At 60.6% G+C, this 456,218-nt stretch carries 446 protein-coding genes, 3 tRNA genes, 1 pseudogene and 1 riboswitch (2 of these 451 cut by a window edge); of the genes and pseudogenes, 259 read left to right on the forward strand and 191 right to left on the reverse strand.

All coding sequences use genetic code 11. The features are described 5' to 3' along the window. From FY152_01395 to FY152_01405, 3 genes are all read left to right on the forward strand, one after another. On the forward strand, positions 1–389 hold the 3' portion of the coding sequence (locus FY152_01395; protein ID UXS33176.1) for a hypothetical protein. It extends 13 nt beyond the left edge of the window; only the last 389 of its 402 coding nucleotides appear in the window; its start codon lies off the left edge, out of view; the stop codon is at positions 387–389. 148 nt (positions 390–537) lie between these two features. After that, positions 538–1,566 carry an alcohol dehydrogenase AdhP gene (gene adhP, locus FY152_01400; protein ID UXS30807.1) on the forward strand — a complete coding sequence of 343 codons (1,029 nt, stop codon included), beginning with the start codon at positions 538–540 and terminating at the stop codon, positions 1,564–1,566. Between the two features lie 118 nt (positions 1,567–1,684). After that, positions 1,685–2,560 carry a dienelactone hydrolase family protein gene (locus FY152_01405; protein UXS30808.1) on the forward strand — a complete coding sequence of 292 codons (876 nt, stop codon included), beginning with the start codon at positions 1,685–1,687 and terminating at the stop codon, positions 2,558–2,560. 143 nt (positions 2,561–2,703) lie between these two features. Here the strand turns inward: FY152_01405 and moaB are convergent, their stop codons facing one another. The 4 genes from moaB to FY152_01425 form a co-directional block, all read right to left on the reverse strand. After that, a complete protein-coding gene (gene moaB / locus FY152_01410; protein ID UXS30809.1) occupies positions 2,704–3,249 on the reverse strand; it encodes a molybdenum cofactor biosynthesis protein B in 546 nt (181 codons plus the stop codon). Positions 3,250–3,294: 45 nt separating this feature from the next. Further along, complete coding sequence (locus tag FY152_01415) at positions 3,295–4,179, reverse strand: 4-(cytidine 5'-diphospho)-2-C-methyl-D-erythritol kinase (protein ID UXS30810.1); 885 nt, start codon at positions 4,177–4,179, stop codon at positions 3,295–3,297. Between the two features lie 6 nt (positions 4,180–4,185). Beyond that, positions 4,186–6,081, reverse strand: coding sequence for a tetratricopeptide repeat protein (locus FY152_01420; GenBank protein ID UXS30811.1), 1,896 nt, complete (start codon positions 6,079–6,081; stop codon positions 4,186–4,188). Positions 6,082–6,226: 145 nt separating this feature from the next. Next, a complete protein-coding gene (locus FY152_01425) occupies positions 6,227–7,243 on the reverse strand; it encodes a polyprenyl synthetase family protein (GenBank protein UXS30812.1) in 1,017 nt (338 codons plus the stop codon). 111 nt (positions 7,244–7,354) lie between these two features. Here FY152_01425 and FY152_01430 point away from each other — a divergent pair, with 111 nt between their 5' ends. From FY152_01430 to FY152_01490, 13 genes are all read left to right on the forward strand, one after another. Then, a complete protein-coding gene (locus tag FY152_01430; protein ID UXS30813.1) occupies positions 7,355–7,585 on the forward strand; it encodes a DUF2007 domain-containing protein in 231 nt (76 codons plus the stop codon). Positions 7,586–7,591: 6 nt separating this feature from the next. Next, a complete protein-coding gene (locus tag FY152_01435; protein ID UXS30814.1) occupies positions 7,592–8,392 on the forward strand; it encodes a tRNA1(Val) (adenine(37)-N6)-methyltransferase in 801 nt (266 codons plus the stop codon). A gap of 90 nt (positions 8,393–8,482) precedes the next feature. Continuing rightward, the gene (locus tag FY152_01440; protein ID UXS30815.1) at positions 8,483–9,349 is read left to right on the forward strand and encodes a S49 family peptidase; all 867 of its coding nucleotides are present in this window, start codon (positions 8,483–8,485) and stop codon (positions 9,347–9,349) included. A gap of 20 nt (positions 9,350–9,369) precedes the next feature. Next, the gene (locus FY152_01445) at positions 9,370–9,564 is read left to right on the forward strand and encodes a hypothetical protein (protein ID UXS30816.1); all 195 of its coding nucleotides are present in this window, start codon (positions 9,370–9,372) and stop codon (positions 9,562–9,564) included. Between the two features lie 52 nt (positions 9,565–9,616). Further along, the gene (locus tag FY152_01450) at positions 9,617–9,847 is read left to right on the forward strand and encodes an AbrB/MazE/SpoVT family DNA-binding domain-containing protein (protein ID UXS30817.1); all 231 of its coding nucleotides are present in this window, start codon (positions 9,617–9,619) and stop codon (positions 9,845–9,847) included. Then, complete coding sequence (locus FY152_01455; GenBank protein UXS30818.1) at positions 9,844–10,260, forward strand: PIN domain-containing protein; 417 nt, start codon at positions 9,844–9,846, stop codon at positions 10,258–10,260. Before FY152_01450 ends, FY152_01455 begins: the two co-directional genes overlap by 4 nt. An 80-nt stretch (positions 10,261–10,340) precedes the next feature. Next, positions 10,341–11,303 (forward strand): glycine--tRNA ligase subunit alpha, encoded by a 963-nt coding sequence (locus FY152_01460; protein UXS30819.1) that lies wholly within the window; start codon positions 10,341–10,343, stop codon positions 11,301–11,303. Positions 11,304–11,355: 52 nt separating this feature from the next. Further along, positions 11,356–11,796, forward strand: a complete 441-nt coding sequence (locus tag FY152_01465) for a hypothetical protein (protein UXS30820.1) — start codon at positions 11,356–11,358, stop codon at positions 11,794–11,796. Between the two features lie 120 nt (positions 11,797–11,916). Further along, on the forward strand, positions 11,917–12,468 hold the full coding sequence (locus FY152_01470) for a LemA family protein (GenBank protein ID UXS30821.1): 552 nt from the start codon (positions 11,917–11,919) through the stop codon (positions 12,466–12,468). Between the two features lie 87 nt (positions 12,469–12,555). Next, positions 12,556–13,833: a 3-phosphoshikimate 1-carboxyvinyltransferase gene (locus FY152_01475; protein UXS30822.1), complete on the forward strand. Its 1,278-nt coding sequence runs from the start codon at positions 12,556–12,558 to the stop codon at positions 13,831–13,833. 216 nt (positions 13,834–14,049) lie between these two features. Next, positions 14,050–15,987 carry a DUF2207 domain-containing protein gene (locus FY152_01480; protein ID UXS30823.1) on the forward strand — a complete coding sequence of 646 codons (1,938 nt, stop codon included), beginning with the start codon at positions 14,050–14,052 and terminating at the stop codon, positions 15,985–15,987. Positions 15,988–16,085: 98 nt separating this feature from the next. Continuing rightward, on the forward strand, positions 16,086–18,239 hold the full coding sequence (locus FY152_01485) for a glycine--tRNA ligase subunit beta (GenBank protein ID UXS30824.1): 2,154 nt from the start codon (positions 16,086–16,088) through the stop codon (positions 18,237–18,239). A 232-nt stretch (positions 18,240–18,471) separates the two neighbouring features. Further along, a complete protein-coding gene (locus FY152_01490) occupies positions 18,472–18,966 on the forward strand; it encodes a DUF523 domain-containing protein (protein ID UXS30825.1) in 495 nt (164 codons plus the stop codon). A 223-nt stretch (positions 18,967–19,189) separates the two neighbouring features. Here the strand turns inward: FY152_01490 and FY152_01495 are convergent, their stop codons facing one another. The 3 genes from FY152_01495 to purD all read right to left on the reverse strand — a co-directional run bounded on the left by FY152_01495 (position 19,190) and on the right by purD (position 23,275). Continuing rightward, a complete protein-coding gene (locus tag FY152_01495; protein UXS30826.1) occupies positions 19,190–21,013 on the reverse strand; it encodes a HAMP domain-containing protein in 1,824 nt (607 codons plus the stop codon). Positions 21,014–21,342: 329 nt separating this feature from the next. Further along, complete coding sequence (locus FY152_01500) at positions 21,343–21,846, reverse strand: hypothetical protein (GenBank protein ID UXS30827.1); 504 nt, start codon at positions 21,844–21,846, stop codon at positions 21,343–21,345. A 157-nt stretch (positions 21,847–22,003) separates the two neighbouring features. Further along, complete coding sequence (purD, locus tag FY152_01505; GenBank protein UXS30828.1) at positions 22,004–23,275, reverse strand: phosphoribosylamine--glycine ligase; 1,272 nt, start codon at positions 23,273–23,275, stop codon at positions 22,004–22,006. Between the two features lie 213 nt (positions 23,276–23,488). Here purD and FY152_01510 point away from each other — a divergent pair, with 213 nt between their 5' ends. The 4 genes from FY152_01510 (at position 23,489) to FY152_01525 (ending at position 29,541) form a co-directional block, all read left to right on the forward strand. After that, complete coding sequence (locus tag FY152_01510) at positions 23,489–25,813, forward strand: RNA-binding transcriptional accessory protein (protein ID UXS30829.1); 2,325 nt, start codon at positions 23,489–23,491, stop codon at positions 25,811–25,813. Positions 25,814–25,981: 168 nt separating this feature from the next. Next, on the forward strand, positions 25,982–27,238 hold the full coding sequence (locus FY152_01515; protein ID UXS30830.1) for a class I SAM-dependent methyltransferase: 1,257 nt from the start codon (positions 25,982–25,984) through the stop codon (positions 27,236–27,238). A gap of 283 nt (positions 27,239–27,521) precedes the next feature. After that, complete coding sequence (locus FY152_01520; protein ID UXS30831.1) at positions 27,522–28,322, forward strand: MipA/OmpV family protein; 801 nt, start codon at positions 27,522–27,524, stop codon at positions 28,320–28,322. Between the two features lie 265 nt (positions 28,323–28,587). Continuing rightward, positions 28,588–29,541, forward strand: a complete 954-nt coding sequence (locus FY152_01525) for a 4-hydroxybenzoate octaprenyltransferase (protein UXS30832.1) — start codon at positions 28,588–28,590, stop codon at positions 29,539–29,541. Between the two features lie 78 nt (positions 29,542–29,619). Here FY152_01525 and FY152_01530 read toward each other — a convergent pair whose 3' ends face one another. Then, positions 29,620–30,186: a hypothetical protein gene (locus FY152_01530; GenBank protein ID UXS30833.1), complete on the reverse strand. Its 567-nt coding sequence runs from the start codon at positions 30,184–30,186 to the stop codon at positions 29,620–29,622. Positions 30,187–30,552: 366 nt separating this feature from the next. Between FY152_01530 and FY152_01535 the strand changes: the two genes are divergently transcribed. Then, the gene (locus FY152_01535; GenBank protein UXS30834.1) at positions 30,553–32,991 is read left to right on the forward strand and encodes a DUF1217 domain-containing protein; all 2,439 of its coding nucleotides are present in this window, start codon (positions 30,553–30,555) and stop codon (positions 32,989–32,991) included. A gap of 226 nt (positions 32,992–33,217) precedes the next feature. Here FY152_01535 and FY152_01540 read toward each other — a convergent pair whose 3' ends face one another. Next, the gene (locus tag FY152_01540; protein ID UXS30835.1) at positions 33,218–34,168 is read right to left on the reverse strand and encodes a LysR family transcriptional regulator; all 951 of its coding nucleotides are present in this window, start codon (positions 34,166–34,168) and stop codon (positions 33,218–33,220) included. A gap of 205 nt (positions 34,169–34,373) precedes the next feature. Between FY152_01540 and FY152_01545 the strand changes: the two genes are divergently transcribed. Further along, positions 34,374–34,667, forward strand: coding sequence for a DUF1127 domain-containing protein (locus FY152_01545; protein UXS30836.1), 294 nt, complete (start codon positions 34,374–34,376; stop codon positions 34,665–34,667). Positions 34,668–34,927: 260 nt separating this feature from the next. On the opposite strand, the gene FY152_01550 is transcribed toward FY152_01545, so the two are convergent. Beyond that, positions 34,928–35,581 carry a transglutaminase-like cysteine peptidase gene (locus tag FY152_01550; GenBank protein UXS33177.1) on the reverse strand — a complete coding sequence of 218 codons (654 nt, stop codon included), beginning with the start codon at positions 35,579–35,581 and terminating at the stop codon, positions 34,928–34,930. 679 nt (positions 35,582–36,260) lie between these two features. Here FY152_01550 and FY152_01555 point away from each other — a divergent pair. Beyond that, positions 36,261–36,794, forward strand: a complete 534-nt coding sequence (locus FY152_01555; protein ID UXS30837.1) for a hypothetical protein — start codon at positions 36,261–36,263, stop codon at positions 36,792–36,794. 301 nt (positions 36,795–37,095) lie between these two features. Here the strand turns inward: FY152_01555 and FY152_01560 are convergent, their stop codons facing one another. The 7 genes from FY152_01560 to FY152_01590 all read right to left on the reverse strand — a co-directional run bounded on the left by FY152_01560 (position 37,096) and on the right by FY152_01590 (position 44,764). Further along, on the reverse strand, positions 37,096–38,469 hold the full coding sequence (locus tag FY152_01560; GenBank protein UXS30838.1) for a glutamate--cysteine ligase: 1,374 nt from the start codon (positions 38,467–38,469) through the stop codon (positions 37,096–37,098). A 173-nt stretch (positions 38,470–38,642) separates the two neighbouring features. After that, a complete protein-coding gene (locus FY152_01565) occupies positions 38,643–39,380 on the reverse strand; it encodes a 16S rRNA (uracil(1498)-N(3))-methyltransferase (GenBank protein UXS30839.1) in 738 nt (245 codons plus the stop codon). A 20-nt stretch (positions 39,381–39,400) separates the two neighbouring features. After that, a complete protein-coding gene (locus FY152_01570; GenBank protein UXS30840.1) occupies positions 39,401–40,909 on the reverse strand; it encodes an inorganic phosphate transporter in 1,509 nt (502 codons plus the stop codon). A gap of 161 nt (positions 40,910–41,070) precedes the next feature. Further along, on the reverse strand, positions 41,071–41,511 hold the full coding sequence (locus FY152_01575) for an NUDIX hydrolase (GenBank protein UXS30841.1): 441 nt from the start codon (positions 41,509–41,511) through the stop codon (positions 41,071–41,073). A 262-nt stretch (positions 41,512–41,773) separates the two neighbouring features. Beyond that, the gene (locus FY152_01580) at positions 41,774–42,544 is read right to left on the reverse strand and encodes an HAD-IIB family hydrolase (GenBank protein UXS30842.1); all 771 of its coding nucleotides are present in this window, start codon (positions 42,542–42,544) and stop codon (positions 41,774–41,776) included. Beyond that, positions 42,541–43,887 carry a glycosyltransferase family 1 protein gene (locus FY152_01585; protein ID UXS30843.1) on the reverse strand — a complete coding sequence of 449 codons (1,347 nt, stop codon included), beginning with the start codon at positions 43,885–43,887 and terminating at the stop codon, positions 42,541–42,543. Before FY152_01585 ends, FY152_01580 begins: the two co-directional genes overlap by 4 nt. A gap of 103 nt (positions 43,888–43,990) precedes the next feature. Continuing rightward, complete coding sequence (locus FY152_01590; GenBank protein ID UXS30844.1) at positions 43,991–44,764, reverse strand: FadR family transcriptional regulator; 774 nt, start codon at positions 44,762–44,764, stop codon at positions 43,991–43,993. A gap of 310 nt (positions 44,765–45,074) precedes the next feature. On the opposite strand from FY152_01590, the gene FY152_01595 reads away from it, so the two are divergent. Then, the gene (locus tag FY152_01595; GenBank protein ID UXS30845.1) at positions 45,075–46,349 is read left to right on the forward strand and encodes a DUF3422 family protein; all 1,275 of its coding nucleotides are present in this window, start codon (positions 45,075–45,077) and stop codon (positions 46,347–46,349) included. A 60-nt stretch (positions 46,350–46,409) separates the two neighbouring features. Here FY152_01595 and FY152_01600 read toward each other — a convergent pair whose 3' ends face one another. Next, on the reverse strand, positions 46,410–47,309 hold the full coding sequence (locus FY152_01600) for a LysR family transcriptional regulator (GenBank protein ID UXS30846.1): 900 nt from the start codon (positions 47,307–47,309) through the stop codon (positions 46,410–46,412). A gap of 112 nt (positions 47,310–47,421) precedes the next feature. On the opposite strand from FY152_01600, the gene FY152_01605 reads away from it, so the two are divergent. The 3 genes from FY152_01605 (at position 47,422) to glcF (ending at position 51,583) form a co-directional block, all read left to right on the forward strand. Beyond that, positions 47,422–48,855: an FAD-binding protein gene (locus tag FY152_01605; GenBank protein UXS30847.1), complete on the forward strand. Its 1,434-nt coding sequence runs from the start codon at positions 47,422–47,424 to the stop codon at positions 48,853–48,855. 220 nt (positions 48,856–49,075) lie between these two features. Continuing rightward, entirely contained in the window at positions 49,076–50,278 is a 1,203-nt protein-coding gene (locus tag FY152_01610) for an FAD-binding protein (GenBank protein ID UXS30848.1), read from the forward strand. A gap of 3 nt (positions 50,279–50,281) precedes the next feature. After that, on the forward strand, positions 50,282–51,583 hold the full coding sequence (gene glcF / locus FY152_01615; protein ID UXS30849.1) for a glycolate oxidase subunit GlcF: 1,302 nt from the start codon (positions 50,282–50,284) through the stop codon (positions 51,581–51,583). Positions 51,584–51,826: 243 nt separating this feature from the next. Here glcF and FY152_01620 read toward each other — a convergent pair whose 3' ends face one another. Then, the gene (locus tag FY152_01620; protein UXS30850.1) at positions 51,827–52,486 is read right to left on the reverse strand and encodes a porin family protein; all 660 of its coding nucleotides are present in this window, start codon (positions 52,484–52,486) and stop codon (positions 51,827–51,829) included. Between the two features lie 263 nt (positions 52,487–52,749). Then, positions 52,750–53,523 (reverse strand): L,D-transpeptidase, encoded by a 774-nt coding sequence (locus tag FY152_01625; protein UXS30851.1) that lies wholly within the window; start codon positions 53,521–53,523, stop codon positions 52,750–52,752. 238 nt (positions 53,524–53,761) lie between these two features. Here FY152_01625 and FY152_01630 point away from each other — a divergent pair, with 238 nt between their 5' ends. Together FY152_01630 and FY152_01635 are read left to right on the forward strand one after the other, a co-directional pair. Then, positions 53,762–54,391, forward strand: coding sequence for a DNA-3-methyladenine glycosylase I (locus tag FY152_01630; GenBank protein UXS30852.1), 630 nt, complete (start codon positions 53,762–53,764; stop codon positions 54,389–54,391). Further along, positions 54,388–54,831, forward strand: coding sequence for a hypothetical protein (locus FY152_01635; GenBank protein ID UXS30853.1), 444 nt, complete (start codon positions 54,388–54,390; stop codon positions 54,829–54,831). The genes FY152_01630 and FY152_01635 overlap by 4 nt, the downstream gene beginning before the upstream one ends. Before the next feature lie 12 nt (positions 54,832–54,843). On the opposite strand, the gene FY152_01640 is transcribed toward FY152_01635, so the two are convergent. Continuing rightward, positions 54,844–55,887 carry a YeiH family putative sulfate export transporter gene (locus FY152_01640; protein UXS30854.1) on the reverse strand — a complete coding sequence of 348 codons (1,044 nt, stop codon included), beginning with the start codon at positions 55,885–55,887 and terminating at the stop codon, positions 54,844–54,846. 81 nt (positions 55,888–55,968) lie between these two features. On the opposite strand from FY152_01640, the gene FY152_01645 reads away from it, so the two are divergent. After that, a complete protein-coding gene (locus FY152_01645; protein UXS30855.1) occupies positions 55,969–56,886 on the forward strand; it encodes a LysR family transcriptional regulator in 918 nt (305 codons plus the stop codon). A gap of 211 nt (positions 56,887–57,097) precedes the next feature. On the opposite strand, the gene FY152_01650 is transcribed toward FY152_01645, so the two are convergent. The 5 genes from FY152_01650 to FY152_01670 all read right to left on the reverse strand — a co-directional run bounded on the left by FY152_01650 (position 57,098) and on the right by FY152_01670 (position 59,216). Then, positions 57,098–57,472 carry a DUF305 domain-containing protein gene (locus FY152_01650; GenBank protein ID UXS30856.1) on the reverse strand — a complete coding sequence of 125 codons (375 nt, stop codon included), beginning with the start codon at positions 57,470–57,472 and terminating at the stop codon, positions 57,098–57,100. A 58-nt stretch (positions 57,473–57,530) separates the two neighbouring features. Then, positions 57,531–57,899, reverse strand: coding sequence for a hypothetical protein (locus FY152_01655; GenBank protein UXS33178.1), 369 nt, complete (start codon positions 57,897–57,899; stop codon positions 57,531–57,533). 65 nt (positions 57,900–57,964) lie between these two features. Continuing rightward, on the reverse strand, positions 57,965–58,729 hold the full coding sequence (locus tag FY152_01660; GenBank protein UXS30857.1) for a hypothetical protein: 765 nt from the start codon (positions 58,727–58,729) through the stop codon (positions 57,965–57,967). Between the two features lie 6 nt (positions 58,730–58,735). Beyond that, positions 58,736–58,963: a type II toxin-antitoxin system RelE/ParE family toxin gene (locus FY152_01665; protein ID UXS30858.1), complete on the reverse strand. Its 228-nt coding sequence runs from the start codon at positions 58,961–58,963 to the stop codon at positions 58,736–58,738. Between the two features lie 25 nt (positions 58,964–58,988). Next, entirely contained in the window at positions 58,989–59,216 is a 228-nt protein-coding gene (locus FY152_01670) for a ribbon-helix-helix protein, CopG family (protein ID UXS30859.1), read from the reverse strand. 157 nt (positions 59,217–59,373) lie between these two features. Here FY152_01670 and FY152_01675 point away from each other — a divergent pair, with 157 nt between their 5' ends. The 4 genes from FY152_01675 to FY152_01690 are packed head-to-tail and all read left to right on the forward strand — an operon-like array spanning position 59,374 to position 63,103. Beyond that, entirely contained in the window at positions 59,374–60,897 is a 1,524-nt protein-coding gene (locus tag FY152_01675) for a histidine--tRNA ligase (protein UXS30860.1), read from the forward strand. 4 nt (positions 60,898–60,901) lie between these two features. Continuing rightward, on the forward strand, positions 60,902–61,270 hold the full coding sequence (locus FY152_01680) for a glyoxalase (protein UXS30861.1): 369 nt from the start codon (positions 60,902–60,904) through the stop codon (positions 61,268–61,270). 16 nt (positions 61,271–61,286) lie between these two features. Then, a complete protein-coding gene (locus tag FY152_01685) occupies positions 61,287–62,414 on the forward strand; it encodes an ATP phosphoribosyltransferase regulatory subunit (protein UXS30862.1) in 1,128 nt (375 codons plus the stop codon). Further along, complete coding sequence (locus FY152_01690) at positions 62,411–63,103, forward strand: ATP phosphoribosyltransferase catalytic subunit HisG (protein UXS30863.1); 693 nt, start codon at positions 62,411–62,413, stop codon at positions 63,101–63,103. Before FY152_01685 ends, FY152_01690 begins: the two co-directional genes overlap by 4 nt. A gap of 63 nt (positions 63,104–63,166) precedes the next feature. On the opposite strand, the gene FY152_01695 is transcribed toward FY152_01690, so the two are convergent. From FY152_01695 to FY152_01710, 4 genes are all read right to left on the reverse strand, one after another. Further along, complete coding sequence (locus FY152_01695) at positions 63,167–63,613, reverse strand: DoxX family protein (protein UXS30864.1); 447 nt, start codon at positions 63,611–63,613, stop codon at positions 63,167–63,169. 154 nt (positions 63,614–63,767) lie between these two features. Further along, positions 63,768–64,202 carry a hypothetical protein gene (locus FY152_01700; protein UXS30865.1) on the reverse strand — a complete coding sequence of 145 codons (435 nt, stop codon included), beginning with the start codon at positions 64,200–64,202 and terminating at the stop codon, positions 63,768–63,770. 698 nt (positions 64,203–64,900) lie between these two features. After that, entirely contained in the window at positions 64,901–66,535 is a 1,635-nt protein-coding gene (groL, locus tag FY152_01705) for a chaperonin GroEL (protein ID UXS30866.1), read from the reverse strand. A 73-nt stretch (positions 66,536–66,608) separates the two neighbouring features. Beyond that, a complete protein-coding gene (locus FY152_01710; GenBank protein UXS30867.1) occupies positions 66,609–66,905 on the reverse strand; it encodes a co-chaperone GroES in 297 nt (98 codons plus the stop codon). A gap of 370 nt (positions 66,906–67,275) precedes the next feature. Here FY152_01710 and FY152_01715 point away from each other — a divergent pair, with 370 nt between their 5' ends. From FY152_01715 to FY152_01730, 4 genes are all read left to right on the forward strand, one after another. Next, a complete protein-coding gene (locus tag FY152_01715) occupies positions 67,276–68,124 on the forward strand; it encodes a TIGR01459 family HAD-type hydrolase (protein ID UXS30868.1) in 849 nt (282 codons plus the stop codon). Between the two features lie 42 nt (positions 68,125–68,166). Next, on the forward strand, positions 68,167–69,147 hold the full coding sequence (locus FY152_01720; GenBank protein UXS30869.1) for a bifunctional riboflavin kinase/FAD synthetase: 981 nt from the start codon (positions 68,167–68,169) through the stop codon (positions 69,145–69,147). A gap of 280 nt (positions 69,148–69,427) precedes the next feature. After that, entirely contained in the window at positions 69,428–72,331 is a 2,904-nt protein-coding gene (locus FY152_01725; GenBank protein UXS30870.1) for an isoleucine--tRNA ligase, read from the forward strand. A 142-nt stretch (positions 72,332–72,473) separates the two neighbouring features. Continuing rightward, complete coding sequence (locus FY152_01730) at positions 72,474–73,112, forward strand: hypothetical protein (GenBank protein ID UXS30871.1); 639 nt, start codon at positions 72,474–72,476, stop codon at positions 73,110–73,112. A 52-nt stretch (positions 73,113–73,164) separates the two neighbouring features. Here FY152_01730 and FY152_01735 read toward each other — a convergent pair whose 3' ends face one another. Next, positions 73,165–73,623 carry a nucleoside deaminase gene (locus FY152_01735; GenBank protein ID UXS30872.1) on the reverse strand — a complete coding sequence of 153 codons (459 nt, stop codon included), beginning with the start codon at positions 73,621–73,623 and terminating at the stop codon, positions 73,165–73,167. A gap of 71 nt (positions 73,624–73,694) precedes the next feature. Between FY152_01735 and FY152_01740 the strand changes: the two genes are divergently transcribed. The 3 genes from FY152_01740 to FY152_01750 all read left to right on the forward strand — a co-directional run bounded on the left by FY152_01740 (position 73,695) and on the right by FY152_01750 (position 77,293). Continuing rightward, positions 73,695–75,680: a pseudouridine synthase gene (locus tag FY152_01740; protein ID UXS30873.1), complete on the forward strand. Its 1,986-nt coding sequence runs from the start codon at positions 73,695–73,697 to the stop codon at positions 75,678–75,680. Then, positions 75,661–76,218, forward strand: coding sequence for a 16S rRNA (guanine(966)-N(2))-methyltransferase RsmD (gene rsmD / locus FY152_01745; protein UXS30874.1), 558 nt, complete (start codon positions 75,661–75,663; stop codon positions 76,216–76,218). Before FY152_01740 ends, rsmD begins: the two co-directional genes overlap by 20 nt. 148 nt (positions 76,219–76,366) lie before the next feature. Beyond that, the gene (locus tag FY152_01750; protein ID UXS33179.1) at positions 76,367–77,293 is read left to right on the forward strand and encodes a patatin-like phospholipase family protein; all 927 of its coding nucleotides are present in this window, start codon (positions 76,367–76,369) and stop codon (positions 77,291–77,293) included. A gap of 209 nt (positions 77,294–77,502) precedes the next feature. On the opposite strand, the gene FY152_01755 is transcribed toward FY152_01750, so the two are convergent. Continuing rightward, positions 77,503–79,326: a potassium transporter TrkA gene (locus FY152_01755; protein UXS30875.1), complete on the reverse strand. Its 1,824-nt coding sequence runs from the start codon at positions 79,324–79,326 to the stop codon at positions 77,503–77,505. A 116-nt stretch (positions 79,327–79,442) separates the two neighbouring features. On the opposite strand from FY152_01755, the gene FY152_01760 reads away from it, so the two are divergent. The 6 genes from FY152_01760 to FY152_01785 all read left to right on the forward strand — a co-directional run bounded on the left by FY152_01760 (position 79,443) and on the right by FY152_01785 (position 85,414). Continuing rightward, a complete protein-coding gene (locus FY152_01760; GenBank protein UXS30876.1) occupies positions 79,443–80,789 on the forward strand; it encodes a TldD/PmbA family protein in 1,347 nt (448 codons plus the stop codon). A gap of 93 nt (positions 80,790–80,882) precedes the next feature. Continuing rightward, positions 80,883–81,689: a 3'(2'),5'-bisphosphate nucleotidase CysQ gene (locus FY152_01765; protein ID UXS30877.1), complete on the forward strand. Its 807-nt coding sequence runs from the start codon at positions 80,883–80,885 to the stop codon at positions 81,687–81,689. 61 nt (positions 81,690–81,750) lie between these two features. Continuing rightward, positions 81,751–81,990: a DUF4170 domain-containing protein gene (locus FY152_01770; GenBank protein ID UXS30878.1), complete on the forward strand. Its 240-nt coding sequence runs from the start codon at positions 81,751–81,753 to the stop codon at positions 81,988–81,990. A 215-nt stretch (positions 81,991–82,205) separates the two neighbouring features. After that, positions 82,206–83,528 (forward strand): 3-deoxy-D-manno-octulosonic acid transferase, encoded by a 1,323-nt coding sequence (locus FY152_01775; protein UXS30879.1) that lies wholly within the window; start codon positions 82,206–82,208, stop codon positions 83,526–83,528. Continuing rightward, positions 83,522–84,259 carry an HAD family hydrolase gene (locus tag FY152_01780; GenBank protein UXS30880.1) on the forward strand — a complete coding sequence of 246 codons (738 nt, stop codon included), beginning with the start codon at positions 83,522–83,524 and terminating at the stop codon, positions 84,257–84,259. The genes FY152_01775 and FY152_01780 overlap by 7 nt, the downstream gene beginning before the upstream one ends. 108 nt (positions 84,260–84,367) lie before the next feature. Next, complete coding sequence (locus FY152_01785; protein UXS30881.1) at positions 84,368–85,414, forward strand: tetraacyldisaccharide 4'-kinase; 1,047 nt, start codon at positions 84,368–84,370, stop codon at positions 85,412–85,414. A 193-nt stretch (positions 85,415–85,607) separates the two neighbouring features. On the opposite strand, the gene FY152_01790 is transcribed toward FY152_01785, so the two are convergent. Together FY152_01790 and mutL are read right to left on the reverse strand one after the other, a co-directional pair. Then, the gene (locus FY152_01790) at positions 85,608–85,829 is read right to left on the reverse strand and encodes a DUF2093 domain-containing protein (GenBank protein UXS30882.1); all 222 of its coding nucleotides are present in this window, start codon (positions 85,827–85,829) and stop codon (positions 85,608–85,610) included. A 151-nt stretch (positions 85,830–85,980) separates the two neighbouring features. After that, positions 85,981–87,801, reverse strand: coding sequence for a DNA mismatch repair endonuclease MutL (gene mutL, locus FY152_01795; protein ID UXS33180.1), 1,821 nt, complete (start codon positions 87,799–87,801; stop codon positions 85,981–85,983). Positions 87,802–88,209: 408 nt separating this feature from the next. Between mutL and FY152_01800 the strand changes: the two genes are divergently transcribed. Both FY152_01800 and FY152_01805 read left to right on the forward strand, forming a co-directional pair. Beyond that, positions 88,210–89,829: a response regulator gene (locus tag FY152_01800; GenBank protein ID UXS33181.1), complete on the forward strand. Its 1,620-nt coding sequence runs from the start codon at positions 88,210–88,212 to the stop codon at positions 89,827–89,829. Positions 89,830–90,005: 176 nt separating this feature from the next. Continuing rightward, positions 90,006–91,358, forward strand: coding sequence for an EAL domain-containing protein (locus FY152_01805; protein ID UXS30883.1), 1,353 nt, complete (start codon positions 90,006–90,008; stop codon positions 91,356–91,358). Between the two features lie 185 nt (positions 91,359–91,543). Here the strand turns inward: FY152_01805 and FY152_01810 are convergent, their stop codons facing one another. The 4 genes from FY152_01810 to FY152_01825 form a co-directional block, all read right to left on the reverse strand. Then, complete coding sequence (locus FY152_01810; protein ID UXS30884.1) at positions 91,544–92,431, reverse strand: SMP-30/gluconolactonase/LRE family protein; 888 nt, start codon at positions 92,429–92,431, stop codon at positions 91,544–91,546. A gap of 4 nt (positions 92,432–92,435) precedes the next feature. Further along, positions 92,436–93,065, reverse strand: coding sequence for a 2-dehydro-3-deoxy-6-phosphogalactonate aldolase (locus tag FY152_01815; protein UXS30885.1), 630 nt, complete (start codon positions 93,063–93,065; stop codon positions 92,436–92,438). A gap of 78 nt (positions 93,066–93,143) precedes the next feature. Beyond that, a complete protein-coding gene (locus tag FY152_01820; protein UXS30886.1) occupies positions 93,144–94,058 on the reverse strand; it encodes a 2-dehydro-3-deoxygalactonokinase in 915 nt (304 codons plus the stop codon). Then, a complete protein-coding gene (locus FY152_01825) occupies positions 94,058–94,840 on the reverse strand; it encodes an SDR family oxidoreductase (protein ID UXS30887.1) in 783 nt (260 codons plus the stop codon). Before FY152_01825 ends, FY152_01820 begins: the two co-directional genes overlap by 1 nt. A gap of 71 nt (positions 94,841–94,911) precedes the next feature. Here FY152_01825 and FY152_01830 point away from each other — a divergent pair, with 71 nt between their 5' ends. The 13 genes from FY152_01830 to FY152_01890 all read left to right on the forward strand — a co-directional run bounded on the left by FY152_01830 (position 94,912) and on the right by FY152_01890 (position 108,316). Then, on the forward strand, positions 94,912–95,796 hold the full coding sequence (locus FY152_01830) for an IclR family transcriptional regulator (protein ID UXS30888.1): 885 nt from the start codon (positions 94,912–94,914) through the stop codon (positions 95,794–95,796). 184 nt (positions 95,797–95,980) lie between these two features. Beyond that, positions 95,981–96,721 carry a LuxR family transcriptional regulator gene (locus FY152_01835; GenBank protein UXS30889.1) on the forward strand — a complete coding sequence of 247 codons (741 nt, stop codon included), beginning with the start codon at positions 95,981–95,983 and terminating at the stop codon, positions 96,719–96,721. A gap of 78 nt (positions 96,722–96,799) precedes the next feature. Next, a complete protein-coding gene (locus FY152_01840; protein ID UXS30890.1) occupies positions 96,800–98,023 on the forward strand; it encodes an ABC transporter substrate-binding protein in 1,224 nt (407 codons plus the stop codon). A gap of 128 nt (positions 98,024–98,151) precedes the next feature. Then, on the forward strand, positions 98,152–99,276 hold the full coding sequence (locus tag FY152_01845; protein ID UXS30891.1) for an Mrp/NBP35 family ATP-binding protein: 1,125 nt from the start codon (positions 98,152–98,154) through the stop codon (positions 99,274–99,276). A gap of 327 nt (positions 99,277–99,603) precedes the next feature. Then, complete coding sequence (locus FY152_01850; protein UXS30892.1) at positions 99,604–100,581, forward strand: magnesium transporter CorA family protein; 978 nt, start codon at positions 99,604–99,606, stop codon at positions 100,579–100,581. Positions 100,582–100,596: 15 nt separating this feature from the next. Next, positions 100,597–102,516: a potassium transporter Kup gene (locus tag FY152_01855; GenBank protein UXS30893.1), complete on the forward strand. Its 1,920-nt coding sequence runs from the start codon at positions 100,597–100,599 to the stop codon at positions 102,514–102,516. Positions 102,517–102,878: 362 nt separating this feature from the next. Then, positions 102,879–104,042, forward strand: a complete 1,164-nt coding sequence (locus FY152_01860) for a cell wall hydrolase (protein ID UXS30894.1) — start codon at positions 102,879–102,881, stop codon at positions 104,040–104,042. Between the two features lie 270 nt (positions 104,043–104,312). After that, a complete protein-coding gene (locus FY152_01865; GenBank protein UXS30895.1) occupies positions 104,313–104,678 on the forward strand; it encodes a F0F1 ATP synthase assembly protein in 366 nt (121 codons plus the stop codon). 61 nt (positions 104,679–104,739) lie between these two features. Further along, the gene (locus FY152_01870; protein ID UXS30896.1) at positions 104,740–105,489 is read left to right on the forward strand and encodes a F0F1 ATP synthase subunit A; all 750 of its coding nucleotides are present in this window, start codon (positions 104,740–104,742) and stop codon (positions 105,487–105,489) included. Between the two features lie 72 nt (positions 105,490–105,561). Next, positions 105,562–105,789: a F0F1 ATP synthase subunit C gene (locus FY152_01875; protein UXS30897.1), complete on the forward strand. Its 228-nt coding sequence runs from the start codon at positions 105,562–105,564 to the stop codon at positions 105,787–105,789. Positions 105,790–105,868: 79 nt separating this feature from the next. After that, entirely contained in the window at positions 105,869–106,510 is a 642-nt protein-coding gene (locus tag FY152_01880) for a F0F1 ATP synthase subunit B (GenBank protein ID UXS30898.1), read from the forward strand. Between the two features lies 1 nt (position 106,511). Next, the gene (locus tag FY152_01885; GenBank protein UXS30899.1) at positions 106,512–106,997 is read left to right on the forward strand and encodes a F0F1 ATP synthase subunit B; all 486 of its coding nucleotides are present in this window, start codon (positions 106,512–106,514) and stop codon (positions 106,995–106,997) included. Positions 106,998–107,332: 335 nt separating this feature from the next. Further along, a complete protein-coding gene (locus FY152_01890) occupies positions 107,333–108,316 on the forward strand; it encodes a phosphotransferase (GenBank protein UXS30900.1) in 984 nt (327 codons plus the stop codon). A 162-nt stretch (positions 108,317–108,478) separates the two neighbouring features. Here FY152_01890 and FY152_01895 read toward each other — a convergent pair whose 3' ends face one another. Then, the gene (locus FY152_01895) at positions 108,479–109,132 is read right to left on the reverse strand and encodes a ribonuclease HII (protein UXS33182.1); all 654 of its coding nucleotides are present in this window, start codon (positions 109,130–109,132) and stop codon (positions 108,479–108,481) included. Between the two features lie 334 nt (positions 109,133–109,466). Further along, positions 109,467–110,624, reverse strand: a complete 1,158-nt coding sequence (locus FY152_01900; protein UXS30901.1) for a PA0069 family radical SAM protein — start codon at positions 110,622–110,624, stop codon at positions 109,467–109,469. Positions 110,625–110,867: 243 nt separating this feature from the next. On the opposite strand from FY152_01900, the gene FY152_01905 reads away from it, so the two are divergent. Together FY152_01905 and FY152_01910 are read left to right on the forward strand one after the other, a co-directional pair. Beyond that, positions 110,868–111,386 (forward strand): glycosyl transferase, encoded by a 519-nt coding sequence (locus FY152_01905; protein ID UXS30902.1) that lies wholly within the window; start codon positions 110,868–110,870, stop codon positions 111,384–111,386. 145 nt (positions 111,387–111,531) lie between these two features. Continuing rightward, positions 111,532–112,392, forward strand: coding sequence for a hypothetical protein (locus tag FY152_01910; GenBank protein UXS30903.1), 861 nt, complete (start codon positions 111,532–111,534; stop codon positions 112,390–112,392). A gap of 62 nt (positions 112,393–112,454) precedes the next feature. Here FY152_01910 and FY152_01915 read toward each other — a convergent pair whose 3' ends face one another. From FY152_01915 to FY152_01925, 3 genes are all read right to left on the reverse strand, one after another. Further along, a complete protein-coding gene (locus tag FY152_01915; protein ID UXS30904.1) occupies positions 112,455–113,900 on the reverse strand; it encodes an FAD-binding oxidoreductase in 1,446 nt (481 codons plus the stop codon). Between the two features lie 50 nt (positions 113,901–113,950). Beyond that, positions 113,951–114,928, reverse strand: a complete 978-nt coding sequence (locus FY152_01920) for a threonylcarbamoyl-AMP synthase (GenBank protein UXS33183.1) — start codon at positions 114,926–114,928, stop codon at positions 113,951–113,953. Between the two features lie 65 nt (positions 114,929–114,993). After that, positions 114,994–115,602, reverse strand: coding sequence for a hypothetical protein (locus FY152_01925; GenBank protein UXS30905.1), 609 nt, complete (start codon positions 115,600–115,602; stop codon positions 114,994–114,996). A gap of 332 nt (positions 115,603–115,934) precedes the next feature. Here FY152_01925 and FY152_01930 point away from each other — a divergent pair, with 332 nt between their 5' ends. The 4 genes from FY152_01930 to FY152_01945 all read left to right on the forward strand — a co-directional run bounded on the left by FY152_01930 (position 115,935) and on the right by FY152_01945 (position 119,657). Continuing rightward, complete coding sequence (locus FY152_01930) at positions 115,935–117,179, forward strand: aromatic ring-hydroxylating dioxygenase subunit alpha (GenBank protein UXS33184.1); 1,245 nt, start codon at positions 115,935–115,937, stop codon at positions 117,177–117,179. Positions 117,180–117,186: 7 nt separating this feature from the next. Then, entirely contained in the window at positions 117,187–118,269 is a 1,083-nt protein-coding gene (locus FY152_01935) for a hybrid-cluster NAD(P)-dependent oxidoreductase (GenBank protein UXS30906.1), read from the forward strand. Between the two features lie 177 nt (positions 118,270–118,446). Then, positions 118,447–118,914: a BA14K family protein gene (locus tag FY152_01940; protein UXS30907.1), complete on the forward strand. Its 468-nt coding sequence runs from the start codon at positions 118,447–118,449 to the stop codon at positions 118,912–118,914. A gap of 224 nt (positions 118,915–119,138) precedes the next feature. Further along, entirely contained in the window at positions 119,139–119,657 is a 519-nt protein-coding gene (locus tag FY152_01945) for a BA14K family protein (GenBank protein UXS30908.1), read from the forward strand. 218 nt (positions 119,658–119,875) lie between these two features. Here FY152_01945 and FY152_01950 read toward each other — a convergent pair whose 3' ends face one another. After that, positions 119,876–120,871, reverse strand: coding sequence for a transporter (locus FY152_01950; protein UXS30909.1), 996 nt, complete (start codon positions 120,869–120,871; stop codon positions 119,876–119,878). A gap of 220 nt (positions 120,872–121,091) precedes the next feature. Here FY152_01950 and FY152_01955 point away from each other — a divergent pair, with 220 nt between their 5' ends. The 3 genes from FY152_01955 (at position 121,092) to FY152_01965 (ending at position 124,050) form a co-directional block, all read left to right on the forward strand. After that, positions 121,092–122,876 carry an acyl-CoA dehydrogenase gene (locus FY152_01955; protein ID UXS30910.1) on the forward strand — a complete coding sequence of 595 codons (1,785 nt, stop codon included), beginning with the start codon at positions 121,092–121,094 and terminating at the stop codon, positions 122,874–122,876. Between the two features lie 10 nt (positions 122,877–122,886). Continuing rightward, entirely contained in the window at positions 122,887–123,645 is a 759-nt protein-coding gene (locus tag FY152_01960; protein UXS30911.1) for a crotonase/enoyl-CoA hydratase family protein, read from the forward strand. Positions 123,646–123,735: 90 nt separating this feature from the next. After that, a complete protein-coding gene (locus FY152_01965; protein UXS30912.1) occupies positions 123,736–124,050 on the forward strand; it encodes a hypothetical protein in 315 nt (104 codons plus the stop codon). Here FY152_01965 and FY152_01970 read toward each other — a convergent pair whose 3' ends face one another. Together FY152_01970 and FY152_01975 are read right to left on the reverse strand one after the other, a co-directional pair. Continuing rightward, complete coding sequence (locus FY152_01970) at positions 124,051–125,301, reverse strand: class I SAM-dependent RNA methyltransferase (protein UXS30913.1); 1,251 nt, start codon at positions 125,299–125,301, stop codon at positions 124,051–124,053. It lies immediately after the preceding gene. Next, entirely contained in the window at positions 125,298–126,050 is a 753-nt protein-coding gene (locus FY152_01975) for a TlyA family RNA methyltransferase (GenBank protein UXS30914.1), read from the reverse strand. Before FY152_01975 ends, FY152_01970 begins: the two co-directional genes overlap by 4 nt. A 267-nt stretch (positions 126,051–126,317) precedes the next feature. Here FY152_01975 and FY152_01980 point away from each other — a divergent pair, with 267 nt between their 5' ends. The 3 genes and pseudogenes from FY152_01980 to FY152_01990 all read left to right on the forward strand — a co-directional run bounded on the left by FY152_01980 (position 126,318) and on the right by FY152_01990 (position 129,286). Continuing rightward, positions 126,318–128,336 carry a HAMP domain-containing protein gene (locus FY152_01980; GenBank protein UXS30915.1) on the forward strand — a complete coding sequence of 673 codons (2,019 nt, stop codon included), beginning with the start codon at positions 126,318–126,320 and terminating at the stop codon, positions 128,334–128,336. A 154-nt stretch (positions 128,337–128,490) separates the two neighbouring features. After that, positions 128,491–128,886 (forward strand): ACT domain-containing protein, encoded by a 396-nt coding sequence (locus FY152_01985; protein UXS30916.1) that lies wholly within the window; start codon positions 128,491–128,493, stop codon positions 128,884–128,886. Positions 128,887–128,915: 29 nt separating this feature from the next. After that, positions 128,916–129,286, forward strand: a pseudogene (locus FY152_01990) (steroid delta-isomerase). A gap of 44 nt (positions 129,287–129,330) precedes the next feature. Here FY152_01990 and FY152_01995 read toward each other — a convergent pair. Further along, positions 129,331–129,639, reverse strand: a complete 309-nt coding sequence (locus FY152_01995) for an antibiotic biosynthesis monooxygenase (protein UXS30917.1) — start codon at positions 129,637–129,639, stop codon at positions 129,331–129,333. A 5-nt stretch (positions 129,640–129,644) separates the two neighbouring features. Then, complete coding sequence (locus tag FY152_02000; GenBank protein UXS30918.1) at positions 129,645–130,439, reverse strand: helix-turn-helix transcriptional regulator; 795 nt, start codon at positions 130,437–130,439, stop codon at positions 129,645–129,647. 107 nt (positions 130,440–130,546) lie between these two features. Between FY152_02000 and FY152_02005 the strand changes: the two genes are divergently transcribed. Beyond that, on the forward strand, positions 130,547–130,909 hold the full coding sequence (locus FY152_02005) for a nuclear transport factor 2 family protein (GenBank protein ID UXS30919.1): 363 nt from the start codon (positions 130,547–130,549) through the stop codon (positions 130,907–130,909). A gap of 42 nt (positions 130,910–130,951) precedes the next feature. On the opposite strand, the gene dxs is transcribed toward FY152_02005, so the two are convergent. The 7 genes from dxs to FY152_02040 all read right to left on the reverse strand — a co-directional run bounded on the left by dxs (position 130,952) and on the right by FY152_02040 (position 137,254). Next, complete coding sequence (gene dxs / locus FY152_02010; GenBank protein UXS30920.1) at positions 130,952–132,871, reverse strand: 1-deoxy-D-xylulose-5-phosphate synthase; 1,920 nt, start codon at positions 132,869–132,871, stop codon at positions 130,952–130,954. Positions 132,872–132,970: 99 nt separating this feature from the next. Beyond that, positions 132,971–133,894 (reverse strand): pirin family protein, encoded by a 924-nt coding sequence (locus tag FY152_02015; GenBank protein ID UXS30921.1) that lies wholly within the window; start codon positions 133,892–133,894, stop codon positions 132,971–132,973. A gap of 264 nt (positions 133,895–134,158) precedes the next feature. Then, a complete protein-coding gene (locus FY152_02020) occupies positions 134,159–134,413 on the reverse strand; it encodes an exodeoxyribonuclease VII small subunit (protein ID UXS30922.1) in 255 nt (84 codons plus the stop codon). Between the two features lie 2 nt (positions 134,414–134,415). After that, on the reverse strand, positions 134,416–135,351 hold the full coding sequence (locus FY152_02025) for a histone deacetylase family protein (GenBank protein UXS30923.1): 936 nt from the start codon (positions 135,349–135,351) through the stop codon (positions 134,416–134,418). A gap of 25 nt (positions 135,352–135,376) precedes the next feature. After that, entirely contained in the window at positions 135,377–135,940 is a 564-nt protein-coding gene (locus FY152_02030; GenBank protein ID UXS30924.1) for a biotin transporter BioY, read from the reverse strand. A 31-nt stretch (positions 135,941–135,971) separates the two neighbouring features. Further along, on the reverse strand, positions 135,972–136,577 hold the full coding sequence (locus tag FY152_02035) for an energy-coupling factor transporter transmembrane protein EcfT (GenBank protein ID UXS30925.1): 606 nt from the start codon (positions 136,575–136,577) through the stop codon (positions 135,972–135,974). Next, positions 136,574–137,254 carry an ABC transporter ATP-binding protein gene (locus tag FY152_02040; protein ID UXS30926.1) on the reverse strand — a complete coding sequence of 227 codons (681 nt, stop codon included), beginning with the start codon at positions 137,252–137,254 and terminating at the stop codon, positions 136,574–136,576. The genes FY152_02035 and FY152_02040 overlap by 4 nt, the downstream gene beginning before the upstream one ends. 113 nt (positions 137,255–137,367) lie before the next feature. Here FY152_02040 and FY152_02045 point away from each other — a divergent pair, with 113 nt between their 5' ends. Beyond that, positions 137,368–138,564, forward strand: coding sequence for a winged helix-turn-helix domain-containing protein (locus FY152_02045; GenBank protein ID UXS30927.1), 1,197 nt, complete (start codon positions 137,368–137,370; stop codon positions 138,562–138,564). Positions 138,565–138,835: 271 nt separating this feature from the next. On the opposite strand, the gene ribB is transcribed toward FY152_02045, so the two are convergent. Together ribB and aroC are read right to left on the reverse strand one after the other, a co-directional pair. Next, the gene (ribB, locus tag FY152_02050; protein ID UXS30928.1) at positions 138,836–139,936 is read right to left on the reverse strand and encodes a 3,4-dihydroxy-2-butanone-4-phosphate synthase; all 1,101 of its coding nucleotides are present in this window, start codon (positions 139,934–139,936) and stop codon (positions 138,836–138,838) included. Between the two features lie 12 nt (positions 139,937–139,948). After that, complete coding sequence (gene aroC, locus FY152_02055) at positions 139,949–141,046, reverse strand: chorismate synthase (protein UXS30929.1); 1,098 nt, start codon at positions 141,044–141,046, stop codon at positions 139,949–139,951. A gap of 453 nt (positions 141,047–141,499) precedes the next feature. On the opposite strand from aroC, the gene FY152_02060 reads away from it, so the two are divergent. Continuing rightward, a complete protein-coding gene (locus FY152_02060; protein ID UXS30930.1) occupies positions 141,500–141,760 on the forward strand; it encodes a DUF1344 domain-containing protein in 261 nt (86 codons plus the stop codon). 285 nt (positions 141,761–142,045) lie between these two features. Here FY152_02060 and FY152_02065 read toward each other — a convergent pair whose 3' ends face one another. The 4 genes from FY152_02065 to FY152_02080 all read right to left on the reverse strand — a co-directional run bounded on the left by FY152_02065 (position 142,046) and on the right by FY152_02080 (position 145,316). Then, on the reverse strand, positions 142,046–142,639 hold the full coding sequence (locus tag FY152_02065) for a histidine phosphatase family protein (protein ID UXS30931.1): 594 nt from the start codon (positions 142,637–142,639) through the stop codon (positions 142,046–142,048). A 30-nt stretch (positions 142,640–142,669) separates the two neighbouring features. After that, positions 142,670–143,488, reverse strand: a complete 819-nt coding sequence (fabI, locus tag FY152_02070; protein UXS30932.1) for an enoyl-ACP reductase FabI — start codon at positions 143,486–143,488, stop codon at positions 142,670–142,672. A gap of 131 nt (positions 143,489–143,619) precedes the next feature. Next, positions 143,620–144,735, reverse strand: a complete 1,116-nt coding sequence (locus tag FY152_02075; GenBank protein UXS30933.1) for a DnaJ domain-containing protein — start codon at positions 144,733–144,735, stop codon at positions 143,620–143,622. A 212-nt stretch (positions 144,736–144,947) separates the two neighbouring features. Next, the gene (locus tag FY152_02080; GenBank protein UXS33185.1) at positions 144,948–145,316 is read right to left on the reverse strand and encodes a hypothetical protein; all 369 of its coding nucleotides are present in this window, start codon (positions 145,314–145,316) and stop codon (positions 144,948–144,950) included. A 137-nt stretch (positions 145,317–145,453) separates the two neighbouring features. On the opposite strand from FY152_02080, the gene pdxH reads away from it, so the two are divergent. After that, positions 145,454–146,074: a pyridoxamine 5'-phosphate oxidase gene (gene pdxH, locus FY152_02085; protein UXS30934.1), complete on the forward strand. Its 621-nt coding sequence runs from the start codon at positions 145,454–145,456 to the stop codon at positions 146,072–146,074. A 22-nt stretch (positions 146,075–146,096) separates the two neighbouring features. On the opposite strand, the gene FY152_02090 is transcribed toward pdxH, so the two are convergent. Beyond that, the gene (locus tag FY152_02090; protein UXS30935.1) at positions 146,097–146,876 is read right to left on the reverse strand and encodes a sulfite exporter TauE/SafE family protein; all 780 of its coding nucleotides are present in this window, start codon (positions 146,874–146,876) and stop codon (positions 146,097–146,099) included. A gap of 154 nt (positions 146,877–147,030) precedes the next feature. Here FY152_02090 and FY152_02095 point away from each other — a divergent pair, with 154 nt between their 5' ends. Continuing rightward, positions 147,031–147,336 carry a pyrophosphatase gene (locus FY152_02095; protein ID UXS30936.1) on the forward strand — a complete coding sequence of 102 codons (306 nt, stop codon included), beginning with the start codon at positions 147,031–147,033 and terminating at the stop codon, positions 147,334–147,336. A 56-nt stretch (positions 147,337–147,392) separates the two neighbouring features. Here the strand turns inward: FY152_02095 and FY152_02100 are convergent, their stop codons facing one another. The 5 genes from FY152_02100 to FY152_02120 all read right to left on the reverse strand — a co-directional run bounded on the left by FY152_02100 (position 147,393) and on the right by FY152_02120 (position 151,290). Then, complete coding sequence (locus FY152_02100) at positions 147,393–147,770, reverse strand: hypothetical protein (GenBank protein ID UXS30937.1); 378 nt, start codon at positions 147,768–147,770, stop codon at positions 147,393–147,395. Between the two features lie 108 nt (positions 147,771–147,878). Continuing rightward, entirely contained in the window at positions 147,879–148,553 is a 675-nt protein-coding gene (locus FY152_02105; GenBank protein UXS30938.1) for an HAD family phosphatase, read from the reverse strand. Positions 148,554–148,559: 6 nt separating this feature from the next. Further along, positions 148,560–148,997, reverse strand: a complete 438-nt coding sequence (locus tag FY152_02110) for a VOC family protein (protein ID UXS30939.1) — start codon at positions 148,995–148,997, stop codon at positions 148,560–148,562. A gap of 269 nt (positions 148,998–149,266) precedes the next feature. Next, on the reverse strand, positions 149,267–150,682 hold the full coding sequence (tldD, locus tag FY152_02115) for a metalloprotease TldD (protein UXS30940.1): 1,416 nt from the start codon (positions 150,680–150,682) through the stop codon (positions 149,267–149,269). Positions 150,683–150,765: 83 nt separating this feature from the next. Further along, positions 150,766–151,290: an invasion associated locus B family protein gene (locus tag FY152_02120; protein UXS30941.1), complete on the reverse strand. Its 525-nt coding sequence runs from the start codon at positions 151,288–151,290 to the stop codon at positions 150,766–150,768. Positions 151,291–151,700: 410 nt separating this feature from the next. Here FY152_02120 and coxB point away from each other — a divergent pair, with 410 nt between their 5' ends. From coxB to FY152_02175, 11 genes are all read left to right on the forward strand, one after another. Next, on the forward strand, positions 151,701–152,597 hold the full coding sequence (gene coxB, locus FY152_02125) for a cytochrome c oxidase subunit II (GenBank protein UXS30942.1): 897 nt from the start codon (positions 151,701–151,703) through the stop codon (positions 152,595–152,597). An 18-nt stretch (positions 152,598–152,615) separates the two neighbouring features. After that, a complete protein-coding gene (gene ctaD, locus FY152_02130; protein UXS30943.1) occupies positions 152,616–154,331 on the forward strand; it encodes a cytochrome c oxidase subunit I in 1,716 nt (571 codons plus the stop codon). Positions 154,332–154,717: 386 nt separating this feature from the next. Then, positions 154,718–155,671 carry a protoheme IX farnesyltransferase gene (locus FY152_02135; GenBank protein UXS30944.1) on the forward strand — a complete coding sequence of 318 codons (954 nt, stop codon included), beginning with the start codon at positions 154,718–154,720 and terminating at the stop codon, positions 155,669–155,671. Between the two features lie 173 nt (positions 155,672–155,844). Continuing rightward, positions 155,845–156,474: a cytochrome c oxidase assembly protein gene (locus FY152_02140; GenBank protein ID UXS30945.1), complete on the forward strand. Its 630-nt coding sequence runs from the start codon at positions 155,845–155,847 to the stop codon at positions 156,472–156,474. A gap of 61 nt (positions 156,475–156,535) precedes the next feature. Beyond that, positions 156,536–157,411, forward strand: coding sequence for a cytochrome c oxidase subunit 3 (locus tag FY152_02145; GenBank protein UXS30946.1), 876 nt, complete (start codon positions 156,536–156,538; stop codon positions 157,409–157,411). A gap of 360 nt (positions 157,412–157,771) precedes the next feature. Continuing rightward, positions 157,772–158,158: a DUF983 domain-containing protein gene (locus FY152_02150; GenBank protein ID UXS30947.1), complete on the forward strand. Its 387-nt coding sequence runs from the start codon at positions 157,772–157,774 to the stop codon at positions 158,156–158,158. A 10-nt stretch (positions 158,159–158,168) separates the two neighbouring features. Further along, entirely contained in the window at positions 158,169–158,903 is a 735-nt protein-coding gene (locus FY152_02155; GenBank protein ID UXS33186.1) for an SURF1 family protein, read from the forward strand. 52 nt (positions 158,904–158,955) lie between these two features. Next, positions 158,956–160,002 (forward strand): 4-hydroxy-3-methylbut-2-enyl diphosphate reductase, encoded by a 1,047-nt coding sequence (gene ispH / locus FY152_02160; GenBank protein UXS30948.1) that lies wholly within the window; start codon positions 158,956–158,958, stop codon positions 160,000–160,002. A gap of 92 nt (positions 160,003–160,094) precedes the next feature. After that, entirely contained in the window at positions 160,095–161,063 is a 969-nt protein-coding gene (locus tag FY152_02165; GenBank protein ID UXS30949.1) for a homoserine kinase, read from the forward strand. After that, positions 161,060–161,500, forward strand: a complete 441-nt coding sequence (gene rnhA / locus FY152_02170; GenBank protein UXS30950.1) for a ribonuclease HI — start codon at positions 161,060–161,062, stop codon at positions 161,498–161,500. Before FY152_02165 ends, rnhA begins: the two co-directional genes overlap by 4 nt. Before the next feature lie 123 nt (positions 161,501–161,623). Further along, the gene (locus FY152_02175; GenBank protein UXS30951.1) at positions 161,624–161,932 is read left to right on the forward strand and encodes a Dabb family protein; all 309 of its coding nucleotides are present in this window, start codon (positions 161,624–161,626) and stop codon (positions 161,930–161,932) included. Positions 161,933–162,149: 217 nt separating this feature from the next. On the opposite strand, the gene FY152_02180 is transcribed toward FY152_02175, so the two are convergent. After that, positions 162,150–162,635 (reverse strand): peroxiredoxin, encoded by a 486-nt coding sequence (locus tag FY152_02180; GenBank protein ID UXS30952.1) that lies wholly within the window; start codon positions 162,633–162,635, stop codon positions 162,150–162,152. A gap of 122 nt (positions 162,636–162,757) precedes the next feature. Next, the gene (locus FY152_02185; protein UXS30953.1) at positions 162,758–163,606 is read right to left on the reverse strand and encodes a cytochrome C biogenesis protein; all 849 of its coding nucleotides are present in this window, start codon (positions 163,604–163,606) and stop codon (positions 162,758–162,760) included. A gap of 160 nt (positions 163,607–163,766) precedes the next feature. On the opposite strand from FY152_02185, the gene FY152_02190 reads away from it, so the two are divergent. The 3 genes from FY152_02190 to FY152_02200 all read left to right on the forward strand — a co-directional run bounded on the left by FY152_02190 (position 163,767) and on the right by FY152_02200 (position 165,937). Continuing rightward, positions 163,767–164,372: a YqgE/AlgH family protein gene (locus tag FY152_02190; GenBank protein ID UXS30954.1), complete on the forward strand. Its 606-nt coding sequence runs from the start codon at positions 163,767–163,769 to the stop codon at positions 164,370–164,372. A gap of 109 nt (positions 164,373–164,481) precedes the next feature. Beyond that, a complete protein-coding gene (locus FY152_02195) occupies positions 164,482–164,673 on the forward strand; it encodes a CsbD family protein (protein ID UXS30955.1) in 192 nt (63 codons plus the stop codon). A gap of 169 nt (positions 164,674–164,842) precedes the next feature. Further along, positions 164,843–165,937, forward strand: coding sequence for a hypothetical protein (locus FY152_02200; GenBank protein UXS30956.1), 1,095 nt, complete (start codon positions 164,843–164,845; stop codon positions 165,935–165,937). Positions 165,938–166,080: 143 nt separating this feature from the next. Here FY152_02200 and FY152_02205 read toward each other — a convergent pair whose 3' ends face one another. Genes FY152_02205 through FY152_02220 form a run of 4 tightly spaced genes read right to left on the reverse strand, consistent with a single transcriptional unit; the run spans position 166,081 to position 172,340 of the window. After that, positions 166,081–168,996 carry a sensor domain-containing phosphodiesterase gene (locus FY152_02205; GenBank protein ID UXS30957.1) on the reverse strand — a complete coding sequence of 972 codons (2,916 nt, stop codon included), beginning with the start codon at positions 168,994–168,996 and terminating at the stop codon, positions 166,081–166,083. Further along, positions 168,993–169,592 carry a GNAT family N-acetyltransferase gene (locus FY152_02210; GenBank protein ID UXS30958.1) on the reverse strand — a complete coding sequence of 200 codons (600 nt, stop codon included), beginning with the start codon at positions 169,590–169,592 and terminating at the stop codon, positions 168,993–168,995. The genes FY152_02205 and FY152_02210 overlap by 4 nt, the downstream gene beginning before the upstream one ends. Positions 169,593–169,624: 32 nt before the next feature. Then, entirely contained in the window at positions 169,625–170,923 is a 1,299-nt protein-coding gene (locus tag FY152_02215) for an insulinase family protein (protein UXS30959.1), read from the reverse strand. Positions 170,924–170,942: 19 nt separating this feature from the next. Continuing rightward, positions 170,943–172,340: a threonine synthase gene (locus tag FY152_02220; GenBank protein ID UXS30960.1), complete on the reverse strand. Its 1,398-nt coding sequence runs from the start codon at positions 172,338–172,340 to the stop codon at positions 170,943–170,945. Between the two features lie 265 nt (positions 172,341–172,605). On the opposite strand from FY152_02220, the gene FY152_02225 reads away from it, so the two are divergent. Next, positions 172,606–173,145, forward strand: coding sequence for a PilZ domain-containing protein (locus FY152_02225; GenBank protein ID UXS33187.1), 540 nt, complete (start codon positions 172,606–172,608; stop codon positions 173,143–173,145). 142 nt (positions 173,146–173,287) lie between these two features. On the opposite strand, the gene FY152_02230 is transcribed toward FY152_02225, so the two are convergent. After that, positions 173,288–173,977 carry an HAD family hydrolase gene (locus FY152_02230; protein ID UXS30961.1) on the reverse strand — a complete coding sequence of 230 codons (690 nt, stop codon included), beginning with the start codon at positions 173,975–173,977 and terminating at the stop codon, positions 173,288–173,290. A 221-nt stretch (positions 173,978–174,198) separates the two neighbouring features. Between FY152_02230 and FY152_02235 the strand changes: the two genes are divergently transcribed. Both FY152_02235 and FY152_02240 read left to right on the forward strand, forming a co-directional pair. Then, positions 174,199–174,879, forward strand: a complete 681-nt coding sequence (locus tag FY152_02235; protein ID UXS30962.1) for a GntR family transcriptional regulator — start codon at positions 174,199–174,201, stop codon at positions 174,877–174,879. A 45-nt stretch (positions 174,880–174,924) separates the two neighbouring features. After that, complete coding sequence (locus FY152_02240; GenBank protein UXS33188.1) at positions 174,925–175,386, forward strand: DUF1284 domain-containing protein; 462 nt, start codon at positions 174,925–174,927, stop codon at positions 175,384–175,386. On the opposite strand, the gene FY152_02245 is transcribed toward FY152_02240, so the two are convergent. After that, the gene (locus FY152_02245; GenBank protein ID UXS30963.1) at positions 175,346–176,446 is read right to left on the reverse strand and encodes a hypothetical protein; all 1,101 of its coding nucleotides are present in this window, start codon (positions 176,444–176,446) and stop codon (positions 175,346–175,348) included. The two genes, FY152_02240 and FY152_02245, sit on opposite strands and share 41 nt — an antisense overlap. 234 nt (positions 176,447–176,680) lie before the next feature. Here FY152_02245 and FY152_02250 point away from each other — a divergent pair, with 234 nt between their 5' ends. The 3 genes from FY152_02250 to FY152_02260 all read left to right on the forward strand — a co-directional run bounded on the left by FY152_02250 (position 176,681) and on the right by FY152_02260 (position 180,601). Continuing rightward, positions 176,681–177,826, forward strand: a complete 1,146-nt coding sequence (locus FY152_02250; GenBank protein UXS30964.1) for a site-specific DNA-methyltransferase — start codon at positions 176,681–176,683, stop codon at positions 177,824–177,826. A gap of 547 nt (positions 177,827–178,373) precedes the next feature. Beyond that, positions 178,374–178,850, forward strand: a complete 477-nt coding sequence (locus tag FY152_02255) for a hypothetical protein (GenBank protein UXS30965.1) — start codon at positions 178,374–178,376, stop codon at positions 178,848–178,850. A gap of 236 nt (positions 178,851–179,086) precedes the next feature. After that, the gene (locus FY152_02260) at positions 179,087–180,601 is read left to right on the forward strand and encodes a DegQ family serine endoprotease (protein ID UXS30966.1); all 1,515 of its coding nucleotides are present in this window, start codon (positions 179,087–179,089) and stop codon (positions 180,599–180,601) included. A gap of 66 nt (positions 180,602–180,667) precedes the next feature. On the opposite strand, the gene FY152_02265 is transcribed toward FY152_02260, so the two are convergent. After that, positions 180,668–181,279, reverse strand: a complete 612-nt coding sequence (locus tag FY152_02265) for an HAD family phosphatase (protein UXS30967.1) — start codon at positions 181,277–181,279, stop codon at positions 180,668–180,670. After that, a complete protein-coding gene (mutY, locus tag FY152_02270) occupies positions 181,276–182,388 on the reverse strand; it encodes an A/G-specific adenine glycosylase (GenBank protein ID UXS33189.1) in 1,113 nt (370 codons plus the stop codon). The genes FY152_02265 and mutY overlap by 4 nt, the downstream gene beginning before the upstream one ends. A gap of 128 nt (positions 182,389–182,516) precedes the next feature. Here mutY and FY152_02275 point away from each other — a divergent pair, with 128 nt between their 5' ends. The 4 genes from FY152_02275 (at position 182,517) to FY152_02290 (ending at position 187,892) form a co-directional block, all read left to right on the forward strand. Further along, entirely contained in the window at positions 182,517–182,981 is a 465-nt protein-coding gene (locus tag FY152_02275; protein ID UXS30968.1) for a hypothetical protein, read from the forward strand. A 27-nt stretch (positions 182,982–183,008) separates the two neighbouring features. Next, positions 183,009–183,530 (forward strand): DUF721 domain-containing protein, encoded by a 522-nt coding sequence (locus FY152_02280; GenBank protein UXS30969.1) that lies wholly within the window; start codon positions 183,009–183,011, stop codon positions 183,528–183,530. Between the two features lie 129 nt (positions 183,531–183,659). Then, positions 183,660–184,340: a DsbA family protein gene (locus tag FY152_02285; protein ID UXS30970.1), complete on the forward strand. Its 681-nt coding sequence runs from the start codon at positions 183,660–183,662 to the stop codon at positions 184,338–184,340. 84 nt (positions 184,341–184,424) lie between these two features. Then, positions 184,425–187,892, forward strand: coding sequence for a chromosome segregation protein SMC (locus FY152_02290; GenBank protein ID UXS30971.1), 3,468 nt, complete (start codon positions 184,425–184,427; stop codon positions 187,890–187,892). Positions 187,893–188,356: 464 nt separating this feature from the next. On the opposite strand, the gene FY152_02295 is transcribed toward FY152_02290, so the two are convergent. Continuing rightward, complete coding sequence (locus FY152_02295) at positions 188,357–189,337, reverse strand: VOC family protein (GenBank protein ID UXS30972.1); 981 nt, start codon at positions 189,335–189,337, stop codon at positions 188,357–188,359. Positions 189,338–189,565: 228 nt separating this feature from the next. Between FY152_02295 and FY152_02300 the strand changes: the two genes are divergently transcribed. Next, the gene (locus tag FY152_02300; protein UXS30973.1) at positions 189,566–192,292 is read left to right on the forward strand and encodes a pyruvate, phosphate dikinase; all 2,727 of its coding nucleotides are present in this window, start codon (positions 189,566–189,568) and stop codon (positions 192,290–192,292) included. Here the strand turns inward: FY152_02300 and FY152_02305 are convergent. Both FY152_02305 and FY152_02310 read right to left on the reverse strand, forming a co-directional pair. Then, the gene (locus FY152_02305) at positions 192,270–192,542 is read right to left on the reverse strand and encodes a hypothetical protein (protein UXS30974.1); all 273 of its coding nucleotides are present in this window, start codon (positions 192,540–192,542) and stop codon (positions 192,270–192,272) included. The two genes, FY152_02300 and FY152_02305, sit on opposite strands and share 23 nt — an antisense overlap. 153 nt (positions 192,543–192,695) lie before the next feature. Next, entirely contained in the window at positions 192,696–194,060 is a 1,365-nt protein-coding gene (locus FY152_02310) for a dicarboxylate/amino acid:cation symporter (GenBank protein UXS30975.1), read from the reverse strand. A gap of 522 nt (positions 194,061–194,582) precedes the next feature. Between FY152_02310 and FY152_02315 the strand changes: the two genes are divergently transcribed. Next, positions 194,583–195,503 (forward strand): DUF1499 domain-containing protein, encoded by a 921-nt coding sequence (locus FY152_02315; GenBank protein ID UXS30976.1) that lies wholly within the window; start codon positions 194,583–194,585, stop codon positions 195,501–195,503. A 257-nt stretch (positions 195,504–195,760) separates the two neighbouring features. Here FY152_02315 and FY152_02320 read toward each other — a convergent pair whose 3' ends face one another. Next, positions 195,761–196,669 (reverse strand): MBL fold metallo-hydrolase, encoded by a 909-nt coding sequence (locus FY152_02320; protein UXS30977.1) that lies wholly within the window; start codon positions 196,667–196,669, stop codon positions 195,761–195,763. A 202-nt stretch (positions 196,670–196,871) separates the two neighbouring features. Here FY152_02320 and FY152_02325 point away from each other — a divergent pair. Continuing rightward, positions 196,872–196,946: transfer RNA gene (locus FY152_02325), tRNA-Gln, on the forward strand. 12 nt (positions 196,947–196,958) lie between these two features. Here FY152_02325 and FY152_02330 read toward each other — a convergent pair. From FY152_02330 to FY152_02345, 4 genes are all read right to left on the reverse strand, one after another. Then, positions 196,959–197,270: a type II toxin-antitoxin system RelE/ParE family toxin gene (locus tag FY152_02330; GenBank protein ID UXS30978.1), complete on the reverse strand. Its 312-nt coding sequence runs from the start codon at positions 197,268–197,270 to the stop codon at positions 196,959–196,961. Continuing rightward, positions 197,260–197,541: a type II toxin-antitoxin system ParD family antitoxin gene (locus FY152_02335; GenBank protein ID UXS30979.1), complete on the reverse strand. Its 282-nt coding sequence runs from the start codon at positions 197,539–197,541 to the stop codon at positions 197,260–197,262. Before FY152_02335 ends, FY152_02330 begins: the two co-directional genes overlap by 11 nt. 184 nt (positions 197,542–197,725) lie before the next feature. After that, complete coding sequence (mqo, locus tag FY152_02340) at positions 197,726–199,459, reverse strand: malate dehydrogenase (quinone) (protein ID UXS30980.1); 1,734 nt, start codon at positions 199,457–199,459, stop codon at positions 197,726–197,728. A gap of 387 nt (positions 199,460–199,846) precedes the next feature. Continuing rightward, positions 199,847–200,269, reverse strand: a complete 423-nt coding sequence (locus tag FY152_02345) for a hypothetical protein (protein ID UXS30981.1) — start codon at positions 200,267–200,269, stop codon at positions 199,847–199,849. 264 nt (positions 200,270–200,533) lie between these two features. On the opposite strand from FY152_02345, the gene FY152_02350 reads away from it, so the two are divergent. From FY152_02350 to FY152_02360, 3 genes are all read left to right on the forward strand, one after another. Next, positions 200,534–200,610, forward strand: a tRNA-Pro gene (locus FY152_02350). 364 nt (positions 200,611–200,974) lie between these two features. After that, positions 200,975–202,153: a hypothetical protein gene (locus FY152_02355; GenBank protein UXS30982.1), complete on the forward strand. Its 1,179-nt coding sequence runs from the start codon at positions 200,975–200,977 to the stop codon at positions 202,151–202,153. Then, positions 202,154–202,828, forward strand: a complete 675-nt coding sequence (locus FY152_02360) for a hypothetical protein (protein UXS30983.1) — start codon at positions 202,154–202,156, stop codon at positions 202,826–202,828. 343 nt (positions 202,829–203,171) lie between these two features. Here FY152_02360 and cysN read toward each other — a convergent pair whose 3' ends face one another. From cysN to FY152_02375, 3 genes are read right to left on the reverse strand one after another with little or no spacing between them, the layout of a single operon-like run. Continuing rightward, positions 203,172–204,656, reverse strand: coding sequence for a sulfate adenylyltransferase subunit CysN (gene cysN / locus FY152_02365; protein ID UXS30984.1), 1,485 nt, complete (start codon positions 204,654–204,656; stop codon positions 203,172–203,174). Beyond that, positions 204,656–205,609 carry a sulfate adenylyltransferase subunit CysD gene (gene cysD / locus FY152_02370; protein ID UXS30985.1) on the reverse strand — a complete coding sequence of 318 codons (954 nt, stop codon included), beginning with the start codon at positions 205,607–205,609 and terminating at the stop codon, positions 204,656–204,658. The genes cysN and cysD overlap by 1 nt, the downstream gene beginning before the upstream one ends. Positions 205,610–205,637: 28 nt before the next feature. Continuing rightward, the gene (locus tag FY152_02375) at positions 205,638–206,420 is read right to left on the reverse strand and encodes a phosphoadenylyl-sulfate reductase (protein ID UXS30986.1); all 783 of its coding nucleotides are present in this window, start codon (positions 206,418–206,420) and stop codon (positions 205,638–205,640) included. A 204-nt stretch (positions 206,421–206,624) separates the two neighbouring features. On the opposite strand from FY152_02375, the gene FY152_02380 reads away from it, so the two are divergent. The 5 genes from FY152_02380 (at position 206,625) to FY152_02400 (ending at position 211,517) form a co-directional block, all read left to right on the forward strand. Then, positions 206,625–207,065, forward strand: coding sequence for an Rrf2 family transcriptional regulator (locus tag FY152_02380; protein ID UXS30987.1), 441 nt, complete (start codon positions 206,625–206,627; stop codon positions 207,063–207,065). A gap of 460 nt (positions 207,066–207,525) precedes the next feature. Beyond that, positions 207,526–208,551 (forward strand): sulfate ABC transporter substrate-binding protein, encoded by a 1,026-nt coding sequence (locus FY152_02385; protein UXS30988.1) that lies wholly within the window; start codon positions 207,526–207,528, stop codon positions 208,549–208,551. A 191-nt stretch (positions 208,552–208,742) separates the two neighbouring features. After that, complete coding sequence (cysT, locus tag FY152_02390; protein UXS30989.1) at positions 208,743–209,600, forward strand: sulfate ABC transporter permease subunit CysT; 858 nt, start codon at positions 208,743–208,745, stop codon at positions 209,598–209,600. Beyond that, positions 209,593–210,465: a sulfate ABC transporter permease subunit CysW gene (gene cysW / locus FY152_02395; GenBank protein ID UXS30990.1), complete on the forward strand. Its 873-nt coding sequence runs from the start codon at positions 209,593–209,595 to the stop codon at positions 210,463–210,465. Before cysT ends, cysW begins: the two co-directional genes overlap by 8 nt. A gap of 11 nt (positions 210,466–210,476) precedes the next feature. Continuing rightward, positions 210,477–211,517 (forward strand): sulfate/molybdate ABC transporter ATP-binding protein, encoded by a 1,041-nt coding sequence (locus FY152_02400; protein UXS30991.1) that lies wholly within the window; start codon positions 210,477–210,479, stop codon positions 211,515–211,517. Positions 211,518–212,330: 813 nt separating this feature from the next. Here the strand turns inward: FY152_02400 and FY152_02405 are convergent. From FY152_02405 to FY152_02420, 4 genes are all read right to left on the reverse strand, one after another. Next, positions 212,331–213,344 carry a zinc-binding dehydrogenase gene (locus tag FY152_02405; GenBank protein ID UXS30992.1) on the reverse strand — a complete coding sequence of 338 codons (1,014 nt, stop codon included), beginning with the start codon at positions 213,342–213,344 and terminating at the stop codon, positions 212,331–212,333. Positions 213,345–213,432: 88 nt separating this feature from the next. After that, the gene (locus FY152_02410; protein ID UXS30993.1) at positions 213,433–215,235 is read right to left on the reverse strand and encodes an EAL domain-containing protein; all 1,803 of its coding nucleotides are present in this window, start codon (positions 215,233–215,235) and stop codon (positions 213,433–213,435) included. A gap of 178 nt (positions 215,236–215,413) precedes the next feature. Beyond that, positions 215,414–215,650: a type II toxin-antitoxin system ParD family antitoxin gene (locus tag FY152_02415; GenBank protein UXS30994.1), complete on the reverse strand. Its 237-nt coding sequence runs from the start codon at positions 215,648–215,650 to the stop codon at positions 215,414–215,416. Between the two features lie 253 nt (positions 215,651–215,903). Next, the gene (locus tag FY152_02420; GenBank protein ID UXS30995.1) at positions 215,904–216,452 is read right to left on the reverse strand and encodes an HdeD family acid-resistance protein; all 549 of its coding nucleotides are present in this window, start codon (positions 216,450–216,452) and stop codon (positions 215,904–215,906) included. Positions 216,453–216,673: 221 nt separating this feature from the next. On the opposite strand from FY152_02420, the gene betI reads away from it, so the two are divergent. The 3 genes from betI to betA all read left to right on the forward strand — a co-directional run bounded on the left by betI (position 216,674) and on the right by betA (position 220,654). Then, positions 216,674–217,294: a transcriptional regulator BetI gene (betI, locus tag FY152_02425; protein ID UXS30996.1), complete on the forward strand. Its 621-nt coding sequence runs from the start codon at positions 216,674–216,676 to the stop codon at positions 217,292–217,294. A 30-nt stretch (positions 217,295–217,324) separates the two neighbouring features. Further along, positions 217,325–218,788 (forward strand): betaine-aldehyde dehydrogenase, encoded by a 1,464-nt coding sequence (betB, locus tag FY152_02430; protein UXS33190.1) that lies wholly within the window; start codon positions 217,325–217,327, stop codon positions 218,786–218,788. 216 nt (positions 218,789–219,004) lie between these two features. Then, positions 219,005–220,654, forward strand: a complete 1,650-nt coding sequence (gene betA, locus FY152_02435) for a choline dehydrogenase (GenBank protein ID UXS30997.1) — start codon at positions 219,005–219,007, stop codon at positions 220,652–220,654. Between the two features lie 3 nt (positions 220,655–220,657). Here the strand turns inward: betA and FY152_02440 are convergent, their stop codons facing one another. Beyond that, positions 220,658–220,957: a type II toxin-antitoxin system RelE/ParE family toxin gene (locus tag FY152_02440; protein UXS30998.1), complete on the reverse strand. Its 300-nt coding sequence runs from the start codon at positions 220,955–220,957 to the stop codon at positions 220,658–220,660. After that, positions 220,954–221,226 (reverse strand): prevent-host-death protein, encoded by a 273-nt coding sequence (locus tag FY152_02445; GenBank protein UXS30999.1) that lies wholly within the window; start codon positions 221,224–221,226, stop codon positions 220,954–220,956. Before FY152_02445 ends, FY152_02440 begins: the two co-directional genes overlap by 4 nt. Positions 221,227–221,376: 150 nt before the next feature. Between FY152_02445 and FY152_02450 the strand changes: the two genes are divergently transcribed. After that, a complete protein-coding gene (locus FY152_02450; GenBank protein UXS31000.1) occupies positions 221,377–222,720 on the forward strand; it encodes a chloride channel protein in 1,344 nt (447 codons plus the stop codon). Positions 222,721–222,724: 4 nt separating this feature from the next. Here the strand turns inward: FY152_02450 and FY152_02455 are convergent, their stop codons facing one another. Continuing rightward, on the reverse strand, positions 222,725–223,477 hold the full coding sequence (locus FY152_02455) for a DUF3750 domain-containing protein (protein ID UXS31001.1): 753 nt from the start codon (positions 223,475–223,477) through the stop codon (positions 222,725–222,727). A gap of 73 nt (positions 223,478–223,550) precedes the next feature. Between FY152_02455 and FY152_02460 the strand changes: the two genes are divergently transcribed. Both FY152_02460 and FY152_02465 read left to right on the forward strand, forming a co-directional pair. Continuing rightward, entirely contained in the window at positions 223,551–224,549 is a 999-nt protein-coding gene (locus FY152_02460) for an asparaginase (GenBank protein ID UXS31002.1), read from the forward strand. Between the two features lie 162 nt (positions 224,550–224,711). Further along, positions 224,712–225,332: a glutathione S-transferase family protein gene (locus tag FY152_02465; protein UXS31003.1), complete on the forward strand. Its 621-nt coding sequence runs from the start codon at positions 224,712–224,714 to the stop codon at positions 225,330–225,332. Between the two features lie 151 nt (positions 225,333–225,483). On the opposite strand, the gene FY152_02470 is transcribed toward FY152_02465, so the two are convergent. Then, the gene (locus tag FY152_02470; protein UXS31004.1) at positions 225,484–226,143 is read right to left on the reverse strand and encodes a glutathione S-transferase family protein; all 660 of its coding nucleotides are present in this window, start codon (positions 226,141–226,143) and stop codon (positions 225,484–225,486) included. Between the two features lie 183 nt (positions 226,144–226,326). After that, positions 226,327–226,842 carry a MarR family transcriptional regulator gene (locus FY152_02475; GenBank protein UXS31005.1) on the reverse strand — a complete coding sequence of 172 codons (516 nt, stop codon included), beginning with the start codon at positions 226,840–226,842 and terminating at the stop codon, positions 226,327–226,329. A 141-nt stretch (positions 226,843–226,983) separates the two neighbouring features. Between FY152_02475 and FY152_02480 the strand changes: the two genes are divergently transcribed. The 4 genes from FY152_02480 (at position 226,984) to FY152_02495 (ending at position 232,514) form a co-directional block, all read left to right on the forward strand. Further along, positions 226,984–228,513 carry an MFS transporter gene (locus FY152_02480; GenBank protein UXS31006.1) on the forward strand — a complete coding sequence of 510 codons (1,530 nt, stop codon included), beginning with the start codon at positions 226,984–226,986 and terminating at the stop codon, positions 228,511–228,513. Between the two features lie 265 nt (positions 228,514–228,778). Further along, a complete protein-coding gene (locus FY152_02485) occupies positions 228,779–229,789 on the forward strand; it encodes a ligase-associated DNA damage response exonuclease (protein ID UXS33191.1) in 1,011 nt (336 codons plus the stop codon). Position 229,790: 1 nt separating this feature from the next. After that, on the forward strand, positions 229,791–231,416 hold the full coding sequence (locus tag FY152_02490) for a cisplatin damage response ATP-dependent DNA ligase (GenBank protein UXS31007.1): 1,626 nt from the start codon (positions 229,791–229,793) through the stop codon (positions 231,414–231,416). A gap of 129 nt (positions 231,417–231,545) precedes the next feature. Then, positions 231,546–232,514, forward strand: a complete 969-nt coding sequence (locus FY152_02495; protein ID UXS31008.1) for a S9 family peptidase — start codon at positions 231,546–231,548, stop codon at positions 232,512–232,514. Positions 232,515–232,556: 42 nt separating this feature from the next. Here the strand turns inward: FY152_02495 and cadA are convergent, their stop codons facing one another. Continuing rightward, the gene (gene cadA, locus FY152_02500) at positions 232,557–235,259 is read right to left on the reverse strand and encodes a cadmium-translocating P-type ATPase (GenBank protein UXS31009.1); all 2,703 of its coding nucleotides are present in this window, start codon (positions 235,257–235,259) and stop codon (positions 232,557–232,559) included. Positions 235,260–235,425: 166 nt separating this feature from the next. Here cadA and FY152_02505 point away from each other — a divergent pair, with 166 nt between their 5' ends. Together FY152_02505 and FY152_02510 are read left to right on the forward strand one after the other, a co-directional pair. After that, the gene (locus tag FY152_02505; GenBank protein UXS31010.1) at positions 235,426–236,358 is read left to right on the forward strand and encodes a L,D-transpeptidase; all 933 of its coding nucleotides are present in this window, start codon (positions 235,426–235,428) and stop codon (positions 236,356–236,358) included. Positions 236,359–236,516: 158 nt separating this feature from the next. After that, positions 236,517–237,242, forward strand: a complete 726-nt coding sequence (locus FY152_02510) for a L,D-transpeptidase (GenBank protein ID UXS31011.1) — start codon at positions 236,517–236,519, stop codon at positions 237,240–237,242. A gap of 55 nt (positions 237,243–237,297) precedes the next feature. Here the strand turns inward: FY152_02510 and FY152_02515 are convergent, their stop codons facing one another. Further along, on the reverse strand, positions 237,298–237,756 hold the full coding sequence (locus FY152_02515) for a MarR family transcriptional regulator (GenBank protein ID UXS31012.1): 459 nt from the start codon (positions 237,754–237,756) through the stop codon (positions 237,298–237,300). Positions 237,757–237,949: 193 nt separating this feature from the next. Between FY152_02515 and FY152_02520 the strand changes: the two genes are divergently transcribed. The 3 genes from FY152_02520 (at position 237,950) to FY152_02530 (ending at position 239,572) form a co-directional block, all read left to right on the forward strand. After that, complete coding sequence (locus FY152_02520; GenBank protein ID UXS31013.1) at positions 237,950–238,372, forward strand: organic hydroperoxide resistance protein; 423 nt, start codon at positions 237,950–237,952, stop codon at positions 238,370–238,372. Between the two features lie 95 nt (positions 238,373–238,467). Next, positions 238,468–238,851 carry a DUF2384 domain-containing protein gene (locus tag FY152_02525; GenBank protein ID UXS31014.1) on the forward strand — a complete coding sequence of 128 codons (384 nt, stop codon included), beginning with the start codon at positions 238,468–238,470 and terminating at the stop codon, positions 238,849–238,851. Beyond that, positions 238,811–239,572: an RES family NAD+ phosphorylase gene (locus FY152_02530; protein ID UXS31015.1), complete on the forward strand. Its 762-nt coding sequence runs from the start codon at positions 238,811–238,813 to the stop codon at positions 239,570–239,572. The genes FY152_02525 and FY152_02530 overlap by 41 nt, the downstream gene beginning before the upstream one ends. A gap of 208 nt (positions 239,573–239,780) precedes the next feature. Here the strand turns inward: FY152_02530 and FY152_02535 are convergent, their stop codons facing one another. Together FY152_02535 and FY152_02540 are read right to left on the reverse strand one after the other, a co-directional pair. Next, positions 239,781–240,203 carry a YciI family protein gene (locus FY152_02535; protein UXS31016.1) on the reverse strand — a complete coding sequence of 141 codons (423 nt, stop codon included), beginning with the start codon at positions 240,201–240,203 and terminating at the stop codon, positions 239,781–239,783. 101 nt (positions 240,204–240,304) lie between these two features. Then, positions 240,305–240,751 carry a MarR family transcriptional regulator gene (locus FY152_02540; GenBank protein UXS31017.1) on the reverse strand — a complete coding sequence of 149 codons (447 nt, stop codon included), beginning with the start codon at positions 240,749–240,751 and terminating at the stop codon, positions 240,305–240,307. Between FY152_02540 and FY152_02545 the strand changes: the two genes are divergently transcribed. From FY152_02545 to FY152_02560, 4 genes are all read left to right on the forward strand, one after another. Next, positions 240,718–240,876 (forward strand): hypothetical protein, encoded by a 159-nt coding sequence (locus FY152_02545; GenBank protein UXS30542.1) that lies wholly within the window; start codon positions 240,718–240,720, stop codon positions 240,874–240,876. The two genes, FY152_02540 and FY152_02545, sit on opposite strands and share 34 nt — an antisense overlap. Before the next feature lie 25 nt (positions 240,877–240,901). Continuing rightward, positions 240,902–241,630 (forward strand): DUF899 domain-containing protein, encoded by a 729-nt coding sequence (locus FY152_02550; protein ID UXS31018.1) that lies wholly within the window; start codon positions 240,902–240,904, stop codon positions 241,628–241,630. A 27-nt stretch (positions 241,631–241,657) separates the two neighbouring features. Further along, a complete protein-coding gene (locus tag FY152_02555) occupies positions 241,658–242,146 on the forward strand; it encodes a DUF1579 domain-containing protein (protein ID UXS31019.1) in 489 nt (162 codons plus the stop codon). Between the two features lie 94 nt (positions 242,147–242,240). Continuing rightward, positions 242,241–243,020: a VOC family protein gene (locus FY152_02560; GenBank protein ID UXS31020.1), complete on the forward strand. Its 780-nt coding sequence runs from the start codon at positions 242,241–242,243 to the stop codon at positions 243,018–243,020. A gap of 56 nt (positions 243,021–243,076) precedes the next feature. On the opposite strand, the gene FY152_02565 is transcribed toward FY152_02560, so the two are convergent. The 3 genes from FY152_02565 to FY152_02575 form a co-directional block, all read right to left on the reverse strand. Further along, the gene (locus FY152_02565; protein UXS31021.1) at positions 243,077–244,591 is read right to left on the reverse strand and encodes an ABC-F family ATP-binding cassette domain-containing protein; all 1,515 of its coding nucleotides are present in this window, start codon (positions 244,589–244,591) and stop codon (positions 243,077–243,079) included. Between the two features lie 78 nt (positions 244,592–244,669). Further along, entirely contained in the window at positions 244,670–244,975 is a 306-nt protein-coding gene (locus FY152_02570; protein UXS31022.1) for a hypothetical protein, read from the reverse strand. Between the two features lie 191 nt (positions 244,976–245,166). Continuing rightward, entirely contained in the window at positions 245,167–246,744 is a 1,578-nt protein-coding gene (locus tag FY152_02575; GenBank protein ID UXS31023.1) for a DUF853 domain-containing protein, read from the reverse strand. Between the two features lie 272 nt (positions 246,745–247,016). On the opposite strand from FY152_02575, the gene FY152_02580 reads away from it, so the two are divergent. Continuing rightward, a complete protein-coding gene (locus FY152_02580) occupies positions 247,017–247,412 on the forward strand; it encodes a hypothetical protein (GenBank protein UXS31024.1) in 396 nt (131 codons plus the stop codon). A gap of 7 nt (positions 247,413–247,419) precedes the next feature. Here the strand turns inward: FY152_02580 and FY152_02585 are convergent, their stop codons facing one another. Then, positions 247,420–247,851: a helix-turn-helix transcriptional regulator gene (locus FY152_02585; protein ID UXS31025.1), complete on the reverse strand. Its 432-nt coding sequence runs from the start codon at positions 247,849–247,851 to the stop codon at positions 247,420–247,422. A gap of 115 nt (positions 247,852–247,966) precedes the next feature. Here FY152_02585 and FY152_02590 point away from each other — a divergent pair, with 115 nt between their 5' ends. From FY152_02590 to FY152_02600, 3 genes are all read left to right on the forward strand, one after another. Then, positions 247,967–248,725 carry an SDR family NAD(P)-dependent oxidoreductase gene (locus tag FY152_02590; protein UXS31026.1) on the forward strand — a complete coding sequence of 253 codons (759 nt, stop codon included), beginning with the start codon at positions 247,967–247,969 and terminating at the stop codon, positions 248,723–248,725. An 80-nt stretch (positions 248,726–248,805) separates the two neighbouring features. Further along, complete coding sequence (locus tag FY152_02595; GenBank protein ID UXS31027.1) at positions 248,806–249,615, forward strand: AraC family transcriptional regulator; 810 nt, start codon at positions 248,806–248,808, stop codon at positions 249,613–249,615. A 245-nt stretch (positions 249,616–249,860) separates the two neighbouring features. Beyond that, positions 249,861–250,472 carry a LysE family translocator gene (locus FY152_02600; protein UXS31028.1) on the forward strand — a complete coding sequence of 204 codons (612 nt, stop codon included), beginning with the start codon at positions 249,861–249,863 and terminating at the stop codon, positions 250,470–250,472. Positions 250,473–250,502: 30 nt separating this feature from the next. Here the strand turns inward: FY152_02600 and FY152_02605 are convergent, their stop codons facing one another. After that, complete coding sequence (locus tag FY152_02605) at positions 250,503–251,330, reverse strand: aldo/keto reductase (protein UXS31029.1); 828 nt, start codon at positions 251,328–251,330, stop codon at positions 250,503–250,505. A 111-nt stretch (positions 251,331–251,441) separates the two neighbouring features. Next, positions 251,442–252,368, reverse strand: a complete 927-nt coding sequence (locus FY152_02610; protein UXS31030.1) for a bestrophin — start codon at positions 252,366–252,368, stop codon at positions 251,442–251,444. A gap of 198 nt (positions 252,369–252,566) precedes the next feature. On the opposite strand from FY152_02610, the gene FY152_02615 reads away from it, so the two are divergent. Next, positions 252,567–253,277, forward strand: coding sequence for a YafY family transcriptional regulator (locus FY152_02615; protein ID UXS31031.1), 711 nt, complete (start codon positions 252,567–252,569; stop codon positions 253,275–253,277). Positions 253,278–253,325: 48 nt separating this feature from the next. Then, complete coding sequence (locus FY152_02620) at positions 253,326–253,697, forward strand: drug:proton antiporter (GenBank protein UXS31032.1); 372 nt, start codon at positions 253,326–253,328, stop codon at positions 253,695–253,697. A gap of 149 nt (positions 253,698–253,846) precedes the next feature. Here the strand turns inward: FY152_02620 and tam are convergent, their stop codons facing one another. Continuing rightward, complete coding sequence (gene tam / locus FY152_02625) at positions 253,847–254,617, reverse strand: trans-aconitate 2-methyltransferase (GenBank protein ID UXS31033.1); 771 nt, start codon at positions 254,615–254,617, stop codon at positions 253,847–253,849. A gap of 392 nt (positions 254,618–255,009) precedes the next feature. Between tam and FY152_02630 the strand changes: the two genes are divergently transcribed. Then, positions 255,010–255,891, forward strand: a complete 882-nt coding sequence (locus FY152_02630) for a branched-chain amino acid aminotransferase (protein UXS31034.1) — start codon at positions 255,010–255,012, stop codon at positions 255,889–255,891. Between the two features lie 166 nt (positions 255,892–256,057). Then, on the forward strand, positions 256,058–258,406 hold the full coding sequence (locus tag FY152_02635) for a HAMP domain-containing protein (protein UXS31035.1): 2,349 nt from the start codon (positions 256,058–256,060) through the stop codon (positions 258,404–258,406). 213 nt (positions 258,407–258,619) lie between these two features. On the opposite strand, the gene FY152_02640 is transcribed toward FY152_02635, so the two are convergent. Beyond that, the gene (locus FY152_02640) at positions 258,620–259,507 is read right to left on the reverse strand and encodes a LysR family transcriptional regulator (GenBank protein ID UXS31036.1); all 888 of its coding nucleotides are present in this window, start codon (positions 259,505–259,507) and stop codon (positions 258,620–258,622) included. 18 nt (positions 259,508–259,525) lie between these two features. Between FY152_02640 and FY152_02645 the strand changes: the two genes are divergently transcribed. Then, positions 259,526–260,146 (forward strand): N-acetyltransferase, encoded by a 621-nt coding sequence (locus FY152_02645; GenBank protein ID UXS31037.1) that lies wholly within the window; start codon positions 259,526–259,528, stop codon positions 260,144–260,146. A 4-nt stretch (positions 260,147–260,150) separates the two neighbouring features. On the opposite strand, the gene FY152_02650 is transcribed toward FY152_02645, so the two are convergent. Then, the gene (locus FY152_02650; protein UXS31038.1) at positions 260,151–260,525 is read right to left on the reverse strand and encodes a hypothetical protein; all 375 of its coding nucleotides are present in this window, start codon (positions 260,523–260,525) and stop codon (positions 260,151–260,153) included. A 220-nt stretch (positions 260,526–260,745) separates the two neighbouring features. Between FY152_02650 and FY152_02655 the strand changes: the two genes are divergently transcribed. Then, on the forward strand, positions 260,746–261,348 hold the full coding sequence (locus FY152_02655) for a superoxide dismutase (protein UXS31039.1): 603 nt from the start codon (positions 260,746–260,748) through the stop codon (positions 261,346–261,348). A 145-nt stretch (positions 261,349–261,493) separates the two neighbouring features. Continuing rightward, positions 261,494–262,363 carry a phosphatase gene (locus FY152_02660; GenBank protein UXS31040.1) on the forward strand — a complete coding sequence of 290 codons (870 nt, stop codon included), beginning with the start codon at positions 261,494–261,496 and terminating at the stop codon, positions 262,361–262,363. A 111-nt stretch (positions 262,364–262,474) separates the two neighbouring features. Here the strand turns inward: FY152_02660 and FY152_02665 are convergent, their stop codons facing one another. Continuing rightward, positions 262,475–263,206: a YafY family transcriptional regulator gene (locus tag FY152_02665; GenBank protein ID UXS31041.1), complete on the reverse strand. Its 732-nt coding sequence runs from the start codon at positions 263,204–263,206 to the stop codon at positions 262,475–262,477. Positions 263,207–263,338: 132 nt separating this feature from the next. Here FY152_02665 and FY152_02670 point away from each other — a divergent pair, with 132 nt between their 5' ends. From FY152_02670 to FY152_02695, 6 genes are all read left to right on the forward strand, one after another. Next, a complete protein-coding gene (locus FY152_02670) occupies positions 263,339–263,968 on the forward strand; it encodes a LysE family translocator (protein ID UXS31042.1) in 630 nt (209 codons plus the stop codon). A gap of 119 nt (positions 263,969–264,087) precedes the next feature. Next, positions 264,088–264,522 carry a cytochrome c gene (locus tag FY152_02675; GenBank protein UXS31043.1) on the forward strand — a complete coding sequence of 145 codons (435 nt, stop codon included), beginning with the start codon at positions 264,088–264,090 and terminating at the stop codon, positions 264,520–264,522. Between the two features lie 84 nt (positions 264,523–264,606). Continuing rightward, complete coding sequence (locus tag FY152_02680) at positions 264,607–265,527, forward strand: c-type cytochrome (GenBank protein ID UXS31044.1); 921 nt, start codon at positions 264,607–264,609, stop codon at positions 265,525–265,527. A 93-nt stretch (positions 265,528–265,620) separates the two neighbouring features. Further along, positions 265,621–265,857, forward strand: a riboswitch (cobalamin riboswitch). Positions 265,858–266,019: 162 nt separating this feature from the next. Next, entirely contained in the window at positions 266,020–266,202 is a 183-nt protein-coding gene (locus FY152_02685) for a CbtB-domain containing protein (GenBank protein ID UXS31045.1), read from the forward strand. Between the two features lie 11 nt (positions 266,203–266,213). Further along, the gene (locus FY152_02690; protein UXS31046.1) at positions 266,214–266,924 is read left to right on the forward strand and encodes a CbtA family protein; all 711 of its coding nucleotides are present in this window, start codon (positions 266,214–266,216) and stop codon (positions 266,922–266,924) included. Positions 266,925–266,928: 4 nt separating this feature from the next. Further along, complete coding sequence (locus FY152_02695; protein ID UXS31047.1) at positions 266,929–267,243, forward strand: hypothetical protein; 315 nt, start codon at positions 266,929–266,931, stop codon at positions 267,241–267,243. Positions 267,244–267,298: 55 nt separating this feature from the next. On the opposite strand, the gene FY152_02700 is transcribed toward FY152_02695, so the two are convergent. The 5 genes from FY152_02700 to FY152_02720 all read right to left on the reverse strand — a co-directional run bounded on the left by FY152_02700 (position 267,299) and on the right by FY152_02720 (position 270,481). Continuing rightward, positions 267,299–267,865 carry a glutamine amidotransferase gene (locus FY152_02700; protein ID UXS31048.1) on the reverse strand — a complete coding sequence of 189 codons (567 nt, stop codon included), beginning with the start codon at positions 267,863–267,865 and terminating at the stop codon, positions 267,299–267,301. A gap of 21 nt (positions 267,866–267,886) precedes the next feature. Then, entirely contained in the window at positions 267,887–268,375 is a 489-nt protein-coding gene (locus FY152_02705) for a GNAT family N-acetyltransferase (protein UXS31049.1), read from the reverse strand. A gap of 186 nt (positions 268,376–268,561) precedes the next feature. Beyond that, on the reverse strand, positions 268,562–269,518 hold the full coding sequence (gene pip, locus FY152_02710) for a prolyl aminopeptidase (GenBank protein ID UXS31050.1): 957 nt from the start codon (positions 269,516–269,518) through the stop codon (positions 268,562–268,564). A gap of 83 nt (positions 269,519–269,601) precedes the next feature. Then, complete coding sequence (locus FY152_02715; protein ID UXS31051.1) at positions 269,602–270,015, reverse strand: helix-turn-helix domain-containing protein; 414 nt, start codon at positions 270,013–270,015, stop codon at positions 269,602–269,604. Between the two features lie 112 nt (positions 270,016–270,127). Further along, positions 270,128–270,481 carry a hypothetical protein gene (locus tag FY152_02720; protein UXS31052.1) on the reverse strand — a complete coding sequence of 118 codons (354 nt, stop codon included), beginning with the start codon at positions 270,479–270,481 and terminating at the stop codon, positions 270,128–270,130. Positions 270,482–270,608: 127 nt separating this feature from the next. Between FY152_02720 and dmeR the strand changes: the two genes are divergently transcribed. Together dmeR and dmeF are read left to right on the forward strand one after the other, a co-directional pair. Beyond that, entirely contained in the window at positions 270,609–270,881 is a 273-nt protein-coding gene (dmeR, locus tag FY152_02725) for a Ni(II)/Co(II)-sensing transcriptional repressor DmeR (GenBank protein ID UXS31053.1), read from the forward strand. Positions 270,882–270,944: 63 nt separating this feature from the next. Further along, positions 270,945–271,937 carry a CDF family Co(II)/Ni(II) efflux transporter DmeF gene (gene dmeF / locus FY152_02730; protein ID UXS31054.1) on the forward strand — a complete coding sequence of 331 codons (993 nt, stop codon included), beginning with the start codon at positions 270,945–270,947 and terminating at the stop codon, positions 271,935–271,937. A 111-nt stretch (positions 271,938–272,048) separates the two neighbouring features. Here the strand turns inward: dmeF and FY152_02735 are convergent, their stop codons facing one another. The 4 genes from FY152_02735 to FY152_02750 all read right to left on the reverse strand — a co-directional run bounded on the left by FY152_02735 (position 272,049) and on the right by FY152_02750 (position 275,951). Next, complete coding sequence (locus FY152_02735; GenBank protein ID UXS31055.1) at positions 272,049–272,321, reverse strand: hypothetical protein; 273 nt, start codon at positions 272,319–272,321, stop codon at positions 272,049–272,051. Positions 272,322–272,681: 360 nt separating this feature from the next. Continuing rightward, positions 272,682–273,794, reverse strand: coding sequence for a glycine betaine/L-proline ABC transporter ATP-binding protein (locus FY152_02740; GenBank protein ID UXS31056.1), 1,113 nt, complete (start codon positions 273,792–273,794; stop codon positions 272,682–272,684). Beyond that, a complete protein-coding gene (locus tag FY152_02745) occupies positions 273,787–274,695 on the reverse strand; it encodes a proline/glycine betaine ABC transporter permease (protein ID UXS31057.1) in 909 nt (302 codons plus the stop codon). The genes FY152_02740 and FY152_02745 overlap by 8 nt, the downstream gene beginning before the upstream one ends. 245 nt (positions 274,696–274,940) lie before the next feature. Further along, complete coding sequence (locus FY152_02750) at positions 274,941–275,951, reverse strand: ABC transporter substrate-binding protein (GenBank protein ID UXS31058.1); 1,011 nt, start codon at positions 275,949–275,951, stop codon at positions 274,941–274,943. A 35-nt stretch (positions 275,952–275,986) separates the two neighbouring features. Between FY152_02750 and FY152_02755 the strand changes: the two genes are divergently transcribed. Continuing rightward, positions 275,987–276,265 (forward strand): hypothetical protein, encoded by a 279-nt coding sequence (locus FY152_02755; protein ID UXS31059.1) that lies wholly within the window; start codon positions 275,987–275,989, stop codon positions 276,263–276,265. Positions 276,266–276,447: 182 nt separating this feature from the next. Here FY152_02755 and FY152_02760 read toward each other — a convergent pair whose 3' ends face one another. Continuing rightward, entirely contained in the window at positions 276,448–278,547 is a 2,100-nt protein-coding gene (locus FY152_02760; protein UXS31060.1) for a S9 family peptidase, read from the reverse strand. A 224-nt stretch (positions 278,548–278,771) separates the two neighbouring features. On the opposite strand from FY152_02760, the gene FY152_02765 reads away from it, so the two are divergent. From FY152_02765 to FY152_02780, 4 genes are all read left to right on the forward strand, one after another. Further along, positions 278,772–279,173: a DUF930 domain-containing protein gene (locus FY152_02765; GenBank protein UXS31061.1), complete on the forward strand. Its 402-nt coding sequence runs from the start codon at positions 278,772–278,774 to the stop codon at positions 279,171–279,173. Positions 279,174–279,278: 105 nt separating this feature from the next. Further along, entirely contained in the window at positions 279,279–280,187 is a 909-nt protein-coding gene (locus tag FY152_02770; protein UXS31062.1) for a dihydrodipicolinate synthase family protein, read from the forward strand. Between the two features lie 61 nt (positions 280,188–280,248). After that, the gene (locus FY152_02775) at positions 280,249–280,974 is read left to right on the forward strand and encodes a polysaccharide deacetylase family protein (GenBank protein ID UXS31063.1); all 726 of its coding nucleotides are present in this window, start codon (positions 280,249–280,251) and stop codon (positions 280,972–280,974) included. Between the two features lie 256 nt (positions 280,975–281,230). Further along, complete coding sequence (locus tag FY152_02780; GenBank protein ID UXS31064.1) at positions 281,231–282,322, forward strand: bifunctional transcriptional activator/DNA repair protein Ada; 1,092 nt, start codon at positions 281,231–281,233, stop codon at positions 282,320–282,322. Between the two features lie 256 nt (positions 282,323–282,578). Here the strand turns inward: FY152_02780 and FY152_02785 are convergent, their stop codons facing one another. Both FY152_02785 and FY152_02790 read right to left on the reverse strand, forming a co-directional pair. Beyond that, positions 282,579–283,775, reverse strand: a complete 1,197-nt coding sequence (locus FY152_02785) for an AI-2E family transporter (GenBank protein UXS31065.1) — start codon at positions 283,773–283,775, stop codon at positions 282,579–282,581. Between the two features lie 84 nt (positions 283,776–283,859). After that, positions 283,860–284,720: a VOC family protein gene (locus tag FY152_02790; GenBank protein ID UXS31066.1), complete on the reverse strand. Its 861-nt coding sequence runs from the start codon at positions 284,718–284,720 to the stop codon at positions 283,860–283,862. A gap of 274 nt (positions 284,721–284,994) precedes the next feature. Between FY152_02790 and FY152_02795 the strand changes: the two genes are divergently transcribed. The 4 genes from FY152_02795 to FY152_02810 all read left to right on the forward strand — a co-directional run bounded on the left by FY152_02795 (position 284,995) and on the right by FY152_02810 (position 287,296). After that, entirely contained in the window at positions 284,995–285,405 is a 411-nt protein-coding gene (locus tag FY152_02795; protein UXS31067.1) for a universal stress protein, read from the forward strand. 61 nt (positions 285,406–285,466) lie between these two features. Further along, complete coding sequence (locus FY152_02800) at positions 285,467–285,787, forward strand: TraR/DksA family transcriptional regulator (GenBank protein UXS31068.1); 321 nt, start codon at positions 285,467–285,469, stop codon at positions 285,785–285,787. Between the two features lie 216 nt (positions 285,788–286,003). Further along, positions 286,004–286,672 (forward strand): hemolysin III family protein, encoded by a 669-nt coding sequence (locus tag FY152_02805; protein UXS31069.1) that lies wholly within the window; start codon positions 286,004–286,006, stop codon positions 286,670–286,672. 126 nt (positions 286,673–286,798) lie between these two features. Then, positions 286,799–287,296 carry an N-acetyltransferase gene (locus tag FY152_02810; GenBank protein ID UXS31070.1) on the forward strand — a complete coding sequence of 166 codons (498 nt, stop codon included), beginning with the start codon at positions 286,799–286,801 and terminating at the stop codon, positions 287,294–287,296. A gap of 20 nt (positions 287,297–287,316) precedes the next feature. Here FY152_02810 and FY152_02815 read toward each other — a convergent pair whose 3' ends face one another. Together FY152_02815 and msrB are read right to left on the reverse strand one after the other, a co-directional pair. Then, a complete protein-coding gene (locus FY152_02815; GenBank protein UXS31071.1) occupies positions 287,317–287,943 on the reverse strand; it encodes a LysE family translocator in 627 nt (208 codons plus the stop codon). 116 nt (positions 287,944–288,059) lie between these two features. Next, positions 288,060–288,467 (reverse strand): peptide-methionine (R)-S-oxide reductase MsrB, encoded by a 408-nt coding sequence (gene msrB / locus FY152_02820; protein ID UXS31072.1) that lies wholly within the window; start codon positions 288,465–288,467, stop codon positions 288,060–288,062. Between the two features lie 207 nt (positions 288,468–288,674). Here msrB and FY152_02825 point away from each other — a divergent pair, with 207 nt between their 5' ends. The 10 genes from FY152_02825 (at position 288,675) to FY152_02870 (ending at position 297,186) form a co-directional block, all read left to right on the forward strand. Continuing rightward, positions 288,675–291,044 (forward strand): putative monovalent cation/H+ antiporter subunit A, encoded by a 2,370-nt coding sequence (locus FY152_02825; GenBank protein ID UXS31073.1) that lies wholly within the window; start codon positions 288,675–288,677, stop codon positions 291,042–291,044. Continuing rightward, positions 291,041–291,460 (forward strand): Na+/H+ antiporter subunit B, encoded by a 420-nt coding sequence (locus FY152_02830; protein UXS31074.1) that lies wholly within the window; start codon positions 291,041–291,043, stop codon positions 291,458–291,460. Before FY152_02825 ends, FY152_02830 begins: the two co-directional genes overlap by 4 nt. Further along, on the forward strand, positions 291,460–291,837 hold the full coding sequence (locus FY152_02835; protein UXS31075.1) for a Na+/H+ antiporter subunit C: 378 nt from the start codon (positions 291,460–291,462) through the stop codon (positions 291,835–291,837). The genes FY152_02830 and FY152_02835 overlap by 1 nt, the downstream gene beginning before the upstream one ends. 22 nt (positions 291,838–291,859) lie before the next feature. Next, on the forward strand, positions 291,860–293,437 hold the full coding sequence (locus tag FY152_02840) for a Na+/H+ antiporter subunit D (GenBank protein UXS31076.1): 1,578 nt from the start codon (positions 291,860–291,862) through the stop codon (positions 293,435–293,437). Beyond that, positions 293,434–293,913 carry a Na+/H+ antiporter subunit E gene (locus tag FY152_02845; GenBank protein UXS31077.1) on the forward strand — a complete coding sequence of 160 codons (480 nt, stop codon included), beginning with the start codon at positions 293,434–293,436 and terminating at the stop codon, positions 293,911–293,913. The genes FY152_02840 and FY152_02845 overlap by 4 nt, the downstream gene beginning before the upstream one ends. After that, positions 293,910–294,296, forward strand: a complete 387-nt coding sequence (locus FY152_02850; GenBank protein ID UXS31078.1) for a cation:proton antiporter — start codon at positions 293,910–293,912, stop codon at positions 294,294–294,296. The genes FY152_02845 and FY152_02850 overlap by 4 nt, the downstream gene beginning before the upstream one ends. Next, a complete protein-coding gene (locus FY152_02855; GenBank protein ID UXS31079.1) occupies positions 294,293–294,625 on the forward strand; it encodes a Na+/H+ antiporter subunit G in 333 nt (110 codons plus the stop codon). Before FY152_02850 ends, FY152_02855 begins: the two co-directional genes overlap by 4 nt. Before the next feature lie 433 nt (positions 294,626–295,058). Continuing rightward, a complete protein-coding gene (locus tag FY152_02860; protein UXS31080.1) occupies positions 295,059–295,487 on the forward strand; it encodes a MucR family transcriptional regulator in 429 nt (142 codons plus the stop codon). Positions 295,488–295,925: 438 nt separating this feature from the next. Further along, entirely contained in the window at positions 295,926–296,348 is a 423-nt protein-coding gene (locus FY152_02865) for a DNA replication protein (protein UXS31081.1), read from the forward strand. Then, positions 296,341–297,186 carry a hypothetical protein gene (locus FY152_02870; protein UXS31082.1) on the forward strand — a complete coding sequence of 282 codons (846 nt, stop codon included), beginning with the start codon at positions 296,341–296,343 and terminating at the stop codon, positions 297,184–297,186. Before FY152_02865 ends, FY152_02870 begins: the two co-directional genes overlap by 8 nt. A gap of 4 nt (positions 297,187–297,190) precedes the next feature. Here the strand turns inward: FY152_02870 and FY152_02875 are convergent, their stop codons facing one another. Further along, positions 297,191–297,607 (reverse strand): SufE family protein, encoded by a 417-nt coding sequence (locus FY152_02875; GenBank protein ID UXS31083.1) that lies wholly within the window; start codon positions 297,605–297,607, stop codon positions 297,191–297,193. Between the two features lie 194 nt (positions 297,608–297,801). Further along, positions 297,802–298,227, reverse strand: coding sequence for a DUF5330 domain-containing protein (locus FY152_02880; protein UXS31084.1), 426 nt, complete (start codon positions 298,225–298,227; stop codon positions 297,802–297,804). Positions 298,228–298,711: 484 nt separating this feature from the next. Here FY152_02880 and FY152_02885 point away from each other — a divergent pair, with 484 nt between their 5' ends. The 3 genes from FY152_02885 (at position 298,712) to FY152_02895 (ending at position 301,705) form a co-directional block, all read left to right on the forward strand. Beyond that, positions 298,712–300,241, forward strand: coding sequence for a HAMP domain-containing histidine kinase (locus tag FY152_02885; protein UXS31085.1), 1,530 nt, complete (start codon positions 298,712–298,714; stop codon positions 300,239–300,241). Beyond that, a complete protein-coding gene (locus FY152_02890; protein ID UXS31086.1) occupies positions 300,213–301,127 on the forward strand; it encodes a peptidoglycan-binding protein in 915 nt (304 codons plus the stop codon). Before FY152_02885 ends, FY152_02890 begins: the two co-directional genes overlap by 29 nt. Before the next feature lie 230 nt (positions 301,128–301,357). After that, on the forward strand, positions 301,358–301,705 hold the full coding sequence (locus FY152_02895) for a DUF1491 family protein (GenBank protein UXS31087.1): 348 nt from the start codon (positions 301,358–301,360) through the stop codon (positions 301,703–301,705). A 6-nt stretch (positions 301,706–301,711) separates the two neighbouring features. Here the strand turns inward: FY152_02895 and FY152_02900 are convergent, their stop codons facing one another. Next, positions 301,712–302,656 carry a DUF2336 domain-containing protein gene (locus FY152_02900; GenBank protein ID UXS33192.1) on the reverse strand — a complete coding sequence of 315 codons (945 nt, stop codon included), beginning with the start codon at positions 302,654–302,656 and terminating at the stop codon, positions 301,712–301,714. A gap of 545 nt (positions 302,657–303,201) precedes the next feature. Here FY152_02900 and FY152_02905 point away from each other — a divergent pair. Further along, positions 303,202–303,390, forward strand: a complete 189-nt coding sequence (locus tag FY152_02905; protein UXS31088.1) for a hypothetical protein — start codon at positions 303,202–303,204, stop codon at positions 303,388–303,390. A 20-nt stretch (positions 303,391–303,410) separates the two neighbouring features. Here the strand turns inward: FY152_02905 and FY152_02910 are convergent, their stop codons facing one another. Both FY152_02910 and FY152_02915 read right to left on the reverse strand, forming a co-directional pair. Then, entirely contained in the window at positions 303,411–303,959 is a 549-nt protein-coding gene (locus FY152_02910; protein UXS31089.1) for a DUF1254 domain-containing protein, read from the reverse strand. Beyond that, positions 303,952–304,539, reverse strand: coding sequence for a DUF1214 domain-containing protein (locus FY152_02915; GenBank protein UXS31090.1), 588 nt, complete (start codon positions 304,537–304,539; stop codon positions 303,952–303,954). Before FY152_02915 ends, FY152_02910 begins: the two co-directional genes overlap by 8 nt. Before the next feature lie 109 nt (positions 304,540–304,648). Here FY152_02915 and FY152_02920 point away from each other — a divergent pair, with 109 nt between their 5' ends. Beyond that, complete coding sequence (locus tag FY152_02920) at positions 304,649–306,037, forward strand: M20 family metallopeptidase (protein ID UXS31091.1); 1,389 nt, start codon at positions 304,649–304,651, stop codon at positions 306,035–306,037. Here FY152_02920 and FY152_02925 read toward each other — a convergent pair. Beyond that, complete coding sequence (locus FY152_02925; protein ID UXS31092.1) at positions 306,034–306,642, reverse strand: amino acid transporter; 609 nt, start codon at positions 306,640–306,642, stop codon at positions 306,034–306,036. The two genes, FY152_02920 and FY152_02925, sit on opposite strands and share 4 nt — an antisense overlap. A 375-nt stretch (positions 306,643–307,017) precedes the next feature. Between FY152_02925 and FY152_02930 the strand changes: the two genes are divergently transcribed. Then, a complete protein-coding gene (locus FY152_02930) occupies positions 307,018–307,917 on the forward strand; it encodes a LysR family transcriptional regulator ArgP (protein UXS31093.1) in 900 nt (299 codons plus the stop codon). Between the two features lie 6 nt (positions 307,918–307,923). Here the strand turns inward: FY152_02930 and FY152_02935 are convergent, their stop codons facing one another. Together FY152_02935 and FY152_02940 are read right to left on the reverse strand one after the other, a co-directional pair. Then, positions 307,924–308,382 carry a VOC family protein gene (locus FY152_02935; protein ID UXS31094.1) on the reverse strand — a complete coding sequence of 153 codons (459 nt, stop codon included), beginning with the start codon at positions 308,380–308,382 and terminating at the stop codon, positions 307,924–307,926. 180 nt (positions 308,383–308,562) lie between these two features. Further along, positions 308,563–310,755, reverse strand: coding sequence for a penicillin-binding protein (locus FY152_02940; GenBank protein ID UXS31095.1), 2,193 nt, complete (start codon positions 310,753–310,755; stop codon positions 308,563–308,565). Positions 310,756–311,021: 266 nt separating this feature from the next. Here FY152_02940 and FY152_02945 point away from each other — a divergent pair, with 266 nt between their 5' ends. The 9 genes from FY152_02945 (at position 311,022) to FY152_02985 (ending at position 317,534) form a co-directional block, all read left to right on the forward strand. After that, positions 311,022–311,501: a YcgN family cysteine cluster protein gene (locus FY152_02945; protein ID UXS31096.1), complete on the forward strand. Its 480-nt coding sequence runs from the start codon at positions 311,022–311,024 to the stop codon at positions 311,499–311,501. Positions 311,502–311,613: 112 nt separating this feature from the next. After that, positions 311,614–312,438: a class D beta-lactamase gene (gene blaOXA / locus FY152_02950; protein ID UXS31097.1), complete on the forward strand. Its 825-nt coding sequence runs from the start codon at positions 311,614–311,616 to the stop codon at positions 312,436–312,438. Positions 312,439–312,478: 40 nt separating this feature from the next. Continuing rightward, entirely contained in the window at positions 312,479–313,087 is a 609-nt protein-coding gene (locus tag FY152_02955; GenBank protein UXS31098.1) for a class I SAM-dependent methyltransferase, read from the forward strand. Positions 313,088–313,156: 69 nt separating this feature from the next. Continuing rightward, a complete protein-coding gene (locus tag FY152_02960; protein ID UXS31099.1) occupies positions 313,157–313,537 on the forward strand; it encodes a DUF1232 domain-containing protein in 381 nt (126 codons plus the stop codon). A 49-nt stretch (positions 313,538–313,586) separates the two neighbouring features. Further along, entirely contained in the window at positions 313,587–316,160 is a 2,574-nt protein-coding gene (locus FY152_02965) for a copper-translocating P-type ATPase (protein ID UXS31100.1), read from the forward strand. Continuing rightward, a complete protein-coding gene (cueR, locus tag FY152_02970) occupies positions 316,157–316,579 on the forward strand; it encodes a Cu(I)-responsive transcriptional regulator (GenBank protein ID UXS31101.1) in 423 nt (140 codons plus the stop codon). Before FY152_02965 ends, cueR begins: the two co-directional genes overlap by 4 nt. Positions 316,580–316,632: 53 nt before the next feature. Beyond that, positions 316,633–316,833 carry a heavy-metal-associated domain-containing protein gene (locus FY152_02975; protein UXS31102.1) on the forward strand — a complete coding sequence of 67 codons (201 nt, stop codon included), beginning with the start codon at positions 316,633–316,635 and terminating at the stop codon, positions 316,831–316,833. Positions 316,834–316,909: 76 nt separating this feature from the next. Further along, positions 316,910–317,179, forward strand: coding sequence for a type II toxin-antitoxin system ParD family antitoxin (locus FY152_02980; GenBank protein ID UXS31103.1), 270 nt, complete (start codon positions 316,910–316,912; stop codon positions 317,177–317,179). Further along, positions 317,169–317,534, forward strand: coding sequence for a type II toxin-antitoxin system RelE/ParE family toxin (locus FY152_02985; GenBank protein ID UXS31104.1), 366 nt, complete (start codon positions 317,169–317,171; stop codon positions 317,532–317,534). Before FY152_02980 ends, FY152_02985 begins: the two co-directional genes overlap by 11 nt. Here FY152_02985 and FY152_02990 read toward each other — a convergent pair. Continuing rightward, entirely contained in the window at positions 317,531–317,779 is a 249-nt protein-coding gene (locus FY152_02990) for a hypothetical protein (GenBank protein UXS31105.1), read from the reverse strand. The genes FY152_02985 and FY152_02990 overlap by 4 nt on opposite strands. 183 nt (positions 317,780–317,962) lie before the next feature. Between FY152_02990 and FY152_02995 the strand changes: the two genes are divergently transcribed. Then, positions 317,963–319,345: an MFS transporter gene (locus FY152_02995; GenBank protein ID UXS31106.1), complete on the forward strand. Its 1,383-nt coding sequence runs from the start codon at positions 317,963–317,965 to the stop codon at positions 319,343–319,345. A 267-nt stretch (positions 319,346–319,612) separates the two neighbouring features. Here FY152_02995 and FY152_03000 read toward each other — a convergent pair whose 3' ends face one another. Then, positions 319,613–321,328, reverse strand: a complete 1,716-nt coding sequence (locus FY152_03000; GenBank protein UXS31107.1) for a glycoside hydrolase family 32 protein — start codon at positions 321,326–321,328, stop codon at positions 319,613–319,615. A gap of 168 nt (positions 321,329–321,496) precedes the next feature. Here FY152_03000 and FY152_03005 point away from each other — a divergent pair, with 168 nt between their 5' ends. Continuing rightward, entirely contained in the window at positions 321,497–322,957 is a 1,461-nt protein-coding gene (locus FY152_03005) for a YdiU family protein (GenBank protein UXS33193.1), read from the forward strand. 193 nt (positions 322,958–323,150) lie between these two features. On the opposite strand, the gene FY152_03010 is transcribed toward FY152_03005, so the two are convergent. Continuing rightward, positions 323,151–324,251: a saccharopine dehydrogenase family protein gene (locus tag FY152_03010; GenBank protein UXS31108.1), complete on the reverse strand. Its 1,101-nt coding sequence runs from the start codon at positions 324,249–324,251 to the stop codon at positions 323,151–323,153. Between the two features lie 144 nt (positions 324,252–324,395). Between FY152_03010 and FY152_03015 the strand changes: the two genes are divergently transcribed. Continuing rightward, positions 324,396–324,827 (forward strand): Lrp/AsnC family transcriptional regulator, encoded by a 432-nt coding sequence (locus FY152_03015; GenBank protein ID UXS31109.1) that lies wholly within the window; start codon positions 324,396–324,398, stop codon positions 324,825–324,827. 232 nt (positions 324,828–325,059) lie between these two features. Here FY152_03015 and FY152_03020 read toward each other — a convergent pair whose 3' ends face one another. Beyond that, positions 325,060–325,428, reverse strand: coding sequence for a helix-turn-helix transcriptional regulator (locus FY152_03020; protein UXS31110.1), 369 nt, complete (start codon positions 325,426–325,428; stop codon positions 325,060–325,062). Between the two features lie 143 nt (positions 325,429–325,571). On the opposite strand from FY152_03020, the gene FY152_03025 reads away from it, so the two are divergent. After that, a complete protein-coding gene (locus tag FY152_03025) occupies positions 325,572–326,411 on the forward strand; it encodes an SDR family oxidoreductase (GenBank protein ID UXS31111.1) in 840 nt (279 codons plus the stop codon). A 23-nt stretch (positions 326,412–326,434) separates the two neighbouring features. Here FY152_03025 and FY152_03030 read toward each other — a convergent pair whose 3' ends face one another. Continuing rightward, on the reverse strand, positions 326,435–328,075 hold the full coding sequence (locus FY152_03030) for a hypothetical protein (protein UXS33194.1): 1,641 nt from the start codon (positions 328,073–328,075) through the stop codon (positions 326,435–326,437). Between the two features lie 419 nt (positions 328,076–328,494). Here FY152_03030 and FY152_03035 point away from each other — a divergent pair, with 419 nt between their 5' ends. The 10 genes from FY152_03035 (at position 328,495) to FY152_03080 (ending at position 336,610) form a co-directional block, all read left to right on the forward strand. Continuing rightward, a complete protein-coding gene (locus tag FY152_03035; protein UXS31112.1) occupies positions 328,495–329,022 on the forward strand; it encodes a hypothetical protein in 528 nt (175 codons plus the stop codon). Further along, a complete protein-coding gene (locus FY152_03040) occupies positions 329,019–330,278 on the forward strand; it encodes a DNA-packaging protein (GenBank protein UXS31113.1) in 1,260 nt (419 codons plus the stop codon). Before FY152_03035 ends, FY152_03040 begins: the two co-directional genes overlap by 4 nt. A gap of 672 nt (positions 330,279–330,950) precedes the next feature. Beyond that, entirely contained in the window at positions 330,951–331,274 is a 324-nt protein-coding gene (locus tag FY152_03045) for a Dabb family protein (GenBank protein UXS31114.1), read from the forward strand. Between the two features lie 227 nt (positions 331,275–331,501). Continuing rightward, positions 331,502–332,668 carry a phage portal protein gene (locus FY152_03050; protein ID UXS31115.1) on the forward strand — a complete coding sequence of 389 codons (1,167 nt, stop codon included), beginning with the start codon at positions 331,502–331,504 and terminating at the stop codon, positions 332,666–332,668. Positions 332,669–332,862: 194 nt separating this feature from the next. After that, entirely contained in the window at positions 332,863–333,183 is a 321-nt protein-coding gene (locus FY152_03055; GenBank protein ID UXS31116.1) for a hypothetical protein, read from the forward strand. Positions 333,184–333,224: 41 nt separating this feature from the next. Further along, the gene (locus FY152_03060) at positions 333,225–333,815 is read left to right on the forward strand and encodes an HK97 family phage prohead protease (protein ID UXS31117.1); all 591 of its coding nucleotides are present in this window, start codon (positions 333,225–333,227) and stop codon (positions 333,813–333,815) included. Positions 333,816–333,851: 36 nt separating this feature from the next. After that, positions 333,852–335,120: a phage major capsid protein gene (locus FY152_03065; GenBank protein UXS31118.1), complete on the forward strand. Its 1,269-nt coding sequence runs from the start codon at positions 333,852–333,854 to the stop codon at positions 335,118–335,120. A 190-nt stretch (positions 335,121–335,310) separates the two neighbouring features. Further along, positions 335,311–335,886 carry a hypothetical protein gene (locus FY152_03070; protein UXS31119.1) on the forward strand — a complete coding sequence of 192 codons (576 nt, stop codon included), beginning with the start codon at positions 335,311–335,313 and terminating at the stop codon, positions 335,884–335,886. Beyond that, positions 335,883–336,218: a phage head closure protein gene (locus tag FY152_03075; GenBank protein ID UXS31120.1), complete on the forward strand. Its 336-nt coding sequence runs from the start codon at positions 335,883–335,885 to the stop codon at positions 336,216–336,218. Before FY152_03070 ends, FY152_03075 begins: the two co-directional genes overlap by 4 nt. After that, on the forward strand, positions 336,215–336,610 hold the full coding sequence (locus FY152_03080; GenBank protein ID UXS31121.1) for a DUF3168 domain-containing protein: 396 nt from the start codon (positions 336,215–336,217) through the stop codon (positions 336,608–336,610). Before FY152_03075 ends, FY152_03080 begins: the two co-directional genes overlap by 4 nt. 7 nt (positions 336,611–336,617) lie before the next feature. On the opposite strand, the gene FY152_03085 is transcribed toward FY152_03080, so the two are convergent. Next, a complete protein-coding gene (locus FY152_03085) occupies positions 336,618–337,817 on the reverse strand; it encodes an MFS transporter (GenBank protein ID UXS31122.1) in 1,200 nt (399 codons plus the stop codon). A gap of 122 nt (positions 337,818–337,939) precedes the next feature. On the opposite strand from FY152_03085, the gene FY152_03090 reads away from it, so the two are divergent. The 21 genes from FY152_03090 to FY152_03190 all read left to right on the forward strand — a co-directional run bounded on the left by FY152_03090 (position 337,940) and on the right by FY152_03190 (position 357,710). After that, entirely contained in the window at positions 337,940–338,347 is a 408-nt protein-coding gene (locus FY152_03090; protein UXS31123.1) for a phage major tail protein, TP901-1 family, read from the forward strand. After that, positions 338,347–338,706 (forward strand): gene transfer agent family protein, encoded by a 360-nt coding sequence (locus FY152_03095; protein ID UXS31124.1) that lies wholly within the window; start codon positions 338,347–338,349, stop codon positions 338,704–338,706. Before FY152_03090 ends, FY152_03095 begins: the two co-directional genes overlap by 1 nt. Further along, positions 338,703–338,924, forward strand: coding sequence for a phage tail assembly chaperone (locus FY152_03100; GenBank protein ID UXS31125.1), 222 nt, complete (start codon positions 338,703–338,705; stop codon positions 338,922–338,924). Before FY152_03095 ends, FY152_03100 begins: the two co-directional genes overlap by 4 nt. Positions 338,925–339,001: 77 nt before the next feature. Further along, positions 339,002–339,583 carry a phage tail tape measure protein gene (locus tag FY152_03105; protein UXS31126.1) on the forward strand — a complete coding sequence of 194 codons (582 nt, stop codon included), beginning with the start codon at positions 339,002–339,004 and terminating at the stop codon, positions 339,581–339,583. A 73-nt stretch (positions 339,584–339,656) separates the two neighbouring features. Next, positions 339,657–340,295 carry a TIGR02217 family protein gene (locus tag FY152_03110; GenBank protein UXS31127.1) on the forward strand — a complete coding sequence of 213 codons (639 nt, stop codon included), beginning with the start codon at positions 339,657–339,659 and terminating at the stop codon, positions 340,293–340,295. Further along, on the forward strand, positions 340,292–341,176 hold the full coding sequence (locus FY152_03115; GenBank protein ID UXS31128.1) for a DUF2163 domain-containing protein: 885 nt from the start codon (positions 340,292–340,294) through the stop codon (positions 341,174–341,176). The genes FY152_03110 and FY152_03115 overlap by 4 nt, the downstream gene beginning before the upstream one ends. Then, positions 341,173–341,607 (forward strand): peptidase P60, encoded by a 435-nt coding sequence (locus tag FY152_03120; GenBank protein UXS31129.1) that lies wholly within the window; start codon positions 341,173–341,175, stop codon positions 341,605–341,607. Before FY152_03115 ends, FY152_03120 begins: the two co-directional genes overlap by 4 nt. A 17-nt stretch (positions 341,608–341,624) precedes the next feature. Then, positions 341,625–345,425 (forward strand): hypothetical protein, encoded by a 3,801-nt coding sequence (locus FY152_03125; GenBank protein ID UXS31130.1) that lies wholly within the window; start codon positions 341,625–341,627, stop codon positions 345,423–345,425. A 34-nt stretch (positions 345,426–345,459) separates the two neighbouring features. Next, entirely contained in the window at positions 345,460–345,666 is a 207-nt protein-coding gene (locus FY152_03130) for a hypothetical protein (GenBank protein UXS31131.1), read from the forward strand. A gap of 139 nt (positions 345,667–345,805) precedes the next feature. Then, a complete protein-coding gene (locus FY152_03135) occupies positions 345,806–346,060 on the forward strand; it encodes a hypothetical protein (protein ID UXS31132.1) in 255 nt (84 codons plus the stop codon). A 96-nt stretch (positions 346,061–346,156) separates the two neighbouring features. Next, complete coding sequence (locus tag FY152_03140; GenBank protein UXS31133.1) at positions 346,157–346,828, forward strand: response regulator transcription factor; 672 nt, start codon at positions 346,157–346,159, stop codon at positions 346,826–346,828. Further along, entirely contained in the window at positions 346,818–348,218 is a 1,401-nt protein-coding gene (locus tag FY152_03145; GenBank protein UXS31134.1) for a HAMP domain-containing histidine kinase, read from the forward strand. The genes FY152_03140 and FY152_03145 overlap by 11 nt, the downstream gene beginning before the upstream one ends. A 104-nt stretch (positions 348,219–348,322) precedes the next feature. Then, complete coding sequence (locus FY152_03150; GenBank protein ID UXS33195.1) at positions 348,323–348,751, forward strand: hypothetical protein; 429 nt, start codon at positions 348,323–348,325, stop codon at positions 348,749–348,751. Between the two features lie 160 nt (positions 348,752–348,911). Beyond that, positions 348,912–350,075: a c-type cytochrome biogenesis protein CcmI gene (ccmI, locus tag FY152_03155; protein UXS31135.1), complete on the forward strand. Its 1,164-nt coding sequence runs from the start codon at positions 348,912–348,914 to the stop codon at positions 350,073–350,075. Continuing rightward, on the forward strand, positions 350,072–350,578 hold the full coding sequence (ccmE, locus tag FY152_03160; protein UXS31136.1) for a cytochrome c maturation protein CcmE: 507 nt from the start codon (positions 350,072–350,074) through the stop codon (positions 350,576–350,578). Before ccmI ends, ccmE begins: the two co-directional genes overlap by 4 nt. Continuing rightward, complete coding sequence (locus tag FY152_03165) at positions 350,575–352,566, forward strand: heme lyase CcmF/NrfE family subunit (protein UXS31137.1); 1,992 nt, start codon at positions 350,575–350,577, stop codon at positions 352,564–352,566. Before ccmE ends, FY152_03165 begins: the two co-directional genes overlap by 4 nt. Beyond that, entirely contained in the window at positions 352,563–353,030 is a 468-nt protein-coding gene (locus FY152_03170; protein ID UXS31138.1) for a cytochrome c-type biogenesis protein CcmH, read from the forward strand. The genes FY152_03165 and FY152_03170 overlap by 4 nt, the downstream gene beginning before the upstream one ends. Before the next feature lie 154 nt (positions 353,031–353,184). Further along, complete coding sequence (locus tag FY152_03175; protein ID UXS31139.1) at positions 353,185–354,738, forward strand: Do family serine endopeptidase; 1,554 nt, start codon at positions 353,185–353,187, stop codon at positions 354,736–354,738. A gap of 301 nt (positions 354,739–355,039) precedes the next feature. Further along, positions 355,040–355,798 carry a response regulator transcription factor gene (locus FY152_03180; protein UXS31140.1) on the forward strand — a complete coding sequence of 253 codons (759 nt, stop codon included), beginning with the start codon at positions 355,040–355,042 and terminating at the stop codon, positions 355,796–355,798. A 9-nt stretch (positions 355,799–355,807) separates the two neighbouring features. Beyond that, the gene (locus FY152_03185; GenBank protein UXS33196.1) at positions 355,808–357,217 is read left to right on the forward strand and encodes a HAMP domain-containing histidine kinase; all 1,410 of its coding nucleotides are present in this window, start codon (positions 355,808–355,810) and stop codon (positions 357,215–357,217) included. Positions 357,218–357,284: 67 nt separating this feature from the next. After that, complete coding sequence (locus tag FY152_03190) at positions 357,285–357,710, forward strand: DUF393 domain-containing protein (GenBank protein ID UXS31141.1); 426 nt, start codon at positions 357,285–357,287, stop codon at positions 357,708–357,710. A gap of 103 nt (positions 357,711–357,813) precedes the next feature. Here FY152_03190 and FY152_03195 read toward each other — a convergent pair whose 3' ends face one another. After that, positions 357,814–358,677 carry a MipA/OmpV family protein gene (locus tag FY152_03195; protein ID UXS31142.1) on the reverse strand — a complete coding sequence of 288 codons (864 nt, stop codon included), beginning with the start codon at positions 358,675–358,677 and terminating at the stop codon, positions 357,814–357,816. Between the two features lie 316 nt (positions 358,678–358,993). On the opposite strand from FY152_03195, the gene FY152_03200 reads away from it, so the two are divergent. Further along, entirely contained in the window at positions 358,994–361,963 is a 2,970-nt protein-coding gene (locus FY152_03200) for a bifunctional [glutamine synthetase] adenylyltransferase/[glutamine synthetase]-adenylyl-L-tyrosine phosphorylase (protein UXS31143.1), read from the forward strand. A 216-nt stretch (positions 361,964–362,179) separates the two neighbouring features. Here the strand turns inward: FY152_03200 and FY152_03205 are convergent, their stop codons facing one another. The 3 genes from FY152_03205 to pepN all read right to left on the reverse strand — a co-directional run bounded on the left by FY152_03205 (position 362,180) and on the right by pepN (position 367,853). Beyond that, positions 362,180–364,516, reverse strand: coding sequence for a PAS domain-containing protein (locus FY152_03205; protein ID UXS31144.1), 2,337 nt, complete (start codon positions 364,514–364,516; stop codon positions 362,180–362,182). Between the two features lie 237 nt (positions 364,517–364,753). After that, complete coding sequence (locus tag FY152_03210) at positions 364,754–365,074, reverse strand: carboxymuconolactone decarboxylase family protein (protein UXS31145.1); 321 nt, start codon at positions 365,072–365,074, stop codon at positions 364,754–364,756. A 130-nt stretch (positions 365,075–365,204) separates the two neighbouring features. Beyond that, complete coding sequence (gene pepN / locus FY152_03215) at positions 365,205–367,853, reverse strand: aminopeptidase N (protein UXS31146.1); 2,649 nt, start codon at positions 367,851–367,853, stop codon at positions 365,205–365,207. Positions 367,854–368,283: 430 nt separating this feature from the next. Here pepN and FY152_03220 point away from each other — a divergent pair, with 430 nt between their 5' ends. Continuing rightward, on the forward strand, positions 368,284–369,222 hold the full coding sequence (locus FY152_03220; protein UXS31147.1) for a DMT family transporter: 939 nt from the start codon (positions 368,284–368,286) through the stop codon (positions 369,220–369,222). Positions 369,223–369,648: 426 nt separating this feature from the next. Here FY152_03220 and FY152_03225 read toward each other — a convergent pair whose 3' ends face one another. The 3 genes from FY152_03225 to FY152_03235 all read right to left on the reverse strand — a co-directional run bounded on the left by FY152_03225 (position 369,649) and on the right by FY152_03235 (position 372,246). After that, complete coding sequence (locus tag FY152_03225) at positions 369,649–369,840, reverse strand: hypothetical protein (protein UXS31148.1); 192 nt, start codon at positions 369,838–369,840, stop codon at positions 369,649–369,651. Positions 369,841–369,992: 152 nt separating this feature from the next. Continuing rightward, a complete protein-coding gene (locus tag FY152_03230) occupies positions 369,993–370,904 on the reverse strand; it encodes a uracil-DNA glycosylase (protein ID UXS31149.1) in 912 nt (303 codons plus the stop codon). Positions 370,905–370,947: 43 nt separating this feature from the next. Then, the gene (locus tag FY152_03235) at positions 370,948–372,246 is read right to left on the reverse strand and encodes an Hsp70 family protein (GenBank protein ID UXS31150.1); all 1,299 of its coding nucleotides are present in this window, start codon (positions 372,244–372,246) and stop codon (positions 370,948–370,950) included. Positions 372,247–372,548: 302 nt separating this feature from the next. Between FY152_03235 and FY152_03240 the strand changes: the two genes are divergently transcribed. Next, positions 372,549–373,526 (forward strand): diguanylate cyclase, encoded by a 978-nt coding sequence (locus FY152_03240; GenBank protein UXS31151.1) that lies wholly within the window; start codon positions 372,549–372,551, stop codon positions 373,524–373,526. Positions 373,527–373,547: 21 nt separating this feature from the next. On the opposite strand, the gene FY152_03245 is transcribed toward FY152_03240, so the two are convergent. Then, positions 373,548–374,336 (reverse strand): SDR family oxidoreductase, encoded by a 789-nt coding sequence (locus tag FY152_03245; GenBank protein ID UXS31152.1) that lies wholly within the window; start codon positions 374,334–374,336, stop codon positions 373,548–373,550. A 142-nt stretch (positions 374,337–374,478) separates the two neighbouring features. On the opposite strand from FY152_03245, the gene FY152_03250 reads away from it, so the two are divergent. Continuing rightward, positions 374,479–375,399 (forward strand): cation diffusion facilitator family transporter, encoded by a 921-nt coding sequence (locus FY152_03250; protein ID UXS31153.1) that lies wholly within the window; start codon positions 374,479–374,481, stop codon positions 375,397–375,399. Between the two features lie 61 nt (positions 375,400–375,460). Here FY152_03250 and FY152_03255 read toward each other — a convergent pair whose 3' ends face one another. Next, a complete protein-coding gene (locus FY152_03255; GenBank protein UXS31154.1) occupies positions 375,461–376,540 on the reverse strand; it encodes a PAS domain-containing protein in 1,080 nt (359 codons plus the stop codon). Positions 376,541–376,970: 430 nt separating this feature from the next. Here FY152_03255 and FY152_03260 point away from each other — a divergent pair, with 430 nt between their 5' ends. Further along, a complete protein-coding gene (locus FY152_03260) occupies positions 376,971–378,635 on the forward strand; it encodes an electron transfer flavoprotein-ubiquinone oxidoreductase (protein UXS31155.1) in 1,665 nt (554 codons plus the stop codon). 432 nt (positions 378,636–379,067) lie between these two features. Continuing rightward, entirely contained in the window at positions 379,068–379,808 is a 741-nt protein-coding gene (locus FY152_03265) for a pentapeptide repeat-containing protein (GenBank protein ID UXS31156.1), read from the forward strand. A 178-nt stretch (positions 379,809–379,986) separates the two neighbouring features. Here FY152_03265 and FY152_03270 read toward each other — a convergent pair whose 3' ends face one another. After that, positions 379,987–381,003, reverse strand: coding sequence for a zinc-binding alcohol dehydrogenase family protein (locus FY152_03270; GenBank protein UXS31157.1), 1,017 nt, complete (start codon positions 381,001–381,003; stop codon positions 379,987–379,989). A 103-nt stretch (positions 381,004–381,106) separates the two neighbouring features. On the opposite strand from FY152_03270, the gene FY152_03275 reads away from it, so the two are divergent. Then, positions 381,107–381,496: a helix-turn-helix transcriptional regulator gene (locus FY152_03275; protein UXS31158.1), complete on the forward strand. Its 390-nt coding sequence runs from the start codon at positions 381,107–381,109 to the stop codon at positions 381,494–381,496. 120 nt (positions 381,497–381,616) lie between these two features. Then, entirely contained in the window at positions 381,617–382,453 is an 837-nt protein-coding gene (locus FY152_03280; GenBank protein ID UXS31159.1) for an undecaprenyl-diphosphate phosphatase, read from the forward strand. 228 nt (positions 382,454–382,681) lie between these two features. Here FY152_03280 and mgtE read toward each other — a convergent pair whose 3' ends face one another. Both mgtE and FY152_03290 read right to left on the reverse strand, forming a co-directional pair. After that, positions 382,682–384,058 (reverse strand): magnesium transporter, encoded by a 1,377-nt coding sequence (mgtE, locus tag FY152_03285; GenBank protein UXS31160.1) that lies wholly within the window; start codon positions 384,056–384,058, stop codon positions 382,682–382,684. 282 nt (positions 384,059–384,340) lie between these two features. Next, positions 384,341–385,585, reverse strand: coding sequence for an MFS transporter (locus FY152_03290; GenBank protein UXS31161.1), 1,245 nt, complete (start codon positions 385,583–385,585; stop codon positions 384,341–384,343). A 233-nt stretch (positions 385,586–385,818) separates the two neighbouring features. On the opposite strand from FY152_03290, the gene FY152_03295 reads away from it, so the two are divergent. The 3 genes from FY152_03295 (at position 385,819) to FY152_03305 (ending at position 388,919) form a co-directional block, all read left to right on the forward strand. Next, positions 385,819–386,727 (forward strand): diacylglycerol kinase family lipid kinase, encoded by a 909-nt coding sequence (locus FY152_03295; GenBank protein UXS31162.1) that lies wholly within the window; start codon positions 385,819–385,821, stop codon positions 386,725–386,727. A gap of 289 nt (positions 386,728–387,016) precedes the next feature. Further along, entirely contained in the window at positions 387,017–388,393 is a 1,377-nt protein-coding gene (locus FY152_03300) for an aspartate aminotransferase family protein (GenBank protein UXS31163.1), read from the forward strand. 55 nt (positions 388,394–388,448) lie between these two features. After that, positions 388,449–388,919 (forward strand): OsmC family protein, encoded by a 471-nt coding sequence (locus tag FY152_03305; GenBank protein UXS31164.1) that lies wholly within the window; start codon positions 388,449–388,451, stop codon positions 388,917–388,919. A gap of 3 nt (positions 388,920–388,922) precedes the next feature. Here FY152_03305 and FY152_03310 read toward each other — a convergent pair whose 3' ends face one another. The 6 genes from FY152_03310 to FY152_03335 all read right to left on the reverse strand — a co-directional run bounded on the left by FY152_03310 (position 388,923) and on the right by FY152_03335 (position 392,795). Beyond that, entirely contained in the window at positions 388,923–389,312 is a 390-nt protein-coding gene (locus FY152_03310) for a PIN domain nuclease (protein ID UXS31165.1), read from the reverse strand. Next, on the reverse strand, positions 389,309–389,539 hold the full coding sequence (locus tag FY152_03315) for a type II toxin-antitoxin system VapB family antitoxin (protein UXS31166.1): 231 nt from the start codon (positions 389,537–389,539) through the stop codon (positions 389,309–389,311). The genes FY152_03310 and FY152_03315 overlap by 4 nt, the downstream gene beginning before the upstream one ends. A 66-nt stretch (positions 389,540–389,605) precedes the next feature. Continuing rightward, on the reverse strand, positions 389,606–391,111 hold the full coding sequence (gene amn / locus FY152_03320; GenBank protein ID UXS31167.1) for an AMP nucleosidase: 1,506 nt from the start codon (positions 391,109–391,111) through the stop codon (positions 389,606–389,608). A gap of 287 nt (positions 391,112–391,398) precedes the next feature. After that, positions 391,399–391,581 carry a hypothetical protein gene (locus FY152_03325; GenBank protein ID UXS31168.1) on the reverse strand — a complete coding sequence of 61 codons (183 nt, stop codon included), beginning with the start codon at positions 391,579–391,581 and terminating at the stop codon, positions 391,399–391,401. 157 nt (positions 391,582–391,738) lie between these two features. Next, complete coding sequence (locus tag FY152_03330; protein ID UXS31169.1) at positions 391,739–392,335, reverse strand: hypothetical protein; 597 nt, start codon at positions 392,333–392,335, stop codon at positions 391,739–391,741. Between the two features lie 121 nt (positions 392,336–392,456). Next, positions 392,457–392,795 carry a DUF2147 domain-containing protein gene (locus FY152_03335; protein UXS31170.1) on the reverse strand — a complete coding sequence of 113 codons (339 nt, stop codon included), beginning with the start codon at positions 392,793–392,795 and terminating at the stop codon, positions 392,457–392,459. Between the two features lie 597 nt (positions 392,796–393,392). Between FY152_03335 and FY152_03340 the strand changes: the two genes are divergently transcribed. Beyond that, positions 393,393–393,659: a sel1 repeat family protein gene (locus tag FY152_03340; GenBank protein ID UXS31171.1), complete on the forward strand. Its 267-nt coding sequence runs from the start codon at positions 393,393–393,395 to the stop codon at positions 393,657–393,659. Positions 393,660–394,105: 446 nt separating this feature from the next. Here the strand turns inward: FY152_03340 and FY152_03345 are convergent, their stop codons facing one another. Continuing rightward, entirely contained in the window at positions 394,106–395,218 is a 1,113-nt protein-coding gene (locus FY152_03345; GenBank protein UXS31172.1) for a pyridoxal phosphate-dependent aminotransferase, read from the reverse strand. A gap of 168 nt (positions 395,219–395,386) precedes the next feature. Next, on the reverse strand, positions 395,387–395,734 hold the full coding sequence (locus FY152_03350; GenBank protein ID UXS31173.1) for a hypothetical protein: 348 nt from the start codon (positions 395,732–395,734) through the stop codon (positions 395,387–395,389). Between the two features lie 331 nt (positions 395,735–396,065). On the opposite strand from FY152_03350, the gene FY152_03355 reads away from it, so the two are divergent. Continuing rightward, entirely contained in the window at positions 396,066–397,283 is a 1,218-nt protein-coding gene (locus FY152_03355; GenBank protein UXS31174.1) for an FAD-dependent oxidoreductase, read from the forward strand. A 7-nt stretch (positions 397,284–397,290) separates the two neighbouring features. Next, complete coding sequence (locus FY152_03360; protein UXS31175.1) at positions 397,291–398,088, forward strand: HpcH/HpaI aldolase/citrate lyase family protein; 798 nt, start codon at positions 397,291–397,293, stop codon at positions 398,086–398,088. A 274-nt stretch (positions 398,089–398,362) separates the two neighbouring features. Here the strand turns inward: FY152_03360 and FY152_03365 are convergent, their stop codons facing one another. Further along, positions 398,363–398,704, reverse strand: coding sequence for a hypothetical protein (locus tag FY152_03365; protein ID UXS31176.1), 342 nt, complete (start codon positions 398,702–398,704; stop codon positions 398,363–398,365). A 163-nt stretch (positions 398,705–398,867) separates the two neighbouring features. On the opposite strand from FY152_03365, the gene FY152_03370 reads away from it, so the two are divergent. The 3 genes from FY152_03370 to FY152_03380 all read left to right on the forward strand — a co-directional run bounded on the left by FY152_03370 (position 398,868) and on the right by FY152_03380 (position 402,202). Next, positions 398,868–398,958, forward strand: a tRNA-Ser gene (locus FY152_03370). Between the two features lie 594 nt (positions 398,959–399,552). Next, positions 399,553–400,569, forward strand: coding sequence for a porin (locus FY152_03375; protein UXS31177.1), 1,017 nt, complete (start codon positions 399,553–399,555; stop codon positions 400,567–400,569). Between the two features lie 610 nt (positions 400,570–401,179). Beyond that, entirely contained in the window at positions 401,180–402,202 is a 1,023-nt protein-coding gene (locus tag FY152_03380) for a porin (GenBank protein UXS31178.1), read from the forward strand. Positions 402,203–402,368: 166 nt separating this feature from the next. Here the strand turns inward: FY152_03380 and FY152_03385 are convergent, their stop codons facing one another. Further along, the gene (locus tag FY152_03385) at positions 402,369–404,441 is read right to left on the reverse strand and encodes a lytic transglycosylase domain-containing protein (protein UXS31179.1); all 2,073 of its coding nucleotides are present in this window, start codon (positions 404,439–404,441) and stop codon (positions 402,369–402,371) included. A gap of 375 nt (positions 404,442–404,816) precedes the next feature. Here FY152_03385 and FY152_03390 point away from each other — a divergent pair, with 375 nt between their 5' ends. Beyond that, positions 404,817–405,701 (forward strand): 4-hydroxy-tetrahydrodipicolinate synthase, encoded by an 885-nt coding sequence (locus FY152_03390; protein UXS31180.1) that lies wholly within the window; start codon positions 404,817–404,819, stop codon positions 405,699–405,701. Positions 405,702–405,917: 216 nt separating this feature from the next. Continuing rightward, positions 405,918–406,400: an SsrA-binding protein SmpB gene (gene smpB / locus FY152_03395; GenBank protein ID UXS31181.1), complete on the forward strand. Its 483-nt coding sequence runs from the start codon at positions 405,918–405,920 to the stop codon at positions 406,398–406,400. A gap of 193 nt (positions 406,401–406,593) precedes the next feature. On the opposite strand, the gene FY152_03400 is transcribed toward smpB, so the two are convergent. Together FY152_03400 and FY152_03405 are read right to left on the reverse strand one after the other, a co-directional pair. Next, positions 406,594–408,093 carry a globin-coupled sensor protein gene (locus tag FY152_03400; protein UXS31182.1) on the reverse strand — a complete coding sequence of 500 codons (1,500 nt, stop codon included), beginning with the start codon at positions 408,091–408,093 and terminating at the stop codon, positions 406,594–406,596. A 216-nt stretch (positions 408,094–408,309) separates the two neighbouring features. Then, positions 408,310–408,879: an NYN domain-containing protein gene (locus FY152_03405; protein UXS31183.1), complete on the reverse strand. Its 570-nt coding sequence runs from the start codon at positions 408,877–408,879 to the stop codon at positions 408,310–408,312. A 392-nt stretch (positions 408,880–409,271) separates the two neighbouring features. On the opposite strand from FY152_03405, the gene FY152_03410 reads away from it, so the two are divergent. The 11 genes from FY152_03410 (at position 409,272) to recO (ending at position 418,923) form a co-directional block, all read left to right on the forward strand. Next, positions 409,272–409,664 carry a DNA-directed RNA polymerase subunit omega gene (locus FY152_03410; protein UXS31184.1) on the forward strand — a complete coding sequence of 131 codons (393 nt, stop codon included), beginning with the start codon at positions 409,272–409,274 and terminating at the stop codon, positions 409,662–409,664. Positions 409,665–409,796: 132 nt separating this feature from the next. Continuing rightward, on the forward strand, positions 409,797–412,031 hold the full coding sequence (locus FY152_03415; GenBank protein UXS31185.1) for a bifunctional (p)ppGpp synthetase/guanosine-3',5'-bis(diphosphate) 3'-pyrophosphohydrolase: 2,235 nt from the start codon (positions 409,797–409,799) through the stop codon (positions 412,029–412,031). A gap of 197 nt (positions 412,032–412,228) precedes the next feature. Continuing rightward, positions 412,229–412,375: a DUF3563 domain-containing protein gene (locus tag FY152_03420; protein UXS31186.1), complete on the forward strand. Its 147-nt coding sequence runs from the start codon at positions 412,229–412,231 to the stop codon at positions 412,373–412,375. A 439-nt stretch (positions 412,376–412,814) separates the two neighbouring features. Beyond that, positions 412,815–413,393 (forward strand): DUF2062 domain-containing protein, encoded by a 579-nt coding sequence (locus FY152_03425; protein UXS31187.1) that lies wholly within the window; start codon positions 412,815–412,817, stop codon positions 413,391–413,393. Next, a complete protein-coding gene (locus FY152_03430) occupies positions 413,390–413,794 on the forward strand; it encodes a holo-ACP synthase (GenBank protein ID UXS31188.1) in 405 nt (134 codons plus the stop codon). Before FY152_03425 ends, FY152_03430 begins: the two co-directional genes overlap by 4 nt. A 209-nt stretch (positions 413,795–414,003) precedes the next feature. Next, on the forward strand, positions 414,004–414,750 hold the full coding sequence (gene lepB / locus FY152_03435) for a signal peptidase I (GenBank protein ID UXS31189.1): 747 nt from the start codon (positions 414,004–414,006) through the stop codon (positions 414,748–414,750). Further along, entirely contained in the window at positions 414,747–415,466 is a 720-nt protein-coding gene (locus tag FY152_03440; GenBank protein ID UXS31190.1) for a ribonuclease III, read from the forward strand. Before lepB ends, FY152_03440 begins: the two co-directional genes overlap by 4 nt. 75 nt (positions 415,467–415,541) lie before the next feature. Next, on the forward strand, positions 415,542–416,492 hold the full coding sequence (locus FY152_03445) for a GTPase Era (protein ID UXS31191.1): 951 nt from the start codon (positions 415,542–415,544) through the stop codon (positions 416,490–416,492). A gap of 342 nt (positions 416,493–416,834) precedes the next feature. Continuing rightward, positions 416,835–417,587 carry a Crp/Fnr family transcriptional regulator gene (locus tag FY152_03450; GenBank protein UXS31192.1) on the forward strand — a complete coding sequence of 251 codons (753 nt, stop codon included), beginning with the start codon at positions 416,835–416,837 and terminating at the stop codon, positions 417,585–417,587. 137 nt (positions 417,588–417,724) lie between these two features. Then, positions 417,725–418,102, forward strand: a complete 378-nt coding sequence (locus tag FY152_03455; protein UXS31193.1) for a response regulator — start codon at positions 417,725–417,727, stop codon at positions 418,100–418,102. Positions 418,103–418,158: 56 nt separating this feature from the next. After that, complete coding sequence (recO, locus tag FY152_03460) at positions 418,159–418,923, forward strand: DNA repair protein RecO (protein UXS31194.1); 765 nt, start codon at positions 418,159–418,161, stop codon at positions 418,921–418,923. Positions 418,924–418,925: 2 nt separating this feature from the next. On the opposite strand, the gene FY152_03465 is transcribed toward recO, so the two are convergent. Then, entirely contained in the window at positions 418,926–420,140 is a 1,215-nt protein-coding gene (locus tag FY152_03465; GenBank protein ID UXS31195.1) for an MFS transporter, read from the reverse strand. A 180-nt stretch (positions 420,141–420,320) separates the two neighbouring features. Here FY152_03465 and FY152_03470 point away from each other — a divergent pair, with 180 nt between their 5' ends. Continuing rightward, positions 420,321–421,055, forward strand: a complete 735-nt coding sequence (locus tag FY152_03470) for a class I SAM-dependent methyltransferase (protein UXS31196.1) — start codon at positions 420,321–420,323, stop codon at positions 421,053–421,055. A gap of 247 nt (positions 421,056–421,302) precedes the next feature. On the opposite strand, the gene FY152_03475 is transcribed toward FY152_03470, so the two are convergent. From FY152_03475 to FY152_03490, 4 genes are all read right to left on the reverse strand, one after another. Beyond that, positions 421,303–422,145 carry an MOSC domain-containing protein gene (locus FY152_03475; GenBank protein ID UXS31197.1) on the reverse strand — a complete coding sequence of 281 codons (843 nt, stop codon included), beginning with the start codon at positions 422,143–422,145 and terminating at the stop codon, positions 421,303–421,305. An 11-nt stretch (positions 422,146–422,156) separates the two neighbouring features. Then, positions 422,157–422,801 (reverse strand): HD domain-containing protein, encoded by a 645-nt coding sequence (locus tag FY152_03480; GenBank protein ID UXS31198.1) that lies wholly within the window; start codon positions 422,799–422,801, stop codon positions 422,157–422,159. Continuing rightward, on the reverse strand, positions 422,798–425,572 hold the full coding sequence (locus FY152_03485; protein UXS31199.1) for a DUF2339 domain-containing protein: 2,775 nt from the start codon (positions 425,570–425,572) through the stop codon (positions 422,798–422,800). The genes FY152_03480 and FY152_03485 overlap by 4 nt, the downstream gene beginning before the upstream one ends. A 249-nt stretch (positions 425,573–425,821) precedes the next feature. After that, positions 425,822–427,381 carry a ring-cleaving dioxygenase gene (locus tag FY152_03490; protein UXS31200.1) on the reverse strand — a complete coding sequence of 520 codons (1,560 nt, stop codon included), beginning with the start codon at positions 427,379–427,381 and terminating at the stop codon, positions 425,822–425,824. A 290-nt stretch (positions 427,382–427,671) separates the two neighbouring features. Between FY152_03490 and FY152_03495 the strand changes: the two genes are divergently transcribed. From FY152_03495 to FY152_03505, 3 genes are all read left to right on the forward strand, one after another. After that, complete coding sequence (locus FY152_03495) at positions 427,672–428,715, forward strand: ABC transporter substrate-binding protein (GenBank protein UXS31201.1); 1,044 nt, start codon at positions 427,672–427,674, stop codon at positions 428,713–428,715. 260 nt (positions 428,716–428,975) lie between these two features. Beyond that, positions 428,976–429,764 (forward strand): ABC transporter ATP-binding protein, encoded by a 789-nt coding sequence (locus FY152_03500; GenBank protein UXS31202.1) that lies wholly within the window; start codon positions 428,976–428,978, stop codon positions 429,762–429,764. Further along, on the forward strand, positions 429,761–430,579 hold the full coding sequence (locus FY152_03505) for an ABC transporter permease (GenBank protein UXS31203.1): 819 nt from the start codon (positions 429,761–429,763) through the stop codon (positions 430,577–430,579). The genes FY152_03500 and FY152_03505 overlap by 4 nt, the downstream gene beginning before the upstream one ends. A 187-nt stretch (positions 430,580–430,766) precedes the next feature. Here the strand turns inward: FY152_03505 and FY152_03510 are convergent, their stop codons facing one another. The 9 genes from FY152_03510 to FY152_03550 all read right to left on the reverse strand — a co-directional run bounded on the left by FY152_03510 (position 430,767) and on the right by FY152_03550 (position 436,819). Next, on the reverse strand, positions 430,767–431,444 hold the full coding sequence (locus FY152_03510; GenBank protein ID UXS31204.1) for a metal-binding protein ZinT: 678 nt from the start codon (positions 431,442–431,444) through the stop codon (positions 430,767–430,769). Between the two features lie 195 nt (positions 431,445–431,639). Continuing rightward, on the reverse strand, positions 431,640–432,461 hold the full coding sequence (locus tag FY152_03515) for a mechanosensitive ion channel family protein (protein ID UXS31205.1): 822 nt from the start codon (positions 432,459–432,461) through the stop codon (positions 431,640–431,642). Positions 432,462–432,540: 79 nt separating this feature from the next. Then, positions 432,541–433,059: a protein tyrosine phosphatase gene (locus tag FY152_03520; GenBank protein UXS31206.1), complete on the reverse strand. Its 519-nt coding sequence runs from the start codon at positions 433,057–433,059 to the stop codon at positions 432,541–432,543. Then, entirely contained in the window at positions 433,056–433,679 is a 624-nt protein-coding gene (locus FY152_03525; protein ID UXS31207.1) for an HD family hydrolase, read from the reverse strand. Before FY152_03525 ends, FY152_03520 begins: the two co-directional genes overlap by 4 nt. Positions 433,680–433,681: 2 nt before the next feature. Then, complete coding sequence (locus FY152_03530) at positions 433,682–434,530, reverse strand: folate-binding protein YgfZ (protein UXS31208.1); 849 nt, start codon at positions 434,528–434,530, stop codon at positions 433,682–433,684. Between the two features lie 188 nt (positions 434,531–434,718). After that, a complete protein-coding gene (locus FY152_03535) occupies positions 434,719–435,486 on the reverse strand; it encodes a hypothetical protein (protein UXS31209.1) in 768 nt (255 codons plus the stop codon). A 14-nt stretch (positions 435,487–435,500) separates the two neighbouring features. Further along, complete coding sequence (locus FY152_03540; GenBank protein UXS31210.1) at positions 435,501–435,758, reverse strand: hypothetical protein; 258 nt, start codon at positions 435,756–435,758, stop codon at positions 435,501–435,503. 105 nt (positions 435,759–435,863) lie between these two features. Continuing rightward, positions 435,864–436,304, reverse strand: a complete 441-nt coding sequence (locus FY152_03545) for a TIGR02301 family protein (GenBank protein UXS31211.1) — start codon at positions 436,302–436,304, stop codon at positions 435,864–435,866. 98 nt (positions 436,305–436,402) lie between these two features. After that, the gene (locus FY152_03550; GenBank protein UXS31212.1) at positions 436,403–436,819 is read right to left on the reverse strand and encodes an NUDIX hydrolase; all 417 of its coding nucleotides are present in this window, start codon (positions 436,817–436,819) and stop codon (positions 436,403–436,405) included. Between the two features lie 152 nt (positions 436,820–436,971). Between FY152_03550 and FY152_03555 the strand changes: the two genes are divergently transcribed. Further along, a complete protein-coding gene (locus FY152_03555) occupies positions 436,972–437,295 on the forward strand; it encodes a YnfA family protein (protein UXS31213.1) in 324 nt (107 codons plus the stop codon). Between the two features lie 10 nt (positions 437,296–437,305). Continuing rightward, positions 437,306–438,067, forward strand: a complete 762-nt coding sequence (locus FY152_03560; protein ID UXS31214.1) for an SOS response-associated peptidase — start codon at positions 437,306–437,308, stop codon at positions 438,065–438,067. A 226-nt stretch (positions 438,068–438,293) separates the two neighbouring features. On the opposite strand, the gene FY152_03565 is transcribed toward FY152_03560, so the two are convergent. The 5 genes from FY152_03565 to FY152_03585 form a co-directional block, all read right to left on the reverse strand. Next, positions 438,294–439,586 carry a PleD family two-component system response regulator gene (locus FY152_03565; GenBank protein ID UXS31215.1) on the reverse strand — a complete coding sequence of 431 codons (1,293 nt, stop codon included), beginning with the start codon at positions 439,584–439,586 and terminating at the stop codon, positions 438,294–438,296. Between the two features lie 707 nt (positions 439,587–440,293). Then, the gene (gene pssA / locus FY152_03570; GenBank protein ID UXS31216.1) at positions 440,294–441,163 is read right to left on the reverse strand and encodes a CDP-diacylglycerol--serine O-phosphatidyltransferase; all 870 of its coding nucleotides are present in this window, start codon (positions 441,161–441,163) and stop codon (positions 440,294–440,296) included. A gap of 29 nt (positions 441,164–441,192) precedes the next feature. After that, a complete protein-coding gene (locus FY152_03575) occupies positions 441,193–441,891 on the reverse strand; it encodes a phosphatidylserine decarboxylase (GenBank protein UXS31217.1) in 699 nt (232 codons plus the stop codon). Positions 441,892–442,056: 165 nt separating this feature from the next. After that, a complete protein-coding gene (locus FY152_03580; GenBank protein ID UXS31218.1) occupies positions 442,057–443,943 on the reverse strand; it encodes an ABC transporter ATP-binding protein/permease in 1,887 nt (628 codons plus the stop codon). A gap of 110 nt (positions 443,944–444,053) precedes the next feature. After that, positions 444,054–446,057, reverse strand: a complete 2,004-nt coding sequence (locus FY152_03585) for a LysM peptidoglycan-binding domain-containing protein (GenBank protein ID UXS31219.1) — start codon at positions 446,055–446,057, stop codon at positions 444,054–444,056. Positions 446,058–446,213: 156 nt separating this feature from the next. On the opposite strand from FY152_03585, the gene FY152_03590 reads away from it, so the two are divergent. Then, on the forward strand, positions 446,214–446,834 hold the full coding sequence (locus FY152_03590) for a TIGR00730 family Rossman fold protein (protein UXS31220.1): 621 nt from the start codon (positions 446,214–446,216) through the stop codon (positions 446,832–446,834). Between the two features lie 241 nt (positions 446,835–447,075). Further along, entirely contained in the window at positions 447,076–448,836 is a 1,761-nt protein-coding gene (locus FY152_03595) for a penicillin-binding protein 2 (protein UXS31221.1), read from the forward strand. 184 nt (positions 448,837–449,020) lie between these two features. Here the strand turns inward: FY152_03595 and rarD are convergent, their stop codons facing one another. The 9 genes from rarD to FY152_03640 all read right to left on the reverse strand — a co-directional run. Continuing rightward, positions 449,021–449,929, reverse strand: a complete 909-nt coding sequence (gene rarD, locus FY152_03600; protein UXS31222.1) for an EamA family transporter RarD — start codon at positions 449,927–449,929, stop codon at positions 449,021–449,023. Positions 449,930–450,146: 217 nt separating this feature from the next. Then, a complete protein-coding gene (gene pip / locus FY152_03605; GenBank protein UXS31223.1) occupies positions 450,147–451,103 on the reverse strand; it encodes a prolyl aminopeptidase in 957 nt (318 codons plus the stop codon). Continuing rightward, positions 451,100–451,585, reverse strand: a complete 486-nt coding sequence (locus FY152_03610) for a GFA family protein (protein ID UXS31224.1) — start codon at positions 451,583–451,585, stop codon at positions 451,100–451,102. Before FY152_03610 ends, pip (FY152_03605) begins: the two co-directional genes overlap by 4 nt. Continuing rightward, the gene (locus FY152_03615) at positions 451,582–452,046 is read right to left on the reverse strand and encodes a GFA family protein (GenBank protein ID UXS31225.1); all 465 of its coding nucleotides are present in this window, start codon (positions 452,044–452,046) and stop codon (positions 451,582–451,584) included. The genes FY152_03610 and FY152_03615 overlap by 4 nt, the downstream gene beginning before the upstream one ends. After that, positions 452,046–452,519 (reverse strand): GFA family protein, encoded by a 474-nt coding sequence (locus FY152_03620; protein UXS31226.1) that lies wholly within the window; start codon positions 452,517–452,519, stop codon positions 452,046–452,048. Before FY152_03620 ends, FY152_03615 begins: the two co-directional genes overlap by 1 nt. Then, a complete protein-coding gene (locus FY152_03625) occupies positions 452,516–452,884 on the reverse strand; it encodes an endonuclease domain-containing protein (protein ID UXS33197.1) in 369 nt (122 codons plus the stop codon). Before FY152_03625 ends, FY152_03620 begins: the two co-directional genes overlap by 4 nt. 256 nt (positions 452,885–453,140) lie before the next feature. After that, positions 453,141–454,526, reverse strand: coding sequence for a cysteine--tRNA ligase (locus FY152_03630; protein UXS31227.1), 1,386 nt, complete (start codon positions 454,524–454,526; stop codon positions 453,141–453,143). Positions 454,527–454,743: 217 nt separating this feature from the next. Continuing rightward, a complete protein-coding gene (locus tag FY152_03635; protein ID UXS31228.1) occupies positions 454,744–455,484 on the reverse strand; it encodes an SDR family NAD(P)-dependent oxidoreductase in 741 nt (246 codons plus the stop codon). 145 nt (positions 455,485–455,629) lie between these two features. Then, positions 455,630–456,218: the 3' portion of an amidophosphoribosyltransferase gene (locus tag FY152_03640; protein UXS31229.1), read on the reverse strand. Its footprint extends 920 nt past the window's final position; the window shows 589 of its 1,509 coding nt (coding positions 921–1,509); the start codon falls outside the window, past its right edge; the stop codon is at positions 455,630–455,632.

The raw sequence follows: 456,218 nt of genomic DNA on the forward strand, positions 1-456,218 counted from the left end.
TGATCGCCCATGTCTTTCTCGTTTTCTGGCTTTACGCGCTGCTGCTTTACCGGCGTAAGAAATACACCTTTACCGATCGCGAATCGGCCATCCGGCTTCGTGACAAAGGCGAGGAAGCGCGGGAAAGCTATCTGGTGAACCGCAATATCGCCAACCAGTTCGAACTTCCGATCCTCTTTCACATCGCCTGCCTGCTGCTTTACATCACCGATGCGGACAATATCGTCACCATCGTGCTGGCCTGGCTGTTCGTACTTTCGCGTTTTGCCCATTCCTATGTCCATGTCACCAGCAACCGCCTGCGCCACCGCGGTGCTTTGTTCGGCATCGGTTTTGCGCTTCTGGTCTGCCTCTGGGGCTGGCTCGCCATCTGGTTGGCTCTAGAGTAAAACAGCACCGTCAGGTTGCCTCATAAGTGAGACAATCGCGCGTTTAAAATAACCCGATTTGCGATAGGTCAATTCCATGAGACCCCATCCCCGTTAATCTCTGCCTGCCGTCGAGGATTTCAGGCGAGCAGAGATTAGGGAGTATGTCATGGCGAAAACAATGAAGGCAGCCGTCGTCCGCGCGTTTGGAAAACCGCTGACCATCGAGGAAGTGGCGATACCGGATCCCGGCCCCGGTGAAATTCTCATCAACTACAAGGCGACGGGCATTTGCCACACCGACCTGCACGCCGCAACGGGCGACTGGCCGGTCAAACCCAACCCGCCCTTTATCCCCGGCCATGAAGGCGTCGGTTATGTCGCCAAGATCGGCGCAGGCGTCACCGGCATCAAGGAAGGCGACCGCGCCGGCACGCCGTGGCTCTACACCGCCTGCGGCTGCTGCATTCCGTGCCGCACCGGCTGGGAAACCCTTTGCCCGAGCCAGCAGAACTCGGGTTATTCCGTCAATGGCAGCTTCGCCGAATATGGCCTTGCCGATCCGAAATTCGTCGGCCGCCTACCGGATAATCTGGAATTCGGCCCGGCAGCCCCGGTGCTCTGCGCCGGCGTCACCGTCTATAAGGGCCTCAAGGAAACTGAAGTCAGGCCCGGTGAATGGGTGGTCATCTCAGGCATTGGCGGCCTCGGTCATATGGCCGTGCAATATGCCAAGGCCATGGGCATGCATGTCGTTGCCGCCGATATTTTCGACGACAAGCTGGCGCTTGCGAAAAAGCTCGGAGCCGATGTCGTCGTCAATGGTCGCGCGCCTGACGCGGTGGAGCAGGTGCAGAAGGCGACCGGCGGCGTCCATGGCGCGCTGGTGACGGCGGTTTCGCCCAAGGCCATGGAGCAGGCTTATGGCTTCCTGCGCTCCAAGGGCACCATGGCGCTTGTTGGCCTGCCGCCGGGCTTCATCTCCATTCCGGTGTTCGACACGGTGCTGAAGCGCATCACGGTGCGCGGCTCCATCGTCGGCACGCGGCAGGATCTGGAGGAAGCGCTGACCTTCGCCGGCGAAGGCAAGGTGGCGGCCCACTTCTCCTGGGACAAGCTCGAAAACATCAACGATATCTTCCACCGCATGGAAGAGGGCAAGATCGACGGCCGTATCGTCGTGGACCTCGCCGCCTGATGTGAAAACCTGGCCGCGGCGCTCACGCAAATGTGTGGCGCCGCTTGCCCCCGCTGCGTTCCCCCCGGGGCGATCTGCGTTATCCTTCCGCATCCGCGCGTTCAAGGAGGATAGAGCGATGGACAAGCCCAAGATCACGCAGGCCATGATCGACGCTTACGATGAATATACCCATCTCAGCCTCGACCGCCGCAAATTCATGGAAAAGCTTACGGTGCTTGCTGGGTCCGGCGCAGCTGCGGCAGCCATCGCGCCGCTCCTTTCGGCCAACAGCGCCCGTGCGGCCATCGTCGCGCCTGACGATGCGGGTATCGTTGCGGAAGAGGTGACCTATCCCGCCCCCGGTGGTGAGATGAAGGGTTATCTCGTTACACCGAAATCCGTTTCCGGTCCCATTGGCTCGGTCATCGTCATCCACGAAAACCGTGGCCTGAATGACCATATTCGCGATGTGGCAAGGCGTGTGGCGCTCGCCGGTTTCAGGGCGCTTGCGGTCGATTTCCTCTCCCCGCAGGGCGGTACGCCTGCCGATGAGGACAAGGCGCGGGAAATGTTCAGCGGCCTCGATATGGATGCAACGGTCGCCAATGCCGAAGCGGGCCGGGTGTGGCTCGCGGCAAGGCAGGGTGCGAACGGCAAGGTCGGTGCGGTCGGTTTCTGCTGGGGCGGCGGGCTGGTCAACCGTTTCGCCACCAAATCGGCGGGCTTGAATGCCGGCGTCGCCTATTACGGCCAGCAGGCCCCGGCGGCCGATGTGCCTGCCATCAAGGCGCCGCTGCTCTTGCACTATGCGGGTCTCGACGAGCGCATCAATGCCGGCATCGATGCCTATAAGAAGGCGCTGGAAGACAACGGCAAGACTTTCGAAATCTTCGTTTACGACGGCGTCAACCACGCTTTCAACAATGATACGTCTTCGGCGCGCTACGACAAGGCGGCCGCCGATCTCGCCTGGGGCCGGACGACGGAGTTCTTCAAGAAATATCTGGCGTGATTGGTTTTTTGAGGTGTGCAATGTCTGCGAACCGGAGGTGCGTGGGGCTTTACCCCCTCTGCCCTGCCGGGCATCTCCCCCTTGAGGGGGAGATGCCCGGCAGGGCAGAGGGGGTAAAGCCCACCCACCCTCGATCCTCTGATCTAAACGCCCCCAGCCCCACGCTTCAAATGCTCATCCAGCCTCGGCATGATCTCCACGAAATTGCATGGCAAGTGGCGATAATCGAGCTGAGCCTTGAGAATACCGTCCCACGCATCCTTGCATGCACCCGGCGAGCCCGGCAGCACGAAGATGAAGGTCGCGTTCGCCACGCCGCCGGTTGCGCGTGACTGGATGGTGGCGGTGCCGATCTTGTCATAGGAGATGCGGTGGAAGAGGGCGGAAAACCCGTCCATGCGCTTTTCGAACAGCGGTTCCAGCGCTTCCGGCGTCACGTCGCGGCCGGTAAAACCGGTTCCGCCGGTGGTAATGACCACATCCACGCCTTCAGAGAGCGTCCAGTCGCGCACGGTGCCGGCAATCGCTGCCCTGTCGTCAGGCACGATGGCGCGCGCTGCGAGCCTGTGGCCCGCTTCCTCCAGCCTTGCGACGAGCGTATCGCCGGATTTGTCATTCTCCAGCGTGCGGCTGTCCGAAACGGTCAGGACCGCGATGCCGAGGGGAATGAAGGGTCTTTCGCCTGCCATGGTCTTGTCCTCGAATTGGCCGTTCCCGAAATAAACGTCCGGTCCTCAAATGGTCCGCGTCGCCTGAAAATACCAGCCGGGACGTTTCTTTCGAAGCGATGTTTCCGCTTTTTGGGCGGCCTCGAAGGAATGAAAAATCCCGAAAAAGCTGGCGCCCGAACCGGACATGCGCACAAGGCCAGCATCTTCCTGCGACAGCAGTCCGGCGATTTCGCCGATTTCCGGCAGCAGTGCCTGTGCAGGCGGTTGCAGATCATTGCGGCTTTGCGCAAGAAAATCCATCCAGCCGCCTGTTCTACGCTCCGGCAACGGCGGATTGGCCTTGTTCTGCAATCGCCGGAAAATCTCCGGCGTCGAGACGGCCTTCAGAGGATTGGCAAGCACCAGAAAGAGTGCCGGCAGGTCCGAGATTGGCTCTATATCCTCGCCGATGCCCCGCGCGATGAGGGAACGGCTTTCAAGGCACATCGGCACATCCGCACCAAGTGTAAGCGCAAGGGAGGCGAGCCTTTGTGGATCGATGCCCGCATGCCAGTGCCGCAACAGCCCCCGCAGGGTCGCCGCCGCATCCGCCGAGCCGCCGCCGATGCCGGAAGCGACCGGCAGGTTCTTTTCGAGATGAATGGCGACCGGGCGGGCCGGCTGGCCTGTTGACAGGAGAGCGTCGCGCAGCAGGTCTCGGGCGCGGGTGACGAGATTGTCGCCACCATCGCCAGCGCGCAAAAGATCGCCGAAGGGACCGGAGATGGAGAAACTGTCGGCATCAGCGTCGCGAATGCGAATGACGTCGCCGGCTGCCGTAAATGTCACCAGCGTTTCGAGCAGATGGTATCCATCCGCTCGCTGGCCGGTCACATGCAGCGCCAGATTGATCTTGGCCGGGGCCGCCTCGATTGTCTCGATGGCCCCGGAAACATCATGCATGCGCATGCCGCGTCAGGATTTCTTGTCCGGAGTGGCGGCCGGTGCCGGGGCCGGAGGAGCAGGCGGTGGCGGCGCCACTTCCTTCTTGGCGGTGTTTTCGGCATCCTTTTCCAGGGGCGGCAGGCCGTTGGCGATCTTTTCGTTCACCTTGGCCTTGTCCACATCGTCGCTGTCGCCGATCAAAGCGCGGTTCCACTGATAGACCGCCTCGATCTTGCGGCCGACGCGCCAGTAGGCATCACCCAGATGGTCGTTGATCGTCGGATCGCCGGCCTTGAGTTCGATGGCCCGCTCCAGCTCGGTCACGGCCTCATCGAAAGCGCCGAGGCGATAATGCGCCCAGCCAAGCGAATCGACGATATAGCCGTCATTCGGGCGGAGCTCGACGGCGCGGCTGATCATCTTCATGCCGTCGTCGAGATTGATGCCCTTGTCCACCCAGGAATAACCGAGATAGTTCAGCACCTGCGGCTGCTCGGGGTTCAATTCCAATGCCCGCTTGAAATTCGGTTCGGCCTTGTCCCATTCCTTCAGCCGCTCATAGGCGATGCCGCGCTGGAAGAAAACCGACCAGTCGGATTTCTGCGGCACGGCGCCGATCACCTCGATGGCCTTGTCGTAGTTTTCGGCCATGGCGCGGTAATCCTTGGCGTCCGAAAGCACGCTGCCATAAGCGAGATAGGAACGGACGTCCTTCGGATCGGATTCAAGCAGGGACTGGAGATGCTTGCGCGCCTCGTCCACCTTGCCCGTCTGCGCAAGCGTCAGTCCGAGCTGCAGCTCGGAAATGCGATACATCGGCGAATCCTTCGGCACCTCGCGGTAGAAGGCGATGGCGCGGTCAGGCTGTTTCAGCGCTTCGGAGAGGCCGCCGAGAAGGATGAGCGTATCCGGGCTCTTCGGATCGAGCGCGCGCGATGTCTGCAGATAAAGCGTGACGATTTCTTCCGCACCTTCGCGGTTCAACGCACCGGCGATGGAGAACATGACGCTGGCAGCGCCCTCCACGGCATTGGTAATCTGCTGCTCTGGCTTGTCACCACTCTCGATCGCCTGTCGAAGCGCCTTCAGCGGCGCGTAATTCGGCGCGAAAGTATCGCCAACCGCAATCGCGTCCAGCGCCTTCTGCTTGTTGCCGGCGGAAGCTTCGAGCCGGGCAAGCGCCATCACGGCGCGCATATAGGTGTCGGAGGCGGTTGCCCCGCCTTCGCGATCCGTCACCGCCTCGTTCAGGCTCTTGCGGGCAGCTTCATTGTTGCCGGAAACAAGGGCGATGGCCGCCGCATTGTATTTCTGGAAAATCGAGATCCAGCCCGGGCCCTTCATGTTGTTGACCAGCGCCAGCGCTTCCTTCGGCTTGCCGGAGCCGGCACGCGCCCATGCGGTCAAAAGCGTATTGACCATGCGGTCGAGATCGTTGGGACCCGTGTATTTCAGTATCTTCTCGGCCTTGGCGAAGTCCTTGTCCTTGATGGCGTCGAGACCGCGCACGATGGTCGTCACGCGCTCGACGGAGGTGTCATCCTTCATCGAATCGGCAATCTTGGCGCCGGCCTCGAAATTGCCGCTCAGGAGTTCGGCGATCATCAGCCGCTGGCGGATTTCCGTATTGGCCGGATCGAATTCCAGCGCCTTTTTGTAAAGCGAAATCGCGGTCGGATAGTCCTGGTCGACATCGGCATTGCGCCCGGCGAGGAAGGCGCCGGAGAAGGTGTTCACCTTGCCGGGATCGAACGTGACGGCCTTGTCTTCCGGTTTCGCCTTCGTTTCCGCAAAGCCGGGGCTGGCACCCGCGCCGATTGCGAGAGCGGCGGCAAGAGCCGCGCTGCAGAGAAGACGGAGTGCTGGTTTACGCCGCATGAGGGAACCTTTGCCTTTGTGCAGATGCACGGAAAAATCAGTTTCCATTGTTTGGTCACCATAGAATGGCTTTTTTGAAGCAACCCCGCAAGAAATTATGGCCCACGCCACAATCAAGCCTTGCGGAGAAGCTGGCCCCCAGACATCAGGCGTGATGGTCTTGTCCATCCGCCGTTTGCCCGGGCCTTGGGCGTCAGTTCAGACGCTCGATGCAGAAGTCGATCACTTCCAGAAGCGCATTTTTCCATGGGCTCTGCGGCAGGGGTGCCAGCGCGTCGCGGGCGATGGTGCCGTAATGCGTGGCGCGGCCGATCGTATCGCCGAGGCCATTATATTTGGTGATCAGGCCCAGCGCCTTTTCGAGGTTCTCGTCGCTGCTTTCACCCTTTTCGATGGCGTTGCGCCAGAAGGCGCGCTCATCCTGGGTGCCGCGACGATAGGACAGGATGACCGGCAGGGTGATCTTGCCCTCACGGAAATCATCACCGGTATTCTTGCCGAGATCGGCGGACTTGCCGCCGTAGTCCAGCACGTCGTCGACGAGCTGGAAGGCGAGGCCGAGATTCATGCCGTAGGATTTGAGCGCGCTGCGGGTCGCCTTGTCGGTCTTCGCAACGATCGGGCCGACTTCCGCCGCCGCTGCAAAAAGGGCGGCCGTCTTGGCGCGAATCACCTGCAGATAATCGTCTTCCGTCGTTTCCATGTTCTTGGCGACTGAAAGCTGCAGCACCTCGCCCTCGGCGATGACCGAGGCGGCAGTGGACAGCACGTCGAGAGCATCGAGCGAGCCCACATCCACCATCATCCGGAAGGCCTGGCCGAGCAGGAAGTCGCCGACGAGAACGCTTGCCTGGTTGCCCCAGATGGTGCGGGCGGTGGATTTGCCGCGGCGCAGATCGCTTTCATCCACCACGTCGTCATGCAGAAGCGTCGCCGTGTGCATGAATTCCACGCTGGTGGCGAGCTTGATGTGGTGGTCGCCCTCGTAACCGAACATCGAGGCGGAAGCGAGCGTCAGCATCGGACGCAGGCGCTTGCCGCCTGACGAGATGAGATGGTTGGCCACCTCAGGTATCATCTGGACATCGGAACCCGCCTTGGAAAGGATAAGCTGGTTCACCCGTTCCATGTCGGGGCGGGTCAGGTCGACAAGCGGCTTGACGGATGCGAGTTTGTTTTTGCTTTCTTCAAGCGGTATGACGACGCCCAAGGGACAGGACTCCAGTTCGAATTTGAATTCGACAATAAAAACTGACGCCTTGCGCGGCAAGGGGCGAATTGCCGCTAGCCATTCAAAAAGATGGGAATTTAAGGTCTATCCATGCGTGAACTGATCCGTACCAACGATGCCGTGCTGCTGTCCTTCGCCGAAAGCCTGATGAAGGACGCCGGTATCCATTGCCTTGTCGCCGATCAGGCAATGAGCATTCTGGAAGGTTCGCTCGGTCTTCTGCCCCGCCGGTTTCTGGTTGAAGAGGATCGTGCCGATCAGGCCCGCCGCATCCTCATCGATGCCGGGCTGGGCGACGAGCTGCGCAACGAAGAGGCTTGAGCGGCAGTGGGCGGCGGCATTTCCGAAACGATCGACGCCTTTCACCGGGGCAGGTTTCACATCATCCAGCCCAAGGGCAGGGGGCACCGGGCCGGCATGGACGCCATGCTTCTCGCCTCGTTGGTGGCGGATGAGCGCGCCTGCCGGGTCGCCGATCTCGGCGCGGGCGCGGGTGCGGCGGGCTTTGCTGTTGCCGCCCGGCTCGAAAAGGCTGAAGTGACACTCTACGAGCGCTCGCCGGAAATGGCGGAATTTGCCCGCCGCAGTCTCGCATTGCCGGAAAATGCCGCCTTTTCCGCCCGCGTCAGCTTATGTCAGGCGGATGTGACCCTGCGTGCCAAGGCGCGCGTCGAAGCCGGGTTGCCGGACGCCTATTTCCACCACGTCATCATGAATCCGCCCTATAATGATGCGGGCGATCGCCGCACGCCGGATGCGTTGAAGGCTGAGGCTCACGCCATGACGGAGGGTCTGTTTGAGGACTGGATCAGGACGGCTGGCGCGATCATGGTTCCGGGTGGGCAGCTTTCCCTGATTTCAAGGCCGCAATCGGTGGCGGACATCATTGCCGCCTGCGGTGCCCGTTTCGGCGGCATGGAGATCACCCTCATTCATCCGCGTCCGGGCGAGGATGCGGTGCGTATGCTTGTCACCGCCATCAAGGGCTCGCGGGCGAGGTTATCGTTCCGGGCGCCGCTCGTCATGCATGAGGCCGGCAGCCACGCCTTCACACCCCTCGTGGACGACCTGAACAATGGCCGCACCGCCTATCGCCGTAATGTAAAGGCAATCAGGCCGGGCCTATAAAATCGCGGTTCCGCCGGGCGTAAACCATTGCGTTTTCCCGGGCGATACATACATGCCTGACGAACAGGCAATTGCTGCGAGGATTGAGTTGTGGGTTTTCTGAAGTATCTGGTACCGAAACGCTTTCGCAAAAAAGAACTCGTCATCCCGGTGGTGCGCATGCATGGCGCCATCATGGCGGGTGGTAACCAGTTTCGCCCCGCGCTCAATCTCGCCTCCTATGCGCCGCTGCTTGAAAAAGCCTTTGCCATCAAGGACGCGCCGGCCGTTGCCATTTCGCTCAACTCTCCCGGCGGCTCGCCGGTGCAGGCGCGGATGATCTATAATCGCATCCGCCAGCTTGCCGAGGAAAAGGAAAAGAAGGTCCTGATCTTCGTGGAAGACGTGGCTGCCTCCGGCGGCTACATGATCGCGCTTGCCGGCGACGAGATCATCGCCGACCCCACTTCCATCGTCGGTTCGATCGGCGTCGTCTCCGGCGGCTTCGGTTTCCCGGAAATGCTGCGGAAGATCGGCGTGGAACGCCGCGTCTATACGGCCGGCGAGAACAAGGCGATCCTCGATCCCTTTCAGCCGGAAAAGGAAGGCGATATCGAATATCTGAAGTCGCTCCAGGTCGAAATCCACAATGTTTTCATCGATATGGTCAAGATGCGTCGCGGCTCGAAACTGAAGGACGATGAGACGCTCTTCTCCGGCCTGTTCTGGACCGGCATGCGCGGTCTCGACCTCGGCCTGATCGACGGGCTGGGCGATATGCGGGAGATTCTGCGCCACCGCTTCGGCGAAAAGGTCAAGCTTCAGCTCGTCAGCGGCGGACGCTCGCTGTTTGGCAAAAAAGTGCCAGGCGTAAATGCGGCGCTCGACCTCAACGCCGAAAGGCTGGCCGCAGGGGCCGTCTCGGGACTTGCGGAGGTCGCCGAAGAAAAGGCATTGTGGTCGCGTTTCGGTCTATGATGTCGCAGGAATAGGGCCTTATGGCGCAGCTGATTACAATTCTTCTTCTGGTGGTGGGATCCGTCATCCTTTACCGCCGCTTTGTCCGCGATGCGGAAAAGCTTTCGGCGAAATCGAAACAGCGCGAAAAGGAACGCGAAACCGGCGCCATCGGCACGCTGATTAAGGACCCGGAAACCGGCGAATACCGCCTGAAGCGCGAGGATGAGACGTAATTTTCCTGTAACGTGGAATTTGCTATAGTCGCTTTCGAGTAAGGAGACCGTCATGCGTGTCACGAAATGGGGCGATAGTCTTGCGGTCCGCATTCCGGCGGATGTCGCGGAAGCCTTGCATATCAAGGAAGGCGACGAGGTGGATGTTTCTGTGCCGACACAGGAACCGCCTGCTTCTATTTCACAGGAGGAGCGCGAAAAGATACTGTCGTATATTCGCGCTCAGCGTTGGCAGCTTCCACCCGGCTGGAAATTCGACCGCGAAGAGGCAAATGAGCGTTGAGCCATTTGCCCTTTCTCGATACGAATATCTTCATCTATGCCTTTCTGGATGACGAACGGTCATCCAAGGCCCAAGAGATCGTTTCTAAGCCTTATGTGACGAGCGTTCAGGCATTCAATGAATTTGCGAGTGTTGTCCGGCGGAAGTGGCCTCAAAAATGGGTTGAAATCCGTAGGTCGCTGGATGGTCTCCGTCGAATGGCGGTGACAGTCGTTGAACTCGATGTGCAGTTAAATGCGAGCGCTATTGATCTTGTCGATAAATATAACTTCGCCTTCTATGACGCGTTGATGGTAGCAGCAGCCCTGGAGGCTGAAAGCGCCGTCTTCCTCTCCGAAGACATGCATGACGGTCTCGCCATCGAAGGGCGAATGAAGATCGTCAACCCGTTCACCGCCCGTCTCCACGCATAAAACCTTGACCCCCACGCCATGCCGTGGCACGTGTCCGCATCCGAAGTAAGTCAATGCTTACTTGTCCTCCTAACGCCGCGATGACTGCAATGACCGATATTCCCGACCATATGAACCCGAAGCGTTCCTTTCAGGCGCTGATCCTGACGCTGCACAATTACTGGGCCGACAAGGGCTGCGCGGTGCTGCAGCCTTACGATATGGAAGTGGGCGCGGGCACGTTTCATCCGGCGACGACGCTGCGTGCGCTTGGACCGAAGCCGTGGAAGGCCGCTTATGTGCAGCCTTCGCGCCGCCCGTCCGATGGCCGTTACGGCGAAAACCCCAACCGCCTGCAGCATTATTACCAGTATCAGGTCATTCTGAAGCCCAACCCGTCTAACCTGCAGGAACTCTATCTCGGTTCGTTGAAGGCCATCGGTCTCGATCCCTTGCTGCACGATGTGCGCTTCGTCGAAGACGACTGGGAAAGCCCGACGCTCGGCGCCTGGGGTCTCGGCTGGGAATGCTGGTGCGACGGCATGGAAGTGTCGCAGTTCACCTATTTCCAGCAGGTTTGCGGCATCGAATGCTCGCCGGTTGCGGGCGAGTTGACCTATGGTCTGGAGCGTCTCGCCATGTATGTTCAGGGCGTCGACAATGTCTATGACCTGAACTTCAACGGCCGCGAAGGCGAAGAGAAGATTTCCTATGGCGACGTCTTCCTGCAGGCCGAGCAGGAATATTCCCGCCATAATTTCGAATTTGCCGACACCGCCATGCTGCATCGCCATTTCATCGACGCCGAAAAGGAGTGCCAGGCGCTTCTCGCCGCCGGTGCGCCCGGTGATAACGACAATCAGCGTCTGCACAAATGCGTATTCCCGGCCTATGACCAGTGCATCAAGGCCAGCCACGTTTTCAACCTTCTGGATGCGCGCGGCGTGATCTCGGTGACGGAACGCCAGAGCTACATCCTGCGCGTGCGCACGCTGGCGAAAGCCTGCGGCGAGGCCTTCCTGCTGACGGATGCGGGCGGGCTGAACTGGAACAGGGCCGCCTGATTTTCAGCGGTAAGCTCTTGTCCTGAATTTTTGATAATTTGAAGGGCCGTTCTTGACGGCCTTTTATTTTGTGTGGATTGGTACGCTGAATATAGCGATGGGTTTAACCGTGAATAATATTAGAAATTTCTGTTTTTTATTTGTGCTTACACTCGGATGCATTCTCGGCAATAGCGCGGCTGCGGAAACGACAGACTGGATGAGCGGCAAGGATGCCTTTGCCCGCGCCGACAAGCTGCGTTCCTTCGGAATGATTGTCACCCGTATGGATTGCAAGGATAGCGGCCAGCGAACGCTTGATGTGGGTAGCGCGCTTGTCCGCATGCACTATACGCGCAATACGCAAATGCTTGATTGGGAAATAGATGGCTGGAACCATCTGGGTGAAAACAAGAACTATTGGGCTGAACGCGGCTACAGACTTGCCTCACATACTCTTTTCGTAAGGAAGACATCTGGCCTGAGATTATATTGCACCGTCTTTTATAAATAACGGGTGCTTGCTTCCTGCAGCGTGTCCGTTCCGGCAAAAACGGACAGAATGAGCGAAGCCCCATGACTTTGCGGCGATGAGCGGCTATCGTGCGCGCATCGAAGCTGGGAATCGCAATTCATGTTCATCACGCTGGCAATCATCGCGGCAATCGCGCTTTATGTCGTCTTCATCTATAACGGCCTCGTCAAGGCGCGGCAGATGAAGGAAGAGGCGTGGTCGGGCATCGACGTGCAGCTGAAGCGCCGCGCCGATCTCATTCCCAACCTCATCGAGACCGTGAAGGGTTACGCGGCGCATGAAAAGAGCACCTTCGAGGAGGTGATCGCCATGCGCAACAGGGCGCAGGCCGTGCCGGCCGGCGATGTCGAAGGTCGCGCCCAGGCGGAAGGGCTGCTGTCGCAGGCGCTCGGTAAGCTCTTCGCGCTTGCTGAAGCCTATCCCGATCTCAAGGCCAATACGAACTTTCTGGAATTGCAGCGGTCGCTGGAAACCATCGAAGGCGAAATCCAGATGTCGCGCCGTTATTACAATGGCGCCGCCCGCGATCTCAACGTCAAGGTGGAAAGCTTCCCCTCCAATCTGGTCGCAGGCCAGTTCGGCTTTGCCAAGGCGCCCTATTTCGAGATCGACAATCCGGCCGACCGCGCCGTGCCGACAGTGAAATTCTAAGCGCACTGTTCCCCCGGCGGCTTAAGACCTCCCGTTCAAATTCCGATAATCCGGCCCCGCGCCGCATTCTTTGACAAGACGACAATCATGATCGAACTGACCATCACCCCGCCCGACCACCCGCTTTCCGGCAAGGTCGAGCCGCCCGGCTCCAAATCCATCACCAATCGTGCGCTTCTTTTGGCTGGTCTTGCCAGGGGCAAAAGCCGGTTGACCGGCGCACTGAAAAGCGACGACACGCTTTATATGGCCGAAGCCCTGCGCGAGATGGGCGTCAAGGTCACCGAGCCTGATGCCACCACCTTCGTAGTGGAAGGCACAGGTGTATTGCAGCAGCCGGAAAAGCCGCTTTTCCTCGGCAATGCCGGCACCGCTACGCGCTTCCTAACCGCTGCCGCAGCACTTGTGGATGGCGCCGTCATCATCGATGGCGACGAGCACATGCGCAAACGCCCGATCATGCCGCTGGTGGAGGCCCTGCGCTCCCTCGGCGTCGAGGCGGAAGCGCCGACCGGTTGCCCGCCCGTCACCGTCTGCGGTAAGGGCACAGGGTTCCCGAAGGGCAGCGTCACCATCGACGCCAATCTTTCCAGCCAATATGTGTCGGCACTTCTGATGGCGGCCGCCTGCGGCGACAAGCCTGTCGATATCATCCTCAAGGGCGAGGAAATCGGCGCCAAGGGCTATATCGATCTCACCACATCGGCCATGGAAGCCTTCGGCGCGAAGGTGGAGCGGGTGAGCAACGCCATCTGGCGCGTGCATCCGACGGGTTACACGGCGACCGATTTCCACATCGAGCCGGATGCCTCCGCCGCCACCTATCTCTGGGGTGCGGAACTGCTGACCGGCGGCGCGATCGATATAGGCACGCCGGCCGATAAATTCACCCAGCCGGATGCCAAGGCCTATGAGGTCATGGCGAAGTTTCCGCACCTGCCCGCCGAAATCGACGGTTCGCAGATGCAGGACGCCATTCCGACCATCGCGGTTCTCGCCGCCTTCAACGAGACGCCGGTGCGTTTCGTCGGCATCGCCAATCTGCGCGTCAAGGAATGCGACCGTATCCGCGCCGTCTCGCTCGGCCTCAACGAAATCCGTAACGGTCTGGCGCATGAGGAAGGCGACGACCTGATCGTGCATTCCGATCCGGCTCTTGCGGGCCAGACGGTCAAGGCCTCCATCGATACTTTTGCCGACCACCGCATCGCCATGAGCTTTGCGCTGGCGGCGCTGAAGATCGGTGGAATCGCTATCCAGAACCCTGCCTGCGTGGGCAAGACCTACCCGGCTTACTGGAAAGAGCTCGCCTCGCTCGGCGTCGAGTACACGGAAAAGGAAAGCGCTGCCGAGCCGCAGCATTAGAAGAACGGTATTGGTTTTCCGTCATTCCGGCCTTGAGCCGGAATCCAGCGCGATCAAGTCCTTGATCGCGAAAGACTCTTCAAGCCGCGCAGACGCGCGGCTGCTGGATACCGGGTCATCCTCGGACTTGATCCGGGGACCGGTATGACGGAATGACCGTGCTGCGCATCATCACTTGAAACCGGAAACGCTCCATTCCCTTAAGGAGAACCGCCCGTGAAGACCATCGCCGCAAGACTTCTCGCGTTGTTCGTCTTCCTGGGCGCGGCCTTCCCGGCCTTCGCGGAGGAATTCATCCGCTCCTACCATTCCGTCATCGAGGTGGCGGCGGATGGCAAGCTGACGGTGACCGAAACCATCACCGCCCGCGCCGAAGGCCAGAATATCAAACGTGGCATCTTTCGCGATTTCCCGCTTTATGCGCTGGATGCGAATAACCGCCGTACCAAGGTGGATTTCAACGTCGTTTCGGTGGAGCGCGATGGCGCGCCGGAAAACTGGCGCACCGAGAATATCGACGGCGGCATCCGCATCTATACCGGCAGCGCCGAGCGTTTTCTGCCGACCGGCGAGCATATCTTCCAGATCACCTACACCACCGCCCGGCAGATCCGCTATTTCAGCGATTATGACGAGCTGACCTGGAATGTCACCGGCAATGGCTGGCAATTCCCCATGGGCGAGATTTCCGCCACCATCACGCTGCCGCAGGGCATCAGGGCCACCGAAACCGCCATCTTCACCGGTCCGCTTGGCGCGAAAGGCAAGGATGCGCGCATTCTGAACGAAGGTAACGAGGTATTCTTTGCCTCTACTCGCCCCTTTACCGTGGGCGAGGGCATGACGGTCGCCGTCAAGCTGCCCAAGGGCGCGATTGCCGCCCCTGACACTTCGCAGGAAGCGGGCTGGTGGCTGCGGGATAATCTCGCCATTCTGCTTTCGGGCGGCGGGCTTTTTGCCGTGCTGCTTTATTACCTGCGCGCCTGGTTCGCCGTTGGCCGCGATCCGGCGAAGGGCGTGGTCGTGCCGCGCTGGGATGCGCCGGAGGGGCTCTCGCCGGCTCTGGTCAACTATGTCGATAACAGGGGCTTTTCGGGTGCCGGCTGGACGGCGCTTTCTGCCTCGGCCCTTGATCTTGCGGTGAAGGGTTATGTCGTTCTGGAGGACTTGAAGAACGCCATCGTCATTCGCCGCACGGAAAAGGCGACCGCTGCCGATCTGCCGACCGGCCAGAAAACGCTGCTGTCCTCCATCGGCGGCCCTGGCAAGACGCTGACCATCGACAAGGCCCATGGTGCGGAGGTCGAAAAGGTCGGAACACAGTTTCGCGCAGCGATAGAGAAAGAGCATCGCGGCAAATATTACCGCAGCAATGCCGGTTACATCGTTTTCGGCATCTTCCTCAGCATCGCCCTCATCGTCGCGACGCTGGTGTTTGGCGATCTGGATGAAAGCGCCATTGCCGCCGTGCTGGTCTTCGGCTTTTTCGCCTTCTTCTTCAGCATCCTGTCGATCGGTATCGGCCGCCAGTTTTCGCGCGGCGCACCGCTGCGCAAGCGGATCGGCGGCATCGTCATGCTGGCCTTTGCCGGTTTCGTGGCCTTTTCCGCCATTGGCGGCATCGCCACGCAAATCCTGCTGGATGTGACGCATGACACCAAGTCGCTGGCGCTGGCCGCCATCGGCGGCATCGTGCTGACCAATGCGCTGTTTCTGTTCCTGATGGGCGCGCCGACGCCGCTCGGCCGCAAGCTGATGGATGGCATCGAAGGCCTCAGAACCTATCTGACGCTGGCGGAAAAAGACCGGATGAACATGGCAGGCGCGCCCGCCATGTCGCCGCAGCATTTCGAGACGTTGCTGCCCTATGCCGTGGCGCTTGGCGTCGAAAAACCGTGGAGCCGCACCTTCGAGGCCTGGCTTGCCACCGCCGCTGCCGGTGCCGCTGCGGCAAGTTATGCGCCCGGCTGGTATGCGGGCAGCAATTACGGAACCTTTGGCGACAGGATCGGCGGCTTTTCCACCTCCATGGCCAATACCATCGCTTCCACCATTCCCCAGCCCGTCAGTTCTTCCGGCTCCAGCTTTTCGGGCGGTGGCGGCGGCGGTTTTTCCGGCTCCGGCGGCGGTGGTGGTGGCGGCGGCGGCTGGTAACGCCCGCCGGCGGTAATTTAACCGATAGCTGGTGACTTTTGCCGCTGGTCTTGCTAAGTCCGCGACACTCTTTTGCAACAGATTAAAGTCCTTATCCCATGCCCGATCTTCTGCTTGAACTTCGCTCCGAAGAAATCCCCGCCCGCATGCAGCGCAAGGCGGCGGGCGATCTGAAGAAACTCGTCACCGATGCCTTGGTGGAGAGAGGGCTGACCTATGAGGGCGCGCGCGAATATTGGACGCCGCGCCGCCTGACGCTGGATATTCGCGGCCTCAACGCCCGCTCCGCCGATGTGCGTGAGGAAAAGAAGGGCCCGCGCACCGACGCCAATGAAAAGGCCATCGAAGGCTTTCTGCGCGGCGCCGGCCTCAACGACATTTCGGAAGCACAGGTCGTTTCCGATCCGAAGAAGGGCGATTTCTACATCGCCATTATCAACAAGCCCGGCCGTCCGGCGGAAGAGATCATCGCGGAAGTGATGCCCGGCATCATCCGTTCCTTCCCCTGGCCGAAATCCATGCGCTCCGGCCCGGCTTCCATGCCGAAGGGTTCGAGCTATGCCGGCATCGAAGGCAAGGGCTCCGAAAGCCTGCGCTGGGTGCGGCCGCTGCAATCCATCGTCTGCCTGTTCGGCCCCGAGCATGACGAAACCCAGGTCATTCCTTTCGTGATCGACGGCATCGTCGCCGGCAACGTCACCTATGGCCATCGTTTCCATGCTCCCAGCCCGATCACCGTGCGCCGTTTCGAAGATTATGTCTCGAGCCTCGAAAAGGCGAAGGTCATTCTCGATGCCGAACGCCGCAAGGATATCATCCTGCACGACGCCAAGGATCTGGCTTTCGCCAACGGTCTGGAACTGGTGGAAGATGAAGGCCTGCTGGAAGAAGTCTCCGGCCTCGTCGAATGGCCGCAGGTGCTGATGGGCACCTTTGAGGAAGATTACCTGCAGATCCCCGCGGAAATCATTCGCCTCACCATCAAGACCAATCAGAAGTGTTTCGTCACCCGCAATCAGGGTGCGGAAGAAGGTCTTTCCAACCGTTTCATCCTGATCTCGAACATCGAGGCGAGCGATGGCGGCAAGGAAATCATCCATGGCAATGGCAAGGTCGTGCGCGCCCGCCTGTCGGATGCCCGCCACTTCTGGAACCGCGACCAGGGCGATCTGCCCGATCTCGAAACGCTCAAAGATTCGGCTGCGAAATTCGGCCTCGATCTCAAGAAGCCGCTCGACCAGCGTATGGCGAAGCTCGATGCGCTGAACGTCACCTTCCATGCCAAGCTCGGTACGCAGGGTGAGCGCGTGGCCCGTATCCGCGAACTGGCGAAGGCGCTGGCCCCGGTTGTCGGCGCCGATGCCGATCTGGTGGACCGCGCCGTGGTGCTGGCCAAGGCCGATTTGCGCACCGAAGCCGTCGGTGAATTCCCCGAGCTTCAGGGCCTGATGGGTCGCAAATATGCGACGCTGCAGGGCGAGAATGAAAGCGTCGCGGCGGCAATCGAAGATCACTACAAGCCGCAAGGCCCCTCAGACCGTCTGCCGGCCGACAAGGTGGCGATCACGGTCTCTCTGGCCGACAAGCTCGATACACTCGTTGGTTTCTGGGCCATCGATGAGAAGCCGACCGGCTCCAAGGATCCCTTCGCGCTGCGCCGTGCGGCGCTGGGCGTGGTGCGCATTCTGCTTGAGAAAAACGTGCGGCTTCCGCTGCTGAGCGTTGCGAAGGACCCGGACCTTCTCTCCTTCTTCCACGACCGCCTGAAAGTCTATCTGCGCGACCTCGGCGCGCGTTACGATCTGATCGACGCCGTCCTGACGCCGGAATCCGATGATCTGCTGATGATCGCCCGCCGTGTCGAGGCGCTCACCGCCTTCATCACCGGCGAAGATGGCCGCAACCTTCTGGCAGGCGCCAAGCGTGCAACCCAGCTTCTGGCTGCGGAAGAAAAGAAGGGCACCGTGGTGGCGAACAGCGTTTCGGAAGAGCTGTTGAAGCTTGATGCCGAAAAGGCGCTCTACGCGGCGATCAGGACGGCTTCTGCCGATGCTGCGAAGGCTGTTGAGGGCGAGGATTTCCGCTCCGCCATGCAGGCGCTCTCCACACTTCGCGCGCCGGTCGACAGGTTCTTTGAGGATGTGCTCGTTAATGACGAGGATGCGGCCATCCGTGCAAACCGTCTGGCGCTGCTGAAGGCTATTCGCGAGGCGACCGGAACGGTTGCGGATTTCTCGAAGATTACGGGGTGAGGGGGTTCGGGGTAGCCAGGTATGTCAGCGTGCTTGGTTCACCCCCCTCTGCCCTGCCGGGCATCTCCCCCTCAATGGGGGAGATCGACCTGTGGCAACCTCTCAGCCACATTGAACGTTTCGGGAAGAGCGGGGAGCGTGCCTCTCGCCGATCTCCCCCCTTGAGGGGGAGATGCCCGGCAGGGCAGAGGGGGGTAAGCCGCGACCTCGACTCTCGAAGGATGCCTCCCCATTGACCCACACCACCCCCAAAATCCTCATCAGCGCCTGCCTCCTCGGCCAACCTGTCCGTTACGACGGCAGAGGCAAACCCTTCGCCCACCCGGCGATAGACCGCTGGCGGCAGGAGGGCAGGCTGGTCACGATCTGTCCGGAGATGGCGGGCGGCATGCCCGTGCCGCGCCCGCCGGCGGAAATCGAGAAGGGTGCCTCCGGCCTCGATGTGCTGGAGGGCCGCGCCCGCGTGCTGGAGGTCACCGGTGGCGATGTCACGGCGCAATTTATCGCCGGTGCGGAAAGGGCGCTGGGCTTTGCCAGGGCCAATGGCTGCACATATGCACTTCTGATTGACGGCAGCCCGTCCTGTGGGTCGGTTGCGATCTATGACGGTTCGTTTTCTGGCGTCAAACACGCGGGCAACGGGGTTACGGCGGCGCTGCTCGAAAAAGCCGGTATAGCCGTATTTTCACCTGCCGATATCGACCGGCTGGATGCGCTGACCCGCTGAAATGAGGCGCTGCAAATACGGCTTCGCCTGCTTCCCGAGGTGGTAAATACTCCCTGCCGTCATCCTCGCCCTTGAGGCGAGGATCCACAATGCAATCTGGCCATGGGTCCTCGGGTCGAGCCCGAGGACAACGCCGAATATGTAGGGAACGTTTTGGAGAGCACATAAAAATGCCGGGTCCGTGCCCGGCATTTTTGTTTCAATCGCATGAGAGCGTTCGTGGTCACCCAGCCATGCGCATCTGCTCCGCCATGCCATGAAGCTGGTGGCCGGAGGAGACGCGGAAGCCGCGGATGAGGTTCAGCAGCTCTTCGGTGTCCACGGCGAGCGCTTCCGCCGAAGCCGTGGTTTCTTCCGCCATCGCCGCATTGTGCTGGGTGGCGACATCGAGTTGGTTGAGCGATGAGGAGATCGAGCGCAATGTCGTGTCCTGTTCGGCGGCCGAATGGGCGATCTTGCTGACGATTTCGTTGGCCGATTTGATCTGGTCCGAAATCCGTTTCAGCGCATCGCCGGCCTCGCCGACAAGGCGCACACCGTTTTCCACCTGGGCGGAAGAACGGGCTATCTGGTCCTTGATCTCCTTGGCGGCGGCGGCGGATTTCTGCGCCAGTTCGCGCACTTCCTGCGCCACCACGGCAAAGCCCTTACCGGCCTCACCCGCACGCGCCGCTTCCACACCGGCATTCAGTGCCAGAAGGTTGGTCTGGAAGGCGATGTCGTCGATCACGCCGATGATATTGGAAATCTGGTCGGAAGACTGTTCGATACCGCTCATCGCTGATATCGCCTCTTCCACCACCCGGTCGCTGCGCATGGCCTCCGAGCTGACGGTGGTGACGCGCTTGGCGGCGTCGGCCGCCCCTTCCGCCGTCTGGCGCACCGCAACCGTCAGTTCGTCGAGCGCCGCGGATGTCTCTTCCAGATTGGCAGCTTGCCGCTCGGTGCGCTGCGAAAGCTCATTGGAGGCCTTGCGGATTTCTTCCTTGGAGCCGCCGATGTCGATGCTCTTGGAATTCACCTTGGCCATGGCGGCGTCGAGATGGGTCAGTGCCTCGTTGAAATTGTCGCGCAGCGCCGCATAACGGTTGCCGAGATCGCCGCAGCGTACGGTCAGATCGCCGCCGGCGAGCTTCTCCAGTGCCTCGCCTATGGTGGTGACGACACGAGCCTGCAAGGCGGCCTCATCGCGTTGCATGTCGAGATTGTTCTGGCGCTCGGTGTCGAGCTGGTTCTGCTGTTCTTCCTGCCGGCGCTGCATGGCGTGGCGCTCGCGCACCTTGTCCTGGAGCGAGGCAGTGGCCTTCGCCATCATGCCCACTTCGTTCGTCAGGCCAGTATGGGGAATGGCGAGCGAGACGTTCTCATTGGCCACTTCGCCGAGCGCACGGTGAATGTCGCCGAGTGGTTTGGAAATGCCACGGATGACGTAGAAAGCGGCGGCCAGTGCGAGCACGAAGATGGCGGCACCGATGGACAGCGCCTTCATCACCTCGCCGCGCACCTGCGCGTTCAGATCGTCGATGTAAACGCCGGTCACGACCACCACCTGCCAGGGCTCGAAGGCAAGCGCATAGGAGCTTTTGGCGTAGTCATTGCCTTCCATGCCGGGCTTCGGACCGTAAAAATCCGTCTGGCCGCCGCCGTTGCGGCCAAGCCGCACCAGCTCGTCGCGATAGGCGAAACCCTTGCTGTCCGGTTTGCCCTTGAAGCTTTCGCCGACGCGCTTGGCATCGGGATGGAACTTCATCGTCACATCGTAATCGTAACCGAACAGATAGCCATCAGGCGTGAAGCGCATGGCGCTTACCGTGGCGTAGGCCTGCTTCATGGCCTCGTCCCGCGAAAGCGTCCCGGCCTTTTCCCTGTCGTGGAAGGATTGCAGGATGGAAATGGCCGATTGCACCTGCGTCCGCAACATGCCGTAGCGTTCCTCATAGATCGCGTCGGTGGCGGATTTCAGCTGGTAGAAGGTCGCAACGGAGAAGGCGGCCATCAGGGCCACGACGAGAACGATCAGCTGACGGGAAATGGAAAGGTTCTTCATGGGCGCTCACAAGCGTTTTGCATCGCGCACCTCAAAAAAGCTGCGCGCTGCCGAAGTTTCGGAAATGGGAATCGCGCCTGATGCGCGGTGAACAGCCTGAAAAGCGAGCCTCCGCCCCAGGCATGATGTCGTGCTGCATTGCACTATGAAAATACTTAGCGGCCAAAAATTTGAATAAATATTTAATTAGAAAGAGCTTTATCAGCCCGATTGGCAGAATAAGGGCGGAGAATTCCGATATTCACCGCATGGTTGCTGTGAATTGTGGCGAATGCAGCAATGGCGCGATTATTTGACGTTTGTCATGAGAATACGCGTTGCGTTCTCGGTCAGTTGCCACGCAATTGGAAATCCGGGAATGTCGGCGTAGCCGAAGCGCTTGCGGGTGCTCCCGCATTCTCCGCAGAAATTTCCTTCACCGCCGATGTCGTCGTCGTTGCGTCGATGGCGGGGGGAGTTGAGGCCGTTTCGTCGGGCTGCGCCACAGGTTCAGCATCGTCATAAGTCGCGATTGCATTCTGGGTCTCGCCGGGCATCCATGCCGGATTGGTGCTGACGAAAGTAACGGGTGCGCCGCCCAGCCAGGCTTCGGTACGCACCAGCGTGCGTTTGCCATCGATTTCGCGCATTTCCATATGCTGCGTGCCGGGCTCGATGGAGGGAATGGCGTAACCCTGCGTCACGGTCTTGCCCTTCAGGGGCTGGCAACCACTGCAATCCAGGCGCACGAAGCTGCCATTGGTGATATGCGTGCCATTGATATATTCGACGGAGGACGCCATCGCCGACCCGCTGGTCAGCGCCACAATCGCTGTGAGAAGAAGACGACGCATCGAAAAACTCCCGAAATAACGGCGTGGTCTCTTTTTCGAGACACAGTGCGCCATTCAATGTTCGGACAAGTATTATCGATGTTTCGTTTCCATCGGGTCAGCAAACTTGGTAAAAATTGAACGAAATATTCGCTCCCAACCCCGTTTTCTTTAAGAATCAGGCCTTTTCGCGGGCGACGGCCTGCCAGCCTATATCGCGGCGGCAGAAGCCGTTTTCCCATTCCACCCGGTCGGCCAGCGCATAGGCGCGGGCCTGCGCTTCCGTCACGGTCTTTCCAAGGGCGGTGACGTTAAGCACGCGTCCGCCCGTGGCCACCAGCCTGCCGTCCTTCAGCGCGGTTCCGGCATGGAACACCTTGGCCTCTTCGCTGGCTTCGGGAATATGGGCGATCGGCGTGTTCTTGTCGTAAGCGCCGGGATAACCCTTCGAGGCGAGAACGACGGTCAGCGCCGCATCGTCGCGCCATTCCGCCTCGACCTTGTCCAGCGTGCCGGTGGCGGTGGCATAGAGGATCGGCAGCAGATCGCTTTTCAGGCGCATCATCAGCACCTGGCATTCGGGATCACCGAAACGGACGTTATATTCGATCAGTTCCGGGCCCTTGGCGGTGATCATCAATCCCGCAAAAAACACGCCGGAGAAGGGATTGCCATCCTTGGCCATGCCCGAGATCGTCGGCTCGATGATCTCCTTCATGGTGCGCTCCACCATGGCCGGCGTCATCACGGGGGCGGGGGAATAGGCACCCATGCCGCCCGTATTCGGGCCGGTATCGCCGTCGCCGACGCGCTTGTGATCCTGCGCGGTGGCGAGCGCCAGTGCGGTCTTGCCATCCGAAAGGCAGAAGAAGCTCGCTTCCTCGCCATCGAGGAAGGCCTCCACCACCACTTCGGCGCCGGCCGCGCCGAAAGCGCCGTCGAAACAGTCGTCGATGGCGGCAAGCGCCTCGGCTTCCGTCATCGCAACGGTCACGCCCTTGCCCGCGGCAAGCCCGTCGGCCTTGATGACAATCGGCGCGCCCTGTTGACGAACATAGTCCCTGGCCGGTTCGGCGGATTTGAAACGCTGGTAAGCGCCGGTCGGAATATCGTAGCGCGCGCAGAGATCCTTGGTGAAACCCTTGGAACCCTCAAGCTGGGCGGCTGCCTTCGAGGGGCCGAAAGTGGCAATGCCGGCGGCGCGCAGATCATCCGCAAGACCGGCAACCAGCGGCGCTTCCGGGCCGACGACGACGAAGTCGATTGCCTTTTCTTTCGCAAAGGCGATGATGGCCGCGTGGTCTTCCACATCAAGCGGCACAAGCGTCGCGTGATCGGCAATGCCGGGATTGCCGGGGGCGGCATAAAGCTCATCGAGCAGGGGAGACTGGGCGATTTTCCACGCCAGCGCATGTTCGCGTCCGCCGGAACCGATCAACAGAACTTTCATGGTCAATACCCCTGCAAATTCGCCAGTAACCTTGTGGGACGGGCGTTAAGGGCAGGGGGGCGAAAGGTCAAGGAGAAAGCGCCGCAAATGCCCGTCTTTCCCTTGAACGCCGCCTTTCCTGTGGAATCGTTGCCGCCTCTTGTTGTCACGCCACAATCAGACATTATGTTCGCCGCTCCAGACGTGACATCAGAGAACCTCCAAGAGTCCCCTATGACCGCAGACAATGCCCGCCTCGCCTCGCTCATCGCTTCCGAAATCAACGCCCGCGCCGATCAGGTGAAGGCGGCGGTAGCCTTGCTGGATGAGGGCGCGACCGTTCCCTTCATCGCCCGTTACCGCAAGGAAGTGACCGGAGGGCTGGATGACACGCAGCTTCGAACGCTCGCGGAACGCCTCGTTTATCTGCGGGAACTCAATGCGCGCCGCGGCTCCATCGTGGAGTCCATCACCGGCCAGGGCAAGATGACCGACGAGCTGATGGTCAAGATCATGCAGGCGGGCACCAAGGCGGAGCTGGAAGATCTCTATCTGCCCTATAAGCCGAAGCGCCGCACCCGTGCCGAAATCGCCCGCGAACGCGGTCTCGGCCCGCTGGCAAAAGCGATATGGGAGAACCGCGCCGCCGATCCGGCAAAGCTTGCGGAAGCTTATGTTCAGGGTGAGGTGGCCGATGTGAAGGCAGCACTCGAGGGCGCGCGCGACATCGTGGCGGAAACCATGACGGAAAATGCCGATCTGCTCGGCCGCCTGCGCGATTACATGCGCCAGAACGCCACCTTCCGCGCCAAGGTGGTGGATGGCAAGCAGGCGGCGGGTGAGAAATTCTCCGACTATTTCGATCATTTCGAGCGCTGGGCGACGGTGCCGGGCCACCGGGCGCTGGCCATGCTGCGTGGCTGGAACGAAGAAATTCTGACATTGACCATAGACGTCGATGCGGATGATCCTTCGCCGGTCAAGCCGGCACAGCGCACCATCGCCGCCGCCTTCGATATCCGCAATGCCGGCCCCGCCGACCAATGGCTGATGGAAGTGGCTGGCTGGACATGGCGGGTGAAGCTCTCCATGTCGCTCTCGCTCGATCTGATGCGCGAATTGCGCGAGCGTGCCGAAGAAGAGGCGATCCATGTTTTTGCCCGCAATCTCAAGGATCTGCTTCTGGCAGCCCCCGCCGGCTCCCGCGCCACCATGGGGCTCGATCCGGGCATCCGCACCGGCGTCAAGGTGGCTATCGTGGATGGCACCGGCAAACTGCTGGACACCACGACGGTTTATCCCTTCCCGCCGAAGAACGACGTGCGCGGCACGCAGGCGGAACTCGCCCTGCTCATCCGCAAGCACAATGTCGAGCTGATCGCCATCGGTAATGGCACTGGCAGCCGCGAAACGGAAAAGCTGGTCGCCGATCTTCTGGCGCAGATGCCGGCTTCGGCTTCGGGCGCAAAGCCCACCAAGGTCATCGTCTCGGAGGCGGGCGCTTCGGTCTATTCCGCTTCGGAACGGGCGGCGGCGGAATTCCCCAATCTCGATGTTTCGCTGCGGGGCGCCGTCTCCATCGCCCGCCGCCTTCAGGATCCGCTGGCGGAACTGGTGAAGATCGAGCCGAAATCCATCGGTGTCGGCCAGTACCAGCATGACGTCGATCAGGGCCGCCTCAGCCGCTCGCTCGATGCTGTCGTGGAAGATGCGGTGAATGCCGTCGGCGTCGATCTCAACACCGCCTCTTCGCCGCTTCTGGCACGGGTGTCCGGCCTTGGCAGCTCGATTGCCGATGCCATCGTTGCCCATCGCGACCAGACGGGTCCCTTCGCCAGCCGCAGGGAATTGCTGAAGGTGCCGCGCCTTGGCCAGCGCACCTTCGAACAATGCGCCGGCTTCCTGCGCATCCCGAACGGCAAGGAGCCGCTGGATGCTTCCTCGGTGCACCCGGAAGCCTATGGCGTGGCGAAAAAGATCGTTGCCGCCTGCGGCCGCGATCTGCGCTCGCTGATGGGCGACAGCGCCGCATTGAAGGCGCTCGATCCGAAGAACTTCATCGACGAGCAATTCGGCCTGCCGACGGTAAAAGACATCATCGCCGAACTGGAAAAGCCCGGCCGCGACCCGCGCCCGAGCTTCAAGACCGCGACCTTTGCCGAGGGCGTTGACGAGATCACCGATCTGAAACCGGGCATGCTGCTGGAAGGCACCGTCACCAATGTCGCTGCCTTCGGCGCCTTCGTGGATATCGGCGTGCATCAGGATGGCCTCGTGCATGTCTCGCAGCTGGCGGACCGTTTCGTGAAGGACCCGCATGAGGTCGTCAAGGCGGGCGATGTCGTCAAGGTGCGAGTCGTGGAAGTGGATGTGAAGCGCAAGCGCATCGGCCTCACCATGCGCAAGGATGGCGGCGAGGCAGCGCCGCAGCCGATGCGCGAGAAGGGCAATGCCAGCGCCATGCGGCATGCCACATCCAAACCGAAAGAGCGCAACGAAGGGTCGCAAACCGGTGGTGCGCTTGCCGCCGCTCTGGCTGAAGCCATGAAGCGACGCTGACCTCCGGTTGAAATGATTTTTTACCAAAAAGCCCTGCCGCACACCCCGGCGGGGCTTTTTGCTTGATGAAATCGTTCAATTTTTTTGAAATAAGACTATCTTGCAACTTGTGCTGAAAGGAATACGGTCAGCTAAATTGATAAGTGAGACTTAGCAATTGGGGGTGCCATGGCGTCGTCTCTGCATGTTCTTCTCGAAAAGATAATCAAGACCGGTGATCTTGTCGTCAACAGCCCGGGCGGGAGCCGTACATTTGGCGACGGAACCGGAAAAAGGGTGGTTCTGAATTTCACCGACGAGGCCGCCATGCAGGAGATCGCTGCCGATCCTGCACTGAAACTCGCCGAGATTTATATGGAGGGCCGTATGAAGGTCGCCGAGGGCGACATCTACGACTTTCTGGCACTCGTCAAAGGCAATACGCTGAGCGAGGCGCTGTCTTTCGGTATGATCTGGCGCGGCATGGCGCGCATCATCGCTGCCCGCATCAAGATGCATCTGCCGGTCAATCACAACAAGAGCAACGTCGCCCATCATTACGATCTGAGCGCCAAGCTGTTCGATCTCTTCCTCGATGAGGACTGGCAATATTCCTGCGCCTATTTCAATCCGCCTGGCATCAGCCTCTATGAAGCGCAGGTCGCCAAGAAACGGCACATCGCCGCCAAGCTGATGACCGAGCCGGGCCAGAGCGTGCTGGAAATCGGCTCCGGCTGGGGTGGCATGGCGATGTATATTGCCGAAAGCGCCGGTGCTGACGTAACCGGCATCACGCTCAGCGAAGAACAGCTGCGTGTCTCGCGCGACCGGGCGGCAAAACGTGGCATTGCCGGCAACGTCCGCTTCGAATTGCAGGATTATCGTTACCTGCCGGCCTCGAAGAAATATGACCGCATCGTCTCCGTTGGCATGTTCGAACATGTGGGGCCGACCCATTATCGCGATTATTTCGACAAGGTGGCGGAGGTGCTGGACGACAGGGGCGTGATGGTGCTGCATTCCATCGGTCAGCCCTATCCGGCGCTGGCGACCAATCCCTTCATCGAAAAATATATTTTCCCCGGCGGTTATATACCCTCGCTTGCCGAGGTTCTGCCGGCCATCGAAAAATCGCGGCTGCTGGTGAAGGATATCGAAATCCTGCCCATGCATTACGCCCATACGCTTCGCCACTGGCGGGAGCGTTTCGTGGCGCGCAAGGCCGAAGCGGTGGCGCTTTATGACGAGCGTTTCTTCCGCATGTGGGAGTTCTATCTGGCGGGGTCGGAAATGGCCTTTACCCACGAAAACTTCCATATTTTCCAGATCCAGCTCGCCAAGGACCGGGATTCCGTGCCGCATAGTCGCGACTACATCGCGCAGAACGAGGCGAAATTGCTGGAATTCGAGAAGACGCGCGCGCCGCTGGAGAAGGTGACGTTCTGACGAGGGCGTGGGTAACGGGCAACCGAATTGTGGAGATTGTTGACAAACATCTCCGCAATCTCGGCGTCATCCTCGGGCTTGTCCCGAGGATCTATCCACGTTGCTTAAAGTCTGTCGGTTGCAGATGTTCGGGACAGGCCCGAGCATGACGGCGGTGAGGTTTGAGGCTTTATCGCCACCCACCGGAGGAGGCGCGTTTCTTCCCGCGCTGGTTAATGGAATGGAAAGACAATCCCTCTAATTCTACGGGCACCTGTCTGTATTGCGTTTCTGGGGTTCTTTCATGTTCAAGCCATCAGCGGCAGTTGCCGCCTGTGTCCTGTCGCTTTTTGCCGTGGGCAACGCCCATGCCGAAGGCTGGTTTTCCGGCGACTGGTATCTGAAACTCGGTGGCGCCGGTTTCACCGCGCCGAAGTACCAGGGCGACAACAAGAATGAATTCGGCTTTTCACCCATCATCTCTCTCGGACGTCAGGGGCAGGGCGCGCGTTTCACCTCCCGCAACGACAGCGCCTCTATCTCGCTTCTGGATAATGGCCCGATCAGCATGGGTCTCGCCGGCAAGCTCGTATCCCCACGAGATGAGGGCGACTCTTCTGATCTGAAGGGCATGACCCGCATCAAGCGCGGCGGCGAGCTTGGTGGTTTCGCCGAGGCCTATCCGACCGACTGGCTGCGTGTTCGCGGCGAAGTTCGCCAGGGCATCCGCAGCCATAGCGGCGTTGTCGGCGATGTTGCCGTCGATGCCTTCACCGATATCGCCCCCGGCATCCAGATTTCCGCCGGTCCGCGCGCCACATGGGTGAGCAGCAAATATAATGAGCGTTATTACGGTGTAAGTGCGGCGCAGACGGCTGCCGGTGCGCCATCGCCCTATAGCCCCGGTGGCGGCCTGCATTCCGCCGGCATCGGCGCGGCCATTACCTGGAAAGTCACCGAAAACGCCGAGGTTGGTTCCTTCGCCGAATATCGCCGCCTCACCGGTGATGCCGCCGACAGCTCGCTGGTGCGCGAGCGTGGTTCGAAGAACCAGTTCATCATCGGTGTTCAGGCAAGTTACAAATTCAATTTCTCACTGCCCTGAGGTAGATGAACTCGCTGTTTAGAGATTGAAAACCCGCAGCAAAATGCTGCGGGTTTTTTCTATCCAAATATTTGGCGTCATCCTCGGGCTTGACCCGAGGATCCATTGATTTCAACGGGTTGTGGATCCTCGGGTCAAGCCCGAGGATGACAGTGAAGAGGTAGGGCGCTTTGCCGGTCGCCCGAGGAAAAATCGTCAAATGCCGCGCATCTTTGCGCTTTGAAAACCGTTCCGATTTCCCCGCCGATGCTGTAGAACCATGCCTATGGTTCACCATAGCGATTTGTCAGACCGCGTTTCGGACGCGCCATCCAACAACTGGGTCTATCGGATTTTGCCGAGGCCCCTCTGGCCCTATGCGCAGCTGGCCCGGTGGGATCGCCCCATCGGCTGGCAATTGCTGATGTGGCCATGCTTCTGGTCCGCCGCCCTTGCTGCCAACGCCGCGGTGGCGACTGGCGGCTTTTCCTGGGCCACGCTCATCTGGCACCTGGCGCTGTTTTTCATCGGATCGGTGGCGATGCGCGGCGCGGGTTGCACCTATAATGATCTCGCCGACCACAAAATCGACATGGCTGTGGCGCGTACCCGCTCCCGGCCGCTGCCGTCCGGCCGCGTGACCCGGTTGCAGGCCAAGGTCTTCATCGTGCTGCAGGCGCTTGCCGGTCTGGTTGTGCTTCTGCAGTTCAACGGTTTCGCGATTGCGACAGGCATATTCTCGCTGATCTTCGTGGCGATTTATCCTTTCGCCAAGCGCTTCACCAACTGGCCGCAATTTTTTCTCGGCCTAGCCTTTTCCTGGGGCGCGCTGATGGGCTGGGCCGGGCAGTTCGGTTCGATCGCCTGGCCGGCTGTCCTGCTTTATGTCGGCTCCATCGCCTGGACGATCGGTTATGACACAATCTACGCCCATCAGGATAAGGAAGACGACACGGCGGTAGGCATCGGCTCGACCGCCCTGCTGTTTGGCGAGAACACACATCGCTGGCTGGTTTTTCTTTATGGCACAGCCCTTGTCATGATCGCCCTGTCCTTCTGGGGCGCAGGTGTTAACGTGATCGCCTATAGCGGCCTCGCTGCCGCCGCCATCATGCTATTCCGGCAGGTATGGGTGCTCAATATAGATGACGTGGCGCAATGCCTCGTGCTGTTCAAATCCAACAATCGTGTCGGCGTGCTGATTTTCGCAGGCCTCGTTCTGCCGCTTCTGTTCGTCTGAAGCCAGGTAAACGCAAGATACAAGAAAGCCCGGCCGCGTGGTGCGCGCCGGGCTTTTATTTGTTTTTGCTGAATATTATCAGCTGCGGGCGATGATTTCCTTGCCCTCGATCTTCATGCTCATGCCCAGCGAACCGGTGGAGCGGCGAACGAGGAAGCGCGGACGGCGATCCGCGAAATAGGAATGGCGGCGGCGCGGACGGGTATTCTGGGTGCGCACCTTGCCGAGATGTTCTTCCAGCGGACGGGCGACGCCATCGGCTTCCACCATCAGCATGGGAATGCGGTAGGCTTCGGACCAGCTGCGCCAGTCTGCTGCGATATCGCAGAGATCATGGGCGACCAGAAGCGGAACGCACAGATCCGGATCGTCATGGTGCAGTTCCAGCGTCACCGTCACCTGTCCGTCACCATGGTCGATGGCGCGGGCGGCAACGCCCTTGAAGGCGCGGGCGGGCAAAGCGAAGGACAAAGGCAGGCCGGAAGAGGAAAGAACCTTTCTCAGAACGGCGCCCCGTTCATCGAGCGTGACGGCAACGTCGGTTGCGCCATTGCCTCTGCCATAGGTGACCTGTTGCGGAAAACGTGCCGGGTCGAGTCTGAGTGTGGCGACGGCCCAGTCGGGCTTCAGAACGGTCTTGGTCATGTTTATTCTACCCTTGTTTTACCTGAGAGCCGGTTTCCGGTCTTCTCATCGGGACTTTTCGTCCTCTGATGTCAGGGAGAATATCCGCCGTATCTTCGAGACAGCTTAAAAATCGCGGTTAAGAAAACTTTGCATTCCCAAATGGTTAGCAAAACCCACTGTGGCATGGTTTCGCTTAGGTAAAGCAGATTGGGACAATGCGATTTTTATCGCGGCCGAAATTGTGCTCTTTCAAGCTCCGGGCAAGGCGCTTCATGCATAGTCACGCCAAGGCTTGCCGTGCCTCCGGATGGAGGCGCGACGCATGGATTTAAACCGGAGCTTTCGGCGTCCCAGGGGATGCGCGGTGCTCCAGGGGGCATTCGGATGGTATCGACTTATCTCAGCTACGACCTCATCAACCGCGATATGAAGGCAAGCATTTCGCGCGTGTCGCAGCAGGGGCTCATCGAGCGGCAGACGAAATATTACAAGGAGAACATCGGCGATGTGAAAAGCGTCGACGAGTTCCTCGATAACTATCAGCTCTATTCCTACGCCATGGATGCTTTCGGTCTCGGCGAGATGACCTATGCCAAGGCCTTCATGAAAAAGGTGCTGGAAAGCGACCTGAACGACCAGAACAGCTTCGCCAATAAGCTGACCGATGAGCGGTACCGGGAGTTCGCCGCAGCCTTCAACTTCACGGCATCGACAAAGGCCGTCCAGACGGAAGCCCAGCTCGACAAGATGATCGGGCTCTACGGCACGTCCATATCGGACCTGGACAACAGCCTTTCGGAAGAAACGCGTTATTACAAGGCGATCATCGGCACGGTTACCAATGTGGACCAGCTGCTCCGCAACGACAGGACCCGCGCCTACATCTTCGAGGTCTTCGACATTGATGAGAAGACCTATTCCTACGCCCATATCAGGGGTTTGATGACGAGCGACGTCTCCGATCCCGATAGCTACATCAACCAGCAATACGGCGCTGCCTATAACGACGCCGTCGAAAAGCTGGCGATGAAGGGCAATATTGAAATGCATGCCCAGGTCACCACCCGGATTACCGCAATCGACACCGCGCTTGCTGGAACCGGCTTGAGTGATGAGGAGCGCACGAAACTCGAGGCGGAAAAGGTGACGCGGCAGGATCAGCTGACGCAGCTCGAAGCCGTGCTGCCGCCAAAAAGCGAGTGGGATGCAAAGCTTGCCGCCATCAAGGCGGAGCAGACGACGCTGACGAATACCGTCACGCGATACAATAACATGTCTTATATTGCCGCCGCCTTCGAATTCAAGAACGACGGTACCGTCGCAGCCGGTGGGGCGCAGAAGGCCGACAATATAAAGATCATGACGGACGCCTATGTCAGCAGCGCGCCGCGCGTGACGCCGACCGTCGCCACCCTGAACAGGGACTATTTCGAATCCAAGATCGGCTCGATCAAGACCGTAACTGAACTGACGTCCGATACGCGGCTTCTCAATTACCTCAAGGTCGCCTTCGACCTGAATGATGTGACGGTTGTAAAGGCGACGATCGAGAACATCCTGAAAAGCGATCTGAACGATCCGAACAATTACATCGCGACCTTCGGCAAGAACGACAAGCGTTATCTCGCGATGCGAAATGCGTTCAACTTTCAGGCGGATGGAACGCTTGCCGCCGGCACGACACCCCAGACAACGACACAGACAGCAGCCACCACCAGCGGCTATATGATCCACTACAACGACAAGGATGATGCCGCCGACGAAAAGGCGATCCAGCTGTTCAAGAGCGACATCAAAAGTGTCACTTCCGTGAAGGATTTCCTCGAGAGCAGCGCCGTCTATAATTATGCGCTGAAGGCGGTTGGTCTCGATCCGGCCAAGGTGAACGCCGCGGATATTCGCAAGGTCCTCACCAGCGACCTTCAGGACAAGAAAAGCTACGTCTATACGCTGAAAGACGAGCGATACGTCAAGCTGGCGGAGCTGTTCAACTTCTCGTCCGACGGTGCCGTTGGCTCTCCGGTTCTTGCGCAGTCGGAAATCGAGATGCAGACCATGTCGGCCGACTACATCAAGAAAAAATCGGCTTTCGGCACGGAAAAGGACAAGGAAGCGGCCAAGAAGGAAGCGGAATACTTCACGGACGAGATGCAGAAGGTCAAGACGCTCAAGGAGTTCCTGGCCAATGATCGCCTGACGAAATTCGCGATGGAATCACTCGGCATCGATCCCGAGAGCGTGACGAAAGAACAGCTGGAAAAGATTTTCAGTTCCAAGCTCGACGACAGCGGAAGCTACCTCAACAAGGAGATGGACCCGGTCTTCCGCCGCCTCGTCACCGCGTTCAACTTTGATACGGACGGCAATATCCTGCGCGAGGATCGGAGTTTGATCCAGACGCGGCGCGGTCTTTACGAGACGCTGGATAACTATCTGACGCAGACGCTGGAGACGCAGGCAGGCGAAGAAAATGCCGGCGTGCGACTGGCGCTTTATTTCCAGCGCATGGCGGCGGGAACGACATCCTATTATTCAATTCTCGCCGATACCGCGATCCAGAGTTTCATCAACACCACCTTCAGCATTCCCAGTGAACTCGGAAATGCCGAAGTCGATACGCAGGTGTCGATGATGAAGAAATACTTCAACATCGAGGATTTCCAGGATCCGGAAAAGGTCAAGAAGTTGATTGCCCGTTTCACCATCATGTATGACAGCGCCCAGAACACGACCGATCCGATCATGATGCTGTTCAATGGCAGCGGCTCGGTCGGTATCAGCGGCGATACGCTGCTGGCAGTGGCGACTTTGCGGGCGCGATAGGCGGAAGCGCGCGCACAGGCGATAAGAAGAGCGGGTTTGCGCGGCTCAGGCTGATGGTAAACCTTGCCGCATACACGACGTCATCCTCGGGCCTGTCCCGAGGATTCAATTGCCTGCCATAAACAGATAGTTGCAGATGCTCGGGACAAGCCCGAGCATGACGGAGGAGAGGTTTTTCCTGCCTCGTCATTTTCCCGCCGGCCGTGACTTGTCTACGGCCATCCGCTCACCAGCCCGGCAGCATATGTCCGGCGCGCAGGCGTGGCATCTTCGGGTAGGTCTTCACATCATTGTCCAGCTCGTCGGTGACGCTCATTGGCGAAATATTGTCGAGGCAGGCGGTAATGTGGTCGGTGATGGCGTTCACCAATGAAGGAGAGAGGCCCGGCCTCTTCATCAGGCCGATCTGCACCGGCGGCAGGGGCGGGAAGCCATCCGCGGCAGTCAGAACCTTCATGCCGGTGCGCAGCGCCGATTCCGGTAGCACCGAGACCGCCATGCCCGCCAGCACGGCGGCCGCGACCACGGTGGAAGACCAGCTTGTAAAGAGAACCTGATAATCCCGCCCATCCGCATCGAGCGCCGAGCAGGCAAGCTGACGCCAGTGACAATCGCGTCGCCCGACGGCCAGCGGCACGGGTGCGTCGTCCTTCAGGGGGTGGTTGGCGGAGGCGACCCAGCAGAGCGGCTCGGTGCGCACGACATCCGAGGACCGGGCGCGGGGATTGTGGGTGACAAGCGCGATATCCAGCTCGCCGCGCGCCATTTTCTCGGCAAGGCTCACCGAAGGTTCGCAAACGATATAAAGTTCGACATTCGGATGGGTCTTGGCGAAGCGCCCGATGATTTCGGGCATGTAGCGGTCGGCATAGTCATCGGGCGTGCCGATGCGCAACGTACCTTCGAGCCTGTTGTCGTCAAAGGCCGCGATTGCCTCGTTGTTGAGGCGGATGATACGGCGGGCGTAGTTCATCAGTTTTTCGCCTTCCGCCGTCAGGCGGTTGCCGCGCCCGTCCTTGGCGAAAAGCTGTTTGCCGATGCGCTCTTCAAGCCGTCGCATCTGCATGGATACGGCGGATTGCGTCTTGAAAACGCGGTCTGCGGCCTTGGTGAAGCTACCCGTATCGACAATCGCGATGAAGGTATGCAGCTGGTCTATGTCGAGAGGTGCGGACATGGATGGTCATCCATCAGAATGATTGATGTCTCACATTAGAAACATTCGTTGGACTGATCAATAGTCTTGCGACATTTTGGCATCCAACAAATCAATCTCAAACCCCGGGGCGGACATAGCGTCAGGCCCCTAACCCAAGGCAGCTTCTAGCGCGTGGTGCGCCGGGGGCGGTGCCGCATCGTGCCGTTACGGAAGGATAAGTGTCATGCGCACGGCAGAACGGAGAATGGAACTGGAACTTGCAACGGGAAGCCAGGGCGACACCCTGCGCCGCACCATCATTACCGTTGCTTCCACCGTGAAAACGTTTGTCCAGCGCATCTACAACCGTATCGTGGCCAATAATCTCATGGAACTCGATGACCGCCTGCTCGCCGATGTCGGGCTGGCGCGATCGGATGTGATGAACGCTCTCGATACCGGTTTGCTCGAGGATCCGACCACCCATCTGACCCGGGCTGCGCGGCTGCGTGCCGTCAGGCGCTTCGAAACGCTCTAGGCTTTGCCTGCGCAATTCCGGACGCAAAACCGCCAGGATGTTTTGCCGGAATGTTTCTGAGCTGAAAGGTTTTCCCCGCAGGGTGATTTGCCAATAGCCCTGCCTTTGCCCGGTGTACGGCCCCTCGGCCGCACCGGGCTTTTTTATGGCCGCTTAGCCTGCGCTCCCCAGGACTGCCACCGGCTTCGCATTGAAACAGGAATTCGAGCGCGTCAAATGAGTCCGACTGAACGCGGCCTGTCTTGGATGACCGCCGAGGCTTACATTTCCCGGAACTGTCCGGCGCGAGGACCGGCCAGGACGACTTCCCAGGCGGATTTGTTGGTGTATTTCTGACGCGCAAGAAAAGTATAGCCGGTGCGGTCCCAAGGCTTGATCGAACCGCTCAGATTGTCGAGTACATACTCCCCGTCCGACAGGCGAACCAGCAGCACGGCATGATTGTTGCCGCTGCGATCCAGCACAACGGAAATGGACATTTTGTTGGAGGGGAAACCGGCGTCCAGCAATGCCTTGGTTTTCGCGATGGCATAGTCCTCGCAGTCGCCGCGACCGTCCTTCGGCAATGCCCAGTAATTGCTGCGGCCGTAAACAACGGTGTCTTCCACCGGTCTGATGGCGCTGTTGACCTTGCGATTGACCTCGGAAAGCAGGCCACGCGTCTGGTCGTCAGCCATTTTCACCCCGGCTTTGGAGGAACACAGCCAGCTGTAGCGCTGACAGGCGGAAGAAAAACCCACCGGCGCGTTAATGGAGCGGGTGGCCGAAAGCTCGCTGGCGGAAACCTGCGCGCCAAGCGTCATCGCGCCCAGCAGAGCGAATGCAAGAACATAAATCCTCATGATTATATCAGTTCCCTCAAGGTAACCTGGTGATCTGGGGAACTGGCCTTCATGCCGCCCGATCTCACGCATGAATAAAGTTAAACACTGACGGAAGATCACCCCGATTTCCCGTCACGCCCGAACTAAAAAACACATCCAAAACGCGTCAAAGTGCACCTCATTGCATGATTAGCCCAAAATTTCAAAAAAAAATTAACATAGCCTTTTGGGATGTGCGCCAAATCGGGACAGCACATGGACGCAGCAAAATATTTCAGGGCAGTTGGAGACGGGCTAGGGCGATCTGAATAACGATAGGTTTTCAGTGCGTGATTTTTCATTTCAATAGTACATTTGGTGAATTTTATGTCTTATGTAGCTTATAATAATTAATTACAAAGTATTAAAGCAAATTTATCGCAATATACGAGCACATTGAGAATGTAGTTGTATTAATATATATTTGTCAATCCAGTTATAACTGCCGATAAGGGAGGAAAACCCATGCGCAGTAAGGTGACAACTGTGTTCTCTTGTATTGCAATCTTGCTGTCCAGTACGACACTGGGAACCGCGCAGACGCGTTTGCAGCGATGCGAATTCGTAAGGCCCGGAACTTTGGAGGCTGCACTTTGCAGAGCGACAGCCTCCATTCCCGGCGTTAACGAAAACGATCACGGTGACAACAATTTTGCAGGAACGAGCAATCCGAGCAGCGGACCCAGCAATCCTGGCGGTAGCAGCGGACCGAGTAATCCCGGCGGCGGCGGTGGCAGTGACCCCGGCGGTGGCGGCGGTGACCACGGTGGCGGTGGTGACCATGGCGGCGGCGGTCATCACGGTGGTGGCGGCGACCATGGCGGTGGCGGTCACCACGGCGGTGGCGGTGACCACGGCGGCGGAGGTGACCATGGCGGCGGTGGTGACCATGGCGGTGGCGGCGACCATGGCGGTGGAGGTGACCACGGCGGTGGAGGTGACCACGGCGGTGGCGGTGACCACGGCGGCGGTGGTGACCATGGCGGTGGCGGCGACCACGGCGGCGGTGGTGACCATGGCGGTGGCGGCGACCACGGTGGTGGCGGCGACCATGGCGGCGGAGGTGACCACGGCGGTGGCGGCAATCACGGCGGCGACCACGACGGCGGAGGTGACCACGGCCGTGGCGGCGATCATGACGGCGGTGGCGACCATGGCCGCGGTGGCGATCACGATGGCGGCGGCGACCATGGCCGCGGCGGTGACCATGATGGCCATAACAATCACGAAGGTGGTAACGACAATTAACCGAGCCGATTGCTGAGGCCCTGTCAAAAACTGGCGATCGGAAGGTCGCCAGTTTCGATGTTTTTGCGGCCGGCAGTTTCCCTCAAAGGTGCAGGGAACGAAATTCAATCAACCGTGTGATCGTAAATTGCATTCAAACCCTCGACCGAGGGAGGACGCCCCTCGATCCCAAGGTGCAACGCAGAAATCTCATTGATTTAGCCTGCCGCCGCACGGGCTTGCGGCGTGTTCAGCCGAGATGACAAGCACGTGATCGAGGTCGCGGCACGTGTCATATCGCAGCGTTTGCAACCCGATGGGCATGATTGGCTCTCGGCCTAGTACTGATATTCCTCGAAGACCGGCAGGACCGATCCGCCCCAGCGGCCGTTATAGAGCGCGAGCAGATCGTCGGCGAGCGTGGTCTTCTTGGCCAGTACCTCGTCCAGCGAGGACAGGAACACGGTCTCGTCCTGGCCGTCGCCGTTGAGCCGCTTGCGGTTTTTGAGACCGGTGCGGGAAATATCGAGCACCTCGCGGGCGATGCCGAGCAGCGGCTTGCCGGCAATCTCAGCTGAAAGCCCCTTGGCCGGTACGGCGTTACGAAGCGCGATCACCTCATCGAAACTCCAGCCGGACGTCAGCGCATCGGCGGCGTCAAGCGCTTCCCGGTCATAAAGAAGACCGACCCAGAAGGCGGGCAGGGCGCAGATGCGCCGCCACGGGCCGCCATCCGCACCGCGCATTTCGAGGAAGCGCTTCAGGCGCACATCCGGGAAAAGAGTGGAGAGATGGTTCGTCCAGTCGCCCATGGTCGGCTGCCAATCGGCGATTTCGCCCTTCAATGCCCCGTTCATGAACTGGCGGAAGGTGACATGGGTGCAATCGTGATATTTGCCGTCGCGCACGATGAAATACATCGGCACGTCCAGCGCCCATTCCACATAATCCTTGAAACCGAAATCCTGGTCGAAGGTGAAGGGCAGCACGCCGGAGCGGCGGTTGTCGGTGTCGCGCCAGATATCGCCACGCCAGGAAAGAAGGCCGTTCGGCTTGCCCTCGGTGAAAGGCGAGGAGGCAAACAGCGCGGTTGCCAGCGACTGCAGCTTCATGGAAACGCGCATCTTCTGGCGCATATCCGCTTCCGAGGAGAAATCGAGGTTCACCTGAATGGTGCAGGTGCGGTACATCATGTCGAGACCCTTGGTCCCGACTTTCGGCATATAACGTGTCATGATCGCATAGCGCGATTTCGGCATCTGCGGCGTTTCGTCGTAACTCCAGAGCGGGCTGCCGCCGATGCCGAGAAAACGGATGCCCATCGGCTCCGCCACTTCGCGCAGGGTCGCCAGATGCTGGTTGGATTCCTTGCAGGTCTGGTGCAGGTTTTCGAGCGGCGCGCCTGATAGCTCGAACTGGCCGCCGGGTTCGATGGAGATGGCCCCCATGCCGTGCTGTTCGCCAAGCCCGATGATGTTGTCGCCGTCCATGATCGGCTCCCAGCCGAGCTTTTCCTGCATTCCTTTCAGAAGGGCTGAAATGCTGGCCTCGCCGAAATAGGGAACCGGCTTGTTGCCTTCGCGGAAAAAGGCGAATTTTTCGTGTTCCGTGCCGATACGGAAATCGGCTTCAGCTTTGTTACCGCCCGCCAGATAATCTGTAAGCTCCGTGACGGAGGAGAGGGGGGTCTGGTCGGTCGTGTCGCGTGCCATGGCTTACCTTGTTATGACGTCTCTGTTGCGGCGAGGCATATGATTGGCAGATAGAGCCGGATCGCATCCGGAGGCAAATGAATTTCTTTTAAAGATGCATGAAGCGCAATATCCCAAAGCAGGCCGCGCGAAACTGTGCGGCGTTTTTGCGATGACGACATGCGCCAGAGAGGTCAGTTCCAGTCGCCGATCGCCGCCTGAATGACAGCCAGTGCCGCAACAGCGGCCGTATCGGCCCTGAGGATGCGTGGCCCGAGCGGAATAGGGGTCACGAAGGCAAGGCTTCGCAAAAGCTCCCTTTCCTCCTCGGAAAAGCCGCCTTCCGGGCCAACCAGCAGCGCAAGCCTGTGTTCCGTTATGGATTGCAGGACAGGCAGCGGATTTTGCCCCGCATCGCCTTCGTCGCAATAGATGATGCGCCGGTCGCGGGGCCAGATTTCCAGCATGTCTCTCAGCTTCACCGGCTCGGCCACCTCAGGCAGGGACAGAATGCCGCATTGCTCGGCGGCCTCGATGGCGTTGGCGCGCAGCTTTTCGGTATTATGGATCTTGCCCTGAACATGCTGCGTCATGACAGGCTGCAAAAGACCGGCGCCCATCTCGACTGCCTTCTGCACCAGATAATCCATGCGCCCGACTTTCAGCGGCGCAAACAGATAGTGAAGATCCGGTGCCGGTGGCTGTGGGCGCGTCTGCTCCAGGGGGATGAGCGCGATCTTCTTGCGGCTCGGGAAGGAGAGCCTGGCTTTCCATTCGCCATCGCGCCCGTTGAACAGCAGGATTTCCGCGCCATCGGTCATGCGCAGCACATTGGCGAGATAGTTGAACTGTTCGGTGGTCGCTTCCTGCGCCACCCCCGCATCAAGCGGGGTTTCGACGAACAGGCGTTGCATCCGGAAATTTGCGCGCATGGGACTTTTCGGTTTCAGCGTCAGAGAAAAAGGAAGGACATAAGCCAATAGAGCAACGCCGCAAGCGTTGCGCTGGAGGGAACGGTGACCAGCCAGGCGGCGATGATCGTCATGAAGTGGGAGCGACGGACAAGATAACGGCGGCGCACCTCGGCGGGATTATCCGCATATCTGTCGGCGCGGCGGATCGCGCCGGTTCCAGCCTGAACGAGTTCCTGCCGCCGCCGTGATGACTGCGTGTACCATTCACGGAAGAAACCGACGCCGAACACCGCGCCGATCGCCGTGTGCGTGGTGCTGACCGGCAGGCCGAAGCGTGAGGCGACAAGAACGGTGAGCGCCGTGGCCACGGAAACGCAGAAGGCGCGCATGGGGTTGAGCTTGGTGATCTGCTCACCCACGAGGCGGATGAGGCGCGGGCCATAAAGCAGAATACCGCAGGAAAGCCCGAATGCACCGACCAGCATGACCCACAGCGGCGCACGGGCGGAGGTCTGTACCGCCTCGTCATGCAATGCCCGCACGATGGCCACCACCGGGCCGATCGCGTTCGACACGTCATTGGCCCCATGGGCGAAGGACATCAATCCGGCGGCGAGAACCAGAGGCCACTGGAACAATATGCGAAGCGACTGGTTGCGGTTCTCCAGCCCGACGGATTGTTTGCGGATGATCGGCACGCAGAGCCGCCAGGCGACAAGGCCAGTCACAAGCCCGATGCCGCTCGCATGGCCAAGCGAGAGATGGACGATCTGCCTCAGCCCGACCCAGATGAGATAGGCGGTGAAAACCCCGGCCATCAAGCCGATGAGGACAGGCACCCACAGTCGCGCGGCGTCGATCTTGTCATCGCGGTAGATGATGAATTCCTTGATGAAAGCAAGGATGACGATGGCGATGGCGGCGCTGATGAAGGGCGCCAGAACCCATGCAAAAGCGATGCTGCCAAGCGATAACCAGTCGACTGCCCCGATGCCATAGGCGGCCATGCCCGCCCCGGCGACGCCGCCGACCACCGTGTGGGTCGTGGAAATCGGCGCTTTCGTCCATGTCGAGATATTGACGAGAAGGCCGGCGGCGAGAAGCGCCGACAACATCGCCCAGGAAAACACGGTCCTGTCCGGAATGGTATTTATGTTGATGATGCCGCTGGAAATGGTCTCGACGACGTTGCCGCCGGTAATCAGCGCGCCCGCGATCTCGCAGATGGCGGCAATGATGAGGGCAGCCGCAAGCGGCAAGGCCTTGGCGCCGACCGCCGGGCCGACATTGTTCGTCACGTCATTCGCGCCGATATTGATCGCCATATAGGCGCCGATGGCAACGGCCGCGATGATGATGACCGAGCCCGCAGTGCCGGTCACGAAGACGCCGGCGAATATGGCCGCGAGAACCACGAACATGAAACCCGCGCCAAGGCCGGCAAGCTGCTGCGTGACGTGCATCGTCGCCTCCTCGACACGGGTGATCTTTTCGAGATCCTTGTCGAGCGTCGGCTTCATGTTCGGTGGTGGTGGCTTTATTGCCATTCAGACCTCGTTTGCCAGCATTCCTTTTCGTCCGGCAGTGTCGCGGGCTGAAGGCAATTTACAGAAAGACTGTTACATCTCGCACATCTTTCCAAAATGAAAGACGGTAAAAGCCATGTTGGAAAAACAAACTGCACATTGCCACTATTCGGGCGGGCAGGCTATTTCGAAAGCGCCATTCGCTTGTCGAAAGTGAGCATCAGGGCTTTCAGTTCCGGCTCGTTGACCCGTTTAGCCGCCTCGCGGGGCGTGACCCATTCCAGCCGTCTGGAGTCCTTTTCGGGAAAGCTGTCCTGCAGTTCCGATACTTCGAGCAGATGCACCTGAACCCTGCACAGCACGTTGATGCCGCTGTTCAGCTTTTTCTCATATTCGTAAAAACCGAAGGGGGCCTTCTCCACCGTACCTTTGACGCCGGCTTCCTCATAGGCTTCCTGTTCTGCCACCGCATGGGCCTTCTTGCCACCCATCGGCCAGCCTTTCGGAATGACCCATCGTCCCGTATCCCGGCTGGTCAGCAGCAGAACTTCAGGTTCCTGATGCTTTTCGGCCAATCGATAGCACAGCGCCGCATATTGCTGTCGCGGCGGTCTGCGCAACATCAAGCCAACATCTGTCGCCAATCGATTCAAAATCTTCAATCCGGATAGGTCCTTCTTTGCCTGCTAATGATAATTGCTAATATAGATATCCCGTAAGTTCCGCCAATCCCTCATCACCCATAACCCACTACTGTCTTCACGCTGATGAAGATTAAGAGGCACAGATGGAGGCAAGCGAAACCGTGCCCGGAATTCCCGGTCAAACAGCCGATTGCGGAAAGCCGTATCTGTCTGCTTTCAGGTCTTCCGGAACGCAAACCGCTCAGGGATTACGGTCGGAATTGCGCTGGCCCGCATCCAGTCCCCAATGTCGGAGACCGTCTATCACACCATCCGCTTCCGTCGCGCCCGAGAGGAAAAACCGGCTGTTGCTATTTGCCAGGGAAACAAGTTCCGGCAAGGCATTGCCAACGATCACGCCGCGAACGCCATTCAATTCGAACATTGCCCGATCATTGCCAGTATCACCCGCAACGACTGATTCGTCGAGGCCGATGCGCAGTTGTCCACATAACCATGCCAATGCCGCGCCCTTGTCGGCGGCCTTCGGCAAGATGTCGAGGTCGCGATTGCTCGAATAAACGATGCGCGCGTCGATCGAGGCCGCCAGCAGCGCGTTTTCAATATCGGCAAGCGCCTTTTCATCCGCATCGTGCAGGAACCAGCTGGATTTAAGGCCATGCTGATAGCGCTCTTCCTGCATCGTCACGCCGGCCTGGCCAGTCATGACACCGGCAATCTTCAGCGGGTCGAAACCCGTGCCGAGCGAGTGCCTGTAGGCGTCTTCCAGCTCAGTGCGCTCTTTCGCATGCAGCATGGTGCCGACGCCGCCGATGATGTAATCGGGCCGGGGCAGCGGCACCTCTTCCATGAGCGCCAGCTGGTCATCGACCAGCCTGCCGCTGTTAAAGACCAGAACCGGGCGGCGATCGTCCGGCAGCGATTGCCAGAAATCGCGGAACCGGCGCGTGGCGTCATTGTTGCCGACGACGGTTCCGTCGAGATCGGTGGAAAAAAGACGAAGCGGTTTCAATCGCCGTCGTTCCATGGTTCGGCCCAGTCCGCTTCTTCCAGAACCGGCATCATGGTGCGTCCTTCCACAAGAGCGAGCAATTGCTGCGCTATGCCGGTCCATGTGAACAGGCTGCGCGCTTTGTGTGCGCCCATTCGGGAAAGCCGCCCGTAAAGCCGCTCATGCTTGAACGGTTTCATCATGGTGATGCCGAGGTCTTCCTTGTCGAAAGGATCGGCAAACAGCGCATGGCGGCCATAGCTGATGGCCCTGAACAACCCGCCATGGGTGGTGACGACGGTGGGTGTGCCGCTCGCCATCGCCTCGATGGCGGTCATGCCGAAGGGTTCATAACGGCTTGAAAGCACGAAGAGATCGGCGGCGCGATAAATATCCGGCAAATCCTCATCGGTAACATAACCGGAAAACGCAACCTTCTCTTCGAGACCGAGCGCTTTCACCCGTTCCTTCAACTGGTTGAGGATCGTGGTTTCCTGTTCGTCCATGTTTTCGCCGCCGACGGCAAGATGCAGCCGTGCCTCCGGCTCGCGCTGCGCCAGCACCGAAAAGCCGTCGATCAGCAGGTCGTAACCCTTGTTTGTGGCGAGACGCCCGAGCGCCAGCACCGTCTTGCCCTCGAAGCCAAAACGCTGCCGGATCATCTGCCGCGTCGCATCCGAAACGGGGAAGAAACGGTTGTCGTCGTAACCCGGCGGGATCATATGGATGTGCTTGCGCTTGAGGCCATAATCCTCAATCAGCACGTCAAGCTGCACCGGCGTCGTGGCGATCACCATGTCGCAGCTGCGATAGATGATCAGCTCATGCTGGATGCGTTCCTTGAAATTGAATTCCAGCTCGAACGTATCGGCTTTTTCGGGATAGTCGGTCTCCATCTGGCGCTTCTTCCAGAGGCCGAGCGAATGTGGCGTATGCAGATGCGGGATTTTCAGAGCCTCGGACAGCCGCTGCCCGGCAACGCCCGCATCCCAATAGTGGCTGTTGATGAAGGAATAATTCAGGTCGTTTTTCTTGATGAAACGCAGCGCATTTTCGCACCATTCCATCAGGTGGCGGTGCAGATATTCCTTGGGAATGAAATCGCGCCCGCCGCAGGGAATGCGTACCACGCGGACACGCTCGTCAACCTCGTCGAATTCCGGCTGGTCTTCGAAACGGCGGGTATAAAGATCGACAGTATAACCGAGCTGGCCGAGTTTGCGTGCAAGCTCAAGCACATACACCACCTGTCCCCCGGTGTCGGCTGCGCCCAGGGGCGGGTGCGCGGCGACATAGCCATGCGTCGATATGAGAGCTATCCGCGGATAGCGTTCAGTTTCGCTCGTGGTTGTCATGGGTCCCATCTTGGTAAATTTTTCCAATTAACCCGATAAAAAGACCAAACAGCACAAAAGGTTCCATTAAAACCTGAATAAAAGAGATGGCGTATTTCGCCTGAAGGCGTTTTCAGCTGCTGCGCTGCTGCTGCCGCAGACGCGAAATCCGGTCCCATTCCCGCGCCTGATGCGCCTTGGATGTCGTCTCCACGATGAAGTCGATATGGGCCTCCGCCGCCGCCCTTGCCCCTGCCGGGTCGCCGGCGGCAATCGCATCATGGATGGCGATATGCTGTCTCAGCACCTCGTCATGGGCGCCGGTAACGGTGAAGATGAGATGGCGATTGTAGAAGATGTCGTCGCTCAAAAGCCGGTAGCAGGACCGCAACGTGTGCATCAGCACGATATTATGCGCCGCTTCTCCAATGGCGTTGTGAAATTCCACATCGCCCGAAAGCTCCTCTTCGAAACGGCCCGCCTCATGCGCCTCGCGCATTTTCTCGACGATGGCGGCGAGGTTGCGCCTGTCCGGCTCCGTTGCCCGCTGTGCGGCAAGTTCGGCGGTCATGCCTTCGATATAACGGCGATATTCGAGAAAATCCCGCGTCGCCCGGCTATGACGGGTGATGAGCGCGCTCAGGGGATCGGAAAAGACCGGGCCGACAATATCGGCAACATAGGTGCCGCCGCCATGTCGGCTCACGAGAAGGCCGCGGGTTTCGAGTTCTTTCAGCGCCTCCCGCAGGATCGGCCGCGAGACATCCAGCCTCTGCGCCAGCTCCCGCTCACCGGGCAGCCGGTCGCCGTCGTGCAATATGCCGTCGAGGATCAGTTCCTCGAAACGTAAGATCACCTCCTGCGATGTGCGGCTGTGCTCTATCCGCGCAAATAGCGTCTCGTCCATCGCAGCATTCTCCGGCGAAATCCGCCCCTGGGGTGTGCCTGTCTGTGCAATCGGGCACAAATTATCAGCGAAGCGTCGCACTGGTCAATTATTCTGTCCAGTTTGATGGCCTGTTCATGCTGGATTGCCTGCGGCAACACGGCATCTGCCCTTTTAAACTGGCTTTTGTTAAAGCAGCACCCGGATAGGGTGATGATGGCGGGTTTTCTTCGCCAGTTGCATCAAAACAATTACATTGGCTTCGATTGCGGTGTCGCCATCGCCATTGATGCTTTAGAAAACCGGCGGAAACAGGCGGGGACGGTATCGCATGGCCAAGGGTAGATTTGCTTTCGCAAGCGCGCCGGAAAGGTCGCTGGCGCTCGGGGAGGTGCATGCGCGCCCGACGGTGCTTCTCGCCCCGTCGCGCATCATCGTCCAGCTCGCCTTCATGATGGATGGCGGCTCGGCCGTGCACCACTCGGTCATCGCGGAAATGTCGCGCAGCCGGGGCGTCGCGCCGCCGGAACGCGATGCCCGCCACCACGCCATGCCCTGGGGGCAGGGCACGCTGCGCTGGGAACGGCACACGGAATTCTCGACCTGGTTCTGGGATGGCCCCGCGCCGGAAAAATTCGGCGGTGAGATTGCCGGTGATCCCTTCGGCGACGGCTTTTCGCCGCCCGGTTCCCTGATATCGGGCATTAGACTGGAAATCCGCGAAGATAGCGCGCTCGCCGCCCCGGCCGGGACGATGTTCGAGCCGACCAGCCTCTGTCATAGCGACGTGCGCGATGGTCAGGCGACGATCCTCACCGATTTCCGTCAGGATCGCGACGGGCTGACGCAGATATTGGTGATCGACCGGGGTTTGAGCGATTACAGCCGCGGTGCGCTGGTGCAGCGGCTGCTGGATATCGAGACCTATCGCACGCTTGCCATGCTCGGCCTGCCGATGGCGCAGACGCTCTCGCCGGAAATCCGCCGCATCGAGGATGGTTTGACGGGCATTACCCAGCGCATGAAGAATGGCGCGCGTGACGAGGCTGATGCGCTGCTGGCCGAAATGACCCGGCTTGCGGCGGAACTGGAGGCCAATGCCGCGCTCAGCCTCTATCGTTTCGGCGCCAGCCGCGCCTATGACGGCATCGTGCGCGAGCGCATCCGCGCCTTGGCGGAAACGCCGGTGCTGGGGCACGAAACCATGGGCAGCTTTCTGGAAAGGCGTCTTGCGCCGGCTATGCGCACCTGCCAGTCGGTGGAGGAGCGGCAGGCCAATCTGTCGCGCAAGCTCTATCGCGCAACGGCGCTCGTCCGAAGCTGGATCGACGTGGAGCTGGAGCGGCAGAACACGGTGTTGCTCAACACCATGAACAAGCGCGCCGCGATGCAGCTTCGCCTGCAGCAGACGGTGGAAGGCCTCTCGGTCGCCGCCATCTCCTATTATGTCGTTGGCCTCATCGGTTATCTCACCAAGGCGATCAGCCATGACGTGCTGCCGGTCGATCCCGCCGTGGTCACCGGCATCTCGGTTCCCTTCGCCGTACTCGGTGTCTGGTGGGTGGTGCGCCGCATCCGTCGCTCCCATGCCGAGGGCGGGCACTGACGGACAACCCAGTCTCCCTCATCCCTGTGACGAGCACAGGGATGAGGGAGTGGACCCGTTTCAGCCCTGCTCCCAATAGGGCGAAGGCCCATAAAGCCCGGCCAGATAATCGATGAACAGCCGCACCTTCGCAGGCAGGAACTGCCGGCTCGGATAAACCGCCGAGAGCGTCACGTTGCGTGATCCCTCATAGGCGGGCAGAACCTGCACCAGTTTGCCGGCGCGCAATTCATGGCCGATATCCCAGGTGGAACGGAGCGCAATGCCAAGCCCCGATATCACAGCTTCGCGGATCACCTCGCTGGAATTGGTGACCAGCATGCCTTCCGGGCGGATGCTGAGCGCGCCGCCCGGTCCTTCCAGCCGCCACACATCGTTATTATGGGCCGGCAGGCAGCGGTGTTTCTTCAAGTCCTCGATTGTCGCGGGCATGCCGTGGGTTGCGACGTATTCCGCTGAAGCACAAAGCACGCGGCGCACCGGCGCTAGCCGGCGGGCCACAAGGCTGGAGGAATTGAGGTCTGCGATGCGGATCGCCAGATCGTAACCGCCTTCGATGATGTCGATGAACTCGTCGCTGAGCACCAGATTGACCGAAAGGTCCGGATGCCGCTCCATGAAACCCTTGAGATGCGGTGCGATATGCATGCGCCCGAAGGAGGTGGGGGCGGAAACCTTCAGCGTGCCGTTGACGGTATTGGCGCGGCCGGAGACGAAATCCTCCGCCTCTTCCAGCCCTTCCAGCACGGCAAGTACCCGCTCGTAAAAGCCCTGTCCCGCTTCGGTCAGCGAAATCTGCCGCGTGGTGCGCTGAAACAGCCGCGCGCCGAGCTTTTCTTCCAGCCGCTTGATGCGCTTGGAAATGACGGCGGGTGAATAACCCAGCTCCTTGGCGGCCAGCGACATGCTGCCGGAGGCGGCAACGCTCGCGAAGACTTCCAGATCGCCCAGATTCGTCACAGTTAACCCCTGATTATTTCCGTAATGGAAAAAATCCATAACATTTGATTGCGCTCTTTCAAAGTGGTAAAGAAAGAATACCAGTTGAGGAAATGTAGATGGAGGAGGGGCGGTGACGCAGCCGATCAAGTTTCTGGAGCCGCGCGCAAACGTCGTCGCAAGCCGTGACCGCATCATATCCGACCTGAAGGATATTCTGGCCGCAGACTGTCTTGTCCACGAGCCGCGCGAACTCGTGCCTTTCGAGACGGATGCCTTCGTTTCCTATCGCCGCCTGCCGCTGGCCGTGGCGCTGCCGAAGACCACGGAAGAGGTGGCGGCGGTGATGAAATATTGCCACCGTTACGGTATTCCGGTCGTGCCGCGGGGCGCCGGCACCTCGCTTTCCGGCGGCGCGATCCCGCAGGAGGATGCGGTGGTGATCGGCCTCTCGAAGATGGCCTCGATCCTCGAACTGGATTTTTACAATCGCACGGCGCGGGTGCAGGCGGGCGTTACCAATCTTTCCATTTCCGATGCGGCCGGTGCGGAAGGTTTCTTTTATGCACCCGATCCCAGCTCGCAGCTTGCCTGTACCATCGGCGGCAATATCGGCATGAATTCCGGCGGCGCCCATTGCCTGAAATACGGCGTCACCACCAATAATCTGCTCGGCGTAAAAATGGTGCTGGTGGATGGCACGGTGCTGGAACTGGGCGGCAAATATCTCGACGCCGCCGGCTACGATCTGCTCGCCCTCGTCTGCGGTTCGGAAGGCCAGCTTGGCATTGTCACGGAAGCGACAGTGCGGCTGATCGCCAAGCCGGAGGGCGCGCGCCCGGTGCTGTTCGGTTTTGAAACCTCTGAGGAGGCAGGCTCCTGCGTGGCCGATATCATCGGTGCGGGCATCATCCCGGTCGCCATCGAATTCATGGACAAGCCGGCCATCGAGATTTGCGAGGCCTTCGCCAAGGCGGGCTATCCGCTGGATGTCGGCGCATTGCTGATCGTCGAGGTCGAAGGCTCCGAAGCGGAAATGGATGCCATGCTGGCCGATATCGTCACCATTGCCAGAAAACATGGTGTGAAGACCGTGAAGGAATGCCAGTCGGCCATGGAGGCGGCGGCGATCTGGAAAGGCCGCAAATCCGCCTTTGGCGCAACGGGCCGCATCGCGGATTATATCTGCATGGATGGCACCGTGCCGCTTTCGCAGCTTTCTTATGTGCTGAAAAAGACAAGCGAGATCACCGACCGCCTCGGCCTGCGCGTTGCCAATGTCTTCCATGCGGGGGATGGCAACATGCACCCGCTCATCCTGTTCAACGCCAATGACCCTGATGATGCGGCCCGGGCCGAGGAGGCCGGCAATGAGATATTGAAGCTCTGCGTCGATGCCGGCGGCTGTCTCACCGGCGAGCACGGTGTGGGCATCGAAAAGCGGGATTTGATGCGCCACCAATATGGCGAGGCCGATCTTGCCCAGCAGATGGCGGTGCGCGCGGCATTTGACGAGGGGTGGTTGATGAACCCTTCCAAGGTGTTTCCGCTGGAGGGGAGGGGATGATGGGTGTGAATTCTGTGCTCTCTGTGGGTGTGGTTTACCCCCCTCTGCCCTGCCGGGCATCTCCCCCTCAAGGGGGGAGATCGACAAGCGGCGACCTCCCGCTCAATTTTCGAACGGTGCAATTGAAACGATGTGCCAGCCTCTTGCCGATCTCCCCCCTTGAGGGGGAGATGCCCGGCAGGGCAGAGGGGGGTATCCCTTGCTCAAAGGCGGCCACCCCATGCTGACCCCATACTCAGAAGCCCAGGCCGCCGATATCATCCGCGGCCACGCAACTCGAAAAACCCCGCTGAAAATCATCGGCGGCAACACCCGTTCCGGTTTTGGCAACGCCGTCGCGGCAAATAATGCGCTCTCCTCCCGTGCCATGAACGGTATAGTCTCCTACGTCCCCGCCGAAATGGTCATGACCGCCAAGGCCGGAACGCCGCTCGCCACCATTGAAGCCGCTCTTGCCGAAAACCGGCAGATGATGGCGTTCGAGCCGATGGATCATCGCCCGATCATGGGAACGATGGGTGAGCCGACCATTGGCGGCGTCTTTGCCGCCAATGTCTCCGGTCCGCGCCGTTATGTGGCAGGGGCAGCGCGCGACAGCCTGCTCGGCGTCGGTTTCGTTAATGGCGGCGGTGAAATCATCAGGGCGGGTGGCCGGGTGATGAAGAATGTCACGGGCCTGGACCTTTCAAAGCTTCTGGCCGGTTCGCATGGCACGCTCGGATTTCTGACGGAAGTCACCTTCCGTGTGCTGCCGAAACCGCCTTCGGAGAAAACGGTTGTCGTATCCGGCCTGGATGACGAAGCGGCGACGCGGATCATGGCGGCGGCCATGGCGATGAGCGTGGAGGTTTCCGGGGCGGCCCATCTGCCGGAAAGCGTTCGCTCCCGTTTCATCGATGGCGTCCTGCCGGAAGGTCCGGCGACAATCCTGCGGCTGGAGGGACTTGGGGCGTCAGTGGAAGCGCGCGCGGCCAAACTCCTCTCCGTCATGGATCGGGTCGGGCCATGGGCGCTGCTGGAAGGCGAGGAAAGCGGTGTTTTGTGGCGGCAGGTGCGGGATGTTGCCCCCTATGCCGGGGAAAACGCCAAGCCGCTCTGGCAAGTCTCGGTCGCGCCGGCGGAAGGCCACAGGCTGGTCGCGGCGCTGCGTATGGAAGCGGGCATCGACGCCTTTTACGACTGGCAGGGCGGCCTTGTCTGGATGCAGATGGAAGCTGATCCCGAGGCGGATCTGCTGCGCGGCGCGATCCGGGCGCTGGGCGGCGGCCACGCAACGCTGGTGAGGGCAAGTGACGCGGTGCGCGCCACCGTGGCCGCATTCGAACCGCGCCCGGCGGCGGAAGCCATTCTGTCCGCGCGTATCAGGGAAAAGCTCGATCCGGCGGGCATCTTCAATCCCGGCAAAATGGGAAGGGCCGTCTGAGCCATGCAAACATCCTTCACTCCCGAGCAGCTGGCCGATCCGCATGTGGCGGAATCCGAAAAGATCCTGCGCAAATGTGTACATTGCGGCTTCTGCACGGCCACCTGTCCCACCTATGTCACGCTCGGCAACGAGCTGGACAGCCCGCGCGGCCGCATCTACCTCATCAAGGACATGCTGGAAAATAGCCGCCCGGCTGACCGAGAAGTCGTTACCCATATCGATCGCTGCCTGTCTTGCCTTGCCTGCACCACGACCTGTCCCTCCGGCGTGGATTACATGCATCTGGTCGATCATGCCCGCGCCCATATCGAACAGACCTATAAACGCCCTTTCATGGACCGGCTGACCCGCAATCTTCTGGCTGCGGTTCTGCCCTATCCCGGTCGCTTCCGGCTCGCCCTGCATCTGGCAAGGCTGGCACGGCCCTTCGCCGGGCTGCTTGCGAAGTTTCCGGCGATGAAGCCGCTGCAATCCATGCTTGCTCTCGCTCCCGCCTCCATCCCCGCCGTCTCCGCTTCCGCCCGTCCGGGTAAGCGGCCGGCGGAGGGGGAAAAGCGCGGTCGCGTCGCCATCCTTACCGGTTGTGCCCAGCCGGTGCTCGACCCCGGCATCAACGAGGCGACGCTACGGCTGCTTTCGCGGCTTGGGGTCGAGGTCGTGGTTCCCAGAGGCGAGGGTTGCTGCGGTTCGCTGGTGCATCACATGGGACGGGAGGAAGAGGCGCTGGCCGCCGCCCGCCGTAATGTCGATGTCTGGATGCGCGAGATGGAGAATGGTGGGCTCGATGCCGTCATCATCACCGCGTCGGGCTGCGGCACCACGATCAAGGATTATGGTCATATGCTGCGGCTTGATCCGGCCTATGCGGAAAAAGCCGCGCGGGTCTCCGCGCTTGCAAAAGACATCACCGAATATCTCGCCACCCTCGATCTGCCGCAACGGCAAAGCCAGGGCCTGACGGTCGCCTACCATTCCGCCTGCTCCATGCAGCATGGCCAGAAGATCACGCTCGCACCGAAACAATTGCTGAAAGCGGCGGGGTTTACCGTGCGTGATCCGGCGGAAGGGCATCTCTGTTGCGGGTCGGCCGGAACCTACAACATCATGCAGCCGGAGATTTCCGGAAAGCTGAAGGCACGCAAGGTCAGGAATATCGAGGCCACCCGCGCGGACGTCATCGCCACGGGCAATATCGGCTGCATCACGCAGATTGCGACAGGGACGGACATGCCGATCCTGCACACGGTGGAGCTTCTGGACTGGGCCTATGGCGGGCCGAAACCGGCGAGGCTTTCGGTTTAGAACGTGGTGCGCCGACAAGGCAGTGATCCGGCGTCATGACGCAAAGGTTGGGGCCAGTGCGCCTTTCTCAGGCTTCTCCTCATCCCTGTGCTTGTCACAGGGATCCAGCCAGCCCAAGTCCTTGGGCTGAGAGGAATCTTTCCCCGCGCAGACGCGCGTCGGCTGGATTCCTGTGACAGCACAGGAATGAGGTTGGGGGGGCACCCAGCACCTGCCGGAAAGCCCCCGCTTGCCACGCCAATACTAGAACTTATAGGCCACGCCAAAATTCACCGCATTGGTGATGACATCGGTCTTCAGCGAGGCGCCATTGTCGATATCCACATCGATAAAGGAGTAGGTGCCCTTATATTCCACGAAGGTCGACCAGTTGTCGGTGATGCGGTAGCTGACGCCGGCCTGCGCCTGCAGGGTTGCGCCGCCGAACTGGTACTCGAAGGTGCGGCCGGAACCGCGTGTGACCTCCACATGCGGCACGTTGATGCCGACGCCCGCGCCGACATAGGGTGTCAGCGGCAGCTTCTCCAGCGGAAAGCGGTAGAGCGCGTTCAGCGTCAGAAGGTTCAGTCCGTCGGTAAACTCGAAATGCGACCAGCCGGAGCGGGCAAGCGTCTGGTCGTCGGCATAGACCTTGTCATGGGTGAAATCGAGCGAGATACCGAAATTGTTGAGCCGGCCCTCATCGAACCAGTAGGTGCCGCGCACGCCCCAATAGGGCGGGCTGGAAAACGACTTGCCTTCCCAACCGGCCCGGAAGTCCGGGCCGTCCGACACTTTAACATCGCTGTGCGGCGCGCTTTGCCAGCCGCCATAACCGGAAATTTCAAATTCCCCCGCCATTGCGGCAGAGAAGGAAACGCCGCTGAACAACAGGGCGCAAACAAATAAAGTATGGCGCGGCATGAAGAGAATCCAGATTGATATCAGGAATGCACCAAACCGTTTTTTGGTAACATTAAAATGACAGAAACGAAAAACGGGCGGTCAGCAGACCACCCGTTTTAAGGCCGTTCCATCATCCCCCTGAGAGAGGTTCGGCGCCTGGCGTCCCCCGCCAAGTCTCGATCAATTGGATTTGGCGCGATTGTACCGCCGCAAGACGGCAATACAAGCGGATACGCCGCCATATTGCCCATGGATGCCCGGAATGGGAAAATCCGTTGCCGTCATATCACAATGACGGTGGTTCCGACGTTGACGCGCTCATAAAGATCGGTGACATCCTCGTTGCGCATGCGGATGCAGCCGGATGAATTGTTGCTGCCGATCGTCCATGGCTGGTTGGTGCCGTGGATTCGGTAAAGGGTGGAACCAAGATACATGGCGCGCGCGCCCATCGGATTGGCCGGGCCGCCTTCCATGAAGGCCGGCAGGTAATGTCCCTTCGCCGCCTCGCGGGTAATCATCTCTTTCGGTGGGGTCCAGCTCGGCCATTCCGCCTTGCGGGTCACCTTGTGCGTTCCGGCCCATTCAAAACCGGGCTTGCCGACGCCCACGCCATAACGGCGCGCCTTGCCATCGGCCAGGACGAGATAAAGGAACCGGTTCGGCGTATCGATGACGATGGTGCCGGGTTTTTCATTGGTCTGGTAGCTCACGATCTGCGGCAGGAATTGCGGCGCGATCTGCGTGCGCACCGGCGCATTGGGGCGCACGGCGGCATTCTGCACCCTCGCAGGGCGCTGTGATGTGACGCCGGAGCTGGGGCGCTGCGGCATGGCGACCTGGCGCTGCTGGAAGAGCGGCTGGCGTGCGGCAGGCGCGCGCGGATAAACCACGGGGCGCACATTGCCGCGTCCAAGCTGGGTGACCCAGGGGGCGGAAAGGTCGGGGCTGACGACGACGGGCGGGCGCTCGCGATAACGCTCATTGGCCATTGCGGCCGGGGCGGCGAAGGTGGAAACGAGGCTCAGCGCCAGAAAAACGGACTTCATCGTCATCGGGTGGACTCTCTCTGCGGGATGTCGCAACAATCAAAATCGCGGGTATCATTCGCCCGCATTGCCGGACACGTTCGCACCTTGACGCAAGTGAATCGTAAATGGCTGTTCATTAAAAAGCGCTTCATTAGCGCAACCTGTATTTAGGGTTAGCGCCTGGTTTTGAAACGTGGTGAATGAGTGGTAAGTGCGCGTGTCCCGCCGGTGATTTGCGGGAGTGGAAAAGGGTTGTTGCGGAATGAACGAGGCGGGACTTGAAACCGGCGCTGATGGCCGCGTGCGGTGTTTCTGGCAGCAGGGGCTTGAAGATTACAGCCGCTACCATGACGAGGAATGGGGTTATCCCGTCACCGATGACCGCCGCCTGTTTGAGAAGATCTGTCTGGAAGGGTTCCAGTCCGGGCTGTCGTGGCTGACGGTTCTGCGCAAGCGTGAGGCTTTCCGCGTCGCCTTTGCCAATTTCGAATTCGAAAAAGTGGCCGAGTTCGGTGAGGCCGACATCGAGCGTTGCCTTGCGGACAAGGGCATCATCCGCCATCGCGGCAAGATTGTTTCAACCATCAATAACGCCCGCCGGGCCATGGAATTGCGGGACGAATTCGGCTCGCTCGCCCGTTATTTCTGGAGTTTCGAACCTGCCGCCGCAGAAAGGCCGCAAAGGCTGGACTATGCGACGTTAAGTGCCAACCCAACCAGCGCCGCATCCATTCGCCTTTCCAAGGATTTGAAGAAGCGGGGCTGGAGTTTCGTCGGCCCGACGACAGTCTATGCATTCATGCAGGCCATGGGTATGGTCAACGATCATATCGAAGGTTGTCATTGCCGCGAGCCGATTGAGCTCATGCGGCGGGAGTTTGTACGTCCATGAAGGTAACCTCCCTTCTTCTGGCTCTCACCATGGCCATGGCCGCCGTGCCGCATCAATCCTTCGCTGAAAGCCGCAACGTCGATGGCATCTGGCTGGATGATGGCGAAAGGCTGAAGGAAGTCGCCTTGCCGCCGAGCGGTCCACTGAAGCTCGATGGCTGGACGCGGCGCGGCCGCGGCGATGTTTACCGTTTGAAAGTCAAGGCCGGGCAGACGGTGAAGGTCGAGCTTGCTTCCTCCAGTGAATTCGTCCTGATGGCAATCTTCGATTTCTCGACGCCCGATGAGGATGCGATCTTCTTCAGCGATTCCCAAGGTAAAACCGCGACACTGACGCCGAAGGCGGATACGGAATGGCTGATCCGGCCGACCCTTATCCTGGGATTGCCCCGCCGTGGTCTCGGCGCCCACTATACGCTGACGGTCAGCACCGAAAAATAACGGCAGTCCAGCTCAGCCCGCTTGCGTCAGGGCGATCAGGCCGAAACTCAGAACACCAAGCAGCACGAGCGAAAGGCTGGCGGCGACGATGACCTTGCCGCCGGCATGGCGAAGGCTGCGAATATCGACCGAAAGGCCCAGCGCCGCCATCGACATGATGGTGAGGATATTGGAGAGCGAGGCGACGGGGCCTATCAGAGCCTCGGGAATGAGGCCGAAGGACCGCGCCATGATCATCAGCACGAAGGCGATGATGAACCACGGAACCATCTGCTGCAATCTCAGGCGTTCCGTGCCGGACTGGCCATGGATGACGGAAAGGGCGGCGATGACCGGCCCCAGCATCAGCACGCGGATGAGCTTGACGATCGTGCCGGTCTGCACGGCGACTGCGCCGAGCGGGGCGGTTGCGGCCAGAACCTGCGGCACCGCATAGACCGTCAGGCCGGCAAAGATGCCATATTGGGTGTCATCGAGACCCAGAAGCTGCGGCAGGAATGGCATCAGCAGCACGGCGACGACGCCGAGAACCGCGGTAAAGGCAATCGAGGCGGCGACATCTTCAGGCTTCGCGCCGATGGCGGGCGCGGCGGCGGCAATGGCGGAGTTGCCGCAGATGGAATTGCCGCAGGCGATCAGCGTCGCAAGCTTGGGCGGCAGGCCAAGCATCCGCCCGGCAGCATAGCTGACGATCAGCGACAGCGCGACGATCAGCGCAATGCCGCCAATCAGCAAACCGCCGGCACCTTTGAGGATGGAAAGGCTCAAGGACGCGCCGAGAAGCGCCACCGCGATTTCGAGCAGGGTCTTGGCGCTGAATTTGATGCCGGCCGAAGCGACCGCGGGCAGCGACACCAGCGAACGCAGCAGCGTGCCGATCAGAATGGCGAGTACGAGATCGCCGAGCCATGCGTGGCCTGCAAGCCGCACCTGAAAGCGCTCCGCCAGAATGGCGGCGCAGCTGACCGCCGCGCAGAGGAGAATGCCCGGCAGGAGCGGGGTGAGCCAGCGAAGCGAGAACTGAAAGGGATGAGCGAGGGTGCGATGTTGTGCCATGGCCAGACAATGCCGTAGCCACCTGTTTTATTCTATCAAATAATATGGCATATATTATTCGATAAAATCGAATGAAAAGCCATGACCTTCGAACAGCTCCGCATTTTCATCGCCGTTGCCGAACGCGAGCACCTCACAAGGGCCGCCGAAGCCATCGGTCTGACCGCCTCCGCCGTCAGTTCCGCCATCAAGAATCTCGAGGCCTTTTACAACGTCGAGCTTTTTCATCGGGTCGGCCGCAACATCGAGCTGACCGAAAGCGGCCGGGTGTTTCTGGGCGAAGCGAAGGCGACATTGGCGCGTGTGCGCAATGCGGAATTGATTCTCTCCGAAATGGGCGGGCTGACGCGCGGCGAAATTACCGTCTGCGCCAGCCAGACGATTGCAAGCTACTGGCTGCCGCCGATCCTGATGCAGTTCAAGAAGCTTTATCCGGGCGTCACGCTGAAACTCGATATCGGTAATACGAAAACGGTGACGCAGGCCGTGCTTGACGGTCTGGCCGAGGTCGGTTTCATCGAAGGCAGGATCGATGAGCCGGCTTTGATGGTGCAGCCCGTCGTGTCCGACAAGCTGCTGGTCGTCACCGGTTCGGCGCATCCTTTCGCGGATGGCCGTTATCTCACCGCGCTCGATATGCTCTACGGCACCTCATGGGTCCTGCGCGAACAGGGCTCTGGCACCCGCTCCGCCTTCGAGGCGGCGGTGCGGCAGATGGGTGTGGACCCCGGCGAGCTTTCGGTCATGCTCGAACTGCCGTCCAACGAGGCGGTGGTGATGGCGGCACGCTCCGGCGGTGCGGCCACGGCAGTTTCCGCTTCCGTCGCCTCGCTGTTTCTGCGGCAGGGGCTGCTGGTCCGAGCCGGCATCGATCTGCCTGCCAGAAACTTCGCTTTGCTGCGCCACAAGGAGCGCCACACCAGCCGGGCGGCCAGGGAGCTGGAGCGCCTCAGCCGTGCGGCCTCGGAGGATTACAAGGCCGGTCTCGCGGGGTTGTAGCAGAGTGGCGAGTGGCACTGTTGGCGTGGGAAGGCCGCCGCTTGTTTCTTCTCCCCGAGGGGGGAGAAGTCCGCAGCAGCGGGATGAGGGGGCGACGGTAGAGATAGACCGAGAGCTTGCCCCCTCATCCGACCCTTCGGGCCACCTTCTCCCCGGCGGGGAGAAGAAAAGGGGAGCGCCGCGACCGGCGTTCCCCATTCGTCAGCATCAATCACTTGCCCTTCGACTTCAGCCAGGCCTTCATCATGGCGATCTCGCCTTCCTGCGCCTTGATGACCTCTTCGGCCAGCTTGCGGATTTCCGGGTCCTTGCCGTATTCGAGCTGGACCTTGGCCATATCGATTGCGCCCTGATGGTGCGGGATCATGCCGCGCACGAAATCGACATCCGCATCGCCGCTATAATCGATGGCCATATCGCCATGCATCTTCTTGCTGGCTTCCATGAACGCCTTGGTGGACGCGCTGTCGCTCATGGTGCCTTTTGACATGTCATGTCCGGCATGGCCGCCCGCTTCCTGTGCGAAAAGCGGAATGGTGAAGACGGCTGCGAAAGCGGCGGCGAGCGTGATGGTCTTGATAGACATGGATTATCCTTCCTGTGTCTGACGGATTTTTCGAAGATGGGTCTGAAAAAATCTGGGGTCAGGCGCGGGGAGGCGGCAGCGGCGGCGCGAAAGCCTTGCCGTCAAAGACGATGCCGCGCTGCGGCTTCGGATAGGCGAATGTCACCCGGCCGCTATCGGCGAAGATCGTTCGCGGAACCACGATCAGGCAGGCGGCGCAGGAACCGGGATGTGCGGCATCGTCACCATGCGGGCAGCAACCGCCCGCTCCATGAGCTCCGTTCTCCGCATGCGCCCGAGACCCTTGGTCCCGATCCGCGGCTCGATGCGAATGGGCATCGTCATGTTTGATCGGCATCTGCGAGGACGCTGCCATGCCCATGGCCATCGGCATGCTCATCGCCATCTGCGCCGGCATTGCGCCGTATAGCAGGCAGGCAAGGAACATCAATGTACGGACCACCTGGGACATGGCGTGAATTTACCGCTGGAATTATGGAATAAGCATGGCCATCAGGTCAGTTCACGCGCAATGACGTGATGCACGATACGATAATCCCTGCTTTCCTCGCCAAACGGGGCAAGCGGCCATTCCCATGCGGCGGCAGGGGCAGGAAGCTCGATGCCATGCAGCAGGTCTTCATGCTGGTGCAGGTTGCCGTCTTTGCCGATGACGTTGAAGGACGTGTCCGTTATCAGGCAAGCCTTGCAGGGCAGGCCAGCCAGCGCTTCCAGATGGGTGTGAATGATCTTCGGCAGAAGATCGTCCGGGGCATCTGCGATCTTTTCCCGCTCCAGACGGTGGCGTGCGCCGGTGCCGATCTGTGACAGGAGATTGGCCGATACCACGAGATCAAGATAGGGCACCCGCCGCAGGAAATCGAGCGGTTCGGCCGGTCGGCCGGCAAGAACATCGTCAAAACCGGAAAGATCGCGGTTGGCGATGCGGACATTCTTTTTGGCATTGAGGCGCAGCTTCGCCTGCACGCTGGCAAGATGCACCAGATCGACCAGCACGACGGTATCGAACATCGCCACCAGCGCATCATAGGGCACATCGCGCAACAGGCCCGATCCCAGCACGACGGCCGTTCGCCGCTGCTTCAGCTTTCTGGCCGATTGCAGCACGAATTGCCGGCTGTTGTTTTCATGCTCCGCCCAGGCTTTGGCGCAGCGGTTGGCGCGCGCCCAGAGGTTGACGGAATAGCGTATATGAGGCCGGAATTCTTTCGGCGTGACCGCGCGTGTGGCGGCATATTGCAGGGCTTCGAGGATCATGAATGCCTAACGGTAGATTTCACGGCGATGGCCGATTTCGACCACCAGCACGACGAGCTTGTGATCCTGTATATCGCAGATGATGCGGTAATCGCCCACCCGGTAGCGCCAGAAATTTCCAAGCTCGGAGCCTTGCAGGGCAGCGCCGGTCTGGCGTGGGTCATCCAGTGCCGCCAATCGTTCATGCAGAAAATTCCGGATTCGCTGGCGCGTTTCCGGATTTATCTTGCGCATCTCTTTCTGGACAAGCGTGTGCTATTCAATTGTCCAGATCACGCCAGAACTCCTCGGCGCTTACAACCTTCGATTCTCCACGCTGAATGCGCCGCGTCGCCTCCTCCGCAAGATAGAGATCTTCCATATCCTCGATATGTTTCTCGATCGCCTCGCGGATGTAATAGGCGGATGTGCGGCCGGTGCGCTCGGACAGCGCTTTCAGCCGCTCATAGGTCTCATCAGGCAGGCGTATGGCCGTCTGTTTGCTCATGGGTCGCGTCCTTCCCGATCCGAATTGGGATACATGCATCCCATATAGCACCGCTTGGCCGCAGCGGCCAGTAAAACCGGAGCCTTTGCGGCTTGCCGCACCGGGCTTCATCCTCTAATACACCGGCTTGATTTCAGGAAAATATCGGACCAGCCCCATGAGCGAAAAAGCAAAAAAGCCTCAGAAACTGAAAGCCCGCCTGCCGCGCGGCTTCGTGGATCGCTCGGTTGCCGATATTCATGCCACCAATGAGATGATCGAGAAGATCCGCAGGGTCTACGAGCTTTATGGCTTCGATCCGGTGGAAACCCCGCTGTTCGAATATACCGATGCGCTCGGCAAGTTCCTGCCCGATAGCGACCGTCCGAACGAAGGCGTGTTTTCGCTGCAGGACGATGACGACCAATGGATGAGCCTGCGCTACGATCTGACCGCGCCGCTCGCCCGCCATGTCGCGGAAAATTTCAACGAAATCCAGCTGCCATACCGCACCTACCGCGCCGGTTATGTCTTCCGCAATGAAAAGCCCGGCCCCGGTCGTTTCCGGCAGTTCATGCAGTTCGATGCCGATACGGTGGGCGCCGCCGGTGTGCAGGCCGATGCCGAAATGTGCATGATGATGGCCGATACGCTGGAAGCGCTCGGAATTCAGCGCGGCGACTATGTCATCCGCGTCAACAATCGCAAGGTGCTCGATGGCGTCATGGAAGCCATCGGCCTCGGCGGCGAAGACAATGCCGGTCGTCGCCTCAACGTACTGCGCGCCATCGACAAGCTCGACAAGTTCGGTCCCGAAGGTGTGAAGCTGCTGCTCGGTCCCGGCCGCAAGGATGAATCCGGCGATTTCACCAAGGGCGCTGGTCTTGGCGAGGAACAGATCGAAAAGGTGCTGTTTTTCGTCGGTATCAAGGATTATGCGGCAAGCGCCGATGATCTGGCGAAACTGGTCGCGGGCACCTCGAAAGGCGAGGAAGGCGTTGAGGAGCTGAACATCATCGGCGCTCTGGTCACCAGTGCCGGTTACGATGCGACGCGCATCAAGATCGACCCCTCGGTCGTTCGCGGCCTCGAATATTATACCGGCCCTGTCTATGAGGCCGAGCTGAGTTTCGACGTCACCAATGAAAAGGGTGAAAAGGTCGTATTCGGCTCTGTCGGCGGCGGCGGGCGTTATGACGGCCTCGTTTCGCGCTTCATGGGCCAGCCGGTTCCGGCCACAGGCTTCTCCATCGGCGTTTCGCGCCTGATGACGGCGCTGAAGAACCTCGGCAAGCTCGGTCAGGTAAAGCCGCTCGCGCCTGTTCTTATCACCGTGATGGACGGTGATGTGCAAAGCATGGGCCGTTACCAGACATTCACGCAGGCGCTGCGCGCCGAGGGCATCCGCGCGGAAATGTATCAGGGCAACTGGAAGAAATTCGGCAACCAGCTGAAATATGCCGATCGCCTCGGTTCCCCCATCGCCATCATTCAGGGTGGTGATGAGCGCGCCGAAGGTGTGGTGCAGATCAAGGATCTGATCGAAGGCAAGCGTCTCTCCGGCGAGATCGAGGACAATGCCAGCTGGCGCGAGGCGCGCGTGGCGCAGGTCACCGTACTGGAGGCGGATCTGGTGGCGAAGGTCCGCGAGATTCTGGAGCATCAGGCAGAGGACGTTCGCCGCGCCGCCGAAGGGCGTTAAGGCCATGGCGATCCTCGCGCTCGACCATGTTCAACTGGCGATGCCGGCGGGCCGTGAGGATGAGGCGCGCTCTTTCTATGGCGGCCTGCTCGGCTTTGCGGAGCAGGTCAAACCCGCCAATCTGGCCGGACGCGGCGGGTGCTGGTTCAGTCGGGGTTCGATAAAACTGCATCTCGGCGTCGAGCAGGATTTCCGCCCGGCGAAGAAAGCCCATCCGGCCTTTCTGGTCGATGATATGGCAACCTTGCGAAAAACACTTGAAACAGCAGGCTGCCATGTGGTTGAGGATGAGCCGCTTGAAGGGTATCACCGGTTTTATGTCCATGATCCCTTCGGAAACCGCATCGAAATGATGCAGCCGCTCGAACCGTGACGAAAAGTACCGTTCCATGCCCCTGATCGACATGCCGGAATTTTCCGGAGAGCTACTGGAAGAATTCGCCGCGCGCCGCACGAGCCGCGTGAACACGCCCGTCATCCAGCCCGCCGAACCCTTTCTGGATATGGCCGGCGAGGATTTGCGCCGCCGTATCTTCATGACGGAAAGCGAAACGGGCGAGAGCCTGTGTCTACGCCCCGAATTCACCATCCCGGTCTGCCTGCGCCATATCGAAACGGCGACCGGCACGCCGAAGCGTTATTCCTATCTCGGCGAAGTCTTCCGCCAGCGCCGCGAGGGCGCGAACGAGTTTTATCAGGCCGGCATCGAGGATCTCGGCGATACCGATATCGCCGCCGCCGATGCTCGTGCCGTCATCGATGCGACAGGCATTCTGCAGCGTCTTCTGCCGGGCCGCTCGCTTGCGGTCACGCTGGGTGACCAGCAGGTGTTCGAGGCGGTGGTTGCCGCCCTTGGCCTGCCGCTCGGCTGGCAGAAGCGGCTGGTGCAGGCATTCGGCGATATGGCGCAGCTTGACGCGTTGCTGGAAAGCCTTGTGCATCCCAAGCCGATGACCGGCCTCGATGCCCGCGTCGCTGGCCTGCTGGCGACGGGCGACGAGGCGGTGCTGGTCGATTATCTCGATACGGTGATGCAGGAGACCGGCTATTCCACCAATGCCAGCCGTTCACCGCAGGAAATCGCCCGCCGCCTGCGGGAAAAACTGGCGCTTGCCGCCACGCGCCTGCCGGATGAAAGCTTTGCGCTGCTCAAGCAGTTCCTGGCCCTGAAGGCGCCTCTGCCGCAGGCCTCGCAGGTTCTGGCCGATTTTGCCGCAAAGGCGAAGCTGAAACTGGATGGCGCGCTGTCCGCTTTCGATAAACGCGTCGCAGCTCTTGCCAATGCCGGCGTCGATCTCGAAACCGTCACCTATGGCGCGGCCTTCGGTCGTCCGCTCGATTATTATACCGGTCTCGTTTTCGAGGTGGTGGAAGCGGGCGACGACAGCGTGCTGGCCGGTGGCGGCCGTTTCGACCGGCTGCTGACCCTGCTCGGCGCACAGGAAAAAATCCCGGCCGTGGGCTTCTCGCTCTGGCTGGATCGCATCGAAACGGTGCGCGGGAGCGACAAGCCATGATCACCATCGCATTGCCCTCCAAGGGCCGGATGAAGGAAGACGCCTCCGCCGTTCTGGAACGCGCCGGGCTGAAGGTCGCGGCCGTCGGCAATGACCGCTCCTATCGCGGCCGCATCGAAGGGCGCGACGATATCGAGATCGCCTATCTCTCCGCCTCCGAGATCGCCCGCGAAATCGGCGCCGGCACCGTGGATTTCGGCGTGACGGGAGAGGACCTTGTGCGCGAGGGACTAACCAATGCCGATGCGCAGGTGGAGTTCTGCGCCCGCCTGGGTTTCGGCCATGCGGACGTCGTGGTCGCCGTGCCTGAAATCTGGCTGGATGTGGACAGCATGGCTGATCTCGGCGATGTCGCTTCGGAATTCCGCGCCCGTCATGGCCGCAGGCTCGCCATCGCCACCAAATATTGGCGGCTGACTCAGCAGTTCTTTTCGCGCCAGCACGGCATTCAGCTTTATCGCATCGTCGAAAGCCTTGGCGCGACCGAAGGTGCACCGGCGGCGGGGCAGGCGGATATCATCGTTGATATCACCTCGACCGGCTCGACGCTGAAGGCCAACCACCTGAAAATTCTCTCTGACGGCATCATCGTCCGTTCGGAAGCCTGCTTTGTGCGTGCCCGCAAGCCGGAGCACGAAGGCGATGCGGCGGTTCAGGAGATCGCCTCGCGCATCAGGGCTGCGGTTTGACGACGTAAAACAAAAAGCCGCCGGAGCGATCCGGCGGCTTTTTTATTGGTCGATCCATTTGGCTTATGCGTGGGCCACAGCTGCGCCGCGTCTTGCGTCGACGGAGTAGGCGCCGGGGCCGAAGGCGGCAAGCAGGATGTAGGCGCCGGCAAGGGTGATGTTCTTCACCATCATGATGCCGTTCAGCGTGTTGATCCAGCCAAGAGCCGGCTCAGGCCAGCCGGGAACGGCAACGGTGCCGCTGTGGAACACCAGACCGGTGAAGACGCAGAAGACGGCAAGCGCCCAGGCAGCGATTTTGGTCTGGAAACCAGCGAGAATGGCAAGGCCGGCAACGAGTTCGAACAGGCCTGCAATATAGGCAAGCGCGGTTGCGGCGGGCAGGCCGGCGCCCGTGATCATGCCGGCCGTGCCGGCCGGATCGGCGAGCTTGCCGAAGCCCGACGTGATGAAGATGAAGGAAAGCAGAATGCGGGCGATGAGAACGAGAACGTTCTGGCTGCTGGACATGGAAATCTCCGGTAATTGATCGGCGTGTCGCCGGTTAAGCTGCAGGGCGATGTCTGGAGATATCAATGGCGGAAAATCACCCGTCCATAAAGATGAACAAGAGAAGACGATTTGTCGTCATTTTGTGAACGATGGCGAGCCTTCGGCAGGTTATTCAGGCGGCGAAGCGAATATCTTCAAAACGCGGAAACAGGAAAAGCCCGGAAATCCGCCCCTGCCTATCGTCTTCAAAACCGGCGGATTCACCCATGCAGATAACGGGCTGGCGCATTGTCGGAAGGATGAAGAGGTTGGTGGAAAAGCAGAATCGTGAAGGCGCAGTGGAGGCCTGCTCGAAAAGTTCCAGCACGCGGGCATGGTCGCTGCGATCGTAGCAGCGGACAAGGCTGAGCAGACCGCACTCACCGGGGGGCAGGCCGTGCATGAAGGAGGCCTGTTCGCCAAGCCGGATGACGCCGCTTGAAAGATCGCTGCTCCACTCTTCCGAAATGAAGAAATTGGACAGGGTTCTGGGATCGGGCGTGGTCGTCACGGCCGCAGGCAGAGCATCGTTGCGTCTTGAGATTTCGAACAAATCGCGCCCCCGCATGAACATCGTACCAGCGACGCAATTTCAAGCGTCACTGCCAAGTTGAACTTCCACCGCCACCCGCAGTCGAAACTTTTAGCCAGGCATCGAACCCCTTCAATGCTTGCGTCCCGTCGCGGCACCCTTACGGGGGCTGACTTATAGTTTATTTTCTCTTACCCACAACAACCAGTCAGAGAGAAAATCAAAAATATTATGTATTCCTTCATCGCAATCGCGAAATATATGAAAAAAGACAACTATGTGTCGAATTTATAGGCTGGTGAGGGCGAAACTCGGCCTCGTCTGCGATTGTGATTCGCCCTTAGCGGTGTCCTATTATTGCATGCACTTCCAAAAACAAGCCGGCTAAGGCTATTTGTGTCCCAAAAGGATACAATATTTTGGAGCCTATCGCACGGGTGGAGTATTTTGCTGCTCCGAAGACCGCCCTTTCTGAATTCCGGTGACAGGACTGATTAGAAGTCCATGCCGCCCGTCTGGCGTGCTTGCGACGTCGGACCACTCAAGAGGCATGGGCGGCAAAAGAAAAAGGGCGATCCGAAGACCGCCCTTTCTGAATTCCGGTGACAGGATTGATTGGAAGTCCATGCCGCCCGTCTGGCGCGCTTGCGACGCCAGACCGCCAAAAGAGCATGGGCGGCAAAGAAAAAGGGCGATCCGGAGACCGCCCTTTCGTATTCCAGAGACAGGACTGATTAGAAGTCCATGCCGCCCATGCCGCCGCCCGGCATTGCCGGCATTGCAGCTTCCTTCTTCGGAAGCTCGGCGATCATGGCTTCGGTGGTGATCAGCAGCGAAGCAACCGAAGCTGCGTTCTGCAGAGCGGTGCGAACAACCTTGACCGGGTCGACGATGCCGAGCTGGATCAGGTCGCCATATTCGCCGGTCTGGGCGTTGTAGCCGTAGTTGTCTTCGTTCTTGTCGAGGATCTTGCCAACAACGATGGAAGCTTCGTCACCAGCGTTTTCTGCGATCTGGCGAACCAGAGCCTGCAGAGCCTTGCGCACGATGTTGATGCCAGCTTCCTGGTCGTCGTTTGCACCCTTGGCGGTGATCTTCGTGGAAGAACGCAGCAGGGCAACGCCGCCGCCCGGTACGATGCCTTCCTGAACGGCAGCGCGCGTCGCGTTGAGAGCGTCGTCGATGCGGTCCTTCTTTTCCTTCACTTCAACTTCCGTCGAACCGCCAACGCGGATCACGGCAACGCCACCAGCGAGCTTGGCAAGACGTTCCTGCAGCTTTTCGCGGTCGTAGTCAGAAGTGGTTTCCTCGATCTGCGCCTTGATCTGGGCAACGCGGCCTTCGATGTCCGACTTCTGGCCGGCACCGTCAACGATCGTGGTGTTTTCCTTGGAGATCGAAACCTTCTTCGACTTGCCGAGCATGTCGAGGGTAACGCTTTCGAGCTTGATGCCGAGGTCTTCGGAAATGACGGTACCACCGGTCAGGATGGCGATGTCTTCCAGCATGGCCTTGCGGCGGTCGCCGAAGCCAGGAGCCTTGACGGCAGCGATCTTGAGGCCGCCACGCAGCTTGTTGACGACGAGCGTTGCAAGAGCTTCGCCTTCGACGTCTTCAGCGATGATGACGAGCGGCTTGCCGGTCTGAACGACGGCTTCGAGAACCGGCAGCATGGCCTGGAGGTTCGAGAGCTTCTTTTCGTGCAGAAGGATGTAGGCGTCTTCGAGGTCCGCAACCATCTTTTCCGGGTTGGTCACGAAGTAGGGCGACAGGTAGCCGCGGTCGAACTGCATGCCTTCGACGACTTCGAGTTCGGTTTCAGCGGTCTTGGCTTCTTCAACGGTGATGACGCCTTCGTTGCCGACGCGCTGCATTGCTTCAGCAATGTCGAGACCGATCTGACGCTCGCCGTTTGCAGAGATCGTGCCGACCTGCGCAACTTCTTCAGACGTGTTGATCTTCTTGGCCTTGGCCTGAAGGTCCTTGACGACTTCGGCAACGGCCAGATCGATACCGCGCTTCAGGTCCATCGGGTTCATGCCGGCAGCAACTGCCTTGGCACCTTCGCGAACGATGGCCTGGGCCAGAACCGTTGCGGTGGTGGTGCCGTCACCGGCGATGTCGTTGGTCTTGGAAGCGACTTCGCGAACGAGCTGCGCGCCCATGTTCTCGAACTTGTCTTCCAGTTCGATTTCCTTGGCGACGGAAACGCCGTCCTTGGTGATGCGCGGTGCGCCGAAGGACTTGTCGATAACGACGTTACGACCCTTCGGGCCGAGGGTGACCTTCACTGCATCAGCGAGAATGTCGACGCCCTTGAGCATCTTTTCGCGCGCTGTGCGGCCGAATTTGACTTCTTTGGCTGCCATTTTCAAAACTCCTGGTTTCGAATGGCCGGACAGGGTCCGGCTTGAAATTTAAGGAAGGACGGGTTCGGCTAAATCAGCCGATAATGCCCATGATGTCGGCTTCCTTCATGATCAGAAGGTCTTCGCCGTCGAGCTTGACTTCGGTGCCCGACCACTTGCCGAACAGGACGCGATCGCCAACCTTGACGTCGAGAGCGACGACCTTGCCGGCCTCATCGCGCGCGCCGGAGCCAACAGCGACGATTTCGCCTTCCTGCGGCTTTTCCTTGGCGGTATCGGGAATGATGATGCCGCCCTTGGTCTTTGCTTCGGATTCAACGCGACGAACGACGACGCGATCGTGAAGCGGGCGGAAATTGGTGCTTGTCATTGCCTAATCCCTCGATCAAATGACTTCACGAACCCTTGGAGGCTCGCGTGATGGGTGTTAGCACTCACCTTGTTGGAGTGCCAGCGAAGCCGAGATAAGGAGGCGCTCTGCCGGAGTCAAGAACGCGCTGTCGGAAAAATTTTATGCGCTATGGTTATCAGCGTTCCATGACAGAAATTTCTGCGTGTTGAGCGGCGGCGGCAAACCACAGCCTATTTGCAATTCGCTGCCTTTTCGGGCCTAGCGAGGTTTTATGTTCGGACGGTGGCGGGCGGGCAGACGGAAGGTTTGTCATCGCTTTTTTTCTTGCCATCGGCGTCCCGCTTTGCGATGTCACGCACACCCTCTTCTCGCATCCGGAAAGCATCTCATGGCCCATCGCATTCTCACCCTCGGCGAAATAACTGATGGGTTCGACGTTATTCTTTCGGATGTCTGGGGCGTGCTGCACAATGGTGTCAGCGCCTTTCCGGACGCGGCGGTTGCACTGCACGAAGCGCGCAAGGCCGGCAAGACGGTGGTGCTCATCACCAATTCGCCGCGCCCCGCTCCCGGCGTCATCGCCCAGCTTCGCGTTCTCGGCGTTCCGGATGAGGCCTATGACCGTATCATCACGTCCGGTGACGTCACCCGCGGCCTGATTGCGGAAGGCCCGAAAAAAGTCTTCCTGCTCGGCCCGGAACGCGATCTGCCGCTGCTGGAGGGGCTGGATGTCGAGCGGGTTAGCGAGGCGGAAGCGCAATCCGTCGTCTGCACCGGTTTCTTTGATGACGAGACGGAAACGCCCGAGGATTATACGGAAATGCTCAAGGGCTTCATCGCCCGCGGCGCGCCAATGATCTGCGCCAATCCCGATCTGGTGGTGGAGCGCGGTGAGCGCATCATTCCCTGCGCCGGCGCCATGGCCGCCTATTATGAACAGCTGGGCGGCGAGGTCCGCATTGCCGGCAAGCCGCATATGCCGATCTACGAAGCCTGCCTCGCGGCGGCGAAAGAAGTGCGCAGCGCCTTCCCCAAGGATCGCGTGCTCGCGATCGGCGACGGCATGCCGACGGATGTGAAGGGCGCGATTGCGAGCGGTCTCAACCTTCTTTATATCAGCGGCGGCATTCACGCCGCCGAATATACGCTGAACGGTCAAACGGACGAGGCGCTTCTGAACGCCTATCTCAAGGGGCAGGGCGCGGCTCCCGGCTGGTGGATGCCCCGTCTTGCTTAAAGGGCGTCTGGCTTAAGCTGGCGCAAAAATGGATCGACTGCCATGACCGTCTTTCATCGCAATGAAAAAAAGGAGCCGCTGCCGGACAATCTTCGCGGCGGCGTCATCGCGATCGGCAATTTCGATGGCGTGCATCGCGGCCACCGCGCCGTTCTGGATCGCGCGCTGGAACTGGCCGAGGCGCGTGGCGTTCCCGCGCTGGTGCTGACTTTTGAACCGCATCCCCGTTCTGTGTTCCGCCCGGAAACGCCTGTCTTTCGCCTCACCCCCGCACCGTTGAAGGCGCGCATTCTCGAAGCCATCGGTTTCCGCTCCGTCATCGAATACCCCTTCGACCGGGAATTCTCGCAGCGTTCGGCGGAGGAATTCGTCCAATCCATTCTTGTCGACTGGCTCCATGCCAGCGCTGTCGTCACCGGCTTTGATTTTCATTTCGGCAAGGGCCGCGAAGGTGGTCCGGCCTTTCTGATGGCCGCTGGCAAGCGCCACGACTTCGACGTGACACTGGTGGATGCCTTCCGCGACGAGGGTGCGGATGTCGTTTCCTCCAGCCGTATCCGCTCGCTCTTATGCGAGGGCGATGTGGCGGGTGCGGCCGGATTGCTGGGTTACCGCTTCACGGTGGAAAGCGAAGTCATCGGCGGCCAGAAGCTGGGGCGCACCTTGGGTTATCCGACAGCCAACATGGCGTTGGCGCCGGAGACGGAACTGAAGGCGGGCATCTATGCCGTGCGGTTCCGCCGTCCCGATGGCTCGATCCGCGATGGCGTCGCAAGCTTCGGCTACCGCCCGACGGTGACCGAAAACGGCGCGGCGCTGCTGGAAACCTATGTCTTCGATTTTTCCGGCGATCTCTATGGCGAGGTTTGTTCGGTGTCCTTCTTCGGACATCTGCGTGACGAGCTGAAATTCGATGGTCTGGAACCGCTGGTCGCGCAGATCAGGCGCGACGAGGAGGAGGCGAGGGCGATGCTGTCAGGCGTGCGGCCGCTGAGCGAAGTGGATGCGAAGATCGCATTTTGAGCCGGAAGGGCTGGCGAGCCCGTATTCCGGCCCATTTTACTGTCGCTTTTCTCTTCCTTTTTGCTGGAAAACCGCATAAACAACCGGCCATGTCCCAATACCGGTTGATGTTTAAAAATCAGATTGGCCGAATTATTGGCCCGGCCTTCCGCCCGCTCTGAGGAGCCGGAAGGTCCGGGATTTTGGCGCTTGTCGCGGCATTTGTGATGGCGCTTTCCGAATTTGCCCTGTTTGAAATTGAGACGGCGCGACCGACACGGCGCGCAACAACGGTACGATTATGAGCGACACCGCAGAAAAATTCGATTATTCCGCCACCCTCTATCTGCCGCAGACGGATTTTCCGATGCGCGCCGGCCTGCCGCAGAAGGAACCGGAAACGGTCAAGCGCTGGCAGGAGATGGGCCTCTACAAGAAGTTGCGCGCCTCCGCCGCCGGCCGCGAAAAATTCGTGCTGCATGACGGCCCGCCCTATGCCAACGGCAATATCCATATCGGCCATGCGCTCAACAAGATCCTGAAGGACGTCATCACCCGCTCGTTCCAGATGCGCGGTTACGATGCCAATTACGTGCCGGGCTGGGATTGCCATGGCCTGCCGATCGAATGGAAGATCGAGGAAGCCTATCGCGCCAAGGGCAAGAACAAGGACGAGGTTCCGGTCAACGAATTCCGTAAGGAGTGCCGTGACTTCGCCGCCGGCTGGATCAAGGTGCAGTCGGAAGAGTTCAAGCGCCTCGGCATCGAGGGCGACTTTGAAAACCCCTATACGACGATGAACTTCCACGCCGAAGCCCGCATCGCCGGCGAACTGCTGAAGATCGCCCGGACAGGCCAGCTCTATCGTGGCTCCAAGCCGATCATGTGGTCCGTGGTCGAGCGCACGGCGCTGGCGGAAGCCGAAGTCGAATATGCCGATGTCGAGAGCGACATGATCTGGGTGAAGTTCCCGGTTGTGCAGGCAGCTCCTGTTCTTTCTGGTGCTTCCGTCGTCATCTGGACGACCACGCCGTGGACCATTCCCGGCAACCGCGCCATCGCGTTTTCGTCGCGGGTCGAATATGGCCTCTACGAAGTGGAAAGCGCCCAGAACGATTTCGGTCCGCAGCCGGGCGAAAAGCTGATCTTCGCCAAGAAGCTTGCCGATGAGGCCGCAGCCAAGGCGAAGCTGACCTTCAAGCTCGTTCGCGACGTGAAAACCGAAGAACTGGCCGCCATCACCTGCGCCCATCCTTTGGCGTCGCTCGGTTACGATTTCCCGGTTCCACTTCTCGAAGGCGATCACGTCACCGACGATGCCGGTACGGGCTTCGTGCACACCGCGCCGAGCCATGGCCGTGAGGACTTTGACGTCTGGACCGCGCATCAGCGTGAGCTGGAAGCGCGCGGCGTTTCGTCGGCCATCCCGTTCCCGGTTGGCGATGACGGTTTCTACACCGAAGACGCCCCCGGTTTCGGCCCGTCGGCCGAGGGCGGCGCTGCCCGCGTCATGGACGACAACGGCAAGAAGGGCGATGCCAATGACCGCGTCATCAAGGCGCTGATCGCGGAAAACAACCTGTTTGCCCGTGGCCGTCTGAAGCACAGCTATCCGCATAGCTGGCGCTCCAAGAAGCCGGTCATCTTCCGCAACACGCCGCAATGGTTCGTCTATATGGACAAGGAACTGGGCGATGGCACGACGCTGCGTTCGCGCTCGCTGAGCGCCATCGACGACACCCGCTTCGTTCCGGCCTCCGGCCAGAACCGCCTGCGCGCCATGATCGAAGGCCGGCCCGACTGGGTTCTGTCGCGCCAGCGCAGCTGGGGCGTGCCGATTGCCGTCTTCGCCGATGAGAAGGGCGAAGTCCTGATCGATGAGGCCGTCAACGCCCGCATCCTCGAGGCCTTCGAGGCCGAAGGCGCTGACGCCTGGTTCGCCGAAGGCGCCAAGGAGCGTTTCCTCGGCAATGACCACGACCATGCCCGTTGGCTGCAGGTCATGGATATCCTCGACGTATGGTTCGACAGCGGCTGCACCCACACCTTCACGCTGGAAGACCGCCCGGACATGAAGTGGCCGGCGGATGTCTATCTTGAGGGTTCCGACCAGCATCGCGGCTGGTTCCATTCGTCGCTGCTCGAAAGCTGCGCGACGCGTGGCCGCGCGCCCTATAACGCCGTTGTCACCCATGGTTTCACCATGGATGAGAAGGGCGAAAAGATGTCGAAGTCCAAGGGCAACGTCGTCTCGCCGCAGGAAGTCATGAAGGACGCCGGCGCGGATATCCTGCGCCTGTGGGTCATGACCACGGATTATTGGGAAGACCAGCGCCTCGGCAAGGCCATCATCCAGACCAATGTCGATGCCTATCGCAAGCTGCGCAACACCATCCGCTGGATGCTCGGCACCCTTGCCCATTATGAAGGCGAGGAGATCGCCTATGACGATCTGCCGGAGCTGGAAAAGCTGGTGCTGCACCGCCTGTCCGATCTGGATAAGGTTGTGCGCGAAGGTTATGACGGCTTCGAGTTCAAGAAGATCGCCCGTGCGCTGGTGGATTTCGCCAATGTCGAGCTTTCGGCCTTCTATTTCGACATCCGCAAGGACACGCTTTATTGCGACGCGCCGTCGTCGCTGAAGCGCCGGGCGTCGCTGTCGGTCATCGCAAAGCTGTTCGATTGCCTCGTCTCGTGGCTCGCGCCCATGCTGCCCTTCACGACGGAAGAAGCGTGGCTTTCGCGTTATCCGGATGCGGAATCGGTGCATCTTGTCCAGTTCCCGGAAATCCCGGCGGAGTGGAAGAACGATGCGCTGGAAGCGAAGTGGGAGAAGATCCGCAAGGTTCGCACCGTCGTGACGGGCGCGCTGGAAGTCGAGCGCCGCGAAAAGCGCATCGGCTCCTCGCTCGAAGCGGCCCCTGTCGTGCATATTGCCGATGCCGACCTGCTGGCGGCGTTGAACGGGCAGGATTTCGCCGAAATCTGCATCACTTCGGCCATTTCGGTGGTGGGTGATGAAGGCCCGGCCGATGGCTTCCGCCTGCCGGAAGTTGCAAAGGTCGTGGTCGAGCAGAAGCTGGCGGAAGGTGCAAAATGCGCCCGTTCCTGGCGCATCACCACCGATGTCGGTTCCGACCCGGACTATCCGGAGGTTTCGGCCCGCGATGCGGCCGCCTTGCGGGAGCTTGCCGCACGCGGATAAGGAAAATGGCCGGATGAATTGCGCTTTGCGTCTTCATCCGGTACACCTGCCTGAAAATGGCCGGATTTGCACGGCAATGCGGGCTGCCGCCTGCTGAAAGACGATGTCTGGCGAAGTGGGACGGACGGCTGGAAGGGTTTCAATGAAGACGATGCAGGGTAATGCGCAGGGTTTGGGCATGTTTCGCACGGTTGCAGGCATCACGGCCATAGGCGTGCTGCTGGGCGCTTGCACGAGCCCGACCTACGGTACGGGCAAGACGGCGGCGGAACAGCTTGTCGACGATCTCGGCAACGCAACCTCGATCACCGGTGACCAGAGCAAGCGCAACCTGAAATACAGCCCGCGCCCCGGTCTTGTCGTTCCTGCCCAGTCCCGTGCCGAACAATTGGCCGCGCCGCAGCAGAATATGGCGAACCGCGAAAACAACCCGCAATGGGTTGAATCGCCGGAAGAGACCCGCGAACGTCTTCGCGACGAGGCGGATGCCAACAAGAACAACCCGCATTACCGCTCGCCGCTGCTTGCCGGTAACGGCACTGCCGGCCAGATGACCGAAAGCCAGAAATGGGAAGCCTTCCGCAAGGCGAAGGCCGAAGCCCAGGGCGGCTCCGTCGTCAACGCCCAGCGTCGGTTCCTTACCGATCCGCCAGCCGAATATCGCAGCGTTCCGCAGGATCAGCTGACCGACCTCGGTGAGCCGGAGCAGAAGAAGGAAAAGCGCCGCAAGAAAGAAGCGGCTGTCGCCAACACCGGCAAGAGCTGGTGGAACCCCTTCTGATAAAATGACGGGCTGATGGTGGCCTGCGGGAAAGGTTTTTCCCGTCGGCCGCTCAATCGTCGAGACGTTTCTCGCGGAAAAATTGCCGCAGGATTTCCGCACTTTCGCTTTCCGCCAGCCCCGAATAAACATCCGGAGCATGGTGGCATGTCGGCTGGCTGAAGAAGCGCACACCACTATGCACCGCGCCTCCTTTGGGGTCTTCCGCGCCGTAATAAAGGCGGCGGATACGGGCGAATGAGATCGCCGCCGCGCACATGGTGCAGGGCTCAAGGGTTACATAGAGATCGGCGCCGGGCAGCCGTTCCTGCCCCAGCGCCTCGCAGGCCATGCGGATGACGGCGATTTCGGCATGCGCCGTCACATCGTTCAATTCACGGGTGCGATTGCCGGAACGGGCAATGACGCGGCCATCCAGAACCAGTACCGCGCCGATAGGAACCTCCTGGCGTTCGCCGGCAGCGCGGGCTTCCGCCAGCGCCAGTTCCATGAAATGCGTCCTTTCGGCCATTGTGTTTCAATTTCCTCTTAACCCTTGTGCTTGGACCTGATAGGACAGCCCAAACAACAGGCAAACAGCAAATGACTTTTAAAGACAAGCCGAAGCGTGACGGCGGCAAGACATTTAGCCGCGACAAGAAGCCGAAAGGCCCCGGCAAGCCGGCCTCGGAGCGTGAGAAGAAACCGGCCGAAGCAAAGGCAGCCCCGGCGCCCGAAGCCGTGGTCGGCACCAAGCCCGAACGCATTTCCAAGATCATGGCCCGCGCCGGTGTCGCGTCGCGCCGCGATGTGGAACGAATGATCATGGAAGGCCGCGTGTCGCTAAACGGCGTCAAGCTGGATAGCCCGGTCGTGAACGCCACGCTTTCGGACAAGATCGAAGTGGACGGCATGCCGATTCGCGGTGCCGAGCGCACGCGCCTGTGGCTTTACCACAAGCCCGCCGGTCTGGTGACGACCAATTCCGACCCGGAAGGCCGACCGACGGTTTTCGACAATCTGCCGGGCGAACTGCCGCGCGTGCTCTCCATCGGCCGCCTCGATATCAATACCGAAGGCCTGCTGCTGCTCACCAATGATGGCGGCCTGTCCCGTGTGCTGGAACTGCCGACCACCGGCTGGCTGCGCCGCTACCGCGTGCGCGCCCATGGTGAGGTCGATCAGGCCGCACTCGACAAGCTGAAGGACGGCATCGCCGTCGACGGCGTGCTCTACGGCGCAATCGATGCCACGCTCGACCGTACCCAGGGCCACAATGTCTGGATCACCATGGGTCTGCGCGAAGGCAAGAACCGCGAGATCAAGAATGTGCTAGGCGCGCTCGGCCTTGAGGTCAACCGCCTGATCCGTATCTCCTACGGTCCGTTCCAGCTCGGCGATCTTGCCGAAGGCAAGGTGCTTGAAGTGCGCGGCCGCATGCTGCGCGATCAGCTCGGACCGCGTCTGATCGAAGAGGCAGGCGCCAATTTCGACGCGCCGATCTACAATACATCCGTCGACGATGAGGAAGAGGCCCCGGCCAAGCGCGCCAAGCCCGAATGGGCCAAGGGCGACGCGCCGGAAGGCAAGTCTCGTTTCGAAAAATCCTCTGGCAGACCGGAAGACCGTCGCGAAAAGGCGCTCGGCCGTCTTGATACCAAGCGCGGTGACAAGCCTGCCGGCAAGTTCGGCTCCAAGCCCGCCGGGAAATTCGGCGCCAAGGGCCGCAATGAGGATGATGGCGAAGAGCGCCGCAGCCCCCGCCAGCCCGCCGGCACCAGCCGGACGGCCAATGTCTGGATGGCGCCCGGCGCAAAGCCGACCCGTGATGGCAAGGAACGCAAGTCTTCCGCCCGCGCGGAAGCCGAAAGCCTGTTCAAAAAGCCGTCCGCCCAGGCAGAAGCGCGCCGCAGCGTCGTGCGTCATGCCGATGACGAGGGCGAGTGGATCCGCTCGGAGCCGACCCGTGAGGATGACCGTGGCCAGGGCCGCGGTGATCGTTCTGCACGCGGCGAAAAAAGCTTTGGCGATCGCGGTGGACGCGGTGGCAAATCCTTTGGCGACCGACCCTCTGGCGACAGGCCTTTCCGGGATCGCCCCCGCGAAGACGGCGACCGCCCGCGTGGCGACCGCCCGGCACGGGGTGCAAAAAGCTTTGGTGACCGACCGGCACGCGGCGACAAGCCCTTTGGCGACCGTCCTTTCCGTGACCGGCCCCGTGAAGATGGTGATCGCCCGCGCAGCGACCGTCCGCGCGGCGAGAAGAGCTTTGGAGATCGCACCGCGCGTGGCGAAAAGCCATTCAGCGAACGGCCGTTCCGCGACAAGCCCCGCGAGGAAGGGGATCGTCCGCGCGGCGACCGGCCTTTCGGGGATAAGCCCAGAGGCGGCAAACCGGGTGGCAGGCCCGCATCGGGCAAGCCGTCTTTCGGTAAATCGGGCGAGCGTGGCGAACGTTCGGGTTTTTCGGGTAAGGGTAAAGGCCCCGGCGGCAATGGCCCCGGCGGCGGCAAGCCGGGTGGCAAAGGCCCGGGTGGCAAACCTTCTGGAGGCAGGGGAATGACACGTAATGCGGATCGTAGGCGGTGAGTTCCGCGGCCGGACACTGGCCGCGCCGAAATCGAATTCCATTCGTCCGACCATCGACAGGACGCGGGAAAGCCTCTTCAATATCCTGAGCCACGCCTATCCGGAAAGTCTTGACGGTACGCGCGTTCTGGACGTTTTCGCCGGAACCGGTGCGGTCGGGCTGGAGGCTCTTTCGCGCGGCTGTCGCGTGGCGCTCTTCGTCGAAAACGGCGTTGAGGGCAGGGGGCTGCTCTGGGAAAATATCGATGCGCTCGGCCTGCATGGCCGCGCCCGCATCCTGCGGCGTGACGCCACCAAGCTTGGCGGTGTCAACAATATCGAGCCTTTCGATCTTCTGTTTGCCGATCCACCCTATGGCCATGGCCATGGGGAAAAGGCGTTCGCGGCAGCACATGGCGGCGGCTGGCTCACACCCGGCGCGCTTGCCATTCTGGAAGAGCGCGGTGATGTTGCGGTCAATGTCGATCCAGCGTTCAAGCTGCTTGAAAGCCGTATCTTCGGCGACACGAAAATGCATTTCTACCGTTACGAGCCCTGACGGGAACACCTTCCCGTCACGCCACGGTCTTGTCTTGTTTGCCGAATAGGCAGAGCCTGTGTCCTGTCGACCGATACTGTCAGGCAGTATCGCGATAGGCTATGCCGGCAGACAGGACCTGTGCGGGGAAAGAGTTTTGGGTATTCGCATGGAGCAGGGTGTAAACGAGAGCGTCACGATCGTCCGCGCCGGAGAAGATGTTCTCGAAGGCGGCGGCACGGGTGGCCAGGAGCCGACATTCGGCGTGGCGCTCGGCGGCGGCGGTGCGCGCGGCATCTGCCACATCAACGTCATCGAGGCGCTGGACGAACTCGGTATCCGGCCGGTGGCGCTATCAGGCTCATCGATCGGTTCCATCATCGGTTCAGGCATGGCGGCCGGCATGACGGGCCGGGAAATCCGTGAATATACGCTCGAACTCATGGGGCGGAAGGGTTCGGTGGCCAACCGGCTCTGGAGCCTCGGCCCGGCATCGATGCGCCATGCGGTGGACGGTTTTCGTCTCGGGCAATTCAATCTCGAACTCATTCTGCACGCTTTGATGCCGCAAGCTTTGCCGAAGGACTTTTCCGAACTCGCCATCCCGCTCAAGGTGATAACCACCGATTATTATGCCCAGACCGAGGTTGTGGTGGAGAGCGGCGAGATCATCCAGGCGCTGGCCGCGTCTGCCGCCATTCCGGCCCTGTTCATGCCTGTTCGTATCGATGGTCGCATCATGATCGATGGCGGCATCTTCAATCCCGTGCCCTACGAGCATCTGCTGGACCAGGCCGATATCGTCATCGGCGTTGATGTGGTCGGCGGTCCCGAAGGCGACGGCACCACCATGCCGAACCGGCTGGACAGCCTGTTCGGCGCCAGCCAGCTGATGATGCAGGCGGCGATTGCCCTGAAACTGAGGTTACGTCCGCCGCACATCTTCCTGCGCCCGCCGGTGCACCGTTTCGGCGTGCTGGATTTCCTGAAGTCCGAGGAGGTGCTGAACGCATCGGCCGGCATCAAGGACGATCTGAAACGGCAGATCGACATGCAGGTGGAACTGTTTCATCGCGGGCAGGGCGTGGAGGCTTGAGCGGTACTCCCTGAATATTCACTATCGAGCGAGCGGGTGCCGCTCGCTTCTTCTCCCCGCCGGGGAGAAGTCCGCGGCAGCGGGATGAGGGGGCGACGGTAGCGATATACGGAGAGCTTACCCCCTCATCCGACCCTTCGGGCCACCTTCTCCCCGGCGGGGAGAAGAAACAAGCAGCGTGCTCCCTGCGCTAATGCCTGCCTCGTCACCTACAACGAGACTTCCGTTTCCCCGTCTTCCTCTTCTTCTTCCCGCTTCTCCGCCTTGTTCTTCGGCTTCATCAGCGGCTCCGGCTTCACCTCGCGCACCGGCTTGTTGTGCAGCATCTGCCGGCCGGCGGCGAGGCCTTCCACGGCCTGTAGCTGCAACCGCTCCTCGTCGCGTTCGCGAATATCGTCGGCAATCGCCAGCGCCCTTTCGCCATCCATATCCAGCCCTTCCAGAATGCGCCTGCCGAACAGCAAGCCCGATTCCAGCGTCTCACGGATCTCGTATTCCACGCCCTTTTTCCTGAGGTCGAGCGAATGCACGCGGTCATAGGAGCGGACATAGATGCGCACGCTTGGAAATTCCGACTGGATCATATCGATGATACGGTCGGTGACCTCTTTCTTGTGGGTGCAGACGGCAACGAGATCGGCCCGTTCTATTCCAGCGGCGATCAGCACGTCCTTGCGGGTGCCATCGCCGAAAAAGATGCGGAAGCCGAAACGGGCGGCCTGGCGCACGCGGTCGGCGGAGCTGTCGATGACGGTGACGTCGCGCCCGCCGGCGAGAAGGATCTGCGAGGCTATCTGGCCGAAGCGGGAAAAGCCGATCATCAGCACATCCGCACCCGCGCCGTCGAAATCCTCTTCCAGCTTGTCCTCCTCCGCATCCTCCGCCGTCAGCCGGCGTGAAATCACCGCCAGAAGCGGCGTCAGCGCCATGGAAAGCGTGACCACGGCAACGAGGATCGAGGCGGTCGCCTGCGGGAACAGCCCCGAGGCGGCGGCCGTGGTGAAAAGCACGAAACCGAATTCGCCGCCCTGCGCCAGAAGCAGCGCGATGCGGCTGGACGCATAACGCGACGAACCGGCAATGCGGCACAGAACGTAAATCAGGCCCGCCTTCACCGCCATCATCGCCGGCACGGCGATCAGTATGAGAAGAATGTGCTCATAGACGATATTGACATGCAGCGACATGCCGACGGCCATGAAGAACAGCGCCAGAAACAACCCGCGGAACGGCTCGATATCCGCTTCCAGCTCATGCCGGTAGGAGGATTCCGACAGCATCAGCCCCGCCAGCAATGCGCCCATGCCCATCGAAAGCCCGACAGCTTCCATTATGGCGGCCGCACCGATGACCACGAAGAGCGCGGCGGCGATCATCACTTCGCGCGCGCCCGTGCGGGCAATGATCTGGAACATCGGTGTCAGCAGGTAACGCCCCGCCAGCACCATGCCCGCCACCGCGATGATCGAAGCGAGGAGATCGTAGGACATTGAATCCGTCGGCACGTCCGGGCGGTTCGAAAGAATGGTGACGAGGGCAAGAAGCGGCACGATGGCGAGATCCTGAAACAGCAGGATCGAAAAGGAGCGATTGCCGTGCCGGGTGTTCATGTCGCCGTCATCGGCAAGGATTTGCAGCGCAAAGGCGGTGGAGGAAAGCGCAAGGCCGAAACCGGCGACGAGACTGCCGCGTGCATCGATCAACCCCGCCCACCAGGCGATGGCGGCCAGCACGCTGCCCGTCACCAGCACCTGCGCCAGTCCGAGCCCCAGAATGTCGCGCCGCATCTGCCATATGCGCGATGGTTTCAGTTCCAGCCCGATGATGAAGAGCAGGAAAACCACGCCCAGTTCCGAGACGTTGAAGATGTCCTTCGCATCCGTGACCAGATGTAGGAACGGCCCGATGATGATGCCCGCCACAAGATAGCCCAGCACGGTGCCAAGCCCGAGCTTGCGGAAAACCGAGGCCGCGATGACCGCGCCGGCCAGAAGCAGCAGGGGTTCGGAAAAGAGAGCGTCGTGCTCGGTCATGCGGGCGGACTTTCGAATAGGGTGGCGACAATACCGTCCGAATGGAGAAAGCGGCGTTTCGCCCTTGATGCGGGGTTCCTGGCACAATAAATGGAACAGGAATGAAAGGCCAACTCATGTCCTCAGAAATAGATTCTTCCAAACTTCTCGATCGCGCCAGCCAGCTTGTCGATCTTGCCCGTGCCGCCGGTGCGGATGAGGCGGATGCCGTTGTCGTTCGCTCCCGCTCGCAATCGGTCGGCGTGCGGCTCGGCAAGGTGGAAAGCACCGAATCCTCCGAAAGCGACGATTTTTCCCTGCGCGTCTTCGTTGGCCGCCGGGTGGCGAGCGTTTCCGCCAATCCGGGCTTCGACCTGAAGACCTTGGCGGAACGGGCGGTGGCCATGGCGAAGGTTTCGCCGGAAGACCCCTTTGCCTGCCTTGCGGACAAGGAACGGTTGGCCACTTCCTATGACGATCTCGAGCTTTTCGATGCGACGGAAGTGTCGGCCGATCAGCTGCGCGAGACAGCCCTTGCCTCGGAAGAGGCAGCACTTGCGATCAAGGGCGTCAGCAATTCCTCGGGCGCCGGCGCATCGAGCGGCATGGGCGGCCTCGTCCTTGCCACATCCCACGGTTTTTCCGGCAGCTATATGGGCAGCCGCTTCAGCCGTTCCGTCAGCGTCATTGCCGGCGAAGGCACGAAGATGGAGCGTGACTACGATTTCGACAGCCGTCTTTATTATGCCGATCTCGATGCCGCTGAAGAAATCGGCCGCCGCGCCGGTGAAAAAGTCGTGCGGCGCGTCGGTCCGCGCCAGGTCGATACCGGTAGCAATATCACTGTGGTTTTCGATCCGCGCATCGCCCGCGGCTTTGTCGGTGCGATTGCCGGCGCTATCAACGGCGCGTCGGTTGCTCGCAAGACCAGCTTCCTGCGCGATAAAATGGGTCAGCAGGTTCTGAAAAAGGGCCTTTATCTCACCGACGATCCGCAGATTGTGCGCGGCCCATCCTCGCGTCCCTTCGATGGCGAGGGCGTGCGCGGCGAGAAGATGACGATGATCGAGGACGGTGTGCTGAAGCACTGGTTCCTGTCCACCTCGGCGGCGCGGGAACTTGGCCTTGAAACCAACGGTCGCGGCGTGCGCGGCGGCACGGCGGTTTCGCCGGCCTCCACCAATCTGGCGCTGGAGCCGGGCGATCTCTCGCCGGAGGATCTGCTGAGACAGGTCGGAACCGGCTTTTACGTCACCGAGCTGATCGGCCACGGTGCCAATATGATTACGGGTGAATATAGCTGCGGCGCCAGCGGTTTCTGGATCGAGAACGGCGAAAAGACCTTCGCCGTTTCCGAGGTCACCATCGCCTCGAACCTGAAGGACATGTTCATGCGGGTCACGCCGGCTAACGATATCGACCGCAAATACGGCGTCGCGGCCCCGACGCTTGCCATTGAAGGCATGACGATCGCGGGCAAGTGAGACGGCCTGCGGGTTGTTTTCGCCGGCACTTTGTGTGCAAGTGCGAAGAGAAAAACAGGCGCGCCGTGTGAGGCGCGCGGAAAAGACGGCAAAATGAACGATATGGCTGAGGCCCGCTGGGCCTCCGATCTGAGGCTGGTCCTCGAAGCCGCCCGCAAGGCGGGCGAGACGGCCCTCGGTTTCTTCCGCAAGGATCCCGAGGTCTGGTGGAAGAATGGCGGGCTTTCGCCGGTCAGCGCGGCCGACTACGCCGCCAATGAAATCCTCGAAACCATCTTGCGCTCCGCCCGGCCGGATTATGGCTGGCTTTCCGAAGAGACGGATGACGATACGGACCGCCTTTCCCGCTCCACCGTCTTCGTGGTCGATCCTATCGACGGCACCCGCGCCTTCATCGGCGGCCGGGACACCTGGTGCGTCAGCGTCGCGGTGGTGCATGAAGGGCGGCCGGTGGTTGCGGTCCTCGTCGCACCCGCGCTTGCCGAGGAATTCACGGCACTGGACGGTGGTGAGGCGCTGAAGAATGGCGAGCCCATTTCTGCCGCGCTTAAGAATGTCGGCATCTTCCATCTGGCTGCACCGGAAGACGTGGTCACGCATCTGCCGGAAGAGGTACGGCGCAGCGTCAAGCGCATTCCGCACGTACCCTCGCTTGCCTATCGGCTGGCCATGGTGGCCGATGGCCGTATCGACGGAACGCTGGTCAAGGCCAACTCGCACGAGTGGGATCTCGCCGCCGCCGACCTGATCCTCGAAAGGGCCGGCGGCCGTCTGGTGGGTCTCGATGGAAAACCTCTGATGTATAATCGCCGGCAGGTGAACCACCCCGCATTGTGCGCCGCAGCAGATTATGCGCTGCCCACGCTTTTGAAAGCGTTTTCGCATCTGTCCGACAGTTGACGTTTGCCGGGAAATCCCGCAGATGAAGGCCTCTCTCAGAGTTTAAGAAAGAGATAAAGACATGACGGAAGCCGGCAAACAGAAACAGCTGCTGCACCTTGTATTCGGTGGCGAACTGGAAAACCTTCAGGATGTTCAGTTCCGGGATTTGAATGCGCTCGATATCGTCGGCATCTATCCGGATTACGCTTCCGCGCTCACCGCATGGAAATCCAAGGCGCAGATGACTGTTGATAACGCCCATATGCGTTATTTTATCGTGCATATGCACCGTCTTCTCAATCCGGACGATAAAATTTGAGTCCTTTTGCCCTTGCGTTGTAATACTATTGGGTGAAGGCGAGTTTTCCGGTGATTCCTGCTGAAAATGTGCAGGCCGGGATTTTGATTGCGAGAAAATGTGATCGCGCTTTCGTTTCCGATGACAAAAAATGACGCAATTTGAGAAGAAGTAGGCGGCGATAACAACAAGAACAGGGGAAGGGCATTGCGCGGAATGATCAAGGGCAGAATGTCATGAGCAGCCGTATCGCACGTTTCGCTCTTTCCGGTTACCGGATTGCCGGTATCGCCGCCTATCCCTTTGCCCGTCCCTATCTTTCCTGGCGGGCGGCAAAGGGCAAGGAAGACAAGCGCCGTCGGCTCGAGCGTTTCGGCTATGCCAGCGCCGAGCGCCCGCGCGGGCCGTTGGTCTGGTTCCATGCCGCAAGCGTCGGCGAAACGCTGGCTCTCATTCCGCTGATCCGCGAAATACGCAAGCGCGACATTTTCGTGCTTTTGACCACCGGAACGGTCACCTCCGCAGAACTGACCCGCACCCGGCTTGGCGACGATGTGATCCATCAATATGTGCCGCTCGACATCAAGATAGCGGTCAACCGTTTCCTCGCCTATTGGGCGCCGGATGCCGCCATCACCGCTGAATCGGAAATCTGGCCGGTGACGATGATGGAGCTGGAACGCCGGCACATCCCGCAGATCCGGGTCAATGCGCGCCTCTCCGACCGGTCCTTCGACCGCTGGAAAAACCGGCACGACATTGCGGAATCGCTGTTTTCCAAGCTGGCGCTGGTGGTTGCGCAATCGGATCTCGATGCCGAACGCTTCCGCGATCTCGGCTCCTGGCCAGTGGTGATATCAGGCAACCTCAAGGGCGACACCGATCCGCCACCCTGTGACGAGGCTCTTCTTGAGGCCTATCGCAAGCAGGTCGGCAATCGCAAGACCTGGGCGGCGATCTCCACCTTCGATGGTGAGGAAAAGGCTGCCGCCACCGTGCATGCGGCGATCAAGTCGCGCAACGGCCAACTGACCATCATCGTGCCGCGCCATCCCGAGCGCGGCGACGATGTGGAAGCCATGCTGAAGGGCATGGGGCTGACCGTCGCGCGCCGTAGCAGGAATGACGTGATCACGCCGGAAACCGATATTTTCCTCGGCGATTCCATCGGCGAAATGGGGCTTTATCTGCGTTTGACCGAGCTTGCCTTTGTCGGCCGCTCGCTGACGGCGGAAGGCGGGCAGAACCCGCTGGAACCGGCGATGCTGGGATGCGCCGTATTGTCCGGCGCGCATGTGCAGAATTTCCGCGAGGCCTATCAGAAGCTGATCCGCGCTGGCGGCGGTCGTATCATCCGCGATGTGGAGATGCTGGCCAAGGCGGTGCATTATCTGCTGGTCAACGACAATGAGCGTTACAAGATGATCGATGCTGGCAACCGGGTCATCCAGGATATGCGCGGCGCGCTTTCTCTGACCGTCAAGGCGCTGGAACCCTATATCAACCCGCTTACCGTTTCCGCCAAGCTGCAACCGCGGAGCGCCATCGGTTCATGGTAGCGGATATCGAACTCAACACGGCGCAGTCTATCGTCGCGGTCCTTTTCGACAAGGACGGTACGCTTCTCGGCTATGACGCCAGCTGGGGTCCGGTGAACCGCGAGCTTGCGGCGATTGCCGCCAAGGGCGATGCCGTTCTCGCCGACCGGCTTCTTTCCGCCTGCGGCATGGACCCGGTCACCGGCCATGTCGTGCCGGACAGCCTTCTGGCCGCTGGCAACACGGCGGAAATCGCCGCCGGTCTGGTTGCCGCCGGCTCGCCCTGCAATGTCGAGGAACTGACGGCTCGCCTCGACCGGCTGTTTACCGAGGCGGCGGATAAATCCGTGCCGGTGACCGATCTCAAGGCGTTTTTCGCAAGGCTGAAGGCACGCGGCTACAAGCTCGGCATCGCTTCCAGCGACAATGAAAATTCCATCCGCCAGACGGCCATCCGTTTCGGTTTTGAAAACGATGTGGATTTTGTCGCGGGATATGACAGCGGTTATGGCACCAAGCCGCAACCCGGCATGGTTCTCGGTTTCTGCGAGGCGATAGGCTTCCCGCCCGAGCGTGTGGCCGTGGTCGGCGACAATAATCACGATCTGCATATGGCGAAAAACGCCGGAGCGGGATTGCGCATTGCCGTTCTGACGGGCACCGGCTCGCGCGAGAGCCTCGGCGCTGACGCCGATTATTGTTTCGACGACATTACCGCGCTTGAAGCGCTGTTGCCGGAACAGGCTCTCTGAACCGTTTGTCCCGTTTTTGCAATTTACGGTTTTTTCTGGCAAACAACCCCTATGATATTCGACATCCGAACGGAATGCCGTGGGCGACGCGGCCGGGAGCGGGAATAGATGGTTTCTGAAGCGCCGCCATTCTGGTGGCAGAAAGCGGGCTGGCAGGCGTGGCTCCTGTCACCTTTTTCGCTTCTCTACGGCAAGATCGCCGGCCGGCGGATGCGAACGGCGAAGAGGGCAAGCGTTTCCGTTCCGGTTATATGCATCGGCAATTTCACCGTGGGCGGCGCCGGAAAGACACCGACGGCCATGGCAATTGCCAGAGCCGCCGCCGCGAAAGGCCTGAAGCCCGGTTTTCTCAGCCGCGGTTATGGCGGCACGCTTGACGTCACCACGCTTGTCGATCCCGGACAGCACCGCTCTGCCGACGTCGGCGATGAACCTCTGCTTCTGGCGCGAGAGGCGGTCACGGTCATTTCCCGCAAGCGGGTGGAAGGCGCACACCGGCTGGTGAAGGAAGGCGTCGATCTCATCATCATGGATGACGGCTTTCAGAGCGCGCGCCTGACGCTGGATTACGCGCTTGTCGTCATCGATACGCTGCGCGGCATCGGCAATGGCCATCTCGTCCCGGGCGGGCCGGTGAGAGCACCGCTCGCCGAGCAGATGCGGCAGATGACCGGTCTTTTGAAGGTCGGCAACGGCCATGCGGCCGATCCGCTGGTCAGGCAGGCGGCGAAAGCCGCCAAACCCGTCTTCGTTGCGGCGATCACGCCGCAGGAGCCGCAGGACTTCAGGGGAAGCCGCGTTCTGGCCTATGCGGGTATTGCCGACCCGGCCAAGTTTTATCGAACCGTCGAAGCGCTCGGCGGTGACATCGTGCTGCAACGCTCCTTCCCGGATCACCATCATTTCAGCGACGACGAGATCGCCGATCTTCTTGCGGATGCGGCCAGACAGAATCTGCAGCTGGTGACGACGGCCAAGGACGCCGTGCGGCTTAACGGACATCACGGCCGGGCCGAAGAATTGCTGTGGAACAGTCTGGTGATCGAAATCGACATGGTGTTTGACGACCCCAATGCGGCCGCGACCATCATCGATACGGCGGTGGCGAACTGCCGTGCGCGTTTGCTGCGGGACAATGCGCGGACGTCGCTTTAGAGTACTGAAGAAGAAAAACCGCCGTGCACCTACGTCGCCTCATTCCTGTGCTTGTCACAGGAATCCAGTCGACGCGCGTCCATACTGCGGGAAGAGCCCTCTCAGCCCAAGGACTTGGGCTGGCTGGATCCCTGTGACAAGCACAGGGATGAGGGGAGGCACACGCGCTATACTCAACGCGCCGCTTGCCAACTCACGCCGGCAGATTACCAGCCTTCTGTTCAGCTTCCAGCGAAGCCGCCGCATCCACATAGGCTTCCTGCCGCGCCACGCTCCAGTAGCGCAGCTCATCGAGCGGAATGCTTTTGCCGGTGATGGCGCAGACGACATGCGAGCCGGTCTGCACGATCCGGAAATCACCGTCGAGATATTCGATGACGGCGAGGCGGTTGCCGCCTCCCTCAAATCTGTTCATCCGTTTTCGTCTCCTGCTCTGTCCTGTCAGGGCACCCAGTCCGAAACGGCGTAGCGTTTTCCTGAACAATGCGGATGCTCCAGTTCCCTAAATTTATATCGCCAGGCGCGGGCCAAGGCCAGCCCTACCGGCCTGCCGCCGGGACGAGGCGTCAGCTACGGCCGAAGAGCCGTTCTATATCGGAAAGTTTCAGTTCGATATAGGTCGGGCGACCGTGGTTGCACTGGCCGGAGCCCGGCGTGTTTTCCATCTGCCGCAGAAGCGCATTCATCTCCTCCGGCCGCATGCGCCGGCCGGAGCGCACGGAACCGTGGCAGGCCATGGTGGCGGCAACATATTCCAGCTTGTTGGCAAGCGTGGAGGCAGCGTCCCATTCGGCAATTTCGTCGGCAAGCTGGCGCACCAGCCCCTGTACATTAACTTCGCCCAGCATGGCGGGCGTTTCCCGCACGGCGACCGCGCCCGGCCCGAAACGCTCGATGACGAGGCCCAGCGCATCGAAACCGGCGGCATGATCCATCAGCCGGTCGCAATCCTCTTCCGGCAGGTCGATGATCTCAGGAATAAGCAGCACCTGCGACGGCGGACGCCGGGAATGCAGCGCATTGCGCATTTCCTCGAATACCAGCCGCTCATGCGCGGCATGCTGATCGACGATGACGAGGCCGTTTTCCGTCTGCGCGATGATGTAGTTCTCATGCAGCTGCGCCCGTGCCGCACCCAGCGGATAAAGCACCGGTTCTGGCGAGGGGCTTGCGGCTGTGTCGTAAGTCTCCCGCGGCTCGGCCCGCGCCGTCGGCATGGTGATGTCGGAAAAGCGCGACTGCACTGCCTCCGAAAATTGCGTTCCGCTGGAAACAGCAAGCGGCCGGGAAGGAGAAGTCGCGGCGGACCATGTCGCGGACGGAGAAGGCCGGAGATTGGACGGGCTGTAACCCGGACGGAAGGCGCTCATCATCTGGCTCGCACCCGTCGTCGCCGCCCTGTCGCCGTCGCGCGTCAGCGCCTGCCGGATCGCGCCGACGATCAGCCCGCGAATGAGGCCCGGATCGCGAAAACGCACGTCGGATTTTGCCGGATGCACATTCACATCCACAAAGGCGGGGTCGAGCGTGATGGACAGCACCGCGACCGGATATCGCCCATGCGGCACGGTTTCGGCATAGGCGCCGCGAATGGCGGATAAAAGCAGCTTGTCCTGCACCGGGCGGCCATTGACGAAGACATATTGATGCGCCGAGTTGCCGCGATTGAAGGTCGGCACACCGGCAAAACCGGTCAGCGTCACATCCTCGCGCCCGGCATCGATCTCGATGGCATTATCCTTGAACTCGGCACCGAGGATTTGCGCCATGCGGGCGAGATGATCGTCACCGGTCGAGGGAATTTCGAGCGTGGAACGATCGGTGCCCGATAGCACGAAGCGAATATGCGGAAAGGCGATCGCCATGCGCTTGACGACCTCGGTGATGGCGGCCGCCTCGGCGCGTTCCGTCTTCAGGAACTTCAGCCGCGCAGGCGTGGCGAAGAACAGGTCGCGCACCTCGACGATGGTGCCGGCATTCGAGGCGGCGGGCCGCACGTCCGAAACCTTGCCGCCGGTAACGGAAATCACCGAACCCTGTTCCGCGCCCTGTTGGCGGCTGGTAATCGTCAGCTTGGCGACCGAGCCGATGGAGGGCAGCGCCTCGCCGCGAAACCCGAGCGTGCGGATATCGTCCAGCGTATCGGAAATTTTCGAGGTGCAGTGACGCCGGACCGCAAGTTCCAGATCGGTGGGCGACATGCCGGAGCCATTGTCGGTGATCCGCACCAGCCCCTTGCCGCCGCCCGCTGTGGCGATCTCGATCCGCGTCGCGCCGGCGTCGATGGCGTTTTCCACCAGTTCCTTCGTGGCGCTGGAGGGTCTTTCGATGACCTCGCCGGCGGCGATCTGGTTGATGAGGGTTTCTGAAAGCTGCTTGATGGCCATGATCGTCATTTTCGCGGATTCGCTGCGGCTTCGAAAGCAAAAAACCGGCGTCGCGGACATTTGCACATGTTTTGCGGTCTTTCGGGCATTTGATCATTTCGCTCAACATGGCGTTAAGCGTTAATCCGCCTTTAATCGACCCTGGTTATGGTGTGGCGGCTTGAAATGATCGCAGGAACGAGGCCCCCCTGGCCGGGTGGTGTGTGACGTCGACTATGGGTGAACGTCATCTTCTCCTCAAGACTGCTTCAAGTGGCGAACCCTGATGTCTCTTTTTCGGAATTTATCGTTTCATCCCGGCATCCGCTTTGGACGATTCCAATAGAAACATAAGCCTGACCCTTTAAAACAGGCGGGAGTTTGCAGTTGAGTGATTTGGCGTCCTCTGGCGCGGGCGTTCATACGGTGATGCTTGATGCCCTTTGCGACGCGCTTGGCGCGGCGATAGTCGTTTACGACCGTAACGATCACATTATTTTCGCAAGCCGGAAACTTTTGAGTTTTTTCCCGCTCCAGGAGGGCGTTGTCGGACCGGGCGCGCGGCTGCGCGACTATCTGAGCGCGCTCTACGATTGTTATCTTCTGGAGGCGGAAAGCCTGGCCGCCAACGCCCGCCAGCTCGGGCGGGAGGAATGGATCGGCGAGCGGCTGGCGCTGCACTGGAAAGAGCGCTCGGAAAAGACCGAGCGGCTGAAGGGGGAACGCTTCCTGCGTTTCGTCATGAACCGCCTGCCTTCCGGTCTCGGCATCAGTGTTGTTGCCGATATTTCCGAACAGAAGAAAAGAGAAGAACAGTGGCGCATCGACCTCGAACGCGTCCAGCTGATCGAGGATATTCTCGATAATCTGCCATTTCCGGTCTTCGTCAAGGATCGGAACATGGCCTATGCGGCAATCAACAAATCCGCCTGCGCCATGGTCGAGACCAGTGCCGAAGCTATTCTCGGCCGAACCGTTTTCGATCTCCATTCGCGTGAGGTTGCGGGGCGGATCGATATCGCCGATCGCATGGTGCTGGACAGCGGCACACCGAGCGTCATTCCCGAAAGGGTGAGACGCCTGAATGGCGAAGAAGTCCTGACGATTACCCGCAAGCAGCGTGTGGGCAGGCCCGGCCGATATTTTCTGGTGACGACGATGGAGGATGTCACCGCGCTCGCCACCATCGACGCAAACGGCATGCCCGTCATTCCGTCGCTCGAGCACGTTGCCTTCGTTTCCTCCACCTATGGCAAAGAGGATGAGCGCGATGCCAGAAGCGGCCTGCTGAAGAGCAAGGCGGTGCTGGTCGTATCTGAAAACGGGCGTTTCGGCGAAGCCGCCGGTCGCCTGCTGGCCGCGGGCGGCATGGATTTCGCCGTCGTGACGGGCGAAGAAGAACAGCGCAGTTTCATCGATGTCGCCGCCTCGGTCGGCGTCACCATCGATGTTGTCGTGGTGGACGCGCAGATGAGCGTCGCCTGTCTCGATATCGCCGAAGCCCACGGACTGCCCGTCGTCACCATCGAGGAAGACGAGATAGGCGCGTCGCTGCTGCATTATCTTGCCGTTGGCCTCAGTTCTTCTCCCAGGGAAAAATCCTCTGAGGAGGACTGGGAGATCATGACCGAAGACCTGCCCAAAATGCTCAAGACCGGCGGCGTCTGCGAGATACTTCTCGTTGAGGACAACAGGGTCAACCAGATCGTCTTTTCGCAGATACTCGAGGGCCTTGGACTATCCTACCGGCTCGCCACCTCCGGCGAAGAAGCCTTGCGTCTTTTTGCCGAACAGGCGCCATCCGCCGTTCTGCTCGATACGACGCTTGCCGATATCGACGGTTTTGAGGTTGCCCGCCGCATGCGCGGCCTTGCCGGCGACAATCGCATTCCCATTGTCGGCGTCATAACGCACGCTTTCGAAGGCGATCTCGACAAGTGCCTGGCTTCGGGCATGGAAGACATGCTGCTGAAACCCGTCAGTCCCGATATGGTCGAGGCCGCTTTCCTGCGCCTTTTCAGCAAGGATGACCTGCGGCTTCAAGCCTGAAATTCCGCCGCCACGGCGAGAGACAGGCGGAAATTGACCGCTCTCAGGCTCATTTTGATCGAAGCTTTGGGCTCCCGGAAAACGCTGCCCGCATTTTTCGGTTCGCGGCTCTATGGCTTTTTTAATACTTGCCCTGCATTGTGAGCGCAATCACACAGGATTCACGAGATGCAGGAATGAAACGGCCAGAGCCGCAAGCGTTGCAGGTCAGCCAGAACGAGCTGCAAGCGATGGCTTACAGCGATCCTTTGACGGGGCTCGGCAACCGCTACCGTCTGCGAGACAAGATTCGCATGCTTGCGAGCGAACGCTCCAGCGATCCCGCACCCTTCACGGTCGGCATCGCGAATATAGACGGCTTCAAACCCATCAACGATCTTTTCGGCGTGCAGGCGGGCGACGAGATTCTGTGCCAGGTGGCGCATCGCCTGAAGGCCTGCATTCCCGATGGCGCGGTCGTGACGCGCCATGACGGCGATGAATTCGCTTTCGTGCTGCCGCTGGTCTTCGAGCGCACCGGCGCCGAGCGTGTCGGCAACATGATCAAGGACGTGCTGTCCGCTCCTTACGATCTCGGCGATCGCAACGTCCGGCTTTCCTCTTCCTTCGGTTTTGCCATCTACCCTTTTGCCGGCGATGATTTCGAGGATCTGTTGAAAAGCGCCGAGACGGCGCTTTACCGGTCCAAACGGCGCGGCCGCGGCCAGATAACGGTCTATTCGCGCGAGATAGCGCAGGAGATGAAGCGCGCCACCCAGTTGGAACAGGCTCTGCGAAACGCCATCATCACCGACGCGATCGATGTGCATTTCCAGCCCATCGTCAGGCTGGAAGAGGCGAAAGTCATCGGTTTCGAGGCGCTTGCCCGCTGGAACGACCCTGATCTCGGCTTCGTATCGCCCGCCGTTTTTGTGCCGCTGGCTGAAGAAAGAGGTTTTATCGACGCCCTTTCGGAAGCCCTGCTCAGGAAGGCGGCGGAAGCAGCCCTGTTCTGGCCGCGCGAGCTTTTCCTGTCCTTCAACCTGTCCTCCGCGCAGTTGATGGATCCTGGCACGGCGGACAATATTCTCTCTATCCTGTCGCGTGTCGGTCTCGACCCACATCGGCTGGAGCTTGAAATCACCGAAACGGCTGTCATGACCTCCGCCGATACCGCGCAGCGCATCATCAGCGAATTGCAGAGTGCGGGTGTTCGCATCTCCCTCGACGATTTCGGCACCGGCCAGTCGAGCCTCGGCCGCCTGCGCGACTTCACCTTCGACAAGGTCAAGATCGACCGCGCCTTCGTTTCCCGCATCAGCAGCGATCGCCCTTCGGAACACATCATCAAGGCCATCGTCGCCATGTGCGAAGGTCTCGATCTCGAAGTGGTGGCCGAGGGTATAGAGGAGCGTGCGGAAGAGGAAAAGCTGCGCGCGCTCGGCTGCGCCATGGGCCAGGGCTATTTTTACGGCCGCCCCGCCGATGCCGCCGCCACCCAGCGTTACCTGCACGAGAATTATCGCGAGATTCTCTCGGATATTTCCTGAGAAACGAAATGGCCGTTAAGAGGCGGCGGTGGTGCTTCCCCACAGCCCTCATTCTTGTGCTTGTCACAGGAATCCAGCCGACACGCGTCTGCGTGGCGAGGAGAGTCTTTCCAGCCCAAGGACTTGGGCTGGCTAGATTCCTGTGACAAGCACAGGAATGACGTGAGGGCGGTTCTTGCCGCGCATCACAACCGGTAGAGCGGCTCAAACCGGCCCTTGACGTCAATCCCGAGCTCGAATGTCTTTCCATGCTGCGGATTGGCGGCGATGGCGTCGTCGCCGAGATTTTCGCGGGCGGAAGTCACAAGGATACGCGACGCATCGGGCCCGATGAAGGCCGGGCAGGTGGTCTGCCCCGCCGGTACCAGATAGCGTTCGATATGATTGCCGTTGGCATCGTAACGATCAACCGCACCCATGCCCCAGCGGGCGTTCCAGATATGCCCATCCGCATCGCAGACCGAGCCGTCTATGCCGCCGTCGATACCGGCGGAATCGACCAGCACTTCGGCCTTGCCCGAGGGAAGACCCGTCTCGGCATCCAGAGGCACCCGCATCAGCTTGTTGACCTTGGTGTCGACGTAATATCCGGTCGCGCCATCGGGGGAAAAGCAGATCGAATTCGGAATGCTGATCTCGGCAAACAGCGTCGTCACCGTGCCTTTGGCAACGTGGTAGATGCTGCCGGCACCGGTTTCCGCTTTCCTGCCCATTGTGCCGATCCAGAGCGCGCCGGAGGGATGCATGCGCCCGTCATTGGACCGATTGCCGGGCAGGTCATTTTCCAGTTCCGCATGCAGTGTCAGAACGCCTGTCGCCGTGTCGCGCAGGAAAAGGCCGTCATCGGAGGCGATCAATTGTTTGCTGTCGCTGATCTTGGCCAGCGCACTGCCCATGAAGGGCAGGGCGTGCACGGTTTTGCGGCCGGAAGCGAGATGCAGTTCATGCAGCTCCCGCTCGACAATATTGAACCACCAGGCGGTGCCGGTCGCGGCGTCAAAGGTCGGGCCTTCGCCAAGCGTCATCGGCGTATCATCAAGAACATGTCCGACAAAGGGGAAAACGGTTGCCAAGCTCTTATCCTCCGATTGCGGCGTCATAGGCAGAAAGCGTGACGGTGGCACGTTCCCGAACCTCCGCCGCCGTCATGCCGGGCTTGTAGAGACTGGTTCCAAGCCCGAAAGCAAGGATGCCGGCCTTGGTATATTCGCTGAAATTCTTGTCCGACACGCCACCGACGGCGGCAATGACCAGATCCTTCGGCAGGATTGTCCTGATCGCATTGATGCCGGCGGGGCCGATGATGCTGGCGGGGAAGAATTTCAGCCCCGTCGCCCCGGCCTTTGCCGCAACCAGCGCCTCGGTGGGCGTCAGAACGCCCGGCATCGTCACCATGCCCTTGACGCGCGCGGCGACAATTACGTCCGCATCGGCATTGGGGCTGACCATCAGCTTGCCGCCGGCCGCATCAAGCGATTCCACGTCTTCCACACTCAGCACGGTGCCTGCGCCGATCAGGCAATCGGCGGGCGCCATCTTCGCGGCGATCTCGATCGAGCGGAACGGATCTGGCGAGTTGAGCGGGATTTCGATGGCGCGGAAGCCGGTCTCGATCAGCGCGCCGACGACGCCTTCGGTTTCCTCGGGTTTCAGACCGCGCAGAATGGCGATCAGCGGATATTTTATGGAAGGGAAGGGGATACGCATGGTGTTTCTTTCGTCCTGAAGCGGAATGGCGACAAGTGCGAGCGGTTTTCGCGAGAAATTCCGCTCACACTATATGATTTAGGGCCAGATGGCATTTGCAGCGGCCAGCAATCCGCGCCGCACGGCCTCGTCTGCATCGATGACCGTATATTGAATGTCCAGGGCCGCGAATGCACCCTCGTAAAGCGCGCCAAGTGCGCCGGAGCCGATCAGCACCACCGGCGTATCCCGGCTTGCGGTGGAATGCGCGCCGGCAATTTCCAGCCCGATCATGATGCCGGAAAGCTTGGCCTTGGCATCGGTTGCGCCAAGACCATGCAGCAATTGCCCGGAGCGCAGGGTGAACAGGCGGTTGGTCGCCAGCTGCGGATTGGCGTAGATGTCGCGCACGGCCGCCTTGAAGGTCTCGTGTTCGCCATTAAAGGCTTCGGCCTCGGCCACCGCATGGGAAAGGATTGTCTGCTTGGAGATGACCTCGAAGAGTTCGCCGGTCATGAACGTGGCAAAGCCGGTAACGTCGCCGCCCTTGACCGTCACCCATTTGGAATGCGTGCCGGGCATGCAGACCAGCTTTTCGCCGGCGTCAGCGGAAGCAAGTGCGCCGAGCAGCTGTGTTTCCTCGCCGCGCATCACATCAGGCGCGTTTTTATCCCGCTGCGCCAGCCCCGGCAGAATACGAACATCCCGCGCCTGACCCGGCACGCGGACCGCCCCTTCGAGAACTGCAGAAAGCGATGCCGGCACGTCGATATAGCCAGCCTCTACCCAGCCCTGCCTCGCACCCGCCATGCCGCAGACGAGAACCGGCAGGTTTTCCGGTGCGCCGATGGCGTCGAGATGCGATTGCAGCACATCGGCAAAGCCGGTGCGCATGGCTGTCGTCATGCCTTCCGCACTTCTGCGCTCATTCAGCACCGCGCCCGACCGGCTGAGCAGCCACAGCCGGAAACTGGTCGTGCCCCAGTCGACGGCGATAAAAGCGGGTTCAGACATTATAACAGGCCTCCGTCTACGATTATGGATTGCGCCGTGATGGCGCTCGATGCCGATGATGCGAGAAACAGGCACGGCCCCGTCAGATCGGCGGCAATGAGCGTGCGCTTGAGACATTGCCGTGCCGTGGTTGCGGCAATCCCGTCATCCGTCAGCCACAGTTCCTTCTGCCGCTCCGTCACTATCATCCCCGGCAGCAGCGTGTTGACGCGGATGTTTTCCGGCCCCAGCCTGCCGGCAAGGCTTTTCGTCAGGCCGATGATGCCGGCCTTGGCCGCCGCATAGGAGGGAAGATCGCCCATGTTCAGCAGGAACGAGATCGAGGAGAAATTGACGATGGACGCGTCTTTTGCCTGCCGCAGATGCGGCAATGCCGCCTGGACCGTGAAGAACATCTGCTTGAGATTAACCGCCTGATTGGCGTCCCAATAGGCTTCCGTCACGGTGTCGATGTCATGGCGGTCGTCCCATGCGGCATTGTTCACCAGCACCTTGATGCCGCCGGTGGCGGACGCCGCCGCCTCCACCGTCCGCCCGATCGCAGGAATGTCGCTGAGGTCGGTCTTGAAAAAATGGACCGGGTGAGGCGCCGTTGCCGACAGCCGCTGGACAAGCGCGAGGCTGGGCTCTTCCGCGATGTCGATGAAGGCGACCTTCGCCCCCTGCATGGCAAAGGCCTCCACCAGCGATGCGCCGATGCCGGAGCCGCCGCCCGTGACAAGCACGCCGGCGTCCTTGAGGTCAGGGAAATGGGCTTGCATCATCGGCATCGTCTCGTCCATTGAGGGCTTGATTGTTCCATTATATGGAACTAGATTTTACTAAATGGAATTATTCTCTTGGCGTCACGCTTATGTCAAGACAGATGACGATGGATGTTGCCATGCCCGATCTTAAAAAGCCCAATCCTAGAAAGCCTGATGATCAAAAGCATGAGGCCGTTCCGGGTCGGGCGCAAAAAACGGAAACCGTGACCGGCACGCTCGGAAAGGCGGTTTCGCTTCTGGAACTCATCGCCTTCGCCGAAAAACCGATGCGCTTTACCGATGTGGTCGAGGCTTGCGGCCAGCCGCGCGGCACCGTTCACCGTCAGCTCGCCCATTTGATTGCCGAAGGCCTGATTGACCATGCCGCTGACCAGACCTATGCCGTGGGTCTGAGGCTGCTGCAATTGGCGGCGAAAGCCTGGAGCGGCAATGACCTGCGCAGCGTTGCCGCCCCGCATCTGGTGGCGTTGCAGGATGCGACGCAGGAATCCGTGCATCTCGCCGTCTTGAACGGCGGCCAGGTCACCTATCTCGACAAGATGGAAGGTAAGCAAAGTCTGCGCATGCATTCGCAGGTCGGCAAGACGTCGCCAGCCTATTGCACTGGCGTCGGCAAGGCAGCGCTTTCCCTGCTCTCCGCCGCCGATCTGGTGGAACTCGCCGCGGGGCTGGACTTCCATCGCTTCACGCAAAACACGCTGATAACTTCCGAGGCGTTGATCGAGGATGTCTCGGCTATTCGCAAAAACGGCTATGGCTTCGACTTGCAGGAGCATGAGGTCGGAATTCATTGTGTTGCCGCGCCTGTGCGCGCACCCGGGCGCAATTTTTACGCGGCGATTTCCGTCACCGGTCCCGCCTATCGCGTTGATCTGAAACAGCTTCGCAAATGGGGGCCGCTGGTGCGTGAAACGGCTGATAAAATCGCGGCGGAACTTGCCTGCAGATTATCCCCGGTTGCGGATGGTTGAAGAAAACCTGCGTCCGAAACGCTGGCAGAGGGCGGGTTTGCGACGGTTGAATCTTATTTTCGATTATTCTGAATTAAGTTTTCAACTTTTGTTTGCATGAATCATTTTGGTGAGTAACATCCGCAATTCCGGGCAAAGGGGGTTCTTTGCGGCGGCATTTTCTCATTCTCGAAGAACAGCTTTCATGCAGAAAACAGAGACGGCCGCCGTTCAGTCGATTGGTGTTGATTGCGTTCGCGAGATCGCCGATCTGAACACCCAATTCGACATATTCCGGTTCTTGAAGCGGCTGACGGAAGCTTGGGAATTCAAGGCCTTCATGGTTCTTGACCTGTCGTCCGAAATGGCGAGCGAGCTGTCGCAATATACCATCATTACAAGCTGGCCGGCCGAGCTTTTGCAGCGTTACGATGAAGAGGGCATGTTGCAGAGCAGCCGGGTCATGGCGCAGTTGAAGAAATCGACCGCGCCCTTTTCCGTGTCCATGGATTTTTTGGTCAAAGGCGAAGAGCATCTCGCGAAAAAGCCCGTTATCGGTCTCTTCGAAAGATTTGAAATGGTCAATTCGGTGTGGTTTCCCGTTCACGACATCACCACGACACGGGGTGCGGTGTCCTTCTCCGGAAACAAGACGGTTCTGCCGGTCAGCCGGCTGGCGGAACTTTTCTACATTTCCAGCCATGTCTTTGCCCGGCTATCTGAAATCCGCCGTCTTGACCTGCGCGTTCCCGAAACATTGAGCGAGCGCGAGATCGACTGTCTGAACTGGACGGCCGCCGGCAAGACAAGCGCCGAAATCGCTGAAATCATGATGTTGTCGGAACATACCATCAATCATTACCTGAACCGTGCGACGAAAAAACTCGACACGGTCAACCGCACCCAGGCCGTTGCCAAGGCCCTGCGGGTTGGCTTGATTAAATAGCGAAATCACAACTTTATCATTGTGATAAACGGGTTCCTGGGCGATCCTTCTTTCGAATCACCGGAAAGGAGAAATCGTTTGCCGGAGCGGCATAAGGTAAAAGCGGGATTTTCTCCGACTGTCGACTGCGCCGTGCTGGTAGCCGCTGCCGAAAAAGGTTTCGCTGCCGATGAAGGCATAGAACTGCAACTCGTTCGAAAGCAATCCGCGCGCTCCGTGCTTGCCGCGCTTGACGGAGATGAGGTTCAGGTCGCCCATCTGCCCGCTCCGGTTCCGGTCGGTTCCGCGGTTGGTCTCGATGATCTGCCGGGCAATATTATCGGTGTTTTCACGCTCTCCCTTGGCGGATCGGCAACGACTGTTTCGCACGAATTTTATGATGAGCTTTACCGTGAAGGTCTGAAGCTGCCGGATCCGGCCGCTTTCGGGCGAGCTATGGCCCGTGTCTGCGCCGCGCGCCGGGCCTCCGGTGGGAACCCGCCTGTATTCGCGGTCGAAGACATCATCTCGACGCCGTTTTATACCCTGCGATATCTGCTCGGAAGCTGCGGCGTGCTGCTCGGCCGGGATATGGAAATCGTCGAAGCTTTGCCCAAGGCAATGCCTGGGCTCCTGGAAAGCGGCAAGGTTGACGCGCTCTGTACGGCCGAACCGGCGGGCAGCGCCCTGGTGCTGGGTGGTGCCGGGCGGATCGTGACGACCGGAGCGCTGATCTGGCACAATGCCCCGGAGAAAATTCTCGCCACGAGACGGCCCTGGGCGGAGGCGAACGCCACCCCGCTGGAAGGGCTGCTGCGGGCGCTTTACCGTGCCGGTGAGTGGTGCGCCAATCCCGCCAACATCGAGGAACTCACCGGTATTCTCGCCGCTCCCCATTATATTGGCGCAAACGGTGAATTCCTGCTTCCGGCGCTGACGGGGTATATTTCCACTTCGCTGCGGGACATGCAGCGTTATCCGGAATTTTTCGTGACGAATGCCAAGGCTGCCAATTTTCCCTGGCAAAGCCAGGCGCTGTGGTTCTTCAGCCAGATGTTGCGCTGGGGCGAGGTTCCCGCCGATCGCCGCTTCGATGCGGCCGTGGTGGAGGCCGCGCGCAATGCCTACAGGCCGGATATTTTCCGCAAGGCCATGAAACCGCTTTTCGTGCCGGTGCCGGGCGCGAACCTCAAGCTGGAGGGGACGTTGCGGGAGCCGGTCCATGTCGGCGCGTCGCGCACGGGCCTCGTGCTCGGCCCCGACTGTTTTTTCGATGGCCGCGTTTTCGACCCGGAAACGCTCGATATGGACGACGAAATCTGAAACCGGGACGTTAAATCGTCGCGATTGGCCGCCTGATGTTCTTTAGCATTGGCGAAGCGCTCCGCCTTGTCTATGGATGGCGCGGAATTGAGCCCATATCCGGTAGGATGATGTAGCGGAGTAAAACTATGGCAGAGGTCAGCAGGAACCAGGTCGAAAAGGCTTTGGAAGCCGTCATCTATCCCGGCAGCGATAAAAGCATCGTGGCGCTCGGCATGGTCTCTGAAATCTTCATTGCCGATGGGAAAGCCTATTTTTCGATTACGGTTCCCGCCGACAGGGCCGCGGACATGGAGCCGTTGAGGCTTTCGGCGGAAACGGCTGCCAAGAATGTCCCGGGAATTGTCGGTGCGGTGGTGGCGCTGACCGCGGACCGCAAGCCCGGCGCAGAACAGCCGGCACGGCCCGCTGCGGCAACCGGTCGCCCGGCGGCACAGCCACGCTCTTCCAAGGTCGGTGTTCCGGGTGTGGGCGCCATCATCGCGGTCGCCTCGGGCAAGGGCGGGGTCGGCAAGTCGACGACCGCTGTTAATCTGGCGCTCGGCCTCCAGGCACTTGGCCTCAAGGTCGGTATGCTCGATGCCGATATTTACGGTCCTTCGCTGCCTCGTCTCCTCAAGATTTCCGGCCGCCCGCAGCAGCAGGAAGACCGTATCATCGTCCCCATGGAGAATTACGGGCTGAAGGTCATGTCCATGGGCTTCCTGGTGGATGAGGAAGCGGCGATGATCTGGCGCGGACCGATGGTGCAGTCCGCCCTGATGCAGATGCTGCGTGAAGTCGCCTGGGGTGAACTTGATGTGCTGGTGCTGGACATGCCGCCCGGCACGGGTGATGCGCAGCTCACCATCGCCCAGCAGGTGCCGCTCGCCGGCGCCGTCATCGTTTCCACACCGCAGGATCTGGCGCTGATCGATGCGCGCAAGGGCATCACCATGTTCCGCAAGGTGGAAGTTCCACTGCTCGGCGTCATCGAGAATATGAGCTATTTCATCGCGCCCGATACGGGAGCGCGTTACGATATTTTCGGCCATGGCGGGGCAAAGGCGGAGGCGGAAAGGATCGGCGTGCCGTTCCTCGGCGAAGTGCCGCTCACCATCTCCATCCGCGAAATGTCGGACGCCGGAACCCCGGTCGTTGCCGCCGAACCGGACGGCCCGCAGGCCGCGATCTACCGCGATATCGCGAAAAAGGTCTGGGCGCGCATCGGTGCGGATGAAAGAAAACCGGCGCCGAAAATTGTTTTCGAATAGCGGGCAACGAGCCGGCCCGGTGGCGGGACGGAAAGAATATGTTTTAAATACAAAAGATTAATCGGCTTTATAGGGAAAGCTCTCTGTGGTTTTTCTCCAGAGATGCTTTGCCTGCAAGGCTGTCGCGAAAAAATATTGCTTGATTGCTTCTCGCTTTGGGAGCATACGCCTGCGCCGTTTGGCTCTTGGTCCGTCGGGCTGGCGAGATGTGAAAATCCCGCCCGTTCCAGCGTTCCCTGAAGTGTCGTCCAAAGGTTTGCCGACCTTGAACAGGATATGTTAAGCAGCATTGCGGCTGAAGCCTGCGATGTGGAGCGGAGAAACGGATTGATAAAAGCCTATCGCGCCAATTGCGAGGCGATCAGCCTGTCGCCAGACGACGGCTCCGAACAGATTCCCGACGACATCGTCTGGATCGATCTCGTCAATCCGGACAGGGCCGAAGAGCATCATGTGGAAAAGCTGCTGGGGCTTGATCTGCCCACCCGTGAAGATTTGAAGGATATCGAGCCCTCCAGCCGTCTTTACATGGAAGACGGCAATGTCTTCATGACCGGGTCTCTGGTGTGGAAGGCGGATTCGGACGATCCGCGCCTCACGGACGTCGCTTTCATTCTTGCCGGCAAACGCCTCGTAACAATCCGTTATGCCGAGCCGAAATCCTTCCATCTCTTCATCGCCGCCATCACCCGCGTGCCGCACGAGATGCGCAGCGGCACGGCGCTGCTTCTGAAGTTGCTGGAAACCATCGTTGACCGCACGGCGGAGATTCTCGAAAATTCGGTCACCGGCATCGATAATCTCGCCGCCGACATTCTCGGCAGTCAGGCTCGCTCCAAACGCAAGGCGCCGCGTTATCTCGAAGATCGTCTGACCAACATCGCCGCCTATCACCGGCTGATCTCGAAGGTCCGCGTGAGCCTCGCATCGCTGGCGCGCCTCCAGACCTTTCTGTCCACCAGCGATCAGGTTCGCGAGGACAAGGGTGCGAGAGAGCAGGGCAAGTCGATCGGGCGCGATATTCAGTCGCTGAACGAACATGCTTCCTTCGTTTCCGGCAATCTGACGTTCCTGCTCGACGCTTCTCTTGGTATTATCAACATCGAGCAGAACGGCATCATCAAGATTTTTTCGATTGCCTCGGTGGTGTTTTTACCGCCGACCCTGGTGGCCTCGGTTTACGGAATGAACTTTCAGCTCATGCCGGAGTTGAACTGGACATTTGGTTATCCGCTCGCGCTCGTCATCATGCTGATGTCCGCCATCATTCCGTTTCTCTTTTTTCGTTGGAAGGGCTGGCTCTAAGGAGCCAGGATCATCATGTCCCAAATCGTCGACAAGGACGTCACAGAGAAACCGGATGCGGACGACAAGCATCAGAACAAGGGGCTATATGCCGCGATCCTTGGTTCCATCGGTGTCGTTTATGGCGATATCGGCACCAGCCCGCTTTACGCCTTCCGCGAAGCGCTGCGACCGATCGCCTATGACGGTGTCACCGAAAATGAGGTTATCGGCCTCATCTCCCTGATGATCTGGTCTTTGACGATCATCGTGACATTTAAATACATCACCCTGCTTTTGCGCGCCGACAATGACGGCGAGGGCGGCACGCTGTCGCTTCTGGCGTTGTTGATGAAGACGGCGGGCACCCACCGCAGCGTTCTCATCGTGCTCGGCCTCATCGGCGCGGCGCTGTTCCTGGGCGACGCCATGATCACACCGGCACTTTCCGTGCTGTCCGCGGTGGAAGGTCTGAAGCTCGTTACGCCGGAACTGGACGCCTTCATCATTCCGATTTCCGTCGGTATCCTGATAGGCCTCTTTGCCATCCAGTCGCATGGAACGGGAACGGTGGCGAAATTCTTCGGGCCGATCACCGCCCTATGGTTCATCGTCATGGGGCTGGCGGGCCTTTTCCATATCGCCGACGATTTCAGCATTCTCTTTGCCTTCAACCCATGGCACGCCGTTGAATTTCTGGCCAATGAAGGTTTTTACGGCATCGTCGTGCTTGGCGCGGTTTTCCTGACGATCACGGGTGCTGAAGCGCTTTATGCCGATCTTGGCCATTTCGGCCGCCGTCCCATCCAGTGGGCATGGTTCTGTCTGGTGTTCCCGGCTTTGACGCTGAATTATCTCGGGCAGGGCGCGCTGGTGCTCAAAGACCCGGCGGCGATGTCCAATCCGTTTTATCTGATGTTCCCGCAATGGGCGATCCTGCCGGCCGTCATTCTGGCGACCGCCGCCACCATCATCGCCAGCCAGGCGGTCATCACAGGCGCGTTTTCGCTGGTGCGCCAGGCCATCCACCTCGGTTACCTGCCGCGTATGGAAATCCTCTTCACCTCGGAAACCAATACGGGACAGATCTACCTTCCCGCCGTCAACACCATCCTGCTGTTCGGCGTCGTCGCGCTGGTGCTCACCTTCAAGAGTTCCGATGCGCTGGCCACCGCCTATGGTATTTCCGTCACCGGCGCGATGGTCGTCACCAGCCTGATGTTCTTCGAATTCGTGCGCAAGCGCTGGCAATGGTCGGTCTGGCTGGCCCTTGCCGTGCTGGCACCGCTGCTACTGCTGGAACTGGTGTTCCTTGGCGCCAACCTGCTCAAGATTCACGATGGCGGTTACGTGCCGGTCATGCTGGCGATCGCCTTCACCATCATCATGACCACCTGGCAGCGCGGTTCGAAAATCCTCTTTGCCAAGACCCGTCGCAGCGACGTGCCGCTGAAGGCTTTCGTCGCCTCGGTGGAAAAGGAAAGCGCCCATGCGCCGGTGCGTGTGCCCGGCACCGCGATTTTCCTGACCGGCGATCCGGAAGCTGCGCCAGCGGCATTGCTGCACAATCTCAAGCATAACCACGTCCTTCACGACAAGAACGTCATCCTGACGATCCGCACTGAAGACCAGCCCCGCGTTCGACCGGAGAACAGGTACACGCTGACGAAACTCAGTGATCGTTTCGCGGTGGTGGAATTGCATTTCGGTTTCATGGAAACCCAGAACGTCACCCAGGCGCTGGGTTATCTGAGGCGCACCGGCTACAAGTTCGACATCATGTCCACCTCCTTCTATCTCGGCCGCCGCAAGCTGGTGCCGGATCCGAAATCGGGCATGCCGGGCTGGCAGAACCGCCTGTTCATCGCGCTTGCCGAAACGGCGGCCGACCCTTCGGACTATTTCCGCCTTCCGGCCAACCGCGTGGTGGAACTGGGGTCTCACGTCGTCGTGTGATGAAGTGGGGAATGTCTCCCAAAAGTGAGCCGGGGTTTGCGACGCTTGCATCTCCGTCATTCCGGCCTTGAGCCGGAATCCAGCCAGCCCAAGTCCTTGGGCTGAAAGGAGTCCTTGTCGCCGCGCAGACGCGCGTCGGCTGGATTCCGGCTCAAGGCCGGAATGACGGAATGGAGTCGCCGGTGCGCAGAGCTGGAATTCGATGAAGCGCCACGCGCATTAGAAGATGGTTACACATTAACGTGAAGCCGCGTCCGCGCGCGCCGTTAACCAAGCATCAAGGTTAATAAGAGATTCTCGAACACCTGTAGCAAATATGGTTGTCGGTGTTCGGAGTGCTGGTTTTGCGTTCGAAAAGTGTAATGCGTCGTCGGTCCTCCGCGTCCCTTCAGGCATGGACGTCCAGATGGGCCTCACCGGTCGTCTTCGGCCTTGCCGCCTGGCTCGTCTTTCCCTCCCTCGCTGCACGTGCCGATCTGGCCTCGCTGCTGGCCGGGCTGGACAATGGTGGCGAGCAATGGCGCATGGTGCTGACCGCCTCTCCGGCGGGTTCGGTGCACAATGCCTCGCTCACTTTTAATGATGCGGCAGGCGAGGCGGCGCTGCATGGCAGCGGCATGACCCTGCCGAACGGCAGCAAGGTCGCCTTCGTCACCAACAAGAAGGGTGAGGCCACGACGCCGGACAGCGAGCGTGTCAACCGCGCCGCCAAGAAAGGCCGTATCGTTGCAACCGAAATCATGCAGCCGCCGAAGGCCTTCACCGCCGGTTCCGTTCTGCAGCGCACCAGCATGCTGGATATAGAGCCGCTGAAGCGCAAGGATCGCACGGCTTTCGTCAATCCGAAACGCGGCAAGGATGTCGAACTCGCTTCCTTCTATTTCCGCCGAGACGAAAAGAAGGTGGATAAGAGCGTTTCGCCGATGCTCGCCGAACTCGTCACCAACCGTACCCCGGACATTCTCGCCACGGCCTATGCGCCGGCCGCACCGGATTTTGCCCGCGAGTCGCCTTTTGACGCCATTCTTAAGAAGCCGGAGGCCGGACGTTTCGTGCCGCAGATCAGCCCGGAAGACCATGCCTGGGCGGCGACCCCCCTGCCGGCCGAGGTGTTTTCCGCTGCCGAGCAGCAATGCCTGGCATCCGGCATCTATTTCGAGGCGCGCGGAGAATCGGTCAAGGGACAGGCAGCGGTGGCGCAGGTCATCCTCAACCGCGTGCGTAACCCCGCCTATCCGAAAACCATCTGCGGCGTGGTCTATCAGAACAAGGACTGGCGCAACCGCTGCCAGTTTTCCTTCGCCTGCGACAATATCAAGGACCGCGTGAATTCCGAACGCCATTGGAAAATGGCGCGCGAAGTGGCCATGGCGACGACTGCCGGCAAGATCTGGCTGAACGAGGTGGGTTCCGCCACCCATTATCATGCCGTTTATGTCCGTCCCGCCTGGGGTAAGTCGATGAAGAAAGTCGGCAGGATAGGCCTGCACGTGTTTTACCGTACCTATGGTGGCGGCTGGAGCTGATACTACCGCCAATTTGTCGCATTTTGCGTGTCAAAAATGCCGATTCCCTCGCGAAACATCGCCGCCAAACGACGATTTGGCATCAAGTCATTGTTTTTCAATGATTAATTTGTGCTGCAACAAGCGGCTCCAGTGCCTTGACTAGAGAAGCCCCTAAAACTATGTTGCGCGCGACTTCAGAGCGGGCTGGAACAGGCTTAATCCGTCACCGTTTACAACTCCAAAGGGTTCTGGCATGGCTGGAACGGAGAAAATGGGTGGGATTTTAAGATGACTGGCAACCGTGACGATAGTCTGGACGAGCGCCGCAAGCGCCTTGCCGAAGAACTGGCAAAGGTGAAGGCGGAGGATGAGGCGGAAGTGAGGGCGGAGACCAACGCTGCGGAAACCCGGAAGGGTTTTGCGATGGCGGTGAAGCTCTCATCGGAGTTCATTTCGGCCATCGTGGTCGGCGCTATGCTGGGTTATCTTCTGGACTATTTTGCCGGCACGACGCCGTGGGGGATGATCGTTCTTCTTCTTCTCGGTTTCTGCGCAGGCGTATTGAATGTGTTGCGCTCGACTGGCGCGGTGGCCAAGCCGCCGCTGCTGGAAAAGGCGGACAGACGAGACGAGGGTGGAAAAGGCGGCGTTTAAGCTGTTTTTTCTTGCAGTTGAGATGCCGCGCAGTCGCGGCGACAGGTAAAGAGGGCAGCCGGTGGCAAACGATCCGACCCATCAGTTCTTGGTGCAGCCGATCATTCCGATCGAAATTGGCGGCGTCGATTTTTCCTTCACCAATGCGTCGCTTTTCATGGTTGCGACCGTGGCTGCAGCGTCGGGTTTCCTTTATTTCGCAACGTCGAACCGCGGTCTGATCCCGACCCGCATGCAGTCCGTTGCTGAAATGTCCTATGAATTCATTGCCTCCATGCTGCGCGAAGGCGCGGGCAAGAAGGGCATGGTCTTCTTCCCCTTCGTCTTTTCGCTGTTCATGTTCGTGCTGACGGCGAACCTTCTCGGCATGTTCCCGTATTTCTTCACGGTCACCAGCCAGATCATCGTCACCTTCGCGCTCGCCTGCCTCGTTATCGGTACGGTCGTCGTTTACGGTTTCTACAAGCACGGCCTGCATTTCTTCGGCATCTTCGCCCCCTCGGGCGTTCCCAAGGCGCTTTTGCCGCTTGTCGCGTCAATTGAAATGATCTCGTTCCTGTCGCGTCCGATCAGCCTTTCCGTTCGTCTCTTCGCGAACATGCTGGCCGGCCACATCACGCTCAAGGTTTTCGCAGGCTTCGTCGCCTCCATGAGCGCGCTCGGCGCGCTCGGTGTCGGCGGCGCCGTGCTGCCTCTCATCATGACGGTCGCCATGACCGCTCTCGAATTTCTCGTTGCCTTCCTGCAGGCTTATGTCTTCGCGGTACTGACTTGCATGTACCTGAACGACGCCGTGCATGGTGGTCACTGAGAAGTATAGTCGCTGACCCCGGAAACGGGTGTCAAAAACAGCCGCAACAACCAATATCTCAAGGAGTCTCACATGGAAGCGGAAGCAGCAAAGTACATCGGCGCAGGTCTCGCATGCCTCGGCATGGCTGGTACGTCCCTCGCACTCGGCCGTATCTTCGGTGATTACCTGTCCGGCGCACTGCGCAACCCCTCTGCTGCCGACAGCCAGTTCGGCCGTCTGGTATTCGGCTTCGCCGTTACGGAAGCTCTGGGCATCTTCTCGCTGCTCGTTGCTCTCCTTCTCCTGTTCGCTGTCTGATAACGGCATCAGGTCTGGATCACGGCCCGCAAATGGCGTGCCGTGATCCTTCGCATTTGCAGTCCCCCTGGAGGTGAGCATGTTCGTGACCGAGGCTTATGCCCAGTCAGCACCGACCGTAGGTGAAACGCATACGGAAACTCCGGCTGTCGGCCAGCCGCAACCGGAAGCCACGCACACGGAAACCGGTGTAGCGCACGGCGCTGAACACGGTGCTTCCGGCGTTTTCCCGCCGTTCGACCAGTCTACTTATGCATCGCAGGTCCTGTGGCTGGCGATCACGTTCGGCCTTTTCTACCTGCTCATGCAGAAGGTCATCGTTCCGCGCGTCGGCGGCATTCTCGAAAACCGTCACGGACGCATTGCACAGGATCTCGACGAAGCGGCACGGCTGAAAACCGAAGCCGACGCAGCCGTCGAAACCTATGAAAAAGAACTCGCGGCAGCCCGCGCCAAGGCAAGCTCGATCGGCTCCGCGGCACGTGACGCCGCCAAGGCCAAGGCTGATGCCGACCGCGCCGCCATCGAGGCCGGACTTGCTGAAAAGCTCGCCGCCGCCGAAAAGCGCATTGCCGGTATCAAGGAACAGGCTTTCGCCGATGTCGGCGCCATCGCCGAGGAAACCGCGACCGCTATCGTCGACCAGCTGGTTGGCGCCAAGGTCAAGGACACGGACGTCAAGGCCGCCATCGCTGCCGCTTCTAACGTGAAGGGAGCCTGACATGGCATTTGATGCATCATTTTTCGCTCTCGTCGGTCTCGTCCTTTTCTTCGTCCTGATCGCCTATCTCAAGGTTCCGGGCATGCTCTCCAGGTCTCTGGACGAGCGTGCGCAGAACATCCAGGACGAGCTGGCCGAAGCCAAGCGCCTGCGTGAAGAGGCCCAGCACCTGCTGGCCGAATATCAGCGCAAGCGTAAGGAAGCTGAAGCGGAAGCCGCCGGCATCGTTGCCGCCGCTGAACGCGAAGCCGCTGCCCTGACGGAAGAAGCCAAGCAGAAGACGGAAGAATTCGTCGCCCGCCGCACGGCTCTTTCGGAGCAGAAGATCAAGCAGGCCGAGGAAGACGCCATCGGCGCCGTCCGCGCCGCCGCTGTGGATATCGCCATTGCCGCTTCCGAGAAGCTCATTGCCGAGAAGACCACAGCCGCCGCAAAGGCCAAGCTTTTCACCGCCACGATCGGCGACGTGAAGTCGAAGCTGAACTGAGATTTATCTCGGATTGTTTCAAAACCCCTCCGGCGCGAGCCGTGAGGGGTTTTTTATTTTGGGCCCTGGGAATCGGTTAGAAATACAGCGCCGACAGGCCTGTCGAAATGCTGTTCTTTTAATGGGCCACCCATACAAACGGTCAGCCTCGGGGGGCAGGTTAAAAGGGGCGGGTATTGGCAAACTTGGGGTTTGGCTTTCTGGACCCCAAATATTCGATGGCGCATCCACCAGCAACGATTATTGCCGCAGCAGCAGATTTCCCTATTCTATGGAGCAAGCGACTTGGTCGCGATGCTGAGACAGCCTCATCAAGCTCCGCAGGACATAGCCGAATGATCGACTTTTATCCGCTGTATTCTACCCCACAGAGTGAAGCGATCGAAGATTTTATCAATCGGCACTACGAACTAAAACGACCAGTCTCCTGCAAGTTGCTTCAGCGTGGATTTAATGACGTTTATCTCGTCACCGTGAACGACAACGAGCGTTATGTGTTTCGGCTTTCCCACCGTCGTGCCCGCGGCGCAGCCGACGTCAAAAGCGAAACTGCATTTCTGTCCCATCTCTCGACATCAGGAGTTCCAGTCGCCGGGCCAGTTCCGACACGTGACGGCGCTTTCTTCGTTCGAGGCCAGGCGCTGGAAGGTGCGCGCGAGGGCGTGCTTTTTAACGCGCTTGGTGGGCGTGAAGTGCGCGCCGCTGATGCTGGCGATGCCCGGGCTAACGGAAAAACCCTTGCTCTTGTGCACAACGCGGCAGAGACATTTTCCATTGGCGAAACGCTATATCGGCTTGATCTCGAACATTTGTTGCATCGGCCTCTCGCACGAATACGTGACAGCGGAATTGTGGATGATGCGAAGGTTCTCGTTGATCTTCAAGACATCGCCAAGCGCGCAGCAACGGCGATCGAGGCGGCCGGTAATCTGACCTGGACATATTGTCATGGAGATTGCCACGGTTTCAATTCGCGTATCAATGAGGATGGTGAAGCCGTATTCTTCGACTTTGATGATGGAGGCCCGGGATATCTCGCTTATGATCTCGCTGTATTCCTCTGGGCTCAAATTTCCTTTGGCCGGGAACATATTACCGTCTGGCACGCCTTCGTGGATGGGTATCGGGCAATTCGGCCGATATCGCCTGACGACTTCGAAGCGGCGCTGAGGTTTGTGACGGTTCGTCACTTATGGCTTATGGGTGAACACGCAAGCCGAACCCACGAATGGGGAAGCAACTCTGTCGGATGGATCCCGCGGCAGGTTGATTTTCTCACCAAGTGGGAGATCGATCGATTTTCCGATCGTCTGTTCTGAGGCTGGTGCCAGCGCGTCATGCTGCAAAGACGGGGCTGTTCCCTGTCGCAGACAAGCCACGTCCTGACTTGCACCCGCTTCAAGGCTTTATCCGTGTCGATGTATTTTGCATTGCGAAGGCGGTGATCGAACGAAAATCGCGAGTTGCATTCGCCGCCACGATCAATCCCGCTTCAGCGGCCGAAAGCTCATCCGGTGCAACGGGCAAGGTCCGTGGCTTTCGATGGCGCGAAGATGGGCCGGTGTGCCGTAACCGGCATGGCCTTCAAAGCCGTAGGATGTGTGCACCACACCGGCCCGTTCCATCATCCGGTCGCGGGTCACCTTGGCGATGATCGAGGCGGCGGCGATGGAGAGGGAGCGGGAATCGCCCTTGATGACGGCTTTGGCTTCGCAGGTAATACCGGGCGGGCGGTCGCGGCCGTCGGCCAGCACAAGGGCAGGGGAGATTTCGAGACCAAGCACGGCGCGGCGCATGGCGTCGAGGCTGGCGCGCAGGATATTCATGCTGTCGATCAGGCCGGGGCCGGAAGAGGCGACGGATACGATCGAGGTTTCCATGATCTGCACGAACAGGCTTTCCCGCTTCTGCTTCGTCAGTTTCTTGGAATCGTCCATCCCCTTGGGAATATTGTCCGGATCGAGAATGACAGCTGCCGCAACCACCGGTCCGGCCAGAGGTCCCCGGCCTGCCTCATCCGTGCCCGCCACGGGCCACAGGCCCTTCTTTTTCGCCTCCAGTTCGAAGGAAAAATCCGGGCCGGTATCGGCAAGATCAAAAAGAGCAGGAGAATCGGGTGTGGCCGTGCGTTTCATGCGGCGAAACTGGCACACACACCCGATCTCCTGCAAGCCCCCGGAGCGGGCGATGACAGGCGCGGTGAGCCGGGGTCGAGGGGCGTGGCTCACCGTGCCCCGACGGTCATCATGACCTTTGATCCTCCAACGGGGCGGCGGAGGAAAAACGATCGCACGCGAGGCGGCGGTTCCGGGGGCGATGTCCGGCGGGCCAGGGAAAACCCGCAGGGCATTTCGTGGGAGTGTGGCGGCCAAAAAAGAGGCCGCCGCTCCTTGTCATGTTCTGCCTGATATCGTCACACGCTCCATGTGGTGCTTCGATCAGGCGGGGTCTGTTTTCAGCAACGGTCTTTCAAAGCAGCGACAATTGCACGCCGGCTCCGCCCGGCGGGACGAAGAGATCGTCACGCAGATGAATGCCGCGGCGGATGAGGCCGAGCCGTTTGGTCGCCATCTCGAAACGCCTGCCGATCTGCCAGGCATAGGGGCCGGCACCCTTCATGCGTTTTCCGAATTCCGCATCGTAATCCTTGCCGTCGCGCATGGAGCGCACCAGCGACATGACATGGCGATAACGGTCCGGATAGTTGCGCAGCAGCCAGTCACGGAACAGCGGGCTCACCTCCAGCGGCAGGCGCAAGAGCACATAGGACGCTTCGGTGGCGCCAGCGGCCTTGCCGGCCTCGAGAATACGCTCGATCTCATGATCGTTAAGTGCCGGAATGACGGGCGCCATCATCACAGCCACGGGAATGCCCGCCTCGGTCAGCGCCTTGACGGCTTCGAGCCGCTTCTCCGGCGTGGCGGCGCGCGGCTCCATGTTGCGTGAGAGCTTCCGGTCCAGCGTGGTGACGGAAATGCCGACCTTGGCAAGCCCCTTTCTGGCCATGGGTGCCAGAATGTCGATATCCCGCTTGATCAGCGCCGATTTGGTGACGATGGCGACGGGATGCTCGGCCTTGGCCAGCACTTCCAGTATTTGCCGCATGATGCGCCACTCGCGCTCGATGGGTTGATAGGGATCGGTATTGGTGCCAATGGCGATCACCCGCGGCTTGTAGCCCGGCTTCGCCAGTTCCCGTTCCAGGAGTTTCGCTGCATCCGGCTTGGCGAAGAGCTTCGATTCGAAATCCAGCCCGGCCGAAAGCCCCATATAGCTGTGCGTGGGGCGGGCGAAACAATAGATGCAGCCATGTTCGCAGCCGCGATAGGGATTGATGGAACGGTCGAATGGGATATCGGGGGATTCATTGCGGGTGATGATGCTGCGCGGCTTTTCCACCTGCACTTCGGTACGGAATTCCGGCATGTCCTCCAGCGTCTGCCAGCCATCGTCGAAAACCTCGCGCTGCAAGGCTTCGAAGCGCCCGTCGGGATTAAGTCCCGCACCACGGCCGCGACGACGGTCTATCTCGATCCGCAGGCCCGATGCATCGGCCAGCGCATTGGCAATGTCAGGCGTATGGCGCGGCTGAAAGGCAGCCTGCCCCGAAAGAGTATGGTCTCTCATCTGGATGCTCCGAGGTCGCGGCACGCCCCTGAAGGCACGCCCAACGCCCTAAACCGTTTCCGTCCGAGCAGGATTTCATCACCTCCTCGAATGATTAAATTCCTAACGCAGGAATGAGAACAATACAAGAACAAAAATGAAAATTGGCGCCGCTTGTCCATTGTCGCCGCGATAAACCATACCGGATTTTTCTCGCGGCGAGCGGAGTGGCAATTTATTGTGCGATGCGTTAGAGCTATGCATATGTTGACAGTCATAATGGAATGCCGGGATCAGGAACCGGAGCTGGCGCACACGCTGTCTGCGCTCGTAACCGGGGCCGTGGAAGGGCTTGTAAGCGATGTTGTGATCCTCGATCACGGTTCGCGCGATGGATCGTCGCGCGTCGCCGATGCCGCTGGCTGCCGTTTTTATGTGCAATGGGACATTGCGGACGTCATGCAGTCCGCGCGTGGACAATGGATCCTGCTGGTGGAGCCGGGCGCACGCCCGCAGAGCGGCTGGATCGAGGAAATACTGGAATATGTGACGGTATGCGCGGAGCCTGCCCGGTTTTCCCCGTCCCGTTATCACAAGCGTCCGTTTTTCAGCCGAATCATCCGCCGTCAACCGCCATTGGAATATGGCTACCTAATGCCGAAGAAACATGCTGTCGCGATCGCAAAACCCGGCATGGACCTGACACAGTTCATCCAGGCGCAAAAGTCGCGTCGCCTGAATGCGGAGCTGGTTCCAGCCTGGACGGCGCGACCTGCGGGCTAAACTGCCACGCCTGACACAATCAACCGAAAGACCGGACGCGACTGTGGTGTCAGCAAGCCGCTGAACTGCATCGCGAAGAAAGAATATCGGCTCGACTTTTACGGGAATAAATGCAACCTATAAATGTCTTTTAGGGGAGGGTTGCATGTCCTGCGGATTCTTTAAGTCAAATTCTTCCAAAATCCACGCTGCCTTTTGCATTGTTACAATATTGGCATTCCCTACAGCGGCTTTGTCTCAGGCCCGATGTGGAACGGGTGGTGTCGTTTTCACCACGACAGAACTCAAGGTCGATGCGGATGGAGCGCCGAACTCCTATCTGGTTAACGGCGAGGGACTATCCTACACCTGCGACGGCGTCACTGCGGTAGGATCAACACCTGAAACCGACCGGCATGGATGGGAGAAAAAATGCCGTGATGCCTGGAAGAAAGCCGTTGCGACCGGTGATTATTCGAAGGTCAGAATATTTGGTTTTTCCAAAGACGAGAATAACAGGCCGATAGTTCAAAAGGCTGGCGATCCCCTGCCGGGAAAGGCGTTTATTACGGAGACGTCCGTTTCGGTTCCAGATGGACCGGCAGGAACACAAAGGCATTGGATCGACGCCAATGAAATTCCCTATGTTGTTTTGTCTGGTAGCTTCGTGAGGAAATATGGTGTGAAGGGCGGCGACATAGTCGTCGTTTATCGCCCGGCAACCAAACGTTTCGCTTACGGGGTTTACGGGGACGGCGGTAAGCTCGGCGAAGCCTCCGTGCGCTTCCATCAGGACATCGGCAATAATCCTCTGGTGAACAAGGGCGGCGTTCTGAGAGCAAAATCAGGCATTGCCGATGAGAAGAGAAATAAGGATCCGATCCCGGTCATTACCGTCGTGTTTCCCGGCAAGACGTCTCATCCGACAGTCGACGCAAAAAAATGGCGTAATGAGATTGCCGCGATGGGAAAAACCCATTTCGACAATTGGGGCGGCGTTGAAAAATTGATTGAATGTGCCCGCTAGTCTGAGCTGGCCCCTTCCTGGAAGAAACGGGCGGTCATAACCGCCCGTATTCTATCAGGCCCTCAATGGGCTTGGCCGGCCGAAAGCACCTTGCCGGGGTTCATGATGCCGGCGGGGTCGAAAGCGTGCTTGATGCGCCGCATCAGTTCCATTTCGATGCCGGGCCGGATGGCGGCGAGTTCATCGCGCTTCAACTGGCCAATGCCGTGCTCGGCCGAAATCGAGCCGCCGAGCGATAACACGATGCCGTGGACGATCTCGTTCATATCCCGCCAGCGGCCAATGAATTCGGCTTTGTCGGCACCGACCGGCTGGGAAATATTATAATGGATGTTGCCGTCGCCGAGATGGCCGAAGGCGCAGATGCGGGCACCTGGAATGGCGGCGAGAACCGCCTTTTCCGCCGTCGCCATGAATTCCGGTATGTTTGAAACCGGAACGGAAACATCGTGCTTGATCGAACCGCCCTCGGGTTTCTGCGCGTCCGACATGCTTTCGCGCATGTGCCACAGCGCCTGCCGTTGCGCCTCGGACGCGGCGATCACTGCATCCTGAACCAGCCCGGCTTCAAAACCGCGCTCCAGCAGCGATTGCATCATGGTATCCGCCGTCTCCGCTGAATCGGAGGTGGAAATATCGATGAGTGCGTACCAGTCATGCGGATTTTCGAGAGGATCGCGCACGCCGGGAATGTGTTTGGTGGTGAATTCCACGCCGATACGCGGCATCAGTTCGAAGCCGGTCAGCGCCGTGCCGCAGAGGTTCGAGGCCATTTCGAACAGTTTCAGCGCGTCCTCAGTGGAGCCAAGTCCCGCAAAGGCCACCTGATGGCCGAGCGGTTTCGGGAAAAGCTTCAGAACCGCACCAGTGATGATGCCGAGCGTGCCTTCTGAACCGATAAACAGATCGCGCAGATCGTAACCCGTATTGTCTTTCTTCAGCCGCCGCAGCCCGTTCCAGATTTCGCCTGTTGGCAGCACCACTTCGAGCCCCAGGCAAAGCTGGCGCATATTGCCATAGGCGAGAACCGCCGTGCCGCCGGCATTGGTGGCGAGATTGCCGCCGATGCGGCACGACCCCTGCGAGCCGAGCGACAGCGGGAACATGCGCTCCACCGTATCGGCGGCCTTGTGAATATCATCAAGAATGCAGCCGGCATCCGTCACGATGATATTGGCGACGGGATCGATATCGCGGATGCGGTTCATGCGCTCGAGCGACAGGATGATATCGGTGCCGTCCGCACGCGGTGTCTGGCCGCCCACAAGGCCGGTATTGCCGGTCTGCGGCACGATGGGGGTTCCGGTTTCGCTCGCAAGCTTCAGGATGGCCGCAACCTCTTCGACCGAACCGGGCTTGATGAGCAACGGCGAGGCGCCGCGATAAAGCCCGCGATTTTCCACAAGGCGCGGCGCCATTTCCGCCGGGTCGCGGACCGCGTTCTTTTCGCCGACAATGGCGGAAAAGCGGTCAAGGATGTCGGAGGAGGGGATGGCGGTGGTCGTCATGGGCGGCGTCTCGCTATCTTTTGAAACATGGGCGAAAGGATTGGGTGCCGTCAGCCTCGCGGCGCGGCGGCGCGGGAAAGGCGGTCGTTGATCGCCTCTCCAAGACCATGGGTGGGAATGGCGGTGATGGCGATGGTAGCCGCACCGCTTGCATCGGCTGCTTTGAGATAATCGAACAGATTGGCTGCGGCCTCGGAAAGATCGCCGGAAGGGCTGAGATCGAGCACGGTGCGCGCCGCCTCTTCACCGGCAATGGCGATGCCGCCGAACCGGATCAGCGCTTCGCCGGGGGAAACCGATGTTGCACCGAGGCGCACGGCAGCGCCCGGCGCATAATGCGAGGCGAGCATTCCGGGCGCCTCAATGGCGGCAGAGGCTTTTTTCGGCCGTTCGAGCCGTTTGCCGGCAATGCGTTCTATGTCCTCGGTGACAATGCCGCCGGGACGGAGCAGCCGCACCCGGCCATCCTCTTCCACCTTGACGATGGTGGATTCGACGCCGACGGAGGCCGCGCCGCCATCGAGAATAAGATTGATCTTTTGGCCGAGATCGGCCTCGACATGGGCCGCACTCGTCGGGCTGATCTTGCCGGAACTATTGGCGCTGGGCGCGGCCAGCGGCCGGTCAAACCGTCGGATCAAGTCACCGGCAAAACCCTGCGGTACACGAATGCCGACCGTGTCGAGCCCGGCCGTCGCCAGCGAATGAATGCCGCTTGCCGGTTTCAGCGGCAAAACCAGCGTCAGCGGTCCGGGCCAGAAAGCTTCGGCGAGTTTCAGCGAGACAGGGTCAAAAACCGCGTAACGTTCGGCCATGGCGATATCGGCCATGTGGCAGATCAACGGATTGAACTGCGGCCGGCCTTTCGTCTCGTAAATACGCGTGATGGCGGCCGGATCGGTGGCGTCGGCAGCAAGGCCATAGACGGTTTCCGTCGGCAGGGCGATGGGCTGGCCGTTTGCAAGCTCGGTAACGGCTGCCTGCAAGGCGGTTTCCCGCTCGGTTTCGATGTTGATGTGACGCGCCATGATGCTGCCTTTCAGGGCGGTCAATAGCGTATTTCAAGCCTTTATGGGAAGCGTTATCGCTGCTTTTATATTGCCTTGATGATCTTGCGCATCTCGTCCGAGCGCGCGCCGAGCATCAGCACGTTCTTCAGGGCCACACGCGGATCATGGGTCTGGAACAGAAGGCCGCTGCGATGAAAGGACGTATCGACCGCGATGCCCTGATCAGGGAGCGCGTTTATGGCGACTGCGAAATACATCCGCGAATAGCGTGCATCGATGTTTTCGAAGAAGTTTTCAACACCGCTCAGCTCGGCGAAGAAATTGGCGAAATAGAAGGACCAGAAAACATGGCGGCGCGCGTCGAAACTGGTCTTGGCCGCCGTGACATGGCAATAGCCGAGATGCGGCCGCTCATCCAGCAGATGGTGGAAAACCATCTTGGGAAAGCGGATGGAGTGGTGAAAGCCATTGAGACGGCTATGGGTGGCGTCGGCGGCAGCTTCGAGCTTGCGCCCGGTTATCGCGGCCACTTCGTCGTGGCTGTAATAGACGCGCTCCCGCGGCAGCCAGCGCTCTTCGTAACGGGTGATGCGTCCGGTGCGCAGGAAGTCAGAATGCGCGGTATTGGAACGTATCGGTGTGACCGAATGTTTGCCCGCATCGAAATAACGTATGCGTGTCGCCTTCTCCACCAGGAACGCCCTCGTTGCTGTCGATCAGCCAACATAGTTTAGGGAGCGTTAAAACTCCGTTGCGCCGCCACCCCTGTTTTCTGAAGGGTTGATAGGATGCGCGCGACATCATGCGTCATATTGCGACGCGGTTTGGTGGACCGAATAGCGCGCGGATTTCGCAAGCGGAATGGCCTGCGGGGGCTATCGGCGCATGTCGCAATTTGTCGCCAATGCGGAAGCCGATGTCGCTGTTTGCGCTGCCGCAAATACCCGCCGGTGTTTAGATGGGACATGCTTCCGCAGCCCGCGTGAATGGTGCCGGGCAGGGCGGTTTGATCGAGGATTTGGCCATGGAATTGCGTGAAACCGTATTGCGCCAGCTGAAGAACCGCCGCGAAGGCTTCAGCCTGGAACAGCCCTTCTACACGGACCCGGATTATTTCAAGCTGGATATGGAAACGATCTGGTATCGCGACTGGCTGTTCGTTGGCCATGATTGCGAGGTGGCGAAGTCCGGCAGCTATTTCACCGTTCAGGTCGGCGCCTATTCCGTCGTCATCGTGCGCGGTCGTGACGGGCAGATCCGTGCCTTCCATAATTCCTGTCGCCATCGCGGCTCCCGCGTCTGCACCACGCAGAAGGGCCAGTCCGCGCGTCTCGTCTGTCCCTACCACCAGTGGACCTACGATCTGGACGGCAAGCTGCTGTTCGCCCGCCATATGGGCGAGGAGTTCGACAAGGGCGATTTCGGCCTGAAGCCGGTCGCCTGCGAAACCGTTGCCGGTTACGTCTTCATCTGCCTTGCCGACCAGCCGGCGGATTTCGCGCCGATGCGCGCCGAAGTCGAAAGCTACATGGCCCCGCACCGCATCTGGGAAGCCAAGGTCGCGCATGAAAGCACCATTATCGAAAAGGGCAACTGGAAGCTCGTCTGGGAAAATAACCGCGAATGCTACCATTGCGCCGCCAATCACCCGGAACTCTGCCGCACCTATCCCGAAAATCCGAGCGTGACGGGAACCGACGGTGGTGCGAGCGATCCTGAAATCGGCGGCCACTGGGCGCGCTGCGAGGCCGCCGGCCTGCCGAGCCGTTTCAAGATCGACCCCAAGGGCCAGTTCCGCGTCGCCCGCATGCCGCTGATCGGCGAAGCGGAAAGCTACACCATGTCCGGCAAACGCGCCGTGCGCCGGCCGCTATCCGACGATGTCAGCATCAGCCATATCGGCGCGCTGCTCTTGTTCCACTACCCGACGACGTGGAACCACTTCCTCGGTGACCACACCATTTCCTTCCGGGTGCTGCCGCTCAGCGCCAATGAAACCATGGTCACCACCAAATGGCTGGTACACAAGGATGCGGTCGAGGGCGTGGATTACGATCTGGAAGACCTCACCCACGTCTGGAACGAAACCAACGATCAGGACCGCCGCATCGTCGAGGAAAATGCCTTCGGCATTCGTTCCCCCGCCTATGAACCCGGCCCCTATTCCATGGAGGACGAAGGCGGCGTGATGCAGTTCGTCAACTGGTATGCCGATTTCATGGTCGACCGGCTGTCCGGCGACAAGGCCAGGCTTTCGGCTGTAGCGTGATGCGAAGATGAATATGGTTGTGAGCTACAAGCACATAGACGAGATGAAGCCGTGGAGTGACAAGCTTCACCTCCTGGAATGTATCTCGGTGACGCCCGAGACGCCTGACGTGATGACGTTCCTGTTCCGCTCCGAAGATCAGAACTGGTTCCGTTATTTGCCGGGCCAGTTCGTGACGCTGGAACTGCCGGTGGGTAAGGAACCACTCTACCGGACATATACATTGTCCTCCAGCCCGTCGCGGCCCTATGCGCTGTCGGTCACGGTCAAGGCGCAGGCCAACAGCATCGGCACCCGCTGGATGTTCGACAATCTGAAGCCCGGCATGAAGATCCGGGCGCTCGGCCCGCTCGGCGACTTTTCCTACGTCAAACATCCCGGTGACAAATATCTGTTCATCTCGGCAGGCTCCGGTGTCACGCCGATGATGTCGATGGTGCGCGACATGAGCGACCGCGCCCCGCAGAGCGATATTGCCTTCATTAATTGTTCGCGGACTCCCGGCGATATCGTCTTCCGTCACGAGCTGGAATATCTCGCGCGCTTCATGCCAAACCTGTCTCTCGGCTTTATTGTCGAGAAATGCGGCCGCACCGATCTGTGGTCCGGCCTGAAGGGCATGGTCGACAAGGCCAAGATCGCATTGCTCGCGCATGACTTCATGGAGCGCACCGTCTTCTGCTGCGGGCCGGAGCCTTTCATGGCCGCCGTCCGCTCCATGCTGGAAGCGTCGGGCTTCGATATGGGGCGCTACCATCAGGAAAGCTTTTCGCCCGCCACTCCCGTTGCCGTCGGCGAAAGCGTTCTTGTCGATGCGGATGGCGAAGCGCTGTCGATGGTGGGCTTTACCGTTTCCGGAAAAGAAATGCCGTGCCAGCCTGGCCAGACCGTTCTGATGACGGCGCGCGCCGCCGGTGTGCGCATCGGCGCCGCCTGCGAATCGGGAATTTGCGGCACCTGCCGGGTGCTGAAGCTTTCCGGCGAGGTGGAGATGAACCACAATGGCGGCATTCTCGATGAGGAAATCGAGGAAGGTTATATTCTCGCCTGCTGCTCGCGGCCTCTGGCGGATGTGAAGGTGGAAGCCTGACGGGCGGAACCCATCTCATTGGGCGGCGTGATTTTTGCCGTGGAACTAAATTTCATCAAACTCGTTTGCACGTCATCGAATTCTTTTCGGGTGTTCTTGGGGGACTGACCCTTACCTCCGATGAGAGTGAACGGTGAAAGGCGCGGTTCAACGCGCCAGAGCAAACGGAGGAAGATCATGATGAATTTCCGGACAACGAGCGTCGCCACGGCGATTGTCGTTTTCCTCACAAGCTTCACGCCGTCGCAGGCGTTCCAGGCACCTGTACCGATGCCGAAGCCGGCGATCGCCGCCGACAATAATGTCGTGCCGGTGCAGTACCGCGAATGGGACCGCCGTTACGACCGCAGGCATGGCGACCGCATGTATCGCCCGCGCCCGCCGCGTGATGGATATTACAATGGCCACCGCGGCTATCGCGATCGCCGTCCGGGCTATCGCTATCATAACGGTTACTGGTTCCCGCTTGCAGCCTTTGCAGCTGGTGCGATCATCGGCGGCGCCGTGCAGCAGCCGCGCCCGGCCTATGGCGGCAGCCATGTTTCCTGGTGTCAGAACCGCTGGCGTTCGTATCGCGCTTACGACAACAGCTACCAGCCGACCAGCGGTCCGCGCCGCATATGCGTATCGCCTTACAGCCGCTGATAGTGGTTTTCGAAAGCCCGGATTTTGATCCGGGCTTTTGCTTTCGGACTGTCGGTTCGGTAACCGAAGCGTGAATGCATCGTTAATGCTGGGTTCAGGCGAAAACGCCTAGCTTGCAACCAGTAATGTTCCGGCCAGAGCCGACAAGCTGGCTGAGTAAGAAGAAAAAGGTGTTATTATTCACGTCCAACGGCCTGTCGACCGTCGTGAATGGAGGAAGTCAGATGAGAGACTATATGAAGAATATCTTGGCTGTCGGTCTTTCTGCGATCGTGGTTGCGGGAGCGATTGTTCCGGCGGAAGCGGCAATGCCATTGCCGGCGGCACCGAAGAGTGTCGAGGCGGTGGGCAATGACGCCAGCAAGAATATCGTGAATGTGCAGTACTGGCGCGATCGTCGCGACTGGGATGGCGGACGTCGTGGCTGGTACGGTGGTCATCGCGGTTATCGCGATTACCGTCCGGGCTACCGTCATCATGACGGTTACTGGTTCCCGCTTGCAGCCTTTGCGACGGGTGCGATCATCGGCGGTGCGCTTTCGCAGCCGCGCGAAATCTACCGCCCGGTTCCGGAATATCGTCCGCGTCCGGTCTATCGCGAATACCGCCCGGTCCGTCGTGCCGGCATGAGCCAGGCGCATGTGAACTGGTGCTATGGCCGCTATCGGTCCTACGATGCCTATAGCAACACGTTCCAGCCATATCACGGCCCGCGCCAGCCCTGCTATTCGCCTTACAGCTGATAGATTGGACGAGCCGAAATCGATGGAGCCGCCCGGAGAGATACCGGGCGGCTCAAGCTTTTTATAGGCCTCGTAACATCAGCCTTCGTCATCCTCGGGCTTGACCCGAGGATCCATTGTCGCCGGTGGTTGTGGATCCCCGGGTCAAGCCCGAGGATGACGCTGAGTGAGACTGTCGACGCCACCCCTCTAAGAAGTCGGTTGACCTCTGTTGATCGTCACAAAATCCGTGCCCGCTTCAGCACGAACCAGGCAAGCGCTACCGAGATGACGATGAAAATGCTGGCCGAGAGCGTGCCGCCGGTGCCGACGGTAAACGGCAGCTCATCCGTATTCATGCCGAAGAAACCGGTCACCAGCGAAGGCGGCAGCAGGAACGCCGTCATCAACGACAGGATATAAAGGTGCCGGTTTGTCTCCGACGAGAGTTTGGAATCGATTTCCTCGTGCAGCAACCTTGCCCGCTCCTGCAAAGCGTAGACGTCATGATCGACGGCTTCCAGACGCCCCATCAGGCGTGAGGCGACATCCTCGAAACCGTTGGGCATCTCGTCATCATCGGCGGCGGAAGCCCGTCGCATCAACGTCAGCACGGTGCGCAGATGCCGGTGCAGGCGCACCACGGTGCGGCGCAGCGGGGCAAGCCGCCGCCGTTCGTCGCGCGTCTCGCTGTCATAGACCATATCCTCGATGGCGTTCAGCTCTTCCGTCGTCTCCATCACCAGATTGATGAGTGAGCGCTGGAATTCGGCGACAAGGCCTTCGAACACATGCGATGGCGTGAGGTAACGGTTGGAATTCTTGTCGACCGCCGCTTTCAGCCGGTCCACCGAATGCAGTGGCTGCAGGCGGGTGGTGATGATGAAACGGTCGCTCACCGCGAAATGCAGCCACCCGAAATCACGTGTCTCCTTGTCGAATTCCCGCTGGAAATCGACAAGCGTGCCGTAAAGCGATTTTTCATCCACCACGATGGAGGGATGTGTCTCGTGGGTGGTGAGGCTTGCCCGCGCCGCCGGATCGAGACCCTCTATGGTTTCGAGAAAACCCGCTACCCGCTGATCGGCGAGATTGAGATGCAGCCAGAAGAAACCGTCGCAATCGGCCATTTCGTGAAAGCCGGCATCGGGTGCAAGCCGGTGGCACGGGGCTGTGCCGGGGTGGAATTGATAGGCCCAGACAAGGCCGGGAATAACGGGTGTTACGAGATCCATCGTGGCAGTCCTGACCGGCTGGATGGGAGGAGGGAGGCGTTCGTCGTTCCGGTGTGGGAGCGGCGGCGGCGAGGCGCCTTTCAGCGCATGCTGAGCAAATTCATATGACAGTTTTATAACAATCCCGCTGAAATGACGGGAATTTTCAAATTGACGTTTACGTAAAAATCATTTAGCCCGAAGAACAGCACGATAGGCAAAAGCTTCGGGAGGAGGCAGCATGTATACCGCGCCGGTGGACGATATCGCCTTTACGCTCAAACATGTGGCGGGTCTTCAGGACGCACTTGCAAAGGGTGTGCTGGGAGATCTCGGTGAAGATCTCGTCGATGCCATTCTGCACGAAGCCGGCCGTTTCGCCACCGCCGAGGTCGCGCCGCTTGCCGAGATCGGCGACCGCCAGGGCGCAAAGCTCGCCGACGGCAAGGTCACCACGCCCGACGGTTGGGCCGATCTTTACCGCCGCTGGGCGGAAGCCGGCTGGAACAGCCTGACCGCGCCGGAAGAGTTTGGCGGCCAGAACCTGCCGCATATGCTGAATGTCGCCGCACTCGAAATGTGGAATTCCGGCTCCATGGCCTTTGCGCTGGCACCGACGCTGACCATGGGTGCGGTGGAAGCCCTTGTCGCCCACGGTAGCGATGACCTCAAGCGCACCTATCTGCCGAAACTCGTCTCCGGCGAATGGACCGGCACGATGAACCTCACTGAGCCGCATGCGGGTTCGGACCTCGGCGTCCTGAAGACCCGGGCGGAGCGCAATGGCGACGGCACCTACCGTATTTTCGGCCAGAAGATTTTCATCACCTGGGGTGAACACGATGCGGCTGATAATATCATCCACCTCGTCCTCGCCCGCCTGCCGGATGCGCCGGCCGGTACGCGCGGCATTTCGCTGTTCCTCGTGCCGAAGTTCCTGCCTGATGAGAACGGCGCGCCGGGCAGCCGCAACGATCTGTTCTGCCATTCGCTGGAACACAAGCTCGGCATTCACGGCTCGCCCACCTGCACCATGATCTTCGGCGATGGAAAATTTGGTGAAGGGAAGGGTGCTCTCGGCTGGTTGATCGGCGAGGAGAACAAGGGTCTCGCCTGCATGTTCACCATGATGAACAACGCCCGCCTTGCGGTTGGCATGCAGGGAGTGGCGATCTGCGAGGCCGCCACCCAGAAGGCCATCGACTATGCCAGAGAGCGCACGCAGGGCAAGGCGCCCGGCTGGCAGGGTTCCGGCATGAGCCCGATCATCGAGCACCCGGATATCGCCAGAACGCTTCTGACGATGAAGGCGCTGACGCAAGGATCGCGGGCGATTTCCTTCAGCTGCGCGCACGCCATCGATATGGCGCATGCGACTGAAGACGCCCGGGAGCGCGCTCACTGGCAGGAGCGCGCTGCCCTTTTGACACCCATCGCCAAATCCTTCTCCACCGATGCCGGCGTCGATGTCGCCTCCATGGGCATTCAGGTGCATGGCGGCATGGGCTTTATCGAGGAAACCGGCGCGGCACGTTATCTGCGTGATGCCCGCATCGCGCCGATCTATGAAGGCACCAATGGCATTCAGGCCATCGATCTGGTGCTGCGCAAGCTGCCGCTATCCGAAGGCGCGCAGGTGCGCGGTTTCATCGCCGAACTGCGCGAGATCGCCGCCCGCACAGCCGCTTCGAACCGCGACGATCTCGGTGAGACCGGCCGTTATCTCGAAGCGAGCCTTGGCGATCTGGAAACGGCGACCGACTGGCTGCTGGACCGTATCAAGGCGGGCGAAGCCGAAACGGCGCTCGCCGGTGCGACGCCCTATCAGCGCCTCTTCGGCCTGGCGCTCACCGGCGCCTATCTCGCCAAGGGCGCATTGGCCGCCGTCGATGATGGCAGGGGCGGACATCGCGCAGCCCTTTGCCGTTTTGCAGCGGAAAATCTGCTGGCGGAAACGGCGGCGCTGAAGGACCGCGTTATATCAGGTGCGGCAAGCCTTGCCGCCGCCCGCACCGTATTGGCTTGAGGAGCTCCAGATGTCGGACGAACACATTCTCGTCGAGCGCGTCGGTCATGCGCCTGATGTCTTGACCATCCGCTTCAACCGGCCGGACAAGAAAAACGCCATCACCGATGCCATGTATCTGCGTATGGCCGAGGCCCTGCATGCCGCCAATGCGGACCCGGAAATTCGCGTCGTCGCCTTTCTAGGCACGGAAGGCTGCTTCTCCGCCGGCAATGACATGGCTGATTTTCTCGCCTTCGCCATGTCGGGCGGAAAGGGCAAACTCGCCGCACTCGACCTTCTGAAAGCGCTCGTCGCTTTCGAAAAGCCAATGGTATCGGGCGTCGACGGGCTCGCCATCGGCATCGGCACGACGCTGAACCTGCATTGCGACCTGACGGTCGCTTCAAACCGCAGCCTGTTCAAGACCCCATTCGTGGATTTGGCGCTCGTGCCGGAAGCCGCTTCCAGCCTGCTCGTGCCAAAACTCATCGGCCATCAGCGCGCTTTCGCGCTGCTTGCCATGGGCGAAGGTTTTTCCGCCGAACAGGCGGTGCAGGCCGGCATGATCTGGAAAGTCGTCGCCCCCGAACATGTGGAGAGCGAAACGCTGGCGCTTGCCACCCGGCTTGCGGCCAAACCGCAGCAGGCGCTGAAGATCGCCCGCGATCTGGTTCGCGGCAACCCGGCGGATCTGCTCGCCCGCATCGAAGAGGAAGGCCGCCATTTCATCGCGCAGCTGCAAAGTGCCGAAGCGCGAGCCGCCTTTGAGGCATTCATGCGCCGTTAAGCGTTCTGGTAGGAAGTCCTTGCGGTTAAGGAAGCGGTCAATATGGCTTGGGTTAGATAAAGCAACGTCATTGTCCGAAGGCCAACTGCCATGCGCCACTTCGTTTTCGCCCTGTCCTTGTTCCTCTCCGCCGCAACTGTTGCAGAGGCGGCGACGACCGCGCCTTTGCCGGTTTCGGGCAACAACGTCATTCTGGCGCAGTCCACGGATGACGACAGCCCGAATTTCTATTCCGGCAACAGCCGCGACCGCCAGCGCCGCGCCCGTTTCGTCTGCGTCATCACCCCGCCGGACAGCGCCAATCGACGCCGGCCCTATGTTTGCCCCATCGAGCGGGGCCGTGTCGGCGGCAGCTGCCGCTGCTCGGGCGTGGTCGGCAACGGCACGGTCGATACCGCCTGGTGATTATTTCTCCAGCGTCGCCACCGCTTCCACATGCGGCGACCACAGAAACTGATCGACCGGCGTAACGCGGGTGATGCGATAACCGCCCTCCGTGAGAAGCGCGAGATCGCGTGCAAGCGTCAGCGGATTGCAGCTCACCGCGACGATCTTCTTCACCGTGCTGCGGGCCAGTTCCTTGCACTGGAATTCGGCGCCGGCGCGGGGCGGATCGAACACGACAGCATCGTAATTCTTCAATTCGCTCGTCATCAGCGGGCGGCGGAAGAGATCGCGTTTCTCGACGCTGACGGGTTTCAGGCCCTGCATGTTGCGGGCGGCGAAATCGAGCGCCTTCAGCGGCTTGTCTTCCGCTTCCACCGCATGCACCCTGCCGATGCGCGCGAGCCGCAGCGCAAAGGTGCCGGAACCGCAGAACAGATCGGCAATGCGTTTGGATTTGCCGACATGGGCAAGCACCAGCTCCGCCATGGCGTCTTCGGCCTGTTTGGTCGCCTGCGTGAAACCGCCGGCGGGCGGTGAGACCGGAACGCCGCCGAATTCGATGATCGGCTTTTGCGGCTCGATCAGGATTTCGCCTGATAACGAGACGCGAGCAATGCCGCGCATGGCCAGCACCGTTTCCGTCAATGCGCGCCGCTGCTTGTCGGCGACGGATTTGATGCCTTCGACGGAAATGTCGAGGCCCGAGAGCGTTTCAAGAACGGTCATGCGGAAGGGTTCGGCATTCGCCACCATCGAAAGGCCGATGGCCCGGATGGCGTCCAGCCGCGAGACGATGCCGGGCGAGGTGACGGGACATTCCTCGATGGCGACGATGTGGTGGCTGTTCGCCTGGCTGAAACCGAGCAGCAGGCCCTTTTCCGTCCGGCGGGCGGCGAACACCGCGCGGCGGCGCTCGCCGGGGCGACAGATGACGAGATCGTCCACCGGCGGCGTCAGGCCCTTTGATTTCAATGCCGAAACCACCAGTTCCCGCTTGAAGGCGTGGTAGGGCTGGTCGGCCAGATGCTGCAGCGAACAGCCGCCGCAGGTGCCGTTCTTGCCCTCGGGGCCAAAGTGGCGGCAGACGGGGTCACGACGGTCAGCCGAGGTTTCCGCAATGGACATGACCGTGCCGTGATCCTTGACCTTGGCGATGGCGACCGTCTCGCCGGGAAGCGAAAAGGGCACATAGACCGGGCCGTCGGGACAGTGCGCGATGCCGTCGCCCTGTGCGCCGAGGCTCTTGATGGTGACGGTCTGTGTGCTCATGGCTTTTCGCCTCCGAGAAGAAATTCGACATTGCCGTCACCGCCGGAAATCGGCGAGGGAATGAGGCCAAGGCTCTTCCAGCCCATGTCCTCGGTCAGCCAGCGTTCCAGTTCGGCGGCAACGGCAGGTGCCGTTTCCGGCTCCTTCAACAGCCCCGCTTTGCTGATCGCGTCGCGGCCCGCCTCGAATTGCGGCTTCACCAGCAGGACAGCCAGAGCGCCGGCTTCCGCAAGCTCAAGTGCCGGGGCAAGTGCAAGCTTCAGCGAAATGAAGGACACGTCGGAGACGATGAAACCGATGGGCCGGTCATCGATATCCTCTGCCGTCAGATAGCGCGCATTCAGCCCTTCCAGATTGGTCACGCGCGGATCGTTCTCGATCCTTGGATGCATCTGCCCGTGCCCGACATCGATGGCGGTGACGTGTTTGGCACCACGATGGAGCAGCACCTCGGTAAAACCGCCGGTCGAAGCGCCGACATCGAGGCAGTCATGGCCCTTTGGATCGAGCCGGAAATGATCGAGCGCGGCTGTCAGCTTGAGGCCGGCGCGGGAGACGTAAGCCTGCGCAGGATCGCTGATGGCGATCTTCGCATTTGCGGCAACGGCCTGGCTGGGTTTGGTAACGGTCTTGCCGTCGACGGTCACGGTGCCGCGCGAAACCGCATCGCGCGCACGCGAGCGGCTGGCGAAGTGGCCGAGCGATACTAGAAGCTGGTCAAGCCGTTCATTTTCAGATGTTTTGGACATGGTCCCGTGTCAATGACCGCCAAACCCCGCCGATGCAAGCGATTTATCGCTGAAAGGGACCGGTTATGCCCGCTGTCGTCCTTGATGTTGCACCGCAAAGTCAGAATGTTCGATTAATCCAATATAAAGGCTTGTATTGCACTTTGTGCGCAAGGCCCGTGCGGCCACCGGAACCTGCCATGACGGCAACTCCTCCCATCCACAAAATTGCGACCGTTGCAGCGCAGACGCCTGCTACGCGGCATCGGGTCGCCGAGAGAGTTTGCGATGTCGCTGAAAAATCTCCCCATCAATATAAAGCTCATTGTCACCTTCTGCGCTTTGATGAGCGTGTGTCTGCTCGCCTCCGCGGTCGTATTCTGGCAGACGCTGGGGAGCGAGCGCGTCACGGTCGAGAATAACCGCACGAAGGACATCATTCAGGCCGTGGACGGCGCGAAGGCCGCCATGCTGGAACAGGCCGTCAACCAGCGCGGCTTCCTGCTGTTTCGCAGCGACAGCACCTATAATGATGTTTTCGCCCAGCGCGACATCATGTTGAAGAAGCTCGACGAAGCCCGTGCGCTGGCCGCCGGCCAGCCGGACATCCTGCAATCCATCGACGACATGCAGAAATCCGCCACCGTGTTCTTCAAGGAACTGGCGGAACCGCAGATCGCCGCGCGCAAGACGACCGAAGCGCCGATTTCCGAAATCATCGAGATCGGCCGCAATCAGGCCAAGGGCCAGCTCGACGGCTTCCGCGCCTCCGCCGCCAAGATCAAGGAACAGCTGAACGGCCTGTCCACCGCTTACGCGGCCGAGCAGCAGGCCGCCGCATTGAACCTGAAATATGCGCTTCTGGGTGGCGGCGCTGTTGCCGGTCTTCTCGCCGTTGCCCTTATCTGGGCGCTGTCGCGCTCCATCGTCACGCCAATCGTCGGCATGACGGCGGCGATGAGCCGGCTTGCCGATGGCGACATGACGACGGAAGTACCCGCCACGGATCGTGGAGACGAAGTCGGCAAGATGGCGAAGGCTGTTCTGGTCTTCAAGGAAGCCGGGCTGGAAAAATCCCGCCTTGCCGGCGAGACCGATCGCATGCGCTCCGCGACGGAGGCTGAACGTCGCCGCAACGAAGAGGAAAAGGCGCGCGACGAAGCCGCCAGCGCCTTCGCCAGCGCCGAGCTTGGCAAGGGCCTAGCCGCTCTTGCCGATGGCGATCTCTCCTATCGTATTGAAACGCCCTTTGTGCCTGCCATCGATCCGGTCCGCGTCAATTTCAACAGCGCTGTCGACAAGCTGCAGCAGGCGCTCCAAACCGTCGGCGAGAACGCGGCCGCCATCAATGCCGGCGCTTCGGAAATGCTGTCGGCCGCCGACGATCTGTCGCGCCGCACCGAACAGCAGGCGGCCTCCATCGAAGAAACCGCCGCAGCCCTGGAAGAAGTCACCACCACGGTGCGCGACAGCGCCCGCGGCGCGGAAGATGCCGGCAATCTGGTCCAGCGCGCCCGCGCCGGTGCGGAAAAGTCGGGTGTCGTGGTCCGCAAGGCGGTCGCCGCCATGCGCGAAATCGAGAAATCCTCGGGCGAAATTGGCAATATCATCGGTGTCATCGACGATATCGCCTTCCAGACCAATCTTCTGGCGTTGAACGCAGGCGTCGAAGCCGCCCGCGCCGGTGATGCGGGCAAGGGTTTTGCCGTGGTCGCGCAGGAAGTCCGTGAACTCGCCCAGCGTTCCGCCAATGCCGCCAAGGAAATCAAGACGCTGATCGGCGCGTCCAGCCAGCAGGTGGAAAACGGCGTCAATCTGGTCGACGAGACCGGCAAGGCTCTGGAACTCATCGTCGCGGAAGTCGAAGAGATCAACGCCCATGTCAGCGCCATCGTCGTCGCGGCCCGTGAACAGGCAACGGGCCTGCAGGAAATCAACACGGCCGTGAACACCATGGACCAGGGCACGCAGCAAAATGCCGCCATGGTGGAGCAGCAGACCGCCGCCAGCCATTCGCTGGCCCGCGAAGCGGAAGCGCTGAACAGCCTACTTGGCCAGTTCAGGATGGGCGGCGCCCGTGCTGCCGTTGCCGGTGGATATGCCGCCGCGCCGCGCCAGTCTTCTTCAAGGCCCGCTTTCCAGCCCGCGTCGGCCGCACCGGTCCGCAAGGCTCCGGTAAAATCGGCCTCCGCAACCGCAAGGCCCGTCGCCTCGCCGGCTCGCGCGCTTGGCCAGAGCCTCGCCCGCGCCTTCGGCGGTGCAGCCGAAGCGCCAGCCGCCAAGGATCAGGACTGGACGGAGTTCTGAGCAGGCCGGTCACGGTTGTGTAGCGAGAATTGGGGGCCGGTAAGGCCCCCTTTTTATTGGTGGGTTTTCGCGTCAAATAAGGGCTGGCATTCAACTGCGCGCATCGGCAGCTGGTAGGCCAAGCCTTCGTATTTTTGAGAAAGGTATTTTCCAGATGGCAGCGCGCGTCAAATTACGGGTTTTGGAGGGCGAGTATGGGGTGGCCCGGCTTCAAGCGTCTGAAGCCATCCCCGCATGGGCCGATGGTGGCGGGTTCGTCAGCATCAGCCGGACCGATGACGAACTTTCCATCGTCTGCCGGAAAGACCGCATCCCGCGGGATGTCCAGTTTGATGCGGGCTGGTCGTGTTTTAAGTTTCAGGGGCCATTTGCCTTTGATGAAACGGGCATCGTCCTGTCCGTCATCGAGCCCTTATCCACCAATGATATAGGAATATTTGTGGTTTCGACTTTCGATGGCGACCACCTGCTGTTGAAAACCGGCGATCTGGAAAAAGCCTTCGGTCTGCTTGCAAATATGGGACATTCGCTCATCAAAGAATCAATCTAACCACGACGGCATGTCTGCAGAGGTGTGTTTTGAATAGTGAAATCGAGCTTCCGGTACAAAAGCAGCTTGAGGCCTACAATGCCCGTGACATCGATGCCTTCATGCTCTGGTGGGCTGATGACTGTCAGTATTACGCTTTCCCGGCGACGCTTCTGGCAGGAAGCGCGACAGAGATCCGAAAGCGCCACATCCAGCGCTTCAAGGAACCGGATCTCTATGGGAACTGCTGACGCGCATTGTCGTTGGCAATGTCGTCATCGACCATGAAACGGTCACCCGCAACTTTCCGGAAGGAAAGGGAGAGGTCGACGTTGCCTGCATCTATGAAGTTGAAAACGGCAGGATCGCCAAGGCCTGGTTCAAGATCGGTGAGCCGCGGATATTGTCGCGAAAATCCTAGCGCGTGCAAAGGGTGCGTGCGCGACTTTCCCTTCGTCCATGTCGCTATGCGGCGTGATCCGCCCGCATGGGGTGCCAGACGGAAATATCGCGCGGGACGTCGAGAAGCTCGGGCAGGGCATCGTGCCATGCCTGCCGATAGGGCCGGTGAATCTGAACGTCGATGACGTCCTGATGGTCGCTCCAGGTCTCATGCAACAGGAAGCGGTTCTCGTTTTCACCGTCCCGGTGCAGGGTTGCGTTCACGAAGGTCTTTTCGTGCCGCATGGCGTCGAGCAGCGCATTCAGCAATTCGAGAAAGCGCTCGCGCTGGCCGGGGCGGACCTGAAAGCCGATGAGATAGGTGGTGTGCACGGGTGTTACTCCTTGGTGCCTTGCATCAGTGCTTCGCGGGTTGCCGCGTCAGCGGGGTAGAAACATTCCAGCACCAGTTCGGACAGCGTGACGTCTGTGGCCGTTCCGAAAACCGTGGTGGTTGAAATGAAGCTCAATATGCCGCCCGAAGATGGATCGCGAAGCTGGAGCGGTATGGCCAGCGGATCGGTCCCGGCCGCATGCGGCGAGACCTTTGGCGCAGGATAGGCCGCAAGCTCCGCATGCAGCCGGGAAAGCACCTCGTCTCCCGTCTCTTCGACCTGACGGCGCAGGCGTTCCAGCAGGTGATGACGCCATTCGGCAAGATTGACGATGCGCGAACTCAGGCCCTGCGGATGCAGGCTCAGCCTCAGTGCGTTGAGCGGCGGGCGAAGCAGCTCTTCGGAAACGCCGGCCAGAAGCGACGTGATCGCCCCATTGGCGAGAACGACGTTCCAGTGCCGGTCAACGGCAAGGGCGGGAAAGGGCATATGCCCGTGCACCACGGTTTCAACCGCCTGCCGGGCCGCCGCCATATCAGGCGCATCCATCGGCCGTTCGGAATGAACAGGCGCATAACCAGCCGCCAGCATCAGCCGGTTGGCGGCGCGGGCGGGCATGGAAAGCTGCTCGGCCAGTTTCGCGAGCATCTCGCGGCTGGGGGATGATCGTCCGCTTTCCACGAAACTCAGATGGCGCGCGGATATGTCCGCCTCCATCGCCAGATCGAGCTGGCTCAACCTGCGGCGCGCACGCCATTCCTTCAGCACCTGGCCGACATGTTCTCGATGATGTGTCATGCCCCGCAGCCTAGCAGAAGAGAGCGCCAATGCGATTACCTCTGAGGTAATTGTTCCGCTTCCCGACCCACGGCATGTTTGGGCCGTCAACCAGAAGGAGCGCAATCATGACGCAGCATCTCGCAATCGCCCAAACCTATCTCGCAGCCTGGAACGAGGAGGACAATGAACGCCGCAGGCATCTCGTCGGTCAGGCATGGGCAGGAAATACGCGCTACGTCGATCCGCTGATGCAGGGCGAAGGCCAGCAGGGGATTGCCGCGATGATCGAGGCGGCACGGCAGAAATTTCCGGGATATCGTTTTGTTCTTGCCGGCACCCCGGATGGCCACGGCAATTTCACCCGTTTCTCATGGCGTCTGATTTCGCCTGATGGGGACGATGTTGCGGGTGGTACCGACGTCGTCAGCCTGAATGCCGAGGGGCGGATCGAAAATGTCGTCGGTTTTCTCGACGGCGCGGCATCCTGAGAACGAGGCGGGATCGTCCCGCCTCCTGTCCCGGCAATCTTGTCAGCCGGCGAAACCGACGCCGGCCTGACGCTGGCCGAGCGCATGGAACACGGTGGAAACGATGCCGGCCCGGTCGAGGCCGGCATTGGCATACATGGTCTCTGGTTTTGCCTGCTCTACCCACTGGTCTGGCAGGGTCAGTGTCCGGACCTTCGGGCCATGGTCGAGCAGGCCGGCGCTCGCCATGAAATGCAGCACATGCGCGCCGAAACCGCCAACGGAGCCTTCCTCGATGGTCACCAGCACCTCGTGATGGGCGGCCAGCTGGCGGATGAGATCGAGATCGAGCGGCTTGGCGAAGCGCGCATCGGCAACCGTGGTGGAAAGGCCGGCCGCTTCAAGGTCTTCGGCCGCCGCCAGGCATTCCGCAAGGCGCGTGCCGAAGGAGAGCAGCGCAACCTTGGTGCCCTCCTTGATGATGCGGCCCTTGCCGATCTGAAGAATCTCGCCGCGCGCGGGCATCTCGACGCCCACACCTTCGCCGCGCGGGTAACGGAAGGAAATCGGGCCTTCATCATAGGCCGCCGCCGTGCGCACCATATGTTTCAGCTCCGCCTCGTCGGACGCCGCCATCACCACCATGCCGGGCAGGGTGGCGAGGAAAGTCGTGTCGAAGGAACCGGCATGGGTCGGCCCGTCAGCACCGACAAAACCGGCGCGGTCGATGGGGAAACGTACCGGCAGGCTCTGGATCGCCACATCATGCACTAGTTGGTCGTAACCGCGTTGCAGGAAGGTGGAATAAAGCGCGCAGAACGGCTTGTAACCATCAGCCGCAAGCCCGGCCGCAAAGGTGACGGCGTGCTGTTCGGCAATGCCGACATCGAAGGTGCGGGACGGGAAAAGCTCGGCCATCTTGTCGAGGCCGGTGCCGTTCGGCATGGCGGCGGTGACGCCGATGATCTTGTCGTCGAGGGTGGCTTCCTGAATCAGGGCTTCGGCAAAGACGCTGGTATAGCTCGGCGCATTCGGCTTGGCTTTCGCCTGCGCACCGGTGATGACGTCGAACTTGTTGACGCCGTGATATTTGTCGGCTGCGGCTTCCGCCGGTGCATAACCCTTGCCCTTCTGCGTCACCACATGGATGAGGACAGGGCCTTTCTGGTTGTCGCGCACATTGCGCAGCACCGGCAGCAGGTGATCGAAGGAGTGACCGTCGATTGGGCCGATGTGATAGAAGCCAAGCTCTTCGAACAGCGTGCCGCCGGTCACATAACCGCGCGCATGGGTCACGGCGCGGGTGATGGCGCGGTCGATGGTCTTGCCGAGATAGGCCGTCAGTTTCTTGCCGAAATCGCGGAAGCCCATATAGGTGCGGCCGGAGGCGAGACGTGCCAGATAAGCGCTCATCGCGCCCGTCGGCGGCGCAATCGACATATCGTTGTCGTTGAGAATGACGATCAGCCGCGCATCGAGCGCGCCGGCATTGTTCAGCGCTTCGAACGCCATGCCTGCCGACATCGAGCCGTCACCGATGACGGCGATCACCTTACGGTCGCTCTGATCCAGCCCCGCCGCCACGGCCATGCCGAGACCGGCGGAAATGGAGGTGGAGGAATGGCCCGCGCCGAAATCGTCATAGTCACTTTCCGCACGACGCGTGAAACCGGAAAGCCCGCCTTCCTGGCGCAGCGTGCGAATGCGGTCGCGCCGGCCAGTGAGGATTTTATGCGGATAACATTGGTGTCCGACATCGAAGATCAGCCGGTCTTCCGGCGTGTTGAAGACCTTGTGAATGGCAATCGTCAATTCCACCACGCCAAGGCCGGCACCCAGATGGCCACCGGTCTTCGACACCGCGTCGATCATCTCGTCGCGCAGTTCCCGTGCCAGTTCCGGCAGGTCGCGATCGTCGATCTCCTTGAGATCGGAGGGGAAATTCACCCGGTCGAGCAGTGGGGTCTGGGGCATTCCGGTCAATCGTTCGGCCTTTTCTCGTGGTCAGCAGGGGGCACCGGAGCGGCTTTCATGGTGAAAGCCGACGGTCCACTCCTGCATGTCGTACACTTCTATAGAATTTCAACCTTCCGGCAAAGGGACAAACTCTTCTTCGTCGCCGGGAACGATATCGAAGCGTCCGGTTCTCCACTCCTGTTTGGCCTGCTCTATGCGTTCTTTTGATGACGAAACGAAGTTCCACCAGATGTAGCGGCGTTGATTGAGCGCCGCCCCGCCGAAGATCATGATGTGACAGCCATTGCTGCCGGCCTGCAACGTGATGTCGTCGCCCGGCCGGAAGACGAGCAGCTGGTCGGCGGCGAAAATATCACCCGCGACATCCAGAGAACCGGACAGAATATAGATCGCCCGTTCCTCATGATCGGCGGAGAAGGGAAATTTCACCCCCGGTTCCAGCGTCAGATCGACATAAAGCGTATCGGTAAAGGCCGAAACCGGGGAGGTGAGGCCTTCGAATTCGCCGATCACCACGCGGCCGGACGCGCCCTTGATATCGATCAGAGGCATGTCTTCCTTGGCCGTATGGGCAAAGGCCGGGTCGATTTCTTCCATGTGGTCCGGCAGGGCAAGCCATGTCTGCAGTCCGGACATGGAAAGCGGGTGGCCACGCAGGTTTTCCGGCGTGCGTTCCGAATGCACGATGCCACGCCCGGCCGTCATCAGGTTGATATCGCCGGGGCGGATGACAAGTTCGGTGCCGAGACTGTCCCGGTGCTTGATTTCGCCGTCGAACAGATAGGTAACGGTGGAAAGTCCGATATGCGGATGCGGCTTGACGTCGAGCGCCTCACCCGCCTTCAGGATCGCCGGGCCCATGCGGTCGAAAAAGATGAACGGTCCCACAAGCCGCCGCTGCCGGGTCGGCAGGGCACGGCGCACGGCAAAGCCGCCAATATCGCTCGTGCGGGGAATGATCAGGTTTTCGATGGCATCGCAGGCAAAAGCATCACCCGCGACGGGATCGTTGCCGGGAAAGAAGGACATCGCAAGCTCCTCGTATCGTCTGGCGGGAGTTTAGCATAACCGAGCGGGAGGGGGAGTATCGGGATGTCGAACGCTGTGTTTGTGCATTGTCACCGGTTGCGCGGGAGAGAGTTGAACGTGGCTTGACCTACAGCCTCCCTCATTCCTGTGCTTGTCACAGGAATCCAGCCGACGCGCGTCTGCGCGGCGATAAGAGTCTTTTCAGCCCAAGGACTTGGTCTGACTAGATTCCTGTGACAAGCACAGGAATGAGGAAGGGGAAAATCACTCCCCGTCGAGCGCCTCCACACCCTGCGGCTTGCCCGCACGATCGAGACGGATTTTCTCGATTCGCTTTTCGGCAGCGTTCAACAGCGTCTCGCAATGCTTCTTCAGGGCTTCGCCGCGCTCATAAATGGCGATGGATTCGTCCAGCGCCACGTCTCCGCGCTCCAGCCGTGCGACAATGCTTTCCAGCTCGGCGACGGCCTTTTCGAAGGAATAACCGCTGACATCGGCTGTGTTGGCATTTTCCGTCATGTTCAACCCTTCATCATTCTCAAAATATGCATGGCCGCCGATTCCGCCAGCCCTTCCAGATCATAACCGCCTTCAAGCAGGCTGACGACCCGGTTCGAGGCGTATTTGTCCGCCATTTCCAGCAGCCGCCCCGTCGCCCAGTCGAAATCCTCACCGACCAGATTGATCTGCGCCAAGGGATCGCGGTGATGCGCATCGAAACCGGCGGAGATGAGGATGAGATCGGGCGAGAAATCGGCAATGGCTGGCAACACGCGGGATTTGAAGGCCTCGCGGAAATATTCGCTGCCGGTGTTGGGCGAAAGCGGCGCGTTGACGATATTGTTCTTCACGCCGGTTTCGTTTTTGTCGCCGCTCCACGGGTAAAGCGGCATCTGGTGGGTGGAACAGAACAGCACGGATGTGTCGTTCCAGAAGATATCCTGCGTGCCGTTACCGTGATGCACGTCCCAGTCGATGATGGCGACGCGTTCCGCGCCGTGCGCCTTCTGGGCATGGCGGGCGGCAATGGCCACATTGTTGAAAAGGCAGAAGCCCATGGCCTTTGCGGTTTCCGCATGATGGCCGGGCGGGCGGGCCGCGACGAAGACATTGTCGGCAGCGCCGGTAAACACGTCATCCACCGCCGCCATGGCCGCACCGATGCCGGTCAGCGCCGCCTGCAGGCTTTTTTGCGAAACGTAAGTGTCGGCCTCGACGCGGTTGATCTCGCCATCCTCTTCGGGGATCTGCCGCATGATGGCAAGCAGATGCTCCTCCGGATGAACCAGCAGCACCGCATCCTCATTGGCCTGCGGGGCTTCTTTGCGTTCCAGCCGCTCGAAATTCGGATGTTCAAGCGCGATGTTCAGCGACCGCAGGCGGTCCGGCCGCTCGGGGTGGCCGGATGGCGTGATATGCTCCAGGAAGATCGGATGTTCGTATAAACGCGTCGCCATTCTTTTCCTCCCGAAGAAAGTCTGTTCAGACGCGCTGCGGCAGAAGCGGATAACCGGCCATCACGGCGCGGCCGGCAAGTGCGGCAAGCACGGCCTTCAGCGCATCGCCCGGAATGAAGGCGAGCGAACCCATGAAGGCCTTTTCGAAACCGAGCCCGACGACCAGCGCCAGATAGGTGATGCCGAAAGCATAAAGCACGACCACGCCGCCGATCAGGCTGGCGACGAAAAAGCCGATGCCCTGTGTGAGAGCAGACTGGCCGCGATTGACGAGTTTTTCCGAGAGCGTGCCGGTGACGAAAACCGCCGCGATCCAGCCGATCAGGAAGCCCGTGGTCGGCGTGGTGAAGATGGAAAGACCACCGCGTCCGCCCGAAAGCACAGGCAGGCCGATGGCGGCAATCAGGATCGTCAGGAGAACCGCCAGCGTACCGCGCTTTGCGCCCAGCACGACACCGGCCAGCATGACGCCGAGCGACTGCGCGGTGATCGGCACGGGGATGAAACCGAGCGTGATCGGCGGCAGAAGCCCGAGTGCGATGATGATGGCGGAAAACAGCGAAATCAGCACAAGGTCGCGGGTCGTCATGGCTCGGAAACTCCGGATGGTTATCTGGCCGTCAGCTTTGGCCTCTGAAACCGCGCGCGTCAATGGCGTCGGCAATGGCATCGGCATCCTTCAACGTCATAATGACGAGCGGCACGATAATGGTGGCCATCCGCAGGGGCAGGCCGCGTGCCCGGTGCGCATCACGCACCGCATGGTAACGGTTGACGATTTCAGGCACGAAACGCACGACGAGCCCGACCGCAAGCCCGATATCGGCGGCCTTCACCAGCCCCAGCCTTTCCAGCGGGGCGGCGGCAAGCGCGATCTCGTCCATGAATTGCGAAATGCTGACGGTGATGGTGACGGCGGTGGCAAGCAGCGCCAGCGCCGTCAGCCGCAAAAGATTGACTGTCGCATCATGGGTCGGAAGCAAAAGATAGCTGAAGACCGCGACGAGGAAGATGGTCAGCATCACCGGCCGCAGCCGCAGGCCGATGTCCTTGAAGGGCAGCCGCGTAGCGCCCAGAATGAAGGCGGCCAGAACCGTCGCGCCTGCGAGAACCAGCAGATCGCGGGTGAGGAACAATGCGATGCTGAAACCCATGAGCGCCAGAAGCTTGATGCGCGGCGAGACGCGGTAGAGCCAGCCGGTGCCTTCCACATGCAGTGATTTCATCGCGATGCCACCTCCAGATAGCGCGCTACCGCTTCTTCGGGGGCGGCGTCGGCGACCAGCGCGCCTTCATGGAAAACCAGCACCCGGTCGAAACCCGCAACCAGCGGCAGATCGTGGGTGATGACAACAAGCGCCTGCGACAGCGCCGCCATGGTCTTTTCCACGGTGGCTCGGTTTTTGAGATCGAGCTGGTTGGTCGGCTCATCGAGAATGAGGATTTGCGGTTCGGTGACCAGAAGCGCCGCCAGCGCCGCAAGCTGTAATTCGCCGCCGGAAAGCTCATGCGCGCGCCGTTCTTCGAGGTGAGGAATGCCGAGCCGGGCGAGAACGGCCTTTACCCGGTTTTCGGTTTCCGCCTTGCCGAGACCGAGCCGCTTCAGCCCGAAGGCAACATCGTCGCGCACGATTGGCAGGATGATCTGGTTCTGCGGATTCTGGAAGATGAAGCCGACCGCCTGCAACACCGCCTTGGCGTCGCTCACGGTGTCGAGGCCGTTCACCGCAACCTTGCCCTCGCTCGGCTTGTTCAGCCCATTGATCAGCCGCGCAAATGTGGTCTTGCCGGAACCATTGAGGCCGATCACGCCGATACGCCGTTCCGTCAATGTCAGAGACAGCGGCTGCAGGGCCTGCCGGCCCTCGAAAGCGACGCCGGCGGCGTTAAAACGGATTTCCAAGCTTACATCCTCGCGCTCTTTTTCCGGTTCTATACCCCGTCATCAACAGAAGTGAAACAAGGAACAAAAAAAGAACATTGCAATCCTGAAAAAGCCGTCATACTTTCTGCTCCATGGTGATCAAGGTTTCAAACGAAGCGGCAAGACGAATTTTTCTGGCGCGGCAGGGGCTTTCCTCGCCGCCCGGCAAGGCTCTTTCCAAGAGCGACCTGCTGCAGCTGATAACCGATATCGGTTTTGTGCAGGTGGACAGCATCGGCACGGTGGAGCGCGCCCACCATCAGATTATCTTCTCCCGCAACCAGACCTACAGGCGTGATCATCTGACCACGCTTTTGGAAAAGGACCGGGCGCTGTTCGAGCACTGGACGCATGACGCTTCCATCGTGCCGACGGAATTTTATCCCTATTGGAAGCACCGCTTCCGCCGGCGCGAGCCGATCATTCAGGAGCGCTGGCGCAAATGGCACGGCGAGGGTTTCGACGCCGCTTTCGGTGAAACGCTGGAGCGCATTGCGGCAACCGGCCCGGTTCTGGCGCGGGAGCTGAAGGAAGAGGGGCACCAGTCCGGCGGCTGGTGGAACTGGCATCCTTCCAAGACCGCGCTCGAATATCTCTGGCACACCGGCAAGCTCGCGATTGCCGGCCGCGTGAACTTCCAGAAGGTCTATGATCTCGCCGAACGGGTGATTCCCGGCGAGCATCACGAAACCGAGGTGGAGCACGCCGAATTTGTCGACTGGGCCTGCCGCGAGGCGCTGAAGCGGCTGGGCTTCGCCACCCACGGTGAAATCGCCGCCTTTTTCGATCTCGTCACCCCGCAGGAGGCGAGGGACTGGGTCAAAAGCCATCGCGATGAACTCTGCGAGGTCTCACTTCTTGCAAGTGACGGCGACACTGCCCGTCCGTCCTATGCCTTTGCCGGTTTCACCGCCGACCTGACCGACGTGCCGGAACCGTCATCCCGCGTCCGCGTCCTCAGCCCCTTCGATCCGCTGTTGCGTGACCGCAATCGCACGGAGCGGCTGTTCGGCTTCTATTACCGCATCGAGGTCTTCGTGCCGGAGCCGAAAAGACAATATGGCTATTATGTCTTCCCGCTTCTGGAGGGAGACCGCGTGATCGGTCGCATCGACATGAAGGCGGATCGCAAGCGCAGCACGCTCGATGTTCGACGTCTGTGGCTGGAACCGGGCGTACGTGCCTCGGCGGGCCGGCTGGAGAAGCTCGACGCCGAACTGGTGAGGCTGGCGAAATTTACGGGTGTTGAGAGCGTGAATTATCTGGAGGGCTGGCGGGAGGAAAACTGAGGTTTTTCGCTCGATTGATTGCAAGACGGGGCACGCAGACACAGCGTTCCTGATCCGTGATGCCGGATTGTCGCGCGGCGTTGCGGCATATTTCTTCTCCCCGCCGGGGAGAAGGTGGCCCGAAGGGTCGGATGAGGGGGCAACGGCAAAGATATGCGGAGAACTTGCCCCCTCATCCCGCTGCCGCGGACTTCTCCCCGACGGGGAGAAGAAACGAGCGGAACCCGCTCGCCTCACGATAGCCCTGTGAAGCTAGGCAAAAGCCCCCAAATCAGCAGATATCCGTCGCCGAAATCTTGATGCCGAAACCTTCGAGGCCGACGTAATGGCGTTCGCGCGTCGTCAGCAGCTTGATCGAACTGATGCCGAGGTCCTTCAGGATCTGCGCGCCGAGGCCGATTTCCAGCCACTCATTTTCGCGGGAACGGGCCTGCGCATGCGCCTCGTCCGGATCGCGTGACTTGCGCCGTCCGGCCACCTGGCCGACACCGACGGAGCCTTCGCGCAGATAGACGATGACACCTCTGCCTTCCTCGGCGATCTTCTGCATATAGTGCCGCACCGGCTGGCGGTCGCCGAACACGTCGTCGGCGACATTTTCCGGGTGCAGGCGAACGGGAATATCGACACCGTCCCTGATATCGCCGAAAATCACCGCCATGTGCTGCATGCGGTCCCAGGGCAGGGAATAGGTCTGCGCCTTGGCCGGTCCGAAGGGCGTTTCGATGGTGAAGGAAGATTCCATCTCCACCAGCGTTTCCTTGCGCTGGCGATAGGCGATGAGGTCGGCGACGGAAACCTGCTTCAGCTGGTGTTTGTCCGCAAAAGCTGTGACCTGCGGCCCGCGCGTGACGGTGCCGTCATCATTGACGAGCTCGCAGATGACGCCGATCGGTGACAGGCCCGCCAGCTTGCAGAGATCGACGGCCGCTTCGGTATGGCCGGAGCGCATCAGAACGCCGCCTTCGCGGGCAATCAGCGGGAAGATATGGCCGGGCCGGGTAAAATCGGCGGCGCCAACATTGGGGTTGGCGAGGTTGCGCACCGTCAGCGTGCGGTCGTCGGCCGAAATTCCGGTTGTGGTACCGTGCTTGAAATCGACGCTGACGGTAAAGGCGGTCGTATGGGCGCTGTCGTTTTCGGCAACCATGGCATTGAGGTTCAGCCGCTTGGCTTCCTCACGTGGCATGGGGGCGCAGACGATGCCGGATGTGTGGCGAACGATGAAGGCCATCTTTTCCGCGGTGCAATGAACCGCCGAAATAATCAGATCGCCTTCGTTCTCCCGGTCGTCATCATCGGTCACGACAACGATCTCGCCGGCTTCGAAAGCGCGGATGGCGTCGACGACACGTTTCTGATCATATGCCATTTCTAGTCTACCTCACTTCAACCGGCCGGTCTGGCCGCGATCTCTCAAGTAATGGTCGGCAACGGTGCAGGCCACCATCGCTTCGCCGATCGGCACGGCGCGAATGCCGACGCAGGGGTCGTGGCGGCCCTTGGTGCGCACATCCACATTGTTGCCGTCCGCGTCGATCGACTGGCGCTCGGTCAGAATGGAGGAGGTGGGCTTGATGGCGAAGCGTGCGATAACAGGCTCACCGGTCGCGATGCCGCCCAGAATGCCGCCGGCATGGTTGGAGAGGAAAATCGGCTTGCCGTCATTGCCCATGCGCATCTCGTCGGCATTTTCCTCGCCGGAAAGCTCGGCGGAGGCAAATCCCTCGCCAATTTCCACGCCCTTGACGGCGTTGATCGACATGAGGTTGGAGGCGATATCCTGATCGAGCTTGGCATAAATGGGTGCGCCGATACCGGCCGGAACCCCTTCGGCTACCACCTCGACGACGGCGCCGATCGACGATCCCGCCTTGCGGATGCCGTCGAGATAGTCTTCCCACACGGGCACCATGGCCGCATCCGGGCAGAAGAACGGGTTCTGGTCGATCTGATCCCAGTCCCAATTGTCGCGATTGATCCTGTGTTTGCCGATCTGCACCAGCGCGCCGCGCACATTGAGATCAGGCACCACCTTGCGGGCGATTGCGCCTGCGGCGACACGCGCCGCCGTCTCGCGCGCGGAGGAACGTCCGCCGCCGCGATAGTCGCGAATGCCGTATTTCAGGTCATAGGTGAAATCGGCGTGTCCGGGGCGGAAGCGCCTTGCGATCTCGCCGTAATCCTTGGAGCGCTGGTCGGTATTTTCGATCAGCATCGAGATCGGCGTGCCGGTCGTCACCATCGTCTCGCCGTCGTCGTCCAGCATCACGCCGGAGAGAACCTTGACGATGTCATCCTCGCGGCGCTGGGTCACGAAGCGGCTCTGGCCGGGCTTGCGCTTGTCCATCCAGTGCTGCACCTCGGCAAGCGTGAAGCGGATGCCGGGCGGGCAACCATCCACCACGCAGCCCAAGGCGGGCCCATGGCTTTCTCCCCAGGTGGTAACGCGGAAAAGATGACCGAAGCTGTTATGCGACATATTTTTCAAGACCGGAAAACAGGGCCGACCTGCGGACAGGGGCCGTTTAAAACAAGCGGATTTGTCATAGTGGAAAATGAGACCAAGGCAAAAGCCTTTCTTTCATCGCAGGCCCGATAAGAAGGTGACATACCGTTCACGAAGCGCGACAGGCCGCAGGGCGACACACATAACCACGGAGAATAGACCCCGCTGGGGAAATGATTCGGTCTGAACCCCCGGGTTTTGGGAGATGACGAGAGTATAAAGATGCCGGCGTTTTCCACGCTAATCCGGAGTTTTCCAATATTGCTGCGAAATGCGGTGTAAAAATCACTAACGGCTTGAACGCGATCCCAAATCCGTTCATCAATTGGGCCGAAAATGTCATGGTTGCGGGCAATTTCCGCCACATTCGAAAGGCAATTCTTCATGCATGTAAGGTTTTCACGCAAATCCACGAAAGCTAGATCGATGCGTATGATGATTGCCGCCCTTCTGGCTACCGCCAACCTTTTGATGCCCATCAACGGCTTCGCCCAGAGCGTCGACGTGGAGGGAACGATCAGCAAGATCGACGCGAATGGGCTCAGCATTACGCTCAACGACGGCAAGACCTATCGCGTGCCGGAAGAGTTCAATTTCGAAGGCTTGAAAGCGGGCGTCAAGGTCGTGGTTTTCTACACGGAAGTGGATGGCAAACGCGTGGTCGACGATCTTCAGGTCGTTGAATAAGCGGCGATTGCGGCTCTGCCTGCCGATAAGGCAATTCTTTCCTCTGCCATTACGCTAAAACGTCCGTTGTGAAACGAGCGGTTGCCGCTTGTTTCTTCTCCCCGCCGGGGAGAAGTCCGCGGCAGCGGGATGAGGGGGCAAGGGTCGAGATATTCGGCAACGTTACCCCCTCATCCGACCCTTCGGGCCACCTTCTCCCCGGCGAGGAGAAGAAACGAGAGGCGGCCACTGCGCCAAATATAAGCTTCTCAGAGGACGACGCAGAGGGTTATGCCCTGTGATCCCTCACGAAATCCAATCCGCACTATTCCTGTCGATTTCGACTTTCAAAATCCGGTCCTGCGGGATTTGCGTTCTTGAGGCTTCGTCCTTGTCCATGCCCGATACGAGCCGGAAGATGGAGCGGATCACGCCGCCATGGCAGACGCAGACGGTTGGAACCTCGACGGAGGAAAGCCATGCGCCGATGCGCCAGGACAGTATTTCATAGCTTTCCGCGTCCTGTCCGGGGGGAATGAAGTCCCACTTATTGGCCTTGCGCGCCTTCACCCGGTCCGGAAATTCTTTTTTCAGTTCCGGCAGGGTCTGGCCCTCCCAGTCGCCGAAGGACACTTCGACGAGACGGTCATCGGTGCGGTAGGCCTTGGGGTCGAGCCCCATGGCCCCGCGCATCAGTTCCATGGTCTCGCGCGTGCGCCCGAGCGGGCTTGCCACGTAGTCGAAATCATCGGCTGTAGCACCAAGGATGCGCGCCAGAACCTTGCCGTTGCCGACCGCCTGCTGGCGGCCGAAATCATTGAGCGGAATGTCTTTCTGGCCCTGAAGCCGGCGTATCGCATTCCAGTCCGTTTGTCCGTGCCGGATCACATAGACGAGCAAGGCGATACCCCGTTCTTACACTTTTCAGGCTTAGTCCTTGACCACCGAAATGTCAGGCGCATCCACCGCCTTCATGCCGATAGTGTGGTAACCGGAATCCACATGGTGGATTTCGCCGGTCACGCCAGTCGAAAGGTCGGACAGAAGGTACAGCGCCGACTTGCCGACTTCCTCGATGGAAACTGTACGCTTCAGCGGCGCATTATATTCGTTCCATTTCAGAATGTAACGGAAGTCGCCGATGCCGGAAGCGGCAAGCGTCTTGATCGGGCCGGCGGAAACGGCGTTGACGCGGATGCCGCGATTGCCGAGGTCGACGGCGAGATAACGCACGCTGGCCTCGAGTGCGGCCTTGGCCACGCCCATGACGTTGTAGTTCGGCATGACCTTCTCGGCGCCGTAATAGGTCAGCGTGACGATCGAGCCGCCGTCATTCATGACAGGCTCGGCACGCTTGGCAACGGCGGCCAGCGAGAAGACGGAAATGTCCATGGTGCGGTTGAAATTGTCGCGGCTAGTGTCGAGATAACGGCCGGTCAACTCGTCCTTGTCGGAGAAAGCGATGGCGTGCACGACGAAGTCGATCTTGCCCCAGTGCTTTTCCAGCCCGGCAAAAACCGCATCGATCGTCTCGAGATCGGTCACGTCACAGTGGCCGGCCATGAATGCACCGAGTTCCTGCGCCAAGGGCTCGACGCGCTTCTTCAGCGCATCGCCCTGCCAGGTGAGTGCGAGTTCCGCGCCTGCGTCCGCGCAAGCCTTGGCAATGCCCCAAGCGATTGAACGATTATTGGCGACGCCCATGATGAGGCCGCGTTTGCCAGCCATGAGGCCGGATGCCTGAGCCATTTTATGCTCCCTGATACTTTCGATTGATCCTGCCTATGGCATAGGCTGCAATCCTGTTCAAGATTGCCAAAGATCATCAACTGTTAGGGAGCGTAACAAAGGGTGCGTTGTCCCGGCTATTCGCAAAACTTTCATAAATAAAGGCCTTCGCGCATGTGCCGCATGAGATCGGTCACCTTTTCATCCGGCTTTTCAAGCAGGACGATGCGCAATTCGATGACGAGATCGCCAGATTCCCCCTTGCCGTCGGCAAGGCCTTTGCCGGCGAGCCTCAGCACGCGGTCCGAACCGGACCAGGCCGGAATGCTGAGACTTTCCTCGCCCAGCGGCGTCTTCACCTTCGTTTCGCAACCCAGAACCGCATCGCTGAGCGAGATCGGCAAAGTTGTGTGAATATCGAAGCCACGAACGGAAAAAGCGTCATCGCGGGCGGCGAGCAATGTCACGGCAAGATCGCCACGCGCCATGTTGGGAAGCTTCAGCCCCTGTCCCTTCAGCCGCACCACATGACCGTCCGTCATGCCCGGCTCAAGCTGAAAACGGGCTTCCCTTTCCTCTGCAAGCGCAACCGTAATCCATTTGCGCTCAAGAAGATCGGCGACGGTGACGGTGGCTTCCGCAGTGATATCGGGCGCTTTTTCGGGCGTTGGCTGCGCGGGCCGGAAACGGCGAACCAGCGCGCTGAAAAGATTGGCGGCAAGCGAGGTGGGGGCGGATTTGTCGTCACCTGTGACGGGTTGCGCCGTTTCACCGGCGCCCGGCACGTCGCCTCTCGCGCCTTGTGCCGCAGCTTTCGCGGCTTCCGCCGCCTGCTGCACCTTCGGGTCGTTCTGTGCCTCTGCACCGAAAATCCGCTCGACGATATCTTCGGCGGTTTCCGCCCTGGCGTCGGTCTTCTGGCCGGTCTGCGCCCGGTTGCGGGCGTCGGCGCGGGCCAGTTCCTCCATCAGCTTCTCGGCCGCCTTGGCGCGCTCGGCAGCCTCGCGCGCCGCCTCCCGCTGCTGCATGATGGTTTCGCCGCGCTGCTTCTTTTCGGCCGCCCTGCGGGCCTGGTCGTAAAGATCGCGTTTTTTGGGGTCTTTCAGAAGATCATAGGCCTGTCCGATCTCGGCGAATCGCGCCGAGGCATCGGGGTCGTCGCGATTGGCGTCCGGATGGACGGTTTTCGCCTTCGTGCGCCAGGCGGCCTTGATTTCCTCGTGGCGGGCGTCACGTTTCACGCCAAGGATCGAATATGGATCGCGCATGCGAAACACCAGTTACGTTGGCTCAGGCGCATGCTGCCGCTCATGGCGCAATCCTGAAACTAACCCCTCCGAAAAGGGATGCCGACAATCATTCGCCTGCACGCCCTCGGTTTAATCAACGTCGACTGTTGCAATAAGTTGCTAATCAGTTCTTTACGGGGAATGCGCGCTGCGCCGAGGTCGGCCCTATTCCATGCGCCAAGGTAAACAGATTATTTCTGCTCGAAGCGGGTCAACAGCCATTCGCCGGTTTCCGACAGGCAGGCCTGGCCGGCATAGGCTGCAACGCCCTCGAAGGAGTGGCGTGTCGTCCTGAATTCGCGGCAGACGAAACCGCTGGATTTGTCTTCGTGGATGGCGGTCACGACGCCGGCGCTGCCGGTTGCGGCATTGGCCCAGGGCAGCGGCTGGTCGGCAAGTTTGGCCAGATCCGCCGATGTCACCGCGTTGCGGATGGTCGCGTCGTCGGTCTGCGGCCCGTTATTCTGCTGGTTTGGAACGGAAGCGGTGGAAAGTGAGCGGTCGACCTTGTCGCCGCCGAACAGATCGAGGCTGACGCAGCCGCTCAGCACCACGAGCATTGAGACGACAGCGGAAACTTCCGCGATCGACGAAAGGAGGCCCTTTGTTCGACTGTTCGACTTTGCTATGACGGTCACCATCTTTCACCAGAGATCATCTCTGGGGTCCAAATCAGCTCGGGAGCATTTTAGTCAATATGTCGGAAACGGGGTTAACATCCAGTGACTTCACTGAAGAAAATGAACCGTTCACGCTTTTTGCCGAATGGCTGAAGGATGCGACGGCCTCCGAAATCAACGATCCGAACGCGGTCGCGCTCGCAACCGTGGACGAAAACGGCCTGCCGAATGTGCGTATGGTGCTGCTGAAGGACGTCGATGATCGCGGCTTCGTTTTCTATACGAATTTCGAAAGCCAGAAGGGACGCGAGATCCTCGGCCAGAAAAAAGCGGCCATGTGTTTCCACTGGAAAAGCCTGCGTCGGCAGGTGCGCCTGCGCGGGGAGGTGGAGATCGTCACCGACGCGGAAGCGGACGCTTATTACGCTTCGCGCCCGCGCGGAAGCCGCATCGGCGCCTGGGCGTCGAAGCAGTCGCGGCCGCTGGAAGGCCGTTTCGCGCTGGAGAAGGCCGTCGCCGAATATACCGCCAAATATGCGATCGGCGATATTCCGCGCCCGTCCTACTGGTCCGGGTTCCGCATTCGCCCCGTCAGCATCGAATTCTGGCACGACCGCAAGTTCCGCCTGCACGACCGCGTCGAATTCCGCCGCGAGACGCCGGATGCGGCATGGTCCAAGGTCCGCATGTATCCTTGAAATGCAGGCCGCCTAGTCCTGCTTACTTCAGCAGCGAATCGAAGAGCGGCAGACCGATGACGGCGGAAATGGCGATCAGGCCGTAGCAGATACGCCTGAACGCCGCCTCGTCGGCCAGCCCGTGCAATCGCGCGCCGGCGTAAAGACCGGCTCCGTAAAACGGCAGGGCCAGCAGGAAAAACACGAAGACATCGGCCGTGAACAGACCGCTGAAAAAATAGCTGGTGGCGGAGATGACGGTCGAGATCGCGAAATAGAGAATGACATTGGCGCGCACGAAGGCGCCCTTGAGCGCGCCGCCAAGCCAATAGGCAACGATGGGCGGACCACCCAATTGCGCCGCCCCCGAAAACAGCCCGGCGACAAGGCCGGTGACGAGCGTCAGCGGCGTCTTCGGCCGGCCGCTGTAACGCCAGCCGGAAACCAGAAACAGCAAAAGCACGACGACCACGACGGAGATGATCCAGCGCAGCGTCAGCGGATCGCCATTTGAAAGCAGCAGGGTTCCAACCGGCACGCCGACAAGCGCGCCGGCCGCCATGGTGAATACCTCGCGCCGGTCTGCCATGCGCCAGGCGGGCGGTATCATGCCAAGCGTCAGGACGCCGTCCACCACCAGAAGAACCACTGAGGCGATGCGTGGCCCGACAATGGCGCTCGCAAGCGGAATGAAGATGAGGGCCGCGCCAAAGCCGGAAAAACCACGGGCAAGGCCGGCCAGAAAGGCGGCGCCCGCAAACATGGCGAGCAGCGACGGACTATGCGCGGTGATGAGGGCCGAGAAGAAGTCGAGAGGAGACATGGGGGATGGCACGGTTTTTCGAATACCTTTTCTCTATCCTGCTCGCAGGCGCCTGTCGTGGAAATTTCCGTTCATCGCTGCATGACGTCCTTTCCGGTCGACGCCGCCGGAGAATCGTGATTAGAGTTGTAGCGCATGAACAAAGGATGAACAAATGCTCACTGTCATGATGCGCCAGTTTGAAGAGGCGTCCCAAAAATATGCTGCTGAAAACGGGATCATCCGCGATCCGGACTGGTACATGCTGAAGCTTCAGGAAGAGATGGGCGAGGTCACGCAGGCCTGGAACCGGTTGACGGGGCGGGGGCGCATCAAGGGCAGGAGCAAGGAGGAGATGAAACGGGATCTGGCCGACGAAACCGCCGATCTTCTCGGCCATGTGCTGCTGCTGGCCCATTATAACGGTCTCGATATCAAAGGTGCGATAGAGCGGAAGTGGCGTTTTACGGCGTTGGTATGACAGTTTGCGGCGGGAAATCAGACCTTTGCGCTGCCGGGTCCGCCCCCCGGCTGCGATCATGAGAGCGAGACGATAAAGAATAAAATTGCGAGAATGGTGGCCACCGGCGTCATGACCCGCCGCTCCGCACGGCTTCGCGACATGGCGTTCAGTCCGATGCTCACCGCAAGCGTGCAGGCGGTGATCCAGATGCCGGCTTCGATCCAGCCTGCCGGCCATAAAGTGATGAAGCCTGCCTTTTGCAGCGGAAAAGATGCGACAAGTGCATAGATTGCGACGGACGCCATGCTGGCAAGGCGCTGCGTGGCGGGCAGAACCCTGTGCTCGCCGCCCCAGGCAAAGCGGCCGAAGGGCGCACCCGTTGCAAGGGCAATCTGAAACGCGGAAAGAGCAAACAGTATAAGCGTTGCGAGCGACACGGCGACAAGCAGCATGATCACTCCGTTGATGGATGCGCCCCAAATGCATTCGAACGGGACCGGCCTGTCAGCCGATATGCGCATTATCATAAACACCAATGGCTAAAGCCATGTGACGCGTTTTCAAACCTCTGAAAGCTGCGCCTTTTGCAGGAGGTCTGCAACCGCATGAAGGTCGCTCGATACGGCGATGCATCTCTCCCGCATTTCCTCGGTCGGCGGCGCAACGTCCGGCACCATGATCGTCATCATGCCCGCCGATGTGGCCGAGCGGACGCCGGAATAGGAATCCTCCAGCGCCAGGCAGCGGCCCGGATCGATGTCGAGACGCTTGGCGGCGGCCAGGTACGGCATGGGTGAGGGCTTCGGCTCCTTATAGTCGCCGCGTGCGACGATGGTGTCGAAACGTTTGAGAAGATCATGGGGGCCGAGATGGCGCGTTACCGAATCATGCCGCGAGGAGGTGGCGATGGCGCGGCGGATGTCGAGCCTGTCGAGGAGATCGAGAATGTCGATGACGCCCGGTTTCAGCGCCACGCCTTCCGCCATCATCACGGCAAGATGCCGCAGCCACGCATCCCGAAAGGCATCGATGGGAAAATCCGCACCATAATCGGCGAAGATGGTTCCGGTGATGACATCCCAGGGGCTGCCGCAGACCTTCTGATAGGTCTCGACCCGCATCCCGTGGCCGCCTTCATCTGACGCTGCCAGAAATGAATCGCGATAGAGCGCCTCGCTTTCGATCAGCAATCCATCCATGTCGAAAACGACGGCGTGAGGAAGAAAAGGCAGCATGCTGGCTCAGCCGAACCGGAAGGGGCGTTCGCCGAGGCTCTCGAACGGGCGGATGAGGTAGCCGTCCGGATCGGCGACGATGAATTGCCGGTTGCCGACCTCGACCGTGCCGCGCCTGTACCATTTTTCCTCGAGCGGCATGATGAGATCGATCGAGGATCGTTCCAGCCGGGAGAGAATGGGCTGCAGGGAAGGGACGGCGAGTTGCAGGTTCATGCCACGGCCAAGCGGAAATTCAAGCGCGGCATTGTCCGCCACGAAGGTCCGGGTCGCGCCGATCTGGTCGATCATCAGCTGCGCATCGCCCAGCGCCAGATAGGTGAAGCCCTCTTCGGGCCGCTCATACACCACATGAAAACCAATCAGATCGCAATAAAAAGCGCGGCTTTTCTGCCAGTCGCTGACGGCAAGTTCCGGGACGAGGGCATTTCGTATGATGGTCATGGTCTCCTTTGACGCGCAGAGGCCCGGCGGTGGGAGGATGGGCCTGCGGTAATGCGACGATCTTATCGTCTTCCGGGTGACTTGCCAGAAAAATCCTCATCATGGCTGGCATGTGTGAGGCTCTGTGCTGAAGCCGGTTTAACTTCTCGCCCGGCAACAGGGTTCCTGCCGTCATGCCGGATCGAGGCCGCAATGAGGAGTAGGGGAGGGCTCCGCACCGGTCTTCAGAGTACGTATGCCCCCCACGCGCGACGCCGCCCGTGCCGCGACTAAGCCTTCGTGCCGCCAACGGTGATCTGGTCCATGCGCAGATGCGGCTGGCCGACGCCGACCGGCACCCATTGCCCGGCCTTGCCGCAATTGCCGATGCCCGTATCGAGTTTGGAATCGTTGCCGATCATCGATACGCGCTTCATCGCGTCCGGCCCGTTGCCGATCAGCATGGCGCCCTTCACCGGCGCGCCGATCCTGCCGTTCTCGATCAGATAGGCCTCGGTGCAGCCGAACACGAATTTGCCCGAGGTGATGTCCACCTGCCCGCCGCCAAAGGAAACGGCATAGATGCCCTTTTTGACCGAGGCGATGATCTCTTCCGGCGTCTTGTCGCCCGATAACATGTAGGTATTGGTCATGCGCGGCATCGGCACATGCGAATAACCCTGCCGGCGGCCATTGCCGGTCGCCTTCGCGCCCATCAGCCGGGCGTTCTGCCGGTCCTGCATATAGCCGACCAGCCTGCCATTCTCGATCAGTACATTATAAGCCGAGGGCGTTCCCTCGTCATCGATGGTCAGCGAACCGCGGCGGCTGTCGATGGTGCCGTCATCCACGACCGTTACGCCGGGAGCGGCGACCATTTCGCCCATCAGCCCGGCAAAGGCCGAGGTCTTCTTGCGGTTGAAATCACCCTCCAGACCATGACCGACCGCCTCATGCAGCATCACGCCGGGCCAGCCGGAACCCAGCACCACATCCATGGTGCCCGCCGGCGCATCGATGGCGGTGAGGTTGACGAGCGCCTGACGCAACGCCTCGTCCGCGCCACGCTGCCAGCTTTCCGTGGTGATGAAATCGCCAAAGCCGACACGGCCGCCAATGCCGTAGGAGCCGCTTTCCTGCCGGTCGCCTTCGCCGGCCACCACGGAAATATTGATACGGGTCATCGGCCTTATATCGCTGACGCGATGACCGTCGGCGCGCAGAATATCCACCACCTGCCAGCTCGCGGAAATCGTCGCCGTCACCTGCCGGACATTCTCATTCTTGTCGCGCAGATAGGCATCGATATCGGTGAGAAGTTTCACCTTTTCCTCGAAGCTCGGGCTGCCGATCGGGTTTTCGTCGCCGTAGAGCTTCTTGTTTGTGCGCTGGGGTGCGGCGGCATAAGAGCCGGAATAACCTCTGGTGACGGCGCCGACCGCATCCGAAGCGCGCTTCAGCGCACCTTCCGAAAGCTCGCCCGCATGGGCGTAACCCACCGTCTCGCCGGCAACGGCGCGCAGGCCGAAGCCCTGGTCGGTGTTGAAGGAGCCGCCCTTGAGGCGGCCATTGTCGAAGGTCAGCGATTCGGCCTGGGCATGTTCGATGAACAGTTCGCCATCGTCAGCACCGGCAAGCGCTTCCGCGACGAGCTTGCGCAATTGCGTTTCATCGCAATCGAAGAGTTTTACAAGATCGTCGGTCATGGGAGGCTCCAGTCATTATCGTTCAATGACCGATTTAGGCACTGGAGCGGGCAGACGCAAGGCTGCCCGTGAACGGCGAGGCCTTAAGGAAGCGCGTCGTAGCCTTCGGCAAAGCCGGTCAGCTCGATCGGAATGCCAACGCGATCCTGATCGACGGATTCACGCAGCGCAAAAACGGCGGCTTTGCCGGCGCGTAGAACCTTCAGCAACTCGTCGTCAATATCCACTTCCACATAGCAGCCTTCGGAGAAGCAGCGGGTGAAATAGGCCCGGCCGATATTGTTGTTGTCGATATAAAGCTCCATGCCATCCTTCAGGAGAACACCGAGCGGCGCGAGGATGCGCAGGATGCGCGACTTGCGGTCGGCGGTTTTCAGCACCACCACCGAAAGCCCCACTTCCGGGCGGTCATCGGCAATCACGTTCTGCATCAGGGCGCATTGTTCTTCGGAGGCGCCGGCCGGCTTGTCGCAGATGACAGACCATGCGCCATGCGTCGACTTTGGCGTGCCGGGCGGCTGCTGTTGCGCCAGCGCCGCAGCGGCGGGGGCGATGATGGCAAGACCGGCGGCGGCAAGAAAAGTGCGCGCGAGCGGGGAAAGACGCATGGATACCTCTGGGATTCGAATCAGTGCGGCTATTTTGACGCCATAATCCGGAAAAAAAAGCCTCAGGCCTTCAATTCCAGCGGAGTTGGGCGGAAATAGGACCTGTCCGCCCGTATGGACGTCTGATTTGCCGCCGCGACATTCATTATCCGGCGACGAAAGGTGCGGCAAAACCGGCCGCAAGAAGGGGCTTTGTCGCATCTGCGCTGTTTGAAACTGTGTTCGGCCAGTTCGGTCGGGCATGGGGGCGGAGAAAGTCGGTCGTGGATTGACCAATGGCAAAATTGGGGCGCATCCGTGTCCCGACGCATATTGCGGCAGAGGACAAACTGTGGTTTGAAGTTAGTACCATAAGCATGGATTCTGCGTCTGTGATTGATCTAGATCAGACGCGTGAGGGAGAGGGTACCGTGACGAATAGGATTTACGCAGCACTGGCGGGGATGACCTGTCTGCTCACGGCTGTCGGCGCCCACGCCGATCAGCCGGTGCATTGGCAAATGGGCATGCAGGAGGCCGCCACGCCGATCATGCACGAAATACGCTGGTTCGAACAATATACGCTCTGGTTCATTGTTCCGGTTACGCTTTTCGTTCTTGCGCTGCTCATTATCGTCGCCCTGAAATTCCGCGCTGCGAAAAATCCGGTGCCTTCCAAGACCAGTCACAACACGACGATCGAGGTGGTGTGGACGCTCGCGCCGGTTCTCATTCTCCTGTTCCTCGCTTTCCCGTCGTTCAATCTTCTGAACGCGCAGCTGACGCAGCCGGAAAACCCGGACCTGACGCTGAAGGCAACCGCCACGCAATGGCTGTGGAGCTATGAATATGCCGCCGCCGAGGGTGCCGAGCCGCTCTCCTTCGACAGCTACATGCTGAAGGATCAGGATCGCGCGGCTGCGGGCAAGGAGGACAAGGCCCGCTATCCGCGTCTTCTTGCGGTGGACAATGAAATGGTCGTTCCGGTCGGCAAGACCGTTCGCCTTCTGGTGACGGCGGCTCCGACCGACGTCATCCACGCCTTCGCCATGCCCGCTTTCGGCGTCAAGATCGATGCCGTTCCGGGTCGCCTCAACGAAACATGGTTCAAGCCGGAGAAGGAAGGCCTTTATTACGGTCAGTGTTCCGAGCTTTGCGGCAAGGACCACGCTTTCATGCCCATCGCCATTCGGGTGGTTTCCGAACAGCAGTACAATGCCTGGCACGCCGCCGCCGCTTCTGATCTGAACGGCGCGAACCGGGCGCTGATGGCCTCCGTCGACGGCGCTCCGCGCACGGTCGATGTTGCCGCCAACGAAACCAACTGACGACTTGGAGTGAGGACAATGGCTGGACCTTCCACACACGACGATCATCACTCGCATGGTCATTCCGCACATGAAGCGCACGCGCATGACGATCATTCGCATGATGCGCATCATTCCCATACGCCGGGCTTTTTCGCCCGCTGGTTCCTGTCCACCAACCATAAGGACATCGGCACGCTTTACCTGATCTTCGCGATCATTGCCGGTATCGTCGGTGGCGGGCTTTCCGTCGTCATGCGCATGGAGCTTCAGGAGCCCGGCATCCAGATCTTCCACGGTCTGGCCGCCATGGTTTACGGCTTCGAGGGCGACGCCGCCATCGACGGCGGCAAGCACATGTTCAACGTGTTCACGACAGCGCATGCGCTCATCATGATCTTCTTCATGGTCATGCCGGCCATGATCGGCGGTTTTGCCAACTGGATGATTCCGATCATGATCGGCGCTCCTGACATGGCTTTCCCGCGCCTCAACAATATTTCCTTCTGGCTGATCGTTCCGGCTTTCATCCTGCTGCTCCTGTCGCTCTTCGTCGAAGGTCCGGCGGGCGCTTACGGCGTGGGCGGCGGCTGGACCATGTATCCGCCACTTTCGACGAGCGGCATGCCGGGACCGGCGGTGGATCTTGCGATCTTCTCGCTGCACGTCGCCGGCGCATCCTCGATCCTTGGTGCGATCAACTTCATCACCACCATCCTCAACATGCGCGCCCCGGGCATGACGCTGCACAAGATGCCGCTGTTCGCCTGGTCGGTTCTGGTCACCGCATTCCTGCTCCTGCTGTCGCTGCCGGTTCTGGCGGGTGGCATCACCATGCTTCTGACCGACCGCAACTTCGGCACGGCATTCTTCTCGCCGGAAGGCGGCGGTGATCCGATCCTCTACCAGCACCTGTTCTGGTTCTTCGGTCACCCGGAAGTGTACATCCTGATCCTGCCCGGCTTCGGCATCATCAGCCATATCGTGTCGACCTTCTCCAAGAAGCCGGTCTTCGGTTATCTAGGCATGGCTTACGCCATGGTCGCCATCGGTGCCGTCGGCTTCATCGTCTGGGCCCACCACATGTATACGGTCGGCCTGTCGCTTGAAGCGCAGCGTTACTTCGTCTTCGCCACCATGGTCATCGCGGTGCCGACGGGTATCAAGATCTTCTCGTGGATTGCGACCATGTGGGGCGGTTCGCTGACCTTCTCGACCCCGATGGTCTGGGCGATCGGCTTCATCTTCCTGTTCACGGTCGGTGGCGTCACCGGCGTGCAGCTCGCCAATGCCGGTCTCGACCGTTCGCTGCATGACACCTATTACGTTGTGGCCCACTTCCACTACGTTCTGTCGCTCGGCGCCGTCTTCGCCATCTTTGCCGGCTGGTATTACTGGTTCCCGAAGATAACCGGCTACATGTACAACGAGTTCATCGGCAAGCTGCATTTCTGGGTCATGTTTATCGGCGTGAACCTGATCTTCTTCCCGCAGCACTTCCTTGGCCTCGCCGGCATGCCGCGCCGCTACATCGATTATCCCGATGCCTATGCCGGCTGGAACCTGGTATCGTCCTATGGTTCCTATATCTCGGCGGTTGCCGTCGGCATCTTCCTCTTCGGCGTCTGGGAAGCCTTCGCCAAGAAGCGGATCGCCGGCAACAATCCCTGGGGTGAGGGTGCGACGACGCTCGAATGGCAGCTGTCTTCACCGCCGCCTTACCACCAGTGGGAACAGCTTCCGCGCATTCGCTGATGCGCGGACCGGAAGGCGCGGGCAAGGCCTGTGCATTCCGGTTGCTGGAATACGGGGCGGCATGGTTTCGTCCATGCCGTTTCCGAAGGCGGGTGGATCCGCCGCTGCGTGACATTTTGTCCAAGCGAAGCGCGCCGTCCGACATGATACATGCCCGGATGTGATAAATGCCAATTTTGGCCTTTATGAAGAAGCAGGCGCAGACGAATGGCGGAATGGGCGCGGCGAAAAGCCGGTGAATGGCATTGGTTCGACCCGATGCTGCCCGCCCGCGACATTCGGACCCAGGAACTGACGCGCCGAACATGCCGAAAATAATCTTCGTTTTTCGGGCCGGTGCAGGGGATGCCGCGGCAAGCGTCATCTGAAAGAAAACAGGACAGGAAATGACCGTTATCGACAATCGCGAAATGCTGGGCGCAGAAAGCTCCGAACTCTCGGAAGCCGGCGCACGCGATTATTTCGAATTGCTGAAGCCGCGCGTCATGTCGCTGGTCGTCTTCACGGCCTTTGCCGGCCTCGTGCTGGCGCCGGGCGAAATCAATCCGGTGCTTGGGCTCATCGCCATTCTCTGTATTGCCGTCGGTGCCGGTGCCTCCGGCGCGCTCAACATGTGGTACGATGCCGATATCGATGCCGTGATGAGCCGCACCGCCAAGCGGCCGATCCCGTCCGGCCGCATTGCGCCGCGCGAGGCCTTGGCCTTCGGGCTGACGCTGTCGGCCTTTTCCGTGGTCATTCTCGGCCTTGCGGTCAACTGGTTCTCGGCCGGCCTGCTGGCCTTTACGATCTTCTTTTATGCCGTTGTTTATACGATGTGGCTGAAGCGCTCGACGCCGCAGAACATCGTCATCGGCGGTGCTGCCGGCGCTTTCCCGCCCATGCTCGGCTGGGCCTGCGTCACCGGCGGCGTTTCGCTTGACAGCATCATCCTGTTCCTCATCATCTTTTTGTGGACACCGGCGCATTTCTGGGCGCTGGCGCTCTTCAAGATGCGTGACTACGGCGCCGTCGGCATTCCGATGATGCCGAACGTGGCGGGCGAGCGCTCCACCAAGAACCAGATGATCGTTTATGCCGTGCTGACCGCTGCCGCTGCCGTGGCGCCTTATTTCACGGGTCTGGCGAGCGGTGGTTACGGCATTTTCGCGGCCGTATTGAGCGCCATCTTCGTTTACTGTTCGCTCGATGTCCGGCGCATGCCTGAGGGTGACGAGAAGATGCTGCCCGCCAAGAAGATGTTCGCCTATTCGGTGCTTTACCTCTTCGCCATCTTCTCCGGCCTTCTGGCCGATCATTTTGCTCCGGCCCTGAAGGCCGTGATTTCGGGAGTTCTGTGATGGAAACGGTGGAACTGAGCGCGGCGCAGAAAAAATCGAGACGCGGGCGCAATATTGCGCTCGGCGTCCTGCTCGCCGGTCTGGTGGTGCTGTTCTACGTCATCACCATCATCAAGATCGGTTCGCATTGACGGCCTGACGGTAAGAGGACGAGATCGGAGGAGGGGGAGGACATGGCGAATACTGGGACAAATATCGGATCAGATAAGGCAACGGCCGGTACGCAGCGGGTGAGCAACCGCTCGATCCTCGTGCTCTGTCTGGTGTTTTTCTGCGCCATGATCGGCATGGCCTATGCCGCCGTTCCCCTTTATACGCTGTTCTGCCGCGTCACCGGCTATAACGGCACGACCCAGCGCGTCGAGCAATATTCCGACGTCATCCTCGACAAGACCATCAACGTCACCTTCGACGCCAATACGTCGAACGGCCTCAACTGGGATTTCCGTCCCGTTGACAAGAAGGTGACGCCAAAGATCGGGGAGACGGTGCAGGTCACCTTCAAGGCGACGAACCGTTCGCGCGTGGCGACCACGGGAACGGCGGTTTTCAATGTTACGCCCATGGAAGCGGGCGCCTATTTCAACAAGGTGGAGTGTTTCTGCTTCACCGAAACGACGCTGCAGCCGGGTGAAACGCTGGAAATGCCGGTGGTTTTCTTCGTCGATCCCGACATCGCCACTGCGCGCGAAACCAAGAGCATTCATACTTTAACGCTGTCCTATACGTTTTATCCGGCCAAAACCGAAAAACCGGTTGCGTCCTTGCCGGTAAAGACCGAGTCTGGCGAAAGCAAATTGTGAGAGGAGATCTGGCCTTTTATCCGAGGCCGGATCAGGGAAGAGATACCAGGGGATTGTCGCAATGGCAGATACGCATCAGAAGAACCACGATTACCACATCATAGATCCAAGCCCCTGGCCGCTTCTGGCCTCGATCGGCGCCTTCATCCTGACCTTCGGCGGCGTCTGTTACATGCGTTACCTGTCGGGCGGTTCCTTCAAGCTGTTCGGCGCGGAACTGGCCAATCCCTGGCTTTTCTATATCGGCCTCGTCATCGTGCTCTACACCATGTACGCCTGGTGGGCGGACACGATCAAGGAAGCCAATGAGGGCAGCCACACCCGCGTCGTTTCGCTTCACCTGCGCTATGGCATGATCATGTTCATCGCCTCCGAGGTGATGTTCTTCGTCGCTTGGTTCTGGGCCTATTTCGATGCCAGCCTTTATCCGCATGAGGCCATTCAGGCGTCCCGCCTTGAATATACCGGCGGTCAATGGCCGCCAAAGGGTATCGAAGTCATCGATCCCTGGCACCTGCCGCTCTACAACACCGTCATCCTGCTTCTGTCTGGCACCTGCGTCACCTGGGCGCACCACGCCCTGCTGCACAATGACCGCAAGGGCCTGATCACCGGTCTGGTTCTCACCGTCGCGCTCGGCGTCCTGTTCTCTACGGTGCAGGTCTACGAATACATTCACGCCCCGTTCGACTTCAAGAATTCGATCTATGGCGCGACCTTCTTCATGGCCACCGGTTTCCACGGTTTCCACGTCTTCGTCGGCACGGTGTTCCTTCTCGTGTGCCTGTTCCGGGCCATTGCCGGCGGTTTCACGCCCAAGCAGCATTTCGGTTTCGAAGCGGCCGCCTGGTACTGGCACTTCGTTGACGTCGTCTGGCTGTTCCTGTTCTTCGCCATCTACATCTGGGGTGGTTGGGGAGCGCCGGTGCACGGCTGATAGCGCTGGATAGAGTTCGGGCCCGAAGCAAGGCATTCCGTGGAGAGAGCGGGTGCCACGCGTTTCTTCTCCCCGCCGGGGAGAAGTCCGCGGCAGCGGGATGAGGGGGCTACGGTAGAGATAGACCTATAGCTCGCCCCCCTCATCCGACCCTTCGGGCCACCTTCTCCCCGGCGGGGAGAAGAAAGTCGCAGCGCCGTCGAGCAACAACAGGTGCCCGGGTTCTGAGGCAAGCTTCCAGGAGATTGGACGTCATCCTCGGGCTTGACCCGAGGATCCATAGCCCGCTGAAATCGTGGGTCCTCGGGTCAAGCCCGAGGAGGACGGGCGAGGGGTTAGGCAACTTCGCGGGAGGTCATCATGTCAGAACCATCAAACGGCAATTTTGCGCCTGTTGATCCCATCAAGGTGGGCTTGAAAGGCTGCTGCCCGCGTTGTGGTAACGGCCGGCTGTTCGACGGTTTCCTGACGCCGAAACCGGCATGCAGCGCCTGCGGACTGGATTATGGTTTCGCTGACGCGGGTGATGGTCCGGCGGTCTTCGTCATGCTGATTGTGGGTTTTCTGGTCGTTGGTCTGGCGCTCTGGTTCGATCAGCGTTTTGGCCCGCCCGTCTGGGTGCATGTCATGCTCTGGTTGCCTTTCACGGTGATTGTTTCGCTCGTGCTGCTGCGCAAGCTGAAAGGGATCATGATTGCGCTGCAATACCGCAACAATGCAAGCGAAGGCAGGCTTGATCGTGAATGATGTTTCCCACATGAAGGCGGCGGAAAGACGGGTCTGGTTTGCCGCGCCGCTTGTCCTGCTGGCACTTGCCATCCTGCTCGGGCTGGGCACCTGGCAGGTGAAGCGGCTCTATTGGAAAGAGGCCCTGATGGCCGATATCGAGGAGCGACGGAGCGCAAGCCCGGCCACGCTTTCCGACATCGAGGCCATCGCGAAAAGCGGCGGCGAGATAGAATATCGCAGGGTCAGCCTTTCCGGCACGTTCGATCACGCCCGCGAGCGGCATTTCTTCGCCACCCATCAGGGCAGAACCGGTTATTATATCTATACGCCGCTGACGCTTGCCGATGGCCGTATTCTCTTCGTCAATCGCGGCTTCGTGCCCTTCGAGATGAAGGAACCGGCAAAGCGCCCCGACGGCCAGGTTGCCGGCGAGGTGACGATCACCGGACTGGCGCGCGCGCCGCTCGTCGCTAAACCATCTTCCCTGCTGCCGGATAATGATGTCGCCAAGAACATCTTCTACTGGAAAGATCTGGCGGCGATGGCCTCGAGCGTCAATATCCCGTCGGACCGGCTGGTCCACCTGTTCGTCGATGCCGATAATGCGCCCAATCCCGGAGGCTGGCCCGAAGGTGGCGTGACGCTGATAGATTTGCCCAACAATCACCTGCAATATGCGATAACGTGGTATGGCCTGGCGGTGGCCCTTGTCATCGTCGCCGGTTTTGCCTATTTCCGGAACGGTAAGGCGCAGGGTGAATAAAGCACGTGCCGTCCGATAATGGCTGGTTATCGGGCAAGGCCAAGGAGCAGGAATGAACATCGCCGTTTCCAAACCCCCTTTGACAATAAGGCTGTGCGGACCGCGCGGTTTTTGCGCGGGCGTGGACCGGGCGATCCAGATCGTTGTGCTGGCGCTGAAGGCCTATGGCGCGCCTGTCTATGTTCGCCATGAAATCGTGCATAACCGCTACGTGGTGGAAGGGCTTGAAGCCAAGGGCGCGGTCTTCGTCGAGGAGCTGCATGAGATCCCCGTCGAGCACCGCGAGCAGCCGGTGGTCTTTTCCGCCCATGGCGTGCCGAAATCCGTGCCTGAAGACGCGCAGGCGCGCAATCTTTTCTATCTCGATGCCACATGCCCGCTGGTCTCCAAGGTGCATAAGCAGGCCATGCGCCACCAGCGCCTCGGCCGCCATGTCGTGCTGATCGGCCATGCCGGTCACCCTGAGGTCATCGGCACCATGGGTCAGCTTCCAGAAGGCACGGTCTCGCTGGTCGAGACGGTGGAGGATGCGGGTGTTTATGAGCCGGTGGACCGTGAAAACCTCGGTTTCGTTACCCAGACGACACTGTCGGTCGATGATACCGCCGGCGTCATCGCCAGGCTCCAGGAACGCTTCCCGGCCATTCAGGCGCCTGCCGCCGACAGCATCTGTTACGCAACCACCAATCGTCAGGATGCGGTAAAGCAGGCGGCGCCCGGCTGCGATCTGTTCATCGTCGTTGGCGCCCCCAATTCGTCCAATTCCAAGCGGCTGGTGGAAGTGGCGCTGCGCGCCGGCGCCAAACATTCCGTGCTGGTGCAGCGGGCGGCGGAAATCGACTGGGACGCGATCGGCGATATCCGCACCGTTGGTCTTTCGGCTGGCGCCTCCGCACCGGAAGTCATCGTCGATGAGATCATCGAAGCTTTCAAGGCGCGGTTCGACACGACGCTCGATCTGGCCGTCACGGTGGAGGAAACGGAACATTTCCTCGTCAATCGCGAGCTGCGCAGTATCGAACTGACGACGGACGACATGGCTTTCGTCAACGGCAATGCCAGCAATGCGCTTCCGCCGAAAACCGCCGCCGGTGCCTGAAACGGAATGACGGTCAATGCGGCTGGTCTTCGCCTTGCATCCGTCATTCTAACCCCAGATTTTCATCCTTTCCTTCATCAAGAGATTTGAAATTGGCAGTTTATACGGACATCACCGAAGATGATCTGAGGAATTTCCTCACGCAATATGACGTCGGCAGCCTCACCTCCTATAAGGGCATTGCCGAAGGCGTCGAAAACTCCAATTTCCTGCTGCACACCAACAAGGACCCGCTGATCCTGACGCTTTATGAAAAGCGCGTGGAAAAAAACGATCTGCCTTTCTTCCTCGGCCTGATGCAGCATCTGGCCGCCAAGGGCCTGTCCTGCCCCCTGCCGCTGCCGCGCAAGGATGGTGCGTTGCTGGGCGAACTGTCGGGCCGGCCGGCGGCGCTTATCTCCTTCCTTGAAGGCATGTGGCTGAGAAAGCCGGAAGCAAAGCACTGCCGCGAAGTCGGCAAGGCGCTGGCCGCCATGCATCTGGCGGGCGAGGGGTTCGAAATCAGGCGGCCGAATGCACTCTCCGTCGAGGGCTGGAAGGTGCTTTGGGACAAATCCGAAGACCGCGCCGACGAGGTGGAGAAGGGCCTGAAAGACGAGATCCGCCCCGAGATCGATTATCTCGCCGCCCATTGGCCGAAGGATCTGCCAGCCGGCGTCATCCATGCCGATCTGTTTCAGGACAATGTGTTCTTCCTCGGCGACGAGCTTTCGGGCCTGATTGATTTTTACTTCGCCTGCAACGATCTGCTCGCTTATGACGTGTCGATCTGCCTCAATGCCTGGTGCTTCGAAAAGGATGGCGCTTATAACGTCACGAAGGGCAAGGCGCTCTTGGAGGGTTACCAGTCGGTGCGTCCGCTGAGTGAGGCGGAGCTGGAGGCGCTGCCGCTTCTGGCGCGCGGTTCGGCGCTGCGTTTCTTCCTGACGCGGCTTTACGACTGGCTGACGACGCCGGCCGGCGCGCTGGTGGTGAAAAAAGATCCGCTGGAATATCTGCGCAAGCTGCGGTTCCACCGCTCCATCGCCAATGTCGCCGAATATGGGCTGGCCGGCGAATGAAACATGTCGATATTTTCACCGATGGCGCCTGCTCCGGCAATCCCGGTCCCGGCGGCTGGGGTGCCGTGCTGCGTTATGGTGAGGTGGAGAAGGAACTCTCCGGCGGCGAGGCCGAGACCACCAATAACCGCATGGAACTGCTGGCGGCGATTTCGGCGCTCAACGCGCTGAAAAGCCCCTGCGAGGTCGATCTTTATACCGACAGCGCCTATGTGAAAGACGGCATCACCAAATGGATTTTCGGCTGGAAAAAGAAGGGCTGGAAAACCGCCGATAACAAGCCGGTCAAGAATGTCGAGCTGTGGCAGGCGCTGGAAGCGGCGCAGGAACGCCACAAGGTTACCCTGCATTGGGTCAAGGGCCATGCTGGCCACCCGGAAAACGAGCGCGCCGACGAATTGGCGCGCAAGGGCATGGAGCCCTTCAAACGGCGGTAACGGAAACCTGTCTTATTCGGCCTGTGTAATCCGGGCCATATCTAATCCGGGGTTGTGAAAACTGAAACCCGATTTATCTTGTCGTCAAACAGCCGGACAGTCCGGCGGAGGAGAGGAATTCGGATGATCCTGCATTGTGTATTTTTGCGCTTCAAGGCTGCGACGGCATCCTCTGAAAAACAAGCGGTGTTCGAAGCGATTGCGGCCCTGAAGGACGTGATACCGGGCATCATCGATGTAAAATACGGCCAGAATGTTTCGCCCGAGGGTCTGAACGGCGGTTTCGTCGACGGTTTTATCGTGACGCTTGACAGCCCCGAGGCCCGCGACGATTACCTCGCCCATCCCCAGCATATGGAAGTCGGCGAGCGCCTCGTGTCGCTGACCGATGGCGGTCTGGCCGGGCTTCTGGTGTTTGACATGAATGTCTGAGGGAAGGGCGGCTTGGCCGCCCTTTTTGTTTGTCGCTAAAAGCAGCGTTGATGCCTTTGGCGATGTCGTGTCAGCCGATACACCGTCACCCCGGACTTGATCCGGGGTCCAGCGCGATCAAGTCCTTGATCGCAAAAGACTCTTATCACGGCGCAGACGCGCCGTGGCTGGATGCCGGATCAAGTCCGGCATGACGGAGAGACTAAGCCACCCGCCCTCAAAGCTGCTCGATCATCGCAGCAGCGGCCGAAACCGTCGCCTGACCGGGGTTCTCTTCCACGTTGAGCGATTTCACCACGCCGTCTTCGACCAGCATCGAATAGCGCTTGGAGCGCACACCGAGGCCGCCGCCGGAAAGGTCGGCATCAAGGCCAAGTGCCTTGGTGAACGAGGCATCCCAGTCGGCGAGGAAGTGGATCTTGCCCTGACCGCCGGACGATTGCGCCCATGCGCCCATCACGTGCCAGTCATTGACGGCGACAACGGCGATGTCATCCACGCCTTTTGAGAGAATGGTGTCGCGGTTTTCAAGATAGCCCGGCAGATGGTTCAGCGAGCAGGTGGGGGTAAAAGCGCCGGGCACGGCGAAGAGCACGACCTTCTTGCCGCCGAAAAGCGCGTCCGTGGTGGTTTCCACCGGGCCGTCGGCCGTCTTTTCTTTGAAGGTTGCGGAAGGCAGTTTTTCGCCGATCTTGATGGTCATGTCCGTGCTCCTGTAGCCGTTCGGTTCGCGCGACTATAGAGCAACCAAATGAAACGTGTCATGCGGTTTTCGCGGGAAATTCCACTGCGGAGGCGATCGCTCAAGCGTGGCGGCAAAACCGATCAGGGCTTCGGGAAATTCAGCATCGTCTCCATGGCCCGGTCGCCGGATTTGACCAGGATGGGCCAGCTATTGCCCTGCACCTGATAGGTTTTCGGCAGGCCCTTGATGTTCATGTAGAAGGAGAGCTTGCGCTTGTCGCGCACCAGGTTCTGCGGTTCGTAATAGGCAAAGCCCGAGGGACCGGCGATGAAGATTTCGGTCTCCTTCGGCGCGTTTTCCGGCAGCTGCAGCTGCACGCCGAGCATGGTCTTGTCGGGTGTGATATGGAAATCGGTCACCTTGAAATCGTCTGATGCCGCCTCGGGCAGCGTCTCGCGCGCCTCTTCCAGCAGGCGCCGTTCCTCGCCGTCGTCATTGCCCGCATTGCCGCGCTCAATCGAAAACGTCGCCTCGAAAGGGATACAGATATTCTGGCAGACACCGATGAAGGCGGTGAGGTCGATTTTCCCGCTCGCCGCCGGGTCGGCGGCTTTCAGCTGGAAGGGAAGGCTGACGGCGTGATCATAGCCGATATCGGTAATGTCGCCGTTTTCGATCAGCTTCGGAACCGGATAGGCCATGGTGGTAAGGCTGACACCGCTTGCCGGGTCAAGCCTGATCTGAGGCGGTATGCCGGCTTCCCCCGGCTCCCGCCAATAGGTTATCCAGCCGTCTTTCGGCTCGATCTGCAGCACGCCGCGCACCACGCCGTCCGCATCCATCGCAAGGCTTGCCACGCGCATCTGGCCGCCTTCGCTTCTGGCCCAGTCGGTAATCTCCGCCCGGGCGGCTTGCCCGCTGCCGAGGATGGCGGCGAATGCGGCGACGAAGCGAAGATGTGAAAATCGAAAGAATGTCCTGAAGCTCATTCTTTCCGTCTAACCCAACATCGCCCGGCGGACCAGTTACGAATTCGTGCGGTTCATCATTTTCGGTTGATTGATCGGGCGCTATGCCGCATCCTGTTCCCTGTCGAAGTGCGAACGCCTTTTCCGTTCAAGAACGGAATTCGGCCTGCTGGAGGCGCCGGTGAGCTTTTCAACCCTGATGGACAAACGCGAACGTGGCTTTCTCGATGGTCAGTTCCTCATCGCGATGCCGGGGCTGGACGATGGCAACTTTGCCCGTTCGGTGATCTATATCTGCGCCCATTCGGATGCAGGCGCCATGGGCTTCATCATCAACCGTCCGCAGCAGATCACCTTCACCGATATTCTGCTGCATCTGAAACTGGTTGATAGCAACGACGCCATCATGCTGCCCAACCGCACCCGTGAATTTCCGATACAGTGCGGCGGTCCGGTCGAATCCGGTCGGGGCTTCGTGCTGCATTCGGATGATTACTTGAGCGAATCCAGCATTCCGGTCAGCGACGACATTTCCCTGACTGCGACGCTCGATATCGTCCGCGCCATTTCCAACGGCCGCGGCCCGCAAAGGGCCACCATGCTGCTGGGTTATGCCGGCTGGGGACCGGGGCAGCTGGAAAACGAGATCGCCAATAATGGCTGGCTGAATTGCCCGGCTGCCGAAGAGCTGATCTTCGACCGCGGACTGGACAATAAATATGAGCGCGCGCTAGCGTTGATGGGCGTCGACCCGCGCATGCTCTCGCCCGATGCCGGCCACGCCTGAGTTTTCCGCCGCTTTCACGCGGCTGCCGGCTGGAACCAAACCTTGCTCCCTCACGTTAGTCACCCGGAAAGCCGGACAAGACAGTGCGGTTAAACTAGGGAGCAGTGACATGGGTAGCACATCAGACAAGATCGCCGGTAAAGCCAACGAAGTCGCCGGCAAGGTCAAGAAGAGCGTCGGCGAAGCGACCGGCAACAACGAGTTGCGCGCCAAGGGTGCGGCCCAGGAAACCAAGGGCAAGATCCAGAAAAACGTTGGCAAGGCCAAGGATGCCGTCAAGGGCGCCGTTGATCGGATGTAATCTCGCCCGACGGATTGCGCCTCTCTGACGACGTGGCGCTCGGAGCGCATGTGTGACAGCACATGCGCTCTTGTCGTCTGAGGGGCAGGAACGTTCGGCTTGTTACGCCGTTCATGTTGATATTCTACGTTCGCCTCCACCCACCTGATCCATCGCAAGGGTTTCATCGATGAAGCTTTTTTCCTGCGCTTCCTGCGGCCAGCCGGTCCATTTCGACAATCGTTTCTGCGTCTCCTGTGGTCATCGTCTGGCCTTCGTGCCGGAGCGCCTTTCCATGGAAGCGCTTGCGCCTGCGGGCGAGCCGAACTGGCAGATCGTTGCCCAGCCGGAAAAACAGGTGCGTTTCTGCGCCAATGAGGTGAATGACATCTGCAACTGGTCTGTCCCGGCGGAAAGTGACAGCGCCTTTTGTCCGGCCTGCAGTCATAATCGTCTGGTGCCTGATATCGCGACCGAGCAGGGGATCGAACAGTGGCGACGCCTCAGCCAGGCGCAGCGCCATCTGTTTTATTCTATCCTGCGGCTCGGCCTGCCGCATCCCAACCGGGACGCCGATCCGGCGGGTGGGCTGGTCTTCGACTTTCTGGTCGATGAGGTGGCGCCCGACGGTTCGGTCATTCCCGCCATGACCGGTCACGATGAGGGCCTGATCGCCATCCGTGCGGCGGAAGCCGATGATGCGACGCGCGAGCAGGTGCGCGCCAACATGAACGAGCCCTACCGCACCATGCTTGGCCATTTCCGCCACGAGGTCGGGCATTTCATCTGGAACAAGCTGGTGCGCGATGAGAACCGGCTGGAAGCCTGCCGCGCCGTGTTCGGTGACGAGCGCGAGGATTATGCGGCGGCGCTGCAACGCAATTACGAGCAGGGACCGCGGCCCGACTGGCAGGAGAATTTCATAAGCTCCTATGCCTCCGTCCACCCATGGGAAGATTTCGCCGAATGTTTCGCCCATTACCTGCATATCGTTGACACGCTCGAAACGGCGCGCGCCTTCGGCGTGGCGATCGATCCGGACGGACATGAGGAAATGGCCGCAGAGGTGACATTCGATCCCTACAAGGCCCGCAGCGCCGCGCAACTGGTCAAGGCCTGGATTCCGCTCAGCGTCGCCATCAATTCCATCCAGCGCAGCATGGGGGAGGCGGACCTCTACCCCTTCGTGCTGACGCCGCCGGTGGTGACGAAGATGGAATTCATTCACGACGTCCTGCATGGGAGGGTGGCGGCGGATGCACAGCCGGTGATGATGGTTCAGTAAGGAACGCCTTACCCTCGACGTCATCCTCGGGCTTGACCCGAGGATCCACAACCACCTGCGACAATGGATCCTCGGGTCAAGCCCGAGGATGACCTCGCGTTAGATAGAGGGGACGGGGGAGTGCGCTACAGCACTCATCCTCTTTACGAAGCCCGCTTCGTGGGCTGGAACCGCTCCCTGAGAAGCTTCAGAGCCGCATCGCCCGAGACCGGTGTTCCGAACAGGAAGCTCTGGCCAAAATGGCAATTCATGCGCGACAATTCCGCCGCATCTTCCGGCGTCTCGATGCCTTCCGCCACCACCTGCATATCTAGCGCGCGCGCCATGGCGATGACGGAGCGCAGGAGCACATTGCGCTTGTCGCTGGTATTGGCCACAAGCGCCTTGTCGAGCTTGATCGTATCGAACGGGAAGCGGGTGAGATAGGCAAGCGATGAATAGCCGGTGCCGAAATCATCCATGGCAAGGCTCAGGCCGGTTTCCTTCAGCTTGGAAAGTACCAGCCGCGCCTGTTCCGGGTTTTCCATGACGACGGATTCCGTCAGCTCCAGCTTCAGCTGCTGCGGATTGCAGCGCGTGCGCGTCAGCATGCTGCGCACATCATTATACAATTCGTTGTTCAGCAATTGCGCGCTGGAAATATTGACGGAAATGAAGATCGGCATCTTCTCGATGGCATGCTGCCAGTCCATCAGATCGGTCGCCGCCCGCTCCAGTGCGAACATACCGAGCGGCTCGATCAGGCCGGAAGCTTCCGCAATGGGAATGAACTCGCTCGGCGGAATATTGCCGCGCTTGGGATGTTCCCAGCGCATCAGCGCCTCGAAGCCGGCCAGCTCGCCATCGTCGAGCTTGACGATCGGCTGATAGGCGAGCGATAGCTCCTTGCGTTCGATGGCGCGGCGAAGGTCGCTTTCCATCTGCAGGCGGTCGGTGCCCGACGTGCGGAAGGCGGGGCGGAACGGCTCGACACGGTTTCCGCCGGCGCGCTTGGCGCGATACATGGCAAGTTCCGCGTCACTCAAAAGTCCGGCCGCACTTTCCTGCTGGTCGATCCACGAGACGAGGCCGATGGAAGCGGTGAGGATGATTTCGCGATTGGCGAAATTGATCGGCACCATGATCGCCTTGTTCACCGCATCGGCGAAATCGGCAACCCGCTGCGGATCGCGCTCGGAGGTCAGGATCAGGCCGAACTCATCGCCACCGAGGCGCGCCAGCGTATCCTGCGGTTTCAGCAGGCGGCGCAGGCGGCGCGTCAGCGCGATGAGAATATTGTCGCCCGCGGCAATGCCGAGCGTATCGTTGACCAGCTTGTAACGGTCGATATCGATCGCCATCACGGTCGGGCGCACGCCCTCGCTGTCGGGCGAGAGGTTGAGGATCGATTGCAGGCGGTCGAGGAAGACCTGCCGGTTCGGAAGTCCGGTCAGATTGTCGTTCATCGCATCCTGCAACAGCCGCTCGACCGAATTCTTCTGCTCGGTAATGTCTGTAATCGTGCCGACGCAGCGGATGATTTCGCCGTTGGAGCCGAGAACCGGACGGGCGCGGATCTGCAGCCAGTGGAAATGCCCGTCTTCGGCGCGAATGCGGAATTCGTGGTTGAGGCGGCCCTTGCGGTGGTCGAGCAGCACGTCGAGCGTCGCCTTGAACCGGTCGCGATCGTCAGGGTGCAGGCGCGGCAGCCAGTTGCGCGCAGCACCATGCATGGTGCCGGGTTCCAGCCCCAGCCGGTTGGAAATATCGGGCGTGGTGACGATGCGGTCGCGCGTCACGTCCCAGTCCCACACGGTATCGCCGCTGCCCGTCAGCGCCAGGGACTGGCGTTCAAGGTCAGAGAACAGACCCTGCTGATAGGCGCTGCCGGCAAAGGCATGCTGGATGACGGTAAAGCCGATCAGCAACACGATCAGCACCAGCCCGCCGCCAAGCGCCGGCTGCACGATGTCATTGTCCAGTTGCCCCGTTACCGTCAGCCAGCTGCCGAACAGCCAGACGAGGATGAGCGCCCAGGAGGGCACGAGCAAAATCGCCCGGTCGTAACGGTTGAAGCCGAGATAGATGATGAGCGCGATACCGGCCGTTGCGGTGAGCGCGAAGGACACGCGGGCGATGCCCGACGCGACCGAAGGATCGTAGATCGCGACGCCAAACAGCAGCGCCAGACCCACCACCCAGGCAAAGGTCGCATAACCCAGATGCGCATGCCATCGGTTGAGATTGAGATAGGTGAACAGGAAGACCACGAAGCTGGAGGCGAGCGCCACTTCGGCACCCGCCCTCCATATTCGCTGATCGCTGGATGTGACGGTGATGAGCTTTTCAAGAAAGCCGAAATCAACGCAGATATAGGCAAGCACCGCCCAGGCAAGCGCGGCGGAAGCCGGCAGAACCGAGGTTCCCTTGACCACGAACAGAATGGTCAGAAGCACGGCCAGAAGGCCGGCAATGCCGAGAACGATGCCGCGATAGAGCGTGAACGCGTTGATCGTGTCCTTGTAGGCTTCCGGTTCCCACAGATAGATCTGCGGCAGCTGCGGCGTGGAAAGCTCGGCGACGAAGGTGATGACGGAGCCGGGATTGAGCGTGATGCGAAACACGTCGGCATCCGGGCTCGGTTGCCGGTCCAGCGCGAAGCCTTCGCTCGGCGTGATCGCGATGATGCGCTGCGAGCCGAGATCGGGCCAGAACAGTTTGGAGTTCACCAGACGGAAATGCGGGGCGACGATGACGCGTTCCAGCTGCTCTTCGGAGACGTTGGCGAGCGCAAAGACCGCCCAGTCGCCCTGATGATCCGTGGAACTGGCGCGCACCTCGATACGGCGGCGGATGCCGTCTGGTCCGGGGGCGGTGGAAACCTGAAAGGCCTCGCCCTGATTGGCGTAGATATCTGTGGTCGCGGTCAGATCAAGCGCCGTATCGTCACGGGAAATCTTCACCGGCTCGAAGGCGTAGGAATAGGAGGCAAAAAGCAGGAACAGCAGGAAAAACGGCGCAGCCAGTGCGATTGCCGCCAGACGTTTCGACAGGCAAGGCGCAGTGTGATTGTAGGTCATGTATCGTACTTCGTTCCGCCGGAGCTTTGCTTGTCGGCAAGAAGGGAAAACATCATATGATCCCGCCATTGGCCATTGATTTTCAGATATTCCCGCAAGAGACCTTCCCGCTGGAACCCGGCATTTTCGAGAAGCCGGATGCTTTTGAAGTTTTCCGGAATACAGGCTGCCTCGATACGGTGCAACTGAAGTCCGTTGAAGATGTATGGTATTACCAATTTTAATGCGGCAGACATATGGCCTCTGGCGGCGTGGCGTTCGCCTATCCAGTAGCCGATCATGCAGCTTTGCGCGGCCCCCCGGCGGATGTAACCGATTGTGATGCCGCCGACCAGCAGGGTCTCCTTTTCGAACAGCAGAAACGAAACGGCGGTGCCGGAGGAAAATTCCTGGCCGTTGCGCACCACCCGCATCCGGAAAGAGCCTTCCGTCAATTCGTCCGGACGCCAGCTTGGCTCCCAGGGCTGGAGAAACTGCCGGCTTTCCGACCGCAGGACGTGCCATTGCTTGAAATCGCCATAGCGCGGCAGTCTGAGAAGGTGGTCGGCGCTGCGCAGTTCAGGCGTGTCATTATGTCGGGAAAGAAAACGCAGCATTCACCATCCCCGTGCGGAAGAAACCGCCACGCTTAGCCGTTCGCCTTTATCCTTGCGGGCTGCTGCGCGGAAAGCGCGGCAGTGATGTCTGAAAGAGGCGGCAGATGTTCGAGCGGGCCAATTGCGGACAATGTCGGAACTGTATCGAAAAACAGCCGTCCCGCAAGATCGGTGAGCCGTTCGCGGGTAATGTCGCCAAGGCGCTCCATCATTTCCTCATTGGGAATGGGCCGGCCGTAGAGCATCATCTGCCGGGCCATCTGGCCGGCACGGGCCGCCGGGCTTTCCTGTCCCATCAGCAATTGGGCGCGGATTTGCGCGCGCGCCCGGTCGATTTCTTCCTGATGGATGGTCTGCGAGGACTTGCGCAATTCTTCCAGAATGACCGGCACCAGTTCCGGCAGGTCGTTGCCGCCGGTGGCCGCGTGTACGCCGAAAATGCCCGTATCGGAAAAGCCCCAGTGAAACGCATAGACGGAATAGCAAAGGCCGCGATATTCGCGCACTTCCTGGAAAAGGCGCGACGACATGCCGCCGCCGAGGATATTGGCGAGGATCTGCGAACAATAGAAATCGCGGGCGTGATAGGCCTTGCCCTCGAAACCCAGAAGCACCTGTGCGTCCATCAGGTCGCGGGTCTCGCGGATTTCACCGCCGGTATAAATAGCCTTTTCGAGAACCGGCGTGGTGACGGGCAGTTGCGGCAACGAGGCGAAACGTTCTTCCACCTGCTTCACGAAGCTTTCGTGATCGACAGCACCGGCCGCCACGACGAAAATGCGGTCCGTCGTGTAGTTGCGGGCGAGATAATGCCTGATCTGGCCGGTGGTGAAGGATTGCACGGTATCCGGCGTGCCGAGGATCGGCCGGCCGATAGTCTGGTCGCGATAGGCGACACCGGAGAAATTGTCGAAGATCACGTCGTCGGGCGTATCGGTCGCAGCGCCGATTTCCTGCAGGATGACGTTTTTCTCCCGCTCCAGTTCCTCTTCGTCGAAGAGGGATTCCGTCAGGATATCGGCAAGAATATCAACGGCGAGCGGGACGTGGTCTTTCAGGACGCGGGCATAGTAGGAGGTTGTTTCCGTGGATGTCGCGGCGTTGACTTCGCCGCCGACATTTTCGATCTCTTCGGCGATCTGCCTTGCGGTGCGGCGTGCCGTGCCCTTGAAGGCCATATGTTCGAGAAGATGGGCGATGCCGTGTTCGGCAGTCGTCTCGTTGCGGGACCCGGATTTGATCCACACCCCAAGAGCAACGCTTTCGAGATGCGGCATTTTTTCCGTCACAACGGTCAACCCGGACGAAAGCCGGGTCACATTAACTCTCATATCAAGTCTTTCCGCGTCTCTATTTGCCGGCGCGTGCATGTTGGCCGATGAAGGTTTCCACGGCTTTCAGCTCTGCGTCCAGAATGTCGAAACGCTCCTCCCGGTTCATAATGTCAGCTAACCATACTGGAAGCGCAGGCTCGATTGCGCAAGCGGATTTTACAGCAGCCGGGAATTTAGCCGGATGGGCGGTAGACAGAACCACCATCGGGCTTCCCGCTTTTTCGTGCTTTTCCGCCACGAAAACACCGGTCGCCGTATGGGGGTCGATCAGGTAGCCGGTTTTCTCAAGTGTCTCGCGAATGGTCGCCGCCACCTGCTTTTCGGTGGCGCGGCCGGCGCGGAAATCCTTCTTGATGAATTTCAGTGCCTTCGGCGGAATTTCAAACGCACCGGACTGCTTCAGACCATCCATCGATGCCTTCACCGCCGCGGAATCGCGGTCATAGGCTTCAAACAGCAGGCGCTCGAAGTTGGAAGAAATCTGGATGTCCATCGAAGGCGAGGTGGTGGGCTTGACGCCGCGCATCTCGTAACGGCCGGTCTTCAGCGTGCGCGCCAGAATGTCGTTGTCATTGGTGGCGATGACGAGCTTGTCGATCGGCAGGCCCATCTTCTTGGCGACGTAACCGGCAAAGATATCGCCGAAATTGCCGGTTGGAACGGTAAAGGACACCTTCCGGTCGGGGCCGCCGAGCGAAAGCGAGGCGGTGAAATAATAGACCACCTGCGCCATGATGCGCGCCCAGTTGATGGAGTTGACGCCGGAAAGCTTCACGCTGTCGCGGAACTTCACGTCGTTGAACATCTCCTTCACCAGCGTCTGGCAATCGTCGAAATTGCCGTTGATCGCCAGCGCATGCACGTTGGAAGCGGTGGAGGTCGTCATCTGGCGCTGCTGAACCGGAGAGACCTTGCCATTCGGGAAAAGGATGAAGATATCAGTGCGCTCGCGCCCGGCAAAGGCGTCGATGGCTGCACCACCCGTGTCGCCGGAGGTGGCGCCAACGATGGTGGCGCGTTCGCCGCGCTCAGTCAGCGTATAGTCCATCAGGCGGGCGAGAAGCTGCATCGCCACGTCCTTGAAGGCGAGCGTGGTGCCGTGGAAAAGTTCCAGCACGAAGGTGTTCGGACCGGTCTGGGTCAACGGCACGACGGCCGGATGCCGGAAAGTGGAATAGGCGTCGTCGATCATCGCCCTGAATTTGTCGGCCGGAATTTCACCACCGGTGAAACGGTAGAGAACCTCGTAGGCGACGTCCTGATAGGACTTGCCGCGCAGATTGCGGATTTCCTTTTTCGACATGGAGGGCCATTCGCGCGGCACGTAAAGCCCGCCATCACGGCCAAGGCCCGCCAGAAGCGCGTCGCAGAAACCAAGCGAAGGGGCCGAACCCCGGGTCGATACATATTTCACGAGATAGTCCCTTGTCCGTTACCGATCTTGCCGGCGTCTTTGTCCGCAACGTCTCACCGGAATGAGGCGATTGGCGAGGTAATGAAGGGCTTTTCTGAAAATTCAAGCAAAACCGAACATGCCAATCGATTTTTTCCGGCGTCGCTGCTATAGACCATCGCCAACCTGCGTGAAAGGTCAATAAACAGCGTCTCCGGTTCTGTTCCGGGACAATGGAGAGGGAATTAGAAGAGTGTCAGGGAATTTCTTGCGTTTGTCCGCCGCGATGTCGCTTCTGGCCGTCGTTGCAGGATGTAATTCCTCCAATCCGTCGGACTCGCTTGCCGTCAACCCTCCGGCCGCGCAGGCCAATGCCGTCACCCCGGTGGTGCAGGCCAACTGCCCGACCGTGACGGTTCTCGACGCCAACGCCGTTCACCGGGTCTATGCTGGCGGCGCCAAGGACGACCCGCAGAAGCTCGCCTATCAGGTCTCGCTGTCAGATACGACGCGCTCATGCACCGCAAACGAAGCCACGCTGACGGTAAACGTGCTGGCGCAGGGTCGTCTGGTTCCCGGCCCGATGGCCAAGCCCGGCCGCGTGACGGTTCCGATCCGCGTGACGGTGAAGGACGGCGACGGCGAGATTTACGGCGAAACGACCAATTTCGCCATCGATGTTCCGGCAGGCGGAGCCGGCACGCAGTTCATTTTCAACAACGACCACGTGGCCATTCCCAACGGTCCGGGCGGCGCACCGAAGTCGGTCAGCGTCTATATCGGCTTCGGCGGCGAGAGCGCCAAGGCAAAGACCAAGCGCCGGTGATTTGACGGGCGAAATGTAAAAACCGGAGGCTGCTTTTGCAGGCTCCGGTTTTTTTATTGCTTACAGGTCGCCCACCATTCGCAACGTCATCCTCGGGACAAGCACGAGCATGACGGGGAGGGGCTGTGCTACAGCTACCTCGTCAAAAAGCGCCTTCCCACTCCGCCATTGCCGCAATCACGGCCGGCAGGTCCTGCATGCGCGAGATCACCGTTTCGGCACCCGCATCCGTCAACCGGTCGGCGTGGCTCGGATAGGTGTGGGATGCGCCGGTAAAGCCGATGACGCGCATGCCGGCGGCTCTTGCGCCATGGATGCCGTGCACGGAATCCTCGACCACGACCACGCGGTCGGGGGAGACGCCGAATTGCGCCGCGCCATGCAGGAAGATGTCGGGCTTCGGCTTCACGCGGTCGGCGCCGAGATCCTTGGCGGAATAGATATGCGGCGCGAAATAGGGCTTCAGGCCCACCTTCGTCAGCATCATGTCGAGCCGGTGGCTCGAGGAATTCGAGCAGATGCAACGCGGCGTCGTCAGACGCGATAGCGCGAATTTTACGCCTTCGATGATCTTCACGTCGCGTTCCAGCCGCATGTCGAGCAGCTTTTCCGACTTGTCGAGCAGGGAAGCAGAGAGCGGGATGCTGGCTTCGCTTTCCACCTGCAGAAGAATGTTCTTCCAGGTCATGCCGGCAAAGCGCTCGCCCATTTCCTCGACGGAGATCGGATAACCGGCCTCGGTCAAAAGGCGGGACTCCACCTGTGCGGCGATGATTTCGGAATCGACCAGAACGCCGTCACAGTCGAAAATAATGAGGTCGAAGCCGCTCATGGGCGCTCCCTGTATCGGATTTGCCGGGAAAAAGTGATGCGGGGGGCTTTTAGACCATGTCCACGCCAAGCTCAACTGGCTGACCCGCAAGGGTCGGTCCCATCAGGCTCATAGCTTGCCGGTTGGGCAGGAAACTGTGCGGCTTCGAATATTCGGCTTTGCGCATTTGCCGCGTGCAAAAAGCACTACACACAGTCGCGCCAGATGCGTTATGGGATGTTATGCCAAAGCCAGTGAAAACCACGCCTGAAGACACCATTGCCGCACGCATCAGCCGCACGCTCGCTGACCGCATCGTTCGCGGAGAGCTGTCGCCGGGCGAGCGGTTGCGGCAGGATCACATCGCTGCCGAATTCGGCGCTTCGCATGTGCCGGTGCGCGAAGCATTCCGCCGGCTGGAGGCGCAGGGACTGGCCGCCAGCATTCCGCGCCGGGGTGTCCGGGTTGCGGATTTCGGCCTTGACGATGTGCGCGAAGTTGCGGAAATGCGCGCCGCCCTCGAGGTTCTGGCGCTGCGCCACGCCATTCCCAACATGACGTCCGCCATTCTCGACCAGGCGGAAGCCGCGACACTCGAAGGCGATAGCGCCGTCGATGTGCAGCATTGGGAGGAGGCCAACCGCCGCTTCCATCGCCTCATCACGGCGCCCTGCAACATGCCGCGCCTGATGGAGGCGATCGACGGTCTGCATGCGGCGAGCGCCCGCTTCCTGTTTTCCGCCTGGCGCGCCGGCTGGGAGCGCCGCACCGATACCGATCACCGCGCGATCATCGATGCGCTGCGCGGCGGCCGCGCCGAAGAGGCGGTGCGTATCCTTGACGGCCACGTGCAATGGATCGGTCGCAAGGCGATCCGCACCTCGTCCGGCTCGGTGCGCGACGCCTTCGCCATCGTCGGATAGGGCAGGCCTGTGACCGTCCGCCTCCGGCCCCACCATCTTCTCTGTATGCTCACCTATGTGGGCAAAGGTTATACGTCCGGCTTCGTCGAAAATTACGACCGTGTCGCCGCCCGCCTGAATGCCGGCGCGGAAGATATCGAGCTGGTGGATGGGCCGGATGATATTTGCGAAGGCCTGCTGTGTGAAAGCCATGCCCACTGTTTCAACGAAGGTGTGGTGCAGCGGGATGAGACGGCCCGCCTTTCGGTGTCAGTGCTTTTGGGCGAGGCACTGATCGCCGGCAAGCGGCTGCAGGCGACGCCTGACTTTCTCGCGAAGATGCGTCTGGCTTTCGCCGCAGGCGAGATCAGGCAGGCCTGTCGAGGCTGTCAGTGGATAAGGCTGTGCGACCGTATCGCGGCGTCAGGCTTCTCAGGTGTGAAAATCGGCGAACGGCCAGAGCCTCCGGCCGGGCGACGGCCGAGGCCTACTCCGGCACATTCGTCTCGGTTCTCTCGGCGGCCTTGACCGTCGCCTTGATCTCCTTCGGGTCGCGGCCGGACTTTTCGTCGTAGCTCACCTTCACCGAGTAATCGCCCGGATGCAGCGTCTCCTGATGCCGGGTGCCGTACCGTCCGGAAATTTCCTTTTGCGTGCCCTGAAGGTCCTTGGTCGTTTCGACAATATCGATCCGCTCCGCGCCCGGCGCCGTGATCGCAAGAACGCCCGCATTGAGATCGATGTTGATTTCTGTGCGTTTTCCCGCCGTCACGGTAAAGGGCTGCTCGACCGTGACCTTGCCGAGACGGGCGCGCATCACGAAATCGCCCGCCGGCATTTCCATGATCTTGCCGGTGCCGTAAATGCCGTTGATGGTCTGGCGGGTGCCATCCAGCGTCTCCTTGGCTGAAAGCGCCTCGAAACGGATATCGTCCGTCTCCACCGCCTTGCCGCCCTGCGCATAGACCGCCTTGGCGACGACCACGCCGCTCGGGATGACGAGCTCGTGGCTGATCTTCTCGCCCGCCTTGACGGCCAGCGTTTCCTGCGCCCGTGCTGGGCCGATAGTGCCGGTGAGGAGCACGTCGCCCGCGGGCACGAAGACCGTGTTCTGGCCGTAAACGCTATCCTTGAAATCGCCCTTGGTGATGTCGGTCTTTGCCTGCGTCTCCACATCGCCGCCAGGACTGCGTTTCGGCACGACAGTCAGTTCCGCCGCGTTGAAATTAACCTTCGGCCTTGCGACGCTTCCGTCCTTCACCTCGAATGGTATTTCGCTGATGACATTGCCCAGCGCCGCGACGCCGACATATTTGCCGGCCGGCAGCTTCGCCTCGAAAGTGGCGTCATAGGATCCGCCGGCATTGACATCGGTGGGCGCTCCGGCCCGGTCAGCCTTGTAGAAATCCCATCGCACTTTGTCGCTGTTGCCCAGCGAGGGGCCGCCATCGAACATCACGGCGTCGGTCACGACATTAAATTGCGGTGTCGGCTCCTGCGCCCGCAATGGCGACGGCAATGCTGCCATCAGAAGAACGGCGGAAACGACATGCATTGAAAAAGAAGCCGTTCTCATCATGGACCCCATTCGGATTACCCCCAGTTATTGCAGGTCTTCCTGCCACACTGATAGGCGGAACAGGACAACCCGTTGTGCACAACGTTTTTGTGGGACTTCGGGTTCCCCATGCGCCGCCGCAAATCCGCCATGCATGCTTCAACAGCCATTTATTTTGCATTTTCCGTGACTTGTTCAGGCTTTGATAACCATCTTCGGTAACCATAAGCATCAGTAGAGAGTAAGCGTATGGAGCGAGTACCAATGGCAGCAGTTTTTCCGCTGGCCGATTTTCGGCGTGCCGGTTTTGATCGTGCGGGCGAGAGTGACGCCTGGAAAGACAGCATCATCAAAGGTGATTGTGTCGCTGCCTTGGATGCCCTCCCGAGTCAGTCGGTCGATGCGATTTTCGCCGATCCGCCCTATAATCTCCAGCTTGGCGGCACGCTGCACCGGCCCGATCAGTCACTGGTCGATGCCGTCGATGACGAGTGGGACCAGTTCGCCTCCTTCGAGGCCTATGACGCCTTCACCCGCGCCTGGCTGCTCGCCTGCCGCCGTGTGCTGAAACCGAACGGCACCATCTGGGTCATCGGCTCCTACCACAATATCTTCCGTGTCGGCTCCATGCTCCAGAACCTCGATTTCTGGATCCTGAACGACATCGTCTGGCGCAAGACCAATCCCATGCCGAATTTCAAGGGCCGCCGGTTCCAGAACGCCCATGAGACCATGATCTGGGCCAGCCGCGATCCGAAAGCCAAGAACTACACCTTCAACTACGATGCGCTGAAGGCCTCCAATGACGATGTGCAGATGCGCTCCGACTGGCTGTTCCCGATCTGCAGCGGCCATGAGCGTCTGAAGGGTGACGACGGCAAGAAGGTGCATCCCACCCAGAAGCCGGAAGCGCTGCTGGCGCGCATCATCATGGCCTCCACCAAGCCGGGTGACATCGTGCTCGACCCGTTCTTCGGTTCCGGCACCACGGGTGCGGTCGCAAAACGTCTCGGCCGCCACTTCGTCGGCATCGAGCGCGAACAGGATTATATCGATGCGGCATCGGCCCGCATCGCCGCCGTCGAGCCGCTCGGCAAGGCGGAACTGACCGTGATGACCGGCAAGAAGGCCGAACCGCGCGTTGCCTTCAACACGCTGGTGGAAAGCGGCCTCGTCCGCCCGGGCCAGGTACTGACTGATGCAAGACGCCGTTATAGCGCCATTATTCGTGCCGATGGTACTCTGGCATCCGCCGGGACCGCCGGCTCCATTCACCGCCTCGGCGCAAAGGTGCAGGGTCTCGACGCATGCAACGGATGGACGTTCTGGCATTTCGAAGATGGCGACGAATTGAAGCCGATCGATGATTTGAGAGCGATCATCCGCAGTGAAATGGCAAAGGCTGAATAGTCAAAAGCCGTAGAGGCTGGAGACGGACGATCCACCGCCCGCCCTTGTCAGGATACGTCTCCGTCCGGTTTAGTACCTTCAGTCCCGGATGGAGAACGACCAACGCCCGGCACCTCGGTGTCGGGCGTTGGTATTTTCGAATATTTTATTTTAGCCAGACAAGTTTCGCGCAAGAGACCGGCCATAGTGTCTGATGCAAAGCAGTGGTTGTGAAAAACCGTTTCGGAAAGATCGCAGGAACATTGCTGTCCCATGCCGCTTGCGGCAGGACTGGCGCAGGCTGGAGACCGCCATTTCCGCCTGCGCCAATTTTCTTTTCCGGGTTTTCGCGGATCTGTCCGAACCCGTCATGGCGCCTGCGCCAGGTTCCCCAGCCTTAACAATAGATGTCCTGCGCGTTACGGAAGATTAACGTGACGCTATACATGGCGGGGAGTACATATTCTTCCAGGCTGAGTGTCGCCGGCGACCCAGAAAGATCGCGACGCGACGATGCGAGACAGCCGGATTCGCGGGCCATTGCCCGTGATGAACAAGGAGGCGTGCCATGCGCTCGCTTTTCAAGACAGTCACAATAGCATCCTTCATTCTGGCGACGGCCACGGGCGGCGCTTTCGCGGCCGGACATTCGCATGGCGAGCATTCCGGCTCCGGCGGAATGCACAGTGAACGGTCCCATGATGTCGACCGGGGCGGGAGACATTTCTTCCGTCACAACGATGACGACCTGTTCATGAATGACATGTACATGAACTATACCGGTCCCGCCGCTTACGGGCAGAGACCGCATCTGGTTCGTGTGCTTCATGAGCTGCGTGTCGCCGACCACAGGATCGATTTCGAACGCCAGCAGGGCAGGTTGAGCGCAGGCGCTTTCAACCGGCTCGAAAATGAATCGTCCGCAATCCGCACCCAGGCACTCAAAACCGCCGACATGCATCGTGGCTACCTTCCCATGAAGGCATTTAACACCCTTCAGGGCGAAGTCCGGCAACTTGATCGGAACATCGTCCGCATGAGCTGACAGGGGCTTGCGGTCCTCACTGACGAGGATCGGCCATGCTGCCGCAGATCGCGCCGGAGAGCGGTGACGGGGCACGAACCCGCCCTCCGGCTCCAGGATTTCCCCACGGGGTCGTGCGGATTTCGAAAGAATGATTGGAAACTCAAAACCATGCGCCTGCCGGCTGCATGGGGTGCGGCCCCGCCTGCTCCCCTGACCGTCACGACCGCAAGCATGCCCTCGAAAGGAGAAACGTCATGACCAGTATTCTTCGCAGATATCGCATCGCGGCTTTGCTTGGCGCGGCCTTTGTCGCCGCGCCGCTTGCAATGCCCGTCTTTCTGCACAACACACCCGCTTTCGCCCAGGCCGGATTATCGGCCATTCCCGGTCCCGTGACCTCCGGCGGCTCCTTCGCCGGTATCGTCGCCGCCGACAAGCCGGCGGTGGTGACCATCACCACCGAAATGAAAACGCAGGAACAGGCGACGGACGACACGACGCCATTCGACCAGCAGTTCCGCCAGTTCTTCGGCGAGCAGGGCATTCCCATGCCGCAACAGCAGCCGCAGCAGCGCCAGTCCCAGACTGCGGAAGCGCTGGGTTCCGGCTTCATCATCTCGCCGGACGGCTATATCGTCACCAATAATCATGTCATCGACAATGCCACCGCCATCAAGGTGACGCTGGATGACGGCACCGAGCTTCCCGCCAAGCTTGTCGGCGCCGATCCGAAATCCGATCTCGCCGTCTTGAAAGTGGTTTCTCCCAGACCGCTCGCGGTGATTTCCTGGGGTGACTCGGACAGGCTCAAGGCCGGCGATCAGATCCTTGCCATCGGCAATCCGTTCGGTATCGGCACCACGGTCACGGCCGGCATCGTTTCTGCCCGTGGCCGCGATCTACACAGCGGGCCCTATGACGACTTCATCCAGATCGACGCGCCGATCAACCACGGCAACTCCGGCGGCCCGCTGGTCGATGTCGAAGGCAAGGTGGTCGGCATCAACACCGCGATCTATTCGCCGAATGGCGGCAGCGTCGGTGTCGGTTTCGCCATTCCCTCCGATCAGGCCCAGAACGTCGTCGTTCGCCTCATGAAGGATGGGTCGATCCAGCATGGCTTCATCGGTGTCCAGATACAGCCGGTGACGCCTGACGTGGCCAATGCCATCGGTCTGACGGCAGCGGAGGGCGCGCTGGTCGCCAAGGTCGACGCCGGCACGCCGGCAGGCCGGGCCGGCATCAAGAGTGGTGATGTCATCACCTCTCTGGGTGGACAGGCGATCAAATCGCCGCGCGACCTGTCGCGCATGGTCGCCGATCTGTCGCCCGGCCAGAAGGAACATGTCACTGTCTGGCGCCAGGGAGAAAGCAGGGACCTGCTTCTGACCGTAGGAGGCAATGAAGGCCAGAACGGGCAATCCTCCGCGGATAATGGTCAGCAGAAAGGCGACGCCTCATCGCAGTCCCTGCCGATGATCGGCATCGGGCTGGCCGACATCACCCCGGCGATCCGCGAAGCCCTCAGCCTGCCGCAGGATGAAAAGGGCGCTGTCGTCGAAAGCGTCGCGCCCTCGAAACCCGCAGCCGAGGCCGGCTTGCAGGCGGGCGATGTGATCGTCTCGGTCAATCAGGCGACGGTGAAATCGGCGGGTGACGCCAAGGCTGCGATTGCGCAGGCGGGCAAGGCAGGTCGCAAATCCGTTCTGCTGCTCATTCAGCGCGGCGATTCGCAAACCTATGTCGCCATCCCCTTCGCAAGGGGCTGAGCCCCGGTTTTCGGGGAGAACCGCAAGGAACGGGCAACTCCATCGGAGCTGCCCGTTCCATCATTCTCAGACATCCACACCGTGCGCCCGCAGGTCCTGCTTCAGCTTCTCGGCACCGGTAAAATGCACCGCCTGCCAGCCTGCAGCCTTAGCACCTTCCACATTCACCAATGTATCGTCGATGAAAATGCTGGCGGCGGGGTTAAGGCCGAATTCCTTCGCGTGCAGATCGTAGATCGCCACATCCGGTTTCAGGAGCTTCACGTCGCCGGAGACCGTTACCCCGCGCGGCAGTGTCAGGAAGGGAAACATCTTCTGCGCCTCGCGAAACGTGTCGGAGGCGAAGTTGGTCAGCATCGTCACGTCATGGCCGCTGTCGATCAGGGCAACCATGATGGCGACGCTGTCATCATAGGAATGCGAGACCATCTCGTGCCAGAACTTGCGGAAGGCGCGGATATGCTCTTCCCGCTCCGGAAACTGTTCCAACAGCAACGCCTCGGCATCCTCCCAACCGCGTCCGCGATCCTGTTCGAGGTTCCAGTCATGGGTGCAGACATTCTCGAAGAACCATTTGCGCTCATCGGCATCGGGAATGAGGCGGCTATAGGGAATATGCGGATCGTAATGGATCAGCACTTTGCCGATGTCGAATACGATATGCTCAATCTTGGTCATCGAAATTTCCTGCGTTCATCGAATGCGGATGGAATAGCTTGGGCGATGACTTTTTTCATCACCGTTGGCAGCGCCTGTGCGTCAAGATTTGTAACCGGCTCCCACCATCCGTCATCCGGCCCTGTTTTGAGACTATCCGGAACCTGCGCGCGATAGACGGTGAGCCGCAGCTCGAAATGGGTGAAGACATGCACGATGACGCCCGCCGCCTGCCAGCCGGCGGCAAAGGGCGCATGGCTCGCCTCCGTGCCGCCGTCCATGCGCGCGGTCCATGCCGTTGTCGGCACCTCGGTCATGCCGCCGAGAAGCCCGCTTTCGATGCGCCGGCGGAGCAGGATTTCGCCGCTCGCATTCACCGCCACGAAGGCGGCCCCGAGCCGCACCGGTTTTGCCTTCTTCGCCGCCTTGACCGGAAAACGCTCCGGCTCGTCATGGGCAAGCGCAAGACAGTGGCCGTTGAACGGACAGAGCGCGCAGGCCGGCCGTTTCGGCGTGCAGATCGTCGCGCCGAGATCCATCATCGCCTGGGCGAAATCGCCGGGGCGATCAGAAGGGGTAAGCGCGGCCACCTTTGCTTTCATGGCGGGCTTTGAGCCGGGCAGGGGAGCATCGATGGCGAAGAGGCGGGAGATGACGCGCTCCACATTGCCGTCCATCACCGCCGCCTGCCGGTTGAACGCGATGGCCGCGACGGCGGCCGATGTATAATCGCCGATGCCGGGCAGTTGCTTCAGGCCCTCTTCGCTGTCCGGAAAGACGCCGCCATGCTCGCGCGCCACGGCTTCGGCGCATTTTTTAAGGTTGCGGGCGCGGGCGTAATAACCGAGCCCCGCCCAGGCCGCCATGACATCCTCGACCGGCGCCGCGGCCAGATCACTGACGCTTGGCCAGGCGGCGAGAAACTTCAGGAAATAGGGTTTGACCGCCTGCACCGTCGTCTGCTGCAGCATGACCTCCGACAGCCAGACATGATAGGGATCGGCGCGTTTTCCCCGTGCCGCCATGGCGGGGGACGTGCGCCATGGCAGTTCGCGATGGTGCCGGTCATACCATGCGAGAAGTTGTTCCGCTGTCGGATGGAATATGTGTTGTCGCGCATCTGTGTTCATCGCCGCTGAACATAGAGACGGCGCGGCAATCTGCAACAGGATACCCGTTGCGACGGCGTGGAAAACCGTATCCTGCAATGAGCGCCCTGACATAGAATTCCCCCATTCGATTCAGGAGGAACGAACCCATGCCAAACGCGCTGCTGGAAATGATACCCCCGCCGCTCCAGTACACTATCGGAGTTTTGCTGGCCCTGTGCCTGATAGCGTGGTTGCTGAACCATATCGGCCGGCTGTGTTTCGGGCATGAGAACAGCGTGGCCTTTGTGGTGGCGCGCCTGATCCGTGAAATCCGCCAGCTGGAAAAGATGCGGGGAAAGCCCTCCCGCCGTTTTCGTATTCTCGAATCCGGTTTCTGGGCGATTTTCTGCCACGGCCTGTGGATATACCTGTCCGTCGTGCTGATCTGCATGTTGGTGATCGCCGCTATCTCGGATAAGCCGGGAATAGGACATCTGAAGATTTTGGCTGGCGGATATTTCCTCTTTGGATGTTTGGCGGTCAGAATGATACGCTTGGGCGCCTGCCGGGACTGGCGGCGATTCCGGGCGCTGTTGCGCGGCGAAGAAGATGACGATGGCGCGACCGCTTGAGGTCAATTGGCCTCTGTCGAGGAGAGCATGAAGAAACCCGCAGATTCATTCCGCAAAGGCGTCGTGCAGATCGCCGAAGTCGCCAATGGCATCATGGACCCCGTGCTGTCGAAACGGGCGGGCATCAACACGGCGCTGCTCGGCTCCTGGGACGAGATCGCCGGTGATGACTTCGCCGATTGCACCCGCCCGGAAAAGATCACCTGGCCGCGGCGCGACGAGGGGCCGGATCGCGGCGGCTACCAGCCGGGCGTGCTGACGATTGCCTGCGAAGGCGCGCGCGCCCTGTTCCTCACCCATGCGCAGGGCGAACTGATTGCCCGCATCAACGGCTTTTTCGGCTTTCCGGCGGTGCGCCAGATCAGGATCGTGCAGAAGCCGGTCTCGCAAACCATCACCCGCAGGCGCAAACCGCAGCCCCTGCGCGGCGATGCGGCAAAACGTCTCGATGACATGATGAATGGCATCGAGAGCGAGGCGCTGCGCAAGGCGGTGGAGAGGCTTGGCACGGCGGTGTTGCAGAAAAAGCCGGGGCGCAGGACGATTTGATGTGACGGCGCCGTCCTTGACTGGTCACAATTCTTTGACAAGAAGAGTTCAAAACCCCGCTTGTGATGAACAGGCCGTCGCTATATCGGAATCAACGGACAATAGAGTCTATTACCAACAGGTGCTTTCATGCATTTTCCCGAACTGACCATTTCCCGTCGCAGCCTCCTCGGCGGCGTTGCTCTTGCCGCCCTTGCCACGGCCCTGCCGTTCGCCTTCGCGCCCGGTATCGCCGAAGCGCAGGAACTGCCTGAATCCACCGGTGATGTGGATATGGCTGCGGTGCTGAAGCCCGGCCCGCTGCCGGAAGCGGCGCTCGGCGATGCCAACGCACCCGTCAAGATCGTCGAATATATGTCGATGACCTGCCCGCATTGCGCCAACTTCCACAACAAGACCTTTGACGAGATCAAGAAGAAATATATCGATACCGGCAAGGTCTATTTCGTCATCCGCGAATTCCCGTTCGATCCGCGTGCGGCGGCCGCCTTCATGCTGGCGCGCTGCGCACCGGAAGGTCAGTATTTCCCCTTCGTTTCCATGCTGTTCAAGCAGCAGCAGAGCTGGGCCACGGCACAGGATGCCCGTGCAGCCCTGCTGCAATTGTCGAAAATGGCCGGTTTCTCACAGGAGTCTTTCGAGGCCTGCTTGACGAACCAGAAACTTCTGGATGATGTGAACGCAACCATGCAACGCGGTGCGACGGAATTCGGCGTCAACTCCACGCCGACTTTCATCATCAACGGCAAGAAATATGCGGGAGACATGTCGGTTGAAAACATGTCGGCTGTCATCGACAAGCTGCTCTGATCGCCGAACCCCAAGAGAAACGGGCGGCGGATACTTCCGTTCGCCCGTTTTTTATTGCCTGTCTTCCGGTCGGAGCATGACGGCATGAAGTTCAACAAGCTCCGCGTCGTCGGTTTCAAGTCCTTCGTCGAACCTTCCGAATTCATCATCGAGCCGGGTCTTACCGGCGTTGTCGGTCCGAATGGCTGCGGCAAGTCCAATCTGGTCGAAGCGCTGCGTTGGGTGATGGGCGAAAACTCCTACAAGAACATGCGCGCCTCCGGCATGGATGACGTCATCTTCTCCGGTTCCGGCAATCGACCGGCCCGCAATACCGCCGAAGTCGGCCTTTACCTCGACAATTCCGACCGCACCGCGCCCGCCGCCTTCAACGATGCCGATGAAATTCAGGTCACACGCCGCATCGAGCGCGAAAACGGTTCCGTCTACCGCATCAACGGCAAGGAGGCCCGCGCCAAGGATGTGCAGCTGCTGTTTGCGGACGCCTCCACCGGCGCGCGCTCGCCCTCCATGGTTGGGCAGGGGCGTATCGGCGAGCTCATTAATGCCAAGCCGCAGGCCCGCCGCCAGCTGCTGGAAGAGGCGGCCGGCATTTCCGGCCTGCATTCCCGCCGCCACGAGGCCGAGCTTCGCCTGCGCGCCGCCGAGACCAATCTGGAGCGGCTGGAAGACGTCACCGCCCAGCTGGAAAGCCAGATCGAAAGCCTGAAGCGTCAGGCCCGGCAGGCCAACCGTTTCAAGATGCTGTCAGCCGATATCCGCGCCCGCGAAGCTACCCTGCTGCACATCCGCTGGGTGGAGGCGAAGGAAGCCGAAGGCGAGGCGGAAAGCGCGCTCAATCAGGCCACCAACATCGTCGCCGAAAAAGCGCAGGCGCAGATGGAAGCGGCCAAGCAGCAGGGTATTGCCAGCCTGAAACTGCCGGAACTGCGCGAGGACGAGGCCCGCGTCGCCGCCGCCCTGCAACGCTTGCAGATCGCCCGCACCCAGCTGGACGACGAAGCGAACCGCCTGCTGCGCCGCCGTGATGAGCTGGCCCGCCGCCTGTCGCAGCTTGGCGAGGATATTATCCGCGAGGAACGGCTGGTCTCCGATAATGCCCAGATACTCGCACGGCTCGATGAGGAAGAGGCCGAGCTTCTGGAAATCCTCTCCGATTCCGGCCGCCATGCCGAAGAAATGCGCGAAGCCTTTGAAGCTGCGGCTATCAAGCTGGCGGAAAGCGAAGCCATCTTCACCGCGATCACCGCCGAACGGGCCGAGGCTGCCGCCGCCCGTCAGCAATTGGAGCGGGCGATCCGCGATCTTTCCGATCGCAAGCTGAGGCTGGAACGACAATCGCAGGAGGCATCCGCCGAGATCGATGCCATCGACGAAAAACTCTCCGGCCTTCCCGATCCTTCCGAACGGCGCGAAGCGGTCGAGGCGGCGGAGATCGCGGTCGAGGATGCCCTGATCGTGGTGGAGGAAGCCGAAGCCGCCGTCGCCGAGGCGCGTTCCGCCGAAGCGCTGGCGCGCGCGCCGCTGGAAACGGCGCGGAACCGGCTGAACGCGCTGGACACGGAAGCGCGCACCATCACCAAAATCCTTGCCTCCAGCGCCGCCGCCAATGGCAGTTTCACGCCGGTGGCGGAAGAAATGACGGTGGAGCGCGGTTTCGAGGCGGCATTGGGTGCCGCCCTCGGCGACGATCTCGAAAGCCCGCTCGATCCCGCCGCGCCCGCCTATTGGGCCGGTAATGGCGATGGCGCGGATGATCCCGCGTTGCCGCAGGGCGCGAAACCGCTTCTGGATTATGCGCAGGCGCCGGAAGCCCTGCGCCGCGCTTTGGCGCAGATCGGCGTCGTCGCCAACACTACGGAAGCCCTGCGCCTGCTGCCGCATCTGAAGGCCGGTCAGCGGCTGGTGACGCGCGAAGGCGCGCTGTTGCGCTGGGACGGTCACATCGCCAGTGCCGATGCGCCGGGTGCCGCAGCACTTCGCCTGTCGCAGAAGAACCGCCTCGCTGAAATCGAGACAGAACTGGATGAGGCCCGCTCCATTCTGGACGAGGCGGAAGACCAGCTTGCCGCGAAAACCGAAGATATCCGCAGCAGCGAATTGCGGCTCTCGGACGTGCGCGACCGAAGCCGGCTTGCGACCCGCCATCTTGCCGAGGCGCGCGAGGCGCTGACATCAGCCGAAAGGGCCTCGGGCGATCTGCTGCGCCGTCGCGATATCGTGTCCGAAGCACTGAACCAGATCGGCGCGCAGATCGACGAAATCGCCGTTCAGGAAGAAAACGCCCGCATCGAAATGGAAGATGCGCCCGATCTTTCCGTGCTGGATCTGCGGCTGCGCGAAAGCCAGCTTGAAGTCGCGACTGATCGCGGCCTTCTGGCGGAGGCCCGCGCCCGCCATGAGGGTGTGAGCCGCGAGGCGGAAAGTCGCCAGCGCAGAATTCAGGCAATCGGGCAGGAGCGCTCCACCTGGCAGTCGCGTGCGGCAAGTGCGGCCGATCACATCGCGACATTGCGCGAACGCGAGGAAGAGGCGCGCGAGGAAATCGCCGAGCTGGACATAGCGCCGGAGGAGTTCGACGAGAAACGCCGCAACCTCCTCAACGAATTGCAGAAGACCGAAGACGCCCGCCGCGGGGCCGCCGACCGGCTGGCCGAGGCGGAAAACCTGCAGCGCGCCGCCGACCGGGTGGCTGCAACCGCGCTTTCGGAACTGGCCGAGGCCCGGGAAAAGCGCGGCCGTGCCGAAGAACGGCTGGTCTCCGCCCGCGAAAAGCGCCAGGAAACCGAACACCGTATCCGCGAAACGCTGAATACCGAGCCGCATATGGCCTTCCGCCTGACCGGCCTTGGCCCGGACCAGCCAAAGCCGGATATTCGCGATGTCGAGCGCGATCTCGACCGGCTGAAGATCGAACGCGAGCGGCTTGGCGCGGTCAATCTGCGCGCCGAGGAAGAGCAGGCCGAGCTTTCCGCCAAGCTGGAGGCGTTGATCAAGGAGCGCGACGACATCATCGACGCCGTGCGCAAGCTGCGCGCCGGCATCCAGAATCTCAACCGCGAAGGCCGCGAACGGCTGATTGCGGCTTTCGATGTGGTCAATTCGCAGTTCCAGCGGCTGTTCACCCATCTCTTCGGCGGCGGCACGGCGGAATTGCAGTTGATCGAATCCGACGATCCGCTGGAAGCGGGGCTGGAAATCCTCGCCCGCCCACCGGGCAAGAAACCGCAGACCATGACGCTGCTGTCCGGCGGCGAGCAGGCGCTGACGGCCATGGCGCTGATCTTCGCGGTCTTCCTCACCAATCCCGCGCCCATCTGCGTGCTGGACGAGGTGGACGCGCCGCTCGACGACCACAATGTCGAGCGTTATTGCAACCTGATGGACGAGATGGTGGCCTCCACCGAAACCCGCTTCGTCATCATCACCCACAATCCCATCACCATGGCGCGCATGAACCGCCTCTTCGGCGTCACCATGGCCGAACAGGGCGTCTCGCAACTGGTGTCAGTAGATTTGCAGACCGCCGAGCAGCTTCGCGAAGCCGTCTGAGTTTCATTTCCAGGGCCGGCTCCCAGCTTTGTCCATCGCGAATTTATCTGGCCGCATCACCCATTCGGGTGGGCGACAATGCGCAGCGTTTTGCTATGTCTTCTTGAAAGGGATCAGGGTTCTTTCAGACCCCCCATCCGGTTTCCTGTACCGGATGGAATGCCTTGCGAGGCCGCTGCCGTGGCCTCGCAAGGCTTTCTTTTTTTCGGGTTCACAGGGTTGCGCGGCGGTTTGCATTGGCAATTGTGTCAGGGGAGTAAGCCTCTTTCCGTCATACCGGCCTTGAGCCGGTATCCAGCCAGCCCAAGTCCTTGGGCTGAAAGGACTCTTCCCGTCGCGCAGACGCGCGTCGACTGGATTCCGGCTCAAGGCCGGAATGACGGAAGGAGAGGACACTACGAATCCCGGTAAACGCCGAGCCTGCCATAACTGTCAATCGTGCAGTGCGGAGCGCTACCACCCACTCATACCGGCACCAGCCGCAGCCGCGTGCCCCATGGATCAATCGCCTCCACGACATTGTTCTCCATCTCCACCAGCACATAACCGGCCGCTCGCAGCCGCGTTTTCTGCGCTTCAAGGTCGGTGGGATTTTTGACGGCGAGTGAGAACCAGTCGAGGCCGGTTTCCATGGCGTTGCGTTCCTTCGCGCCACGGCTGTTCCATGTATTCACCGCCAGATGATGATGATACCTGCCGGAGGAGAGAAACGAGGCATCGGAGCGCGCGTCCTGCGTCGGCTGCAGGCCAACGGCCGTTTCGTAAAACGCCCGGGCTCCAGCAATCTCGCCGACCCGTAGGTGAACATGCCCGATGCGCATTCCCGACGGGGCAGCCTCATAATCGCTTTTTTTGGTATCGGTCAGTGTCACGAGATCATCGATATCGAGCGGTTCGGTGCCCATTTTCACAACGTTCCCGCTCCAGACCCATGCGTCCTTCGGCCGGTCGCTGTAAACCTCGATGCCGTTGCCCTCGGGATCGTTGAGATAGATCGCCTCGCTGACATTGTGATCGGCAAAACCGGAAAGCGGCACCTGCCTGAGCGCCGCATGCACCAGCCAGCGCGCCAGATCCTTGCGGCTCGGCATCAGATAGGCGATGTGAAACAGGCCGGCGGAGGTGGGACTTTCGTAATCCGCGGCCGGCTTGTGGACGAGATCAAGCAGCGGGACGGTGCCGACGCCGAGCGTCATGCCGCGCGATGTGCGTTCCACTTCGTTCAGCCCCAGCACGGAACGGTAATAATCTATCATCGGATCGAGTTCGCGGACCCGAAGCGCCGCCTGGCCGATATGCATGGGGGTTGTCAGCGCAAAAGGAAGGGCGGCGCCCGCATTTGCCAAGGGCGGCGAGCCGCCTTCTGCTCTGAGCGCGCCGGCAAGGGCTGTGGCGGCGCAAGAAATTCCGGCAAATTTCAACGTATGGCGGCGAGTAAATTGCATGAATAATCTCTTTTTGGGCGATATGGATGGCTTAGGGAACACTCCGTTTCTCCGCACTACACGAATGCGTCAGCAACGCTGTTATTTTGCTTTTGCGGCAATTCTGGCGCGCAATTCGCCGCAATTATGCTGCACTGCGATGTAAACTGCACGTTGCGGCGTTTCCAACATGCTGCCAATGCTGTAGATGATAGAAAAATGACAACGCTTCTGGGTGGAGAGCGTGGAATGAAAAAGTGGGTTTATACCTTCGGCAACGGTGCTGCCGAAGGCAGGGCAGGTGACATTGCGATATTGGGCGGCAAGGGCGCGAACCTTGCCGAAATGGCAAGTCTCGGCCTTCCCGTTCCCCCCGGCCTCACCATCATAACCGATGCCTGCGCCCTTTATCACAAGAATGGCCGCGATCTTCCCGAAGAGCTGAAGCTGCAGGTCATGGCTGGCCTGCACGGCATGGAAACCGTGACCGGCAAGACCTTCGGCGGCAGCCACTCGCCGCTGCTTCTGTCGGTCCGATCAGGCGCACGCGCCTCCATGCCCGGCATGATGGACACGGTTTTGAACCTCGGCCTCAATGACCGCACCGTGGAAGCGCTGGGCCATGATGCGGGCGACGCGCGTTTTGCCTGGGACAGCTACCGCCGCTTCATCCAGATGTATGCCGATGTCGTCATGGGCCTCGACCACGAATTGTTCGAGGAAATTCTCGAGGACGAGAAAGGCCGCCTCGGCCACGAATACGATACCGATATGTCGGCGGTCGAATGGCAGCATGTCGTTTCGCTTTATAAAAAGCTGATCGAGGATGAGCTGGACGAAGCCTTCCCGCAGGACTGTCACGTGCAGCTCTGGGGTGCCATCGGCGCGGTCTTCGCCAGCTGGACCAATCATCGCGCCGTGACTTACCGGCACCTGCACAATATTCCGGGGGATTGGGGCACGGCCGTCAACGTTCAGGCCATGGTCTTCGGCAATCTCGGCTCGTCCTCGGCAACCGGCGTCGCCTTTACCCGCAACCCCTCGACAGGTGAGGCGGAGCTTTACGGCGAATTCCTCGTCAATGCTCAAGGCGAAGATGTGGTTGCGGGCATCCGCACGCCGCAATCCATCACCGAGGCCGCGCGTCTTGTCTCCGGCTCCGACAAGCCTTCCATGGAAAAGCTGATGCCGGAGGCGTTCAGTGAATTCCTGGCGATCTGCAGGCGGTTGGAAAACCACTATCGCGACATGCAGGATCTGGAATTCACCATCGAGCGCGGCAAGCTCTGGATGCTCCAGACCCGCTCCGGCAAGCGCACCACCCGCGCCGCCATGAAGATCGCCGTCGATATGGTCGAGGAAAGGCTGATTTCCAGGGAGGAAGCCGTCTGCCGTATCGAGCCGTCCTCGCTGGACCAGCTGCTGCACCCGACCATCGATCCCGGCATTTCCCGCCCCATCATCGGCTCCGGCCTGCCGGCCTCTCCGGGGGCGGCAACCGGCGAAATCGTCTTCACCTCGGAAGAGGCGGTCGCCGCCGAAGCGGAAGGGCGACGCGTCATTCTGGTGCGCATCGAAACCAGCCCGGAAGATATTCACGGCATGCATGCCGCCGAAGGCATTCTGACGACGCGCGGCGGCATGACCAGCCACGCCGCCGTGGTGGCACGCGGCATGGGCATTCCCTGCGTCACTGGCGCCGGCTCCATGCGGGTCGACATGCGCAACAAGGTTCTGATCGGCGTCGGCTGTATGCTCAAACGCGGCGACGTCATCACCATCGACGGTTCCTCCGGCCGGGTGCTGAAGGGCGAAGTGCCGATGACGCAGCCGGAACTCTCGGGCGATTTCGGCAAGCTGATGGAATGGGCCGACGGGCTGCGCCGCATGACGGTGCGCACAAACGCCGATACACCGGCCGATGCGCGTGCCGCCCGTGCCTTTGGCGCCGAGGGCATCGGTCTCTGCCGCACCGAGCATATGTTCTTCGAGGGCGACCGCATCCATGTGATGCGTGAGATGATCCTCGCCGAAAGCGAAAAGGGCAGGCGGGCAGCGCTAGATGAGCTTCTGCCCATGCAGCGCTCGGATTTCACCGAACTTTTCCAGATCATGCATGGCCTGCCGGTAACGATCCGCCTGCTCGATCCGCCGCTGCACGAATTCCTGCCGAAGACCGATGGCGAGATTGTCGAGGTGGCGGCCGCCATGGGCATGCCGCAGACGGTGTTCCGCCAGCGGCTGGATGCGCTGCACGAATTCAACCCCATGCTCGGCCATCGCGGCTGCCGTCTCGCCATTTCCTATCCGGAAATTGCCGAAATGCAGGCGCGCGCCATTTTCGAAGCGGCGGTGGCCGCAGCACGTATCACCGGTGCGCCGGTCGTGCCCGAAATCATGGTGCCGCTGGTCGGACTGCGCGCGGAACTGGATTACGTTACCGCGGTCATCGACGGCGTCGCCGCAGCGGTGGCGCAGGAAACCGGCATGGAGATCGAATATCTGACCGGCACCATGATCGAACTGCCGCGCGCCGCCCTGCGCGCCCATGTGATCGCGGAAGCGGCGGAATTTTTCTCCTTCGGCACCAACGATTTGACGCAGACCACCTTCGGCATTTCCCGCGACGATGCGGCGCGTTTCATCAATACCTATCAGCGCAAGGGCATCATCGAGCGCGACCCGTTCATCTCGCTCGATTTCGACGGCGTGGGGGAATTGATCCGCATCGCCGCCGAACGCGGCCGCCAGACGCGGCCGGAGCTGAAGCTCGGCATCTGCGGCGAACATGGCGGCGATCCGGCCTCGATCCATTTCTGCGAGGATGCCGATCTCGACTACGTGTCCTGCTCGCCCTTCCGCGTGCCCATCGCCCGCCTGGCCGCGGCTCAGGCAACGCTGGCGGCGAAGAGGGATGAGGGCAAGGTGGCGAGCAATGTCGCCTTCATTCCCGTCAGGGGTTCTGTCGGACGATGATCTGACGTTCGACCACCACCGGCCGATAGAACATGTCGCGGTTCATCTGCGCCTGCCAGGCGCGGTTGTCGGCGCGGCGGTCCATTTCCAGATCGAGAAGGCAACCGGCCATCGGGTCCGTGCCGGGGCGGAAACCATAACCCCGGCATGTCGCCTCATCCCGCGCCCGGCGCTCTTCCGGCGTCAGCGTCTGGCAGGCGGTGAGCGCCAGCATGGCGGCAAGCGCACCGAAGACGATGGAAACGCGCATTTTGTTTCTCCCTTGAACATGACAGCCGTACGGCACTTTATTGCCGCGATTGATACGCCTGTTTTCATGTGGGGAAAAGCCGCGTTGGGGCGGAAAGTTGCATTGGAAAGCTGGCGGCCGCAGAACTGCGACCGCCCTTCATATGAACGGACGTCAGGCCGCCGCAACCTCCCGGTCGTCGAGCGCGTCGATGTCCTTGGCGTTGTTATAGACGGCCTCATCGAGAATGCCCTCGCGCTTGGCGACGATGGTGGGTACCAGCGCCTGGCCGGCGACGTTGACCGCCGTGCGGCCCATGTCGAGGATCGGGTCGATGGCGAGCAGCAGGCCCACACCTTCAAGCGGCAGGCCGAGCGTGGAGAGCGTCAGTGTCAGCATCACCACCGCGCCCGTGAGGCCGGCCGTTGCGGCGGAGCCGAGCACGGAGACGAAAACGATCAGCACATATTCCTGGATGCCGAGCGGCACCTGGAAGAACTGCGCGATGAAGATCGCCGAAATCGCCGGATAGATGGCGGCGCAGCCGTCCATCTTGGTGGTGGCGCCGAGCGGCACGGAGAAGGCGGCATATTCACGCGGCACGCCAAGGCTCTTTTCCGTCACGGTTTCGGTGACGGGCAGCGTGCCGATGGAGGAACGCGACACGAAGGCGAGCTGGATGGCTGGCCATGCGCCCGCAAAGAAGCGCGACGGCTTCAGGCCATGGGCGAGAAGCAGCGCCGGATAGACCACGAAAAGCACCAGCGCCAGACCGATATAAACGGCTGCCGCATACCAGCCGAGCTGCGACAGCGTCGTCCAGCCATATTGGTCAACCGCGCGGCCGAGCAGGCCGATGGTGCCGATGGGGGTGAGGCGAATGACCCACCACAGGATTTTCCGCACGATGGCGAGCAGCGACTGGTTGAAGGCGAGGAACGGCTCTGCCGCCTTGCCCGCTTTCAGTGCCGCGACGCCGAAAGCGATCGAGACGACGAGCAGCTGCAGCACGTTGAAGTTCAACGAGGTGCTGGCCGCGCCATTATTGAGCTTGGTAGACGCTTCGAGGCCGAAGACATTGGCCGGCACAAGGCCCTTCAGGAAATCCAGCCAGGAACCGGTGGAAGAAGGTGCCGCCGCTGCCGTATTGGCAATCGCCGTGTTGACACCCGGCTGAATGACGAGGCCGAGCACGATGCCGATGACGACGGCGATCAGTGCGGTGATGGCGAACCAGAGAAGTGTCTGCCAGACGAGCTTCGCCGCATTGGAGAGGTTCTTGAGATTGGCGATGGAGGCAACGATGGCCGTGAAGATCAGCGGCGGAACCAGCGCGCGCAAAAGCTGCACGAAAATGCTGCCGATGGTCTGCAGCGTCACCGAAAGCCAGTTGGGGCTGCCGGCGGCATCCGGACCGATGTTGCGCGCAACGAGGCCGAGCAGCAGGCCGATGACCATGGCGATCAGAACCTGAAAGCCGAAATTGCGATAAAAGGGTTTAGGCCCGGAAGACCGGGCGGGCGTCGTTGCCTGTGACATGGCGTGTCTCTTTTTTATGCAAGAAAGCGAGAATGATGCACGTTTTACACGCATTCTCGAAGGAAGTGACGCAGAATACGCCGATTTCCTCAGCAATTAAGGGATGAGCTTGCGTATTTGTTACGCTACCGATGCATTATTCTCTTAAATTGGGGGAAAGCGGAAAAATATTCCGATCATCGTCGCCTTTGACGTCGGAGGCCTGGTGCCTATGGTTCGGCGGTGTCGTGCGTCATGGTCCGTCACCCCAACCTGATCAGCGGTCCAGCGCGATCAGGTCCTTGATCGCAAAGCTTCACTCCTCACGGCGCAGGCGCGCCGTGGTTGGATGCCGGATCATCCTCGGGCTTGTTCCGGGGACCGGCATGACGGATGGGTTTGCATGCTTTAGCGCAGGGATCGCCTCCTCCTTTGTTTTCCTCGCCGCAAATCCGGTCTATGACATCATATGCAGGTGATTCCCTTGCCAGATTTCGGGTGCAGCGTTTTTACGCCAATGCGATCTTACGGATATCCGCTTCCATGACTGTGCGTTTCGTCCGCCCTTTTTCAGTTGCAGCCTATCTTTCCCGCTATCTTGGTCTTGCGGCGCTTGTGCTTTTTCTCATCGCTGGCGGCATTCACCGTTTCGGGCCGTTGACGACGCCGGATCTTGTCGGGCTGCTTATGATCGCCGCTGGCATCGCGCTCGTGGCCGTGCTTCTGGCGCTGATCGGCCTTGAACGACTATGGACAAAAGGCGCGCGCGGTGGCCTTTCGGCGCTGGCGGCGCTGCTTCTCGCGGCCCCGCCGCTCGGCGTCGTCGGTTATGGCGCATTTCTTTACTGGCAGCAGCCGAAGATTTACGACATCTCCACCGATCTCTCCGATGTGCCGGAATGGTTGGTGACGCCCGCGGCCAATCAGCAATGGCTGATACGGCCCGCAACCATTGCCAGGCAAGACCGCGACGCGCAGGCCGAGGCCTATGCCAGCCTCGCCGGACGCCGTTATGAAGGTGCGATAGACCGCATCTATGCCGCCGCCAAAAAAATGGCGGCAGCCCAGAATATTCGTATCGCCCATACCAGGGGCGTTATCGGCGCGGTCGAAGCCCCTTCGGCCGGCGTTCCCGAACAGGACAAGACGCCGCCCGCCGAAGAAGGTCCGGTGGAGGATTTGCCATCCATCGTGCCGGTGCCCATGGCCCGCCCGGCAGAAGCGCCACAGCCCACCTTCTTTAATGGCAGCGGTGTGGTGCTGATGCAGGGCGAAACCCGCACGCGTATCTGGGGCCTGCGTTTCGATATTCTCATCCGCCTCAAGGAAGAGGCGGAAACCACCATCGTCGACGTCCGCGTCGCCTCCCGCTATGGCCCGCATGATCTCGGAATGGGGGCTGCGATTGCCGAAGCCTATCTCGATGCTCTGGATGCGGAAATGCAGGGGTTGAACGACAATTGATGTGTCGCTGACGCTACGCTCTCGATGAGAAACGAGAGTGTGCCGCCTGTTTCTTCTGAGGGGGAGAAGGTGGCCCGAAGGGCCGGAGGAGGGGGCACCCTCTCCGAATTTCGGGAGCCTTGCCCCCTCATCCCGCTGCCGCGGACTTCTCCCCCTCGGGGAGAAGAAACAAGTGGTATCCGCTCGATCCAATAAAGGAATAGAGTGAGAGGCGAGGTCACAACGCGCCCTGAAATGTCACGTGCCAGAAATATCCGCTATGCCGGGAAATATTCCCCCAGCAGCGATGGCGCACCATCCGTCCGCACCTCACCCTTTTCGATCAGGTCTTCGATATGCGCCAGAACGGAAAGGGCCGCCGCCCCATGCAGGCGCTTGTCGGTGCTGGCATAGATGACCTTCACCATATCGGCGATCCGCCGGTCGCCATCTTTGATGCGCTTCAAAACCGCCTTTTCCCGCATGCGCCGATGGGCGCGCAAGCCCCGCATGAAGGCGGCGGGATCGGTGACCGGGCCGCCATGGCCGGGCAGGAACAGCCGGTCGTCACGGGTGAGCAGCCGTTCCAGTGAGGCCATGTAATCGCTCATCGCCCCATCCGGCGGCGCGACGATGGTGGTGGCCCAGGCCATCACATGATCGGCGGAAAAGACGACGCCGCTGCCATCAAGCGCGAAGGCGGCGTGGTTGGCGGTGTGTCCCGGCGTATGCAGCGCGGTAAGCTGCCAGCCGTCGCCTGAAAGGCTCTGCCCGTCGCCAAGCGCGATATCGGGCGCAAAAGCGGTATCGGAGCTTTCGGCAAAGGGATTGGTCTCCCCCACATGCAGTGGCCGGGCGGCCCGGTGCGGGCCTTCCGCCACCGTCAGCGCCCCGGTCGCCTCCTTCAGCCGCCGGGCAAGCGGCGAGTGATCGCGATGGGTGTGGCTGACGAAGATATGGGTGACCTCGCGGCCATCAAGCGCCGCCATCAGCGCCTGAAAATGCGCCTCATCCTCCGGGCCGGGATCGATGACGGCGACGGAACGGTCACCGACAATATAGGAGTTGGTGCCATGGAAGGTGAAGGCGGAGGGATTGTTGACGGTGATGCGCTGAATGAGCGGGGCGACGGGAACCGCCTCGCCATAGGCCGGCTGGAAATCGAGATCGAATGCCGGGTCCGCCATCGAGACCTCCTGAAAAATGCCATGCCACCCAGAGCCACGGCCTCAGCCGCGCCATCGCCAAGCCCTAACATGCCATGTCAGGCACGGCATCCAAAAAGCTTGGATTTTGTGAAAAAATAAGTCGCCGGGTCATTGCCGGGCCGGGCAGGCTTTGCTAATCAGGCCCGGTTCAGGCAGCGGCGTTTCACCCTCGCTGCCCTGTTGGGGCGTCGCCAAGCGGTAAGGCACCGGTTTTTGGTACCGGCATTCCCAGGTTCGAATCCTGGCGCCCCAGCCATCTATTTCGAAGTCAGAACAACGCTCGCAGGTCGCGCCGACCATCGATCACGCGAACGATTTCCACGGAATATATTTCGCCGCCATCGGTATCCGGCACGGTTTCGTAGAGAATGATATAAGGTGCTTCGACGAGCATACGGGCGGACGGAAAAATTTCCGGGTGGCGCTCGCCGAGGCGAGGATGGTCGACCAAGCGCTCCGCTTTGGCGCGGAACCGAGCGAAATATCGCTCTGCGGCAAGAGGCTGTGATTTGCCAATATCGATGTAGATTTTCTTCACATCGCTGCGCGCGCGGGGCGTCCAGACAAGCTTAGTGGTCACGATTTTTCAACGAGGCCAGTTCTGCACGTGCTTCATTGAGCGCCTCGTCGAAATCCACCTCGGTTGAACCGCCACTGGCTTTGCCCTCAGCCCACAATGCACGCAGCTTGGCGATGTCGTCGCGTCGTTGAACCCATTTTGCCGACCAGTCTCGCATCGCTTCGCGGATGACTTCGCTGCTGCTGGCATAAGCGCCGCTTTCCACAGCATCACGCAAGATTTCGGCGTGCTGGGGCGTCATCGAGACGCTGATCTTTTCAACGTTGGCCATGTCATTTCTCCGTGGATATTGGTAGGAATTATTACCACCAATTGGTTTTTGGCGCGAGATATTTTTCCGACGCCCTGGTGGCAATGCACCGGAGGATGCCGGTGCGGGTGGAGAAGTCACCTCCAACAAAAAACGCCGCGCATCCAGAGACACGCGGCGTCCAATCCTAAATCGCAGCCAAGCCTTAAAGCGCGATATCCGGCACCTTCTTCACCGGCGCGCCCGCAGGCGTCGCACCGGCACCCTTCAGCGCCTCAAGGTCGATCTGCGGCGGGGTGGGCAGCTGCAGGTGTTCGGCGGTGTAGGCCCATTCCTGCTGCACCTTTTCCGGGTCGTCATTGAGCTTCGTACCGTAGCTCGGCACGATCTGGCGGATCTTGGCCTGCCATTCAGGCGTCGCCACCTTGTCCTTGAAGACCTTTTCCAGAACGCTGAGCATGATCGGCGCGGCCGTGGAGGCGCCCGGTGAAGCGCCGAGCAGGCCGGCGATGCTGCCGTCCTTGGCGGCGACGACTTCGGTGCCGAGCCGCAGAACGCCGCCCTTTTCGTCGTCGCGCTTGATGATCTGCACGCGCTGGCCGGCCTGCCACAGGCGCCATTCGCCCTGCTTGGCATTCGGGAAATATTCCTTCAGCGCGGCAAAACGGTCGTCATCCGACATCATCAGCTGGCCGGCAAGATATTCCACCAGCGGATATTCATCGATGCCCACCCGCACCATCGGCCAGGCATTGCTGGTCGTCACGGAGGAGACGAGATCGAAATAGGAGCCTTCCTTCAGGAACTTGGTGGAGAAGGTGGCGAAAGGTCCGAACAGGATGACACGCTTGCCGCCCAGCACGCGGGTATCGAGATGGGGAACCGACATGGGCGGCGAGCCGACCGAGGCCTTGCCATAGGCTTTGGCCAGATGCTGCATCGTCACATCGGGGTTCTCGTTGATGAGGAACGAGCCGCCCACCGGGAAGCCGGCATAATCGTCGGCTTCCGGAATGCCGGACATCTGCAACAGATGCAGCGCGCCGCCGCCGGCGCCGATGAACACGAATTTCGCATCCACCACCTGCTCGGCATCGGTCTTGGTGTTGGCATAGGTCACGCGCCAGCTGCCATCGGCATTGCGCTGGATGTCGGAAACCTCGCTATTGACCTGCAGGTCGAAATTCTGGTCGCCCTGCAGATGCGATACGAACTGCCGGGTGATTTCGCCGAATTCCATGTCGGTGCCGAGCGGCGACCATGTCGCGCCGATCTTCTGGGAAGGATCGCGGCCTTCCATCATCAGCGGCACCCACTTCTTGATCTGCTCGGGATCGGTGGAGAATTCCATGCCGGCGAAAAGCGGGCTGGCTTTGAGCGCCTGATAGCGCTTTTCCAGATAGGCGACGTTTTCATCACCCCAGACGAAGCTCATATGCGGCGTGTGGTTGATGAAGGAGCGCGGGTTCTTCAAAACGCCGTTACGCACCTGCCAGGCCCAGAACTGACGGGAAATCTGGAAGGATTCGTTGATGTTGACGGCCTGGCTGATCTTGATGTTGCCGTTGTCGTCTTCCGGCGTGTAGTTGAGTTCGGCAAGCGCCGAGTGGCCGGTGCCGGCATTGTTCCAGCCGTTCGAGCTTTCAAGCGCCACGCCATCCAGCCGCTCCAGCATCTGCATCGACCAGGTGGGTTCGAGTTCACGCAGCCACACACCGAGCGTCGCGCTCATGATGCCGCCGCCGATCAGAAGCACGTCGACCTTCTTGGCAGCCGTATTGGCGAGAAGCGGGGAAGAGGGCAGCGCCGCTGCGGCAATCCCGGCGAGCGCACCGCCCAGAACCTGTCGGCGGTTCATCGGAAGTGCGTGGGAAAGGGTGGTTTCCTGGGAAAGATCAGTGAGCTGGGATTTGTCTTGATCGATGGGAGTCACGGCCATACCTGATTCTTGTTTTGTGTTAAAAACATTCCTCCCGAACGCCCCGTTATAGCAAAGCGCAGACCCGCACAACCCGGACTCATTCACTCCAGTTCAAGCGTTTTTGCAGGGGTTTTGCCGGGACATAAGGTCGCAACGGCGAATTTCACGGCTTTGCCGATCGTCATTTTTTAGGGTTGCGAAGATTAGGCGCGGCTTTCAAACGGTTGAAAAGGGTCTGCGCGCCGGATGTCGCGAAAAGCTGGGTTATCCACCCTTTGTCAGACGGCGGCGACCGAGCGGTGCCGCGATAGGCGAAAATTTTTTCAGAAAAATGACAATAGTCCCCAAAAAGTGAAAGGCCCGCCGGTTCGGGCGGGCCCTGTTTTTTGTCTTCGGGCTGAAAACTCAGTTTGCGGCGAGGAATTCCGCGCAGTAGCTCGGACCGTTGACGCCGGGACGGTCGGAGACCGTGCGCACGGAGGTGATCTTGTAGTCGCTGGAAACGACGAGCTGCACCGTGCAGGAGAGCGAGGCGGTGCGGGCAGGCGAGATCTGGCGACCCTTCTTGCCGTCCTTGCCCTCTTCGAACTTGGCCGGAATGGTGGCCTTCTTGTAGCCGCCGCGCCAATTATAGACGGTCGAGCTGCCTGTCTCCGTGTCGCTCAGCGGCGGGCCGAATTTTGCGAAGAAAATACCTGCCGACTGACCGACCCACCGCGTTTCCACGGGGCTCTTCTGGGTGAAGGAAGGGGTGGAGCCGCCCGTGGAAGTGGTGCAGGCCGAGAGCGCAATGGCAAACGCTGCAAGCGTTACGCTGGGAAATAGCATGGTGAAATGTCCTTTGTGCCGTGTCCGGCTTCCCGCCGGTCATTCCGTTCCCCTAGCAGATTTGACGGCGACGGGCAGGGGAGCTGTGCCGCCTGACGAAAATTTCCTGCCACAATTGCTTTTTTGTAACGTTTTCCAGCATGCTGTCCCGCGCAACAGGCGCTTGGCCGCCGCCCTTCGCCGCACCGTGAAAACTTGTCATAAAAAATGCAAGATGCCGCTTGTCGAACGCCGGAGGCTGGTCTATAGAAGCGCCGCTGGTCACGGAGTGTAGCGCAGTCTGGTAGCGCACCACGTTCGGGACGTGGGGGTCGGAGGTTCGAATCCTCTCACTCCGACCAGCTTAAGCCCTGTCCCGACGGCTTCTTCTTCACAATCTCAGCAGTTCCCGGCTTCGGCAACAAAGAGCCGTTGCATTCTTCGCCATTCGCGGCGGCAAAACTGTCACCACATCTTCACAATTTCTGGTTTATCGACATCACGCGATGCTGACGCGACACGGCGCGGGGCCTGAGAGAATTTTTGCTATTCTCTTCTATTGAATATTTCCAGATTCAGAATATAAATCGCAATTAATATTGTAAGGTTTGAGTATACATCTCCAACTTGAGGGAGAGTATCGGCTTTTTTGCCGTTTTTTTTTGATTTTTAAGCCGTCGTTCTAATATGCATTATTTTTTATCATACTATTTTTGAGGATTAGAGATGAATCCATTGGTTGCCATTGCCATTGCACTGGTCCCGGACCTGGTTCGATTGATTGCGGGAGACAAGGCCGGAGCCTTTTCGGAGAAAGTAGCCGCTGTGGTTAAAGAGAAGACCGAGACCGATGACGGCGGGGCGGCACAAGCCAGGGTTGACGCTGATCCGCAGGTGAGAGCGCAATTGCAGAAGGCGCTTGTGGACGCCGCCTTGAACGAGACAAAAGAGCAAAATCGCGCCGAGGAAGCAAAACGCGAAATCGAGTTTGAGGCGCTGAAAGAACAATTCGCTGAGGCGGGCCGCGAGCGCGAAGACGCGATGATACGGTTCCGCGAGGAATTGCAAAGCATCCAGAACGCCCGAAGCTTCTATGCCGATCTTGCAAAGTCCGGCAATCCGGCGGCCTGGATCAATCCCTTGCTGTCGGTCGTCATCACGCTTGGATTTTTAGCGCTTGTCTATCTGCTGCTTTACGCTCCGGCGCAGGATGTCGAAAAGAATCAAGTCTTCAATATCGCTCTCGGTGCCCTGGCCACCGCTTTCGCGACCGTCATCGGGTTTCACTTCGGTTCTTCTTCGGGGTCGAAGCAGAAGGACAATGTCAATGCGGCGATAATGGCCGAACAGGTCGCGAAGCTGGAGGAACAGCAAGGCGGGCCTGTTTCAAGAGATAAAGCGCGCGCTGGCGAAATAGCCGATAGCCGTTCCGAAACCACCAAATCCACGGGGTCCGGCTCCGGTGATCTTTTCAACCAGAAAGCCCCTGGAATCATGACGGATCTGATGAAGGATGTCGGCATCACCGATTTTCAGGCGGGCGGCATCCTGGGCAATATCGGGCATGAATGTGCCGGCTTCAAGCATTTTCAGGAGATCGGTGTAAAGCCGCCAAAGGGCGGCTGGGGGTGGTGCCAGTGGACCGGCGTTCGCCGTACCGCCTTTATGCAATGGATCGCGCAGCGGGGATACGCCCCCGAATCCGACGAGGCCAATTACGGTTTTCTTGTCTATGAATTGAATGGCAGCGAGCAAAGCGCTCTGGCGCATCTCAAAAAGACGGGCAGTCTGGAAGAGGCGACAAAAAGCTTCATGGAAAAGTTCGAACGGCCCGGCGCTCCCCACCTCAATAGCCGTCTTGCTTGGGCAAAACGCGCAATGAAAGCTTTCGGGGAGGGCGTATAGATGCCTGGTTTTGTCACTGGCGTGGATATTTTCTTCAAGATCGCGCTCGCGGCGATCGCCGCTTATGTCAGCTATCAGTTCGGCGCCTTCAAACAGCAGAACGATGATATCAAGCTCGTGGTCGATCTGGCCTTTGCCAGGGAGGACCGCACTGCAGTTGCAGGTGTCACCCTCGCATCGCATTATTTTGCGCAGAAACGTATCCCCAAGGAATTTTACGACTCGGTAATGACCTCCGTCGGTAAAGACGGCAACAAGACTCTCGTCCTGGCGGCCACAAGCAGCGCCAATGAGATCGTGCAAAACAATCCTGAAGTCGCCCAGCAGGTGGTAACCGCTTCGAACGCGCTTCCCGCCCGCGTATTTTTTCAGATCAGCCGGGAGGTGGATCGGGCAAAGGCCAGGGCGATAGAGGAGATGCTGGAGGCACGGGCCGTATCACCAAGCCCGCAGGCCGTTTTTGTGCCCGGCATCGAGTTTGTGAACACGCCGATGCGCCAAACCGAGGTCAGGTGTTTCAGGAAGGAAGAATGTGACACTCTGGGTGCGGGACTGGTCGAGTTTCTGAAAGAAAATGCCGTGCCAGCCAAATTGAACGACATGAGCGACACTTACGGAAAGTCCAAGAAGATTCTTCCCAATACTTTTGAAGTGTGGTTCTCCCCGCTCTCTTAAGGTCGTGCGAGGGTCCTTCAGTTCAAGTCGAAGAGCTGATGCATTTAGCCCTATATCATGATTGAAGCCCGATGTTTGTTTGCGCACAAGCATTGGGCTTTCATGCCGCCGACCTGAAATCCTCCCTTTGTGAAAGGGAACGCAACGGCTCTTCGGCCGTTATCCATTCACAACACATGGAGGATAACATGCTTAAGGGTATTGCACTGTGGGCTATGGGCGTTCCGATCTTCGTGATCATTCTGCTTTATATGTTCGTGTTTTAAGCGGTAACTGACCAAAGGTTCCGCAACAAAAAAGGCGACCGCATTGCGGTCGCCTTTTTCTGTTCATGCCGACATTCTCAGTCCAGATCGCCGATCAGCCGTGAGGCCGTTGCATTATCCGTACGGCGGATGTCGATTTCGTCGCGGTGCTTGGCCAGCAGTTCGCTCGCCAGAAGCTTCTCAGCGAGATGGGCGGGCAGGGACAGGATGACCCGGTCACCCGCTTCTTCCGTCGCGCCAACGCTGCGCTTGCCGGTGATCATGCCGCCCGCAACCGTGTTGTTGGTGTCGGGGTCGATCAGGATGAAGGAGCCGGTCGCCCGGTTCTGCTCATAGGCGTCGAAGATCGCCGTCTCGTCGAAGGAGAGCCGTACCTTGCCGATGGCGTTCATGGAGAGCGACGTTTCATGCGCCTGCCATTCACCTTCTTTCAGGTTCAGCTGGCTCATGGGCTGCACGCTGACGCGCTGGCGGCGGCTGCCGCTTTTCAGCCAGTAGCGCTTGCCTGCCTCGATGCCGCCCGGCTGCAAGGCCACGATCTGGGCGTCGAAGGCAAGCCCTGTCTGCGGCTGCGCCTCGATGGAGACGATCATGTCGCCGCGCGACACGTCCACCTGACGATCAAGGACGAGCGTAACCGCATCACCCGCGACAGCCGCATTGCGCACCAGATCGAAAGTGACGATCTGCTTGACGTTCGCGACCATGCCGGATGGCAGGATGACGACGCTGTCGCCCGGCTTCACCGAACCGCCGGCAACCGTGCCCTGATAACCACGGAAGCTTTCACCCGGACGCGAGACGCGCTGCACCGGCAGACGGAAGCCGCCGGATTGCGCGGAACGCACCGTGGCAAGCTCCAGCGTCTCCACCAGCGTCGGGCCTTCATACCAGGGCATGGAGGCCTTGCCTGACAGCACGACGTTTTCACCCTTCAGCGCCGACATCGGAATGGCGGTGATCTGCTTGATGCCGAGATTGGAGGCGAAATCGCGGAATTCATGGGCGATCAGCTCGAAACCGGCCTTGTCGTAATTGGTCAGGTCGATCTTGTTGACGGCCAGCACGAATTGCCGGATGCCCATCAGCGCCGCGATGGTGGCGTGGCGGCGGGTCTGTTCGAGAATGCCGGTGCGTGCATCGACGAGCAGCACGGCGAGATCGGCGGTAGAAGCGCCGGTCGCCATGTTGCGGGTATATTGCTCATGGCCGGGCGTGTCGGCCACGATGAAGGCGCGCCGGTCGGTGGCGAAATAACGATAGGCGACATCGATGGTGATACCCTGCTCGCGCTCCGCCTGAAGACCGTCGAGCAGCAGCGCGAAATCGGGCAGGCCGAGATCGTTCTGCTTGCCGCTGTCACGGTGCAGGGTGGCGGCCTGATCTTCCTTGACGGCCTTGGTATCCCAGAGAAGACGGCCGATCAGGGTCGACTTGCCATCATCCACGCTGCCGCAGGTGATGAGACGCAGCGGGCGCGTATCGCGCGCCGCCTTCGAATGTTCGGCAAAGGGCAGAATGGTGGCGGAAGAGGAGGAGGTGTTGGCGGCGGCAGTGCTCATCAGAAATACCCCTCGCGCTTCTTCTTCTCCATGGAGCCGGACTGGTCGCGGTCAATCGCGCGGCCCTGCCGTTCGGAAACGGTGGCGATTTCGAGTTCGGCGATGACTTCCTGAAGCGTCGCCGCCTCGGAGCGGATAGCGCCGGTCAGCGGGAAGCAGCCGAGCGTGCGGAAGCGGATCGAGCCATGCTTGATCTCTTCGCCGGGCAGCAGTTCCAGACGCTCGTCTTCGGCAAGGATCATCATGCCGTCGCGCTCGATGTAAGGGCGCTCGGCGGCGTAATAGAGCGGCACCAGCGGAATGTTTTCCGCCTCGATGTAACGCCAGATGTCGACCTCGGTCCAGTTGGAGAGCGGGAAGGCGCGCACGCTTTCGCCCTTGCGGACCATGCCGTTATAGATATTCCACAGTTCCGGGCGCTGGTTGCGCGGGTCCCATTTGTGGTCAGGCGTGCGGAAAGAATAGATGCGCTCCTTGGCGCGGCTCGCCTCCTCGTCGCGGCGCGCACCACCGAAGGCCGCGTCGAACTGGCCGGCATCGAGCGCCTGGCGCAGGGCTTCGGTCTTCATGATGTCGGTGTAAAGCGCCGAACCATGAGTGAAGGGCGTCACGTTTTCCGCAGCACCGCGCGGATTGGTATGGGAAATCAGGTCGAGATCATATTCCTTGACGATATTGTCGCGGAATTCGATCATTTCCTTGAACTTCCAGCCGGTATTGACGTGCAGCAGCGGGAAGGGAATGCGGCCGGGGAAGAACGCCTTGCGCGCCAAATGCAGCAGCACGGAGGAATCCTTGCCGATGGAATAGAGCATGACAGGGTTGTCGAATTCGGCGGCGACTTCGCGGAAAATATGAATAGCTTCGTTTTCAAGCGCCTTCAGATGGGGATCGAGCGGCGGCTTGGATGCGACAGTATTCTTGCTGTCCGTCTCGTGGACTGCGTTGGACATTGTGAACTCCGGGAGATGTACTGAATGATTATCGTTGCGGGATGGCGGAAATGGCGGATGTCTGCTCCGCACCGGCGACGTGAAGACCGCATTCGCGCTTCTCGTCGTTTTCCCACCACCATCGTCCGGCGCGCTCAGGCTCGCCGGGCTTGATGGCGCGCGTACACGGCTCACAGCCGATGGAGGGGTAACCGCGCTGGTGCAACGGATTGACGGGGATGTTCTCCTGGGCGACATGCGCCCGGATGAGGTCGATATCCCAGTCAGCGAGGGGATTGATCTTGATAAGATTACGCTCCGCGTCGAATTCGGCGAAAGGCGTCGTGGCGCGGTTGCCCGACTGGCCGCGACGAAGCCCGGTGATCCAGAAGGAAGCGCCTTCCAGAGCCTTGCCGAGCGGGATGAGCTTTCTGACATGACAGCAGGCGTGACGGGCTTCAACGCTTTCGTAAAAACCATTCAGACCGTATTTTTCGGCGTAAGCGTCGATATCGTCCTGTTCGGGGCGGAAGCGGCGGATTTCGATGCCGAAACGCTCTTCGGTTTCATCGATGAGATCGACGGTTTCCTTGAACAGCCGGCCGGTTTCGAGCGTCACGACATCGATAGGCAGGCGATGCGTGCCGATGGCTGCCGTGATGACCTGATCCTCGATGCCGAGACTGGTGGTGAAAACCGCGCGTCCGCCGAGGCCTGCGATAAACGAAAGCCGACCCGCCAGATCGAGCCCGGCAAGCGTGGCATCGAGGGAAGCGGTATCGGCAGAGGCATTTGCTGAATTGATCGTCATTGTCACGTCCGGGATTTCCATGGCCGATTATTGTTGAAATCCGGCCTTTGGAACAGAAATGACAGTCTTTGTGCGCTGCGCTTAAGAGCAAAAATGCCTCTCGCGCGCGTGGTATGAGCAAAAGATGCCCGTTCACCTTCTTTGCAGCTTGGATTTGAATTGTGACAACTTCTGCGCTAAGCCGGAATTGCCGGGTTTCCGGGCTTGTGGTCTACTGGTTTTACGATGATTTCGCAGAAGGCAAAATATGCGCTGAGGGCGCTCCTTTCGCTGGCCAAGGCCGACGGCGCCTGTCCTGTGCAGATTTCCGACATTGCCCGCGAACAGGCCATTCCGAAAAAGTTTCTGGAACAGATCCTTCTCGAAATGAAGAAGGAACGCCTGGTCGAAAGCCGGCGCGGCAAGCAGGGCGGTTATCTTCTGGCGCGCCCGGCTGCGGATATCACCTTCGGCGAGGTGCTGCGCCTCATCGACGGGCCGCTCGCTCCCTTGCCCTGCCTCTCGCAGACGGCCTATCGCCGCTGCGAGGATTGCGACGGCGAGAAGCAGTGCGAGATCCGCCACGTCTTTGCCCGCGTGGCCGATGCGACGCGCAATATCCTTTTCAACACTACCATTGCCGATGCGGTGGCGGGTGTTGAAGTGCCCGAGCTTTTGACGGCCTGACACTCGTTCTTTTTTCACGTTTCGCTGTCGAGAGTTTGCAACGAGGGTCCTCAACCTGTCCGTCATTCCGGCCTTGAGCCGGAATCCAGCCGACGCGCGTCTGCGCGGCGAAACGACTCCTTCAGCCCAAGGACTTGGGCTGGCTGGATTCCGGCTCAGGGCCGGAATGACGGATGAGGAGATTGTAATGATCCCCTTGCCTCGTTCCTTCCAAACGAAAAAATCGTCTAAAACCCCAGAATATTTTTCGCCATCGCGGCAAAAAATCGGCAAAAATGTGAAATGCTTTTGCATTCAGAAAAGTTTTACACGACGCTTGTTGCGCCTTTCGCTTATGCTGCGCTGTATTTGTTGCCCGTGGAAACGCTCTCGGGAAACACTTTTTCGATCGTATTCGGCCTCATTGACCAACTCTACTCAGCCGGTAGAGTTAAGCCATCGCAATCAGGAGGGAATACCGATGTCCAAGCTTCTGTCCGGTTTGAGCGTTGTTGCGCTTAGCCTCTCACTGGCACTTGGCGGCGCTGGCTCGGCCGCCGCGCAGACCAAGCTGCTCAACGTGTCCTACGATCCGACCCGTGAACTCTACAAGGATTTCAACGAAGCCTTCGCCAAGAAGTGGAAGGCCGACACCGGTGAGGACGTCACGATCCAGCAGTCGCATGGCGGCTCCGGCAAGCAGGCACGCTCGGTCATCGACGGTCTGGAAGCGGACGTCGTGACGCTGGCGCTGCAGAGCGATATCGACGCCATCGTCCAGAACTCCGGCAAGATCAACAAGGACTGGCGCACCCGCCTGCCGCATAATTCTTCGCCTTACACCTCGACAATCGTTTTCCTGGTCCGCAAGGGTAACCCCAAGGGCATCCACAATTGGGGCGATCTGGTGAAGGGCGACGTGCAGATCGTCACGCCGAACCCGAAGACCTCGGGCGGCGCGCGCTGGAACTATCTGGCGGCCTGGGCCTGGGCGAATGAAGAATTCAAGGGCGATCAGGACAAGATCAAGGCCTATGTCGGCGAGCTCTACAAGCGCGCCCCGGTTCTCGACACCGGCGCCCGTGGCTCCACGGTCACCTTCGCACAGCGCCAGATCGGTGACGTGCTGCTGGCCTGGGAAAACGAGGCCTATCTCGCCGGCCAGGAATTCGGCGCTGACGCTTTCGATATCGTCGTGCCGCCGATCTCGATCCTTGCCGAACCGCCGGTCGCCGTGGTTGACGCCAATGTTGACGCCAAGGGCACCCGCAAGGCGGCGGAAGCCTATCTGCAATACCTCTATTCCGACGAGGGCCAGAATATTGCGGCGAAGCACTTCTACCGCCCGTCCAACCCCGCCGTGGTCTCCAAGGATCTGCTCAAGCAGCTGCCCGACATCAAGCTCGTCACCATCGACGACCCGCAGTTTGGCGGCTGGGCCAAAGCGCAGCCTGAACATTTCGGTGACGGCGGCATCTTCGACCAGATTTACAAGCCCGCAAAGTAAGCGGATGATGGGCTGAAAATCGCCCGCTCGCTGAGACAACAGAAAAAAAGCCTGATCGACCGGACACCGTGCCGGTCGATACTTTATAATAAACGCCGGGGAACACCGGCTCCCAGAGAGCATTTTCAGGAAAAGCGGCCCCCGGTTTTCTGTTCGGAAATGCACCAAACTAAAGATTATCCGGAGCCTTGATGAGCAATAATACTTCCGGAAACAGGTGGAAATGGCGGCAGTCGAGCGTCATACCGGGCTTCGGCCTGACGCTTGGTTACACAGTGACCTATCTGTTTCTCATCATTCTTATTCCGCTTGGCGGCCTTGTCTGGTCCACGGCGAAACTGGGTTTTTCAGATTTCATTGCGATTGCCACGGATAGCCGCACGCTGAATGCGCTGCGTGTCAGTTTCGGAACGGCATTTCTTGCCGCGCTGGTCAACGCGGTCTTCGGTGTCATCGTCGCCTGGGTGCTGACGCGTTACCGTTTTCCCGGCCGCCGCTTCGTCGATGCCATCGTCGACCTTCCCTTTGCTTTGCCCACGGCGGTCGCCGGTATCGCGCTGACCACGCTTTATGCCAATCGCGGCTGGGTCGGTTCGCTGTTCGAACCCTTCGGCATCAAGATCGCCTTTACGCCGACCGGCATCGTCATCGCACTGATCTTCATCGGCCTGCCATTCGTGGTCCGCACCGTGCAGCCGGTCATGGAAGAAATCGACCGGCAGGTGGAGGAGGTGGCCGCCACGCTTGGCGCGAACCGTTTCCAGACCATCACCCGCGTTCTGCTGCCGAGCCTCACACCGGCCATCCTCACGGGTTTCGCGCTCGCCTTCGCGCGCGGCGTCGGCGAATATGGCTCGGTCATCTTCATCGCCGGCAATATTCCCTACGTCTCGGAAATCGCGCCGCTTCTCATTGTCATCCGGCTGGAGGAGTTCAATTATGCGGCCGCGACCGGCATCGCCACCATCATGCTGATCATCTCGTTTGCCATGCTGTTCCTCATCAATCTCATTCAGGCCTGGAGCCGCAAGAGGTACGGTTATGTCTGAGACCGCTTCCCGCACGTCCCCCCGGCCGTTCCGCGACCCCGCCAGCGAGAGCTTTCCCGCCCGGCTGGCGTTGATCGCGATTGCCTTCGTCTTCCTCGCTGCTTTTCTGGTTCTGCCGCTGGTCTCGGTCTTCTTCGAAGCCTTCCGCAAGGGTGCGGAAAGCTTCTGGGAGGCGATTGTCGAGCCGGATGCACTCTCCGCCATTCGCCTGACGCTGCTCGTCGCCGCCATTTCGGTGCCGCTCAACCTGGTCTTCGGGGTGATGGCCGCCTGGGCGATTGCGAAGTTTGAGTTCAAGGGCAAGGCGTTCCTGATCACGCTCATCGACCTGCCGTTTTCGATCTCGCCGGTCATATCAGGTCTGGTCTATGTCATCCTGTTCTCATCCCACAGCGTGCTCGGGCCATGGCTGAAGAGCTACGGCATCGAGATCCTCTTCGCCGTGCCGGGCATCGTGCTCGCTACCATCTTTGTCACCTTTCCTTTTGTCGCGCGCGAACTGATCCCGCTGATGCAGGATCAGGGCAATGGCGACGAGGAGGCGGCGATTTCGCTTGGTGCTTCGGGCTGGCAGACCTTCTGGTATGTCACGCTGCCCAACATCAAATGGGGCCTGCTTTACGGCGTGCTGCTCTGCAACGCCCGCGCCATGGGCGAGTTCGGTGCCGTCTCGGTGGTCTCGGGCCATATTCGCGGCGAGACCAACACCATGCCGCTGCATGTCGAGATACTCTATAATGAGTACAATATCGGCGCAGCCTTTGCCGTGGCGACGCTGCTCGCCGGTCTGGCGCTGGTGACGCTCGTTCTCAAAACCATTCTCGAAATACGCTTTGGCGCGGGCAACGCAGCCGGCAAGCATTGAAAGGCATCTTCATGGAAGTGAAAGTTTCCGGCATCACCAAGCAGTTCGATCGCTTTCCGGCGCTGAACGATGTGTCGCTCGACATTCGTTCCGGCGAGCTGATCGCGCTGCTCGGTCCTTCCGGTTCCGGCAAGACGACGCTTCTGCGTCTCATTGCCGGTCTCGAGCAGCCGACGACCGGCCAGATTTTCTTCGGCAACGAGGATGCCTCGCACCGCACGGTGCAGGAGCGCAATGTCGGTTTTGTGTTCCAGCATTACGCCCTGTTCCGCCACATGACGGTGGCCGACAATATCGCTTTCGGCCTCAAGGTGCGGCCCTCGGCCAAGCGTCCGCCCAAGGCGGAAATCCGCAGACGGGTTTCCGAACTGCTCGACATGGTGCACCTCTCCGGGCTTGAGAAGCGTTACCCCTCGCAGCTTTCCGGCGGCCAGCGTCAGCGCGTGGCGCTTGCCCGCGCCGTCGCCATCGAACCGAAGGTGCTGCTCCTCGATGAGCCCTTCGGCGCGCTTGACGCCAAGGTGCGCAAGGAGCTGCGCCGCTGGCTGCGCGAATTCCACGACCGCACCGGCCATACCACCGTCTTCGTCACCCACGATCAGGAAGAGGCGCTGGAACTGGCCGACCGCGTCGTCGTCATGAGCCAGGGCAAGATCGAACAGGTCGGCACGGCTGACGATGTCTACGACACGCCCAACTCCCCCTTCGTTTTCTCCTTCATTGGCGAATCCTCCAGCCTGCCGGTGACGATCCGCGACGGCCACGTGCTGTTCCAGGGCGAAAGCATCGGCATCGATGAGAGCGGCTCTGGCGAGGGCGAGCTTTTCTTCCGCCCGGAAGATGTGGTGCTGACTGGGGAGAAGGACGCGCTTTACGGCAAGGTCACCACCTGTCGCCGCCTCGCGGGCACCCGCATCGCCGAAATCGACATCGCCAATAACGGCCATGAGCCCTATCACCTCGAAATCGAAGTGCCGCTCAACGCCGCCGTGGCGGTGGGGGCGGAGCTGCGCTTCCGGCCGACACGGTGGAAGGTGTTTGGGAAGAAATAGGGGTGAGGTGACCGCAGTTGACGGTCGATGACTTGTCGCTCTTTAACGCGCGTCACGTTTAATCTGATTCCACAGTAGACCACAGTTGAAATCATCGAGTGTGCTGCGCGTCGTTACCCCCCTCTGTCCTGCCGGACATCTCCCCCTCAAGGGGGGAGATCGTTCCGTGGCGAGGTCTCGCACCTCTCGACGGTCGAGGATGAAGTGGCGAGAAAGCCTCTTGTCGATCTCCCCCCTTGAGGGGGAGATGTCCGGCAGGGCAGAGGGGGGTAACGACACCCAGCACCGTCGACGATTTCAACTGTGGTGTACTGTGATCTCCTTCATGCGACGCGCTTCAATTTTCCGTCATACCTGCCCCGATCCGGTATCCAGCCAGCCCAAGTCCTTGGGCTGAAAGGAGTCCTCTCGTCGCGCAGACGCGCGCCTGCTGGATGCCGGGTCAAGCCCGGCATGACGGAAGAGACGTGTCACGAGTAGCATCGAGTATCGAGCTTGCCGCACTGGCATTCGAGGCACAGATTTCCCCAATAGTCGAAGTAATAAGCAAAAACGGAAAAGGGCCGCCGAAGCGACCCTTCCATGAGTTTGGTCCTGTTTACAGACCCGGGACTGTTTCTCAACGTTCCGAAGGCTAGAGGTTTTACGCCGAGGGTTGCCCCGTCGAAAACACACCCTTTCCATTGCCTGCACCAGAGACCGAAATCTCACTAGACATTGGATCACCTCCTTCCGATACGTTGAACATAACTAGAAGGTAGTACGATTCGTCAGTAATGCAAGAGGGATTACTTCCAGGGGACGCGCCGGGCGTCACGACACCCGCATCACGATCTTGCCGATATGATTGCTGCTTTCCATCAGCCGGTGCGCTTCCACGACCTCATCCATCGTGAAGACCCGGTTGATGACCGGTGCCAGCTGACCGCTTTCGATGAGCGGCCAGACCTCTGCGACAAGGTCGTCGCGGATGGCGCGTTTTTCGTCGGCCGTGCGGGGGCGCATGGTGGAGCCGGTGACGGTGAGGCGCTTGACCATGATGGGGGTGAGGTTGACCTTCTCGGCCACGGCGCCGCCCAGGAAGGCGATGATGGACAGGCAGCCGTCCTTGGCGAGTGCCGAAAGGTTCTTTTCGAAATAGGCCGCACCGATCATGTCGAGAACGACATCGACGCCCTTGCCGTCGGTTTCAGCCTTGATGACGGCGGCGAAATCTTCCTCACGATAGTTGATCGCCCGTTTGGCGCCGAGCTTCACGCAGGCTTCGCATTTTTCCGTCGAGCCCGCCGTGGCATAGACTTCCGCGCCGAAGGCTTTGGCAAGCTGGATCGCCGTTGTGCCGATGCCGCTGGTGCCGCCATGGATGAGGACGCTTTCCCCTTCGGTGAGGCCCGCCATCTGGAAGAGATTGGCCCAGACGGTGAAGAAGGTTTCCGGCAAAGCCGCCGCTTTGACGGCGTCGTAGCCCTTGGGGAAGGGCAGGGCCTGCCCGGCCGGCACGGTGCAATATTGCGCATAACCGCCGCCATTGGCGAGCGCGCAGACCTTGTCGCCCACCTTGAATTCGGTAACGCCTTCACCCAGCACAACCACCTCGCCGGCGATTTCAAGGCCGAGGATCGGGCTTGCATCCTTCGGCGGCGGATAGATGCCCTGCCGCTGCGCGACATCCGGCCGGTTGACGCCCGCCGCCTCGACCTTCACCAGAACCTCGCCTTTCGCGGGCTTGGGCAAAGGCGCATGCGAAAGGCGCATCACCTCCGGGCCGCCATGGGAGGGAAGGTCGATGAAGCGCATTTTTTCGGGCAGGGTCGTCGTGTCGGGCATGGCCAGGGGCAACTCCTCACTTGTCGGCGTCGCCTGAAGATGTAGGTCAGATGCGCCGCTTAGGGAAGAAGTCCCTTTGTCACGAGTGTCATTTTGTCTCGCCGAATACCCTGATGACGAGGCCGCTGTCATTTTCCTTCGCAGCCGCCTTGATACCGGCGATCTCGCCGCCGATGCGCTCAGGATTGGCAATGATCAGCCCCTTCGGCAGAGTGAGAACGCCGATTGAGCAGCGCAACAGCGCGAAGTCCCGCTCGTTGCCGTGGCGGTCCTGGCCCTTCATGCAGCCGGCGGCGCGGTCTTCATCCGAATAGAGCTCGGCGACATCGACGTGAAAATCGCTGAGCAGCCTCTCGAGAATTTCCGTCAGTTCCTCCACCGTCCAGTCGCGCACGCCGATGAAGAAGTCGTCGCCGCCAATATGTCCGAGAAAGCAGTCGCCGGCGAAGAAATAGCGTCGCATCAGGGCCGAAAACAGCGTGATGGCGTGGTCGCCGGCGTTGAAACCATATTTGTCGTTGAAGGGTTTGAAATTGTCGAAGTCGCAATAACAGAAGAAGCGCGCCTCGTCGCCATCGCTGCAGCTGTCGGTAATGAAGCCGCCAATGGCACGGTTGCCGGGCAGCGCCGTCAGCGGGTTCTGGTCCTGCGCCATTTTCAGCTGTTTTTCATTGATGACCTTGATGAGCGAAGCCGCCGAGACGATGCCGGCGTAACGCATGTTTTCGGTGAGGATGATGCAGGCGCTGCCACCCATGCTGGCGAACATGTTCATCAGCTGGTCGGCGTCGGCATCGAGACCCACTATGGGCGCGGGGTCGACGAAGTGGGATATGGTGCGCTCATAGATCTTGTTCTTGAGCAGGTCGCGGCCGAAGGGCCGGTAGATATATTCCTTGAGGTGGTATTCGTTGATGACGCCGCGCGGTTCGCCATTGGCGTTGAGCACGGGGAAGAAAGCCTGCTGCGGGTTTCGGCGGAACAGTTCGAAGACATTGTCGACGCTGTCATGTTCGAAGACGGTGGGAAGCCGCTCGATTTCCCGGCGAATGAGGATTTCGTCGAGCGTCTGGCTGCTGCGCCGCGTCACGCCGATGCGGTTGAGGTGCGGAAAGCTTTCGGGAAGTTCGCTGGTGAAGACCGTGGGCCTGGCGATCAGCCAGCCCTGCACCAGATCGACGCCGAATTCACGGCAGGTCAGAAATTCCGCTTCCGTTTCGATGCCTTCGGCAATGACCCGGACGCCGAGAACATGGGCGATGTTGACGATGTTGCGGACGAGATGCTGCTTGCGGGGAAGATGGTCGACGCCGTGGATGAAATGCCGGTCGATCTTCAGGTAGTCCAGCGGAAAATCGCAGAGCAGCTTCATCTCGCCGTGACCGGCGCCGAAATCGTCGATCGCCAGCTTGAAGCCTTCCTTGCGCATGCGGGCAATCAGCGCCGTGAATTCCGGCACGCTGGTATTGTCGAAACGTTCGGAAAGCTCGAAACAGATGGAGGAGGCCGGAATGCCCGCCCGCGCCAGATGACCGACGAGCTTGTCGAGAATGGCGTCGCCATGCGGGATCAGCCGCACATCCAGATTGAGGAAGAGGGTGGTAGAGGAAAAATCGGGCAGGGTGGAGAATTTTGCCAGCGCCCGGCTTGCCAGCATCTGCTCGAAAGCCTTCAGCTCGCCATCCGCAGCAGCCTGGTCGAGAAGCGCCAGCGGATTGGAAAAACCCAGCCGGTCATGGCCACGCATCAGCGATTCATAACCGAAGATCGTGCCTGTCGTTGCCTCGACAATGGGCTGAAACGCGGTTTCAAGCACAAGCTTCGCCATTGGAAACATCTGCCCGGAGGCAAACCGCCTTATGACATCGTTTTCCACCGTGACGGCCTGCATTCCTGTTTCTCCGCTCTTGCCGGTCCCGTTGCTGGCATGCGCGTGGAATACCCACACAGGACCCGTCTCTTTTGCGGCAACAATTGCAGATTACAGGTCAACAAAAGCTTTCACGACTGTGAAGCTTTGATGAACGTTTTGTAACGGCCCCTATATCGAAGAGGGGGCGCACCAAGCCTTAGGCCCGGCGCGCATGACCCGTGTGAGCGGCGTAAAGCTCCGCAACATTCATGCGCTCGCGGTCCGCCTCGACAGGTTCTGCCGGCTTGGTGCCGACGCCGTGTTCGGCAGAGGCCGCCCATAGTCTCAGCGCGGCCCTGACGACCTCGCTGCCGGATGCGTAAGCGCCGCAATTCACGGCCTCCCGCATTCTTGCTGCCTGTTCCGGGGAAATCGATACTGTCACCATTGGCATGATATCACTCCCTTTTTCAATGACCGCCATAAGCAACCCGATAGATGTCCGCTGTGCGGACGGGGCGATGGCAATCTTTTGCGGGCGGTCGTTTTTTGAGGTTTTCGTCTGGACGCCGCTTCCAGCGAAATTGGTATCATCGTCTATCTTACCACGAAACGCGTTCCATACCCAATTTGCAGTATATAAGGGTTTAGTTTTTCCATGACGGGCGTCTGCTTGATATGAGGTCACAGACGCGCCGCAAACGCCCTCATGACCGCATGGCCATGGCGAGCGCGATCATCGCAAAGCCCTGCATGATAAGGTCTATCGCCAGGAACAGGCCAAGGACCCAAAGGCTGTTCACCGGCCAGCCGGCGGCGATCACCAGGCCCGCAAGTGCCGTCACCGCACCCGCCACGGTAACCCAGCCCCAGCCCGTTGCCGGTTTCAGCCGGAAGCCGACGACGAGGCGGAAGATGCCGGCGACAATAAGCGATACCGCCATCAACAATGTCAGCACGGCCGCGGTCAGATCAGGGTTTTGAAAGGCGATGACACCGGCAATGGCATAAAGCAGGCCGCTCAGTGTCCAGAACAGTGCACTTTCCCATCCTTTCACCTGAAAGGCATGGAAAAGCTGCAAAATGCCGCCCATCAGCATCATGACCCCGACATAAAATACGGAGGCGACGGTGGCGACGAGAAGATTGCCGAGCGCAATGACCCCAAAGGCCAGAAGAACGAGGCCAAGGGCCAGAAACCAACCCCACTTCGCTCTGAGGGGTGAAAATCCAGGCGCATTGAGACTGTGTGTCATCTCGCTGTCTCCATGAATGGTCGCGGTAAAGCTATCACGATTGCAGCATAGCGCAACGAGAATGCCGAAGATTTGATCCAGATCATGAAGCGCACGCAGCGGCAAAACCGTCTGCGCCTCAGTCTTTCCGCCCGGCAGCACATCCGCGACATGAAATGGCGCATTTTTTATTGATTGATTGATCAATCAAGAATATTTTGCCCGCCATCAAGGAGACACTTATGCCCAAGATCGGAATGGAGCCTTTGCGCCGGAAGGCGCTTGTGGATGCGGCACTGCGCACCATAGGCCACCATGGTTCGCTGAATGTGACAATGTCTGACATCGCCCGGGAAGCGGGCGTGTCGGCCGCCCTTGCGCATCATTATTTCGGCAGCAAGCAGCAGCTTCTTCTCGAAACCATCCGCAGCCTGCTGCGTGACCTGCGGCGCGATGCGGTCGCGGCGCTGACCCGTGCTTCCGGTCCGCGCGCAAGGCTGAGCGCCATCGTCCATGTCTCCTTCCAGAGCGACCAGTTCACACCGGAGACGGTGGCGGCATGGCTTGCCTTTTATGTCGAGGCGCAGCGTTCGGAAGAAACCCGCCGCCTGCTCGTGCTCTATTCGCGCCGTCTCAGGTCAAACCTCATGGCGAGCCTCAACCGGCTCTGCCCGCCAGACGATGCCGCACGCATCGCGGAAGGCGCGGCCGCCCTGATCGACGGACTTTATATTCGCCATAGCCTGCGCTCAGCGCCACTCGGCCTTGCCTCCGCACCGGCGCTTGTCGAGGATTACTTCGACATGCAGCTCAAATCTTTTCCCGATGGACAGCGCCCAAAGCCGTCCATCCGTGTTCTTTAAGGAGACTTCGACATGACCATCGCGACGCCGCTGAAGGCGCAGCCGAAAGCCTCGCATTTCATCGACGGGGATTATGTCGAAGACACGGCCGGTACGCCGTTCGAAAGCATCTTTCCGGCCACCGGCGAGGTGATCGCGAGGCTGCATGCGGCAACGCCTGCCATCGTCGAGCGCGCCATCGCCTCCGCTAAACGTGCGCAGAAGGAATGGGCGGCGATGAGCCCAATGGCCCGCGGCCGCATCCTCAAACGCGCCGCCGATATCATGCGCGAGCGCAACGATGCGCTTTCGACGCTGGAGACGCTGGATACCGGCAAGCCCATTCAGGAAACCATCGTCGCCGACCCGACCTCCGGCGCGGATGCCTTCGAATTTTTCGGCGGTATCGCACCTTCCGCGCTGAACGGCGATTACATCCCCCTCGGTGGCGATTTCGCCTATACCAAGCGCGTGCCGCTCGGCGTCTGCGTCGGTATCGGCGCGTGGAATTATCCGCAGCAGATCGCCTGCTGGAAGGCGGCGCCCGCGCTGGTCGCCGGCAATGCCATGGTCTTCAAGCCCTCGGAAAATACCCCGCTCGGCGCCTTGAAGATCGCCGAAATCCTCATCGAAGCCGGCCTGCCCAAGGGCCTGTTCAACGTCATTCAGGGTGATCGCGATACCGGGCCGCTGCTCGTCAACCACCCGGATGTGGCGAAGGTCTCGCTTACCGGCTCAGTCCCGACCGGCCGCAAGGTGGCCGCTGCCGCTGCCGGGCATCTGAAGCACGTTACCATGGAACTCGGCGGCAAGTCGCCGCTGATCGTCTTCGACGACGCCGATATCGAAAGCGCTGTCGGCGGGGCCATGCTTGGCAACTTCTATTCCTCCGGCCAGGTCTGCTCCAACGGCACCCGCGTCTTTGTGCAGAAAAAGGCGAAGGAGCGTTTCCTCGACAATCTGAAGCGCCGCACCGAGTCGATGATCCTCGGCGATCCCCTCGACTACGCCACCCATCTCGGCCCGCTGGTCTCCAAGGCCCAGCAGGAGAAGGTCCTTTCCTATATCGAAAAGGGCAAGGCAGAGGGCGCGACGCTCATCACCGGCGGCGGCATTCCCAACAATGTGGCGGGCGAGGGCGCTTATGTGCGGCCGACCGTCTTCGCCGATGTGACCGACGACATGACCATCGCCCGCGAAGAAATCTTCGGCCCGGTCATGTGCGTTCTGGATTTTGACGATGAGGACGAGGTTCTCGCCCGCGCCAACGCCACCGAATTCGGTCTCGCCGGCGGCGTCTTCACCGCCGATCTCGCCCGCGCCCATCGCGTGGTCGACCGGCTGGAGGCGGGTACGCTTTGGATCAATACCTATAATCTCTGCCCGGTGGAAATCCCCTTCGGTGGCTCGAAACAATCCGGCTTCGGGCGGGAGAATTCGGCCGCCGCGCTGGAGCATTATAGCGAGCTGAAGACGGTTTATGTGAGCACGGGGAAGGTGGACGCGCCGTATTGAGAGGCGGCGCCTGTGGCTTACCCCCCTCTGCCCTGCCGGACATCTCCCCCTCAAGGGGGGAGATCGGCAGGAGACGCTACCACCACTTCATTCGCAAATGTTGAGGTGGGCGAGACCCAACCACGAGTCGATCTCCCCCCTTGAGGGGGAGATGTCCGGCAGGACAGAGGGGGGTAAGCCACAGGCGCAGATGTTCATTCTGGAGATATTTCGCAAATGCAAGCAGATTACGTCATCGTCGGTTCGGGTTCCGCAGGCTCCGCCATCGCCTATCGCCTGTCGGAAGACGGCCGTTATTCGGTGATCGTCATCGAGGCCGGCGGTTCGGATTTCGGCCCCTTCATCCAGATGCCGGCCGCACTCGCATGGCCGATGAGCATGAAGCGCTATAATTGGGGTTATCTCTCCGAGCCCGAGCCGAACCTCGACAACCGCAGGATTACGGCGCCGCGCGGAAAAGTCATCGGCGGTTCGTCCTCCATCAACGGCCTCGTTTACGTGCGTGGCCATGCCGAGGATTTCAACCGCTGGGAAGAGCTTGGCGCGCATGGCTGGGCCTATGCGGATGTGCTGCCTTACTTCAAGCGGATGGAACATAGCCATGGCGGCGAAGAAGGCTGGCGCGGCACGGATGGGCCGCTGCATGTGCAGCGCGGCCCGGTCAACAATCCACTGTTCCACGCCTTCATTCAGGCCGGCGCTGAGGCCGGTTTCGAACTGACCGACGATTATAACGGCTCCAAGCAGGAGGGTTTCGGCCTGATGGAGCAGACCATCCACAATGGCCGCCGCTGGTCTGCCGCCAATGCGTATCTGAAACCGGCGCTGAAGCGCGGCAATGTCACGCTCGTCAACGGTTTCGCCCGCAATGTCGTCATCGAGAACGGCCGCGCGGTTGGTGTCGAGATCGAGCGCAAGGGCGTGGTGGAAACCGTCACGGCCAATCGCGAGGTCATCGTCTCGGCATCCTCCTTCAATTCGCCGAAACTGCTGATGCTCTCAGGCATCGGCCCCGCCGCCCATCTGAAAGACATGGGCATCGAGGTGAAGGCGGATCGCCCGGGCGTGGGCGAGAACCTTCAAGACCATATGGAGTTTTATTTTCAGCAGGTCTCCACCAAGCCGGTCTCGCTTTATTCCTGGCTGCCATGGTTCTGGCAGGGCGTGGCGGGTGCGCAATGGCTGCTGTCGAAAGGCGGGCTTGGCGCTTCCAACCAGTTCGAGGCCTGCGCCTTCCTGCGCTCAGCTCCGGGTCTGAAGCAGCCTGACATCCAGTATCATTTCCTGCCCGTCGCCATTTCCTATGATGGCAAGGCGGCGGCGAAAAGCCATGGTTTTCAGGTACATGTGGGTTACAACCTGTCGAAATCGCGCGGCAATGTCACATTGCGTTCCGCAGATCCGCAAGACGACCCGGTCATCCGCTTCAACTATATGAGCCACCCGGAAGACTGGGAAAAATTCCGCCATTGCGTGCGCCTGACGCGCGACATCTTCAGCCAGAAAGCCTTTGACGATTTTCGCGGACCGGAAATCCAGCCCGGCGAAAACGTGGAGACGGATGAGGAGATCGACGCCTTTTTGCGCGAGCATCTGGAAAGCGCCTATCACCCCTGCGGCACCTGCCGCATGGGCGACAGGGACGACCCGATGGCCGTCGTCGATCCCGAATGCCGGGTGATCGGGGTGGAGGGCTTGAGGGTGGCGGACAGCTCGATCTTCCCGCATGTGACCTATGGCAACCTCAACGGCCCGTCGATCATGACCGGCGAAAAAGCGGCGGACCACATTCTCGGCAAAACCCCGCTGCCGCGGTCCAATCAGGAACCTTGGGCGAACCCACGCGCGGCCGTCAGCGACCGGTGAGGGTCAATGGTAATCATCCTCGCGCTGGTGGCGGACGGCGGCAATGGTGACGGTTTCCGGGCCGTCAATGCGGAATAGCACGATATAGCCTGATGAACCGAACGGTATGAGGAGTTCGCGTATCAGGCTGTTTTCCGGGGATGCCTTGCGGCAGCTGAAGGGAAAATCGCCGAGAATCTCCAGTCCTGCTCTTATGGCGCGGATCGCTTTCTCAGCCACATCGATGTCGTAGGCGATCAGAAAATCATAGATGCGATCAAAATCGGCCAAGGCTTCTTCGGTATAGCGAAGCTCATACGTCATTTCCGCTTCGCGGCTTTCGCAGCATCAAGTTTCTTTTGCATCATCGAAAGAACATCGTCGGTGGTATAATAGACACCGGTGCGCTCAGCATCTTCGAGCGAGGCCAGCCCGCGCGCAATGAACTCTGCCTGTGATTTACGGATTTCCACCTGCCTGCGCACGGAATCCTCAACGAAGGAAGAGAGCGTTTCGCCGTCCTTCAGCACGCTTTCCGCCGCCTCGCGAAAATCCGCCGTTACCCGCAGCGAAGGCAATGTCGCCGTTTTCATATTGCGTCTCCATGCGTTGCAATTGCGATGCCAAGAGTGCGCCGATAGGGGCGGCCTGTCAAATGCAAAACCTTGCAATCCCCGCCCGAGAGGCGGATAAACGGACTTCCCGCCTGATGACGACCATCAAAATCACCGATCTGGACCGCCATGCCCGTCGACTACAAAAAGCTGAAGATGCTCCGCCGTTCCCGTGTCGTCTGGGGCTCCTGGCGGGTGTGGAGGCCGAGGGCGGTTTTCTGGATTGGCGCGATTGCGGTTGGCCTTATCAGCGTTGGCTTTGCCTGGGCGGCGGATCGCGCCCAGCACCTTTTCTTTGCGGCGACCTCATCGGGCAAAAGGGCGTTTCTGCTGCCGCTCATCATCACGCCGCTCGGCTTCACGCTCTGCGCATGGCTCGCGATCACGGTTTTCCCCAATGCCGGCGGCAGCGGCATTCCGCAGGCCATCGCCGCGCGGCACCTGCGGGAAGATGCGGACCGTTCGCGGCTTCTGTCGCTGAAACTCGCTTTCGGCAAGGTGGTACTGACGGTGGCCGGGCTTTTGTCCGGTGCCTCCATCGGCCGTGAGGGCCCGACCGTTCAGGTTGGCGCCTCGATCATGCTGCAGGCCGCCCGCTGGGGCGGCATGGCGCAGGCGAAGGGTCTCATTCTCGCTGGCTCGGCGGCGGGCATCGCGGCGGCTTTCAACACGCCGCTCGCCGGCATCGTCTTCGCCATCGAGGAAATGAGCAAGACCTATGAATCCCGCGCCAATGGCCTCGTCCTCACCGCCGTCATCCTGTCCGGCCTCGCCTCGCTGGCGCTGGTCGGCAGCTATACCTATTTCGGCGCCAGTTCGGTGATGGCGAAAACGACCATGGACTGGCTGCTGATTCTGGTCTGCGGCATTGGCGGCGGCGCGTTCGGTGCGCTGTTCAGCGCAGGCGCCTTGCATCTTTCCGCCCGCATCCGGCGCTTCGCGCAGGCCATGCCGCTGAAGCGGATGCTGGCGGTCGCCGCCGCCTGCGGTCTTGCCTCCGCCGTCCTCGGCATCGCAACGGGCGGCGCGACCTTCGGAACCGGTTACGAACAGGCGCGCGCGGCAATCGAGGGCGAGGCCGCGCCCGCATTCTTCTTCATCGAAAAACTGGCGGCGACGTTCCTTGCCATGATGTCGGGTATTCCCGGCGGCATTTTTGCGCCGTCGCTGTCAGTAGGCGCGGGTTTCGGCAGCACCATGGCCACCCTGCTCGGCACCAGCATCGGCCTTGGCGCCATCGTCGGCATGGCGGGTTATTTTGCGGGCGTGGTGCAGGCGCCGATGACGGCCTTCGTCATCATCCTCGAAATGACCGGCAATCATGAAGGCGTCATGCCTATCATGGCCGCATCGATGCTCGGATATCTGACGTCGCGGCTTTTCTCCCGCGAGCCGCTTTATCATGGCCTGTCGCGGGTCTTCATCGCCCAGAGCATCCGCGCCAGACGCGCTGCTCAGGCCAGCGAAACCTAACCTTTTATGCGCGGATGCCCGCCACACCGAAATACCCGAGCCCCGGTATCTTCACGCCCGGCCGGCTGAAATCGATGCCGGCGACAAGACCGAGAAAATTGATCTCGAAACCGCTGCGCGCACCCGCCGAAATGCCGAACAGGCCGCCGAGCGAAACGCTTACATCCTTCCAGTCGTCGGCGATGTGGTAAAACGCGCCATCCGGCAGATAATCGCGGCCGACGGCATCCGGCGGCAGCACGACACCGAGTTCCGGCACGCTGCGCAGCACATGGGCGACGAAGGTGTTGGAGTTGGGGCCGGGATAGATGCGATAGCCGCCCGGCCGGCCATAGGGGTAATCGGTAATCGCCTTTTCGATCTTCGGGATCAGTTTTTCCGCTTCCGCGCCATGAATGGCAACCACTTGGCGCGGCATGTTGGAATACCAGTAGGCATCCGCCGCATAACCATTGTGGCGGATCGGCGTGCCCCAGCCCACCTTGTCATAACGGTCATAGCTCGCAGCACCGGGCTTTTTCAGAACGACCCAGGCGTGGCTGGCGACGGAGCCCTTGAAACCGCCGGTCATGGCGGAAAAGACATAGACGGCAGCTTCGCCGTTGCTGGACGCCGCCGGCAGCATGCCGGAGGAAGACCATCTTGCGGCGTTCCAGCCGCGCGGATGGTCTTTCATGGCCCACAGCCCGGCCGATGCCAGCGCGGGAAGCAGATAGATGACGGCAATCGCCAGCAGCAGACGTTTTGCAAATTTCACTGATAGCCCCGTGCATCGAAAAATCAATTGCGGTATCAACCACATGAAATCAGAATTTTTTGAGGCTGCGAAAATGAACAATTCCGTTACCGTCGAAGTCACCCGCGGCAACCTCGTGGAAAGCCGCCATCAGGGCCTTGCCGTGGTGGTGGATGGCGATGGCGGCGTGCTGTTTTCGGCTGGCGATATCGAGCGCGGCATCTTCCCGCGTTCCGCCTGCAAGGCCATGCAGGCGCTGCCGCTGGTGGAAAGCGGTGCTGCGGATGCCTATCAGTTCGGCAACCGCGAACTGGCGCTTGCCTGCTCCTCCCATTCCGGCGAGGACGCGCATGTGGAGCTCGCCGCTTCGATGCTGGCGAAGGCGGGCAGGGATGCCGATACGCTGGAATGCGGCGCGCACTGGTCTTCCGACCAGAAAACCATCATCCATCAGGCCCGCACGCTGGAAAAGCCGACGGCGCTTCACAATAATTGCTCCGGCAAGCATTCGGGCTTCATCTGCGCCTGCTGCCACACCGGCACAGACCCCAAGGGCTATGTCGGTTACGATCACCCGCTGCAGCAGGAAATCCGCGCCACGATGGCAAGCCTGACGGGTGCTGCTCTCGGTCAGGACAATTGCGGTGTGGATGGCTGCTCCATCCCCACCTATGCCGTACCGCTCAAAGGGCTGGCGCATGGTTTCGCGAAAATGGCGACGGGCAGGGGGCTGGAAGCGGGCCGTGCGAAAGCCTCGCGCCGTCTCGTCGAGGCCTGCATGGCGGAGCCCTTTTACGTGGCGGGCACCGGCCGCGCCTGCACGAAACTGATGCAGATCGCGCCGGGAAAAATCTTCGCAAAGACCGGCGCGGAGGGCGTTTTTGTCGCCGCCCTGCCGGAAAAGGGCATTGCCATGGCGGTGAAATGCGAAGACGGCACGACGCGTGCGGCGGAAGCCATGGTCTCGGCATTGCTTGCGCGCTATTTCGATGAAGGCAGCGCCGAACAGCAGGCTTTGCTTGGCATGGCGAACCGGCAGATGCGCAACTGGAACGGCATCCATGTCGGCGATGTCAGAGTCGTCGGGCTGTAAAATCGGCCGCTAAAAAAGCGATAAAACCTTTGACGCAGCCAGCTGCCGGCACGATGATGGCTCGCCCTTGTGCAAGGCGGCCAACCCCTGGCTGCGGCCAGGGCCCGGCGCCCGCAACACGAGGAGGTGGGCGTCCTCATTTGTCCCGGAGGTCGCATATCCATGTTCACATTGTTTTTCTCCCCCGGTTCCTGCTCGCGCGCCAGCCATATCGTGCTTGAGGAATCCGGCCTGCCTTACACGGCCCATCGCGTCAATTTCGCCGAGGGCGAACAGCGCTCCGAGACATTTTTGAAGATCAACCCGAAGGGCCGCGTGCCGGCGCTGGCCACGGCGAGCGGCGTGCTGACCGAGACGCCCGCCATCCTCGCCTTCATCGCCCAGATGGCGCCGGAGAAGAAACTCGCGCCGCTCGACGATCCCTTCGAATTTGCCGTCATGCAGTCCTTCAACGCCTTCATCTCTTCCACGGTGCACGTCGCCCATGCGCATGGTCGCCGTGGCAGTCGCTGGGCGAATGAAGATGCGTCTCTGGCGGATATGAAGGCAAAGGTGCCTCAGACCATGGGCGAGTGCTTCGAACTGATCGAGCACGGCCTGCTGCACGGTCCCTGGGTTCTGGGCACCGCCTATTCGGTTGCCGATCCCTATCTTTTCGTCATGTCCGGCTGGCTGGAAAGCGATGGGGTGGATATTGCCCGTTTCCCGAAAGTGCACGACCACTTCCGCCGCATGAACGACCGCCCGGCGGTGCAGCGGGCGCTGGCGAGCGAGAGGGGCTGAGAGGCTCAGTATTTCCGTCATTCCGGCCCTGAGCCGGAATCCAGCCGACGCGCGTCTGCGCGGCGAGAAGGACCCCTTTCAGCCCAAGGACTTGGGCTGGCTGGATGCCGGATCAGGTCCGGCATGACGGAGGGGTAAGGGGCTTAACCGCTCAGGCCGCCTCGGCGGCCCGGCTGTCCCACATGGTCTTGAACGCCGTGCGCGCCTGGCAGCGGGCGAGCCAGGCCTTCAACGCCGGATGGGCATCGAACAACGGCTGGTGGCCCTGCGCGTAACGAACGATTTCCGCCGCGTTGAGATCGGCGACGGTGAAACGGTCGCCCACCAGATAATCATGGCTGGAAAGATGCTGCTCCAGCACCCGGAAGGGGCGTTTCAGCAGGCGGGCGGCGACATCGATCACGGCCTTACCGCTATCGCTTTCCGACAGGCCTTCGGCAATGGCGGAGGAAATCTTCAGCGAATTGGTTTCGACTTCGGTGGCGGCAAAGAAGGACCATTGCAGCATCGCCGCATCTTCCTTCAGATCAACCGGAGCCAGCGGTCCGCCATATTTGCGGGCGAGATAAAGATTGATCGCCATGGATTCGTAAAGCACCATGCCGTCATCCTCGATGCAGGGAATGGTGCCCATCGGATTGACGGCGAGAAAGGCGGGAGACAGCGTGTTCAGCGGCGCATCCGCAGCCAGCGGATCGGCAAGGCGGCGGGCCTGTATGACTGGCACATGCTTGAATTCTATGCCCAGTTCACCCGCAAGCCACAGCGTGCGCGTGGCGCGGGAACGGTAGACACCGTAGATCGTCAACATCGAATTTACCCCCTTGAGAGCATTTCCAGCGAAAACTGCGCCGCAGTTTTACGTCCGGACAATGCGGAAAACAAAAAAGCAGAATACGGCCGACGATGCCGGCAAACGGCGCGCTCCGGCCTTTTCGATGCGGCACGTTACGGTTTTGCACTTTTAAAGTGAAGTTGCGGATCGCAGGGCCAGCTATGATTTTTTCTGATCCGTCAGAAAGTCCGTATCCGGCGACAACCGGTATTCGAAACGGTCGATGAAACGTTCGAACAGGCGCGCAAATGTCTCCACATCCTCCGCCGGCCATCCATCCATCACGTCCTCGATGACGCTCATCTTGGTCCGGCGCATTTCCTGCAAAAGACTGGTGCCGAGCGGCGTGATCTCGACAATGCTGCGGCGGCCGTCTTCCTGGGAAACGCCGCGTTTCAGCAGGCCGCGCCCCACCATATCCGCCACCACCCGGCTGCCGCGCGAGGGGTCGATGCGCATGCCCTCGGCGATAGCACCCACGGTAACATCGCCTTCCGCGCGGCGCAGAATATCGAGAACGTCGATATGGGAGAGTTCGAGACCCGGAGCGAGCTTGGCAAGCGCCATGCGGCCGATGATGCGGCGGCCGATCATGATGCGCATACGCGTCATCGTATTGCCGATCCGCTTGATGTCCTCGGGCAGATCCTCGTTCCAGTTTTCCTCAGTCGCCACGCTTCCTCGTCCCTTTCGATGCTGTTTTCCGATCACATTTAGCGGCATTAACACAGATGTCAAAAACTTGCCATTGACATATATATGCTGATAGCACACAAATTGTCGCAGCAAAACTGCCGGAAGCCAACGAGATTTTTCATGGATATGTCCACCGCCCCCGTGGCGCCGCTTGTGTCGGATCATCGGCGCAGGCTCATCGTCTTTCTGTTCCTGATGCTGGCCATGTTCATGGCGACCCTCGATAACCAGATCGTATCGACAGCACTTCCCACCATCGTCGGCGAGTTCGGCGCGCTGGAGCGTTTCGGCTGGATCGGCTCGGCCTATCTTCTGGCGACCAGCGCGGTCATGCCGGTTTATGGCAAGCTCGGCGATCTGTTCGGCCGCAAATATGTGATGATCGCGGCGGTCGTCATCTTTACGCTCGGTTCGCTCGCCTGCGGGCTGGCATGGTCGATGGATTCGCTGATTGCGGCCCGCGTTCTGCAGGGGCTTGGCGGCGGCGGCATCATGGTGTCGATCTTTTCCGTCAATGCGGATCTGTTCGAGCCGCGCGAGCGCGCCCGCTACCAGAGCTATTCCAGCCTCACCATCATGGCGTCAGGCAGCGTCGGCCCGATCCTCGGCGGCACGATGAGCGACCTGTTCGGCTGGCGGTCGATCTTCCTCATCAACCTGCCGCTCGGTATTATCGTCATTGCAGGGCTGGCGTTGATGCTGCCCTATCGCCGCCCGGCCCGCCAGCCGAAGATCGATTATCTCGGCGCGGTGCTCTTGGCGGCAACCATTGCCAGCGTGGTCTTCTGGGCAGACAGCAGCGAATTGTTCGGCTCGCTCATCGCAGGCCCCAGCCTCGGCATCATCGCTTTCGCCGTCATTGCCGCCTTTCTCTGGGTGCAGGTGGAACGCCGCGCGCCGGAACCGGTCGTGCCGCTGCGTCTCTTTAAGGACAGCACCTTTCCGCTGTTGATGATCGTCTCGCTGACCAGCGGCGGCATCGGTATCGGCATGGTCAATTATTATGCCCTGTTCCTGCAGACCACGACCGGGCTTTCGCCCTCCCATGCCGGCCTGTTCTTCATCGCCGTCACCAGCGGCATCGTCATGGGCTCGCTTTCGGCGGGACGGCTGATTTCGATCACCGGCGTCTACAAGCCCTTCTCGGTGGCGGGTCTTTCCATCAACCTCGTCGCCATGTTGCTGTTCACGCAGATGCATGCCGGAACGCCGCTTTGGGTGATTGCGGTCCTCATGTTGGCGCAAGGCTTTGCTGTCGGCCTCGGCCAGCAGGCGCCGATCATCGGCGTGCAGAATTCCGCGCCCAAGGCGGATATCGGTGCGGCGAGCGGCGCGGTGACGCTGACCCGCATGGGTGGTGCTGCCATTGCCATCTCAGTCTATGGCGCCATCGTATCGTCGAGCCTCAAGGGCGTGGCGGTCGATATTCCCGGCGTCGGCAGGATCGAGGAACTGACGCCGAAAATGCTCTCCGAACTCCCGGCCGCCTCGCAGGCCGCCGTCGCCTCGCTCTATTCGGATGCGTTTACGCCGCTCTTCTTCGCCGCAGCCGCAACCGCCGCCATCGGCCTTGCGGCCGCGCTTATGCTGAAACCTGTGCGGCTGCCGGCGGCGGTGCAGGCGAAGCCAGCCGAAGGGGCGGGGGAGTAGGCAGGTAGGCAGTTGTGAACGCTGATTTTGTGCTGAAACCTCTCCTCCGTCATACCGGCCTTGTGCCGGTATCCAGTCAGCCCAAGTCCTTGGGCTGAGAGAGCTCTTCCCGCCGCGCAGACGCGCGGCTGCTGGATTCCGGCTCAAGGCCGGAATGACGAGAGATGCTTACAAAACAAAAACACCCCCACTGGAAATTTAACGCCCGTTCCGCGTTATGCTCGCAGCACTTTACATTCGCGCGGGCAGCCCTATCTCAATGAATATGAAGCCGGAACAGCTGCTGAATTCCACGCCCAAGGGCCTCTATTGTCCGGCGGGCGATTTTTATATCGATCCCGTGCGCCCGGTGGCACGGGCGCTCATCACCCATGGCCATTCCGATCACGCCCGCGCGGGCCATGGCGCGGTGCTGGCCACACGCCAGACGCTGGATATCATGCGTATCCGTTATGGTGAGGACTTCTGCGGCAGCGAGCAGGCGGTCGCGTTCGGCGAGAGGGTGGAGGTGAATGGCGTCACCGTCGGTTTCCATCCCGCTGGCCATGTGCTGGGTTCGGCGCAAATCTCCGTGGAAATGAACGGCCTGCGCATCGTGGCGTCTGGTGATTACAAGCGCGGCGTCGATCCCACCTGCGCGCCCTTCGAGACCGTTCCCTGCGATGTCTTCATCACCGAGGCCACCTTCGGCCTGCCGGTGTTTCACCATCCCTTACCGCGCGTGGAAATCGGCAAGCTGCTCACCTCCATCAAACAATTTCCCGAACGGACCCATCTTGTCGGGGCCTATTCGCTCGGCAAGGCGCAGCGCGTCATCCGCTTGCTCCGCGACAACGGTTATTCTGATCCCATCTATATTCACGGCGCGCTGGCGCGGCTTTGCGATTATTACGTCTCGCAGGGCATCGATCTCGGCGATCTGCGCCCCGCAACGCTCGAAAAAAGCGATCCTTCCGCCTTCAAGGGCGCGATTGTCGTCGGTCCGCCCTCGGCTTTTCAGGAACGCTGGGCGCGGCGCTTCAACGAACCGCTGATTGCCTTCGCCTCCGGCTGGATGATGGTGCGGCAGCGCGCCAAACAGGGCGGCGTGGAGCTGCCTCTGGTGATATCGGATCATTGCGACTGGCCGGAACTCCTGGAGACGATCAGGGAAATTTCCCCGCAGGCCGTCTGGGTCACCCATGGGCGTGAGGAGGCGCTGGTGCGCTGGTGCGAATTGCAGGGCATTGCCGCCAAGCCGCTGCATCTTGTCGGTTACGAGGATGAGGGGGATTGAGATGAAAGCCTTCGCGACGCTGCTCGACCGGCTCGTTCTCACCCCTTCGCGCAACGGCAAGCTGAAGCTGCTGACCGATTATTTTCGCGATACGCCCGATCCCGACCGGGGTTACGGGCTGGCGGCGATTGCCGGCACGCTGGACTTGAAAAGCGTCAAACCCGCCCTGCTGCGCGAACTCGTGCTGGAGCGCATGGACGAGGTGCTGTTTCGCTATTCCTATGATTATGTCGGTGATCTGGCCGAGACCATATCGCTGGTCTGGGGTAATATCGGCGGCGCGGATGACGCCGAAGCGCAGGATCCGCGCCTCGGCGACGTCGTCACATTGATGAATTCGCTCGGCCGTACGGAGGTTCGCAGCGCGGTGCGCGATCTTCTTGACCGGCTCGGTACGTCCTCGCGTTTCGCTTTCCTCAAACTCGCCACCGGCAGCCTGCGCATCGGCGTTTCGGCGCGGCTGGCCCGGCAGGCGCTGGCGGATTTCGCCGGGAAAGACATCACCGAAATCGAGACCCTCTGGCATGGGCTGACACCGCCCTATACGCCGCTTTTCGCATGGCTTGAGGGGAAATCCGGGCGGCCGGTGCTGGCGACGCCCGCCATCTTCCATTCGGTGATGCTGGCGACGCCGGTTTCTGATGGCGACCTTGATGCGCTGGACCCGGCCGACTATGCCGCCGAATGGAAATGGGACGGCATTCGCGTACAATTGTCCCGCGCAGGCGCCGCGCGAAAACTCTATTCCCGCTCCGGCGACGATATTTCCGGCGCCTTTCCCGATGTGCTCGATGCCATCGATTTCGAAGGCGTGATGGATGGCGAATTGCTGATCGGCGGCACGGCCCGATCCAATAATCTCACCCGCACCTTTTCCGACCTGCAACAACGGCTGAACCGCAAGACGGTGACGGCAAAGATGCTGGATGATTATCCCGCCTTCATCCGCGCCTATGACCTGCTGTTCGAGGGCGAGAGCGACATCCGCGGGCAGACTTATCTGGAGCGCCGCGGCAGGCTGTCGGATATTGTCGAGCACGCACCGCATGACCGTTTCGACCTCTCGCCGCTGATCGGCTTCTCCAGCTGGCAGGAGCTCGACACGCTGCGCGCCGCCCCGCCCGATCCGGTGATTGAGGGCGTGATGATCAAGCGTCGCGACAGCGCCTATCAGGCCGGCCGCGCCAAGGGGCCGTGGTTCAAGTGGAAACGCGACCCCTATAATATCGATGCCGTGATGATGTATGCGCAGCGCGGCCACGGCAAAAGGTCGAGCTATTATTCCGATTTCACCTTCGGCGTCTGGGCGGAAGGCGAGGATGGCGAACAGCTCGTGCCCGTCGGAAAGGCCTATTTCGGCTTCACCGATGCGGAGCTGGAGGTGCTGGACAAATTCGTGCGTGACAATACGGTCGAGCGTTTCGGCCCGGTGCGGGCGGTGCGCGCCACGCCGGATTTCGGTTTCGTGCTGGAGGTGGCCTTTGAGGGCATCAACCGCTCCACCCGCCACAAAGCCGGCGTCGCCATGCGCTTCCCGCGCATTGCAAGACTCAGGGCCGACAAGCTGCCGGCGGAGGCGGATCGCCTGTCCACGCTGGTGGCGATGATCGATGGTGTGGAAGGGTAGTGCTTCCTTGTCCCGAAATTGCCACGATGCCTGCGAATACATTGTTGTCATTCGCGAATCCGTGATTGGACAGTTTCCCGCCGCAGTGCTGAACTGCTAATATTTTCATTCCCGCCCTCAGGTGCACATATGGCAGAAAAACGCTTTCTCTCCTCACCTTTCGGACAGGAAGAGAGCGGCGTGATCTGCCCGAGCCTGACACGGCGCGGCCTGCTTGTCGGCGCGATTGGCGCCTCGGTGGCAGCGCTTTTGCCGCCGGGTGCAGGCGCGGCGGGTTTTTCCGCCCCCGAAGTCCTGCCGCTCGAAAGACAGGACTATGCGGAGGCCCGCAGACGTTTCCACACCCATCTGCTGCGCAAGATGCCCGCACCGGAAAAATCCTCAGCCCTCGGCACGCCACCCGGTGCCGAAAGGGTCACCTATCCGGGCGGGCCTGATGGCTCCATCGAGCTTGTCGCCTGGCTCTCCCACTACCAGCCATCCGGGACGCCGAAACCAGCCGTCCTGTTTCTCCACGGCGGCAATGCCACGGGTGACGGCCATTGGGCGCTGATGAAGCCCTATTGGGAAGCCGGTTTCGTCGTGCTTCTCCCGTCCTTCCGGGGTGAGAACGGCCAGAACGGCAATTATTCCGGTTTTTATGACGAAACGGCGGATGCACTGGCGGCTGCGGCCTATCTGGAAAACCTGCCAGGCATCGACAAAAAGCGGTTCTTCATCGCCGGCCATTCCAATGGCGGCACGCTGACGCTGCTGGCGGCCATGAGCCGCAAATTTCGCGCCGCCGCGCCCATATCCGCAGGCGTCAATTCATGGCGCTACTTCAACCGTTATTCGGACGAGATCTGTTTCGATGAAACCGACGAGCGCGAATTCATCATGCGCTCCTCGGTCTGTTTCGGCCCCAGCCTCAAATGTCCGGCACTGCTGCTGCGTGGTGACGAAGAGCGGCCATTCGATGCCGATCACCAGCTGTTTGTCGATCGTGCTTTGTCTTCCGGTTTCAAGGTCGACAAAAAACTGCTGCCCGGAACCCACAATGGCGTGGTCCCGGGCGCGGTGACGGAAAGCATCCGCTTTTTCAATCAATTCACATAAAAGGGCCGAAAACCGCTCGCGCAGCTTTCGGCCCTTCTGAAGTCAGGCGCTCTTCTTGAAATAGCCGAGCAGCCGCATGGCATTGGCGGTAACGAGAACCGTCGCGCCGGTATCGGCAAAGACCGCGAGCCACAGGCCGGAAAGGCCGGTAACGGTCGTCACCAGAAACACCGCCTTCAGGCCAAGTGCGATCGTCACATTCTGGCGGATATTCGCCATCGTGGCACGCGAAAGACCGATAAGGCGGGCCGCATCGCCGACATTGTTGCGCATCAGCGCCGCATCCGCCGCTTCCATCGCCACATCCGTGCCCGAGCCGATGGCGACACCGACGCTGGCGGCGGCAAGTGCCGGCGCATCGTTGATGCCGTCACCCACCATCACCACGGTCTTTTGGGCGGCCAGCTTGCGGATTTCCTCGACCTTGTTCTGCGGCAGGAGTTCGCCGCGCGCTTCAAGGCCCAGCTTGTTGCCGATGGCACGCGCCGTGCGGGCATTGTCACCCGACAGCATCAGCGAGGAAATGCCCATGTCCTTCAGCGCCTTGACACCTTCAGCCGCATCCTTGCGCGGTTCGTCGCGCATGGCGAAGAGGCCGCTTGCGGTTCCGCCGGCCATCACGACAGCCACGGTCTTGCCTTCGCTTTCGAGTGCGGAAATGCGATCGGCAAGGTCCTTCGAGAGGGTACCAACTTCGGTTGCAAAGCGCGGCGCCCCGATGAACAGGTCCTTTCCGCCGACAGTGCCCTGCATGCCGCGACCGGAAATCGCCTTGATGTTGGAGCCGGGCAGCGGCTTCACGCCGGCCTTTTCGGCGTGGTTGACGATGGCCCGCGCCAGCGGATGGCTCGATTCATGCTCGATGGTTGCCGCTTCGGCGATCAACCCGACCTCGTTGCCATCAAGCGCCACCACATCGGTCACCACAGGTTCGCCAAGTGTCAGCGTGCCCGTCTTGTCGAAGGCGACGGTTTCGGTGCGCGCCAGCATCTCAATGACCGCGCCGCCCTTCACCAGCATGCCGTGGCGTGCCGCAGCCGAAAGGCTGGAGGCGATGGCAGCGGGAACGGAAATAACGAGCGCGCAGGGGCAGCCGATCAGAAGCAAGGCGAGACCGCGATAAATCCAGGTGTCCCAGTCACCAAGGCCGGCAAGCGGCGGCACGATGATGGTGAGCACGGAGATCGCCACGATCAGCGGCATGTAATAACGCGAGAAGTTCTGGATAAAGCGCTCGGTGGGCGCGCGCGCATCCTGCGCTTCCTCGACAAGCGTGATGATGCGGGCGATCGTGTTGTCTTCCGGTGCGCGGTCGACGCGGATGCGCAGCGAACCGTCATGGTTGATCGAGCCGGCAAAGACGCGCGCGCCTTTTTCCTTGGCGACCGGAATGCTCTCGCCGGTCATCGGCGATTCGTCGACGCTCGATTCACCTTCCATCACCACGCCATCGGCGGCGATACGGTCGCCCGGACGTGCCACGACCACCTGGCCGATGCGCACCTGATCGGCGGCGACCTGACGCAGCGCGCCGTTTTCCTCCACCAATGCTGTTTTCGGCAGCAGCGAGCCAAGGGCCTTGATGCCCGAACGGGCGCGAGCGGCCGCAAAGCCCTCCAGCAATTCACCGATGGAGAACAGGAGCACGACGATGGCTGCCTCTTCCGCCTCGCCGATGAAGATCGCGCCGATGGCGGCAATCGTCATCAGCATCTCGATGGTGAAGATCGCGCCGAAACGCGCCGCGTTGAAGGCATTGCGTGCAATGGGGAACAGCGTCACCAGCGTCGCGACGATGAAGGCGTAACCGCCCCAGGCCGGAAAACTCAGCTCCGCCGCATAGGCGACCGCGACCAGAATGGTGCCGGTGAAAGTGTTGCGGGCCTTTGCGGTACGCCACCATGCGCCTTTTTCATCCGCGCCGTGGGCATGGCCGACGTCAGCGCTCGGGGCTGCTGCCGTCACCGTCTGCGCCTTGTCATTGGAATGACCGGCGTGATCATGGTCGTGGCCGCCGCAATTTGCGTGGTCGTGATCCGAGTGATCATGGCCGGCGTGATCGTGGCCTGAATGGTCATGCCCCGAATGGTCATGCTTGTGATCGTGGTCGTGATCATGGCCGCTGCACGAACCGTGATCGTGGTCGTGATTACCCTCCACCTTTTCGCGGGCAGCCTTTTCCTGCGGCAGCAAAGCGGGCTTGAAGCCGAGCTTGCGAAGCGTGTCCTCGATTTTTTCGACCGGGGTTTTGCTTTCTGCAAGCGACAGGTTCAGCCTTTCGCGTGCGACGGACACCTTGACGTCGGCAACACCGGGCAGGCGCGAGAGCGCGGTTTCGATCTTCGCCGCGCAGCTGCCGCAATCCATGCCGCCCACAGAAAAGATCAGGGCGTTGCTGCCGTCAGCCTTCGCCTCCGTGTCGGTATGGTGGTGGCCACCGCACGATGAATGGTCGTGATGCTCGGCCTCGATTTTTGCCTGCGGGGCCTTTTCCTGCGGCAGCAAAGCGGGTTTGAAGCCGAGCTTGCGCAACGTATCTTCGATCTTTGCGACCGGGGTTTTGTTCTCGGCGAGCGACAGGTTCAGCCTTTCGCGTGCAACGGAAACCTTGACATCGGCCACGCCGGGCAGGCGCGAGAGCGCGGTTTCGATCTTCGCAGCACAGCTGCCGCAATCCATGCCGCCGACCGTGAAGGTCAATTCCTCGGAGTTGCTGTTCAAATTGTCGCGTGTCGAAATATTCATGATTTCCGCTCCTGAATTCCAATCGACAGCCAATCTGGCACCTCTAGCAACTAGAGGTTCAAGAGCAAAAATGCGGTTTCTCGATTTTTTTGAAAGGCTCACACCAGCTTCGCGCCAGCCGCGTGGTGCATCTTGCCGCCACAGTTGGTTCCATGAAGCGGTTCAGATGACAGCACTCCTATTGAAAAACGGCCGCCGGGCGGCCTCTCTGGCGGGCCTTGCGGCTCTGCCCCTGTTGAGCGGCTGCCTTTTCGTAACGGATACGAGCCGGATGAACCCTGACGTCTTCGTGCAGGAAACCGCGCCCGTCTTCAATTTCAATTCCGTAAGCTCCAATCGCCAGCCGGAGCTGCCGCCGCAGCCGGGTCAGCTTTCCACGCGCCCGCCGGACCTGTTCAGAACCCGCTTCCACCAGGAATATGGCCCGCCGGTGCGCGGCCAGGGTCTCAGCGCACCGCAGGTGCAGGGCATGAATGCGCCGCGTGCCGCGGGCCAGAGCGCGCCGCTCGTGCCCGACCGGATGGCGACCTATGGCCTGCCGGTCTCCAACCCGCTGCACCGGGTGATGTATGGGCCGATCCGCGATGATGACCGGTCGCTGCCCGCCATTCCCTATAGCCGCATCGATCCGCGCTATTTGAGACAGGAAGTAAGTTACCAGACGGCGGAAGCGCCGGGCACCATCATCGTCGATACCAAGCAGCATTTCCTCTATCTGGTGCAATCGGGCGGCAAGGCCATCCGTTACGGTGTCGGCCTTGGACGTGACGGCTACGCCTGGTCGGGTCGCGGAAAGATCCAGTGGAAGGCGAAGTGGCCGCGCTGGACACCGCCCGACGAAATGGTGAAGCGCCAGCCGGAACTCACCTCCATTTCCGCCGCCAATGGCGGCATGACGCCGGGTCTCAACAATCCGCTCGGCGCCCGTGCGCTTTATATTTTCAAGGACGGCAAGGACACGCTTTACCGCGTACACGGCACGCCCGACTGGCAGTCCGTCGGCAAGGCGACCTCGTCCGGCTGCGTGCGCATGCTCAATCAGGACGTGATCGACCTCTATGAGCGCGTGCCGCAGGGGGCGCAGATTGTGGTTATCTGACCACGTTCTGAAAGAAAGCGCTGTGCCGCGCCGTCGCTCAAACGCCTTGTGACTGGCTTTTAGCGGTCGGTTAACTATTTTCGCAATACGCCTGAGACGTGGAACAAACGACGTACAACGGCGATATAGCCGTTCGAAATGTGGGACAAACCGGCCTTATGACAAGCACCGACACAGATCTTTCCAGACGCACCTTCCTTTCCCTTCTCGGCATTTCCTCCGCTTCGCTTCTGGCAGGCTGCGCCTCGTCGGGCACCGGAGACGCCATTCGCCAGCAGGCAAGCGCCATCGGCAGCGATTTCCGCCAGATGTTCTCGCCGGGCGTCAGCGATGCGGAACTGGCCGTCATGTACGGCTCCGTCGAGGATGGCGGTTACGTCATTCCCGCCGTGCCCTATCAGAAAATCGACCGGCGTTATTATCGCCAGCGGGTTGTCGACCCGACCGGCGAGCGCCCCGGCACCGTCGTCGTGGATACGCGTTCGCGTTTCCTTTATGTCGTGGAGCAGGGCGGCAGCGCCATGCGTTACGGCGTCGGCATCGGCCGCGATGGTTTCGCATGGTCGGGTGAAGGCGTCATCCAGTGGCGTCAGAAATGGCCGAAATGGACCCCGCCGGATGAAATGGTCGCCCGCCAGCCGGAACTGGTCAAATATTCTTCCAAGAATGGCGGCATGCCGCCGGGCCTCAAGAACCCGCTCGGTGCCCGCGCACTCTATATCTTCCAGAACGGCAAGGACACGCTTTACCGCCTGCACGGCTCGCCGGAATGGAACTCCATCGGCAAGGCCGTCTCCTCGGGCTGCGTGCGCCTGATGAACCAGGACGTCATCGACCTCTACGACCGCGTGCCGCAGAAGGCGCGTGTGGTGGTTTGGCAGTAAGCCGAGACTCAATCGCATAAAAAGGCGGCCTTGTGCCGCCTCTATTTTGGGGGGGCTAAGGGCGCGCCAGATTGTCCTTCAGTGCATTCACCCGGTCCCTGAGCTGCGCCAGTTCCTCCAGTCCGCAGCCGGTGGCGCCGCCGATTGCGGCCATGATCTTCACACCCTCTTTTTTGAGCTCGGCGCCCTTCGGTGTCATGGCCACCAGCACCTGCCGCTCGTCCACGGTGCCACGCTTGCGGGTGATAAGGCCCGCCTGTTCTAACCTTTTCAGCAGCGGTGAAAGGGTGCCGGAATCAAGGCCCAGCATTTCGCCGAGCGCCTTGACGGTGGAGGTCTGTTTTTCCCACAGCGCCATCATGACCAGATATTGCGGATAGGTCAGTCCGATCGGATCGAGCAGCGGCTTATAGGCCCGCGTGAAGGCGTGCGCCGCACCATAAAGGGCGAAGCATATCTGCTGGTCCAGCCTCAACAGGCTTTCCATCTTCGTGTCGTTGCCCTCTGCACCCATTGTTCTGCTCCAAAATAAACCGGGGAGGGAACAATCAGCCCCCGCTTTCGGTTCCTGCCGCATGGATGCGCGGCGAAATTTCGTGAAAACTATCGCAAAAAACGAATTTCCATTCAATGTGCAAAATTATATTGCGCACAATTTAATTGTTCGCTATAAGAGATTCAACATCAACCCGAAGGGAGTAAATGCCATGCCTATTCTCTATACGACCAAAGCATCCGCCACCGGTGGCCGCGCCGGCAACGCCAAGTCTGAAGACGGCGTTCTCGACGTCACCCTGACCGTTCCGAAGGAACTGGGCGGCGATGGCGCCACCGGCACCAATCCGGAGCAGCTTTTCGCTGCCGGTTATTCGGCCTGCTTCCTCGGCGCGCTGAAGTTTGTCGCCGGCAAGGAAAAGGTAAAGATTCCTGAAGACACGACTGTGACGGCGACCGTCGGTATCGGTCCGCGCGAAGACGGCGGCGGTTTCGGCATCGAAGTATCGTTGAAGGCGAATATTCCGGGCGTTGATCGCGAGGTTGCCGAAAAGCTGGTTGCCGCTGCCCATATCGTCTGCCCCTATAGCCACGCCATGCGTACCTCCACGGAAGTGCCGGTCTCGGTGGCCTGATTTTGCGAGATTGAAAAGCGAGGCCGGGTTCATCCCGGCCTTCTTGTTTTCAGAAAGAAAAATGCTATATTCTTTCCAAGGAAAGGATATGCGCCATGAATATTCACGCCAAGACCGCCAGTGATCCTGCATCGCAGGGCAGGGTCGTTACCAAGGCCGTCATCGCCGCTGCCGAGCGGCTGGGCCTGAACGCTGCCCGCACGGCGGATATTCTCGGTGTTTCCGCGCCCACGGTGTCGCGCATGAAACGGCTCGATTTCCTGCTGGAACCGGGCGCAAAGTCCTTCGAGCTTGCGGTGTTGCTGATCCGGGTGTTTCGTTCGCTGGACGCCATCGCCGGCGGCGATGAGGCGGTCGCGAAAAACTGGCTGCGCAATCACAATACGGCGCTTGATGCCGTGCCTGCCGACAGACTCACCACCATTACCGGATTGATCGATGTCCTCTCCTATCTGGACGCCCGACGCGCTCCTGTCTGAAAAACGCGCCGCATCGGGAAAATACTGGCGGCTGGTGGAGGCGCAACATCAGGTTTCCACCATGAAGCTGGTGGATACGGTGGAGGAGCAGTCGCTGCTGGAAGATATTCTGGAGGCGAGCAAGCGGCCGTTTCCGCCGGAATGCGCCGGTTTCGACTATCTTCTCGCCACGCCCTTCCGTTATGGCGCCGCCTATCCGCATGGCTCGCGTTTCCGCCGGGCAGGGTTCACCGAAGGCGTTTATTACGCCGCCGCCAGGGTGGAAACGGCGCTGGCGGAAATGGCCTTCTACCGGCTGCTGTTTTACGCGGAATCCCCCGGCACGCCGTTACCCGCCAATCCCGCCGACTATTCCGCCTTTGCCGCCCGTGTCGCGACTGATGCGGCGCTTGATCTGACGAAGCCGAAACTGAGCCGGGACGAGGCGCACTGGAGCGACCTGCAGAATTACGAGCCATGCCAGGCGCTCGCCGAGCAGGCACGGCTGGCAAAGATCGAGGCCATTCTTTATCGCTCGGTGCGCGATCCCGCAGGCGGCCTCAACATTGCCATCCTGTCGCCAAAAGCCTTTGCCGCAAAAGCGCCGGTGGAACGGATGAGCTGGCGCATTCACCTGTCCAAAACCGGGGTGCAGGCGCTTTGCGAATTTCCGATGCGCAGAACCGGTTTTTCGGTTTCGGATTTTGCCGGTGATTCGCGTCTGGCGGGTCTGTTGGGTTGATTCTCGTCTGTTAGGCAGGACATCGCCGGCTGTTTCTTCTCCCCGAGGGGGAGAAGGTGGCCCGAAGGGTCGGATGAGGGGGCAACGGCAGCGATGGACCGCACCCCTGCCCCCTCATCCCGCTGCCGCGGACTTCTCCCCCTGGGGGAGAAGAAACAAGCGGCATCCCTACAGTCTAATCGGGCCTAGCCGTAAGTTCGGACAGCCCTTACTGCTTCGCCACACGCGCACGCAACTCCTCCACATGCGCGGCGATTTCCGGGGTCACCGCATCGCCGAAATCTTCCATTTCAAACATCGGGCGAATTTCGATCTCGCTTTTTTCCAGCATCGGGTTGGGGCAGCGTTTTACCCATTCCACCGCCTCATCCATGTCCTTCACCTGCCAGAGCCAGAAGCCGGCAACCAGTTCGTTGGTATGCGGGAAGGGGCCGTCGATCACGCTGCGGCTGTCGCCGTCAAAAACGATCCGCTTGCCCTTCGAGGAGGGGTGCAGGCCGTCACCGGAAAGCATGATGCCGGCATTGACCAGTTCCTCGTTGAATTTCCCCATCGCCTCCATCAGCTCGGTCGTCGGCATGACGCCATCTTCGCTGCTTTTGGTGGCCTTCACAAAAACGATGACACGCATTGTCTTTCCTCCTTGGTTGCGTCTTCCCGATAGTTTCGCCGTTCGGCGCGACGGCCCGATGACATTCTCACGGACAAAAGTGGCGATATGCCGCTTCCCTGTCAGCCGAGATCGATGAGATCGCGGCGCAGCCGGTCAGGGTCGCCGCTGCCGATGCGGGCTTCTATTTCGGCATGGGTCTGTTCCCAGATGGGGAAGGCGGCGGCGAGCACGGCCATGCCATCGGCCGTCAGCCGCAGGCGCTTGCCGCGCTTGTCCCTGGGGTCCTGCTCGATGCTGACCAGCCCGCGCCGCTCCAGCGGCTTCAGCGCCGCGGTCAGCGTCGTGCGGTCCATGGCCAGAAGATTGGCGACCGGCCCCATGGGCGGCGGTTCCGGCCGGTTGAGCGACATCAGCAGCGAAAACTGGCCATTGTTGATGCCAACAGGCTTCAGCGCATTGTCGAACAGCCGCGCAAGCGCCCGCGCCGCACGCTGCGCATGCAGGCAGAGACACGCGTCCCGCACGAAAAGAGTTGCTGAAAAAGGAATCACGCTGGCGTTTGACATGGGATAAATATGTTGATATCAACCTAATTAGTCAAGCGGAACTTGATGCCCCGCTGATGGTTTTATTGACTTTCAATGCAGAAATAGGCGGCGCGCTGCGTGGGAGCGGAGTGGTGCCGTGGTGAAAGACGGATCCAAGGAGGAAAGATCATGTCTCATCCCGTTGTTTCGAATGAAGAGTGGATTGCGGCGCGCCGCGACCTGCTGGTGAAGGAAAAGGAACTGACCCGTGCGCGTGACAGGCTGAACGAAGCGCGGCGTGCATTGCCCTGGGAAGAGGTGACGAAGGACTATATTTTCGATGCGCCTTCCGGCCCGAAATCGCTGAAGGAACTCTTTGGCACCTGCAGTCAGCTCATCGTTTATCACTTCATGCTGGCCCCTGACTGGGAAGAGGGCTGCACGGGCTGTTCCTTTTTCGCCGACCATGTCGATGGTGCGCTGGTTCACCTCAAACATGGCGATGCGGCCTTCGTTGCGGTCTCCCGCGCGCCGCTCGACAAGATCGAGGGCTACAGACGCCGCATGGGCTGGAAGTTTCCATGGGTTTCGGCTGATGGCAGCGACTTCAACTACGACTATCAGGCCTCCTTCCGCGATGAGGATATAGAGAGCGGGGCTATCACCTATAATTACCGTGAAATCGAGCCGATGGGCGACCTGAAGGACCTGCACGGTATCAGCGTTTTCGCCAAGGGCGAGGACGGCAAGATCTACCACACCTATTCCACCTATGCCCGTGGTGCGGAACAGACGCTCGGCACGCTGATGCTGCTCGATCTGGTGCCAAAAGGCCGTAATGAAGACGAGGTAATGGATTGGGTGCGGCGGCACGACCAGTATGAGGACGAGCCGAAGGCCGCATCCTGCTGCCACTGAAAACAGACAGACGAGGAGGAGACGACAATGGAAATGGAAAGCGTCACGCCGCAGAAGGAACACGAATTCCTGTCGAGGCTCGTGGGCGACTGGGTCATGACTGCCGGCCATGATGGATACAATCCCGATGATCCGAACCAGCGTTTCACAGAGACCGTCCGCTCCATCGGCGGGTTGTGGATCATCGGCGAAGGCACGGGCAGGATGCCCGATGGCGACCAGATGACGGCCGTGATCACGGTGGGCTTCGACCCGGCCAAGGGCAATTTCGTCGGCACCTGGGTGGGGTCGATGATGACCCATCTCTGGGTCTACAGGGGCTGGCTGGAAAATGACGGCAAAACCCTGACGCTGGAAGCGGAAGGCCCGGCCTTTGACGGTTCCGGCCGCATCGATACCTATCACGATGTGCTGGTGCTGCATGACGACAACCACCGCAGCTTTTCCGGCAGCGTCAAGCAGCCGGATGGCAGCTTCAAGACCTTCATGACATCGGAGTTCCGGCGCAAGGCGTAAAGCCGCGCCGGAATTCATCTGTACCAGAAGCGCCGCCGCATCCCGCAGCGGATAATCGCTGAAACCTCGCACCAAGATCTCCGGAGGAGACGACATGTCCGATACACACGGAAAATTCATATGGGTCGAGCTGATGACGCCTGACATGGAGGCGGCAGCCCGCTTTTATGGCCATGCCATCGGCTGGCAGACCAAGGATTTCGGTTCGCCGGAAATGCCCTATCTCGTGCTGGAAGCCGACGGCAAAGGCATGGGCGGCATCATGGAACTGACCGAGGAACACAAGGGCCAGGGCATTCCGCCGAACTGGACCGGTTATGTCTCCGTCGACGACGTCGATGCCTCGGCAAAACAATTCGAGGCAAAGGGCGGCTCCGTCATGCGCCAGCCGCAGGACATTCCCGAAATCGGCCGCTTTGCGGTGGTGGCCGATCCCTATGGCGCGGTTCTGTGCATCATGACCCCGCTGCCGATGGACAGCGGCGGTTTCCCCGAGGACATGCAGAGCAAGCAGGGGCATGTCGGCTGGTACGAACTGATGACGGGCGATGTGGATGGAGCGACCGCCTTTTACGGCGAAGTTTTCGGCTGGACCAAGGACCATGATTTCGACATGGGCGAAATGGGGCCGTACCGCATCTTTGCCCATAACGGCAAAGCCATCGGCGGCATGATGAAACGCATGCCGCAGGTACCCGTCTGTTATTGGGGTTATTACTTCAATGTCGACGGTATCGATGACGCCATCACCCGCATCAGTACCGGCGGCGGCAAGGTCGTCAACGGCCCGATGGAAGTGCCCGGTGAGAGCTGGATCGTCAATTGCCAGGACCCGCAAGGCGCTTTCTTCTCGCTGGTTTCGCAGAAGAAATAACAATTCACACCCCTCCCGCCATCGAGCTGGCGGGAGGGGTGATTTGCCAGAGGCGGTTATGCCGAGGCGAAAAACGCTTCCGGGTCCTCGACCTCTACCAGTTTGCGTTTCTCTATCAGCCAGAAACGGGTTCCGACCGCCCGCACGAAACTTCTGTCATGTGAAATGAGGATGCAGCTGGCCTCACGGCCGGTAATCTCCGCCTCCAGCGCTTCCTGCCCTTCAATGTCCAGATGGTTGGTGGGCTCGTCGAGCAGGTAGAAATTCGGCTCCGCCAGCCGCAGCGCCAGCATGGCCAGCCGCGCCTTCTGCCCACCGGAAAGCGTTGCGATGCGGCGCTTCTGCATTTCCATGTCGATCCCCGCACTTGCAAGCAGGCCGTGCACACGCTGGTCGCCAATGTCGAAACGGCGCATCAGGAGCGCGAAGGCTGTGCTGTCGTCATCGATTTCGGCAAGCGACTGATCGACATAGCCTGCTACCAGCGAAGGCGTGGCCTTTATGCCGTCCTGCATCTGGCCAGCGTCCGTTATCGCCTGCTTCAGAAGCGAGATCAGCCGCGTCTTGCCGACGCCGTTGCGGCCGAGAATGACGACGCGGTCGCCCTGGCGGATAAATTGCCGTCCGGTGCGGAACAGCAATGTCCCGTCTGGTATCGAGACCGGGATATCTTCCAGTGTAATCAGGACCTTGGCATGGGTGCCGCGATTGGCGAGCTGGATTTTGCCGGCTGATCGTTCCTGATGTGCAGGCCGGGCTTTTTCCTCCAGCTTTTCGGCGCGCTGGCGCAACTGCTTGGTCTTGATGGTCAAAAGATCGCTGCCGGAATTGATGCCGATATTGTTAAGCTTCGCGGCCTGCCGGCGCAATTGCTGCGCGGTCTTCATGTCCCGCTGGAAACGCCGTTCGTCGGCGGCATCCTCCTCGGCGAGTGCCGCACGCGCGTGGCTATAGGGCAGGCGGAAGAGCGCCGAATTTTCCGGCCGCAGAAACAGCGTGGTTCTCGTGACATTGTCGAGGAAGGCGCGGTCATGGCTGACAATGACGACCGCCGTATCGCGCGGCAGCTGCCCCATCCAGTTTTCCAGCACGTTGATTTTTTCAAGATCGAGATGGTTGGTCGGCTCGTCGAGCAGGAGAACATCCGGCTCGGTGATCCAGGCCCGCGCCAGCATGGCAAGCCTCTGCCAGCCACCGCTCAGCTCTTTCAAAAGGCGCTGACGATAGGGCTCCGGCACCATCATGGCGTCGAAGATAATATCGGCGCGCCAGCTCTCATTGTCGATCGCATCCGCCGGCAGGGCGGAAAGCACGGCGTCCCGCATCGTCTGTTCCAGAAGCGCCGAAGGCAGGTGCTGATGGACGATGGACTGCGTCAGCCCGCGCAGCCGGGTAATATCGCCGCTGGTGGCGTCCAGTTCACCGGCAAGGCAATTGAGCAGGGTGGACTTGCCGCAGCCATTCGCCGCCACGATGCCGATGCGGTCTCCCGCATTCACGGTGAGGCTGAGATTGGAGAAAAGCGGTTTTCCCAGAATGATTCCGAGATTGCGAAGCGTGATAAGGGTCATGAAGTCGTCTCTGGCAAACGGACCAGCAACGAGCCGTGGTCCGCCGCCATGGGCAGGACTGCGTTCAGCTCGAGTTGGTCAGTTATGAAAAATGCGCAACCGCAGACATGCTGCTTTCTGCGCGGCCTTTTGGGCAAACCAGAGTGTTGGTGTTCCGGTCAGCCCTGCAAACGCATCTGCAGGGCAAAAAGGTGGCAGAGCTGGCGGTTGCGCCAGAAGCAGGAAATATCCATGCGAAGCCTCCTTTCTTGAAACGGGTTGAACTGATCGATGCTTAACAGCGGCGGCGTTGGGAGGCAATGGGTTTTGTAACAGGGGGAGGTTAGGGAATGCGGTATAGGCGCGCAGCGACGATTGATCGCCAGACGCCTCCACTTCCGTCATTCCGGCCTTGAGCCGGAATCCAGCCAGCCCAAGTCATTGGGCTGAAAAGACTCTCTCCGCCACGCAGACGCGTGTCGGCTGGATACCGGCTCAAGGCCGGTATGACGGAAGGAGCTTACGGAAACGCTGTAAGCATGGCGGCTGCCGCATCAGGTGCGACCTTTGCGGTAGACCGGCTGAAACGTATCGCTTTACCGCTTCAAGCTCCCCAAAATCCCCCGCACGATCGCCCGACCGACAGAGGTTGCAACCGAGCGGGCCGCGCTTTTCATCGCCGCTTCGATCACCGTCTCGCGCTGGTAGCCGCTCGTCTTACGCGCGCCGCCATTGCGGGCGCCGGTGGTGGAGGCCTGCGTGGGTTCGTCATCGCCGAAGCCCGGCAGGCGCCAGCGTCCCGAGGCGTTGTCGGACTGGTTTGCGGCGTTTTCCTCTTCCGCACGCTTGGCGGCTTCGGCTTCCGCCGCCTTCTGAGCGCGGGCATTGAGGATTTCGAAGGCCGATTCCCGATCTAGATCCTTGTCGTATTGACCGGCGACGGGGCTGACGTCCATCAGCGATTTGCGCTCGGCATCGGTGAGCGGTCCGACGCGGCCCGACGGCGGGCGCACGAGGGTGCGTTCCACGATGGAAGGCGCGCCCTTGTCATGCAGGGTGGAAATCAGCGCTTCGCCGGTGCCAAGCGTCGTGATGGTGTCGGCGGTGTTAAAGGCCGGGTTCTGGCGGAAAGTATCGGCCGCCGTTCTCACCGCCTTCTGTTCACGCGGCGTATAGGCGCGAAGCGCGTGCTGCACGCGGTTGCCCAGCTGGGCGAGGACGGTTTCCGGCACGTCAAGCGGGTTCTGCGTGACGAAATAAACGCCGACGCCCTTGGAGCGGATCAACCGCACCACCTGTTCCACGCGTTCCACAAGCACCCTTGGAGCATCGTTGAACAGCAGATGCGCCTCGTCGAAAAAGAACACCAGGCGTGGCTTTTCCGGGTCGCCCACTTCCGGCAGTTCCTCGAAGAGTTCCGAGAGCATCCACAGAAGGAAGGTGGCGTAAAGGCGCGGGTTCATCATCAGCTTGTCTGCGGCGAGAACCGAAACCGTACCGCGCCCATCGATGCCGACGCGCATGATGTCGGCGATCTTCAGCGCCGGTTCGCCGAAGAAATTCGCAGCACCCTGCTGTTCGAGGACGAGCAGCCCGCGTTGCAGCGAGCCGACCGAGGCCTTGGAAATCAGGCCGAACTGGTTGGAAAGTTCGGTTGCGTTTTCGCCCATGTAGTTCAGCAGCGATTGCAGGTCCTTGAGATCGAGCAGCGGCAGCCCGCCCTGATCGGCGATCTTGAAGGCGATGTTGAGCACGCCTTCCTGCGCTTCCGATGCGTCCATCAGCCGGGCGAGCAGCAGCGGCCCCATTTCGGCGATGGTGGCGCGCACGCGATGGCCTTTTTCACCGTAGAGATCCCAGAAGATCACCGGCGACTTGCCATAGGAAAAATCCGTAAAGCCGATCTGTTCAGCGCGTTTCTGCACCCAGTCCTTGGCCTCGCCCTCAGCGGCGATGCCGGAAAGGTCGCCCTTGATATCGGCGCAGAAAACGGGAACGCCGGCCTTGGAGAAACCTTCGGCGAGAACCTGCAGCGAAACGGTCTTGCCCGTTCCCGTCGCACCCGTGATGAGGCCGTGGCGGTTGCCGAATTTCAGCTCCAGATATTCGCCCTTGTTCAGGCTGTCATCCGGATTGCGGCTGGTCCCGATATAGAGCTGTCCGTCCTGCAACATCGACCATTTTCTCCTGCGGCTGACGCGAATTAAAGCGTTACAAGCATGCTTTGACCGCTACCGGTAAAAGCGGCCTTTTCATAGTTTGGTTGTGATGATCTTATAAGGACAGTTTCAAGGCGCAACAACTGCTTGATGGCGATGAAGAAAAACCGCTTCCTGAAAGTTGGGGCATCCGCCCGTCTCCCGCTTGAATGCGGCATGGGATTGTTTTACGTTGACGTTAACGTCAGTTATTCGATGTTGGCGTCGTTTTTCAACAGGAGGCAAGAATGAACGAAGTCGTGGACCAGATCGCCGCAAAGGCGGGCATAGACCCTGCACTGGCCGAAAAGGCCGTCGGCATGATCCTGGGTTTTCTGCAGCGTGAGGCGGCAGACGGTCCGATCGCCCGCATGATCGAAGCCATTCCCGGCGCAAGCGATCTCGTGGCGCAATATAATGGCGAAGGCGCCGGTAATGGCGGCGGCCTGCTCGGCGGCCTGATGAGCGCGATTGGCGGCGGCGGCATCATGGGTCTCGGCCAGCAGCTGATGAGCCAGGGCCTCGGCATGAGCGAGATTTCCACGCTCGCCAAGGAAACCATCGCCGTTGCCCGTCAGCATGCCGGCGATGAGGTTGTCGATCAGGTGATCGCTTCGGTTCCGGGCCTCAGCCAGTTCGCTTGATGCGACGTTATTCCAATGCGGGGCGCGGCGGCTGTTCACTGAACAGGCGCCGCGCCTCTTCTATTTCCGCATGGTGCGTTTCCGCCCAGATCCACACGCCGCAAAAAGCGCTGCCAAGCGTTCTGCCGAGTGGCGTGAGATCATAATCCACATGCGGCGGAATGACGGGGTGCACGGTGCGGCGCACCAGCCCGTCACATTCCATCTGCCTCAGCGTTTTCGTCAGCATCTTCTGGCTGATGGTGCCGACCAGCCTGCCGATCTGCGTGAAGCGCAGGGTGCCGTGCTCTTCCAGCACCTCCAGGATCAGCATTGTCCATTTGTCCGCCACTTTGGCGATGATGTCCTGAACCAGCGCCTCGATGACCGGATCGGTCTCCGTGGGCGGTGGAATCCTGCGCCTGTTTTCGATCGCGGGATCGGCGGCGTGCCGCTTCATTTTTACACTCTCCTTTGGGTAAGTATAATTCTTTTGGGTGCCTACTTACGAATGGAGAGTAGAGTAGCTAATTTCCTGTCATCCCACAAGAACGACAACAGGTAAGGATTTTCCGATGAAAACGACAGGCAACACCATTCTCATCACCGGTGGCGGCTCCGGCATCGGGCGGGCGCTGGCGGAAGCGTTTCACCAGCGCGGCAACAAGGTCGTCATTTCCGGCCGCCGCCAGACCGTGCTGGATGAGGTGACGGCGGCCAATCCCGGCATGGCCTCGGTGGTCATGGACGCGACCGATGCCGATGGCATCCGCGCTTTTGCGGATGATCTCGTGAAGGCGCATCCCACCCTCAATGCCGTCATCAACAATGCCGGCATCATGCGACCGGAGGATATCGGCGCGGCCCCGGATTATCTGGAGACGGCAGAGGAAACCATCGCCACCAACCTTCTTGCGCCCATCCGGCTGACGGCGGCGCTCCTGCCGCATTTCCTCAAACAGCCTGAGGCCACGGTGCTCACGGTATCCTCCGGCCTCGCCTTCGTACCCATGGTGCTGACCCCCACATACAGCGCCACCAAATCGGCCATCCATGCCTATTCGGTTGCGCTGCGTGAGCAGCTGAAAGAGACCCCGGTGGATGTCATCGAAATCGTGCCGCCCTATGTGCAGACGACGCTGATGGGCGAGGGGCAGGCAAAGGACGAAAGAGCCATGCCGCTCGAGGCCTTCATTTCCGAAGTGATGGATATTCTGACCAACCGCCCGGAGGACAGGGAAGTGGTGGTGGAGCGTTGCAAGCCGCTGCGTTTTGCCGCCCAGAACGGCAATTTCGATCAGGTCTTCGCCATGATCAACCATCTGCATCCGTAAGTGTTCCTGTCAGGGGCACATGGCCTGTGATGCATGGCCTGTGATAATGTGGCGCTCTTTAAAGGGAGCGCCACGCTTTTATGGGCAACAGCCAATTCCTCATGCCGAAAACCGCCATGCCCGGCATCGCCGCCGTCGTGGCGGATAGCGACCGCGCTTTCCCGCGCCACATGCACGATCAGTTCGGCATTGGCCTTGTGGAGCGCGGCGCGCAGAAGTCGCTCTCCGGGCGCGGCATGGTGGAGGCGAAAGCGGGCCATGTCATCACCGTCAACCCGGGTGAGGTCCATGACGGTATTCCGCTGGGAGAGGGCGGCCGCGCCTGGCGGATGCTCTATCTCGACATCGATATCGTGCGGAATACGATTGCCGATGTCTGCGAAAAGGATCGCGGCAGTTTCGAATTTTCCCATCCCGTTGACATCAGGCCTCTGGCAGATCGGTTCCGGGCGCTTTTTTCAGCCGTGACGGCAACGGATCGGCCGGGCGAGACCCTGCATTGCGATGAGACGTTGCTGATGCTTCTGGCAGGTGCGATGGAAACGGTGGCAGCGCCACACGAGACGGCCGCGCCGGGCAGCATAAGACGGGCGAAAAGCAGCATCGATGACGATCCCGCCCGGCCGTTTCGCCTAACCGATCTGGCACGGGAGGCCGGCATGAGCCAGTTCCGTTTCCTGCGATCCTTCGCCAGGGCCACGGGGCTGACGCCGCATAGCTACCTTCTCCAGCGGCGCCTGCATCTGGCCCGGCGTGCACTTGCCAAGGGCGCGCCGCCCGCCGATGTGGCCTTTTCCGCGGGTTTTTCCGACCAGAGCCATTTGAACCGGCTTTTCGTGCGGCAGTTCGGGGTCACGCCGGCGGCCTATAGGGCGGCGTCAGGTCGTTAACAGATCGCTGAAACCTCTCTTCCGTCATGCCGGACTTGATCCGGCATCCAGCCACGGCGCGCCTGCGCCGTGAGACGAGTCTGCCGTGAGACGAGTCTATTGCGATCAAGGACTTGATCGCGCTGGATCCCGGATCAAGTCCGGGATGACGGAATGTGGATGCAACAGCTGCAATTTCATCCAAGACGTCGGCACTCATCCCCCGCCATGCTCAAGCCCTTCACCCCACAGGACTTGCAGCTTTCATGACCCTTGAATTCCTCATCACATCCCTCGTCGTCGCGGCCTCTCCCGGAACCGGTGTGGTTTACACGCTCGCCGCCGGTCTTTCCCAGGGGGCGAAAGCGAGCATTGTCGCGGCCTTCGGCTGCACGCTCGGCATCGTGCCGCATCTGCTGGCGGCCATTACCGGCCTTGCCGCGATCCTGCACGCCAGCGCGCTGGCCTTTGGCGTGGTCAAATATCTGGGTGTCGCCTATCTCATCTACATGGCATGGAACACGCTTCGCGAAGATGGCGCGCTGAAAATTGACGATGGTCAGGAACATCGCGGAGTGGCACGGGTCATCGGCGAGGCGATCCTGATCAATCTCCTGAACCCGAAACTGTCGATCTTCTTTTTCGCCTTCCTGCCGCAATTCATCGCGCCGGAGGAGGCCTCTCCGACATGGCGCATGGTCGATCTGGGGCTGATCTTCATGGCCATGACATTTCTGGTATTTGCGCTTTACGGCTGTTTTGCCGCCTCGGTCAGGCGGCAGGTGGTGGCGCGCCCGGCCGTGCTGACCTGGCTGAGACGCAGTTTCGCCGCCGCTTTCGTGGCGCTCGGGGCGAAACTGGCTTTGACGCAGCGGTGAGACCGAGCCGGGCTCACGCTACCGGTTGTCTCAATCGTCCCAATCAGGCGCGAGGTGGCCGGGGCTGACGATGCGGCCGTTCGGTTTGGCAAGCGCGTGGATCGCCTGCATTTCCTCTTCCGTGAGCGCAAAATCGAAAATGTCGAAATTCTCCTTCAGGCGGCTTTCCGTCGCGGTCTTGGAAAGCGCAACGACATCCGGCTGCTGCACGGCCCAGCGCAGGGTCACCTGTGCCGCCGTCTTGCCGTGCCTTGCGCCAATATCCTGCAGCACCGGATCGTTCGGCACCCTGCCATCGGCCATCAGATAATAGGCGGTGACAGAAAGCCCGTTTTTGCGTGCTGCCGAGATCACCTTCGTCTGGTTGAGATAGGGATGGTATTCGATCTGGTTTGTGGCAAGCGGCGTGTCGGACAGTTTAACCGCCTCTTCGGTCAGCGCCACGTTGAAGTTGGAAATGCCGATATTGCGGACCTTTCCGGCTTTGCGCACCTCGTTCAGCGCGCCGATCCGTTCCGCCAGCGGCACATCGCTTTTCGGCCAGTGCAGGAGCAGGAGATCGACATAATCCGTCTTCAGCTTCTGCAGGCTTTCATCGACGGAGGCTAGAAAATCATCGTGCCGGTAACGGTCCACCCAGACCTTGGTGGTCAGGAAAATATCGTGTCGTGAAATGCCTGATTGCGCGATGACCTCGCCGACCGCACCTTCGTTCTTGTAGATCTGCGCGGTGTCGACATGGCGGAAACCGAGTTTCAGCGCCTCCGGCAGAATGCGCCGCACATCGTCTTCCGGAATGCGGAAGGTGCCGAAACCGAGGGCGGGAATATTCGCGCCATTGGCGTTGACGTGATACATGGGTGTCTCTCCTGTTTCCTGAAAACATGACCGGCTGAGGATGCCGGACGGGGAAGCCGTCTTTTATTAACTGGTGTCCGCCTGATCGGTTTCAACCGGGCGGGGGCGATGTCACATCAGCACATAATCCACAGGGCGCGGATTGGCCGGAAGGTCGGTCTCGCCCATCGCCTCGCGCAGATTGATCTCGATGGTGGTGGCAAGCGAATTGATCGGCACGGCGTTGAAGCCGGTGCCGAAGGGTTCTTCCAGCTCGTCGGACAGGGCATCGAGGCCGAAAAATGTGTAGGCGATCAGCGTGCTGGTGAACGGCGTGGCCCAGCCGAGCAGATCGGTGAAGCCGAACGGCAGCAGAAGACAGAACAGATGCGCGGTGCGGTGCAGCAGCAGCGAATAACCGAAGGGAACCGGCGTGTGGCGGATGCGCTCGCAGGAGGCAAGTGCCGCGCCCATCTGCTGCACGGTGGCATCCAGCATCTGCAACTGGATATCGCTGATCTGTCCCTTTGCGTTTGCGGTGACAAGATCGTTTGAAATCCCGCGCAGGAGCATTTCCGGCCTGTTTCGGCTGCGGGCATAATGCTCCGTCAGATCATCCGGAATGAGACCGGCAATATTGGATTTCTCCCCGCCCGGGCGCAGATGCGAAACCAGCTCGTGGCAGAAGACGATGGCGAGATCGATGATCCGGCGGCGCGAGACGGGATCGGCCACATCCTGCCGGCTTTCCAGCATGGCGCTCTGCCGCGCCAGCGTGCGCGCCACGGTTATCAGCATGCCCCATTGTTTGCGGGCTTCCCACCAGCGGTCGTAACAGGCATTGGCGCGAAAGCCGAGGAAGACCGAAAGGGCGATACCCAGCAGCGAAAACGGCGCGCCATTCAGCGCCTGCACCAGATCGGGCCGGTCCTTGTGCGCCCAGACGACCAGCGTCGACAACAGGAAAACGGCAAGCACCTGCGGAAAGATGCGGACGATGATGGAGCCGCGCACGATGATGAAAAGTTGCAGCAGGTTCGGTTTTGGACGAACGATCATGGCGGAGACTCGAAAATGCCTGTGAGCTGGGTGGTGAGGGAGGCGAAAACCACGGAGCATATCTACATAATGGCAGACCGTTATTGTCCACCCTTTTTTACATGATTGCACCTGGCGGCAGGCGGCGTTACCTGTCGGATAGGCAAGATCGGGCAGGCAAGATCGGAAACGGCAGATCGGAATGGGGAGGAAGATTGCGTGTCGCGCTCACAACGGCTTCTTGATCTGTTGCAGATCCTGCGGTCCCACCGCATGCCGGTCAGCGGTGCTGCCCTTGCCGCGCAAACCGGCGTCAGCCTGCGCACGCTCTACCGCGACATAGCAACGCTTCAGGGACAGGGTGCGGATATCGAGGGCGAGGCGGGCGTGGGTTATGTTCTGCGTCCCGGTTTCCTGTTGCCGCCGCTGATGTTCTCGCAGCAGGAGATCGAGGCACTGGTGCTCGGATCGCGCTGGGTGGCGGGACGCGCCGATGCGGGGTTGGCGGATGCCGCCCGCGCTGCGCTCGTGAAGATCGGTGCCGTTCTGCCCGATACCCTGCGCGAGGAACTGGACAATTCCACGCTGCTTGTCGGTCCCGGGCAGGCATTGGCCGCCATCCGCGTCGATCTCGCCGCCATTCGCGATACGATCCGCAAGGAAAGCAAGGTTGTATTGACCTATCGCGATGAAAAGGGAGAGGCGACGGAGCGGGTCGTCTGGCCCTTCGCGCTCGCTTTTTTCGATCTTGTCCGGGTCATGCTGGCCTGGTGCGAGACGCGGCAGGATTTCCGCAGTTTCCGGGCCGACCGCATCGAGAGTTTCCACGTGACGGACAAGCGTTACCCCCGCCGCCGCCAGGCCCTGCTGAAGGAATGGCGCGAGCGGGAAAAACAACGGCGTCGGCAATACCATGCTGACAAAAACTGACAGCAGGCGGGTCTAGAACCTGTTCATCCGCAACCAAGGAGAACAGCCATGACGACCCAGCCTGACTTTACCATTCTCTACGTCGACAGCCCGCCGGCCAGCACGGAATTTTACAGGGCGCTGCTGGGCGCGGAGCCCGTCGAAGCCTCGCCGACATTCTCCCTGTTCGTCCTCCAGAACGGCATGAAGCTTGGCCTCTGGTCGCGCCACACGGTGGAGCCGAAGGCGTCGGTCACCGGCGGTGGCGGCGAACTTGCCTTCCGCGTCGAAAGTGATGCGCAGGTGGATGGAACCTTTGCCGAATGGAGGGCGAAGGGCATCGCCATCTTGCAGCAGCCCGCCAGAATGGAATTCGGCCACACATTCACCGCCGCCGATCCCGATGGCCATCGTCTCCGGGTCTATGCTTTCTCTGGCTAAAGATAATGCTTTGAGGCCTTTTGGCTAAAAGGTTTGCCCACGCTCTCCTCATCCCTGTGCCTGTCATAGGGATCCAGCCAGCCCAAGTCCTTGGGCTGAAAGGATTATGATGCGCCAGCATGGGAAAACGCTGCGTCGCGCCCCCTGCGCTACTTCTTCACCGCCACCATGAAAAGCCGGGGAAAGCGCAGAAGCAACCGGCCATCCGCCATCGGTGGATAGGCAGCCTTGATGCGCTGCGTATAGTCGGCGAGGAAGGCCTCGCGGTTTTCCTCGCCGGCGGCGGCGAGATAGGGTCGCAGCCCCGTGCCCTTGACCCATTCCACGATGCTTTCCGCATCCTTCATGGGGTGGTTGTAGATGGTGTGCCATACATCCACCCGCGCGGATTTGGGCGCCAGCGCATCGAAATAGGCGGCGGGCGAAGGCAGCGGCTTGCGGCGCAACTTGCCATCCGCAAACGTCTCCTTCCAGGGGCCGTTCGCGCCCGTTTCCTCCATGGCGCGATGTGTCGGCTCCTGCAGATTGTCCGGCATCTGCACGGCCAGAACGCCGCCGCTTTCCAGCTCGTCCATCAGCCGCGAAAAGACGGCAAGATGATCCGGCACCCATTGGAAAACCGCATTGGCATAAAGCAGGTCGGCCTTCTGGGCCGGCTTCCACTGGGCGAGATCGGCCTTGCCGAAGCGCGTGGTCGGCAGCCGGTCCGCCGCTTTCTCCAGCATGTCGTCATCGCTGTCGATGCCGGTAATGACGTTGACGCCGTAGCGATCGGTCAGAAGCTCGGTGGAATTGCCGGGACCACAGCCGAGATCAAAGCCGTTCAGGACCCGCTCCAGCGGCACCTGCGCCAGAAGATCCCTTGCGGGACGTGTCCGCTCGTCTTCAAATTTCAGATATTGCTGGGCGGACCATGCCATGATTTTCTCCTGCTGAAACGTCGCATCCGGACGGCGAACGAGGATGCGCAAAGGGCGCCGCAGGCGCCGTGAGATCACCAACATCGCACGGGTAAAATCGCCCCGCCATCATCCGATGCATGAATTATTGTGATGAATCTATTCATCAACCTTTTGTTTCACCTCACAAAACATCTTTGACAGGGCATCTCGTTGTTATTTTCCATCAAAATCAAAGGTCGTGGCAATTAAAACTTGACCTCTCTCGGCCAGAGGCATTCACTCCCGCCGATTTCCAGAGCATTCCCGGAAAAAGCGCGAAGCGCTCTGCATTCGGAAATGCACCAAGACAGAGAGACAGAGCCTTGTCGCTTTTCGAAAGAAAAGCGGCGATGCCCGAGACAGGAGCCATTATGAGCGTCGATACCGCACCCCGATCAACCACCTGGACCTATGTTGACGGTCAATGGCTGCCCGGCAATCCGCCGCTCATCGGCCCGACCTCGCATGCCATGTGGCTGGCCTCCACGGTGTTCGACGGCGCGCGCTGGTTTGATGGCGTGGCTCCCGATCTCGATCTGCATTGCCAGCGCGTCAACCGCTCGGCCACCAATATGGGCATGAAGCCGACCATGACGGCGGAAGAGATCGAGGCCCTGGCGCTGGAAGGCGTTAAGAAATTCGATGGCAAGATCGCGATCTACATCAAGCCGATGTATTGGGCCGAGCACGGTTCGGTCGGCAGCGTCGTTGCGCCTGACGCCAATTCTACCCGTTTTGCGCTCTGCCTTTTCGAAGCGCCGATGGATGCCGGCAAGCCGCTGACGCTTACCGTTTCGCCGCTGCGCCGTCCTTCGCCGGAAACCGCGATGACGGATGCCAAGGCCGGCAGCCTTTATCCCAATAGCGGCCGCGCCATTCTGGAAGCCCGCTCGCGCGGTTTCGACAATGCGCTGATGCGCGACATGAACGGCAACGTCGCCGAATCCGCCTCGTCCAACATCTTCATGGTCAAGGATGGCGTTGTCCTTACCCCCGTTCCGAACCGCACCTTCCTTGCCGGCATTACCCGCTCGCGCGTCATCGGCCTTCTGCGCCAGGCAGGTTTCGATGTGCGTGAGGCGACGCTTTCGGTCGAGGATTTCCGCGAGGCGGATGAAATCTTCTGCTCGGGCAATTATTCCAAGGTTTCGCCCGTCGTGAAGCTGGATGACCGGGAGTTGCAGGCAGGTCCGGTCGCGCGCAAGGCGCTCGATCTTTATATGGACTGGGCACGTCTCGGCGCCGACGTCTGAGGTCAAAGACCGCTATTTCAAAAGCCGCGGCGGGTTCTTAACCGCCGCGGTTTTTATTTTGGGCTGGCGGTATTATCCCTTGAAAATTCAGGGGTAAATTTAATCTAATTTTATAGAAGCACCCTGTAGCTTGCGGCATTACCGTTTTGGGCTATGGGGGCCGCCAATGTCTTTCAGCATACGCAATATACTTGTGAGTTTTTTTCTGCTCGTCGGCGTGGCGCTCGCGGGTTTCGTGGGCAACGGCATGTGGCAGTCGGTGAACCGCGCCCGCACTTTTTCCGAAGTCGCGCAGCTCGTCTCGCTCGACAAGCTTCTTTTCAACGCATTGCTGAATTTCCGCAGCGAACGGGGCAACAGCGCCTCGGCCCTGACCGTCGATCCGGCGAAAACCGCCAATACCATCGCCAGCGTTCAGGCTTCGCGCCAGAAGGTGGACGCGGCCATGAGCGCCTTTCTCGAACAGTCCGCAGCGCTTGATCAGGCCGGGCTGCAGGCGCCGCTCAGCCGCGTGAAGGATATCTACAAGCAGTTTCTGGAGCTGCGCAAAAAAGTCGACGCCAACGTCACCCTGCCGCTCGACCGCCGCGAAAGCGGTCTGGACAAGACCGTGCTGGCGCTCGGGGCGGATTTCCTGGCTGCGCTTGAGGCGGGATCGACGGCGATGGAGGGCGAAGTCCGCTCGCTGGACCAGAGCCTGACCGGGCTCATTCAGTTGCGGTCCTACGGCTGGTCGGCACGCGCGCTCGGTGGCAGCGCCACCGTCATCATCAATGCGGTCGTGGCCCAGCAGCGTCCGCTGACGGCGCAGGAAACCCAGCAGCTCAACAATTTCGATGCCGGCGCAGCCTTTGCCTGGAAAGCCACCGGCGAACTCGTCGCGCATCAATCGACGCCGCAATCGCTGCGAGACACCTATGCGGTTGCCGACAGGACCTATTTCAAGGGCGATTTCATCACGCAGCGTGCAAAGCTGATTGACGATCTGAACAATGGCCGCACCCCGGCCTTCACCATCGACACATGGCGCGACACGGTAACGGCAAGCCTCGATACGGTCGCGAGAATCGCCTCCGAAGCGATGGATGTTCTCAACGCCAACGCTGAAAAGGCAAAACAGGACGCCTTTATCGGCTCCATGGTTTACCTCGCCGCCTTCATCTTCACGCTGGGCATCTGCATTCTCTGCCTCGGCGTCATCGTCGGCCGCGTCACCCGCCCGATCAGCCGCCTGACCAATGCGATGATGGAACTTGCCAACGGCAACCTGTCCATCGACGTGCCCGGCGCCAAACGCGGTGACGAAATTGGCGAGATGGCCCGCGCGGTGGAGATTTTCCGCGAGGCGGCCATTCGCAACCGCGAGCTGGAGACGCAGGCCGACACCAATCGCGAGAAGGCCGAGCGCGACCGTGTCGAATTGCAGCAGCGCGCCGAAGCCGAAGCCGAGGAGCGGTTGAGCCAGGCCACCGGTTCGCTGGCCGGCGGCCTTCGCCGTCTCGCCTCCGGCGACATGGTCTGTGAGATCGCCACGCCTTTCGCCCCGCAATTCGAGGCGCTGCGGCATGATTTCAACAGTTCCGTCGTTCAGCTGCGCGAGGCGCTGGCAAGCGTCGGCAACTCCGTCCACACGGTGAATGGCGGTGCGCACGAGGTTTCCTCTGCGTCTGACGATCTTTCCCGCCGCACCGAGCAGCAGGCCGCCTCTCTTGAAGAAACAGCCGCCGCTCTCGAAGAAATCACCGCCAATGTCTCGGCCACCTCGAAGCGGACCGGCGACGCGCGCGACACGGTAAGGGAAGCAAGGGCGAAGGCCGATCTCTCCGGCAAGGTGGTGCGTGATGCCGTCTCGGCCATGGAGCGTATCGAGCATTCCTCGCGCCAGATCGGCCAGATCATCGGCGTCATCGATGAGATTGCCTTCCAGACCAACCTTCTGGCGCTGAATGCCGGCGTCGAGGCGGCGCGGGCAGGTGATGCCGGCAAGGGCTTCGCGGTCGTGGCGCAGGAAGTGCGCGAACTGGCGCAGCGCTCCGCCAACGCGGCAAAGGAGATCAAGCAGCTCATCAACGCCTCCGCCATCGCCGTCAGCGAGGGCGTGAAGCTGGTCGCCGATACCGGCGTCGGCCTCTCCGAAATCGAGCAGCTGGTGCTGTCCGTTAATGCCCATATGGACGCCATCGCCACGGCGGCGCAGGAACAGTCCGCCGGTCTCGCCGAGGTGAATACCGCCGTCAACCATATGGATCAGGCCACGCAGCAGAATGCCGCCATGGTCGAGGAAATGAACGCGGCCGGCGCAGGGCTGGCGCAGGAATGCGCCAATCTCCAGGCGCTGCTGGCGCAGTTCCAGCTCGGCCAGCAGGCCTCCGCCCTGCATGAGACGGCAAGGCGGATGCAGCGCGCCGCAAGCCCGGCTCGCGCGCCTGCCGCTCCGGCCCCGAGGGCCCGCCCGGTTGCCGCACGTGGCAATGCGGCCCTGGCCGTGAAGGGCGATGAGTGGACGGAGTTCTGAAGGCGATCCAGCGTTGGATATGGCAAGGAACCAGTATCCGCACTCCGTCACCCCGGACTTGATCCGGGGTCCAGTGCGATCAAGTCCTTGATCGCGAAAGAGTCGTCTCACGGCGCAGACGCGCCGTGGCTGGATGCCGGATCTAGTCCGGCATGACGGAAGAGAAGTGTCCCATCAACAGGCCGAGGCTCGCGCCCAAAACCGGCGCGGGCCTCATCGTTTCCGCAGGTCGGGCAAGGCAGCGGCAAGCGCCCTGAGCGGCGCAGTCATATGCTTGTCGCGCCTCAGCGCCAGCGCGATCCTGCGTTCCAGCGGCGGTTCGAGCGAGCGCCATTCAAGCCCGGACGCCGCGCCCTCATGTTCCACGGCCATGCGCGGCACGACGGCAAGACCTAGACCCGCGCCCGCCAGCTTCTTGATGGCCTCGACGCTGCCCAGTTCCATGGCGGGCTGCACGGTGCGGCCGCTCATCGAAAACCATTGATCCACCAGCCTGCGGGTATTGCCGCCTTCGTAAAGCAGCAGCGGTCGCGTCGAAAGCGCCTCCGCATTCAGCACCGTTTCTTCAGGAACGGAGCCGTGCGGGAAAACCGCCACCAGTTCGTCGAGATGGATATCGCTGATATCGAGGCTGCGGCCGCTGGCGGGCAGGGCCACCACCGCCGCATCGATCGTGTTGGCCTCCAGAAGCCGCAATATATCGTGGGTATTGCCGGTCTGCACGACGATGTCGATGCCGGGCATGGCCTGGCGGATCCTGCCCAGCACCGGCGGCAGAAGATAGATGCAGGCGGTGGCGCCGGTGCCGATGCGCAGGCGTCCCGTAACACCGCTGCGATGAGGTGCTACGGTATCGATGGCATGCGCCACTTCTTCCGCAATCCGCCTCGCATGGATGAGAAAATCCCGGCCCGCCGCCGTTGGCTGCGCGCGCCTGCCGACCCTTTCGATCAGCCGCACGCCAAGCTGCTTTTCAAGCAGCCTTATGTGCAGGCTGATGGCCGGCTGCGTCAGCCCCGCCTTGTCGGCGGCGGCGGAAAAGCTGCCGAGATCGGCCACATCCATGAAGCTGCGCACCTGCCGCAGATCGAGATCCATCATCAAAGAAAACCTTATCGTTTGTATAAGACAGATAATCTTTATTTTGGCTGCGCCGCAATGCACAATGAGGCCGTGAATGATCCTCAGGACAAGAGAATGACCCTTCCCACCGTTTCCAGCCTTACCATCCGCCCCTGCGAAGAGGCGGATATCCCAGCCATTACCGAAATCTACCGGGATGCCGTGTTGCACGGCCGCGCCAGTTTCGAGATCGATCCGCCGACCGCAGAGGCGATGGTCGAGCGCCGCCGTCTTCTGGTCGCGGGCAATTACCCCTATCTCGTCGGTGAGTTCGATGGAAAGATAGCCGGATATGCCTATGCCGGCGCCTATCGCGCACGCCCTGCCTATGGCGCGGCGGTCGAGGATTCCGTTTATATCGATCCGGCGATGAAAGGCTTAGGCATCGGCCGCAAGCTCCTCGATGCGTTGATCGAGGAGGCGAGCGCCCGTGGCTTCCGGCAGATGATTGCCGTCATCGGCGATTCGGCCAATGCCGCCTCCATCGGCGTGCACCGCGCCGCCGGTTTCGAGCACGTCGGCACCTTCAAATCCATCGGCTGGAAACATGGCCAATGGCTGGACACGGTGCTGATGCAGCGTGCACTGGGCGAGGGCGATACCACGCCCCGTTTCTGAGAATTCAGGGCTTGGTGGAACCGGGAATTTCAACCTTCAGCGTATCGCCGGCAAGCTCACTGCCCAGTTCCACGGCCTTGGTCTTCTTGTCGTAGACGCAGATATGGCTGACAGTCGCCTCTGCTCCCCCGTTCTGACCGGTTGACTTGGCCTTGCCGGTGATGATGGCGAGGCCGTAATTCTCGCTGCCGATTGGATCGACCACGGCCTTGGCGTCTTCAATCATGTCTTTGCCCGCGCCAAGGCACGCCGTCTGCACATCCGCCACGAATTCCTTCCACGCATCATCCGAAGATGCGGCGGCGGGCAGCGCCAGCGATGAGAAGGCGGCAACAAGGAGAAGCTTTGGGGTGATGGAGCGGATCAATGGGCGGGTCATGGAATTTCCTTCCTGCAATTTCGGCAAAAGCGAACCGATAGGGTGGAAAACGGTACGCCAGGGTTGTGAAACAAATGTGGTGGCGGCTTCACGGAGAGGAATTTTCTCTTTTGTCGGAACATTTTGATATTTCGCAGGTTGCCCAAACGGAGCTTCGCTCCTATGGTCCGCTCACACGGTTTCTAGGAGCGGTAACCCGCTGCAAAAAGGAGTAAAAACCATGGCCTTCGAACTTCCCGAACTCCCCTACGACTACGACGCGCTTGCACCCTACATGTCGCGCGAGACGCTCGAGTTCCATCACGACAAGCACCACAAGGCATATGTCGACAACGGCAACAAGCTGGCTGCCGAAGCCGGTCTTTCCGACCTGTCGCTCGAAGAAGTCGTGAAGAAGTCCTTTGGCACCAATGCCGGCCTCTTCAACAACGCTGCCCAGCACTACAACCACGTTCATTTCTGGAAGTGGATGAAGAAGGGCGGCGGCGGCAACAAGCTGCCGGGCAAGCTGGAGCAGGCGTTTGCCTCCGATCTCGGCGGTTACGACAAGTTCAAGGCTGATTTCATCGCTGCCGGCACCACGCAGTTCGGCTCCGGCTGGGCATGGGTTTCCGTCAAGAACGGCAAGCTTGAAATCTCCAAGACCGCAAACGGCGAAAACCCGCTGGTTCACGGTGCAGAGCCGATCCTCGGCGTCGACGTGTGGGAACACTCCTACTACATCGATTACCGCAACCTGCGTCCGAAGTACCTCGAAGCCTTCGTCGACAGCCTCATCAACTGGGACTACGTCCTGGAGCGTTACGAAGCCGCTGCCAAGTAAGGCTTGCGGAACGGAATTTTTTGGAACACCCGGCTTTCACGCCGGGTGTTTTGTTTTCAGGGCCTGATACCTCTGACCGGTCGCATCCGGTATCTTGTCCGGCTTGTCACAAGCCTGTCATCAGCCGGGTTTATCGCGGCGCATCATGACTGAAAAAACCACACTTCTCTTTTCTTTCGGCATCGTCGCCGACCCCCAATATGCCGATGCCGATCCCCGCCCGGAAATGGGCCGGTATTATGCCGAGAGCCCGAAGAAGCTCGCGCAGGCCATCAATACCTTCAACCGCGAGGATCTGGCCTTCGTGGTGACGCTGGGCGACATCATCGACCGCGGATTTGAAAATTTCGACGCGATTCTCAGCGTCTACGATGGGCTTCGTCACCCTTCGGTCATGCTTCCGGGCAATCACGATTATGCCGTTGCCGCCGAGCACTTGACGGCCATCCATGCCCGCCTCGGCATGTCTGCCCCCTGGCATGATTTCGCCATCGGCGCGATACGCTTCGTGGTGCTTGACGGCAATGAGGTAAGCCTCTTCGCCCCGCCTCCCGGCGATCCGCGCCGCGCGCTTGCCGAAGAGCGGCTGAAGCACCTGCAGGAAGCGGGTGCGATCAATGCCCAGGACTGGAATGCGTCGCTCAGCGACGAACAATTCGAATGGTTGCGGACCGTTCTGCAAAAGGCCGATGCGGCGGGCGAAAAAGTCGTCGTTCTCTGCCATTATCCGCTCTATCCGGAAAACGCCCACAATATGTGGGACGCACCGCGCATCCTCGATCTTCTGGGCGCGCACCCTTCGGTCATCGCATGGTTCAGCGGCCACAATCACAATGGCAATTACGGCGTTCTGGGCAACACCCACTTCGTCAACTTCAAGGGCATGGTGGATACACCCGACCAGAACACCTTCGCCATTGCCGATGTCTTTGCCGATCGCATCGTCATTCGCGGCTTCGGGCGCGAAGAGGATCGGGTGCTGGAACATCTGCGGCAGAACGCTGCCGTAATTTGAAGCCAGCACACCTCTCTCGACCCTCATTCCTGTGACGAGCACAGGAATGAAGGCGGAGAGGGGTTCGCCGGTACGGAACAAAGGTTGCAAGACGTACTAAATCAGTTGCTTTTACGCGCCGGCTTCATTCGTCGTGCGTTCTGAAGTTATGTTGCCCGGCTGGTTGCTCTGCCAGCCGCTCATCCACAATTGCCGCAGCTTTTCGCCTTCCATCTTGAAAAAGCTGCCCGTGGTTTCGCAGGCGAGTACCCGGTCCGAGCGGAAGTTGCGGATCGCCTGCCGCAATTCGCACCAGGCGACGATATTGGTCGTTTCCGAATAATAGATCACGGCGATGGGGCGGATCTGCCGCCGCGTCTCTGCGCCGGTTTCATCGCAATAGGTGAGATTAAGCCTTTCCTCGTCGCGCACTGCCCGCCTGACTGTTGAAAGGTCGATGCCGGCGGGTACGGGGGCGATGCTGCCCCAGGCGTGCAGGGCATTGGCGGAGAGCATCTTTGACAGGGGCTCGGGCAGGGATGCGGCGATCTTTTCGCTGACCTTCTTCGCCGCCTGCCGCAATTCGGCATCCCCCGTGCGGGCGACCATGGCGAGCGCAAGCACGATTGCCTCGGTCTCTTCGATGGAAAACATCAGCGGCGGCAGATTGAAGCCGGGACGCAGGATATAACCGACGCCGCGTTCCCCTTCGATCGGCACACGCATGGTCTGAAGGGCGGCTATGTCGCGATAGACCGAGCGCACCGTCACTTCCAGCGCCTCGGCAATCGTCTGCGCGGTGACAGGCCTGCGCGCCACCCGCAGGATCTGGATGATCTCGAACAGTCTCGACGCCTTGCGCATTGCCGTTTTTCCGGTTGCTTCACCACGCAACTGACACAACGCTGTCAGTTGGCTTTTCCTATAAATAGAAAAACACATTGAGAAACATATGCTTTCCCGAATGTGCCGCAAACTGTTTTGGGAGATACTGACATGAGTTACGCTGAAAATCTCTGGCTTTTCTTTCTGGTCCTGTTCGGCATCATCATCCTGCCGGGCATGGACATGCTGTTCGTGCTGGCAAGCGCTTTGACGGGAGGCAAAAGAACCGGCCTTTCCGCTGCAAGCGGCATGAGCGCCGGCGGCATCGTGCATTCGCTTTACGGCGCCCTGGGCGTCGGCATGCTGGCCGCCTGGATGCCCTCGCTGTTCCTGCCGTTGCTGGTCTTCGGTGCGGCCTATATGATCTGGATCGGCATCGGCCTGATGCGCAGCGCGATCGTCGTGAACGGCGATGAGGCGCAGGCGAGCGCTTCGGTCAGAAAAGCCTTCTGGCGGGCGGTGCTGACCTGCCTTTCCAATCCGAAGGCCTATCTGTTCATGATGGCGATCTATCCGCAATTCCTCAAACCGGCCTATGGCCCGATCTGGATGCAGGGGCTGGTGATGGGCGCGATGGTGGCGGTCACGCAGTTCACGGTCTACGGCGCGCTGGCGCTGACGGCGGATAAAAGCCGGGCATGGCTGGTTTCTTCACCGGGTGCGACAATCTTCATCGGCCGCGCCGCCGGTTTCATGCTGATTGCCGCAGCCCTGCTGACGCTTTGGGAGGCCTTGTCCTAGACTTCTGTTTTCACGATAGAATTCACCGCAATGTGACTTCTTTTCGCCATCCGGAAAGGGCATCCTCGCGCCGTTCCATCTAGCGTCCGGTGTCCCGGCCGGAATCAAGGAGAGAGTCTATGAAATTGAAAACCATCGCGGCGGCCATGCTTTTCGGCTGTCTTTGCGCCGGAGCGGTCTATGCTGCCGGCGAAGTCGAAAAACGTGAAGGCATGATGAAGCAGATCGGCGGCTCCATGGGCGCGCTTGCCGCCATCTCCAAGGGTCAGAAGCCTTACGACGCTGACGTCGTGAAAGCCGCCGTGACGGCCATCAGCGCCAATGCCAAGGCTTTCCCCGACCAGTTCCCGCCCGGCAGCGAGGCCGGCAGTGCGGCCGCACCCGCCATCTGGGAAAATTTCGAGGACTTCAAGGCAAAGGCCGCCAAGCTGGGCGCGGATGCGGACACGGTTCTTGCCAATCTCCCCACCGATGAGGCAGGCGTCACCACCGCCATGAAGACGCTCGGCGCCGATTGCGGCACCTGCCATCAGACCTATCGTCTGAAGAAATAATCCTTTCAAAACGCCGCTTCCCGGCGGCGTTTTTTAGGCCTGGAAAGACACCTGAGCCAGTCAGGTGAGAGTGGGGAGAGGGGCATGTCTTCCATTTGGACGAAGCTTGCGGGCGGGATCGCGATTGCGGCCGTTGCGGGTTATGGTATTTTCGCCTGGGTGACGGCGCCTGAGCGGCAGGCACCCAGCCATTGGGTGAGCCTTGGCGAGCCGGATCTGGCCAATGGCGAAACACTGTTCTGGGCGGGCGGCTGCGCCAGTTGCCATGCCGCACCCGATGCCAAGGGCGATGCGCTTTTGATGCTTTCGGGCGGGCAGGCGCTGAAAAGCCCCTTCGGCACCTTCCATGTGCCCAATATTTCCTCCGATCCGCAACATGGTATCGGCAGCTGGACGCTGGCCGAATTCGGCGATGCCATGACGCGCGGTGTCGGCAGGAACGGGGAACATCTCTACCCGTCCTTTCCCTATGCCTCCTATGCCCGCATGACGCAGAAGGACATCAACGACCTCTACGGTTATCTGAAAGTCCTGCCCGCCAGCCAGAACGACGCGCCGGATCACGACCTGCCGTTCCCCTTCAATATGCGCATGGCGCTGGGCGGCTGGAAATTCCTTTATTTCGACCCCTCGGCGCGGCCCCGCGTCGAGCTTGCCAACGCCAATGCCGAATTGCTGCGCGGCCAATATCTGGTGGAAGGGCCTGGCCATTGCGGCGAGTGCCACACACCGCGCAATGCGCTCGGCGGATTCCAGACGGATAAATGGCTGGCCGGCGGTCCCAATCCGGAAGGCGAGGGCCGTATTCCCGACATCACCCCCGGTTCGCAAAGCATGGGCGCCTGGGCGGCGGCCGATATTGCCAGCTATCTGGAAACCGGCTTCACCCCGGAATTCGACAGCGTCGGCGGTTCCATGGTCAAGGTGCAGCAGAATATGGCGCATCTGACGGCCGATGACCGCGATGCCATCGCCGCCTATCTGAAGGCGATCCCGTCGCGTTAGAGCCTGATACCTCTCCTCCGTCATCCCCGGGCCTGACCGGAGGATGACGGAGGAGAGGTAGGTAAGCGCCATTGACTCCCGACCCCGCCCATCGGATAACAATCCTGTGATGGTTCCTTCCGGGCATTCCGGAAGGTGAAAAGGGAACACGATAGGGAGAAATCCTCATTCGTGGCTGCCCCCGCAACTGTGAGCGGAGAGCCTGAAACGAAATGCCACTGGCAAGCCATCTCGCCGGGAACCCAGGGTTTCCAGAGAGGGTGATGCCGGGAAGGCGTTTCAGGTTTTGACCCGTAAGCCAGGAGACCTGCCATCACGGAAATATCCATGCCGGCGGGGTGTCCGGAAGAGCGGAATGTCAGGGTGGTGGGATCAACGCCTCCCTGTGTCAGTCTCGTATCCCCGTGGTGAAGTGTATCGTATGCGGCTCGACGGCCTTTTTCCGTTCGGCCGCGTCCAGAGGCGCGGGGTCGCGCCGCAAGAGGGGTCACCATGTCCATCAACCAGAATACGGCCAATTCAGCCGTTTCCGCAAAAACAACCAGCTTTGCGCAATCGCTGACGGCGATCATGCTTGGCCTGTTCGTTGTCGGCTTTGTCGGCTTTTCCCATGTGGAAGCCGTTCACAATGCCGCGCATGACACGCGCCATGCCAATGCCTTCCCCTGCCATTGAGGGGAAACCGCATGTCTTCTTTTCGCAATATCGTCTTTACCGCCGTTCTCGTCGGCATTGTCGGCGGTTTCGCCGTCTCGGCCATGCAGGCTGTCAGTACCACGCCGCTCATCCTTCAGGCGGAAACCTATGAAAGCGCCGGCGAAGCGCCCCACAGCCATGATGCGACGGCCCCGGGTGCTGCCGTTCCTGCCCATGAGCATAACGATGAAGCCTGGGCTCCGGCCGACGGCTTCGAGCGCACTGCCTATACCATCGCCGCCAATGTTCTCACCGCCATCGGTTATGCGCTGGTGCTGACCGGCCTGATTTCGCTGCGTGGCACGAATGGCGGCTGGCGCGAGGGTCTTCTCTGGGGCGTGGCCGGTTTTGCCGCCGTCATGCTGGCCCCGATGATCGGCCTGCCGCCGGAACTGCCGGGCAGCCCGGCTGCCGCGCTCGAGGCACGGCAGATCTGGTGGCTTGCGACGGTTGCCGCAACCGCGGGCGGCATTGCGCTGATCGCCTTCCGCCGCGAACCCTGGGCCATCATATTGGCGCTGGTGCTGATCGTCGCACCGCATGTTGTCGGCGCACCCTTGCCGCCGGAAGGTGAACTTGCGCTGGCGCCGCTGCCGCTGGAGCGTCAGTTCATCGTCGCCGCCACCGTGACCAGCTTCGTTTTCTGGGCTTTGCTTGGAACATTGAGCGCGTTTTTCCTGAAGCGCTTCCAGCAGGCGTAAATCCATGCAGGACGCAGCGGAATGGAGTGAGGAACTCAATGCGCTGCGTTTTGCCGTTCCCGGTCACGGCGCTTTCTGCGCCGTGCACCGTCTTGCCTTCAAGGCAGTGCTGGGGCCAAGCCCGGCAGGAGAGGCGGCTCTCACCTTTTTCCATGACCACGAGGCCGCCTTCGTCGGGGCAGCCCTTTCCAAGATAAAACGTGCAAATTTACCCGCCGGCCGCAGCCTGCATCTGAACAGCCGCGATATTCGCCGGGCGATTGCCGGGGAGGGTGAGGAGCCGGCGGCGCGCGCGTGCCGGGTGCTGGATCGGCGATAATCCTCGCTATTCTCACCTCCGTAGAGGGAGCGCAAACAACCGAGACGGCTATGCCTCACCGATGCTCCGCCGCAAAAACCTGAAGTTCCGCCTCGGCTTCCGGACCAAAGAGGCCGAAGTGTTTCAGGATTTCCACAGCGAAACTCACCGGCGCGCTGCCGGCGGCGGTGATGATGCCGCCATCGCTGACCGCTTTCGGCTGGTCGCGATAGAGGTTTTCACCGCTATAGGCCGGATAGGCCTTGTGGGATGCCAGCGAATTGCCGGTATGGGCGACGTCGTTCAGAACGCCCGTGCCGCCGAGCGCGCTCGCCGCCGCGCAGATGCCGGCCACCAGCCGGTCCCTGTCGCGAAACCGGTGCACCAGCCCGCCAAGATCGACAGCCGTGCCCTTTTCCCAGCTGAGACCACCGGGAACGATGAGAGCATCGATATTCTCAGGATCGAGCGCATCATAGGACGTGTCAGGCGTCACATTCAGCCCGCCCATGGAGGTTACCGGCCGGCCATCGGGCGTGGCGTAAATGATCTCGACGCCGAGATAGCTGCGTGCTGCGGCAGCAAGCAGCGCCGGTTCCCAGTCCGCAAAATCCTGCGCGAGCGCAATGGCGATCCGTGTCATGGCCGTCTCCGTGGTTTTTAATCAGGCGATGGCCTGCATGTAGCGCATGCCGGTGACCGGGCGGGGCGCGAAATCCATGTTTTCGTAGAAACGATGTGCCGCCACATTGCCGGTCGTGGCGCTGACGGAAAGATAGTCGCAGCCCAGACGCTTGGCGATATCGCGGGCGCGGGAAACGAGGTGCTGGCCGGTGCCATGGCCGCGATGGCCGTCACGCACGAAGAGATGGTGCAGCTCAAGCCCGCGCTGGCCTTCCTGCGCCCTGTAGAGCGGCAGAAGCAGGGCGTAACCGATCAGCGCGCCATCGGCTTCCGCCACCAGGCCGTGCACCCAGGGCAGGGGGCCAAACAGGTCCCGTTCCAGTTTCGCCGGCGTGATCGCCGCCGCATCGCCATGGTAGGAGGCAAGCAGCGTGATCATTTCGTTGAGTTCGGGCAGATCCGTCTTGCGTGCGCCACGAATGATGACGACGGGCGGTCTTTCCAGTGTAAGGGTGCTATCTTCGGTCATTTCTTTGGTCCTTTGGTCTTATCGGTGCCGTCAGGACGCTTGAGAAACAACAAAGCCGCCTGACGGCGGCTTGTTGACAATATGATCTGTCGAGCCGCCCTTAAAGGTAGGCCCAAAAGTACGAGCAGGAGATGGGTGCGCGTTCGTTGATCATGGGACATGCAATGCGCCCGAATCCGTAATCTGTCAAGCGGGCCAATTCGCAAATCGCGCGATTGCCGAAACAATGGCTTCTTCCATCCCCGCATCCGCCGTGGAATGTCCGGCGCCGTCGATCATGATCAGTTCGCTTCCCGGCCACGCCGCGGCAAGCTCGTAAGCCGTGACCGGTGGTCCCTGCAGATCCCGCATGCCCTGAATGAGGACACCGGGAATGCCTGCCAGCATGCCGGCGTTGCGGAGAAGCACGCCGTCTTCCAGCCACGCCGCATGGTGGAAATAATGCGCACACAGGCGCGCCCGCGTGAGCCTGTAGTTTTCATCCTGCCATTTTTCGGGAAAAGCCGAGATGGTCTCTGCGGTAATCGAACCCGCTTCCCATAGATGCCATTCATAGGCCGCCCCGGCGCGGATGGCGGGATCCGCATCGTTCAAAAGCCGGTAATAGGCCGCGACAGGATCGTCCTTCGGCATATGATCCGGGATCGCGGCGATAAAGCGCCGCCATTGCCCGGGCAAAAACATCGCCAGCCCCTGATAAAGCCAGTCGATTTCCTTCTGCCGCGTCGTCGTGACACCCGCCAGAACCATGGCGCGGACATGGCGGGGATGGCGCTGGGCATAGGCGAGGGCGAGCGTCGAGCCCCATGAGGTGCCGAACACCAGCCAGTCATCGACGCCAAGCGCCACACGAATGGCCTCCATGTCGCCGATCAGGTGCTGCGTGGTGTTGTGCTCAAGGCTGACGGCCGCATTCGGCGTGCTCTGCCCGCATCCGCGCTGGTCGAACTGAATGATGCGGTAACGCTGAGGATCGAAATAGCGCCGCGCCTTTGACGATATCCCGGAGCCGGGGCCGCCGTGAAGCAGGATCGCCGGCTGTCCCGCCGGATTGCCCGCAATCGTCACATGCAGCCTGTGGCCGTCGGAAACATCGATGAAAATAGTGTCGAAGGGGGCGATTTCGGAAAAGGTCTCTGGCATCCGGCATCTCTTTTGAAGCGATGGCAGGCGCATATATCGCCCGGATGACAGCGGAATGTCAGTGCCGCCGTCTTCTCCGCGTCTCAGTGTTCGCCTTCGCACATTCCGTGGTCGGAAAGCGCGCGGATGACATAACAATCCTCGATCGAATGGCCGTGGCAATGGGAGACGATGCGCTCCAGTTCATGTTCCAGCTTCTTCAGGCTGGCGATTTTTTCACGGACATGAGCGAGGTGTTCGGCAGCGATACGGTCCGCCCCTTCGCACGGCATCTGCCGGTGCTGGCTAAGCGCAATCAATTCGCGAATGGCGTCGATATTCAGACCGATATCGCGGGCATGGCGGATGAAGGCCAGCCTTTCAAGATCGGTTTTTTCGTAGCGGCGCTGGTTGCCTTCCGAACGGTCCGCCTCACGGATGAGACCCATCTGCTCGTAATAACGGATCGTCGGCACCTTGACGCCGGTACGTTTGGACAATTCACCGATGGACAGCATCGCTTTCTCCATATCTCCGGCGCAGCGGGAAGAGAGCGAGTTGTTTCGCCGCTCATGGCCCGATGCTCTAGTCTCTAGAGATATTATGTTTCAGCCCGCTGTTCAATGGGTGTCAGGCGGCCTCGTCCACGCCAAGCGCCTGTGCCAGGGCCTTCAGGACTTCCGCCTCAAGGCTGGAGGCGGCTTCAGGCTGCGCGGCGGTGGCCATTTCCGGCGTGGATGTGCCTGTCGCGGAGGCTCCGCTGTCGAGGTTCCACAAAGCGGCGGCAAGACCGGCGGAAACGCTGGCGGCGGCCGGTGAAACTGCCGTGGCGACGCTTTCCGCGCTGGAGATGGCGCGATGCGCGGCACGGGTCAGCTCCAGCAGGGCCTCGGTAGTGGAATGGGTTTCCTTGTTTTTCGCCGGTTCAAGGGTCCGGACCGGCATTGCGTAATAGCTGCTGGTGGTTGCTGCGATAGTCGTCATGACTGAGTCCCCAAGTTCTGATGGTGTATTTTTAGGGGCCGAAACATTCGCGAGGATTGCGTCATGCGAGACTTGAACGAAAAAACATCTCAATATAGTATACCCCCCTATAGTATATGAGGTGCCTATGTCCCATACGATCCGTAACAAGGAGAAGCTTCTCGCCCGCATCCGTCGCCTGAAGGGGCAGATGGAGGCGGTGGAGCGCGCGCTGGACGACGCCAAGCCCTGCGGCGAGGTGCTGCAATTGCTGGCTTCGGTACGCGGCGCGCTTTCCGGCCTCACCGGAGAGGTGATGCAGGAACATCTGCACGAACATGTGGTGCACGCCGAAAATGAAGACGAGCGGGCGCGGGCGGCGGAAGAGCTGGCCCAGGTGCTGAAGACCTACATTCGCTAGAGCATCGGCGGGAAGACGAGATGCTTAAACAAGACGCTCTGAAAATCGAACAGGATTAGCGACATGACGACGACATCCGAATTCTCCCATGCGGCCGGCCATGAGCATGTTTTCCTCGGCCAGAATCATGAGCGTAACGAGAGGCGCGTGTGGATGGTGATTGCGCTCACCACCGTCATGATGGTGGCCGAGATCGTTGCCGGCCACTGGTTCGGCTCCATGGCCCTGACGGCGGATGGCTGGCACATGTCCACTCATGCGGGTGCAATGCTGATTTCGGCGCTCGCCTATCTCTATGCCCGCCGTGAGGCGCGCAACCCGCGTTTCACCTTCGGCACCGGCAAGTTCGGCGATCTGGCGGGGTTCGCCAGCGCCATCGTGCTGGCGGTGGTGGCGTTGCTCATCGCCGTTGAAAGCGCGATGCGCCTCGTCAATCCGGTCGAAATCGACTTCAACCAGGCGATTCTCGTTGCCGTCATCGGCCTTGCCGTCAACCTTGTCAGCGCCGTGCTCTTGAAAGACGACCATCATCATGATCACGGCCACGGTCATGGTCACGCCCATGGCTCGCACGCCCATCACGATCACGGTTCGCACGCGCATCACGGTGAGCATGATGCAAAGGGCGGCAGGGACAATAATCTGCGCGCGGCCTATCTGCATGTGCTGGCCGATGCGCTGACCTCGGTTCTTGCCATCGTCGCGCTGCTGCTCGGCAAATGGAACGGCTGGTCCTTCCTCGATCCGGCAATGGGCATCGTCGGCGGTCTGGTCATCGCCCGCTGGTCATGGGGGCTGGTCCGCTCCACGGCGACGACGCTGCTCGACGCCGTACCCCAGACGGAAGATCTGCCGCAGGAAATACGCGAAAGCGTGGAAACGGAAGAGGATCGCATCACCGACCTGCATGTCTGGCAGGTGGGGCCGGGGCATCACGCCGCCATCGTGGCGATCCAGTCGCAGGCGCCGAAAGCGCCGGCTTTCTACAAGCAGAAGCTTGCAGCCATACATGAACTCTCGCATGTGACGGTCGAGGTCAGCCCGGCAAGGGCCTGATGGGAATCGACTATTTCAGTTTGTTGATCAAGGCGCTTGAATCTCTCCGCGTCATCCTCGGGTCAAGCCCGAGGATGATGGAGATAGCGGTAGAGGCTTTGTTCTAAAAGCCTATTCGGTATATTCCGAATAGGCGCTGCGCACCCACTCGGCCTGCGCTTCCACTTCGACCTCGGCGGAGGCCGCAGCAGGCGCACTGCCATTGCCCACGGCCCACAGCACATTGGCCAGCGAATGGGAAAGAATGGTGCTGGAAACCGTCGGGTTGCCGGGGCCGCGCTTCACGGCCTGCTCTTCGGGCGCGCTCTGCGCGCTGCCGGCTTTTTCGATGTCGCGAATACGTCCCTGATAATTGTATCCGCCGATATTGCTTTCGATCTGCATGTCGGTGATTCCGCGTTCAAAAGTTAACGAATGGTTAACGGCGGCGACTTGTCCGAAACTTGCGCTTGCTGCATTGCAACGACGTTCCCGGCTTGACAGCCGGCAAAGGGGTGCTTCGTTTTTGCCTAATGAAGACGGGGCAGCTTTATCCCTCGCGGCATTGCAGTCCGGTTTAATTTCTGGCGCTGTGAACACCTCACTCCCGTCATTCCGGCCTTGAGCCGGAATCCAGCCGACGCGCGTCTGCGCGGCGAGAGAGCCCTTTCAGCCCAAGGACTTGGGCTGGCTGGATACCGGCTCAAGGCCGGTATGACGGAAAGAGGAAATCTCGCGGACGCGGCCAATCCGTCCGGTGCCGGATTACGCCGTTTCCTTCTCCACCGGCACAATCGTTTCCTGGAGCTTCTCCGGCTCCTCTGCCGCTTCCGCCTTCACCTCAACCTCAACCTCCTGCGGCGCGGGCGTCACCATTGCAGCCACCAGCGTGTCCAGCCCGATGCTGCCGACCGGCTTGCCGTCCTCGTCCACCACATGCGCGGTCGTCTCGTTGGCTTCCGACATGTCGCGGGCGATTGTTTCCAGCGTCGCGTTTTCCGGCACGGACATGCCCTCGGGGCGGCTTTCAAGCGGCTCCATCACCGTGGTGGCCTGCAGCACGCGGCCGCGATTGACGTCGCGCACGAAGTCGGTGACGTAACCATCGGCCGGGGAGAGAATGATGCTCTGGCCGTCGCCCTGCTGCACCACTTCGCCGTCTTTGAGAATGGCGATATGGTCGCCGAGCCTGAGCGCCTCGTCCAGATCGTGGGTGATGAACACCACGGTCTTCTTCAGCTCCTGCTGCAGATCGAGCAGCATGGTCTGCATGTCGACGCGGATCAGCGGATCGAGCGCCGAATAGGCCTCGTCCATGAGGAGGATATCGGCGTCATTGGCAAGCGCCCGGGCAAGGCCGACACGTTGCTGCATGCCGCCGGAAAGCTGGTTCGGATAATAATCCTCGTAACCGGCAAGACCGACGCGCTCCAGCCAGTAGCGGCCCTTTTCCTCGCTCTTGCTGCGCGGTACGCCCTGGATATCGAGCCCGTAGACGCTGTTTTCCAGCACGGTGCGGTGCGGCAGAAGGCCGAATTTCTGGAACACCATCGCCGTCTTGTGGCGGCGGAATTGCCTGAGCGCCGAAGCGCTCATGCCGCAGATGTCCTCGCCATCGTAAAGCACCTCGCCGGCGGTCGGGTCGATCAGCCGGTTGATATGGCGGATCAGCGTCGACTTGCCGGAGCCGGAAAGGCCCATGACGACGGTGATCTTGCCGCCGGGCATGGTGATGTTGATGTTGTTGAGGCCGAGCACATGGTTGTGTTTGTCGTTCAGCTCCACCTTGTCCATGCCGGATCGCACCGCTTCGAGGTACTTCTCGGGATGCTTGCCGAAGATCTTGTAAAGGTGGCGGATTTCGATGCTTTTAGCCATGGGAGACCTCGCGGTATTTCTGCAGGCGCTTGCCGAAAGCCTGGCTCGCCCGGTCGAACATGATGGCGATGGCGACCAGAGCGAAACCGTTCAGGAAGCCCACCGTGAAGAACTGGTTGTTGATGGCCTGCAGCACGTTCTTGCCGAGCCCGCCGACACCGACCATGGAGGCGACGACGACCATGGCGAGCGCCATCATGATGGTCTGGTTGATGCCGGTCATGATGGTGGGCAGCGCCAGCGGCAGCTGCACGTTGAACAGCTTCTGGCCGTTGGAGGAACCGAAGGCGTCTGCCGCCTCCAGCACTTCCCGGTCCACCAGGCGAATGCCGAGGCTGGTCAGGCGAATGACGGGCGGAATGGCGTAGATCACCACTGCGATCAGGCCCGGAACCTTGCCGATGCCGAAAATCACCACCACGGGGATGAGATAAACGAAGCTCGGCAGGGTCTGCATCACGTCGAGCACGGGATTGATGAGGCGTTGCAGGCGTTCCGAACGTCCCATCAGGATGCCGAGCGGCAGGCCGATGACGATGGCGATCAGGGTGGCGATGGCGACGATGGACAGCGTCGTCATGGCGTCGCGCCAGAGGCCGACCGCGCCGATCATCAGCAGGGCTAGCGCCGTGCCGCCGGTAATCCTGAAGCTGCGACCGGCCAGATGCACGATGGCGAGAATGATGAGGAGCGTGATGATCCACGGTGTCTGGATGAACAGCCGCTCCGAGGAATTGAGGAAGAGCTGGAGCGGATGCACGATCACATCGATCGCATCGCCGTAGTTGCGCACGATGTCGCGAAAACCATCATCGATGGTCTTGCGTGCCACACGCATCGTGGAATTGTCGATGGCCGGGAACTTGCAGAGCATGTCCGGCAGGTAATTGCAGAGGGCCATTATTGTTGTTTTCCCTTTGGGTTATTGAGGGATGGGTGGTTGGAGGTTGGAGTGCGCGGGCACCCCCCTCTGTCCTGCCGGACATCTCCCCCTCAAGGGGGGAGATCAGCAGGGCGCACCCTTTTCCAATTCTCAACGTTTGTGATGGGCGATACCCTGCCGCAGGTCGATCTCCCCCCTTGAGGGGGAGATGCCCGGCAGGGCAGAGGGGGGTAAGCGGCTTGCGCCGGGCCCCCATCAACCAATCACATCGAAGCCTTGATCTTCTCCGCCACCTCGGCCGGAACCCACTTCGTCCAGATGTCCTCGTGGTTCTCGAGGAAATATTCCGCGCCGTCCTCGTTGGTGCCCTGGTTCTCATCCATCCAGGCGAGGATTTCGGCGACCGTCTTGTTGTCCCAGTTGCGGGCCTTGATGTAGTCAAGCGTCACCCCGGCCTTGCTTTCGAAGTCCTTGGTGATGACGGTAAAGACATCGGCCACCGGATAGGCATTGACCTTGGCATCGGCGCAATCGACCTTGGCCGTGCATTCGTCATAATGGGCGCGGTCGAGTTCGACGCCGTCATCAAGCTTCACCATCTCGTATTTGCCGAGAATGGCGGTGGGCGACCAGTAATAGCCGAGCCAGCCCTGCTTCTTTTCAAACGCATTGGCGATGGAGCCGTCGAGGCCGGCGGCAGAGCCGGTATCGACCAGCGTGAAGCCCTTTTTGTCGCCCTCGCGCGCCTTGTAGAGATTGGCGGTGGTCACCTGGCAGTTCCAGCCGGACGGGCAATTGTGCACGGCGCCCTTGCTGGCGTCTTCCGGGGCGGGGAAAAGTTCGGGATGTTTCAGCGCATCCTCGACGGTCTTGATGTCGGGGTGGGCGTCGGCGATGAATTTCGGGATCCACCAGCCTTCGACGCCGCCATCGGTAAGGATTTTAGACGCCTCGATCATGCGGCCTTCCTTGACGGCGGCATCGAGCGGCTCGCGCACGGCGTTCACCCACAATTCGGGCGCCATGTCCGGCTGGCCCTTTTCGTTCATGGAGGCGAAGGTCGGCATGGTATCGCCGCTGACGACATTGACCGTGCAGTCATAGCCGTTTTCCATGATGAACTTGTCGACGTAAGCCGCGACACCGGCGGATGCCCAGTTCATTTCGGCGATGGAGATGCTGCCGCACTCTTCGGCGGCATTGGCGGAATTTGCTGCACCGGCAGCGATGATAAAGCCCGTTACGAGAATGGTCGAGGCGAGGAGTTTCTTCATGTGTAAGACCCCCAAGTCTGATGCAGTGTTTTCAATTGGCAAAGCGGGAGCACTGCAAAGCCCGGATTGCCAAGGGCGAACTGACATGGCGCGTGGAAAAGCCGAAAAATGACGGCAAGAAGAATATCCGCAGAACACGCTGCGGCATTGCCGCAGGAGACGCGGCGAAAAAGCGCATGAATATGTCAACGACCGGCATAATACGGCCAAAAAGTGATATTGCAACGCGAAATGGCGCATCGCAGCCATGCGTTCGATTCCCGGAACATTTTTCCGTCTGGCGTAATACTGAAAATATATTTGTAATTTACTGAGGTATATTTTGAATTTCAGTAGTTTGAAATAAAAATCCGTTATGCTGTAAAGTGGTATTTAAAGAAAAAATACCGGCGCGATTTTGTGGAAAAAATATTCAGAAACGGGTTTTTGAAGGGTATTTTTATACTGTTTTCGGAGCGGGCGACGGCTCTCCGCCGCCCGTTCCGCCATCAGCGGGTCATGCGGCGTCCTTGCCGGCCACCTTCAGCGCGAAGGCATATTCGAAGGCGATTTCTTCCAGCCGCTGGAAACGGCCCGATTTGCCGCCATGGCCGGCCGCCATGTTGGTTTTCAGCAGGATGGGGGCTTCTCCCGTGGTCTTCTCACGCAGCTTCGCCACCCATTTGGTCGGCTCCCAATAGGTCACGCGCGGATCGGTGAGCCCGGAAAGCGCCAGGATAGGCGGGTAAGGCTTCGCACCCACATTGTCATAGGGGCTGTAGGCAGCAATCCAGCCATATTCCTCTGCCGATTCCAGCGGATTGCCCCATTCAGGCCATTCCGGCGGGGTCAGCGGCAGCGTGTCGTCAAGCATGGTGGTCAGCACATCCACGAAGGGAACGGCGGCGATGATGCCGGCGAATTTTTCCGGCGCCATATTGGCTACAGCCCCCATCAACATGCCGCCGGCCGAGCCGCCTTCGGCGATAATGCCCTTATAGGAGGTGAAACCTTCCTGAACCAGATGATCGGCAGCGGCGATGAAGTCCTTGAAGGTGTTCTGCTTGGCTTCCATCTTGCCGGTTTCGTACCATTCGAAACCCTTATCCTTGCCGCCGCGAATATGGGCGATGGCATAGATGAAACCACGGTCGGCGAGCGACAGCGTTGTGGTGGAGAAGGAGGCAGGAATGGTGATGCCGTAAGCGCCGTATCCATAAAGCAGGCAGGGTGCGGAACCGTCAAGCGGCACATCCTTGCGATAGAGCAGGGAGACCGGCACCAGCTCGCCATCATGCGCAGGCGCCATGATGCGACGGGTGATGTAGTCATCCGGATTGTGGCCGGAGGGCACTTCCTGCGTCTTCAGCAGCGTGCGCTCGCGCGTCACCATGTCGTAGTCGAACAGCTGGCTCGGCGTCGTCATCGAGGAATAGGAGAAGCGGATGACATCGGTGTCATATTCCGCCGCGCCATGCAGGCCAAGCGAATAGGCCTCTTCGGCAAAGGCGATGGAATGTTCCTCGCCGGTGCGGCGGTCGCGGATGACGATGCGCGGCAGGCCGTCGCGGCGTTCCAGCCAGATCAGGTGGCGGGCATAGGCATCGACCGAGAGAATGAGGCGGCCCGGCTCATGCGGGACGACTTCTTTCCAGTTTTCCTTGCCAGGCGCTGTCACCGGCGCTTCCACGATGCGGAAATCCTTGGCGTCGCCGTCATTGGTGAGGATGAAGAAGACATCGCCGCCTTCGCACATCGAATATTCGATACCCTCTTCGCGCTCTGCCACGATAGCAGGTTCAGCCGTCAGGTCTTTGGTGGAGAGAATGCGATATTCGCTGGTCTCATGGTCGTGAATGTCGATGAAGATGAAATCGTCGAGAACCGACGCGCCGACGCCCATGAAGAAACCGGGATCCTTTTCCTCATAAACCAGCCGGTCGGCCGATTGCGGCTCGCCGATGATATGGTGGAAGACCTTGGAGGGGCGGTGGTTCTCGTCCTGCAGCGTATAGAAGAAGCTCTTGCCATCGGGCGCCCATGCGCCGCCGCCGCCGGTATTTTCCACGACGTCGGCAAGGTCTTCGCCGGTTTCGAGGTTGCGGATGCGCAGGGTGAAATATTCAGAGCCCTTGTCGTCATAACCCCAGATGCCGTGACTGTGATCGGAGGACTGGTCGAGACCGGCAAGACGGAAATAATCCTTGCCCTCGGCCTCTTTGTCGCCGTTCAGCAGCACGTGTTTTTCGCCGCCGCCGCGCGGGGTGCGGAAATAATGCGGCTGCTCGCCGCCGGTCACGAACAATGTCCCGTAAGCATAAGGCCCGTCATTGACCGGCACGGAGGAATCATCCTGCTTGATGCGGCCTTTCATTTCCTCGAACAGCTTTTCCTGAAGCGCCTTGGTGTCCCCCATGGCCGCTTCCATATAGGCGTTCTCCGCTTCCAGATGGGCGCGGATCGACGGGTCGAGCAGGGTAGGGTCCTTGAACATGGCCTGCCAGTTATCGGCCCGGAACCATGCGTAATCGTCGGTGCGGGTAATGCCGTGATGCGTATCCTGAACGGGCCGTTTTTCGGCGGTCGGGGCGGCGGGCAGGTTCTTGAAAATCGGCAAGGGAAACTCGCTTTCGTATGAAGAATTCTTGGGCGGCACCAAGATGTAGAGCGGGCCTTGCGGCCGATCAAGTTTCAAATCTCCACAGGCGGAATACGGCTTGGGCACAATTTCGTCAGCTTTCGATCACATTTTGGCAATATCCGGCAAATCAGCGATGATGGATGCAGGCCGCCCGGCCTGCCGCCCACCACAAGAACAAACGAAAAAACTGACAGGATCCCATGCGAAAGCTTTTTCCCGCTGCCCTTTCTGCCTTTTTCCTTGGCTTGCAGACCTTCACGCCTGCTTTCGCGATCGATGCCAGCGTCATGCGGCAGTTGAACGCGCTTGCCCCCGAGGAGCGGCTGGAACAACGCTGTGATATCGAGGCGATGGAAAGGATAGCGACCGAGCAGAAGGGCATGCGGCCGGACAAGGTCATCGCCTATACTTTCGGTGATCCGGAAGTTGGCAAGAACTCGATCAAGGCGCCGGGTGCGGTCTTCAGAAGTTCGGGCGAATGGTACAAGCTGAAATACAAGTGCCAGCTGAAGAGCGACAGCCTCAGCATCCAGTCCTTCGATTACCGCGTCGGCGATAAAATTCCCGAAGAGCAGTGGAAGAAGTTGTATCTTTATGACTAACCAAGGATTTTTTCGGTTGCCGGCAGGCGTTTAGCCTCCGGTTTTCTTGCCGCTCCGCCACCGGCTCTGTAACCCTGCTTGCCGATCAAAGCGAGGGAGACGGGCATGGCGACACGATTCAAGGGACTTTCGGCTTTTCCGATCACGCCGGCCGACGAGGCCGGGCAGGTCGACACACAGGCCTTTTCCGCCCTCATCGAGCGGCTTGATGCGGCCGAGGTGGATTCCGTCGGCATTCTCGGCAGCACCGGCATCTATATGTATCTGTCGCGCGCGGAGAGGCGCCGGGCCATCGAAGCTGCCGCGTCGGTCCTCAAGGGCAAGCGCACACTCATGGCCGGCGTCGGCGCCCTGCGCACCGATGACGCCGTGGCCTTGGCAAAGGACGCCGAAGCTGCCGGTGCGGATGCATTGCTGCTCGCACCCGTGTCCTACACGCCGCTGACGCAGGAAGAGGCCTATCACCATTTCGCCGCCGTGGCCGGCGCAACGGGCCTGCCGCTCGCCATCTACAACAATCCCACCACGACCCGCTTTGCCTTCAGCGACGAGCTTCTGGTGCGGCTTGCCTATATCCCGAATATCCGCGCCATCAAGATGCCGCTGCCGGCCGATTCCGATTATGCCGGTGAGCTTGCGCGGCTGAGGCCGAAGCTGGGGCAAGATTTCGCCATTGGTTATAGCGGCGACTGGGGCTGCGCCGACGCCACGCTTGCCGGCGGCGACACCTGGTACAGCGTGGTCGCGGGTCTGCTGCCGGTTCCGGCCCTGCGGCTGATGCGGGGGGCTCAGGCCGGCAATGCGGAAGAGGCGAAGAGGATCGATGCGGCCTTCCAGCCGCTCTGGGCGCTGTTCAAGGAGTTCGGCAGCATCCGCGTGGTTTATGCCGCCGCCAACATCCTGTCGCTGACGGTCAGCGAACCGCCCCGGCCGATCCTGCCGCTCACCAGCGCCGAACGCCAGCGGGTGGAAGAGGCGCTGGAAGCCCTGTCCGGGCTGGAAACCGCGCCTTAATTCGGGCGCTTTGCGGGCGGATTGCCACGGAATGATACTGCATTCACTGCGGAAAATGAAAATGATACGTCGCTTCCTCCTTGCTGCCCTGTTCGCTTCAGCCGCGTCCGCCGCCTTAGCGGGGACCGGCCTTGTCGAACCGACGCTGAAAATGTCGCCGCAGCATGACGGCAAGGTGCGGGTGGCGATGACGCTCGATGCCTGCATGGGCAAGACCGACCACCGCATTCTCGATACGCTGGTGAAGGAGCGCATTCCGGCGACGATCTTCGTCACCGCCCGCTGGCTGAAACATAATGGCGAAGCGCTGGCCACGCTCATGGCGCATCCGGACCTGTTCGAGATCGAAAACCATGGCGAAAACCATGTGCCGGCGGTGGATAAGCCGGTTTCCATCTACGGCATCGCCGCGGCCGGTTCTGAAGCGGCGGTCGAGCAGGAGGTGGAGGGCGGCCGTCAGGCCATCGTCGCCGCCACCGGCCTCCAGCCGCAATGGTTCCGGGGTGCCACGGCCAAATATACCAGGTCCTCCATGACCACCATCAACCGGCTCGGCATGCGGGTCGCCGGTTATTCCGTCAATGGCGATGGCGGCTCGCTGCTGGGGGCGGCCATGACGGCGAAACACATCGCTTCCGCCAGGGATGGCGATGTCATTATCTCCCACATCAACCAGCCCACCCATGAAGCGGGCGAGGGCGTGGTGAAGGGCCTTCTGGCGCTGAAGGCGCGCGGCGTGATTTTCACAAGGCTGGATGACCCGTCCTTCGCACCGCCGGGGAATTGATCTGCAAGGTCGCCGCCCTTTCTTCTCCCCGCCGGGGAGAAGATGCCCGAAGGGCAGATGAGGGGGCAAGCTCCCCGCATCTTTCCACCGTCGCCCCCTCATCCGGCGCTGCGCGCCACCTTCTCCCCGGCGGGGAGAAGAAATATGCCGCACCGGCTTGGCCGCGAAACGGCGCGGACACGAGCCGACAACATCCCCTACATCAACGCCCGTTTTTCGGCGGCGCGGGCCAAAAAATTGCGCTAGCATCCTCCCCATGATGCTGTTCAAACGCCCCGACACCGAAACACTCTATTCCGCCCTTGTGAACAAGGACCCCGCCTATGAGGGCGTGGCCTATGTGTGTGTGACGTCGACCAAGATTTTCTGCCGCTTTACCTGCACGGCGCGCAAGCCGAAAATCGAAAACTGCCGGTTCCGCGAGACCATCGCCGAATGTCTGGAAGCCGGTTTCCGCCCGTGCAAGCGCTGCAAGCCGATGCTCGCCTATGGCTCGGCCGATGAGACCGTGACGTCGCTGCTGACGGCACTGGAAAACGAACCGGCGCGGCGCTGGCGCGAGGAGGATGTGGTGGCGATGGGCCATGATCCGTCCACCGTGCGCCGCACCTTCAAGCGCCGTTTCGGCATGAGCTTTCTGGAAATCGCCAGATTGCGGCGGGTAGGCGATGCTGCGGAAAGCATCGCTTCCGGCGAAGCGGTTATCGGTGCGCAGATCGATGCCGGTTACGAATCCGGCAGCGGTTTCCGCTCCGCCATCAACCAGTTCTTCGGCTCTTCGCCCGCCGCCATGAAAGGCAAGGGGTTTTTGAAGGGTGACTGGATCGATACGCCGATCGGCCCGATGCTCGCCGTCGCCGACGATCACGCCCTGCATCTCCTCGAATTCGCCGACCGGCCGGCGCTTCCGGCGGAGCTGAAACGGCTGAAAGCGCGCACCGGTGCGGATATGGTGCTCGGCCGGACGGCCGTGACCGGCCACATCGAAGCGGAGCTCAAGGCCTATTTCGCCGGGCATTCGGCTACCTTCGAAACCCGGCTTGCCGGCCACGGCACGCCCTTCGAGCGCGATGTCTGGCGCAATCTGCGGGGAATCCCGGCGGGCGAGATCGTCAGCTATTCCTCGCTCGCAACCGCCATGGACAGGTCGTCCGCCGTGCGTGCGGTCGCGCGTGCCAATGGCGCCAACCAGATCGCCATCGTCGTGCCGTGCCACCGTGTGCTGGGCGCGGATGGCAGCCTGACCGGTTATGGCGGCGGGCTGTGGCGCAAGAAATGGCTGATCGAGCACGAGCGCCGCATGGCGAGCGCGCAGGGGGAGGCGCAGGGAATGCCGCTCGCTTCCTGAGCGGCCTTGGCTGCTGGTTTTCAGGAGGTTGTTCATCGATAGTGGAGCAGACGCGTGGGGTTTACCCCCTCTGCCCTGCCGGGCATCTCCCCCTCAAGGGGGGAGATCGGCAAGAAGCTCTCCCATCACTTCATTCTCAAATGTCGAGACTGCCGAAACCTCGCCTCGATTCGATCTCCCCCCTTGAGGGGGAGATGCCCGGCAGGGCAGAGGGGGGGTAAGCCCCACGCGCCCGCGCCTGCCGTTGAAGCCGGGCTTAATCCGGCAGTTTGGGCACCACCCGGCGTGAGGGAAACAGCTCCCGCGTCACCGTCATGGCGATCAGCGACAGCGGCAGCGCCAGCATGGCGCCGGCCGCTCCCCACATCCACGTCCAGAAGATGATCATCACGAAGACGAGGAAGGGGTTTATCTCCATGTTGCGGCCCACCACCGCCGGAAAGGCGAGGTTTTCCATCAACAGGTGAATGGTGAAGAAGATCGCCGCCGGCAGAAGCGCCAGGATGATGTTGTCATGGGTGATGATGCCGGCCACCGTCAGCGCGATGGTCATGGCGGTGATGCCGAGAAACGGCACGAAGCTGGAGAGGAAAGCGAACAGGCCCCAGAGCAGCGGCATGGCCAGCCCACCCAGATAAGCGATGACCACCATCGTCACCCCGAGCCCCGCATAGATCAGCGCCGCCGTGGCGAAATAGGTGCCGAGCACCTCCTCCACCGAGGCGATGATGCGGATGGTCCGCAGCCGTTGATGGCGGGCCGGAAAGGCCATGATGATCGCCTTGCGCAGCCGCAGGCGGCTGTAAAGGAACATCAGCAGCGCGGCGAGGAAGATCATGCCCTGAATAACGGCCGGAGTAACATTTGAACCGAGCACGGAAATGATCTCACCACTGCGCGAAATCAGCGATTCCATCGACATCGAGCCCATGCTGAAAGTTGCCGCCGAGATATTCAACCATCGCAGGTTTTGCAGATAGGGCAGGAATCGGTCGATGCTGCGCTCCACCAATGCCGGTCCTTCGGAGGCGAGTTGCGACACCGGATCGATCAGCGAATTGACCACGAAGAACATCACCGCCGCCACCAGGGTGGAGAGAATGAGCGCGACGCCAAAGCCGGGAATGCCATAGGAGCCGAGTTTTTCAGCGGCGATGCCGAGTATCATTCCCACCACGATCGCCATGACCACGGGAATGAGAATGAGCGACAATTCGTGGATGACGGCCATCATCACGACCAGAAAAATGCCGATTATCGACCATGCCACGACGACATCCAGCGCTTCGCGGCCAAGCGGCTGCTGGCTGCGGGCATCGTCGCGGTGCGATCCGGACGCAAGCCCCTCAAGCGGGTCGGCCCTCGTGGCGCCGGCAACGCCGGTGCTCGCACCCGTGCGGCCACCAATATTGCCCAAATTGCCGGCTTTTTCCGGTCTGGCATTCTCATTCATCGAACTGTCCCCCAATAAGACGACAAACGTTCGAAAAATGAGGCGGTTCCGGGGCGGTGAAAATTTCTGCCGCCCCGTCTTCCTTCAGGCGGAAAGCTTCAGCCCGATGCCCCAGGGATCCTTCAGAACGATGCCGTCGCTCTGCCGTTCCGTGGCGATTTCCAGCCGGTCGAGAGCAGCCGTTGCGCGGTCCAGGGCATCACGCTCGTTGAATTTCAGGGAGTAGCCGGAAAGGCCGGTCATGCTGTCCTTGCGGGCCGTGGCGCCACGGCTGTTCCAGATATTGGCCGCCACATGGTGGTGATAGGCCCCGGAGCCGAAGAAGCTCGCACCCGGATACCGCGCCATGATCTTCAATCCCAGCACGTCCTGATAAAACTCATCCGCCTGCGGAATATTGCCGACCTGCAGATGGATATGGCCGATGGCGGTTCCCTCTGCGGCGCCTTCGAACGCTGTCTTCGGCGCACTGTCGTAAAGCGCCTGAAGATTGAGGCCGAGCGTCGCCATCTCCACCGTGCCGTCCTGCTGATAGGTCCATTCGTCGGGCGAACGGTCGCGATAGACCTCGATGCCGTTGCCTTCCGGGTCGGCAAGATAGATGGCCTCGCTGACCAGATGGTCGGACGCGCCCTGAAGCTGGATGTTGTTATGGGCGGCATGCGCCAGCCAGTGCGCCAGATCCTGCCGGCTCGGCATCAGGAAGGCGGTGTGGAACAGGCCCGCGGCATTGCGCGGCGCGCGCTCCGCGGCAGTCGAGGTGGAAAGCGTCAGCAACGGCTGGCCGTTGACGCCGAGAACCTCGCCGCTTGGGCTCTTTTCGATGACCGAAAGACCGATGATCTTCCGGTAAAAATCCGAAACGCGCGGCAGATCGTGAACGACGAGATGAGCCTGACCGACATAAGCCGGACGCGTCAGGGCGAATTGTTTGATTTCACTCATCATAATCTCCATATTGAATCTGACGCGCCAAGGGCCGATGGGCGGCCGCCGGCATCGTCCGACGCCGCTTTGCGGCGTTTGTCGAAAGCGAATATGGGCGGATTTCATCGTTCAGCAAAGGTCGCCATCCGGCGATTGACCGTCCACAATTCGTTGACAATGCCCGCCCAAGCATGGTCTCCCGGCTTTGACTTCGATCAAGGCGGAGGGCGTGCCGGCGGGGAATATGAGCTTGAGCCACAAGAAACGGCAGATTACGCCAAAGGAGACAGCCATGTACAAAAAGATCATCGTACCGGTAGACCTCAGCGTCACCGACAAGGGTGAAAAAATCCTCGCCAAAGCCAAGGCGCTGCTGGATGCCGATGGCGAGATCGTCCTCATCAACGTGGTTGAGGAACTGCCCGGCTACATGGCGATCGACCTGCCCGTCGACCTCATTGAAAATGCCATCAAGGACGCCAAGTCGAAGCTTTCTGACTTGAAGGCCAAGGTCGGTTTCAACGGCAGCCAGGAAATCCGCAGCGGCGCGCCCGCGCGTGAAATCATCGCCGCTGCCGAAGAGCACAAAGCGGACCTCATCATCATCGCGTCGCATACGCCGGACTTTACCAATTATTTCATCGGCGCCACGGCCGACCGCGTGGTGCGCCACGCCAAGTGCTCGGTGCTGATCGACCGCTAAAGTGAGTTGAAATCTTGGGGTTGCGGGCGATTTTCGCCCGCACCGGCTGGAGGAAAAGACTATGAATGTCGAAAGTTATGAGAAAATCCTGCGAGACCGCCAGCGCGAGCTTTATCGCCGCCTGCACAAAATCGAGGCGGATTTCGAGCAGCCGCGCAATCCCGACGACGATGACCGCGCCATCGAGCGCAGCAATGACGAGGTGCTGGACGAACTGGGGCAGGTGGGGCAGGACGAACTGCGCGCCATCGACGCAGCACTCGACCGCATCGCAAACGGCACTTTCGGCATCTGCGTCAAATGCGGCAAACCGATTTCGGAAGACCGCCTGAAGGCCGTTCCCTATACGCCGTTCTGCCAGGAATGCGCTGCGGCGCTGTGAGGCGCGGCGTTGCCCCCTCGTTCCTTCTCCCCGGCGGGGAGAAGAACAAGCGGCACTCACTCGCTCCACGGTGATGGCTCTGGCTCGAGGCGACCCGCAACCTCTCCTTTCGCAACAACCCCGAACGCAATTTGATCGCCGTTAACCGGCTGCTGTCTTGTTCCTGTCTAATATTGTCTTCATGCTTGGTCGGAAGCACGCAGACGGGAATGGACCATGAGTGAGTTATGGCGGTTCGGGCGCCAGTATGATTTTCATGAGATCGTCGCCGATGGCATCGTCCACGGCGTCGGCATTGTGTTCGCGCTGATCGGCGCCACGGCGCTGATTTTTTATGCGACCGTCTGGGGCAGCCTCAGCGCCATCGCGGCCGCGTGGATTTACGGCCTCGGCCTTGTTGCCTGTCTTTCCGTCTCCTTCACCTACAATATCTGGCCGCACTCCAGAGTGAAGTGGTTCCTGCGCCGGCTCGATCATTCGGCGATCTTCATATTGATCGCCGCCACCTACACGCCTTTCCTGATGCGCGGCATCCACGATCCGCTGATCGCCACCATGCTGGGGCTGATCTGGCTTGCCGCCATCTGCGGCATATTGCTGAAATGCCTTTTTCCCGGCCGTTATGATCGCGTCGCCATCGGCCTTTATCTTGCCATGGGCTGGAGCGGCATCATGGTGGTTGAGCCGCTCTCGTCGCATCTCGCCCCTGTCACGCTCTGGCTGATCGTTGCCGGCGGCGTCATCTATTCGCTGGGCGTGATTTTCCATGTCTGGGAAAAGCTGCGGTTCCAGAACGCCATCTGGCACGGTTTCGTCGTCGCTGCTGCCGTGGTGCATTATTTTGCCGTGGTCTCCTCTTTCAGCCTTGTTCCCCTGGCCTCCTGAAAAGTGACGTCGTGACGTGATTTCCCGAAATCGTGGGCACTGGACAGCTATACGCGTCATCGCCTAATGCTCGCCCGAAGATCGTGCCCGGGAGGGCGCGGTGACGGCAAATGAGGGCGAAGGATAATGAGCGTGGAACTGCGCGATGCGACCGTGGATGATCTCTCCGGCATCATGGAGATTTACAACGACGCGGTTCTGAATACGACGGCGATCTGGAACGAGGTGCTGGTCGATCTGGATAATCGCAAGGAATGGTTTTCCGCCCGAAAGTCACGCGGCTTTCCGGTCATCGTCGCGATCCTCGACGGCAAGGTTGCCGGCTACGCTTCCTATGGCGACTGGCGCGCCTTCGACGGCTATCGCCACACCCGCGAGCATTCGGTCTATGTCCACAAGGACGCCCGCGGCCACGGCATCGGTAAAAAGCTGATGCAGGCGCTGATCGACCATGCATCCGGCAATGACGTGCATGTGCTGATCGCCGCAATCGAATCGGAAAATCACGCCTCCATCCGCCTGCACGAAAGCCTGGGTTTCAGGGTCGTCGGCCGGTTTTCGGAAGTGGGCACCAAATTCGGCCGCTGGCTGGACCTGACCTGCATGGAGCTGAAGCTGAATTAGCAGCCTGGCCGGGATTTCTCTCAGGCCGGACGCCGGGCAAAGGCGAGCATGACGCCGAAGGCCATCATCATGGAGCCGCTGATCCGGTTCACGCGCTTCAGGGTGCGCGCATTGCGCATGAGACCGGACAGCCGCGAGCCGATAAAGGCATAAACGGTGATGGCCACCACCTCGAGCAGAAGGAAAATCACGCCGAGCGTGGCGAAACTCTGCCAATAGGCGTCCTTCTCGATGAATTGCGGGAAAAAGGCCGTGAAGATCAGGATAGCCTTCGGATTGCCGGAGGCGACGAAGAACTCCTGCCGCAGATAGGTCCTGAGAATGGTGCCGCCGCCCGAGGACACATCCGGAGCCGCGATATCCGCCCTGGAGCGGATGAGCTTGAAGCCGATCCACAGCAGGTAAGCAACGCCGATCCATTTAATCAGCGAAAACATCATCTCGGACGCCATCAAAAGCGCGCCTAGCCCCAGCGCGGCAATCGCGATCATGCCTGCGAAAGCAACCAGCCTGCCGCTTGCCGCCACCACCGCCGTGGCCATGCCGTATCGCGCACCGACCGTCATCGACAGGAGGTTATTGGGCCCGAACGCCATGTTCAGGGCAAAACAGGCGGGAATGAAAATGAGGATGGTTTCGAGTGCCATGGTGGTGATCCGGAAGGAGTGAGGTTGCGATAATCTCACTCTCCGCTCCGGCTGTCGAGACGGCCGCATCAGCAAAGAAGGCGGGTGAGGGCAGCCCGCCTTCTACGTGTCTTTTATCAGATCGGCTCGAACACCATCGAATGGCCGTTGATACAGTAACGCAGGCCTGTCGGCTTCGGGCCGTCGGGGAAGACATGGCCAAGATGGCCGCCGCAATTGGCGCAGCGGATTTCCGTGCGCACCATGCCGTAACTGGCGTCGCGGTGTTCCGTCACGGCGCCCGGCTTCACCGGCTCGAAATAGCTCGGCCAACCGCAGCCCGCGTCGAACTTCGTATCGGAGAGGAACAGCGGTTCGTCACAGGCGGCGCAGCGGTAGAGGCCTTTCTGGAACGTGTCCCAGTAGGGGCCGGTAAAGGCGCGCTCGGTGCCATGTTCACGCAGGATGTGATATTGCTCCGGCGTCAGCTGTTCGCGCCAGTCGGCATCGCTCTTGTTCACTTTGGGGGGTGTCAGATCGCTCATGGAATGATCCTTTCTATTCCTGCCAGAAATAGTCATCGTCGTTGCCGATTGAAAGAGGGTACGTCCCATAACAAGTCCGTTATGGCAGGGATCGGGAGTCGATTTGGGTTGAGAAGGCGGTTCCTATGCCTTAACTGAAAAAATCGATTTGAAAGAAGAACGCCATTCATTGGCGCGCAGGGGTGGGGGACACCCCGGGAGATGTGAATGACATCAGATGTCACGCCGCTGACATTCCTGTCGCTGTTTCTGCCGTTTCTGGCAGCGCTCGCCGCGCCGGCGCTTGTGAAAAGGTTCGGTCACAATGCCGCGTGGATCCTGGCGCTTGCGCCGGGGCTGGCATTTGTCCATTTCGCCCTGATGCTGCCTGAAATCGCGGCGGGTGGCGTTATCACCGGCGGTTATGCCTGGGTTCCGAGCTTCAACCTCAGCTTTTCCTGGTTCATCGACGGCCTGTCGCTGACATTTGCCCTTCTCATCACCGGCATCGGCCTGCTGATCGTGCTTTACGCCGGCGGTTACATGAAGGGACATCCACAGCAGGGCCGTTTCCTGTCTTTCCTGCTCCTGTTCATGGGGGCGATGCTTGGCGTCGTCGTCTCCGACAGCCTGCTGATGCTGTTCGTTTTCTGGGAACTGACCTCCATCACCTCCTTCCTGCTGATCGGTTTTGACCATGAGCGCGCGGCCTCGCGCCGCGCTGCGCTGCAGGCGCTGGTGGTGACGGGCGGCGGCGGTCTGCTGCTGCTCGCCGGGCTGATTTTCATCTGGGACATCAGCGGCATGACGCAATTGTCCATGCTGGTGCGCGGCGGCGACATATTGCGCGACAGCCCGTTTTATCTCGCCGCGCTGCTTCTGGTTCTTGGCGGCGCCTTTACCAAATCGGCGCAGTTTCCCTTCCATTTCTGGCTGCCCAACGCCATGGAAGCGCCGACACCTGTTTCCGCCTATCTGCATTCGGCAACCATGGTGAAGGCCGGCGTCTATCTTTTGATGCGTCTCAATCCGGTTCTCGGCGATACCGCCGCCTGGCAGATATTGCTGCCCTTCTTCGGTGGCCTGACCATGCTGACGGGCGCGCTGCTTGCCGTGCGCCAGACCGACCTGAAGCTGATGCTGGCTTATACCACGGTCTCATCGCTCGGCCTGCTGGTCATGCTCACCGGCTTCGGCTCGGATCATGCCATTGAGGCGGCGGTGCTTTATCTGGTGGCGCATTCGCTGTTCAAGGGCGCGCTGTTCATGGTCGCCGGCATCATCGACCATGAGACCGGCACCCGCGACGTGACGAAGCTCGGCGGCCTGCGAAAAGCCATGCCGATCACCTTTGCGGCAGCGCTGGCGGCTGCGATTTCCATGGCCGGCCTGCCACCCTTCTTCGGTTTTCTCGCCAAGGAAGAGATTTATTATGCGCTGGCGCATGGCAATCCGCGCGCCGTGCTGTTCACCGGCATCGCCATTCTCGGCAATGCGCTGATGTTTGCCGTGGCCTTCGCCGTGGCGCTGAAACCGTTCCTCGGCAAGCCGTTGAAAACCTCGAAACATGCCCATGAGGGGCCGCTTCTGCTCTGGCTCGGCCCGGCGCTGCTGGCGGTGAAGGGGCTGACCATCGCTCTCTTCTCCGGTATCGCGCATTTCTATATTTCGACGCCCATGGCAAGCGCGGTCGCGGGTGAGGCCCGCCCGGTGGAAATCTCGCTCATTCCCCATATCGGCGTGCCGCTCGGCCTGTCGCTGCTGACGATCGCGCTCGGCATCGTCCTCTATACGCGGCTTGTCGCCCTTCGCAGTCTGATGGACCGCACGTTCAGGGCGCTGGGGGCGGGGCCGGACAGGGGGTTCGATGTCTTCATCGAAGCGCTGGTGAAAATCTCGTTCCATGTGGCGAGGCTCATCCAGCCCGGCAGGCTGGAATTTTATGTCACCGCCACTTTCGCCGTCATCGCCGCCGTGCTGCTGGCGCCACTATTTCTTTATGGCGAGCTTCCGTCAGTACCGGCATGGCCGCACGATGTTCAGATCCATGAGCTGACCTTCATCGCCATCGCCGTGGCAGGCCTCATGGCGGTGCTGACCGCCTCCAGCCGGCTCACCGCCATCATTGCGCTCGGCATTCAGGGTTTTGCCGTGGCGGTCATCTTCCTGCTGTTCGGCGCGCCGGATCTTTCCTTCACGCAGTTCATGGTCGAGACGCTGTCGGTGGTCATCCTGACGCTGGTGATGACGCGGCTTCGACTGTCGCCGTCGGATCATCGCGGCCTTGGCCAGAAGCTGCTGGACAGCACCATCGCCATTGCCTGCGGAACCGGCTTCGCTTTGTTCCTGATGCGGGCGACGGAGGCGAGTTTCGACAATCGTCTGACCGATTTCTACAACACCTATTCCAAGGTCATCGCCCACGGCGCCAATGTCGTGAACGTCATCATCGTCGATTTCCGCGGCACGGATACGCTCGGCGAAATCGCTGTCGTGATGATCACGGGTCTCGCCATTCTCGCGCTCATCCGCATTCGCCCGGCCGCCGCCGTCAAGGGACCTGCCAAGACCGCTAAGAAGAAGGGAGCGCGGGCATGAACACGCTTATCCTGCGCACCGTCGCCCCCGTCGTCACCAGCCTCATGGTGCTGTTTTCCATTTTCGTGCTGCTGCGCGGCCATAACGAACCGGGCGGCGGGTTCATCGGCGGGCTGATTGCGGTCTCGGCGCTGGCAATCTATGGCATCGCTTATGGTGTGGCGGCAGTCCGCCGCGCCATCGTGTTTCATCCGCTCTCCATTGCCGGGGCAGGGCTGCTGATGGCGATGCTGTCCGGCATCGTGTCGATTGCCGCAGGCGTGCCCTTCATGACCGGGCTCTGGGTCTATCCAAGCCTGTTCGGCGTCGAGTTGCCGCTCTCCACCGTCATGTCCTTCGATATCGGCGTCTACCTCGTCGTGGTCGGCGCCATCACCTCCATTGCCTTGGCACTGGAAGAAAGGGAAAGCGACTGATGGAAGCGGTTTTCTCCATTCTCGTCGGCATCTTCTTTTCGGTGGCGATCTATCTCATGCTGTCGCGCCACAGCATCCGTATGCTGCTGGGCATCGCCATTCTCGGCAATGCGGTCAATCTTTTGCTGTTTACGGCGGGCCGGTTGACGCGTGAAGTGCCGCCGATCATTCCGGCCGGCATGGACACGCTGCCGGCGGGCGCCGCCAATCCACTGCCGCAGGCGCTGATCCTGACGGCAATCGTCATTTCCTTTTCCTTCTTCTGTTTTCTTCTGGTGCTGACCTGGCGCGCGTTCCAGGAATTGCAGACCGACGACACCGACGAAATGCGTACCGCAGAACCCGCAGGCGAGCCTTTGCCGCCGCTCGGTTATTGAGCGGGGCGAGGCGTAGACACACATGGCTTCATCCACCACATCAGCAGTTTCCGATCTTTCCGCAGCGCTCGTTGTCGCTCCCGTACCGCTGTCCGACTGGCTGATCATCCTCCCGGTCGCGCTGTGCATCGGCGCAGGCGCAATCCTGATGATGATGCGCCACGCCATCCGCCGGCATGCGGCAATTGCCATCACGGCGCTCGCCCTGCTGGTGATTCTCGATGCCGCCCTGTTGTGGAAGGTGGTGACGCAGGGACCGTTCACGATGGTCATGGGCCGCTGGCTGCCGCCCTTCGGCATCGCTTTCACCGCGGACCTCACCGGCGCTCTGCTGTCGCTTGCGGCGGCCATTGTGGCGCTTGCGGGCGCCATCCACGCCAGCGCCGATATTGACGCCAGCGGCAGGCGATATGGGTTTTATCCCTTCCTGATGCTGCTGATGGCGGGCGTCACCGGCGCGTTTCTCACCGGCGACCTCTTCAACCTCTATGTCTGGTTCGAGGTTCTGCTGATCTCCTCCTTCGGGCTGATCGTGCTCGGCTCGACGCGCGAGCAGATCGACGGCGCGCTGAAATATGCCATTCTGAACCTCATCGGCACGACGCTGTTCCTGATCACGGTCGGTTATCTCTATGCCATCTTCGGCACGCTCAACATGGCCGACATCGCGCTGAAGACGACCGACCTGCGCGGTACCGCGCCGCTGATGACGCTTGCCAGCCTCTTTACGCTTGCCTTCGCCATGAAAGCCGCGGCCTTTCCGGTGAATTTCTGGCTGCCCGCCTCCTATCACACGCCACGCATCGTCGTTTCCGCCCTGTTCGGTGGCTTGCTCACCAAGGTCGGCATCTATTCGCTGCTGCGCGTCATGGTCATGCTGTTTCCGGTGGAGCGTGAGGAACTCAGCATCGTCATCGCCATCTCTGCGGCGCTCACGATGGTGCTGGGCGCCATGGGAGCGCTCGCGCAGAACGATATCCGCCGCATGCTCGGTTATGTCGTCATATCAGGTATCGGTTACATGATGGCCGGCATCGCCATCGGCACGCCCTCCGGCGTGTCAGGCGCGATCTTCTACGCCTTGCACTCCATGGTGCTGATGACGGCGCTTTATCTCGCCGCAGGCCATGCCGCCCGCCTTGGCGGCAGCTTCAGCATGCGTGCGCTCAGTGGCCTTTACCGGCAGGCTCCATGGTTTTCGGCGCTGGCGCTGGCGCTGTTTTTCGCCGGCTCCGGCCTGCCGCCCTTTTCCGGTTTCTGGCCGAAGGCGGTGCTCGTCAAATCGGCGATCGATATCGGCGCATGGTGGCTCGCCGCTGCCATTCTTGCCTCCGGCTTCATTGCCACCATCGCCTTCGGGCGGGTCTTCCTTCTGTGCTTCTGGCGTCCGGTAACGGTCTCGCCCGGCCAGTCTCCCGCAGCACCCGTGTCGCCTCCGGCGGCACCGTCGCTCGTGCCGCTGGTGGGCCTCACCGCGCTGGTGGTGGTCTTTGGCCTGTTTCCGGAAAGCCTGCTCAATCTCAGCCAGCAGGCGGCGGCCGGGCTTGGTGATCCGCAGGCCTATATCCAGTCGGTCTTTTCCAGGGGGGGCAGACCATGAGCCTCTATATCGTGCAGCTGCTTTTTGTCGCCGTCTGGCTTGCCGTGAGCGGCAGCGTCTCGGTGGCGAATATTGTCTTCGCACTCATCGTTTCGACACTGGCGCTCGGCCTTATCCGCCACCAGCTTCCCGGCGGTGATAATCACTGGCTGCGTCTCACCCGGGTGCTGTCGCTCGTACTCCTGTTCTTCAAGGAGCTGGCGCTATCCGCCTGGAAGGTTGCGGTGCTGGTGACGCGGCCGAAACTTGACGTCAAGCCCGGCATCTTCGCCTATCCGCTGACGGTGACCACGGATTTCCAGATCACATTGCTTGCCAACCTCATCACGCTGACCCCCGGCACGCTGTCGGTCGATGTCTCGGCCGACAGGAAAACGCTCTACGTCCACGCAATCGATTGCAGCGATATCGAAGCCACAAAGAACGACATCAGAAATGGCTTCGAAAAAAAGATCATGGAGGCGTTTCAGGGATGACGCCGGAACTAATAGTTTCATTTGCAACTATACTTGCGTCGGTTGTACTGTCGGTCGCCTTTTTGCTGACAGTATATCGGGTTGTCGCAGGTCCGACCTTGCCGGACCGGATCGTTGCGCTCGACATGCTGGTCGGTATCGCCATCGGCTTCATCGCGGTCATCGCCATCCGCACCGGCTTCAACCTCTATGTCGATATTGCCATTGCACTCGGCCTCGTCGGCTTCCTGGCCACGGTCGCCTTTGCCCGTTTCGTGCTGTCGCGCGGGCCGGATGGCACGCGACGGTCGAAGGCGGTGCTGGATGGGGAGAAGGCATCGGAAGTTGTTGAAAAGCCAGTGAAATCAGGACGGAATTCCGAAAAGGGAAGGGGTGGGCGATGATGGGCTGGATCGTGGCTATTCTTGTTGCGGCGCTGACTGTCTCGGGAGCGGCGTTCTCGCTGATCGCGGCGATAGGGATCAATCGTCTGCCGGATGTTTATACCCGTATGCATGCGGCTTCAAAGGCGGGCACGGTCGGGTCGGGCCTGCTTCTTCTCGCTGTCGGCATTCACTCCATGGAAATATCGACCCTCGCCCGGGCGCTGGCCGGTTTCTTCTTTTTTGTCCTGACCGCGCCGGTCTCGGCACATCTTCTTGCAATGGCCGCGCACAAGGCAGGTTATCTACTGGATGTTAAATCGGTAGTTGATGACTTGAAGAAAATTTGAAGTTGAATTACCCCCAAAATAACGGGGGTATCCATTTTTCATTACTACTTGGCATAGTATTTTATCACCCGTGATTTTTTGTATTGGAATTAGACTGTTTTGAACTGAAAAATTCACAATAGGAATTTGACTTTTGCTGTTTTGCTGTTATCCCAATTAAGTGTAAAGTTGCTAATCGCGATTTGCATCTAGCCTCTTCATAGTCGGCATAGGCATTTTATTAATGTCTAATCTATGGCCCATCGGGCCATTGCTGCCCATGTCGCGGGCCGTAAGTTGAATCTCGGATCAATTCGTTTCCGGTTTTCGCTTGAAATCTAGGGGTAGATTTCATGTTGGTTTCAACAGGGCGAAGGTGGGGCACCGGGTAACTTCACATCGCTCGATGCGGCGTTCGCCCGCGTCTGGGGATCAATAAACAGGAGATACTTAAATGACGGAAACTGCATACGGTAACGCCCAGGATCTGCTGGTCGAACTGACGGCGGATATTGTGGCTGCCTATGTTAGCAACCACGTCGTTCCGGTAACAGAGCTTCCCGGCCTTATTTCGGATGTTCACACGGCACTCAGCGGAACATCGGCACCGGCATCGGTGGCGGTCAATGTTGAGAAGCAGAAACCTGCCGTCTCCGTTCGCAAATCTGTACAGGACGATCACATCGTCTGTTTGGAATGCGGCGGCTCGTTCAAGTCGCTCAAGCGCCACCTGACGACGCATCACAGCATGACGCCGGAAGAATACCGCGAAAAATGGGACCTGCCGGTCGACTATCCCATGGTTGCGCCCGCCTATGCCGAAGCCCGTTCGCGGCTTGCCAAGGAAATGGGTCTCGGCCAGCGCCGCAAGGCCAGCCGCTGATTTTTCTAAGGCGGACCGGCCACCTCTTCTCCCCGCCGGGGAGACGGTGGCCCGAAGGGTCGGATGAGGGGGGCAATGCCAGCGATAAATCGCACGCTTGCCCTCCTTATCCCGCTGCCGCGACCTTCTCCCCGGCGGGGAAACGGCGGCAAACGAAACGCGGTCGTTCCATATGCAGCCTTGAAACCAGGCGTGGCCTCAAAGGCCCTGACGCGCGGGAAGTAGCTGCTCCCTTCATGAAAATGTCCCAGCCGGTCCTTTGACCGGCTTTTTTATTGCCGCGCTTTTTGTCGATAGAGGAAAAAAATCCTTGATCGGAGCCGGCTCTTTCTCAAAAATAAAGCGAAATCAATCTCGTATTTTTCCCCGTCAAATTTGCACTTCCCCATAATCATTTCCGGGTGTATGAATTAATTCCTATTCGTAAAGGAGTTGCATATGCCGTCGGATATCTCGTCTTTGCCTCCCCCAGCGCTGCCCCACCCAAAGGCAGCTGATCGCCATCTTCGCAACTGGTCGCCTGCGGCCGGGCGTGATGAGATTTCGCGCATCTGCCGGCTGGTTCGCCAGCTGACAGGCGAAATGGTCCAGCTGATCGGCGATCGCCTGGCTGCTCGCCGCGACAGGCGGCGCAGCGAATGCCATATTCGCCAGATAGCCATGTATGTGTGCCATGTGCAGCTTGGCATTCCCATGTCGGATATCGGCGTCTGTTTCGGCAGGGACAGAACGACGGTGGGCCATGCCTGCCAGGTGGTGGAGGACCGGCGCGACGAACCGGCTTTCGACGAATTTGTCGCCACGCTCGAGCGGCTCGCCGGCAGCATTTTCAGCGTGATGAGGGGTGGCCGCGATGAGTGAGGCGAAAACCGCGCCCGCCGCCGGCCGCAATCCTGTCCTCCTGCGATTATTGCGTTTTATCGCGGCGGGCACGGCTGAGATTTCGCAGGATGGCGGCGATATGGTCTTGCGGCGACCCGCGGCTGGAAAGGAGCGGGCATCGCGGTTTCCGATTGGAATCGTCCGGTTTGCCGTCTCCTCCGGGCTGGTCGACAGGCAGGGAAATACGCTTTCCGCCGCACCGCCGCTTGCCGCCTATCTGAAACGTGCGATCGCAAAGGATCGCGACGAGATTTTTCATGAGCAGCACCGGGACGTGCAGGCTGTGGTGGTGGATGTCGGTGAAGGCAGGCAGTCGGCTCGGCGCAACCTCAATACGTCTCCACTGACCGGCCTTTCGCGCCTCAAGGAGCGCGACGGCTCGGCCTTTTTTACCGGCGATGCCTTGCAGGCCGGCGAACGTCTCGCCGCCGATTTTCACCGGGCGCATCTCAACCCCAGGGTCACGGCGACATGGGAGCCGAGAATTGCGAGCCGCACCAAGGGGGAGGCGGGTGGCGCGCTCGATCTTACCGAGGCGGCGATGGCGGCACGAACACGGTTTTCCCACGCCGCCGACGCGATGGGGCCTGAATTGTCCGGCGTCGCCATCGATATTTGCTGTTTCGAAAAGGGGCTGGAAACGGTGGAGCGGGAGCGGCAATGGCCGGCGCGTTCGGCAAAACTCATGTTGCGTGCAGCCCTGCTGTCGCTTGCCCGGCATTATGCGCCCCGGCCGCAGGGCACCAGAAGGACAAGCCACCATTGGGGCGATGAGGATTATCGCCCTTCGATGACGGCAATGGTGGTGACGGGGTGAGGGGTCAGGCGGCGAGCAGCCGGGCTTCCTCGCGTATACGCTTGACCATGGAGCGTAGACCGTTTGCCCGCTGCGCGGAGAGATGCTCCACCAGCCCGATTTTGTCGAATACCTCGATGGCGTCGAGGCCGGCGATCTCGGAGGCCTTCTTGCCGGAATAGACGGCAAGAACAATCGCGACGAGGCCGCGCACGATATGCGCGTCGGAATCGCCTTCGAAACTCATCAGCGGGTCTTCCGCGCCATCGCTGTGACTGACGAGCCAGACCTGACTTGCGCAGCCCTGCACCTTGTTTTCGGCGGTACGCTTGTCTTCCGGCAGATCGGGCAGCGCCTTGCCGAGTTCGATGACATAACGATAGCGATCCTCCCAGTCGTCAAGGAAGGCGAAATCGTCAAGGATCGTGTCGAGAGAGGCCATTTGCGCGCCGTATCGTCCGTTATTGCATGTCTTTGCTACGATATAGGGGAAGTGCGGACGGTTTTGAACCATGGATAAAGAAAAAGCCCACGGAAAACGGGTTTCCGTGGGCAAGTCAGGCAGGCAGTCACGCAGACGGACATATCCGGCTGCAAGATCAGGGCGGCGCGGCGATACGCGGCCGCGCAAAAATATCAGGGAACGGGGCGCTTCTGCGGCAGGGGAATGATGGTGCCGGTCTTAAGCGTGTCGGCATTCCCAGGGAATTCGACGCTGATTGCGGGCGCTTCGGCCAGTTTTTCGCTCTCGCTGGCAAGCTCGGCTGCGGGAGCGGTCTTGTCACCGCTGGCAAGCTGCGCGTCGAGCAATTCATAGGCAACCTTGGCGCCTTCCTTTGCGCGTTCGCCAAGTGCGTGGAAGGTTTCTGCGCCCTTGACGCAGACATCGGGCTTTTCGATGCAGATGGCGCTGACATAACGATAGGCTTCACCGGCTGCCGAAACGGCGCTGGGAAGATCGAATGCCGAAGGTTCCTTGGCGGGATCGTTGTAGCTGCCGAAATAGGACAGCGCCACCAGCACCAGCGAAAACCAGAATGTTCCTTTGATCAGAAACCACATTGTCAGACTACCCTGCCAGATGATCTTGTTTTGAAGCCCCGCCCGTTTTGGGTCATCGGCCTTTGTCCCGTTTCCCGGGCTTGAGGAGAAGCTACAGGTGACCGGCGAACAGCCGATTGCAAAAAGCCGCGCAATTTAATTCAAATTGTATCTATTCTCCTCGTATCGGCACGCGGGCCGCCAATTCATTCGCATTTTAACAGTCCATGTTAAGCATAATTGCGACAGAGACCGCCTGTTCCGGGGCAAAGCGGCCGCCCGCTTTGCCACAAAGGTTAACACGATGGCAAAAATGAAGCGAAATCCGTCGCTTACCCGTCATTAACCATGATTGGCAAAGCTTCGAATAAATGCCCCGTAATGGGACTGCGGCGCATTTCGCAGGCCTTTGGCGTCATTCTTTTTATCCATTCCTTAAGCCGCCGCCTTCTATTGTCGGAGCCGTTAGATCCGCCTCAGGGATTCGGTATTGGTATTGCGTAATATGAGAGAAAAAGCGGTCGCACTGGTCGACCATGCAGCGGGCAGATGGCTCGCGCGCATGGAAGAGGACGCCGAAAGGCGTGCCGGAACCGTTGCGCGCCTGCGCCGGCTGATTGCCTTCGGTGCTGTCGGCCTTGTTGTTGTGCCCGCCCTCTTCAGCCTTGTCTTCAGCCCCGCCATTGCTCTGCCCATCGGTGCCGCACTGGTGCTGGCGCTGTTCCTGTCGGCCGCCGCCCTGTCGATCGCCTTTTCCCGCCCCGTGCGTGGCGTGGCGTCCTTTTCCGCTCCTGCCGGTAGCGATGACCTCATCGCGGCCTCGCAAGTGCCGGGCCTCGTGCTCACCATCAATGAAAACGGCCTCGTCGAACGTGTTTCCGGGCGCGACCTCGACAGGTTTCCGGCTGATCTCCAGGCCTGCAAGGGCCATGTCTTTGCCGAACATGTCTATGTTTCGGACCGTCTGGAACTGATGCAGGCTTTCGACCTTCTGCGGCAGGGCGAGGACAGGGCCAGCGCTGAACTCCGGTTCGAAACCGGCGCGAAATCGCGCCAGGCGCAGTTCATGCATGCACGCATCGAGATGACGGCGATCCGCAGCGCGGCCGGCCGGCTGCGTCGGGTCGTCGCCCAGCTCTCCGATGTCACTGAGATGGAGCTGCTGCGCCGCGATGTCGCCCGCAAGGCGGCCGAGGCGGAATCGGCCAATGACGCCAAGTCGCGTTTTCTCGCCGCCGTCAGCCATGAGCTGCGCACGCCGCTCAATGCCGTCCTCGGCTTTTCCGATATTCTCGCCGGCGAATATTTTGGCAGGCTGGAAAACGACCGCCAGCGGGAATATGTCGGCTTGATCCGCCAGTCCGGCGCGCATCTCCTGTCGGTGGTCAACACCATGCTGGATATGAGCAAGCTGGAGGCCGGCCGTTACGAATTGCTGATGGAAAGCTTCCCAATTGCCGAGACCATCTCGTCCTGCGAAGCCATGCTCGGCCTGCAGGCGAAGGAAAAAGGCCTGACTTTGACGAGCCGCATCCAGCGCGGCATCGGTGAAATTTCAGCTGATCAGCGCGCCATCCGCCAGGTTCTCATCAATCTGGCCGGCAATGCCATAAAATTCACCGATGCGGGTGGTGTGGTATCGATCGATGCGGCGCGTGAAGGCCGGATGCTGAAATTGACGGTCAGCGATACCGGCATCGGCATCGCCTCCGACAAGATTGACCTTCTGGGCCAGCCTTTCATGCAGGTTCAGAACGAATATACCCGTCGCTATGAGGGCACGGGTCTGGGATTGTCCCTGGTCAAGGGCCTTGTGGCACTGCATGGCGGCACTTTCGCCATCGCCAGCAAGCCGGGCGAGGGGACAGTCGTAACGATCATGTTGCCTGCCGACGGTTCCGGCATGGCAGGTGGCGAAAACGCTGAAACCGAAAGCATGGTGGAATTCCCGCCGCGCATCAGGCAATTCGGCGAAATGGCCGCGATTATGAAGAAGGATGGTGACGATGGCCCCGCGAAAGCGAAAATCGCCTAAGAAAACAACGGCCCAGATCGGAGCCGGGCTTGTTTCCTTGGTGGTTTCGGCCATCGGGCGCGAAGTCCTGCGACATCCGAAGCTGGTGGGCGGCTCGGGCGCCTTCGCCGTTGTCTTTGGTTTTGTCGCCGCCAATGCGCTCTGGTATCAGCCGGGCGTGCATCCGTCGCCTTTCCTGCGCACGCGGGATGCGGAAAACCCGAACGGCATTGCCGGTTATCGCCCGGCAGAGCCGCTCGGCACCCACGGCAACGTCACCACCTTTCGCATAGAGCGGCCGGCCGAGACGGAAGCGACGCAGCAACCGGCCGCCGAGACTGCGGCGCTGCCGCCAGCCGAAAGCCAGAAGCCGCAGCAGATCGTTGCCGATATTCAGGGCGAACTGAAAAAACGCGGACTTTACGAAGGCGATGCGGATGGCCGCATGGGGCCGAAGACCGCCGCCGCCATCATGTTCTTCGAAGAAACGCTCGGTATGGAGCAGACCGGCGAGCCGACGACGCGGGTACTCGCAGCCCTCAGGATCGATGGCGCCACGGTTGCCGCAATTCCAAAGGACCGGCCGTCCGACACCAACACTGGCGGCGGAGTGGAAATCGACCCGGTCGCCGCCGCCATCCGCAAGGCGGAAAAGCCGCAGGTAAAGGCCGAACCAGCCTCCCTCAACAGCGCGGCTGCCGGCGCCAAACCCGTAAACAGCGCGCTGATCGCCAAGATCCAGCAGGGGCTGATCAATATCGCCTATGCCGACGTGAAGGTGGACGGCGTGGCCGGCCAGCAGACCCGCAACGCCATTCGCGCCTTTGAAAAACACTATCGCCTGCCGGAAACCGGCGAGCCGAGCGAGGCCGTGTTGAAGAAGCTGAAGTCGATCGGGGCGATTTAGAGGGTTAGGATCGACGTTGCGGCAGGGTCGACGCATGCCGTGTTTTGTGGCACATCCACTTCCGTCATTCCGGCCTTGAGCCGGAATCCAGCCAGCCCAAGTCCTTGGGCTGAAAGGAGTCTTTCCGTCGCGCAGACGCGCGTCGGCTGGATTCCGGCTCAAGGCCGGAATGACGGAAGTGGATGCCTGTATCGCCTCAATAAAGCCGTTGCCTATCTGAAAGCACATCCATGCGCCTCAAATCCGAAATCTTCGTCTCAGCCCTCATCCGCCGCGTTTTTGCCGCCGGCGGATTTGCCGCTGTCGAAAAAAAAGGGGCGGAGGATGCAGGTGCGATCTTTATCCGCCAGCGCTTTCGCGATGGCCGTGAAAACCTCTATGGACCGGCCCCGCAAAGTTTCGCCGATGACGAGGAAATTCGCACTGAGCGCCGTTTCGAAACACGGCTAGCGGATGTTGAGGGGGAGGAGGCCGCCGCCCTTCTGGAGAAGGAGCGCCGGTTCGACAGCGATCTGTGGATCGTCGAAATCGAAACCGATGAAATCGGCGCTCTCCTGACGCTGGTCGATCAGGTCTAGGCCAGCTTAACCCAGCGTTCCGGTTCTTTGAGTAGCCGGTGCGCTGCGGCCCGGCCGTTCGCGGCCATGGGTATAGCTGTCGGCCCTGCGCCAGCTTTCCACCCGCTCTTCGCATTCCACGGTATCGAGACGGTCGAGCAGGGCTTCGGCGCGGCTCATGTCGCCTTCGGTGGCGGCAAGATGCGGGTAGAAACATTGCAGGATGAAGGCGGCTTCGGAAAACTCCATGCCGAGCCCGATCAGCGTGGTGGCAAGCTGCGCGCCTGATATATCGAGCATGATGCGCTCCGACAGCCAGAGGCTGGACGATAGCGAATCCGCCAGCGCCACCGCAAATTGCCGGGCATTGCGCTCACGGGCAAACCGCACCAGCAGGGCCTCCTGCACGTCGCTCAGGCGGCGCAGACCAAGAACGTCGTTTTCCGGACGGTTGAGATGATGCGCCATCTGTTTGATGCGCTGGCGCATTTCCTCTTCGAGTGCGGATGCGGCCGCAATGCCTGCCGCTTCTTCCGCCACCTTCGTTTCTTCGGCGGCGACCGTCACCTGCGGGGCGGCGGCATTCGCTTCCTCGTCCGGCCGCTTCAGATCTTCGGCATGGCGAAGACCCACGAGCGCATCGATGACGGTGGGGGAGAGGTCGTCCCGGCGCACGATGGCGCGCGCATGGGCAGCGCCCTGGGTGCGGGCAATGGTTATCAGCGTTTCGTCATCAAGGCACTTCGAGGCAATGAGGAACGGGGCGGCGAGGGAAATCGGCTGGCAGGCGATGAAGAAGGCAACGGCTGAAGGCACGCTCGGATGCTGGGAAAGCGCGGCAATCGCCTCCCGCTTGGCCTCTTCGGTGGACGCGTTGAAAAGCGGCATGAAGAGTTCGGCGAACTGCCGAAGGTCCGTTTTTGACGGATGGGACACATTCTCGAAATTCGTCACGGTGGCCATCAGCACCACATCTTTCTTCCTCACGGCTCTTGGCCTCTCAAGTTCTCGAAACCGGTCGGTCAACGCACTACCCAACAAACGCAAACACAATATCGGCTCAAATTAGAGCAAATCCGTTGACGCCCTGTTAACTATGGGCGGTGGAAAGGGATATTCTGCCTCTATCAACAAGGAAATTTTAAAACCTTCATCGCGGAGAAAAACGCATGGAACCTTGTCGCATCGCCTTTGTTTTCAACGGATGCAGGGTTCTGGCGGATAAGTTGCCGCCAGGAGATTAAGGTTAACGGATCATTAACCTCTGTCTGTTTGTAATTTCATGGGCAGTATTAGGAATTCATGTTATTCTGAAGTCCGGAATAAGAGCCAAAATGGCATCGAGATGCCTGAATGTCCGCATAGTCCTTCGGTAAGACGCTTTCGGTTTTAAGGGACATGCGAAAACCAGTCTGTGGGCTGGGTTATGCGCAATGTGATGGTGATGAAATTCCCGACGCAAGACGAGGCTTGCGCGGTTCCCATGGGCAACATTGACTCCCGAAGAGGAGAAAAGCATGGCAGACATTATTCCAATCGGCGACGCACGACGAAGCCTGCGCCCGGCGGCCATGGCTGGCAAGGTCATCGGCCCTGCAAAGGTCGTGCTGTTTACCGGCGTGCGTTATGAAAAACGCGATGCCGAGCCGTCCGACAAGGTTGCGCGCAAGCGCAAGCCCGCACCGGAAACTGCTGCAAAGTCCTGATTACGCGTGATAAACCGGCGTTATTTCCACGGCGTCGGCTGGCATTTAGCCTCGTTCAAGAACCGTTCCGCTTCTTCCCCGAAACTTGGCTGCGGCACCATGGTCCGCAATACCACATATCCTTCCGACTGATCCGATTCCGCCAGAATGGCCTGTGACAGCGATGGCGGCTGCGCCTTGCGGATCGCCGCTATCTGCACCGCATCCGCCACCAGAATATCCATCACCCCGCCGGCGGACGTGCGGTCGTTCATGCTGAACACCTCGTTCGACGCCTTGTCGTAAACCGCGACCGACCAGAAGGGCACGGCGCCGAGTGCGGTAAGCCTGATCGGCTTTTCCTCGATATTGAAGGTGCAGACCGCGACCCGCATGAAGGGATCGCCGCTTCCCAGCGTCTTTTTCTCCGTCGTTTCTTCGAGCAGATGAAACAGATGCGGCTTTCCTTCCGCCACCGCACGCGTATAGGCGTCGCGATTGCTGAAATGCGGTATCGCCAGAAGAATGATGACATGCAGCACGGCGGCGGCAACAAGGCCGGTAAGGATGGCAAGCAGGATCCTAAGCATTGCCACACCCCAGCTTGCGGATTTGCGGCATGGCGATGTCGATCAGGCCGGAACTGCCGGCGACCGGCGTGTCCAGCAGCGTCATCACCAGCTTGAAGGTCTGGCCCTGCGGCACCGCCAGCCAGTTGTAAGTCTGGGCGTCGGGCGCAATGGCGATGTCGATGCCGCCGTCCGCAATGCGCAGAAGCGTGCGGGAATTGAGCGCGAAAGGCCGTCCGGCGTCTTCCGCCAGCACATTGCCCTGCTGGTCGGCGGTATAAAGCGTCCAGAACCGCGAAGGCGGCACGGCCCCAGCCAGCCGGTAACGGCATTCGCCGCTCAGGCGTTGGCCGTCGCTGTCCACGGAGGCGGTAAAAGCCAGACCCTCGGCCGTTCCGTAAAGCAGCTTGCCGGCGTCGGCGCGGTGCGACTTGGCGTAGGGATCGGCCTCGATCGTCTGTGCTTCCGGAAAGGCATCCCATGAGCCGATGCGGATCGAGCCGAAGCCGGATGTCGCCTCAAGCGCTGCCAGCGTTGCGGCTATGCCGCCGCCAAAGGCGATCAATAGAGCGATGCCGACAAGGAATGGAACTCGAAACACGCTGTTTTCCCGTTTTTGTACAGGTCGAGGACTATCACTGATTCCCTGTTTGGAAAATGGTGCGCCTTGTTTAGTCTCTGTGGAAATGACCAGAAGAGGGAATTCCACCATGTCGCGACAATCCGCCATCGACCGCGCTATCGGCTTTTTTGATGATGGCACGTTCGAGCAGGACCTGTCGCGACGGGTTTCGTTGCGCACCGAAAGCCAGAATGAGGAGCGGAGTTCCGAACTCATCCTGTATCTCGAGCGGGAAATGATGCCCGCTTTCACTGCCATGGGTTTTTCCTGCACCATCCTGCGCGATCCGGCGGCGGATTTGCCGTTTCTGATCGCCGAACGGTTCGAGGACGACAATCTGCCGACCGTGCTGGGTTACGGCCACGGCGATGTGGTTCGCGGTCTGGAGGACGGCTGGGCGGAGGGCCTTTCGCCCTTTGTGATGTCAGAGCGCAATGGCAGGTGGTACGGGCGCGGCACCGCCGACAATAAGGGGCAGCATTCGGTCAACATGGCCGCGCTGAAGGCGGCGCTCGAGACGCGGGGAAGACTTGGTTTCAATGCCAAATACCTCATCGAGATGGGTGAGGAGAGGGGCTCCCCAGGTTTGCGGGAGATTTGCCGAAACCATGGCGAGCGGCTGAAAGCCGATCTCCTGATCGCTTCGGACGGCCCCCGCCTGAATGCGGAACGGCCGACCGTGTTTCTTGGCGCACGCGGCGGCATTACCTTCGATCTTGTGATCGAGGCGCGCGAGGGCGGCCACCATTCAGGCAATTGGGGCGGGGCGCTGTCCAATCCCGGCGTGCAGATGGCGCATGCCATAGCGAGCCTTGTCGGCCCCTCGGGGCAAATCCGCGTGCCGGAACTGGTGCCGGAGGAACTGCCGCAGGCGGTGCGCGATGCGCTTGCCGATTGCGAGATCGATGGCGGGCCGGATGGCCCAACCATCGATCCGGACTGGGGCGAGCCCGGCCTTTCGACGGCCGAGCGGGTTTTCGGCTGGTGCGCGCTGGAGGTGCTGGCCTTCGAGACCGGCACGCCGCGCGCGCCAGTCAACGCCATTCCGCCACGGGCATGGGCGCGGCTGCAACTGCGCTTTGTCGTCGGCATCGATCCGGAAGCGGTGCTGCCAGCCGTGCGGCGTCACCTCGACCAGCAGGGTTTCGGCATGGTGCGGATTGCGCCTGCGGGCGATGAGATTTTCCGTGCCACCCGGCTTGATCCGCAGGATCCATGGGTTGGTTTCACCCTGCGTTCCCTTGCCAGCACCACGGGCAGGAAACCGGCGCTTCTTCCCAATCTCGGTGGCTCGCTGCCCAACGATATTTTCGCCGATATATTAAAACTGCGCACCATCTGGGTGCCGCATTCCTATCCCGGCTGCTCGCAGCACGCGCCGAACGAACATCTGCCGAAAGAAATTGCCCGCGAGGCCCTTGCCATCATGGCCGGACTTTATTGGGATATTGGCGAAGGGAACACGCCGCCGCTCTAAGCACCCATCACCAGCTTGAAGGCGATGGCCCACATGGTGACGGCGATGACGCCTTCGAGAATGCGCCATGCGGCAGGCTTTTCGAAGATCGGCCGCAGCCAGCGCGCGCCGTAGCCCAGTGAAAAGAAGAACAGCAACGAGCCGGTCGCCGCACCCGCGGCGAAGGTCTTTTCAAAGCCGGGAAACTGAGTCGAGATCGTGCCAAGCAGCACCACGGTATCGAGATAGACATGCGGATTGAGAAAGGTCAGCGCCAGGCAGATGGCCAGCGTCTGCCAGAGGCTGACCTCCCGCCTTTCCGCGACGGAAAGCGCCTCGGACGAGCGCAGGGCCGAATGCAGGCTTTTGGCGCCATACCAGACAAGGAAAGCAGCGCCCGCATAACGCATGACGGGATCGAGCGCCGGCATGACCGCACTTATCCGCTGAAAGCCGAAAACACCGACGGTAATCAGCAGCGCATCGGAAATGGCGCAGGTGGCGCAGACGGCAAAGACATGCGAGCGCGCCAGTCCCTGTTTCAGAACGAAAGCGTTCTGCGCGCCGATCGCTACGATGAGGCTGAGACCCATCGTCAGGCCGGTGAAGAATATTTGGATGTCCATGCCAGTCGTGGCCCCTGCCTCTGTCCATTGCGGAGTGGCCGAAGGTGTTGCTTCCGGACCGAGTGCTTGGATATTTTCATTGGATGGTTTAATCCAGTTAAATAATCTCAATCCGGATAAGCAGAGCTAATGTTGGTTGAATCATGTGGAAGGCTGATTTCATGCGCCGTCGCTCCCGTCCTTCCCTCATTTCTATGCTCGTCACAGGAATCCAGCCAGCCCAAGTCCTTGGGCTGAAAGAGCTCTCCCGCCGCGCAGACGTGCTTCGACTGGATTCCTGTGACGAGCACAGGAATGAGGGTGGAGCAGAGCGCCACGAAAGACCGCAGGCCTTGTGCCTGCCATGCCCGTATCAGCCTCAGCATGGAGACCATCGTGCTTGACTATCCTTCCATGCGGGCGGTTGCGCTCGTTGCGCAGACCGGCAGCTTCGAAAAGGCGGCGCAGGTTCTGTGTGTTACGCCCTCGGCCGTCTCCCAGCGCATCAAGCAACTGGAGGAGCGGCTGGGCGTGGTGCTGATCGTGCGCGGCAACCCCTGCGTGGCGACGGAAAAGGGCGAATGGCTCTGCCGCCACATGGACCATGTCGGCATGCTGGAAAGCGAATTGTTCCGCCAGCTTCCGTCGCTGCTGGAGGCGGGGGAGGTGCCAGAGCGCGTCACGCTCAACATCGCCACCAATGCCGACAGCCTCGGCACCTGGTTTCTGGACGCGGTCTCGAAATTCACCGGCCGGTTCGATTATCTCGTCAATGTCGCGGTGGACGATCAGGACCACACGGTGGAATGGTTGCGCGGCGGCAGGGTGCTTGCCGCCGTCACCGCCCATGCCAAGCCGGTGCAGGGCTGCCGGGTCCTTGCGCTCGGCGTGCTCAGATACCATGCCACCGCCAGCCCGGATTTCATGGCGCGTCATTTCGCCGATGGCGTCACCCCCGCCTCGCTTGCCCGCGCGCCGGGCCTGACCTTCAACCAGAAGGACAGGCTGCAGGCGAGCTGGGTCAAAAAGGTGCTGGGAGAGGATATTGCCTACCCCACCCATTGGTTGCCTTCTACGGATGGTTTCGTGAAGGCAAGCCTTTCCGGCATGGGCTGGGGGCTCAATCCGGTGCAGCTTGTCGGGGAGCACCTCAAATCGGGGAGGCTGGTGGAAGTCGTTCCCGGCACCCCGCTCGATATTCCGCTTTACTGGCAGGTCAACCGGCTCGCGGCGGAGCGGCTTGGCGGGCTTACGGCGGATGTGGTGGAGACGGCGCGCAGGGCACTTCTTTCTTGAGACGCGTCAAATAGTTTGCCATTCACTCCAACTCAACACGCGCGGTATCTGCGGTTTTGCTTCACCGCCAAGAAACGCGATATATTCCAGCGAGTGACCATCGGGATCCCTGAAGTAGACGCTGGCTGCTGGCATCCATGGGAAGACGACGGGCTCGTCGATCTCGTTTTCGCCGTCAAAGCCGAGGGGCGCCACGTTGTTACTGCGTAGATAGTCCGGCGCGGCGAGAAGCTGATCAAACTCGACGCTGAAGGCTATGTGGAGCTTCATGTTGATGGGCGCGGAATGGATTGACCATAGGCCAAGCATCGATTGCCCACGTTCGCCGGTCCAGAAGAACGCTACATTCCTTTCCGGGAATCGTTGTGCCAACTGCAGGCCGACGACATTGCGATAAAAATCAACCGATCGTTCCAGATTCGAGACGGTCAAATGCGTCTCGAACAATGCTTTTACTTTCACCATTTCCTGTCCTCAATTGCCTGGCGCCTGCCCCTTCCGGGCATTCGCTCTCTTGCAACAGGACTGTGCAACCTCAACCATAATTGAGGTCAAGCACCGAATGCTGATTTTTCAAATCAGCGTGCAGTCTGCGGTCTTGAGGGAGAACGCCTTTAGTGCGGATGAGCCGAGGCGGCCACGCCCTCAGCGCCTTTCCGCCTCATCCCTGCCGTCGCGAATGGCGGCTTCGGCTACTTTCTGCGTCGTCACGCTGAGCGCCGAAGCGTCTTTCATCTTCTTGGCGATGGAGCGGATGACGCGGGTGGCTTCCGCCGAGAGCGAGCGCGGGCGGGTGAGCGCCGGCATGGTGGGCGTGTTGGCGGATGCGCCGGCCACCTGCGCCGAAGGCTGCGGCCGCGCGCCCGTCGGCAGCGGGTTCTGGATGCCGGGAATGGGGCGCAGCTCCATGCCCTGATGGGCATAGTCCATCAGCCGCTTGTAGGTCATGGCCGGAAGCGCACCGCCGGTCATGTTGTTCATCGGCGTGAAATCGTCGTTTCCAAACCAGACCGCCGTGGTGTAATTGCCGGTGAAACCAATGTACCAGGCATCGCGATAAGCCTGCGACGTGCCGGTCTTGCCGCCGGAAACGATGCCGTTTTCCAGTGCGCCGCGCCGGGCCGTGCCCATGACGGGAATGGTCACCAGCATCTGGTTCATCTTCGCATTGGCGTCTTCGGAAAGCACCCGCTTGGCGGGCGGCTCGTCATGGCTGAAGTCGTAGAGAACGTTACCCTCATAATCCAGCACCTGCTCGATGCCGTGGCGGCGTGATTGCATGCCATCGGCCGGGAACACCGCATAGGCCGTCGCCTGATCGAGCACCGTCACTTCCGATGTGCCGAGCGGGATGGTCTTGTCGCTGCGCAGCGGCGTGGTGACCCCCATCGCCTTCGCCGTGTCGACGATCACCTGCGTGCCGAGCACATCCTTGGCCAGCCGCACCGGCACGGTATTGTAGGATTTGGCAAGCGCCACCTGGAGCGTCACCTTGCCGGCATAGGAGCGGCCGTAATTCTGTGGCGACCAGCCGCGCCAGGTCACGGGCGCATCGGAAATCACGGTATCGGGCTTCATGCCCTTTTCCATGGCGGCCGAGTAGGTATAGACCTTGAACGAGGAGCCCGGCTGGCGAAGTGCTGCGGTTGCGCGGTTGAACTGGCTTTCGCCGTAATCGCGCCCGCCGACCATGGCGCGCACGCCGCCGCCATTTTCGATCATCACCATCGCGCCCTGCTTGACGCGGTAACCCTCGCCATATTCGCGCAGCTCCATTTCCATCGCCTGCTCGGCGGCCTGTTGCAGGCCGGTGTCGATGGTGGTGCGCACGACCACGGTGTGGTCCTTGAACTTGCCTTCGGCGGCCAGCCGCTGCACTTCGTCGAATGCCCAGTCGAGGAAATAATCCGGCGCCTTCACGTCGGCGCGGTCGATGACGGTGGCCGGGTTGCGCCTTGCGCCGATCACCTGACCTTCGGTCATCAACCCGCTCTGCACCAGATTTGACAGGACGGTGTTGGCGCGCGCACGCGCGGCGGGCAGGTTGACGTGTGGCGCATATTTGGCTGGCGCCTTGAAAAGGCCGGCCAGAATGGCGGATTCGGCAAGCGTCACATCCGTCAGGTTCTTGCCGAAATAAAATTGCGCCGCCGCCGCCGCCCCGAAGGTGCCGCCGCCCATATAGGCGCGGTCGAGATAAAGGCTGAGGATTTCCTTCTTCGACATGTTGCTCTCAAGCCAGAGCGCGAGGAAGGCTTCCTTGATCTTGCGCTCCAGCGAGCGCTCATTGGTGAGGAACAGGTTCTTGGCAAGCTGCTGCGTCAGCGTCGAGCCGCCCTGCACGACGCCGCCGGCGCGGGCGTTTTCGCTCATGGCGCGGGCAAGGCCGATGAAATCGATACCGAAATGGTCGAAGAAACGCCGGTCTTCTGTCGCCAGAACCGCCTTGATGAAATGGTCGGGCATCTGGTCGATCGGAACGGAATCCTCGTGGATGATGCCGCGATGGCCGATGGTGTTGCCGTAGCGATCAAGGAAGGTCACGGCGAAATCGCCGCGATAACGCCAGTCCTTCTTGGTTTCCTCAAAGGCGGGCATGGCAAGGGCCAGAACCACGACGGAACCCGCCGTTCCGAAAGTCAGCGCGTCGCCGGTCAGGTTGACGAGAAGCTTCTTCCAGCCGCGCACATGCAATTTGCGCGAGGCGATGGTGACATCTTCCCAGAAATCCACCAGCCTTGCCGCAGCCGTCCACAGGCCGGAATCGATGAAGCTATCGATCTTCAGCAGGATATGCCGTTTTTTACGGCCTTTTTTATCGTCTTTTTCTTCCTGCACCTGGCGATGTTTTCCTGTTCGACGCAACGCGGCTCATCGATATGTCTGCCCGATATTTCTGCTTCAACCAATTCCCGACGCAAAACCATGGCATGGTTGTGTCGGAATTGCTTGACGTGGCGGCCGCCGGCGGGCCAATGACCCCTTGGCGCCTGCCAATGTGCTAAAATATCGTACAAACCAGTCCTTGGCGATACGATATAAAGGATTAGGGACCGGTTAAACACTCCCGTCCAAGAGATCAAAATGAAACGGAAATGTTAACGATGAATGACGCGCCGTTCTGGAAAACCAAATCGCTCACCGAGATGACCGGTGAGGAATGGGAAAGCCTGTGCGACGGCTGCGGCCTGTGCTGTCTGAACAAGCTGGAGGACTGGGACACCGGTGAAGTGGTGTTCACCTCGGTGCGATGTCAGTTGCTCGATGGCGAAAGCTGTCGATGTTCCGACTATGAAAACCGTCGCGCCACGGTGCCGGACTGTATCCAGCTGGATTTGAAGAAGGTGCACGAAATCGGCTGGCTGCCACCCACCTGCGCCTATGCGCTGGTGCGCGACGGCAGGGATCTCTACTGGTGGCACTATCTCGTCTCCGGCGATACCGCCACGGTGCATCAGGCCGGCATTTCCGCGCGTGGTCGCACCGTCAGCGAACTGGATGTCCATGTTGACGACTTCGAGGATTATGTGGTCGACTGGCCGCTGACCGTGGGTGAGACGGTGGGCGAAAAAGAGAGGAGCTGAGGGAGAAGCCAATTTTTCCTTTGGTCCTATTCCTGCCCCATCGTTCTCCTAAACCGCTCTTCACCATTCCGGCAAATGATCCGCAAAATGCGGACGAGGGACATCAAAACGCATGCGCTACCGGCTGCCCGCCATCGTTCTTTCGTGCCTTGCCCTTCCGGGCATTTTGCCGCTTTCCGCTTCCGCCCAGCAACAGCCGCAGGCTTTTGAATGTACGCTGGTCACCTCGATCGAAACCGGCGCCGTCATCAACCAGCAGGGCGCCTGCGACCAGCGCGTGGCGCCGGCTTCCACCTTCAAGGTGCCGCTTGCGCTGATCGGTTACGATGCCGGCATCCTTCAGGATGACAAGACGCCCGCATGGGACTGGAAACCCGGCACCGAAGCCCGCGCGCAGGACCGCAAGACGGTCGATCCCACCATATGGGAACAGGATTCGGTGTTATGGTATTCGCGTGAGATCACGCGCCGCCTCGGCCCCGAAAAATTCGCCGCCTATGTGAAGCGCCTCGGTTACGGCAATACGGATGTGTCCGGCGAACCGGGCAAGAACAATGGGCTTACCCATGCCTGGCTCGGTGCATCGCTGACGATCTCGCCCGTGGAGCAGGTTGGCTTCATCCGCCGCCTGCTGGCCGGCAACCTGCCTTTTTCCCGCGACGCGCAAGCCAAGACCCGCGCCATCGTGCCCGTCTTCGATGCGCCGGAGAGCTGGGCCGTACATGGCAAGACCGGCACCGGCTATATGCGCGACGAAAAGGGCAATCCTGATCGCAACCGCCCCTTTGGCTGGTTCGTCGGCTGGGCCGAGCGCGAAGGCCAGCACATCGTCTTCGCCAGGCTGCGCGTCTCCGACAAGCCATCGAACGAACCGCTCGGTCCCGCCGTGCGCGACGCCTTCCTGCGCGATATTCCCCGGCTGGCGGTGCACCGGTGATGACGCCGCCGGCCTGACCCTTGCCCGAAAGGATAAGCGCATGTCGGACGCCTCCAATGATGTCATCAGGCTCTACAATGAGCACGGCGCTGATTTCGACAGTCTGCGCGGCCGTTCGCTTGCCGAGAAAACCTGGCTGGACAGGTTCACATCGCTCCTGCCACAGGGCGCATCCATTCTCGATATTGGCTGCGGTTCCGGTGAGCCGATTGCCGGCTACTTCATTGGCAATGGTTATGATGTGACGGGCATCGATTCGTCATTGCCGCTGATCGAACTTTGCCGCGCCAGATTTCCGGAAAAGCTCTGGGCGGTTGCGGATATGCGAAAGCTTGCGCTTGGCCGCCGCTTCGACGGGTTGATTGCCTGGCACAGTTTTTTCCATCTGAAGGCGGAAGATCAGCGCCGCATGTTCGGAATTTTTGGACAGCACGCCAATGACGGAGCGGCACTGATGTTTACGGCCGGACCGGGAGAGGGGCAAGCGATCGGGACCTTTCAGGGCAAGCCGCTTTATCACGCAAGCCTTGCCCGGGAAGAATATGAAAGCCTGCTTGCAGCACACGGGTTCCGGCTTCTCGATCACGTCGTTGAGGATCCCGATTGCGGCGGAGCGACGATTTACCTCGCCAGACGCGTCGCGGCTTGACCATCGCTTGCGCCGCCCGGTTGGATCGCGCATACGATCTCGCAAACCAGCTGTTTCCGGGGCGGCCTGATGCTTGAAAAGCTCAAACGATGGGCGAAATCCATTAAGCGTGACGTTCACGCCCTTTATCTTGCCGCGCGCGACCCACGCACGCCATTGCTTGCCAAGGCGGTGGCCGTGGTGGTGGCCGCCTATGCGCTTTCACCGATCGATCTCATCCCGGATTTCATACCTGTCATTGGATATCTGGACGATCTTCTCATCGTTCCGCTTGGTATCATGCTGGCCGCGCGCCTCGTGCCGCCGCAACTGCTCGCCGAACATCGGCTGGCTGCCGAAGCCGCTCAATCGCGACCCGTCAGCCGCGTGGCCGCCGCGATATTCGTGCTTTTATGGGTTGTGGCGGCGCTCACGATTCTGTGTGCAGCAAAAAACTTCCTCTTCCCTTGACCTTCCCATCATGGGAATCTCTACATAGGGTCTCGAAAGGGGATTTCCCATGAACGAGACAGTCAGACACGCCCATTCACAAGACCCGGTTTCCATTCCAGTCGAAGGCATGACCTGCGCCTCCTGCGTGCGGCGCGTGGAAACGGCGGCGGCCAAGGTGCCCGGCGTCCTATCCAGCTCCGTGAACTTCGCCACGAAGAAACTCACCATCGAACCCGCCGACGGGTTTTCGGCCAGGGTGCTGGGCGCCGCCATCAAGAAGGTCGGTTACGACATCGCCCCGGAGCGGCAGGAATTCGTAGCGGAAGGTTTGCACGGCGAGGCGAATGCGGAACGGCTGAAAGCCATTCTGGAGGCGGTCGCCACCATCGTTGCCGTCAAGGTCGATGCTGCCTCGGCCAAAGTTGCCGTGGAAATGATCGGCGGCCGGCGCGAACGCGATGCGCTTGTTGAAACGGCAAGACTTGCCGGTTTTACGCTGAAGACGCCGAGGGCGCACGATCATTCGGCCCATCACGGGCACCATGGACATCATCAGGCTCAGGCTCATGAGGCAGCCGGCGCAACCGGCGGCCACGACCATATGCAGCATGCGGGCGAAGAGGGCGCGCTGAAGCGCGACCTGACGATTGCCGCGATCCTGACCGCGCCGCTTTTCGTGCTGGAAATGGGTGGTCACCTTTATGAGCCGATGCATCACTGGCTGATGGGCATCATCGAGACGCAGAACCTCTATTACATCTATTTCGCACTGGCGACGGCGGTGATTTTCGGGCCGGGCCTGCGTTTCCTCAAGACCGGTTTTCCGGCGCTTTTGCGCGGCGCGCCGGAAATGAACTCGCTGGTGGCGCTGGGCGTCACCGCGGCCTATCTCTATTCGGTCGTCGTCACCTTCGCGCCGGACCTGCTGCCGGAGGAGGCGCAGTTTGTCTATTACGAGGCGGCCACCGTCATCGTGACGCTGATCCTGACCGGGCGGCTTCTGGAGGCCCGTGCCAGCGGCCGCACCGGGGATGCCATCCGCAAGCTGATGAGCCTGCAGGCAAAGACCGCCCGGGTGGAGCGCGATGGTACCACCATCGATATTTCCCCTGAGGACCTGATGGCCGGCGATATCGTCGTCATCCGTCCCGGCGAAAGGCTGGCGGTGGATGGCGAAGTCGTCGAAGGCTCGTCCTATGTCGATGAGTCGATGATATCGGGCGAACCCGTGCCGGTGGAAAAGACGGTCGGCGCAACGGTTGTCGGCGGCACCATCAACAAGACAGGTGCTTTCAAGTTCAAGGCGACCAAGGTGGGCGCCGACACCATGCTGTCGCAGATCATCCGCATGGTGGAGGAGGCGCAAGGGTCGAAGCTGCCGATCCAGCTGCTGGTGGACCGCGTCACTGCGCTGTTCGTGCCCGTTGTCATCGCCATCGCGGTGCTGACCTTCATCGTCTGGGCGATCTTCGGTCCCGAGCCTGCCTATACTTTCGCGCTGGTCAATGCCGTGGCGGTGCTCATCATTGCGTGCCCCTGCGCCATGGGTCTCGCTACGCCCACCTCGATCATGGTCGGCACAGGCCGGGCGGCGGAGCTGGGCGTGCTGTTCCGCAAGGGACAGGCTCTGCAGGAGCTGCGTTCGGCGCAGATCGTCGTGGTCGACAAGACCGGCACTGTCACCAAGGGTCGCCCGGAACTGACCGATCTGGTGGTTGCGGAAGGCTTCGCCGATAACGAGGTGCTGGCGCTCGTCGCCGCCGTCGAGGGCCGCTCGGAACATCCGATTGCCGAAGCCATCGTCCGGGCTGCGGAAGAAAAGAAGCTTGCGACCCCCGCAGGACTCGAACCTGCGACTGTCGAAAACTTCGAAAGCGTGACGGGTTATGGCATCGCCGCCACCGTCAATGGCCGCAGGGTCGAAGTCGGCGCGGATCGGTTCATGGCGAAACTCGGCCATTCCGTGGATATCTTCGCTGAGGCCGCCGCAAGGCTGGGTGACGAGGGCAAGACGCCGCTTTATGCCGCCATCGACGGCAGGCTGGCCGCCGCGATTGCCGTCGCCGATCCGCTGAAACCCTCGAGTGTGACCGCCATCAGGGCGCTACAGGCCATGGGCATCGAAGTGGCCATGGTGACGGGCGACAATGAACGCACGGCGAATGCAATCGCCCGGCAGGTCGGCATTTCCCGCGTGGTGGCCGAAGTATTGCCCGAGGGCAAGGTGAAGGCGATCCACGAGATGCGCGCCGGCGGCAAGGTGCTGGCCTTCGTTGGCGACGGCATCAATGACGCGCCGGCGCTCGCCGAGGCCGATATCGGCATCGCCGTCGGCACCGGCACGGATGTCGCCATTGAAAGCGCCGATGTGGTGCTGGTCGGCGGCGATCTTCTGGGCGCAGTCAACGCCATCGAGATGAGCCGGGCGACCATTCGCAACATCAAGGAAAACCTGTTCTGGGCCTTTGGTTATAATGCGGCGCTGATACCGGTCGCGGCGGGCGTACTTTATCCGGCCTTCGGCATCACGCTGTCGCCGATGATCGGTGCGGGCGCCATGGCGCTGTCCAGCGTCTTCGTTCTTGCCAATGCGCTGCGGTTGAAACGGGCGAAGGTGGCCCATCGGGAGGTGACGTCATGAATATCGGCCAGGCATCGGAAGCATCTGGCGTTTCCGCCAAGATGATCCGTTATTACGAGCAGATCGGCCTCATCACCCCGGCCGCCCGCACCGGCAATAATTACCGGGTCTATGGCGAACAGGACGTGCACAATCTGCGCTTCATCAAGCGGGCGCGCACGCTCGGCTTCTCTCTGGAAGAAACCGAGACGCTGCTGAAACTCTGGCAGGACAAGACCCGCGAGAGTTCGGCGGTGAAGGAAATCGCGCTCGTCCACATCGCCGATCTCGAACAGAAGATTGCCGAGATGAAGAGCATGGTGAAGACGCTCTCCCATCTCGCCCATTGCTGCGGCGGCGACCACCGGCCCGACTGCCCCATCCTCGACGATCTCGCGGGCACCGATAAGGCCGACGCCAGGCCCGCACGAACCCACTGACCTTTAATGACAGCCGGTGCGAGAACATCGCAACCGGCGATAAGGAGAAAACCATGAGTGCAACCACCTTCCTCATTCCTGACATGACCTGCGGCCATTGCGAAAAGACCCTGCGCGGCGCTCTCACGGAGGTGCTGCCCGGCGCATCCGTCAGCATCGACCTCGATGCCCACAAGCTGACGGTTACGGGCGACGCCGCAACTGCGGAAGCGGCGATCCGCGACGCCGGTTATTCGCCGGAACGGGCGGGTTGAAGCATCTCGTCGCTGGAATGAACAGGAAAGATGTGCTACTGAGTAGCATCATCTTTCCTGTCGAGGGAGTGCCACAATGTCCGTCAAGGCCTCAGTTTCCATCTCCGATCAACAGGACAGTTTCGCCCGAAGGCTGGTCGAGGAAGGGCGTTATGCCAGCCTCAGTGCCGTTGTGCAGCGTGGGCTGGAACTGCTTCGGCAGGAAACGGAACTGAAGGACGCCGAACTTGCCGCGCTTCGTGATTTGCTGGTTGAGCGAGGGCAGGGCGACTTCGTCTCCTTGGAAGACGGCAAGGAAAGAACGGCGGCCATGATAGCAGCCCGGAAGGCCAGCCATGGCCTTTAAGGTCCTGCGTTCAACGCAGACGGATCAGGACCTCGGCCTCATTCTCGATCATCTTATCCAGTCCTATCTCGACCTCGGCGACGCGTTGCCAGCGGCTTTCAAGCGCGCGGCGCGACGCGTGGGATCGATTGAAGCGGATATGGAAGCGCTTCACAAAGCACCTTTTCAGGGGACATTATTGCCGGAAATATTGCCCGACCTTCGCCGGGTAACAAAAAATAAGGCTGTCTTTTATTTCGATGTCGATGAGGCAGAAAAGACCGTGCGCATCCTTGCCGTCTTCTTCGGCGGACAGGACCATCAGCGCCATATGTTGAAGCGCCTCTCGTCAGGCCCGGCCGCCGCCGCCAGTTAGACCTCGTCGAAAGCCCCGCCTTCCCGCGAGGGATTGCGGTCGATTACCCGTTCCTCGGCATCGTCGGGCAGGGCTTCGTCGCTTTCCTGATAGGGATCGTCCTCGCTCTCTGCCTCTTCCTCCTCGATTTCCTGTTCGATCGATTGCGGAATTTCTCCCTTGGCCGGAAGGGCGTCGATGTCGAGATCGAGCAGGTCCTCGCCCATGGCGTCTTCGTTGCGGGGCATGATTTTCTCGCGTTCCATGACGGTGTCCTTTCTGTCGGTCATTGAGCAAACGGCCGGGGACGCGGAGAGTTCCTGAGTAAGGTCATTTCGTTCAATCGCTATCGCGTGAAAAAGGCGTCTTGACCTCAACAGTGCTTGAGGTTCTAGTTTGCCCGCCGTACCCGAAAAAATGGAAAGGATACGGTTTTGACGAGTGTGGAAATGACGGAGAAAAACGGCTGGAGCGAATTGTTGAGCGGGGCGAACCTCTCGCTTCTGACCGTCATTTCCTCCGGTATCGGCCTGCATGCCTTCAATCAGTTTGCGGTGGTGACGGCCTTGCCGGTCGCCGTGCGTGAAATTGGTGGCGCTGCCTTTTACAGCTGGGCCTATAGCCTTTATTTCGTCGGTTCCGTGGCGGGCGGTGTCACCGCCGTTCTGTTTCGCGAGCGATTTGGCGCGCGCGCCGTCCTCCTCCTGTGCTGCCTGATTTTTTCCATCGGCTCCGTCATGTCGGCGCTCGCCGACAGCTTTTTATGGGTCGTCATCGGCCGGGCATTGCAGGGGCTTGCCGACGGTCTGATCGTGGCGGTGTGCTACAGCCTCATACCCGCCGGTTTCCGTTCCGCCCTGCTGCCCAAGGTCTTCGCCATCGAGGCGGCCATCTGGGCGGTCGCGTCTTTCATCGGGCCGTTGACCGGTGGTTTTGCCACCGAGCACGTGTCATGGCGCGCCACCTTCCTTTTGTCGGCGCCCCTGATTGCGCTGTTGCTGGCTTATACGAACTCTGCCGTATCCGCCGAGAGGCCGGTGGTAGCGACGCGCAAACCGCTGGTGCCCTTGTCCCTTTGCCTTGTTGGCGCCCTGGCTTTTTCGGCGCCTTCCGCCTTTGAGGATGCGACCCTGCGCGTCATCGCCCTGCTTGCCGGGGCAGCGCTGTTATGGGCGGCGCTGAAGGCGGGCATCCGCCCTTCCACCGCTCTTTTCCCGAAGGATTCCTTCCGGCTGAAGACGGTGCTCGGCAGTGGTTTCTGGGTGCTGTTCCTGATGTCCTATGCCCATGCGCTGGGCAGCGTCTATCTGGCCTACGTTGCCATCAATCTCTGGCAATACGAACCGACTTTCGCCGGCTTCATCGTCGTGACCATGCCGCTTGCCTGGAGCCTGGTGGCCATGCTCATCGGCAGCCTGCGCTCCGACCGCCTGCGGGAAATTTGCCTGCATTACGGTCCTTATCAGATGGTGCCGGGATGCGCCCTGCTTGGACTGGGGCTTTCGACGGGGAACTGGGCGGAAATGCTGGCCGGGCAAATCCTCATCGGTTCGGCCTTCGGCATGTCATGGGCAGGCATCAGCCAGGCGGCCATGGAGGCGGCACCTGAAGAGGAGCGCAAGATGACGGGCGCGCTTCTGCCCACGGTCGCGACACTCGGAGCCGCGGCCGGAGCGGGCGCAAGCGGCACGGTTGCGGCCGCAACCGATCTGGTCACGCAGATCGATCTCGCCGATGTGACAATGCCGATGGTCTATCTTTATGGGCTGGGCGTTCTCGTTTCGCTGCTGGCGATCCTGACGACGCGCGGTCTGCGAAGCGCGGAGCGTTAAATCTCCGCCACGTGGCGGCGGTTTACGACTGGGTGGCGGCGATGGTGATCGCCGCCAGATAAACGACGAAAGACATGATCGCGATTGCGCCGATAATGATGATGATGCCCTTGCCGGCACGTTTTTTCTCGGCCTTGTTTTCATTGGCCTCGGTCGGAAACAGGATGGGATCGCTGGTATCGCGGATTTTGGTCATGCCGGTTCTCCTTTCGGCGGATGTATCGGGCGGTTTCGATCTATCAACCGCCCGATCCGCCAAAAGGTTCCTCAGGGTTTCAGCGCCCAGCTGGTGGCATGCACCACCGCACCGGGGCCGGCCTTCAGCAGCGCCGAGCGCACCGGTTCAAAACCCTCAATGCGCTTGGTGCCCACATATCGGCCGCGATTGGCGAAAACTTCGATGGAGCCGTAATCCAGAAAGATGCGGACGCGCGAGGCTCTTGCGCCCGTGGCGATGTAATGCGGCGAAGGACCTTCCCGCCCGTCTTCGTGGCGTATCCACAGGCCCGTTTCATCGGAAACGACGCCCAGCCTGACCGCCGGATGATCGAGCACCAGTTCGAAGGGCGCGCCGGGTGAGGCAAGCTCGAACAATATTTCCACCGCCCCGTTGATGAAGGTAACGCGTTCGCCGGCGGCCAGCCGCGTGCGGTCGAGAATATGGCTGCGCAGGCTTTCCGCCGCACCGATGGGCGGGGTCAGCAGCTCGCCGTTTGCATAGTGAATCCGGCGCGGCAGCGTCATGGAGGTGGGAAAATCGATCTCCGGATTGGCATCCGCCCAATTGGCCAGCCAGCCGATGCCGATGATGCTGTCGCCATCCAGAAAGGCCTGGAAGGCGTAATTATCGGTGCCGAAATCCAGCTCCTGCCCGGATTCCTTGGTGAAGAGCTTGCCGTCGAACCAGCCGACATCGGCCATGGTGAGGTTCTTGCGGCCGGTCTCCGGGTCCTCCGAATGCATCAGCCCATAGACCAGCACCCAGCGGGTGGAGCGGGCATTGGCGGGTCCATCGAGCGGCAGCAGACAGGGGCATTCGATGGCCGTGGTTTTATAACGGGTTTCCACCCACAGCTTGCCCACATAGGTCCAGCCCGATGCGGCGGTGGGGTCCAGCGTCTCGTAAAGCAGGATCACACCGCCGCCATCGCTCTGGCTACCGAGCACCATTTTCCACAGGCCGTCGGGGCCGCGAAAGACATAAGGGTCGCGGAAATCCGGCGTCAGCCCCTGTCCGTCCGGGCGGTGGCCGAGAATGACCTCGGCCTGTCCGGCCATGATGAGATCGGAGGAGGTGGCGGTGAGCTGTATCTGCTGTTCGGGGATGCGGTCCTGCACCTGCTCGGTGAAGAAGACGCGGATGCCCGTGCCTTCCACCAGCGGAATGGTGGAACCGGAATAGGCGCCGCCGCGCTTGTCCGGCCGCGTCGTCAGATCTTCGGAAGGGAAAAGGAAGATCGGCAGGTGCCGCCAGCGCAGATAATCCGACGAGACGGCATGGCCCCAATGCATGGTGTTCCAGCGCAGCCCGTGCGAATAATGCTGATAGAACAGGTGCGGGCGCCCCTCGAAGCGTCCGAAACCGTTCGGGTCGTTCATCCAGCCGAAAGGCGGGCGGAAGTGATAGCTGCCGGGAAGCTCCGGTGCGGCATTGTCCGGCTTGGTATGGACGACGGTAATGCCGGTTTCGAGCACATCCGACGCCGTGAACCAGTAGATGACGGAAACGGCTGTTGTGACCGTGTCGTAACTCAGCTCCACATGGCCGCCGCCAAAAACCTGATAGATTCGAAAACCGAACTCTTCCGTGTTGACGCTTGAAACCTCAGCGAATTTTCCATTCTGATTGGAAAAGGAGACGGCACCCGGCTCGGCATCTTTCTTCGCCTTCAGCCAGACATGGAAGGTGGCGTTGACGGGCAGGTCGGTGTGAATGATGCGGATGGCGCTTTCCGGCTCGGCTACGGCTTCAACGACGGTCATTGCTTTTCCTTTCCTTCGGCATTCTGCGGGTCAAGCATAGGAACGATGATGGCGCGGGAAAGTTCATTGCGCAAAATTGAATGAGGCGATGGAGGAGGTTGGGCATTTATCGCTCGCATCCGCCGCCTTCCGGCCCCATATAGGGGCAAAGCAGGGAGTTTATCCGTGATGAAATTCGACAATTCCTATGCCCGCCTGCCGGAACGGTTCAGCGCCGCCGTGCTGCCGACGCCGGTGAAGGCGCCGCGGCTCATCGCCTTCAATCGTGGGCTGGCCGATGAACTCCTTCTCGATGTGGCCGGCCTTGACGATGAAAGGCTGGCGGCGATCTTTTCCGGCAATGTCGTGCCGCAGGGGGCAGAGCCGCTGGCCATGGCCTATGCCGGCCACCAGTTCGGCGGTTTCGTGCCGCAGCTGGGCGATGGCCGCGCCATTCTGCTGGGTGAGGTGATCGACAGGAACGGCAAACGCCGCGATATCCAGCTGAAGGGCTCCGGCCCGACGCCGTTTTCGCGCCGGGGAGACGGTCGCGCGGCCCTTGGCCCGGTGCTGCGCGAATATATCGTGTCGGAAGCGATGTTTGCACTTGGCATTCCCGCCACGCGGGCGCTGGCGGCTGTCCTCTCCGGCGAGAGGGTGCAGCGCGAAGTCGGCCTGCCGGGTGGTGTTTTCACCCGCGTGGCGGCAAGCCATATCCGGGTCGGCACGTTCCAGTTCTTCGCGGCGCGCGAGGATGACGAGGCGATCAGGAACCTCGCGGACTATGTGATCGACCGTCATTATCCCGAGGCGAAACAGGCAGACAATCCCTATCTCGCCCTGCTGCAAGGCATCGCCGAGAGGCAATGCGACCTCATCGCCCGCTGGATGATGGTGGGCTTCATCCATGGCGTGATGAATACCGACAATATGGCGGTGTCAGGCGAAACCATCGATTTCGGCCCCTGCGCGTTCCTTGACGAATATCATCCGAACAAGGTCTTTTCCTCCATCGATGCGCAGGGCCGTTATGCTTTCAACAACCAGCCGGGCATCGCGCAATGGAACATTGCAAGGCTGGCGGAATGCCTGCTGCCGCTGCTCGATCCGCAGGTGGAAAAAGCCGCCGAACTCGCCAATGCCGTTCTCGCCGATTTCGCCGCCGCCTTTCCCAAACGCTGGCTTACCGGCATGCGCGAAAAGCTTGGCCTGACGGTGGAGGAAGAGGGCGACATCGATCTGGTGCAGGCGCTGCTGGCGCTGATGCAGGCATCGGAGGCGGATTATACGCTGACCTTCCGGCGTCTTTCCCATGCGGCCAATGGCGATGCCGAACCATTTCGCGGCATGTTCATCGATATTTCGGGGGCAGACGAATTTCTGGCGCGCTGGCGGGAAAGAGCCGGTCGCGAGGAGATTTCCGATTCCGAACGATCAGCGGCGATGCTCTCCGTCAATCCCGCCATCATCCCGCGCAACCACCGTATCGAGGAACTGATCGAGGCAGCGGTGGAAGAGGGGGATTTCGAGCCCTTCCACGCCATGCTGAGAGCAATCGCCACGCCTTTCGAGGAGCGGCCGGATAATTTTGTCTATATGCAGCCGCCGATGAGCCATGAGCGGGTGTTCAGGACCTTTTGCGGGACGTGAACGCGGCGCTGATCCGCAGCGCCGGAGCGAGCGGGTGCCTGTTTCGCCTTCTCCCCGAGGGGGAGAAGGTCGCGGCAGCGGGATGAGGGGGCAAGGGTGCGATCCATCGCTGGCGTTGCCCCCTCACCCGACCCTTCGGGCCACCTTCTCCCCGGCGGGGAGAAGAAACCGGCGGCGATGCTGTGCCTTTAAATCACCCAACCCGGGCCAGCGGCTCATGCGCACCATAATAGTGCCCGAACCGGTTTTCGAGGAACTTCGGCAGCGCCACTTCCTCCTGTCGCACGAAGCCCTTCTGCGGCAGGGCGCCTTCGGCGAGCAGATCGAGAACCGTGCAGATGCCGGCGGCGGTGGTGATCTGGATGGCGCTCATCATCCGGCCGGAAACCGGGCCGGCATAGACCTTGTTGGCATAGGTTTCCTGCAGGAAACGGCCGTTGCGGGTGCCGCAGACGGTGACGAAGACGATGACTACATCCTGCATGGTGCCGGGCAGGGCGTTTTCGAACAGGTCCTTCAGCACATCGCGGCGATTGCGCAGGTTGAGGTCGTTCAACAGCGCCTTCATGATCGCCACATGGCCGGGATAACGGATGGTGCGGTAATTCATCGTCCGCACCTTGCCTTCCAGCGTCGCGCAGAGCGTGCCGAGGCCGCCCGAGGTGTTAAACGCCTCGTAGGTGACGCCGTCGAGCGAAAATTCCTCGCGCTCCTCAAGCGCCGGAACGGCGGTAAGGCGGCCTTCGACGATTGCTTCGCAGGGCTCGATATATTCGTTGATCAGCCCGTCCGTGCTCCAGGTGAGGTTGTAATTGAGCGCATTGGACGGATATTGCGGTAGAGCGCCTACGCGCATGCGCACGCTGTCCAGTTTGTCGAACTTGGCGGCAAGATCGGCAGCGACGATGGAGATGAAGCCGGGCGCAAGGCCGCATTGCGGGATGAGCGCCGTCCCGGCTGTTTCCGCGAGAGCCTTGACCTTGCGGGTGGATTCCACGTCTTCGGTGAGATCGAGATAATGCGTGCCGACAGTAACGGCCGCTTCGGCGATGCCCGCCGTCAGGTGGAAGGGGGCGGCGGAGAGCACGGCGAATTTGCCCTTCAGCAGCGCTTCCAGAGCGGGACGGTCGGTGATGTCGACGATTTCGGTGTCGACCCGTTCATGCGCCGGCACATTGGCCAGCTGATCGGCCGAACGGTCGGCGACGGTGATGCGATAATCGCCTGATGCGGCCAGCATCCAGGCGATGGCCGACCCGATATTGCCCGCGCCGATGACGACAATGTTTTTCATGTTTTTGTTCCCCGCAATGAATGCAAATGTGTCAGCGCAGATGCGCTTCAGGAACAGAATGCCAGTTTTTATTGACGATTCGCAGCTTCACTATGTGCGGATAGCGGGTTAATATTAGGCAATAAGACGACAGGATTGGTCACTATGACGATTGCCGACAAGGACCGGGCGCTGCTCGCCCTGCTTTCCGAAAATGCCCGCATGCCGGTGGCGGAACTGGCGCGCAAACTCGGCCTTTCGCGCACCACGGTGCAGGCCCGTATCGAGCGGCTGGAGGCGGACGGCGTGATCGCGGGTTATGGCCTCAGGCTTTCGGAAAGCTATCTTTCCGGGCTGGTGCGCGCCCATGTGCTGATTACCATCGGGCCGAAGGCGCTGCCCGGTGTGACGGCGGCCCTTGCCGCCATCAAGGAGGTGACGACGCTGCATTCGGTGAGCGGCACCTTCGATCTCATTGCCATTCTGGCCGCACCTTCGATCCTTGATCTCGACCGGTTGATCGACAGGATCGGCGCGCTTGACGGCGTGGAGCGGACGTTGTCGTCGATCATTCTGTCGACGCGGATTTCGCGGTAGGAGCGTTTGAGGGAGTGGAAGATACGCGAAACCCGCTTCCGTCATGCCGGACTCGATCCGGCATCCAGCCGACGCGCGCCTGCGCGGCGAATAGAGTCTTTTCAGCCCAAGGACTTGGGCTGGCTGGATACCGGATCAAGTCCGGTATGACGGAAGCGATGGTCTGCAAAACGAAGCGGCAAAGGAGTTTGCCGCTCCCATGCTTCCGTCGCTACGCGGGCGCGAAGACCCTCTAAACCACCGCCCGCTCATCATAAGCCCTCTGCGCCGCCATAACCGCGTCGATATTCCCCTCTGCCCAATGGGCAAGCGCCGCCACTGTGTCGGTCAGCGTCCGCCCCAGCGGCGTCAGCGAATATTCGACCGTCACCGGCACGGTCGGGAACACCTGCCTCGAAATCAGCCCGTCGCGCTCGAGCTTCTTCAGCGTCTGCGACAGGACTTTTTGCGAAATGCCCTTGATTTCCCGGCGCAGCAGATTGAAGCGCACCGCTTCCACCCGCAGCCGGTCGAGGATCAGCAGCGCCCATTTGTCGGCAATCCTGTCCAGCACCATGCGGGTGGGGCAGCGGTCTTCATAGACGTCATAGATACGTTCCATGGGTTCATTCCGTCGTTTCAGGGGCCATGCCGGTTTCCGAAAGGAAACCAGCTAACCGAAAAGTGCTCTCTTTTCATGATTTCGCAAACGCAGTACCTGTGTTTTCGAAACATGGTTTCCATCAGATACTACGGAGATTTGAGATGACAGGCAAGATACTCGTAATCGGTTCCACCGGCACCATCGGTACGCCGCTGGTGAAAGCGCTCCTTTCGAAGGGCGAAAGCGTGAAGGCCGCCTCACGCAGCGGCAACGCCACAGGCGGCGCGGAAGGCGTGCGTTTCGATTATACCGACGCATCGACTTATGCGGATGCTTTCGACGGTGTTGACCGTCTGTTCCTCATCCTGGCGGGCGGGCGTCTGGATGCCATCGACGCGCTGACGCCTGTGGTCGAGGAGGCGGCGCGCCGCAAGGTGAAGATCGTGTTCTTGAGCGTCCTTGGCGTCGATGCCGATGATTCCATTCCCTATCGCCAGATCGAGCTGAAGATCATCGCTTCGGGCACGCCTTACGTCATCCTGCGACCCAACTGGTTTGCCGATAATTTCCACAGCTACTGGAAGGCCGGTATCGACCACGGCCAGATCGCCGTGCCGGCCGGCGAGGGCAAGTCGAGCTTCATCGACGTGCGCGACATCGCCGACAGCGCTGCCGCAGCCCTGACCTCTGACGCCTTTAACGGCAAGGCTTTCAACCTAACGGGTCCGAAAGCCCTAGGTTACGGTGAAGCGGCCGCGCTGATATCGCAGGCCATCGGCAAGCCGGTTTCTTACGCGGCTGTTTCGGATGAGGTCTTCATCGGCATCCTCACCGGTGCGGGCGTGCCGCAGGACTATGCCTCGTTCCTCGCTTCGATCTTTTATCCCGTGCGCGAAGGCTGGACAGCGGTGGTGACCGGCGATGTCGAGACGCTGACCGGCCATGCGCCGCGTTCACTGGAGACCTATATAGCCGACAATCTGGACCGGCTGAAGGGTTGAGGCGCAAAGTAAGCCCGCCGCGCTCACGCCGGATCGGTGGAGCCGCGGCGGGCCTTGAAGAACATCTTCAGCCGCTGGATCTCCTCGGGGTTCCAGCCGCTTGGCGCGGTCACCTCCGTCCATGCATCGATATAATGTTCCGGCGCATAGACATGGCCATAACCGATGGGCGCGGTGGTGGCGGCGGCGACATCGAGACCGAGCTGCAGCAGGGTGACGACCGGGAACCAGCGGAAGGATGTCGAAACGTCAGGCCCGTGATGCGCCATCCATTGCGGCCGCCGGTAAAGCGAGGCGGCCTCAAAGAAGGTGATCGGGTCGCTGGCATATTGCAGATAGACGATCCGCATCGGCCCCCATTCCGCATCGGGCATATGCGCGGTCGTATATTGGTTGGCGAAGCGGATGACGGAGGAATCGCGGAAACGCGGCAGCCATTCCGGCGTGCCCTTCACCCGGCCATTGGTGGCCATGCGCCATGTCGGGCTGGAAAAGGGCGGTCCGCTCCACAGCGCGCCCTGGAACGGGTCGGAGAGCACATCGTAGAGATCCGAGGATTTCTGCGAGTTGAGCGAACCGAGGCTGAGGCCATGCAGGTAAAGCTTCGGCCGCGTTTCCTTCGGTAGCGTGGTCCAGTAGCCATAGACGGCCTCGAACAAAGCGCGTGCCGTCTCGACACCGTAATCCGGCTCCGTCAGCAGCGCGATCCAGCTCGAGAGATAGGAATATTGCACGGCGACGCTGGCGATATCGCCATCATGCAGATATTCGACCGTATCGAGCGCTTCCGGGTCGATCCAGCCGGTCCCGGTGGGAATGACCACCAGAAGCACCTTGCGCTCGAAACCGCCGACCCGTTTCAGCTCCTCCAGCGCTAAGGCCGCTCTTTCTTCCGGCGTCGAAGCCGAGTTGAGGCCCGCATAGACCCTGAGCGGCTCCTTTGCCGGGCGATGGGTGAAGGCGGATATTTCGGTGGCCGCCGGGCCTTCGGCGACGAATTCGCGCCCGCGTCGGCCGAGCGATTCCCATGTCATCAGCGAGGCGCTGCTGCCGGTCTTGAGTGCGTCTGACGGGCGCGGCACGTCGGGTTCGATCAGCGCATCCACCTGTTTCAGCGAGGAATCGGCAAATCTGAGGCCGATATCGAAGATCAGCCCATTGAGCAGCATCCATGAGAGGATGATTGCCACCGCGATACCGAGCACATTGGCAAGGCGGCGCGGCAGGAAATGGCGGCTGCGCGCCGCAAAGAACCGGCGGATAAGCTGAAACAGCCGGCCAGCGCCGATGAGGATGGCGGCGACCAGCACCGCAAGGCCGCCGGTCTTGGTGGGGTGGGCGCTGGGTAGCGGATCGAGCTCCATCAAAACGCGGATGGAATTCTGCCAGTCCTTCGCCTGCCATAAAAACGCGATGGCCGTGATGGCGGCGGCGAGCGCGATGAGAAAACGAATGCCGCGCGCATTGTGGCGCGAGGGTTCGGGCAGCTCCAGATAGGCCCAGATGGCGTGCAAAGCGACACCGATCAGATAACCGATGGCGAAGGAAAAGCCGCACAGCACCCCCTGCATCAGCCATGTACGCGGCAGGAGCGAGGGCGTGAGCGAAGCGCAGAACAGAATAGTGCCGAAGACGATGCCGGTTGCCGAAAGACCCGCAAACAACCGCTCAACCCATTGTTTCAACAACTTGACTTGCCCCTTGTGCTCACCACCTGGTGCTGAGTGTAATATGTGACGGGCGAGGGTGCAAATCCTGTGAGCAGGATAAAAATCATGATTATAGGAAAATAATCCTTTACACCGTGACGGTGGTTTGATAGTGTTTGGCTACAGTCGGAGATTTGCGGCTGAAGACGGCGCACGGTCCAAAGGGTTGTCTCCGGTTTGATGGCAAGCTTCCCTCATAGTCGGTGCCATATTGTTGCCCATCCAGCCGCCGTCCAGTTTTGTTCTCTGGGCCAGAGCCTTTCTCCTCGTTATGCCGGGCTTGACCCGGCATCCAGCCGGCGCGCGTCTGCGCGGGGAAAAGATGTTCCGTCGCATAACCGCAATCGCTGCTCTTTCTCTCGCAGGCCAATCCCATGACAATCTCCAGCAATTGCGATCCGGCGCTCTACGGCGTCTGGCCGGAAACGCCCGCCTATGCGGCTGAGGACGCGCTTGAAGCCGCGCCGGAGACGAAGTCGCGGGCCGACAGGCTGGCTGCCGAAGATGCGGCGCGCAATGGCAGCCTGCGGCAATTGCTGAACGAGCTGACGGAGGAGATGCGCGAGCAGTTCTGCCTGTACCGCAATCTCCGCCAGGCGAGCGAAGCGGCCTTTCTGGCGACGGCGGAGGATGCTTCGGGCAAGCTGGCGCGCGCCGATGTGAAGGCTGCGACGGACCAGCTTTCGCTGATCGTCCGCACGCTGGAGCGGATCGACGCCCTGCAACGGGTGCTGGCGGAGGAGAGGGAAGCTCTTTTCGGCGAAGACGAAACCGAGGCCGGGGATTACGAAGCGGCGGTGGCGCATTTCCTCAACCGCATCGATGAACTGGCTGAACAGAAATGCCGCGCGAAGATGGAGGTCGATCCCACCTGCAGCCCCCCGGCAGAAGCCGACACATGACGGATACGCCGACCGGCCCCCATCTGCCGGCGCAGGTCTTCAACCTCCTGCGTGACTGGCGTTTCATCGGCAACCTGCCGCAGCAACCGCCGGAGGGCGACTGGCGGACATGGCTGCTGATCGGCGGGCGCGGTTCCGGCAAGACCCGCGCCGGGGCGGAATGGGTGCATCGTGTCGCGTCCTCTGGCAAGCAGTCGGATTTGCGCATCGCGCTCGTGGCCGAAACGCTGGGCGACGCCCGCGAGGTGATGATCGACGGCATTTCCGGCATCTGCCGCATCGCCCGCCGCCAGCGCCCCGCCTTCGAGGTATCGCGCCGGCGGCTCCTCTGGCCGAATGGCGCGATGGCGCAGATGTTTTCTTCGGAAGACCCGGAAAGCCTGCGCGGCCCGCAATTCCACATGGCCTGGGCAGATGAGCTGGGCAAATGGAAATATCCGCAGGAAACCTGGGACATGCTGCAATTCGGCCTGCGTCTGGGTGAAACGCCCCGGCAACTGGTGACCACCACGCCACGGCCCATTCCGCTTTTAAAGGCGCTTCTTGCCGATCCCTCTACGCGGGTGGCGCGGATGCCGACGGCCATGAATGCGCGCAATCTCTCGCCCGGTTTTCTCAAAGCCATGCAGGCCCGTTACGGCGGCACCCGGCTGGGGCGTCAGGAAATCGGCGGTGAATTGATCGACGAGCGCGAGGGCGCGCTGTGGAAACGCACCGATCTGGAAGCGATCATCGAAGCCGTGCATGAACCGCTCACGCGGATCGTGGTGGCGGTTGATCCGCCCGCCGGCGTCGGTGAACATTCTTGCTGCGGCATCGTCGTGGCGGGGCTCGGCATGTCCGGGCGTCTTAACGTGCTGGCGGATTGTTCGGTGGAAGGCGAAACGCCGGCCGGCTGGGCCCGCGCCGTGGTCGCCGCCTTTCGCCGCCACGAGGCGGATCGGGTGGTGGCGGAGGTCAATCAGGGCGGAGAGATGGTGCGCGCCATGCTGCAGAGCATCGACGCCAACCTGCCGCTGACGCTGGTGCGGGCGAGCCGCGGCAAATTTACCCGCGCCGAGCCGGTTGCCGCACTCTACGAGCAGGGCAGGGTGCGCCACACCGCGCGGTTTGAAAAGCTGGAAGACCAGATGACGGATTTCGGCCCCGACGGCCTATCCTCCGGGCGCTCGCCGGACCGGCTGGATGCGCTCGTCTGGGCGATAACGGCGCTGACGACGATGGTGGTGAGTGAACCGAAGGTGCGGGGCATGTGAGGACGGTGATTATTGGCTCCCGCGAATGAAAGCCAATTACCGGTCGAGCGGATGCCCCCGGCTTCTTCTCCCCGAGTGGGGAAAAGGTGGCGCGCAGCGCCGGATGAGGGGCCACGGTCAAGATGTGCTGAGAGAGTAGAGAGATGCGGAGAGCTTGCCCCCTCATCTGACCCTTCGGGCCATCTTCTCCCCGGCGGGGAGAAGAAAAGCCGAGGCACCGTCAACGCCCATTTCGGGCGTCTGGCCGGTCTTATTTCTTCGGGGATTGCGCCGGTTTCGGCTGGGAGCCGGTTTCACGCATCTGGCGCCACTCGTTCTCGAGACGGTCATAAACGTTCTGGGGGATTGTCGCTGTCATTGTGGCATTCCTCCTTGAATGATCGCCGCTGCTGAATTGCGCGGTGAGTGGAGTTAGCGCGCCAAGCTTCGGGAATTCAAGGAATTTTTTACCTCAAAACCGCGGCCTCCGGATTAAAATCGATTAAGGTTTTTTCAAATCGATTTAGTCCTGACGGCCGTCATGTGGAAAAACCGGATGTTAAGGCATCCCCGATTTTCAGGAGCCGGATTGGTCTGTGACGAGGTGCGATTCTTAGCGTCGGCGCGGATTGAACCGGGGCGGACCAGATGATAACCCGTTACTCGCACGCCGAAGGCGCAATTGAGTTTTGCATGACAGGTGACACCGTGATCCGCCATATCGTCTTTTTCACCGTTCCCGAGGAAAATCGCGACGCCGTGCGCCGGGGCCTTTCCGGGCTTACCGCCATACCGCATTCGCTGAAGCTGGAAATCGGCGAAAACGTGAAGAAGGATCAATGGGGCAATTCGGTCGATTTCATCGTTTATGGCGAGTTCGAAAATGAGGCGGCGCTGGCGGCCTATAAGGCCGATCCCGCCTATGATCTTTCCACCCGCACCGTGAAACCGCTGCGCGAGACCCGCATTGCCGCCGATTTCAACAGCGATACGGCGGTGAAAGCGCCGATCCGGTAATTTGCTTTCACCTGCGAAAGTGGGAGCACGCATCCGCACGTAGTCTGCTGAAAATGTGCGCAAACCTTTCCTCCGTCATGCCGGACTGGATCCGGCATCCAGCCGAGGCGGCTCTCGCGCGGCGACAGGAGTCTTTTCAGCCCAAGGACTTGGGCTGGCTGGACCCCGGATCTCGTCCGGGGTGACGGCATAAGGACGCTGTACGCCGTCAAACCAAGGACAACTCCATGCGATTTCCTTTCTCCCTGCCGTGGCTGCGCCCGGCGGATGGCAAAGCTGTGCCTGAAAGCCAGAAAATGGCTGGTGGCTTCATGGCGGTGGCGGTGCAGGGCGGGCAGGCCTTCTGGTCCGGCCGGTCCTATGCGGCGCTCGCGCGCGAAGGCTTCATGAAAAACCCCGTGGCGCATCGCGCCGCCCGCATGGTGGCGGAAACATCCGCCGCGGTCAGCTGGCTGCTTTATGATGGCGACGAGGAGTTGGCCGATCACCCGCTTTTGGCGCTGCTTTCCAGACCGAGCGCCCATATGGGCGGGCCGGATTTCTTCGAAGCGCTTTATGGTCACCTCATGCTGGCCGGAAATGCCTATATCGAGCCGTTAATGGTGGGCGAACGACTGCGTGAGCTGCATCTGTTGAGGCCCGACCGGGTCAGCATCGTCGAAGGGCCTGATGGCTGGCCAGTGGGCTACGATTACCGTGCCGAGGGCCGCGCCATCAGGCGCATTGCCAGCGACCGTGACGGGCTGGGCCTGCTGCACCTGAAACTTTTTCACCCGCTGGACGACAGGGCGGGTTTTGCGCCGCTTGCTTCCGCAGGCGCCGCTCTCGATCTGCACAATGCCGCGAGCCAGTGGAACAAGCGCCTGCTCGACAATTCCGCCCGGCCTTCCGGCGCGCTGATCTATCAGCCGAAAGAAGGCGGCAATCTTTCCACCGAGCAATATGAACGGCTGAAACGGGAGCTGGAAGAGGGCTATCAGGGCGCGATGAATGCCGGCCGGCCGCTTCTTCTGGAGGGCGGGCTGGACTGGAAGGCCATGGGGCTTTCGCCCCGCGACATGGATTTTCTGGAGGCGCGCAACGGTGCCGCACGCGATATAGCGCTTGCTCTCGGCGTGCCGCCGATGCTGATCGGCATTCCCGGCGACAATACCTATGCCAATTACCAGGAGGCGAACCGCGCCTTTTATCGTCTCACCGTACTGCCGCTCGTTTATCGCACGGCGGCAAGGCTGTGCGGCTGGCTCGCGCCGGTCTTCGGCGCGGGGCTGCGCCTGGAGCCCGATCTCGACCGGATCGCCGGCCTCTCCGGCGAGCGGGATGCGCTCTGGGCTCGCATCGGCGCGGCCTCGTTCCTGAGCGACGAAGAAAAGCGCGAAGCCGTCGGTTACTGATCACGGCCGGGGAGGGCGAAGCTGCACCTTCCCTGATGAATCAATTTCTGAAGAAGCGGAATCTCTCCGTGAGACTTTCCGTCCAAGCGATTCCGAAGATTCGTAAAATCATCCATCGCGGGCGCGCAAAGAGCGCCTGCGGGCGACGCGGCGCGTCCGCCCGATAACCACATCCTAGAACGGAATGATTACCCATGTCTGAATTCGCCAATGAGGCCGGCATCTGGGCCGCCCGCATCACCGGCGCCGTGGCGGGCGCGGGTGTGTCGCTCGTTTATCTCCTGCCGAAAAGCAAACGCGAAGCCGCCAGCCGTTTCATCACCGGCGTTTCCTGCGGCATGATCTTCGGCGGCCCGGTTGGCCTGTGGATCGTGCAGCAGCTCGATATTGCCGGTGCGCTTTCAGGCCATGAGATCATGGTGGCGGGCTCGGCCGCCGCCAGCATGGTGGCCTGGTGGGGGCTTGGCCTGCTGGTGCGTGTGGCCGACCGTTACAACGCCCGTCCCCGCACCTAGCCTCCACACGGCCCCCCTTTTCCCCATTGCAGGAGTTACCCATGCACGCCTATCGCGGGCCACGTCCCGCCACGCGCAAATTCGCCAGTCTGGAATTGCGCGGCATATCCGGAGACGGCACGTTTTCCGGTTATGCCAGCGTTTTCGGCGAGGTCGATCTCGGTCGCGACGTGATCGAGCGCGGCGCTTTCCACCGCTCCATCGAGGAACGCGGCGCAGCCGGCATCCGCATGCTTTACCAGCATGATCCGGCCGAGCCGATCGGCGCATGGCGCACCATCCGCGAAGATGAGCGCGGGCTTTACGTCGAGGGGGTTCTCGCCCCCGGCGTCGCCCGTTCCCGTGAGGTCCATTCGCTGATGAAGACGGGCGCGCTGGACGGGCTGTCGATCGGTTTTCGCACCGTACGTTCCAGCAGGGAGGGGCGTTCCGGCAAGGCGGCGCGCTCCGGCGTCCGGCGCATTCTGGAGGCCGATCTGTGGGAAATCTCGGTCGTCACCTTTCCGATGCTGCCTTCGGCACGGGTCTCCGACGTCAAGCATGCCCGCTTCTTCCGCGATCGCGAGACCGAACTGGTGCGCAGCATGCGCCGCGCCGCGCGCTCGCTTTTCGACACCGCCTTCAAACGCTGATTTTCCAACAGATACTTCCGACACAAGGATGGCGACATGACAGACCAGACCACCAAACCGGCCGCAATGACGGTCGCGCCGCAGATAAAGGCGGTGCCCGACACCATAACGGCCGCCTTCGACGAATTCATGGAAGCCTTCGAGGCTTTCCGCGACACCAACGATCAGCGGCTTGCCGATATCGAACGCAAGATGGGCGCCGACGTCGTGACCCGCGACAAGCTCGACCGCATCGACAAGGCGCTGGACGACAACCGCAGGATCATGGACGATCTGGCACTGAAGAAGGCGCGGCCCGCTCTCGGCCGCAAGGAAGCGCTCTCCCATGACGCGGATGAACACAAGGCCGCTTTCGAGGCCTATATCCGCCGGGGTGAGGAGGGCGCGCTGCGCGATCTGGAGGCCAAGGCCTTTGCCGGATCGACCGGCGCCGATGGCGGTTTTCTGCTGCCGAGCGAGACGGATGGCGAGATCGGCCGGCGCATGACGGCGATTTCGCCGATCCGGGCGCTCGCAACCGTGCGGCAGGTGTCCACCGCGGTATTGAAAAAACCCTTTTCGCCTGGAGGGTTTGCCACCGGCTGGGTCTCCGAAACGGCGGCTCGCCCGGAGACGACGACGCCGAAGCTCTCCGAGCTTTCCTTTCCGACCATGGAACTTTACGCCATGCCGGCCGCCACACAGGGCCTGCTGGATGATGCGGCGGTCGATATCGAGACCTGGATCGCTTCGGAGGTGGACATTGCCTTTGCCGAACAGGAGGCTGCCGCCTTCGTCACCGGTGACGGCGTCAACAAACCGAAAGGTTTCCTGTCCTATACGGCCGTCACCAACGATAGCTGGAGCTGGGGCAATATTGGTTACGTGGCAACCGGCGTTTCGGCCGGCTTTGCCTCCGCCGGGCCGATGGATGTGCTGCTGGATACCGTCTATGGGCTGAAGGCCGGCCATCGCCAGAACGGCAACTTCGTGATGAACCGCAAGACGCAGGCGGCGCTGCGCCGCTTCAAGGATACGACCGGCGCCTATCTGTGGCATCCGCCTGCCGCCGCCGGCCAGCCTGCCTCGCTGATGGGCTTTCCGGTGGTGGAAGCCGAAGACATGCCCAATGTGGCCGCCAACAGCTTCGCCATCGCTTTTGGCGATTTCCGCGCCGGCTACCTCGTCGTCGACCGCACCGGCGTGCGCATCCTGCGCGATCCCTATTCGGCCAAACCCTATGTGCTGTTCTACACCACCAAACGCGTGGGCGGCGGCATGCAGAATTTCGAGGCGATCAAGCTGGTGAAATTCGGGGTGAATTAACCGCAGACCTTGCGGCTTTTTCTTCTCCCCGAGGGGGAGAAGATGCCCCGAAGGGGCAGATGAGGGGGCAAGCTCTCCGCATATCTCTGCCGTCGCCCCCTCATCCCGCTGCCGCGGACTTCTCCCCGGCGGGGAGAAGAAACAAGCGGTACCCGCTCGCTAATACGATTATCTTCCTTCCGGAGACCCCATGACCTATGCCCTCATTCATCCGCCGCAGGCGGAGCCGCTGACGCTTGCCGAGGTCAAGGCGCATCTGCGTCTCGACAGCGGCGACGAGGACGTGCTGCTCACGGCACTGATCCGCACCGCCCGCGAGCATCTGGAACGCACGACCGGCCTTTGCCTCCTGCGTCAGACATGGCGGCTTTATCTCGATCGATGGCCGCCGGGCAATGTGATTCCGATTGGCAAGGGACCGGTGCAAGCCATCGAAACGATTCTGGTTTTTGATGGTGACGGACGCGCCGCTGACATCACCGCCAATGACAAGTTGCTTGACGGCGAGGCGCGGCCCGCAAGGCTGTGGCTGCGCGATCGGCCGATCCCTGGACGCGCGATGAACGGCATCGAGATCGATTTCATTGCCGGTTACGGCGAGGCGGGTACGGATGTGCCCGACACGCTGAAACGCGCCATTCTCCTGCATGTGGCCCAGATGTTCGCCTTTCGGGGAGCCGTCGCATTGGAAAACCAGCCGGCAGGCGTTCCCGCCGGTTACGAGCGGCTGGTATCACCTTTCTGCCGTATGGGTCTTTCGTCATGAACCTCGTTTTTCTCGATCCCGGCAAGCTGACGGCGCGGCTGGAGCTGGAGGTGCGCGTGCAAACGCCGGACGGGCAGGGCGGTGCTGTGGAAAGCTGGAATGTCCTGCGCTCGCTCTGGACCGCGATCGAACCCGTATCGGACGCGTCCCATGAACGTGCCTCGGTCGAGAGCGTGACGATCACCCATCGCGTTTGGCTGAGCCATCGCAGCGACATCGCCGCCGGCATGCGCTTTCGCAAGGGTCGGCGCATTCTGGCGATCCGCACCGTGATGGACCCGGACGAAACCGGCCGCTTCATCGTCTGCCGTTGCGAGGAGGAAAGCCCGTGAGTGCAGCGAACCTGCTTCTGCAGGCGATTTTCGCACGGCTTGCCGGTGACGCCACGCTGGTGGGTCTTGTCCCCGGCGGTATTGCCGACCGGCTTTTACCGCGCGGGCTATTGCCCTCAATCATTATCGGAAACCTTGAAAGCCGCGACTATTCGACGGCGACGGAAAAGGCCGAGGAACATTTTCTGGCGCTGGAAATCTGGAGCGACGCCAACGGCCGCAGGCGCGCAGGCGAGATTGCCGAGCGGGTGAAAACCCTGCTCGACGATGCACCCCTTCCGCTTGCCGGCGTCTCGCTCGTCAGTCTGCAATTCCTTTCCAGCTGCTCACGACGGGAGCCGAAGACGCGGAATTTCCTTGCGGAAATGCGTTTCAGGGCGGTGACGGAATAGTGTCGTTTCAGGAGCCCTGCCTGCGCACGGCTTTCCACAGGACGATCAGCAGCAGAAATGAAATGCCGATCAACACGGAAGCGATGGTCAGCATGGCCGATACCCCGCCACGATCCAGCGCCATCGTGAAGACGACGGGTGCAACGGCAATGGCAAGGTTTTGCGGCAGCGAGATGCGTGCGGCCTGAAGGCCATATTCCTCCGGTGAAAACACCGCCAGCGGCAACACCGCCCGGCTGACGGTGAGAACGCCCGCACCGAAGCCGAAGAACACGATGAAGGCAATGAAAGCGGGCACAGCCGGGGCAAAAGCGAGCAGCAGCAGGAGCGAGAGCAGCAGAAGACAGAAGCCGATCATGGCGGTGACGAAAGGATTGCCGTGTTTTCCAAGCAGGAAATCCAGTCCGCGTGCCGTAATCGCAAGCACGCTGCGCGCCGCTGCCAGCTGCACGGCAAGCGATTGCGTGGCGCCCGCCTGCACCAGCAAAAGGGGCAGCAGCGGCGACAGGCCGAAGGTCGTGAAAGCGCTGATCGTCGTCATGGCGGCCAGCAGCAGAAAGGCGCGTTTCGTATCGACAGGCGAAGGTGCAATCGCGGCCGCTTCGCCTGACTTTGCGGTTTTACGGGCCGGGCGTCCCGGAAGGACGAAGACATAAAGAGGCAGAAGGACGAAGAGTTGCAGACAGGCATAAGCGATGAGGGTGCCGCGCCAGCCGAAGTGCTCAGCCGCAATCGCGGTAAGCGGCAGGAAAACCGCCGCAGAAAGCCCGGTAAACAGCATCAGAAGCGTCAGCAACCGGCCGCTTTCCGCGCCGACGCGTTCAACAACGGCGGCATGGGCCGCTGTCGTCAGGCCGCAGGCAGCGGCAAGACCTATCACGGCCCAGCCGATGGCATAGCTTATCACGCCGCCTGCAAAGGCGAGCAGGGTAAAACCGGCGGCAAACAGCAACGAACCAGCAACAAGCACGGGCGCTGCGCCGTGGCGCACGAGCGTTTTTCCGAGATACGGACCACATAGCGCGCTGATGGTCATCATGACGGTGAGGCCGGCGAAAACCACCTCATTCGCGATGACCAGCTCCTGTCCGATCCGCGGCCCAAGCACGGCCAGCATATCGAAACCGCTGCCCCAGCTGATGATCTGCCCGACCGCAAGCACGCCGATAAGGCGCACGCGAGACGTGGAAGGGGCGGCGTCGGACATGATGAAAATCGGGGGTGCGAGATGCGGGAGAGCTTTTGGTAGCAGGCCTATTGCTAGCCGGCAACATCAATCGAGACGACATCAACTGAAACGGCCCTGGCCGACACGAGAGGGAGAACATCATGGTGGCGCAGAAGGGCAAGGACCTGCTGCTGAAGATCAACAATGCCGGTTCCTATGTGACCGTGGCGGGGCTCAGAACCAAGCGGCTGGCCTTCAATGCGCAGGCCGTCGACATAACCGACGGTGAAAGCGCCGGACGCTGGCGCGAGCTTCTGGCCGGCGCAGGCGTGCAGCGGGCGTCGCTGACGGCGTCCGGCATCTTCAAGGACCTGGCGAGCGATGCGCTGGTGCGCGGCGCGTTTTTTGCCGGCACCATTCCGGGCTGGCAAGTCGTCATTCCGGATTTCGGCACCATCACCGGACCGCTCCAGATCGTTGCGCTTGAATATTCCGGCCGTCACGATGGTGAGGTGCAATTCGAGATCGCGCTGGAATCGGCCGGTCTCCTCACATTTGGAGCGCTCTGATGCCGCAGGGATTGCGTTACGGGCGGGCGAACCGCCATCGCGGCGAGATCGAGGCGCTGATTGACGGCGAAAGGCGTATTCTCTGCCTGACGCTCGGCGCCCTCGCCGAACTCGAAACCGCCTTTCAGGCCGATGATCTCACCGCGCTTGCCGAGCGTTTTGCAGGCGGGCGCATGAAGGCCGCCGACATCATCCGGGTGATCGGTGCGGGCCTGCGCGGTGCGGGCAATGTGTTTTCCGATGAGGATGTGGCCGCGGCGACCGTCGAGGGCGGCATTGCCGGCCACGCCGCGATTGTCGCCGATCTTTTGACGGCGACCTTCGCCGGTTCCAGGGGAGAGACGTCGCCGGACCCTTGAGCGCCGCAGCAGGCGGGGCAGGCGATACTACAGGGCGTCCGTTCCCTTGGGAGGCGGTAATCCACACCGGCTTCTGCCTGCTGCGGCTCTCTTCCGACACCTTCTGGCGGCTGACGCCGAGGGAGTTTTTCGCCATGACGGGTGGCACACGCGCTCTTTTCCGCACGGTCGACCGTCAGTCGATGGAGACGATGATGCGGCTTTTTCCGGATGGGTGAGTTGCGTTTTGCACCATGGAAACGACCAGGCAATTCAAAAATATACGGCTCCGTTTTGAATCAGAAAGGCAAGGGCGATGGCAGGCGAAGGATCGATTGCGGAAAGCCGCGGGGAGGCGGAAGTCCTCCTTGACGTGATGGGCGATCTCGAGCGGCGGTCCGAGAGGTTCGGTGCGGCTCTTGCCGCCGCCATGCAGTCAGCGACGACGGGTGGCAGGGGGCTGGACGAGGTGCTGCGCGGGCTTGGGGAGCGTCTCTCCGGCATGGCGCTTTCCGCCGGGCTGAAGCCGTTTGAGACCATGATCGGCAACGCCGTCGGCGGGCTTTTGAACGGTGGCGGTTCGTTGTTCGCCTTTGCCGATGGTGGCGTGCCGGGACGCAGCATCACGCCTTTTGCGGATGGCGGCGTGGTTTCCAGCCCCGCTTTTTTCCCGATGGGCGGCGGGCTTGGCCTGATGGGCGAGGCGGGGGCGGAGGCGATCCTGCCGCTGAAGCGCGGCTCGGATGGCGCTCTCGGTGTCGCCGCACCGGCAGGCGGCGGTGGTGGGCAGATCGTTTTCAACGTGACGGCGACCGATGCGGCGAGCTTCAAGAAAACCGAAGGCCAGATCGCCGCCATGCTTGCCCGCAGCGTCGGGCGCGGCCAGCGCGGATTGTGACGTGCGGCATGTCCACTTGCGAGCGGGCGCCTTGATTTCTCCAACACAGTAAAAAGATTCGTGGAACAACAAGATGGCGGCATTTCATGAAGTGCGGTTTCCGCTGAGGCTTGCGCTTGGCGTGAGCGGCGGGCCGGTGAGGCGAACCGATATCGTCAACCTTTCCAGCGGCCGGGAAAACCGCAATCAGCGCTGGAAGAATGCCAGGCGCGCCTATGACGCCGGATCCGGTATTCGCTCCGTTGCCGATCTTTACGAGGTGCTCTCCTTTTTCGAGGCGCGTCGCGGCGAGCTTTACGGTTTCAGGTTTCGCGATCCCGTGGACTTCAAATCCTGCCCGCCGGGCGAGGCGCCTGCCGCGACCGACCATAAGATCGGCACCGGCGACGGGATGATGGCGCGTTTTCAGCTGGTGAAGACCTATGCCGATGCCGGCGGTTCCTTCACGCGGCGGGTGGAGAAACCGGTCGAGGCTTCGGTCTCCGTCTCGGTCGAGGGTGTGAGGGCCTTGCCGTCGGATTTTTCGGTCGATCATGCGACCGGCATGGTGACGTTCAGCCCCGGGCGGGTGCCGCCCGCCGGTGCCGTAATCCGCGCGGGCTTCGAATTCGATGTGCCGGTGCGGTTTGCGATCGACCGTATCGATCTGAACCTGACCGCCTTCGAGGCGGGCCGCATTCCCTCCATTCCGCTGATGGAAATCCTGCCATGAAGATCGTTCCCCTTGCCCTTGCCGAGCATCTCGGGGGGGATGCGACGACCACATGCCATTGCTGGAAGGTGATGTTGAAGGACGGCATGGTGATCGGCTTTACCGACCATGATGAGGCCCTTTCCTTTGCCGGTGTGACCTATCTGGCCGAAAGCGGCTTCCAGGCCAGTGATAGCGATAGCGAAACCGGGCTGGGTGCGAGTGCAGGCGAAGTGACCGGCGGTTTCTCCAGCGAGGCGATTTCCGAAATTGATCTGGCTGCCGGGCGTTTTGATGGGGCGAAGGTGGCGCTTTTCCTCGTCAACTGGCAGGCGCCGGAACAGCATATGCTGCTCAACATGCGCGAAATCGGCGAGGTCACGCGGGCGGGCGGTGCATTTCGCGCTGAGCTGCGCAGCATCGCGCATCGTCTGTCCCAGCCGCAGGGCAGGGTCTATGGCCGCCGCTGCGATGCTGCACTGGGTGACCGGCGATGCGGCGTCGATCTTGCGCGGTTCACCGGCAGCGGCAGCGTTACGGGCGTGGATGTGGCCGGTAATCTGCTGGCGGCCGGGCTTGACGCTTTCGCCGAAGGTTTCTTCAGCCGTGGAAAGCTGCGGTTTGTAACCGGCGGGCTCACGGGCAGGAGTTTCGATCTCGACGGGCATGACAAGCGCGATGGCGGCACGCACCTGTCCTTCTGGCTGGCCCCGGAACGGGCGCCGTCGCCGGGGGATGTTTTTTCAGTCACGGCCGGCTGCGACAAGAGCTTCGCGACCTGCAAGGCGAAATTTGCCAATCACCTGAATTTTCGCGGCTTCCCGCATCTGCCGGGGGCTGATTTCGCCTATTCCTACGCCCGCGGCGGCGAGACCCACGATGGCAAGGTGTTGTTTCCATGACGAAGACCGGAGAAAAAGTGCTGGCGCTGGCACAAGGCTGGATCGGCACGCCTTACCGGCATCAGGCGTCTTTGCAGGGTGTCGGCTGCGATTGTCTCGGCCTCGTCAGGGGTATCTGGCGCTCGCTTTACGGCGAGGAACCGGAACTGCCGCCGCCCTACGCGCCTGACTGGGCCGAACGCGGTGGCGGGGACCGGCTGATGGATGCCGCGCAGCGATATTTCCTGGCAGTAAGCGGTATGGAGGAGGCGCTGCCGGGAGACCTGCTGCTGTTCCGATGGCGGACTGAAGCGGCGGCGAAACATCTCGGCATTCTCGCAGGGCCTCAGCATTTCATCCATGCCTATGAACAGGCGGCGGTGCTGCGTTCTGCACTGGTGCCCGGCTGGAAGCGGCGCATTGCCGGCATCTTCCGTTTTCCCGATCCATGATATTTTCCGAGGCGACCATGGCGACCATTCTCTTTCAGGCGGCGGGCGCGGCACTCGGCGGCATTTTCGGCCCCGTCGGCGCCATCATCGGCCGTGCCGCCGGCGCGCTGGCCGGCAATGCCGTCGACCGCGCCCTGCTTTCGAACGGGCGGACGGTATCAGGCGCAAGGCTTTCGACGGCGCGCATTCCCGGTGCGGATGAGGGCGCAGCCATCAACCGGCTCTACGGCACGGCGAGGATCGGCGGCACGCTTATATGGGCGACGCGGTTTGAGGAAAGCATCGAGGTTGAACGGCGTGGCGGCAAGGGTAACCGCGGCCCGAAAGTGGAGACCTTTCGATACTTCGCCAATCTCGCCATCGGGTTATGCGAGGGTGAGGCGGCCATGGTGCGGCGCGTCTGGGCCGATGGGCGCGAACTGGACCTGACCGGCGTCGAGATGCGTTTTTATTCCGGCAGCGAGAGGCAATTGCCCGATCCGCTGATCGAGGCGAAACAGGGCGCGGGCAATGCGCCGGCCTTTCGCGGCCTTGCCTATATGGTGTTCGAACGCCTGCCACTCGACAATTATGGCAACCGCATCCCGCTCATGCAGTTCGAGGTGGTGCGCCCGGTTGGAAGGCTGGAAAAATCCATCCGCGCCATCACCATCATCCCCGGTGCGACGGAACACGGTTACGCCACGGCGCAGGTCTCGGAACGCACCGGCATGGGTGAGAGCCGCGTCATGAACCGCAACGGCCTGACGGCTGCAACCGACTGGCAGGCCGCAATCGATGAGTTGCAGGCGCTTTGCCCCAATCTTGGGAGCGTGGCGCTAGTGATAAGCTGGTTCGGTACCGACATGCGGGCGGGCGAATGCCGTGTTCTGCCGGGCGTGGAAGTTGCAGGCCGTGACGGGGAAACCGCGTCATGGTCCGTTGCCGGTGTTGCACGCGGGCAAGCGCACCTCGTCAGCCATCATCGCGGCGGCCCGGCCTATGGTGGCACGCCCAGCGACGAAAGCGTGTTGCAGGCCGTGGCTGACCTCAAGGCGCGGGGTCTTCGGGTGTGCCTTTATCCCTTCATGATCATGGATGTTCCCGTAGGCAACGGTCTGCCGGATCCCTATGGCAAAAATGAGCAGGACGCCTATGCCTGGCGCGGCCGCGTCACCTGCTTTCCCGCACCCGGCAGGCGCAACTCTCCGGAACGCAGCGCCGGCGCGCGGGCGGAGGTTCTTGCCTTCTGCAATCGCGACGAAGGTTATCGCCGCATGGTGCTGCATTATGCGGCATTGGCGGCTCGGGCGGGCGGGGTGGATGCCTTCCTGATCGGCTCGGAACTGCGCGGGCTGACGGCGCTGAGGGACCAGAACGATGCCTTTCCCTTCGTCGAGGAACTTGTGCGCCTCGCACGCGATGTGCGCGCAATTCTCGGACCGGCGACGAAGCTGACCTATGCGGCGGACTGGAGCGAATATTTCGGCTACCAGCCGGCCGATGGCTCGGGCGATGTCTTCTACAACCTCGATCCGCTCTGGGCGAGCCCTGATATCAGTGCCATCGGTATCGACAATTACATGCCGCTTTCCGACTGGCGCGATGAGGATGCCGCAAACGGCAATCCTGACGGCATGATCGGCCCGGATGATGCCGGTGCCTTCCGCCGCGCCATCACGGCGAGGGAGGGTTTCGACTGGTATTATGCCAGCGATGCCGACCGCGCCGCGCGGCGGCGCACGCCCGTTACCGATGGGCTGAAGGGCAAGCCATGGGTTTTCCGTTACAAGGATTTGCGAAACTGGTGGCTGAACGCCCATTACGACCGGGTGCGAGGGGCGGAGAAATTGACGCCGACCGCATGGGTGCCGGGCGCAAAGCCGATCTGGTTCACCGAACTCGGCTGCCCGGCGGTGGACAAGAGCGCGACGCGTCCGAATGTCTTTCCCGATCCGAAATCGGCGGAAAACGCCTTTCCCTATTTTTCCTGCCGAAGCCGCGCCGACAGCCAGCAGCGGCGGTTCCTGGAGGCGCATCTCGACCACTGGGGAAAGGGTGATGCGGCGATGGTCGATGCAAACAGGGTCTATCTATGGACCTGGGATGCGCGGCCCTTTCCCGCCTTTCCGCAGAATGGTGCGGCCTGGAGCGATGGCGGCAACTGGCGCACCGGCCACTGGCTGAACGGGAGGCTGGGCACGGCAACACTCGCCGATGCCATCGCCGCCATCCTCTCCGATCACGGTTTTTTTGACTTCGACGTTTCCGCCATCAGCGGCGATCTGGGAGGTTATGTGCAGGGTGACGTGACCTCGGCGCGCAACCTGCTGGAGCCGCTGATGGTGGCGTTTCAGGTGGATGTGGCGGAAGATGGCGGAACGCTGCGTTTCCGTTCCCGCAACTCGGCGGTCCTGCCTCTCCGCGATATTGCAGTGCTTGCCGATCTGGAGGATGAGCCGCTGTGGTCGGAAAATCGCGGCCATGACAGCGATTTCGCTGCCGAGGCGGTGCTGACCTCGTTCAATCCGGCGCTCGACTACGAGCAGGCGAGCCTGCGTTCGCGCCGCATCGACAATGCCGGCAGCCGCGTGATGCGGCTTGACCTCAACGCAGCCGTGCCAGCCGAAACAGTGGAAGCGGCGGCCGATGCCCTCTTGCGCGATAATCGGCAGGCGCGTCGCACATTGCGCTTTGCGCTGACGCCGACGGAGGTCGATCTGGAGCCCGGCGACTGCATCCGTCTTCCGCAGGATGTTTTCCCGCAGGCTCCTTCGGGACGCTTTCTGGTCAGCCGGATCGAGGATGGCGCGGTGCGGCAGGTGGAAGCCCGCGCCTTTTCCGCGACTTTCTCCACCTTTACGGGGGCTGCGGATGAGCGGCGCAGCAGCGGGGAAAGCGGTGCCGAAGGTTTTGCCCCGGAAGTGCTGTTCCTCGACCTGCCGCGCCATGACGGCGTCGCTCCGGAAGATTCGGCGCGCATTGCCGTCCTTGCAAAGCCCTGGCGGCCTATCCTTGTTTCCGCATCACCCGGCACGGAAGGGTATCGGCAGCGCGTTTTGCTCGACCGGCCGGCGATGATCGGTCGGCTGGTCGTGCCGCTGATGTCCGGTCCCTCCGGTCGTTTCGATCGCAAAAACACCATCCTGCTCGATCTGCCCTTCGGTGAGCTTTCCTCAGCGCCGGAACTGTCGGTGCTGAACGGCGAAAATCGCATCGCCGTCAGCGCCGCAAACGGCGTGTGGGAGATTGTCGGCTTTGCGCGGGCTGAGGAAATCGCACCCTCGCGCTGGCGGCTTTCCACCCTGCTGCGCGGGCTTGGCGGCACGGAAGACGCGCTGGCGGCAGGCGCGACCATGGGTAGCCCGGTCGTGGTGCTGGATGCTGCGGTCCAGCCGCTCGGTCTTGCCGCAAGCGAGCGCGGACGCCGCCTGAACTGGATCGCGGAAGCCGCGGGCAGGGCGGGTCCCCCTGCCGGGCCTTTCGTTTTCGAGGGCGGTCTGCGCGCCGAAACACCGCTCGCGCCGGTGCATATTTCCGCAGAGCGGCGCAAGGACGGCATTCTGTTTAAATGGATGCGCCGGGGGCGGATGGAGGCCGATGGCTGGGACGCGACGGAGATACCGCTGGATGAACCTTCCGAGCGTTACCGCGTCGAGGTGCTGGATGGCTGGGACGCCAGACGCATGGCGGAGGTCTCCGAACCTGTCTGGCTCTATGCTGCGGCGGACGAACTCACAGATTTCCCGACCTTGCGGGATCACATTTCCGTGCGTGTCCGGCAGCTCGGCCGTGCGGTGCCTTCGGGAGTGGCGGCGCAGGCCATTCTCCCGCTCTGACATGTGCCTGAAAAACAACGAAAAGGACGAGATTATGGAGAGTACCAAACCATGGTATCAATCGCGCACGATCTGGGGTGCTTTGATTGCGGTTTTTGCACCGCTTTTCAGCATTGCCGGCCTTGACCTGCCTGCTGGCCTGCAGGGCGAACTGGCGGAAGGGCTGGTGACGGTGGCAGGCGGAATTGGCGGCCTGATCGCGCTTTACGGCCGCCTTTCGGCAACCCGCGCCATTCGCTGAGCATGCCTGCCGGGATGCCGTTCCCGTCATCGCCCTTCACGGCGGGGGCGGCATTCATTTGCCATTCAGACGCTTTGCGCTACATATTCGGTCACAATAGGGTTCGAGACGCACCCGGTTTTTTGTGGAAGTTTGTAGAATGGCATCACCTCTCATCATCGCGACGCTTGCAGCCGGGCTTTCCGGTTTCACGGCGCCCGAGGCTGATCAGCAGGGCCACTACATTCTGGCTGCCAGCGATTGCGGCGCAGCCGTCGCCCGCGTCGTGCGCGAAACAGGCGGCCAGCTTCTTTCAGTCTATCCCTCCGGCGACGGTCAGTCCTGTGTCGTGACCGTTCTCGTCCAGGGCAATGGCGAGCGCCCGCGCAAGGTGACGATGCGCGTGCCGATGTAGCCTTGCCCGCATCGCCGAAATATCGGAAAACGATCCGAGAGACTTAGCATGACCGGCGACGCGCGCGCGGGCCGGGACGGAAGGAAAGGGCGGACAATGCGTATTCTCGTGGTTGAGGACGATGCCAATCTCAATCGTCAGCTGACCGATGCTCTGAAAGAGGCCGGTTATGTTGTCGATCAGGCATTTGACGGCGAGGAAGGGCATTATCTCGGCGATACCGAGCCCTATGACGCCATCGTTCTCGATATCGGCCTGCCGCAGCTCGATGGCATCACCGTCGTTGAAAAATGGCGTGCGGCCGGCAAGGCCATGCCCGTCCTCATCCTGACCGCCCGCGACCGCTGGAGCGACAAGGTGGCGGGCATCGATGCCGGCGCCGATGATTACGTGACCAAGCCTTTCCATGTGGAAGAAGTGCTGGCCCGCGTGCGCGCGCTCATCCGCCGCGCCGCCGGCCATGCTTCTTCCGAACTGGTCTGCGGCCCCGTCCGGCTCGATACGAAATCTTCCAAGGCGACCGTCAACGGCACGACGCTGAAGCTCACCTCGCACGAGTTCCGGCTCCTGTCCTATCTCATGCATCACATGGGCGAGGTCGTCTCGCGCACGGAACTGGTCGAACATATGTACGACCAGGATTTCGACCGGGATTCCAACACGATCGAGGTGTTCGTCGGCCGTTTGCGCAAGAAGCTCGGCGTTGATCTGATCGAGACGATCCGTGGTCTCGGTTACCGGATGCAAGCGCCGGCAGATGCGAAGTAATTCTCTCACCGCCCGCGTTCTGCTGCTCGCCTCGCTGTGGTCGGCGCTGGCGCTGGTGGTGATCGCCGTGGTGATCTCCACGCTCTACCGCCAGGGGGTGGAGCGCAGCTTCACCGATCTTCTCAGGGCGCAGCTCTATAACGTCATCAACTCCGTGACGATTTCCAACGAGAACACGCTGGCCGGCAGCCCGCAGCTCGGCGATCTCCGGTTTTCGCAGCCCGATACCGGCTGGTACTGGGTGGTGGAGCCGCTTGGCAATTTCCAGACCGCGCCGCTGGTCTCCTCTTCGCTCGGCGTGTCAACGCTGCCGGTGCCGAGCATTCTCGACGCCCCCTTCGACAACAGATATGAGCGTTTTTACGCCGTTACCGACGAGGCCGGCAACAAGGTGCGTGTGGCGGAAACGGAAGTCGTGCTGGACGGTGAGGGCCGGGCGGCGCGTTTCCGTGTTTCCGGCAATCTGAATGTCGTCGAAGACGATGTGCGCGATTTCTCCAACAGCCTTTATCTGGCGCTCGCTGTCTTCGGCGTCGGCAGTCTCGTCGTCAACGGCCTTGCCATTCTCTACAGTCTGCGGCCGCTTGATCAGGCCCGCGTCGCGCTCGGCAAGATCCGGGGCGGGGAGGCGGAAAGCCTCGAAGGCGAATTCCCGCGCGAAATCCAGCCGCTCGCCAATGAGGTCAATGCGCTGATCGACAGCAATCGCCGGCTGGTGGAGCGCGCCCGCATGCAGGTCGGCAACCTCGCGCATTCGCTGAAGACGCCGATCGCCGTTCTTCTGAACGAGGCCCGCACGCTGGAGCCGCAGCATGGCGATCTGGTGCGCGCGCAGGCCGACGCCATGCAGGCGCAGGTGCAATCCTATCTTTCCCGCGCCCGCATCGCCGCCCAGCGCGGCTCGATCCTCGCTCGCGTGGAAGCGGAACCGGCGCTGGAACGGCTGGTGCGCGTGATGCGCCGCCTGAACCCCGACAAGCAGTTCGTGCTGAATTTCGAACAGCCCGGCGCCGTCCTCGGCATGGAGCAGCAGGATCTGGAAGAGGTCGTCGGCAATCTTCTGGAAAATGCCGCCCGTTTTGCCCAGACGCGCGTGGTCGTCACGCTTGCGACCGGCACCCACCCGTCCTCCGATGCGGAAATCGCCCGTCGTTCCTGGGTGGAACTGACGGTGGAGGATGACGGGCCGGGGCTTGAGCCGGAACAGATCAGCGAAGCGATGAAGCGCGGACGAAGGCTGGATGAGAGCCGACCGGGCACCGGACTGGGACTTTCCATCGTTTCCGAGGTGGTGTCAGAGTACCATGGCCGCTTTTCGCTGTCGCGCAGCGGCATCGGTGGGCTGAAAGCCGATCTGATTTTGCCGGGCCTCTCGAAAGAGCTTGCGTGAGGCAAGAAAAAAAGCAAGAAATTCAATGGTAGCATATTAGGTGCGATGCGGTAGGAAGAGGACAGGGTTTGGTTGACGTGTATGATGGCTGTCGCTCCGTGACGATGCGTTCGCTGGTGTCACGCCCGGCACTTCTCTCTATCCTGTGCGTTTCGATGCTGAGCGCCTGCACCACCACGGGCACCCGCCCGTCGGGCGGCGGCCTGTTCGGCCGATCGTCGCAGCCTTCGACGCCTTTCCTTGCCAACCTTGAGGGTGGCATTGTCGGGCGAAGCGGCGTGCAACTCGACAGGGGCGACCAGACCAAGGCGCTGGAAGCCGAATACAAGGCGCTGGAAACGGCCCCGGTCGGCACGCCGGTATCCTGGACCGGCGATGACGCCAAGGGTCAGGTGGTCGCCAATGCGCCCTATCAGGTCGGCAACCAGAATTGCCGGCAATATTCCCACAGCCTGACGGTTGACGGGCGCGAAACCAGGGTGCGCGGCGCGGCCTGCCGTAATGCCGATGGAAGCTGGTCTCCCCTGACCTAAATCACTTTGACGTAAATCAAGGTCGCGAACCCCGCGCAATGACAGGAAGAGGCATGGCGGCACAGCCGGAATGTGCCGGCGGTGCGGCGTGATGTCTCAAATTCACGTCATTGCCGCGCTTCATGTTTCCATGTGCCGCGCATTCGAGTAATTGAGCCTTATGTTCTGGATTGTCGTTGCGATACTGACGGCGGCTGTCGCCATCGTCCTGATGTACCCGCTGATGCGGAAGACCGAGGTGGCTGAGACGCGCCGCCACGGCGAAGTCGCCGTCTATCGCGACCAGCTTGCCGAACTGGACCGTGAACGCGCCGCAGGCCTGATCGGCGAGACGGAGGCCGAATATGCCCGCGCCGAAATCGGCCGCCGGCTGCTTGCCGCTGCCGATGCCGGACAAAATGCTGAAAGCAGCACCCGACCGCTGAGGCACAATCTCGCCGCGACCCTCATCACCGTGCTGCTGCCGGCGCTCGGGCTCTGTCTTTACATCTGGAACGGCAGTCCGGATGCGCCGGACATGCCGCTCGAGGCACGTCTTGAAAAACCCGGCAACGACATGAACCTTCTGATCGCCCGGGCCGAAAGGCATCTGGCGGAGAACCCGAATGACGGCGCCGGCTGGGATATTCTCGCGCCGATCTATTTCAAGACGATGCGGCTCGGCGATGCCGAGCTTGCCTATCGCAACGCTATTCGTATTCTCGGATCGAGCCCGGAACGGCTGACGGGCCTTGGCGAGACGCTGGTGGCGGGCAATGACGGCATCGTCATCGAGGCCGCGCGCGACGCTTTTGCTGAGGCCGAACGGCTGAAGTTCGGCAATCCGCGCGCCCGCTTTTACCTGGCGCTTGCGCTGGAGCAGGCGGGCAAGGCGGAAGAGGCGCGTGCAGCCTTTGCCGCGCTGGCCGCCGATGCGCCGGCCGGCGCGCCATGGCTGCCGCTGGTGCGCGAACACCTTGCCCGGACCGGTGGCGCGGCGACCCCTGCCGCACCTGGCCCGACCGCAGGTGACGTGGCAGCGGCAAACGACATGACGCCTGCCGACCGGCAGGCGATGATCGAGGGCATGGTGGCAAGCCTTGACGCCAAGCTGAAGGATAACCCGGCTGATTTTGAGGGCTGGATGCGGCTGGTGCGCGCCTATTCCGTGCTGAAGAACGAAGCCAAGGCCGGAGAGGCCCTGCGGGCGGGACTGAAGGCTTTTCCGCCTGAGGGTGAGCAGGGCAGGCAGCTTCTGGCACTGGCGAAGGAGCTGGGCGTTTCCGCCGGGCCGCTTCGGGGGAACGCGCCGCAGAATGCGATGCCGCAGGGAGTGACGCAATGACCCGCAAACAGAAACGACTGGCGATCATCGGCGGCGGCATGAGCTTCATCGTTGCAGCCGTGCTGCTCGTCATGTTCGCCTTCGGCCAGTCCATCGCCTATTTCTACATGCCGGCCGATCTGGAGAAGACGCCGGTCGATCCCGGCACCCGCATTCGCCTTGGCGGGCTGGTGGCGGAAGGCTCCGTCAAGCGCGGCGAAGGCCGCACGGTGAGCTTCACCGTGACCGACGGCGAAGCGAACGTGCCGGTCAGCTATACCGGCATCCTGCCCGATCTCTTCCGCGAAGGGCAGGGCGTGGTGACGGAAGGCGTTTTTGATGCCGCCACCCACGGCTTCGTGGCCGACAGCGTGCTGGCCAAGCATGATGAGAACTACATGCCGAAGGAAGTGGCCGACCGGCTGAAGGACAAGGGCCTGTGGCAGCACACCGAAGAGGGCGGACAGCCTTCGGGCGCTGCGACTGAGGGGGCTTCGGCCGACAAGACCGGAGCGACGAAATGATCAACGAGATCGGCCACTATGTTCTGGTTCTGGCGCTTGGCGTCGGGCTGATCGTCTCGACCTTGCCGGTGATCGGCGCGCGGCGCAACGACCGGGCGCTGATGGATGTCGCCTCGCTCGGCTCCATCGTGATGTTCCTGCTGGTGGCCTTGTCTTTTGCTGCATTGACAAGGGCCTATGCCGTCTCGGATTTTTCCGTTCGCAACGTCTGGGAAAACTCCCATTCGCTGATGCCGACGCTCTACAAGCTGACGGGTGTGTGGGGCAACCACGAAGGCTCGATGCTGTTGTGGTTGCTCATTCTGGTGTTTTTCAGCGCGCTTGTTGCCGTCTTCGGTCGCAACCTGCCGGAAACGTTGAAAGCCAATGTGCTTTCCGTACAGGCGTGGATTTCCGTCGCCTTCCTGCTGTTCATCCTCCTGACGTCCAATCCGTTCCTGCGGCTGGAGCCGGTGCCGGCCGAGGGGCAGGACCTAAACCCGATCCTTCAGGATTTCGGTCTCGCGATCCATCCGCCGCTGCTTTATCTCGGTTATGTCGGCTTTTCCGTCTGCTTCTCCTTCGCTGTCGCAGCCCTTCTGGAAGGGCGCATCGATGCGGCCTGGGCGCGCTGGGTCAGGCCATGGACGCTTGCCGCCTGGACCTTCCTGACCGCCGGCATCTCCATGGGTTCCTATTGGGCCTATTACGAACTCGGCTGGGGCGGCTGGTGGTTCTGGGATCCGGTGGAAAATGCTTCCTTCATGCCCTGGCTTGCCGGAACCGCGCTCCTGCATTCGGCGCTCGTCATGGAAAAGCGCGAGGCGCTGAAAATCTGGACCGTGCTTCTGGCGATCATGACCTTTTCCCTGTCGCTGCTCGGCACCTTCCTCGTCCGCTCCGGTGTTTTGACCTCGGTCCATGCCTTCGCCACCGATCCGAGCCGCGGCATCTTCATTCTCGGCATTCTCACGATCTTCATCGGCGGAGCCTTTGCGCTGTTTGCATGGCGTGCGCCTTCGCTGAAAGCTGGCGGCCTGTTCGCGCCGATCTCGCGCGAGGGTGCGCTCGTCCTCAACAATCTGATCCTGACCGTCTCGACCGCGACCGTGCTGATCGGCACGCTGTACCCGCTCATTCTCGAGACCCTGACGGGCGAAAAGATTTCGGTCGGCGCGCCGTTCTTCAACCTCACCTTCGGCCTGCTGATGATCCCGATCCTGATCGTCACGCCCTTTGGCCCGATGCTGGCCTGGAAACGCGGCGATCTGCTGGGCGCCTTCCAGCGGCTTTATGTGGCGGCGGCGATTGCTGCCCTTGCCGGGCTAACGCTCTGGTACGTGGAAAATGGCGGTCCGGTGCTGGCGGCGCTCGGCATTGCGGCCGGTTTCTGGCTGATCCTCGGCGCGTTGGCCGATCTCTGGTATCGCGCCAATTTCGGCAAGCTGGCCTTCGGCATCGCGTTCCGTCGCCTGAAGGGCCTGCCGCGCTCGGCCTTCGGCACCGCGCTGGCGCATATGGGGCTTGGCATCACCGTGCTCGGCATCGTCATCGTCACCACCTTCGAGACCGAAACGGTGCTGGAAATGAAACAGGGCATGGTGGCGGAGGCGGGCGGCTACAGCCTCACCTTCGATGGGATCCGCCATGCCGTCGGCCCGAACTTCACCGAGGATCGCGGCCATTTCACCATCCGCAAGGCGGGCGTGGAGGTGGCCGATGTCTGGTCGTCCAAACGGCTCTATACCGCGCGCCGCATGCCGACGACGGAAGCCGGCATCCTGACCTTCGGCCTCAGCCAGCTTTACGTCTCGCTGGGTGACCCCATGGACGATGGCGGCATGGTGGTGCGCATCTGGTGGAAACCCTTCATCCTGTGCATCTGGGGCGGCACGCTGTTCATGATGGCGGGCGGTTTCATCTCGCTCTCCGACAGGCGGTTGCGGGTGGGTGCGCCGAACCGCAAGGCGAAGCCTGTACGGGCTGCAATGCCGGAGGCGGCGGAATGAGGGAGAGAGTGGTAAGGCTGGCTCTTTTTCTCACCCTCATCTTCGCTGCAGCCTCTCCGGCCTTCGCCTTCAATCCGGACGAGGTGCTGAAAGACCCCGTGCTGGAGCAGCGCGCCCGGAACCTCACCTCGCAACTGCGCTGCATGGTCTGCCAGAACCAGTCGATCGATGACAGCAATGCAGAACTGGCGCGTGATCTGCGCGTGCTGGTGCGTGAACGGCTGGTTCAGGGCGATAGCGACAATGCCGTCATCGACTATGTCGTATCGCGTTACGGTGAATTCGTGCTGCTGAAACCGCGCCTCAGCCTGCGCACCGTGCTTTTGTGGGGGGCGCCGATCGGCCTCACGCTTGCGGGAATTTTCGCCGTCTTCGTCTTTTCGCGCCGTCGCGCAACAGAGGAGCGGCCGCAGAAACTGAGTGCGGACGAAGAAGACAGAATTCGCAATCTCATTGAAAAATAACAGGTTTCCATTTCCGTCCCCGGTTCTTTTTCAACATTACGGATTTTTCATTCGTCAGACACTTCGCCGTAAGGTGTTGCCTCCTATATCTTCATCATCCACCGCTTCTCCCCCGGTCAAACGGGCTCCAGTTGAATGAAGAAAGAAGGTACCCATGTCTCACTCGCAAAACGGACGTTTCCCGCTGAAGACGGCCCTGAAGGCCACGACCGTCGGCGGTCTTGCCGCTCTGATGCTTTCGACCGGTATCGCCGCGCCGATTGTCCATTCCTTTGCCGCCCCCGTCGAAGTGAATGCGCCGCAGGTTCCGAGCTTCGCCAATGTGGTCGATGCGGTTTCGCCCGCCGTCGTTTCCGTTCGCGTCCAGTCGAACGTGCAGCCCGCTTCCGATGATTCCAGCAACTTCTCCTTCAATTTCGGCGGCCGTGGTCTCGACCAGCTGCCGGATGACCATCCGCTGAAGCGCTTCTTCAAGGAATTTGGCGGCCCCAACCAGGACCGTTCCGAGCGTGGCCCGAACCGCCACCGGGACGGCAAGGGTCCGCTGCGCCCGGTCGCTCAGGGCTCCGGTTTCTTCATCTCCGAGGACGGTTATGTCGTCACCAACAATCACGTGGTCGATGACGGTTCCGCCTATACGATCGTGATGAATGACGGCACCGAACTCGACGCCAAGCTCGTCGGTCGCGATCCGCGCACCGATCTCGCGCTGCTGAAGGTCGATGTGAACCGCAAGTTCACCTATGTGAAATTCGCTGATGACACCAAGATCCGCGTCGGTGACTGGGTCGTCGCCGTCGGCAACCCCTTCGGTCTCGGCGGTACGGTGACATCGGGCATCATTTCCGCCCGTGGCCGCGATATCGGCTCCGGCCCCTATGACGATTACCTGCAGATCGACGCGGCCGTGAACCGTGGTAACTCGGGTGGCCCCGCCTTCAACCTCAACGGTGAGGTCGTCGGCATCAACACCGCCATCTTCTCGCCCTCGGGCGGCAATGTCGGCATCGCCTTCGCTATCCCCGCATCGGTTGCCAAGGACGTGATCGCCGACCTGCAGAAGGACGGCAAGGTCGAACGCGGCTGGCTCGGCGTGCAGATCCAGCCCGTCAGCAAGGATATCGCCGAATCGCTCGGTCTTTCCGAAGCCAGCGGTGCGCTTGTCGTTTCGCCGCAGGCCGGCTCGCCGGGCGACAAGGCAGGCATCAAGCAGGGCGACATCATCACCGCCGTCAATGGCGAGCCGGTCAAGGATGCCCGCGATCTGTCGCGCCGCATCGGCGGCATGGCTCCCAATGCCAAGGTTGAAATCTCGCTCTGGCGCGGCGGCAAGTCGCAGTCGGTCACCGTAACGCTCGGCGATCTCGCCAGCGACGACGCTTCCAAGGCGACGCCGACCCAGAACGACGACAAGGGCAGCCAGTCCTCCAGCGAGAAGGTACTGTCCAGCCTCGGCCTGACGGTGACCCCCGCCGATGACGGCAATGGCCTTGCCATCACCGATGTCGACCCCGACAGCGATGCTGCTGCCCGTGGCCTGAAGACGGGTGAGAAGATCACCTCCGTCAACAACCAGCAGGTCGCTTCCGCCGCCGATATCGAGAAGATCCTCGAACAGGCCAAGAAGGACGGTCGCTCCAAGGCGCTGTTCCAGATCCAGACGGACGACGGCAGCCGCTTCATCGCGCTGGATATCGACCAGGGTTGATAACTCGAATGGCGATGCCGGTTCTTCGGGAGCCGGCGTCGCATCGCGCTCTTGAGACGGGGCGGTTGAGTATGGCAGGGCGCTACGGCCCGTTTCTTCTCCCCGCCGGGGAGAAGGTGGCCCGAAGGGTCGGATGAGGGGGGAACCTCTCGGTAAATCTCTGGCCTCGCCCCCTCATCCCGCTGCCGCGACCTTCTCCCCGGCGGGGAGAAGAAATAAGCGGCGCCCGCCTGATCCATAGGCGATTGTTCCGCCTTGAAGCGCGATGGTGCTTCAAGGCCAGGTCTTCGGAGGAAACCTCATGGAAAACAAGGTTCAGGAAATGTCTGTCGCATCTCTTTCCGGTTGTGCGGAAAAGGGCGAGGGCGCTATTGTCCCGCACATGAAGATTCTTGTCATTGAAGACGACCTCGAGGCTGCGGCCTATATGACCAAGGCGTTCCGCGAAGCCGGGATCGTGGCCGATCACGCCAGCGACGGTGAGAGCGGCCTGTTCATGGGCTGCGAGAACGCTTACGACGTGATGGTGATCGACCGCATGTTGCCGCGCCGCGACGGGCTTTCCGTCATCAGCGAGCTGCGTCGCCGCGGCATCGAGACGCCGGTTCTGATCCTTTCCGCGCTGGGGCAGGTGGATGACCGCGTCACCGGCCTGCGCGCCGGCGGCGACGATTATCTGCCGAAGCCCTACGCCTTTTCCGAACTGCTCGCCCGCATCGAGGTGCTTGGCCGCCGCAAGGGCAAGCCCGAGCAGGACATGGTCTACCGCGTCGGCGATCTTGAGCTTGACCGGCTGTCGCATGATGTCCGCCGGGGCGGCAAGGAAATCCTGCTGCAGCCGCGTGAATTCCGCCTGCTGGAATATCTGATGAAGAATGCCGGCCAGGTGGTGACCCGCACCATGCTTCTCGAAAATGTCTGGGACTATCATTTCGACCCGCAGACCAATGTCATCGACGTGCATGTCTCCCGCCTGCGCTCGAAGATCGAGAAGGACTTCGAGAAGCCGCTTCTGAAGACCATTCGCGGCGCCGGTTACATGATGAAGGACGAGGGCTGATTGGCGAAAATGGCCCGCCTCAGAATAGTGTTCCGGTCAACAGCGGTGCGCCTTTCGGCGCTCTATATCCTGCTGTTTGCGCTCTGCGCCGCCTTCCTGGTCTTTTATGTCACCGCCCTTTCCGAACGGCTGCTGAACCAGCAGACGCGCGATGCCGTCTTGCAGGAAGTCTCGGATGTGCAGCGCATCTATAGTCGCGGCGGCATCAACCCGCTGCTGAGGATGATGGAGCGCCGTGCCCGCCAGCCGGGGGCGAGCCTTTATGTCATCGCCGGGCCGAATGGCGAAATCCTTGCCGGCAACGTCGCCTCGGTACAGCCGGGCGTCTTCGACAGGGAAGGCTGGACGGGTTTTCCTTTCCGTTACGAGCGTTATTCCGAAAGCGGCGACAGCGTCCAGCACCTGGCAACGGCCAATATCTTCCTGCTGGATAACGGGTTGCGCATCCTGATCGGCCGCGACCTTGGCGAACCGACCAAGTTCCGGGCGCTGGTGCGCAACGCGCTGATGGTGGCGCTGGCCATCATGGGCGGCGGCGCGCTGCTCATCTGGTTCGGGATCGGCCGCAATGCGCTGAAACGTATCGACCGCATGTCGGCAGCAACCAAGAAGATCATGGCGGGCGATCTATCCCAACGCCTGCCACAGGGCCGTTCCGGCGACGAGTTCGACCGGCTTTCCGGTTCTCTCAACGCCATGCTCGGCCGTATCGAGAAGCTGAATGAGGGTCTGCGGCAGGTCTCCGATAATATCGCCCACGACCTCAAGACACCGCTGACGCGGCTGCGCAACAAGGCGGCCGCAGCACTTGACGACGATGACGAAAGCAGACGGCGTGCCGCACTTGAGGGCATCATTGCCGAATCCGACCAGCTCATTCGTACCTTCAACGCGCTGTTGATGATTTCCCGCGTCGAGGCCGGCTCGATTGCCGCCGAAATGACCGATGTGGACATGTCGGCAATCGCCGCCGACAGCGCCGAGCTTTACGAGCCGGTGGCCGAGGATGCCGGGCTTGTGCTTGAGGCCGAAATCGAGCCTGGCCTGTCCGTAAAGGGCAATCGAGAGCTGATTGGACAGGCGCTGTCAAACCTCATCGACAATGCCATGAAATATGCCTGTGAGGGCGAAGGTGACAAGAAACTCGTCGTTCGCCTTGTGACGGAGCCGGAAGCCATCGTGCTTTCCGTTGCGGACCATGGCCCCGGCATCCCCGCCGACAAGCGCGGCGAGGTGCTGAAACGCTTCGTGCGGCTGGACGAAAGCCGCTCCAAACCCGGCACGGGACTTGGCCTGTCTCTGGTAGAGGCCGTGATGGAACTGCATGGCGGATCGCTCGTGCTTTCAGACACGGACGCCTCGAATGCGGCCTGCCCGGGATTGACCGTTTCGATGGTGTTTCCCCTTCCCAAGCCGTAGACTGTGCCGTCTGGCGAGATTATCGCCGGCGAGATCGCTTCGTGATCGACAAAAGGACCTGCGACGGATGGCAAGCACATCTCCCTCGACCGGCGACCGACACCACCCGATCATTCTGTTCGATGCCGAATGCGTGCTGTGTTCCGTGAATGCGCATTTCGTGCTGCGGCATGACGCGGCCGGATATTTCCGGCTGGCATCCATGCAGGGAGACGTCGGTGCGGAAATTTACCGGCGACATGGCATGGACCCGAAAAACCCGGCCAGCCTGCTCGTCGTGGAAGGCGAAAGGGTGCGACAGGACAGCGACGCTATTCTGAGCATCTATGAGGCGCTTGGCTTGCCGTGGCGGCTGCTCACCGTCCTGCGCATCATTCCCGCATTTTTGCGCGATCCCGTTTATCGTTTTGCCGCGCGCAATCGCTACCGTTGGTTCGGAAAACGCGAGCAATGCTGGGTGGCGCCGCCGGAATACAGGGACAGGATCCTTTGACCCGGTGCGGGCTTCGGCCCGCGACATGCGGTAATCTCCGTGCAAGGGAAAGATGCGCGACTGACTTCGGCCGCGCACCTTCTTTCAGGCGGGATGCTCCGGATCAGAAGGTGTAGGCTACGCCCACCATCGCAAACGGCTGGATGTCCTTTTTCGACAGGGGACTGTCCTTGGCATCGCCCAGCAGGAAGCCGACACCGCCGGTGCCGGTGATCGACCAGTTCTCGGTCATGAGATATGCGACGGAAGCGCTGGCATCGATGCGCTTGAAGCCTGCCTTGGCGTCAAAGCGGCGCAGGCCCGACCGGGCGGACTGGGCCGAGGTGACGCCGAAATAGGATTTCATGTGCTTGTCGTCCGCCCAGGTGGCGGAAAGGTCCGCGCCGAGGATGAACTGGTCGACCTTGTGCGAAACGCTGGCGCCGACGGTTGCCGTCAGGCCTTCGCTGCCGTTGATGGTCTTGTCCACCTTCGCATAGACTTCGAAGGGATCGATGCCATAGGCAATGACGCCGCCGACCACGCCGCCCGCCTTGATGTCACCCATTCCGCGCAGGTTTTTCTTGTCGTCCTTTTCCTTGCGCCCGGCTTCCCATCCGCCCTTTACACCCAGTCTGAAGCCGTTGTGGTTCAGCAGGTTGACGGTGACGCCGCTGAAATCGATGCTGAGCGTGTCTCCATACTGAACGGACACCAGCGGAACCGCGCCCGCTTCCAGCTTGTCCGAGCCTTCATATTTGGGAGCGTAGGCAGCACCCACGCCGAGCGTGATCTTCCACTCGCTGGAACTGCTGTAGCGGGCATTGTCGAAATTGCCCTGCGGTTCGGCGAACCTGTCGGATTTGCCGATATCGGCAGCGAAGACGGGCGTAGAGACGGCCTGCGCCAGGGGCAGCGTGCCCAGGCACAAGGCCATCGCACGCAGGTTCTTTTGCCATTTCACTGTAAAAATCTGTTTCATGATCATATCCGTTGCAGCATCAAGCCTTGCAAAACCTGGGAGTCGGGTTTCGTTGAGGAGGACGCTACGCGGGCACAATTGCGGAGACATTACGCGAGATTGCCGGCCGCGACTGAAATGGCGCTTCCGCATGCCGGGACCTGGAAAAGATCGGTAAAAACGGTTTTCCTGATCGCAAAGCGCCCCGCATTTGTTACAACGCGGGGTGTATGCGCCCGAAAGCTTCGACAATCGCGGCGGCAGGACGATTTTGCGGGGAGTGATCCTTCCCGAAAGTCAGGCAGCGTCGAAGCGCAGGGCGCCCGGGAGAGGGAGAGAGACAGTGACGAAACGGGAAACCGCTGAAAGGCGGCTGAGCGAGGTTCTGCCGGGCGTGATCCGCCCCTATACGCAGACGGAACTGAAATCCGTTCTCTCGACGCTCAAGGATATTGCCAAGGCCGAACCGGCGGTGGCGACGCTACTCGCCGCCGAAAGCCCGCTGAAGGATTTCATCGCTGCGGCTTTCACGCTCTCGCCCTATCTGCGCGACATGGCGGCGGCGGATGAGGGGCTGCTGACGCTTGCGATTTCAAAGCCGCTCACGCCGCTGCTTGCGGATCTCGTCCGTGAAGCACGCGATTGCTGGAGGCCGGGCGAAGACGGCGGCGTGCCCGTCGAAAACGAAGTGATGTCGCGGCTGAGGGTCGCCAAGCGGCGGCTCTCCTTCGTCGCGGCGCTTGCCGATCTGGCGCGCATCTTCACCGCCCGCGATACGACGCGCTGGCTGAGCGAGATGGCGGATGCATCGCTTTCCGCCGCCATAGACCACCTGTTGCTGGCAGCCCATGAGAGCGGCAAGCTCAAACTGAAGAACGTGGCCGCGCCGAGCGAGGGTTCCGGCCTGATCGTGCTCGGCATGGGCAAGCTCGGCGCGCGCGAACTGAACTATTCCTCCGATATCGACGCCGTGGTGTTCTTCGAACCCTCAGCCGGCATCATGGACGATCCCTATGATGCGACGGAGAATTTCGGCCGCATGATGCGCCGTCTGGTGCGCATCATGCAGGAGCGCACGGCCGATGGTTACGTTTTCCGCACCGATCTACGGCTGCGGCCCGACCCCGGCTCGACGCCGCTCGCCATTCCCGTGGAAGCGGCGCTGCTTTATTACGAGGGCAGGGGCCAGAACTGGGAACGCGCCGCCTATATCAAGGCGCGGCCGGTGGCGGGCGACATCAAGGCGGGCGAAAACTTCCTGCGCGAGTTGACGCCCTTCATCTTCCGCAAATATCTCGATTATGCGGCGATTGCCGATATTCACTCCATCAAGCGGCAGATCCATGCCCATAAGGGCCATGGCGCGATTGCGGTGAAGGGCCACAATGTCAAGCTCGGGCGCGGCGGCATCCGCGAGATCGAGTTCTTCGCCCAGACGCAGCAGCTGATCGCCGGCGGCCGTATGCCGGCGCTTCGGGTGCGCGCAACGCAGGAGGCGCTTGCGGCGCTCACCGAAGCGAAATGGATCGATGCCGAAACGCGTGACAGCCTGACAGACGCCTATTGGTTCCTGCGCGAGGTGGAGCACCGCATCCAGATGGTGCGCGACGAGCAGACCCATGTGCTGCCGGACACCGACGCCGAATTGAAACGCATCGCCTTCATGCTCGGTTTTGAGGACACCAAAGCCTTTTCGGAAAAGCTGGAAGAGGTGCTGCGGCTGGTGGAGCGCCGTTATTCGGCGCTGTTCGAACAGGAAACGAAGCTCTCCGGTGAGGCCGGCAATCTGGTCTTCACCGGCCAGAAGGACGACCCCGATACGTTAAAGACGCTTTCCACCCTTGGTTTTCAGCGGCCGGAGGATATTTCCCGCGTCATCCGCACCTGGCACAATGGCCGTTACAGGGCGACGCAATCGGTGGAGGCGCGCGAGCGGCTGACGGAGCTGACGCCGGACCTGTTGCGCGCCTTCGGTGAAAGCAAACGCGCGGATGAGGCGCTGCTGCGTTTCGACAATTTCCTCTCCGGTCTGCCGGCCGGCATCCAGCTCTTTTCGCTGCTCGGAAACAACCCGGCGCTGCTCGACCTGCTGGTGACGATCATGTCGTCCGCACCGCGCCTTGCCGAAATCATCGCCGCCCGTCCGCATGTCTTCGACGGCATGCTGGACCCGGCATTGATGAGCGACGTGCCGACGCGCGATTATCTCGCCCACCGCATGGGCAATTTCCTCTCCAATGCCCGCCATTACGAGGATATTCTCGACCGTCTGCGCATCTTCGCCGCCGAACAGCGTTTCCTGATCGGCGTCCGGCTGCTGACCGGCGCGATCCGTGGCGAGGTCGCCGCCCGCGCCTTCACCCATCTTGCCGATCTGGTGATCGAGGCCGCGCTCAATGCCGTTCTGGCGGAAATGGAAGCGGCGCATGGGCCTTATCCCGGCGGGCGCGTGGCTGTCATGGGCATGGGCAAGCTCGGCTCCTTTGAGCTGACGGCCGGTTCGGATGTCGATCTCATCCTGCTTTATGATTATGACGATGCCGCCCATGAATCGACCGGCGCAAAGCCGCTCGATGTTGTGCGTTATTTCACCCGCGTCACGCAAAGGCTGATTGCGGCGCTTTCCGCGCCGACGGCGGAGGGCGTGCTTTACGAGGTGGACATGCGGCTTCGCCCCTCCGGCAACAAGGGCCCGGTGGCGACGCGCATTTCTGCCTTCGAGAAATACCAGCGCGAGGAAGCCTGGACCTGGGAACATATGGCGCTGTCGCGCGCCCGCCTGATCTGCGGCGATGCCTCGCTGATGGAGGATGCGCGGCGCATCATCGCCTCCATCCTTTCCCAGAAACGTGACGTGGCCAAGGTCTCCGCCGATGTGCTGGAGATGCGCAGCCTGATCGAGCAGGAAAAGCCGCCGGAAAACAACTGGGATTTCAAGCTCATCAATGGCGGGCTGATCGACCTCGAATTCATCGCGCAATATCTGGCGCTGGTGGGGCCGGTGAAGGGGCTTGCCGCGCATGAACCGGGGCGCAACACGGCCGAGGCGCTGCAGGCGCTCGCTGCCCCTGTCATGGAGCCGCAGGCCTTTGATGATTGCATGGCGGCGATGGCGCTCTACACCGAAATCTCGCAAATCGTGCGGCTATGCATCGACGGCGCCTTCAACCCGAAGGAAGCGCCGGCGGGCCTCACCGATCTCGTCTGCCGGGCGGGGGATTGCCCTGACATTCCCACACTGGAGGGGGAGGTGAAGCGGCTGGCGAAGGCGGTGCGCAAGGCGTTTGTGGGGACGGTGAAGAATGGTGGGTGAGGCTTCACCCCCCTCTGCCCTGCCGGGCATCTCCCCCTCAAGGGGGGAGATCGATATGCGGCAACGGCGCGATCATCTCAAACGTTGCGAATTTGGCGGGGAGCATCCGTCTAGCTGATCTCCCCCCTTGAGGGGGAGATGCCCGGCAGGGCAGAGGGGGGTATCACGCACTCTACCTGTACATATTGCAGGTCAGTCAGCGCCCCCGACGCTACCTCAATGCACCGTCCCGCAGCACCCCGCCGCATGCGGAATGATGATCGTCACCACCGTGCCACGGCCCTCACACGAGCGGATTTTCATCGTGCCGCCATGCAGCTTCACGAGCGAGCGGGAAATCGCAAGCCCGAGGCCGGAGCCGCCCTGGCTCTTGGCATATTGGCTCTGCACCTGTTCAAAGGGCTGGCCGATCTTGTTGAGCGCCTGGGCGGGAATGCCGATGCCGGTGTCTGCGATGGTAAGGATCATCGCGGCCTGATGCACATGGGTGCGCAGCGCGATGCGACCGCCATCGCCGGTGAATTTCACGGCGTTGGAGAGCAGGTTGAGCATGATCTGCTTCATGGCGCGGCGGTCGCCCTGCATGGTCAGCCCAGCGCAGACCTTCTGCTGCACGGTGATGTTCTTCTGCTCGGCCTGAATGGCGGTCAGCCGCAGGGTTTCCTCGATCAGCGGCGCGAGATCGATCGTCTCGCGGTTGATGCGCATATGGCCCGCCTCGATCTTCGACATGTCGAGAATATCGTTGATGACGTTGAGCAGGTGTTTGCCGCTATCGTGAATATCGCGGGCATATTCGGAATATTTCGGCGAGCCGACCGGTCCGAACATCTCATTCTGCAGGATGTCGGAAAAGCCGAGGATGGCGTTGAGCGGCGTGCGCAGCTCATGGCTCATATTGGCGAGGAATTCGGATTTCGCCCGGTTGGCAGCCTGCGCGCGCTCTTTTTCGGCGAGGTAATTGGCGTTGGCGTCGGAAAGTTCGGTCTTCTGCCGCTCCAGCTTGTGCTGCGAGGCAGAGAGGTCGCCGATGGTGGCCATCAGCCGGCGTTCGGAATCGCGCAGGCGCTCCTGATGACGCTTCAGAAGGGTGATATCGGTGCCGACCGCGACGAGGCCGCCATCGCGGGTGCGGCGCTCGTTGATCTGCAGCCAGCGGTCATCGGCAAGCTGCACTTCGGTGGTGCGCGACAGGCCTGATTGATCGGGGTCAGCAACCCGCCGCTCCACCACCGGGCGGGCGGCGGCCGCATGCACGGTGCTTTTTTCAGTACCCGCCACCAGCACGCTGTCCGGCAGGCCATAGGCCTTCTGGTAATGGGTGTTGCACATCACCAGACGGTCGTTCTTGTCCCACAGCACGAAGGCTTCCGAGGTGGATTCGATGGCGTCGGCAAGGCGCTGGTCGGCCTCGGCGTAGCGTTGCGCAAGGCGATGCTGCTCGGTCACATCCATGGCGATGCCGATGACGCGCGGGCCGTTATTGGTGCGGATGACCTGGGCGCGGGCGCGCAGCCAGACATAATGGCCCTTGGCATGGCGCATGCGGAAGATTTGGTCGATCTGGCGCAGGTTGCCGCAGCCGACGGCGCGGGCAAGCTCATAGAGATTGCCGTCTTCGGAATGCATCATCCGGGCCGCGTCGGAGAAGGAAAGCGGTGCGGCCTTCGGCGGCAGCCCGAGAATTTCATAAAGCGAACCGGACCAGAACATGCGCCGGCTGGAAAGATCGAAATCCCACAATCCGCAGCGGCCGCGAGACAGCGCGGTCTCGACCCGCAGGTTGGATTCGGCGAAGATGTCGTCGGCGTCGCGGGCACGCTTCACCTGCATGTAATAGGCATAGAGCACGACGAGCAGGATCGAGGAGATGCCAGCGAACAGCGTCACGTTCATGGCAATTTCGCTGCGCCAGAAAGAACGGATCGGCTGCAGCGAGCGGGCCGCGATCACCATCGCGCCATCGTCACCGAAGGGGATCATCGTCGCATAATGCTGCTGGCCGTCAATATTGGTCTCGATGGTGCCGGGCGAGCCGGGGAAGCGCTGCACGATGGCGATTTCCGGAAGCAAAGCCGGCAGCGACGTGCCGATATAAAGCATCGCTTCCTTGCCGGCGCCTGCGAAAATGCGGCCATTGCTGCCGGAGAGAAGCACCATGGTGCCGTCGGCAAGGCTGCCGGACGGCAGCGCCGCAACGAGGGCGGCTTCTGCCTGGGTGCGCTCCTGCGAGGCGAAGACCGAACCGTTATTGAGAAGAGCCGCCTTGGCAGTCAGCGCCGTCAACGCCGTGGAGTGGCGGGCGGCCTCTTCCATGCGGCCGTATTCGGCAGCGATGCCCAGCATGCGTGACGCAGCGACGACGACGAGGAAGGCGAGGATGAGAATGGGGATCAGGCGCTTCAGCAGGGTCTCGACCTGCAAGACCGGGCGGTCGGAGCCATTCATCAAACCCATCAGGTCGCTGGAGAGTCTTTCGCTCCAGGCCGCAAGATCAGAAAATTTGGCATACGGCCGCTCATCGCCCGCAGTCGCCCGCCGCACGTTCGTCATTGTCCCGCCTTCAAGATGTCCCCAGTGATTCGAAGCGCCGCCGCTCGAATATGACTAGTGAATCAAATGCGATTCGCCGTGTCCAGAGGCAAAAGTTAAAAGAATTTTAACCCCTTGAACCGACTCCGTATTTTTTCGGGACGGTTTGTTTCCGCTCTGTCGAAGGCGGGAATTATGAACGAAATCAGTGAGCCGGCAATCTGATCCGGTCTTTGCGGAACGTCGCTGGAACAGGCGTCAGGCTCCGTCGAAGGCGTCGAGAGCCGGGCCAAGCGCGCTGATCACGCCATTGCCCGCAGCGGGAAGACCGGTCAGCACTGCACTGATGATATCGTCGCGGCTTGCGCCCCGCACCTTGGCTTCCATCACGTGAAAGGCAAGACCGCTTTCCAGACGCAGGGCGGCAAGAATGCCGATATAGATCAGGCTCTGCGTTTTCACATCGAGCGTGGACGCCGCGCCTAGACCCTGCACGGCCTGAAACCATGCCGCCTTGTGGGCCGGAGCATCGGTCATGAAGCGCTGAAACGAAGCGCTGGTCTTGGACATGTCCTTCATTTGAAATTCCTTTCCGGTCTTCAGCCGTTCCCGGCCCCTCGCGAACCATCCTGTCGCGCAACGCAATACGCCGCCTTGATGGCGATCAAGACGGCGTATCGGCATTGTCCGGAGTTTTGGCGTGGGGCGGTCAGCCCTTCAGGATGCGCCCGACGATGTCGCTTACATCCGTCGACAGCCCCTTGGCGTCGGCGATCGTCGAAAGCGCCGCCTTGGCGTGTTCGGCACGGCTTGTCTCCAGCGACCGCCAGGAGCGCATGGATGTGAGAATGCGGGCGGCAAGCTGCGGATTGCGCTTGTCGATGGCGATGATCTGTTCCGCCAGGAACCGGTAGGCCGCGCCATCGGCACGGTGGAAGCCGGTGGGATTGGCGAAGGCAAGCGTGCCGACGAGCGAGCGTACCCGGTTCGGGTTGGTGGCGATGAAATGTTTCGATTTCATCAGCGCCTTGATCCGGTCGAGCGCACCGTCGCCGGGAATGGCGGCCTGCAGCGAGAACCACTTGTCGAGAACGAGCGCATTGTCGGCAAAGCGTGTTTCGAAGGCGGCAAGCGCTTCCTTTGTTTCCGCGCTTTCCGGGAAACGCTGGGTCAGGACGCTAAGCGCATGGGCGAGATCGGTCATGTTGGTGGCGTCGGCAAAGGCCTTCGCCGCACGGGCCGGCGTCTCCTCGGCAAAGGCGAGATAGGTAAGCGCGCCGTTGCGCAGCGAGCGGCGTCCAGCGCTTTCCGCGTCCGGGCTGTAGGCCTCGCCGTCAGCCGTGCTGTCGGCAAGCCGCCGCAGCGTTTCGAGCCCGGCCGTCGCAATGGCCTTGATGGTGGCGTTACGCGCCTTGTGGATGGCGTCCGGATCGTTGTCGCCGCCCATTTCGCGGGCAATATCCGTTTCGCTCGGCAAGGCCAGTGCCTGCGCCCGGAAGGCGGGCTCAAGGGCGTCGTTGCCGATGATTTCGATGAGCGTTGCGGTCAGTTCCGCATCCGTTTGAACGTCCTTGCCGTCCTGGACGGCCCTGGTGGCGGCAATCAGCGCCGGTAGGGCAAGATCGGTCAGCGCCTGGAAGCGGGCGAACATATCCGTCTCATGCCGGGCGATCTGCACCAGATCGGCCGCATTCTGCTCGAAATCCAGATTGATCGGCGCCGAGAAGCTGCGGTTGATCGACAGCACCGGCCGCGAGGAAATGCCGGAGAAGGAGAATGTCTGGTTGCGTTCGGTCAGGTGCAGCACGCCATCGCGATAGTCGCCGCCCTCGACGGCCTGCGGCGCGGCGATCTGGCCGTTATCGAGGATCAGCGCCAGCGACAGCGGAATGTGACGTGGCTGTTTCACCGGCTGGCCGGGCGTCGGCGCGGTCGTCTGTTCCAGAGTGAGTTTGAATGTGGACTTGCCCGCATCATAAGCCGAGGAGACGGAAACCAGCGGCGTGCCCGCTTCGGTGTACCACAGAGAAAACTGCGAAAGGTCACGGCCGCTGGCATCCGCGAAGCTCCTGACGAAATCCTCGACGGTGGCGGCTTCGCCGTCATGGCGCTCGAAATAGAGGTCCATGCCCTTCTTGAAGTCGTCCGCGCCGAGGATCGTGGCGATCATGCGGGTGACTTCGGCGCCCTTTTCATAAACGGTCGTCGTGTAGAAATTGTTGATTTCACGATAGGTATCGGGGCGCGGCGGATGCGCCAGCGGGCCGGAATCCTCGGGAAACTGCTCCGATTTCAGGTGACGCACATCGGCGATGCGCTTGACCGGGCGTGAGCGCATGTCAGCGGAAAATTCCTGATCGCGATAGACCGTCAGGCCTTCCTTCAGGCAAAGCTGGAACCAGTCGCGGCAGGTGATGCGGTTGCCGGTCCAATTGTGGAAATATTCATGCGCGATGATGCGCTCGATATTGGCGTAGTCAGCGTCGGAGGCGGTTTCCGGGTCGGCCAGCACGAACTTGTCGTTGAAGACGTTGAGACCCTTGTTCTCCATCGCGCCCATGTTGAAATCAGACACGGCGACGATCATGAAAATATCGAGGTCGTATTCGCGGCCGAAGCGCTCTTCGTCCCATTTCATCGAACGCTTCAGCGCATCCATGGCATAGGCCGCACGCGGCTCCTTGCCATGTTCGACGTAAATCTTCAGCGCCACCTCGCGGCCGGACATGGTGGTGAATGTGTCTTCGACCACGCCGAGATCACCCGCGACAAGCGCGAAGAGGTAGCTGGGTTTCGGATGCGGATCGAACCAGGCCGCAAAGTGACGGCCTTCATCGTAGTTGCCGCCGCCGAGGAAATTGCCGTTCGACAACAGCAGGGGATTGCCTTCCTTCGCCGCGATGATCGTCACCGTATAGGGTGCCAGAACATCCGGGCGGTCGGGGAAATAGGTGATACGGCGGAAACCTTCCGCCTCGCATTGGGTGCAATAGACGCCATTGGTGCGGTAAAGCCCCATCAGCTGCGTATTGACCTGCGGATTGATGTAATTGGTGACGCAGATTTCGAAGGGCGCCTCAATCGGCAGATTGCGGATGCTCAGGCTTTCCGGCGTGGCGTCATATTGGCCGGCGGGAAGCTCCACCTGATCGAGCAGCAGCCCCGAAAGCTTCAGCTCGTCGCCATCGAGAACGAGGGGAGCTGTCTCGTCAGCGCCTTCGCGCCGGTGAAAGATCAGACGGGCTTCGACCTTGGTATTCTTGGGGTCGAGTTCGAAGGTGAGATCCACCCGCTCCAGAACGAAATCGGTGGGGCGGTAATCTGCCAGGTGAACGATCTGGCCCGTGTCTGTTCGCATGACTGTTCCTGAATAACTTTGTCGTTGTCCTCCGGGCATCATGTCGTCATAAGGCCCGGATGTAAAATAGGTGCAGTATTCGTCACGTTCATGTGCGCGTCGGAGGACATTCTGTCCCGCCATGGAAGGCTTTTCCGGCCCCGCAGACGATCCTCCCGCTGCCGGACCTGCGGACCATCGCAGCAAATGTTGAACGATTGCTGAAATTGTATTTTATTTTCTTCAAATTTTAGCGTGCCTCGCCTGTATTGGACAAAAGCAATGTCCTGTTACGGTCGGATCAACCGAATTCATGGGCGAATAACATTTTTTGATGTAAAGGGCGGGAGGAATGCTCTAGCCTTGCATAAATCCAATTCCCCTGCGTTGTCCTTCCCCGCATGAAAATTTCCCGATGGCGTGTTTGCGCAGCCGATATGAGTAACTGCCAATGAACGCCGAGCCGACAAATCCCTTTCGCGGGATAAGCATGAAGCTGATTTCGGTCGGCTTTTTTCTTGTCATGCAGACGTGTATCAAGGCCGCCGGTCCCGATGTGCCGGCCGGCCAGATCACCTTCTTCCGCTCCGCTTTCGCTATTATCCCCATCGTCGTTTATCTGGCCTGGCTGCATGCGCTGACAAGCGCGCTGCATACCAACAACCTGCTTGGCCATTTCAAGCGCGGTTTTCTCGGCATCCTGTCCATGGCCTGCGGTTTTTATGGGCTGACCATGCTGCCGCTGCCGGAATTCATCGCCATCGGTTACGCGTCGCCGCTGCTGGCCGTGGTCTTTGCGGCCTTCATTCTGCGTGAGAAAGTGCGTATCTATCGCTGGAGCGCGGTTTTCGTCGGCATGATGGGCGTGCTGGTGATTTTATGGCCGAAGATGACGCTTCTGAGAGAGGGCGGCTTTGCCTCCGGCGAAGGGCTGGGCGCGATTGCCGTGCTTTGCGGCGCAGCACTCGGTGGCCTCGCTATGATTCAGGTGCGGCAATTGGTGGACACGGAAAAGACGCCGACCATCGTGCTTTATTTCTCACTCACCGCCACATTGCTGTCGCTGGTGAGCGTGCCCTTCGGCTGGAGCGACCTGGACGCCAGGCAGTCCATCCTGCTGATTACCAGCGGCATTTGCGGCGGCGTTGCACAAATCTTCCTGACGGAGAGCTATCGCCACGCGGAAGTCTCCACCATCGCACCTTTCGAATACAGCTCCATCGTCTTCGGCATTGTCGTCTCCTATATCCTGTTCGGAGACGTGCCCACCATCACCATGCTGATCGGCACGGCAATTGTTATCATGGCGGGCATCTTCATCATCTTCCGCGAGCATCAGCTGGGGCTGGCGAGACGGGCGGCGCGCAAGGCCTCGACACCGCAGGGGTGAGGGAGCCCAAATCTACGCGTCTTGCATGTTCGCAGGATAAGCGCGCGGCATTCTCATCCGCTGAATTTCACGAAAAATGCTTCTTCTCCGTCATCCCGGCCTTGAGCCGGGATCCAGCCGAGGCGCGTCTGCGCGGCGAGAAGAGTCGTTTCAGCCCAAGGACTTGGGCTGGCTGGATTCCGGCTCAAGGCTGGAATGATGGAGCCCGAAGACGCATGGCGGAGGACGAGACGAGAGTGCAGTTTTCGCCTCAACTGGCATTGGCGGAAGAAGAAACGGCCGGGCGACACTGCAACCCTGTGAGTCGGCTCAAGACCCTGTCGCAGCCTCGCGAAAAACACGCAAAAGCAAAAGGCGCCTTCCCGAAGAAAGACGCCAGCGCGCAATCATCTATATGGACAGGATTTTACGCCTGCCTGAATGCTCTCAGCGCTCGCGGAAATCCGCGAAGACAGCTGCGGGACGTGTGACGCGAACCTGCTGCATGGCAGCACGCGCGGTCAGCTGTTCGTTAGCGGCAGCGCCGAAACGATGGTAACCCTGACTGGAACGAGGGCCGAGGCCTGCCAGACGGAGTGTTTCAAAGCCGGAATGCACCGGACGGAAGCGAGTGGTCATTGCCTTGGTTCCTTAAACCGAATTCCTCCCAAGACATGGCGCCTATATCGCAGCGCAGCATGGATTCGGCAAGGCGGCCAAATGCGCCGCTGTTATGCGCATTGTGCATGGCTTTTTTCATAATTCGTTTACACTGAGCAAGAATAAGGCAATCAGCCTTCGGAGATTTTTGCCTGAAACGCTAATAAATCCTGCCATGCCAATGACTTGGAGGCAGGCGCGTTCAAAAGTTCCTGCGGATGCAGGCTGGCCAGAGCTGGCAAAACCATATGTCCGGCTGCGACATCACGCCACTGTCCGCGTAGCGTATGGATCGTTCCGGTGCCGCCAAAAAAGAAACGTGCGGTCAAGTTGCCCAGAAGCAACAGGTATTTCGGCTCCGCAAGAGCGATCTGACGCTCGATGAAGGGGCGGCAAATATCCATTTCGGCCTGAGTCGGCGGGCGGTTGCCCGGCGGTCGCCAGGGCAGGACATTGCCGAGCAGGATCGCGCTGCGCTCAAGGCCGATGGCCGCCAGCATCCTGTCGAGCAGCAGCCCCGTCTTGCCGGCAAAGGGCAGGCCCTCGCGGTCGTCATCCGCATCCGGCATGGGACCGATGACCATGATGGCGGAGGCAGGATTGCCCTCGGTGAATACGGTGTTGCGGGCGCTGTTCTTGAGGTTGCAGCCGCTGAACCCCTCAAGCGCGGTTTTCAGTTCGGAAAGAGACCGCGCACTTTCCGCCGCAAAACGGGCGGCTGCCACGGCCTGTTCGTCCGGCACGGCGACATTTTGCTGAACGGCCGGTTGCTGAAGTGCGCCGGCCTGCACAGCACCTCTTGCCGGAGCGTTGCGCCCCGGCGCCTGCCGCTGCGACGTCTCGGCATGGCGTTCTGCCCCACCGGTCTCCATCCGGCGGGCGGGTGCCTCTTGCCCGGCTGCCGGGCGGGCAGCGCGGGCGGCGGCAAATTCGGCGAAACGGTCGAGCGGACTGTCCTCCAGCAACCAGTCCACGCCCGCATCCGCATGGAAATGCAGGAGGGCGGCAAGTTCGGCCGGGGAGAGGTCGTGAGCGGCGATCATGGCTGGAAATTATCCCATGTTCGCCGCCCGGGGAACCCGTAAATCACGCTGTCCAGCGCTGAATGTCACCGCTTTCGCCGATCATTGCGAGACCATGGGCAATCGAGAGCAATTCGCCGCCGGTTTCGATCCGGTCCGCATCGAAACGGCGGGTGAAAAGCTCCCGCACCGCCGGTACGAAGGAGGTGCCGCCGGTCAGGAACACCTTGTCGATTGCATCCGGTGCGACCTGCGTCTTTTCCAGAACCTCGTCCAGTGCGCCCTCGATCTTGGCAAGGTCCTCGGCGATCCAGTTGTTGAAATCGCTACGCTTGACCGTCTTGCGACCGGCCCTACCGAGCGGCGCGAAATTGAACTCCGCTTCCTCGGACGAGGACAGCGCCATCTTGGTAGCGGAAATCGACTGATAGAGCGGATAACCCTCATCATGCTCCACAAGATCGATGAAGAGTTCGAGTTTTTCCGGTTCCAGCGCCGAGCGCACCAGCGATTTCAGGTCGGTGAATTCCTTCGAGGTCTTGAAGATCGACAGCTGGTTCCAGCGGCCGAAATTGACGTAATAACCGGAGGGCACATCCAGCACCTTGTCGAAGCTTTTGAACTTGCTGCCCTTGCCGATTTCCGGCGAGACGAGATTGTCGATCATACGGAAATCAAAATGGTCGCCCGCAACACCCACGCCCGAATGACCGATGGGAGTGGCGGAAAGCTTGCCGGCATGGGTCTCGAAACGGATCAGTGAATAGTCTGTCGTGCCGCCGCCGAAATCAGCCACCAGCACGTTGGCATCCTTTTTCAGGCTCTGGGCGAAATAATAGGCGGCCGCCACCGGCTCGTAGACATAGTGGATTTCCGGAAAACCAGCCCGGCCCAGCGCCTCGTTGTAACGGGCAAGCGCCAGCGCCTCGTCCGGATTGCTGCCCGCGAAACGCACTGGCCGGCCGGCGATGACGGTGGAGACGTCGCCCGGCCATTCCGCACCCGCATAGGTCTTCAGCTTGCGCAGGAATACATCCATCAGATCTTCGAAGCTCTGGCGCTTTGCGAAGATGAGCGTGCCCTGGAAGAGCGGCGAGGCCGCGAAGGTCTTGATGGATTGCAGAAAACGGCAATCGCCCGCATTGTCGATGAATTGCCGGATGGCGGCATGGCCAGCTTCCACATGCAGGGCGGCAGCGCCCAGGCCAGAATCCTTCATGAAGGAGAGTGCCGTGCGCATGCTGTCATCCGTGCCCGCGCTGCTGGTGAAACGCATGGAGCGGCTGTCGCCGCCGCCATTGGAAAGAGCCATGACCGTGTTGGTCGTGCCGAAATCGAGGCCGAGAGCCCGCTTTTGCGTCATCGCCATATTCCTTGTCGCCGATAGATATAACCGCCCGGCCTTGGAAGCGGCCCGGCGTGAAAATAAGGGATGCCCTTGGCGTCCCGATGTCAGAGGAGGGCGGTTGATTGCATAAGCCCGGCGGAATGGCAAGCGCCGCGCTCGCGTTTATTGTGACATTTGCATGAAGTAATCACCGTCGACGGAACGGAGTCTTGTCGGTTGCATTAAATATTTTTTTGCATAAGCCGAGTATAAGGCTGAAATATAGCGTTTAAGAGCAGTTTATTTTTATATTTGTTGCGTTTGTAGACGGAGCCTCAATGTCCCGCAAGTCGGCCCGTTCCTTGCCTGAAGAAGTGCCGTCGGAGCAGCCCGCCCTCGTGCGCGGCGACGCGGAAGACCTTAATCGTCACCTCATGGAGCTGATGGAAGCGTCGCAGCAGGGTTATGCCCTTTTTGACGGCGGCGACACGCTGCGTTTTGCCAACTCCGCGTTCCGCCTGGCCCTTGGCATGGGGCCGGAAGATTTCCCGACATGGGTGGAGCTGATGCGCAGCGGCTACCACAACGCCAGTGGCACGGCCATAGAGACCACCGATTTCGAACTGTGGCTGCGTTCCGCCAGAACGAGGCGCGGCAAATTACCCTTCCGCACCATCGAGACCAGCCTGACTGACGGGCGCTGGATATTGACCACGGAAACGACGCTGCCGGGCGGCTGGATGCTGTGCGTGGTCACCGATGTCTCCGAACTCGGCATCGAATTGCGCGATCTGCGGCAGGAGCGTGACAGGGCGCTGAAATCGGCGCTGAGCGATGAACTCACTGGCCTCGGCAACCGCCGTTACGCCATGGATAGCCTCAACCACATGCTCGGTCCCAACAAGGCCCAGGCCCTTGCCGTCATCATCATGGATATAGATCACTTCAAGGCGGTGAATGACCGTTTCGGCCATGCGAGCGGCGATATGGTGCTGAAGGATTTCGCCGGTCGCCTCTGCGCCGCCCGCGGCCGCGACGATCTGATCGGGCGGATCGGCGGCGAGGAGTTTCTGCTCGTTCTCGGCGGCTCGCGCATGCTGAGTGCGCAAAACATCATGCAGACATTGCTGGCATCGTTGCGCGAGGCATCACCGCTGAGTGATGTGCCGGATTTCCGCTATAGCTGCTCGGCCGGCATTGCCTTTGCCAATCCCGGAGAGAGCGCCAGCGATGTGTTGCGCCGTGCCGACACGGCGCTTTATGAGGCCAAGAATACGGGCCGAAACCGCGTCGTGGTCTACGGAGCGGCCTCTTGAGCGGCCCGGTTCCTTTCGGCGTCAGTTCGACTTCGCCGCGCCGCCATCTACCCTGAGCATCGTGCCGGTGATGTAGCTTGCCGGTACCGAGCAGAGGAAAGCGCCGGCGGCGGCGAATTCCTCCACCGTGCCGAGCCGGCCGGCCGGAATGCTCTTGACGGAGGCCTCGCGAATTTCCTCGACGCTTTTGCCCAGGCGCTTGGCGTTGGCGCCATCCAGCTCGTCGATGCGGTCGGTGTGGATGCGGCCGGGCAGGAGCAGGTTGGAGGTGATGCCGAAACCGGCGACTTCCGAGGACAGCGTCTTGCTCCAGCCCACCAGCGCCCCGCGCAGCGTATTGGAGAGCGCCAGATTGGGGATGGGTTCGAACACGCCGGAGGAGGCGACGGTCAGGATGCGGCCAAAGCCCTGTTCCTTCATCTGCGGCAAAAGCGCGTTGGTGAGCGTGATGACGCGCAGCACCATCGACTGGAAGAACGTCTCCAGCTTGTCCGTCGTGATCTCCTGTGCAAGGCCCGGTGTCGGGCCGCCGGTGTTGTTGACGAGAATGTCGATGCCGCCGAGCTTGTCCTTGACCGCCTGAACCATGCTCTCGATGAAATTGTCATCGGCAAGATCGCCCCAGACCCAGTCGGCCTTGCCCTTGCCGAGCGCATTGATCGCCTTGCAGTTCGCATCCAGCTTCTCACCGCTTCTGCCTACGAGAAGAACATTGGCGCCTTCTTTCGCCAGCGCCGTGGCAATGCCCAGCCCAAGGCCGCGTGAGGAGGCGAGAACGAGGGCGCGTTTGCCGGAAATGCCGAGATCCATGGGTTGTGTCCTGTCTTGTTTGCAGCGGATCGTGATTTCGAACGGGATTTCAGGCTAAAATCGCTTGGATTTTTCGCTATCCCGCCCGGTCTGCCCTGTTTATAGGAAGGCAACGCCCGCTTTTGAAGGTCAAATACGCGCCATGACAGAACAATCTCTGCTAAAATTCTCCATCGCCGTCACGGTTCTTCTGGCCGCCTTCGGCATCGGCGCGGGCTTGTTCTCCGGCTCCTTCGCGGTGGTGTTCGACGGGGTTTATGCCCTGACCGATGCTTTCATGACGGTGCTGGCGCTGCTCGTGGCGCGGCTGATCGCCGTCTCTGCGGCTCCACGGCCGGGTGGCAGGCTGGCGGAGCGTTTCACCATGGGTTTCTGGCATCTGGAACCGATGGTGCTTGGCCTTAACGGCACGCTCTTGATGGGGGCTGCGATCTACGCCCTGATCAATGCCATCGACAGCCTGATGGATGGCGGCAGATCGATCGAGTTCGATTATGCCATCATCGTTACCTTTGTCAGCTTTGCGGTCTCGCTTGCCATGGCATGGTTCGTCAAACGCCAGAACCGCCGGCTGAAATCGGCTTTCGTGGCGCTGGACGCCAAAAGCTGGCTGATGAGCGCGCTCCTGAGCGTCGCGCTCTTCCTGGCCTTCGCCATCGGTTACGGGCTGACCGGGACAGGTCAGGCCTGGATCGCCCCCTATATCGACCCCGCCGTGCTGGCCCTGGTCTGCCTTGTCATCATCCCCATGCCGCTCGGCAATGTGAAACAGGCGCTCGCCGACATCCTTCTGGTGACGCCGCTGGAATTCAAGCAGCATGTGGACCGGGTGGCGGCGGAAACCGTCGAAAAATTCGGTTTCGCCTCGCATTATTCCTATGTTGCCCGTGTCGGCCGCGGCCGGCAGATTGAACTCTTCTTCATCGTGCCGAAGAACTGGCCGGCCCGTCGTCTGGAAGAATGGGACGCGATCCGTGACGAGATCGGCGACGCGCTCGGCGGCGAAAGCTCCGATCGGTGGCTGACGATTGTGTTTACGACGGATGAGGAATGGGCGGTTTGAAACCTGAAGCGGTGAAAATTTCGGCTGTGGCGCTATTGGCCCCTGGCCGCTTTCATTCTCGCTAGTCCTGTCTCAGCGCTTCGACTGGGGCGGATAATGAAAAGACCAGACCATCGGGCTCAAAAGCAAGCACGGCCTTGCCGCTGACATAGCTGGCAAGAGCCCTCTCTATCATGCGTGAGCCGAAACCTTTTCTCGTTGGTGCGATGACCGCCGGGCCTCCTCGTTCCTGCCAAACGAGATGAAGCCACTCTTTTTCTTCGACCACGCCGATGTCCCAGCGAATGGAGATATCTCCGGTCGCATTGGCGAGAGCGCCATATTTGACGGCATTGGTCGCCAGCTCATGAAAAGCGAGTGCGATGGCCAAGCCACTTTTGGGAGCAAGGACGACCTCCGGTCCGCTAATTTCCATTCGCCCGGCCGACTGCTCCTTCGCAGCCGTCTCAGCGACGGTTTTCAGGGTGGTCATGTCGTGATTGGGGCGCAGCAACAGGTCATGCGCACGGCCAAGTGCGGCCAGCCGGGCGAGAAAGGCGGGCTTTGCCACGGCCATCTCGTCGTCGTCTTTCAGGGTTTGGCTCGCAACCGATTGCACGAGAGCCAGAATGTTCTTGATTCTATGCGATAATTCGTTTCGCAGCAGAACCTGCTGCTCCTCGAATTCCTTCACATCGGTGATATCCCGGGAGATGGAGAGGATACTGTCGACCGAGCCATTATCATCGAAAATAGGGGAGACCTTGACGTCCCAGAAGCGGCGGTTTCCCTTCGCAGTATCCGCAAATCCGAGAAATCGCGAACTTCTGCCTTCTCGTGCCTCTTTAATGGCCGCGACCGCAGCGATATTGCCCTTTCCCTCCCAGAAATCCGGCCATCGGCAACCTTTTACGGCTTCGAAATCCTGTATCTCCATGACACGCTGCCCGCCCTCATTCATGAACTGAAGGGAGCCGTCCACGCCGATAATTTTTATGCAGTCGTCCGAGGCAGCCAATGCGGCATGGATAAATCGCTGGCTTTGATCGTTTGATGTTTGCGGCATTGAAAATCCACCTGAACCGAGAGCACCACATAAGCTCTGCTGAACAATTACTGGTGGCTTTGAAACAAACATAGTGGATGCGCTTTTAAATGCCAAGATGACCACATCTGGTGAAACAACAAGGAGTGGCCTTATCTTGCCAGTGAACTCTGGCCCGGATCGCCATGGCGGGCAGGATGATTGGGGGAGACTTTGCCCTTCGCCAGCTGAACTGTGCGTAATCCTGGAATGCTCGCTCTCTGCCAGCAACCACTGACAAGCTTGACGCACACATCAGCTGCACCTATTCTCTATCTTACGTGAACGTAAAAGTAATAAATTACTCATCAGGTTGTCTGACAATTAAGTGGCGTGCGACATGTTTTGCCGCTATAGAAGCTCGACAAAGGCGTCCTGCTTTGCGAAGACAGGCGCTGGTGAATGAGGTGTCGCGGATGGCTTTTGACCGGCGCAACCAATGCGGCGAAGATGCCAAAAAGCGGATATAACAACAGCCGGATGGGACCGGCGATGCGGAGAGGACAAGATGACGGAAGCGATGGAACTGCCCGAACGCGAAGCGATGGAATTCGACGTTGTGATTGTCGGCGCGGGTCCTGCGGGTCTTGCCGCCGCGATCCGCCTGAAGCAGGTGGAGCCGGAGCTTTCGGTTGTCGTTCTCGAAAAGGGCGCGGAAGTCGGCGCGCATATTCTCTCCGGCGCCGTGGTTGATCCCATCGGCATAGACAGGCTGCTGCCCGGCTGGCGGGAAGAGGAGGGGCATCCCTTCAAGACCGAGGTCAAGGACGACCAGTTCATGTTCCTGGGCCCGGCCGGCTCCATCCGCCTGCCGAATTTCATGATGCCGCCGTTGATGAACAATCACGGCAATTACATCGTTTCGCTTGGCCTCGTCTGTCGCTGGCTGGCGGAAAAGGCGGAAGCGCTCGGCGTCGAGATCTATCCGGGCTTTGCCGCCACCGAAGTGCTTTATAATGACGAGGGCGCGGTGATCGGTGTCGCCACCGGCGACATGGGCATCGAGAAGAACGGCGAACCGGGTCCGGCCTTCACCCGCGGCATGGAGCTGCACGGCAAATATGTGCTGATCGGCGAGGGTGTGCGTGGCTCGCTCGCCAAGCAGCTGATTTCCAAATTCGAGCTTTCCAGAGATCGCGAGCCGCAGAAATTCGGCATCGGCATCAAGGAGCTGTGGCAGGTCAAGCCGGAACACCACAAACAGGGCCTCGTGCAGCATTCCTTCGGCTGGCCGCTCGGTTTCAAGACCGGCGGCGGTTCCTTCCTCTACCATCTCGAGGATAATCTGGTCGCCGTCGGCTTCGTCGTCCATCTCAATTACAAGAACCCCTATCTTTATCCTTTCGAGGAATTCCAGCGCTTCAAGACGCATCCGGCCATCCGCGATACTTTCGAGGGCGGCAAGCGCATTTCCTACGGCGCACGCGCCATCACCGAGGGCGGTTACCAGTCGGTGCCGAAGCTGACATTCCCCGGCGGCGCGCTGATCGGCTGTTCCGCCGGTTTCGTCAACGTGCCGCGCATCAAGGGCAGCCATAATGCGGTCTTGTCGGGCATGCTGGCGGCGGAAAAGATCGCCGCGGCGATTGCCGCCGGCCGTGCCCATGACGAGGTGGCGGAAATCGAGGCCGAATGGCGTGACGGCGATATCGGCAAGGACCTGAAGCGGGTGCGCAACGTCAAGCCGCTGTGGTCTAAATTCGGCACGCTCATCGGTGTCGGCCTTGGCGGTCTCGACATGTGGACGAACCAGCTGTTCGGCTTCTCCTTCTTCGGCACGCTGAAGCATGGCAAGACGGATGCCGAAAGCCTCGAACCGGCCTCGAAACACAAGCCGATCGCCTATCCGAAACCCGATGGCGTTCTGACCTTCGACCGCCTGTCCTCGGTGTTCCTGTCCTCCACCAACCATGAGGAGGATCAGCCGGTGCATCTTCAGGTGAAGGACATGGCGTTGCAGAAGCGCTCCGAACACGACGTCTATGCCGGGCCCTCGACACGTTATTGTCCAGCCGGCGTCTACGAATGGGTGGAGAAGGATGGCGAGGAAACCTACGTCATCAACGCCCAGAACTGCGTGCACTGCAAGACCTGCGACATCAAGGATCCCAACCAGAACATCAACTGGGTGCCGCCGCAGGGCGGCGAGGGGCCGGTTTACGCCAATATGTGATGGCGATTACGGCTGAAGCCTTCTCCTCCGTCATGTTCGGGCCTGTCCCGAGCATCTGTAACGGATTGGTTTTTCGATACGTGAGTGGATCCTCGGGACAGGCCCGAGGATGACGTCGAGCGTGGGAAGACCGCTCGCAATCACTCTCGACCGTTATTTGCGGAACGAGCAAGTCTTTGATTGCAGGGACTTATTTCCCAGGGCGCAGACGCGCCCTGACTGGACGCCGGGTCAAGCCCGGCTTGACGAGATGTGGTATCCACAGCCCTGTTGCCCCCTGTCTATTTGTGGATTGCTCTTCGATTTCTTACATATAGGATGTTGGGGTGTTGCATGGTCGTGTGGCCCATGGATTGTGGTTCGGCGATGCGGTAACGCCTTCAATATGCATATGGTCCTAGGTCCGTCGCCCGGCGACAGGGAGTTACGAGAATGTCCGGCTTTCAAAGGCTGAATATCGTGCGGAAGACAAGGTTTGGTGCCGCTCTGGCGGCAGGCGTCGTCGTCATCGTCTCATTGAGCGGCGGTCCGCTGGTGGCTGCCAGCTGCCGCACCGATGCCATGGCCGGCATCGACTGGCGTGAATGCAACAAGCGCCTTCTGATGCTGGGCGGCAGCAATCTCGATTCGGCGATGCTTTACGGCACGGATTTTACCTATACCGATTTGCGTGGATCGTCGCTGAAGGGCGCCAATCTCGAGAAAGCCAAGCTCATCCGCACGGCATTGGGGGAAGCGAACCTGCAGGGCGCCAATCTGACCAAGGTTGAGGCCTATCGCAGCGATTTTACCGCCGCCGATGCGACCAATGCCAAGTTCATCAATGCCGAAATGCAGCGGACCAAATTCGAGAATACCAAGCTCGACGGTACGGATTTCACCAAGGCCGAACTCGGGCGGGCCGATTTCGAGGGCGCGACGCTGAACGGCTCGAAATTCTCCCTCACCAACCTGTCACGCGCCCGCTTCGGCGGGGCAAAACTCGGCGGCCCAGTGGATTTCACCAGCGCCTTCCTGCTTCTGACAAGGATCGAAGGGCTCGATCTCTCCACGGCAACCGGCCTCGACCAGAAACAGATCGATATTGCCTGCGGTGACGCCAAGACCAAATTGCCGAACGGCCTGACCGCACCCGCCTCCTGGCCGTGCCCGGAAGAGCCGGACGACGACTGAAGGCATTCCGGCCCATTCATTGCAGTTGGGTTGCCGCAGCCGTATAGATGCGCTGCCCTTAGCCCGGCCGGGAGAGTTTGACCTGGCAAGGGGATCAGCTGGGGCTTCGAAAGAAGCAGAAGGGTTTCTCCCGCCCTCCCAGCACCAGGCCGATCCGCCTGCCGGATGCGCGGGAAGCTTAAAAGCCCGAAAGCACGATCTTGCCCTTGGCCTTGTTGCTTTCGATCAGCGCATGCGCCTTGATCAGATTTGCGGCATTGATGGTGCCAAAAACCTCCGTCAGCGTCGTCTTGATCTTGCCGGCATCGACCAGTGCGGCAACGTGGTTGAGCAGCTTATGCTGTTCGATCATGTCGGGTGTTTCAAAAACCGCGCGGGCGAACATCATTTCCCAATGGATCGACACGCATTTGCGCTTGAAAGCCATGACATCGAAACCGCCGGCGGGGTCGTCAATCAGTGCGAAACGGCCCTGTGGCGCGATGGCCGCCACGCTGTCGGCGGCATGGATGTCGCTATGGGTGGTGGAGAAGACGAAGCCCGGCGCACCGAGACCGAGCGCCTCCACCTGCGGAGCGATCGGCTTGCTGTGGTCGATGACGTGATGCGCGCCGAGTTCCTTCACCCACGCAATCGTCTCAGGCCGTGAGGCGGTGGCAATGACGGTCAGATCGGTCAGCGCCCGCAGGAGCTGGACGGCGATGGAGCCCACACCACCGGCGCCACCGATCACCAGAACGGCGTTAGCGGCACCCGGAACCGGTTCCTTCACCCGCAGCCGGTCGAACAGCGTTTCATAAGCGGTGATCGCGGTCAGCGGCAGGGCTGCTGCTTCCTCGAAATTCAGCGATTTCGGCTTGGCGCCGACGATGCGCTCGTCGACCAGATGGAATTCGCTATTGGAGCCGGGGCGGTTGATGACACCGGCATAAAACACCTCGTCGCCGGGCTTGAACAGCGAAACCTTGTCGCCGACGGCCTTCACCACACCCGCCGCGTCGAAACCGAGCACGCGAGCCGCGCCGTTTTCCGGAGCCTGATTTCGGCGCACCTTGGTATCGACCGGGTTTACCGAAACGGCCTTCACCTCCACCAGAATATCGTGCCCCTTCGCCTCCGGCTGGGGCAGGTCGATATCGACAAGGGCTTCTTTTGCGGTGATTGGCTGGTTCGTCCTGTAACCGATGGCGCGCATGAACAGTCTCCTTTGCTTGTTTGCGTGCCTCTTACTTGATACATATGAACATCGATCGCAAGAATGCACATTTTGTGATGATACATACAAAAAGGATACTGTGATGTCGCGACCGCGCGCCAAACTGACCGGCAACTTTCCCGGCTGCCCGGTGGAATCGGCCTTAAGTTTCCTCGATGGAAAATGGAAGGGCGTGATCCTTTATCACCTCATCAATGAGGGCACGCTGCGCTTCAACGAGCTGCGCCGCCATATTCCCAGCGTCACCCAGCGCATGCTGACGAAGCAGCTGCGCGAGCTGGAAGAGGCGGGCCTGATTTCGCGCACCGTCTTTCCGGTGGTGCCGCCGCGCGTGGATTATGCGCTGACACCGCTTGGCGAGACCATGCGGCCGGTAATCTCGGCGCTGAAAGTCTGGGGCGACGCCCATGTCGTCTGCAAGAACGGCGCGAAATATACCCAGCTTCCGCAGGCTGCGGAGAAGGCGGCCTGAAAAATCACGGGTAAAACCACGCCTGCGCTTGAGGGTTGCGGATGGTGCAATGCAACACGGATTTGCCCCGATTGATGCATAATGCTGCCATCGTGATTCGCAGCAGGGACATCAAAGCACATGAGCATGGGTTGGATGGAGGCCGGATTCCTCGGCCTTTTGCAAGGACTTACGGAATTTCTTCCGATTTCTTCAAGCGCGCATCTGCGGATCGCCGGGGAGTTTTTGCCCTCCGGTACGGATCCGGGTGCCGCCTTCACCGCGATTACCCAAATCGGCACGGAAATGGCCGTGCTGGTTTACTTCTGGTCCGACATCATGCGGATCGCCGCCGCCTGGCTGCGGCAGAACCTTCGCCTCGGCCCCTATGACAAGGCCGATGCCCGGCTGGGCTGGCTGATCATCGTCGGTTCGGTGCCGATCGTCTTTCTCGGCCTGTTCTTCAAGGATGCCATCGAGCATTCGCTGCGCAACCTCTATATCACCGCCGTGATGCTGATCGTCTTCGGCATCGTTCTCGGCATCGCCGACAGGATTGGTGAAAAGCGTTACAAGCTGAACCAGCTGATCTGGCGCGACGGTATCCTGTTCGGTTTCGCGCAGGCCATGGCGCTTATCCCGGGCGTCTCGCGCTCCGGCGGCACCATCAGCGCCGGCCTGCTTTTGGGCTATACCCGCGAGGCGGCAGCGCGTTATTCCTTCCTGCTCGCCGTTCCCGCCGTCTTCGGCTCCGGTTTCTACCAGCTCTTCAAGAGCATCGGCGAGGATAATCCGGTCGGCTGGGGACCGACGGGACTTGCAACCCTGATCGCCTTCATCGTCGGTTATGCGGTGATTGTCGTGTTCCTCAAGCTGGTCTCGACCAAAAGCTACATGCCCTTCGTCTGGTACCGCGTGGTCATCGGCTTCATCCTGCTGGGGCTCCTGGGAACGGGTGTTATCAGCGCCGGCGGGTGAGGGGCTTTCCAGGAACCATGCTTTTGGCAAAGTTGCATCATCCGCACGCCGTCACCCCGGACTAGATCCGGGGTCCAGCGCGATCAAGTCATTGAGCGCAAAAGACTCTTCTCACGGCGCAGACGCGCCGTGGCTGGATGCCGGATCAAGTCCGGCATGACGGAGGAGAGATTATGACGTGCCGCGAAATGTAGAAGGCCCGCTTTTTCCGAGCGGGCCTTTCGTCTTTTAGAGCAATGTGCCGCTCAGGATCACCAGCGCCACCGAGAAGTAGATGACGAGGCCGCTGACATCCACCAGCGTGGCGACGAACGGGGCCGATGCGCTGGCGGGGTCAAGCCGCAGGCGCTGCAGCACGAAGGGCAGCATGGAGCCGGCGAGCGAACCGAAGGTGACGATGCCGACAAGCGCCGCAAAGACGGTGGCGCCCACCAGCAGCCAGTGCTCGCCATAGTCATAAAAGCCCGCCTGCTGCCAGACCGTCAGACGCAGGAAACCGATGGCGCCCAGAATGCAGCCAAGCGTCAGGCCCGTCGGGATTTCCCGCAGTAACACCCGCCACCAGTCGGAAAGCTTCAGCTCGCCGAGCGCCAGCGCCCGGATGATGAGCGAGGTGGCTTGCGAACCGGAGTTGCCGCCCGACGACATGATGAGCGGAATGAACAGCGTCAGCACCACGGCCTTTTCCAGCTCACCTTCAAAATGCTGCATGGCGCTGGCCGTCAGCATTTCACCGAGGAAGAGTGCGGCGAGCCAGCCGGCGCGCTTGCGGATCATGTCCGGAAAACCGATCGTCATATAGGGCTTGCCCAGCGCTTCCATACCGCCGAACTTGTGGGCGTCTTCCGTGGTGTCTGCGATCATCGTGTCGATCACGTCGTCAACGGTGACGATGCCGAGAATATGCGAACGGTCATCGACGACGGGCAGCGCCAGAAGGTCGTGCTTGCGGATCAGCCGGGCGACATCCTCCTGCGACATCAGGGGGCTGGCGCAGACGATGCCTTCCTTCGATGCGACGGAGAGGATGGAAGCGCCGGGTTCACCCGTCACCAGGCGACGCAGCGTCACGACGGTGGAGAGCGTTCCGTCCTGAGCCAGCACATAGATGGCATAGACCGTTTCACGCGACCGCTCGACGACGCGGATGTGCGAAAGGGTCTGTTCCACCGTCCAGTCATCAGGCACGCTGACGAATTCCGTGGTCATGATCGAGCCGGCGGTGCGCGGCGGATAACCCATCAGATGTTTGATGGAGAGAGCCGTCGTGCGGTCCAGCCGGGAAAAGAGCTTTGCGCGCGGCTCTTCTTCCATTTCCGCCATGACGTCGGCCACCCGGTCGTCAGACATCAGATTGACGAAGCGGGCGGCCTGTTCGACAGGAATATGGGCGATGATGGCGGCTGCGCCATGCAGTTCCGGCCGGTCGAGAATGGCGACGGCCTTTGCCTGCGGCATGGCGAGAAGGGCGGTTGCGGCTTCGCTGACATCGAGCGTGTTCAGGTGCTCGACGCGTTCGGCGATGGTGGTGGAGGAACCGGCGTTTCCGCTACGAAGAAGACGTGCGGCCTTGCTGGCCCTCTGGGAGAGGTTGTGGAAGTTCATGATTGCTCACCTTTCCGTCGATTCGCCGATAGCGGCGAACGCGGTGGTGAGCCGACAGTGGTCGGATCAGTTCACGTTCGCCGGTCTCGGCAAAGGCAATCGACTGCTACTGTCGCTAGACATCCAATGATGCTCCGTTGAAATCCGCGCCGTGCTGGTTGGCGTGCGCGTAAGGCCGTGTTGCGCCTGAAACCGAAAAGAGTCAAGCACCCGATTATGAAATTTCCGCAAGGTTCTGCACCGTGGCGAGGGGCGGCGATGCAGGCTGTAAAAAAGGCGACTTCAAGCCGCCTTTTCGCGCCGTTCGACGGTGACGGAAACGAGGAAAACACCAAGCCCGAGAAGGGAAAGAACCGCGCCGACATAACCTGTCGACGCATAGCCATAGCCCATGGCGATGACGAGGCCGCCAAGCCAGGCGCCGAGCGCATTGGCGATGTTGAAGGCCGAATGGTTGGAGGCGGCGGCAAGCGTCTGTGCATCTTGCGCCACATCCATCAGCCGCGTCTGCACCGCCGGACAGGCGGCAAAACCGCAGCCGATCAGGAACACGCAGAGGCACAGCATGAAAGGATCATGCGCCGTCATGCCGAACACGGTCATGACCAGTACGTTAAAGGCGAGCATGCCGCCGATCGTGCCATTGAGCGAGATATCGGCCAGCCGCGAGCCGACCACATTGCCGACATTCATGCCGATGCCGAACAGCGCCAGCACCATGGAGACGGTGGAAACCGGCATCATCGCCACATCGGTGGTGGTCTTGGCGATATAGCTGAACACCGAGAACATGCCGCCGAAACCGACGGACGCGATGGCAAGCGTCAGCCAAACCTGTACGCGGCGGAAAGCGCCGAGTTCGCGCCAGACACTCGCCCCTTCCTCCACCCGGTCACGCGGCTGGAAGAACCAGAGCAGGGCCACCGTCAGAAGCGCAATGCCGCCCACCAGCATGAAGGCCGCGCGCCAGGACAGCAGCTGGCCGAAGAAGGTGGCAAGCGGCGTGCCGAGCAGCGTGGCGACGGTGAGGCCGAGCATGACACGGCCGACGGCGCGGGCGCGCTTGTGGATCGGCGCCATGGACGCCGCCACCAGCGCCGCAACGCCGAAATAGGCGCCATGCGGCAGGCCGGTGATGAAGCGCAGAATGGTGAAGCTCAGGAAGTCAGGTGCAATGGCGCTTAAGATGTTGCCGGCCGCAAACAGCCCCATCAGGCCAAGGAGCAAAGCGCGCCGCGTCATGCGTGCCGCAAGGACGGCGATGATCGGTGCGCCGATGACGACACCCAGCGCATAGGCCGTGATCACGTAGCCCGCCTGCGGCACCGTTACGCCATAGGTCGTGGCGACATCGGGCAGCAGGCCCATGATGGCGAATTCGCCGGTGCCGATGCCGAAGCCGCCGGCGGCAAGCGCCAGTTCAATCAGGGCGATGGCAAGCGGGGAAAGGGCCACAGCCGGGGCAGCCGTGTAAACGGTTTCATTCTCCGCATCAGCGCGGACTTCGGAAATTTTCGACTGGCTCATTGTGACCTGAGGAGGGGAGGGCCCCACAGAAAAAAGGGCAAGACCGTATGGGAGCGGTCTGCCCTGACTGGAGATGCGCGGTCATGAAAATGACCTTAAGTCATCCCTAACATGAAATGATGCGTTGCGGTAGAGCGATTCTCGGCAAAAGAGCATCTTCACGCGATGGTGTTTGGAACCCTATATAAGCCCAGGCATTTACGCGCGGCTGCCTTACCGGATCAGGTTGGAACATGAAGCTCATTGCAATTTTCAATCGTGACGGCGGCACCTTTCGCACCACGGATATGGATGCCTATTGCGACCACGCCCGCGAGGTCTTTTCCCGCGCAGGGCATGAGATCGACTGCCGTCTCGTATCAGGCAGGGACATTGTCGAAGAAATGGAGCGTGCCGCCGAGGAGTCGGGCATCGAAGGCATCATTGCCGGCGGCGGCGACGGCACCATTTCGGCGGCCGCCGGTATAGCCTGGAAACAGGGCATTGTGCTCGGCATTGTGCCCGCCGGCACGATGAACCTGTTTGCCCGCTCGCTGAAGCTGCCGCTCGATATCCGCCAGTCTCTGGAGACGCTGGCGAATGGCGAGGTCGCCAGTGTCGACATTGCCAGCGCCAATGGCAGGCTTTTCGTCCACCAGTTCTCCGCGGGCCTGCATTCGCGCATGGTGCGCTACCGCAACAATCTCGCTTTCGCCTCGCGTCTCGGCAAGATCAAGGCGAGCATCCGCGCCGCCATCAGCGTCATTCTCAATCCACCGGTCTTCGAGGTGGAATATACCGTCAACGGCGAAACGCAACATCGCAAGGTGTCGGCTATTTCCGTCTCCAACAATGAGTTCGGCCAGAATTCACTGCTGGTGGCGGATAGCGTGTCGGGCGGCCATCTCGGTTTTTACCTCACCGATCCGCTGCCTCCCTCTGGTGTCGCAAAGCTCGTTTTCGACATTCTGCGTGGCAGGTTGAAGGAAAACGCCGCCGTAACGGCCATGACCGTGACGGATGTGGAGTTGCATTTCCCGAAGAAGCGCCATGATGTGCGCTGCGTCATCGACGGCGAATTGCTGCCGATGGAGCGGGATGTGGCGCTGGAGGTTCACGCCGGCGAATTGAAGGTGCTGGTGGGCCGGGCGTTTTTCGCATAGCGCGAACGGCGTACGTTTGGATTGGGAGCGCGCCGCTTGTTTCTTCTCCCCGCCGGGGAGAAGTCCGCGGCAGCGGGATGAGGGGGCGAGCTCTCCGTATACCGCTAGCGTTGCCCCCCATCCGACCCTTGGGGCTACCTTCTCCCCGGCGGGGAGAAGAAACAAGGGGCGATGTCGCGCCCTCAATACCCCCTAAAAAACGCCAGTCTTGCCAAATCGAAGCCGCCCGGCCATGTTCGGCGGGCGCGGCAGCGTGAGCGCCGTCGCCTTTATGGGAGTGCGATCTGTCATGAATGAAGTCTCCAAGCCGATGTCCAATCTCGCCGCCATCGATGCCGCCCATCACCTTCACCCCTTTTCCGACATGAGCAAGCTGAATGCCGCCGGCACCCGCATCATCGAGCGCGCGGAAGGGGTGTTCATCTATGACAGCACCGGCAAGAAATATCTCGACGCCTTTGCCGGCCTCTGGTGCGTGAATATCGGTTACGGACGCCGTGAGATCGCCGATGTCGTGCAGCGCCAGATGAACGAGCTACCCTATTACAACGCGTTTTTCGGCACTACCACGCCGCCCGCGACACTTCTCGCGCAGAAGATTGCCTCGCGCGCCGGGCCGAAGATGAACCATGTCTTCTTCACCAATTCCGGTTCGGAAGCCACCGACACCTGGTTCCGCATGGCGCGCGTCTACTGGAAGGCGCTCGGCCATCCGACGAAGACCAAGGTGATTGCCCGCCGCAACGGCTATCACGGCTCGACGGTGGCGGGTGCTTCACTCGGCGGCATGAAATGGATGCATGAGCAGGGGAACCTGCCGATCGAGGGCGTGGCCCATATTGGCCAGCCCTATTGGTATGCCGAGGGCGGCGATCTTTCGCCGGCCGAATTCGGACTGAAGGTGGCGCGCGAACTGGAAGCGAAGATCGATGAACTCGGCGAGGAAAATGTCGCCGCTTTCGTAGCCGAACCCATTCAGGGCGCCGGCGGTGTCATCGTGCCGCCGGAAGCCTACTGGCCGGAAATCGCCCGCATCTGCAAGGCGCGCAACATCCTGCTGGTGTCGGATGAGGTGATCTGCGGTTTCGGCCGTCTCGGCTCCTGGTTCGGTTATCAGCATTTCGGCGTGGAGCCGGATTTTGCCCCCGTCGCCAAGGGCCTGTCATCAGGCTATCTGCCAATTGGCGGCGTCATCGTCTCGGATCGGGTGGCGGAGGTGATGTTGTCTGAGGTCGGCGACTTCAACCACGGCTTTACCTATTCGGGCCACCCCGTCTGCGCCGCCGCTGCGCTGGAAAACCTCCGCATCATCGAGGAGGAGGGACTGGTGGAACGGGTGCGCGACGATATCGGCCCTTATTTTTCCGAGGGCTGGAAAAGCCTGACGGATCACGAACTGGTCGGCGAGGCGGTGAATGTCGGCCTGATGGGCGGCCTGCAGATAACGGCCGACAAGGAGACGCGCCGGCGTTTCGCCAAGCCGGACGACATCGGAACCGCCGTGCGCAACCATTGCCTGGCAAACGGCCTTGTGATGCGCGCCACCGGCGACCGCATGCTGGCCTCACCGGCGCTAACGATCAGCCGCTCGGAAATGGATGAGGTCATAGAAACGCTGCGCAAGGGGCTAGACCACCTGCGCGATACGCGGGAGCATTTCCAGTAAAAGTGCGTGGCGGTTTTACTGGAAATGCGACGAAAAACTCTTAGGGAGGACTAAAATGGCAGGCCAGGAACATCATTACGCCGTTCAGGTGAAATGGACGGGCAATCGCGGCAAGGGGACTTCGGGTTATCGCGACTATGAACGCGACTACACGATTTCCACTTCGGGAAAGGCTGACATCGCCGGCTCCTCCGACCCCGCCTTCCGCGGCGATCCCGCCCGCTGGAACCCGGAAGACCTGCTGGTCGCCTCTCTCTCGGCCTGCCACAAGCTCTGGTACCTGCATTTCTGCTCGGTCAATGGCATCATCGTCGAAGACTATGTCGATAATGCCGAAGGCACGCTGGTGATGGAAAAGGATGGCGCGGGGCAATTCAGCGAAGTGGTGCTGAAACCGGTCATCACCATTTCGAAAGGCGATCCGGCCAGAGCGGATGAGTTGCACCATGATGCACACGAGAAATGCTTCATCGCACGCTCGGTGAATTTTCCCATCCGCGTGGAGGGGACGGTGAAGGTGGTTTGAGGCTCATGCCAGTCGCAGACCGAGATGATCGGCCATCGGCTGAAAGTCTCGGTCGTTTTGCAACAGCTTGTGCCCGTGCTCGATACAGTAGGTACCGATAATGAGGTCGTTGCTTTTTCTCATGGTATAGCCGCGCTCCCGCAGGAAGCGGTAGTTGGCGGCGGCCTTGATGGCGAGCTGGGGCGACATCATCGCGACGCAGGGAAATTCGCCCAGCATCTGCTCAAGGCGGCGCGCATGATGACCGTCACGCGCGCCTCTAAGCACCTCAAGAAGAATGATATCGCCGATCAGAATTTCGCCCTGCGCCATCAAGGCGCGAAACTTGGCGGAGAGGGTAGGCGCGTCTTTTCGAATAAATGAAATCCAGGCAGAGCTATCTGCTACGATCATTTGGCGTTCTTCACATCCCAGTCCGTCTCAGCGTCCCAATCCGTCCGCATTTCGTCCAGATCGCCTTCCCAGCCCATGCCCTGCAACGCATCGAGGGCACGCATCTGACGATGAATACGCACAAGATCGCGCAACGCCTTTTCCACCGTTGCCTTTTTTGTCGAAAGGCCCGTGATTTCCATCGCCTCGGCGAGCAAGGCGTCATCGAGTTCAATGTTGGTACGCATCGAAAAATCCTTGGTGTATCGATTTTCGAAACAATACACCAAGGACGCTTTCTGCGATATCTGTTTTTACTGGAACGCCGTCTCGTAAAAGCTTCTGAGCTTGCGCGAATGCAGCGTTTCCGTCGGCATGGCGGCAAGCTTCTGCACGGCGCGGATGCCGATTTGCAGATGCTGGGCGACCTGGGTGCGGTAGAACTCCGTCGCCATGCCGGGCAGTTTCAATTCGCCATGCAACGGCTTGTCGGAGACGCAGAGCAGGGTGCCGTAGGGCACGCGGAAGCGGAAGCCGTTGGCGGCGATGGTGGCCGATTCCATGTCGAGTGCTATGGCGCGCGATTGCGACAGGCGTTTGACGGGACCGGCCTGATCGCGAAGTTCCCAGTTGCGGTTGTCGATGGTGGCGACGGTGCCGGTGCGCATGATGCGCTTCAACTCGAAGCCTTCGTAACCGGTGACTTCCGCAACAGCGCCTTCCAGCGCCAGCTGCACTTCGGCCAGCGCCGGGATCGGCACCCAGACCGGCAGGTCGTCGTCGAGAACGTGGTCCTCACGCACATAGGCATGCGCCAGAACATAATCGCCCAGTCGCTGGCTGTTGCGCAGCCCAGCGCAATGGCCGACCATCAGCCAGGCATGCGGGCGCAGCACGGCGATATGGTCGGTGATCGTCTTGGCGTTGGAAGGGCCGACGCCGATATTGACCAGCGTGATGCCGGCATGGCCCTTTTTCTTCAGGTGATAGGCGGGCATCTGCGGCAGGCGGGCCAGCACGGCGTCCGTTTCCGGCTTGTCGGAGCCGGCCGGGGTGACGATGTTGCCGGGCTCCACGAAGGCGGTGTAACCCTCGCCGCCATTCTTCATCAACTGACGCGCCCATGCGGCGAATTCATCGATATAGAACTGGTAGTTGGTGAACAGCACGAAGTTCTGGAAATGGCTGGCGCTGGTCGCCGTATAGTGGCTGAGACGGGCCAGCGAATAATCGATGCGCTGCGCGGTAAAGGGCGCAAGCGGTGCCGGTTCGCCGGGTACCTGATCATATTCGCCATTGGCGATGAGATCGTCGGTGTTGTTGAGATCGGGCGTATCGAACAGATCGCGCAGCGGCACGTCAGACAGCGAGGAGGCCGCCGCCGCCTCGACATAAGCGCCTTCGCCGAAAGCGAAATGCAGCGGAATGGGCGTGGCCGATTCCGACACCGTGACCGGAACGCCGTGGTTCTTCATCAGAAGCCCCAGCTGTTCCTTGAGATAATGGCGGAAAAGCTCCGGCCGGGTGATCGTCGTTGTATAGACGCCGGGGGCGGTGACATGGCCGTAGGAGAGACGCGAATCGACATGGCCGAAGGTTGCGGTCTCAAGGCTGACCTGCGGATAGCAGGCGCGATAGCGGCCGGCAATCGGCGCGCCCTTGGCCAGTTCGGTGAAGGAATTGATCAGGAACGCCGTATTGCGTTCGTAAAGCGCGTTCAAAGCCGCCACGGCTTCTTTCGGGTCCGTGAATGTCTGCGGCGCGAAAGGCTCAGGAGTGACGAAGGTGAGGGGCGGAATCGTTGGTTTTGCTATTGTCATGGCCCATTATAAGAGGGCAATTTCGACAGGCAAGCGACAGAAATACGAAGAAACTGAAAAGAAACGGAAAATACGGCCGGGGTGAGGGTGGGGTGACGGAATTTCAGCCGAGCGCGCCGCGTTGCAGGCTCATCAGAAGCACGAAACCGGCGCCCTTGGATGCCGGGCGGGGATCGGCCTTGTAAACCGCAAGTCCCGCCACCGGGCCGAGAAAGATCGATGCCATCAGCACCAGCCGCAGAGCGGAGAACAGGCCGTTTGAAAAGCTGTTGATCATCGGCCGGTCCTCAAAGTACGACGGGGCAATTGGCGGCGGGCGCCGGGCTGTGCTGGCAGGCGATGGCCGCGCCGGCATTCACCCGCTGGAAACTGCGGTTGGGATTGACGACGAGCGAAGCGAAGGACATGGCGAAGATCGCCATGAGAAACGCGAAGATTGCCAGCCGGCTGATCAGCTTTGCCATGTCCATTCCCCTTTATTGGAGTTGATGGACAGAGTTTTGCCATAGTCGGACTGAACGGACCCTGAGAACCCGGTTCATATGGCATTCAGGGAGGTTAACGGGGTACGCTGCGGGTCAATTGAAGCTTTCGATGGCTTCGGAGCGTGCACATCCACCTGTCGAATCATGCCGGAGAGGCGCTGGCACGCTCGACAAATTCGGTGACAAGGCTGTCGAGCGCGGCGGGGTTTTCAATATTGACAAGCGGCATGCCAAGTTGCCGCGCCGATGCCAGCATCTCGGCATTTTCGCGCAGCGAGCGTTCGATGAAGGCATCCATGATCCGGCGCTGGCCGCTCGTCGCGTCGTTGTATCGTGCCTGCGAGCGCATTCTCTCCAGAAGAAAGTTGTTCTCGGCATGGAGAAAGACACCGGCGGTCGCCTCGCCAAGAAGGGGCGTGACGAATTCCGGCCGCAGGGCCGCGCCCTCGAAAACGGCTTGATGGCCGGTGCGCGCTTTGCTGTCGATCAGCCCGCGGATCAGCGGCCAGATATTCTGGTGGTGGACCTTCAGAAACCAATGGATCGTTTCTGCCGATAGCTGTGTGTAATATTCCTCCACAGGCGCCGGTATGCCGGGCCAGGGCCGTCCCGGGTGGCGCGCGAGACTATCGGTCGATATTGCCTCGCACCCAAGCTTTGCGCCCAACAGATCGGCAAGGGTGCTTTTGCCGACATGTGAAGTGCCCGAGATCAGGATCGTGGAAAGGGTGGGTCGCATGCGTCGATCTTAATCGTGTTCGGCGGGACCGCAACGATACATCAACGGATAGGTCCATTCCCCGCCACATCCGCCTGCGACGGCAGGCGAGCTTTCAAAGGCTCACCCGCCGTGCCTGATTTTACAGCCGCGTCCAGGTCTGCGACTTGCACAGTATCTTCAGAACGCAACCCTTCATGCTCAGCGAATTGCCGGAAACGGTGCCGGAGCCGCTATAGGTCTTGTCATTGGCCGGGTCGGTAATATCACCGGCATAGCTGTTTCCCTTGCCGGAAAGCTTGCCGATCTGTTTTCCGGCATGTTTGCCGGTCTTCAGCGTCACGCAAAAAGCCGCGCCGCAGGGACCGATTGCGGCTGTCTCGCCGCTTGCCGTCTTCCAGTTGCCTTCAATGGGCTCGGCCGCAAAGGCAAGGTTGCCACCCATCATCAGGGCGGCGGCAATCATCATTACACGCTTCATAAAAACTCCTCCCGAAATTCGCGCCGCTTCCCTGAACCGTGTCAGGGACCAATGCGCAGATCCAAACCCTTTGGCATGCCATGCGCCATCCATGATGCACGGCCGCCCGGTGGCGCAACGATTGCTCGCTACGCCTGCTTTGTCCTTTGCCTGTTTCATCCTCATGACAGGCAGGCGGATGTTATTTTACGTTCACGTAAAAGGAAACAGAAATTTGCGGTCTTTATGGGGCCTCAGCACCCGCTGAAGGAGCGGAAAAGCGGGAAATCCAAAAATCGTTGTTTTGATCGTGGTGAATGAAGGGTTGAAATCCAATTCTGAAGTTTTCGTAAAATTCGTCGCAAAGTCCTTAATTTCCGCACCTTGCGATATTTAACAAAAAACCAATTTTACCAATCGTTTGCAGTTTGTTTGCGTCACATTAATCATGCCTTTTAAGCGCCCGTTGAAGGCCTCATGGCATATTCAACTCATCAAAAGCGCAGGGAAAACCTGCCGGCCGGAAGGACAAAAAAGCCGCATAAGACGGCAGGTTCGAACGGTAGCCTCGGCAAGAAGGCAATTGATGAAACAGGCGAGAAGACAGGGATTAAAACGATGGCACGCTTTGAAATTCGCGATATCGAAATGGCAGTTGCCGGTGGCGAAACCCGCGCCGACACCCTTTGCAATCTCGGCCTGGTCTATGCGACCGGGCGGGGATGCAAGGTGGATCTGGTTGCGGCCCACAAATGGCTCAACATCGCCGCGATCCGCGGATCGGAAAGAGCCGCTTCGTTGCGTGCCGATCTTGCCCGCAACATGACCAAGGCGGAACTGGCCGAAGCGCTGCGTGCCGCCCGCGACTGGATGACGATGCACTGACACACCCGCATCCGCGATAGAATTTCCGGTCCGGTTCCCTCCAGTCCCGATGACCGGTGCAAACGAAAGTAAACCCGAAGGGGAATGCGGCGAGGGCTTCTGAACAGAAGCTTTTGCGCTGACACATCAAACCGCGACCGGCAGGAACAAGGCCGGCGCGGTTTTCTTATGTTTGGCGATGTCTTTTGCTGGAAATGATTCGCGGGCAGGGGCTTGCGGGCGGATTTTGAATCGCATTCGCATCATATGGCAATTAGCTGGAGCCGGTACGGCAGTCTGCTTGGTTGTTTGAGTCCAAAACACTTCTCTCCCGTCATTCCGGCCTTGAGCCGGAATCCAGCCAGCCCAAGTCTTTGGGCTGAAAGGACTCTCTCCGCCGCGCAGACGCGCGTCGACTGGATTCCGGCTCAGGGCCGGAATGACGGAAGCGAGGGATGTCGCCCGCCTCACCCAATCGCCTTGATGACCTTCGGCAACGCCTGCTCAAAGAGATCGAGCTTGTCATCCGGTCCCACACTCACACGAATGCAGCGATTGAGCGGGGCGATGCCCGGCATGCGGATGAACACGCCATGCTCCATCAATCCATCGACGATGGCGCGCGCATAAGCACCGTCGCGGCGGCAATCGATGGTGACGAAATTGGTGGCCGAGGGGAGCGGCGAAAACCCGTTATCGCGGGCAATCGCGGCAATACGCTCGCGGGCGTTTGAGATTTTTCCGACGACGTCATGCAGATAGGCCTGGTCCTTCAGCGCCGCCAATGCGCCTGCGACGGAAATACGCGCCATGCCGAAATGATTGCGGATCTTGTCGAAGGCTTCGACATTGCCGAGCGTGCCGATGGCATAACCCACGCGGGCGCCGGCCAGCCCATAGGCCTTCGAGAAAGTGCGCATGCGCAGGATGTTCGGCTGGCCGATCAGCGCGTCTATGGCCGGCACGGCGCTTGCGGGTGCGGTCTCGCAATAGGCTTCGTCCAGAATGAGCAGGCAGGTTTCCGGCAACGCCCGGGCAAAGGCGACGACCTCGCTTGCCTCCCACCAGCTTCCCATCGGATTGTCGGGATTGGCGAAATAGACCAGCGGCGCATTTTCCCGGATAACGAGATCGAGAAGCCCGTCGAGATCCTCGTGATCGTCGACATAGGGTGTGGTGACGAGTTTTCCGCCAAACCCGTTCACGTGGTAATTGAAGGTGGGATAACCGCCGAGCGACGTGACCACCGGCGTTCCTGGCTCGACGATCAGCCTGGCGATCTCACCCAGCAACCCATCGACACCGCCGCCGATCGCGATATTGCCGCGCGCAACGCCGTGGTGGATGGCCAGCGCCTCCTTCAACTCGAAATTTTCCGGATCGCTATACATCCAGGTATCGGCGGCCGCATCGCGCATGGCCAGAAGCACGGAAGGGGCGGGGCCGAAGCCGCTTTCATTGGCGCCGATCCGTGCTTCCACCTTCAGGCCACGGTTCCGCTCGATGGCTTCAGGGCCGACGAAAGGAACGGTTGAGGGGAGCGAGACGGCAAGCGGCGTAAGGCGTGAGAAAGCGGACATTGGCTGAGAGTTCCGGTACCTGTTTTAAAACCCGGCACACAATAGGTGCAAAAAAACCGGACGCAAGCCGCGCCCGGGTATTGGATGACTGTTTTGGAACAGTTTTTTCCTCCGCCACTTCCCGACGGAAAAACCTGCCGGCGAATCGGCCGGCAGGCTGTGTCAGGTTCAGGCGCTGGTCTCGAAACTCAATCTGCGCACATGGTGCAGGAATTCGGCGTCGATCAGCATGTTAAAGCCGATCGTGACCTTTTCTTCCTCCCGGCGGATCAGCGTGCAGCCGATTTCGTCGCGAATACCGAGAATTTCCAGATAGAAATTGGCGGGCATCTCCAGATTCGGGCTGACTTCGAGTTCCGCGCCGTAAAGCGAGATGGTGCGCACCAGGCAGCGCATGGTGTCCTTGGCGCTCAGGTGATGCCCGATGAAGGTGATCTTGCCGGGTCGGTCGATCTGAAATTTCTCGTACTTCTCGTCCTGGGGGACGTTCTGACGGGGATCCATATGCAAAGCCATGACAACCTCCCGGATTGCCTCTTCCTGGTGCTGATTTTAACGCGGCTTCCTTGCCAGCGCGTGAAGGAAATTCGCGCAATTGTCTGTTTTCCGTCTCGACATGGGCCAACGCCCCTTACGCAAGCCAATGTTTCCCTTGGGGGAAATGCGCTCGGCTTTGTCTGGTTGCAGGCTTGTCGCAGCCCGAGCTGATAATGTGTCATGCTTGCACCGGGCTGGCGTCGCCGTGCGGTTGACGCGGGCCGTACTTGGCGTTACGCCTGATCGGGCAATATGGCTTTGCGCGAGTGGGTGGGACTGGCCCGTCGCGATTCGTGTCTGGGAGTTGAATGTGACGGGTAGGCTGGTAATCGTCGGGGCGGGGCAGGCCGCTTTCGCGCTGGCGGCAAAGCTCAGGGCGCTGAAGGATGAGCGCCCCATCACCATCATCGGTTCCGAGGATGCCTATCCTTACCAACGGCCGCCGCTTTCCAAAAAATACCTTCTCGGCGAAATGAGCTTCGACCGGCTGATGTTCCGGCCGGAGGAATGGTACGCGGAAAACAATGTCGATATCCGGCTCTCCACCTGGGTGGAAGAAATCGATCGCGCGGCCAAATCGTTGCGCACGCAGGATGGCAGCACGCTTTCCTACGACAGGCTGGTGCTGGCGACCGGTGCCGCCCCCCGCCTGCTGCCGGCCAGCATCGGCGGCGATCTCGAAGGCGTTCTGACCGTTCGCGACAAGCGCGATGCCGACCGGCTGATGGCGGAGATGAAGCCCGGCCGCCGGCTGCTGGTCATCGGCGGTGGTTATATCGGTCTGGAGGCGGCGGCCGTCGCCCGCAAGCTCGGCCTCGATGTGACGCTGATCGAAATGGCCGACCGTATTCTCCAGCGCGTAGCGGCGAAGGAAACGGCCGACATCATGCGCGGCATTCATCAGGCAAATGGCGTCGCGATCCGCGAAAAGACCGGCCTTGTGCGCCTTGTCGGCATGGATGGCCGGGTTGCCGCCGCCGAGCTTTCGGATGGTTCGACGCTCGACGTGGATTTCGTCATCGTCGGTATCGGCGTGACGCCGAACGACCGCCTTGCGCGCGAATCGGGCCTCGATGTCGGCAATGGCATAGTGGTGGACGAATATACCCGCAGTTCGGACAGCGATATTCATGCGGTGGGCGATTGTGCCTTGCTGCCCTGGCGCGGCCAGCATGTGCGAATCGAATCGGTCCAGAACGCGGTCGATCAGGCCGAGGCCGCCGCTCATGTGCTGGCCGGCACAGAAATCGCCTATGACGCCAAGCCGTGGTTCTGGTCGGATCAATATGAGGTGAAGCTGCAGATTGCCGGTTTCAATCTCGGTTACGACGAGACGGTGCTGCGGCCGGGCGCACGCGAAGGCAGCTGGTCTGTCTGGTATTTCCGCGATGGCCGCTTCGTGGCCGTCGATGCCGTCAATGACGCCAAGGCCTATGTTGCCGGCAAGAAATTGCTCGATACCGGCGCTGAACCGGACCGTGCCATCCTGGCGGACCCCTCCGCCGATCTGAAATTACTGCTCTCCTGAGGATATCATGCCCGCTCCAGAAAACCGTTTCAAAACCGCCATCCACGCCGGCAGGCCGCAGATTGGTCTCTGGCTCGACATGGGTGAGGCCATCACGGCGGAAATCGCCGGAACGGCGGGGTTCGACTGGCTGGTGATTGACGGCGAGCACGGGCCGAACGATCTGCGCAGCATCATCGACCAGCTGCGCGCCCTTGCCACGTCGCCCGCCGAGCCGGTGGTGCGCGTGCCGGTCGGCGAAAGCTGGATGATCAAGCAGCTCCTGGATGCGGGCGCCCGCACGCTACTCGTTCCCATGGTCGATTCGGCGGTGCAGGCGGAAGCCCTGGTGAGCGCCATGCATTATCCGCCGCGCGGCATCCGCGGTATGGGGGCCGCCGTTGCCCGCGCCTCCGCTTTCAATACCATCACCGATTATGCCGACAGCGCCTCCGACAGTGTCTGCCTTCTGGTGCAGGCAGAAACGCGCGCCGCGATCAACGATCTCGACAATATCCTCGCGGTGGAGGGGGTGGACGGCGTCTTTATCGGCCCGGCGGATCTCGCGGCGGATATGGGTTATCTCGGCAAGCTGGATGAGCCGGAAGTGCAGGCGGTCATCGAGGCGGCAATCGTCAAGATCGTCGCGGCCGGCAAGGCCGCCGGCATTCTCACCTTCAACGAGACCTTCAATCGCCGTTATCTCGAACTCGGCGCGTCTTTTGTGGCTGTCGGTGCCGATGTCACGGAATTTTCCAACACGCTGCGCTCGCTTTCCAGCCGTTACAAAGGTGGGGCAGCACCTGCGGCGAAATCCGGATATTAAAGCTCAATCGTCGTTGCTGGCATTCAGCTTTTCCGGCGGAATGCCCTCTTCGCCGGAGGCAAGGTAGCCGCTGTTAATGAGGGCGGCGCGGACGATGCGCTGGATCGCCTCATCCCTGTCGAAGCCGTGATCTCTCGCAAAATCCGACAATGCCTCTTCAAGATCATCGCTAAACTGCATTTTCGCCCCCATTCTTCATGTCTTCAAACCAATACGAACAGGCAAGGCGAAATAAATCCCGCCTCGCCTGAATTTTGTATTGTCACGCAGTCGATTAGCGCCAGCGATAAAGGCTGCTATTCGACGAGCTCTGCTGCGTGCCCGCGCCGACCGCATAACCGATCGCGAAACCGAGTGCGCCGACGATCGTCAGCAGCGAGGTTGCGGTGCCCGGATTTTCCTTGACCGCCTCCACCACATTCTGGCCCTGGGCGCGCACATTGCTCGCCGCCTTGCGAACGCGGCCACGCGCCTCATCCAGAAATTCCGATGCGTCTTCACCAACACCTTCCGCGCGGGCGGAAACGGATTTGGAGAGAGACGCAATTTGCGTGCGCAACTCCGCAATCTGATTTTCGATCGTGTCTTCGACAACATTCAGTTTGGTCTGAGCCATTAGAACACCTCTTTTGTTACCGAAGCGAGAACGTGCCGGCCTTAAAGAAGTTCCCCAATTCTCCCGTAAAGTTTGACCGACCGCTCTCCGTCCAACAGGTTTTTCGGCTTCTTGGCGAAAAAGCCTTGCATTCATTTTTTTTACGCAATAATCAGGCCGCACCGGAGAGGTGGCCGAGTGGTCGAAGGCGCTCCCCTGCTAAGGGAGTATACGTCAAAAGCGTATCGTGGGTTCGAATCCCATCCTCTCCGCCACTTCAGCGCATAGCGTAACTCTCCCCGAAAAAATCGTCTCAGGCCGACTCATAGCCGCTGATCATGAAATGTCATGTGGCCGAAACGACGATACCCCTTATATGCAAATCATCAGTCAAAGCGTCTGTCGAAGCAGGCCTGCCGAATCGTTATCCGGTGAATCGGCGCAAGACGGCATAGGTTTCCCGATACACGCTGCGGCATCATGCCAACGGCCGGGCCGAGAACAGGCAAATATTTCCATCATGACTGGCCGGCGCAGCAACGGATCGCCGAAAAGGCGTGTAGTTTAGAAAGACCTTGTTAACTGCGCTAACTAACGGATTTTCAAGGAACTTCTTAACGCATCGTAAAGCCGCTTATCCTTTGGTGGCGCACTGTGTGTTGTTTCCGCAACAAACCGAAATGAAGCATATACGTAAATGCGGTTTATCGGATGTTGGCGATTGCAAGCCGCGAAACCTTTTGTATTTTCACGACCAGAAGCGAGGCGGTGGATCGTTTGGCTTCTAAGAACACGGGAATGGGGCAGGGAATGCTGTCCTTCAGCGAAAGTACCCAGACCCTTTTAAAAACTTTGACTGGAGGTCAACCATGAACATCAAGAGCCTTCTGATCGGCTCCGCTGCGGCTCTCGCAGCAGTATCCGGCGCCCAGGCTGCTGACGCTATCGTCGCTGCTGAGCCTGAGCCCCTTGAATACGTTCGCGTTTGCGACGCTTTCGGCACCGGCTTCTTCTACATCCCCGGCACCGAAACCTGCCTGAAGTTCGGCGGTTACGTTCGTTTCCAGACCAACATTGGCCGCGATGCTAAGGGCACGTCTGACTGGAACTCGTTCACGCGCGCTCAGTTCGAAGTTGACACCCGCACCGACACCGAACTCGGTGCTCTGCGTGGCTTCATCGGCTTCCGTGGCAATGCCGACAACGGTTCTGCTTCTGGTTCCAGCGTTTTCGTTGACCAGGCTTTCATCGAACTCGGCGGCCTGAAGGTCGGTAAGTTCTACAGCTGGTGGGACGATAGCCTTTCTGGCGAAACGGACGAGCTGTCTTCCAACGCTCTGTTCAACTCCATTCGTTACACCTACGACGCTGGCTCGTTCTGGGCAGGCGTTTCGGTTGACGAACTCGAAGGCATCACTGTTGGTCCGTTTAACGAAACCGACAACAACGTTGGTGTTGCTCTCGGCGTTGGCGCCAAGCTCGGCGCTGCTTCCTTCCAGCTCATCGGTGGCTACGACACCGACCGCGAAAACGGCTCTGTACGCCTGATCGCAACGGCTGACGTTGGTCCGGGCACGCTTGGCCTGGCTGGTGTTTGGGCTTCCGGCGCAAACGCTTACTACAACGTCTCCGAGTGGGCAGTTGCTGCGGAATACGCCATCAAGGCAACCGACAAGCTGACGATCACCCCCGGCGTTCAGTACTACGGCAACTACGGCCTGGTTTCCTGGGATGACTTCTCGAACGACGACGGCTGGACAGCTGGTCTGACGCTCGACTACAAGATCACGCAGGGCCTCTCCACGAAGATCGCTGTTAACTACGTTGACATCGACAACCGTGACGACCAGGTTAAGGGTTTCGTTCGCCTTCAGCGTTCGTTCTAATCTGATCTGACATTGTCAGTGATGGAAAGCCCGGCTCTCGAGCCGGGCTTTTTCGTTTCTGTAACGCCCGTCCGGCAAGAGGTGCGGGGATGCGTCGCCACGCCAGTGGCCGGGTGCCGCCGATTGGCTGTGATGTTCGAGCCGGCGTCGCAGCGGATGACTGGTCTTTGACGGCAATTGCGGTTGTTGATTCGTTTGGGATCCTCTGCCTCCGGAAATCTATGAAGACGGAATGACCAGGCGATTCTGAGCGCTACGTCTGGATTCTGAAGAGCCGCAAATCCCTTTTTGGACAATCTCACATGGCCTGATTGCGTCGGTATTTTGTTTTTGCGACGGATTTGACTCATGAGAAAGATTTGCCACTCTCTGCAAGTGCTTGAAATAAATCAAAAATTAACGATTCATTAAGAAGTGGGCCGGGGTCGGTTAGAATTGTAGCTATTTCGCAACAATGAAAAACTAAGGACACCTTACTGTCTTCCTTTCGTCATGATTGCGATTGCCTGTCCGCCAGGTTTTGGCTCTAATCACCTCCATAAGCGGCACGCATTCGTTAGTGCTTTCCCACCCGCTGCTTAGAAAATTGGCGTTTGACTGGAGGTCAACCATGAACATCAAGAGCCTTCTCATCGGCTCCGCTGCGGCTCTCGCAGCAGTATCCGGCGCACAGGCCGCTGACGCTATCGTCGCTGCCGAGCCTGAGCCCCTTGAATACGTTCGCGTTTGCGACGCTTTCGGCACCGGCTTCTTCTACATCCCCGGCACCGAAACCTGCCTGAAGTTCGGCGGTTACATCCGTTTCCAGACCAACTTCGGCCGTGACGCCAAGGGTACGTCTGACTGGAACTCGTTCACGCGCGCCCAGTTCGAAGTTGACACCCGCACCGACACCGAACTCGGTGCTCTGCGTGGCTTCATCGGCTTCCGTGGCAATGCCGACAACGGCACTGCTTCTGGTTCCAGCGTTTTCGTTGACCAGGCCTTCATCGAACTCGGCGGCCTGAAGGTCGGTAAGTTCTACAGCTGGTGGGACGACGATCTGAATGGCGAAACCGACATTCTGTCCACGAACACCCTGTTCAACTCGATCAAGTACACCTACGACGCTGGTTCTTTCCAGGCTGCTCTCTCGGTTGACGAGCTTGAAGGTTCGTACGGTCAGTACCAGTACGGTCCGGACAACAACGTCGGCATCGGCGGCATGATCGGCGGCAAGTTCGGCGCAGTTACCGCCAACCTGATCGCCAGCTACGACTTCGATGCAGAAAACGTTGCTATCCGCAGCATCCTGTTCGCTGACATTGGTCCGGGCACCTTCGGTCTTGCTGGTGTATGGGCTTCGGGCGACAACGCTTACTACGCAAAGTCTGAATGGGCTGTTGCCGTTGAGTACGCGATCAAGGCTACGGATCGTCTGACGCTTACCCCCGGCTTCGAGTACCTCAGCAAGCTGGACGTCAACCCTGTTGACGGCGACTTCACTGGCGACCGTGACGCCTGGACTGCTGGTCTGACGGTTGACTACAAGATCACTGAAGGTCTTGCTACCAAGATCACCGCCAACTACTACGACGAAGATGGTCGTGACGATGAAGTCACCGGCTTCGTTCGCCTTCAGCGCACGTTCTAATCTGATCTGACATTGTCAGTGATGGAAGCCCGGCTCTCGAGCCGGGCTTTTTCGTTTGAATATCTGCCGAAGCGGAAAACCGCGTGGCTTGGATAGGGAAACAAAAAAGCACCGGGCCAGCCGGTGCTTCTATGGTCTCACGGTGCTGGGCCGATGAACCCGACCTTTACCCCGACCGCCCATGGCGCAGATCATCGACAATATCGGCCTGTTGTCCCAGCCGTGACTTGTAGACCTGATAATTCTCCATCACGCGCTGCACATAATTGCGCGTTTCGGGGAAGGGGATGCGTTCGATCCAGTCGACCACCTCGTCGATGGGCTTGCCGCGCGGGTCGCCGTAACGGGCGATCCATTCCGGCACGCGCTTCGGGCCGGCATTATAGGCGATGAAGGTGAGGATATAGGAACCGCCGAAACTGTCGATCTGCTCGCCAAGATAGTGAGCACCGAGTGTGGCGTTATATCCCGCGTCGCTCGTCAGCATCGCCTGCGTATAGGGCAGGCCATGGCGTCCGGCCACGCCCTTGGCAGTTCCCGGCAACAATTGCAGCAACCCGCGGGCATTGGCGGCGGAGACCGCGGCCGGGTTGAAGGCGCTCTCCTGCCGGGCGATGGCATAGGCAAGTGCCTTGCCGGAGCCGGCAATATTGGCGCTGGCGGGAATGACGCCGAGCGGATAGGCGAGGGCGGCGGCATCGATGCCGCGGCTGAAAGCCGTCTTGCCGATTTGCAGCGAGACCTGATGGTTACCGTTGCTTTCCGCCCTTGCGGCCAGAATGGCAAGTTCGCCCGGGCTGTCGAGCTGATCGGCCAGTGACCGGTAAAGGCTGTCCGCCCGCCAGCCATAGCCCGCGGCCTCCAGCCGGTCGATGGCGCGCACGGCCTCTCTGCCGGCAAAACGCTCCCGATCACCGCCGCTTGGGCTGGGATAGGTGACGTTCAGCGTCTTGGTGCCGATCCGTGCGGCGGCAAGCTGACCGTAAAAGGTGCCGGGATGGGCGGCAGCCCTGGTAAAGAAGTCGCGGGCATTGCCCGGCCCACCCGCTTCCGCGGTCCGCCCGAGCCAATAATAGGCGCGGGAGGCCGAAAGCGGCCGGTTCGAGGTCTGCAAAAGCGTATTGAAGTGGCGGGAAGCCGCCGCGGGGTCGCGCAGCGCCCGAAGCGCGTACCAGCCGGCATGGAATTCCGCATCGGCAATATCGACGGCGGAGGTTGCCGAATGATTGGCGACAATGCGGTAGGCCTCGGCAAAATCGCCGAGATCGGCAAGGCCGCGGGCGATAATGCGCCGCTCATTCCACCATTCTCCGGGATTGACGAGCTTGCCCGCTTCCTTTGGCGCCTGCCGCAAGAGGACCGCTGCTTCCGGATATTTCTGCTGGTTGCGCAGATTTTCAACGCGGGCGAAGAGAAAGGCCGTATCGTTGCGCCATGTCGCGTCGACCTTGCCCAGGAGCGCGCCCGCATTGGCGGATCGCTGCAACACGGCCGCCCATGCATTGTAAAGCGACTGCGCCTTGCCCAGATCGCCAAAGCGCTTGGCCTGGCCGATGCGGCTGCGATACATCAGATAGTCCATGCGCGCCTTGTGGTCGGCGGGCGTCAGATAGCTGGGGAATTCGGCAAGAACACGGTCTTCCATGTCCTTGTCCATGCCTTCGCTGACCCACAGCTGGCGAATGAGGCTCTGCGCTTCCGCGCCCTTGCCGGAAGAAGAGAGGGCCTTGGCGAGTACCACGGTGCCTTCGGCGGTTTCCGGCCGGCTGCTGCCGAAAGCGGCTAGCACCTGGGACGCGGGCGGATCTTCACGGTAAAGCGCTTTTTCTGAATTGGCGCGCAAGGTTGCCGCGCCCGGCCAGCCGGTCAATTCACGCTGGGCTGCGGCGATCTCGGCGGAAGGCACGTCCTTCTGACCGGAAACGGCAATCGCCCAGGAAAGAATGTGCCGGTCGAGGCTTCCCGTCGGCATGGCGTTGCGCAGCGCAATGGCGCGCGCGGCATCGCGGCTGGAAAGGGCGTCGAGGCCCGCTTTCAGCTGGCCCGCGTCATCAGGCCGGTTGAGGCGTGGTATCGCGCCGGTGATTTCGGGGGAGGCGGGCATGAAGGCGGGAACGGTCGGCGCATTCGGCTTCACATAGGGAAGCGGCACCGCACCTTCCGGCACGGGGCCGGCCAGTGCGTTCCACACGGTCGCGGCAAGACCTGCCGCCATCAATGCCCAAACTGTCTTTTTCATACCGCTCTTCATTACCGGACGGAAACAATCGACCTTCTTGTATTGTCAATTCATTGCAGCGGGATTGCGGGAAGCGCCTGTGGTTCTGGTCCGAAATCCCGCCCTCAAATCTACGGAGAGTGAGGTTAACGAAACCTTACCTGCGGCTGCGCAATCCTATCAACTTTTATTCACCGGCCTGCGAGCGGCGCCCATTTCCACCGCCTCGTTTTTTCAGCTGCCGCATGACGCTCGCAGAGTGTCACACTTCCGACAATTTCGGACAAAATAGGCTTCCTTTGCGCTTGTCGGCGCCAAGGGCTGGCACTAATGTGTGCCGGTTTTAACCATCGAATGCGGCCGAAGCATGAACCGGCTCGGCGCCAGGAGCTTTGCATGTTCAAGGGATCAATTCCCGCCCTCATTACCCCGTTCACGGACAATGGCGCCGTGGACGAACAGGCGTTTGCCGCCCATGTGGAATGGCAGATCGCCGAAGGCAGCAACGGACTTGTGCCTGTTGGCACGACGGGGGAATCTCCAACCCTGTCCCACGACGAGCACAAACGTGTGGTCGAGCTGTGCATTGAGGTAGCGGCGAAACGGGTTCCGGTCATTGCGGGCGCTGGCTCCAACAATACCGATGAGGCGATCGAGCTTGCCCTGCACGCGCAGGAAGCCGGAGCGGATGCGCTGCTGGTGGTCACCCCCTATTATAACAAGCCGACACAGAAGGGGCTTTTCGCCCATTTTGCCGCTGTCGCCGAAGCGGTGAAGCTGCCGATCGTCATCTACAATATCCCGCCGCGCTCGGTGGTGGATATGTCGCCGGAAACCATGGGCGCGCTGGTCAAGGCGCACAAGAACATTGTCGGCGTCAAGGATGCGACGGGCAAGCTCGATCGCGTCTCCGAACAGCGCATTTCCTGCGGTAAGGATTTCATCCAGCTGTCGGGCGAAGATGGCACGGCGCTCGGCTTCAACGCCCATGGCGGCGTCGGCTGTATTTCGGTCACCGCCAATGTCGCTCCACGTCTCTGTTCGGAGTTCCAGGCGGCGATGCTTGCCGGCGATTACGCCAAGGCCCTGGAATATCAGGATCGCCTGATGCCGCTGCACAAGGCCATCTTCATGGAGCCCGGCGTCTGCGGCACCAAATATGCGCTTTCGAAGACGCGCGCCGGCAATCGCCGTGTTCGCTCGCCGTTGATGAGCACGCTGGAACCGGCAACCGAAGCAGCCATCGACGCGGCGCTGAAGCATGCCGGCCTGATGAACTGAGACACGCCTGAGGCCTCAAAGGCGCGCAATGGACCGCTTCGCGACATAAGCGTTCCGCGCGCCTTTTCTTTTTACGGCGACGATACTAAATAGAGCATGTCTCCCAAAAGTGGTCACCGGTTTTGGGGCAAGAACATGCGCAAAAAAATATAGCTCAAAAACCGCTCCGACCGACAGGTCGCAGGCGCAATAAGAAAAACAAGGGATTGAAATATCATGGCCCCCAAAGGCAGCCAGCGCGTGGTGAACAAGATCGTTGCGGAAAACCGCAAGGCTCGCTTCAACTACGAAATCATCGACACCTATGAGGCAGGCCTCGTGCTGACCGGCACCGAGGTCAAGTCGCTGCGCGAAGGCAAGGCGAACATCGCCGAATCCTATGCCTCGGATGAGGGCGATGAAATCTGGCTGATCAACTCCCACTTGCCGGAATATCTGCAGGCCAACCGGTTCAACCACGAGCCGCGCCGCCGTCGCAAGCTGCTTTTGAGCAAACGCGAAATCAGCCGCCTGCGCGCCGGCATCAACCGCGATGGCATGACGCTGGTGCCGCTGAAGGTCTATTTCAACGAAAAGGGCCGCGCGAAGCTGGAACTGGCGCTCGCCAAGGGCAAGAAGCTGCACGACAAGCGCGAGACGGAGAAGGAACGCGACTGGAACCGGCAGAAGTCGCGCCTGCTGAAGGGCGGCAACGCTTAAGCGGCAGAGATTTCGCGGCGTAGAGGGTAGCGGCGTTTCGCCCCTTGTTCCTTCGTCATGCCGGACTTGATCCGGCATCCAGCCACGGCGCGTCTGCGCCGTGGAAAGGGTCCTTTTAGCCCAAGGACTTGGGCTGGCTGGATCCCGGCTCAAGGCCGGGATCACGGGAGCATGCTGCTGTCCGTGGCGCCTCTCAAGCAGCCCGATACGTCCGCTCCACATAGGCCTTCGACGCCGAAACGCTGAACCTGCTGACGAGCGCCGCAAGATTGGCGCTGACATCGCTCAGATTATGCGTCGCCGCATTGGTTTCTTCCACCATCGCCGCATTCTTCTGGGTCAGATTGTCCATGCTGTTGATGGCGGCGCTGATTTCCTGAATGCCGACGGACTGCTCCTGCGCCGCCTTGGTCAGCGAGGTGATGTGATCCTGGATGTGATCGACCTTGTTGCCGATCGTGTTGAGGGATTCGCCAGTCTTGTTGACGAGCGACACGCCCTGCATCACATCATCGGAGGATTTGGCGATCAGGGTCTTGATTTCCTTGGCGGCGGTGGCCGAACGCTGGGCCAGTTCGCGCACTTCCTGGGCGACGACGGCAAAACCCTTGCCGGCCTCACCGGCGCGGGCGGCTTCTACGCCGGCATTCAGCGCCAGAAGATTGGTCTGGAACGAGATCTCGTCGATGACGGAAATGATCTGGGTGATCTTCTGCGACGATTCCTCGATGGCACCCATCGCCTTGACGGCTTCCGTTACCACATCGCGTGAGCGCGCCGCCTCGACGGCCGAGCTTTCGACGATGGCCTTGGCCTCTTCCGAGCGCTGCGCCGAGAGTTTGGAAATGGTGGTGATTTCCTCGACGGCTGCGGCGGTTTCCTCAAGGGCGGCGGCCTGCTGTTCGGTTCTACGGGCCATGTCGTCGGTCGCAGAGGTCAGCTCGCGGGTGTTGCCGGAAATCTTGTTGGCCTCTTCGACGATCTGCCCAAAGGCGCCGGAAAGATTACCGACCGCGGCGTTGAAATTGGCGATCAGCCCTTCAAATTGCGGTGCGGTCTTTTCCGTGATGCTGGAGGTGAGGTCGCCATTGGCCAGCTTGTTCAGCGCATTGTTGAGCAGTTCGAGAACGTGCTCCTGTTCCTTCTTCATCTGCGCCTGTTCAGCCTCCACCTTCAGCCGCTCGGCGGCCAGCACGTCGAGATAGACGGAGATCGAATAGTCCATGTCGAGAAGAGCGGCCTTGATGGTTGCAGACAGCCCATCCTTCAGCTTCCTGGCCTTCTTCTCCATGAAGAGGCCCTTCAGTTCGGACTCGATGACCGCCTTGACGATGCCGTCAAGCATCAGCGCATAACCGCCAATATACCAGCGCGGCTCCAGCCCCAGCCTTGCATGGGTGCGGCCGATGGCGGTGACGGCGTCGGTATAATCGTCGTTGAACGTCCCGGAGGCGATCCGCGCCCAGTGTTTCAGCTGCATGCTCTTGGCATGGTGGATATGCGCATCGTTGGCGAAGAACTTTGCCGTTTCCGGCACCGCGCGAACCTTGGCATAAAAGCGGTCGAGCGAAGCATCGAGCGAGCCGGTGATGACACCTTTCATCTCGGAGAGATTTTGCCGCTGTTCGTGGCCAAGTCCCAGAAAATTCAGTCTTTCATCGAGCTGTCGGTCGGTTTTTGCTTGGCCATGCATGTCTAAACATCCTGATTTGGCACCCAAATCATATCGTTGGTGCCCTTATGTCTTTTAGACACGTCTAAAATTAACCAAGTTATAATTTCGACTTACCGAATTTGATGTTTGTTAATTCTAAAAAGAATTTTTACCTCGCCGGTGGAGCGCAAAGAGAAACGCGCCCGTCTTTTCAGGACGGACGCGTTGATGGTTTTGTCGCAGCAAAAACCGGGATCAGATCGTCTCGGGGCTCTCGACATGCCGGGCAGGGCGCTCGTTCGGGTCGCGCCCGATCTCTGCCTTCAGCGTCATCAGATCGATGAAGTGATCGGCCTGCCGGCGTAGGTCGTCTGCAATCATTGCGGGCTGCGTCGCCATGGTGGAAACCACGGACACCTTGCGGCCCTTGCGCTGCAGCGCGTCCACCAGCGTGGTGAAATCGCCGTCGCCGGAGAACAGGACGAGGTGGTCAACCGTTTCGGACTGTTCCATGGCATCGACCGCGAGTTCGATATCCATGTTGCCCTTGATCTTGCGGCGGCCGAGCGCGTCGGTGAATTCCTTCGCCGGCTTCGTCACGACCTTGTAGCCGTTATAGTCCAGCCAGTCGATCAGCGGGCGGATCGAGGAATATTCCTGATCTTCGATCAATGCGGTGTAATAATAGGCGCGCAGCAGGTATCCACGCTTTTGAAACGCCTTGAGGAGCTTGCGGTAGTCGATATCGAATCCCAGGCTTTTCGATGCTGCATAAAGATTGGCTCCATCTATGAAGAGCGCAATTTTCTCCCGTGGATCGAACATTCCATCCCATTCCTTTTTTTGGAAAGGCCATTATCTGGCTTTTATTTCCGGTCGCTAACGCAAAAAAACATGTCGTATCAACGAAGTTTGCGCATCGCCGTTGCGTTTTAAGTAAGGTAACTTCACCCGTATTCCAAGACAATTCTTCTAGACATTTTGTTCATCAGACGCCAAACATGGGCAATAAGGTGCCAAAAGACGCCAAAGACAGGAAAAACTTGAATTCCGCGGCCAATGGCTGTATCGGAAGCTGGAAAGCTTCGTCGCGAGAAATCCTGAATGTTTTTCGCAGGGCACGAAGCGCAGATTCAATAGGTTAGAGCATCCCTTGTGCACCCCAAACATTGCACGGCGCTCTGATCCACGACATTACGACACGCAAAGGACAGGCAATGGCCCGCGTCACAGTTGAAGATTGCATTGATAAAGTAGACAACCGTTTCGAGCTGGTGCTTCTCGCCAGCCACCGTGCGCGCCAGATTTCTCAAGGCTCCTCCATCACGGTTGACCGCGACAACGACAAGAACCCCGTCGTGGCGTTGCGCGAAATCGCCGATGAGACGCTGTCTCCCGACGATCTGAAGGAAGACCTCATCCATTCGCTGCAGAAGCATGTGGAAGTGGACGAGCCCGAGCCCGATCCGGTCACGCTCGCAGCCTCCGCTGTCGCCGATGGCGAAGACGACGACCAGCCGGAAACGGTTACTTTCGACCAGATGTCGGAAGAAGAACTGCTGGCCGGTATCGAAGGCCTTGTGCCGCCGGAAAAAAATGACGACTATTGATCTGACTTTATGACGCCATTGGCAGGCGGTGGTTACCGTCTGTCAATATTTGCCGTCATAATCTGATCCCTATTGATGCAGCATTGTGCGCCGACCCCTAGGTTGGCGCGCTTTCTTTTTGTGGAATATCGCATGATGCGGCAATACGAACTCGTTGAGCGGGTTCAAAAATATAAACCGGATGCGAATGAGGCCCTGCTGAACAAGGCCTATGTTTACGCCATGCAGAAACATGGCCAGCAGAAGCGGGCCAATGGCGACCCCTATATCTCGCATCCGCTGGAAGTTGCCGCGATCCTCACCGAAATGCATCTCGACGAATCGACCATCGCGGTGGCGTTGCTGCACGATACGATCGAGGATACCACCGCCACCCGTGCCGAAATCGATGAGTTGTTCGGCGAAGATATCGGCCGGCTGGTGGAGGGGCTGACCAAGCTCAAGAAGCTCGATCTCGTTACCCGCAAGGCCAAGCAGGCGGAAAACCTGCGCAAGCTGCTGCTCGCCATTTCCGATGACGTGCGCGTTCTGCTGGTGAAGCTCGCCGACCGCCTGCACAATATGCGCACCATGGAATATATGCCGGCCGACAAGCGCAGCCGCATTTCCGAAGAGACCATGGAAATCTATGCGCCGCTCGCCGGCCGCATGGGCATGCAGGATATGCGCGACGAGCTGGAAGACCTGTCCTTCCGGTATCTCAACCCGGAAGCCTACGAGACGGTAACCAACCGCCTGCAGGAACTGGAAACGCGCAATGAAGGGTTGATCAAGAAGATCGAGGACGAGCTGCGCGAGCTTCTCGTGGCGAACGGCCTCATCGGAGCCAATGTCAAAGGGCGTCAGAAGAAACCCTATTCGGTGTTCCGCAAGATGCAGTCGAAGTCGCTCTCTTTCGAGCAGCTTTCCGATGTCTACGGGTTCCGCATTCTGGTGGACGACATTCCCTCCTGCTACCGGGCGCTGGGCATTGTCCACACCCGCTGGCGCGTGGTGCCGGGCCGCTTCAAGGATTACATCTCCACGCCGAAGCAGAACGACTATCGTTCCATCCACACCACCATCGTCGGCCCGTCGCGCCAGCGTATCGAGCTGCAGATCCGCACCAAGCGCATGCATGAGATCGCCGAATTCGGCATCGCCGCCCATGCGCTCTACAAGGATGGCGAGAACGGGGAGGGCGATCTGCTCTCACCGGAGAGCAACGCCTATTCCTGGCTGCGCCACACCATCGAATCGCTGGCCGAAGGCGACAGCCCGGAAGAGTTCCTCGAGCACACCAAGCTCGAGCTCTTCCAGGATCAGGTGTTCTGCTTCACGCCCAAGGGCAAGCTGATTGCGCTGCCGCGCGGCGCGACGCCCATCGATTTCGCCTATGCGGTGCACACCAATATCGGCGACACCACCGTCGGCGCGAAGATCAACGGCCGGATCATGCCGCTCGTCACCCGCCTGAACAACGGCGATGAGGTGGAGATCATCCGCTCCGGCGTGCAGGTGCCGCCTGCCGCATGGGAAGAGGTGGTGGTGACGGGCAAGGCCCGCTCTGCCATCCGCCGCGCCACCCGCATGGCCATCCGCAAGCAATATTCCGGCCTCGGTTATCGCATTCTGGAGCGCACCTTCGAGCGCGCCGGCAAGGCCTTCTCCCGGGAAGCCCTGAAGCCCGTGCTGCATCGTCTGGCGCAGAAGGATGTGGAAGACGCCATCGCCGCCGTCGGCCGCGGTGAGGTCTCCTCGCTCGATGTGCTGCGCGCGGTCTATCCGGATTATCAGGACGAACGCGTCACGGTGAAGATGACCGGCGATGATGGCTGGTTCAACATGCGCAGCGCCTCCGGCATGGTCTTCAAGATCCCCGGCAAGTCGCGCTCGGTTCTCGAGGACGACGGTGCGGCCGAAATGCTGGATGGGCCGGACCCGCTGCCCATCCGTGGCCTTTCCGGCAATGTTGACGTGCATTTCGGTGCCGCCGGCGCGGTTCCGGGTGACCGCATCGTCGGCATCATGGAAAAGGGCAAGGGCATCACCATCTACCCCATTCAGGCGCCGGCGCTGCAACGCTTCGACGACGAGCCGGAGCGCTGGATCGATGTGCGCTGGGATTTGGATGAGGCGAACAAGTCGCGCTTCATGGCGCGGGTGATGATCAATGCGCTGAACGAGCCGGGCACGCTCGCCTCGGTGGCGCAATCGATCGCGACGCTTGATGTCAATATTCGCGGCCTCAACATGGTGCGCATCGGCACGGATTTCTCCGAGCTGGCGCTGGATGTCGAAGTCTGGGATCTCAGGCAGCTGAACCAGCTCCTGTCGCAGCTCAAGGATCTCGATTGCGTCTCGACAGTGACGCGTGCCTTCGATTGAGGCATTTTTGATCCTTTGTAAATACTAAAAGGCCGCTGTTATGCGCTGAATGCATGGCAGCGGCCTTTTCCTGTCTCTGGTCGTGGAGGCGGTTTGCGACTATTTTCATCTCAGAAATTGAAGAGAAGGAAATGCGGCGTGCCGGTGGATGAACACCGATGAGAAACGCCAGTTCCAAACCGAAAGGACCGAAAATCATGTTTACTCCGCTTCGCAAGATCGCCCGTGCCGTTCGTGGCAAGACCACTCAGGAACGCGAATTCGAATATCTCAGCGCCTCCGTGTCGAATGTCGACCTGGAATTCCGCCAGCGCGAAATTGACCGCGGCCTGTTCCGCCGGTAATGCACACAGCGCATGGCAGCCAATCGCCATGCGTATGGAGCCAGCAGGTGCAGCCGTATCGGCCTGTGTATTGCTGTGTCTCGCAAAACTATGTGAATGCGCGCTTCAAGCGGTTGTCCCAAACTGGTTGACCAATACGCCGCAGAAAATTCCGATTCAGTCCCCTGTCGCAATAGGCGACACTAAATTGGGACTGATATCGAAGGCTCGATATTCACTGTATTCGTGACATCCAGCGTCCGTCATGCCGGACTTGATCCGGCATCCAGCCAGCCCAAGTCCTTGGGCTGGAAAGAGTCTTCTCGCCGCGCAGACGCACGTCGGCTGGATTCCGGCTCAAGGCCGGAATGACGGAAGCGGAGAATACACCTGCAAAAGAAATCCCTGCGTCATCTATGATGCTCTTGGCTCAGCCCGGGCGATGAAATAGACTGAGCCCATGCCGTTTCGCCGCCGTGAACCCGTTGGTTTTTCAGAGAAGATTCGCGACCTCTTCTGGCCGCGCACGGGTTTTACCCGTTCGCTGCGCTATATGAAGCTGCGTCTGCTACGGCTTTCCGCTTCTCCGCATTCTGTTGCCGCCGGTGTCGCCATTGGTGTCGGCGTGGCATGGACGCCGTTTCTCGGCATTCATATCATCATCGCCATGGCGCTTGGCTTCCTCATGCGCGTCAATCTTGTTGCGGCCGCACTCGGCACCACCTTCGCCAATCCGCTGACATTTCCCTTCATATGGGCATCCACCTGGGAACTGGGGCATTTCATCCTCGGCCGGCAGAGGTCGGAAAGCGCTGCCCATGTGGATTTCGTGGCGTTGTTCAGCCATCTCGAATTCAGGCAGATATGGACGCCGGTGCTGGAACCCATGACCATCGGCGCGATTCTGCCCGCAGCCATCAGTGCCATCATCGCTTATGTCGCCGTTTATGGCCTCATCAGCGGCTTTCAGCGGCGCAAGATGGAAAATCTCGCGCACCGCGCCGCCAATAAAAATGCCTCTCTGGAGATGTTGAAATGATCATTGGATTGGGTAGCGACCTGATCGACATTCGTCGTGTTGAAAAGTCGATCGATCGTTTCGGCGACCGCTTCACCCATCGCTGTTTTACCGATATCGAGCGGGCCAAATCCGATGGCCGCAGGAACCGCGCGGCTTCCTATGCCAAGCGCTTCGCCGCCAAGGAGGCCTGTTCCAAGGCGCTGGGGACCGGACTTGCGAACGGTGTTTTCTGGAAGGATATGGGCGTCGTTAACCTGCCGGGCGGCAAGCCGACCATGGTTCTGACCAATGGGGCAGGGGAAAGGCTGGCGGCGCTGCTGCCCGCCGGCCACCGCGCCAATATTCACCTGACGATCACGGACGACTTCCCTTATGCTCAGGCATTCGTGATTATCGAGGCGCTTCCCGTGAACGGGTAAGACGCGACGCTGCCGCATTGCCGCTCTATTTGCGGGCGTGTGACAGAAGCGCTTCCCTTCGGGCTGGAAAGGTTCTAGAGAAGTCGCAGAAATATGAAAGCGTTGCCGGCTGCGTAAAAACCGCTTGCCCGCCGCATATGCGATAAAACAACGGCCCGGAGGCCTTCGTGAAACCGAAGAAGCCGGGAAACAATCAGGCAGGTCTTTAAGTGTCCGAAAAAGCTGAAAAGAAGCAGAACGCCCTCTGGGAGAACGTCAAGGTCATCATTCAGGCGCTGCTGCTGGCCATGGTCATCCGCACCGTGCTGTTTCAGCCCTTCACCATCCCTTCCGGCTCGATGATGCCGACGCTTCTGGTTGGCGACTATCTTTTCGTCAATAAGTTCTCCTACGGCTATTCGAAATATTCGCTGCCCTTTTCGCCGAACCTGTTTTCGGGCCGCATTCTCGAATTCAGCAAGCCCAAGCGTGGCGATGTCGTGGTGTTCCGCCTGCCGCCCAATCCTGAAGTGGATTACATCAAGCGTCTGGTGGGCCTGCCGGGCGACCGCATCCAGGTGACGAACGGCGTGCTGTTCATCAACGGCCAGCCGGTGCCGAAGCAGCCCGATGGCACCTTCACCTCCGATTACCGCGCCGATCCGGGCGCCAATGTGCCGGTCTTCCGTGAAACGCTCGACAATGGCGTCACCTACGACACGCTCGACCAGTCGCCCGATTCTCGTGGCGACAACACCCGCGAATTCGTGGTGCCGGAAGGCCATTATTTCATGATGGGCGACAACAGAGACAATTCGCTCGACAGCCGGTTCGACGTCGGTTTCGTACCGGAAGAAAACCTGATCGGCCGCGCCAGCGTCATCTTCTTCTCGCTGGGCAATGACACGCCGTTCAGCCGCATTTGGGAATGGCCGGCCAACATGCGTTGGGACCGCCTCTTCAAGGTTGTGGAATGAGCAAGACCAAGCCGCTTTCGACGGATGAGATTTCCCGTCTGGAAGCGTTGATCGGATATGAGTTCAAGGAAAAGGCCCGGCTCGACCGGGCCTTGACCCATGCCAGCGCCCGCTCGGCGGCGGCCGGCAATTACGAGCGGCTGGAATTTCTTGGCGACCGTGTCCTCGGTCTCTGCGTCGCCGAATTGCTGTTCTCCACCTTCCGCAACGCCACTGAAGGCGAGCTTTCGGTCCGTCTGAACCAGCTCGTCAGCGCCGAATCCTGCGCCGCGATCGGCGACGAGATGGGCCTGCATAATTTCATCCGCACCGGCTCGGATGTGAAGAAGCTGACCGGCAAGGCGATGCTGAACGTGCGCGCCGATGTGGTCGAAAGCCTGATCGCCACCATTTACCTGGATGGCGGGCTGGAAGCGTCGCGCAAATTCATTCTGAAATACTGGCAGGGCCGCGCAACCAGCGTGGATGCCGGGCGACGCGACGCCAAGACCGAGTTGCAGGAATGGGCGCATGCCAGGTTTGCGACCACGCCCTCTTACCGGGTTGACGATCGTTCCGGACCGGATCACGATCCCCGCTTTACGGTGACTGTCGAAATTCCCGGCGTGAAGCCGGAAACCGGTGTCGAGCGCTCCAAGCGCGCGGCCGAACAGGTGGCGGCAACAAGATTGCTGGAACGCGAAGGCGTCTGGCAGAAGACCTCCACCCGGAACTGAGCACCCGGCGAACCGGGTGCCAAAATCGAGCGCATGGCGGACCCGCGGGCCGCATGTTGAATACCTCTGACCTTGATGGATAACATGACCGATCACGAAAACCCCGCCATTGAAGGCGAAGACAACAACCTTCCGACCCGTTCCGGCTTTGTGGCCCTTATCGGCCCGACCAATGCCGGCAAGTCGACGCTGGTGAACAGGCTGGTTGGCGCCAAGGTTTCGATCGTCAGCCACAAGGTGCAGACGACGCGCGCCGTGATGCGCGGCATCGCCATTCACAAGAATGCGCAGATCGTTTTCATGGACACGCCCGGCATCTTCAAGCCGCGCCGCCGGCTTGACCGCGCCATGGTCACCTCCGCCTGGGGCGGCGCGAAGGATGCCGATCTCATCCTTCTGCTGATCGACAGCGAGCGTGGTCTGAAAGGCGACGCAGAGGCCATTCTCGAAGGCCTGAAGGATGTTCCGCAGAAGAAGATCCTCTGCCTCAACAAGATCGACCAGGTGAAGCGCGAAGACCTGCTGAAGCTGGCCGCCGCCGCCAATGAGACGGTCGCCTTCGACCGCACCTTCATGATTTCGGCCACCAACGGTTCGGGTTGCGAAGACCTGATGGATTATCTTGTGGAGGCTCTGCCGGAAGGTCCGTGGTATTATCCGGAAGACCAGATTTCCGACCTGCCGATGCGCCAGCTCGCCGCCGAAATCACCCGCGAAAAACTGTTTCTGCGCCTGCATCAGGAACTTCCCTATGCCTCGCATGTCGAGACGGAAAAATGGGAAGAGCGCAAGGACGGCTCGGTACGCATCGAGCAGGTGATCTATGTCGAGCGCGACAGCCAGAAGAAGATCGCGCTCGGCAAGAACGGCGACGCAATCAAGGCGATCTCCACCGCCTCGCGCAAGGAACTGTCGGAAATTCTCGAACAGCCGGTGCATCTCTTCCTGTTCGTCAAGGTGCGCGAGAACTGGGGCGACGACCCCGAGCGCTTCCGTGAAATGGGACTGGAATTCCCGCGCGGCTAGCGCACTGGCGCACCGGCAGGGTGAGAACGTGCGCCCGCCTCCGTCATTCCGGCCTTGAGCCGGAATCCAGCCAGCCCAAGTCCTTGGGCAAAAAACTCTCTCGCCGCGCAGACGCGCGTCGACTGGATTCCGGCTCAAGGCCGGAATGACGAGCGGGAGATGTCGCGAACCAACGCGAACATCGAGATTGCCTCCAAAGCCTTCGTTTTTGTGTGTTGGAGCGTAGGGCGCGCCGCGATCCTTGAATGACTTGAATATCTTCATCCTCCACCGGGAACCGAATGCGTTCGGGCGGGTTGTTCCAAAACAATTGGGCGCAACCTTTTTCGATGACGGGCACTCATGTCGCCAAAAAAACCGAACGGTATCTCCACCACGCCTTGCCAGCACTGTCCCCTGCGCGATCTGCCGCATTTCAGGGATTTTTCATCGCCCGAGCTGGATTTCGTTTCGCGTTTCAAGACGGGAGAGCTGGCGGTCGAAAGCGGCTCCGTGATCCTGATGGAAGGGTCGCACAGCGCCCATCTTTATACGGTGCTGCATGGATGGGCCTTCCGTTACAAGACGCTGGAAGACGGCAGGCGGCAGATTCTCAATTACGTCATGCCCGGCGATCTCGTCGGCCTGCAGGGCACGGTGATGGGGGAGATGCAGCATTCGGTGGAAGCACTGTCTCCTGTCACCCTATGCGTCTTTGAACGGTCCCGTCTCAACAACCTCTTCACCGATCATCCGAGCCTTGCCTATGACCTCACCTGGATCGCGGCGAGCGAAGAACGCATGCTCGACAGCCATCTCCTGAGCATCGGCCGGCGCACCGCGCTGGAGCGCGCGGCCTATCTTATCGCGTTCCTCTACAGCAAGGCGAAAGCGGTCCATCTTGTGCAGGGCGAAACGCCCATCCCGGTCACCCAGCAGCATGTTGCCGATACGCTCGGCCTTTCCATCGTCCATACCAATAAGACCCTGAGAAAGCTCGTCGATCGCGGCCTGATCCGCTGGACGGACAAGGGCTGCCTGGTGCTGGACAATGCCGGATTGAGCCATGTGGCCGGCTGGGAAAGCGACGAAAAGCGGCAGAGACCCTTCATCTGATCTTCTTCGGACATGTCTTTTTTAAATGACGTTAGGGCCGTAATTTGCGACTCCTGTCCTGATATCTCGCAGGAGATTAATTAGGAGCCCCCTGTCGCAGAACTGGTTGGCTCCTTCATCTGGGAAGAAGAAAACATATGTTGCCACAACGGGTTATCATCGTTGAGGATGAATATCTGGTGGCGCTTGATGTCGAGGCTGTTCTCCAGTCCATGGGGGTCGAAATCATCGTCATCGCCACGACGCTCGCACAGGCCCGCGACGCCATCGAACAGGACGGCGCCGATTGCGTGCTTCTCGATGTCAGCCTTTCCGATGGCAAGAGTTACGATTTCGCGCGCCAGCTGCGCCAGGCGGGTATTCCCTTCGGTTTTGTCAGCGGTTACGGCGATACGACGGGGTTTCCCGAGGACCTTGCGAAGGCGCCGCTGCTTGGCAAGCCTTTCGGGGAAAATGAAATCATGGATTTCGTTCTCGGCCTCGTCAGCGTGGTCAATGACGCCGTAAAAGAATAACGTTTCCCCGCCGGATCGGTTATGATCGGGCCTGAATCGAAATTCGGACATGTTTCATGCAGTGGCAGGACGAGGCGATCATTCTTGGTGTCAAGCGTCACGGTGAGACAAGCGTCATCGCCGAGGTGATGACCCGTTCGCGCGGCCGTCATCTGGGGCTGGTGCGCTCCGGGCGCTCGCGCAGCATGCAGCCGGTGCTGCAGGCGGGAAACCGGGTGGATGTCATCTGGCGCGCGCGGCTTGATGATCATCTCGGCGAATACCGCATCGAGCCGCTGCAATTGCGGGCGGCACAGCTGATGGAAACGGCAACCGCCGTTTATGGCGTGCAGGCCATGGGCGCCTTGCTGCGCCTCTTGCCGGAGCGTGACCCGCATCCGCATCTTTTTCAGGCGCTCGACGTCATTCTAGACAATCTCCATGATCCGGCTGATGCGGGCGAATTGTTCGTGCGCTTCGAACTGGCGGTGTTGAACGATCTTGGTTTCGGACTTGATCTCAGCGAATGTGCGGCGACGGGGCTGCGTACCGATCTCATCTATGTATCGCCAAAAACGGGCAGGGCGGTCTGCCGCACCGCGGGCGCGCCCTATGCGGAGCGGATGCTGTCGCTACCGGCTTTCCTAAGCGAGGGCCAGTCGAAGGCGGCAGATCGCGACAGCCTTGCAGCTGCCTTTCGCCTCACCGCCCATTTCCTCAACCGGCATGTCTATGATCCGCGTGGCCTCCATGAAAACGCCGCCCGCGACGGTTTTGTGCAGGCGGCGCTGAAGGCGCTGGATCGCAAGACGGTACAGCCCACGCTTGATAAGGCTGTATAGTTTCAGGCTATCGCAGGCCGCGGTGCCGGCCGCTCCTGAATGGGCCAATGCACGATGGCCGCGAAAATCCCCATGCCGACGCCGAGCCACCAGACGAGATCATAAGAGCCGAGCCGATCATAAAGAAAGCCGCCCAGCCAGACGCCGAGGAACGAGCCGATCTGGTGCGACAGGAATACGACGCCGCCCAGCATGCCGAGATGGCGGGTGCCGAACATGATCGCCACCAGCGCATTTGTCGGCGGCACGGTCGAAAGCCAGAGAATGCCCATCACGGCCGCAAAGATGATGACCGAAAGCGGCGACTGCGGCAAAAGCAGGAAGGCGGTGACGGCGATAGAGCGGGCAATATAAATATAGGCCAGCATATAGGGCTTCGAATAACGCTGGGCGATGACGCCTGCCGCCAGCGAGCCGATGATGTTGAAGAAGCCGATCAGCGCCATGGCGATCACCGCATAGCGCGGCTCGATGCCGATATCGCCGAGATAGGCCGGGAAATGCGCGGTGATGAAGGCCACCTGGAAACCGCAGACAAAGAAGCCGGTGGTCAAAAGCAGATAGCTTTTATGGCTGAGCGCTTCCCTCAACGCCTCTCCTGCCGTCTGCTGGAACTGCGCCTGCGACTGGCTGCCGGAAGAGGAATTGCCGCGCATCGGATAGGCCAGCAGCGGCACCAGCATCATCATCACGGCAAGCCAGACGAGACTGTCCGACCAGCCATAGGTCGAAATCAGGCCCTGGCTGATCGGCGCGAACAGGAACATGCCGGCCGAGCCCGCCGCCGTGCCGATGCCGAAGGCCAGCGAGCGCTGCTGCGGCGTGACGTGGCGTGCGAAAGCGGACAGGATGACGCTGAAGGAGCCGGCGGCGATGCCAAGCCCGACGAGAACGCCGCCGCCGAAATGCAGCCAGAAGGGCGAGGTGCCGAAGGACATGCAGATGAGGCCGGCCGCATAAAGAAAGCCGGAAAGCACGAGCACACGGCCCGTGCCGAACTTGTCGGCGATGGCGCCGAAGAAGGGCTGGCCGAGACCCCAGAAGAGGTTCTGCAACGCCATTGCCAGGCCGAAGGTGGAGCGGTCCCAGCCAGTATCGGCAAGCATTGGCAACTGAAAAAAGCCCATGGCCGACCGTGGCCCGAAGGTCATGACCGCAATCAGCGACCCGGCGACGATAATCAGCCAGGGCATCGACTGGCGTGTAGCTTGCGACATGAAAACTCTCCCGCTGCAGCGCCTTGTGGCTTGGCGCAAGGCTTGCTGCAGATTCCGCTTTGATGAGAGGAATATTATCTTTTGTCAGCTCGCCCCACTAGCGACTTTTCTTGACGGCACTATTCGTGCGATTGATGGAACGCCCGAAGGTTAAATGCCATCGGGTAAGGTGAGAAAGCAATGAAGCAGAATATTTACGACGACCCGCAGTTTTTCGAGCGTTACAGCGCCATGCCGCGCTCCCTGGAAGGGCTGAGGCAGGCGGGCGAATGGCATGAGCTGCGCGCCATGCTGCCCGCGCTGAAGGACAGGACCGTTCTCGATCTCGGTTGCGGTTTCGGCTGGCATTGCCGTTATGCGGCGGAAGAGGGCGCGGCGCATGTCGTCGGTGTCGATCTTTCGGAGAATATGCTGCGCCGTGCCGCCGAGATAAACGGCGGCCCCGGTATCGAATATCGCCGCGCCGCGATCGAGGATATCGACTTTGCGCCTGATAGTTTCGATCTGGTGCTGAGTTCGCTCGCTTTGCATTACGTTCGCGATCTCGATGTGGCCTTCGCGAAGGTTTTCACCGTCCTGAAATCCGGCGGCGACTTCGTCTTTTCCATCGAGCATCCCGTGTTCACGGCGCTGGACAAGCAGGACTGGTTCTATGGCGAGGAAGGCGAAATCCTGCACTGGCCGCTCGATAACTATCAGCATGAAGGGGTGCGCCATTCCAACTGGATGGCCGATGATGTCGTCAAATATCACCGCACGGTGTCAGGCATTCTGAACGCCCTGCTGGCCGCCGGTTTTGCGATCACGCGAATGGCGGAACCGAGGCCAGATCCAGCCTTGCTGGCGGAGCGGCCGGAACTGAAACACGAAGACCGCCGCCCGATTTTCCTGATTGTTGGGGCGCGTAAAGCGTGACAAGAGGTCGATGGGGCAGGCTCTAATCTTGCTGTCGCGTCCCTCGTACTCCGCACTCTCCTCATCTCTGTGCTTGTCACAGAGATCCAGCCAGCCCAAGTCCTTGGGCTGAAAAGACTCTTTTCCCCGCGCAGACGCACGTCGGCTGGCTTCGTGTGACAAGCACAGGAATGAGGGGAGCGAGGGTTTGACGGCAGGTTAAAAACGCTGCCTGATGCACAGAGGGGGCCGTTTGAACCGGACCGACTTACCGCCGCTTGATCGCCCAGCCGTCTGGTCGTTCCTCGACCACCCTTGCCACATCGCCGACAGACAGCCTGCCTTCGCCGCGCGGTGTGACATTCCAGCCGAAAAGCGGGCCGGGCACGCGCCGGTCGCCGGACATGCGGATACGGCCCATGGCCTTCATGGGGGAGGGCACATCGCGGGAGCCGGTTATCTGGTCCTGCGTGGTCATGATGCAGCGAGCGCAGGGCTTGACGAGGTCGAAACGGATGCCGCCGATCTTGATGGCCGCCCAGCGGTCCTCGGCCCACGGTTCGTCCGTTTCGAGCACGATATTGGGCCGGAACCGCTCCATGCCGACGGCATCCTCGCCATTGTCGCGCATATTGTCGTTAAGGGCTGCAAGCGAGGCGGTGGTGGTGACGAGGATCTGATAACCGTCGGCGAAAGTGACGGGCGTTTCGTTACCGGTCCATTCGAGGCTTGCAACGCGTCTGGAGGCGTCGTCGAAGAACACCAGCTTCACCTCGCGCCCCAGCCATGCCGAAAGCGTGTCGTTTGTTTCGTCATCGGCAATATTGGCGCTGACGATCGATTTCCACACGGCCACATCCATGCGCTCTCCGGAAGGCTGCGCGAAAATCTCCCTGCCCGCTTCTCTCGAAAGCGCCATGCCGCCATTCTCATGGCGCGCCAGAATAGTGGCGATATCAGGCAATTCGCGCTGCGTGATGAAATGGCCGGAAGGATCGGTCAGCATGGCGCGGCGGTCGCCGGGCAGGCCTTCCGCCGAGACATCGCTTTGCGAGAGGACGATGCCGCGCCCGCTCTTCAGCGGGTAGATGTTGAGTTCGGTCACACGCATGTCGTGTCTCCTCAGATTTCGTCGAGAAACAGGTCCAGCACCTGTTGCAGGCGTTCATGGCGGGCCTTCGCCAATTCTCGTCCGGTTGCCGTGCGGAAACCATCTGCAAGCTTGAACAGCTTCGTTTCGAAATGGTCGATGGCAAAGGCGCGGTCGTCCAGCGGCCGGTCTTTGGCCAGTGGATCGGCCGGATCATAAAGCGCCGAACCCATGCGCCCGGCAATATAAAAGCACCGGGCTGCCCCCACCATGCCAATGGCGTCCAGCCGGTCGGCATCCTGCAGGATTTTTGCTTCCAGCGTCTGCGGTTCGATATTGGCGGAAAAACTATGGGTGGTAATGGCATGCGCGGCGGCGTCGATATCGCTGCGTCGCCAGCCAAGGGCTTCAAGAATGCCCGAGGCTTTTTCCGCCGCGAGCCGCGATGCCTGCGCGCGGAGCGGTGAGTTCTTCTCCACCGCCACGCAATCATGCAAAAGCACGCTGGCCGCCAGCACCGTGCCATCGCCACCTTCGCCCGCATGGATGCGCATGGCGTTGCGGAAGACGCGGTGAATATGGGCAAGATCATGCGAGCCGTCGCCCGCATCGGCGGCGTGCGGTATCAACTCCTGCGCAAGCGCCTCAAAAGGCGCGAAAGCCCCGGCCGCGATCATGCCTGCGGCTTCCGGGTGAGGATTTTCTGGTAGAACAGGCCGATGCCGATCAGCACCGCGCCAAGCCCGATGAAGGACAGCGCCCGCAGCACGCCTTCAAGATTGCTCATATCGATCAGGAAGGCCTTGGCGACGGAGATCAGCACGAAGGCGGCGGATGCCAGACGCAGGCTGCGGGCATTGAAGCGCGAGCCGAGCACGAGCAGCAGCACGCCGATCAGCAGCCAGACCACCGAATAGCTGTAGGTTTCACCCTGCAGGAAGCCCTTCCAGTCGGCAATGTTTTCGCCCTGCCAGAAGCGCCGGACCGAAAGTGTGGCCCAGGCAAAACCGAGTGCCGCACCCGCCACCGCCAGCAGGCTGACATAGGGCGGGGGACGTTTGCCGCGCGCATACCAGGCAAGACCGCCATAGGCGAACGCCGGCAGCAGATAACCGATCAGCAGCAGATTGAGGAACGGGATGCGGCCGGTATTTTCGCCGGTGAAATAGGGGTTGAGCGTGAAGAAATGCATTGTCAGAACGTTGATGACGGCGATCACGCCGGCAATCATCGAGCCGTAACGGAAGACGGGGCTGGGGCTCTTGAGATCCAGCGTCATCAGCACGCCTGAGAAACCGATGGTCAGCAGCGTATAGATCGACTGTTCGCCGAGCGTCGGCACGCTGTCATTGAGAGTGCCGCCATTCATCGCATGGCGGATGAGGATGGCGACCGCCAGCAGACCCATGACGCTGGCGATGGCCTGCAAAAAGTTCTTTGCCCGGAAGTTCGGCCAGTCGCGCAGCATCCAGGCCGAGACGATGGCGAGCAGGGCCGGAATGCCATAGCCCGGCAGCAGCGCGTTGAAGACCGGCGTGAGCCCAAGATTTTGCGGCCCGACGATGGTGGGTTCCCAGGCGATGCGGCCAAGAACGGCAACACTTGCCACCGCCATCACCCAGGGCAGAATATCCCAGTTGCGATGGCGGGTCGCCAGCACATAACCGAAGCCGATGACGGAGAGCAGCACGGTTGTGGCGAGCCCCTCCGTCAGCGTGTGCAGGCAAAGTGCGAAGGCGGCAAACGAGCCGAGCACGAGGATGTTGAGCGGTTTGCGATAGGCCTCATTGTTCTGCCGATGCAGCCATTCCGCGCCGGCGATCAGCACAAGGCCGAGGCCAAGACCATAGGCCGCATGCAGCCAGTCACGGCCGAGATTGCCATATTCGACGAAGCTTGCCGTGCCGAGCCAGACCGGGAAAAGCGCTGCAATCCCCGCCCAGAGCTGGGAGAAATCCCGATCATCCGCGCCCTTGCGTTTCAGGAAAGAGAAACCGCAGAGGAGAAGGATGACGCCGAGGCCGAGCGCCATGGCGATGGCTGCGGTGTAGCCCGTTCCGACGGGAGGAAGCGTGACGGCGGTATCATTTATCAGGCCGATGAAATCGATCCCCTGCCGCGACATCAGGGAGACCGCAGCCTGCGCGCCGAGTGCGGCGATAATGGCCGGCCACACCGCATTGTGTCGCGCAGCGCCAAGGGCGGCAAGCGTTGCGATGAGTGCGGAAACGACGAGGGCCGGATGGGTGTCGATGCTGCCGTCGGTGAAGAGGAAGCCGATTGCCGGCAGGATCACGGCCATCGAGACAGTGAGGCTGATGGCAAGCGACGGGCGCAACAAAAGCCGCATGGCGCGAATGGCGCGCCGCTCAGGCGTGGTGCTCGCTACGCTTTCCTCGGCGGGCGGTGTGTCAAAGTGCCTGCCGGGCCAGAGGAAGAGGGTGCCGGCCAGCATGACAAGCAGTGAAAGCGTCGGCGGTTCGGCGCTGATCGTCTCGGAAAAAGCGATATAGCCGAGCACCCAGAGGCCGAGACCCGCATTGGCAAGCGAGGGAACCACGGTCCAGCCCTGCCTGCGTGCAGCCGCCGCGGTTGCGAGCCACGAGATCGTCAGGAAAACAAACAGCGCCCATATATTCGGTGTTTCGCTGGAAATCAGCGCCGGCGTCAGCATCGACCCCAACAGGCCGAGACCCGCAAGCGCCTGTCCGTGCAGAAGCGACAGGCCGATGGTGGCGAAGGCCACGAGCCCAAGCAGAATGAAGGCGGTGCCGGAGCCGATATAGTCATAAATGCCATAGGCCGCGTAAACCACGCCGAACAACGTCAAGGCACTGGCGGCCGTCAGCACACCCGGTATCATGGCGTTGGCGTAAGTGGTGGCGATGCCCGGCACAGCCTTGCGGCGGATCGCCTCGCCGGCAAGGCCGAGAACGAGACCAAAAATGGCGGCGAGCGAAAGCCGAACGGCCGGGCTCAGGAGCCCCGCTTCGATGGAATATTTGACAAGGAAAATGCCGCCAAGCGCCAGCGCCAGGCCGCCAGCCCAGACGGCCCAGCGCGCGCCGAGCAGGCTTTCGAAGCTTTCCTTGGTTGCCGCTGTGGATGCAGCCTCACGCGCAAGCACGCGCTCCTCTTCCTTGCTGGCAAGGTCTTCCGCTTCCGCCATGGCGGCGGCCACTTCTGCTTCGGACGGGTGTTCGGCCTGGAAGGCTGCATCTTCCTCAGAGGCCACGCTTTCCTCTTCCGTCCCGAAATCCGCTCTCTCCGCCGAATCGGCCGTCTCCGCCTGCGCTGCCACAGGGGAAGCCACCCCGGCCGCCATCAGCCGCTTGAGGCTGACAACCTCGCGCTCGAGAGACTTGATTCGGCTTGAATTGCGGATGCTTGCGACCAGCGTGTAGATGAAGGCCGCGATGACGGCGAGTATAAGCAGCGGGATTTCCAAACAGAACTCTCCAATTACGAAGCTGTTTTTAAAGCCCTTTTGGCGAATTTATGCAAGGCCCGGTTGATGAAGGGCTGGGCCGCCTGTTTCTTCTCCCCGCCGGGGAGAAGGTGGCCCGAAGGGCCGGATGAGGGGGCAAGCTCTCGGTTTATCGCTGACGTTGCCCCCTCATCCCGCTGCCGCGGACTTCTCCCCGGCGGGGAGAAGAAACACGCGGTGCCCGCTCGATCCAGCTATCGCCACTTCGGATCAGGAAGCCTCCGCAAGCCAGCGCCGCGCCGCCTCGATATCTGCAAGCCCAAGCTCGTGTCCGTCATCCACCACTTCCACCCCGGCCTGCGCGCCGCTGGCCGAAATCCTGTCTCGCAACTCCGTCGCCTTGTCGCGGTATTTATCGCGTTCGCCGGCCACAAGCAGGAAGTTCCGCCCGGAAAGATCGGTTTCCGGCCAGGTTTCGAGAACCGGCATCGGCCGATAGAGCAGCGCGTCTCCGGCAAGCTCCGGATAAAGCGCTGCAAAGGCCGTATAGAAATTCGCGCCATTGGAATGGCCGACAAAACGAAGCCTCGAAGGATCAAGGCCATAGGACCGGATCGCGCTATCGACAAAGGCGGCAAAGGCTTCCGCCTCGGAGGCGATATCCTTCTGGTCGAAGCTGAAATCGGGATAACGGCGGAACCAGCGGGCGATGTCCTCTTCCGTGCTGCGGCCGCGAACGCCGAGAAGCGTGGCGCCCGGTGCCGCCCGGTGGGCCAGCGGCATCAGGCTCGTTTCGCTGCCGCCGGAACCGTGCAGCAGGATGAGGGTGCTACCGTCAGGTTTTTCGGGCGTGTAGAAGCGGTGCACGAAGGGCAGGTCGCGATAGACGATACGCTCTTCGCCGGGCATCGAAAATTGCGGCAGCGCGACGCGCACATCCGCCTCATCCTTCATGAAAAGCGGCGGAATGAACAGCTTTTCGCCAAGCGCTTCCAGGGGTTCGTCAACGGTCATGCCGGGCGCGTCGGTCGCCATTTCGATCAGCACTCCACCCGGTTCGCGGACATAGAGCGAATGGAAATATTTCCGGTCATGGGCATTGGTGGTGCTGGAATTCAGCGATTTCAGTTCAACCAGCACCGCGTTCAGCTCGTCCAGATCCTGCGCGCGGAAAGCGATATGATCGACGGTGCCGGTGCCCGGCGCGCTGGACCAGAAGCCGGTGGCGTCACGCACGTCGATAATGTCATCGCTTTTCGAAACGAGCCGGCGGATAGCGCCCGTCTGGCTTTCCTGCTGGTAACCGAAATATTTTGTGAGGAAAGCCACCGTTTCTTCCGGCACCTCGCTCAGCACGGTTGCACCATAGATGCGGCGAATGGCGTCTTCTGCCGGAATGTCGTTGGTCACATGTGGCGTGGCATCGGGGAAGGCGTGGATGCCGACCAGCTTGACGATGAGGCCATCAGGGTCTTTCAGCCGGATGACCGGGGCGCCGAATTCGTCGGATGGTCCCTCGGCGCGGATGCCGAATTTCAGCGCCCGCGTCAGCCAGAAACCGATGCTGGCGGGATCGATCGCCAGCGACACTTCCAGCGTCTGGCCATAACCCACACGGCCCTGGCCGCCATCTTCCCAGACCAGAAAGGTCAGAAGCGAGCCTGGCGAGGCGATATCGTCGCCATAGAGCAGATGAAGCTGCATGGCGTCTTCGAAGCCGGCCGTGCGCTTGGCCAGCCTTAAACCCAGGAAGCCGGCGTAAAAATCGACATTCGCCTGCACCTTCCGGGTGATCATGGTGATGTGGTGTATGCCCAGTGCAGAATTCATCGTGCCGTCCCGTCGTTTTGCCTGCCATTCGTGGCTCTATTTGTCTTACCCTGCACCTGATCCGCAATCCCGGCAAATGAGAACGCTGTGTTCTCTGCATGAACGGAATTACCCTGGCTTCGTTGCATGCGAGATGGGCAGAGATAGGGCTTTTTGCCTCCATATCAATCAACGATGCATATAAAATAAGCATACAAAATAACGGCTATTTTGTATGCAATTTTATCTTGCCTTGAGGGCTGGAATTGGGTCTTATGCAACCAATCCAACAAAACCATCAGGGGGAATAGATGATGTTAACGCGCAGGTTGTTGTCCAGGGCTCTGGCCATTGCCGCTGTCGGCGCCGCTGCCGGATTTACGCTGCCCGTAACGGGCGCTCATGCCGAAACGCCGGTGAAATTCACGCTCGACTGGAAGTTCGAAGGTCCCGCCGCCGGCTTCCTGCTGGCGCTCGACAAGGGATACTTCAAGGCCGAAGGCCTCGACGTGACGATCGACAGCGGCAACGGCTCGGTGGAGGCCATTCCGCGCGTCGCGACCGGCGCCTACCAGATGGGTTTCGGCGACATCAATTCGGTGATGAAGTTCCTCGATGAGGATCCGAGCCAGAAGATCAAGGCTGTCTACATGGTCTATGAACGCCCGACATTTGCCGTTGTCGGCCGCAAGTCGCTCGGCGTCACCGGCGATCCGAAGTCGCTGGAAGGCAAGAAGCTCGGCGCACCGCCGCCGGATGGCGCCTTTGCGCAATGGCCTGCCTTCAAACAGGTCGCCGGTCTTGATGACAGCAAGATCAAGATCGAATCGATCGGGTTTCCCGTGCGTGAGCCGATGCTGGCCAAGGGCGATGTCGATGCCGTTTTCGGTTTCGCCTTTTCGGTGATCCTCAACTTGAAGAAGCAGGGCATTGCCGATGACGATATCTCGACCATTCTGATGGCCGAGCACGGTTTGAATCTTTATGGCAATGCGGTGCTGGTAAACACTGATTTCGCTGAGAAAAACCCTGATGCCGTCAAGGGTTTCCTGAAGGCGCTGGCAAAGGGCTTCGCCGATTCCGTCAAGACCCCGGAAGAGGGCGTGGCGGCCGTGCTCAAGCGCAATGAAACGCTCGACAGCGCCATCGAGCTCGAACGCCTCAACATGGCCAACAGCATGAACATCAAGACGCCCTATGTGGTGGAAAACGGCATGGGCGGCGTCGATCCGGCGAGGCTCGCCGCTTCGGTCGAGACGCTGAAAGTCTCGCTTGGGCTCAAGGGTAACGTCAAGGCGGATCAGGTCTTTGACGCGACCTACCTCCCGGCCAAACAAGAGCGCATGCTTCCCTGAGGGGGGAGCTGTTGCGGGTAGAACGAGTGGGTGCCGCGAATTTCTTCTCCCCGCCGGGGAGAAGGTCGCGGCAGCGGGATGAGGGGGAAACGTCCACCGTATTCGGAGAGCCTGCCCCCTCATCCGACCCTTCGGGCCACCTTCTCCCCAGCGGGGAGAAGAAATATGCGGCGACGCCGGGCATAATCGGCGGCTTTGGAAGTGAGGCGGGGCAACGAAGGCTGTAGACGCCCGTACCGGCCGAAAAAATGGGGACTGCGATGTCACATCTCGTGGAAATAGACAATGTCGACATGCGCTACGGCGGGTCGGCCGGCACGCTGGCTGTATCCGGCCTTAATCTGACGGTCGACAAGGGTGAGTTCGCGGCCGTCGTCGGCCCCTCGGGCTGTGGCAAGTCGACGCTCATGAAGCTGGTGACGGGGCTGCATATTCCGCAGAAGGGCAATGTCATCGTTGCCGGGCGGCAGGTCACGGAGCCGGTTTCCATCGTCGGCATGGCGTTTCAGAACCCGACGATGCTGCCCTGGCGCACCACGCTTGAAAACATCCTGCTACCGCTGGAGATCGTCGAGAAACATCGCCGGCGCCTGCGCGCCCACAAGGCTGAATATGTCGCGAAAGCCGAGCGGCTGCTGGAGATTGTCGGTCTCAAAGGCTTCGGCTCCAAATATCCCTGGCAGCTTTCCGGCGGCATGCAGCAGCGCGCCAATCTGTGCCGCGCCTTGATCCACGAGCCGGATCTCCTGATGCTGGATGAACCTTTCGGCGCACTCGACGCCTTCACCCGCGAGGAATTATGGTGCGTCATCCGCGATCTGCACGCGGCGCAACGCGTCACCATCATCCTTGTGACCCATGATCTGCGCGAAGCGACCTTTCTGGCGGACAAGATTTTCGTGATGAGCGCAAGGCCCGGCCGGGTGCTGGCCGAGCACCGCGTGCCGTTTGCCCGTCCGCGCCAGCTCGATATCATGTATGACAGGGGTTTCAACGACATGGTGCATGAACTGCATGGCGAGATCGCGCAGGCGAGGGTGGCAGCATGAGCGCGATTGTTGAAAGCACCGTGGCGGCCACGCCGCGCAAGCCCCTGATCGACCGGGTCAACTGGGTGAAAGCCGCCCCCTGGCTTTATACGCTGGCGCTGTTCCTGCTGTGGGAATTGCTGGTCTATGCGCTGAAAATGCCGCCGACCATTCTGCCGTCACCGGTCAGGGTCGGTCAGGCCATCGTGCAATATTGGTCACCGATCTGGAAGAATTCGCTGCAGACTCTTTATACAACGACGCTGGGCTTTGCCATTGCGGTGGCCGCCGGTCTTGCCATCGGCCTTTTTATCGGCTGGTCGAAAACCATCTATGCCGGGCTTTATCCGCTGATGATCGGTTTTAACGCCATCCCGAAAGTGGCGCTGGTGCCGATCCTCGTCATCTGGTTTGGCATTGGCACCGTGCCCGCGGTTCTCACCGCCTTCCTGATCTCCTTCTTCCCGATTGTCGTCAACGTCGCGACTGGCCTTGCCACCATCGAGCCGGAAACGGAGGATGTGCTGCGCGCGCTTGGTGCAAAGAAGATGGATATCATGCTGAAGGTCGGCATTCCGCGCTCCATGCCTTATTTCTTCGGCTCCCTGAAAATCGCCATCACGCTCGCCTTCGTCGGCTCGGTCGTCTCTGAAACCGTCGCCTCGAATTATGGCCTTGGCAATATGATGAGTTCGGCGCAGAGCCAGTTCAATGTGCCGCTGGTCTTCGCCGGCCTGCTGATGCTCGCCGTGGAAGGCATCGTCATGTACGCGATCATGGCCTGGCTTGAAAAGCGCATGACCGGCTGGGCGCATCGTTCGACCATGGGACAGTGAGCGCTCCCCGCTTGTTTCTTCTCCCCGAGGGGGAGAAGGTGGCCCGAAGGGTCGGATGAGGGGGCAACGTCAGCGATATGCCGAGAGCTTGCCCCCTCATCCCGCTGCCGCGACCTTCTCCCCCTCGGGGAGAAGGCGAAAACCTCACGCGCTCGCTTCTGGCGGAAACGCCATGCCTGCAAAGGGCTTAGTGCGCCGCCATTTCCTTCACGATCTCGGGACCGTCCATCATGAAGGGATAATAGGTCGGCCAGTTGGTCACTTCATCGAGCAGCGCCTTGCGGTCATTGCCCCAATAGAGGTGGTAATGGCCGGCCTTTGCAGGCGCGATGGTGTGGTCGCTGAACTGCACGAATTGCGGAGCCGCGGCATCTCCAGTGGTCTTCTTGAAAATGTACCTGACACCGCGATTGCCCTTCTTGTAGGTCAGGATTTCGTAGCCGTCGGCGGCATAGGTAGCCTCAACGGGCTTGGCTCCGCGATAGAAGGAAAAGCTGTTGCCCTTGATGACGATGCGATTGACGTCCGTCTTGTAGCCAATGGCATAATAAGCGCGGTATTCTTCGGCGCTCTTGTCGCCATGCGCTGCCTTTTCCGCCATCACCGGGTCGAGGGAGCCGTTCAGCAGATAGGGGTAGACCGACTGCCAGTCGCCTTCCCAGTCGGAAAGCGTGCGCGGCTTCACCTGGGCATCCTCGAAATAACCCTTGTATATCTGCTTTTCGGCTTCGGTCTGGCCATGGCTGTGATCGTGGCTATGAGCGGAGGAAGCCTTGTCTTTGCCGGCCGCCAGTGCCGAGGCTGTCGTCAGCAGCATGGAACCGATTGCAAGCGCGCCGGTGACGCGGGTGATCGTTTTTTGCATTCTTCTGGCCCTTCGTGTCTATAAAGCGAAAATAAGTTATGTAATAACATTACGATCACGTCGTATAAACACGTCTATCTGTAGACGCAAGGTGCCTGCCATCATCTCAGCCTGAAAACGACGAAAGCCGGCTGAGCGCCGGCTATCCTGTCTGGAGAAAGCTTGAGAAAGGGATCTGGTCAGGAAACGCTGTTCTCAGGCGGGTTGCACGCTGATGTTCGCCTTACGCTCGTCGAAAGCGAGTTTCATCGCCTTCGTCACCTCACGCGTGGTCACGAAATAATTGTCGCTGCGCACCCAATAGCGCAATTTCACCGTGGCGCTGTCGGCGCTGATCGAATCGACGAAGGTAACGGGGGCGGGGTCCAGCAACACCCGGCTTTCCGAACGCACCACGCGCATCAGCATGTCCTGCGCCGCACCCATATCCTCGTCATTCTTGACCGTCAGGCTCAATTCGTGGCGGCGCGAGGGGAAGCGGCTGTAATTGGTGATCGGCACGTTCCACAGCGTGGAATTGGGCGCGAGGCGGTAAAGCCCGTCGCTGGTCTTAAGCTCGGTCGCAAACAGCCCGATTTCCATGACCGTTCCGCTGACCGAGCTGGTCTCGATATATTCGCCGACCCGGAAAGGGCGCAGTACCAGAAGCATGATGCCGGCGGCGATGTTCTGTAACGTGCCCTGCAGCGCAAGGCCGATGGCGAGACCGGCGGCGCCGAGCGCGGCGAGGATGGAGGCCGTCTGCACCCCGAACTGGCCGAGCACCATGACCAGTACCAGAATGAGCACCACGTAACGAATGGCGCCTGCGAAGAAACCGGCAAGCGTCGCATCGAAGCCGCGGATGCGCGACAGGCCCTGAAAAGCCCAGCGCTGCAGGAATGTGGCGGCCAGCCAGCCGACGATGAGCAGCAGAAGCGCGCCGACGATCGAGAAGGAATATTGCACCGCAAGCGCACTCGCCTGCCGCACCGCGGCCTGCGATGCGACGATGATATCGGTTGCCTGTTGTTCCATGAATTATCCCGTGATTTTCATTGCTGTTCAGGGTTGGTAACGACCGGGTGCCGCAGGGGTTCCGCAAAAATGGAAGCTGTCAGGCACTGAGCGGCAATATGAACGGCACGTTGCCATCCGTATCCGCGCCCCTGCCGATTGCCTTGATCGCCTTGACCAGCCTGCCGTCCCGCCCGAGCAGCCGGTCGCCAATGGCGATGATGCGGGCATTGGGCGTGGCATAGGGCGAGGCGGCGCGCAGGCTGAGAGCAAGCGCCATATCGTCCTGATCCGCATTGAGGCTGAGCGCTGCGATGACGGCAGCGGCGGGTGAGCGCGACACCCCCATCCAGCAATGGATGAGCAGCGGCGCGGACTGGTCCCATTCCCGCGCGAAATCGATCAGCTTCTGCACATGCGCGTCATCGGGTGCGATGAGATCGCCCGTGCCCTTGAAGGCGATATCGTTCATGACAAGCGTCAGATGCCGCTCGGCAGCTATCACCGCCGGGCGGTGAAAGCTTTGCTCTTTGGCGATCAGCGTCACCATTTCGCGGGCCTTGTGCTTCACGGCCATTTCCGCGATCCGCGATAGCGGCGATACGACAATGGCCGTCATGTCGCACTCCCGGTCTTGGCCGCGCGCAGCGCCTCGATTGCATCGAAACGTGCGATGAACAGCCTTTGTGCTTCGGTAGAGGGAAGCGGCGTGATGTCGAACATGTCGCGGGTAATGCCGCGGGGCAGTCCGAAGAATTTCTGTGCCTCGGCGATGGAAAAGCCGGCAAGCTCCGTTGCCTCGAAAAAGGCGGCAACCGTATCCGCCTTCTTGATGCGGTCCTTCAATTCACGCGACGCGTGCGGCGGCAGGCCGAAGCGCAGATGTACGGCCGCTTCCAGCCGTTTTTCGACGGTTTTGTAACCGCCGCCGACAACCGATTTGAACGGTGAAATCATGTCGCCGATGACATATTCAGGGGCATCATGCAGAAGCGCCATCTGCATATCGTCAGGCGTGGCGCTCGTGCACATGCGGCAGAAGATGGTTTCCACGATCAGGCAGTGCTGGGCGACGGAAAAGGCGTGATCGCCGCGCGTCTGGCCGTTCCAGCGGGCGACGCGGGCAAGACCATGGGCGATATCGGCGATTTCCACATCAAGCGGCGAAGGATCGAGCAGATCAAGCCGCCGCCCGGAAAGCATGCGCTGCCAGGCGCGCGGACTTTTCGCAGACGCCACGCTTATTCCTCCACCCGTGTTGCCGGGTCAGCCGCCGGGAAGGAGATGCCGGTCCAGGCCGGCAGGGACACGGAGACGGTGATGTTATCCGCAAGCAAAGGCGTGCCGGAGGCAAGCGCATCGGCAATGCGGTCGATCCGCACGATGGCAAGTGCCTTGCGGCCGCAAACGGTTCCAAGCGCGCCGACAGGTTTTCCGTTGGCGGTAATCTCCGTCCCGGTGGCGGGAAGATCGCCGTCCGCGGTAACGGTAACGACGCGCCGCCGTGCCGTGCCGCGATGCTTCATGCGCGAGACCACCTCCTGCCCGACAAAGCAGCCCTTTTTGAAGGAGACGCCGTCATTCACATCCATCAGCACGTCATGGGGAAAAGCGTCCTGCAGCGGATAATCCCGGCCGGATTCGGCAATGCCGTGGTCGATGCGCAGGGCGTCATAGGCGGCGGCCTCTCCGGAGGCCGATGCGCCCGCAACGCGGAACAGATCGATACCGGCCTTGGCGAAACGGCCATCCCGCACACCGGCTTCAGGCGCGGTTTCATTCCAGAACAGGCTCATGCCTTCCACGGGCTCGAGTTTGAGGTCGACGGGTGCGCGCAGCTTGTACATGGTAAGGCGGCGCAGCAGCGCATCCTGTTCGTCAGCACCCGTTTCGATCAGATAATCCGGCCCATCGCGCGTTATCAGGAAATCGAACAGGATCTTGCCCTGCGGCGTCAGAAGTGCCGAGGCGCGGGCCTCTCCCTGCGGCAGATTTTCAACATCAGCCGTAATCAGATTGTTCAGAAACTCCCCGGCGCCTGTGCCGGAAACTCTGATCAGGCGGCGGTCGGCAAGAAAGGCGGAAGGCATGGCGTCACCGTTCGGTTCATCGAGTGCATGCCCGGCCAGGGTTGCTCCAGGCAGCCCAGGGCGATTGCGGATATGCTCTCTTTTGTTCTCGCGCAATTCCCGGCGCAAATCAGCAATGCGCTTTGGCCGGGCAGCTCATTTCGAACAGTTAGGATTTTTGCAAAAGAACGGCAAGCACCGCGATGCGATCAATCGCCGGCGGTGAAGAACTTCCACTTGCCATCAGGCGAGATGCCGATGCGGTAAAAGCTGTAATTGCCGTATTCCTGCATATCCGCCAGATCGCCCGCCGTAATGATGCGCAGAAGCTCCACCTTTTCCGGTGCGGTCAGCGTATTGAGCGGCTTGCCGGCGAAATAGGGGAAAACATAGGCCTCATCGGGCGTACCGGCGTCGACATGGGCATAACCGGTCGACAGCAGGTCGATGATGATCGCCATCACCTCAAGGCCGTCGGGATCGCCCGAATAGCTTTTCAGCGCCGCGATCGGGTCTTCGCCGTCATTGCCGTCTATGCGGAATTCCTTCTGGCCGGCCGCGATGAAGGGCCGCAATTTTTCAATATCGCCCGATGCGGCCGCGTCCATGATCTCCTGACGCAGTTTGCGCACGGCTTCCGGTGCCTTGGAGATGTCATGCTCGATCACGACGGACATTTCAGGGGCATTGTCCGGAGTAGCAGGCTTCTGGTTTGCCTGACCGGCGGAACGGTCGACCAGCGGATCGGGCAGGGGAATACCTTCCGAATCGCCTTCGATCTCATCCGGCTCCGGCGGCTGGGGCTGCTGCGGCTCTCCGCCGTTTTGGGCCTGCGGCTCGCTTTCGGTATTTTGCGCCGGTTTCAGCTCGGAAAGGGCAAGGGCACGGCTTGGCAAGCCAATGGACCCCGCGGTCAGGGCAAGCAGGATGGACAGCATGGCGGAAGAGCGCAAAAGCCCCTTGCTCAGGCAAGACATGATAGACCCCTGCTTTACTGTATCACCCGCTGCGGAGAAAATTCGCCTTCAAGCATGCGCTGGCGCAGCGATTCCAGCATTGCTTCAGCGCCGGCCTCGCCATGCATGCGAATGGTTTCGCGCATGGCCAGAGCGATTGCGGCATCGGCGATGATCTCCGGCTCGATGCCGTCGGCCATGCCGTCAGCCCATGCCTCGTTCTGGTGTTCCAGAGCGACCTGCATCTTTTCATGCACGATCATATCGTCGATTTCGTTACGGCTCGTCTGCATTTTTCATCCTCGACAGGGCGGGCAAGTCCTTACCACCCTGTTAACAACACTATCAGTCTTTTATCAAAACGGCACGGCCTGCGGCGAAAAGAGGTTAATAAACCGCTAATTTCCGAACCTGGACGCGATTTCCTGAGCAAGTGTTGCCCCTTCGTTACGGTAGCTCTCTTCTGCCATGACAGCGGCGCGTGTGCAACTGGTGTGGATGGCCGCAAAGGAGCGGTATCCACGGTTGAATGCAGCCGTCATGCGCTGACGCCGCTCGGGCTCGTTGGCTGTGTCCGCAGCCAGAAGATCGCTCATGGATCTGCGCCAGTCCTCTGGACCGGAGGAGGGGCACAGGGTTCTCAAATATTGCACCGCTCCCAATATTTCCGAAAGCCGGGCCAGCCTGTCGTCATAGGGGGCGGGTTTGGCTGGCTGCGCCTCCGGGGGGCGTGCCTCCTTGGAAATGGCATTGGAAGGCTGCGCATAAACGACGCCCACTTGCCCGGCCATGGTCAACATGGTCAGCAAAAGAGACAGGAAAATGGTTGGTCGCATCAAAATTATAGTCTGCCCCACACATACTCGTGAACTGTTGGCTCGTGAACATCCGGCGGGCGGATGGGTCCTAGATAATCGCGATTCTGGCTGGCTGGCAATCATGCAAGCAGACGCTCGGCACATTCCACCACACTTTCAGGAGCCGGCAGCCGGCGTATTTCCGCCAATGTGTACCAGCCCGCATCCGCAGCATCATCCGCCGCTGTCACCGCCGGGTTCGCATCCGTTTCCACGGTGAAGACGGAAAGGAAATAGTGGCTCGTCAGCGTGCCCTGCGCATCGTGCGACGGCAGATCATAGGTCGCGAATAATTGCGGTTTGCGCGCGACGATACCGGTTTCCTCGTGAAGTTCGCGAAGTGCCGTCTCTGCCGGTGTTTCCCCCTCTTCGCCGCGCCCGCCCGGAAAGGCGAACATGTCCTTGGAAGGCGGATTGATGCGGCGAACGAGCAGCAGCCGGTCTCCATTTCTGACGATCGCGGATGAGGCGGGGCGGGGCTTGATACGAAGGGTCATGAATGCTTTCGTCTGTCTCAGCCATTTGTGGCCTGTCTATCGGGTGCATGGACCCGGTGAACCGAATATGCGCCGCGCAAAAATCGATTCCGGTTTCTGCAGCGATGTTATAGTCGGGAATCGGTTGGATTGTGCACGCAGAAGACGGTGGAATGAAGGTCTATCTTGTTTATGTTCTGGCGGCCCTTGCCGAAATTGCCGGCTGTTTTTCCTTCTGGGCCTGGCTGAAACTCGGCAAGACGGGATGGATATTGCTGCCGGGCATGCTGGCGCTCGCCGCTTTTGCCTGGCTTTTGACATTGGTGCCGACAGAGGCGGCGGGCAGGGCCTATGCCGCCTATGGCGGGATTTATATTGCCGCATCGCTCTTCTGGCTCTGGGGCGTTGAAGGGCATGTGCCGGATAAATGGGATGTCGCCGGCGGGGCCGTCTGCCTTGCAGGCACCGCCCTTATTCTATTCGGCCCGCGCAGCTGAGGAGACGAGAATGTGCGGACGTTTCGTCCTGAAAGCGACGCCGGAAGAAATCGCCGACTATCTTGATCTGATCGGCCTTGAGGATTTTCCCGCCCGCTTCAACATCGCGCCCACACAGCCGATTCTGGTGGTGCTGGAGGGTGAGCGACAGGAGCGGGGCAGCAACCTGCCCAACCGCCGGGCCGTGCTGGTGCGCTGGGGGTTCATGCCCGGCTGGGTGAAAGACCCCAAGGACTTTCCTCTGCTTATCAATGCGCGCTCGGAAACGGCCATCGGCAAGGCATCCTTCCGCGCCTCCATGCGCCATCGTCGCGTGCTTGTGCCAGCAACCGGCTTTTACGAATGGCGACGCCCTCCCAAAGAGGAGGGCGGCAAACCCCAACCCTATTTCATTCGCCCGAAAAATGGTGGCATCGTCGCTTTTGCCGGCCTTATGGAAACATGGTCTTCCGCCGACGGATCCGAGGTCGATACCGGCGCAATCCTTACCACCGCCGCCAATAGTGCAATCGGCCGCATCCACGACCGCATGCCGGTGGTGATCGCGCCCGAGGATTTCAGCCGCTGGCTGGACTGCAAGACACAGGAGCCCCGCGAGGTGGCCGATCTGATGCGGCCGGTTCAGGATGATTTTTTTGAAATGATCCCGGTATCGGACAGGGTCAACAAGGTCGCCAATGTCGGTGCCGACCTCATCGAGCCGGTGCCGGAAAGCGCACCGCTGGCAAAGATCAAGCCGCCGAAGGACGAGGGGCAGATGTCGCTGTTTTGATGTGCCGGCTGGACATTTGCGAGTAATCGTTCTGGCTCGACGTTGCCGGGTATTTCTTCTCCCCGTCCGGGGAGAAGGTGGCCCGAAGGGTCGGATGAGGGGGCAACGCCAGCGATATGCGGAGAGCTCGCCCCCTCATCCCGCTGCCGCGGACTTCTCCCCGGCGGGGAGAAGAAACAAGTGGCGCGCGCTCGGTCCCACAGAAGAATATCTTGTTCAGAAAGGCTTACCCGTTCCGCCCGATCTTCTGCAGGCCTTCCTGGATCATGATGTCGGAATAGACGCGGTTGCGGCCATTTGCCTTGGCAAGATAGAGCAGCTGGTCTGCGGCATTCAGCTGGTTGTCGAAGGGTTCGCCCTTTTCGATTTCTACGACGCCGAGGGAAATCGTCAATGCCATGCTGCTGCCGCTCAGCTGGCGGCCGTTGCTCTCGACGGCGCCGCGCAGATCCTCGCAAAATTGATAGGCTGCATGCGCATCCAGCCCGCGCAGGAAGACGGCGAATTCCTCGCCGCCAAGGCGCGCGGGAATATGGCGCTGCTCATGGCACATGTCATGCAGCAGTTCGGCAAGCTTCTTCAGCGCCCTGTCGCCGGCATCGTGTCCCAGCGTATCATTGATCTTCTTGAAGTGGTCGATGTCGAGAATGGCGACCGCGCCGTTCTCGTCATTGTCGTTGATGACCTCCATCAGCGCCCGCGTCCGCTCGAAGAAGGAGCGGCGGTTCGGCAGGCCGGTAAGGTGGTCCCGCTCCGCCAGTTCGCGCAGCCGTTTGAGCTGTTTCAGCGTTTCGATATTGTTGTCGATGCGGCACTGCAGCTCTTCCGGCACGAAGGGGCGGTAGACGAAATCCGATGCTCCGGCTTTCAGGAAGCTTGCCGAAAGCAGCCGGTCCGTGGACGACGATATGCCGATGACCCGCAAATCTTCCGAGGAACGGCTGTCGCGGATACGGCGCGTCAGCTCATAGCCGTCCATATCGGGCATATGGTAATCGGTGATGACGAGCTGGATCGACGGGTCCTGTGACAGGATTTCCAGGGCCCGCTTGCCGGAATGGGCCTCGCTGACCTTGAAATTCTGCCGCTCGAGAATTTCCACGAGGCCGGAGCGCGCCGTGCGCGCATCATCCACCACCAGCACGGAAAACAGCCTGTTTGTCAAAATCCGGTCGACCGTCTTGACGACGGCATCAACGGTGCGATGGCCATCCTTGACGATGTAGTCGATGATCTTCTTTTCGGCATAACGCTTGCGCGCCTCTTCATCCACCGTGGCGGTGAAAACGATGGCGGGCACCTTGTGGTCAGAGAGAAGCGCGAGAATTTCACCCTTCGGCGCGTCGGGCAGATTAAGACCCGTCAGCGCCAGCGTAAAATCATGGGCGCGCAGCAGGGTATCGGCCTGTGCCATGCTGTCGCAATGGACAACCTCGGCTGCGGTTTCTTCCGAAAGCCGCGACTTCAGCAGCATGGAAAGAGCAACGGAATCTTCAATCAGAAGGATTTTATCCTGCATGCCTTATGAAGCCCCCCATGGCCCGTCTTCGTGGTTTTTCCCGCAACACCCGACTTGGTCCCATACCGCGCATCAGCAGCATCGGAGATCGGCCTTATTCGCTGTAGCAGGAAGAATCGCTAAAGTAGAAAATTTTTTGATGCCCAGTAATCGATACGAGACCATCCGTACAGTCGTCCCGTGGAAGTCGAATAGTCTACTTCGTTTTCGTTGCAGCTTCGTTACGGATTGGGGAACTTTATCGAGCAAGCCGGTTTATGCGGTTTCTTACGGATGACGCATAAATGGAAACGGCGCTAATATTAGCGCCGCGCCTTTATCGGGATGTTTTTGAATTCACTGTGACCCGTCGCAAGGCCTGTAGCGGCCGAAGACGGTGAGCTTTTAAAAAAAGCGAATGTTTTCAGGCGGTTTTGGCGGCTGGCTTGCGTTTCAGCATCAGAGCTGCGGCCGCAACGGCCTTCAGTCCGAGCGGTCGGTAGTGGCTGTTGAGGTCGGGCTTCGCCTGCGGCTGCGCCTTCGTCTCGTTCGTCATTTCTCTTTCTCCACAATTCACGCCAATCGCCGTTTCGATGCGTGTGAACCACCTCTTTCGAGGGTAATCTTGACGGATTCGAGGCGAAACAAGCCGAAGCCCGCTTTTCGGGCTGCGACATTTTGCGTCACATCAAGTGCTGGTTCGTACGGGAAAAATAATACCTGCGGTTTCAAATACCGCGATCGAGGCCGTTTCCGCCATTGGCGTCATCATGCGCGTCTTCCTCGATCGTCAGCGTTCCATAGCGGCGGTGCCAGAGGCTGGCGCTGATGGGAATGAAAAAGAGATAGGCGGCAACGGTCAGAACCAGCACTTCCCAGGTAAAGCTCATCAGCATCGCCACATAAAGCACGACGACGAGGATCACCGGCAGCACCAGATCGCGGCGGATGCGGCTGGTGCCGGATTTACCCGACCAGACCGGCAGGCGGCTGATGAGAAGATAACCGATCAGTACGGTATAGGCGGCGGCGATATAAGCGAAAGGCTTGCCCGGCTCCACGCCGAGAAAACCGAGATAAACCGGCAGAAGCACCAGCATGGCGCCCATCGGGGCCGGCACGCCCACGAAAAACTCGTTCTGCCAGGGCGCTTTCACCGGCCGCTCTATCATGACGTTGAAGCGGGCCAGTCGCAGGCCGGCGGCGATGACGTAGATCAGGGCGGCGATCCATCCGATCGAGCGCGCCTGGTCGAGAAGGTAGGCATAGACCACAAGGGCAGGGGCAACACCGAAATTGACGATATCGGCCAGACTATCCATCTGTTCGCCGAATTTGGAAGTCGCCTTCATCATGCGGGCGATGCGCCCGTCAATGCCGTCGAGGAAGGCGGCGAGCAGCACCATGCCGACGGCCAGCTCGAAGCGGCCTTCGATGGCGAGGCGAACGCCGCTCAGGCCCGCACAGATGGCCAGAACGGTGATGAGGTTGGGAACCACGAGGCGAAAGGGAATTTCCCTCAGACGCGGCCCACGGCCGCTATCGTTGCGGCCCTCAGGTTTTCCGTTCTGTTGTGGCTCCGAGATCGGCGTTTCCATGCGCATGCCCTTCCTGTTGCCGTTTCCCGTCAGCCGCGGCGGCTGACGACCGGACCCTTGGCGGAGCCGAATTCGGCAAGCACGGTTTCACCCGCAATCGCCGTCTGGCCCACCGAAACGCGCGGCTGAAAACCTTCGGGAAGGAAGATATCGAGACGCGAGCCGAAACGGATAAGACCGAAACGCTCGCCGGCATCAACTGGTTCATTTGGCTTGACCCAGCAGACGATGCGGCGCGCGACCATGCCGGCGATCTGCACGACGCCGACCTTGCCATGGGCGGTCTCGATGACGAGGCCGTTGCGTTCATTGTCTTCGGAGGCCTTGTCCACTTCCGCATTGAGGAACAGGCCGGGACGATAGGCGACATTGACGATGCGGCCGCGCACCGGCGCGCGGTTCACGTGGCAGTTGAAAACATTCATGAACACGGAGACGCGGACCATGGGCTCCTTGCCGAGTTCCAGCTCCAGCGGCGGAACGACGGTCTGGATGGCGGAGACCTTGCCATCGGCGGGGCTGATGATCAAATCGTCATCCTGTGGTGTCACACGCTCGGGATCGCGGAAGAAATAGGCGCACCAGGCCGTCAGCACGAGACCGACCCAGAACAGCGGTTCGGAAATCCAGCCGAGCACCAGCGATGCGACGAAGAAGGCGGCGACGAAGACATAACCTTCCTTGTGGATCGGTACGATGGTGTTGCGAATGGTGTCGAACAGATTCATGAGATTCCTTGCTCCGGTTGCCGTCTGTCGCGTCCATATATGGTCGTGATACGACACGATCCACACGGCAATACGACAAATTTTGCCTAGCTGGTTACAGCCAAACGCCCCGCCCGGCAATGGCCGGTTGCCGTAACACCCCAAGTTCCCCGGGGTTTCTGCCCGTCAATGCGCGGGTTCGCCGCGGTCGACCACACCCAGATCGTCGGTTTCGCGAACATGGCGCAGCATCTCTTCCGCCCGGATCGCTTCGCGCTGGCGGCTCCACATCGAGGCATAGAGGCCATTCTGCGCCATCAGCGAGGCGTGGGTTCCGCGTTCGGCGATGAGCCCTTCCTTTAGAACGATGATTTCGTCCGCGTGGATGACGGTGGAAAGACGATGGGCGATGACCAGTGTGGTGCGGTTTTTCGAGACGATATCGAGCGCGCTCTGGATTTCCTGTTCGGTATGGGTGTCGAGTGCTGAAGTCGCCTCGTCGAGGATGAGGATCGGTGGCGCTTTCAGAATGGTTCTTGCAATCGCCACGCGTTGTTTTTCGCCGCCCGACAGTTTCAGGCCACGTTCGCCGACCATGGTGGCGTAACCTTCCGGCAGCTTGCCGATGAAGGCGCTAATCTGTGCCGCATCCGCCGCCGCCGTGACATCCTCATTCGTGGCCGAAGGGCGGCCATAACGGATGTTATAGGCGAGCGTGTCGTTGAACAGCACCGTATCCTGCGGAACCATGCCGATCACCGAGCGCAGGCTCTTTTGCGTCACGTCGCGAATATCCTGCCCGTCAATGGTGACCGCGCCTTCCTGAATATCGTAGAAACGGTAAAGCAGCCGCGAGATCGTCGATTTTCCCGCACCCGAAGGCCCGACGATTGCCACCGTCTTGCCTGCCGGTACATCGAAGGAAACACCCTTCAAAATCGGCCTCTCGGGATCATAGGCAAAATGCACGTCGCGGAACGAGATCGCGCCGGGTCCGCTGGCGAGCGGTTTTGCATCCGGCCTGTCGGTAACCTCGGCCTCGACCTCCAGAAGCTCGAACATCTGTTCGATGTCGGTCAGGCCCTGGCGGATTTCGCGGTAGACGAAACCGATGAAGTTCAGCGGTACTGAAAGCTGCAGCAGAAGGGCATTGACGAAGACGAAATCGCCGATGGTCTGTTCGCCGCGCTGCACGGCAAGGGCCGACATCACCATCATGACGGTGGAGCCGATACCGAAGATCACGCCCTGGCCGAAGTTCAGCCAGCCGAGCGAGGTCCAGATCGAGATCGCCGATTTTTCGTAACGCTCCATGGCGACATCGAAGCGTTTCGCCTCCATCTCCTCGTTACCGAAATATTTGACGGTCTCGAAGTTCAGGAGCGAGTCGATCGCCTTGGTATTGGCGTCGGTATCGCTGTCGTTCATGGCGCGGCGAATGGAGATGCGCCAGTTGCTGGCCCGGACGGTGAACCAGATATAGGCCCAGACGGTGATGACCGTGACCAGCACATAGGAAAAACCGTAGGACGCCCAGAAGATGATGGCGGTCAGCAGGAATTCGATGAAGGTCGGGGCGGTGTTGAGAATGGTGAAGCGGACAATGGTTTCGATGCCCTTGGTGCCACGCTCGATAACTCGGGAAAGCCCGCCGGTCTTGCGTTCCAGATGGAAACGCAGGGAAAGCCGGTGCATGTGCACGAAGGTCTTGTAGGCGAGCTGGCGCACCGCATGCTGGCCGACGCTGGCAAACAGCGAATCGCGCAGCTGATTGAGGCCGACCTGGATCAGCCGCGTCAGATTATAGGCAATGACCAGCGCGACCGCGCCGAGCAGGAAGGCCGGGACCAGTCCCGCCATGTCGAGCTTGCCATTCAGCGCATCCGTCGCCCATTTGAAGAAATAGGGAACGGCAATCAGCACCAGCTTGGCGACAACAAGGAATATCGTCGCCCACACCACCCGCATCTTCAGGTCCCAGCGGCCCTCCGGCCACATATAGGGCCAGAGATTGATCAGCGTCTGGGTCGGGTTGCTGGAATCCGCCGAAATGGTTTTTTTCTTCGTGGCCATCATTCTCTCCGGTCACTGCCGGAAGCCGACAGCAGGACGGCGGCTTTGGTCAAGCCGCCGCGCGTGTCACAGATAGGATCGTCGCGGGTTCACCGCAACGATTCAAATGCTCAGGAGCCGCCTTTCAGCCGCTTGCGGTGAAGTTCCTCAGCATTCGGCAGGGCCTCTTTCGGCACGCCGAAAATCTGGCCGGGCTCGATCAGGTCAGGGTTTTTGATCTGGTCCTCATTGGCGAGGTAGATCGTGGTGTAACGCACGCCCTGTCCATAAACGCGGCGGGAAATCTGCCACAGCGTGTCGCCACGGCGGATGATGACGCTGTTCTGGCTTTCGGCGAGCGGCGCCTGTTCGAAGGTCTGCGGACCGGCAGGTGCCTGCGGCGCGGGAGCGGGCGGCGCCGTAATGTGGAGTTCGGCGAGGCGGCTTGCGAGCGAAGCAATGCCCTTGCCGATTGCCGCCACGTCGTTCGGCCATGCCTCGACGGATGTCAGCAGCTGGCGGGCCTTGGCGGCGATGTCGCCCGCAAAGGCGGTGAAGGCCGGTTCGGTGGCTGCGGCAGTACGGAACTCGGAGAGCGACTTCAGGCCAATCACCACGGCGGAGCGGCCGGCAATCGCCTGGTCGAGTGCAGGCGTGGCCTGATCCTTGTAGAGATTGGAGAGAATGCCGAAAGCCTTCGCAACATCCGTGCGCAGCTTTTCGAAGGCAGCGCGGTCGCTTGCCGTGCTCTGGTTCTCAACGGGTGCAGCGGTCGCCGTGGCGGCGGAAGGCGCCTGCATGGCGACGGTCGCCTGATCGGTCTGCGGGCGCTCGAAGGGAACGCGCACGCGCACCTTCACCGTGCCGTCGGCATTCAGCTCTTCGACGGTGATGATATGGCTGCCAACGGTCAGTTCGACATTACCCTCGATGACGAAATGGCCGGAGGCCTCCGCCGTGGTCTTGCCGATTTCCTTGTCATCGACCAGCGCGCGCACCGTCGAGGCAGCAGGCGCGGAACCGGCAACGAAAATCTTCGATCCCTCGAATTCAACGGCGCTGACCTGAACGGTCGATGTCAGCGGCGCAGCGGCCGGAGCCGTGGCGCCGGCGGCAGGGGCGGGCGTGTTGCTGGCGCCTGTTTCGGAGGTGGCCGCAGGCTGCTGCGATTGCGCGGCTTGCTGGGGCTGAAGGGCTGGAGGTGCGGCCTCCGGCATTGCCAGCACGCGGCTTGCCTTGCCGGGTTTGGAAACCATGGCCAGAAGTTCGCCTGCCTTGTTCTCGGGCACGGAAACGGTTGCGACTTCTTCCGATTGCGTCGCCTTGCCGCTCGCGTCGGTCGAGCGCAGCACCAGCTCATGATCGCCGGGGGGCAGGGGATTGTCGAAAACGGCGGCGAAATCACCGGTGCCGTCGATCGTCGTCTGCGCGATCACCTTGCCGTTGCTGAGAATTTCGAGCTTCGCGCCGGGCTGTGCCTTGCCCGCGACAACGGCTGAGCCATCCGGCTCGACGCGCAGCACATCGAAAGTCGGCGCGCCGGGCGTGGCCTGGGCGGCATCGCCGGGTGCGGGGGCCGCTGCGGGCTGGGCCGGCTGGGCTGCGCCATCATCGGTGCCGGTAAAAACGCCTGCCAGGCGACGCACCTGTGCTGCCGCCGCCGCCGCGCTGTCGGGCAGGCCGCGCAGGAAGGCCGTGGTGCGTTCGGCCGCCGAACGGGCCGTGGTGATCAGCCGCGACGTGGTTTCATCCAGCGTTTCAGGAATTTCGATGTTGGTCAGTTCTTTGAGCGATGCCTCGACCTTCTTGCGCGCTGTCGCGAAATCGGCGTCGGAAGGAACCTTGCTATCGGCGAAAAGTGTAGTCAGATCCTTGATCGACTGGGTCGCGGAAGCGGCGAGACGCCCGACCTTGTCGGCAATATTGGCGGTCTCCTGGGCGGCGTCGGACAGAATGTCTCCGGCCTTGTCGCTGCCCATTTCGACGCTGTTCTTCACGGCATTGCCCGCCTCGTTGATGGCGTCGCCGATCGGTTTGCCGTCATTGGAAATCCTCGGCAGGACGAAAAAGATCATGAGCAGGGACGCAATCCCCAACACGATCAGCGCCAGCAAACCGGCTTTATTGTTTTTCATCCTGGAATCTCCGGGTATTTCAAGCGTTTCACACAAGTTGAGATTGCTAGCGTCTTACCTTGCCCCAGACAAGCGGCGTGTGGGCAAAAGGCCACATTTGCAAGGGATTTCCCAAATTTTCTTGACGCGCCGCATCCTGCATTGTTCCTTCCCCTCATGACGGACAAAAATACAGCGATTCGATCCATCTGCGTTTATTGCGGTTCCCAGCCCGGACGTGATCCGGCTCACATGGAGGCCGGCCGCGCGCTTGGGAAATCCATTGCCGAAAACGGCATTCGCCTCGTTTATGGCGGCGGCACCAAGGGCATCATGGGTGCGGTTGCCAGCGGCGTTCTTTCCAATGGCGGCGAAGTAACCGGCATCATACCGGAGTTTCTGGTCGATATGGAGGCGACGCGCCATTCTCTCGGACAATTGAACGAGCTTGTCGTCACCAAGGACATGCATGAGCGCAAACATATGATGTTCGAGCGCTCGGATGCCTTCGTGACGCTGCCGGGCGGCGTCGGCACGCTGGAGGAGATCGTCGAGATCATGACCTGGGCGCAGCTCGGCCGCCACGCCAAGCCGATGGTCTTCGCCAATATCAACGGCTTCTGGAACCCGATGCTGGAGCTTGTACAGCATATGCGCGACCAGGGCTTCATTCACCGCGCCCATCTTCTGAACCCGCTCGTCATCGACGAGGTGAAGGACATCGTGCCCGCCATCATCGACCGGGCGCTGGCGCAGCAGAACCCTGAAGGCGATCCTTCGGTCATATCCCGCCTGTAATCCATAAGGCCCCAGCGTGGGCAGCGGTTTCGGGGTAACGACTCCATCACTCAGCAAAAGAGCGTTAACGAGCCGCCACGCGGTTCGTTATAATTTTAAGTGTATATTAATACAGTTTTAACTGCGGCATTGCCCCGCCCGCTCTTTTCATGGCCCCGTGACCGATCCTGTGCCAGCGTCAACAAGGCGTTGGTTGACCGCGAAATTTGTTTCGCCGCCAAGAGCGTGGGTGTTATCGGAAATGATTGCTTTTGTGGTGCGGCTAAAAAGCCGGGCGCATTTCATTATTCAAAGAAGTCCGCTGCGGAGCAGGGAGGCCATCCTCGGCTCCGCCGCCCGCCGCAGGGTCGATGCGAAAATGCGGCTCGGGTTGCTCATTGCGGTCTTCGCGGTCCTTTATGGTGTGGTTGCCGCGCGCCTCGTTCAATATGGTTTTGCCGAACCTGTCACGACCGCCTGGATCAATAGCGGCGCGACCGCAGTTGCATCCCGCCCCGATATTGTGGACCGCAATGGCCGGTTGCTGGCGACCGATCTCAACATGGTGTCGCTCTATGCGGATCCGCGCAGGGTCGTGGACGCCGATGAGGTCGTCGAAAAGCTCGCAACCGTCATTCCCAATCTCGACTGGCGCGAGACACATCGCAGATTGCGTATGGACAGCGGCTTCCAATGGCTGCGACGCCAGCTCACGCCCCGGCAGCAGGCGGATATCTTGAACCTCGGCATACCGGGCATCGGCTTCAGGCCGGAAAAGCGGCGGTTTTATCCGGGCGGCCCCACGGCCTCGCATATCATTGGTCACGTCAATGTCGATAATCAGGGCCTTGCCGGCATGGAGCGTTATCTCGACCAGCAGGGTCTGGCCGATCTGCGCGCAACTGGCCTTGCAAGCGGCGTGGCGCTGGAGCCGGTAAAACTGTCGATCGATCTACGGGTGCAGAATATCGTCCGTGAGATCGTCGTGAAGGCGAAAAACGACTATCAGGCAGAAGCGGCCGGAGCGGTGATCGTGGATGTGGAAACGGGCGAAGTGCTGGCCATGGCCTCGGTGCCCGATTACGATCCGAACGAACCGTCCCGTACCCTTGCCGATGGCAGCATCGACAGGGAGTATGAAAAAGGCTGGTTCAACCGGATGAGCAACGCCACCTTCGAGATGGGCTCCACCTTCAAGAGCTTCACGCTGGCGATGGGACTGGATGCAGGCGCGATCACGCTGAATTCGGTGGTCGATGCGACGCGGCCGATCCGCATTGGCGGCTTCACCATCAAGGATTTCTGGGGCAGGAACCGCCCGCTTTCAATCCCGGAAGTATTTCAATACTCGTCCAATATCGGCACGGCGGCGGTTGCCGACATGGTTGGCGTCGAAAGCCATCAGCAGTTTCTGACGAAACTCGGGCTTCTGTCGCGGATGGAAACGGAGATGCCCGGCGTCGCCATGCCCACCCAGCCGCGGACATGGAAGAAGATCAATTCCGTCACTATTTCCTTCGGGCACGGCATCGCCACCACCCCGTTGCAGACGGCGGTTGCCGCCGCAGCGCTCATCAATGGCGGAAACCTGATTTCGCCGACCTTCCTGTCGCGCTCCAGGGAAGAGGCCGCCGTGATTTCCCGTGCCGTCATCAATGGCAAGACCAGCGCCGACATGCGTTATCTTTTCAACTGGAACGGCATAAAGGGCTCGGGCAGGCGTGCGCAGGTCGAGGGATTTCATGTGGGCGGTAAGACCGGCACGGCCGACAAGGTCATAAACGGCCGTTATGCCAAGGACATCAACTTCAACAGCTTCGTTGCCGCCTTTCCGATGCACAAGCCGAGATATGTGGTCCTGTCGATGATCGATGCGCCGAAGACGGGCGAAAACGGCGGCCGTACGGCAGCCTCGACGGCAGCACCGATGATCCGCGAAATCGTCACCCAGACGGCGGCACTTCTCGGCGTCAAGCCGCGTTTCGGTTACGAAGCGAACCCGCAGCTGCTGATGGATTATTGACCTCGGAGCGCTGTGCCTCTGCAAGGAGCGCTATGGTGGCATCCCCTCATTCCTGTGCTTGTCACAGGAATCCAGCCGACGCGCGTCTGCGCGGCGGAAAGACTCCTCTCAGCCCAAGGACTTGGGCTGGCTAGATTCCTGTGACGAGCACAGCAATGAGGGAGAGAAACTTCGACGGACTTCGTTACCGCTTGAGCCGCATCAGGCTCGAACCGGTATAGATCGCCAGCGCCAGCCAGATCATCGCAAAGGCCGCCATCCGCACCATGTCGAAAGGCTCCTTGAAGATGAAAATGGCGATCAGGAAGATCATCGTCGGTGCGATATATTGCATGATGCCAATGGTCGAGAGCCGCAGGAGTTTCGCGCCATTGCCGTAAAGAATGAGCGGAACGGCGGTGATGAGGCCGCTGGCGACCAGAAGCCAGGTGTCGGTCGCATTGCCAGCCATGAAATGCGCCTGTCCACTGAAGCCCAGCCATGCCATGACCAGCACGGCCGGGATGGACAGCAACATGACTTCCAGCAGAAAGCCCTGTGTCGCACCAATCGGCAATGTCTTGCGGAAGAAGGCGTAAAAACCCCAGGAGACGGTCAGCACAATGGAAACCCATGGCAGGCTGCCCGCATGCCAGGTGAGGATCGCGACCGCAAGCGCCACCAGAACGATGGCGGCGATCTGCGCCGGATAGAGTTTTTCTTTCAGAAGCACTGCGCCGAGGAAGATGCTGAACAGCGGATTGATGAAATAACCAAGGGCGGCATCAAGCGCGCGGCCGGCGCCGATAGACCAGATATAGACGCCCCAGTTAATGCTGATAAGGGCGGCCGTCAGGCTCGCCATGGCAAGCATTTTCGGGTTCTTCAGCGCCGCCCTGATTTCCGTTGTCCGCCCGAGTGCAATCAGCACCGCCGCCGCGATCGGTACCGACCAAATGACGCGGTGAACAATGACCTCGATCGGCGAAATATGCGCGACCGCTTTCATGTAGAGGGGAAGAAACCCCCACAGCAGATATGCGGAAAGCGCGAAAGCAAAACCGCGCGCGCTGTCGCCGCCCTCTTGGGCCGGGAGCGTTTTGTCGAGTGCCATGGGAGTACCGCCAAATTGTTCGGATGGTCCTTTCATAGCGGATCGGCGTGGCGGGAGCCAATTCATTTCCGTGAAGGGTTCATGAGAAAAACTGCATGAATAAAAGGCGCATTGCTCTTGAAACAGGCGATTTTCACGACCGGAGGGATGATCCACGCCCGAAAACCCGCGTGAATCATTGTCTCATCCGGTCGTTTCAAGCATCTGAAAAAACTGATTATTTTCCTGCGAACCGGTCGTTTGCGCGGATCAGCTGGTCAAGAATGCCGGGTTCGCTCATGGCATGTCCGGCGGCCTCGACGATATGGAAATCGGCCTTCGGCCAGGCCTTGGCCAACTGCCAGGCATATTTCAGCGGGCAGGGCATGTCATAGCGTCCATGGACGATGACACCCGGAATATCCCGGAGTTTGCCGGCATCGCGCAGCAATTGCCCCTCTTCCAGCCAGCCACCATTCACGAAGAAATGGTTCTCGATGCGGGCGAAAGCGATCGCATATTTGTCCTCGCCGAAATCCTCGACACGGTCAGGATCTGTCACGAGCGCGATGGTCGCGCCTTCCCATTGGCTCCATGCCTTGGCGCATTCCAGCTTCTTTGCCTCATCAGCGCCGGTGAGATAGCGGTTATAGGCCTGCATCATCTCGCCGCGCTCGGCCTCAGGAATGGGCGCGATGAAGTTTTCCCAGCGATCGGGATACATTTCGGAAACGCCGAACTGGTAATACCAGTCCAGTTCCGGCCTGGTGACGGTGTAAATGCCGCGCAGAACCAGTTCGCTGACGCGGTTGGGATGGGTCTCGGCATAGGCGAGCGCCAGCGTCGAGCCCCAGGAACCGCCGAAAACCAGCCATTTTTCGAAGCCGCAAAGTTCGCGCAGCCTTTCGATATCGGCAACGAGATGCCATGTGGTGTTGGCTTCAAGCTCCGCATGCGGCGTGGAGCGGCCGCAGCCGCGCTGATCGAACAGGATGACGTCGTAAAGGGCGGGATCGAAAACGCGGCGATGCGTGGGGTTCACCCCGCCGCCCGGACCGCCATGCAGGAATACCGCCGGTTTTCCACCGCGCGTGCCAACCCTTTCCCAATAGATCGTGTGGCCGTCGCCGACGTCGAGCATGCCGGTCTCGAAGGGTTCTATCTCGGGGTAAAAGCCGCGCAATTCTTCGGTCATGGGTCATCATCCTTCGCTGGCCATTCGGCCGTATCATGGTCCGGGTGCTGCAGGTTGTTCACCCGAGGGGGAGGGTTATCCGTTGCAGGTTCCGGCTCGACCGGCAAGCCATCGAGTGCGCCGAACCAGTGCATCTTGCCGGCGAGATTGGATTGCGCCTCGGGCCTTACCCGCTGCGGCTCATCCAGCGAACCGAGGGTGATATTGATGAAATCGGCGCCCGGCATGTCGTAGAACAGCGGCGTGCCGCATCGGCCGCAGAAACCGCGACGCACGTGATCGGAGGACTGGAACCACGCCGCTTCGCCGCGGGTCATTTCAAACTGCGTAAGCGTACTTGCGGCAAGCGGCATGAAATAATTGCCCGATGCCTTCTGGCACATGCGGCAATGGCACAGATGCGGATAACGAAGACCGCCTCCTATCCGATAACGCACCGCGCCGCACTGACATCCGCCGCTGAAACCCTCGGTTTCGCTCATGCGCGACCGTCTTCCGGCGGCCAGACCTGCGTGTCGTGATCCGGGTGCTGATAGGAGGTGATCTCCGCCTCGTCCACGCCCTGTTCCACGGCCGGTTTGCCGAACAGCTGCTCGATCCACGGCATGCGCCTGTGGAAATTGACCTGCACCTGCGGCTCGATCCGCTCCGGCTCATCGAAAGCGCCGATGGCGATCTCCACGCCGCCGGGATAATGATAGGTCAGCGGCGTGCCGCATTTGCTGCAGAAACCGCGATGGATTTTTCCCGAGGAGCGGAAGAGGGCAGGCTGGCCGCGTGTCCAGGTCAGATGCGCCTGATCGGCGCTGACCAGCGCGCCGAAGAAATTGCCGAAATGTTTCTGGCACATGCGGCAATGGCAGATGGAAGCCCGGCCGAGCTTGCCCGCATGGAAACGCACGGCGCCGCACTGGCAACCGCCGGAAAATCCCGCTTCGCTCATTATCTGTTCTCCGGTGGCCAGTTTTCGGTGTCGTGGTCGGGGTGCTGATAGGAAACGAGATCGGCGAGGTATTCCACCTGCGTCAGGTCGTCTTCGGTGGCAACGGCAGGCAGCGTGTGAAGCGTGTCGACGAAATCGATCTTGCGCTCCACGCCCCACTGAATGGTCGGTGGCAACGCGGCGGGATCGTCAAAGGCCCCGGCCGCCACCGCCACGCCATCGGGCGCTTCATAGGTCAGCGGAGTGCCGCATTCAGGGCAGAAACCGCGCTTGACGACGCTGGATGACTGGAAGCGTTTCGGCTCTCCCCGGGTCCATTCGAATTCCACGCCGCGCACCGAAACCAGCGGCGCGTAATAGGCCCCGAAAGCCTTCTGGCACATGCGGCAATGGCAGATGGAACTGTCTTTCAGTTCCCCGGAGGCGCGAAAACGGATCGCGCCGCACTGGCATCCGCCGGTATATGTCGTCATGGTCGGTCCTCCTTCACCGTTCGGATAATGTGGAGACAGACATTGTCGATGTCTCTGAGGATATCTTCGTTCCAGAAACGGAGGACTGTCCAGCCAAGTTCCTCAAACGTGTGTGTTCTCTGCTGGTCATAGGCTGCCGCAGCGTCGCCCGCGTGCTGAAACCCGTCCAGTTCGACAATGATCTTATGCGAGGGGCAAGCGAAATCAACGATATATCCGGCGACCGGCAGCTGGCGTCTGAAAGACATGCCGTCTAGGCGGTGAGCGCGGCCGGCGTTCCAGAACTTCAGCTCTGCGTCGGTCATGGCCTTTCGCATCTGCCGGGCATGTGACCGATGTTGAGGATTGACCTTGGCGTGGGGCACGGGATGCTCGCGGCTTGATGGGATGCGGCGAGATTGGAACATGGCGTGGTCGAAAGCAAGGGCGTGTCGTGGGGCTCACCCCCCTCTGCCCTGCCGGGCATCTCCCCCTCAAGGGGGAAGATCAGCCAGAAGCACTACCTCAACTTCACTCTTAAGCGTCGAGATGGGCAAGGCCGAGCCACAGATCGATCTCCCCCCTTGAGGGGGAGATGCCCGGCAGGGCAGAGGGGGGTAAACCGCAAGCCGCAGCAGCAAATTACCGCTTCAACTCCCACGTCGTCGTCCGCTCCCCGGTCTCCTTGTCCTTGCCATCCTTCAACTGAATGCCCTTTTCGGAAAGCTCATCACGCAAACGATCCGCTTCCGCAAAGTTCTTCGCCTTCAACATTTCCAGGCGCAGCTGCACCAGCGCATCGACGGCCGAAACGATGGCCTCGTCCATTTCCGCCTTCTTCGGCAGGACACCGAGCAGGGCAGCACTGGCCGCAAAGGCGGGCAGCCTGGATGGGTCCAGATTGGCGGCGTGGGCCAGCGCATGCAGCGCCTGCACGGCGGCAACCGTGTTGAGATCGTCGGCAAGCGATTCGAGCACGGTTTCATCCGGTGCTGCATCGGAGGCTTCCGCCGCCGGCCACTTGGCGAGCAGGCGTTCGGCCTCTTCCAGACGCTTCACCGAAAAATCGATCGGCTCGCGATAATGCGTCATCAGCATGGCAAGGCGCAGAACCTCGCCCGGCCATTTCCGGCCGCCGAATTTCTCCGTGTGCAGCAATTCGTAGATCGTCACGAAGTTGCCCTCGGACTTCGACATCTTGCGGCCTTCCACCTGCACGAAGCCGTTATGCATCCACACATTGGCCATGACATGCGTGCCGTTGGCGCAGCGCGATTGCGCGATTTCGTTCTCATGGTGCGGGAAGATAAGGTCGAGCCCGCCGCCGTGAATATCGAAAACTTCACCGAGGTAGCGACCGGCCATGGCCGAGCATTCGATGTGCCAGCCTGGACGGCCGCGGCCCCAGGGGCTTTCCCAACCCGGCTCATTCTCCGAGGACAGTTTCCACAGCACGAAATCGCCGGGGGTCTTCTTGTGGGCTTCCACCGCCACGCGCGCGCCGGCCTGCTGCTCGTCCAGCGGCCGCTTGGAAAGCTGGCCGTAATCGGCCATCGAGCGGGTGTCGAACAGCACTTCGCCGCCAGCCGTATAGGCATGGCCGCGGGCGATCAGCTTCTCGATGAGGTCGATCATTTCCGCGATGTAGTCGGTGGCGCGCGGTTCGACGGTCGGCGGAAGGCAGCCGAGCGTGGCCACATCCTCATGGAACTGGTCGGCGGTCTTTTTCGTCACCGCATGGATGGCGTCGTTCAGCGGCAGATGCGGATAATCCCTCAGCGCCCGCGCGTTGATCTTGTCGTCTAGATCCGTGATGTTGCGGGCATAGGTCACATGGTCTTCGCCAAAGACGTGGCGCAGCAGCCGGTAGAGAACATCGAACACGATGACCGGGCGCGCATTGCCGATATGGGCAAAATCATAAACCGTCGGGCCGCAGACATACATGCGCACATTGTCGGCGTCGATCGGTGCAAATTCCGCTTTTTCGCGTGTGAGTGTATTGTGAAATTTCAGGCGCAAGGACATGCGGCAGTTCCCTAAAGGCAGAATATTATCCTGGCCGGAACGTTTATCTTTCTTGACCTTGCGGGAGACGAAAACGATCTGGCCGGTGGCGAACCAGCAAAAAAAATCTCAGCAGCAGGTGCAGATCATCGTTCTCATATCTTGCTTTATGGCGCGGCGGTGCGGCCCGGTCAAGAGCAGCCGTGGTGGCCAAATCGCCGCTCCGAGCGGAAAATATTCACTCTGGCTGACGGTAATCCACGAATTTCCCCTCGCGCACGAGGAAGAGTTTGCCGGTTTCGGTCAGATCGGGCGAGGCGAGCGGAAGAATGGCCGCGGCCACCTCTGATGGATGCGGCACGGTGGCCGGGTCTTCGCCGGGCATCGCCTGCGCACGCATCGCCGTGCGTGTCGCACCGGGATTGATGCTGTTGACGCGAAGGGCGCTCTTCTGCGTTTCCGCCGCCCAGGTGCGGGCCAGCGCTTCGACTGCCGCCTTGGAGGTGGAATAGACACCCCAGAAGGGGCGACAGCTGTGGGCGGCGCCCGAAGACAGGATCAGCGCGCGGCCGGCATCCGATTTCAGAAGCAGCGGCTCGACCGAGCGGATCAGCCGCCAGGTGGCGGTGACGTTGATGTTCATGACCCTTTCGAAGACTTTCGCCTCGATATGGCCAACCGGCGAGATGACGCCGAGAACGCCGGCATTGGCGACGAGAATATCGAGCTTGCCCCAGCGCTCGAAGATATTCGCGCCCAGCGCATCGATGGCTTTCATGTCGGAGAGATCGAAGGGAACGAGCGTCGCCGTGCCGCCGACGGCCTTGATGGCGTCGTCCAACTCCTCAAGGCCGCCCACCGTGCGGGCGCAGGCGATGACATGCGCGCCCGCCCTGGCGAGTTCCAGCGCCGTGAAATAGCCGATGCCGCGCGACGCGCCGGTAACGAGAGCGATGCGGCCCTTGAGATTGATGGTCATGGTCCCCCCGAAAATGATTGCACTTCCTTCTACGAAGCGCCACGGGCCTTTCACAAGCGATTATATCGTCGCAGGCGAGGGCCTGAACAAAAGGCAAGAAAAAAGCGGCCACCGGAAGCCGGATGGCCGCTTTGTGTGAGGCGTATCAGCCGTTGCTGGCCAGCATGGAAATCTTGCTGCCCATCGCCTCGCCATTCTGGTCGAGAAGGCGGGTCGGATAATCGCCGGTGAAATAATGGTCCGTGAACTGCGGACGGGCCGGATTGCGGTTTTCCCCGCCAACGGCGCGGTAAAGTCCGTCGATGGACAGGAAGGCCAGCGAATCGGCGCCAATGAATTTCGCCATCGCCTCGACATCGGCATATTGGTTGGCGAGCAGCTTGTCTGCGTCCGGCGTGTCGATGCCGTAGAAATCCGGATGGAAGATCATTGGGCTCGCAACGCGGATATGAACTTCCTTGGCGCCGGCCTCGCGGATCATCTGCACGATCTTCACCGAGGTCGTGCCGCGCACGATGGAATCATCCACCAGCACCACGCGCTTGCCTTCGATCATCGCCCGGTTGGCGGAATGCTTGAGCTTGACGCCGAAAGCGCGGATCTGCTGGGTCGGTTCGATGAAGGTGCGGCCGACATAATGGTTGCGGATGATGCCGTATTCGAAAGGAATACCGCTTTCCTGCGCAAAACCGAGCGCCGCCGGCGTGCCGCCATCGGGAACCGGAACCACCACA

Origin of the sequence: Agrobacterium tumefaciens (assembly GCA_025560025.1) — a bacterium.
Taxonomy (GTDB): domain Bacteria; phylum Pseudomonadota; class Alphaproteobacteria; order Rhizobiales; family Rhizobiaceae; genus Agrobacterium.

Bases quoted from the DNA above. Each gene is read 5' to 3' on its own strand.
- FY152_03225 (UXS31148.1), bottom strand. From the start codon at position 369,840: ATGACCACTCGCTTCCGTCCGGTGCATTCCGGCTTTGAAACACTCCGT.
- FY152_01740 (UXS30873.1), top strand. From the start codon at position 73,695: ATGACTTTTAAAGACAAGCCGAAGCGTGACGGCGGCAAGACATTTAGC.
- FY152_02790 (UXS31066.1), bottom strand. From the start codon at position 284,720: ATGAGTGAAATCAAACAATTCGCCCTGACGCGTCCGGCTTATGTCGGT.
- FY152_03275 (UXS31158.1), top strand. From the start codon at position 381,107: ATGTCGCGACCGCGCGCCAAACTGACCGGCAACTTTCCCGGCTGCCCG.
- FY152_01760 (UXS30876.1), top strand. From the start codon at position 79,443: ATGTCCTCAGAAATAGATTCTTCCAAACTTCTCGATCGCGCCAGCCAG.
- FY152_01785 (UXS30881.1), top strand. From the start codon at position 84,368: ATGGTTTCTGAAGCGCCGCCATTCTGGTGGCAGAAAGCGGGCTGGCAG.
- FY152_01780 (UXS30880.1), top strand. From the start codon at position 83,522: ATGGTAGCGGATATCGAACTCAACACGGCGCAGTCTATCGTCGCGGTC.
- FY152_02835 (UXS31075.1), top strand. From the start codon at position 291,460: ATGGAAGCGGTTTTCTCCATTCTCGTCGGCATCTTCTTTTCGGTGGCG.
- fabI (UXS30932.1), bottom strand. From the start codon at position 143,488: ATGGCTCAGGCATCCGGCCTCATGGCTGGCAAACGCGGCCTCATCATG.
- cysW (UXS30990.1), top strand. From the start codon at position 209,593: ATGTCTGAGACCGCTTCCCGCACGTCCCCCCGGCCGTTCCGCGACCCC.
- FY152_02445 (UXS30999.1), bottom strand. From the start codon at position 221,226: ATGAAAACGGCGACATTGCCTTCGCTGCGGGTAACGGCGGATTTTCGC.
- FY152_03410 (UXS31184.1), top strand. From the start codon at position 409,272: ATGGCCCGCGTCACAGTTGAAGATTGCATTGATAAAGTAGACAACCGT.
- FY152_02920 (UXS31091.1), top strand. From the start codon at position 304,649: ATGTCGCGACAATCCGCCATCGACCGCGCTATCGGCTTTTTTGATGAT.
- FY152_01725 (UXS30870.1), top strand. From the start codon at position 69,428: ATGAGCGACACCGCAGAAAAATTCGATTATTCCGCCACCCTCTATCTG.
- FY152_02470 (UXS31004.1), bottom strand. From the start codon at position 226,143: ATGTTGACGATCTACGGTGTCTACCGTTCCCGCGCCACGCGCACGCTG.
- FY152_02250 (UXS30964.1), top strand. From the start codon at position 176,681: ATGGCAGCAGTTTTTCCGCTGGCCGATTTTCGGCGTGCCGGTTTTGAT.
- FY152_02440 (UXS30998.1), bottom strand. From the start codon at position 220,957: ATGACGTATGAGCTTCGCTATACCGAAGAAGCCTTGGCCGATTTTGAT.
- FY152_02695 (UXS31047.1), top strand. From the start codon at position 266,929: ATGCAGGACGCAGCGGAATGGAGTGAGGAACTCAATGCGCTGCGTTTT.
- FY152_03240 (UXS31151.1), top strand. From the start codon at position 372,549: ATGTCCCGCAAGTCGGCCCGTTCCTTGCCTGAAGAAGTGCCGTCGGAG.
- FY152_03590 (UXS31220.1), top strand. From the start codon at position 446,214: ATGACGGACAAAAATACAGCGATTCGATCCATCTGCGTTTATTGCGGT.
- FY152_02535 (UXS31016.1), bottom strand. From the start codon at position 240,203: ATGCGTGTCATCGTTTTTGTGAAGGCCACCAAAAGCAGCGAAGATGGC.
- FY152_01495 (UXS30826.1), bottom strand. From the start codon at position 21,013: ATGAAGAACCTTTCCATTTCCCGTCAGCTGATCGTTCTCGTCGTGGCC.
- FY152_01965 (UXS30912.1), top strand. From the start codon at position 123,736: ATGCGCCACTTCGTTTTCGCCCTGTCCTTGTTCCTCTCCGCCGCAACT.
- glcF (UXS30849.1), top strand. From the start codon at position 50,282: ATGCAAACATCCTTCACTCCCGAGCAGCTGGCCGATCCGCATGTGGCG.
- FY152_02980 (UXS31103.1), top strand. From the start codon at position 316,910: ATGTCCGTCAAGGCCTCAGTTTCCATCTCCGATCAACAGGACAGTTTC.
- FY152_01940 (UXS30907.1), top strand. From the start codon at position 118,447: ATGATGAATTTCCGGACAACGAGCGTCGCCACGGCGATTGTCGTTTTC.
- FY152_03230 (UXS31149.1), bottom strand. From the start codon at position 370,904: ATGATCGCCGCTCACGACCTCTCCCCGGCCGAACTTGCCGCCCTCCTG.
- FY152_02955 (UXS31098.1), top strand. From the start codon at position 312,479: ATGTCGGACGCCTCCAATGATGTCATCAGGCTCTACAATGAGCACGGC.
- FY152_03345 (UXS31172.1), bottom strand. From the start codon at position 395,218: ATGTCCGCTTTCTCACGCCTTACGCCGCTTGCCGTCTCGCTCCCCTCA.
- FY152_03040 (UXS31113.1), top strand. From the start codon at position 329,019: ATGACGGATACGCCGACCGGCCCCCATCTGCCGGCGCAGGTCTTCAAC.
- FY152_03635 (UXS31228.1), bottom strand. From the start codon at position 455,484: ATGACCATCAATCTCAAGGGCCGCATCGCTCTCGTTACCGGCGCGTCG.
- groL (UXS30866.1), bottom strand. From the start codon at position 66,535: ATGGCAGCCAAAGAAGTCAAATTCGGCCGCACAGCGCGCGAAAAGATG.
- dmeF (UXS31054.1), top strand. From the start codon at position 270,945: ATGACGACGACATCCGAATTCTCCCATGCGGCCGGCCATGAGCATGTT.
- FY152_03515 (UXS31205.1), bottom strand. From the start codon at position 432,461: ATGGAACAACAGGCAACCGATATCATCGTCGCATCGCAGGCCGCGGTG.
- FY152_01915 (UXS30904.1), bottom strand. From the start codon at position 113,900: ATGACGACCACCGCCATCCCCTCCTCCGACATCCTTGACCGCTTTTCC.
- FY152_03205 (UXS31144.1), bottom strand. From the start codon at position 364,516: ATGACGAACGTGCGGCGGGCGACTGCGGGCGATGAGCGGCCGTATGCC.
- FY152_02880 (UXS31084.1), bottom strand. From the start codon at position 298,227: ATGTGGTTTCTGATCAAAGGAACATTCTGGTTTTCGCTGGTGCTGGTG.
- FY152_03305 (UXS31164.1), top strand. From the start codon at position 388,449: ATGGCAGGCCAGGAACATCATTACGCCGTTCAGGTGAAATGGACGGGC.
- FY152_01585 (UXS30843.1), bottom strand. From the start codon at position 43,887: ATGGGACCCATGACAACCACGAGCGAAACTGAACGCTATCCGCGGATA.
- FY152_03250 (UXS31153.1), top strand. From the start codon at position 374,479: ATGACAGAACAATCTCTGCTAAAATTCTCCATCGCCGTCACGGTTCTT.
- FY152_03065 (UXS31118.1), top strand. From the start codon at position 333,852: ATGACAGACCAGACCACCAAACCGGCCGCAATGACGGTCGCGCCGCAG.
- FY152_01800 (UXS33181.1), top strand. From the start codon at position 88,210: ATGCTTGATGCCCTTTGCGACGCGCTTGGCGCGGCGATAGTCGTTTAC.
- FY152_03505 (UXS31203.1), top strand. From the start codon at position 429,761: ATGAGCGCGATTGTTGAAAGCACCGTGGCGGCCACGCCGCGCAAGCCC.
- FY152_01775 (UXS30879.1), top strand. From the start codon at position 82,206: ATGAGCAGCCGTATCGCACGTTTCGCTCTTTCCGGTTACCGGATTGCC.
- FY152_02335 (UXS30979.1), bottom strand. From the start codon at position 197,541: ATGGCCAACGTTGAAAAGATCAGCGTCTCGATGACGCCCCAGCACGCC.
- FY152_02800 (UXS31068.1), top strand. From the start codon at position 285,467: ATGAATGTCGAAAGTTATGAGAAAATCCTGCGAGACCGCCAGCGCGAG.
- betI (UXS30996.1), top strand. From the start codon at position 216,674: ATGCCCAAGATCGGAATGGAGCCTTTGCGCCGGAAGGCGCTTGTGGAT.
- FY152_02745 (UXS31057.1), bottom strand. From the start codon at position 274,695: ATGGCCCTCTGCAATTACCTGCCGGACATGCTCTGCAAGTTCCCGGCC.
- FY152_03070 (UXS31119.1), top strand. From the start codon at position 335,311: ATGACCTATGCCCTCATTCATCCGCCGCAGGCGGAGCCGCTGACGCTT.
- FY152_02510 (UXS31011.1), top strand. From the start codon at position 236,517: ATGACAAGCACCGACACAGATCTTTCCAGACGCACCTTCCTTTCCCTT.
- FY152_01860 (UXS30894.1), top strand. From the start codon at position 102,879: ATGCGTCGTCGGTCCTCCGCGTCCCTTCAGGCATGGACGTCCAGATGG.
- cysD (UXS30985.1), bottom strand. From the start codon at position 205,609: ATGTCCAACGCAGTCCACGAGACGGACAGCAAGAATACTGTCGCATCC.
- FY152_02210 (UXS30958.1), bottom strand. From the start codon at position 169,592: ATGCTGCGTTTTCTTTCCCGACATAATGACACGCCTGAACTGCGCAGC.
- FY152_01415 (UXS30810.1), bottom strand. From the start codon at position 4,179: ATGCGCATGCATGATGTTTCCGGGGCCATCGAGACAATCGAGGCGGCC.
- FY152_02135 (UXS30944.1), top strand. From the start codon at position 154,718: ATGACCGTTATCGACAATCGCGAAATGCTGGGCGCAGAAAGCTCCGAA.
- FY152_01720 (UXS30869.1), top strand. From the start codon at position 68,167: ATGACCGTCTTTCATCGCAATGAAAAAAAGGAGCCGCTGCCGGACAAT.
- tldD (UXS30940.1), bottom strand. From the start codon at position 150,682: ATGACCGACGATCTTGTAAAACTCTTCGATTGCGATGAAACGCAATTG.
- FY152_03050 (UXS31115.1), top strand. From the start codon at position 331,502: ATGCGATTTCCTTTCTCCCTGCCGTGGCTGCGCCCGGCGGATGGCAAA.
- FY152_02875 (UXS31083.1), bottom strand. From the start codon at position 297,607: ATGGCCTCTCTCGACACGATCCTTGACGATTTCGCCTTCCTTGACGAC.
- FY152_02275 (UXS30968.1), top strand. From the start codon at position 182,517: ATGCCAAACGCGCTGCTGGAAATGATACCCCCGCCGCTCCAGTACACT.
- FY152_01540 (UXS30835.1), bottom strand. From the start codon at position 34,168: ATGTCCGCACCTCTCGACATAGACCAGCTGCATACCTTCATCGCGATT.
- FY152_01750 (UXS33179.1), top strand. From the start codon at position 76,367: ATGGAGCAGGGTGTAAACGAGAGCGTCACGATCGTCCGCGCCGGAGAA.
- FY152_02110 (UXS30939.1), bottom strand. From the start codon at position 148,997: ATGACCATCATACGAAATGCCCTCGTCCCGGAACTTGCCGTCAGCGAC.
- FY152_03340 (UXS31171.1), top strand. From the start codon at position 393,393: ATGGCACGCTTTGAAATTCGCGATATCGAAATGGCAGTTGCCGGTGGC.
- FY152_03290 (UXS31161.1), bottom strand. From the start codon at position 385,585: ATGAGCCAGTCGAAAATTTCCGAAGTCCGCGCTGATGCGGAGAATGAA.
- FY152_03615 (UXS31225.1), bottom strand. From the start codon at position 452,046: ATGAGCGAAGCGGGATTTTCCGGCGGTTGCCAGTGCGGCGCCGTGCGT.
- pssA (UXS31216.1), bottom strand. From the start codon at position 441,163: ATGGAAACGCCGATCTCGGAGCCACAACAGAACGGAAAACCTGAGGGC.
- FY152_02095 (UXS30936.1), top strand. From the start codon at position 147,031: ATGCTCACTGTCATGATGCGCCAGTTTGAAGAGGCGTCCCAAAAATAT.
- FY152_01630 (UXS30852.1), top strand. From the start codon at position 53,762: ATGAACGAGGCGGGACTTGAAACCGGCGCTGATGGCCGCGTGCGGTGT.
- FY152_02675 (UXS31043.1), top strand. From the start codon at position 264,088: ATGAAATTGAAAACCATCGCGGCGGCCATGCTTTTCGGCTGTCTTTGC.
- FY152_02905 (UXS31088.1), top strand. From the start codon at position 303,202: ATGGCAGACATTATTCCAATCGGCGACGCACGACGAAGCCTGCGCCCG.
- FY152_02960 (UXS31099.1), top strand. From the start codon at position 313,157: ATGCTTGAAAAGCTCAAACGATGGGCGAAATCCATTAAGCGTGACGTT.
- FY152_03500 (UXS31202.1), top strand. From the start codon at position 428,976: ATGTCACATCTCGTGGAAATAGACAATGTCGACATGCGCTACGGCGGG.
- FY152_02485 (UXS33191.1), top strand. From the start codon at position 228,779: ATGAAGCCGGAACAGCTGCTGAATTCCACGCCCAAGGGCCTCTATTGT.
- FY152_03125 (UXS31130.1), top strand. From the start codon at position 341,625: ATGGCGACCATTCTCTTTCAGGCGGCGGGCGCGGCACTCGGCGGCATT.
- FY152_02150 (UXS30947.1), top strand. From the start codon at position 157,772: ATGTCAGAACCATCAAACGGCAATTTTGCGCCTGTTGATCCCATCAAG.
- FY152_02280 (UXS30969.1), top strand. From the start codon at position 183,009: ATGAAGAAACCCGCAGATTCATTCCGCAAAGGCGTCGTGCAGATCGCC.
- pdxH (UXS30934.1), top strand. From the start codon at position 145,454: ATGTCGGAAACGGGGTTAACATCCAGTGACTTCACTGAAGAAAATGAA.
- FY152_01500 (UXS30827.1), bottom strand. From the start codon at position 21,846: ATGCGTCGTCTTCTTCTCACAGCGATTGTGGCGCTGACCAGCGGGTCG.
- FY152_01420 (UXS30811.1), bottom strand. From the start codon at position 6,081: ATGGAAACTGATTTTTCCGTGCATCTGCACAAAGGCAAAGGTTCCCTC.
- FY152_02140 (UXS30945.1), top strand. From the start codon at position 155,845: ATGGCGAATACTGGGACAAATATCGGATCAGATAAGGCAACGGCCGGT.
- FY152_03580 (UXS31218.1), bottom strand. From the start codon at position 443,943: ATGGCCACGAAGAAAAAAACCATTTCGGCGGATTCCAGCAACCCGACC.
- FY152_03415 (UXS31185.1), top strand. From the start codon at position 409,797: ATGATGCGGCAATACGAACTCGTTGAGCGGGTTCAAAAATATAAACCG.
- FY152_02840 (UXS31076.1), top strand. From the start codon at position 291,860: ATGGCTTCATCCACCACATCAGCAGTTTCCGATCTTTCCGCAGCGCTC.
- tam (UXS31033.1), bottom strand. From the start codon at position 254,617: ATGGCATGGTCCGCCCAGCAATATCTGAAATTTGAAGACGAGCGGACA.
- FY152_02935 (UXS31094.1), bottom strand. From the start codon at position 308,382: ATGGTGAAAGTAAAAGCATTGTTCGAGACGCATTTGACCGTCTCGAAT.
- FY152_02985 (UXS31104.1), top strand. From the start codon at position 317,169: ATGGCCTTTAAGGTCCTGCGTTCAACGCAGACGGATCAGGACCTCGGC.
- FY152_03310 (UXS31165.1), bottom strand. From the start codon at position 389,312: ATGATCGTAGCAGATAGCTCTGCCTGGATTTCATTTATTCGAAAAGAC.
- FY152_02540 (UXS31017.1), bottom strand. From the start codon at position 240,751: ATGTCAAACGCCAGCGTGATTCCTTTTTCAGCAACTCTTTTCGTGCGG.
- FY152_02605 (UXS31029.1), bottom strand. From the start codon at position 251,330: ATGTATCACGTCAACGCCAATGGCGCGAATATTCCCGCCCTCGGTTTC.
- FY152_03400 (UXS31182.1), bottom strand. From the start codon at position 408,093: ATGCATGGCCAAGCAAAAACCGACCGACAGCTCGATGAAAGACTGAAT.
- FY152_01560 (UXS30838.1), bottom strand. From the start codon at position 38,469: ATGGCACGCGACACGACCGACCAGACCCCCCTCTCCTCCGTCACGGAG.
- FY152_02565 (UXS31021.1), bottom strand. From the start codon at position 244,591: ATGACCCTTATCACGCTTCGCAATCTCGGAATCATTCTGGGAAAACCG.
- FY152_03495 (UXS31201.1), top strand. From the start codon at position 427,672: ATGATGTTAACGCGCAGGTTGTTGTCCAGGGCTCTGGCCATTGCCGCT.
- FY152_03585 (UXS31219.1), bottom strand. From the start codon at position 446,057: ATGAAAAACAATAAAGCCGGTTTGCTGGCGCTGATCGTGTTGGGGATT.
- FY152_01770 (UXS30878.1), top strand. From the start codon at position 81,751: ATGACGGAAGCCGGCAAACAGAAACAGCTGCTGCACCTTGTATTCGGT.
- FY152_01610 (UXS30848.1), top strand. From the start codon at position 49,076: ATGCTGACCCCATACTCAGAAGCCCAGGCCGCCGATATCATCCGCGGC.
- FY152_02360 (UXS30983.1), top strand. From the start codon at position 202,154: ATGCCTGGTTTTGTCACTGGCGTGGATATTTTCTTCAAGATCGCGCTC.
- FY152_02030 (UXS30924.1), bottom strand. From the start codon at position 135,940: ATGACGACCCGCGACCTTGTGCTGATTTCGCTGTTTTCCGCCATCATC.
- FY152_02555 (UXS31019.1), top strand. From the start codon at position 241,658: ATGGAAATGGAAAGCGTCACGCCGCAGAAGGAACACGAATTCCTGTCG.
- FY152_01475 (UXS30822.1), top strand. From the start codon at position 12,556: ATGATCGAACTGACCATCACCCCGCCCGACCACCCGCTTTCCGGCAAG.
- FY152_01975 (UXS30914.1), bottom strand. From the start codon at position 126,050: ATGTCCAAAACATCTGAAAATGAACGGCTTGACCAGCTTCTAGTATCG.
- FY152_03105 (UXS31126.1), top strand. From the start codon at position 339,002: ATGGCAGGCGAAGGATCGATTGCGGAAAGCCGCGGGGAGGCGGAAGTC.
- FY152_02750 (UXS31058.1), bottom strand. From the start codon at position 275,951: ATGAAGAAACTCCTCGCCTCGACCATTCTCGTAACGGGCTTTATCATC.
- FY152_02855 (UXS31079.1), top strand. From the start codon at position 294,293: ATGATGGGCTGGATCGTGGCTATTCTTGTTGCGGCGCTGACTGTCTCG.
- FY152_02045 (UXS30927.1), top strand. From the start codon at position 137,368: ATGGTGATCAAGGTTTCAAACGAAGCGGCAAGACGAATTTTTCTGGCG.
- FY152_02460 (UXS31002.1), top strand. From the start codon at position 223,551: ATGAACAATTCCGTTACCGTCGAAGTCACCCGCGGCAACCTCGTGGAA.
- FY152_03140 (UXS31133.1), top strand. From the start codon at position 346,157: ATGCGTATTCTCGTGGTTGAGGACGATGCCAATCTCAATCGTCAGCTG.
- FY152_03560 (UXS31214.1), top strand. From the start codon at position 437,306: ATGTGCGGACGTTTCGTCCTGAAAGCGACGCCGGAAGAAATCGCCGAC.
- FY152_02770 (UXS31062.1), top strand. From the start codon at position 279,279: ATGGCGACACGATTCAAGGGACTTTCGGCTTTTCCGATCACGCCGGCC.
- FY152_01960 (UXS30911.1), top strand. From the start codon at position 122,887: ATGTCGGACGAACACATTCTCGTCGAGCGCGTCGGTCATGCGCCTGAT.
- FY152_02650 (UXS31038.1), bottom strand. From the start codon at position 260,525: ATGACCCGCCCATTGATCCGCTCCATCACCCCAAAGCTTCTCCTTGTT.
- FY152_02450 (UXS31000.1), top strand. From the start codon at position 221,377: ATGCCCGTCGACTACAAAAAGCTGAAGATGCTCCGCCGTTCCCGTGTC.
- FY152_02670 (UXS31042.1), top strand. From the start codon at position 263,339: ATGAGTTACGCTGAAAATCTCTGGCTTTTCTTTCTGGTCCTGTTCGGC.
- FY152_03130 (UXS31131.1), top strand. From the start codon at position 345,460: ATGGAGAGTACCAAACCATGGTATCAATCGCGCACGATCTGGGGTGCT.
- FY152_01685 (UXS30862.1), top strand. From the start codon at position 61,287: ATGCCCCTGATCGACATGCCGGAATTTTCCGGAGAGCTACTGGAAGAA.
- FY152_03000 (UXS31107.1), bottom strand. From the start codon at position 321,328: ATGACCGTCGTTGAAGCCGTAGCCGAGCCGGAAAGCGCCATCCGCATC.
- FY152_03095 (UXS31124.1), top strand. From the start codon at position 338,347: ATGCCGCAGGGATTGCGTTACGGGCGGGCGAACCGCCATCGCGGCGAG.
- FY152_01755 (UXS30875.1), bottom strand. From the start codon at position 79,326: ATGACCGAGCACGACGCTCTCTTTTCCGAACCCCTGCTGCTTCTGGCC.
- FY152_02175 (UXS30951.1), top strand. From the start codon at position 161,624: ATGATCCTGCATTGTGTATTTTTGCGCTTCAAGGCTGCGACGGCATCC.
- FY152_01545 (UXS30836.1), top strand. From the start codon at position 34,374: ATGCGCACGGCAGAACGGAGAATGGAACTGGAACTTGCAACGGGAAGC.
- FY152_03350 (UXS31173.1), bottom strand. From the start codon at position 395,734: ATGGCTTTGCATATGGATCCCCGTCAGAACGTCCCCCAGGACGAGAAG.
- FY152_02490 (UXS31007.1), top strand. From the start codon at position 229,791: ATGAAAGCCTTCGCGACGCTGCTCGACCGGCTCGTTCTCACCCCTTCG.
- FY152_03210 (UXS31145.1), bottom strand. From the start codon at position 365,074: ATGAAGGACATGTCCAAGACCAGCGCTTCGTTTCAGCGCTTCATGACC.
- FY152_03060 (UXS31117.1), top strand. From the start codon at position 333,225: ATGCACGCCTATCGCGGGCCACGTCCCGCCACGCGCAAATTCGCCAGT.
- FY152_01445 (UXS30816.1), top strand. From the start codon at position 9,370: ATGGCGCAGCTGATTACAATTCTTCTTCTGGTGGTGGGATCCGTCATC.
- FY152_02195 (UXS30955.1), top strand. From the start codon at position 164,482: ATGGGTAGCACATCAGACAAGATCGCCGGTAAAGCCAACGAAGTCGCC.
- FY152_01790 (UXS30882.1), bottom strand. From the start codon at position 85,829: ATGAACAGATTTGAGGGAGGCGGCAACCGCCTCGCCGTCATCGAATAT.
- FY152_02805 (UXS31069.1), top strand. From the start codon at position 286,004: ATGAGTGAGTTATGGCGGTTCGGGCGCCAGTATGATTTTCATGAGATC.
- FY152_02795 (UXS31067.1), top strand. From the start codon at position 284,995: ATGTACAAAAAGATCATCGTACCGGTAGACCTCAGCGTCACCGACAAG.
- FY152_03440 (UXS31190.1), top strand. From the start codon at position 414,747: ATGAGCAAGACCAAGCCGCTTTCGACGGATGAGATTTCCCGTCTGGAA.
- moaB (UXS30809.1), bottom strand. From the start codon at position 3,249: ATGGCAGGCGAAAGACCCTTCATTCCCCTCGGCATCGCGGTCCTGACC.
- mutL (UXS33180.1), bottom strand. From the start codon at position 87,801: ATGGCCATCAAGCAGCTTTCAGAAACCCTCATCAACCAGATCGCCGCC.
- msrB (UXS31072.1), bottom strand. From the start codon at position 288,467: ATGAGCGATCTGACACCCCCCAAAGTGAACAAGAGCGATGCCGACTGG.
- FY152_02000 (UXS30918.1), bottom strand. From the start codon at position 130,439: ATGACACATCATCGAGAACATGTCGGCCAGGTGCTGAAGGAATGGCGT.
- FY152_02825 (UXS31073.1), top strand. From the start codon at position 288,675: ATGACATCAGATGTCACGCCGCTGACATTCCTGTCGCTGTTTCTGCCG.
- FY152_03530 (UXS31208.1), bottom strand. From the start codon at position 434,530: ATGCCTTCCGCCTTTCTTGCCGACCGCCGCCTGATCAGAGTTTCCGGC.
- FY152_02105 (UXS30938.1), bottom strand. From the start codon at position 148,553: ATGCTGCCTTTTCTTCCTCACGCCGTCGTTTTCGACATGGATGGATTG.
- FY152_02715 (UXS31051.1), bottom strand. From the start codon at position 270,015: ATGCTGTCCATCGGTGAATTGTCCAAACGTACCGGCGTCAAGGTGCCG.
- FY152_03610 (UXS31224.1), bottom strand. From the start codon at position 451,585: ATGAGCGAAACCGAGGGTTTCAGCGGCGGATGTCAGTGCGGCGCGGTG.
- FY152_03595 (UXS31221.1), top strand. From the start codon at position 447,076: ATGATTGCTTTTGTGGTGCGGCTAAAAAGCCGGGCGCATTTCATTATT.
- FY152_02240 (UXS33188.1), top strand. From the start codon at position 174,925: ATGCTCACCTATGTGGGCAAAGGTTATACGTCCGGCTTCGTCGAAAAT.
- FY152_02495 (UXS31008.1), top strand. From the start codon at position 231,546: ATGGCAGAAAAACGCTTTCTCTCCTCACCTTTCGGACAGGAAGAGAGC.
- FY152_01930 (UXS33184.1), top strand. From the start codon at position 115,935: ATGGAATTGCGTGAAACCGTATTGCGCCAGCTGAAGAACCGCCGCGAA.
- FY152_02680 (UXS31044.1), top strand. From the start codon at position 264,607: ATGTCTTCCATTTGGACGAAGCTTGCGGGCGGGATCGCGATTGCGGCC.
- FY152_03010 (UXS31108.1), bottom strand. From the start codon at position 324,251: ATGAAAAACATTGTCGTCATCGGCGCGGGCAATATCGGGTCGGCCATC.
- FY152_01885 (UXS30899.1), top strand. From the start codon at position 106,512: ATGGCATTTGATGCATCATTTTTCGCTCTCGTCGGTCTCGTCCTTTTC.
- FY152_01700 (UXS30865.1), bottom strand. From the start codon at position 64,202: ATGCGGGGGCGCGATTTGTTCGAAATCTCAAGACGCAACGATGCTCTG.
- FY152_01565 (UXS30839.1), bottom strand. From the start codon at position 39,380: ATGCGCGCAAATTTCCGGATGCAACGCCTGTTCGTCGAAACCCCGCTT.
- FY152_02380 (UXS30987.1), top strand. From the start codon at position 206,625: ATGATTTCGCAGAAGGCAAAATATGCGCTGAGGGCGCTCCTTTCGCTG.
- cysT (UXS30989.1), top strand. From the start codon at position 208,743: ATGAGCAATAATACTTCCGGAAACAGGTGGAAATGGCGGCAGTCGAGC.
- FY152_02525 (UXS31014.1), top strand. From the start codon at position 238,468: ATGAATATTCACGCCAAGACCGCCAGTGATCCTGCATCGCAGGGCAGG.
- FY152_03170 (UXS31138.1), top strand. From the start codon at position 352,563: ATGAGGGAGAGAGTGGTAAGGCTGGCTCTTTTTCTCACCCTCATCTTC.
- FY152_02965 (UXS31100.1), top strand. From the start codon at position 313,587: ATGAACGAGACAGTCAGACACGCCCATTCACAAGACCCGGTTTCCATT.
- FY152_02090 (UXS30935.1), bottom strand. From the start codon at position 146,876: ATGTCTCCTCTCGACTTCTTCTCGGCCCTCATCACCGCGCATAGTCCG.
- FY152_01730 (UXS30871.1), top strand. From the start codon at position 72,474: ATGAAGACGATGCAGGGTAATGCGCAGGGTTTGGGCATGTTTCGCACG.
- FY152_02290 (UXS30971.1), top strand. From the start codon at position 184,425: ATGAAGTTCAACAAGCTCCGCGTCGTCGGTTTCAAGTCCTTCGTCGAA.
- FY152_02020 (UXS30922.1), bottom strand. From the start codon at position 134,413: ATGACGGAAAATGCCAACACAGCCGATGTCAGCGGTTATTCCTTCGAA.
- FY152_02505 (UXS31010.1), top strand. From the start codon at position 235,426: ATGACAGCACTCCTATTGAAAAACGGCCGCCGGGCGGCCTCTCTGGCG.
- FY152_03445 (UXS31191.1), top strand. From the start codon at position 415,542: ATGGATAACATGACCGATCACGAAAACCCCGCCATTGAAGGCGAAGAC.
- FY152_01640 (UXS30854.1), bottom strand. From the start codon at position 55,887: ATGGCACAACATCGCACCCTCGCTCATCCCTTTCAGTTCTCGCTTCGC.
- FY152_01430 (UXS30813.1), top strand. From the start codon at position 7,355: ATGCGTGAACTGATCCGTACCAACGATGCCGTGCTGCTGTCCTTCGCC.
- FY152_03260 (UXS31155.1), top strand. From the start codon at position 376,971: ATGACGGAAGCGATGGAACTGCCCGAACGCGAAGCGATGGAATTCGAC.
- FY152_01470 (UXS30821.1), top strand. From the start codon at position 11,917: ATGTTCATCACGCTGGCAATCATCGCGGCAATCGCGCTTTATGTCGTC.
- FY152_02415 (UXS30994.1), bottom strand. From the start codon at position 215,650: ATGCCAATGGTGACAGTATCGATTTCCCCGGAACAGGCAGCAAGAATG.
- FY152_03035 (UXS31112.1), top strand. From the start codon at position 328,495: ATGACAATCTCCAGCAATTGCGATCCGGCGCTCTACGGCGTCTGGCCG.
- FY152_01405 (UXS30808.1), top strand. From the start codon at position 1,685: ATGGACAAGCCCAAGATCACGCAGGCCATGATCGACGCTTACGATGAA.
- FY152_01590 (UXS30844.1), bottom strand. From the start codon at position 44,764: ATGGACGAGACGCTATTTGCGCGGATAGAGCACAGCCGCACATCGCAG.
- FY152_02635 (UXS31035.1), top strand. From the start codon at position 256,058: ATGTCTTTCAGCATACGCAATATACTTGTGAGTTTTTTTCTGCTCGTC.
- FY152_03120 (UXS31129.1), top strand. From the start codon at position 341,173: ATGACGAAGACCGGAGAAAAAGTGCTGGCGCTGGCACAAGGCTGGATC.
- FY152_03520 (UXS31206.1), bottom strand. From the start codon at position 433,059: ATGACGGCCATTGTCGTATCGCCGCTATCGCGGATCGCGGAAATGGCC.
- FY152_02260 (UXS30966.1), top strand. From the start codon at position 179,087: ATGACCAGTATTCTTCGCAGATATCGCATCGCGGCTTTGCTTGGCGCG.
- FY152_03300 (UXS31163.1), top strand. From the start codon at position 387,017: ATGAATGAAGTCTCCAAGCCGATGTCCAATCTCGCCGCCATCGATGCC.
- FY152_03330 (UXS31169.1), bottom strand. From the start codon at position 392,335: ATGCGACCCACCCTTTCCACGATCCTGATCTCGGGCACTTCACATGTC.
- FY152_02120 (UXS30941.1), bottom strand. From the start codon at position 151,290: ATGCGTCTTTCCCCGCTCGCGCGCACTTTTCTTGCCGCCGCCGGTCTT.
- cadA (UXS31009.1), bottom strand. From the start codon at position 235,259: ATGAATATTTCGACACGCGACAATTTGAACAGCAACTCCGAGGAATTG.
- FY152_02700 (UXS31048.1), bottom strand. From the start codon at position 267,865: ATGACACGGATCGCCATTGCGCTCGCGCAGGATTTTGCGGACTGGGAA.
- FY152_03325 (UXS31168.1), bottom strand. From the start codon at position 391,581: ATGGACATGGCAAAGCTGATCAGCCGGCTGGCAATCTTCGCGTTTCTC.
- FY152_03620 (UXS31226.1), bottom strand. From the start codon at position 452,519: ATGACGACATATACCGGCGGATGCCAGTGCGGCGCGATCCGTTTTCGC.
- FY152_03575 (UXS31217.1), bottom strand. From the start codon at position 441,891: ATGAATCTGTTCGACACCATTCGCAACACCATCGTACCGATCCACAAG.
- FY152_01845 (UXS30891.1), top strand. From the start codon at position 98,152: ATGGCAGAGGTCAGCAGGAACCAGGTCGAAAAGGCTTTGGAAGCCGTC.
- FY152_03280 (UXS31159.1), top strand. From the start codon at position 381,617: ATGAGCATGGGTTGGATGGAGGCCGGATTCCTCGGCCTTTTGCAAGGA.
- FY152_02655 (UXS31039.1), top strand. From the start codon at position 260,746: ATGGCCTTCGAACTTCCCGAACTCCCCTACGACTACGACGCGCTTGCA.
- FY152_03075 (UXS31120.1), top strand. From the start codon at position 335,883: ATGAACCTCGTTTTTCTCGATCCCGGCAAGCTGACGGCGCGGCTGGAG.
- FY152_01945 (UXS30908.1), top strand. From the start codon at position 119,139: ATGAGAGACTATATGAAGAATATCTTGGCTGTCGGTCTTTCTGCGATC.
- FY152_01645 (UXS30855.1), top strand. From the start codon at position 55,969: ATGACCTTCGAACAGCTCCGCATTTTCATCGCCGTTGCCGAACGCGAG.
- FY152_03165 (UXS31137.1), top strand. From the start codon at position 350,575: ATGATCAACGAGATCGGCCACTATGTTCTGGTTCTGGCGCTTGGCGTC.
- cysN (UXS30984.1), bottom strand. From the start codon at position 204,656: ATGAGCACTGCCGCCGCCAACACCTCCTCCTCTTCCGCCACCATTCTG.
- FY152_03295 (UXS31162.1), top strand. From the start codon at position 385,819: ATGAAGCTCATTGCAATTTTCAATCGTGACGGCGGCACCTTTCGCACC.
- FY152_02225 (UXS33187.1), top strand. From the start codon at position 172,606: ATGTCGCTTCTGGCCGTCGTTGCAGGATGTAATTCCTCCAATCCGTCG.
- FY152_02375 (UXS30986.1), bottom strand. From the start codon at position 206,420: ATGGAAATCCCGGACGTGACAATGACGATCAATTCAGCAAATGCCTCT.
- FY152_02015 (UXS30921.1), bottom strand. From the start codon at position 133,894: ATGTCCTTCTTTCCCGGCAACGATCCCGTCGCGGGTGATGCTTTTGCC.
- FY152_02585 (UXS31025.1), bottom strand. From the start codon at position 247,851: ATGAAGCGGCACGCCGCCGATCCCGCGATCGAAAACAGGCGCAGGATT.
- FY152_01900 (UXS30901.1), bottom strand. From the start codon at position 110,624: ATGAGAGACCATACTCTTTCGGGGCAGGCTGCCTTTCAGCCGCGCCAT.
- aroC (UXS30929.1), bottom strand. From the start codon at position 141,046: ATGTCGCATAACAGCTTCGGTCATCTTTTCCGCGTTACCACCTGGGGA.
- FY152_03550 (UXS31212.1), bottom strand. From the start codon at position 436,819: ATGACCCTTCGTATCAAGCCCCGCCCCGCCTCATCCGCGATCGTCAGA.
- FY152_03180 (UXS31140.1), top strand. From the start codon at position 355,040: ATGGAAAACAAGGTTCAGGAAATGTCTGTCGCATCTCTTTCCGGTTGT.
- FY152_01935 (UXS30906.1), top strand. From the start codon at position 117,187: ATGAATATGGTTGTGAGCTACAAGCACATAGACGAGATGAAGCCGTGG.
- FY152_01575 (UXS30841.1), bottom strand. From the start codon at position 41,511: ATGTTGCGCAGACCGCCGCGACAGCAATATGCGGCGCTGTGCTATCGA.
- FY152_01655 (UXS33178.1), bottom strand. From the start codon at position 57,899: ATGTTCCTTGCCTGCCTGCTATACGGCGCAATGCCGGCGCAGATGGCG.
- FY152_02620 (UXS31032.1), top strand. From the start codon at position 253,326: ATGACGACCCAGCCTGACTTTACCATTCTCTACGTCGACAGCCCGCCG.
- FY152_01910 (UXS30903.1), top strand. From the start codon at position 111,532: ATGTCCTGCGGATTCTTTAAGTCAAATTCTTCCAAAATCCACGCTGCC.
- FY152_03175 (UXS31139.1), top strand. From the start codon at position 353,185: ATGTCTCACTCGCAAAACGGACGTTTCCCGCTGAAGACGGCCCTGAAG.
- FY152_02810 (UXS31070.1), top strand. From the start codon at position 286,799: ATGAGCGTGGAACTGCGCGATGCGACCGTGGATGATCTCTCCGGCATC.
- FY152_01675 (UXS30860.1), top strand. From the start codon at position 59,374: ATGAGCGAAAAAGCAAAAAAGCCTCAGAAACTGAAAGCCCGCCTGCCG.
- FY152_03150 (UXS33195.1), top strand. From the start codon at position 348,323: ATGCGTTCGCTGGTGTCACGCCCGGCACTTCTCTCTATCCTGTGCGTT.
- FY152_02640 (UXS31036.1), bottom strand. From the start codon at position 259,507: ATGATGGATCTCGATCTGCGGCAGGTGCGCAGCTTCATGGATGTGGCC.
- mgtE (UXS31160.1), bottom strand. From the start codon at position 384,058: ATGAACTTCCACAACCTCTCCCAGAGGGCCAGCAAGGCCGCACGTCTT.
- FY152_01485 (UXS30824.1), top strand. From the start codon at position 16,086: ATGCCCGATCTTCTGCTTGAACTTCGCTCCGAAGAAATCCCCGCCCGC.
- mqo (UXS30980.1), bottom strand. From the start codon at position 199,459: ATGGCCGTGACTCCCATCGATCAAGACAAATCCCAGCTCACTGATCTT.
- FY152_01595 (UXS30845.1), top strand. From the start codon at position 45,075: ATGGCCAAGGGTAGATTTGCTTTCGCAAGCGCGCCGGAAAGGTCGCTG.
- FY152_02315 (UXS30976.1), top strand. From the start codon at position 194,583: ATGACTGTGCGTTTCGTCCGCCCTTTTTCAGTTGCAGCCTATCTTTCC.
- FY152_01510 (UXS30829.1), top strand. From the start codon at position 23,489: ATGACCGCAGACAATGCCCGCCTCGCCTCGCTCATCGCTTCCGAAATC.
- FY152_03565 (UXS31215.1), bottom strand. From the start codon at position 439,586: ATGCAGGATAAAATCCTTCTGATTGAAGATTCCGTTGCTCTTTCCATG.
- FY152_01735 (UXS30872.1), bottom strand. From the start codon at position 73,623: ATGGCCGAAAGGACGCATTTCATGGAACTGGCGCTGGCGGAAGCCCGC.
- FY152_01620 (UXS30850.1), bottom strand. From the start codon at position 52,486: ATGCCGCGCCATACTTTATTTGTTTGCGCCCTGTTGTTCAGCGGCGTT.
- FY152_02300 (UXS30973.1), top strand. From the start codon at position 189,566: ATGAAAAAGTGGGTTTATACCTTCGGCAACGGTGCTGCCGAAGGCAGG.
- FY152_01985 (UXS30916.1), top strand. From the start codon at position 128,491: ATGGCAGCGCGCGTCAAATTACGGGTTTTGGAGGGCGAGTATGGGGTG.
- FY152_02285 (UXS30970.1), top strand. From the start codon at position 183,660: ATGCATTTTCCCGAACTGACCATTTCCCGTCGCAGCCTCCTCGGCGGC.
- FY152_01970 (UXS30913.1), bottom strand. From the start codon at position 125,301: ATGAGCACACAGACCGTCACCATCAAGAGCCTCGGCGCACAGGGCGAC.
- FY152_02735 (UXS31055.1), bottom strand. From the start codon at position 272,321: ATGCAGATCGAAAGCAATATCGGCGGATACAATTATCAGGGACGTATT.
- betA (UXS30997.1), top strand. From the start codon at position 219,005: ATGCAAGCAGATTACGTCATCGTCGGTTCGGGTTCCGCAGGCTCCGCC.
- FY152_03045 (UXS31114.1), top strand. From the start codon at position 330,951: ATGACAGGTGACACCGTGATCCGCCATATCGTCTTTTTCACCGTTCCC.
- FY152_02895 (UXS31087.1), top strand. From the start codon at position 301,358: ATGCGCCTCAAATCCGAAATCTTCGTCTCAGCCCTCATCCGCCGCGTT.
- FY152_02630 (UXS31034.1), top strand. From the start codon at position 255,010: ATGAGCGTCGATACCGCACCCCGATCAACCACCTGGACCTATGTTGAC.
- FY152_03425 (UXS31187.1), top strand. From the start codon at position 412,815: ATGCCGTTTCGCCGCCGTGAACCCGTTGGTTTTTCAGAGAAGATTCGC.
- FY152_02410 (UXS30993.1), bottom strand. From the start codon at position 215,235: ATGCAGGCCGTCACGGTGGAAAACGATGTCATAAGGCGGTTTGCCTCC.
- FY152_03115 (UXS31128.1), top strand. From the start codon at position 340,292: ATGAAGATCGTTCCCCTTGCCCTTGCCGAGCATCTCGGGGGGGATGCG.
- FY152_01660 (UXS30857.1), bottom strand. From the start codon at position 58,729: ATGATCCTCGAAGCCCTGCAATATGCCGCCACACGCGCGGTCACGCCG.
- FY152_02265 (UXS30967.1), bottom strand. From the start codon at position 181,279: ATGACCAAGATTGAGCATATCGTATTCGACATCGGCAAAGTGCTGATC.
- FY152_02465 (UXS31003.1), top strand. From the start codon at position 224,712: ATGTTCACATTGTTTTTCTCCCCCGGTTCCTGCTCGCGCGCCAGCCAT.
- FY152_03490 (UXS31200.1), bottom strand. From the start codon at position 427,381: ATGAATTCTGCACTGGGCATACACCACATCACCATGATCACCCGGAAG.
- FY152_03535 (UXS31209.1), bottom strand. From the start codon at position 435,486: ATGTCTTGCCTGAGCAAGGGGCTTTTGCGCTCTTCCGCCATGCTGTCC.
- FY152_03005 (UXS33193.1), top strand. From the start codon at position 321,497: ATGAAATTCGACAATTCCTATGCCCGCCTGCCGGAACGGTTCAGCGCC.
- FY152_01535 (UXS30834.1), top strand. From the start codon at position 30,553: ATGGTATCGACTTATCTCAGCTACGACCTCATCAACCGCGATATGAAG.
- FY152_02975 (UXS31102.1), top strand. From the start codon at position 316,633: ATGAGTGCAACCACCTTCCTCATTCCTGACATGACCTGCGGCCATTGC.
- FY152_01830 (UXS30888.1), top strand. From the start codon at position 94,912: ATGTCAAGACAGATGACGATGGATGTTGCCATGCCCGATCTTAAAAAG.
- FY152_01815 (UXS30885.1), bottom strand. From the start codon at position 93,065: ATGCGTATCCCCTTCCCTTCCATAAAATATCCGCTGATCGCCATTCTG.
- FY152_02520 (UXS31013.1), top strand. From the start codon at position 237,950: ATGCCTATTCTCTATACGACCAAAGCATCCGCCACCGGTGGCCGCGCC.
- FY152_02230 (UXS30961.1), bottom strand. From the start codon at position 173,977: ATGAGCGGCTTCGACCTCATTATTTTCGACTGTGACGGCGTTCTGGTC.
- FY152_03110 (UXS31127.1), top strand. From the start codon at position 339,657: ATGGCGGCATTTCATGAAGTGCGGTTTCCGCTGAGGCTTGCGCTTGGC.
- FY152_02705 (UXS31049.1), bottom strand. From the start codon at position 268,375: ATGACCGAAGATAGCACCCTTACACTGGAAAGACCGCCCGTCGTCATC.
- FY152_02295 (UXS30972.1), bottom strand. From the start codon at position 189,337: ATGCAATTTACTCGCCGCCATACGTTGAAATTTGCCGGAATTTCTTGC.
- FY152_02660 (UXS31040.1), top strand. From the start codon at position 261,494: ATGACTGAAAAAACCACACTTCTCTTTTCTTTCGGCATCGTCGCCGAC.
- FY152_03510 (UXS31204.1), bottom strand. From the start codon at position 431,444: ATGCAAAAAACGATCACCCGCGTCACCGGCGCGCTTGCAATCGGTTCC.
- FY152_02570 (UXS31022.1), bottom strand. From the start codon at position 244,975: ATGACGGAAGTGGAGGCGTCTGGCGATCAATCGTCGCTGCGCGCCTAT.
- FY152_02025 (UXS30923.1), bottom strand. From the start codon at position 135,351: ATGGCGACGCGTTTATACGAACATCCGATCTTCCTGGAGCATATCACG.
- FY152_02575 (UXS31023.1), bottom strand. From the start codon at position 246,744: ATGTTGCAGGACGGACAGCTCTATATCGGGACCAGCCGCAATCCGGAT.
- FY152_02005 (UXS30919.1), top strand. From the start codon at position 130,547: ATGACGCAGCATCTCGCAATCGCCCAAACCTATCTCGCAGCCTGGAAC.
- FY152_01695 (UXS30864.1), bottom strand. From the start codon at position 63,613: ATGTCCAGCAGCCAGAACGTTCTCGTTCTCATCGCCCGCATTCTGCTT.
- mutY (UXS33189.1), bottom strand. From the start codon at position 182,388: ATGAACACAGATGCGCGACAACACATATTCCATCCGACAGCGGAACAA.
- FY152_02785 (UXS31065.1), bottom strand. From the start codon at position 283,775: ATGAATGAGAATGCCAGACCGGAAAAAGCCGGCAATTTGGGCAATATT.
- FY152_03235 (UXS31150.1), bottom strand. From the start codon at position 372,246: ATGACGCAAAAGCGGGCTCTCGGCCTCGATTTCGGCACGACCAACACG.
- FY152_03480 (UXS31198.1), bottom strand. From the start codon at position 422,801: ATGATCGCGGCCGGGGCTTTCGCGCCTTTTGAGGCGCTTGCGCAGGAG.
- FY152_02530 (UXS31015.1), top strand. From the start codon at position 238,811: ATGTCCTCTCCTATCTGGACGCCCGACGCGCTCCTGTCTGAAAAACGC.
- FY152_02740 (UXS31056.1), bottom strand. From the start codon at position 273,794: ATGGCTAAAAGCATCGAAATCCGCCACCTTTACAAGATCTTCGGCAAG.
- FY152_02320 (UXS30977.1), bottom strand. From the start codon at position 196,669: ATGGCGGACCCGGCATTCGATCTCGATTTCCAGCCGGCCTATGGCGAG.
- FY152_03555 (UXS31213.1), top strand. From the start codon at position 436,972: ATGAAGGTCTATCTTGTTTATGTTCTGGCGGCCCTTGCCGAAATTGCC.
- FY152_01710 (UXS30867.1), bottom strand. From the start codon at position 66,905: ATGACAAGCACCAATTTCCGCCCGCTTCACGATCGCGTCGTCGTTCGT.
- FY152_02885 (UXS31085.1), top strand. From the start codon at position 298,712: ATGAGAGAAAAAGCGGTCGCACTGGTCGACCATGCAGCGGGCAGATGG.
- FY152_02185 (UXS30953.1), bottom strand. From the start codon at position 163,606: ATGAGCTTCAGGACATTCTTTCGATTTTCACATCTTCGCTTCGTCGCC.
- FY152_02385 (UXS30988.1), top strand. From the start codon at position 207,526: ATGTCCAAGCTTCTGTCCGGTTTGAGCGTTGTTGCGCTTAGCCTCTCA.
- FY152_03090 (UXS31123.1), top strand. From the start codon at position 337,940: ATGGTGGCGCAGAAGGGCAAGGACCTGCTGCTGAAGATCAACAATGCC.
- cueR (UXS31101.1), top strand. From the start codon at position 316,157: ATGAATATCGGCCAGGCATCGGAAGCATCTGGCGTTTCCGCCAAGATG.
- FY152_02830 (UXS31074.1), top strand. From the start codon at position 291,041: ATGAACACGCTTATCCTGCGCACCGTCGCCCCCGTCGTCACCAGCCTC.
- FY152_01665 (UXS30858.1), bottom strand. From the start codon at position 58,963: ATGCGCAAGATAAATCCGGAAACGCGCCAGCGAATCCGGAATTTTCTG.
- FY152_03195 (UXS31142.1), bottom strand. From the start codon at position 358,677: ATGATCATGAAACAGATTTTTACAGTGAAATGGCAAAAGAACCTGCGT.
- FY152_02685 (UXS31045.1), top strand. From the start codon at position 266,020: ATGTCCATCAACCAGAATACGGCCAATTCAGCCGTTTCCGCAAAAACA.
- FY152_03380 (UXS31178.1), top strand. From the start codon at position 401,180: ATGAACATCAAGAGCCTTCTCATCGGCTCCGCTGCGGCTCTCGCAGCA.
- FY152_01635 (UXS30853.1), top strand. From the start codon at position 54,388: ATGAAGGTAACCTCCCTTCTTCTGGCTCTCACCATGGCCATGGCCGCC.
- FY152_02850 (UXS31078.1), top strand. From the start codon at position 293,910: ATGACGCCGGAACTAATAGTTTCATTTGCAACTATACTTGCGTCGGTT.
- FY152_03190 (UXS31141.1), top strand. From the start codon at position 357,285: ATGGCAAGCACATCTCCCTCGACCGGCGACCGACACCACCCGATCATT.
- FY152_02995 (UXS31106.1), top strand. From the start codon at position 317,963: ATGACGGAGAAAAACGGCTGGAGCGAATTGTTGAGCGGGGCGAACCTC.
- ctaD (UXS30943.1), top strand. From the start codon at position 152,616: ATGGCTGGACCTTCCACACACGACGATCATCACTCGCATGGTCATTCC.
- FY152_02720 (UXS31052.1), bottom strand. From the start codon at position 270,481: ATGACGACTATCGCAGCAACCACCAGCAGCTATTACGCAATGCCGGTC.
- FY152_02480 (UXS31006.1), top strand. From the start codon at position 226,984: ATGGATATGTCCACCGCCCCCGTGGCGCCGCTTGTGTCGGATCATCGG.
- FY152_01570 (UXS30840.1), bottom strand. From the start codon at position 40,909: ATGGCAATAAAGCCACCACCACCGAACATGAAGCCGACGCTCGACAAG.
- FY152_01680 (UXS30861.1), top strand. From the start codon at position 60,902: ATGGCGATCCTCGCGCTCGACCATGTTCAACTGGCGATGCCGGCGGGC.
- FY152_03055 (UXS31116.1), top strand. From the start codon at position 332,863: ATGTCTGAATTCGCCAATGAGGCCGGCATCTGGGCCGCCCGCATCACC.
- FY152_01550 (UXS33177.1), bottom strand. From the start codon at position 35,581: ATGCGTGAGATCGGGCGGCATGAAGGCCAGTTCCCCAGATCACCAGGT.
- FY152_03020 (UXS31110.1), bottom strand. From the start codon at position 325,428: ATGGAACGTATCTATGACGTCTATGAAGACCGCTGCCCCACCCGCATG.
- FY152_03430 (UXS31188.1), top strand. From the start codon at position 413,390: ATGATCATTGGATTGGGTAGCGACCTGATCGACATTCGTCGTGTTGAA.
- FY152_03385 (UXS31179.1), bottom strand. From the start codon at position 404,441: ATGAAAAAGACAGTTTGGGCATTGATGGCGGCAGGTCTTGCCGCGACC.
- FY152_02865 (UXS31081.1), top strand. From the start codon at position 295,926: ATGCCGTCGGATATCTCGTCTTTGCCTCCCCCAGCGCTGCCCCACCCA.
- FY152_03405 (UXS31183.1), bottom strand. From the start codon at position 408,879: ATGTTCGATCCACGGGAGAAAATTGCGCTCTTCATAGATGGAGCCAAT.
- FY152_02925 (UXS31092.1), bottom strand. From the start codon at position 306,642: ATGGACATCCAAATATTCTTCACCGGCCTGACGATGGGTCTCAGCCTC.
- FY152_01955 (UXS30910.1), top strand. From the start codon at position 121,092: ATGTATACCGCGCCGGTGGACGATATCGCCTTTACGCTCAAACATGTG.
- FY152_01820 (UXS30886.1), bottom strand. From the start codon at position 94,058: ATGTCTGAACCCGCTTTTATCGCCGTCGACTGGGGCACGACCAGTTTC.
- ribB (UXS30928.1), bottom strand. From the start codon at position 139,936: ATGGCATATGATCAGAAACGTGTCGTCGACGCCATCCGCGCTTTCGAA.
- FY152_02665 (UXS31041.1), bottom strand. From the start codon at position 263,206: ATGCGCAAGGCGTCGAGACTGTTCGAGATCATCCAGATCCTGCGGGTG.
- FY152_03420 (UXS31186.1), top strand. From the start codon at position 412,229: ATGTTTACTCCGCTTCGCAAGATCGCCCGTGCCGTTCGTGGCAAGACC.
- FY152_03085 (UXS31122.1), bottom strand. From the start codon at position 337,817: ATGTCCGACGCCGCCCCTTCCACGTCTCGCGTGCGCCTTATCGGCGTG.
- FY152_02690 (UXS31046.1), top strand. From the start codon at position 266,214: ATGTCTTCTTTTCGCAATATCGTCTTTACCGCCGTTCTCGTCGGCATT.
- pepN (UXS31146.1), bottom strand. From the start codon at position 367,853: ATGCGAACAGACACGGGCCAGATCGTTCACCTGGCAGATTACCGCCCC.
- FY152_02060 (UXS30930.1), top strand. From the start codon at position 141,500: ATGCGTATGATGATTGCCGCCCTTCTGGCTACCGCCAACCTTTTGATG.
- FY152_02860 (UXS31080.1), top strand. From the start codon at position 295,059: ATGACGGAAACTGCATACGGTAACGCCCAGGATCTGCTGGTCGAACTG.
- FY152_02035 (UXS30925.1), bottom strand. From the start codon at position 136,577: ATGAAATCACTGCATGTGGAAGGCACCGGCTGGCTCTACCGCGTCTCG.
- FY152_03025 (UXS31111.1), top strand. From the start codon at position 325,572: ATGACAGGCAAGATACTCGTAATCGGTTCCACCGGCACCATCGGTACG.
- FY152_03245 (UXS31152.1), bottom strand. From the start codon at position 374,336: ATGGATCTCGGCATTTCCGGCAAACGCGCCCTCGTTCTCGCCTCCTCA.
- FY152_02180 (UXS30952.1), bottom strand. From the start codon at position 162,635: ATGACCATCAAGATCGGCGAAAAACTGCCTTCCGCAACCTTCAAAGAA.
- FY152_01855 (UXS30893.1), top strand. From the start codon at position 100,597: ATGTCCCAAATCGTCGACAAGGACGTCACAGAGAAACCGGATGCGGAC.
- FY152_03265 (UXS31156.1), top strand. From the start codon at position 379,068: ATGTCCGGCTTTCAAAGGCTGAATATCGTGCGGAAGACAAGGTTTGGT.
- FY152_03015 (UXS31109.1), top strand. From the start codon at position 324,396: ATGACGATTGCCGACAAGGACCGGGCGCTGCTCGCCCTGCTTTCCGAA.
- FY152_02235 (UXS30962.1), top strand. From the start codon at position 174,199: ATGCCAAAGCCAGTGAAAACCACGCCTGAAGACACCATTGCCGCACGC.
- ccmI (UXS31135.1), top strand. From the start codon at position 348,912: ATGTTCTGGATTGTCGTTGCGATACTGACGGCGGCTGTCGCCATCGTC.
- FY152_01950 (UXS30909.1), bottom strand. From the start codon at position 120,871: ATGGATCTCGTAACACCCGTTATTCCCGGCCTTGTCTGGGCCTATCAA.
- ispH (UXS30948.1), top strand. From the start codon at position 158,956: ATGAACATCGCCGTTTCCAAACCCCCTTTGACAATAAGGCTGTGCGGA.
- FY152_01460 (UXS30819.1), top strand. From the start codon at position 10,341: ATGACTGCAATGACCGATATTCCCGACCATATGAACCCGAAGCGTTCC.
- rarD (UXS31222.1), bottom strand. From the start codon at position 449,929: ATGGCACTCGACAAAACGCTCCCGGCCCAAGAGGGCGGCGACAGCGCG.
- FY152_02305 (UXS30974.1), bottom strand. From the start codon at position 192,542: ATGCGCGTTTCCATCGTCTTCGGTGCGCTTGCCGCCATGCTGGCGCTC.
- FY152_02870 (UXS31082.1), top strand. From the start codon at position 296,341: ATGAGTGAGGCGAAAACCGCGCCCGCCGCCGGCCGCAATCCTGTCCTC.
- FY152_02600 (UXS31028.1), top strand. From the start codon at position 249,861: ATGACCCTTGAATTCCTCATCACATCCCTCGTCGTCGCGGCCTCTCCC.
- FY152_03360 (UXS31175.1), top strand. From the start codon at position 397,291: ATGCCCGCTCCAGAAAACCGTTTCAAAACCGCCATCCACGCCGGCAGG.
- FY152_03220 (UXS31147.1), top strand. From the start codon at position 368,284: ATGAACGCCGAGCCGACAAATCCCTTTCGCGGGATAAGCATGAAGCTG.
- FY152_01835 (UXS30889.1), top strand. From the start codon at position 95,981: ATGCAGAAAACAGAGACGGCCGCCGTTCAGTCGATTGGTGTTGATTGC.
- FY152_02155 (UXS33186.1), top strand. From the start codon at position 158,169: ATGAAGGCGGCGGAAAGACGGGTCTGGTTTGCCGCGCCGCTTGTCCTG.
- FY152_01865 (UXS30895.1), top strand. From the start codon at position 104,313: ATGACTGGCAACCGTGACGATAGTCTGGACGAGCGCCGCAAGCGCCTT.
- FY152_02310 (UXS30975.1), bottom strand. From the start codon at position 194,060: ATGTCACAGGCAACGACGCCCGCCCGGTCTTCCGGGCCTAAACCCTTT.
- FY152_02515 (UXS31012.1), bottom strand. From the start codon at position 237,756: ATGGGTGCAGAGGGCAACGACACGAAGATGGAAAGCCTGTTGAGGCTG.
- FY152_02775 (UXS31063.1), top strand. From the start codon at position 280,249: ATGATACGTCGCTTCCTCCTTGCTGCCCTGTTCGCTTCAGCCGCGTCC.
- FY152_02610 (UXS31030.1), bottom strand. From the start codon at position 252,368: ATGATCGTTCGTCCAAAACCGAACCTGCTGCAACTTTTCATCATCGTG.
- amn (UXS31167.1), bottom strand. From the start codon at position 391,111: ATGACAATAGCAAAACCAACGATTCCGCCCCTCACCTTCGTCACTCCT.
- FY152_03465 (UXS31195.1), bottom strand. From the start codon at position 420,140: ATGTCGCAAGCTACACGCCAGTCGATGCCCTGGCTGATTATCGTCGCC.
- pip (UXS31050.1), bottom strand. From the start codon at position 269,518: ATGCCAGAGACCTTTTCCGAAATCGCCCCCTTCGACACTATTTTCATC.
- FY152_02205 (UXS30957.1), bottom strand. From the start codon at position 168,996: ATGACCTACAATCACACTGCGCCTTGCCTGTCGAAACGTCTGGCGGCA.
- FY152_02355 (UXS30982.1), top strand. From the start codon at position 200,975: ATGAATCCATTGGTTGCCATTGCCATTGCACTGGTCCCGGACCTGGTT.
- FY152_03540 (UXS31210.1), bottom strand. From the start codon at position 435,758: ATGCAGACGAGCCGTAACGAAATCGACGATATGATCGTGCATGAAAAG.
- FY152_01875 (UXS30897.1), top strand. From the start codon at position 105,562: ATGGAAGCGGAAGCAGCAAAGTACATCGGCGCAGGTCTCGCATGCCTC.
- smpB (UXS31181.1), top strand. From the start codon at position 405,918: ATGGCCCCCAAAGGCAGCCAGCGCGTGGTGAACAAGATCGTTGCGGAA.
- dmeR (UXS31053.1), top strand. From the start codon at position 270,609: ATGTCCCATACGATCCGTAACAAGGAGAAGCTTCTCGCCCGCATCCGT.
- adhP (UXS30807.1), top strand. From the start codon at position 538: ATGGCGAAAACAATGAAGGCAGCCGTCGTCCGCGCGTTTGGAAAACCG.
- rsmD (UXS30874.1), top strand. From the start codon at position 75,661: ATGCGGATCGTAGGCGGTGAGTTCCGCGGCCGGACACTGGCCGCGCCG.
- ccmE (UXS31136.1), top strand. From the start codon at position 350,072: ATGACCCGCAAACAGAAACGACTGGCGATCATCGGCGGCGGCATGAGC.
- FY152_01805 (UXS30883.1), top strand. From the start codon at position 90,006: ATGAAACGGCCAGAGCCGCAAGCGTTGCAGGTCAGCCAGAACGAGCTG.
- FY152_01650 (UXS30856.1), bottom strand. From the start codon at position 57,472: ATGTCTATCAAGACCATCACGCTCGCCGCCGCTTTCGCAGCCGTCTTC.
- FY152_01520 (UXS30831.1), top strand. From the start codon at position 27,522: ATGTTCAAGCCATCAGCGGCAGTTGCCGCCTGTGTCCTGTCGCTTTTT.
- FY152_02590 (UXS31026.1), top strand. From the start codon at position 247,967: ATGAAAACGACAGGCAACACCATTCTCATCACCGGTGGCGGCTCCGGC.
- FY152_03475 (UXS31197.1), bottom strand. From the start codon at position 422,145: ATGCGTGTGACCGAACTCAACATCTACCCGCTGAAGAGCGGGCGCGGC.
- FY152_02255 (UXS30965.1), top strand. From the start codon at position 178,374: ATGCGCTCGCTTTTCAAGACAGTCACAATAGCATCCTTCATTCTGGCG.
- FY152_02815 (UXS31071.1), bottom strand. From the start codon at position 287,943: ATGGCACTCGAAACCATCCTCATTTTCATTCCCGCCTGTTTTGCCCTG.
- FY152_03630 (UXS31227.1), bottom strand. From the start codon at position 454,526: ATGTCCTTGCGCCTGAAATTTCACAATACACTCACACGCGAAAAAGCG.
- FY152_01890 (UXS30900.1), top strand. From the start codon at position 107,333: ATGATCGACTTTTATCCGCTGTATTCTACCCCACAGAGTGAAGCGATC.
- FY152_02200 (UXS30956.1), top strand. From the start codon at position 164,843: ATGAAGCTTTTTTCCTGCGCTTCCTGCGGCCAGCCGGTCCATTTCGAC.
- FY152_01625 (UXS30851.1), bottom strand. From the start codon at position 53,523: ATGACGATGAAGTCCGTTTTTCTGGCGCTGAGCCTCGTTTCCACCTTC.
- FY152_02420 (UXS30995.1), bottom strand. From the start codon at position 216,452: ATGACACACAGTCTCAATGCGCCTGGATTTTCACCCCTCAGAGCGAAG.
- FY152_02215 (UXS30959.1), bottom strand. From the start codon at position 170,923: ATGAGAGTTAATGTGACCCGGCTTTCGTCCGGGTTGACCGTTGTGACG.
- FY152_03375 (UXS31177.1), top strand. From the start codon at position 399,553: ATGAACATCAAGAGCCTTCTGATCGGCTCCGCTGCGGCTCTCGCAGCA.
- FY152_03270 (UXS31157.1), bottom strand. From the start codon at position 381,003: ATGCGCGCCATCGGTTACAGGACGAACCAGCCAATCACCGCAAAAGAA.
- FY152_01515 (UXS30830.1), top strand. From the start codon at position 25,982: ATGGCGTCGTCTCTGCATGTTCTTCTCGAAAAGATAATCAAGACCGGT.
- FY152_02595 (UXS31027.1), top strand. From the start codon at position 248,806: ATGGGCAACAGCCAATTCCTCATGCCGAAAACCGCCATGCCCGGCATC.
- FY152_03135 (UXS31132.1), top strand. From the start codon at position 345,806: ATGGCATCACCTCTCATCATCGCGACGCTTGCAGCCGGGCTTTCCGGT.
- FY152_02080 (UXS33185.1), bottom strand. From the start codon at position 145,316: ATGCTCGTGGTGCTGAGCGGCTGCGTCAGCCTCGATCTGTTCGGCGGC.
- FY152_03365 (UXS31176.1), bottom strand. From the start codon at position 398,704: ATGGCTCAGACCAAACTGAATGTTGTCGAAGACACGATCGAAAATCAG.
- FY152_03390 (UXS31180.1), top strand. From the start codon at position 404,817: ATGTTCAAGGGATCAATTCCCGCCCTCATTACCCCGTTCACGGACAAT.
- FY152_02400 (UXS30991.1), top strand. From the start codon at position 210,477: ATGGAAGTGAAAGTTTCCGGCATCACCAAGCAGTTCGATCGCTTTCCG.
- FY152_03145 (UXS31134.1), top strand. From the start codon at position 346,818: ATGCGAAGTAATTCTCTCACCGCCCGCGTTCTGCTGCTCGCCTCGCTG.
- FY152_02945 (UXS31096.1), top strand. From the start codon at position 311,022: ATGAATGACGCGCCGTTCTGGAAAACCAAATCGCTCACCGAGATGACC.
- FY152_01715 (UXS30868.1), top strand. From the start codon at position 67,276: ATGGCCCATCGCATTCTCACCCTCGGCGAAATAACTGATGGGTTCGAC.
- FY152_01765 (UXS30877.1), top strand. From the start codon at position 80,883: ATGAACGATATGGCTGAGGCCCGCTGGGCCTCCGATCTGAGGCTGGTC.
- FY152_01450 (UXS30817.1), top strand. From the start codon at position 9,617: ATGCGTGTCACGAAATGGGGCGATAGTCTTGCGGTCCGCATTCCGGCG.
- FY152_01690 (UXS30863.1), top strand. From the start codon at position 62,411: ATGATCACCATCGCATTGCCCTCCAAGGGCCGGATGAAGGAAGACGCC.
- FY152_03185 (UXS33196.1), top strand. From the start codon at position 355,808: ATGGCCCGCCTCAGAATAGTGTTCCGGTCAACAGCGGTGCGCCTTTCG.
- FY152_01980 (UXS30915.1), top strand. From the start codon at position 126,318: ATGTCGCTGAAAAATCTCCCCATCAATATAAAGCTCATTGTCACCTTC.
- FY152_03315 (UXS31166.1), bottom strand. From the start codon at position 389,539: ATGCGTACCAACATTGAACTCGATGACGCCTTGCTCGCCGAGGCGATG.
- FY152_02910 (UXS31089.1), bottom strand. From the start codon at position 303,959: ATGCTTAGGATCCTGCTTGCCATCCTTACCGGCCTTGTTGCCGCCGCC.
- FY152_01920 (UXS33183.1), bottom strand. From the start codon at position 114,928: ATGGCGCGTCACATCAACATCGAAACCGAGCGGGAAACCGCCTTGCAG.
- FY152_01905 (UXS30902.1), top strand. From the start codon at position 110,868: ATGTTGACAGTCATAATGGAATGCCGGGATCAGGAACCGGAGCTGGCG.
- FY152_01670 (UXS30859.1), bottom strand. From the start codon at position 59,216: ATGAGCAAACAGACGGCCATACGCCTGCCTGATGAGACCTATGAGCGG.
- FY152_03335 (UXS31170.1), bottom strand. From the start codon at position 392,795: ATGAAGCGTGTAATGATGATTGCCGCCGCCCTGATGATGGGTGGCAAC.
- rnhA (UXS30950.1), top strand. From the start codon at position 161,060: ATGAAACATGTCGATATTTTCACCGATGGCGCCTGCTCCGGCAATCCC.
- blaOXA (UXS31097.1), top strand. From the start codon at position 311,614: ATGCGCTACCGGCTGCCCGCCATCGTTCTTTCGTGCCTTGCCCTTCCG.
- FY152_02845 (UXS31077.1), top strand. From the start codon at position 293,434: ATGAGCCTCTATATCGTGCAGCTGCTTTTTGTCGCCGTCTGGCTTGCC.
- FY152_02405 (UXS30992.1), bottom strand. From the start codon at position 213,344: ATGCCCGACACGACGACCCTGCCCGAAAAAATGCGCTTCATCGACCTT.
- FY152_02580 (UXS31024.1), top strand. From the start codon at position 247,017: ATGAACGAAGTCGTGGACCAGATCGCCGCAAAGGCGGGCATAGACCCT.
- pip (UXS31223.1), bottom strand. From the start codon at position 451,103: ATGACCGAAGAATTGCGCGGCTTTTACCCCGAGATAGAACCCTTCGAG.
- FY152_03470 (UXS31196.1), top strand. From the start codon at position 420,321: ATGAAGCAGAATATTTACGACGACCCGCAGTTTTTCGAGCGTTACAGC.
- FY152_02075 (UXS30933.1), bottom strand. From the start codon at position 144,735: ATGCGCGATCCATATTCGATCCTTGGCGTGAAACGTGACGCCCGCCAC.
- FY152_02765 (UXS31061.1), top strand. From the start codon at position 278,772: ATGCGAAAGCTTTTTCCCGCTGCCCTTTCTGCCTTTTTCCTTGGCTTG.
- FY152_02550 (UXS31018.1), top strand. From the start codon at position 240,902: ATGTCTCATCCCGTTGTTTCGAATGAAGAGTGGATTGCGGCGCGCCGC.
- FY152_01895 (UXS33182.1), bottom strand. From the start codon at position 109,132: ATGAAACGCACGGCCACACCCGATTCTCCTGCTCTTTTTGATCTTGCC.
- FY152_02780 (UXS31064.1), top strand. From the start codon at position 281,231: ATGATGCTGTTCAAACGCCCCGACACCGAAACACTCTATTCCGCCCTT.
- purD (UXS30828.1), bottom strand. From the start codon at position 23,275: ATGAAAGTTCTGTTGATCGGTTCCGGCGGACGCGAACATGCGCTGGCG.
- FY152_02145 (UXS30946.1), top strand. From the start codon at position 156,536: ATGGCAGATACGCATCAGAAGAACCACGATTACCACATCATAGATCCA.
- FY152_01825 (UXS30887.1), bottom strand. From the start codon at position 94,840: ATGGACGAGACGATGCCGATGATGCAAGCCCATTTCCCTGACCTCAAG.
- FY152_02890 (UXS31086.1), top strand. From the start codon at position 300,213: ATGGCCCCGCGAAAGCGAAAATCGCCTAAGAAAACAACGGCCCAGATC.
- FY152_02245 (UXS30963.1), bottom strand. From the start codon at position 176,446: ATGGGGTCCATGATGAGAACGGCTTCTTTTTCAATGCATGTCGTTTCC.
- FY152_03450 (UXS31192.1), top strand. From the start codon at position 416,835: ATGTCGCCAAAAAAACCGAACGGTATCTCCACCACGCCTTGCCAGCAC.
- FY152_01525 (UXS30832.1), top strand. From the start codon at position 28,588: ATGGTTCACCATAGCGATTTGTCAGACCGCGTTTCGGACGCGCCATCC.
- FY152_02990 (UXS31105.1), bottom strand. From the start codon at position 317,779: ATGGAACGCGAGAAAATCATGCCCCGCAACGAAGACGCCATGGGCGAG.
- FY152_03455 (UXS31193.1), top strand. From the start codon at position 417,725: ATGTTGCCACAACGGGTTATCATCGTTGAGGATGAATATCTGGTGGCG.
- FY152_02345 (UXS30981.1), bottom strand. From the start codon at position 200,269: ATGCTATTTCCCAGCGTAACGCTTGCAGCGTTTGCCATTGCGCTCTCG.
- FY152_01880 (UXS30898.1), top strand. From the start codon at position 105,869: ATGTTCGTGACCGAGGCTTATGCCCAGTCAGCACCGACCGTAGGTGAA.
- recO (UXS31194.1), top strand. From the start codon at position 418,159: ATGCAGTGGCAGGACGAGGCGATCATTCTTGGTGTCAAGCGTCACGGT.
- FY152_02560 (UXS31020.1), top strand. From the start codon at position 242,241: ATGTCCGATACACACGGAAAATTCATATGGGTCGAGCTGATGACGCCT.
- FY152_02100 (UXS30937.1), bottom strand. From the start codon at position 147,770: ATGCTGCTTGTCGCCGTGTCGCTCGCAACGCTTATACTGTTTGCTCTT.
- FY152_01530 (UXS30833.1), bottom strand. From the start codon at position 30,186: ATGACCAAGACCGTTCTGAAGCCCGACTGGGCCGTCGCCACACTCAGA.